The organism is Hydrogenophaga sp. 5NK40-0174, from assembly GCF_040372165.1.
GTDB lineage: Bacteria > Pseudomonadota > Gammaproteobacteria > Burkholderiales > Burkholderiaceae_C > Hydrogenophaga.
Map to the genome: position 1 here is coordinate 1 of NZ_BAABWG010000001.1, position 461,373 is coordinate 461,373.

The following is a 461,373-nucleotide window of genomic DNA, read 5'->3' on the forward strand; positions in this document are numbered from 1 at the left end:
TGCGCCGGTGGCGACTGACAACACCAGGCTCACACCGGAAGGTGTTGCGGTCAGTGGAAACGTGATCACGAACAACACCGGCAACGGTGTGGACAGCGACCCAGAGGGAGATACTCTGACAGTCGACGGATTCGTGGTCGCCGGTGTCGCCGGAACACCTGTCATGGGGACGCCGTTCAACATGCCTGGCGTGGGTGACATCGTGATCAACGGCGATGGCAGCTATACGTTTACGCCAGAGGCTGGCTTCTCGGGTGACGTACCGGTGATCACCTATACGTTGTCCGATGGAACAGACACTGACACGGCAGATCTGAGGATCACCGTGATCGGCGGAACAGACACGCCATCGATTGTTGGTGACAACGAAACCACGAACGAAGACACACCGGTGGAAATCGACGTGCTGGCCAACGATGCGCCTGGCAGTGATGGCCCATTGACGATCACCGAAATCAATGGTCAGCCGGTTGCTCCGGGCACGCCAGTCGCGCTGCAGGACCCCGTCACGGGCACTCCGATTGGCACGGTCGAGATCCTCGATGGTGGTACCCCGGGCGACCCGACGGATGACACACTGCTGTTCACGCCTGCACCTGGCTACAACGGGCCGGTGGACTTCACGTATACCGCCGAAGACCAGGTTGGCACGGCACTGGAAGCCCCTGTGCATGTGGACGTGCTTCCGCAGAATGATCCGCCAGTGGCCACGGACGACGTGACCAACACGCCGGTGGGCACGCCAGTGACCATCGACGTGATGGGCAACGACTCGGACCCTGATGGTGATCCGCTGACCATCACCGAAGTCAACGGTACCCCGATCACTCCGGGCACTCCGGTGGTGATCCCTGGCGAAGGCATTGTGGCCCTCGACAACGGTGGCACGCCGGATGACCCAAGCGATGATCGTCTGGTGTTCCTGCCCGACCCGGGATTCATGGGACCTGCCACCTTTGACTACACGGTGGCCGATCCTGATGGAGAGACCAGCACTGCGACGGTTACCGTCAACGTGGGCGAAGACAATCTTCCGCCTGTGGCCAACCCGGACACCAACTCTGTTGGCGAAGATGACACCTTGACGGTAGATGCCGCCAATGGCGTGATCCAGAGCCCTGCAGGTCAGGATGTCGACCCGAATGGCGATACGCTGTCCGTGGCAGAAGTCAACGGTGACCCTGCCCTGGTGGGCGAGCCTGTGACCGGTACCAACGGTACATTGACGCTCAACCCGGATGGTTCCTATGTGTACCAGCCCAACCCGGCCACTCAGGCTCTGGGTGCGGGTGAGTCGGTGTCGGAGACCTTTACCTATACGGTGACCGACCCGTCCGGCGAGACCGCGACAACAACGTTGACGATCGTGGTCAACGGAGCCAATGACGCCCCTGTCGCGGTGGATGACTCGGAAGTGACGCCGCCGGATACACCGGTCAGCGGAAATGTTCTGGGCAACGACAGCGATCCTGATGGGGATACGCTGACGGTGACGGAGTTCACGGTTGGAGGCACGACGTATCCAGCTGGGACGACTGTCACACTGCCATCAGTGGGCGAGCTCATCGTCAATCCCGACGGCAGCTACACGTTTACACCGGAACCGGGCTTTGAAGGTTCTGTGCCGCCGGTCACCTACACGGTGACGGATGGCGCAGACACAGCCACGGCAGATCTGACGCTTCTGGTCGATGGCGTTGACGATCCACCGATTGCTGTGAATGACACGGTGGTCGGACAGGAAGATGAGCCTGTCACCTTTGATCCGCGGACCAATGACATTGATCCCGAAGGCGAGCCGCTTTCGATCACCGAGATCAACGGCCAACCCATCAGTGTGGGCAGCCCGATCACGATCTACGATCCGGCAGACGGAGTGACCCCCATCGGTGAAATGAGCCTGGAGCCAGACGGACGCCTGACGTTCGATCCGGTGCCAGACTACTTCAACACCACGCCGGTGCCGGTGCAATACACGGTGGTCGACCCGCAAGGCAATCCTGCCACCGCGACGATCAACATCACCATCAACCCGGTGAATGATCCTCCAGTGGCCGTGGACGACGGGCCGGTGCCAACTGTCCCTGACGAGCCCGTCAGCGGTAACGTGATCGACAACGATTCGGATCCCGAGGGTGATCCGCTGCAAGTCGTCGACTTCACTATTGCCGGTCTGCCGGGCCCGATTGCAGCTGGTACGCTGACGGTCATTCCGGGAGTGGGTACGCTGGTGATCAATCCGGATGGCGGATTCACGTTCGATCCGGATGCAGGCTACCTTGGCCCAGTGCCGCCGGTCACGTACACGCTTTCCGATGGCGCTCTGACCAGCACAGCGACGCTGAGCTTTGAAGACGTGGCGCAGCCACCAACTTCGTTGCCACCAGCACCTTCGCCGGCACCAGCGCCCACGCCTGCACCAGCACCTGCCCCTGTGGCAGTGGTTCCGCCGGCACCCGCGCCTGAGGACATTCGCCAGCCTGGCTGGGGAGATGAGTCTGAAACACCGAATTTGCCGGTGCAATATATCCCTTATCCTGCTACCAACTCATTGCACGTTCTGTACGCTGTAGGTAATTCTCAGACAGAAGCCGCGATTCGTGGTTCGATCACAGGAGGAATTCAGGCGGGCGCTCCGCTGATGGGTGAGGCAATGGCGATGCGGCCGGATGGCTTGCTCTTCCGCTCTCCGGACGAGCTCTCCATGCAGCCTTCGCTGTTTGTGCAGCACGCTGTGCGTCACGAGCCGCTGGATATGTCGCACACGCTGCATGTTCAGTTGGCGGTTCGCTCATCGCAAGTGGAGGCGGAAGTCCGGGATGCTGCGATCAATTCGCTCAACTCGGCCAATCCGGTCTTCGACAGCTTGCTGGATCCGTTTGCCTTGGGCGCAGCCGCGCCGGAGGGTAGCGAATCTGCTGTGGCTGAAGCGGCTCCTGAAAGGCCAGAAGCCGCCCGAAGTGTGGTTGCTGCAGAGAGCAGTGACTCGCTGAAAGCGGAGCAGATTGAAACCAATGTAGAGGGACAGGCTCAAGTGACTGACCATACGACCGAAATAGCAGTAGATAAGCCGAAAGCCGCTGTGGGTTTCCGTGCCCAACTGTCTCGCATGGCATCCGACTGGGGTGCAAGCACCCGACCTGTTACCCGCACTGCCGTTAAAAGCTGATCAAATCATTCTGAAGAGGAAATGACAATGAAAAAGAACCAAGCAATCACCGCTCAGCGCAACTCGCTGCTCGCGCGCAGCGCGGTGGTATTGGCGTGTGCTGCCGTCATGGCTGGCTGTAGCGTCGCACCCAAGGCTCTGACGGCAGATGAGGTGCGCGACCGTGTCAAGGAAGACACGGCACTCATGTACGAAAACCAGGAGAAAATTCAAGCTCCTGTGTCGATGGAAGAAGCGATCGCCCGTGCACTGAAGTACAACCTGGACTATCGACTCAAGCGCATGGAGTCGGCGCTGGCACTGGGCCTGACGGACTATGCCAGCATGGACATGCTGCCGCAGTTGGTAGCGTCGGCTGGCTATCGCGACCGCAACAACTTCAGTGGTGGCACCAGCATTGGCATTCTCGATGGAGAGGTCTCTGATCGTCCCACCAGCTCGGACGAGCGCCGCCACAACCTGAGCAGCATCGAGTTCTCCTGGAATGTTCTGGATTTTGGCGTTTCCTACTACCGCGCTCGCCAGCAGAGCGACCAGTTCCTGATCGCCGAAGAGCGCCGCCGCAAAGTGGTGCAAAACCTGATGCAGGACGTTCGCGCCGCCTATTGGCGTGCTCTGGGTGCCCAGCGCCTGGAAGCCAAGGCAGACGAGATCATGAAGAAGGCCAATGTGGCCTTGAACCGCTCACAGGAAGCTGAGAAACAGAAGATCATTCCTCCTGGCGTTGCGCTCAAGTATCAACGTGCGCTGCTCGATGCCACGACGCTTCTGAACCAGCGTCGCCAGGACCTGGAGTTCGCCAAGCGTGAACTGGCGGCTTTGATGAACGTGCCAAGCGGCGTGACGTTCTCGGTGGCCGAAGCCAAAGAGCTGGAGCTGCCCGCAGCGCCTCGCGACATGGACAAGCTCGAGGAGACCGCTCTGCTGCAGCGGCCGGAACTGCGCGAAGAGGATTTCCGCAAGCGCATCACGGCTGATGAGGCGCGCAAGCAGATTCTTGGCCTTCTCCCCGGTCTGTCGATCAGCTTTGGCAAATACCATGACTCCAATCGCTTCCTCTACAACAGCGGCTGGAGCGAAGGTGGTGTCAACGTGGCATGGAACCTGATGCGTCTGGTGTCCATTCCGGCCATGAATCGCGCCCAGAAGTATCAGGAAGAGACGGACAAGGCTCGCCGCATGGCGCTTTCCATGGCCATTCTGACGCAAACGCGTGTGGCTGCAGAGCGTTATCGCATGGCTCTACAGGACTACAAGCTGGCCGATCAGGCTGCTCAGGTGGACGAACGTCTGGCAGGCTACACACGTGCGTCGGTTTCCTCCAAGCTCGATAGCGAGCTTGAAGCCATCCGCACGGAAGCCAAGGCAGTGTTGGGCGCGTACCAGCGTGCCAACGCCTATGCCAACGCTCACATTGCCTTCGGACGACTGTACAACTCGGTTGGATTCGATCCGATCGCTGATGATTTTGAAGACAACAACCTGCAAGAGCTGACCACCCGTGTCGGGCAGCACCTCAATGCTGTCCAGCAGGATGCCTTCTCCATGTCATCCAACCTGTTTGGACGTGCCCCTTCCGTGCGACTCGACCTCGCCGGCATTGAAGATCCGATTCAGCAAGTTCGGATGAAGGCCATGGTGGCGGAACTCCTGAACCGACATGACATCGAAACTGAAGGTGGTCAGGGCCAGTCGCTGCGCTTGTCGTTCGCGTCCACCCCGACCAATGGTGTCGAGCGCGCATCGTGGACCTTGGGTCTGGTGGGCGAAGATGGTCAGGTGAAGCAGGAAGCCCGCTTTGCAACCACTTTGCCTGCAGATGCACGCCGTTCGATGTATGAGTCGAGCCTGATGGCGGCCATGAACGCCAAGCTCGGCGATATCAAAACCTGGCTGAACGCTGAATGACCTCCTATTTCTCCAAGTTGACCCTTCGCCGCATTCGGCAGCTGTCGGCGCCGTTCGCCCTGGTCGGAGCCCTGTCTGCCTCCGGCCTGTCGTGGGCTGCCGGCCCGGCGGGTGCTCAGCCTGCTGCTCCGGCAGCGACTGTGTCGATGTCCGAGCCGGTGCGTGCACTGGTTATCGCTGCAGGTGAGACCACTTTGGCCAGCCCTGTGGCTGGTCGAATCGTCATGGTCTATGCTGCCTTGGGTCAGCCATTCAGCAAGGGGCGCGTGCTGGTCAAGCTTGACTGTGACGAACATCAGGCCAAGCTGGCCATGGCCAAGGCAGAACTGGCCGCGGCCAACGATCAGTACGAAGCCAAGCTGCGGATGCAGGGCCTGGAGCAGGCCAGCGACGTGGAAGTCTCCCTGGCTGCCAGCGAAGTCGCCAAGAACAAGGCTCAGGTTGACTTGCAGCAGTTCCAGATCTCACAGTGCTCGATCCGTGCACCCTGGGCGGGCAATACGGCCAATCTGCATGTCAAGAACTACATGAGCGTGACGGCTGGACAGCCTCTGCTGGACCTGGTCCGGTCGGGACACATGAGAGTCAAAGCCAACGTGCCATCGAAGTGGCTCAAGCAGCTGGCGCCGGGAAATCGTTTTTCCGTGAAGGTGGATGAGACTGGCAAAACCTACGAGGCTCGCTTGCGGCTGATCAACAGCCGTATCGACCCTGTCAGTCAGACCATCGAGGTTGAAGGTACGATGCTGGAGCTCCACGAAGACCTTTTGCCAGGCATGAGTGGGCAGGCAACTTTCTCATCAGCGAACTGACCGATAGCAATGTCCGACACGCCTGATCTGGGCGTCTTGCTTCAGATCGAGGCGCGAGCGATGGCAGCCACCGGGCTGCCATCTTTGCGCTTTACCATTGTCAATGAGACACACGCCCTGGCGTCGTACCGTCAGGCGGCGTTGTTCGAGCAGCAGATGGGCCGATTGTCGCTACAGGCTGCCTCGGGCCTTGTCAGCGTCGCCAACGATTCTCCATTCGCGGTATGGCTGACCAGGTTCGCGCAACGATTGCCGCGCGACGGCAATGTGCATTGCCTTGACTTCGAGAATGCGGCTCCAGACGACAAGGACGGCTGGGAAGAGTGGCTGCCGGATCATCTGCTGGTGGTGCCCGTCAAGTCCGCCGATGGCAAAGAACTGGCGATCGCCCTTTATGCAAGGGAAACACCTTGGTCGGAGCAGGAAGTCCAGCTTCTTGGGCGCCTGCACCTGACCTATGCAAACTGCTACCTTGCGCTGAAGAACAGAAGACCGTCCGTATGGGCAAGGCTCGGAAACTGGTTCGGTCGCGGACGGGCCAAATGGTGGCTTCTGCTGCTGCTCGGAGCCATGTTTGTGCCGGTTCGACTGTCGGTTCTAGCCCCTGCGGAAGTGATTGCTCTGAATGCATTGGCGGTGGCTGCGCCACAAGATGGCGTGATCGGCGCCTTTGCTGTGGCACCCAACGGGCGGGTCGCAACAGGAGATCTTCTGTTCTCGCTTGATGACACGGTGTTGACCAACAAGCGACAAGTGGCCCAGAAGGCTCTGGAGGTGGCGCGTGCCGATGCACACATTGCTCAGCAAAGAGCTTTTGACGACGTTCAAAGCAAAGCCGAAGTGGCGGTAGCGCTGGGCAAGGTGCGGGAAAAAGAGGCTGAGCTGGCCGCTGTTGAGGAGCAAGCCAAGCGTGTGGAAGTTCGGGCAGATCGCGATGGGGTGGCCATCTTCAGTGATCCCAACGACTGGATCGGGCGTCCAGTGCAGACAGGTGAGCGAGTCATGCAACTGGCACAGCCGGAAGACGCAGGCATGCTGATCTGGCTGGGAACGTCCGATGCCATCGAGCTTGAAGAAGATGCCCCCGTGCGCATGTTCCTGCACACCGACCCGTTGGGACCTCGTGATGCCAGGGTGTTCGAGTCCAGCTACCAATCGTCACTTAGCCAGGATGGCGTGGCATCGTACCGCCTTCGAGCTCGCTTCAACGATGGTGAGCCGCTGCCCCGCATTGGCTTGCGAGGAACGGCACGCCTGTCTGGCGAATGGGTGTTTCTTGGCTACTACCTCTTCAGACGCCCATTGGCAACGGTGCGCGAATGGACCGGACTGTAAACGCCTCCGAGACCTTGTCGACCAAGGTCAATGTCGTCAAGCCCCGGCAGGCGCCGAAGCCGATACCGCTGCCCGCCATCCGGGACGAGCTCAAGCTGTTTGAAGCAGCCGCCAACCATGACGGAACGCCTGCCTGGATGATCCAGGACCCGGTAAACAACCGGTTTTTCCGCATTGGCTGGCTTGAATTTGAGCTTTTGCTGCACTGGGACATGGGTGAGGCTCGAGCAGCATTGAGTCAGATCAATCAAGCCACCCCTTTGAACGCTACCCTGGCGGACGTGAAGGAAATGGTCGAGTTTCTGTCTGACAACCAGTTACTCAAAGCTGCACAGCCGTCGGATGTGGGGCGTCTGGTCAGCAGGCTCAATCGACAGAAGAAGTCGACATTCGACTGGCTGTTTCACAACTACCTGTTCTTCAGAATCCCGCTGGTTCGGCCTCAGCAGAAGCTTGAAGCCTTGCGCCCATGGTTGCAATCAATGCCTTGGGGCCTTGTGGCATGGTTGATCATGGGGCTGACCTTTGTCGGCCTGTATCTGGTGTCGCGCCAATGGGATGTCTTTGCACACACGTTTGTCGACAACCTGAGCCTCTCGGGGGTGCTGGGCTATGGGGTGGCCCTGGTGTTTGCCAAGACCTGTCATGAGCTTGGACATGCGCTTGCCGCCACGCGATATGGCGTGCGTGTCGCTCACATGGGAGTGGCGTTCCTGGTGATGTTTCCCATGCTGTACACCGATACCGGTGAAAGCTGGCGCCTCAAGGACAATCGGCAACGGTTGCGAATCGCCTCTGCAGGCATGGCGGTTGAACTGGCTTTGGCAGGGCTGTCAACCTTTCTCTGGAGTATCACCAGTGACGGGCCTCTGCGAAACGGACTCTTTTTCCTGGCGACGACAAGCTGGGTCATGACGCTCCTGATCAATGCCAGTCCATTCATGCGGTTTGACGGGTATTTCATTGCCAGTGACATACTGGATATGCCCAACCTGCACCAGCGCTCGTCTGCCATGGCGCAGACATGGCTGCGGCGGGCGCTGCTGGGCTTTGGCGATGACTGGCCTGAGACGGTGCCGGATGCCAAGCGCAAGGCGCTGATCACCTTTGCATTGACGACCTGGATTTACCGTCTGGTGGTGTTTCTCGGCATCGCAGCGCTGGTGTACTACTTCTTTTTCAAGGTGCTTGGCATCGTCATGATGGCCTTTGAGCTGTTCTGGTTCATCGGCAAACCTGTTGTGAAGGAGCTGGCTGTGTGGAAAAGCAGAAAGGATGAGATCTTGCCTTCAAGGAAAGCTGCGATGTGGCTCACGGGCCTGGCAGGCCTGGTGGTTCTGGTGATGCCGTTTCAGAGCAGCATTCGAGGCGAGGGCTGGCTGCACGCCCGAAACCAGCACCTCATCCATGCGCCATTTCCTGCGCAGCTGGTCAAGCTGCCTGTGGCAGGGCCGGTGACTGCTGGTGCCACCTTGTTGACGCTCGATTCCCGTTCGTTGTCGATCGCACAGGATAGGGCCAGCGCACTTGCTCGTGCGCGAGAGGAACAGATTGCTGGCCTGCTCGGATTGCCTGATGGAGAGGCGCAAAGGCGAACGCTTCAGTCACAAAAGGCCATGTTCGAGGCGGAAGCGAAGCTCAGCTCTGACGAACGCGCGCGGCTCACTCTCAGGGCGCCTTTTGCTGGCGAACTGGTCGACATCGACCCGCTTCTGTCGGAGGGCGGCTGGGTGAAGAGCCGGCAGCCGCTGGCCATGCTGATCGACCGGTCAAGCTGGGTGGTCGATGCGCTGGTAGAAGAGGCCGACCTGGCCTTGATCGAGGTGGGCGATACGGCGCGGGTACGCGTCATGACCAGTCCTGACCAATGGCTGTCTGGCGTGGTCGAGGCCATCGACGTCTCGCGGATCAACTCACTGCCTTCCGAAGCTCTGGATGCTCAGCATGGTGGCCCCATCGTCACCGTTGAGCCGCCGGATGGCCAGATCAATGGGCAGGACATTGGTCGGGTCCCCAAGGATGCCCTGTTCAGGGTCCGCGTGAAGATCGACGAGCCCCCGGTGACGCATGCCGCCATGGCCGCTAGGGTCGTGATCGAAGGTGACGCGCACTCCTTGTTGGCACGGGCTACGCGACGCGTGGTGTCGGTTTTCGTCAGGGAGAGCGGTTTTTGACATGTTGTCACACACCCGGCGGTGTGTGTGCTTCAAAAACCCGTATGTGCGACTCTTGTGTCGTGAGATGATCGGTGCCTATGGGCATTGTTCGTGTCGCTACCTACAACATTCACAAAGGTGTGCAAGGCCTCGGTCTGGCGCGCCGGCTTGAGATTCACAACCTGGTTCATGCCGTCGAGCAGATCGATGCCGATATCGTCTGCTTGCAGGAAGTCCGCCTGAACAATCGCAAGTTCGAGCGTGTCTTCACCCAATGGCCAAGCCTGGGTCAGGCAGATTACCTGTCGCCTGAAGGCTATGAGGCGGTATACAAGACCAACGCCTATACACGCCATGGTGAACACGGTAATGCGCTGCTGTCACGGTGGCCGGTCCTGGGCAGTGGGCATGCCGATGTGTCGGATCACCGGTTCGAGCAGCGCGGCCTGCTTCACGTGCAGTTGCTGGTAGAGCAGAAACTGGTCCATGTGGTCGTGGTTCATCTCGGGCTGATCCATGCCAGCCGGGAGCGTCAGGTTCGCCGTCTGGGGGAGTTCATCGCGCGAGAAGTGCAGGATGATGCGCCCCTGATCGTGGCGGGTGACTTCAACGACTGGGGCGCTCAGTTGATTCGGCCCATGGACGCGCTGGGCCTGAAGACGTTTGAGGGTCTTCGGCTTCCCACCTATCCGGCCAGGCTTCCTCTCTTGCACCTGGATCGCATCTACTGCCGAGGACTTTCACTGAGAACGGCGCATGTGCCGCATGGCCGTGCGTGGTCCCGCATGTCTGACCATTTGCCGCTGATCGCGGACCTCGAACTCGATTGAGAGGCTGTCGATGTTGGGCGCGTCTTCCCCGCACTCTCTCGAGATGCATCCAGGGATGCCCAGCGCGCTCGGTCAGATGCAGCCTGGGCACCATCTGACGTTGCTGCAGGGCGGTGGCGAGTTCTTTCCCGCACTTGTTGAAGCCATGGATGCGGCGCGAGAACTGGTGCATCTCGAGACCTATATCTTCGAGTTTGCCGGTGGTGCGATCGGTGTGGCCGAAGCCATGATCAGGGCCGCCCGCCGAGGAGTGGAAGTGCGGCTGGTCATCGACGGGGTCGGCTCTCCCTCCGTGCCGCCCGAGTGGCGTGCAAGACTGAATGCGGCAGGCGTTCTTTGGACGCATTACGCACCGCTGGGCCGGCTTGGCCTCCTGATTCCCAGCCGCTGGCGACGCCTGCACCGCAAGTTGTGCGTGGTCGACGGCGAAGTGGGCTTTTGCGGCGGGATCAACATCATCGATGACCGCGATGATGTGGCCCTTGGCCATTTGAAAGAGCCGCGGCTGGACTACTCGCTTAGGGTGACCGGACCTTTGGTGACTGACATGGCGGCAGGGATGGAGCAGCTGTGGTGGCGCATGCAGGTGGTTCGCCGTATTCGTCGGCGAGAGTTCAGGGCAGCATGGGGTGTGGTCCAGGGCGATGGATCGTCGCCAGATCTCAAGAAACTCTTTTCGCGAAAGGACAGCGAGAAGAAGTCCTCGGGCATTCCCGCCGCGGGCGAAGGCGGGTCCTGGGTCAACAGTTCGGCAGCCGAGCTACGCGCGGTGGATGATGCCAGTGCAGCGCTGGTTCTGCGAGACAACGTCGGTCACCGGGCAGACATTGAGAAGGCTTACCTGAAAGCCATCGGCGAGGCGAGGCAATCCATATTGATCGCGAACGCGTATTTCGTTCCCGGACGACGTCTCCGAAAAGCCTTGATCATGGCGCGGCAAAGAGGTGTCTCTGTTCGCTTGCTGCTGCAGGGCAAGTACGAAAACTTCTTCCAGTACCATGCAGCACGGCCCGTCTACAACTCACTGACACTTGCTGGTATCGAGCTGTTCGAATACGAGCCAAGCGCTTTGCATGCCAAGGTGGCTGTGGTGGATCAGCGCTGGGCCACTGTGGGGTCCACCAACCTCGATCCGCTTTCACTGCTGCTGGCCAGAGAGGCGAATGTCATGACAACCGACCCGCGTTTCGCGCAGCTGCTTTTTGCCAGTCTTGAGAATGAAATCGAGCATGCCAGCCGGAAACTCGATGCCAAGGTCCTGGCGGCACGTCCGTGGCGGCAAAGGGCGTTTGACCGCATTGCATTTGCCTTGATGCGGACCCTGCTGTTTCTGACGGGGCATCGCTATTGAGGTGCGGGGTCTCCAAGGCGACGCCAGAGACCATTGACCCCGTTGCAAGTGCTTGATTTTTAGAGCTTTTTGCACGCTTGCTCGCTCAAAGTGGTAGCATGCTCCATGCTCATGAAATCCGACGCCGACATGACGAAAGCCGATAGCTCCGACGCAGACGTGGGTGTGCCCGTCTCCGTCAAGATCCGCGAGCGCATCCAACAGGCGCGCAAGCGCTTTCACTCGAACGACAACATTGCCGAGTTCATCGAACCAGGCGAGCTGGAGAAGCTGCTCGAGGAAGTCACGGACAAGATGCAGGGCGTTCTCGACGCCATGGTCATCGACACGGAAAACGACCACAACACGGGCGATACGGCAAGGCGAGTGGCCAAGATGTATCTCAACGAGGTGTTTCGTGGGCGATATGTCACCGGCCCTGAAGTCACCGAGTTTCCGAATGCGGAGCACCTCAATGAGTTGATGATTGTGGGGCCCATTACCGTGCGAAGTGCGTGCAGCCACCACCTGTGTCCAGTGATCGGAAAGATCTGGATCGGTGTCATGCCCAACGAGCACACCAACGTCATTGGGCTGTCCAAGTACGCTCGAATGGCAGAGTGGATCATGGGGCGTCCGCAGATCCAGGAAGAGGCGGTTGTTCAGCTGGCCGACCTGATCCAGGAGAAGACGCAGCCCGACGGCCTGGCTATCGTGATGGAGGCCAGCCACTATTGCATGGCCTGGCGTGGGGTGAAAGACATGGACAGCCGCATGATCAATTCCGTGATGCGCGGCGTGTTCCTCAAGGACCCCAACTTGCGCCGCGAGTTTCTCTCGCTGATACCTCGCCGGTCCTGAAATCCATCTGACCTAGCCCATTATCTTCACCATGCTGGTTCGATTGCTCTATGTCAGCCGTGCAGCGGAAGCACACAGTTCAAATGCCATTGACGGCATTCTTGAGGTTTCGCGCGCACACAACTTGCACAACGGCATCACGGGTGTGCTTTGCTATGGCGGCGGGATATTCCTTCAGGCCATTGAAGGTGGCCGCTCTGCAGTCAACAACCTGTACAACCACATTGCGGCAGATGAGCGCCACCAGGACGTGGTATTGCTGCATTACGAAGAAATCAGTGAACGACGGTTCGGTGGCTGGACCATGGGGCAAGTGAATCTCTCCAAACTCAACACATCCATTGTGCTGAAATACTCGGAGCGCCCCGAGTTCGATCCTTACAGCGTCTCTGGCAAAGTGTCGCTGGCTTTGCTGGAAGAGCTGATGGCGACAGCCAGCATCATCGGCCGTGCCTGAATGCCCGCGCAGCTTGCAGTTGCGCTGAAAGCGGCGGCCCACTGTTTCTTTGGCTGAGGGCAGGATATGCCCTGGCAAGCGTTCGCCCTTGTTGTTCTGGCCGGGCTTATTCATGCTGGCTGGAATATCGTGGCCAAGCGGACATCGGGTGACGCGCGGTTTGCCTTCTTCACATCGGTCGTCATGGGCGTGGTGTGGGCGCCGCTGGCCCTCTGGGTCGGGCACGAATCGGTTCCCCATTGGGACTGGCGGGCCTGGACGGCAGTCACGGTCAGTGGGGTGGTCCATGTCATCTACTTCGTGACCTTGCTTCGGGGCTACCGCAAGGGTGACCTGACGGTGGTCTATCCTCTGGCGCGAGGCTCAGGGCCATTGTTGACTTCCTTGCTGGCCATCACATTGCTGGGAGAGCGCATCTCGCTGGTGGCAGCGTCGGGGATTGTCGGCATTGTTCTGGGGGTGTTCTTTGTCGCCGGAGGGCCTGCACTCTGGCGGCAAGGCAGGGATGAAGCGTCGCGCAACCGGCTGAGGGCTGGCGTCATGTATGGCTTGCTGACCGGTGTCTTTATCGCGAGCTATACCTTTGTCGATGGTTATGCTGTGAAAGTGCTGTTGCTCTCCCCCATACTGGTCGACTACATGGGCAATTTCGTGCGTCTGGCTGTGCTGGCGCCTACAGTTCTGCGTGACCGGGCGGAGACTGTGCAGTTGTGGCGCACGCAATGGCGGTCAGCGGCCATCGTCGGTGTTTTTGGGCCAGTGGCCTATGTACTCGTGATGTATGCCATGCAAATGGCACCACTGTCGCATGTGGCGCCAGCGCGCGAAGTCTCCATGTTGTTTGCGGCCGTGATAGGCGGCCACTTGCTGGGCGAAAGCGACCGCGGGGTACGCATTGTGGGTGCGTGTGCCATTGCGCTGGGCGTCGTGGCCCTGGGGCTTGGATGAGTCGTGGCGTCAACTCAGGAGAGGGCAGCCTCGATAGCGTTGGCTGGTCTTTGATCGGCTGTGATTTCACCAGTGCGCCGTCGCGTCGGAAGCCGGTTGTGACAGCCATTGGCCGCATGCAGGGCACGGCTGTGCTGCTGGGTGTCATCGAACGCTATGCATCGCTGGATGATTGGACGACGAGCCTGTCTGAAAACTCGAACTGGGTGGGCGGCTTTGACCTTCCCTTTGGCTTGCCCAGGGAGCTGACGGAGACGCTTGGGTGGCCTGCCGACTGGATGGCATGTGTGAGTCATTTTTGTGCCATGGACCGATCAGAGGTCCGATCCAGCTTCAAAGCCTTTTGCGATCAGCGGCCGGCTGGCGCAAAGTTCGCGCATCGCCTGACCGACCGCCCTGCCGGTTCGAGCCCCAGCATGAAGTGGGTCAATCCGCCAGTCGCCTTCATGATGCATGCAGGGCTGCCGGCATTGCTCAAAGCAGGCGTGTGTCTGCCCGGACTCCATCCTGGCGATGATTGTCGCGTGGCCCTGGAGGCTTACCCGGGAATGCTGGCGCGCAGCGTACTGGGCAGCACCAGCTACAAGTCGGACGACAAGTCCAGGCAGACTCCGCAGAGGCTGCTGGCACGCCGTGATCTGGTGGAAGCTCTGAACATGGGGAGTGCGCCGTTGTTGAGGAAATCAGGGCTGCGACTGCGCATGAGTCATGCCCAGCGTGACGAGCTGGTTGAAGACCCGACGGGAGACACGCTCGATGCTGTGCTGTGCATGATGGAAGCGGCATGGGCCCTCAAACAGCATGAAGCTGGCCATGCATGCTGGGGATTGCCACCGTTCGATCCTCTGGAAGGGTGGATTGTCTCAGCCGGGGAGCATTCCACCGAGAGCTGAAACCAGCGCAACGATGACCAGGGTGGCGAGCAGGTTGAGCATTGCGCCAGCCCGAACCATTTCGCCGATCTGCACATGGCCTGACCCATAGACAATCGCATTGGGTGGCGTTGCGACCGGAAGCATGAACGCGCAGCTGGCCGCCAGGGTGGCCGAGAACAGCAGAGGCAAGGGAGCCAGCCCCAAGCCTGCTGCCACCGCCGCGAGGACAGGGATGAACGTATTGGTGACGGCGGTGTTGCTGGTGAGTTCGGTCAGGACGATGATGAAGAGCGTGGCACCGAGCAGGACCCAGAGGTCGTTGACGCCGCGCAGCTGATGGAATGTACTGGCCAGCCAGGCGTCGACGCCGTTGAGCTGAATGGCGTGAGCCAGGCTGAGGCCGCCGCCAAACAGAAGCAGGATGCCCCAGGGAAGTGCTTTGGCGCTGTCCCAATCCATGGCGAACAGTCGGCGAGATGTGTCCACCGGGACCACGAACAGAAGCAGGGCGCCTGTCATGGCAATGACCGAATCCGTCAGACCCGGCAAACCCAGCCATTGACTCAGCCAGGGACGGGCTACCCAGGCCAGTGCCGTGCCGATGAACACGGCGAGCGCAATCCTCTCGCCCCGGCCCATGGGGTGCGGGTGGCTCAGGTCTTCGTCGATGGCAGCCTTGAGCTGCGCATCGAGGTTGAGGTGCATGGGGTACGCAAAGCGAACCAGCCAGAGCCAGGCGACGGGCAGCAGGACGAGCATCGCAGGGATGCCCACTGCCATCCAGTCTGTCATGCTGATGTCCAGACCCCACTGGTCGCGCGCGAAATTGGCGAGCACCAGGTTGGGTGGAGAGCCGATCAAAGTGCCCAGCCCGCCGATGGATGCGCCGTACGCAATGCCTAGCATCAGGTTCAGTCGCAAGTGGCGCAAGCCTGTCAGGGATTCGGGCGCGTCCGAGGGAAGGCGACTCCCGACCAATTGCGACACGCTCAGGCCCACTGGCAGCATCATCATGGCTGACGCCGTATTGGAAATCCACATGCTCAGCAAAGCGGAGGCCAGCATGAAGCCTGCTACCAGTCGGGTCGGTGCCGTCCCGACAGCTCTGACGATGCGAAGGCCAATGCGGGTGTGCAGATTCCACCGTTGAATGGACAAGCCGATGATGAAGCCGCCCATGAACAGAAAGATGATTTCCGATGCGTAGGGTGACAATGCGGACCGGGCGTCCGTCGCACCGGACAAGGGGAGCGCTATGGCGGGCAGCAAGGCTGTGACGGGCAGCGGAATGGCCTCTGTCATCCACCACAGGGCAACCCAGACTGCGATGGCTGCCGTGAGCCGGCCCCCTTGGGAGAGCGCGTCAGTATCGCTGGTGAGCCACCAGACAGTGATGGCACCCAACGGTCCCACCCAACGTCCCACCTGGGCAACCCGGTCGGTGAGTGCCATGGATGGGGGGCGGTCGTCAATATCGGGCATGCTGCAGGGCGGCTGAGTCAGGCTGGGTCCGGCAAAGCGTCAGAAGTGACAAGCGAGAACGGAGAAAGAGAAAAGGACAAGCCGTTCCCCAATTGTGGCATCAGCCAGCGGATGGCCGAGCTCAGGCATGGCAGACTCTGCGTATGGACAAAAGAGCAAGACTGGCAGTGTTGACCGGATCACTGCTGTGTGCCTCATGGCTGACCGGGTGTGTGCCGGAAAACACGGGCGGCGCCCCTCAAACTGCCGCATTTCATGGCGGCTATGACGCGCGCGTCGTCAAGGTAGTGGATGGCGACACGGTGTGGGTCAGGCCGGATGCGGGAGGTACCAGGCGCAAACTGCGTATCGTCGGTATGGATGCCCCGGAGATTTGCCAGGATGGAGGCATGCAGTCTCGTGACGTGCTGGCCAGGCGAATTCTGAACCGCACGGTGGTGGTCGATGAGGGTCGGAAGGACCGTTATGGCCGGCCGCTGGTGCGTCTGTTCCTGGGCGACGAGGACGTGGCCGCGTGGCTGGTCTCGTCCGGCTATGCGTGGTCTTATCGATACCAGGGCGACGAAGGGCCCTATGCGCTCGAAGAATCGATGGCCCGCGAAGCCGGTTTGGGTATCTTTGCCAATGCCGATGCGATGGAGCCGCGGCAATTTCGGAAGACCCATGGCCCTTGTCGCTGAACCCGGCTGGACGGAACTCTGAGCAAAGGCCTTTTCAGATCGCCCTCAAGGGGCCACAGACAGGGCAGCCAGGCTGTCGGGGCAGGGCAATGGTGTTGATCGCCATATCCCGGCCGTCGATCATCATGAGCTGGCCCACCAGTCGGGAGCCAAGGCCAGAGAGGATTTTGAGGGCCTCGGCCGCCTGCATGGTGCCGACCACGCCAACCAGCGGGGCGAAAACCCCCATCGTGGCGCACCGCACTTCCTCGACATTCTCCGTGGCCGGAAATACGCAGGCATAGCAAGGCGATGAAGTGTCCCGCACGTCATAGACGCTGAGCTGACCGTCGAACCGGATGCCTGCGCCTGATACCAGTGGCTTTGCATGTCTGACACAGGCAGCGTTGATGGCCTGCCGGATCTGGAAGTTGTCAGTGCAGTCGATGACGACGTCGGCCGTCGGAACCAGGCTTTCCAGCAGGCTCTCATCCGCGCGTTTGATGACTGGCACAACCTGAGGGTCGGGGTTGATCTGGGCAATGGCCTGCTTGACCGATTCGGCTTTGGGTTCGCCCACCCTGGCCAGGGTATGTGCCACCTGGCGCTGCAGATTGGTTTCATCCACCGCGTCGTGGTCAACCACGGTGATGCGCCCAACGCCAGCACTGCCGAGGTACAGGCTCACGGGAGAGCCCAGACCACCTGCTCCGATGACCAAGGCATGGGCAGAGAGGAGCCGTTCCTGTCCTTCCACGCCGAGTTCATCGAGGAGAATGTGGCGCGAGTAGCGCAGCAGCTGTTGATCGTTCACGTTGTCTCTAGGCGCCTGCGACGGGCGCTCCATCCAGTGGCAGTCACGCCCTGACTCAATTATTCCCTGGCTGCTGGTTCGCCCTCACCCTCGCGCTCGCCTTCTGGTTCTTCAGGGGATTTGCTGACGATCACCGGCACACCCTTGAGCTGGTTGATGGCTTGCTGCAGCTGGAAATCCTTGTCACTGCCGAACTCGGGGACCAGACGCTGTCCGGGGTTGTTCTTGGCTTGCTCTTCCAGGCGCTTGCGTGCCGCTTCGCGTGCCCGTTCGCGCTCCTGTTCGGCGGCCTTTTCTGCCTCGCTCAGGTTGGCATTCTCGGTGTTGTTTCCATCGTCAAGGTGTTTGACCAGGTCTGCTTCACGTGTGCGCAGCAGCGAGAACACGTTGCCCTCGGCTGTTTCGTCCACCCTCACGTCCGGCACGATGCCTTTGGCCTGAATGGAGCGGCCAGAAGGCGTGTAGTAGCGGGCCGTGGTGAGCTTGAGGGCAGTGTCCGGGCCCAGTGGGCGGACGGTCTGCACGGAGCCCTTGCCGAAGGTGCGGCTGCCCATGATGGTGGCTCGGTCGTGATCCTGCAATGCGCCCGCCACAATCTCGCTGGCAGAGGCAGAGCCTTCATTGACCAGAATGACCAGGGGTACTTTCTTGAGCGCACCACCGGTGGCTTCGGTCAATGCGGCGATCGGGTCCTGACCACCGCGGCGGAGGTAGTACTCAGGCTCGGCCTTGAAGATCGCCTTGCTTTCTCGGATCTGGCCATTGGTGGACACGACCGTTACGCCTTCAGGCAGGAAAGCGGCAGACAGTGCCACAGCAGCATCGAGCAAACCGCCCGGGTCGTTGCGCAGATCCAGCACCAGGCCTTTGATGTTCGGGTCCTGCTGGTACACGGCCGACACCTTGCGGACGAAGTCGGCCACCGTCCGTTCCTGGAACTGGGAGACACGAACCCAGGCATAGCCAGGTTCGACGACCTTGGCTTTCACGCTCTGGGTCTTGATCTCTTCACGAATGATGGTGACCGGGAAGGTGCGGTTTTCTGCGCGACGGAAGATGGTCAGCAAGACCTTGGTATCGGGTTCGCCACGCATGCGCTTGACGGCGTCGTTGATGGTCAGTCCCTTGACCGCGGTGTCGTCGATCTTGGTGATCAGGTCACCAGACTGCAGGCCGGCACGGAAGGCAGGGGAGTCCTCAATGGGAGAGACGACCTTGACGAGGCCGTCTTCCATGGTGATTTCAATACCCACACCAACGAATCGACCCGAGGTGCCCTCGCGAAATTCCTTGTACGACTTCTTGTCGAAGTACTGGGAGTGGGGGTCAAGGCTGGCCACCATGCCGGAGATGGCTTCAGAGATCAGCTTTTTCTCATCAACGGGCTCGACGTAGTCACTCTTGACCATGCCGAAGACAGCAGCGAGCTGTTGCAATTCTTCCAGCGGAAGAGGCTCGAGCGAACCGCGTGCCATGGCCTGAAGCTGAACTGTCGTCATCGCACCTGTGAAGGCGCCAATGGCCAGCCATCCGGCAATTTTCAGCTTGTGACCCACTTGCTTACCCATTGATCAATCCCAGAGTTCAAAATTTGTAGCGGAACAGGCCGCAGTAAACGGCCAATATACACCTTGGAGCATCTTGTCGGCGTTCAGTTCCAGACAGACTCAACAGTCTGTGCGCCAAAAGGCGCCCAGATCGCCCGATGCCCGTTCGCAGGGCCAGTCAAGCTTTGCCTTGAGACGCGACGGCAGCCGCCGCCTTGGCAGCGGCTTCTGCGTCGCCCAGGTAGTAGTGCTTGATTGGCTTGAGCTCGGCATCCAGCTCGTACACGAGTGGAATGCCATTGGGAATGTTCAGGCCGACGATGTCCTTGTCTGAAATACCGTCGAGGTACTTGACCAGTGCGCGAATCGAGTTCCCGTGGGCCGAGACCACCACCCGTTTGCCGCTCTTGATGGCAGGGGCCAGGGAATCGTTCCAGAAAGGCATGACCCGCGCCACGGTGTCCTTGAGGCATTCGGTCAGGGGAACGTTCTGAGGGTCGAGTTCACTGTAGCGGCGGTCACCGCGCTCGCAGCGCTCGTCGCTCGCCTCCAGCGCCGGTGGAGGCGTGTCGTAGCTGCGGCGCCAGACCAGCACTTGCTCGTCTCCATACTCCTTGGCCGTTTCTGCCTTGTTCAGGCCCTGGAGTGCTCCATAGTGCCTTTCGTTGAGACGCCAGTCCTTGACCACGGGCAGCCAGGTGCGATCCATTTCATCGAGCACATGCCACAGCGTGTGAATGGCGCGCTTGAGGACGCTGGTGTAGGCCACGTCGAAGTCCCATCCTTCAGCCTTGAGCAGCTTGCCGGCCGACATGGCCTGGCTGACACCGGTGGGGGTCAGGTCAACGTCGGTCCAGCCAGTGAAACGGTTCTCGAGGTTCCAGGTGGACTCACCATGGCGAATCAGAACAAGCTTGTACATGTGATAAATACTGGTTTTATGGGGTTAATTGGGGGTGCGATGGCGGGCTCGACCGTACGGTTTTGCGGTGCACTTTGGCTTTGTTTCAGCCTCCATTCTAAAATCTCAGGTTCGACGACTAAGGTGACCCCCGTGAGTTTCATTGTTGAAAACTGGTATTTGATTCTTCTGGCTGTTGTTTCTGGCGGCCTTCTAATGTGGCCTGTCATCTCTGGCAATGGAGGTGGCTCGTCCGTCAATGCGACTGAAACAGTCATGCTGATGAACCGCGACAAGGCGGTGGTGGTGGACGTGTGCGAGGCAGATGAGTTCGCGCAGGGCCATATTTCCGGAGCCAGGCATGCCCCTCTGAACGACCTCGAGAGCAAGCTGCCTTCGGTGGTCAAGAACAAGGCGACGCCGCTGGTGATGGTCTGTGCTTCGGGCGCGCGATCGAATCGTGCAGTCGCTGTGGCCAAGAAGCTGGGCTACGAGAAGGTGTATTCCCTCGCCGGAGGCATGGGCGCCTGGCGCAAGGAAAACTTGCCGGTCGAGAAGGCCTGATCATCCCGTTCAAGCGTTGTCACTTCGGCACTGAAGTGGCGCGACATCGCATTCATGGCGCCACCTTGGCGCCATTGGCTCAAGGAGGGTTCCTGCCATGCCTCACGTGACAATCTATTCGAGTGACTACTGCCCGTTTTGCACCCGGGCCAAGGCCTTGCTCAAAGCCCGTGGCGTGGACGACTACGAGGAAATCGTGGTTGACGGCAAGCCCGATGTCCGGGCGAAGATGACAGATATGACCGGGCGAACCAGTGTGCCTCAGATCTTCATTGGCGACCGGCATGTCGGCGGCTGTGACGACCTCTACGCGCTTGACGGGCGTGGTGAGCTGGAGCCACTGCTCAAGGCCGGTTGATCCAGCCTGACATAATGCGGGATTGACTTCTGACTGTCTCCGCCAGCAGGGCGGGGCAGCAATCACTGAAACCGAAAGACCAAGATGGCCGACCAACAGGACCCTACCTTCCAGATCCAGCGCATTTACCTCAAGGAAGCTTCGCTGGAGCAACCCAATTCGCCAGAAATCCTGCTCGAAGCCGAACAACCATCGGTGGACATTCAGCTGGGTGTCGAGGGCAAGCCGGCAGCAGACGGCGTCTACGAGGTTTGCGTCACTGCAACTGTTCACACCAAGATCAATGATCGCACGGTGTTTCTGGTGGAAGCGAAGCAGGCCGGCATCTTCGAGATCCGCAACCTGCCTGACGATCAGATGGGTCCCATCATGGGCATCGCCTGCCCTCAAATCGTCTACCCTTACCTGCGCGGCAACGTTGCCGACCTGGTCCAGCGTGCAGGCTTCCCGCCTGTGCACCTGACCGAGGTGAACTTCCAGGCCATGTACGAGCAGCAGCAGGCTCAGGCAGCCGCTGCCCAGGAAACCCAGCAGTAAGTCTGCCTGACCCACGGGCGCCCAGGGGTGCACGTGGGTGGCTTGTTTCATGAAGATTCTTGTGCTTGGTGCCGGTGCCTGGGGCACCGCCATGGCGATCAATGCCGCCCGGCGAGACGGGGCGTCTGTCGTCTTGTGGGCGCGCGACCAGGCACAGGCGACGCAAATGGAGCAGGCGCGTGCCAATCAGCGCTACCTTCCCTCCGGCCAGTTTCCTGCCGCTTTGCATGCAGTGGGTGGGGGATTGAGCGACGAGCTGATCGCGGACGCTCACCTCATCATCGTGGGGACCCCCATGGCGGCACTACGCTCCATGCTGGAGCGTTTGCAGCATGTGCGGGTGCCGGTGGCCTGGCTGTGCAAAGGGTTTGAGGCTCCTCAGGCAGAAGGACAAACGGGCCTGTTAGGGCATGAGGTTCATGCCCGGGTAGCGCCAAATGTGCCGGCTGGCGTCCTCAGTGGCCCCAGTTTCGCGCAGGAAGTGGCCGCCGGGAAGCCCACGGCCCTGGTGGCTGCCAGTGCTCATGCGCATGTTCGGGAAGCGCTTGTCAGCGCCTTTCACGGACCTGCTTTGCGGGTCTATGCCAACGACGACCTGGCTGGTGTAGAGGTTGGCGGTGCGGTCAAGAATGTTCTGGCCATTGCCACTGGCCTCTGCGATGGGCTGTCACTGGGGCTCAACGCCCGAGCCGCGCTTGTCACACGTGGGCTGGCCGAAATGTCCCGTTTGGGGATGGCGCTTGGGGCTCGGGCAGAGACCTTCATGGGCCTGTCCGGCCTGGGAGATCTGGTACTGACTGCTACCGGTGACCTGTCCCGCAACCGGCGGGTCGGTCAGTTGCTCGCCCAAGGGCTGACCCTGAGCGACGCTGTCAAATCACTCGGACATGTGGCCGAAGGCGTCTACAGCGCCCGCACCGTTGTACAGCGTGCCCGTGCAGTAGGCGTCGAGATGCCCATCAGCGAGGGCGTCGTGGCGCTTCTCGAAGGGCAGGTTGCACCCCAGGATGCCGTGGCGGCCCTGATGGGGCGAGACCCGAAAGACGAAAGCAGTTGATGCCGGCTGTCTGGTGCAGTGTGGCCACGGCGCCTGCTCCAGCTTTGCGAACTCAGATCTCCATGTTGTCGATCAGTCGGGTAGTGCCCAGGCGGGCTGCCCCCAGAACGACCAGGCTGGCAGGTTTGATTGCGTCGTTCGCGTCTGGCAATTGCAGGTCGGATCTGCGTCGAACAGTGAGGTAGTCGGGCGCCCACCCTCGCGCTGTCAAGGCCGCCATGGCGCGCTCCTCCAGGCCAGCGAGAGTCCCGGGCAATGCTCCGCCCGCTGACAGGGCGTCGCGCGCCAGGTCTCTCAGTGTGAGGGAGAGGTGCAGTGCCTCTTTGCGCTCGTCGTCGCTCAGGTAGCTGTTGCGAGAGCTCAGTGCGAGTCCGTCCACGGTTCGTTGCGTCTCGCCGCCGACGATGGTGATGCCCATGTTCAGCTGATGCACCATCTGGCGCAAGACCATTTGCTGCTGATAGTCCTTCTTGCCAAACACGGCGAACCGCTCGCCCTTGGCCTCGGCAAACACACAGTTGAACAATTTGCTGACCACGCTGCAGACGCCGGTAAAGAACCCAGGACGAAAGTGGCCTTCCAGAATATTGGCAAGAGACTCCGGAGGCTGCACGAGAAACCCCTGCTTCTGAGGATACAGTTCCTTCTCGGAAGGGGCAAAAACGACGTCACAACCCTCGGCCTCGAGTTTGGCGCAATCGGCTTCAAGCGTGCGGGGGTAGGTATCGAAATCCTCGTGAGGGGCAAACTGAAGGCGGTTGACGAAGATGCTCGCTACACGAACATCGCCCAGGCCTCGGGCGGTGCTCATCAGGTGCAGGTGTCCTTCATGGAGGTTGCCCATGGTGGGCACGAAGGACGGAGAGGAGAAGGGTGCCAGCGCGGCGCGCAAATCGGCGATCGTGTGGACGACTTTCATGACTTTTCGGTTCACCAGTTCAGCGTGAACCCGGAATTATCCACGAAGGGCAGTCAATGCAGTTTCAATGCGCGACAGTACCGGTGGTTCGCCTGGTGTCCATGAACCCTGTCCACTGCCCGGTTACCAGGCGTGCTTTTCGTTGTCCGGGAAGCTCCCGTCCTTGACGGCCTTCACATAGGCGGCCATGGCGTCGCGCACGCTCGTCTGGCCTTCCATGAAGTTGCGAACAAATTTGGGGTTCTTGCCGAGGTTGATGCCCAGCATGTCGTGCATGACCAGAACCTGGCCGGCGGTGCCATTGCCCGCTCCAATGCCGATGGTGTGGCAAGTCTTCAGTGACTCGGTGATCTCGGTGGACAGTCCGGCAGGCACCATCTCCAGCACCAGCATGGCGGCGCCAGCGTCTTCCAGTTCTTTGGCCTGCTGGCGCAAGACTCGGGCGGAGGCGTCCTCTCGGCCCTGTACCCGGTAGCCGCCAAGGGAATGGACGGTTTGCGGTGTCAGGCCGAGGTGGGCGCAGACGGGAATGCCGCGTTCGACCAGGAAACGCACGGTCTCTGCTGTCCAGCCGCCACCTTCGAGTTTGACCATGTGGGCGCCAGCGTGCAGCAGCTGTGCTGCGCTTCGCATGGCTTGCTCTTTGGACTCGTGATAGCTGCCGAAGGGGAGGTCGCCTACCACCCAGGCCGTTCCCTGTACGCGCAAAAGGCCTCGCACCACGCTTTCAGTGTGATACACCATGGTCTCGAGCGTGACTCCGCTGGTGCTGGACAAGCCCTGGCAGACCATGCCCAGCGAGTCACCGACCAGAATGCACTCCACGCCAGCTGCGTCTGCCACGGCAGCGAAGGTGGCATCGTAGGAGGTCAGCATGGTGATCTTCTCCCCACGTGCCCGCATTTCTGCCAGGCGGGGCAGGCTGACCGGTTTGCGCTGAGGAAGCGGTGAAGCTGATGGCAGCGTGCCGTATGGCGTGCCGGTGGTCGGTGTTGTCATGTCATGTCCCTCTGGGCTGGTATTCCTTCGGCGCACTATAGTCCATGGCGGTTTTGAATCCCGGTATGCTTGAGCACCATGAAACACTTCTCTGACTTTTCACCGGCGGATCTGGCGGATGTGGCTCGCGCTGATGTGCAGCGGGCCCTGGCAGAGGACGTCGGTCCCGGTGACCTGACGGCTGCCCTTGTACCGGCGAACAAGCGGGTCAAGGCGCGTATCGTGGCGCGGGAGGCGGCAGTGGTCTGCGGCAGGCCATGGGTGTTGGGTGCTGTGGCGGCCTGCGATCCTTCGGCGGAACTGCACTGGCACGTGGCCGAAGGCCAGCGCTGTGAGCCTGATCAGGTGGTGCTGGAGCTCGAAGGCAACGCCCGGGGTCTGCTGACCGCGGAACGTACAGCACTGAATTACCTGCAGACCCTCTCGGCGGTTGCGACCAAGACGGCGACCTTTGTCGCTGCTGTCGATGGCACCAAGGCTGCGATCGTGGATACGCGCAAGACCCTGCCGGGCTTGCGGTTGGCGCAAAAATACGCGGTCAAGACTGGTGGAGGTGTCAATCACCGTATCGGCCTGTATGACGCTGTGCTGATCAAGGAAAACCACATTGCTGCGGCCGGGGGCGTCTCCGCCGTGCTGGATCAGGTGCGAGCCACCGTGCCCGATGCGCGTTTTATCGAGATTGAGGTCGAAACGCTGGAGCAGCTGGACGAAGCCCTGGCGTGCGGCGCTGAGATGGTGTTGCTCGACAACATGGACATTCCTACGCTCAACGAGGCCGTGCGGCGCAATGCCGGCAAGGCCATTCTGGAAATATCAGGCGGAGTGAACCTTGAGAGTGTTCGCGCTCTGGCCGAAACCGGGGTAGACCGGATTTCCATTGGCGCGCTGACCAAGGACGTCAAGGCCACGGACTATTCGATGCGCTTTGACGGCCTGTGATGCCCGCTGGCGCCCGGCGACAAGAAAACACACTTACGGATTGAACGCGATGAATACGACGACCCTGGAGACCAGTGTCATTGATGTGGAATACGAGCAGCCTGCGTGCCCGACACGCCATGCGTGGGCCCGCGTGCCGGTGGAGCCGGGGCCTGCTGAGCGCGAAGCCCTCAAGGCCCGTATCCGCCACTTGCTCAAGGAGCGCAACGCCGTCATGGTGTCGCACTACTATGTCCACCCGGACTTGCAGGACCTGGCGGTGGAAACAGGCGGGATCGTCAGCGACTCGCTCGAGATGGCCCGCTTTGGCCGTGATCATGCCGCGCAGACGCTGGTGGTGTCCGGCGTCCGTTTCATGGGTGAGACGGCCAAAATCCTGAGCCCGGAAAAGACCATTCTGATGCCGGATCTGGATGCGACCTGCTCTCTGGATCTGGGTTGCCCGATCGATGATTTCAGCGCATTTTGCGACCAGCACCCGGATCGCACCGTGGTCGTCTACGCCAACACCAGTGCGGCCGTGAAGGCTCGCTCGGACTGGCTGGTGACCTCAAGCTGTGCACTGGATATCGTCAGTGCCCTCAAGAACAAAGGCCACAAGATTCTGTGGGGCCCCGACAAGCACCTGGGCGGTTATATCCAGCGTGAAACCGGTGCTGACATGGTCATGTGGGCAGGGTCGTGTATCGTTCACGACGAGTTCAAGGCCTTTGAACTCGAAGCCCTGAAGAAAGAACACCCCAAGGCCAAGATCCTGGTGCACCCGGAGAGCCCTGCTGAAGTGGTCAAGCTGGCCGATGCGGTCGGTTCCACGTCTGCCATTCTCAATGCCGCCAAGACCATGGACGCCAAGGAGTTCATCGTGGCCACGGACAACGGCATGATGCACGTGCTGCGTCAGCAGAACCCGGGCAAGGTGTTCATTGAAGCGCCGACCGCTGGCAACAGTGCTACCTGCAAGAGCTGTGCGCATTGCCCCTGGATGGCCATGAACGGCCTGGCTGGCGTGGCCAAGGTGCTGGCAGAGGGCAGCAACCGCATCGAAGTGGATGCTGCCCTGATTGATCGCGCACGCTTGCCGATCGACCGCATGTTGGCATTCACGGCTGCGCACAAGTCGGGGCAGGATGCCGGTGCTCTGGTGCCGAATATCGGGGCGGCCTGACGCCTGACGTCTCGCGGTTGCCACCCGTGCAAAAAAAGAACCCGCCTATGAGGCGGGTTCTTTTTTGTATTGGCTGCTGGTGCTACCAGGGATTGCTCAGGTTGGAACCTTCTTGAGCATTTCCAGGCCAACCTTGCCGTCAGCGATCTCGCGCAGCGCGGTGACTGCAGGCTTGTTCTTGCTTTCGATCTTGGGTGCGTGACCCTGGCTGAGCATGCGGGCACGATACGTAGCGGCCAGCACCAGCTGAAAGCGGTTGGGGATTTGTTCCAGGCAGTCTTCGACGGTAATGCGGGCCATGATCGATCGGGCTTTCGGTCAGGTAGAAATATGAAGGGAATCAGGGGATGTTCAGCGCGGCGAAGGTGTCGCTTCGGGCGTTGCGCTGAGCGACGAACTTCAGTCGCTGCGCATGGACGATGGCCTTGAGGTCAAACAAGGCGCGCTCGAACAACTCATTGATTATAACGAAATCGAACTGCTGTGCGTGGGCCATTTCGTCCGCTGCGTTTTTCAGGCGGAGCTCAATGACCTCGGCGCTGTCTTCGTCGCGCCGCTCCAGGCGAGAACGAAGCTCCTCCCAGCTGGGGGGCAGGATGAAAATGAGGATGGCATTGGGGAAGATGGTTTTCACCTGCATGGCGCCTTGGAAATCGATTTCCAGCACGACATCACCGCCTTGTGCGATGCGCTGTTCGATGGTGGCCTTGGACGTGCCGTACCGATTGCCATGGACCATGGCCCATTCCAGGAATGAACCCTGCTCAACCATCTGGTCAAAGGTTTCATTACTGACAAAGTAGTACTCCCTGCCGTGCACTTCTTGTCCGCGGGGCGGTCGGGTGGTGTGGGAGACAGAAGGGGCGACTTGCTTGTCCAGCTCCAGCAAAGCCCTGACCAGGCTCGATTTGCCGGCGCCGCTAGGGGCCGCCACCACAAAGAGATTTCCGAGGTAGTCCATCTGAGGATTTTAGATCACCCCCGCCGCGCTGCGCGCGTCCCCCTCAAGGGGGCGGCGCGTTGCGGACCGGGGGGCCCGGATCCGCCGCGCCCTTGGCTTGGCTGCGCCGCCTCACTTGAGGCGGCTTTGGGCACCCAAAGGTTCGCGGTTTCAAGTCACGGACAGGTTCGCTCAAGACCGTTAGGTTGCCGCAAAACCCCAGGCAAACAAAAAGCCACCTCAAGTGAGGTGGCGCAGAAACCCCCAAGTTGCGACGGGTCCGGGTCCCCCGGCCCGTACGCAACGTCCCCCGGTGGGGAGGCTGCGAGCAGCGGGAAAGGGGCTTAGGTCGTGGCGGTGCCCATCCAAGGCGACTGGTTTGATGCAGCCTCGCAGGCAAACAAAAAGCCACCTCAAGTGAGGTGGCGCAGAAAATCCCAGGTTGCGACGGGTCCGGGTCCCCCGGCCCGTACGCAACGTCCCCCAGTGGGGGACGGCGCGCAGCGCCGCAGGGGGCGTCATAGTCACTCGATGTTCTGCACCTGCTCGCGCATCTGTTCGATCAGGACCTTCATGTCGACCGAAATGCGGGTGAGTTCCAGGCTGGATGATTTGGAGCCCAGAGTGTTCGCTTCCCGGTGCAGCTCCTGAATCAGGAAGTCCAGGCGTTTGCCCAGGTTGCCCCCCTTCTTGAGCAGCCGTTCGATCTCGCTCAGGTGTGCGTCAAGACGTGTCAGCTCTTCTGCCACGTCGATGCGGATGGCGTAGGCGGTGGCTTCAGTCATGGCCCTGTCCTGGGCTTGCTCGCTGTTGACCTGGCTGGTGGCTGTGGCGCCCATGGCTTCCTGCCAGCGATCGAGGAAACGCTGGCGTTGCTGTTCGACCAGCGCCGGAATCAGCGGGCCTGCCTCCTTGGCGAGCGTCTTGAGTTGATTGATGCGATCGAGAAGCATGGCCGTGAGCCGCTGGCCTTCACGCTCTCTGGCCTCAATCAGTCCGTCGATGGCTTCGTCCGCCTGTGCCAGCAAGGCTTCGATGAGCTCGCGGCCGCCTTTTCCCGTTTGCGGCTTGCCGCACAATTGCAGCACTTCACCGACGCTCAAGGCCTGGGCTTTGCCACTCCAGCCCTGAATACCATCCTGGATGGCCAGTAGCTTTTGCAGGTCTGCCGGCGAGGGCATGGCCAGCCCACCATCGGTTCTGGCTTCGACCCAGGCGCGGATTTCCACCTTGCCGCGTTTGAGCTTTTCGTTCAATTTTTCACGAAGCGCCGGTTCTGCTGGGCGGAGGTCGTCGGCCAGTTTGAAGGTCAGGTCCAGAAATCGGCTGTTGACCGACCGGATTTCGACCCCGAGGCCGCTGGTTGCAGGGCTTTCGCCCCGTGCGGCTTGCGCGCCACGGTGTGCGGTCGCGTAGCCAGTCATGCTGTAAACTGCCATGAATTAGGCCTTTTGGGCTGGTTGGTCCAGAACGTAGAAAGAATAACGTCACGCCCCGGAATCGTTCCGAATTATGTCAAAGGTCAAACCCGCTCCCTTGCCGCCGGATACGGTGATCGGTGGCTACCGTGTTGTCCGTAAACTGGCCGCTGGCGGTTTCGGGGTGGTGTATCTGGCCGTGGACACGGAAGGCCAGCAGGTTGCCATCAAGGAATACCTGCCTTCTTCGCTGGCGTCCCGTGCGCCTGGCGAGTTGTTGCCGCAGGTTCAGCCGGAGAAGCTGTCGCTTTACCGCCTCGGCCTCAAGAGTTTCTTTGAAGAGGGGCGGGCGCTGGCACAGATTTCCCACCAGTCGGTGGTGAGCGTGCTCAACTTCTTCCGTGAGAACGAGACCGTCTACATGGTCATGAACTACCTGGAAGGATCATCCCTGCAGGAGTTCATCATCACGGCGCGTGAGCTCAAGAAGCAGAAGGTATTTCGTGAGTCGACCATTCGTTCGCTGTATGACGAAGTGCTGCGCGGCTTGCGGATCGTTCATCAGCACAAGATGCTGCACCTGGACATCAAGCCTGCGAACATTTTCGTCACCGACGACAACCGGGCCGTGCTGATCGATTTTGGTGCCGCCCGAGAAGTGCTGAGCAAGGAAGGCAACTTTATCCGGCCGATGTACACGCCAGGTTTCGCTGCGCCGGAGATGTATCGCCGAGACTCATCCATGGGGCCCTGGACCGACATCTATGCCATTGGCGCCTGTATCTACGCCAGCATGCAGGGCTACCCGCCCAACGATGCACCCCAACGCCTTGAGAAGGACCGCCTGTCGCTCGCGCTCTCCCGCTTGCGCGGCGTCTATTCCGACAACCTGATCGAGGTGGTGGAATGGTGCATGTCTCTTGACCCGCTTTCGCGCCCGCAGTCCGTGTTTGCGCTTCAGAAGGAGCTCAGTCGCGAGACCGAGCGCAGTTATACCAAGCTGACCGTGGCTGAAAAGATGCGTCTGCAATTTGACAACATCGTCTCGGACACGAAGAAATCGGCACGCAAGACGACCAATGCGGGGACCAAGTTTCGATGAAGTTCTCCGTCTACCAGATCAGCCGTCAAGGGGGACGTGAGCGCAATGAGGACCGCATGGGCTACGCGTATACGCGTGAGTCCGGGTTGCTGGTGTTGGCCGATGGTATGGGCGGCCACCCTGAAGGTGCCATGGCCGCCCAGCTGGCCTTGCAGACATTCTCCGCATACTTCCAGAAAGCAGCTGCTCCCACGGTGCGGGAAGTGCCCGAGTTTCTCTCCAGCGCCTTGATGGCGGCTCACCACCAGATCATCCGGTATGCCGCCGAGAAAGGCATGCTCGATACACCGCGCACCACCCTGGTTGCGGCGGTGATGGAGCGCAATCAGATGCACTGGGTGCATTGTGGTGACTCGCGTCTGTATGTGGTGCGCAATGGTGAGATGCTGACGCGGACGCGCGATCACTCCTATATCGAACAGCAAGCCCATCTGGGTCGCACGACTGACCACATCAACCGCAACATTCTCTTTACCTGCCTGGGCTCTCCGGCCAAGCCGGTGTACGACCTCTCGGGGCCGATTCAGCTGATGCAAGGTGATCGCGTCCTGCTGTGTTCCGATGGACTGTGGGGCACGGTCAAGGACCACGAAATCGCCTACGAACTCTCGCGTGATTCGCTCGACGTGGCAGTGCCGAATCTGGTGGACAAGGCCCTGGAGCGCGGTGGACAGCGTTGCGACAACGTGACCGTGCTGGCGGTGGAGTGGGAGACGCCTGAAGAGTTCGTCAGTACCCATGTGTCAACCGAGGCCATTGACGAAGGCGTTTTTGCGTCCACGATACAGTCAGGGGTGCTGGACCCCGGCATGGAAGATCTCGATGATGAAGCGATCGAACGCTCGATTGCCGAGATCAACGAAGCGATTCGCCGCACGGCGGAACGCAAGTCTTGAAACCAAGCTTCCTTTCCCTTTTGAAAATATGAGTCAGTTTGTCAGGCCGCAGCAGCGGGCGGCCGATGCTTTGCGTCCTGTGCGCATCACCCGCGGCTTCACCATCCACGCCGAAGGCTCCGTGCTGATCGAGTTTGGCCAGACCCGTGTTCTGTGCACGGCTTCGGTCGAGGAGCGCGTTCCGCCGCACAAGCGCGGCAGTGGTGAGGGATGGGTCACGGCCGAGTACGGCATGTTGCCGCGGGCCACCCACACCCGGGGCAGCCGTGAAGCGGCCAAGGGCAAGCAAAGTGGTCGCACCCAGGAAATCCAACGCCTGATCGGCCGATCCATGCGAGCCGTGTTTGATCTGGCTGCACTGGGGGAGCGAACCATTTCGCTGGACTGTGACGTATTGCAGGCCGATGGTGGCACGCGCACTGCGAGCATCACGGGGGCTTTTGTCGCAGCGCAGGATGCGGTCAACAAACTGATCGCAGACGGCGTGCTGGAGACGTCTCCCATCAAGGACCATGTGGCAGCCATCTCCGTGGGCATTCTCGAGGGCACACCATTGCTTGACCTGGAGTATGTGGAGGACTCCGCCTGTGATACGGACATGAACGTTGTCATGACTGGCAGTGGCCACTTTGTGGAAGTCCAGGGCACAGCGGAAGGCGACGCATTCTCTCGCGGGGAGATGAACGCGCTGCTCGATTTGGCCGAGAAAGGCATTGGCGAGCTGGTGCAGATGCAGAAACAGGCGCTGGGCGCTGCCTGAATTTCGTTGGAACTGAGCGCGGGGGTGTGTCGTCGTGAAGCTGGTGCTGGCATCGAACAACAAGGGCAAACTGGCTGAGCTGCGAGCGCTGTTTGCACCGCTGGGCGTGGAACTGGTTCGGCAGGCTGATTTGTCGATCCCGGAAGCGCCTGAACCGCACCGCACGTTCATCGAAAATGCGCTGGCCAAGGCACGCCACGCGGCCAGGGAAAGCGGTTTGCCTGCCCTGGCTGACGACGCGGGCTTGTGTGTGGAGGCGTTTGGCGGGCTGCCAGGCGTGGACACGGCGTACTACGCCACCCAGTTCGGCTACGAGAAGAGCGACGCCAACAATGTGCGCGCCTTGCTGGAGCAAATGGCCGACGTGGCCGACCGGCGCGCGGCGCTGGTGAGTACCCTGGTGGCCGTTCGCAGTGCGGATGATCCGGAGCCTCTGGTGGCCACTGGGCGGGCGCCTGGTCTGATCACGCGCTCGCCTGTGGGGGACAACGGCTTTGGCTTTGACCCGGTGATGTACCTGACCGAGTTTGGCAAGACGTTTGCGCAGTTGCCTGTGGAAGTCAAAAACGCCAATAGTCACCGTGGAAAGGCAGCGCATCAGATGCTTGAACTCATGCGCGAGCGCTGGTTTGCGCCGGCGCCATCAGAGATGGTGCTTCCAGGCGATGACGCCTGAGCAGAAGATCTCTGTTGCCGGGATGACGTCTCCGGCGGATGAGAACTTGCAGCGCTGGGCAGATGCTGTCTACTGGCAGCGGCCGGGTACCTTGCAGTTGCCGGCCTCACCACCTTTGTCACTCTATGTGCATTTGCCCTGGTGCATGCGCAAATGCCCATACTGCGATTTCAACTCGCATGCGGTGAGCAATGGTGGGCAACTGGATGTTGTTGTTCAGGATCGCTACCTCGATGCATTGAGGGCGGACTTGCAGGCATCCTTGCCGCTTGTGTGGGGCAGAACCGTTCACACTGTGTTTTTCGGCGGTGGAACCCCGAGCCTGTTCGCTCCGGATGCCATCGGTCGCTTGATCAGCGACATTCGCGCGTTGCTCCCGTTGGAGCCGGACGCGGAAATCACGCTGGAAGCGAACCCCGGGACCTTCGAGACGAGCCGCTTCAAGGCGTTTGCCGAAGCAGGGGTGACGCGGCTGTCGGTGGGCGTACAGAGCTTTGATGATGTCATGCTCAGTGCGATCGGCCGGGTACACGACGGGGCACAAGCGGAAGCAGCGGTGGAAGAGGCTGCGCAGAATTTTCAGACCTTCAACCTGGATCTCATGTATGCCTTGCCAGGGCAGAGCCTCGCGCAGTGCGCAGAAGATGTCCGCAGGGCATTGTCATTCAAGCCGCCGCATCTGTCGCTCTACCACCTGACCATCGAGCCCAACACGTTCTTTGCCAAGCACCAACCGGGCGGTTTGCCAGATGACGATGACGCCTACGCCATGCTCGACATGATTGAGGCGGAGACTGCAGTGGCAGGCATGGATCGTTACGAGGTTTCGGCCTTGGCGCGCGCCGGGCATCGCTGCCGCCACAACCTGAACTATTGGCAGTTTGGCGACTATCTGGGCATTGGCGCGGGCGCGCACAGCAAGCTGAGTTTTGCGCACAAGGTGGTGCGCCAGGTGCGCTGGCGTGAGCCGACGCTGTACATGGACAAGGCCCTGACAGGTTCGCCGGTGACGATGGTGGAGCCTGTGAGCCGGCGTGACTTGCCGTTTGAATTCATGCTCAACGCCTTGCGCTTGCGGGACGGATTTGCAATGCAGTGGTTTGTCGAGCGAACGGGCTTGCCCTTGTCTGCGCTGGATGCCGGGTTGGCCCTGGGGCAGGAGAAGGGCTGGCTGGAGTTGGATGCTGGATGGGTGAAGCCAACAGCTTCCGGCTTTGACTTTCTGAGCGACTTGCAGGCGGCATTCCTGCCCGAGTAACTTGCCGCTCGGATTGGCGCTGCGATCAGGCAATCAATATCGGGAGTTCGGCCCTGCGCAAGCGCAGGATGGCCGTGGTGCCTACGCCGGGCTCGCTCTCCAGTACCACAGAGCCGCCGTGGATCTCTGCAATTTCCTTGACCAGGTTCAGGCCAAGACCGGTGCCCGGGATGTTGCCTGAGGCGTCAGCCCGGTAGAAACGCTCAAAGACCCGAGACAGTTGTGTTGGTGTCAGGCCAATGCCCTGATCCGAGATTCGGACGACCACCATCTCTTCGTCTTTGCTTTGCTCGGTCTGAACCGTGAGGTGGACTTCACCACCGTCGGGCGAATACTTGAAGGCATTGCTCAGCAAGTTGATAAGGCACTGCTCTATCTTGCTGGGATCTGCCATCACGCCGATGTCGTCCGGGAAGCTGGCTATGTGGACCTTGCGCCCGTGCTTGGCATCCTTGACGCTTTCCACTGCATGCGCCACCAGCTCGCTCAGAGGTGTCGGAGCAATATGGAAGTCTTTGCCCTGTCGTGCTTCAATTCGGGAAAGGTCCAGTAGCTCCTGAATCAGATTGGACAGAAGTGTGCCTTGCCGGTGAACGGTCTGGAGCAGATCAATGCGCTTCTCGTCGGAGTATTTGCGATGGATCATCAGCTCGGTGAAGCCGAGAATGCTGGCCAGTGGGGTGCGCAGCTCGTGTGCCGCTGTGGCCAGGAATTCACTCTTGATCCTGTCGACCTCCATCTGATGCGTGACATCACGGAAGTAGAGAATGGTCTCGCCGCTGCCGCCAAGGTTCTTCCGGATCTCGCGCTCCAGCACCTTGGGCGACGGACGACCCACTTCGATGAGATCCTTGTGAGGGTCCTTCAGTGCTTCTGCAGTGGTTCGATATTTGGCCTCATCCTCGCACAAGCCCAGGACCCATCCATCGAATGCGCCGATTGAGCAATTGGGTGGCAGCTCTCCCAGCATGGAGCGAAGGGCCGGGTTGCTGGAAATGAGGTCTCCGTGTGCATCGAACACGGCAAAACCGTCCGGACTGAGATCGAACGTGGCGTTAAGCCTTGCCGTGCGTTCGATCAGGCGGCGTTTGACTTCGATCTGGCTGCTGACGTCTTCCAGGACATGAATGTAGTGAGTGATCTGGTCATCTGCCCCTCGGACCGGTGAGACCGAGAGTTTGTTGTGAAAGACTGTGCCGGACTTGCGGTATTGCTTGAGGGTGACAGTCAGTTCACCACCTTCCTTGACAGTGCGCTCGAGAAGTCCGAGGTCGCCCGTGTCGGTTTCCGATCCGTTGAGCTGGCTCAGATCCCTGCCGAGAACTTCATGGGGGGCGAACTCGGTGATGCGGCTGAATCCCGGGTTGACGTAGACGATGGGCTGCGGATAGCGGCGTGCATCAGTGATGACGATGCCATTGAGTGTGCAGTCGACCGCACGGCCATACAAGGCCATGTATTCCTCGGTGAGTTTGGATTCGCTGAGGTCGCGCACGATACAGGTGTAGCGCACTTCCGGGTCGTCGGTGATCTCTCCCAATGACACTTCCACTGGAAACTCGGTGCCGCCATGGCGGATGGCATTTTGCTCAGTGCTTCCCAGGTGACTCTGCGTCGACTGGATGAACATGCCTTGCTCCATGACGACTTTGAGTTGGTTGGCGTCAAGGCCAGGGAGGTAGCAATCCAGTTTCGTCCCCTTCATTTCGTTGGCCGGGTGGCCGAACATGCGCTCGGCTGCCGGGTTGGCGCTCCGGATATGGCCATCGGCATCGACGCCAATGATGGCGTCAGCTGCCGTTGCGAGGATGTTTCGCAGGCGCGCGAGCTTCTGCTGCAGGTCGGCAGCCTGGCTGGCCAGCTCGGAAGAAGTGGAGTTGAGCGCGTAACCCAGCGCTCGGACGTCGGCGCTGCCCCAGTGCATTCGTACCTGCTCCCCGGGCTTGTGAACGAGGTTGGAGGAGAACTGGATGAGCGATGCAATGGGGTCGAGCGTCCGCTGCAGGAACTTCAGAAGAAGCCAGACAGTGACTGCCACCAGGACCAGAGACAGCCCCATGGCCATCGCCCATTGCTTTCGCGCATCCTCAATGTGCGGTGTGGCGTTGTAGCGTAGCTGTACCCATCCGTTCGCTTCTGCAGTGGCGTAAAGGCTGCTGGAGTTGCTCGCTGCTGTCTTGGCGGCCATGGGCACAAAGACCTGGGCACTGCTGCCAGAGAACACCACAGATTCGGATGGTATGCCGACAGCTTCATCTGCTGAAGGCATCAGTTGGGGTGAGCCTTGTGCATCTTTGCCGACATGCAGGAACTCTGCCTGATCGGGAGATACCAGTGTGACGCTTTGAACGTGTTCCAGTTGCACGATGGCCTGGATGGCGTTGGCCAATTGTCCGTGTTGCGCTGGACCATGAGCCGCTCCTTCCTGGGCCGCGACCTGGGCCAGCGAACGTGCCCAGTGGGTAGCTTCGGTGCGCGCCTCTGCCATGCTGCGTTGATAGGTGAACAGTCCCACCACCACTGCACAGAAAAAGGCCGTCAGCATGACCAGAAAGGTCATCTGGGTCTTGAGGGATCGTTTGGCCAGGCGTTTGGCGATGGCCATGACAGGGTTGCCCTGCATGGGTTGGATTTCCTTGGGCGCTGCTATTTCAGGTCGGCGTGAATGGTGCTGGTCCTGCGGCTATTCCATGCGTCCAAGCATTTCATCCACGGTATCGAGCAGTTTGAGCGGGCTGAAAGCCTTGGTGAGGTATGCGTCTGATCCGGCGCGAGCGCCAGCATCGAGGTCTTCCTGTTGCGCTCGTGCTGTCAGCAGGATGACCTTGGTGTGTGCAGCCAGCTCCGGGTCTTGCTTGATCTTTGTACAAACCTGGTAGCCGTCCAGCTCGCCTGGCATCATCACGTCAAGCAGCATGAGGTCGGGCTTGAGGTCTTTGGCCATTCGCCAGCCGTCGCCACCGTTGTCAGCCTCGTGCAGTTCGGCATCTTCCAGATGCTGAAGTGTGAGGCTGATCAGTTTTCGAATGTCGGGTTGGTCGTCGACAATCAATATGCGTGCGGTCATGCTGCACTCCTTTTGCGGCTTCTCGCCATCAGTCGTGAGAGGTCTTCTGCATAGATCTGGGCCTGCAGGAGATCAAGGTGTTGGTTGTTGCGCCATGGCGCACCGGTTGGCAGTTCAAGCGCGACGTCGATCTCTCCACCCACCTCCTTGGCCCTGAGCCTCCCGCCGTGAAGCTGGAGGATGCGTTGGGTCAACGGGAGACCGATTCGCATACGGCCTTTCTCGGAGACCTCTTGCTCTTTGTCACCTTCTTTTGTCCCCGCAGCGGGACGCTCCGGCCGAAAGAGGGTAGAGGCGTGCCGCTCGATGGCGGCTGAAGAGAGCGAACCCAGGTTGCGGATGTTGATTTGCAGGTGCTGGCCGGAGGAGGAGAAGGCGATGCGCACTGCAGAGGCTTCTTGCCGATTGGTGACGGCAGTATGAGCGTGATCCAGAGCGTTTTGCAGCGATTCGCGCAAGGCGCGAAGCATGAGCTTTTTGCTTCCGTAGACGGGCGGCAGGTCGGGCGATTCGCCTTCGAACATGAATCGCACGTTTTGCTCGCCGGCCTGCCGGGACAGTGCCTGACAAGTCTGCCTGGCCAGGTCTGGTACGACCAGTCGTTCATCGCCGATCAGGACGTCCTCGCCGAAGACATCGATCATGTCTGCCGTGCGACTCAGACGGTCGACCAGACTCTGGATGGACGCCTGAATGGCAGGCAACTTGCCTGGGTCGATGTCTGAGCCTTCGCCGCCCACTGCTGTCACCACTTCGGTGATGGGCTCCATGAGGTCGTCGCGGAGCAGATGCATGATCTGTTGAAGTGACAGACGCTCTGGGACGCCCTGGCCGTTGGCGGCCGTGGAGGCGCTTTCTTCCGTTCCATGGCTGTCTGCGTCGCCATCTTGTGGGGCGGGCAGAACAGACATGGCGACAAGGCCGGCGATGGGCTTCGGAGCGCATTCGCAGTTCAGCTTCTCGATGCCCGTGTCGCTGTTGACTTCGACGGTGATTTCACGCTGCATCAGCACATTGCCCTTGGCAATGGTCTGGACCATCTGTCTGACGTTGGGATCTCCTGGCAGGGATAGCGCGGGACGACAAGCCATGGTCTTGGCCGCCTTGTTGGAGAAGGCGACGCGGCCATCCGGACTGAACAGCAGCAATGGACTTGGAACCAGGTCCAGCAGGTTCAGCAGCGGGTTTGAGCTGGCTTGTTGAGGGTTGGTCGTCATGGTGGTCATTCCGTCAGAGGGCGGGTTTTACCCGGCTAACGCTTTCTGCACCATTTATCGACATTGCTGTCACCGACTTGAGTTATGGCCGTGCATGGCGGTGGATCGACCGGAGTGGATCTGCCACTTCATCGCTGAAAACCTGAATTCAGTAGCCGGATCGTATTGGTTTGCGCCGAGCGTGACGTCTGAAATGCGTACCATTGGCCGGAAGGAAGCGGCAGCGCTGTGCCTTCTCTCTTAAATCGATGGGAAGTCTGGTCCGTGGGCGCTGCTGGCTGATCGGACGCCGGGTGAAAGAGCGTTGGGGCAGTGTGGAGGGCCAGTCTCTCCCTCGTGGCCCCAAAAAAGAAAAAGCGGCCCAGAAGGCCGCTTCTCTTTCGTCATTTGGCGGAGAGCCAGGGATTCGAACCCTGGAGCCCTCGCGGGCTGCCGGTTTTCAAGACCGGTGCAATCGACCACTCTGCCAGCTCTCCGTAGTCCTCTATTCTAGCCTGAGTCGGGGACTCGATTCCACCCGGCGGAGACGATGGCCTTAGGCCGCCGCGCTGGCAGACGCCGAATCGGCAGTCAGCATCCCGCGCTTCTCGATGAATTTCACCACTTCCTGAAGGCCCTCCAGGGTTTTGAGGTTGGTCATCACCCAGGGGCGGCGCTCGGGGTCCGGGCGCATGCGGTCGGTGTCCTGGCGCATGATGTCCAGGTCAGCGCCGACGTGGGGGGCGAGGTCGGTCTTGTTGATGACGAACATGTCGCTTTTGGTGATGCCGGGGCCGCCTTTTCGGGGGATCTTTTCGCCAGCGGCCACGTCGATCACGTAGATGGTGAGGTCGGAGAGTTCGGGGCTGAAGGTGGCGGCCAGGTTGTCGCCACCGCTTTCGATGAAGATGACGTCGGCATCCGGGAAGTCTCCCAACATGCGGTCGATGGCTTCGAGGTTGATGGAGGCGTCTTCGCGGATGGCCGTGTGCGGGCAGCCACCGGTTTCCACACCCATGATGCGTTCGGCGGGCAGCGCACCGCTGACGGTGAGCAGGCGCTGGTCTTCCTTGGTGTAAATGTCGTTGGTGATGGCGATCAGGTCGTATTGCTCGCGCATCGCCTTGCACAGCATCTCGAGCAAGGTGGTTTTGCCGGAACCCACCGGGCCACCGATGCCGACGCGCAGTGGGGGCAGGGTTTTGGTGCGGTTGGGGATGTGGTGCAGGGCAGTTGTCATGGCAGGGGTTTCAATTGGTCTTCTTTGAAAGTGTGAGGCGGTTCCAGGCGATCAGGACCGGAACAGCCGCGAGTATTGGGTTTCGTGCTGGGCGGACAACAGGGCCAGCATGGGGGTGAAGGATTGACGGGTCGCGTCCGTGCAGCTCGCGGCATGGTCGACCGCTGACGGGATCTCCTGCATGAGCCGCGCGAGGATGCGTTGTCCGGCGCTTTGCCCGAGCGGGATGCCTTTGATGGCGGCCTGCACCAGGTTTTCTGACCAGGCGAAAGCGTAAGCGGTGAGCGCGTCGGCCAATGGCATGGGGTTGACGGTGACGGCGCAAGCGAAGACCACGGGGTAGGTGGGCAGGGCGAGCTGTGCCACGGTGAGGCGATCGTGCAGACCGGCACCGAGCGCTCCAAGGCTGCGGGCCCACTCTTGCAGGGATCGGCCCATTTGTTCGCTTTGCAGGCGGAATTCCTGGGTCTCGCGTGTGCGGAGCACCCATTGGTTGAGGTCTTGAATCCGTTCGTGATCGTCAGCCTGCCACGCCGTGATGGCCTGGGCGACCACGGCCAGATCAGCGCGTGCGAGGGACAGGTGAAGCTGGTCGATCAGCCAGGTGGCGGCGGAGGCTTCGTCTTCAACAAAGCCTTTGTCGATGGCGGCTTCCAGGCCTTCGGAGTAAGAGAAACCGCCCACGGGCAATGTGGGGGACGACAGGCACAGCAGCCGCAGCAGCGCGGCCGAGCCCAGGCTTGTGGCGGGAGGCTGAGCCATGTCAGCCATGGTGGTGATCGTGATTGTGGTCGTGGCCCCCGTGGCTGTGATCGTGATCGTGCCCGTGCGAATGCCCATGCCCGTGGCTGTGACCATGTCCATGGCCACCATAGGCACCGCCTTCGGGTTCGAAGGATTCGCTGACCTCCGCAACATTCAGGTGCATGGCGCGCAGCATGTCGGCGAGCACATGGTCGGGCTCGATCTTGAGGTGGTCGGGCTTGAGTTCGATGGGGACGTGGCGGTTGCCGAGGTGGTAGGCCGCACGCATGAGGTCGAACGCAGGGTCATGGTCGTGACCGTGGTGGTGATCCGTGCAGGCGGTGATGCGCAGGACGGCCTGAGGGGCGGCGACCACGCGCAGGAGCGAGCCGTCTTCCGCCACGAGCACATCGCCACCGCGAACCAGGGTGCCGCGGGGCAGGAACACGCCGAGATGGTCGCCCGCCGAGCTGCGGGCGTCGAAGCGGCTCTTCTGGCGGATGTCCCAGTCGAGCTCAACGGTGGCGGCGCGCTTTAGCAGCACCGGCGCCAGCCCTTTGCCCTGGGGAACGAGTCGGGGGACTTTGAGCATGAAAACCTGAAAGGAGAGCTGAAGGGGGTCAGAACAGGAAGTAGCGTTGGGCCATGCTGAGTTCTTTGGCCGGCTCGCAGGTGAGCAGTTCGCCATCGGCGCGCACGGTGTAGCGCTGGTGGTCGATCTCCATGGTGGGCAGGTAGCTGTTGTGCACCATGTCGGCCTTGGTGACTTTGCGGCAGTTCTGCACGGCGACCGTGGCCTTTTGCAGGCCGTAGCGCTGGCCCACATTGGCAGCCTGCGCCGCCTGGGAGACAAAGGTGACGCTGCCCGCGGTGAGCGAGCGGCCATAGCTGCCGAACATGGGTCGGTAGTGCACCGGTTGCGGCGTGGGGATGGAGGCGTTCGGGTCGCCCATGGCAGCGAGGGCAATGGTGCCACCTTTGACCACCTGGAAGGGCTTGACGCCAAAGAAGGCCGGCTTCCAGATGACGATGTCGGCCAGCTTGCCCACTTCCAGCGAACCCACCACGTGTGAGATGCCGTGGGCGATGGCGGGGTTGATGGTGTACTTGGCCACGTAACGCTTAACGCGTTCGTTGTCGTTGCGGTCGGAGTCGCCTGCCAGCGCGCCGCGCTGTTTCTTCATTTTGTCGGCGGTTTGCCAGGTGCGAATGATGACTTCACCCACACGGCCCATGGCTTGTGAGTCGCTGCTCATGATGCTGATGGCGCCCAGGTCGTGCAGGATGTCTTCAGCGGCAATCGTCTCGCGGCGGATGCGGCTCTCGGCAAAGGCCAAGTCTTCCGGAATACCGGCGTCCAGGTGGTGGCAGACCATGAGCATGTCCACGTGCTCGTCCAGCGTGTTGACGGTGTAGGGCATGGTGGGGTTGGTGGACGAGGGCAGGAAGTTGGCCTCGCCAACGACGCGCATGATGTCGGGTGCGTGGCCGCCGCCGGCACCTTCGGTGTGGAAGGCGCAGAGTGTGCGGCCCTTGGTCGCGGCGATGGTGTTTTCCACAAAGCCGGACTCGTTGAGCGTGTCCGAGTGGATGGCGACCTGCGTGTCGGTTTCCTCGGCGACGGACAAGCAGTTGTCGATCGCGGAGGGCGTGGTGCCCCAGTCTTCGTGCAGCTTCAGGCCAATGGCGCCGGCATCGATTTGCTCGCGCAAAGGGTCTGGGCGGCTGGCGTTGCCTTTGCCCAGGTAGCCCAGGTTCATGGGCAAGCCGTCGGAAGCTTGCAACATGCGTTCAATGTGCCAGGGGCCGGGAGTGCAGGTGGTGGCGAAGGTGCCGGTGGCCGGACCGGTGCCGCCGCCGAGCATGGTGGTGACGCCCGAGGTCAGTGCTTCGTCCACCTGCTGGGGGCAGATGAAGTGAATGTGGGAGTCGATGCCGCCAGCGGTGACGATGGCGCCTTCGCAAGCGATGATTTCGGTGCCGGGGCCGATGATGATGTCGACACCGGGCATGGTGTCGGGGTTGCCCGCTTTGCCGATGGCAGCAATGAGGCCGTTCTTGATGCCGATGTCGGCCTTGACGATGCCGGTGTGGTCGACGATCAGGGCGTTGGTGAGCACCGTGTCCATGGCGCCTTCGGCGCGGGTGCGCTGGCTTTGCGCCATGCCGTCGCGAATGGTCTTGCCGCCGCCGAACTTGACCTCCTCTCCGTAGCCGCCCGCGGCCAGGGTGTAGTCCTTTTCGACTTCGATGAGCAGGCTGGTGTCGGCCAGGCGAATGCGGTCACCGACGGTGGGGCCGAACATGTCGGTATAGGCGCTCTTGCTGATGTGTGCCATGGGCGTTGCTTCCTTGCGCTGGCGTTGTGTGCGGTGGGGGGAGGGCGCGGCTCAGTTCAGAGGCTGCCTTGAACTTTCCCCTGAAATCCAAAAATCTGGCGGTCGCCGGCGTAGTCGACGAGTTCAACGGTGCGTTGCTGGCCGGGCTCGAATCGCACGGCCGTACCGGAGGCGATGTTCAGACGCATGCCTTTGGCCGCGTCACGGTCGAAATCGAGGGCGCCATTCGTTTCGGCAAAGTGATAGTGCGAGCCAACCTGAACAGGGCGGTCGGCCGTGTTCTTCACCACCATCGACACGGTGCGTCGACCAGGGTTGAGCGGGTGGTCGCCTTCTGCGGGCAGGATCTCTCCTGGAATCATGGTGCTGGCCTCCTGCGGTGAGGTGTGAGCGGTAAGCGGTGTAGGGGAGCGAAGCGCCTTACTTGCGCGATGTCCAGATGGCGATGGCGCCGATGGCAATGGCGATCACAAAACCAATGACGTCTGTGGCATGCCAATGCGTGCCCATCAGGCCGTGGCCGTCGTGGGCAAAGGATGGCGTCGCGAGAGCAGCGGAAGCGGCGCAGGTCAACAGTGTCTTTGTGGTTGTCATGGTGGGTGTCCTCAAGGGTCAGGGAATCGGTTGGTGCACGGTCACCAGCTTGGTGCCGTCGGGGAAGGTGGCTTCGACCTGAATGTCAGGGATCATTTCCGCGATGCCGTCCATCACATCCGCGCGCGTCAGGACTTTTTGCCCTTCGCTCATGAGCTCGGCCACGCTCTTGCCGTCGCGCGCACCTTCCATCACGGCGGCGGTGATCAGGGCAACGGCTTCGGGGTAGTTGAGTTTGAGCCCGCGGGCCTTGCGGCGTTCGGCCAGCAGCGCTGCAGTGAAGATCAGCAGCTTGTCTTTTTCACGCGGAGTCAGTTCCATGGTTTGCTTCGCTTCTGGTGTTGTGGCGCAGGCTGTCTCTTCAACTGGTCAAATAGATGTCCTGGCACGTGTGTTTGAGTCTCTTGGGGCCGGTAGCCAACGCGATCTAGGCAGCAGATTGCAGCAGGCATGGACCGTTACCGGGCGATGATCGGGCGCAGTTGCCGTTTTGCAAGTTGCGTGCCCTCTCACCATTGCAGCGGTTTGCCTGGCACAGATTCTGCGATCAGTCCTGCGTGGAGACCAATACGCCATCTGCCGTAGACGCCGGTACTTCCGGGGTGGCAGCAAATACTACATCGACGGCCCCTCAGCGCATCATCAAGGTTCGTCGCGACTACAACTCTTGGGTCGCGAGCGAAACCATGGAGGACTACGCGCTGCGCTACACGCCCCAGCGATTTCGCCAATGGAGCGAATGGCGGGTGGCCAACACGGCGTTTGGCGCTGCATCGTTCCTGATTCTGGAGGCGGTGGGGGCCACCTTACTGGTGCAATACGGCTTCATCAACGCGTTCTGGGCCATTCTCGCCACCGGCCTGATCATCTTCATGGCCGGCCTGCCCATCAGCATCTACGCGGCCCGCTATGGCGTGGACATGGACTTGCTCACCCGCGGGGCAGGGTTCGGCTACATCGGCTCGACCATCACCTCGCTGATCTACGCCACCTTCACATTTATCTTCTTCGCGCTGGAGGCCGCCGTGATGGCCTATGCGCTGGAGCTGGCGCTGGATATCCCGCCTGTGTGGGGGTATCTGATTTGCGCTCTCGTCGTGATTCCGTTGGTGACCCATGGCGTGTCTGCGATCAGTCGTTTTCAGATGTGGTCCCAGCCTTTGTGGCTGACCTTGATGGTGGTGCCATTCGTGGCCGTGCTGGCCATGGAGCCCGAGGCTTTTGAACAGGTCGTGCACTACGCCGGTGCGGATGGCCAAGGTGGTGCATTTCAATGGCACCTGTTTGGTGCGGCTCTGACGGTGGGCATAGCCTTGATCACGCAGATGGGCGAACAGGCGGACTACTTGCGATTCACTCCGCAGCCCGAACCGGGCAAGCGGTGGCGCTGGTGGGCGGCGGTGCTGGCCGGGGGGCCGGGCTGGGTGGTGTTGGGGGTGATGAAAATGCTGGGTGGCGCGCTGCTGGCCTATCTGGCCATCAGCCACATGGTGCCGGTGGACCGCGCGGTGGACCCCAACCAGATGTACTTGGCCGCCTACGAGTATGTGTTCCCGCATTACGGTTGGGCGGTGGCGGTGACGGCGGCATTTGTCGTGTTGTCGCAGCTGAAGATCAATGTAACCAATGCCTACGCAGGGTCGCTGGCATGGAGCAACTTTTTCTCGCGCCTGACGCACAGCCACCCTGGCCGGGTGGTGTGGGTGGTGTTCAACACGGCCATCGCGTTCATGCTGATGGAGATGAACGTGTTCCATGCGTTGGGCGAGGTGCTCGGCCTGTACTCCAACATCGCCATCGCGTGGATCATGGCGGTGGTCGCCGATCTGGTCATCAACAAGCCGCTTGGCTGGTCGCCTCAGGGCATCGAATTCAAACGCGCTTACCTCTACGACATCAACCCGGTCGGTGTGGGCGCAATGGCTCTGGCGTCAACGCTGTCCATTCTGGCTTACCTCGGCATTCTGGGCCCCGCCAGCGAGGCCTTCTCGGCTGTGATCGCCATGGTGACGGCGCTGGTGGTGTCGCCACTGCTGGCCTGGCTCACGGGTGGTCGCTACTACCTGGCGCGCCGACTGGACAAGGAGAGTTCATCTTCGACGGGCGAAGGCGCGTACCAGCGCCTGAAGCTGCAGAAATGCGTGATTTGCGAGCGCGAGTACGAGGCGCCGGATATGGCGCATTGCCCCGCATACAAGGGCAGCATCTGCTCTCTTTGCTGTACGCTGGATGCGCGCTGCGGCGACATGTGCAAGCCACATGCGCAGCTTTCGGTGCAGTGGCTGAGTGTACTCAGGGCCATCTCCCCGCAACGCCTGTGGCGGCACCTGGAGGCAGGGCTTGCGCACTACCTGTTGATCATGCTGGTCATGGCGCCGGTACTGGCCGCTGTTCTGGGCTTGCTCTACAAGCAGCAAGCGCACAGGCTGGATCAGTCTGTGGCCTTTGCCGCCGACAGCAACCTGCTGGACGCTGCGCTGCGAACGGGTTTTGTGCGGGTGTACCTGGTGCTGTTGCTGATCACGGGCATTGTGGCCTGGTGGCTGGTGCTGGCGCATCGCAGCCGGCAGGTGGCGCAAGAGGAGTCAAATCGGCAAACGCATTTGCTCATGCAGGAGATCGAGTCTCACCAACGCACTGACGAAGCCTTGCAGCATGCGCGCCGGGCGGCTGAGCAGGCCAACCAGGCCAAGACGCGTTACATCAGCACCATCAGTCATGAATTGCGCACGCCACTCAACAGCATCCTGGGCTATGCGCAGCTATTGCAGGAGGATGCTTCCTTGCCACCGCACCGTGCGCAAGCCATTCGTGTGATCAACCGGGGTGGCGAGCATTTGCTGTCTCTGATTGAAGGAACGCTTGACGTGGCCCGGATCGAGTCGGGCAAGCTGGCGTTGGAATCCAAGCCGGTGGCCTTTGCGGAGCTGGTGCAGGAAATGGCCAGCATGTTTGAGTTGCAGGCGGCTGCCAAGGGCTTGCGCTTTGTGTTTGAGCGCAGCGACCGCTTGCCTGAGGTGGTGCGGGCGGATGAAAAGCGCTTGCGCCAGATCCTGATCAACTTGCTGGGCAATGCGGTGAAGTTCACCCGTGAAGGTGAAGTGCGTCTGACGGTGAGCCATGCCCGTGAAATGGCGGTATTCGAGGTGCGCGATACGGGCCCCGGCATGTCTGATCAGGAACTGGAGCGCGTCTTTGAGCCATTCTCTCGCGGCGAGACAGCGGCATCGCACGGCACTGTGGACGTGGCCGGCGGCACCAGTGGAAGCGGCCTGGGGCTGACCATTGCTCGAATGCTGACGGATCTCATGGGTGGCGAGATGAAGGTGAGCAGCGAGCTGGGAGAAGGCACCGTCTTCACTGTGCGGCTGTTCATGCCCGAAGTTCACGGCGTTGAACCAACGATGCGCAAAAAGGAACCGGATCACGTGGGCTACGAAGGTGCGCGGCGCACTGTGCTGGTGGTGGACAACGAGGCCACGGACCGGGAGCTGCTGGCCCAATGGCTTGAACCCCTGGGCTTCAGAGTCTTGCGTGCTCACAGCGGTTTGGACGCGCTGGCCCTGCTGCAGGGCGAAGTGCCAGGCGGGGCTGCGGGGCCCCACGCCATCTTCATGGACCTGGCCATGCCTGGCATCGACGGGTGGGAGACACTCAAGCGCCTGCGTCAATCGGGCTGGGGCAAAGTGCCGCAAGCGATTGTCTCTGCCAATGCTTTTGACAAGGGGTTGGACAACGAACTGGACTTGCCGGCGGAGGATTTTCTGGTCAAACCGGTGCGCCGGCATGATCTTCTGCAGTGGCTGGGGCAACGCTTGGCGTTGAAGTGGGTGGACAAAGCAGACTTGCCCCCGCATCGGGATCGGGTTCAGTCTGAGGCCCAAAAGGGGCCGCTCTCTGTGTCAAGGCCAGAGTTGGTTGGCACGGAACTGACGCCGCTTCTGGAATTGGTGCGCCTGGGCTACTACAAGGGCATCGTGCAGTGGTTCGATGCCTGGTTGCCGGCCCACCCCGGGCAAGACGCTTTTGCCAAAGAGATGAAGGCGCTGGCACGGGAGTTTCGCTTCGAAGCCATGGAGCGACGCTTGATTCAGCTGGGGGCCAATGGCGACGCTGCCGCGTCAAGTGACTTGGCAGAGTCAGAGTAAAGTCGGGGCCACCATGTCCGCCACAGACGCTTCCTCATCTGCTTTTTCTGACCTCCCTGAGAGCATCGTTCCGTTGCCATTGCACCGGGACGACGGCCTTGTTGTGCTGTTGGTGGACGACATGCCGGACAACATTGCGCCGCTTCACGATGCACTGGACGAGGCCGGTTACACGGTGCTGGTGGCGCTGGATGGCGCGTCAGCCATCAAACGTGCCCAGCAGGCATTGCCCGATGTGGTGCTGCTCGACGCCATGATGCCGGGGATGGACGGTTTTGAGGTGGCGCGTCGGCTCAAGGCCGATGAGCGCACCCGGCATGTGCCCATCATTTTCATGACAGGGTTGACCGAGACCGAGCACCTGGTGACGGCGCTGGATGCGGGCGGATCAGACTATGTGACCAAGCCTGTCAAGCCGCGTGAAGTGATGGCGCGCATGGGTGTTCACTTGCGCACGGCGCGCCAGGCGCAGGCGGTCGAGGCTGAGCAAAGCCAGACCCGCAATGCGCTCGATGCATTCGGGTACGCCAGTATCACGGTCCGCGTCAGCGATGGCCGGCTGTTGTGGCAAACCTCTCTGGCGCGTGAGTTGCTGGTCCGATACGGTGGGCCGGATGTGCCGCAGGCGTTTGTGCCGGAAGAGGTGCTGGCCTGGTTGCAGCGCTGTGAGCGCCAGGCCCAAGAAGAAACGGTCGATTTGCCGCGTCTTGTTCTTCGGCATGGCTCGGGCGAACTCAGTTTGACGGTTCACCGTCAGATAGGCGACGAAGAGGACGCCCGTGACTGGCTGGTGGTGATGCAGGAAAGCTCCGAACAGGGCGCCACCGACGCGCTGGCCGAGACCTTCGGCCTGACTGCGCGCGAAGCCGAGGTGCTTTACTGGGTGGTCAAGGGCAAGACCAACCGGGACATTGGCGACATCCTTGGCTCCAGCGCCGGCACAGTGAAGAAACAGCTGGAAAAGGTGTTCGCCAAGATGGGGGCGGACACGCGCACCTCGGCGGCGCGCATGGCCATGAGTCGGGTCGGCGTGCTCAACCAGCGCTGAGACCCAGCAGTTCCACCCAGTTGCCATCCGGGTCGGCCACAATGCCGATGCGAACGCCTGGCGCAATTTCGCGCTCCTTCACCACGATCCTGGCTCCCGCCGCTTCGCAAGCGGTCAGGGCTTCGCTGAGGTTGCCGACCGTGATCGTCCAGTATCGGTAGCCCGTCGCGCCACCGATGCCGCCGGGTGCCGCTTGAGCTTTGGTTTCAGGCAGAACCACCAGCTTGATCATGGTGTCACCGCACATCATTCGGTGCATCGTGCCGTTGCCACCGGGCATGGGGTTGTGGCCGGCATAGGAAAGTCCGAGGGTGTCCCGGTAGAAGGCGAGCATCGGGTCGCCGTTGGTGGTCACGATGCCCAGATCAATGGCGCTTTTGGTGATGTGCAGGCTCATGTTGTCTCCTCTGGTGGTTTCGAGCGGCGGGAGGCCAAAGGGTGGCGACCACCCGCCTCTGCCTCTGTTTGGTCCTGAGCATCCTAGTTCGCTTGCTCGTCCCGCGATGGCGCATTGGTGACCGGCGTTGCCGATTCGACCCCAAGCCGAACTCCATACCCCGGGCATACCCCACATGGCGTATTTCCGGATCGAGTCCTGATCCTTAACCTACGTAGCAACTGATCCGTCAGTCGTTCTCAACAGGTTTCTCTCTTCTCAATTTCCTCCACTTCCACTCACTGATCTACCGGAGTACTTACCCATGAATCTGACCCGTCGCCGCATGGCACAGTCCCTTTCCGCTGTCGCACTGGGCGTGGCCGCCCTTGGCCTGAACCCAGCATTGGCTGCCGATACCATCAAGGTTGGCGTCCTGCACTCGCTCTCGGGCACCATGGCCATTTCGGAGACCGTCCTCAAGGACGTGGCCCTGATGACCATCGACGAGATCAATGCCAAGGGCGGCGTGATGGGCAAGAAGCTCGAGCCTGTGGTGGTGGACCCCGCTTCCAACTGGCCGCTGTTTGCCGAGAAGGCCAAGCAGTTGATCGACCAGGACAAGGTGGCCGTGGTGTTCGGCTGCTGGACCTCTGTTTCGCGCAAGTCGGTCCTGCCCGTCTTTGAAGAGAAGAACTCCCTGTTGTTCTACCCCGTGCAGTACGAGGGTGAAGAGCTGTCCAAGAACGTGTTCTACACCGGTGCCGCACCCAACCAGCAGGCCATTCCTGCGGTTGAGTACCTGATGAGCAAGGACGGCGGTTCTGCCAAGCGCTTCGTGCTGCTGGGCACCGACTATGTCTACCCTCGCACGACCAACAAGATCCTCCGCGCCTTCCTGCACAGCAAGGGCATCAAGGACGAGGACATCATGGAGGAGTACACCCCCTTCGGTCACAGCGACTACCAGTCCATCATCGGCAAGATCAAGAAGTTTGCGTCCGAAGGCAAGAAGACAGCCGTGGTGTCCACCATCAACGGTGACTCCAACGTGCCTTTCTATAAAGAACTGGGCAACCAGGGCCTGAAGGCTACTGACGTGCCAGTGGTCGCCTTCTCAGTGGGTGAGGAAGAGCTGCGCGGTGTGGACACCAAGCCTCTGGTTGGTCACCTGGCTGCATGGAACTACTTCATGTCCGTCAAGAACCCGACCAACGCGGCGTTCGTGAAGAAGTGGAGCGACTACGCCAAGGCCAAGGGTATCCCCGGCCACAAGGACAAGCCACTGACCAACGACCCGATGGAAGCCACCTACATCGGCATCAACATGTGGGCGCAAGCGGTCGAGAAGGCCAAGAGCACCGAGACCGACAAGGTGATTGAAGCCATGGCTGGCCAGACCTTCAAGGCCCCAGGCGGCTTCATGTCCACCATGGACAAGGAAAACCACCACCTGCACAAGCCAGTGTTCATTGGCGAAGTCAAGGCTGACGGCCAGTTCAACGTGGTGTGGAAGACCCCAGGCCCTGTGGTGGCGGATCCATGGAGCGACTACATCGCTGAGAACAAGGGCAAGAAGAACGTGCCTGCGAAGTAATCGCAGACGCATCGAAAGCTTCTGACAGGGAAGAGGTGTTTGTCGCTGCGCAGCAGACACCTCTGATCAAGAAGCCCTGGCGGGGTGGCGCAATGTGCCACTCCGCTTTTTTGGTTTGAATGACGAAACGAATTCGACATGCGATTGCTCGGACCTTTGGCGCACGGATGGCGCCGGCTGACGCTGCTGCTGGCAGCTGCCCTGTTGTTCAGTACCAGCGCCCATGCGCTGGAGCAGGCTGATGCTCAGGTGCTGGCCAACGGCACCAACGATGAACGCATCCCGGTGCTCAATCGGCTGGCTACCAGCGGTGATGAACGCGCCGAGAAGCTGATTCGCGCCATGGCCGAGGAGGCTGTGTTCACTCAGGGCGAGCGCGTGCTCATCTGGCAGGGGGAAGACGCGCAGGACGCGGTGACGGGTGAAACCATGCCGCCGGCCGATGACATGTCGAGCATCATGATCAACAACCGCATGCGCGGCGCCTTGCAGACAGCGCTGGCAGGCCTGGACCTGAGCGCTGCCGACCCGGCCCGGCGCGTGGAGGCGGCTTCCCGCATTCGCAGCAGCGCCTTTGATGACCCCGATCCGGAGCAATTGCCCTTGATCGAAGCAGCGTTGGCCAGGAATGACCTTCAAGGCGAGGTGCGTGATCTGTTGGTGCTTGCGCAAGCTGCCATCCTGCTGGGCGATGAAGATGTGGCCAAACGCCTGGCCGCTGCAGAAAAGCTGGGTGATGCGCGCCAGCCAGTGGTCAAACCACTGCTGGAGCGGCGCCTGGAGCAGGAATCGGACGACGGGGTGAAGGCGGCATTGAAGTCTTCCATCGCGTCCGTTGAACGTTCGTTGGCGTTGTCCAGCGCGCTGGCCCAAGTCTTCAGCGGGGTGAGCCTGGGCTCGATCCTGCTGCTGGCCGCTCTGGGGCTGGCCATCACCTATGGATTGATGGGCGTGATCAACATGGCCCACGGCGAGCTCATCATGATCGGCGCCTATGCCACCTGGCTGGTGCAGAGCTTCTTCCGTGCGAGCCTGCCCGAGTATTTCGATTGGTACCTGGTGGCCGCTATCCCGGCGGCTTTCATGGCTTCGGCAATGGTTGGCGCCATCATGGAGCGCAGCGTGATCCGCTTTCTGTATGGCCGGCCGCTGGAGACCTTGCTGGCCACCTGGGGTATCAGCCTGGTGCTGATGCAACTGGTGCGCAGCTTGTTTGGGGCGCAAAACGTGGGCGTGGAGAACCCCTCGTGGATGAGCGGCAACATCACGCTGCTGGGCAACCTGACGCTGCCCTGGAACCGCATTCTCATCATTGCGTTTGCCCTCATGGTGCTGGTAGGCGTGACGCTGCTGATCAGCCGCACACGCCTGGGCCTGTTTGTTCGCGGTGTGACGCAAAACCGCCCGATCGCTGCCTGCATGGGCGTGAACACGGCGCGCATCGATACCTACGCATTCGCACTGGGCTCCGGTATTGCAGGCCTGGCGGGCTGCGCTTTGAGCCAGGTGGGCAACGTGGGGCCTGACCTGGGCCAGGGCTACATCGTGGATTCGTTCATGGTGGTGGTGCTCGGCGGTGTGGGGCAGCTCGCCGGCACCGTGTACGCCGCACTGGGGCTGGGCTTGCTGTCCAAGTTCCTGGAGGGGTGGTCGGGTGCAGTGCTCGCCAAGATTGCTGTTCTGGTCTTCATCATCGTGTTCATCCAGAAGCGTCCTCAAGGCATCTTCGCACTCAAGGGAAGGAGCGCCGAAGCATGACGACGTCCTCTAGTCCTTCTTCCATGAACCCTTCATCCACTGCTGTGTCCATGCCTTCACTGCCTGCACAAGGGCCATTGCTCACGCGCAAAGGCTGGAGCGCCTTCATCATTGCTTTGCTGGTGGTGTGTGCTGTAGCACCCGTGCTCAATCTGATGGTGCCGCCAGAGAGCTCTCTACACCTCAGCGAGTACATGGTCGGCTTGCTGGGCAAGATCATGTGCTACGCCATCTGTGCATTGGCCATGGACCTGATCTGGGGCTACACCGGCATTCTGAGCCTTGGTCATGGCCTGTTCTTTGCGCTCGGCGGCTATGCCATGGGCATGTACCTGATGCGCCAGATCGGCCGCGATGGTCAATACCAGAGCGACTTGCCTGACTTCATGGTGTTTCTCGACTGGAAAGAGCTGCCCTGGCACTGGGCACTGTCCGACAGCTTCATCGCGACGCTGTTCCTCATTGTTCTGGTGCCCGGCATTGTGGCCTTCATCTTTGGCTACTTCGCGTTCCGCTCGCGCATCAAGGGCGTGTATTTCTCCATCATCACCCAGGCGCTGACTTACGCTGCGCTGCTGCTGTTCTTCCGCAATGAAACCGGCTTTGGCGGCAACAACGGATTCACCGATTTCAAGCGCATTCTGGACATTCCACTGGCCACGCCCACCATGCGAATGACACTGTTCGTGCTGACGGGCCTGACGCTGCTGGGTTTCTTCCTGTGGGCGCGCTGGCTGGTGACGAGCAAGTTCGGTCGCGTGTTGCAGGCCGTGCGTGATGCTGAGAGCCGCGTCATGTTTTGTGGCTACAACCCATTGCCGTACAAGCTGACCATCTGGACCATCTCGGCGGTGATGTGCGGTGTGGCTGGCGCTTTGTACGTGCCGCAGGTGGGCATCATCAACCCAAGTGAAATGACGCCTGCCAACAGCATCGAGATCGCCATCTGGGCGGCGGTGGGTGGCCGCGCCACGCTGATCGGCCCCATCGTTGGCGCCTTCATCGTCAACGGTGCCAAGAGCTGGCTCACGGTGGCCTTTCCCGAGTTCTGGCTGTACTTCCTGGGCGGTTTGTTCATCGTGGTGACGCTGTTCCTGCCCAACGGTGTGGTGGGTTTGTTGCGTGGAAGGAAGAAGGACGAGCCCGTGGGCGATCTGGAGTCGGTGCCTCCCGCATCGTCTTCGGCAGAAGAGCAACAAGGAGTGCAGGCATGACACCAGACCTGATGGAAGCGGGTGCCGAGCGCCTCGAAAAATCCAAGGTGGGAAGCAGTCCGGGTTTGACGGAATCTGGCGGACGCAACGCTGGCTATGGCCGAGTGTTGACACCGGGAGAGGTCGACACGACACACGGCCGGATTTTGTACCTGGAAGATGTGAATGTGGCCTTCGATGGTTTCAAGGCCATCAACCACCTTTCGCTCGATATCGCACCAGGTGAGCTCAGGTGCATCATCGGTCCCAACGGTGCGGGTAAGACCACGATGATGGACATCATCACTGGCAAGACCAAACCGGACAGTGGACAGGTGTTCTTCGGCTCCACGATCGATTTGCTGCGCTATCGCGAAGCCGAGATCGCCGCCATGGGCATCGGCCGCAAGTTCCAGAAGCCGACGGTGTTCGAGCAGCTATCGGTGTTCGAGAACCTGGAGCTGGCACTGGCCACGGACAAGGGTGTGCGTCGTTCGATGAACTTCAAGCTCGACAGCACCCAGCAAGACCGCTTGCTGGAGGTGCTGACGACCATTCACCTCTCGGGAAGCGCTTCTCGCATGGCTGGCTACCTCAGCCATGGTCAAAAGCAGTGGCTGGAAATCGGCATGCTGCTGATGCAAGACCCGAAGCTGTTGTTGCTCGACGAGCCGGTGGCGGGCATGACCGACGAAGAAACAGAGCGCACGGCGCAGTTGTTCCTGTCGCTCAAAGGCAAGCACTCCCTCATGGTGGTGGAGCACGACATGAGCTTTATCCGCACCATCAGCGAGAAGGTGACCGTGTTGTGCGATGGCTCGGTTCTGGCCGAAGGCACGATTGATGAGGTACAGGCGGATGAGAGAGTGATTGAGGTGTATCTTGGTCGCTGACATCGGCTTTTCCTCTCGGGCGAGAGGCGGCTTTTTCGGCCTGCTGGCCGACCTTCTTTTCTTTGCGTCGCCAAAGAAAAGAAGGCAAAAGAAAGGCGAGCCGAATGCGCTGTCCCTGCGCTGCGCTACGGGCACACTCCGTTGCTCGGCCAGGGCGGGGGCTGCGCAAACTCGGCTGACGCCTCAAACATGCACAGCCCTTTTCCGCCCAGTCCTGCGCTACTCGCCAGCGCATCACGGCGATGGGCGACCTTTTTCCTGTGTGGCCTCATTGGGCGTGAGAGGTGGATGCCTGCGTTCTTGCCGTTTGGCCGGGCTGAGCAGCGCAGGGGCGCCCGGACAAGGGGCGTGCATGTTTGAGGCGATAGCCGAGTTTGCGCGCACCCCGGGCGAACCGAGCAGCGCAAGGTACCGTGAAGCGGCCCGGTCGTCGGCTCGCCTTTCTTTTGGGTACTTTTCTTTGGCGAAGCAAAGAAAAGTACCTCGCCCGCCGGGGCGAGACCCGGCATGTGAATTTGGCGAAGCAAAAGAAAGTGAGTCGCCCTTAAGGCGAAACCCGGTATTCCACGTTGGCCAAGCCTCTAGGCTGGAGAAGACAGTATGAGCCTCCTCGAACTCAAAAACATCAACCAATACTACGGCGGCAGCCACATCCTCCGCAACGTGAACCTCAAGGCCGAAATGGGCAAGGTCACGGTGGTGCTGGGCCGCAACGGCGTGGGCAAAACCACCTTGCTCAAGTCGCTCATGGGCCTGGTGCCCATCAAGAGCGGTTCCATCGAGCTAGAAGGCCAATCCATCGAAAAGAAGAACCCCTACGAGCGGGCGCGCAGTGGCATTGGCTTTGTGCCGCAAGGCCGTGAGATCTTCGCGCGCCTGACCGTAGAGGAAAACCTGGAAATGGGGCTGGCCTACAAAAAGGGTGGCACGCCGATCCCATCGGAACTGTTTGAGTTGTTTCCTGTGCTCAAACAGATGCTGCATCGCCGAGGGGGCGATCTTTCAGGTGGTCAGCAACAGCAACTGGCCATTGCGCGAGCCCTGGCCGCGGGGCCCAAGCTGTTGGTTCTGGACGAACCCACCGAAGGCATTCAGCCCAACATCATCAAGGATATTGGCAAGGTGATTCGCATGTTGGCCGATCGCGGCAACATGGGCATCTTGCTGGTGGAGCAGTACTACGACTTCGCCGAGGAGCTGGCCGACGAGTATGTGGTGATGGAGAGAGGTGAAGTCATCGCTGCAGGCCCTGGTACCGAGATGGCCGAGAAGGGGATCCGGCAGCTGGTGGCCATCTGATCTCTGGCGAAGGCGAGACTCAACCCTGCGAGGCGCCCGTTGTGGCTGGCCACAGGCCGCCGTTTTGCGAGTCCGCTTCATCACGCGTGGCCAGCAGCCCTTTCCTGTTTGACGGCTTGTAGGAGGTGGGCAGGGAGATGCCCCCGGCGGATCGACCGGTGATGGGCAGGTCGCCCAGGCCAGCGTGCAGTTCGTTGGTTCGGTATTTTTCGCGCATGTCGTCGGCCTTTGCCTTGAGCGCGTCGTAGTTTTCGATGTCGTCCCTGTATCGGTCCAGGACTGACTGGGCGGACTCGATCAGCTTGGCGTTGCAGCTCCCTTTGCCCTGGGTGAGGAGTTTTTCGACGGCTGCCTGTGGCTTGCCGTCGAGGCAGAGCGTCATGGCTTCTTCAGACCACTTAGAGACGGCATCAAAGCCTTGCTGAATACGCTTGGCAAAGTCCTGTCGTTCGGCGACGGCGCAGCACAGGAGTTGGGTCAGTGCCTTGCTCGAAGCGAAGCGCAATCCCATGGTGTCGACGGCTGCCTCGACTTCGTACAGCTGGATGGACCGGATGGCCAGACGCGTCATCAGGGAAAGCAGGTTGCAGGCTGCTTCGAAGTCAAAAGCGGGATCCAGGACCTGTTTGTGCAGGAAGCGAATGTCGTCAAGCGCTCTCGCAATCTGGTGGTCCTGAATGGCCACCATCGTCTGGACGGTTTCGAGCAGACGTTTGGCCCGGTCCTTCTCAGGATGGCGTTCGCAATAGTCACGCAACCCATCGCGGCACCGGTTGAGTCCCTTCGGTTCGTATGCATCCAGCTTGGAGAATGCGGCCAGCACCCAGGCCTGTGGGTCGAACAGTTTTGACTCCTGACCGATCTGGATGGCGCGTTCCAGCAGTTCGATGCCTTCCTCTCGCTCACCCACGTAGTAAGCCATCAATCCGTGCTTGAGCAGGCGGCTGACGGATGATGGGGTCAGCCGAGTCGACAGCTTGAACGTCTCCATGGCCTGGCGAAAATCGCCCATCTCGAACTGGGCCCGCGCCATGATGTCGTAGGCGTCGCTATAGCCCGGCTGGGCGTCCACCAGCTTTTGCAGTGTAGAGACCGCCTTCTCAGGCTCGGCATTGGCCATCTGAACCCGCGCGATACCCAGTCGCGCCCATGGCAAAGTCTTGGCATTGGCGACGGCTTCGTACAGGCTTTGCGCCTGTGCAAACTCACCGATGCGCAGCATCAGTTCAGCACCGATTCTTGCCGCGTGGAGCCAGTAGGGCCCGCGTGCGTCAAAGCGTTGCTTGCACAGCCTGGCTGCCTCGCGGTAATTCTCACGGTCGATGGCATCGAAGATGTCATGCAGTGCGATCTTGCGATCCCTGGCCAGGGCGATGCGGTCGGTCAGTGCGGTCGAGGTATGGGGCTTGATGAGGTATGCGTCCAGTGCCGATTCGGCTGCCTCTGCGACCTTGCTGTAGGTGGCCTGCGACGTGACAATCACAAAGATGGTGAAGAACGGAAGCATGCAGTTCTGGCGCAAGTCGTCCAGCAGCTCCTGACCCGTCGTGTCCTCGGCGTCAAAGTGCTGTTCGCACACCACCAGGTCGTAGGTGCCGAGCTCCAGTTTGAGTCGCGCATCCGACGGCCTGGAGCACTGCACGATCCTGCCGACACCGAACTCGCGCAAATGACTCACGATCAACCCCCGTGACTGTGCGTTTCCATCACAGACTAGGGCACTGGCTTCACGAATCGACGGGTTACTTCCTGGCATCTTTTTGATCTTTTGGTAACGGCTGGTCCACTCAGCGAACACAGCCCGATGAAAACCTTAGATGCACATTGTGAAGATGCATGCACGCAGTTCAAACCCTGAACAACGGCAGAAATGGCCGTCAGTTCAGCAGCTTTGATCAATGGCTGGACAAGGGGTGCGATTTGCCACCCCAGCGGGGTCAAACGTGCCAGATACGTGCCGAGGAGGCAGGCATATCCCAGGCTGCAGGGCGAAGCTGTGCCCACACCGCCTGGAAGTAGGCCATCAGGGGCTCAACCACAGGAGCCAGTGCCCGGATGACGATCATCTGTCCGTTGGGGCTGGTACAGCCGACCACGATGTCGGCGCTCGCCTGGACGCTTCGGGCAGCCTCGAGCAAGTGCTCCATGCGGTCCCGGCCCAAGGTACTGCCGCTGGCCAGCACCATGGTCCCCAGGCTGCGCTGACCGTTGAGGCCGACCGGAGAGTTGAGCAACCTCGAATCGGTGGCATCCAGCCAGCCCTCTTCCAGCCACAGCTTGCCGAGCGACATCCGCTGGTGGAAACGACCTCGTTCATAAGCCTGACCCGCTGCCGGCAGACCGAGCGCTGTCACATCCCAGGCCATGATCTCGGCGCCTTCGGCCAGTTCGATCTCGAGATGGTTGTGGCCGAAACAGCCTGAGTACGCGATCGTCTCCAGCGGCAGCCATTCGAGGCGGGCCCTGTTCTCGACTTTCAGCCTGACCAGCTGTTGGCCGGGAACATTGTCCGAGGCATAAAAGCGAGTGGCACCTGGCGTGCTGATGAAGGCGTGCGCCCCCTCGGCAACGCGCACAGCAACGTCGAGCGTGTCACCTTCGACTATCCCGCCAGGTGGGTGCACGATCACGTTGTGGCAGACAGCGGGGCCTTCGGGGAAGTGGCTTTTGAGCACCCGCAGCGGTCCATCGTGCGATGCTTGTACGTAAGTCTTGCCGCCGTCTTGGCGCAAATAGTTCAGTTCCAGCTTGGCTTGCCAGGGCATCTGATGAGTGTAGCCTCGATCTGGGGGTCAATGCGCGTGCGCACCTCGGTGGGCCCAGCCGGTCATGCGCTTCTCAAGCAGGCTGAACAACTCGTACATGAGCATGGCCATCACACCCACCACAATCAGGCCAGAGAAGGCCAGGCCCATTTGCATGGACGATCCAGCGGAGATGAGCAGGTAGCCGATGCCTTCGTTGGAGGCGGTCATTTCGGAGACCGTGGTGCCCACAAAAGCCAATGTGATGGCAACCTTGAGCGACGCAAAGAAGTAGGGCATGGAACGCGGCAGCCCGATCTTGATGAGCACATCCCAGCGCTTGGCCCCCAGGACCCGCAGTACGTCTTCCAGTTCCGGCTCCAGGGTCGCAAGGCCGGTGGCTATGTTCACCATGATGGGGAAGAAGCTGATGAGAAAGGCGGTGAGGATGGCCGGCCCGATGCCGATGCCGAACCACACCACCAGAATCGGGACAAAGGCAGCTTTGGGCAACGCGTTGAAGGCTGTCATGAGCGGGTAGATGGCAGCATAGGCCAGGCGTGAGCTGCCGATCAGGAAACCCAGCAACACACCGACGACGATGGCCAGACCAAATCCGGCCATGGTGACCCAGAAGGTGCGCCAGGCGTGACCGAGGATCACTTCCTTGAATTCCAGTGTCTGCTCCCAGATGCGGGAAGGACTGGGGAAGATGAACTCGGAGACGCCAAAGCCTCGGGTGATGGCCTCCCAGATCAGGATCACCAAGGCCAGCAGCAAGAAGGGCGACCAACGCTCAAGTGTTCTGGATGTCATGGCTGTGTTTGCACCTGAGGTGATCGCAGCGCGCCGATGTGTCCGCGCAGTTCGTGAACGATGTCTGCGAACTCGGGTGTGTAGGTCACCTCCAGTTCGCGTGTGCGGGCAATGGGGATGTCCCGTTGCACCACGAATCGGCCAGGGCTCTTGCTCATGCAGTAGACCGTGTCGGCCAGAAAGACCGATTCGCGCAGGTCGTGCGTGACCAGCACAACGTTGAAACGTTGCGCCTCCCACAGGTCGCGCAGGGTGCACCAGAGCTCTTCTCGGGTGAAGGCGTCCAGCGCGCCGAAGGGTTCATCGAGCAGTAGCATCTTGGGCTCGTGGATGAGGGCGCGGCAAATGCTGGCGCGCTGTTGCATGCCGCCAGACAATTCCCAGGGGTACTTGCCACCCATGCCGCCGAGGCCCACCCGTTCGAGCAGGGCCAGTGCGCGTTGCTCGAACTCCTTGCGCCGGTCTTTGAACTGGCGCCGATACGGCTCAACGATCTCCAGTGGCAGCAAGACGTTGTCGAGCGTGGTGCGCCACGGCAAAAGCGAAGGCGCCTGAAACGCCATGCCGGAAATCTTCAGCGGGCCGTCGACCGGCTGCCCATCGATCAGGATGCGCCCCTTGGTGGGCTTGCGCAGGCCTGTGGTCAGTTTCATGAAGGTGGACTTGCCGCAGCCCGAAGGACCGACGATGGCAACAAAGGCTCCCTGATCCACTTTCAAGTGGATGTCTTCAACAGCGAATTGCCCCTGTGCTGTCAACGCGTCGCTGTAGGCCAGCCAGACGCCGTCGAAGTCGATAAAGGGCGCCTGGGCGGTGGGCTGGGTCATCGCGTCATTTCGCCTTGGGCAGAATGTCCAGCACCGATTTCTCGGGCAGGAATGAGCCGTTCCAGACAGCCTTGGGATCGATGCGCGTCTTGGTGCCGTAGGCGTCCGACACCTGCGAGGCCATCAGTGCGAGGCGAGCGGCATCCACATGCCCAAACCCTTCCTTGCGCGCATCAGGGCTGGCCACCACCGAATCGATGGCCAGTTGAAGCCGGCGTGTTTCCAGCGTGGTGTTGATGATGCCGTCTCTGGCCTTGATGGCCTTGACGCCTTCACCCGGGTTGGCGATCACCTCCCTGGCGCCTTTGCTGAACGCAGCCAGAAATGCTTTGATGGCGTCAGGGTTCTCGGCAATCAGCTTGGGGCTGGCGATGATGGCATTGCCGTAGAGCTTCACGCCGTTGTCGGCATAGGGCATGACGACAATGTCGTCAGGCTTCACGCCGCGGGCTTCCAGGTTGAGCAGGGACGTGAAGGAAAAGCCGGTGATGGCATCCACGTCTCCTCGCACCAGCATGGTCTCGCGCAATGGCGGGTCCATGGATGTCCAGGTGACCTTGGTGACCTTGTTGGCTTTCTGGAAGATCGGGAAGGCTTTGCGGCCGGCATCAAACACTGGTGCGCCCAGCTTCTTGCCTTCCAGATCTGCGGGTGCCTTGATGCCGCTTTTCTTGAGCGCAAACACCGCTGCTGGCGTATTGTTGTAGACCATCATGACGGCCACCGGCTTGTTCGGTGCGTCAGGGTTGTTGGCGTGAAACTCCATCAAGGCTGCGAGGTCGGCAAAGCCCATGTCATAGGTGCCCGATGCCACGCGCGTCACGGCGCCGCCTGATCCGTTGCCCGAGTCCACGGTCACGTCGAGGCCGGCCGCTTTGAAGTAGCCGTTGGCTTCAGGGAGCAGGAAGAGGGCGGAGGGACCTTCAAACCGCCAGTCGAGCTGAAACTTGATGGGCGTTTCGGCGTGGGCCTTGGCAAATGCCAGCGTGGCGGTGACAGCGATAGCGGACGAGATGACTTGGCGCCTGAGCATGGGAAACATGGGGAAGTGCCTCCAGAGGGGGTAAGTGGACAATCCCTGGTCTTCAGCAAATTCGGTGCCAGTCCGTGGAATGGGCATACGCCTGATCCGGGCGCTGGTGCAGTGGTTGGTGCACCATCGAGGTGCGAACTGCCGCCACAGTGGATTTCCGTGGGCCAATGAAAAAGGGGACGCTGCTGCGTCCCCTTCCTTGCCTGGATGACGGTGATCTTGGCTCAGCGTCGCTGGCATGCGGCCGCGTGGGCCGTCATGTTCAGCACACGGCGCATGGAGGCAGCCGGTGTGAGGATGTAGGCCGACGCCGCCACGCCCATCAGGACTGGCCCCACGGTCACGCCGCCACTGGACGTGGTCTTGAGCACGTTGTAGAGGATGTTGGCCGAGTCCAGGTTAGGGCAGATCAGGATGTTGGCCGAGCCACTGAGCGTGGTGTCTGCCAGGTATGCGGTGCGAATTTCCGGTTGCAGGGCAGCGTCGCCGTGCAGTTCGCCATCGCATTCGATATCGGGGTGCTGCGCCACGAAGATGTCGCGTGCCTGGCGCATCTTCTTGGCTGATGCGCGCTTGGAGGTGCCAAAGCTGGAGTGCGAGAGGAAAGCGACCTTGGGTGGCAGGCCAAAGCGCTGCACTTCCTGGGCCGCCATCCAGGCGATCTCTGCCAGCTGCTCCGCGCTGGGATCTTCGTTGACGTAGGTGTCGGCAATGAAGATGGGGCCAAGGTCGGTCATCAGGGCATTGAGGCAGGCGTAGTTGGTCACGCCCGGCTTTTTGCCCAGGATGCTGTCGATGCGTTCGAGGTGGGTCACGAAGTTGCCCACCAGGCCACAGATCACCGCGTCAGCGTCGCCGAGCGAAACCATGAGCGAACCGATGATGGTGTTCGAGCGGCGCACCGCCGCCTTGGCGACCTGAGGCGTGGCACCATTGCGGCCCATGAGCTTGTGGTAATGCTCCCAGTACTGGCGGAAACGCTCGTCCATTTCGGGGTTCACGTTCTCCACGTCTACGCCCAGCTTCATGCGCAGGCCAGCTTTCTTGATGCGTGCCTCGATCACCGCCGGGCGGCCGATCAGGATGGGCGTGGCCAGTCGCTCGTCGATGGCCATCTGGGCGGCGCGCAAGGCACGTTCGTCTTCGCCATCGGCGAACGCGACGCGTTTGCTTTCAGGTGCAATGGCTTTGGCCGCGTTGAAGATGGGCCTCATCATGATGCCGGTTCGGCTCACAAACTGCCCCAGGCTGTCGACATAGGCTTCCATGTCCTGAATAGGACGTGTGGCCACACCGGAAGCCTCCGCAGCCTTGGCAACAGCCGGCGCGATTTTGAGAATCAGGCGCGAGTCGAACGGCTTGGGGATGATGTAGTCAGGGCCGAAGTTCAGATCCTGCCCGGCGTAGGCTGCAGCCACTTCATCGCTGGTCTCGGACTTGGCCATGTCGGCGATTTCGCGCACGCAGGCCAGCTTCATTTCCTCGGTGATCTTGGTCGCGCCACAGTCGAGTGCGCCGCGGAAGATGTAGGGAAAGCAGAGAACGTTGTTGACCTGGTTCGGGTAGTCCGAGCGGCCGGTGGCGATGATGCAGTCGGGGCGCACTTCCTTGGCCAGTTCCGGGCGAATCTCCGGCTCGGGGTTGGCCAATGCCAGGATGATGGGCTGCGTGCCCATGGTCTTGACCATGTCCTGGGTGAGTAAGCCGGCAGCGGAGCAGCCGAGGAACACGTCGGCCTCGCGGCAGGCGTCGGCCAGCGTGCGGGCATCGGTGGTCTGGCAGTAGCGTTGCTTGGACTCGTCGAGCTTGCCGGCTTTGGCGTCTTCACGCTCGTTCTGGATCACGCCTTTGGAGTCGCACACCAGAATGTTTTTCGGGTCCACGCCCAGACCGACCATCAGGTCCAGGCAGGCGATGGCCGCTGCACCTGCGCCGGAGACCGCAACCTTCACGCGGGCAATGTCCTTGCCAACCAGCTCCAGGCCGTTGAGCAATGCTGCGCCAGAGATGATGGCGGTACCGTGCTGGTCGTCGTGGAAGACTGGAATCTTCATGCGGTCGCGCAGCTTGCGCTCGATCGTGAAGCACTCGGGCGCCTTGATGTCTTCGAGGTTGACACCACCCAGGGTGGGCTCGAGCGCCGCGATGATCTCGACGAGCTTGTCGGGGTCGCGTTCAGCCAGCTCGATGTCGAACACGTCGATGCCGGCAAATTTCTTGAACAGGCAGCCTTTGCCTTCCATCACCGGCTTGCCCGCCAGAGGGCCGATATCGCCCAGACCCAAGACGGCGGTTCCGTTGGTGATCACGCCCACCAGATTACTGCGGCTGGTGTACTCGGCGGCCAGAGAGGGGTCTTGCTGGATGGCCAGGCACGGATAGGCCACGCCGGGCGAGTACGCCAGGGACAAATCGCGCTGATTGGACAGCGGCTTGGTCGGGACGACTGCGATCTTGCCTTTGTTGGGGGTGCGATGGTAGTCAAGCGCAGCGTCGCGCAGCGCGATTTCTTGAGGGGTCATGGAATCTCCGGCGTCCAGTGGCGATGCTGGCGCATTTTGTGGTGTTTTTTCGGTCGTGGCCATCCCGGCCCTGGCCCTCTATTCTGACACGCTGACAGATGCTTTGCTGCGCTGCACAGCAAGGATTGACGCGGGTTTCAACGCATGATTCCCTATTTCGCGAAGTGGAAACCGGGTGGATTGTGGCCTTGGAGCAGAGGTCCCTCAATCGGCCTTGAGCCAGTCGTACAAAGATCGGGCCAACACTTGCGTGGCCGCTTTGAGGTCGCTCAGCGCCAGTCGCTCGTCTGCCCGTTTGGCGTGAGACTCCAGCACCGTATGAGGGCCTGCACCGTAGATGACGGCGGGAATGCCTCTGGCCGCATAGAGGCGCGCATCGGTGTAGAGCGGCGTACCCACGGCGGGGACGTCTTCTCCGAAAAGCGCAGAGGCATGCCGCTGGATGACGGTGGAAAGCCGTTCATGGCCGGGCAGTGGCTTCATGGCTTTGGCCAGCAGCATGCGACGCACCGTCACCTTGAGCGACTTGCCGCCACGGGGTGGTGAAAAGCTCGCAGCAGCATCAGCAATCGTCTGGCGCAGTGATGCCTCCACCGTCTCCGGGTCCTCTTCCGGCAACATGCGGCGATCGAGTTTGATGACCACCTTTCCCGGCACAACATTGGTATTGGTGCCCCCCTGGATCAGCCCGATGTTCAGGTAGGGATGATCAATGCCGTCGACCCCGGACCGGATATCGAGATACCCCGCGTTGAGCGGGTAGAGCGCATTGAGGATGTGGTTGGCGCCTTGCAGCGCATCGGTTCCGGTGTCCGGAATGGCGGCATGTGCCATTTCCCCTTCGACGGTCACCTCCAGCTGCAGGCAGCCGTTGTGCGCCACCACAACCTGATGACTGAAGCCGGCGGCCACCAGGAAGTCAGGTTTGACGATGCCCTTTTCCAGCAGCCAGCCAGGACCAAGCTCACCACCAAACTCTTCGTCGTAAGTGAAGTGCAGTTCCACGCCGCCCCGAAGTGGAAGCGCCAGGGACAGGAGTGCGCGCAATGCAAAAGTGAAGCTGGCAAAGTCGGATTTGCTGACGGCAGCTGCGCGCCCGAACAGCATCCCGTCCTCGATCTCGCCGCCATAGGGGTCGTGCGTCCACCCCTCGCCAGGGGGCACGACGTCGCCGTGGGCATTGAGTGCGATCACAGGGCCCGTGTCGGCGAACCTCTGGCGCACCACCAGGTTGGTGATGCTCTTGAGGCCGGCTGACTTCACGACGTCTTCCGGGACGGCATGCTGCTCCGCGTCCAGGCCCATTGCGGCCAGCAGTTCAGCCGTGCGCAACGCGTGCGGTGCATTGTTGCCAGGCGGCGTATCGGTGGGCACGCGCACCAGCGCCTGAAGAAAGCGCGTCTGGTCGCCAAAATGTTCTTCGACCCAGGCGTCAAGGCGCGCATGGATGGCGTTGTCGGATGCAGTGCTCATGTATTCGGCCATGTCGTTGAGTGTTCAAGAGCCAGACGGTGGAGCAGCCGCCGGAAAGCGTCTGCCGCCAGGTCCAGGTCGTCTGCGGTGCATGACTCCAGGGGGTTGTGGCTGATACCGTTGTTCTCGCCGCGCACGAACAGCATGGCCTGGGGAAGCATGTGGTGCAGCTCCATGGCGTCGTGGCCTGCACCAGACGGCATGCGATGAACGGGTAAGCCCATCTCGCTCACCACGGCCTCCCAGTGGGCTTGCCAGGCCGGCGCTGATGGAGCGGCCGAAGCGCGCATGACCTCCTCGAGCTTGAGCATCACGCCGCGCCGGATACAAATGCCTTGCAGTTCGGCGATGAGATCATGGGACAGTGCATCGCGTTGTTCGTCTGACGGTGCGCGCATGTCGATGGAGAAACTGCAGCGACCGGGCACCACGTTGGTCGAACCAGACGGCACGTGCAACATACCCACGGTGGCCACCGAATCACCATCTCTTGTGGCCCTGCGTTCCGCAAATACCATGAACTCTGCGGCAGCGGCGGCGGCATCCTGCCTCAGTTGCATCGGCGTGGTGCCCGCGTGGCTCGCCGTACCGATGACCTCGCACCGGTAACGGACGCTGGCGTTGATGGACGTGACCACACCCAGCGGCAGGTTCAGGCTCGGCAGCACCGGACCTTGCTCGATGTGCAACTCCACGAACGCCAGGTAATCCCTGGGGTTTCGGCATTCGGCAGCGATGGCATCCATCTCGCCCGGCAGACCCACGGCACGCATCGCCTGCGCGACCGTATGGCCATCCTTGTCAGCCATGCTCAGCCACCCTCGCTGGAAGCGGCCGGTGAGCGCAGCGGACCCAAGAAAGGTGGCCGAGAACCGCTGACCTTCTTCTTCGGCAAATGCCACGACCTCAATGCCGAAAGGCAGTCGTCGTTTCTCTGCATGGAGAGCCGCCACCACAGCCAGTGGCACCAGAATGCCCAGGCGCCCATCGTAGCGTCCGGCATCACGGACGGTGTCGTAGTGGCTGCCTGTCAGCAGGTAGCGTGCATCCGGCGTGTCCTGCGGAGGGTGATATCGCGCCACCACGTTGCCCACAGCATCTTGCCGGACCTCGTCGAATCCGGCTGCCTGCATACGTTCCATCAGGTCTGTCGCACATGCCCGGTGCGCCGGGCTGAGGTAGTCCACACTGAGAACGCTCGGATCTGGTGACTGTGTGTGGCGGGCGAGGTGCGCATGCTCATCCCACAGTGAATCGCCAATGGCAGGTGCCTGGGCGAATCGCTCATTGAGCCGAAGTTCTGCGATCCGGTGCACTTGCCGCAGGCATTCGGTGCGCTCAGCCTGAAGGGTGCCGTGCAGTCGGCGGGAGAAATGGCCGATGATCTGCCCTGGCGTGAGGCCTGTGCCCCTTGGGCCGCGCACGGCCAGAATGAACGGGAACCCGAACTGTGCCCGGTAGGCCAGGTTCAGGCGTTGCAGCGTTTCGAACTCTTCCTCTGTGCATTGGGTGAGTCCGGCGCGCTGCTGCTCACTGGTGGACGCTGCGGTCAGTGTCCTGGCCACCATGGCCTTCCCAGCCAGTTCGGGGTGGGCCTTGAGCAAGGTTTCCTGCGCTTCAGTACCAGCATCCTCGACGGCCTTGGCCATGCAGTACTTGAGGGCGGCAAGCGTCGCAAACGGCCGATGCTTCAGCGCTTGTTCGGCCACCCAAGGGGAATGCTCGTAGATGTCGCCGAGCCAGCGCAGGGCCGTGTCGTGTGAGGCCTTGTTCAGTGCCTCGAGGGTCAATGGAGCTGTCATGGCGCAGGGCGAGGGTGTGTGGCTTGCCAGTGGCGAGCGATGTCCAGGCGAGTGGCCACCCACACGTGTGCATGCTGCTGGATATGGTCCAGGAACCGCTGCAAGGCCGTGATCCGTCCGGGGCGGCCGAGCAGGCGGCAATGCATCCCAATGCTCATCATCTTGGGCCGGTCGAGTCCTCCCGGATCGCCTTCTGCGTACAAGGCATCGAAAGTGTCCTTCATGTACTGAAAGAAGGGATCGGCGTGTGAGTAGCCTTGTGGCAGCGCAAATCGCATGTCGTTGCAATCGAGCGTGTAAGGCACGATCAGTTGCGTGGCGTCGGTGCCGTCGGTTCGACGCACTTTCATCCAGAAGGGCAGGTCGTCGCCATAGTAGTCGCTGTCGTAGAGCAGTTGGTCATCGTCAGCCACCAGACGGTGGGTGTTGGGGCTGTCGCGCCCGGTGTACCAGCCCTGAGGGCGCACGCCGGTCTGGGACTCGATCATGGCCAGTGCCTCTGCCATGTGAGCTCGCTCCGTGGCTTCGTCCACGTCCTGGTAGTGAATCCACTTGAGTCCGTGGCAGGCAATTTCATGGCCCATCTCCATGAAGGCGGCACATACCTCTGGCGAACGCTGCAAGGCAGTGGCCACGCCGAACACCGTGAGGGGCAGGCGCCGCCCTTCGAACTCTCGCAGAATTCGCCAGACACCTGCGCGCGAGCCGTACTCGTAGATGCCTTCCATGCTCATGTGTCTGGCGGGGTATGCGGCCGGGTTGAACATCTCGGAGAGAAACTGTTCGGACGACGGGTCACCGTGGAGCACGCAGTTCTCGCCACCTTCTTCATAGTTGAGGACAAATTGCACGGCAATGCGGGCGCCACCCGGCCACTGCGCGTGTGGCGGGTTGCGGCCATGACCGGCAAGGTCGCGAGGGTAGGGGGTGGTGGCGTCGTACATGGAAATGGCGGGCTCCATCGAAGAAGACAAGCTCATGATAGTCATGCCTGAGCAAGTTCTGTGCACACCGGTCACCCAGAAGGGGCTTCGGGTGTGGGTACACTGGGACGCGACAATGCCAATTCACGTTTCTTGACGGAACGACACTCGCAGGAGGCCACTGATGGGACTGAGCACGCATGTACTGGATACGGCCAATGGCTGCCCCGCCGCCGGCATGTCCGTGGCCTTGTGGGCGACTTCGTCCGATGGCACGAGCCGGCTGATACGTGAGATCGTGCTCAATGAAGATGGTCGCAGTCCGGAAGGTCCCTTGATCGGCGATGGAGCGCTGACCAAGGGCACCTACCGACTGGTGTTCGAGGTCAAGGCCTACTTCGAGCGAAAGGGGGTGCAGCTTCCTGAGCCCGCCTTCCTGGACAAGGTCAGCCTGGATTTCGGCGTGGCAGATCCTGACGACCACTATCACGTGCCGTTGCTGGTCAGTCCGTGGAGCTACTCAACCTACCGGGGCAGCTGACGGAAGAGGCTGGCCGAAGTCGAATGGACCTGCCCAAAGTCAAAAGCCCGCTGTTCGCGGGCTTTTTCTGTGGCCAGGGACGCCTCGGATATCAGCGGTTGCGCTGGCCTTCTGTCAGTGTGTCGAGCTGGAAGTTCCCACTGCGATCCCACAGCCAGACATCGGTATAGGTGACGCTGCCCATGCGGACAGGCGCGGGAAATGGCTCTGCGGCGCGCACGGTACGCTCGATTTCAGCCATCACTTCGGGCACATGATTGGGAGCACGCATCCAGTTCAGGCGTTGAACCTTGCCGCGCTTGTCCACATCCACTTGCAGCACGCCGACCGCGTAGAGCAGCGGGGGCATCTTGCCTTTGAAGATGCGGTGATCGTTTTTGGCGTAGAGGTGTTTCGCACCGTCCCTGCGATAGTCGCGAGGAGTGGAGGCGTCTGAAATAAGGTCTGGCAACGGCTCGGCTGGCGCGACTTCAACAGGCGGCTCAGGAACCGGCTCGGGGGCTCGGGTCGCGCAAGCGGCCATGATCAAGGCGGCGCCCAGGACCATTGCGTGGCGCAGCGATTGCTTCAAGGCAGGTGCAGAAGGCAGGGAATTCATGACTGTGTCCTGGTTTGGGGCCTACGCAAGCGGCCACAATGCACCCATCTGGGGCATCGAAACGGAATTTCTTTGACTGATCTACAGTCTATTGATTATCGACAGGCTTGAACATGGCCTGATGACCGTTAGAGGAGCAAGGCGTGCCATCCGTCATTGTTGAACCACGTTTATTGACGCGAAAGCCACATTTGAGCCGTGTGGCGCGACTGGGATGCGAGCGTTTACACGCTGGCGAAGCCGCCGTCTGTGTGAGCATCGAGAGTGCCAAAGGTTCAGCACCCCGGGAGCCTGGTGCATGGATGCTGGTGTTCGGAGCGGGAGACGCTGTTGGCAGCATCGGCGGGGGGCGGCTTGAATGGCTCGCCATGGCGCATGCGGTCGAGATGCTGGACAGGTCGGACCGGGACGGCGCGGGCACGGAGCGGCGTGAGTGGGGTCTGGGGCCAGTGCTGGGGCAGTGTTGTGGCGGCCGTGTCCGTGTGGCGTTTGAGCGGACGGAAGGCAGCGAGTCGCAGGCGTGGGAGGCGCGGCTGTCGGAACAGGCTGCCTTTGTGCATGTGTTTGGTGCCGGACACGTGGGCATGGCGATTCATCGGGCTGCGCAAGACCTTCCGCTGGCGGTGACCCTGCTGGACAGCCGCCCTGAGTGCCAATGGCAGCCAGCGCAAACCGGAGTAGATGCCGAGGCAAAGGCGGGTCTGGTCTCTCTTGATGACATCGACTGGCCCGAAGACGCCGTGCCGGACTTGCCGGCCGGAGGCGCTGTGCTGGTCATGACGCATTCGCATGCGGAAGATTTCGACATCATGCTCGCGCTGCTGACACGGCAAGCCTCGAAGGGCGATCTGCCTTTCATTGGCCTCATCGGAAGCCGGAGCAAGTGGCAGGGGTTTCGGCGGCGTTTGAGCGAGCGTGGTGTGGACGAGGCAGTGCTCGATCAGGTGCATTGCCCCATCGGCCTGCCCGGTGTGCGGGGCAAATCGCCAGGGGTGGTGGCCGCAGCAGTGGTTGCCCAGCTCTTGTCGGTGTTGCCGCAGGAGTCAACCTGAAAGCCTGGCATGCAAGTCGCTACACTCGATCCAGATGTCGAGGTCGCCGCGGAGCGGCGTTCGAGGCGCACCGCCTTGAACCATGCGCGACCCTTTGGCAGCCTACAGCGCCCGCTGTGGTGGGCTGCCTGGCGGTGCCATGCACCGTGTTTGGGGTGATTGCATGGAAAGCTATCTGCTTGATTGGGCCAACCTGTTGCTTCGTTGGGCGCACATCATTGTGGCCATCGCCTGGATTGGGTCTTCTTTCTACTTCGTGTTTCTGGACAGCAGTCTTACCGAACCCGAGGACGCCCGGTTGCGGGCGCAAGGCGCCACCGGTGAGCTGTGGGCGGTCCATGGCGGTGGCTTCTATCACCCGGTCAAGTATGCGGTGGCCCCACCCAGGCTGCCAGGTCACTTGCACTGGTTCTACTGGGAGAGCTACTCCACCTGGCTGACTGGTTTCGGCCTGTTTGCCGTCAGCTATCTTTGGCGTGCGGACATCTATCTCGTGGACCCGCAGCAGCTGGCGATGCCCGGCTGGCAGGCGGGCACGCTGGCGGTGGGTCTGTTGCTGGCCTTCTGGGTGGCCTACGACATGGCCTGCCGTTTCATGGGGAGTGGCGCCGGGAGCGATCGGCGTCTGGGCCTGGTGGTGGCCTTGCTGGTAGCGGGGTTTGCCTGGTTGGCGACCGAGTGGTTCGCCGCCCGGGCCGCATTTCTTCTCGCCGGTGCCATGCTCGCGACGGCCATGACAGCCAACGTGTTGGTGTGGATCATTCCCGGCCAGCGCCGGGTGGTGCAGTCGCTCAAGCAGGGCGAGGCGCCGGACCCCATCCATGGTCAGCGCGGCAAGCAGCGAAGTGTGCACAACACCTACTTCACCTTGCCGGTGGTGTTTGCGATGCTCAGCAACCACTACAGCTTTCTCTACAGTCACGAGCACAAGTGGGAGGTACTGCTGGCTTTGATGGCAGCAGGCGCCGGTATCCGGCAGTTCTTTGTGCTTCGCCACGGGTACAAGCTGGGGCGTCATGCTCACCCATGGCGCTGGGCTGCGGGGGCATGTGTCTTGCTGGTGTGTCTGATCGCATGGCTGCGACCTGCAGGCATCGCAGTTGATCCTCCGGTTGCGTCCCGAGCTGCAACGGATGACGCAGCTGTGCAATCCGTGCTCAACGCGCGTTGTGTGAGCTGCCACGGGGAAGCGCTGGCCTCCAAGGGCATACGGCTGGACAGCGTCACGCAGGCGCGGCAGCACGCTGCGCTGGTTTATCAACAGGTGGTGATTCAGCGCGCCATGCCCTTGAACAATGCCACCGGCATGAGCGAGGAAGAGCGCGCGTTGTTGGGCGCCTGGGCGTTGGCGGCCCAGCGCTGAGACCACTGCCGGGACGAAATCTCCACCCGGCCATTGCCACAGGCAGGTGAGGCCCCACTTACCGCTTGAGTGGTACCGCCCGTAACCATTCGACAACACATGCGGATATTTCTTAGGCCTATGGTTCGTCGTTGCTGACCATACTGCTCTATTTGGCATTAAGGTTGGTCTGTCCGTGGTCGATAAGCAATACATTCGGCTGAGTTTCATATCGCTGGCAGGCGCCAGCGTGAGACTTTGCCGACTCGCTTGTCTGCCAAATCATGACCCCCCGTTTGTGCAGTTGTATCGGGCAGTTGCCATCCTTTGTGCTGGCGACGTTTCGGAGCTGTTTTTCCATGAACGCCACAGGCCGATGGACAAAAGTAGGCGCATTTGGTCGCATGCTGTTGGCATGTGTGCTCGCCAGTGCGTGCGCGCTGGCGTCCGTGATGGCCATGGAGTCGGGCACCGCCACGCATCAGTCGGCTGCTGAACGTGTGCCTGCCCTTGAAGGACTGGTCACAGTAGGGGTAGTGGCAACGGAGGCGCCGATGCAAATCTGGCCTGGCGAGGCTTCCGGCCCGTCAGGCTACGACATCGACTTGATTCAGCAACTTTTCGCACAGGCCGACGTGACCCTGCGATGGAAGCGGTTTGCGAGCCGGACTCAGCTGATGGCAGCTCTTGATGCCGCAGAGGTGGACCTCGTTGCCTCTGCGACGGTGGCGCCATCCCGGTTTTCCGGGTTGACTTTCAGCAAACCCTACCTGGCCGAAACCCAGCTCATGGTGGCTCGGCAGGAGCAGACCTCAGCGCCCGGCAACCCGGATCTTGCCGGATACCGGCTGGGGGTCGTGGCAGGAACCGCCGGGACGGTCGCGGCCGGCCAGTACTTCCCATTGGCGAGCACCACGGCGTTCGCCTCACAGCATGACGCCTTGCAAGCGCTCGATGGCGGGCAGGTCGACATGCTGCTGATCAGCCGGTCCACGGCACTGGCCGCGATGAGTGGTCGAATGGGCTTGCGCGTACTGAAATCGTATGCGCTGCCTGAGGGGCAGCTGAGGTTGGCTGCCAGGGCCGACGCCGCCATCCTGGCGCAGTGGCTGGACAAGTGGCTGGCCGCCAGACCCGATGAGATGGACCGTGAGCTGGCGGACAAATGGCTTGACCACCTCAACATACCTGTTTCCAGTGTGGCGCCACTGGCGCAGCATCAGGCAGCTCTTCGGGTGGGCTATCTGGTCCGGGATGACGCCAGCGGCTGGCCAGGAGGCGAGGCGGCAGGCGGATTGGGTGTCGATTTGATGCGCGCAGCGGCGGGACATGCCGGGCTGCCCGTTGGCGAAGTCATTGGCGTAGAGTCGTCCGGCGAAGGCATGGAGGCGCTGCAAGCGGGTGAGCTGGACGTGCTGGTCGGACCTGCCGAGACCGGGCCCGGGCGCGGCGCACTGCCTTTCGTCGGACCTTATCGCTCGAGCCTGCTGGCGATAGTCGGCCGGTCAGGCCATGGCTCGCCCGGTCTTGACCGACTGGCCAACCGCAAGTTGGCCATGGTCGACCACTTTGTGGCCGAGGGGTTTGTCGCCCAGAGCTATCCAGGTGCTCAGGTGGTCGTTTGCGAATCCATGAGCGACTGTATGGACATGGTGGAGCAGGGGGAGGCCGATGCGACCGTTGCTCCCATGGATGGCTTGCAGGAGCGACTGGGTGACAGAGGGGCTGGTCTGCAAATCAGCGGTGTGGTGCCACTTTGGCAACTGGAAAGCAACCTGGTTCTGGGTCCGCAAAGCGCCCATTTGGCACAAAGGCTGCGCGAGGGCCTCGACATGGCCATGGCCCAGGATCTGGCAGATATCGAACGCCGACACCTGACGCCCAAATCATCGCAGGGCCTTGATTGGAGTGCGCTGTGGCCCTGGGCGCTGGGCGCGTTGCTGCTGGCGGGTCTGGCGGCCCTGGCAATGTGGTGGCACCTGATGGTGTTGCGCAGGCAGGTGGCGGCCAAGCAGCAGGCCAGTGAACAGGCCGAAGCCTACCTGGGATTCATGACGCATGAGGTGCGCAATGCGCTGCAGTCGGTGGCTGGCGCCAGCGTGCTGCTCAACGAAATGGAAGATGAAGCTGATGCGACGCCCAGGGAGCGCCAGAAAGTTCTTCAACTGATGACGCGGTCATCCCGTTCCACCATGACCTTGATGGACGCACTGATGGATCGCTACCGCTATGTTCAGGGCAAGGTGGAGCTCAGGCCCGACGATGTGGACCTGGTAGAGCTCTTGCAGCAACTGGTAGATGACATCCAGCCCGCGGCGCATGCCAAGAGACTGAAGCTGTCGCTCAGCATGGATCCGGCAGCATGCGGGCAATGGCGTATCGACCCAGTGAGGGTTCAGCAGGTGTTGCGCAACCTGATCATCAACGCTGTCAAGTTCACGCGAGAGGGCGGTATCGCGGTCAGGCTGGGTGTCGAACCGGGTGAGGACTTCATGCACGCCAGCATGCTGCGCATTGCCGTGAGCGACACAGGTGAAGGCATGGACGCTGGTATGCAGGCACAGGTATTCGAAGGCTTCCATTCCAGCGGTGGAGACCGGCCTGGCACAGGGCTGGGTCTGGCCTTGTGCCGAGATCTCGCCAAGGCCATGGGCGGACAGCTCGAGCTGGAGACGGCTCCAGGCAAGGGGAGTACCTTTACCCTGGCGTTTGAGGCCTTCCGTCCGGAGCACCTGACGGCGCCGCCTGAGCTTGAAACGACACTCCACAGTGCGCTGGTCGTGGACGGCTCGCCCGTCTACGGGCTGTTGCTCAAGCGGGCGCTGATCAACGACGGGGTGGCTTCAGTGCTGGTGGAGTCCGTCAAGGCCGTGGAAGAGGAACTGAACCGGCCCGATGTGGCTGGCTACGACCTTGTTCTGGTGGAGGCAACCCTGGTCGACGGCAGCTATGCGGATGTGATCAGCTTGCTGCAGAAGCGTCTCGGTGACATGCCCTATGTGGTGGTGATGAACCAGGGTGATGAAAAGCCTGACCAGGCCGTCGGGTCACGCGATGGCGTGCTGGATGTGGTCGCCAAGACCAGCGATGTCTACAGTCTGATCGATCGCGTGACGCAAGCCTATGAATCAGCCCAATTGCGCAGAGTGGAGTGGGGTGGAATGGCTTCCCGTCCCCCGAGGGATGCAGGCCTGCCTCAGTCGCAGCTGTAGCGGAAAGAGTTGTTCAGACTGAGCGGCAGCACCAAGGTGCGGATGTTGGCCGCTCTTGCTCTGGCGCAAAGCTGCGCTCTGGCGGTAGCGTCCGATACCCAGGCACTCCGGTACTCAGCGTTGAAAACCGGCTTGCCGCGCGAGGTGAAGGCCGAGTAGGCGCCGCACTCGTTGTACTGGTGGCATTGCTCGTTGACGGCAAAGTCAAAGATGCCTGCCAGCGCAGCGACCTGATCGATGTCGTTCTTCAATCCGATCAGAAGTCCGCGGGCATGGGCTTCATTGGCCAGAAAGGTGTTGTAGTCCAGCTGGGTGGCCTTCGTCAGTGCGCCGTTGAAGCCCGGATTGTTGTCCCAGGCGTCCACGTTGTCGGGCTCGACCCCGTCGCAACCTTTTGCCTTGGCCAGGTCCAGCCGTGAGCGCATGATGCTGCGGACACTGGCTGACCGCGTGTCTACCCAGCGCTCGCCAGCCCAGCCATCGAGCGGATTGCCCTTGTCGGCACTGGTGAACTTGCCATAGTCGCTGCGCCAGTTCTCTGCGCTGCCTGCCGAGAAGTAACACACCACACGGCTTCCAGCCGACCGGATGGCGGCAATCTTGCTCGCCGGCGTGTCAAACAGGTCGATATCGTAGACAGCTACGTTGTAGGCGGTATCGACGCTGCCAGTCAGTTGCCATTGCCACGTTTCATTGACGTTCGGACTCCATTTGCCAGACGTCGTCGTGCGGAGAATGGCATTTGGATTGGACGGCGCAGCAGTGGCCTCTTCGGCCGCCGCCTCTCCAGTGCCATCGGGGGAGGCGCCTGGGTCGCTGTTGCCTTCGCTGCCAGCCTGTGTATCGTTGGGAGTCGTTTCCTGGGCATCCGCCTCGTCGCTGGAGCTGCCCCCGCAGGCGGACAGCAGGGCTGCTGCGGTCACCAGTGACACAGCAGCCAGATGCCGGATGGTCTGAGCCATATGGGTACGACGCAAAAGACTCGATGGCGTTGTTTCGTTGGGAACAAGGCTTGGGGACATGGAAGTCAATCTTTGTTTGGCGATGTGGGTGACTGAGCATAGCTTTTGCTCTGGATGGCCGGCAAGGATTTGTAGCCTTTGCAGGGCAAGCTGTTGCACATGTGCCCTCACATTCACGTCTTGTCTCAACCTGAGCCGAAGGTGCAAACGGCGCCAATGCCGTTAATATCCGGCGATGCTTCGATTCAGCGCCAACATCAGCACCCTGTTCACTGACCGTCCGTTTCTGGACCGTTTTGCCGCTGCTGCCCGGGCCGGGTTCACGCATGTGGAGTGTCAGTTTCCCTATGAGCATCCGGCGGCAGAAGTCTCGCGGGCGATGAAGGATGCAGGTGTGGCCATGGTGCTTCACAACCTGCCTGCAGGTGACTGGACCAGAGGAGAGCGGGGCCAGGCCTGCCAACCGTCGAAGCAGCAAGCCTTTCGGGATTCAGTGGAACAGGCTTTGGCGTATGCACGGGAGCTGGGCGTGAGCCAGCTCAACTGTCTGGCGGGCATTCCGGAAGCCGGTGCAGGCCCTGAACAGACGCGCCAGATCCTGCTGGAGAACATGCGTCATGCGGCTGCAAAGCTGGCAGCCAGCGGCGTGCGCTTGCTCGTGGAGCCGATCAACAACAAGGACGTGCCGGGCTTCTACCTCAACACGTCGCAGCAGGCCTTCGCATTGATGGACGAGCTCGCTGCCGACAATGTGTATTTGCAGTATGACCTCTACCACGCGCAGCGCATGGAAGGCGATCTGATCCATACCATGTCGCGCCACATGGCCCGTATCGGACACATGCAAATAGCAGACAACCCTGGGCGTGGCGAACCGGGTACCGGGGAGTTGCGCTACTCGTACCTGTTTGACTGGCTGGACAGGTCGGGCTATGCGGGCTTCGTGGGATGTGAGTATTTTCCGGCCGATGGCTCGCCCCAGGGGACAGAGCGCGGTCTGCGCTGGCTGGCGGTGCACGGCCGCCGGGCCACGGGTGACGTGCTGAAGTGAACACAAGAGGCCGGAGTCATATGCCGCTGTTCGAACAGGACCCTTGCAAGATGTTGCGTCTGCTGTTTGAAGCAGCGGTGTCGCGTGCGCAGCCCGAGCGGGTACTGCCGGCTCACCTGCCTTCCCCGCCCAAGGGGCGCACCGTTGTCATCGGTGCCGGCAAGGCGGCAGGCGCAATGGCCCATGCCTTCGAGGCTGCCTGGCCCGATCACGCACCGTTGAGCGGACTGGTGATCACCCGCTATGGTCACGTGCCGCCGCGAGAGTCCAATCTGCCCGCACGCATCGAAGTGGTGGAAGCTGCCCACCCTGTACCCGATGAGGCCGGCTGGGACGCGTCAAAACGCATCTTGGAGTCAGTGAGCGGGCTGGGTGAGGACGACCTGGTGGTTTGCCTGATGTCCGGCGGAGCTTCTGCCTTGATGACAATGCCTTGTCAGGGCTTGTCACTCAAGGACAAGCAAACCCTGAACGCTGAGCTGCTCCGCAGTGGCGCCAACATTCTTGAGATGAACACGGTGCGCAAGCACTTGTCGGCCATCAAGGGTGGACGGCTGGCTGCGGCTTGCGCGCCGGCCAGGGTGCTGACACTGGCCATCAGCGATGTGCCGGGTGATGACGTCAGTGTGATCGGCAGTGGCCCTACCGTGCCAGACAGCAGTACTTGCGAGGAGGTGCTGGCAATTCTCGATCGCTATGCCATCGACGTTCCTCCTTCCTTGCGCGCACGCCTGGTCGACGGAGATCTCGAGACACCCAAACCAGGCGACGCATGCTTTGCAGGGCATGAGCACCGCGTCATTGCTGCTCCGATCCAGAGCCTGGAGGCGGCACACGCGCTGGCGCTCTCACACGGGTTGTCGGCCTACATTCTCGGTGACGAGATTGAGGGCGAATCGCAGCATGTGGGTGCCTGGCATGGCATGCTGGCCCGTTCGGCAAAGCGGGGCAACAGCAGCTTTTCGCTGCCCTGTGTGCTTCTCAGTGGAGGCGAAACGACCGTGACTTTGCCCAAGGACGGGTCGGGCGGCCGAGGAGGGCGTGCAGGTGAGTTCTGCATGGGCCTGGTGCAAGAGCTGCAAGGGGAAAGTGGCATTTGGGCGCTGGCGGCCGACACGGATGGGATCGACGGTGTGGAAGACAACGCCGGTGCGTTTGTTCGGCCGTCGGTGATGGGCGATGCAAGCAAGGCTGGGGTGTCGCTCGATGACAGCCTCGTCAGGCATGATGCCCATGGCTTTTTCGGGGCCACGGGTGACCTGCTGGTCACGGGCCCTACCCACACCAATGTCAACGATTTCCGCGCCATTCTGGTCTTGCCCTCTGCCAGGCAGGACTGATGCTGCCCCGCAGCGTCCAGCCGGGATGACCCGATAAGTGAAGTTACCTGTTGAAGTTGACAGGCCTACGCTGCAACATGGCGAATCACTGGTCACAATGTGTGACCGTTGTGAGCCGGGTCCAAAGGCGGGCCGCATTTGCAAACGATACTTTCCAAGACCGGCAACATCACCATCAGAATGAGCAAGCGTTAGATCACGCCGGCATAACAAGGGAGCCAAAGGGAATGGCGACATGTCTCGGCCAAGCCGGGTCCTGACCATTGCACAGCACTTGGCGAAGGTGCTGGCTGTATGGTCCATGCTCTGTTTCAGTGCTCTGTGCCTCGCACAGTCGCTTGCAGGGCCAGCGGCTGATACGTCGACTGGTACCGAAGAGAACCATGGCGACCGTCATCATCTGGTTCTCCGGGTAGGCCTGCTGGACGACTATCCCCCATTTCAGCGCTGGCCGGAAGGAGGCGATCCGAGCGGCTATGACATCGACCTGCTTGGCGAACTGGCCGATCAGGGAGGGTTTGAGCTCCAGCTTGTGCGGTTCACGCGATTCGCCAGTCTTCGTGCGGCAGTTCTGCGCGGTGAGGTGGACATCGCAACCTCCATGGGACGAACGGCGCAGCGCTCCAAAGTATTTGCATTCACGCGACCCTACGTGGTTCAGCGGCAAGTCCTTGTGGGGCGCCGCGAACTGGGTGCAGTGGCCGATCTGCCCGACCTCGCCGGCCTGACACTCGCGCTGGTCGACGGCTATGCCAGCGCGACCTCGGGCAGAGAGCATTTTCCCCAGGCGAGCGTGGTGCTGCGCCAGTCCGAGAGCGCTGTCCTGGACGCGGTGGCCGAGGGCAAGGCAGATGTGGGTCTGACGGGCCTCCCCGGCGTGGCAGAGCGCTTGCGTGACAACCCTGACCTGCGGGTGATGCGCAGCTACGCCTTCGCGACGGGGCAGCTGCGACTCGCTGGCCTGCCCGGAAACCCCGGCAACTGGGTGGCAAGGCTCGACGACCTTCTGGCCGCGCGCGAGCCGCACGCCAATGAAGTGCTGGTGCAAAAATGGTTGAGCGACTTGCGGCCGCAGCCCAGAAAGCCAATGAACCAAATGGCCGGCAAGCGTCTGAGGGTGGGGTACTCCCCCAGCGACAACAAGTTGCGCATGGCGTTTGGTACTCGCCCTGCGGGCTTGCCTGTCGACATCATGAAACGCATGGCCGATCACCTTGGCATGGAAATAGAGCGGTTCATTCCCCTGGGCCGTGCAGAAGGGCTGGACGCCCTTCGAGCCGGGCGCATTGATGTGATGATGGGTGTGCCTCAGACCAAAGCCATGAGGGAGTCTGTGGGTGCACTGTTTGTCGGCCCCTATCTGGTGGACTATGTGGCATTGGTCAGTCGTCGGGACAAGCCGGTGGAGCAGTTGGGGGACTCGCTGGGTTTGCGCCTGGCGTTGCCGCCTGGGCATTTCGCCCGAGACTACCTCAGCTACAGCTATCCCGATCTTCATCTGGTGGATTGCGCGAACGAAGATGACTGCTTTCTCATGGTGGGGCAGCAGGTCGCCGACGTGACCCTCGCGCCATTGACACGCCTGGAGGAGCGTTTGCCAGCCAGAAACGGCGAGCTCATGATTTCGGGGTTTCTCGACAGGCTGGTGGCTGAGAGCCATTTTGTGCTGTCGCCTGAACTGGCGGGCATGGTGCCGGCCATGCGTGATGCCCTGGACTTCGTGCGCGCAACCGATGAGGCGGCCTTGCGCCAGCAAGATGCAGAGCGACTGCTGAACCCGACGTTTGACTGGCGGCCCTGGTTGCCCTGGGTGGCAGTGGCGTTGGCCGTGATGACGCTGATTTTCATGGCGGTGTGGTGGCATCTGCGGCAGTTGAGAAACGAAGCCGGTGCCAGGCAGGCTGCTCAGGAGCGGGCAGAAGCTTTTCTGGCGTTCATGACACACGAAGTGCGCAACGCATTGCAGTCCGTCGCTGGCGCTTCTGTCTTGCTGCAGGAGCTGGATGAGGAAGGGGCCTCCAAGGCTGAGCGCAGACATGTGTTGCAGTTGATGAGGCGCTCTTCCAGATCCACCATGGCGCTCATGGACTCCCTGATGGACAGGCACCGCTTCCGGTCGGGCCAGGGTCAGATTCGCCTGGAAAACGTGGACCTGGTGGCGCTGGTCAGGGATCTGGTCCAGGACATCTCTGCAGCAGCAGAGGCGAAGCATCTGACACTGAACTTCGAGGCGGGTGATGATGTGGCCGGTGAATGGCGCGCTGACCCTCTGCGACTTGAGCAAATCCTGCGCAACCTCATCGTCAACAGCATCAAGTTCACGCCCAAGGGCCACATCGACATCAGGCTCTCGTCTTCCATTCTGCCGCCCGAGTCTGCGGCTGTGGCTGCCTCGGGTGGACTCAGCACAGCCGCCCGGCGTGTGACCATTACCGTTCGCGATACGGGCAAAGGCATGACAGATGCGCAGAAAGAGCATTTGTTCGAGCGCTTCCACAGCCATGGCGGAGACCGGCCAGGGACGGGCCTGGGGCTGTCCTTGTGCAAAGATCTTGCCGAAGCCATGGGAGGGCGGCTGACACTGAATGCCAGCAACGATGAAGGGACCGAGTTCGCTTTGTACTTCGATGCAGCGCGGGTCATGGAGTCGAGCTCGCTGCCTCAGGAGGGGCATGGCCTGGAGCAGGTGCTGGTCATCGACAGCTCACCTGTTTACGGTTTGTTGCTCAAACGGGCGTTTGCCGCCTCTGGCATCGGCGCTGATCTGGCAGAGTCAGTCCGTGAAGCCGGCAAAGCGATGCGCTATGCCCAAAGTCATGGGCCGGCCTATGACCTGATCGTCACCGACAACAAGCTGGCCGACGGTGAGCTGAGCAATGTTCTCCAGATGCTTCGAGCGCAACCCGCAGAGGTGGAAGTGCCACCTGTCATGGTGGTGAGTCAGGACCTCAGCGACGAATCGACGGCACATCTTCGAGGAGCGGGGGTCATTGAAGCCCTCGCCAAGCGCAGCGACGTCTATGGCCTGGTAGACCGCATTCGCCAGGCCTTCGAAGCCGTTCAGAGGCGTCAACACAGGCAACAGGCCATCATGGAAAGCCCTGACCCGGTGGATTGAGCCGTTGGCCTTTTGTCACCGGTCGGCTGCACTGGCCGTTTCGTGATCGTCGATAATGTCGTGTTTGGCCGGTGAGCCAAAGACCATTGCACTGGCGATCGGCGATTGAACGCCCGCCGCCGGACATGTGGGAATGCCGTGGAGACATGGCTCGCACGGGAGAGGCGGGCCAGCTCTGCCTTCCCTCTCAGCTCAGACATCAACAGCAGTGTCTTCAGGCCTCAGGTCTGCAAGGCAGGGACGAACTTTGTACAGCAGTCGCAAACACCAACGCTCCAGTCTAGCGCGCGTGCTCGGCACGTGGCGTCCGTCAGCGAATGAGCCTGCACGAAAGGACTTTCCTGAGCGCCTGGCACAGTGGCTGCATGTTTCGGATGCCATCACCTTGCGGACCATGCAGCAGCGGGTGGCGCAGGCGAAATGCACCGCCGTCGACACCACAATGACGAGCGCTTCGGAGCTCAACCGGTCCGTCGATCAGCTGCGTTCCACCTTGGCGTCCGCTGTGAACGATGAGCTGCAGCGGCTGCTTCGAGAGAGCCGCGAGACCGGCGTTGACCCCGATCCTGACGTTGAGCTGGCCTTGCACCAACAGGTCTTCGACGACATGCAGCGTCGAATGGAGATGAGCGTGGATGCGCTGCGCATCCATGTCCGGCAGTGCCTCAGTCGCCATGGCGAGAGCATGGCGCGCCTGGCGACCATGGACGCAGCCCTAGACCAGATGTTGGCCGGGAGAGAGCAGGAGGCGTTGTCGACGCGGGTTCCTGCGTTGCTGCGCCAGCGCTTTGAGCAGCTTCGAAGGCAACACGCGGAACGTGAAGCCGCCGCGCAGGTGGAGTTGCCGTTGGCCTCCACGCCCGAAAGCAGTGCTTCACCTCATTTCTCGCGAGATGCGGGTCACTGGCTTCCACAGTATTCGTTGTCCCTGCAATCGGTCTTGCTGGCCGAGCTTGAGCACCGCCTTCAACCCGTGATTGGCATGGTTGAAGCGCTGGGGCAAACGTCATCCTGATTTTTTTGACATGCAATTGAACATGCATTCCTCAACCCTGAACCGTTTTCTCACTGTGGCTGCGTTTGGCATCGGCCTGTTCTGCATTCTGTGGATTGCCGCCGGGTTTGTCGGTCACAACGCTCTGGCACTGGTGCTGAGCCTGGCCATTGCCGTGGCGTACGGCTACGGCGCATGGGAGGTGAGCCGGTATCGCCGCGATACGCAGGCACTGAGCCAGGCCTTGAGTGGGGTCGCCGGGGAGGTGGAGGATCTGCGTGCATGGGTGGTGGGCTTGCCCGCCAAACTTCAAAACCCCGTGCGCGCGCGTATTGAAGGGGAGCGGGTGGCATTGCCTGGACTCACCCTGACGCCCTATCTGGTCGGGCTGCTGGTCATGCTGGGCATGCTGGGCACTTTCGTGGGCATGGTGCTGACTTTCAAGGGCGCTGTGTTCGCGCTGGAGGGGTCTGCGGATCTCGCGTCCATGCGCGCAGCTCTGGCTGAGCCCATCAAGGGCCTGGGTCTGTCATTTGGCACATCAGTGGCTGGGGTGGCTGCCTCCGCGGCACTTGGCCTGATGTCGGCGATGGCTCGCCGCGATCGCCAATTGGCAGTGCGATCGCTCGATGAACGCATTGCCAACGAGTTCAGGGGGCATTCAGCGGCCGCGCAACGCAAGGCGACCTTGCAGGCCATGAAGCAGCAGGCCGATGCCATGCCAGCGGTGGCAGAGCGGCTTCAGGCACTGATGGAGAAGATCGATGAGCGCAGCCAGGCACTGGAAGCCCGGCTGGTGGAGCAGCAGAGCCAGCTGCACTCGGAAACCTCGAGCGCATTCGAGCAACTGGCGAAATCGGTGGAGTCCTCTCTCAAGCATGCGCTGGAGGGGAGCGCGCGTGTCGCTGGCGAAAGCTTGCAGCCCGTGGTGAGCTCGGCGATGCAGTCGGTGGCCGCACAGTCGAAGGAGATGCAGGAACAGGTGGGCCATTCCGTTCGCTCGCAGCTCGCGGAACTGTCACAGCGCTTCGAACAATCGACATCCCGGGTGGCAGACCTGTGGCGAGAGGCTGTTGACCAGCAGGTGAGCGCCAACACTTCGACACAGGAAGCACTGAAGCAATCGCTCGCAGCCTTTGGACAGAAGTTTGATCAGGGTGCGGATGCGCTGGTCAAGGTACGCCTCGACTCGGAAACCCGTTGGCGAGATGAGCATGCCAGGCACCTGGAAGAGATGGTGCAACTGTGGCGAACGGAACTGTCCGCACTGCACGAGCAGGAGGCTGAGCGCAGCAGTGGCTTGGCTGAGCAGCAAACCCGCATGCAAGAGGCACTGGGGCAGAAGCTGCAGGCTGCGGTAGAGGCCATTTCCGAGTCGTCCCGTGCGCAATCGGCTCAAGTGGGAGATGAGGTCGGACGCCTTCTGTCCGAGTCAGAGGCTCTGGTACGGGCGCGCGCCGAGGCGGAAGCCGGCTGGCGTCAAGAGCACAGCCAGCGACTCGAGGCCATGGCGACACTCTGGCGCACCGAGATGTCTGCGCTGAGAAGCGAGGAAGCTGAGCGTAGCCTGGCTGCGGCCGACCGCCAGCTCAAGGCGCAGGAAATGCTGGGCGAGCAGTTGCAAGCCTTGCGGGCGGATGAGCAGGCACGAGGGGACGCCGCCGCTGCGCGACTGGGCGAGCTGCAGACTGCCGTGGCGGAGCACTTGTCCAGGCTTGGCGCCGCGCTGGAAGCACCCATGACGCGTTTGCTGGAGACGGCATCTGAAGCGCCGAAGGCTGCAGCAGAGGTGATCGGAAGGCTCCGTGAGGAGATGAGTCACCTCACTGAGCGCGACAACCAGGCACTGAAAGAGCGTGCGGAGCTGATGGGTCAGATCGGTCAATTGCTCGAGGGCGTCCAGCAGGCGACGGGAGAGCAGCGTGATGCCATCGAGTCACTGGTTGGATCGGCGTCCGGAGTCCTGGACCGAATCAGTCAGCAGTTCTCGCAAACCCTCGGCGCACAGGCAGAGCGATCAGAGGCATTGGCATCAGAGGTGGCAGTCAGTGCGACCGAGCTGAGCAGCCTGGGCGAGGCGTTCAACCGGGGCATCGAGCTCTTCAGCGGGACGAACGAGATGCTGGCCGACAAGTTGCAGCGAGTGGAGCAGGCCATCGGGCAATCGATGGCGCGCAGCGACGAGCAACTGGCGTACTACGTGGAGCAGGCACGCGAGGTGATCGATCTGAGCATCAGCGCGCAGCAGGGCATTGTGGAAGATCTGCGGTCTCTGCGGCAGTCGAGTCATGAAGCGGCGGGGAGCGCTGCATGACGGGCGAAGGGCAGGCCATGGTCGACGCGTTCGATGATGATGGCATCGAACAGACAGCGCCTGCTTGGGCTGTCTTCGGGGATCTGATGTCGGGCGTTGTCGGTGCGTTCGTGCTCATCTTCATTGCGGTGCTTGCGGTTCAAATGGATCTGGTGGCCAACCTGCAGGCGGAAATCGAGAAGCGCGAGCAGGAGCAAGCGCGGCGCGTTGCGCTGGAGAAGGCCCTGGCCGGCCCTTTGCAGAGTGGCAGGGTGACGCTGGAGAACGGGCGCATCGGCATCAGCGGCAACGTCCTCTTTGATCTCAACTCGGATGAGTTGCGGCCGGAAGGGCGGCAGTTGCTCAAATCGCTGGTGCCTGCGTTGCAGGTGTATCTGGCCAATCGGGATGAGATGCTGATGGTCAGTGGATTCACCGACGACCGGCCCATCCAGAAGGGCAACCTGCATTTTGTGGACAACCTTGAGCTCTCGGCACAGCGAGCGCTGAACGTGACGCGAGCACTGATGGAGGAGGGCATGCCGCGGTCACAAGTGTTCAGCGCCGCGTTTGGTGCCGAGCAGCCGGTGGCATCGAACGAATCTGCCGAAGGGCGGGCATTGAACCGGCGGGTCGAGATGGCGCCTGTGCCCACTGCGAAGCGCAGTGGGCCGGATGAGTGAGCCAATGCAACCGATGGAGCCGGTCGGGTCGGAGAGTTCTGTCATGGCAGACAATGCGCTGGCGGATGACCTGGCGCAATTGCGCCGTGAATCGGTAGCGGTACATGACCCCATGGGCTGGGCTTATCTGCAAGCCTTGGCTGCACGCTGGCAAGTGGCCTCTCCTGCAGTGAGGGCAGGGCTTCAGCCTCGTTGGACAGCTGCGGTCGGGCTGAGCCTGGAGCGCACCCGCAAGTCCCGAGAAGAGCGGCGCGCGCGCGTTTCGCATGGATCGCTCACCGCGGGTGGGCACGATGCGCGCGATGCGACATCGGCACTGGGAGTCCTGGCTCGCCATGCCCGGGCGGCCGCCATGCCAGCCGGTTCGGCATCCGATCAGAGACCTCTCCTGCGCAGTGCCGTACGTTTCCACGATATGTGGGCGCGCATGGGGGCAGAGCAGGATCTTGAGGAAGCTTTTGGTCGAGCGCCGGAGAACGCCGGGCCGCTCAACCCGCACATGCTGGTTCTCAAGACCTTGCGGCAAATGCAGTCGCTCTCCCCGGCGTACCTGCAGCGGTTCATGACCCAGGCCGAAGGTTTGCTGTGGCTGACAGAAGCCAGGCAGGAAAAGCGCCCCGCGACCACCAGAGGCAAGCCGCGTCCGTCGTCAAGAAAAACCCAGCAAGGTTGACGGGTGTTGACCTCAAGTATGAGGTGGCAGAACAACAGCGGCGGCACACACTGGTGCCCATTGCAGCGCAACAGGCAACCTTGCTCCAGTCCGGCGAAAGAAGAGTTTGCCTGGCGTTTCCGATGAAACACGGGCGTGCAGGCACGTTGAGCGTGGCGGGAAATTCTTCCATTGGTCGATTCGCGTCGCATCATGCGGCCAAGTCGTGCATTTGTACGCTTTCATCCGGTCCTTTGCATGTAGTGCTTTGGGCCCCTGGGGGGTAAGATTTCTCAGTATCTACATGAGAGTTCTGAGACGTCCTTCTTACCCGGCCTTTCCCGAGCCACCACTGCTGGTTGCGGCGAGAAGCCATATGGCCAGCCAGCTGGCCTTGCTTGCCGCCATGTTTGCGGTGGGCCTGTTCATGTACGAACGTCTGGCCGGCTACGCCTTTGATGTGGACAGCTATCTGAGCATCGGTGTGGCGGTCATGGGCGTTTCGAGCTGGGTCTTGCTCAAGCGCCGGCATTACTCGATCGTGGCGTGGTTGCTGGTGGCCAGCCTGTGCGCTGCTGGCCTTGTCTCCGCTGTCTTCTACGGCTCTGTCCGAACCGTCAACATCGTGCTTGTCGTAGTGGCGCAGGTCGGCGTCGGCATATTTTTCGGCACCAGAACACTGGCGCTCAGCACTGCAGTGGCCATCATGGCGGTGGGTTTGCTGACCTGGGCAGAGGCGCAGGGAATGCTGGGTGCTCGGCCCGGGTTCGAAGTGGGATGGCGCACCTGGTTGACTCATCTGGTCAGTCTGGCCGGCACGGCCGTCATGATGCAACTCAATCGCACCCAGGTGGCCACTGCCCAGGCCATGCAAATCAAGGAAGCGGAGCAAAGACTGCAGACCCAGATCGATAGAGACCTTGGGCTAGAGCGGTTTCAGCGCTTCTTCCAGAAGAACTCCACGCCGTTCTTCATTCAGGCCAAGTCGTCTGGGGCCATCGTCGATGTGAACCCGGCTTTCGAGGCGGTGACGGGCTATCGGCGCGACCATCTGATTGACAAGCGCGATGGACACCTCTGGTTGCATGACGAGCAACATGCGGCCTATACAGCGGCCCGGCGAAGCCGGAAGCGGACAGGCTGGATGCCAGTGACGCTTGTGACAAGGGATGGCCGCCGCATTCCCCTGATGGTCAGCAGCGAACGCGACGAAGACAGGGATGAGGGCGTGGTGATTGGCGCCCTGCGAACCTGTGAAGAGGGCTTGGCACAGGCGCTCAAGGGAGTGGCAGCCGCCGCACAATAGCGCCATGTCCGAGACACACCCACTCGACGAGCCCGGAGACATCCGGCGAGAACACAGCCTGCGTCATCAGCGTAGCCTGGGATGGCTGTTGCTGATGATGATGGTCGGCATGTTCTGCATGGCCACTGTGGATCATGTGTCGGCGCCGGAAGGCATGTCCCGGGCACCGATATCCCTGACCATGGCTTTGGCGGCCTTCGCCGCCTATGTGTTGTTTCGCACCGGGAGGCTGCGATGGGTCATCCCGGTCATGTTGGTGAGTGTCATGGGGGTCACGGGTTGGGCCGTTGGCAGCTATGGCTCCGTCAGGGCAGCATCGACCATGGGCGCCTTTGGTGTGATCGTGCTGGCGGGAACTTACCTCAGTCAGCGTGCCCTGATCGCGACGACCCTGGCCAGCGCACTGATGCTGGGCGTTCTCACCTGGGCTGAGAATGAGGGCAGGCTGCCACCGGCGGATCTGTTGCCGGATACGCGCTATTTCGCCATGGTGGCTGTGATTCTGATGCTGACCGCGGTCATTCTGTGGCATTCGCGACGAGCCACCGAGGAAGCGCATTACAGGCGGCTGAGCCAGATGGAAGACAGGCTGCGCCTCGAACATGAGCGCGACCGCTCGCTCAGGCGTTTTCGCCACATCTTTCACATGAATCCGGCGCCGTCCCTGATTCAGTCTGCCAGTACGCTGAACATTCTCGACGTCAACTCGGCCTTTGAGCGGTTTCTTGGCTTCGCAGAAAACAGCCTCGTCGGCAACCCGGTCAAAGCCCTGTGGGTTGACCCCGCCAACTGGCTGGCGCACAGCGAAGTCCTGTTTGACAAAGGGCGTTCGGGCTGGCGCAAGGAGCGCTGGCGCCATGCTGACGGTGCCGAAGTCGAATTGATGGTTTACAGCGAGATCGTCGAAGACCCGAAGGGACTTCTGGTCTTGACGACCATTGCGTCGATGGACGATGCACCTGACTGCCTGCCCGGCAGGGATGGCAGCGAGCCGCTGGACATGCAGGCTACTGGCGAATCCGACGCCCTGTCTTGAAGACCCACCAGACCACGGTCAGGCAGATGAGCATGAAGACAACGGTCATGCCGGTACTGACGCCAATGTGCACATCCGCTGTGCCAAAGAAGCTCCAGCGGAACCCGCTGATCAGGTAGACCACAGGGTTGATGAGGGAGACCTTCTGCCAGAAGGGTGGCAGCATGTTGATGCTGTAGAACGCGCCGCCGAGGAATGTCAGTGGTGTGACCACCAGCAGCGGAATGATCTGCAGTTTCTGGAAGTTGTCGGCCCACAGCCCGATGATGAATCCGAAAAGACTGAAGGTGGCTGCGGTGAGCATCAGATAGCCAACCATCCAGACCGGATGCGCAATGTGATACGGCACGAAAAAACGGGCAGTGATCAGAATGAGCAAGCCGATCATCATGGATTTGGTGGCTGCCGCACCCACATAGCCCAGTACCACTTCAATCCAGCTCACTGGTGCCGACAGCAGCTCGTAGATGGTGCCTGACCACTTCGGCATGTAGATGCCGAAAGCTGCGTTGGAGATGCTCTCGGAGAGCAGCGAGAGCATGATCAGTCCGGGAATGATGAAAGCACCATAGTCGACGCCATCGATGTCGCCCATGCGTGAGCCGATGGCGGTGCCGAAGACGATGAAATACAGCGATGTTGAGAGCACGGGCGAGAGAATGCTCTGCGCCAGCGTGCGAAAGGTGCGCGCCATTTCGAACTTGTAGATGGCTCGCACGCCAAAAAGATTGAGTCCTGTCATGATGCCGATCTCCCGGTTGTTGCCTGGTCTCCAGGAGCGCGTTGCGGTTTGTGCACCAGATTCACAAAAATCTCCTCGAGCGAACTTTCGCTGGAGTGCAGGTCCTTGAATGCAATGCCCTGGGCAGACATTGCAGCGAGCAGCTCGGCAATGCCTGTGTCTTCCTTCTGGCCGTCGAATGTGTAGGTCAGGGTCAGGCCATCGTCCGATCGGTCCAGCTGCCAGGGGGCCAGAGCCTCGGGAATCGCTTCCAGTGGCTGGCCCAGGCTCATGGCCAGCTGCTTCTTGCCCAGCTGCCGCATGAGTTTTTCCTTTTCCTCGACCACGATCAGCTCACCCTGACGGATGACCCCGATGCGGTCCGCCATGTCCTCGGCCTCTTCGATGTAGTGGGTGGTGAGGATGATGGTGGTGCCTTGTTCTCGCAGCTCTCGCACCAGGCGCCACATGTCATGGCGCAACTCGACGTCGACCCCCGCGGTGGGCTCGTCCAGAAACAGGATGCTGGGCTCATGGGAGAGCGCCTTGGCAATCAGGACCCTGCGTTTCATGCCGCCCGAGAGCTGCATGATCTTGCTGTCCTTCTTGTCCCAGAGTGAGAGGCTCTTGAGAACTTTCTCGATGTGGGCAGGGTTGGCCGGCTTTCCAAAGAGGCCACGGCTGAAACTCACAGTGGCCCAGACAGTCTCGAAAGCGTCTGTGCTCAGTTCCTGTGGCACCAGACCGATCGCCGAACGCGCCTTGCGATAGTCCTTGACCGTGTCGTGCCCGTCGGCAATGACAGTTCCGCCGCTTGCGTTGACCATGCCGCAGACAATGCTGATCAGTGTGGTTTTCCCTGCGCCGTTGGGGCCGAGAAGGGCAAATATCTCGCCACGTTGAATGTCGAGATCGACGCCCTTGAGTGCCTGGAATCCGTTGCTGTAGGTCTTGGTCAGACCTCGCAGGCGGAGAATGACATCGTTGCCCGGCGGCATGGACTGGCCTGACGCGGGATTTGCGTATGGTGAAGACATGACTGAGTGAATGAGGGTTCGCTGCCAGCCAGCCCTTGTGAGGTCGGCTGTCAAGGGTAGCGCCTGGAAACATGGCGCTGGCGGTGCTGGCCTATTGTGGGCCCGTGCTGGCAATGCTGAGGACCAAAAGGTTATTGCGCCTGTGGCAGTCGCTGACGCGAAGGGCGGGACTTGCCAACTGGCACGACGTTTTGCACAATACTGTACCAATATACAGTATTCAGCAAACCATGGCCAGAGCTTATGCAAAGCACGCGTTGAACGGGTCTTCTTCGTCGGTGGAAGTGGCCATTCCCTTGCCTGCGTTGAAGGGGCGAGGCGTCTCGCACCGGCATGCCCATCGCTTCGAGCTTGACGCCAGGTCGGCCTTCGACGACGGATGGGGCAGCCTCGATGAGACATGCCTGGCAGGCGACGATCGCCCACGGGTCGACACGGTGGTTACCTGGGAGACCGCCAGGTCTGCCATCACACGCAACCAGTCTCCTGACATTGGATTCAACCTTGGTCTCAATCCCTATAGGGGCTGTGAGCACGGCTGCAGCTATTGCTACGCCCGTCCCAGCCACAGCTACCTGGGCATGTCGCCCGGCCTGGACTTTGAGACGCGCTTGGTGGCCAAGCAGAACATCGCGGAAGTGCTGGCAGCGGAGTTGCAGCGTTCGGCTTACAGGCCCGACATGATCGCTCTGGGCACGGTGACGGATGCCTATCAGCCGGTGGAGCGCGAATTGAGGTTGACGCGCGGCGTCATGGAAGTGATGCACCGGAGTTCCCACCCAGTGGGTATCGTGACAAAAGGCAGCGGTGTCGAACGTGACCTGGACCTGCTGGCGCCCATGGCCGAGCAAGGTCTTTGCGCGGTGTATGTCACCATCACCACGCTCGATGCACGCCTGGCTCGCATTCTGGAGCCTCGTGCTGCCGCACCTCACCGGCGCCTGCGAACCATCCGCGCGCTGGCCGAAGCCGGTGTACCGGTGGGCGTGAGTGTTTCGCCCCAGATCCCCTTCATCAACGACGACATGGAGCAAGTCTTGCAGGCCGCTGCCGAGGCCGGCGCATCCCGTGCGTTCTATCAGGTTCTGCGCCTGCCATGGGAACTGGCGCCCATTTTCAGGCAGTGGCTGGAGCAGCATTACCCCGATCGTGCAGAACGTGTGATGTCGCGCATACAGGACATGCGGGGAGGGCAGGACTACGATGCCGATTTTTCCACTCGCATGAAGGGTTCCGGTGTCTGGTCAGATTTGTTGCGGCAACGCTTTCACAAGGCGTGTGCGCGACTGGGCATGAGTGCCCGGCAGAGCCAGACGCGGAGCGAACTCAATACCGCGCTTTTCAATCCGAAGAACCTGGGGCGTCAAGCGCAACTGTTCTGAATCTGCGTCAATCGGTGTTTTCTCGGGAAATTAGAATGATCGAGCGCTGGCAACAGTGCAGTCAATCAAAATAAAATTTGGGAGGAATCCAGGATGCAACGCTTCTTGCATTTTTTTCGCGCGAGCCTGACTGTTGCTTGCGTTTCGCTTGTGGTCAACCTGGGGGTGGCTGACCGCATTGCCCGTTCGGCAGGCATCGAGATGCAGATTCCTTTTACCTCTGCTTATGTCGCCAAGGACGGTGGGCCCACTTCACTGATGGAGGTCGTGCCTCCGTATCGGTTGTATATCGACGACCTGGGGCCGAAGAATTATTACTACACGAAGCGCGGCACAGGGGATGCCACGAAAGCCTGGGTGATCTATGAGGTCACAGGGGTGACGATGGACGACAGCTCCATCGGCAATGTGGATCTCACTGTCTCCGTTTCCCACGATGAGGTGTCGATCGCGAAAAAAGAAATCCTCCGGTTTCTGGTCTTTGAAATGAAACCCAATCCTGTGAGGCTAGGCGGTGCCATGGAGTTTCAGAACTTCTTGTCACACCACCACAATCAATGGCTCTATCTGAAAGCCAGGGATATGCTGGGCGAGGCTGGCTACAAAACGTTTTATGACCGGTTGATAGAGCCTGGCGCGAATGTGCGCGCGCTGTTTGTGCGCGAGTACGAATTGCATGTCGATCCGGAGACCGGAAAGCCTGTCGATGGACGGCTTGAGTTCCTGATCAACTTTCACAAGCCCGACAACTTTGTTCCACTCACCGTCAAAGTCGACGTGACGACCAACAAGGAAGATCTTGACCGCCTTTTCGACAGAGCTGAAGATGGGTCTTACAGCCACCGGGCGCATGAAACCGACCCTTGGTACAAGCGCTACAAGCCGGTACTCATCCTGATGCTGATCATCGGATCGTTTGTTGCGCTTCGCGCCGTCGTTGGGCGAACACGGTAGCTTCTATTCAGCCGGATCGGTCAGCGCGTTCGGTGAGGAGGCGCTCTGCCTCCTCCCGCCAGTGATGCAAGGCCTCGTAAAAGCCTTCCCACACGCAGCCATTGCAGCCGCGCTCGCAGCAGGTGGTGGGCTCTGGCGGCGGTGGGCGCAAGGTGGCGTCCAGGTCCACGATGCCCTTCTCGCGTTGCGCTCTGCCTCGCAGGTGGGCTATCAGGGCGTGTGCGGTGGCGAGGTCGGCAAGCGGCACCTGCATGACTGAATAGCGCTGAAATCTGGGCTGGACCTTGCCTTCGAAATCAGCAGTCTCGGCAAACATGCCTGCCGGCCTGACCCATAGCCCGAACTCGCCATACAGCGCGCGGTAGAGCACCATGGCCCGCAAGGTTTCGCTGCACCGCACGGTGTCGATCACCTCGTACCAGCCACCCTTGTAATGGCGATACAGCCCGGTCTGAATTCCGGTCAGCTGGGGGAGGTCACTGTCTGAAGGAGGACGTGAGGTGGGCATGCGTGCGCTAGTGGATTTCCGCGGAATGAGGTGACAGGGTGGGGTGTGGCAGAGGGGGCGCAGCACCCGGAGATGAGCTCGTGCAGCCCTGGTCCCATGCATGTCGCCAGGCGGGCAGCGACCGTGAAGGGTCCTCGCCAAGTCCCCTGACAACGCATCCCCCCTGAGCACCCGATGCAGCGATAGCGCGCATCTGGTCGGGCTCGAGCACGCCGCCTATGCCTACCACAGGTGCCGGGGCCATGTAGGCCCACCAGGCCAGGTTTCTCAATCCTTGTGGCACCCAGGGCATGTCTTTGGTGGTGGTGGGCCATACAGGGCCACAGGCGATCAGCTCAGGACTGATGCTGGCTGCACGGCACAGTTCCCACAGGCTGTGAGAGCTGACACCTATCTGAACGCCGTGCGAGGCCCGGGCGGACTCCAGCGCCTGCCAGTCGTCGCGGGTGAGTGCAAGCAGGTCTTCCTGCCCCAGGTGGAGGGCCTTGGCGCCGCACGCCAGCGCAGTTCGCCAGTGGTCGTTGATGACCAGACAAGCGCTGCTTGTGCTGGCCGCAGCAATGGCGGACTCAATCTCATTCTTGAGCTGCTCCTGCCAGGAGGGGTCGTCCGCTGCCATGTCTGCCGGGCGCTTCATGCGCAGCTGAACCGTATGGGCGCCGTTTCTGACCTGCATGACGGCTTGGGCCTGCTCTGCCGTGCCAACGATAGCGTACAGGCCGGGCGATCGTGGCGAAGGTGCCGGCGGACGCCATGACTGGGGCATATCCTGCCCGATCGACAGCCGGGGCAGCAGGCCGCTGTCGGTACCGAAGCCGCCCCTGGCAATCACCGGGCCCGCACCCATGCCGACGGGTCGAGCATGGCGGATGGCGTGCATGGTCGCCATCTTGGCCAGCACGGCGGCATCGGCAGCCACAAACCCCATGGCCATGGCAGCGGCCACGGACGAGGCAAACGTGCAGCCTGTTCCGTGGTTGTGCGCGATGGCGCGGCGTCTGAGGTACAGCCAGCCTTTTGCGTGCGGTGTTTCGAGCCAGTCGCAGGCCAGGTCGGGTGACAGCTTTTCGTCGTCTCCCCCCGTCACGACGGCAGACTGCGCGCCTAACGCGCACAAATGCGCCGCCAGCTCCCGCGCACAGGCGTCTTCCGCCAGTCCAGTGAGTATCTGGGCTTCGCGGCGGGTTGGCGTGATCACGTCGCACAGAGGCACGAGTGCCTCCCGGTAGGCACGAACGAGTGCATCGTCGGCCAGTGATGCCCCCGTGCTTGCACGCAGAACAGGGTCCACCACCAGCTTGACCGGGTGATTTGAATGTCTGAACTTTTGTACCCAGTGGGCCACCCGGCGCGCATTCTCGGCGCTGCCGAGCATGCCTGTCTTGATGACAACAGGAAGCATGTCCTCGGCCAATGCCCGCAATTGCGCATCCAGCATGGCTGGCTCGGTGGCTTCAATCCGCTGGACGGCTTTGGTGCTTTGTGCGGTGACAGCCGCGACCACTGTGCAAGCGTGCACGCCAAAGGCGTCGGCTGCACGCTGATCGGCCGCCAGGCCTGCGCCGCCGCCACTGTCAATGCCGGCAATGCACCAGATCACAGGCGTCGGGATGGAGGAGGGCTTCGTCATGGCAGTGAATGGTACAGCCAGATGCTGACGGCTTGTGCGTCCTCTCCGGCGTTCATTCAACCAGCCATTTGGTCAATCGATCAGGAACGGCTGTCCACCGACGGGTGTGCTCGCCACAGCCATGTCTTGTGCGGCCATGACCCCCGCCTCGAATGCGGCGCGGCCTGCTCGAATGGCCAGGTCAAACGCACTTGCCATGCGAACCGGATCAACGGCCTGGCTGACGGCCGAGTTGAGCAACACCGCATCAAAGCCCAATTCCATGGCCTGGGCAGCGTGGCTGGGTGCGCCAATGCCGGCATCCACCACCAGCGGCACATCAGGTAAACGGGCTCGCAAGGTGCGAAGGGCAAACGGGTTGATCAGGCCCTGGCCCGAGCCGATGGGCGCCCCCCACGGCATGAGGACTTCACAGCCGACATCGAGCAGCCGCTGGCAGGTGATCAGGTCGTCGGTGCAGTAGGGAAAAACAGCAAAGCCGTCCTTGATCAGCTGCTCCGCCGCTTCCACCGTGCCCCAAGGGTCTGGCTGCAAGGTGTGTTCGTCCCCCACGACTTCGAGCTTGAGCCAATGGGTGCCGTACAGCTCACGCGACATGTGGGCCAGTGTGATCGCCTCGCGGGCGGTGCGACAGCCGGCGGTGTTGGGCAGAAGGCGTGCCCCTTGCGACTTCATCGCTTGCTGAATGATGTGGATGAAACCGTTGTCACCGCCTTCGCTGCCTGCGAGGGAACGCTTGAGCCCCACGGTCACGACCTGTGTCTGGCAGGCAGCGATGCTGTCGGCCAAGGATTGGGGTGAAGGGTAGCCCGCGGTCCCCAGCAAGAAGCGCGATTGCAGTTCAATGCCATAGGGCGCCCAGCAGGACGGTCTTTGGGATGCGAAGGAAGTGGTGTTCATCTCGTCAATGTTGTGAACAGGGGGCTAGCCGCCGACGATGGCCTCAAAGGTCATGACCTGGTCGCCTGGTTGCACCCAGGTGCTTTCGCGGGCTTCACGCTGAACAAAGGCGCCGTTGATCGCAGTGGCCACCCGTTCGGGAAGAAACCCTTGCTTCGCCAGCACGGTGGCCAGGCTGATCTCGGGCGTCCATGGCAGGGATGAGCCGTTGAGTTGGAAGGTCGGCGCGGTGGGCATTTCAGGCATGGGTGGGTTCCTGACGAGCGTGGGTGTCGAGTGAGGGCAGTGCTTGCTGTAAGGCGCGTTCTGCCAGGGCGGGCGCCAGCAACCAGCCGTGGCGGAAAAGACCATTGATTCGCAGCAAGCCGTCTTCGCATTGAATGCGTGGCTCGTTGTCTGGCAGGGCGGGGCGCAAGTTGGACTCCATGTGGACAATGCGCGACTCGGCCAGTTCTGGCAGAACACTGTGTGCCGCGGCCATCAGTTCCACGGCCGTGCGCAAGCTGACAGGCGAGCGGTCTTCGCTTTCAATCTCGCTGGCCCCGACCACGATGAGGTCACCAGGTCTGGGCACGATGTAAACGCGATGGCGTGGGTGAAGCAGCCGGATGGGTCGCTGCAGCCGCACACCCGGCGCGTGCAGCCAGATCACCTCGCCGCGCACGCCGCGCAGGGCCAGTTCTGGCCTGGCGCCCAGGCCGCGCACGTCGATCGCCACGTCAAACGAATGTTCTTCGCCTGTAACCATGCGCACAGTGCGCGGCCCGACTGCTGCCGCCGAATGCTGCCATTGCCAGTTCACGTTGTGGGCTGTCTGTGCCAAAGTCACCAGCATGTCCCGGCTCATCACTTGTGCTTCGCCCGGGAGATGCCAGGCGTGCAGACCGGGCGCCACGGCGGGTTCGAGCTTGTGCAATGCCTCGCGGTTGAGTGGCTCTGGCGAGGGGAAGCTTGCTGTTTCTTCAGGGGCTGCTTCCAGTCGCGCCAACACGCGTCGCGCGGCGCCCAGGTCGGCGCCGTGCGCCACCATGAGGCTCCCTTCCTGAACAAACAGGCGCGGCTCAAACCCTCCTGCGTGGAGGGTGTCGGCCACCTCTTTCCAGAGCGCGATGGACCGCCAGCCCAGCCGCGCGATGGCAGGCCCGGCATTGTCCAGCTCGGCCAGCGGGCTGAGCATGCCGGCGGCGGTGAAACCGGCGGCATGCTCAGCGCGGCCATTGATTGCGCCTGTACGAGGGGCTTCAGGCCCACTGGCCGGGTCAAACACCGTCACCTGGTGACCGGCGCGCGACAACTGCCAGGCCAGCAAGCGGCCGAGCACGCCTGCGCCGGCAATGCCAATGCTCAGGGGGCCAGCTTGTGCCATCGCCTCAGGCCTTCTGGTTGCCAACCGATTCCAGCGGCACGTAAAACTCCCCGCCGGCGGCCTTGAACTCCGCCGACTTTTCGGCCATGCCACGGGCGAGGGCATCGCTCTCGCTCACCCCTTGCTGTTCTGCATAGTCGCGCACGTCTTGCGTGATCTTCATCGAGCAGAACTTGGGGCCACACATGGAGCAGAAATGCGCCTCCTTGCTGGAGTCTTTGGGCAAGGTTTCGTCGTGGTATTCCTCGGCGGTTTGCGGGTCCAGGCCCAGGGAAAACTGGTCGCGCCAGCGGAATTCGAAGCGGGCCTTGCTCATGGCATCGTCGCGCGCGCGCTGGCCCGGGTGACCTTTCGCCACGTCGGCGGCGTGGGCGGCGATCTTGTACGCAATGATCCCTTGCTTCACGTCGTCTCGGTCGGGCAGGCCGAGGTGTTCCTTGGGCGTGACGTAGCACAACATGGCCGTGCCCATCCAGCCGATCATGGCCGCACCAATGGCTGATGCAATGTGGTCGTAGCCCGGTGCAATGTCGATGGTCAGTGGGCCGAGTGTGTAGAAGGGCGCTTCCTGGCAATGCTTGAGCTGCTCGTCCATGTTGGCCTGAATCATGTGCATGGGCACATGGCCAGGGCCTTCGATCATGGTCTGCACGTCGTGCTTCCAGGCGATCTGCGTGAGCTCGCCCAGCGTGCGCAGTTCAGCGAACTGCGCTTCGTCATTCGCGTCGGCGCCGCTGCCCGGGCGCAGGCCATCGCCCAGCGAAAAGGTCACGTCGTAGGCCTTCATGATCTCGCAAATCTCGTCGAAGTGCGTGTACAGGAAGTTTTCCTTGTGGTGCGTGATCATCCACTTGGCCAGGATGGAGCCGCCGCGCGAGACGATGCCAGTGCGGCGCTTGGTCGTCATCGGGATGAAAGGCAAGCGCACGCCAGCGTGGATGGTGAAATAGTCCACCCCTTGCTCGGCCTGCTCGATGAGCGTGTCGCGGATGATTTCCCATGAGAGGTCTTCGGCCACGCCGCCCACCTTTTCCAGCGCCTGGTAAATCGGCACGGTGCCGATGGGCACGGGAGAGTTGCGGATAATCCAGTCGCGAGTGGTGTGGATGTTCTTGCCGGTGGACAGATCCATCACGGTGTCGCCACCCCAGCGGATGGACCACACCAGCTTCTCCACTTCCTCTTCAATCGACGAGGTGACAGCCGAGTTGCCGATGTTTGCGTTGATCTTCACCAGAAAGTTGCGGCCGATGATCATTGGCTCCACTTCGGGGTGGTTGATGTTGGCCGGAATCACCGCACGGCCGCGTGCCACTTCGTCGCGCACGAACTCGGGGGTGATGATGTCCGGAATGCGGGCTCCCATGGCGTTGCCCTTCAGGCGCGCCTCGCGCTCGGCGTCGCCCAGGTATTCCTGCATCCACTCGCGTTTGCCGTTCTCGCGGATGGCGATGTATTCCATCTCGGGCGTGATGATGCCTTGGCGCGCATAGTGCATCTGCGAGACGTTCTGGCCGCTCTTGGCACGGCGCGGCGTCCGCTGCAGGTTGGCGGCTTCGGCGCGAAGGGCTTCGATGCGGGCGTCTGCCACATCTTCACCGTTCGGACCGTGTTTGCCGCCGTCGTCCAGGGCCACGCGTTCGCGGCCGGTGTAGGTCTCGGTGTCGCCACGCGCTTCAATCCACGCGCCGCGAACGCTGGCCAGGCCCTGGCGCACATTGATGTGGACCGTCGGGTCCGTGTAGGGGCCGGAGGTGTCGTACACCGTGACGGCTTCGCCATTGGTGAGCGAGATCTCGCGCATGGGCACCTGTACACCGGCTTGCGCGCCCTGCACATGGACCTTGCGGGACTGAGGGAAGGGCTCGCGGGTGAGCGAGAGCAGTTGCTGCAGCTTGTCGTCGGGGGCGTTCATGTCGGCGGTCTCCTGTTCCGTGCTGTGCCCGCCGTGCAAACAACGGGCGTAAAAAAAGCTGTTGCGATAAACCAATCGAACAGCTCCGGAGGACCGCCGTGATGGGTGGAGAGTGTCTTGGGTCCAGGCTCTGGTGCGGACGGACAGTGAGGTTCGCAGATGCGAAGCAAGGTGCAATCACCGGTCTTTGTCCGCCATCAGAGTTCGGGGCCAAACCTCCCGCCTCATCAAGGCATGCGCTCTTCTTTCGCCGGTATTAGCCGGATCAAGTTCACGGGTTCGGTGTGATCACCATCTCAGCGCCAGACCAGACTCTCGCAGGTTTTTTCCTGGAAGAAGCGGGCCCTTGCACCCCGGAGCAAGCCGCCAGTGTAGCGGCATTCGTCATGGATGTGAACTCCGGGGTATGGCATGGGACCTGTTTGGCTCGGGTTGACCCGTCGCAACAAACCCTTGATCAGCGTGAATTCCTACTGTGAAAAACGCAACCTGAATGGCGCAGTGTCAGCCGCGCAAAGCGCAATGACCGCTACGCTCTTTCATATGGCTCGCGCCAAAAGTGCCGGCCTCGATTCAGCGAAATCCACCATTTCCAAGTCAGGGTAATCCAATGAAAAAGTCCAAAGTCCCTTCAGCCCTTAGCAGGCGCTCTTTCGCCGGCTGGATGGCCGCCTCAGCGCTGGGTGCGCCCGCCATCGTCAGTGCACAGTCCTCCAATCGCATCGTTCTGGGTCAGTCGGCAGCGTTCACGGGTCCGGCCGCTCAGCTGGGCATTCAGTTCAATGCTGGCGCCACGCTGTTTTTTGATCAGGTCAATGCGCAAGGTGGCGTCAACGGGCAGAAGATCAGCATCGCCCGGCTCGATGATGGCTACGAGCCTGACCGGTGCGCCGCCAACACCGAGCGCCTGATCAAGGACGACGTGTTTGCATTGTTTGGCTACATTGGTACGCCGACCAGCCTGGCCGCCATGCCCATTCTCACCAAGGCCCAGGTGCCGTTTATTGCGCCGTTCACAGGGGCCATGGGGTTGCGCGACCCGTTCAACCGCCTGGCATTCCACATGAGAGCTTCATACAACGACGAGACCGAGCTCATCGTTCGACAGTTGACCCATCTGGGCCTGAACAAGGTGGCCGTGTTTCACCAGAACGACTCGTATGGCAAGGCAGGCCTGGACGGCGTGACCAAGGCCCTGGCTGACCGAAAGCTCAAGCCTGTTGCAACAGGAACCGTCGAGCGCAACTCGGTGGATGTGGCGGCCGCCGTGAAGGACATCGTTGCATCCAAGCCCAATGCGGTGGTGCAGATCAGTGCATACAAATCCTGTGCAGCTTTCATTCGCGAAGCGAGAAAGGCTGGCTACGGTGGCACGTTCTACAACGTGTCTTTTGTGGGTGCGCAGGCACTCTCGGATGAGCTTGGCAAAGAGGCGGCCGGCATTGTCGTGACGCAGGTCGTGCCATCGCCCTTCAGTGCCTCGAAGGCCATCAGCCGAGATTTCCACGCCGCCATTGCAAAGTCTGGCGGAAAGGTGCAGGCCAACTACTCCAGCATGGAAGGGTTCATGGCCGCACGGCTGTTTGTGGAGGGCCTGAAGAAAGCAGGGGGACGTCCGACGCGAGAGTCCCTGATTGCCGGACTGGAGGCATTGCAGACCTTCTCGCTGGGCGGCTTCAACATGTCGTTCGACAGCTCGGACCATGTGGCCACCAACTTTGTCGAGGTCTCCATGCTGACCGGGGATGGGCGAGTCCGGGTCTGATGAATGCGTCGACCCGCTTCTGATGCGGGCCGACTTCCCTGGCTTAGCTTGTGTTGAACATTCGCTCAATGTTCACGCACAACGCCTCGGTCGGTTGCTGCTTGTCGAAGTGGCGCGAGGCGATCACGCAGTTGGTCGGCATGTCCTGGGAAGAGAGCAGCTTTCCGATCGCCTGGGTCAGGTTGCGCGGTGTGAGTTTGTGTGCCGACATGACCAGGCCGGCACCTTGCTCGGCAGCGCGTGAACCATTGTCGTATTGGTCCCACCCGAAGGCCGTGACCAGTTGAGGTGTCGCAGCGCGCAGGGCCTCCGCTGTGGTGCCCACCCCGCCATGGTGGATGATCGCTTTGCACCGCGGCAGCAGGGCCGATAGCGAGGCGTAGGACTCCCAGTGAATATTGGCAGGCAGGTCGTCCGGCACCTGGGCACGCTCTTGCGTGAGAAAGATGGCGCGCGCTCCCAGTGTCTTGGTGGCCTGGACAGCACACTTGAACATATGCTTGGCCTTGGGGTGTACAACACCTGAGCCAGAACAGAACACCAGTGGTTCTGAGCCGCTGGAGAGGAAGCTGCGAAGCCGGTCGGGTAGCGCGATGTCCTCATCCGGCGGGCGCAGCTGAAAGTCGCCGGAAACCAGTGGCTTTGGCCAGTCTGGCATGGTGGGGGCAAACCACTGCGGAAACAGGGTGACGGTGAAGTCCGGGGCGCTCTCGATGTGCGTCAGAAACGACGAGGCCATGGGGGGGAGTTGCAGGATCTTTCGCACAGCGTCCACCCGTTGGACCCCGGTGGGGTCGACTTTTCTGGTCTCGATCAGGCGCCACAGCGCTTTGCGCCAGACGACAGGGACCCACTTTGGAACGATGTGATCTCCAATCCGCATGGGGTGGTGACAGGTGCGCAGTGTGGAGGGCGAGAGGTAGACCGATGCCACCTTCTCAATGTGACCCAGCTCTTCGGCCATCATGGCGGCGGGCACGGCGAAGGGGTAGGCCAGGGCCATGGCCGGACCGTCTTCAGTGGCCTGACGGATCGCCTCGACCATTTGCAGCAACTGCTCCTTGTAGTCACGCATGACGGACTCGAACCCTCTGCTGGGGTGCCAAAGATCAGGGTCGGTGATAAAGCGCCGGTAGTCTTCGTCGGTGCCAATGCCGATGTACTCGATTCCGGAGCCTTCGAGCAGCCGCGAATGGTAGGCGTTGGTGATCAGCGTGGCTCGGCGCCCCATTCGTGTGAGCATCTTGGCGATGCGCATGAACGGAAAGACGTCACCGAAGGTGCCAACGGTGATCAGGACGTAGTGCTGGTCAGAAGGCCCGTGCATGTGCGCTCGCTGGCAAAGGTGCTGTCACCGCATCAGTGACATCTGTCGTGAAGCTCCCTGCCGAGGGATGCCGGAACTGATTGAACGCGATCATCTGGACGCTACACCCTTGTTGGTTTGTTGTATTGATTATCGGTAGCCATCGACCCCGGCCTGCCCGACACCCTCCCTGGTCTGGCAGGTCGCCCAAGTGAAGTCCCTGGGCAGTCTGAAAGCCGAAGACAGCTTAACTGCAGCTTCGGTGGTCGTCCAGAGCATATCGCTCACAGAGTGGCGGGCATATCGGAGAAATGCATGTGGCAGATGCGCCAGCGGGCATGGACCTGCGTGGCAACGACAGTCATGCGCACTGTTGGCCTCTCAGTGTGTTGGCGGTAACGCACCCGCGCGGTGATCACCAATGTTTGCTCAGGCGGGCTGCCAGCCAGGTGTGGATGGAGATGTTCGATATCCAGCCCGCCGATGGGCTCACCAGATGCAAAGAAGGTTTCGAGCTGCTGCAGGTGTTCGTCCAGGCTGCTGGCGTCGCATCCGGCATGGTTGTCGAAGTAGCTGAACTGCCCACCGGCATCCTCCACGTAGATGCTTCTGAGCGTGGCCAGGTCTCGCGCCATGAAAGCGCGGTTGTAGCTGGTGATCAGTTGGCGAGCTGCGTTTGAGGCAGTGTCAGTGTCAGACATGGTGGAGATGCTCGTCGCACCGGGGAGGATGAAACGCAGGCGAAGACGTCACGGGAGGCTGTCTCTTTTGTGACTATTTTGCCTATAAGAAGGCAGCATTGCGGGTTCTGCCGGATTCCTTCCTGCTGTGCTTTGATTGAATGTAGCCATTGGATATTCTGGATTTTGAGCCTGCAATAGCCCTTTGCGGCTATTGCAGCGTCATGGACGGTTGATGTCGAGTTGGCGGGTCTGTGGCGTTGGTGACTTCATTTCATCGAGGAGGCGTGTGATGTCGAAGGCAAAGCAGAAGTTGGTAGCACCGCAGAGCAAGCAGACCGGCGCAGCGTCGGGCGCCATCATGACCCTGATCGGCGTGCTGGTGTTCACGCTGGTGGCCATGTTCAATGCGTATCAGGGCGTCTACGGCGGCTGGTCATTCAAGGAAATGTTCCTGGTGATGCTGGCAGTGTTCATTGCCCTGTATGTGGGTGGAACCGTCAAGCTTTCCAGGCAGCACTGAAGCAGCGTTGCCCCCCGTTTGGTGGTTTTTTTGTTGCCCGTGCAGAGGCGGGGCAGGGGCGAAAAACCGGGGTTTGCCCACACAGGCTGTGTCCAAGCCTGTGGACAAGTGCGTGAACAAGCCCTGAAAGCGGCATGACCACTGGCCTGCGCTGGGGTGCCTGTTCTTTGGGCAGTTTGTACGCTGATGCAGGGCAGGAATCCTGACTTTCACGATCACATGGGCAACAGCACTGAGATGGTTCAGCGGATGCTCGGCTTGCAAACCGACAGTGCACTGCGGCGAGCGTCAAGTGCCCGTGGGTGGATGGTGGCAGCGTGCTGGGTGTTGCTTGCCGCGGTTGTGTGGTGGCTGGTGTATCCGAATGGACCAGCAGGAGACATGCGACGCCCGGCTCTGATGCCCAGCGACGGTGATGGGACTGGAGGCGCTGCCCTGGTGGCTGTCGTGGATGCGGTTTGGGCCATCCTGCCCTATCTGTTGTGCTTGCTGGGGCTGCGAGCTGTGTTGCGGTGCTTTGTTGCCCGCCACCGGATTGGCCTTTCGTCTGCCGCTGAGGAGCCTCTCCCGGCGGAAGGTGCGCCAGGTCGCGGGGACAGGGCAGATGCTCAAGACAGACACGTCGGCGTCGCCAGGCGTCGATGGCAGGCTGGCCGCCATCGGTCAGTCAGGTTTGACGTGGTCAGTTACAGGCTGATCGGCACGAATGCTGGCACTCATCTGTCGGGCTCCGCACCAGTGGATTGGGTGGTCTCACTCTCCAATGGTGCAAGAGCGTTCTTCTCTGAGTCTGGTGGCCGATATGTCTGGTATCGACCCCTGGGGCGCAAGCAGGGGTTGTGCCGCTTCGAGGCATGGGCAACAGGCCATGAGGTCAGGCATCGGGGCGCTGCCTATCGCGTCACCCAATGTTGGCGCAGCCCCTTGCCTGTTCCTCTCGACCAGGCTGCCGGCGCTGGCAGTTCCTCCGGGACGGATGCGACGGAGGCCTGGGTGCTGCTGGAAGGGCCTGGCGGCCAGTGGCTGCGCCTTGGCTATGCGGATGGCGCAGACCCCGTGATCTGGGAGGGCGAGGCCGTGTCAGCGGAAAGCCTGGAGTTGCGCTGACGCGCCGTCAGCCGACCAGTTGTGCGCTGAGCATCTTCACTTCTTCTCTCAGCGATGCGTTCTCCGCTTCGAGTTCGACGATGCGTTGGCGCAAGGCGGTGATCTCTGCCGTGTCATCTGCACCTGACGTGGTGTCGGCTTCGTTGACAGCCTCTTTCGGAGGTTTGCGCCGGGACTCTCGTACGCGCTTGACCACTTGCTTGAGCTCTTCCACCCCGGCTTGGGCGGCCGCCTTCTGTTCCTGCTCCGGCAGGCTGGCCACGACGGCGGCCGCGTTGATGGAGATGTCTCCCGACTTCACTGCAGCTTCCACCTCGGGCGTGGCCTGCTTGCGGATTTTCTCGATCAGGCCGACCTGATTGGCAGAAATGCGTGCGGCGCGGGCGATGTCCTCTCTGGTTTGCAGAGCCTTTTCATTGGGCTTGTCGCCAGCCTGAGCTCCGTCTTCAGGCGTGGAGCTGCCGTCTTCTGCCGGCTGACGGTCCACCTTGGCGCGAGCGCGGCGCTCGGCTTCGATCTCACGCTTGCGCAATGCCAGGACACCGCGTTGGTAGTCCGAGACGCTGCGTCTGCCCAGGTGCTGGTTGATCATCCAGAGATGCACGTCCTCCATGGATTGAAAGTGCGAGTTCTGGATGGTGTTGAACGGCAGGCCATGCTTCTGGCAGATGGCGTACCGATTGTGTCCATCGACCAGTACGTCTCCCCACAGGATCAGCGAATCACGGCAGCCTTCAGCCAGAATGCTGCGCTCCAGGGCGTCGTATTCGTCTGCCGTGAGAGGGTCGATATAGGCTTTGAGATCTTCGTTGACAACGATGTTCATGCGGCTGGAAGAGCTAGGAAGAAGAAGGAGACAGCGAAAAAAAGGGGCCCTATTTTCGCCCATTTGAAAGCCCCGGCAACTGAACGCCCCGGGGCGGGTCTTTTTCGTCTCTCTCCCTCTCTCTTTTCTTTCCTTTCCTTTCCTTTCCTCTGTTCTCAGCCGCTCTCGATGTCGATCCAGACCGGGTTGCTGGCCAGGCCCCTCGATTCGACAAAAAACCAGCCGCTGCGTGCCCCTTCCGGCACCTGTACCTTCATGAACCGGGCCGGCTGTCCTGCCCAGGTGTTGGCTGGCTCGTCTGGCGCACAACTGCCAGGGTTGCGGCACGCCTGGTCATCGGTGCGAACTGTCACTACCTGTCCTGAGAACTGCACTTTGGGCAGGGCGTGGTCGGCAGGGCGAAAGACAAGGCGCGGCTCGGTCATCCAGCGCAGACTCAGCCTTGAGCCGACGACCAGGATCCAGTCGCCCGGCCTGGCCCAGTACTCGCTGCGTGGAGGCAGGCCTTGTTCGTCACGCCTGGCCGAACGCCAGAAACCTTCCTGTGGTACCCAGCGCCAAACCTCTTCTATGCGGGGAAATGGATGCAGCACGTTGCGCGTGACCCTGCCATAGCGTATGAAATCCTCAAAGGTCTGGCCAGGCGGGCCGCTGTGCGTCCAGCGCAATGCCAGGCGCTCCTGCTCTGTCATGCCACCATCATCAGGGAAAGGCTGGCCCATCAGCCTGTCCCCCGCGAAACTGTGCGCCAGTCCCAGGACGTGCCCTAACTCATGCTCCATGGTGGTGATCGCTGAGCGGTTATCGGCGAAGCCTCCCAGCCATTGGCTGCTGAGGTCCAGCAAACCTCCGGAGATGCGTGCCCCCTGCTTCTCAGCGTCTTGGGCGTTGCCGGAGCAGCTGCCATCGGGCAATGCGCGGTAGGGGATGCCTCTCGGCGAGGTGAAGCTCACAACAATGAGCTGGCACCGCTCGTCTGCGGTGGGTACTGTTGTTCGAAAGTTGGCTCTGAAGCCTGGCAAAAGACGTGGCACCATCTCGCGGAGCAAGGCCATGGCATCTGCCTCGCCTTGTGTGCCGCGCGCACTGGTCTCGAACCAGAACGTAGGGGAGCGCATCAGTCGACTTGTTCCCCGGAGGTAGAGCCCATCCTCCCTGTCATGTGCCCCAAGCGCTGACTCCACGAAGGTCTCCTGCATCGGCAACGGGAAGTCGTAGCCACCATCGCCGTGCATGGCGCCGATATCGTTCCGGCTTCCGTCAAGGTCGGCAAACCGGGAAGAGGGGTCGCCAGCGTCCCTGGCTGCGGATGTGGCCTCGAGCCGGTAGTCATCCATCGCGGTATCAACGAAGCCAGGGGCATGCTCCAGCGAGAAGGGCAGGAGAGTGCTGGAGAAACCGTAGTTGAGGCGGTTGCCCCAGAACAGGTTGTAGCCCCCTGTGGGTCTTGACCGATCGGTAGACAGCCCCATGCTGTTGTCCACAATGATGTTGTTGCGGATGTCTGGCGTCGACAGTTCGACATGGATACCTTGACTGTGGTGGCGGTCAGTCTTGCCCAGGTTGCCCAGAATGGTGTTGTTGTGAATGCGCGCAGTGCAGCCTGCCAAAGCTGCAATGCCGCCGTCGCCACGGTTGCCCCGAATGATGTTGCGGCGGATATCTGCAGAGACCGGCCCCTTGCACAGCACGCCAGTTTCCCCACCGGTGACGGTAAAGCCTTCGAGTATCGAGTCCACAGCCATTTCCACGGCGGGTGCCCGGGCAGCGCGGTTCGCACCTCCGTCGATGATGGCGGCCCCCGTCTGGCGAGAGAGAAGATGTACTCCCTCCTTCAAGACCACATTTTCCCTGTAACGACCGGGCGCCACATGGATGGTGGTGCCGCTGACCGACCAGCGCATGGCCTTGTCGATGCTGCGAAAGGGTCGGTCCATGGTCCCCGCTTCCGGTCCGGTATGGCCTGCATCGACATAGAGCTCGGGGATTTCGCAGGCAGAGAGCAAGAGACATGCGGTCAAAGCCGTCAAGCCGGCCAACCATCGGTCTGTCATGCGGGGCTCCTTTGCTGCATTGCGTTGCATTGAGTTGCGTGTCGCGGACCCGCCCTGGCCAGATGAGGCTGCGGGCTGAGCGCTCGCTCAATGCGGATTGTGGGTGCGACGCAGCAGAGGGTCTACCCGCCAGTTGGGGGGTAGCAAGGTGGCGCGGAGGCGTGCTTCAGTCGAAGACGGAGCCTGTCACACGCCGGCGTGTCCGCAGCCTGACTGTTCGCTGAAAGAACAGGCTGTTGGGGATGCGCAGGAAAGTCGGCTCGGTCCCTTCCGGCGCTCCGTCTGGCAGATCTTCCTGCAAGGTGGTGTAGATCAGGGTGATATCCAGCACCCGTCCGCCCACGCCTTCATGCTCCCCGCCTTCGAGTATTTCCACCTTGTCATTCAGGCCGAAAGGTCTTGTGGTGTAGATCAGGACGGCGCAGAAGATGTTGGACAAGACGCTCCATGCGGCAAAGAAGGCTACCGTGGCCACTGCAGCGAAGCCGGTGAACGCGGTCCAGATGACGGTGCCCGAGACGCCCGCCCTTTCCAGAATCCAGAGAATGGCGGCGCCGAACAGCAGGATTGTCACCAGTCTTCGGGTGCCCACGGTCAGTTCGGGCGGCAAATCCTTTTCACGGCCAATCTTGTTGATGGTCCGATGGATGAGCCATCGCACGAACAAGGTCAGCAAGATGATGAGCAGTGCCTGCAGGCCGATGCTGATGACGTCGATCCAGGCGTGCGCCCACAGAGGGAGATGATCTTTCAAACGAATCATGGGAGGGAGGGTGGTCTTTCTGGACTTGCTTTCGTTCCCATGATTGTGACCCGGGTTGGCAGACCTTGCGTTGTGACAGGTATGCCATTGGCCGGATCAGGTGCGCTGAACATGTGCGTCAACACCACGGCGTGGGGCTGGCCCGATGATCGGGCCCTTGCCCAGGCGCGTCCACATCTGAATCGTGTGCGAGGGCTGGCGCAGGCCGAGCAGGTCTCGCATGGCATTGAACGGCCCTTTTTGTTCCGGGTATTCCTGCAATGCCTGCTGAAGCGGCTGCATGCTCAACCCTGTCGCAGTGGCGGCCAGTTGGGCGCGCACATAAGCGCGGCCGGCCATGAACTGGGTTGACCGGGTGTTGTCCTTTGTGACCATCCAGTAGAAGCCGGGTGTGGCGTCCATCTTGCTGTTGAAGTCGTCAAGCTGGGACTTGACAGCGTAACTGTCGGGGTCCGGCGCCTGCGAGCGGTCAAACAGGCCCAGGCCGGAGAGGGCGCGCAGCATGGGTTCGTTGTTGCTGATCCCGTCACGGTGCTCTGCAATTTCCGTGGGGCCGACGCGCATGAGGCGATAGGACTCCAGCAAGGTGCGCGGTGTGGTGACTTCGATTTTCCAGGCATCCTTGGCAATTTGCCGGTGCGCCTGAAGTTGGGCGCTGTTGGCAGGATCGGTGAAGCCTGTCGCAATCGGCAAGCCAGCCGTCGCACCCCGAATGCGCTCCATGGCAGTTGCGCTTGGCGGCGTGGCCTCGTAAGCTTCCCGGTTGGTGCGTCGGTTGAAGATGTGGGCAAACAGAGGGTCTGGCCTGACCGTGTCATCCTGGACGAGCCGAATGCGGGCGGTCGGGCGAGAGTCCGGCCCGGATGCGTCAAACTCGCCGGCGGGAAAGACCTCCACATCAGCACGATGACCTTGTTCGCGGGCCGCCATGTCCAGCAGTTCAACAAAGGTGCCCTGGCTCATCACCATCTGACGGCCAAACGGGTCGGTCTGGGGCAGCAGGCGTGTCAGATCGAGGTGGAGAACGATGGTGTCGGGTTCACTCAGGTCCACAATCCACGACTGCAGATTGTGTGAGTGGGGCGCCAGGATGGCATGCGACAGCACGTAGCGGCGCAAGTCTCCATTGAAAGGGGCTGGCACCCAGGCAGCCACCGCTTCAGCCGGCATGTCACTGCTGCAGGCAGCCATGGGCGCAACGGCGGCGACGATGGTTCCTCCTCCGAGGACGCGAAGAATCTGACGACGGTTCATGTGTGGCTCCTTGTGGTCTTTGAGGATCTCGTGGATCGATGAGTGAATTGTCAGCCTGCGCCAGGCAGTGCACAATTCCATAAATGATCAATTGAGATATTCGATAATGAATAGCAATGAACTCGATTGGGAGCTGATTCAGTCCTTTCATGCCGCGCTGGAGCACGGCTCCCTGCTTGGGGCTGCCAAAGCCACTGGCGTGAGTCAGCCGACGCTGGGTCGTCACATCGCAGCGCTGGAGGCGCAGCTCAAGGTGGCGCTGTTCGAGCGCACGGGGCGCGGCTTGACGCCTACGCCTGCCGCGCACAAGCTGGCCGACGCCGCTGGCGCGATGCGGGAAGGCGCGGACCGGCTTTGGCGGCTGGCCCAGTCGCAAGACACGGCGGACACCGGGCGGGTGCGCATCACCGCAACCCAGTCTGTCGGGTGTTTCGTGCTTCCGGCGGTTCTGCGCGAGATGAAGAATGCGTTGCCCGATATCGTCGTGGAACTGGTGGTGAGCAACTCGGTGGACAACCTGCTGCGACGTGATGCCGACATTGCCATCCGAATGGTCCGGCCTCAGCAGGACGCACTCATTGCCAGGCGCATCGGGCGCATGGCCATTCGTGCCTGTGCCCATCGGAGCTACTTGCAGGAGCGTGGAGTGCCAGCATCGCCTGCCGACCTCTGGCAACACGATTTGGTCACGGGTGACCGGTCCGGCGAGGTGGAGAAAGGTGCTGCGCAGCTCCAGATGCCCATGGACCGTGTGCGCTTTGGCCTGCGCAGTGACGATCTGGTCGCGCAGTGGAAGGCGGTGCGCGCGGGACTGGGCATAGGGTTTGTGGCGGAGCCGGTGATGACGCAGGATCCGGATGTTGTGCCTGTGCTACCCGAGATGCGTCTGCCGGAGTTTCCTGTCTGGCTGGCTGTGCATCGTGAGATACGCACCACGGCCCGATTCAGGGCCGTGTACGACTTTCTGGGACATGCACTTGGGGAGGTGCTGTGCTGACCCATTTCAAAGGACAGGCAACATGAGATGGCAGAAAGGGCGCTTCGGTTGCCTGGTTCGCCTGGCGTGGTATGGGATGCTGGCTGGCCCATTGCTCACGCCAGCTGGTGCCAGCCCTACTGTCGATTTCGCGCGTGGGAATCGTGTTTACGAGACCTGCACGGGCCTTCCGCAAGCGCGCTACGAGTCAGAGGCCGACCCTGCCAAGCAGCACCTGTCGAAGCAAGCCTGCGACAAACTCGCTGCCGTACTGGATGAAGTCAAGGCGGCCCTACCCGTGCGCGCTCAGGTTTTTTTCAAGGACTACCCGTTCTTCATCATGCTCGGAGAGCAGTCGTCGAGCGGCGGGTTGCGCAGTGGAATGCGTTTTGTGCGCAGCGGCGAGCCCAGCCGCGGAAATGGCCACGATCCGCGCTGGGCCAACGGTATCGTCATCTACAGTGCAGACAACCTGCTCTACCTGAGCCAGCTGTGGAGCCGCAAGGCGGTCATGCACGAGATGGCCCATGCGTGGCATATCTCGCACTGGCCTGAGAAACACGCCGTCATCCTGAACGCCTGGAAGGCGTCTGAGAAGCGTGGCCTCTACCGGGGCGTGCAGGATGTCAAGGGTGCAAGGCTGGACAAAGCCTATGCCACGGTGAATCAACTGGAGTACTTTGCCGAGCTGTCAGCGGCGTACTTCGTTGGCATCAACTACGCGCCCTACGATCGCCAGGGCCTTGGCGAGTACGACCCCGGCGGCTATCGGATGGTTGAAATCATGTGGTTGCAGCGGTGAATCAAGGTGGCCACTTCAGCGGCCGCGGCCGCAGGCTCAGCCCGGATTACCGAGCAGCTTGCAAATGGCTGCGATGTTGGCCGCGCTAGGCTTCTGCGGTTTCATGCCGTCTTCCTCTGCCGTGGTGTTTTCGTGTGCCTGAATGGCATTGACCAGGCCGTACTGGTCCTCCCATGACAGCGTCTTGCCCTCGGGGCACATATCGCGCAAGGTGCCATACCAGTAGTAGCCGTCCATCCCGCCGAACAGTGCATCAATGGCGCCCACGTCGCCAGACTTGATTCCCTGGCCGGACAAAATGAGTTGAAGCTTGTGGTGTGAAACGGAATAGTGCATGTCGGGAGTAGTGATTGATTGCGGTGGATGACGTCAGTCTGAGGCGCAAAATTTTAACGCTGCGGACATGACCCCTTGCTTTATCGGCCGGGGCGCTGAAAAGTCGAAGCCCTGATGGCAGCCAGCATTTCGTCTCGGAAAGCAGGGTTCTGGTATGTCAATGCGATGCCGAAGTCCTGCTCCCCAAAGAGCGTGCCATACATGCGCTGATAGAGCATGGGGCTGCCATCTGGCTTGAAGATGGTGAGGTCAAACACGGAGAAAGTGACGCCTCCGATCTCTTCATTCCGTAGCGGCGTTGCCTCGACCTTGATGCCTTTGCTGCCGTAAGTCTGGAGCATCACCGCACGGACGAACTCGGCACCTGCCGGCCATTGTGCGGCAAAGTCGGCTGAGACGGTCTCGATGGAGGACTGGAAGACATGACCACGGTCCCTGGTGAGGGCGAGGAGGTGACGCAGCCCAGAGGTGTCGACTGCTTGCCCCAGTGCGCCTTCGATGGCCTTGTTGCCGGCGTCCTGCGCGCGCTTGGACGTGGCTTGTGGCAGCATCTCCCAGTGCCTTGGCAAGGGCATGGACCATCCGATCTCTGCGAAGTGGTAGTGCCCATCGACGATCTCACCATGCTCGGGCGGCGCAACGGGCTCTGCCGCAGCCAGGACCGCAGCGAGGCACAGTGTGATGCCGGCGACAAGGGATCTGGTCAGGAGGAGGGCGGTGCGAACGGCTGCGGTTGGCCGCAAGGAATGCTGTGTCATGGCGTCAACGTGTACTGGGGTGATTTGAATCCTGGGGCTGGTGACTCTGTTGTTGCTGCCATTCGATCAGTTTGACCGCAGCCCACAATGCGCGGTTCACAGGTGTTGCCAGATGGAGCGCCTCGCCCATACGCACCACATAGCCGTTGAGATGGTCGATCTCGCTGGGGCGTTGCATGGCCAGGTCCTGTGCCGTCGAAGACCTTTGCCCGGCCATTGATTCTGCAATGGCGCTGACGGCAGCCCGGGGGTCGCCTGGGATCTCGATTCCCTCTGCTGCCGCCACGGCCAGGCATTCGGACACAGCATCCTCCATGATGGCGCGAATGCCCGGTTGCTTGACCAGCTGTCCGTAGGGAATCTGCCCGACGGCGGACAGGGCGTTGTAGGCGCAATTGACCACCAGCTTGGCCCAGAGAGCACCTTTGACGTTGGTGGATACCTGTGACGGCACGCCGGCAGCTGTGAGGGCGCTTGCCAGCTGCTCGCTCGCCGGGCCGGGTTCGATGATCAGCTCTCCTCGGCCGTGGTGTCTCAGGTGTCCAGGCCCGGCCATTTCGGTGGCCACATAGACCACCGTGGCGCTCACCGATGTGTTGTGCAAGACAGCGCGCAGGCGCTCTGCGTTGTCGACACCGTTCTGAAGGCAGAAAACCTGCGTGTCCTTTCGCAGGAACGGCTTCATCTGATGGCCGGCTTCGGGCGTCCCACCGGACTTCACTGCCACCAGCACCATGTCGGATGTTGCCACCGCGGAAGCATCGGTGCTGGCAGCCAGGTGAATGCGTTCATCGAACTGCAAGGTCTGCATTCTCAGCCCGTCATTGGCCTCTATGGCCGCGACGTGTGATGGCCTGGCGATCAAGGTCACGTTGTGTCCCGCTCGGGCGAGCATGCCCCCATAGAAGCAGCCGACAGCACCTGCGCCAAAGACGGCGACATTGAGGGGAGCCACGCCTGCCTCAGGGGATGACAAAGGGCTCATGACTGGTTCTCCGGTTGAAGTCTGGCGTGCAGGATTTCGTCTGTCAGGTCGTCCACCTCCAGCCGCTTGATGCGGCCTGAGGCACCTTGCATGATGCGGATGGAAGACTTGGGTGTGCGCAACCTCTCGGCCAGGAAAGAGACCAGGGCCTTGTTGGCGGCGCCATCGACAGGCGGGACTTTGAGCTGGATCTTGGGCTTTCCGTCGTGCATGCCCGCGAGCTGGGTCTGTTTGGCGCCAGGCTGGCAGTAGACAACAATTTTTCCCATGGAAGTCTCGGCTCAGACAGAGCACGCCTGCTTTGGAGTGAGGATGGGCATGGCCTCCATCCTAACCGGCGCACTGGATGTCGGGGCTATGATTCGTTTCATGCTCTCTCCAGATCAAATCATTGCCTTTCTCGTTGCCGCAGTGCTGCTCACAGCCACACCTGGTCCTGACAACCTGATGGTGTTGGGCGTGGGCATGTCCAAGGGGCGCGGCAAGGGCGTTGCCTTCGGTCTGGGGTGCGCCGCTGGGTGCCTGAGCCATACTTTGTTGGCAGTGCTGGGCGTGAGTGCGCTGGTCGCTGCATCGCCGATGGCGTTTACCGCCTTGAAAGTGGTGGGCGGGCTCTATTTGGTGTGGTTGGGCATCGGCGCCCTTCGCAGCAAGGGTGGTTCATCCGCTGCGACGCAGAAGGACACGGAGTCCAATGCCTCCTCCTGGCGTTTCTTCTTCAAAGGCATGGTGGCCAACGCCATCAACCCCAAGGTCGTGCTGTTCTTTCTCTCCTTTCTGCCGCAGTTCGTGGCAGCGGACCGCGGCGAAGTCGGTCTGCAGCTGGCGCTTCTCGGTGTCCTGTTTACCGTGCAGGCCGCGGTGCTGTTTGGCACCTTGGGCTGGTTTTCCGGCACGGTGGGGGCATGGTTGGGCCGCCGCCCTCGCGCCTCCTTGTGGCTGGATCGGCTGGCGGGCGTGGTGTTTGTGGGTCTGGGTTTGCGCCTGGTTTTGTCCCGTTAGTCTTCGTTCGTTGGCGGGGCGCGCAAGGTTTGCCGGATCCGGCCATTCGCGTGCCGGATTCGACCATTGAAATCCGTTCTTCCTCTCTATCCTGACCGGTACCAACAGTCAGGACAGATGCGACCCACTGTTGGTGCCAACAACAGTCGCACGCAGGAGACAAGAATGTCAATGGACAAAATGAGCACGGCTCTCAATGCTGTGCTCCAGCAAAACGCGAACCGGCACGGCGGCAGCCCTGGTGTGGTGGCCATGGCCACCGATCGCAACGGCAACTTCTTCGAGGGCGCAGCTGGCGTTCGCCAACTGGGCAAGGATGCTCCGATGAGCACGGATTCCGTGCTGGCACTCTTTTCCACGACCAAGGCTATCGCCGGTGTATGCCTGATGCAGCTGGTCGAAGAAGGGCAGTTGAAATTGTCTGATCCCGCTGGGGACTATGTGCCCGACATTGACGAGCTGCAAGTGCTGGAAAGCTTTGACTACGCAGGGCAACCCAGGACCCGCGTGCCCAAGCGCCGCATCACCGTCAATGACCTGATGCTGCACACCTCTGGTCTTTGCTACGAGTTCTTCAGTGAGAAGGATCTGCAGTTCCGCAAGGCAAGGAATATTCCCACCATCGTTGCCAGCGACTACTCATCCATCCGCACCGTGTTGCTGCACGACCCGGGCGAAGAGTGGACCTACGGTGTCAACATGGACTGGGCAGGCCTGATCGTGGAGAAACTGCGTGGCAAGCGGCTGGGTGAGGTGATGCGCGAGCGCGTTTTTGATCCGCTGGGCATGAAGGACATCGGGTTCACCATGACCGACGACATGGCCAAGCGCCGCGCCACCATCCACGACCGCGCAGCGGACGGCAAGCTCACGCCATTGCCCGACCTGGCTTTGCCGCAGCCTGCGGTGATGGACTGTGGCGGTCATGGCCTGTATGGCACGGTGGGTGAGTACATGAAGTTCATCCGCATGTTCCTCAACAATGGCGATGGCCCGAATGGTCGTGTGCTCAAGCCAGAGACGGTGGAGGCCATGTGCACGGACGGTCTGGCGGAAATGGGCCTTTCGTCTGGCGGCTGGACAAGCTCCATTCCTTCCCTGACCAATACCGGCGAATTCTTTGCTGGCACGGACAAGGGTTGGGGCTACACCTTCATGACCAACCGGCAGGCGACCCCAAGCGGCCGGCCCGCTGGTTCGTTGATGTGGGCGGGCCTGGCCAATTGCTACTACTGGATCGACCGCCAGAACGGGGTTGGTGGCTACTGGGGCACGCAGATCCTGCCGTTCCATGACACCGCCTCCTATCCCGGTTTCGTGGAGTTCGAGAGCGCTGTCTACAATCACCGTTAAAAAACGGCGCCGGGCCTGGTAGCCCGGCGTGAGGCGACCATTGGCGATGGAGACTCACCCATGGATGTGATTCGCGACGTTCTCGTGCAAGACGCGCGGGGCAAGCCCAGTACGGCGCACCGGCTGGTGGCGTCCAGCGAATGGGACGACATTCGCCTCTGGTCCGACAAGGTTTACATGCCGTACACCGTCACGCCGATTGGCAAAGCACGGCGGCCCGATTCGGTACTGGACGCCACGCAGATCGGGCACTTCACGCTGAGCCGGTTCAAGTACGGCATACCGGTCAACATCAAAGACTTCTCTCCTGAGACTGGCACCGGTATGGTACTGACCACCTTGCGCGGCTCGGCACGCCATTGGAGTGGTGCCCGCGCCTTCAGCGACACCGGCGTAGGCGAGACCTTTGTGGTGGACAACACTCGCACACACTACTGGGTCGACTTTGATCCCGATCATTTGCAGGTCAACCTCACGTTTGAACACGACGAGTTGGCTTCGCTGCACGAGCGCTGGTTTGGTGAGCCGGCTGACGAACGCCTGTGGCTTCGAACCTTCCGCATGGGCGGTGCTGGTTCGCCCTGGATCAGCTTGCTGGCCTATGTGTGTCAGTGCATCACGCATATGCCTGAGGCCGTCAGCGACGGCCCGCTGGGGCGCCACCTGGAAGAGGTGATCGGCGTGCACTTGCTCACGCAGTGGCGGGCACAGTTGGCGCAGCCGTCTGATCAGCTCGAATATAGGCTGGCGCCTCGTCACGTGCTGGCCGCTGAAAGGCACATCCGCGAGAACGCTCGCCTGGCACCCACGCTGAGCGAGCTGGCCACAGTGGCGGGCGTGAGTGTGCGTTGCCTGAGCCAAGGGTTCCGCGAGTACCGTCGATGCACGCCCATGGACGCTTTGCGAGAGCAGCGACTGCAGGGCGTCCGGGCCGAGCTCCTGATGGCGGGGCCAGGTGCCACCGTCCAGTCCATTGCCGCCGACTGGGGTTTTGCCAATATGGGCTATTTCGCCAAGATCTACCGGCAGCGTTTCAACGAGCTGCCTGCGAGTTCATTGCGCAATCATCGCTTGACCTGAGGTTCGAGCCGACACCGGCGACGTGTCGTCACGAAAGGCAGTGAAGTATCTGCTCGGGTGTGGCCGGCGCATTCATGCGCGTTGGCTCGCCGCCCGCTTGCGCCACCGCGTCGCGCATGGCTTCGAACACGCTGATGGCCAACATGAACGGTGGCTCACCAACCGCCTTGCTGCCGTGCACGTTGTCTTCCCGGTTGGGCTCGGGCCAGAAAGCGATGTTGAACACCGCAGGCAGGTCCCCGGTGGCAGGAATCTTGTAGGTGCTGGGCGCATGGGTCAGAAGCTTGCCGGCTGATTTGGCGTCAGCCCCTGCCCACACCAGTTCTTCTGTGGTGAGCCAGCCCATGCCTTGGGTGAAGCCGCCTTCGATCTGCCCCACGTCAATCGCCGGGTTGATGCTGTTGCCCACGTCATGCAGCACGTCGACCCTGAGCACACGGCTTTCACCCGTCAGTGTGTCGATGATGACCTCGCTGCAGGCTGCACCGTAGGCGAAGTAGTAGAACGGCCGGCCGGTCAGGGTGGTCTTGTCGTAGTGAATTTTGGGTGTGCGATAGAAGCCGTCGCTCCACAGCTGGATGCGGTTGGCATAGGCTTGACCCACGACCTCTTCAAACGATCGGGAGCAGGTCGGGGTGGTGATCTGTCCACCTTCGAAACGCACAGCGCCGGCGCCGCAGCCGTCCAGGCCTGCCACAAACGCGGCCAGGTTGTCTCGCACGTTGCGAGCAGCAAATTGCGCAGCGCGACCGTTCAGGTCGGTGCCAGCAGACGCGGCCGTGGCGCTCGCGTTGGGAATCTTGGCGGTGTCGGCCGCGCTGCAAGCCACGCGCGCAAGCGAGACACCCAGCTCGTCCGCCACCAGTTGCGCCACCTTGGTGTTGAGGCCTTGGCCCATCTCGGTGCCGCCATGGTGAACCTGCACACTGCCGTCGGTGTAGACGTGCACCAAGGCGCCGGCCTGATTGAACAGCGTGGCTGTGAAGCTGATGCCGAACTTGACGGGCGTGAGTGCCATGCCGCGGCGCAGCGTGGGGTGCTGCCGGTTCCATTGCGCAATGCTCTCGCGCCGGCTGCTGTAGTGGCAGTCGTGCGCAAGGCGCGTCATCAAAGGCTCAAGAATATTGTCTTCCACCACCATCTGGTAGTGCGTGGTGTCGCGCGGTGCAAGGCCGTAAAGGTTGGCCATGCGAACCGCAATCGGATCCTTGCCCAAGGCGCGCGCAATGTCGCTCATGATGCGCTCGATGACGAGCATGCCTTGCGGCCCGCCGAAGCCGCGGAACGCTGTTTGGCTTTGCAGATGGGTCTTGCAGCGGTAAGAGCTGATGACCACGTCTTCCAGAAAATAGGCGTTGTCGGCATGGAAAATGGCGCGGTCCGCCACGGGGGCAGACAAGTCGGCGCTGAAGCCGCAATTGACCAGCATGTCCAGGCGCAGGCCACACAGTCGCCCGCTGCCATCAAAGCCGACCTCATAGTCGTACGCAAAAGGGTGCCGCTTGCCGGTGATGATGAAATCTTCGTCCCGATCGAGCCTCAACTTCACAGGCGCGTTGAATTTGCGTGCCGCCAGTGCGGCCCACACCGCGAGGTGCCCGCCCTGGGTCTCCTTGCCGCCAAAGCCGCCGCCCATGCGGCGGCATTCCACCCTGACCGCGTGATTGGCCACATCCAAAGCACTGGCGACCCAGTGCTGCACCTCACCAGGGTGCTGCGTGCTGCTGTGAATCAACCATTGGTTTTGTTCTTGCGGCAGGGCATAGGCCACTTGCCCTTCCAGGTAGAAATGTTCCTGGCCGCCGGCTTCGAAGCTGCCCTTAAGTTTGTGAGCCGCTTTGGCCAATGCAGCCTCGGCATCGCCGCGGCGAACGTGCACCGGCGGCAGCACATAGTGCTGTTTGGCGTGCGCTTCCTGCACACTCAACACCGGGGGCAATGGGGAGATGGCCACGCCGACTTTGGCAGCCGCTTTGCGAGCAGTGTGGATGTCAGATGCCACCACCAAAGCCACCACTTGCCCCATGAATTGAACGGTGTCGGCGGGGAAAATGGGCTCGTCCTGTCCAAAGGATGCCAGCAGAGGATTGCCTGGAACGTCCGCTGCAGACACCAGACCCACCACGCCAGGCATGGCCAATGCCTCTCTGGCCTCGATCTCAGTCAAATGACCATGCGCCATGGGAGAGCAAACCGGTGCCGCGTAGAGCGTGCCGGCCACCTCGGGAATGTCGTCCACATAAGGCGCCAGACCCATCAACTGGGCTTGTACGCTTTCGTGCGGGTGTGGCTGTCCGGCGGCGGGTGAGGCTTGGGTCATTGCTGCGATTCCTCCTGGATGACGGCAGCGCCGACGCTGCCGAGACCAATGACGGTGTTCGGGTGCCGCGTTTCGAGCCACAGGCGCTTGACCAGGTTCCCCAGCAACTTTGACCGATAGTTTGCTGTGGCGCGCATGTCGGAGATGGGGTCGAATTCAGCGCGAATCACCTTCTGGGCCTGTTCGATGGTGGCTTCACTCCAGCGCTGCCCCTTGAGCGCTGCCTCGGTTTGCCGAGCCCGAGATGGTGTGGCGGCGACGCCGCCTGCACCGATGGATGCGTCGACCACAACACCATCTTGCACCCGCCACTGAACCGCCAGGCACACGGCGGAGATGTCGTCGTCGAAACGTTTGCTCACTTTGTAGGCGCGCACCTGCGTCCCATCCTGGGTGGGGCGCGGCACTTTCACCCAGGCAATGATCTCGTCGGCACGAAGCACGTTCTGGCGATAGCCGGTGTAAAGGTCTTCAATGGCCATCTCACGATGCTCGACACGTTGTTGGCGTGCGTTCCAACGCATCAGCACCACGCTGGCACGCAAAGCGATCAGCAGCGGCATGCTGTCGCCAATGGGTGAGCCATTGGCCACGTTGCCGCACAAGGTGCCTGCTTGCCGAACCGGCAGGCCGGCAAAGCGTTCGAAGAACGTGCGCAGCTCGGGGCGTTCCACTGCCATGGTCTGGAAAGCGTTCTCCAGCGACACGCCGGCGCCCACGGCGATGTGATGCGGGTAGGTCTCGATGCCTTGGAGTTCTTTGGCGCCAGTGACGTCGATGATCTGTTCAAAGTGCTGGTGCTGCTTGGTGATCCACAAGCCCACGTCGGTGCAACCGGCCACCAGCTGCGCCTTGGGTTGGGCCTGGCGCGCTTTGAGCAAAGCCTCCAGCCGAGCGGGGCGCTGGTACGACGGCGTGGACAGGCCTGAGGACTTCTTTTGCGGTGCTTTTCGGGTCTTCAGGCGGCGAATCGCTGCCACGTCGGCCGCTTCGGCTTGAGTGATGATTTCGGCAGGCGCGTGGCGGTGCATATCCACCGCCGCGTCCAGAATCGGGCGGTAGCCCGTGCAGCGGCACAGGTTGCCAGACAAGGTGGTTTGCGCTTGCTCTCGCGTGACGCCCTGGCCCCCGTCTGTGTCGTGGTAAAGCGCATACATGCTCATCACGAAGCCTGGCGTGCAAAAACCGCACTGGCTGCCATGGTGGTCGAGCATGGCTTGTTGGGCCGGGTGGAGTTCACCACTGGGTGCAATGTCGCTGGCAGTGGAGACGGCTTTGCCGTGCGCAGCGTGGGCCAGTGAGATACAGCTGTTGATGGCCTTGCGCCTGGGCTGCCCTTGGTCGTCAAGATCGGTCACCACAACGGTGCATGCGCCGCAGTCGCCCTCTGCACAACCCTCTTTCACCGAGGTCACACCCAAGTCTTCCCGCAGCACCTGCAGCAGCGTTCGGTGGGGTGGTACATTGTCCAGCGAGATGCACTGCCCCTGGCGGACAATGGTGATCGGAACGGTCGGCATCGGGTGAAGCGAAGGATTCATGTTGTCAGCATAGCGCCAGAGACCTGGCATGACATATGCTGCAATCATGGGCAGGTCCTAGACGGTGCCTCAAGGGCTTGCCGTCAACATGCACTCTTCGTGCCAACCGGCGCCAAGGCACTGCAGATTTTGAAGCAAACAACGAGAACATGAGCAACGACGCCGTTTCTTCGTCCCATCGCGCGCCAGCGGATGTAGCGATGCGCCTCTCCTTGCAAGGCATCACGAAGCGCTACCCGTCCGTGGTGGCGAATGACGGCGTCTCTCTTGCCGTACAGGCCGGCGAAATTCACGCGGTGCTGGGCGAGAACGGTGCCGGCAAGTCCACGCTCATGAAGATCATCTACGGCGCCGTCAAGCCCGATGAAGGTCAGGTGCTGTTCAATGGCGAGCCCGTGGCGGTGCGCAATCCGCAGGAAGCCCGGGCACTGGGCATCAGCATGGTGTTCCAGCACTTCAGCCTGTTCGATACGCTCACCGTGGCCGAGAACGTCTGGCTGGGCCTGGACAAGCGTTTTTCGCTGATGGAAGTCACTGACCGCATCCGGGAAAAAGCGCAGGAGTACGGCCTGGACGTGGACCCTTCGCGCATGGTGCACAGCCTGTCGGTGGGGGAAATGCAGCGTGTGGAAATCATCCGGGCGCTGCTCACGCAGCCCCAACTCCTCATCCTGGATGAACCGACGTCGGTGCTCACGCCGCAAGCGGTGGAGAAGCTCTTTGTGGTCTTGCGCCAGCTCGCCAGTGAAGGCTGCAGCATTCTTTACATCAGTCACAAGCTGCACGAAATCCGTTCTCTTTGCACGGCGTGCACCGTGCTGCGCGGTGGCAAAGTTACCGGCAATTGCGACCCGCGTGAAGAGAGCAATGCCTCGCTCTCGCGCATGATGATCGGCGCAGAGCCTCCAACGCTGGAGGCGCGCCCGCACCACCCTGGCGATGTCATACTCAGCGCGCAGAAGCTCCACTTGCCCAGCGATGACCCGTTTGGTGTCAGCCTGGAGGGTGTGAACCTTTCCGTGGCCAAGGGCGAGGTGGTGGGCATCGCCGGTGTGTCTGGTAATGGCCAGCGCGAGCTGATGCAGGTGTTGTCGGGTGAACTCAGCCTGAGCGCCCAGCAGGGGCAGGTCATGTTGGCTGGAGCCGATGTGTCTCGTCTGCCACCGCCCGGTCGTCGCCGCAAAGGCCTGGCCTTCGTACCAGAGGAGCGCCTGGGCAGAGGAGCAGTGCCCTCACTCTCTCTGGCGCACAACCTGTTGCTCTCGCGGCGGGACAAGGTGGGCACGGCGGGATGGTTGCGCCTGGGTGCGCTCAAGGCACAGGCGGCGGACATCATTCAGCGGTTCCAGGTGAAAGCTGGCGGGCCGGATGCGCCGGCGCGCTCGCTCTCGGGCGGCAACCTGCAAAAATTCATCGTGGGGCGCGAGATCGATGCGGCCCCCGCGGTGCTTCTGCTCAGCCAGCCCACTTGGGGAGTGGATGTGGGGGCAGCCGCACAAATCCGCGGCGAGATTCTGGCGCTGCGAGATGCTGGCTGCGCGGTGCTGGTGGTCAGTGAGGAGTTGGACGAGTTGTTCGAGATTTGCGACCGGCTTTACGTGATGGCCAAGGGGCGCTTGTCGCCCAGCTTGCCGAGAACGGAGGCCACAGTGGAGCGCCTGGGCGAATGGATGTCTGGCCTGTGGGATGAGGAGGCCGCACATGTTTCAGCTTGAGCCGCGCCCGCAAGCTTCGCGCTGGTGGAGCCTGGCATCGCCCGTTCTGGCCTTGCTGGTCACGGTGCTGATCGGCATTGCCTTGTTCGCCATCCTGGACAAGGACCCATGGCGCGGGCTGCAAATGTTCTTCTACGAGCCGATCAAGAGCAGTTACGCCTGGGGTGAGCTCATGGTCAAGGCCACGCCGCTGCTCCTCATCGCACTCGGACTGGCCGTTTGTTTTCGGTCGAACATCTGGAACATCGGCGCCGAAGGGCAGTACATCATCGGTGCCGTGTTTGCCGGCGGTGTGGCGCTGACGGCAGACGCCAACACCGGCCCGTGGATCATGGCGGCCGTGCTGCTGGCAGGGGTGCTGGGTGGCATGGTCTGGGCGGGCATCACCGCCTTGCTGCGCGACCGCTTCAACGCCAACGAAATTCTGGTGAGCCTGATGCTGGTCTATGTGGCTGTACAGATCCTCAACTATCTGGTTTACGGCCCATGGAAAGACCCGATGGGCTTCAACTTTCCGCAGACCAAGACCTTTGAAGCGGCCACGCAGGTGCCGCGCCTCATGCGCGGCTCGCGCATGAACATGGGCCTGATTCTCGCCCTGCTGGGCAGTGGTTTGCTCTGGCTGTATCTGTTCCGGACGCTGGGTGGTTTCGCCCAGCAGGTCGGTGGGCTGGCGCCAGCCGCCGCGCGCTACGCAGGCTTTTCTTCGCGCAAAGCCTTGTGGGTGGCCTTGCTCCTCTCCGGTGGCACGGCTGGGCTGGCTGGCGCGCTGGAAGTGGCCGGGCCCATCGGTCAGCTCACGCCCTACGTGCCGGCAGGTTATGGTTTTGCGGCCATCATCGTTGCCTTTGTGGGGCGACTGCATCCGGTGGGCATGGTGTTCTCGGCCATCCTCATGAGCATGTTCTACATCGGGGGCGAGCTGGCGCAGTCGCGCATGGGCCTGCCCAAATCCATCACCGGTGTGTTCCAGGGCTTGCTGCTGTTTGCGCTGCTGGCCTGCGACACCCTCATCCAGTATCGCGTGGTGCGCAAGCGCCGTGTGGGTGCGGCCAGCTGAGCAAGGACGGAAACAGACCATGGATTTCGCTTCCACTGCGCTCCTGATTGCGGCCTCGCTCAACGCTGGAACCGCGCTCGCCATCGCATCGCTCGGTCTGCTCATCAACGAGAAGGCCGGCATCGTGAACCTGGGCGCCGAAGGCATGATGTTGTGCGCGGCTCTGGCCGGCTTCGCGACGGTGGTGCACACCGGCAGCACCACCGCAGGCTTTGCTGCCGGCATGGCCGCAGGCGCCGCCATGGCCGCGGTATTCGGTGGCCTGACGATCTGGCTGAACACCAACCAGTACGCCACCGGTCTGGCCTTGTCCCTGTTTGGTGGTGGCTTCTCCGCTTTTGCCGGCACCAGCTACGTGCAGGAAAAACTGCCCGACCAGACCCAATACGCCATTCCTTTCCTGGCCGACATCCCGTTCGTTGGCCCGGCGCTGTTCCGGCAACACCCCATGGTCTATCTGTGCGTGGCGCTGGCCGTGGCGCTGGTGTGGTTCCTGTTCCGCACGCGTGCCGGACTGGTGCTGCGCAGTGTGGGCGAAAGCCCGGAATCAGCCCATGCCCTGGGCTACCCGGTGCGCCGCATCCGACTCATGGCGGTCATGGCGGGTGGGGCCTTGTGCGGCTTGGCGGGGGCTTACGTGTCCACGGTGTACACGCCGCTTTGGGTCGAAGGCATGATCGCCGGCAAGGGGTGGATTGCTTTGGCGCTGACGACCTTTGCCACCTGGCGGCCCGCCCGTGTGTTGCTGGGCGCCTTCCTGTTTGGCGGTGTGACGATGTTGCAGTTGTATCTGCAAGGCATGGGCGTACAAGTGCCCAGCCAGTTCCTGACCATGCTGCCCTACATCGCCACCATCGTCGTGCTGGTGCTGATTTCCCGCAACCCGACCTGGATCCGCATCAACATTCCCGGCTCGCTGGGCAAGCCTTTCTACCCGGGGGGGCAGTAATGCATAGTTTCGTCGGGGTGGCACGCCGCGTGCAATGTTCTTAAGATGTGTGGGATGGGCTGGGGCCTGATCCCTTTGCCAACCATTTTTTTGTAGTCGACCGAAAGAGGTTCACATGACCGACCTGAGTAAACGTTCCCTGATGAAGGTGGCCGCCATCACGGCCATCGCTGGTGCTGCCCTGGTGGGCTGCGGCAAGAAAGAAGAGGCTGCGCCCGCCGCGGCGCCTGAGCCGACGCCGGCACCGGCGGCTGCCGAAGCGCCCAAGACCGAGCCACTGAAGATTGCGTTTACCTACGTGGGCCCCGTCGGTGACGGCGGCTGGACTTTTGCACACGACAACGGCCGCAAGGCGGTGGAAGCCGAGTTTGGCGACAAGGTCATCACCACCTACGTGGAAAGCGTGCCTGAGAGCGCCGATGCCGAGCGCGTGCTGCGCGATCTGGCCAGCAACGGCAACACGCTGATTTTCGGCACCACCTTTGGCTACATGGAGCCCATGCTCAAAGTGGCCGCCGACTTCCCGGATGTGAAGTTCGAGCACGCCACGGGCTACAAGACGGCTGCCAACATGCGCACCTACGACAGCCGCACCTACGAAGGCGCGTACATGGCTGGCGTGATCGCCGGTTCCATGACCAAGACCAACACCCTGGGTGTGGTCGCGTCCATTCCCATTCCGGAAGTCATTCGCAACATCAACAGCTTCACGCTGGGCGCCCAGTCGGTCAACCCCAAGGTCACGACCAAAGTGGTGTGGGTCAATGCATGGTTCGATCCACCAAAGGAAACCGAAGCGGCTACCTCGCTGATCAACGGCGGCGCTGACGTGCTGATGCAAAACACCGACTCTTCTGCGGTGCTGCAAACGGCCGAAAAGATGGAGAAGCGCGCATTCGGCTGGGACAGCGACATGAGCAGCTACGGTCCTAAAGCACACCTGGGTTCGGCCATCATCAACTGGGCGCCTTACTACATCAAGGCCACCAAAGATGCGATGGACGGCACCTGGAGCACCGGCGGCGTCTGGTGGGGCCACAAAGAGGGCGCCATCGACATGGTCTCCATCGCCGAGGACGTGCCTGCAGACGTCAAGGCCAAGATCGACACCATCAAGGCTGGTCTGAAGGACGGCAGCTTCTCCATCTGGAAGGGCCCGATCATGGACCAGAGCGGCAAGGAAGTGCTGGCCGCCGATGCCGTGGCCGATGACGCTTTCCTGGGCGGCATCAAGTTTTACGTCAAAGGCGTGGAAGGCCAGTTGCCCAACTAAGGGGCTCGGCGTTGAAAGCGCTCGGGGTTTGATCCAGGTCTGACTTTGTGTCGCTTTGTCAAAAGGCTGTCTTCGGGCAGCCTTTTTGCTTTTAGGATGGGCGTATGAGCCATTCCATTGAACGTCAGATCTGGCACCCCGTGCTGACCAGCACAGAGTTGCGAGAGGAGCCGGTGGCCGTTGAGCTGCTCGGTGAGCCGCTGGTGCTGTGGCGCGAAGCCGGCCATGAGGCGGGTCATGGCATGGCAGCCATGGCGCCGGTGGTCCACGCCTGGCAGGACCGGTGTCCCCATCGTGGTGCCCGGCTGTCGCTGGGGCGTGTCTTGCGTCACCTGCGTGGTGCACGACTGGAGTGCCCCTACCACGGGTGGCAGTTTGCTGGCACCACGGCCTCGCTGCCAGTGTCCGCAGCCAACGGAAACGGGGCGGGCCAATTGCGGCCTGTGGCGGTAGGGCAGTGTGCGCTGGTGCCCTCGGTACCTGCATTTGAAGCGCCTGATTCACATTGCACAACGGTACACGACGCCGTGGAGCGAGGTGGTCTGATCTGGGTGCGGCTACAGCGGCCGGAAACTTCGCTGCCGGTAGCGCTGACGGATGTTCCCGAACAAGCCGAATGGGCCGATGTGACCTGGCGTCACCTGGTCTGCGGCCAGTACGAAGTGCAGACCAGTGCCGCTCGGCTGATGGAGAATTTTCTGGACCTCAGCCATTTCGGTTTTGTGCACGAGGGCTATCTGGGTTCGCGCAATCACGCGCAAGTGGACACCGGTAGTGTGGCCGAGAGCGACGATGGGGTAGAGGCGACGCAGTGCAAAGCCTGGCAACCTCAAGGCTACGCGGGCGAGGTGCATGGCGCCGCGGTCCAGGGTCGGTGGGTGGACTACGCTTATGAGGTCAAACACCCCTTCGTTGCAACGCTGCGCAAGATGGCCTCCGGTGACGATGACCAAGTCAGCAACGTCATCACCATCGCCGTGCGGCCCGACGGCGACGAGGCCTGCACGGCCTGGTTCTCCATGGCGACGCATGGCGACGTGTCGTCGGACCTTGAGTTGCGCGAGTTTCAGGACACGATTTTTTTGCAGGACTTGCCCATCATCGAATCGCAGCAACCGAAGGCGCTGCCGATCGGCAAGGATGGCAGCATCAAGGAAGTACACGGCCCGAGCGACCGCATGTCCAGCGCTTACCGGCGGTATCTTGCGCGGGTTGGCGTGTCTGTTGGCGTTTGCTGATCAGCCACTCCCTTTCGCCCACCAGGCGGCCAGGTGCAGAGCGCCCATGACGGTGCTCAAGAGCGAGGTCCAGACAAAGAAGCGGGTGCGCAGAGACGCCAACCAAGGCATCAAGGGCCAGGGAGCGAGCCCGCGGAGCAGGTAGACCGCCGCGACGGCCAAAACGCCGGTCTGTGAGTGGGGCAGCCAGGGAAACCAGCCACCTGTACTGGCAGCGTACATGCCGAAGACGCTGAGCGTCAGGGCGATGATGCCCGTCACAATCGCTGGCCATGGATGGCCTCGTTCTGCCATTTCGGCCAGTGCATCTCCTGCGCCGAATGCGCGGTACCAGGCCGGGCCGCCGACGATGATGGCCAGGTGCAGCAAGGCGGCGGCCCAGTCCGAAGCGGCTGCCATCCACCAGGCGTGCGTGATCACCAGTTCGGTCATGATGCCCTCGTGTTCTGCTGGGCGAGTGTCGCCATCAACGCGTCCATGGCCAGGGCGTCGTCGGTGGAAATGTGGTCTTGCAAATGCTGGACGCCAATCAGTTGCGCGTAGCCCATCTTGGCCATCAGCCCGGCTTGCGCAGGCGGCAAACCCATCTGCGTCCCTTGTTCTGTGAGGTAATCGAGCCGTCGTTCGTCCACGCGGTGAACGGTTTGTGCCGCCCTGACCTCACTTCGCCCCCAGGCCCGGATGGCCACCTCCACGTTCATGTCTGCGCCATAGGCCATTTCGCCCAGCTTCTGCATGCGCTCCAACGGGTCATCCATCTCGGCCACGGCATCAATCAGGCGAGCAGTGTGCTGTGCCACCCAATGCTCGAGCAATGCATCGACGTAAGCCTTGAGGTGAGGGAAATGGTGGTAGAACGATCCTTTGGTGACGCCGAGCGCCTTGCACAGCGGCTCAATGCGCAAGGCTTGCGGGCCTTGCTCGCCCAGTGCCTTGAGGCCTGCGTCCAGCCAGTCGATGGTGGTGACTTGCATCTTGTGTCTCCTTCACACAGGCTTGGCGGTCAGGGCGGGCGTCGCCAGAGCGATGCCCAAGCCCAGGCCAAGAATGAGCCATGCGCCCGAGACGGGCAGTACCCAGGCCACGACAGCAGCCATGAATGCCAGGCCCCAGCCGACGGTGGGCGGCAAGTGGCCTATCCGGGCAATCCACTGCTGCATCAGCCAACCCAACAACACCCAGGAGACACCTGCCACCTGAAACCACAGTGCGGCGAAGCGGTCCATCAGCAGCCCTTCGGGCTTCTCGATGCTGTGCCACCAACCAGCGTTTGCCCAGGCCGCCAGGATGTCGAAACTGAAGAAGACACCCAGGGCGCAGTGGATGAGTCCGATGGCCATGAGGAGGCGGCCGGCGTGTCGATGAATGAGCATGGTGCTTTCCTTCAGAGGGCACCCCATGGGGTGCCGTTGCAATGCATCGAACCGTACCATACGGTATGGTATGTTTCAAGTGCTGCATTGTGACCAAACAAGCTCTGATGCAGATCGCCCCATTTCTGGCGCAGACTTTGCGTCATGTCTGCTGACTATCATCGGTAGAAACCATCCAAGCCAAGCCGCTCCATTCGCACCCGGGGTGGCCAAGACGGAGAAACGACATGGACACGCTGGCACTGGCCAAGGCCCTTCCCAAAGCAGAACTGCACATCCACATTGAAGGCTCTCTGGAGCCAGAGCTGATCTTTGCGTTGGCGCAGCGCAATGGTGTGAGCCTGGCCTACGCAAGCGTAGACGCGCTGCGCGAGGCCTACGCCTTCACCGACCTCCAGAGCTTTCTGGACATCTACTACGCTGGGGCCAGCGTGCTCCTCAAGGAGGACGATTTCTTTGACATGGCCTGGGCCTACTTCGAGAAAGCCAAGGCCGACAACGTGGTGCATGCCGAGCTGTTCTTCGACCCGCAAACGCATACCGAGCGGGGCGTGGACATGGGCGTCGTCATCGGCGGGCTCAAGCGGGCTTGTGAAAAGGCGGAGCAAGACCTGGGCATCAGCTCGGCGCTCATCCTCTGTTTCCTGCGTCACCTGAGCGAAGACGAGGCATTTGCCACCTTGGAAGCCGCGATGCCCTACCGCGATGCCTTCATTGGCGTCGGGCTGGACTCCAGCGAAGTGGGCCACCCGCCGTCCAAGTTTTCACGCGTGTTTGCGCGATGCCGGGAGTTGGGGCTGCACATCGTCGCTCATGCGGGAGAGGAAGGGCCGCCGGCCTACATCTGGGAAGCCCTCGACGATCTGAAAGTGGAGCGTATCGATCACGGTGTGCGCTGCCTGGAGGACGACAAACTCGTCATGCAGCTTGCCAGGACACGCCTTCCGCTGACGGTGTGCCCGCTGTCCAACCTGAAGCTGTGCGTGGTGGATGACATGAAAGACCACCCACTCAAGCGCCTGCTCCATGCGGGCCTGTGCGCCACTGTCAACTCGGATGATCCTGCCTACTTTGGTGGCTACATGAACGCCAACTTCGAAGCCTGCGTCAATGCGTTGGGGTTGAACCGGGCGGAAGTCGTTCAACTGGTGCGCAACAGCTTTGAGGCCAGCTTCGTTGAGGAAGGCCGCCGGGCGGCATTGATGGCCAGCGTCGATGCCATGCTGGCGTCAAGCTGAGCGCTCAGGAGATCCGGGTCAGCCTTTGTGCTGATCGCTCTTGCCATCCGAAGGCTGGCGCAGGCTGATGGTGGGCAGGGTGCCCTCCGGCCCCGAAAGAGCGCGCCGGGCACGGTGCAACTTGTCGGCCCAGTGGCGCAAGCTGTCCTCACCACCCGCGAGCAAGCGTTCCATCAGGATCTTCACACCTGCTTCCAGCTTTTCACGCTGGGCTTTGCTGATGCCGCCAATGCCGGCGATCAATCGTTTGGCATCGGCCAGCATGGCGCCCGCACTGTCCTTGAAACGCTGGTAGTCGCGCACCACCACCAGAGCCAGCACCAGAACAGACAGCCAAGGGTAGTGCGCCAGTACTTCGGCCACAGGGTCGGAGTTGACCCTGAACCGCTGCAGTGAGGCGCGCTCGTCCAGGAGATCGGCCTTCAGGCTGGCCTGCCCTTTGTTCAAATCGAACTCGGTGCGCATCAAGGCGTCGAGGGATTGAAACCCCTCCACCACGGTGGTCAGCCCCGAGAAGTGATTGACGTCGCGATGAACCTCCACCCAGACGGGGAGGGCTTGTGGTTGATCACCCAGTGCCGATCGCACCAGTTCAAATGGAGTGGTATGGGGAGACTTCGACATGCCAGATCAAGCTTTAATGGTTCAAGGCCTCAGTGCAACGTACAAGTGTGTGTCGATGATTTCGCCATCTTTGAACATGCTTTTTGGCCGCACACTCTCTGCAGCGAAACCGGCTTTCTCCAGCACACGCATGGAAGCAGGGTTCCACTCGAACACAGGCGCTTCAAGGCGAACAAATGGCGTGCGCAGGAAAGCCGCCGACTTGAGGGCCATGGCGCAAGTGGTGGCAAAACCCTTGCCCCAGTGAGCGCGGCCAAGCCAGTAGCCAAACTGGCCAGTGAAGCGAAAGTTGCCTTCGCCAGCCATCACGCCCGCGCCGCCAATGACCCTGTCATCCAGCGCAATCGCGTAGAGCAGGTGCGGGTGATCGGCAGACCCTGCGTAGGCAACCCAGTTGTCTGCATCGGTGCGCCTGTAGGGGTGCGGAAAAATGTCGGCCAAGTTGCGCCAGACGCTTCGGTCGTTGGCATGGGCGAGCAAATCGGCCTGGTCGCCGTCGCGCCAGCATCGCAGCGTCAAACCAGGTACGCCAGTTTGCACCTCGGACATGCTGGGCAAGGCGTGAGCGGAATCAGGCGGTGCAGGCGTCGCCATGGTCGTGCGGTTCCACGCCTTGCGCGGCGCCCGGTGGTGGGTAGGCTTGCCGGAAGGTGAACGCAGCAGGGGATGACCCTTGCAGCCGGAGCAATGCCAGTCTCTCTGCCGCTTCCTCTACGGTCGGCAAATGCCCTTCTGGAATCCACCACAACACCATGTGGATGTTCGCCATGCGTTCAAACCATTCGCGTCGGCGACGCATGATGTCCACGTGACCCGACCGGTACACGTAGGTGTTCAAGGCATCGACGTCCTTCCATACCGACATGTTCACCAGCGTCGAATCGCCAAAATCCCGGATCGCGGTGGCATCGCCATCATCAGTTTTGAGTCGCCACACGTAGCCTTCGGACGATTCAGCCAGGGCATTGATGCGGTCCAGGTTGGCCACAAAGTCGGCCAACTCCGGGGAGTCCAGCGGGGCCTTGAGCTCTGCGATGTTGAGCTGGGCCAATTGGTATTGTTGGGTCATGACCATCCTCCTTGAACGGGGCGACGTCACACCAGGTCGACGGCGCGCTAAGACACTATAGCTGCAGGGAAAGGGGTTCAGGCTTCAGCAGCGCGCCAGGCCTTTAACAAGGCCTTGGGCAGGGTCTGGACGGGCTGCTCGTCACCACAGTCTTCCAGGGCCAGCCGGACACCGCCCATCAAGGCTTCTGCGTCCATGAGCAGCTTGAGGTTCTGAGGCAATTCATCCTCACGGGCATCGCAGGCCACGCGCGAGAGCGAATGGCATTTTCGGCAGGCGGCTGGGCGGGCTTCGTATGCCCTGCAGCGGTGGTCCTCACCAAGCAATACGCATGGCGGGCGCTCGGCCCAGGAGAGAGAAGGTGAGTCGTTGCTGGCTCGGGCTTCGGCAGCTTGGCGCATTTGTTGTGCAGCCTCAGCGGACCAATGCATCCGTATGAACCCAACCAAGGCCTCGGCTTCCATCGGCGTCACGCTGACCGCCTGATGGCAGCAGGCTGAACAGCCGCTTTCGCAGGCTGGGGGCAGCGTGTCGGCTTGCAAGGCCTGATCGAAGACAAGGGCCAAACCCTGGTAGAGCTGCTCGCGCGAGATGCGCCGCGCTTCGGCTCGCGGCAAGGGGGCCACACGCCGGAGCACGGCTTGCCTCACCCGTTGAACGGACGCTTCGAATTGGTCTCGTTCTTCCTTGTTCAGCATCGAAGGAGCGCAGCGCTCAGCCTGCGTTCTTGAACGCGAGATAGAAGATCTGGACGCAGAACACTTTGCTGCCCGCGTAGGCAAGTGAGCGCAAGGAAGCCTGATCGAAGGTGTAGAAGGCAGCGTGAAGCAGCCGCATCACCAGGTAGCCAATGGCCGCCGTGTTCAGCAGGTGCAGGTCCAGGCCTGACGCGTGGGCGATAAGAATGCAGGCCGAAAAAACAGCCAGCGATTCCCAGGCGTTGGCTTGCGCCGCGTAAACCCGTGCAGGCATTCCGGTGAGCTGCGCCTGTTGCGCGCGCGGGTGGTTGTTGTCCAGTTTGCCCATGGCACGGGTGCGCAGCGTGCCGCCAATCATCGCCAACCCGATGGGCAGCATGGCAGCAATGAACAGGACATACAGGATCAATGGCAGTGAGCTTGGCATGGTGAATCGAGGCGACATTGAATGAAACTGCCTCCATTGTGCGCCCGGCGGACTGCACTTGCGAGATTGGCCTGCCTGCTGTTGCGGCGCCGTCCTACAAACTGGCGTTCGCCTGCATGGTGTGATGGGGTCATGTGAAGACCGGGCCGGACGCGACGGCCCTCAAACAGGAGAACATCATGAATGCAAGCAAGACCATTGGCGCCATCTTGCTGGTCCTGGGCGCTCTGGGCCTGGTGTATGGGGGCTTCACCTACACCAAGGAAGAGACAGCTGCGAAGCTGGGGCCGCTGGAACTGACCGTGCAGGAAAAGGAAACCGTGAACGTGCCTATGTGGGCAGGTGTGGGCGCTATCGTCCTGGGCGGCCTGATCATGGTGCTGGGCGGCAGCCGCCGTTGATCTACCCTGTCCTTGGCGGGTTGTCTGACGCCTGAGCCGCTGGCGACATTTGCCGCCCTGCGATACAATCTCACCAGAGCGAGCCGGTGCTTCCCCGGCTCGTTTCTTTTTGTCCATTTCGGGAAGTCATGTAGAGGAACACCATGTACAAAAACCTCGCGGCCGGGCGCGCTCATGCCCGGACATCTGCTTTTCGGGTCGCAGCCGCTCTGACCCTGACCATCTCCTCCCTTCTGCCTCTGAGCGCCGGCGCACAAGCCGCCACAGGCAAATCTGCCAAGGGGCCCTTGAAAGCTGCGTTCGTGTATGTGGCGCCGCTGACGGATGCCGGATGGGTTCGCCAGCACGACCAGGGCCGTCTGGCAGTAGAGAAAGCACTGGGCGAACAGGTTCAGACCAGCTTTGTCGAGCAGGTCGCTGAAGGCGCCGACGCCGAGCGCGTGATCCGCGACCTCGCGCGCCAGGGCAGCCAGATCATCTTCACCCCCAGCTTTGGCTACATGGAGCCCACGCTCAAAGTGGCAAAAGAATTTCCGAATGTGAAGTTCGAATCCGTCACGGGCTACAAGACGGCAGAGAACGTGGCCGCGTCGAACGCTCGCTACTACCAGGGCCGGTACCTTGCCGGCATTGCAGCTGGCCGCCTGGCAACCGAAGCCGGTTACGTGGCGGGCTTTCCGATTCCGGAGGTGGTGCAAGGCATCAACGCCTTCGCGCTGGGCATGCGTTCGGTCAACCCCAAGGCGCAGGTGCGCGTGGTCTTCCTCAACGAATGGTTCAACCCTGCCCGCGAGCGTGAAGCCGCGATGAGCCTGATGGACCAGGGCGCTGAAGTGCTCGCCTTCCACACAGGCTCGACCGCTGTGATGTCGGCTGCGCAAGAGCGTGGCAAGCTGGCGGTGGCCTATCACTCCGATATGCGCAAAGTCGCACCTGATGCCCAGGTGGTGGCCGTCACCCACCTCTGGGGCAGTTACTATACCCAGCGCGTCAAGGCTGTGATGGACGGTTCCTGGAAGTCTGGCCAGGTCTGGGGTGGTGTGGCCGAAGGCATGATCAAGGTCGATGCATTTGGCCCCAAGGTGCCTGCCAAGGTGCGCGCCGAAGTGGAAGCCCGACAGGCCGACATTGCGGCCGGCAAGCTCAAGGTGTTCACCGCGGGTGCGCAAGCCGTCAAAGACAATGAAGGCGGAGAGCTGATCCCTGCTGGACAAAGCCTGGACGATAAAGCCATCCTCACCATGAACCGCTTTGTCCAGGGTGTGGTGGGGCAGGTCGCCCGCTGACCCGACCCCGGCCCACCGTTTCACCGGTGGGCTGCCTGCTTTCGGAGTAAGCTCTTCCCCATGAGAGCTTACCGGGCAGCCTTGCTGCGATTCAGTGAAGATGGCCACAGCCCTGTCTACGAGGAAGACGGGCTGCTGGTCATTGGCCCCGATGCCGAGGGCAAAAAGGTGGTGCGCGCGGCGGGCAGCTTCTCATCCCTGGCAGAGCGATACCCTGGGGTGGTCGTTGAAGACTGGCGTGGCCTCATCCTGGCGCCCGGGTTTGTGGACATGCACATCCACTACCCGCAGACCGACATCATTGGCGCACCGGCCGAAGGCTTGTTGCCCTGGCTGGAAAAATACACCTTTCCCTACGAGTCACGTTTTGCCGATGGGGCTTACGCAACGACGGTGGCGAGTTTTTTCTTTGATGAATTGCAACGCCATGGCGTGACCACGGCTTTGACCTTTGCGACCTCTCACCCAGCTTCAGTTCATGCTGCTTTTGAGGAGGCGCAGCGGCGTGATTTGCGCTTCATGACCGGCAAGGTGCTGCAAGACCGCCACAGCCCCGATGGCGTACGGGACGAGACCGAGCAAAGCTTGCTGGACACCGAGGCCTTGATCCGGCAATGGCACGGAAAAGACCGCCTGGGTTACGCCATCACGCCCCGCTTCGCACCCACCAGCACGCACAAACAACTGAGCGGTGCCGGAGAGCTGGCGGCCAAGTACCCGGACGTCTGGATTCAGTCGCACGTGGCCGAAAACCTGGATGAAGTGCGATGGGCAGCGGAACTGTTTCCCGACTCACGCAGTTATCTGGGTGTCTACGAAGACCATGGCTTGCTCAGGGAGCGTGCCGTGTATGCGCACTGCCTTCACCTCACCATGCAAGACAGGCAGGACATGGCGCGCACCGGCGCGGTGGCGGCCGTTTGCCCCACCAGCAATGCGTTCCTGGGCAGTGGATTCTTCGACTACCTCTCAGCCGATGAAGCGGGCATGCGGTACGGCCTAGCCAGCGATGTGGGTGGCGGCACGAGCTTCTCGCCCTTTGCCACCATGCTGGCCGCTTACAAAGTGGCGAGGGAGGGGCAGACCAAGCGCGGCATGACGCTCTCGCCCGGCCATTTGTGGTGGCAACACACGGCGGGGGCGGCGCAAGCCCTTGGGCTGGACGGTGTGGTGGGCAATCTGCAACCTGGCTGCGAGGCCGATTTCATCGCCATCGATCCCGAGGCCACACCCTTGCTGGCACGAAAGCACGCGCTGGCCAGCAGTCTGGATGAGTTGCTGTTTGCACTCATCGTGCTGGGCGACGACCGCGCCATTCGGCACGTCGTCGTCAATGGCCAGCGGCGCTCTACCGGGCAAGTCGATCAGCTGTAGCTCAGGTCGGTGGCCTTGCCCCAGAACACGCGGTACATGTAGGTGGTGTAGATCACGATCACCGGCAAGGTAATGGCCACACCAATGAACACCACCGTGAGCGGTCCGGTCTGGATGGCCGCTTCCCATGCGGTCATTTTGCCGATCACGATGTTCGGGAAGATGCTGAACGAAAGGCCAAAGAAGGCGAGCACAAAAATCAGCACAGTGGAAGCAAACACCAGCCAGCCATGACCACCGTTGACGATGGATCGGTTGACCAGGGTCCAGCGAATCACCGCAAAGGCCAACAGGCAGGTCAACGGCACCGGCATCAAGGCAATGGAAGAAGGGCCGCTGAACCATTTCTCAAACACCGCGCTGGAGACCAGTGGCGTGGCGATGGAAATGGCGAGCAGGGAAAGCCCCATTGGCCACATGGCGCGGCGCGCCCATTCGATGGCCAACTCACGCAGCAAGCCATCGGTCTTCATGATCAGCCAGCCACTGCCCAACAGCAGGTAGGCCGCGGGCAAGGTGATGGCAATGCCAGCGCTGAAAGCCAGACCCATCAGGCCGTTGTCAAAACCGGTGACATAGCTGCCCAGCATCCATCCCTGCGCCATGCTGGCCACCAGCGATCCAGTGAAGAAGGCGTTGTTCCAGAAGCGCTTGTACTGAGCAGGGGCCTTCACCCGGAAGTCGAAAGCCACGCCGCGCAGGATCAGGCCGATCAGCATGATCGCCACCGGCAGGTACAAAGCCTGGAGCACCAGGCCATGGGCTTTCGGGAAAGCGACGAGCAGCACGCCCACCCCCAGCACCAGCCAGGTTTCGTTGGCGTCCCAGAAGGGGCCGATACTGGCGATCATGGTGTCTTTGTGCTTCTCTGCCTTGGCCGCTGGCAGCAGCAGGCCGACGCCGAGGTCGTAGCCGTCGAGGATCACGTAGGCCAGCAAGGCCAGCCCCATCACGGCCAGGAAAATCAAGGGCAGCCATTCGCCCCAGGTCTGTGGCATGTCAATACTCCAGTTCAGTACTCAAAGACTCAAACATTCGGGTCGTGGACGCTTGGGTGGCAACGGGCGATCAAACGCCAGCCTTGCCCAGCGTCGGGTCGTCATGGGCAGGCACGTGGTCGCCAGTGCGTTGCTCTGCGAGGTGCTTGACCACGCCGACATAGGTCACCAGCAGCAACGCGTAGACGATGACGTAGGCAGCCAGCGTCGCGGCCACATAAGGTGGTGCGATCGCCGTGGCCACCTCGCTGGTGCGCAGCACGCCGTAGACGATGAAGGGTTGGCGCCCGATTTCGGTGACATACCAGCCTGCAATGGTGGCGGCCCAGCCCGAGAAGCTCATGCCCACCAGCACCCACAGGAACAGCTTGGGGAAACTCAGCTTGGGCCTGCCGCGCTGACGCCACACCTGGAAGGCGCCAAACCAGGCCACGGCCAGCATCAGCATGCCCACACCCACCATCACACGGAAGGCGTAGAACAGTGGCGCCACGGGCGGTGCTTCACCTTCGAAGTCGGCAATGCCTTTGAGTTCACCCTGTGCGTCGTGGCGCAAGATCAGACTGGCCAGTTGGGGAATCTTGATGGCGAAATGGGTGGTCTTGGCTTCTTCGTCAGGAATGCCGAACAAGGTCAGCGGCGCACCGCTTTCCGTTTCCCAGATGCCTTCCACTGCTGCAATCTTGGCCGGCTGGTGCTCCAGGGTATTGAGGCCGTGCAGGTCGCCGACCCAGATTTGCGTCGGGATTGCGATGGCGCCAGCGATGAGTGCGGCGCGCATGGCCTTGTACGTGCCGGCGTTGTCACTGCCCTTGAGGATCTGCCAGGCGCTCACGCCGGCAATCAGGAAGGAAACCGTGAGGGTAGAGGCGAGCAGCTTGTGTGTGAACCGGTAGGGGAAGGATGGGTTGAAGACGATGGCCAGCCAGTCCACTGGCAGGTATTCGCCATTGACGACTTCATAGCCCACCGGGGTCTGCATCCACGAGTTCAGACTCAGGATCCAGAAGGCCGACATGGTGGTGCCGAACGCCACCATCGAAGTGGCGAACAAGTGCATCCTGGGCGAGACGCGCCCGCGGCCGAACAACATGATGCCCAGGAAGCTGGCCTCCAGGAAAAAGGCGGTCAGCACCTCGTAGCCCAGTAGCGGACCGGAGATGTTGCCGGTCTTTTCCATGAAGCCAGGCCAGTTGGTGCCGAACTGGAAGCTCATCACGATGCCCGAGACCACGCCCAGAGCGAAGGTCAGCGCAAACACTTTGGTCCAGAAGTAATACGCCTCTTCCCAGGCAAGACTTTGCGTGCGGTTCTGCGCGATCCGGAAAAACAGCAGGAACCAGCACAAGGCAATGGTGATGGTGGGAAACAAGATGTGAAAACTCACATTGGCCGCAAATTGAAGGCGTGAAAGCAGCAAGGTGTCCATGTTCAGGCGCAGGAAGGTCACGGCACGCGCCAGGCGTGCCGGTCATCCATTCGTAGGTTGTGGTTCAGAGTGGGGCGCTCGGGTCCGGTGTGGTGTCTGGACTTCTCCGGGTGCCTTGAATTTTCAGGTGGCGTTGTCGTCTTCGGCTATCTCGGGCCGCGAGCGTGTCTGGCTCTTCTTGGCCGAAGCCTTGCCCGTGATTCGGTCCTTGAGCTCAAGCACGCGCGTCACCTTGGTGCCCATGCCCATGAGCTGCAGAGCGGTTTCCGGCGCGAGCTTCTGCACATCGTCAAACCAGGTCATGAGCCGGTCGATCAGGTCGTGCATTTCCCTCATGCGGGCCTGGGCATACAGCTCTTCATCGCTGTTGGGGGTTTCGAGCAGCGCGCCCCTGAGCATGGAAAGTGTGGGTTCGATCTCGCGTCGACGGCGCTCTTCGGCCAGCACGCGGAAGATCTCCCAGACGTCTTCCGGGGCCTCAAAGTAATCGCGGCGATCGCCGGGCAAGCGGCGCGAGCGCGTCAGGCGCCAGGCCTGCAGCTCTTTGAGTCCCATGCTCACGTTGGACCGCGAGATCTCCAGAGTCTCGGCAATCTCCTCGGCGTGCAAGGGGCGGGGTGTGACGTACAGCAGGGCGTAGATCTGCCCCACTGTCCGGTTGATCCCCCAGCGACTGCCCATTTCCCCGAAGTGCCAGACGAACTCCCGGTTCAGCGCGGGCATTTTGACTTCAGTGTTCATTGGTGGTTTGACCCATATCAATCGATGGGCGTTATTTTCACATATTTCAGAAATTTCAGAAATTTCTGAAGACCTTGAAAATGTAGGGGTAATGGTCGATACGGCCGGTCAGTGCGAATCCGGCTTTGGTGGCACGGTTTGTGGCGGCCTAAAATGGGAGGCTGAATCATCAAGAGCCGTAGCAAAGCCCTTCTCGCTGGCGAGACGGGACAACAAGCGTCGTCACGGTCAGCGCAGCGCTGGCCCACGGCCGGAAAGACAAGCATGAGTATCAAGAGTGACAAGTGGATCCGCCGCATGGCCGAACAGCACGGCATGATCGAGCCGTTTGAACCCGGGCAGATCCGCCAGTCGGCCGACGGCCAGAAGATCGTCAGCTATGGCACCAGCAGCTACGGCTATGACATTCGCTGTGCGCCGGAATTCAAGGTCTTCACCAATATCCATAGCACGGTGGTGGACCCGAAGAACTTCGACGAGAAGAGTTTTGTGGACATCAGCTCGGATGTCTGCATCATCCCGCCCAACAGCTTTGCGCTCGCGCGAACGGTGGAGTACTTCCGTATTCCTCGCAATGTCCTGACGGTCTGTCTGGGCAAGAGCACTTACGCCCGCTGCGGCATCATCGTGAACGTGACGCCGTTTGAGCCCGAATGGGAAGGCTACGTCACACTGGAGTTCTCCAACACGACGCCATTGCCCGCCAAGATCTATGCAGGCGAGGGCTGTGCCCAGGTGCTGTTCTTCGAAAGTGACGAAGTTTGCGAAACGAGTTACAAAGACCGAGGTGGCAAATACCAGGGTCAGGTGGGCGTCACGCTACCAAAAACCTGAGTGTTTTCAACAAGGTCTAAACAACCGGACCTTATTTGCCGACATTGACGAAAGGCAAACCTGGTGTCAGCTTAAGCAGGTACCATTGGCCTGTTTCGCTGTTTGTCAGCGAAGTTGTCAAATTGTTTTGCTGACCCGCCGGGGGGTCGAAACCCCGAAAGGGCCTGCCAGGGCTTTCTTTTTCCATGCGAGCGCCTGGTCCCTTTCCCGGCCCTCAACCCTGTCTGCGTGATTGCCAATGTCTCAAAATCCTCCTCAGATCGAGCGACCTCAACCCATTCCTGAAGGTCAGCCACTGCCGCATCGCAAGGTCATTCGCGGCTGGTTGACACCCATCGCCGAGCGTCGCACGGCCATGGGCATCTTTCTGCTGGCACTCGACTGGGCCGTCTTTGTCGCCCTGATCGTGGGCACCGTGACGTTGCAAGCCTGGTGGGCCAAGCTGCTCTGTGGCCTGGCCGCCGGCTTTGTCATCGGCCGTCTGTTCATCATCGGGCACGACGCCTGCCATCAGAGCTACACGCCTCACCGCAAGCTCAACAAGATCCTCGGCCGTATTGCGATGGTGCCTTCGCTGACGCCTTACAGCCTGTGGGAAGTGGGCCATAACGTGGTGCACCACGGCTATACCAACCTCAAGGGCGTGGATTTTGTGTGGGCGCCCATGACCAAGGAAGAGTTTGACCAACTCTCCCCCGGTCGCCGCATGATGGAGAAAATCTATCGCAGCGGATGGGGCCCGGCGTTGTATTACCTTGTGGAAATGTGGTGGCTGCGCATGTATTTCCCGCGCAAGAGCTACATGGGCACCCGCCGTGCCGAATTCACCTGGGATGGTGTCTTTGTGACTGCCTGTGCGGTTGCCTGGATCGCTGCACTGATCGGTGCTGCCTATGCCACCGAGCAATCGGCCTGGGCGCTGGTCGGCTACGGGTTTGTGATTCCCTTCCTGTTCTGGAACGCCATGATTGGCTTCGTGGTGTATGTGCACCACACCCACACGGCTGTTCAGTGGCATGACGACAAAGCTCTCTGGGCCAAGGCAGCGCCCTTCGTGTCCACGACCGTGCACCTGACATTCCCTTTCAAGATTGGCGGTCTGATGCACCACATCATGGAGCACACGGCGCATCACGTGGACATGAGCATCCCGCTCTACAAACTCAAGAGCGCCCAGAAGATGCTGGAAGACACTTTGCCGGGACGGATCATCATCCAGCGGTTCTCGTGGCGCTGGTATTTCGAGACAGCGCGTAAGTGCAAGCTCTACGACTTCACACGCCGTTGCTGGACCGATTTCCAGGGCCGACCGACCAGCGAGTGCAAGCCTGCGCTGGCCTGATCAGGCACTGAAGACGTCAAGAAAGAGGCACCTGAGGGTGTCTCTTTTTTTGTGCGCGGCAGCAGAAAATTGACCCCGGAAAGGGGGCAAAAGCCCGGACAGTGCGCATAATGTGACATTTACCGCGCAAGTACACGGCCCGCCGCGAGAATCCGGCCGGTGCTTCTGACCAGGAGAGCAGGCCATGAAGTGGGAGAACAATCGCCAATCCAGCAATATCGAGGACCGACGTGCTTCGTCGGGAGGCCTCGGTGGAGGGCTGGGCGGCATGTTCGGCCGTCGTGGTGGTACTCCTCGCCGCCGTGGCAAGGGCATGGGCCTCGGCACTATCGTCATCATTGTCATTGCTGCCTGGATCTTCGGCATCAATCCCATGTCATTGCTGGGGGTGCTGGGCGGCGCAGATGTGCCTGTTGCCTCGTCCCCGGCACCACGCTCAGCCCCGGCGGGCAGCGGCGAGCAGCCCTCTGACGAGATGGGCCAGTTTGTGGCGGCAGTCCTTGGCGGCACGGAAGACGCCTGGACGCGGATTTTCCAGCAAGGTGGTGGCCGCTATGAGGCACCTGTGCTGGTGCTCTACCGTGATTCCACCCCGACCGCATGCGGTTTCGGTCAGGCGGCCATGGGGCCGTTTTACTGTCCTGCGGATCGCAAGGTCTACATTGACCTGAGCTTCTACGACACCTTGCGTCGCCAGCTGGGCGCGCCCGGAGACTTTGCCCAGGCCTACGTCATTGCCCACGAAGTTGGCCATCATGTGCAGAACCTGATGGGCCTGACAGGCAAGGTCGACGAGATGCGTGGCCGTGTGAGCGAGCGCGAACACAATGCCCTGAGCGTCCGCCTCGAGTTGCAAGCCGACTGTTTTGCCGGCATCTGGGCGCACCACAATCACAAGGCCAATGATGTCCTGGAGCCCGGTGACGTGGAAGAGGCCCTCAATGCCGCAGCGGCCATCGGAGACGATGCCCTGCAGCGTCGCAGCCAGGGAACAGTGGTCCCTGACAGTTTCACTCACGGAACGAGCGAACAGAGGCAGCGCTGGTTCCATCGTGGCCTTGAGACCGGGAGCGTTCAGGCCTGCGATACCTTCAATGCGCGGGAACTCTGAGGCATCTCGCACAGGCCAGCTGGGGCATCCCTAGGGTTTAACCCTGATCGGTGCGACAATAACGGGTTGGCGCGCCCGGTTCGTGCCCACCAAACAATGACTCAAGCTTTTTCAGAACTCTCACTCGCCCCTACCATTGCCCGTGCCGTCCAGGAGATGGGTTACGAGCAGATGACCCCCATCCAGGCGCAGGCCATTCCCGTGGTGCTGCAAGGCCGGGACGTGATGGGTGCCGCCCAGACGGGTACCGGCAAGACAGCGGCTTTTTCCCTGCCGCTGCTCCAGCGCCTGTTGCGCCACGAGAACGCGTCCATGTCGCCCGCACGGCATCCGGTGCGGGCACTGGTGCTGCTGCCAACGCGCGAACTCGCCGATCAGGTCGCACAGCAGGTCAAACAGTACGCCAAACACACCCAGCTGCGAACGGCCGTCGTTTTCGGTGGCATGGACATGAAACCCCAGACAGCAGAGCTGCGCGCCGGGGTGGAAGTGCTGGTGGCCACACCCGGACGACTGCTGGACCACATTGAGGCCAAGAGCTGTGTGCTCAATCAGGTCGAGTATGTCGTCCTCGATGAAGCCGATCGCATGCTGGATATCGGTTTCTTGCCCGACCTGCAGCGCATTCTCAGCCACCTGCCCAAGCAACGCACAACGTTGCTGTTCTCGGCCACCTTCTCGCCTGAGATCAAGCGCCTGGCCAACAGCTATCTGCAGGACCCGGTCACGATCGAGGTGGCCCGCTCCAACGCGACCGCGTCGACGGTAGAGCAGCACTTCTATCGCGTCGACGATGATGACAAGCGCCATGTGCTGCGCCGACTGGTGCGCGACCGCGGTGTGACGCAGGCATTCGTCTTCTGCAACAGCAAGCTGGGGTGCGCGCGTCTGGCCCGTTCGCTCGAACGCGACGGGTTCAAGACGGCAGCACTTCACGGTGACAAGAGCCAGGACGAGCGTCTGAAATCGCTTGACGCCTTCAAGAAGGGCGAAGTGGAGTTGCTGGTCTGCACTGATGTGGCTGCCCGCGGTCTGGACATCAAGGATGTTCCGGCCGTGTTCAACTTTGACATTCCGTTCAACGCCGAAGACTACGTGCACCGCATCGGCCGCACGGGCAGGGCAGGCGCTTCTGGTCTGGCCATCTCCTTTGTGGGTGGTCGCGACAGCCGGCTCATGGCCGACATTGAGAAGCTCGTGGGCAAGAAGTTCGAGCAGGAGCCCGTGGAGCTGGCCTCAGACCGGCGCCCTGCAGGCCATTTCAACGACGGCCAGCGGGCATGGCGCCACGACGAAAAGCAGGGTGGCCGTGAGAGTCGGCACATGGCGAAAGTGCCCAAGGCACCGTCCGACCCCTTGTTCGACAAGCCCTATGTGGAGCCTTCCGTCAGCGAAGGGGAAAAGCCTTCGTGGGAGGCGCCTGAGAAGAAGTCTGCCGCTGGTCGGGCATCGCCCAACATCAAGCAGCGCAAGAAAGTGCCGGCCCTGTTCAAGGCGCCAGTGCCTGCCTCAGGCGAAGACGGGCAGGACTGAGCGCTGCGGCCAACCGGGCCGCTTCGCTGCTGTCCCGGGGGGTTATCTGACCTTTCTCTCACTCGCTTTGAGGCGGCCGGGTTTCTGCGACTGAGGGCACTCCACTCTGACAAGCTGCACAGACCCTGCCGGCTCCTGCAAGCGGGCGGCAGTCAGACATCCGCCCCAGACGCAGCCTGTGTCCAGAGGCAATACCCCTGGTGCGCGGGCTTCCCGGAGGGTGGACCAATGCCCAAATGCCACCGGGGTGTCCTGGGTGCGGCGGCTGGGTACTTCAAACCATGGCATGAAACCGTGTGGAGCAGACGCGGCGTCATCCTTGGTCTCGAACTCCATGACGCCGTTGGCCGAGCAGAAGCGCAATCGCGTCAGTGCATTGACGATCACCCTGAGCCTGTTCGTGCCGGTGAGCGTGTCTTGCCAGCGCGCCGGATGATTGCCATACATCTCATGCAGGAAATCTCCCCAGTCGGGGCCTCGCAGCACTGCCTCCACCTCCCTGGCCAGTCGCAAGGTTTGTGCGGTGTCCCACTGGGGCAAGACGCCCGCGTGGACCATCAGCCAGCCATGGGCATGAATGGCCATGGAGCGCCCTCGCAGCCAGTCCTGCAAAGCAATGGCGTCCGGGGCCTGCAGAATGTCGTCAAGCGTGTCACGCCGATGCGGCTTGCGCACCCCGTGCATCACGGCCAGCAAATGCAAGTCGTGGTTGCCCAGCAGGCAGTGTGCTGAGCCTTGCATCGCCATGAGACGCCGCAGAACAGCCAGAGAGTCGGGTCCGCGGTTGATCAGGTCTCCCAGTAGGTAGACGTTGTCCCTGCTGGGAGAGAAATCCACCGCCGCCAGCAGCCTGCCCAGTGGCTCGTCGCATCCCTGAACATCACCAATCAAATATGTCGCCATGACGCAATTGTCCATGGTTCGGGATAGCCTTGCGGGCTCGACGCAGGCCCGGATCGAAAAGTCGGGGACAATGCTCACTATCTATGGACATCATCCTGATTGTTTTTCTGACCTTGCTCAATGGCGCCTTCGCCATGTCCGAGCTGGCATTGGCTTCCAGTCGAAAGGCCCGCCTGATGGCATTGGCCGAATCTGGCGACAACGGCGCTCGTACCGCGCTGGAGCTGCTTGAGCACCCGACAAGGTTTCTTTCCTCGGTGCAGGTGGGCATCACATCCATCGGCATGCTCAACGGCATTGTGGGTGAGGCCGCATTCAGCGACGAACTGGCCGACTGGCTGCAGAACGTGGGCGTGTATGGCACAACGGCTGAAGCCATGGCCACGGGCATCGTGGTGGTGATCATCACCTTTGTGACCATTGTGTTCGGCGAGCTGGTGCCCAAGCGCATCGGGCAGCTGTATCCGGAGGCTGTTTCGCGCTGGGTGTCGCGCCCCATGGCACTGGTGGCCAAGGGCGCCGCCCCGTTCGTGTGGCTCCTGACCCATACCACCCAGCTGGTACTCAAGTTGTTGCGCATTGATTCCAATGCCGTGCAGCTGGTCACGGAAGAAGAAATCCGTGCCAGCCTGGAAGAGGGTGTCGATGCCGGCATCATCGAGCAGCATGAGCACCAGATGGTGCGCAACGTGTTTCAGCTCGACACTCGCCAGCTGTCGTCAATCATGGTGCCCCGCTCGGATATCGAGTGGCTCGAGGGCACCGATTCGCTGGACACGGCAGCTGCAGAAGGATGGAGGAAAGGACACTCCTGGTATCCGGTATGCCGCGGCGGACTGGACCATGTGGTGGGTCTGATCCATCTGCCCACACTGATGTCCCTGCAGGCCGACGGCGTCAGTGGCAACGTGCTGGACCATGTTGTCCCTGCCGTTTTTGTTCCGGAGACACTGTCTGGCATGGAGCTGCTGGAGCAGCTTCGCGTGCGATCGACACCTCTGGTGTGCGTGGTGGACGAATATGGTGAGGTTCAGGGGCTGCTGACAGCAATGGACCTGCTTGAGGCCATCACCGGCGAGCTGTACCCGGAGCAGGCGGTGGACGCCTGGGCCACCCTGCAGGCCGATGGCAGCTGGCTGATTGACGGCGGTATGCCGGTGGCGGAGCTCAAGTCCAGGCTGGCCATCGTGGAGCTGCCCGAAGAAGCCAAGCGGCGCTACAACACGGTTGGCGGGATGATGCTCTCTGAGGCGGGTCGCTTGCTGGAGCAAGGCGAGTCTGTCGAGTGCGTTGGCTGGCGCTTTGAAGTCAAGGCACTCGAGGGCCGGCGCATCGAAGAAGTCATTGCGTTTCCGCTGGCACCTGAGCCGGCCGGCGAGGTTTCGGGCAACGCCTGACGCTGGTTCAGTGCGAATTGGACTGGCAGTCCGCTCAGATTCAGTCGTCTGATGGCTTCTTGCGTCGCGCTGCACGCGAGGCTGTCGTCTTCTTGCCCAGGGTGGACTGGCCTTGTCTGGCACGCTTGCCAGCCTGCAGGGGCTTGGCCTGAATGACCGGATGAGGCTCTGGCTGGGGGTGGGACAACAGCCATTCCTTGAAAGCCTGTGCCGCAGCCGAAAGCCGCTTGCCCCGGGGATAGACCAAGTGCCAGCGGCGAATGAGCGGGAACCCTTTCACGTCCAGTTGTACCAGCTCTCCCAGCGCCAGTTCCGGCCCCACGGTGTGGGCAGACAGCACAGCCAGGCCCAGACCGCCGGCCACGGTCTGTTTGATGGCCTCATTGGACCCCACCTCCAGGCGGGTTTTGGGCGAAAAACCTTGCTCGGCAAAGAACTTCTCGGTGGTCAGGCGTGTGCCTGAGCCCGGCTCGCGCTGGATGAAGGGCTCGTTGCGCAAGCGTTGCGCCGAGATGCTCTTCTGTCCCACGAGTGGATGGTCAGGGGGTGCTACGAGAACCAGTGGATTGTCGGCAAAGTCTTCGCACACCAGGTCCATCTGCTCGGGCGGCTGCCCCATGATGGTGAGGTCGTCCTGATTGTGCGTAATGCGTTGCAGCAGCTTCTCACGGTTGCCCACCACCATGGCCACATCGATGCCGGGGTGTGCCGCACAGAAGCCGCCCAGCAATTTGGGAACGGTGTATTTCACCGTGGTCAGAATCGCCAGCTTCATGCTGCCGCGCTCTACGCCTTGCAGCGCCGCCAGATCCTGCGAAAGGCGCTCCATTCGGTCCTCGATGTCCTGGCAGGCCTCGGCCAGTGTCTCGCCAGCGGCAGTCAGAAAGATCTTCTTGCCCAGCTGTTCGAACAGCGGTTGCCCCACTGTTTCCGACAGCTGTTTGACCTGCAGCGACAGGGTTGGCGGTGACAGGTGCAGCTCTTCCGCCGCCCGCGCAAAGCTGTTGTGCCGTGCAACGGCCAGAAAAATGCGCAGCTGATGCAAGGTGGCGTGACGCAAGTTCATGCGATAACTCTAATCATTTATAAAAGTAAAACATAACATTCAGAACATTTTACTTTTATTTATTCATCATCGGGCCAACAATTTGCACCAAGGATGACAGGCCGCACTCGCAAGGAGTCGGCATCAGCCGGACAACGTTCAACCAACAGGAGCAACAGGCCATGGCCACCAAGACCTACAACGCGGGCGTCAAGGAATACCGCAGCACTTACTGGGAACCCGACTACCAAGTCAAGGATACCGACATCCTGGCAGTGTTTAAGATTACCCCGCAGCCCGGCGTTGACCGCGAAGAAGTGGCAGCCGCTGTGGCAGCCGAGTCTTCAACAGGCACCTGGACGACGGTCTGGACCGACCTGCTGACCGATCTCGACTACTACAAGGGTCGCGCCTACAAGATCGAGGACGTGCCTGGCGACGACACCTGCTTCTACGCCTTCGTGGCCTACCCGATCGACCTGTTCGAAGAAGGCTCGGTCGTCAACGTGCTGACCTCGTTGGTGGGCAACGTGTTCGGCTTCAAGGCGCTGCGTGCACTGCGCCTGGAAGACGTTCGTTTCCCGATCGCTTACGTCAAGACCTGCGGTGGCCCTCCTCATGGCATCCAGGTTGAACGCGACATCATGAACAAGTACGGCCGTCCGCTGCTCGGTTGCACGATCAAGCCCAAGCTGGGCCTGTCCGGCAAGAACTACGGTCGCGCCGTGTACGAGTGCCTCCGCGGTGGCCTGGACTTCACCAAGGACGACGAGAACGTCAACTCGCAGCCTTTCATGCGGTGGCGCCAGCGTTTCGACTTCGTGATGGAGGCCATTGAAAAGGCTGAGCGCGAAACCGGCGAGCGCAAAGGTCACTACCTGAACGTGACGGCCCCGACGCCGGAAGAGATGTACAAGCGCGCTGAATACGCCAAGGAGCTGGGTGCGCCGATCATCATGCACGACTACCTGACCGGTGGCCTGTGTGCCAACACGGGCCTGGCCAACTGGTGTCGTGACAATGGCATGTTGCTGCACATTCACCGCGCCATGCACGCCGTGCTGGACCGCAACCCGCACCACGGCATTCACTTCCGTGTGCTGACCAAAGTGCTGCGCCTCTCTGGTGGCGACCATCTGCACTCCGGCACTGTGGTGGGCAAGCTCGAGGGTGACCGTGCCTCCACGCTGGGCTGGATCGACATCATGCGCGACTCCTACATCAAGGAAGACCGCAGCCGTGGCATCTTCTTTGACCAGGACTGGGGCTCCATGCCGGGTGTGATGCCGGTTGCTTCCGGCGGCATTCATGTGTGGCACATGCCCGCGCTGGTCAACATCTTCGGTGACGACTCCGTGCTTCAGTTCGGCGGCGGTACGCTGGGCCACCCATGGGGCAACGCTGCCGGTGCAGCCGCCAACCGTGTGGCACTGGAAGCCTGCGTCAAGGCGCGCAATGAAGGCGTGGCCGTGGAGAAGGAAGGCAAGGCGGTTCTGACCGAAGCGGCCAAGCACTCGCCTGAACTGTCCATCGCCATGGAAACCTGGAAAGAGATCAAGTTCGAGTTCGACACCGTTGACAAGCTTGACGTGGCGCACCGCTGAGCGGCCGGGCCACCGGTACCGATCTCACCCAGATCCCAACACAGATCCCAACAGATTAGAGGACACAACATGCAGGACTATCACAGCCGCCTTTCTGACCCGGCCAGTCGCAAATTCGAGACCTTCTCCTACCTGCCAGCCATGACGCCGGAGGAAATCCGCAAGCAGGTCGAGTACATCGTGAGCAAGGGCTGGAACCCGGCCATCGAGCACACCGAACCCCAGTACCTGATGGACTCCTACTGGTACATGTGGAAGTTGCCGATGTTCGGCGAGACCGATATCGACCTGATCCTGGGTGAAGCCGAGGCGTGCCACAAGGCCAACCCGGACAACCACGTTCGTCTGGTCGGCTACGACAACTTTGCCCAGTCGCAAGGTGCGTCGATGGTGATTTATCGCGGAAAGACTGTTTAACCCCCCGCGCCGCGCCACCGGTGGTGGCGCGTCACCCCCCTGGAAGGGGGGCGGCACCTGCAGGCCGGGAGACCCGGACCTGCGGTGCCCTTGGATTTGATTGGCTGGCATGGAGCCGTTTGTGGTGCTTGCCAGCCTTTGTTGTTTGAAGAGGTGTGCGTTTGGCAGTTGCCGGGCGACACCGGCTTTCAGTGAGATGTGTGATGAGTAAAGACCTGACCGAATTCCGTGTGACTGATGAGCCTTATTACCGTTCGGTGTCGGACGAGGTGGCTTTGTTTGAAGCGGCTTACTCGGTTCGGATGCCCATGATGCTCAAGGGCCCCACCGGCTGCGGCAAGACGCGCTTTGTCGAGTACATGGCCTGGAAGCTTCAGCGCCCGCTCATCACCGTGGCTTGTAACGAAGACATGACGGCTTCGGATCTGGTGGGTCGGTTTTTGCTCGATGCCGATGGCACGCGCTGGCAGGATGGCCCGCTGGCCATGGCCGCGCGTTATGGCGCCATTTGCTACCTGGACGAAGTGGTGGAAGCCCGTCAGGACACGACGGTGGTGATTCACCCGTTGACCGACACCCGTCGCCAGCTGCCGCTGGAGAAGAAGGGCGAGCTGGTGCAGGCACACCCGGATTTCCAGATTGTCATTTCCTACAACCCTGGCTACCAAAGCCTGATGAAGGACTTGAAGCAGTCGACCAAACAGCGTTTTGGCGCGCTGGATTTCGATTACCCGGAAGAGGGCATCGAGACGGAAATCGTGGCGCACGAGAGCGGCATCGGATCCGATGTGGCCAAGAAGCTGGTCGGCATTGCAGAGCGGTCCCGCAACCTCAAAGGCCATGGCCTGGATGAAGGCATCTCCACCCGCATGCTGATCCACGCGGGCAAGCTCATCGCCCAGGGCGTCGAAGCCACAGCGGCCAGCCGAGTGGCGCTGGTGCGCCCGATCACGGATGACCCTGACATGCGCGACGCGCTCGATGCTGCTGTCGGCACCTTCTTCTGAGTGACCGGTTGACGCAGAAAGGGCAGCGCCGGTGAACCTTCAGGACCTTGAGCAATGGACAGAGTCGCTGGCCGAGCGACCGCGTGAGCACCTGACGACCAATTGGTCCGAGGCCGCACGGGTGTTGTCGGCGCGGGGGTTGGACAACTACGCGAAAGGTGCTTCGGCCTTGCAAGGGCTGGGCAAGGGCGACGCGGTTGTGCTCGCGTGGATCGATGCGGTTCCTCAGGTGGCGCGTGAGGTCGGTGAAGATGTGGTGGGCGACCTGGCCACGGCTACCCTGGGCTTTGCATCCCGGACGTCGGGCGCTGTGATCGAGCTGGTGTTGGCCACTGCGCCGACCGCAGCACGCCGGTTGGCCGATGGTGAGCTGCTTTTGCAATACCTGCAGTTCCTCAATGGACTGCTGGCGCAGGCGCCTCGTGGCTTGCGCCCCATGCTCGGGCAACTCGACACCTTGTTCGGGCAACTCACGCTGGGTGGATTGCGCCGTTGGGCGAACTGGGGTGCCCATGCGCACCGCACCAACTACGAAGCGCAAATCGAGTACTTCGGCCTGGCCTCGAAAGAGTCGCTGGCCATGCTCCAGAAGGAACGCAAGGGGACGCTGCTGGTGGACGTTCAGCGGCGCATCAACATGTACTTGCGCGCGCTCTGGGGACGCGACTTCTTCATGCGCCCCACGGCAGGTGATTTCGAAAACCGCGAGGGTCTGCGGCCTTTCATTGAAGACTGGCTGATCCACCTCCCCGACGCCGTGGATGCGGTTCAGGGCCACGAGGGCCTGGTCGATGGTTTGACCCTGTACCGGGCCAGCGCTGCTCACGCCGCAGCCCACATGGTCCACACCCATCAGCCTATGTCTGCCGAGGGCATGACACCCTGGCAGATGGCGGTGATTGGTGTGATCGAAGACGCTCGGGTGGAAGCGTTGGCCATGGACAAGTTTCCCGGCCTGCGCAAGCTCTGGGGCGACATGCACCTGACCACGCCAGACGCGTCGGCATCGGCCGGCGACTGGCTCAACCGGCTCGCTCGTGCGCTGGTGGATGAGGCATATCAGGACGATCACCCCTGGATTGCTGAAGCCCGCATGCGTTGGGCAGAAGTCTTGCCCACGGTTTTGGCCAACCCCGAGGACAACACAGCCTCCTGGGATGTGGGTGTGGCGCTGGCACACAGGTACCGGGACGCCGTGAAGGGGCCTGACTTCCACCCACGAACCGATGTGTTGGCAGCGCCCTACCGGGATGACAACCGCTACATCTGGGCTTTTGACGGCTTTGATGCCGAGCGCGCCGCCTCGGCAGGTTACGAACCGCAGCGCCAGGTGCGCAAGCATGTGAACCTGATGGAGTTCGCCAACGAGATCGATGTGGAGACCGCTGGTGACGACGCGCAGGAAATCTGGGTGCTGGGCACAGAGCTGTTTCCGTACGAAGACATGGGTGTCTCCTTCAACGACAGCGAAGGCAAGGCGCCCATGGCCGAGCCGGTGCATTACCCCGAGTGGGATCACCAGATCCAGCTCGAGCGCCCCGCCTGGGCCACGGTGCAGGAACGCCGACCAACGCTGGGCGAGCCAGAGACGATTGATGCCGTCATTGATGAGCACCGCCCCTTGGTCAGTCGCATCAAGTTCTTGCTGGACGCCATGCAACCACAAGGCGTGCAGCGCATTCGCAAGCTGGAAGACGGTGACGAGGTCGATCTCAACGCTGCCTTGCAGGCCATGGTGGATGTGCGCATGAAGCGACAGCCCGACCCTCGCATCATGATGCGCAGCGTGCGCAAGACCCGGGACATATCCGTGCTCGTGCTGCTGGACCTGTCTGAATCCACCAACGACGAGGTCACTGGCCCCCACGCTCCGCCGCTTCGCGGGTCGCTGCCCCCCGAGGGGGCTGACTCGGTCTTGGGGCGGCCCGGCGACCGAGTCGAACCTGTGCCTCGGCAGACGGTCCTGGATTTGACGCGTTCAGCTTGCGCGCTGCTGGCCGACGCCATGCACAAGGTGGGCGATCCGTTCGCCATCCACGGCTTCTGCTCGGATGGGCGGCAGGAAGTGAACTACTGGCGTTTCAAGGATTTCAATCAGCCGTACAGTGACCTCGCTAAGGCGCGCATGGCGGGCATGGAGGGCAAGCTGTCGACCCGCATGGGGGCAGCGATTCGTCACGCCACGGCGTTGCTGGAGCAGCAAAAGAGCTCAAAGAAGCTGTTGATCGTCATCACTGACGGTGAGCCGGCCGACGTGGACGTGCGCGATCCGCAGTACTTGCGGCAGGATGCCAAAAAGGCGGTGGAGAACGCGACGCGCAGCGGCGTGAACAGCTTTTGCATGACGCTGGACCCCCGTGCAGACGCGTACGTCAGCCGCATTTTCGGCGCGCGCAACTACATGGTGGTTGACCGGGTGCAACGCCTGCCGGAGAAGCTGCCCTTGCTGTACGCCAGCCTGACGCGCTGACCCCTCCGTTGGCAGGTCTGCTCTCCTATTGAGACGCTTCAGGCAAGGCGGCTTCAGCTTCTGCGTCTTGATGGGCAGGAAGCCAGAACGTGACGGTAGTTCCTTTGCCAAAATCACTGTCGACCAAGACCTCGCCGCCGTGGATTTCGATGATTTCCTTGACGATGCTCATGCCCAGACCAGTGCCGGGAATGTGTCCGGAATCGTCGGCACGGAAGAAGCGTTCGAAGACGCGGGCCAGCTGCTCGGGCGTCATGCCCATGCCGTGGTCCCGTATCTGGATGCCGACGCGTGTCTCCTCATCACCGAGCATGCAAGCGATGTCGACGTCGCCTCCATCGGGGGAGTATTTGTAGGCGTTGGAGATGATGTTGAGCAAGGCCTGCTGCAATTTGCCCTTGTCTACGCGAATCGGCAGTGGCGACTCTGGCAGAGATAGCCTGGGCGAGTTGCGGCCGGGTGGCGGACTGTAGTCACCGGCCACCTGTGAAATCAACTCTTTGAGCTCGATGGACTCCAGCACAAAGTCCTTGCCCTGGCGGGCTTCGATGCGTGCCAGATCAAGCAGCTCGTCGATGATGGTGGACATGCGAGAGGCTTGCCTCGAAATGGTTTCCAGAAGATCTCTGCGCTTGTCCTCGCCAAACTTGCGCATGAGCAGCAGTTCGGAAAAGCCGAAGATACTGGCCATGGGTGTGCGCAACTCGTGCGCCGCTGTCGAGAGAAACTCGCTTTTCATCCGGTCGATCTCGGTCTCGCGCGTGACGTCGCGCACATAAAGTACTTGCGCCACTTCGCCACCTTCCGATAGCTGGATCGCAATGTCCAGGACCCTTGGTGGAGGACCGTTGAGGGAGAGGCGGGTACGGCCCACCGCCCCTGGTTTGGCATCGCCCAGTTTGCGCGCCTCGAGCTGTTCGCGCATGACCCGTATGCCTGGATATGTCTGAGGCGATTCGCAACGCGCGCGGATGAGGGCATCAAACGTATCCTCGCGCAGGCCTTCCACCTGTGCCCGGTTGAGGTCGGTCATGCGCAGAAATGCCTGGTTGACCGAAATCACCTTGCCGTTGCGATCGAATGACACAAGGCCGTCCGGGCTGATGGCGAAGACCGTGTCGAGTTCTTCGTTGCGATCATTGAGTTCCCTTGTCCGGTGTTCGACCAGTTCTTCCAGTGTTTGCTGGTAGCGGTCGAGTTCTTCCTCGACCGCTTTTCGGGCAGAGATGTCGCGTATGAGTGCGAAGACAAAGGTGCTGTTTCCCCATGCGGCCTTGCTCAGCGACACCTCGGCGGGGAAGCGCCAGCCGTCCTTGCGTTTGAGTTCGGTCTCGAAGACGTGGCCCTCTCCAGTGAGGGAGGAGATGATCTCCTTGACTTGCTCGGGGTCCTTGGCGCTTTCCCAATCGGTAACGTGCAGGCACTGCATTTCCTCGTAGGTGTATCCCAGCAGTTTGGCGATCGCCGGATTGGCCTCGAACACCGTTCCGTCCGGATTGACGATGACGACGCCGTCGCGTTCGGCCTCGAAGAGGGCGCGCCGCCGGGAGACTTCTGCTGCTGCCGCTTCCTGTGCCGCCTGTTGCGTCAGGTATTGCTCTTCAATGGTGTCCAGCATGCGGTTGAAGCCGCGAGCCACGGTGCCCAGTTCGTCAACCCGGTTGGTGGCCTTGACGCGCTTGTTTCGCCTGCCCTGTCTCACGGCGACCATGGTGTTGCCGATGTCCTGCAGTCGCTTGCTGAGATCTCGGCCCATCAAGCCGAACAGGACGCTGAGCAAGACCATGCCGACGGCCATGGCCGTGCCGACGGATGCCATCAGCATGGCTTTTGTCTGTGTGTAGGGCTCAATGGGGAACCCCAGACCCAGGGTGCCGACGTTTTGTCCGTCGGACGTGATCAGTGGTTCGAAGCCAATGGCATATTCCTGCCCACCGTGCATGATGGGCTCGTGCCACTGGCCATCCTGATGGCTGGCCGCTTCTGCTCCGGTGATGTCACTGCCAATACGCTCAATGTCCTCGCCTCGTGGACGACTGCTGGCGATCACTTTGTCTTCCACGAGGACGACGGCGATTCCGCCACTTGCCTGAGTGTCGGAGGTGTCGGCATAGAGTGCTCTTCGCAACCTTTGCAACATGGGGCTGTGGCCATTGATGAAGGTCACGCCGACCAGAGACAGCTTGCGCCCGTCTTTCTCTGTTGGCAACTGGACGCTGGTATGAAGCACCAGAGCTGGGGGGTGATAGCGGGTCCGCGGGCCCGTGTTCAGGGCCGCTTGCCAGCGTGCGGCCGTGCGGTTGCCCAGGGTCAGCAGGGTGGACTCGTCCAGCCGCGCCAGACCCGCTTCCGATATCTGGCTGGGATCCTTGTGCGTGAACAGCACGCGGGGTGCGAGCGCATCGGATGCCAGAAGGCTGTCCGAAGCCATGATGTGGCCATCGTCATCGATGACCAGCAAGGCGTCCAGGTTGCGTTCATTGGCCAGGCGTCGCAGCAGGGGGTGGAGGCGGCCCTTCGTGGCACCCGAATCAATGAGTGCGGTCAGTTCTTCGTTGTTTGCCGCCTGGCTGAGTTCGGAGGTGGCTTCCCACTTCATGCGGGCGACGAAGGTGTGGGCTGACGCAAGGTCCGAACGAAGGCTGGATTCGCGCATGTCGTCAATGCGCGCTTCGGCCACATGGTGCAGCACGATCAGGACCAGCGGCAGAACGACCAGAATGGGCGCCAGACTCAGCAGCGTCAAGCGGGTGCGCAGCGATTTGTACCAGGGGCGCTTGCGCTCCACCGGTGCATCTTCGAAAGTACTACTGAACAGTTCGCTTTCGGAGTAGAAGGAGGACTGAGGTTCTCTGTCTGCCATGAGCTTGCCTGGGATATTGCATGTCTCCCCATGGCCTTATCGGCAGCTGGCCGGCAAACTGCTGGGTTATTTGTGCCTGAGCAAGCTCATTGGCGCATGAAAAAGCCCCCATCAGGGGGCTTTGTCGTCGGCGAATCTGGGCTGCTACAAGTCCACGATCAGGCGTGCCGATCTGGCCCGGGAACAGCAGGGCATGAACTGGTCATGCTCCGCCTGCTCTTCGTCGGTGAGGTAGTGGTCGCGGTGGTCAACTTCACCCCCTTTGACGCCGGTAAGACATGTTCCGCAGACGCCTTGTTCGCAGGACATGGGGATGTCAAAGCCGGCATCGAGCATGGCTTGCAGGGCGGAGACGTCAGGTGCCACGGGGATGATCTGTCCTGTGCTGGCGATCTCGATTTCGAAGCTGCCGTCATCGGCTCGCGCTGTAGGGGCCGCGCCGAAGAACTCGTAGTGCACCCTTTCGCTCGCCCAGCCAGCGGATTTGGCCTGGTCGAGCACGGCATCCATGAATCCCTGCGGGCCGCACACGTAAAGGTGGGTCTCAGGTGAGGCAGCGGCGAGCACTTGCGCAATGTCGAGTTTTTGTTCGGCAGCGCCGTCATCGAAGTGATGGTGCACGCGATCGGCGAAGGCCGATTGCCTGAGCATTTCCACGAATGGCGTACGACTGGCACTGCGCGTGGCGTGGTGAAGGGTAAAGGACTTGCCTTGAGCCTGCAGCGTGAGCGCCATGGCCAGCAGCGGCGTGATGCCGATGCCGCCAGCGAGCAGCAGGTGATGGCCAGCGCTGCTGTCAATGGGGAAGTGGTTGCGTGGCTCACTGATGGAAACGACATCGCCGACGTTCAGTCGTTCGTGAACCCCGGCTGAGCCACCACGAGATGCCGCGTCGCGCAACACGCCCAGCACGTAGCGGTGCGTCTCGCCGGGTGTGTTGCACAGCGAGTACTGGCGCACGATGGTGCTGCCAGCGGCGGTGCCTGGCACGGCAATGTCAATGTGTGCACCTGCCTCGAAGGCGGGCAGGGCGCTGCCGTCGGCACGGACCAGCTCCAGCGTACAAATGTCCTGGGCTTCTGCCTGCTTGTGTGCGACCTTTACTTGCAAGGGCAAGTCAGGTTGGCTCATGCTGTGGTCTCCTGTTGTTGTGAGGCCGCCTGTTCTTGCGAGACCAGGCGGTCAATGATTCTTCTGGACTGCACGCCGCCGGCATCGATGTTGAGCTTGAGCAAGGCACGGGTGGGGTGTGCGCTCAGGTTCGCTTGCTGGCGTTCTAGCATTTCAAGGTCTTCGGCAAAGATCTTGCCCTGACCTTCCCGGATCTGGTCCGTCAATGTTGCGTCCTCTGGCTTGAACTTGCGCGCCATGCCCCAGAAATACCACATGCTGGTGTCCGTCTCCGGTGTGATGAAGTCGACCACAACGCTGTAAACCTTGTGTTCTGCGGGGGCTTCATAGCCGCCGTGACCGGCATGGGCGACGCCCGCTTCGATCATCACATGGCTGGGCGGCGTGAAGCGGCAAATCTGCCAGCGGTCCACCGGCACGTCGTCGGCCAGGCCTTTGGCCCGCAACGCCGCCTTCCAGAAAGGTGGCGCCGGAATGTCGCTCATGAACCGGCTGGTCACGACGGCGTCGCCCTCGACCGTGGTCCTGCACGGCGTCTCATCGATCTCGGGTTGTCCGATGCTGGTGGCGTGCACATAGGTCTCATGGGTGAGGTCCATGAGGTTGTCGACCATGAGCCGGTAGTCCGCTTTCACGTGGTAAAGGCCACCGCCGTAGGCCCATTCGGGGTTGTCGTGCCACTCCATCTCAGGAATGAGCGCCGGGTCTGCCTTGTCCTGATCGCCAGGCCACACCCAGATGAAGCCATAGCGTTCGACGGCTGCATAGGTGCCAATGGCTGGAAATCCCTTGACGCGTTGTCCAGGCATGGCGATGGTCTTTCCATCACAGCCCATCTCCAGGCCGTGATAGCCGCACACCAGCTTGCCGTCAGAGACGAAGCCCAGGGAGAGCGGGGCGCCACGGTGGGGGCAAAAGTCTTCCACGGCATGCACCTGTTGATCTTTGCCGCGGTAGAAGGCCATGCGCTGATTGCAGATGGTGCGACCCAATGGCTTGTCTTTGAGCTCGTCGCTGCTGGCGGCGACATACCAGGTATTGACGGGAAACATGGGGGATTCTCCTTCTTGGGCACGGATCGACCGTGAAAGTCATTCAGTATACGGAATGAAGGAATTCTACGTCACACAAGAGTGTTTGTGACTGGGGCTTACCCGGCGTCTTCTGGCGAGGCCAGGCCAACCAGCTTCTGAAGCAGCCCGAGCAGTTGCTGGCGTTCTGACGGGGTCAAGCTGCTCAGCAGTTGCTCGTACATAGGGTCCACGCGGGGCAGCATGGCGGCCAGCAGTGCCTGGCCCTCGCTGGTCAAGTGCAAGGAACGCTGCCGACGTGCCAGAAGCTCACGACGGATCCACCCTTTTTTTTCCATACGGGCGGCAATGTCCGCCGTGGTGGAGGTATCGAGTGCAACACGTTCAGCCAGTGTGACCTGGTCGATGCCTGGATCTTTGTCCAAAGCGCGCAGCAGTGCGTATTGCACTGGCGTGACGTCTCGCCCGTGGGTGTCGTGGAACACGGATACCGCTCGCTGGTGTGCGCGCCGAATCAGGTGGCCTGGCTCATGGAGCAGGTCCATGGGGTCTGAATGGGGCGAAGAGGTGGGCTCAGGCATGACAAGACTATACCGGCGCCAATCCGGCTTGCACCGCCCAAAAGTTGCGGGAATCTGAATGCGCGGGAATGTATACCACTTGAACTTTTGTGTTGCAATGCGACAAAAATGCAGGGCTCTACGTACGTCGTTCGGACCAAAATGTGACTTAATCCACGGCTAAATGGCGAGATTCGGCAGATTTCCCACGGTGAATGTTAAAGTTCGTTTCAGGAGTAGACACATTCGATCATGGACTCTTCAGCAGAAAATCCCTTGTCGGCGCCTGCCGATCGGTCCATCGCGACTGATGCCCCCATCGACGCAACTGGCGGAGCGATGGCGCCTTCCCCTGCCGTGGTTCAAGCCTTGCGGCGTGTGCTTCGACCACTTGTCAAGCTGATGCTGCAGAACGGGGTGACGATTCAATACCTCAATGAACTGCTCAAGCGGCTTTTTGTGGAAGTGGCGGACAAGGACTTCCGCCTGGACGAAAAGCCCTCGACCGACAGCCGCGTGAGTCTGCTCACCGGCGTTCACCGCAAAGATGTCAGCCGTATACGGTCTCTGTCTTCATCGGAGCAGGACGACGGCCCCAGCATTGTGCCGCTGGGAACGCAGGTGGTGTCCCGGTGGACAGCACAGCCCCGGTATCTCAATGATGACGGTTCGCCCAAGGCATTGCCGCGCATGGCCAGCGAGGGCGGAGAGGTTTCCTTTGAGGCATTGGTCTCGGGCATCAACAGTGATATCCGTTCGCGCGTTGTGCTCGACGAGCTGCTGCGACTGGGGGTGGTGTCGCTGACCGAGCAGGGTCGGGTCAAGCTCAACACTCATGCATTTGTGCCGTCAAAGGGCGCAGACGAGAAGGCCTTCTACCTGGGGCACAACCTGGGTGACCATGCCTGTGCGGCGGTACGCAACGTCATGGGCCAGGAAGCGCCCTTCATGGAGCGCAGCGTGCACTACAGCGGTTTGTCCGCCATGTCGATTCGCCAGCTGGGACAGATGGCAGAACACATGGGCATGAAGGCCTTGCTGTCGGTGAATCAGACGGCCATGGAGGCCGAAGCCTGTGACCGAAACGATCCAAGCGAACAGCCCGTGCATCGCATGACCATGGGCATCTATTTCTACAGCGAACGTGCGGAAGACGCCGACGCATCTGCCAGTGGCGATGAGGATCGGGCCTGAACATGAATCTGCATCGTCCCCGTCGTCTCATTCACGGCCTGCTGGCCATCGCTGCAGCCGCCTGGCTGGCAAGTTGCGCTGTCCTGCCAGATGACGCTGCGCAAGCAGTGCCAGTGAACGCTTGCGCGCAAGCGTCCCTGGTCAATCCCAATGCCCCCGTAGGTGTGGGCGGCACCGGTCAGGTGGCAAGTGCTTCGGGCATTGGCGGCACAGGCGCACCAGCTTCTCCCGTGGGTGTGGGCGGTACAGGTCAGGTGGCGAGTGCTTCGGGCATTGGTGGCACAGGCGCACCAGCTTCTCCCGTGGGTGTGGGCGGTACAGGTCAGGTGGCGAGTGCTTCGGGCATTGGTGGCACAGGTGCACCAGCTTCTCCCGTGGGTGTGGGCGGCACAGGCCAGGTGGCGAGTGCCTCGGGCATTGGCGGCACAGGCGCACCAGCTTCTCCCGTGGGTGTGGGCGGTACAGGTCAGGTGGCAAGTGCTTCTTCGGGCATTGGCGGCACAGGCGCTCCGGCCATGCCGGGAGGTGTCGGTGGAACCGGCCAGGTGGCTGACGCTTCCGGTGTCGGCGGCACTGGCGTGGTCGGTGTGGTCACCGGTTTTGCCAGTATCTGTGTCAATGGTGTGGAAGTGGAGTACGCCGCTCAAACGCCGGTCACCCGCTCAGGCCGCGACGCCGGCATGGCTGCGCTGCAGGTAGGTCAGGTGGTGGTGCTCAATGCACGCCCTGATGACAAGGGTGTGCTGCATGCTGTCCATATCGACGTTCAGGATGCCATGGTCGGGCCGGTGACTTTCGTCTCGGAAGATGGCCGGCAGCTTGGGGTCATGGGCGAGACCGTCCAGGTGCTCGAACAGGTAGACCTTGAAGATGTGAGCGTTGGCAGCTGGGTTCGTGTCAGTGGTCACCGCCGAGGCGATGGCGTGGTCGTGGCAACCAGAGTCCAGCGAACGGAAGCGGCTCAGGCGCAGGTCAAGGGTCAGGCGTTCCGTGATGCGTTGGGTCACTACCTGATTGGCGGCACCGTCGTGAAGCCTGACCGTTCGCTTGAGGCTGCATGGCCAGCCAACGGCCGTGAGATCTGGGTCAGCGGCAACTGGGCTGAAGATGGAACGATCCATGTGGCTGGCCACAGGCTGGATCCGACGGTGGCTGCGCTGGGCGACGCAGAAGAAGTCATCTTCGAGGGCTTTGTCGGGGGCAATGATGGTGGGGTCCTGCACCTGGGCTATGCGGACGTGGACGCCTCCGGCTTGCCCAAGTCTGCTGCGGCGCCTGCCTTGGGTGAACGGGTGCTGGTGCGTGCTCGCTTGACCAAGGAGCGGACCTTCGCCGCACAGCGGGTTGAGTCCCGGCCCCAGTTGAGTCGCTCGGCTGCAGTGAGGGCCGCGGCCAGCACGACAACGTCTTCGGCAAGCCAGAGCGAGTCACCTGCCAGCAGCGCAGTGAATGCGAACGGCGCCGGCAAATCGGGAGGCGCGGGCAGCAACAGTGCAGGCGGTGACGGCCGTGGCAATTCGGGCAACAGCAACGCCGGTGGCAATGGAAACGGCAACGGCAATTCGGGCAACAGCAACGCCGGTGGCAATGGAAACGGCAACGGCAATTCGGGCAACAGCAACGCCGGTGGCAATGGAAACGGCAACGGCAACTCGGGCAACAGCAACGCCGGTGGCAATGGAAACGGCAACGGCAACTCGGGCAACAGCAACGCTGGCGGCAATGGAAACGGCAACGGCAACTCGGGCAACAGCAACGCAGGCGGCAATGGCCGTGGCAACAGCCGCTGACCTCAAGGCGTCCATGGCGCGATGATCAGTTTGGTCGTGGCGCCCGCCTGCGCTCTACTTGCCACCAGTGAGGCAGCAGCGCAGCAGCGGGCGACTTGCCATACCGGTCATCGAGCAACCAGACACAGCCAGTATCCGACTCATCTCTGATCACCCTCCCTGCCGCCTGCACCACTTTCTGCAGGCCCGGATAGAGGTAGGCATAGGCGTAGCCCTGCCCAGGGCCAAACAGTTGGTCGAGTTGATGTTTCACCCGCTCATTCCCGGCATTGACCTGTGGCATTCCCAGGGTGGCGATGAAGGCGCCGATCAGGCGCTTGCCGGGCAAGTCGATTCCTTCTGCAAACGCACCACCGAGGACGACCATGCCAACGCCTTGGCTGTGGTCGGTGAAGCGATCCAGAAACGCCTGGCGCTCCGGCTCGGTCATGCCCCGTGTCTGGTGCCACACGGGCACAGATGGGTGACACCTGGAAAGGGCATCGTGGGCCTGCTCCAGGTAGTCAAAGCTGCTGAAAAACGCCAGGTAGTTGCCCGGTTGTTCGGCGTACTGGGCTGCAATGGTGGACACCAGTGATGGCAGGGATTGTTGGCGGTCTGCCCACCGGGTGGAAATGTCGGTGGTGCAAAAGACTTTCAGCTGATCGGACGTGAAAGGCGAGGGCACGCTGATGCGGGCGTGTGGGTCAGGCAGCGACCACATCGCCGCGCCATAGTCCATGGGCGTCAACGTGGCGGAGAACAGCGTGGCACTGTGCACCGCCTTCCATGCGGCTTCCAGATGAGGGCCAGGCACCACGTTGCGAATGCCGACAATGGGGCGATCAATGCCACGGCGCCGGGCGGACCCGGGCCCTGATCCTGACCCCAAGAAGGCGGGTGGGCGTTCGACCTCGACCAGGGAGTGCGTGTCGAAGCGTTCGCACAAATCCAGAAAGTGCAGAGTGGCGAAGTGCCAGTCCTGCAAGGCGGCAGGTATCGCTTCAGCACTGTGATGGCCCATCCAGTCGGCAAAGTCCTGCACCTGCAATCCGAGGGCGTGCACCAGCTCTCCGGGCGGCTCGGATATGGGTTGCCCCCCGGTACCTCGCCAGGCCTTGGCAAAGGCATTCCAGCCTTTCTGGGTGCGCGCCAATGCCTTCTCAAGCGCTGGAGGCGCTTCATGGCGGGCCGCCTGCAGCGCGCCCGGGTGGAGTTGGGCGCTGTACATGCTGCGGGCCCTGTCCGTCAGGTTGTGGGCTTCATCGACGAGCAGGCTCACACGCCATTCTTCGCCCTGCGTCGCGGCCAGCCAATACGCGCCGAGGTCGAAAAAATGGTTGTAGTCACCAACGGCTACGTCGCTCCAGTGCAGCATCTCCTGCCCGAGGTAGTACGGACAAATGTCGTGTGCGAGAGCCACTTCGCGCAATCCGCTCTGGTCGCACAGTGGGTGCGCCACGGCTTCGGATCGTGCTGCCGGCAAGCGGTCGTAAAAGCCTTTGGCCAGTGGGCAGGAGTCACCATGGCATTGCTTGTCGGGGTGCTCGCATGCCTTCTCGCGGGCGATGCGTTCCACCACCCGAAGTCGGGGTGCCTGGTCGGCATGCGCGTCGGCAGTGAGGCGGCTCAGCGCGTCCAGAGCCAACTGCCGGCCAGTGGTGCGGGCCGTCAGATAGAAAACCCGGTCCAGCGACTGGCGCGGCATCTGGCGCAAGGCAGCAAACAGCGTGGCCGCCGTTTTGCCGATGCCGGTGGGTGCCTGGGCCATCAGAATGCGCCCTGCGCCGTGAGCCTTGTAGATGGCTTCGGCCAGATCGCGCTGACCAGGTCGGAAGGCTGGAAACGGGAAGGGGAGGTCCTTCAGCCAGAGATCTCGTCGGGTTCGGTGAGCCTGCTCTTGTTCCGCCCAATGCAGGTAGCGCCAGCACAGCGTTTCAAAAAGGCTTCGCAGGTCCTCGGCGTCACAGGTCTGGACCAAGGGGGTTTCCACGCCCGTGTCGACGTTGAAGTAGATGATGGCCACGTCCAGGTGCGAGAGGCCGAGCTGTTCACACAGCATCCAGCCATAGACCTTGGCTTGCGCCCAGTGCAGCGCCGTCTTGTTGTGAGAAATGTCGGCGGCATCACCGCGGTGGGTCTTGATTTCCTCCAGCCGCATGGCCTTGGTGTCAAAGCCGTCGGCCCGGCCGTGTACCCGAAGCTGCTGCCAGCGTGAGGCCAGTACCAGTTCGCGCTGATAACCGTCACCTCTTGAACCGGTGACCTGCCCGTGCCCGGCGATGCCTTCCACGCCTGTAGGAGAAGGTGTGAAACGCAGGTCCAGATCACCGGTACGGGCTGCAAAGTCGCACAGCTTTCGAACGGGCACATCCAGCAGTGCCGCCTCTTCGTCAGCAAGAGCGGGCAACAGGCTGGAGGGCTGCGTGGTTCCGGTAGGCGCGGGCTGGTCGGTCACTGTGGATGGATCTCTGGAGTTCCGATGGTACTGGATATATAGTCAGGTATGTCCGATGATTCGCTTCCCGTGCTCAACCGCCGTCACCACCAGCGCCTGCGCGAAATGTACCGCTCTTCAGGCTGGCCTTGCCATGATGTGCTGGAGGTGGAGTTGCTGGCCTCGGGCATGCTGTCACGCCATTTCGATGAGCTGGGCAGAGAGCATTTGCGAGTGACAGATGCCGGTATTGCATTGCTGGCGAAGGTGTTTGCTGGCAACCGTGCTGCCCGCAGCGCGCACGAAACCCTGGTCGAGCAAGTGGCCCATGCCATGATGGCCGAAGGTCGGCTGGCGTGGCGGGGCCTGATGTTGCGCGTGCCCTTGCCGCTGAGTCTGTTTGAAGATGAAGCCGATGCGGCACAAGCGGCAACAAGCATGGCTCAGTCCATGCCGCTGGCGCACAGCGAAGACGCCATGCTGGAGCCGCCGCCCAAGTTGCCAGGCCAGGTGTGGGTGATGGCCGCGCCTGACGTTTTTTCAGTGAGGAGAACCTCGGTGGAGGCCTACCTGGAGCCGGTGGTGCACGAGATCAAGGTCAGTCGGGCGGACCTGATGGGCGACCTGAAGAAGCCAGCCAAGCGGGCCGCGTACCTCGCCATGGCCGGGGCATGCTGGTATGTGATCGGCTGCAATGCCAAGGGCAAGCCCATCGCCACCGTGGACGAAATCCCCTCCGAGTGTGGGGTCAAACTGTTCGCCGACGGGCGGATTCAGGTGCTGCGCGAGGCCCCGCGCAGAGGGGTGGAGGCGCTGCCTTTTTCCACCTGGATGGCCTTGGCCAAATCCACACCGGAAGCCCGGCCAGACAAGCAGCAACAAGCTTTCTGAGCCGCGCTCGCCGCCAGTTCGACCGTCCTTTCGCAGGCGAGCGTTGCTGAGCCTTATGCGACTCTCTCTCGGGGTTTACCCCGCCTTGTCAGTTCCACTGTGCAGCATATAGTCTCGAAAAATGGTTCAGAAGAGGCGGCTTTTTGACTGCCTCAACCTTTGAGAGAGAAAGCAGTTCACAGTGGAAACCTTCCTGCAGCAGGTGCTCAATGGCCTGACACTTGGCGGTGTATACAGCCTAGTGGCCTTGGGCTTGACGCTCGTCTACGGCATTCTTCATGTGCCGAATTTCGCCCACGGGGCGTTGTACATGGTGGGGGCATTCATGTCCTACACCTTCATGACCAAGCTTGGTCTCAACTACTGGCTGGCCATGCTCGGCTCGGCCGCGGTGGTCGCGGTGCTGGCAGCGCTGGCCGAACGGCTGGTGTTCCATCCGCTGCGCAATGAGTCGGGCCTGCATCCGATGATTGCGGCCATCGGCCTGCTGCTGTTTCTGGAAGCGGGTGCCCAAGCCATCTGGGGTGCCGACTTCCTGCGCATGCCGACGCCCTACACCGGCATCGTGGAGTTCGCAGGCTTGACGGCGCCGGTGCAGCGCCTGCTGATCATCGTGGCGGCGTTTGCCCTGATGCTGGCCTTGCACCTGTTCCTGACGCGAACGGTCATGGGTTCAACCATCATCGCCATGGCGCAGAACCGCGAAGGTGCCTCGCTGGTCGGTATCGACGCCAACCGCGTGGCCATGCTGACCTTTGCCGTCTCGGGGGTGCTGGCGGCTTTTGCAGCGACGCTGTACGCGCCGATCAACCTGGTCTACCCGGCGATGGGACACCTGGTGATCACCAAGGCTTTTGTCATCATCATCCTGGGTGGCATGGGCAGTGTGCCTGGCGCCATTCTGGGCGGCATCATCATTGGCTTTGCCGAGTCGCTTGGTGGCTTCTATGTCTCGGACCACTACAAGGACATCATCGCTTTCGTGGCGCTGGTGGTGATCTTGTCGTTCCGTCCTGAAGGCATCTTCAAGGGAGGCCACTGATATGTTGCAGAAACTGCATGGCCCACTGGGGTGGGCGCTTCTTTTCGCCCTCGGCCTGGCGTTCCCGTTCATGGCCGGCAATGACTACCACCTCACGGTGATGTCCACGGCGTACATTTTCACCATCGCCACGCTGGGACTCAACCTCATCGTGGGGTACACCGGCCAGTTCAATCTGGCACATGCGGGCTTCATGGCCATTGGCGCCTATACCCTGGGAATTCTCACGGTGGACCATGGCTGGAGCTACTGGCCAGCGTTTGCCGTGGCTGGGCTGGTGACGGTGCTGGTGGGGCTGCCGCTGGGCTGGATATCACTGCGCCTCAAGGGCCACTACTTCTCCATCTTCACGCTGTGCGTGGGCTACATCATCTTCCTGGTGATCGAGAAGTGGGACGACCTGACCCATGGCGTGGTCGGCCTGATCGGCATTCCAGAGCCTGGCGCGATTGGCGATTTTGCGTTCGACACGCCGACCAAGCTGTACTACCTGGTGTTTGCCTTCCTGGCTGTGGGTGTGTGGGCCATGCGCCGGATCGTCAACTCACTGCTGGGCCGCACCTTTGTGGCCATCCGCAACGGCGACAACCTGGCCGAGGCACTGGGCATCAACCTGATGCGCAACAAGCTCATCGCCTTCCTGATCTCGGTGCTGTACGCAGGCTGGTCTGGTGCACTGTATGCCGGGTTTGTGCGCTTCATCAGTCCTGACGTGGCTGGCGTGCAGCACACCTTTGACATGACCATGTACATGCTCGTCGGCGGTCTGGGGACGCTGGTGGGTCCGCTGCTCGGCGGCATCTCGGTGCCATGGATCACGCAGTGGCTGCAGGCCGTGCAGGAATACCGTTTCGTCATCTTTGGCCCGTTGCTGATTTTGCTGGTGATCTTCCTGCCGCACGGCATCGTGGGGACCTGGCTTGGCTGGCGCGCCCGAAAGGCAGCCGCTGCCCAAGAAGCCGCCGCGACCAAGGAGTGAGACCGTGCTGAACATTGAACATCTGACCATCAAATTCGGCGGCAACGTCGCCGTCAACAACGTCTCCACCCGCATCGAAGAAGGCAAGATCAACGCGATTATCGGCCCCAACGGTGCCGGCAAGACCACGTTCTTCAACCTGATCAGTGGCGTCTACAAGCCGACTTCGGGAATCATCAGCTTTGAAGGGCGCGACATCACACCGCTGCGCACCGACCTGGTGGCCAAGCTGGGCGTGGCGCGAACCTTCCAGTCGACCACATTGTTCGACAACGCCACGGTGCTCGACAACCTGATCGTGGGGCACCGCCTTCGAACGCGCTCGAACCTGTTTGACGTGCTGGTGGGCACCAGTCGCCTGAAAGAAGAGGAGCGCGTGTGCCGGGAGAAGGCGCGTGGCGCGCTGGACTTTGTGGGGCTGTCGCACCTGGAGAACCGCTTGGCGGGCGACATTTCGCAAGAGGAACGCAAGCGTGTGGCCTTTGCCCTGGCGCTGGCCACCGACCCGAAGCTGCTGCTGCTCGATGAGCCGGCCGGCGGCGTGAACCCTGAAGAAACGGTGGGCCTGGCCGACCTGATTCGCAAGATGATCAAGAGCGGCCTGACGGTCTGCCTGATCGAACACAAGATGGACATGATCATGAGCCTGGCAGACAAGATCATGGTGCTCAGCTACGGCGAAAAGATCGCCGAAGGCACGCCCGCAGAAGTCAAGGCCAATCCGGCCGTGATCGACGCATACCTGGGGAGCGACCATGCTGACATTTAAGGACGTCTCCCTCAATTACGGTGCCTTCCGTGCACTGGAGAACATCAACCTGCACGTAGAGAAGGGCGAGCTCGTTGTCTTGCTCGGGGCCAACGGTGCTGGCAAGAGTTCGATCTTCCGCGCCGCCAGCGGACTGGAGAAGCTCTCAGGCGGCAGCATTCACCTCGGCGGTAACACGGTCAGTGGCATGAAGCCCTCCAACGTGGTGCGGCATGGCCTGGTGCAGTGTCCGGAAGGGCGCAAGCTCTTTCCACAGATGACAGTGCTCAAGAACCTGATGCTCGGTGCCTATGTGCACCGCGGCGACAAGGTGGAGAACAGCCGTCGCCTTGATGAGGTGATGGCCCTGTTCCCGATCCTTCAGGAAAAGGCACACGACCCGGCGGGTTCTCTCAGCGGCGGTCAGCAACAGATGGTGGCCATCGGGCGCGCGCTCATGGGGCGTCCCAAAGTGCTGTGTCTGGATGAACCCTCACTTGGCCTGGCTCCTTTGGTGGTCAAGCAGGTGCTGGAAGTGGTGCAGAGCATCAACCAGGCCGGGACCACGGTGGTGCTGGCCGAGCAGAACGCGTACGCGGCGCTGAAGATCGCCACGCGCGCCTATGTCATTGAGCGCGGACGAATCGTTCTCGAAGGCGATCGCGAGAGTTTGATGAACAACGAAGCGGTGCGTCGGGCCTATATCGGCGCCTGATTCCATTTTTGACTTTCTTTTTTCTTCTTCACTAGACCAACCAACCCACAGGAGACTGGAATGATGCTCAGAAGGCACTTCAACAAACTCACTGGCGCCATGCTGCTCGCAGGCGTTGCCCTCTCGGCCCCTGCGTTCGCAGAAGACACCGTCAAGATCGGCTTTTCCGGTCCCCTGAGCGGTGGTGCAGCGCAGTACGGAAAGAACACCCTCGACGGGTTGAACTTTGCCGTCGAAGAGCTCAACAAGAGCGACTTCAAGGTAGCTGGCAAGACCGTGAAGTTTGAAGTGGTGGCGCTGGACGACAAGTACAACCCCAGCGAGACTGCCATCAACTTCCAGCGTCTGGTCCAGCAGAACCAGACGCCAGTCGTGCTGTGCCCGCACTCTGGTGGCGGCTATGCGATCCAGACCACCAACGAGCGCTCCAACACGCTGCTGCTGTCCTACACCAGCGTTCCGCAAATCACGGCCCGTGGCAACAAGCTGACCCTGCGCATCCCGCCTGAGTTCACCAGCTACATCCCGGCATTCGTCAAGCACGCACAGACCAAGTTCGGCAAGAAAATGGCTGTGGCCAACGCCGACCACGACTACGCCAAGATCTGGACGAAGGAATTCCAGACGGCCTGGGAAGCAGCAGGTGGCGAGACCGTTGCGTCCAACCCCATGAGCTACAACCGCGCGACCGACTTCTACAGCGGCGTGAGCAAGGTGCTGGCTTCCAAGCCTGACGTGCTGTTCATCGGCGGTGCTTCCGAGCCAACCGCACTGGTGGTCAAGCAGGCACGCGAACTGGGCTTCAAAGGCGGCTTCGTGATCATCGATCAGGCCAAGATGGACCAGATGCGTCCGATCCTCGGCGGCGACTACAAGATGCTGGAAGGCGCGATCGGCGTGCTGCCCATGATCGACGACGCACAGCCTTCCGCCGTGGAATTCACCAAGCGCTGGCGCGATGCGCACGAGGGCAAGGATCCTTCGTCTGAAATGTCGTTGAACTACACGGCCATGCATGCCACCGCTATCGCGATGCAACTGGCCGGTACGACCACCGACGGCGCCGCCATCCGTGCCAAGCTGGATGAAGCCATGAAGAAGCTGGACCCCAAGAACAACCCGAACGGCCTGGACGGCGTTGACGCCAAGGGCGGCTCGGAAGCCAACACCCGTGTGGCTGTGATCGAGGGCGGCAAAGTCAAGGAACTGAACATCCGCGACTACATGAAGCAGTAATCAAATCACTGCTGAACGGAAACCGTCATGAGCGAGACCACACCCGCTTCCGACCTGACCGTGCTGGTGGATGGCCTTTGCTTTGCAGAGGCGCCACGCTGGCATGAGGGGCGGTTGTGGTTCTCCGACTTTTTCCATTGCAAGGTCTTTTCTGTGGATGCACAGGGAGACCTTCGCACTGAATTCGAGGTGCCAGAGAGCCCGAGCGGGCTCGGCTGGCGCCCTGACGGCCAGCTATTGGTCGTCTCCATGCTCGACCGTCGCCTCATGCGCTGGGACGGTGTGCATCTGCAGGAAGTGGCCGACCTCTCGGTCCATGTCCGGGGCAACTGCAACGATCTGGTGGTCGATGCCCAGGGTCGTGCCTATGTGGGCAACTTCGGCTTTGACCTTTATGCCAAGGAAGAGCCTCGACCCACGCGACTGATGCGCGTCGACCCGGATGGATCTGTCTACACGGCAGCCGAGGGAGTGACTTTCCCCAACGGAATGGCCATCACGCCCGACGGTCGATCCCTGGTCGTGGCCGAAACGCATGCTCAGCGCATCTCTGCGTTTGACGTGGCGGCCGATGGCAGCCTGAGCAATCGGCGGTTGTGGGCGGATTTGCCTGGTGTGTATCCAGACGGGCTTTGTCTGGATGCGGAGAATGCTGTCTGGGTGGCCGATGCCCGAGGGCGCCAGGTTTTACGCGTAGCCGATGGCGGCAAAGTGCTCCAGACGGTGCGCAGCGGCGACTTGCACAGCTATGCGTGTATGCTGGGCGGTGACGATGGGCGTACCCTGCATGTGTGCACGGCGCCTGGTATTGGCCCTGGCCACGGTGCCAAACGTCAGGGACGCATCGAAACCATTCGGGTAGACGTGCCGCACGCCGGCCGGCCCTGAATTTCACTCCAGAGACAGCCGTCCGTGCTGTGTGACTGGCAGCAGGGAAAGGTCTTTTCTCATGAGCATCGTGCTTGTCCGGCACGGCGAAACGGCATTGAACGCCGCGCGGGTCTTTCAACCACCTGAGACACCCTTGTCTGATCTGGGGCGCCAGCAAGCCCAGGCGGTGGGGCGACGCCTCGCTCGCTCGGGCGCCGTGGGCCTCATTGCCAGCGATTTGACCCGCGCCTGGGAAACGGCTGCGGCCGTGGCAGAGCACTCGGGCTTGCGAGCTCAGGCGCTGGCCTCGCTGCATGAGCGCAACTTTGGCGACTGGCGGGGGCAGCCACATGCCATGGTGGGTGAAAACGCGTTGAGCATTGCGGATGCGCCACCCGGAGGTGAGTCGCAGTCTGAGTTCGAACAACGTGTCCTGGTGTCGTTCAGGGAACTGCTGGCGCTGAAAGAAGCCATGGAGGGAGACATGATCGTGGTCACCCACGGGTTGTGGATTCGAACCCTGCTCGACAACTTGCCCCAATCCTCACGGCCGGATGGCGGAGCGCCTTCGATTGGCAATACGGCCGTGACCGTACTGGATTCGCAGACGCCGCACACTGTACAGCTTCTCAATTGCCAGAGACACCTCCAAACCGCTGATTGATGGCGGCGTTCGTCGGCTGGGTGTCGCCGTGTCGCCGATGGGACCAGGGCCTCGCCATGAGGCCTTTAGATTGACATGGGGTGGCGCTGCATTGCCTGTTGACGACCATGGGTGACTGATCACGGCATGGCCCCGGCAAAGTCGGTTCTTCCCTGACGTTCCATCTGACACGAGAGGAGACAACATGAAAGAACGACTGCGATTCTTCGCAGCGCTGTCGTGCGCCGTATTGCTCGGCGCATGCACGGCCATCAATTCCCCCGCTGGCGAAGCACCTGCTGCGGCATCCAAGGCAACAGCCCCGGCCAGTTGGGCCGCGCCTCAGGTGCTGGTACCACCGTCGAACTTCCATGGCGTGCACGGACTGGCGGTGGACAGAAAAGGTCGCTTGCTGGCAGGCACCGTCACGGGTGGCGAGATGTGGGTGGTCGACCGCAAGACAGGCGCCAGTGAAGTGTTCATCGCCGGGCCGGAAGGCGAGTCGGACGATATTGCCATCGGCCCTCGTGGCGAAATGGCCTGGACGTCCTACCTGCAAGGCATCATCCGGTATCGCCGAAACGACAAAGCCCCGATTCAAGAGTTGGCCACGGGCTTGCCCGGCATCAACTCTCTGGCATTTCACCCGCGCAGCGGAAAGCTCTATGCGAGCCAGGTCTTTCTTGGAGATGCGTTGTGGGAAATTGATGTGCGCGGCAGGAAGAAGCCTCGACTCATCGCCAAGGACATGGGAGGCTTCAATGGCTTCGAGGTCGGACGCGATGGCATGCTCTATGGGCCGCTCTGGTTCAAGCAGCAAGTGGTCAAAATTCACCCACGCACCGGCAAGATCACCGTCATTGCCGATGGCTTCCAGACGCCGGCAGCGGCCAACCTGGATCGTCGAGGCAACCTGTGGGTGGTGGACACCAAAGCAGGCACATTGGTCAAGGTTCACCTCAAGTCACGCAAGAAGACGGTGGTGGCTCAACTGGATACCGCACTGGACAATCTGGCCATTGCCCGCGAAGGCACCATCTACGTCTCCAACATGGCCGACAACGCGGTCATCGCCGTGAACCCCAAGACGGGCAAGGCCACGACGCTGACATCGGGTGAACTGGCGGTTCCGTCGGGGTCACGCCTGGATGGACAGCAACTGCTGGTGGCCGACGTGTTCGGCTTCCGCTCGGTCGATACTCAGTCAGGCGAGGTAAAAGACATCTACCGCATGCAGGCCTCCGAGATGGAGTACCCGTTTTCGGTGGGCGTGTCGTCCAGTCAGGTGGCCCTGGCGAGCTGGTTCACCGGGACGGTGCAGTTGCTCGACCGAAGCACGAAGAAACACGTTTCGATGGCCCATGGTTTCAAGGCGCCGATGGATGCCATTCCGCTGGACGATGGCAGCGTGCTGGTCACCGAGATTGCGACCGGGCAGGTGCTGCGTGCCAGTGGCGACCACCTCAAGGACCGGCAAGTGTTGGCCAAGGATCTGCAGGGACCGGTGCAGATGGTCTTGAGCGCGGACGGAAAGTCTGTGTTTGTCAGTGAGGCCGCCGGGCGGGTGTTGCGCGTTGCGCTGGCTGGAGGTGCGCCGGAAGTGGTGGCAGAAAAGCTGGCCATGCCCGAAGGGCTGGCGATCACACCATGGGGCTCTCTGCTGGTGGTGGAAGCGGCTGCTCAGCGCATCACCGAGATTGACCTGAAAGCGAAGACTTCAAGAACGGTTGCCCAAGGCCTGCCCATCGGTTTGCCTGCCCTGCCGGGCATGCCACCGGTGTTCGCGCCCACGGGTGTTGATGTGGATGCGGATGGCGTGGTGTATGTCACCGCTGATCGCAACAACTCGGTGCTGAAAATTTCGCCTGTTCGTTGAACGACGCTACATGCAAAAAGGGTCGCCCCTCTCGGTGGCGACCCTTTTTTTCTGGTGCTTGAACGAAGGCGTTGTTGGCCTGACTTGTCTTAGCCGCGCGGCAGCACCACGATCTTGCCCATGGCTTTGCGGCTGGCCAGTCGCTCGATAGCGTCGGCCGCCTGATCCAGGGTGACGCGTTCGGTCACCGGCGGCTTGACCTTGCCTTCCTTGAACCAGCCAGCGAGTTGCTGCAGATCGGCCATGAGCTGCTTGGGTTCTCTGGCCATGGCTGCACCCCAGAACACGCCCAGGATGGCGCGTTCCTTGAGCAGGCAAAGGTTGAGCGGAAGCTTCGGAATGTCGCCGGCGGCAAAGCCGACCACGAGGTAGCGGCCGCGCCAGGCGGTGGCGCGCAGTGCTGGTTCGGCATAGGGGCCGCCCACGGCGTCATACACCACGTCGGCACCCTTGCCGTCGGTGAGGCGTTCAACTTCACGGCGCCACTCGGGCTGGGTGTAGTCCACGGTTTCATCAGCGCCAGCCTGGCGAGCCAGCTCGCGCTTCTCTTCCGAAGAAGCAGCGGCGATCACTCGGGCTCCCATGGCTTTGGCAATCTCGATAGCGGCAATGCCGACGCCGCCAGCGGCGCCGAGCACCAGCAGGTTTTCACCCGCTTGCAGTTTGCCAATGGTTTGCAGCGCATGAAGCGAGGTGCCGTACACCAGAACGAAAGAAGCACCAGCGTCGTAGTCCATGCCATCAGGCAGTGGGATGACGCGCTTGGCATCGGCCACTGCCTGCTCGGCGAAAGCTCCGGTGCCAGTGGAGCACACCACGCGGTCGCCGGTCTTGACGTGCTTGACGCCTTCGCCCACGGCGCTGACCACACCAGCCAACTCTGCGCCTGGCGTGAAGGGCAGCTCAGGTTTGACCTGGTACAGACCCTGGACCATCAAGGCATCCGGGAAATTGATGGATGCAGCGTGCACATCCACCAGCACCTCGCCTGCCGCAGGTGAGGGTGCATCGATATCTTCGACGCTGAGGGTCTGAATGGGGCCAAAGGCGTTGCAGCGCAGGGCTTTCATGGTGCTTGTCTCCGTGGATCTCTCAAAAGGTTGCAGCGTTGACGAGTGAATCTGTCCGGGCTCAATCGAACACGATCATGCCGCGCGCGTTGCGGCCTTCCGCGAGATCGGCAAAAGCTTGAGGTGCTTCGTCGATGCTGTAGCGATGCGTGATCAACTCGTCGAGCTTGAGTCGACCATTTTTATAGAGTTTCATCAAGCGCGGGAAGTCTTCTCGGGGACGCGCCGACCCGTAATAGCTGCCGGTCAGGGTCTTTTCTTCGAAGGACAGCGTGAGTGTGCGCAGGCTGGTGGTGTCCTTGACGCTGGCCACGCCCACGGCCACGGCAGTGCCGCCCTTGCGCAACACACCGTAGGCCTGCTCCACCACGGCGCCCAGGCCCACGCATTCGAAGGCGTAGTCGGCTCCACCGCTGGTGAGCTTCTTGATGGTCTTGACGATGTTCTCTTCGTTGGCCGCATTGACGGTGTGGGTGGCGCCAAAGAGCTTGGCCATTTCCAGCTTGCTGTCAGACCGGTCCACCGCCACGATCATGGCAGCGCCCGCAATGGCGCAACCCTGGATGGCGTTCAGTCCCACGCCACCTGCACCAAACACCACCGCCACAGAGCCTGCGGTGAGCTTGGCGGTATTGGTCACCGCACCCACGCCCGTCATCACGCCGCAGCTGATGAGTGCGCAGCACTCCATGGACAGGTCTTCTTCGATCTTGACGATGTTGTCGGTGTGCAGGGTGGCGTATTCGGCCATGACACCGCAGCCGGAGAAGATGTTCAGCGCCTTGCCGGCGGCATCGTGCGTGCGAACGGTGCCATCGGGCAAGGTGAACGTGGCCTTCGCAGCCTGATCGCAAAGTTGCGGGCGGCCAGTCATGCAGTAGCGGCACTTGCCGCACATGCTCACAAAGGACGACATCACGCGGTCGCCGACGGCGTAGCCTTTCACGCCTTCGCCCACGGCAACCACGGTGCCGGCGGCTTCGTGGCCCAGGACCACGGGAGGGGGCAGGGGGATGACGCCCTTGGCGGCAGACAGGTCGCTGTGGCAGACGCCACAGGCCTCGACCTTCATCATGATCTCACCCGCCTTGGGCGCGTCAACCGTGATCTCTTCCACCACCACGGGTGCGCCGTGCTCACGTGCGATGACAGCTTTTGCCTTTTGTGGGCTCATCTTCAACTCTCCTTTGCGTCGGCGGCGTTTTGCTGCTCCTGCAACTCACGCCACATGATTTTTCCTGAACCGGACTTGGGCAGCGCGTCCACAAAACTGACCAGGCGCGGCACTTTGTAGGCGGCCATGTGTTCGTGTGCCCAGTCCGTGATGGCTTGCTCGGTGACCTGATCCTTTTGAGCGGCCTGCAGCACGATCACGGCCTTGACCGTTTCGCCCCGTTTGGGGTCTTTCGCACCGATCACGCAAACCTCGTGAATGGCGGGGTGCTGGTACATCATGGACTCGACTTCTGCCGGCCAGACCTTGTAGCCCGAGGCATTGATCATGCGCTTGAGCCGGTCCGTCATGAAGAAGTATCCCTCCTCATCGATCTTCGCCAAGTCACCTGTGCGCAAGAAGCGTTTGCCGTCGATGGTGATGAAGGCCTTTTCGTTGGCTTCGTCGTTGCGCCAATAGCCTTGCATGACTTGCGGTGCATGCACCACGATCTCGCCGCTCTCGCCCGTGGGCACAGGTGCCAGCGTTTGCGGGTCGATGATTCGGGCGTCCACATCGAACACCGGAATGCCCAGGCATTGCGGCTTGGGGCGATGGGGCGGATTGATGTGCGTGGCTGCCAGCGTCTCGGACATGCCGTAGCCTTCCACGTAGTGCAGGCCGGTGAGGTCCAGCAGCTTCTGGGCCACCGCCTTGGGCATGGCTGCACCACCGCCCCGGATACCGTTGAGCGCGGAAAGGTCGTATTCGGCAATGCGGGGATTGGCCAGGAAGTCCACCACCATGGTGGAGATGGCTTGCCAGCTGGTGATGCGGTAGCGCTGCATCAGCTCGGCCGCCACTTCCCTGTCCCAGCGGGACATGATGACGATGGTCGCGCCAATCATGAGGGGGCCGTTCATGCCGCCGGCCATGCCCGTCACATGAAAGAAGGGCAGGACCGACAACATGGTGGCATCCTGTGTGCGGCCAAACCACACCATGCCGCCCAGCCCGGTGGACATGGCACTGCGGTGGGTGTGCATGCAGCCCTTGGGTTTGCCCGTGGTGCCGGACGTGTAGGGCATGACGCAAAGGTCGTCCGGACCGGTGTGGCAGGGTGAAGGCACGCGGTCGGCGGCCAGAGCATCCATCCAGGCGTGCTCTCCACCACCATTGAGCGGCGCTCGAGCGGCGGCCACAAAGTCTGGCAAACGCAGATCGGTGGGTTGGGTGATGTAGTCGCTGTAAGTCGCCACGATGGCGTGTTGCAAGGCAGGGCCTTCGCTGGCCCGCAACCAGGGCTGGACTTCCGGCAACAGGTCTTGTGCCAGCAGCGCCACGGTGGCATCGGTGTCTTCGATGTAGTGGCCGAGTTCGTCCTTGCGGTTCATTGGGTTGACCGGAATCACCACCGCGTTGGCGCGCAAGATGGCGTAGTAGCCAACGACCCATTGCGGGCTGTTTTGCATGTAGAGCAAAACGCGATCGCCAGCCTGCACACCGCAGTCCTTCTCCAGGTAGCCAGCGAGCTGCTCCACCTGGCGGAGAAACGCCGAAAAGCTCAGCGGCGTGTCGTAGTAGATGAGGTAAGGCTTGTCCGGGAAGCGCCTGGCCGAGACTTCCGCGTTGTAGACCAGGTTGGTCTCGGGAAGCGTCAGGTGGCGGGGTAGGTCCGTCGGCCAGGAGGGCCAGTGGAGTTCTGACATGTTGATGTGCGGCAGTGGAGTTGTTCAGGCGATAGGGGCAGGGCTGCAAGGAGGGGTGTTGCCTCCGCCTGCAGAGGCAAATCAGGTCAGGCTTTGCGCCAGGGCCCAGGCCTGCTCGGCCAGAGGACGCGCCCGTTTGCCGGTCTCCACCGCCGTGGCGTTGGATGCATTGCCCAGTTGTGCGCGCTTGGCAATGCCTTGCAAGATGCCCACCAGGCGGAACATGTTGAAGATCAGGTAGTAGGTCCAGTCGGCGTCGGATACCGCAGGCCTGCCAGTGCGTTTCATGTACATGCGCACATAGTCGGCTTCTGCAGGAATCCCCAGGCCGGCCAGGTCGGCGCCGGCGAGACCGCGCGAGTTGCCTTCGGCTGGCATGCGCCAGGTCATGCAGTGGTAGGCAAAGTCCACCATCGGGTCGCCCAAGGTCGACAATTCCCAGTCCAGCACCGCCAGAATGCGCGGCTCCGTGGGGTGAAAGATCACGTTGTCGAGCCGGTAGTCACCGTGCACGATGCGAGTGTCGTTCTCGGCCGGCATGTGTTTGGGCAACCATTCGATGAGCTGGTCTGCGGCATCGATGGTTTCGGTCTCTGCAGCCTTGTACTGCTTGGACCATCGCGCCACTTGTCGCTCGATATAGGCGCCGGGCCGGCCATAGTCGCCCAGGCCAATCGCGGCGGGGTCCACACTGTGCAGTGTGGCCATGACGCGGTTCATCTCCTTGAAGATGTCGGCGCGCTCGGCAGGCGTCATGCCCGGCAGCTTGGGGTCCCACAGAATGCGGCCTTCCACATGGTCCATCACATAGAACATGGAGCCAATGACCGACGTATCGGAGCACAAGGCATGGGCTTTGGCCACAGGCACATCGGTCTTGGCCAGCGCACTGATGACGCGATACTCCCGGTCCACTGCGTGGGCCGACGGCAGCAAATCGCCTGGCGGCTTTCGGCGCATGACATATCGTTTGCCGCCCGCATGAATGAGGAAGGTGGGGTTGGATTGCCCACCTTTGAACTGCTCTACCGTCATGGGACCGGTAAAGCCTTCGACGTTCTCTGCCATCCAGCGGGCGAGGGCCGTTTCGTCAAATGCATGCTGCGGCGCCACCGGGCGGGTGCCGGTGAACAGGGATTGCGCGTCGCTCACGTTGTCTCCTTTATGGGTGTGTCGCTTCTGTTCCGGGGTGTGAAGCGTCGCGCGATCAGCAGACTTCGAACAGGCCGGCAGCACCCTGGCCGCCGCCAATGCACATGGTCACCACCACGTACTTGGCGCCGCGGCGCTTGCCCTCGATCAGTGCGTGGCCGGTCAGGCGTGCGCCCGACACGCCGTAGGGGTGACCCACGGCAATGGCTCCGCCGTTGACGTTGAGCAGCTCGTCCGGGATGCCCAGCTTGTCGCGGCTGTAAATCACCTGGCAGGCAAAGGCTTCGTTGAGCTCCCACAGGCCGATGTCGCTGACTTTGAGGCCCGCGCGCTCCAGCAGGCGGGGCACGGCGAACACCGGGCCAATGCCCATCTCATCAGGTTCGCACCCGGCCACGGCAAAGCCGCGGAAGATGCCCAGAGGTTGAATGCCCAGTTGCTCAGCGCGTTTGCCGTTCATGACGACGCACGCGGATGCGCCGTCGGAGAACTGGCTGGCATTGCCCGCGGTGACCACGCCACCGGGCAGGGCAGCGCGAATCTTGCTCACGCCTTCAATGGTGGTGTCGGGGCGAATGCCTTCATCGCTGGAAATGGTGACTTCCTTGGTCGTGATGCGACCGGTGGCCTTGTCCACCACGCCCATGCGGGTGGTCATGGGCACGATCTCGTCGTCGAACTTGCCGGCATCGCGTGCGGCGGCGGCGCGCAACTGGCTGCGCACACCGTACTCGTCCTGCGCTTGCTTGCTGATGTTGTAGCGCTTGGCCACGGTCTCAGCCGTTTGCAGCATGCTCCAGTAGAGCTCAGGCTTGTGCTCATTGATCCAGGGGTCGCGGCGCATGTGCGCGTTGGACTCGTTCTGCACGCAGGAAATGCTTTCGACTCCACCGGCGACGATGGCAGGGCAGCCTTCGGTCATCACGCGCTGCGCGGCCAGCGCAATCGACTGCAGGCCGGACGAGCAAAAACGGTTGATGGTCAGGCCTGCGGTGGTCACGGGCAGGCCAGCGCGGATGGCGATGGCCCGGGCAATGTTGCCGCCCGTGGTGCCTTCACCAAAGGTGCCTCCCATGATGCAGTCCTCGATCTCGGCTGGGTCAATGCCCGAACGCTTGACGGCGTGCTCGACAGCATGGCCACCCAAGGTCGCGCCATAGGTCATGTTGAATGCGCCCTTCCAGCTCTTGGCCAGACCCGTGCGCGCGGTGGAAACAATGACAGCTTCAGTCATGAAATTTCTCCAAAGAATTCTTTGATGTGCAAACCCGCCCACGCCAGGCTCCCGAAGATCCGGGTCCGCCGGTCCAAGGGAGCGTCCCCCCACCGGGGGGAAGGCGCGCAGCGCCGCAGGGGGGGTTAGAAACCCTTGCCTTCCTCAGCCAGCTTCACCAGCAATGGTGCAGGCTCCCAGGTGGGGGCGGCACCGGGCTCGGCGGCAAAGCGGCGCAGGGCGCGCACGACGTTGGGCAAACCCACCTCTTCGGCATAGCGCATCGGGCCACCGCGGCGTGCCGGGAAGCCGTAGCCGTTGAGGTAGACCAGGTCGATGTCGGAAGCGCGGGCGGCAATGCCCTCTTCGAGAATCTTGGCGCCTTCGTTCACCAGCGCGTATGCACAGCGCTCGATGACTTCTTCGTCGCTGATCTTGCGTGGTGTGATGCCTTTTTCCTTGCGGAACGCATCGATGAGTTCGGTGGTGACAGGGTCGACAATCGGCTTGCGCACACCGGCTTCGTAGCGGTACCAGCCTGCGCCCGTCTTCTGGCCGAAGCGGCCCATCTCGCACAGCTTGTCGGCGATGATGGGTTCGAAAGGCTTGCCCGCTTCTTCGGCCTTGCGCTTTCGCGTGGCCCAGCCAATGTCCAGACCGGCCAGGTCGCCGACGCGGTAGGGGCCCATGGCAAAGCCAAAGGTTTCCAGGGCTTTGTCGATCTGCTGGGGCGATGCGCCAGCCAGCACCAGGCCGTAGGCGGCAGCACCATAGAGCGCCAGCATGCGGTTGCCGATGAAGCCGTCGCAAACACCCGAGACAACAGCCACCTTCTTGATCTTCTTGCCCAGTTTCATGGCAGTGGCCAGCACGTCCTTGGCGGTTTTCTCGCCGCGAACGATCTCCAGCAGGCGCATCACATTGGCCGGGCTGAAGAAGTGCAGGCCAATGACGTCTTCAGGGCGCTTGGTGAAGCTGGCAATCTTGTTGACGTCCAGATAAGAAGTGTTGGAAGCCAGGATGCAACCAGGCTTGCAGACTTCGTCCAGCTTGGTGAAGACCGCTTCCTTGACTTCCATCTTCTCGAACACAGCTTCGATGACCAGATCCACTTCCTTGAAGGCGTCATAGCTCAGGGTGGGCGTGATCAAGCCCATGCGCTCTTCCACTTGCTCTTGGGTGAGCTTGCCCTTCTTTGCGCTGTTCTCGTAGTTCTTGCGGATGGTGCCCAGGCCACGATCCAGCGCTTCCTGTGCGGTTTCCAGCAGCACGACCGGAATGCCGATGTTCAGGAAGTTCATGGTGATGCCGCCACCCATGGTGCCGGCACCCACCACGCCCACCTTTTGGATGTCGCGAATGGGTGTGTCGGCCGGAATGTCGGGCAGCTTGCCGGCGGCACGCTCGGCAGCAAAGATGTGACGCAGGGCGCGCGACTCGGGCGTTTGCATCAGCGAGAGGAACGCGGTGCGCTCGCGCTTGCAGCCTTCGTCGAACGGCAGTTTGACCGAGTCGGCCACCGACTCGACGCAAGCCATCGGGCCGGGCATGCCCTTGGAGGCCACCTTGACCGAGTTGCGGGCGAACTGCAGGAAAGCGTCGGCATCCGGTGCATTCACCTTCAAGTCGCGGATGCGGCGGATGGGGCGCTGCTCGGCCACCAGGTTCTCGGCGAACGCCACCGCAGCGTCCACGACCTTGTCGTCCACCAGTTCATCGACCAATGCGGTGCCCACGAAGGTGGCGGCCTTTTGCGGGTTGCCTGAGACGATCATGTTCAGCGCGGGCTCCAGGCCAATGGCGCGGGGCAGGCGCTGGGTGCCGGTGGCGCCGGGCAGCAAGCCGAGTTTGACTTCGGGCAGACCAAAAGTGGCGTCGGTCTTGGCGACACGGAAGTGGCAACCCATGGCCAGTTCCAGACCGCCACCCAGTGCGTGTCCTGCCATGGCTGCGACGACGGGCTTCTCCGCGCCTTCCAGCGCACGGATGACATCGGGCAGGTTGGGCGCCATGCCGGATTTGGGGGTGCCGAACTCTTTCACGTCAGCGCCGCCGGAGAACACCTGCTCGCCACCCGTGACCACGATGGCCTTGACAGCATCATCAGCCATCGCCTTGTCCAGGCCGGCGAGGATGCCGGTGCGCAGCGCATGGCCCAGGCCGTTGACGGGCGGGTTGTTCAGGGTCAGCACAGCCACTTGGCCGCGCAACGCGTAATCCACCGGGTTCATCAATATGTCTCCGTTTGCTTATGGGGTAGAAAGTTATGAAAGGAAACCAAATCGCATCTTATGCTAAGGGTAAACCATGGTCTGCTGTGCAGAACATGGTTCCAAAGACGAACGATAATAGCGGTAAACCAGATCAGCGTAAAGAACCTATGCACGACGAAGAACTCATTTCCCGCCGCGATATCGATTTCCAGCTTTATGAGATGCACGATGCCGAAGGCCTGCTGGGTCGGGAGCGCTACAGCGAGCACAACCGCGAAACTTTCGACGCCACGCTGGAAACCGCTGCACGCATGGCTGTCGAGCTGTTCGCACCGCATTGCCGCGCCTCTGATGAACAGGAGCCACAATTCGTCGACGGCAAGGTGGTCATGGTCGACGGCGTGAAGGAAGCCGTCAAGGCGTACTGTGATGCCGGCTTTCTGTCGGCCAGCGCAGACTTTGAATCCGGTGGCATGCAACTGCCGGTGTTGGTTTCGCAAGCTTGCCTGTCCTATTTCCGCAGCGCGAACATCGCCACCACGTCCTACGTGGGCCTGACCTCGTCGAATGCCAACGTCATTGAGAAGTTCGGCGGCGAAAAGCAGAAGGCGCGCTATTTGCAAGCGCTCAGGGAAGGGCGATTCTTCGGCACCATGGCGCTGACTGAACCCCAGGCGGGCTCCGGCCTGAGTGACCTCAAAACCTCAGCCACGCCGCAATCCGACGGCACCTACCTGATCAAAGGGCAGAAGATCTTCATCTCGGGTGGCGACCACGAGTTGAGCGACAACATCGTGCACCTGGTGCTGGCCCGCTTGCCGGATGCGCCCCCGGGCGTCAAAGGCATTTCGCTTTTCACCGTGCCCAAGTTTCACACCAGCGAACAAGGCGAAGTCGGCGAGCGAAACGATGTGGCACTGGCCGGCCTGATCCACAAATGCGGCTGGCGCGGCACCACCTCCACCATGCTGTCGTTCGGCGAAAAGGATGCCTGCGTGGGCGAGATCGTGGGCAAGCCGCACGAAGGCCTGGCCTGCATGTTCCACATGATGAACGAGGCACGCATCGGCGTTGGCATGGGCGCCATCATGCTGGGCTATCGCGGCTACCTGGCTTCGCTGAAGTACGCGCGCGAGCGTTTGCAAGGCCGGCATCCTGCAGACAAAAATCCGTTGTCTCCGCCGCTGGCACTGATCGAACATGCCGACGTCAAGCGGATGCTGCTGGCGCAAAAGGCCTATGTCGAGGGTTCTTATGGTTTGGCGTTCTATGCAGCGCGTCTGGTGGATGAATCGCGTACGGCGCCTGACGAGGCTGAACGTGTCGAAGCTTCATTGCTGCTGGAGCTCCTCACGCCAGTGGTGAAGTCCTGGCCGTCGCAATGGTGCCTGGAAGCGAACTCGTTGGCGATCCAGATTCTGGGCGGCTACGGCTTCACGCGGGAGTTTCCGGTGGAGCAATACTGGCGTGACAACCGCCTCAACATGATCCACGAAGGCACGCACGGTATCCAGGCGCTGGACCTGCTGGGCCGAAAAGTCCTCATGAAAGACGGTGCGGCGCTCACAGCTTTCGACAAACAGGTGCAGCAGACGCTGGCCGAGGCGCAAAGCCTGCCGTCGCTTGAAGGCATGGCCGACCAGTTGGCCAAGGCTTGGCAAGACGTGATGGACACTGTGACGCACATGCGCCCGCTGATCCAGGCGGACCGCAATGGCGCGCTGGCCAATGCCAACCTGTTCCTGGAGGCCTTTGGCCATGCGGTGCTGGCCTGGACATGGTTGCGTCAAGCGGTGGTGGCCACACGCGGCCTGGCGGCAAACCCTTCTTCAGATAACGACGCGTTTTACCGAGGTAAGCTACAGGCATGCCAGTGGTTCTTCCGCTGGGAACTGCCCAAGACTCAAGAACAGTTGGCTTTGCTGCGCACGCTGGACGACACAACAGCTGCGATGCAGGACGACTGGTTCTGAGTGTCTCTCTGTCTCACGCTTCTCCTCTAACGCTTTGCCATGTCCGACTCGCCCACCGTGCCCGATGGTTTCCGAAAGCTCCCTGCCAAAGGAGAATCTTTCTTCCAGGTGCTGGGCGATCTCTACGGACGGGATCAGGCCGATGGCACCTTGCTGCTGGCCATGCGCATCCTGCCGCAACACGCCAACCGGCTGGGTATTCCCCACGGCGGCATGTTGGCGACCTTTGCCGATGGTGCGCTGGGCATCAACCTCAACCGGCTGCGCGGGCCGGAGATACCCATCGTGACCGTGAACCTGAGCCTGGACTACCTGTCGTCGGCCAAGGTAGGGGACTGGCTGGAAGCCCACGTGACGCCACGCAAACTGGGCAAGCAACTGGCCTTTGGCGATTGCGTGCTGATGGTGGGCGAGCGAGCGGTTCTTCGCGCCACCGGCGTGTTCTCGGCGGTGGCCAATCGCAAGGGTGTCGACCTCAGCGATGGATGATGGGCTGAGACCCATCTGATCTTCCGCACCAAATAGAAAAGGGCTGCAGTTCGTGCAGCCCTTTTTGCTGTGCCCACCACTCGGGGGAGGTCAATGCGGCATGGCGTCTTCAATCGCGTTGACCACCTCGATCAAGCGCGGCCGCACCTCATCGAGCAAGAACTCTGGCGACAGGTTGTATGACGGGCCGCCCACGTTGACCGCCATCATCGGCAAACCATTGCCTGGGTCGAATGCCCGGGCAATGCCGTTGACGTCGGCATGCCAGTCGCCAAAAGAGCAGGTCACGCCATAGCGCGCATAGTCTTTCATCGAGGCATTGATGCCGTTCTGGATCTTGGGCCAGGCCTCGGGGTCCTTCTCGCGGATTTCCTGCATGACCGCGTTGCGCTCTTCGTCGTTCACCGCAGCGAGCCATGCGCGGCCAATGGCCGAAGTGGCCAGCGGCATGCGCGAACCGACGTCCAGGGTCAAAGTGAGTGCTGCGGAACTGCGGCAGTTCTCCACGTAGATCATGGACATCTTGTCGCGTACGCCGAGTGAGACGGCAGCACCCGACATGTTGGCCAAGTCCTGCATCATGGGGCGCGCAATCTTGCGCACGTCCAGGCGGGTGAGCAGGGCGCTTCCCAGTGCCAGGCAGGCTGTTCCAAGGCGGTAGCGGCCGCTCTCGGGCACATGAATCAGGTAGCCGAGCTTGGTCAGCGTCATCGTCAGGCGCGAGACAGTTGACTTGGGCAGACTGCATCGTTGCGCAAGCTCCTGATTGCTCAGCGTCACCTCGCCCGTGCGGAAGCAGGCCAGAACTTCCAGCCCTCGTGCCAGTGCGGTCACGAAATGGCGATCTTCTTTGGGTTTGGGGGCTCTGGAGGGCTTTTTGGCGCCCAAAGACGGCTTTTGGCTGTCGTCTCCCAGATGCTGCTCCTCACCCGATTCGGCAAGTTTTGCAGTCAAAATGGAACTCCGTTCTGCAGTGGAGTCCTGACTTTACCGCGAACCTCTCGTGGTTTTGTCCCATAACGACTAGGGATTACCCAAAAAAATCGGGGCCTGAGCCCCGATTCTTCTATTTGCAACACTGTTCGCGGCGTGTGCTCACAGCGCCTTGACCAGCTCAGGCACGGCCTCGAACAGGTCGGCTTCCAGGCCGTAGTCGGCCACGCTGAAGATCGGGGCTTCGGGGTCCTTGTTGATCGCCACGATCACCTTGGAATCCTTCATGCCGGCCAGGTGCTGGATGGCGCCGGAGATGCCCGCGGCCACGTACAGCTGAGGCGCGACGATCTTGCCCGTCTGGCCCACCTGCAGGTCGTTGGGCGCGTAGCCGGCGTCCACCGCTGCGCGGCTGGCACCGATGGCGGCGCCGAGCTTGTCGGCCAGCGGCGTCATCACTTCGTTGAACTTTTCGCTGCTGCCCAGCGCACGACCACCGGAGACGATGATCTTGGCGGCCGTCAGCTCAGGGCGGTCGCTCTTGGCCAGCTCGCTGCCCACAAAGCTGCTCTTGCCCAGGCCAGCGGTGGCTGCAGGGGTGTCCACTGCAGCACTGCCACCGGAAGCCGCAGCGGCATCAAAGCCGGTGGTGCGCACGGTGATGACCTTCTTGGCGTCGCTGCTTTGCACAGTGGCGATGGCGTTGCCGGCGTAGATGGGGCGCTCGAAGGTGTCGGCGCTCACCACCTTGGTGATGTCGCTGATCTGGGCCACATCGAGCTTGGCCGCCACGCGCGGGGCAATGTTCTTGCCGCTGGCCGTGGCCGGGAACAGGATGTGCTCATAGTCGCCTGCGATGGCCAGCACTTGCGCGGCCACCTCTTCAGCCAGGCCGTGGGCCAGGGCGTCGGCGTCCACATGGATCACCTTGGCCACACCGGCGATTTGTGCGGCAGCCGCAGCGGCGCCACCAGCGTTGTGACCGGCCACCAGCACATGAACATCACCCCCACAAGCCGCGGCGGCCGTGACAGTGTTGAGCGTGGCGCCCTTGATCGAAGCGTTGTCGTGTTCTGCAATAACCAAAGAAGTCATGACAGGATTTCCTTAAATTCTTGATAGCTTTAAAACCAGATACAGACCGAGTACCAGTGACTCGAACCACCAGGAACCCGAAGATCCGGCTTCGCCGGTCCAAAGGGTTCGCCCCCCTTCCAGGGGGAGCGGGCTGTGCCCGCGCGGGGGGTCAGATCACCTTTGCTTCGTTCTTGAGCTTGTCCACCAGCGTGGCCACGTCCGGCACCTTGATACCAGCGCTGCGCTGTGGCGGCTCGCTGACCTTGAGCGTCTTCAAGCGCGGAGCCACGTCCACACCCAGATCTTCCGGCGTGACGGTCTCCATTGGCTTCTTCTTGGCCTTCATGATGTTGGGCAGCGTCACATAGCGCGGCTCATTCAGGCGCAAGTCGGTGGTGATGACCGCCGGCATGGCGACGGAGAGCGTTTCCAGACCACCGTCGATCTCGCGGGTGACCTTGGCCTTGTCGCCCTCGACTTCCACTTTGGAGGCAAAAGTGGCTTGCGGCATGTCGGCCAGGGCGGCGAGCATCTGGCCGGTCTGGTTGGCGTCGTCGTCGATTGCCTGCTTGCCCAGGATCACCAGCTGCGGCTGCTCTTTGTCCACCAGGGCCTTGAGCAGCTTGGCCACGGCCAGGGGTTGCAGCTCGGCGTCGGTCTGCACCAGGATGGAACGGTCGGCACCGATGGCCATGGCCGTGCGCAGGGTTTCCTGGCACTGCTGAACACCGCAAGAGACGGCGATCACTTCAGTGACCACGCCTTTTTCTTTCAGACGCACGGCTTCTTCCACCGCAATCTCGTCAAACGGGTTCATGCTCATCTTGACGTTGGCAATGTCAACGTCGGTGTTGTCGCTTTTGACACGCACCTTCACGTTGTAGTCCACCACGCGTTTGACGGGGACGAGAACTTTCATCTGGGTCTCCTTGCTTTGATCAGACCTGCCAGGCAGGCCATGAAAGGGATTGAACAGGTATCGAAAAAAGGAAAAGGGCGCGGAACCATCACTGGTGCACACCCGCTGCCTGAGCGCCTTTACTCAGACGGAATTCATGTATTGCTCTCGCAGCTCTCGCTTGAGCACTTTGCCAATGGCGCTGCGCGGCAATTCAGCCACCAGCGCGGTGTCAATGAGGCGCTGTGTCTTGGCACATCTCTGGTTGTGCCATTCGGTGAGCGCTGCTGCGCTGATATTGTGCCCGGGTTTCAGTACCACGAAGGCCAACGGGCTCTCGCCCCACTGCTCAGAGGGTACACCAACCACTGCGGCTTCCTGCACGTCAGGATGTCCGCGCAGCAGCGCTTCCAGATCGCTCGGGTAAATGTTGAATCCGCCCGAGATGATCATGTCCTTGCGGCGATCCATCAGAACCAGAAACCCGTCTTCATCGAAGCGACCGACGTCGCCTGTGCGGATGAAACGTTTGCCGTCAGGCGCGTGCCACTCTGCCTCACGGGTTTTTTCTGGCTGCTTGTGGTAGCCCGTCATCATGCCGCCGGAATGGCCCACCACTTCACCGATCTCACCGGGCGCAACCTCCACTCCTTCCTCATCGATGAGGCGAATGTCGTGGTTGGAGGCTGGCGGCCCCACTGTGTGGAGCTTCTCAGGGTGCTCATGGGCATTGAGGATGCAAGTGCCACCGCCTTCGGTCATGCCGTAGAACTCCACCAGTCCGCCAGGCCAGCGCTTGAGCACGTCGGACTTCAGCGCGGCGTTGAACGGCGCGCTGGTGCAGAACTTCATCTGGAAATGGCTGAGGTCAAAGCGGTCGAAATCTTCCACGGCCATGATGCGCTGGTATTGCACCGGCACCAGCATGGTGTGGGTGATGTGTTCGCTGCTGGCGATTTCCAGGTAGCGCAGGGCGTTGAACCTGGGCATCAAGTGCACGCAGCCACCAAATGCGATGGTGGGGAAGAACACCACCAGTGTGGTGTTGGAGTAGAGCGGCGTGGACAACAGGGTTTGCGACTGCTCGCTGTAGCCATAGACCGCGCCACGGCACACATGGAGCCAGCGCATACCGTGCGATTGCACGATGCCCTTCGGTACCCCGGTGGTGCCCGATGAGTAGATGATGTTGAAAGGGTCTGCCGGGTCGACGTCGACTGGGGTGGGTGAGCGTCCTTCGGGCGCCAGCCATTGGCTGAAGTTCAGGCCATCCTCTGCATCATCGAGCCAGACGCAGGCGCCCGCTTCGGTGGGCGAGAGCAAGTCGGCAGCCGAAGCATCGACAAAGAAGGCACGCGCTTCGGCGTCCTCTCGCATTTGCGCCAATTGCTCTCGTGTGACGGAGGGTGCGATAGGCGCGACGACCACACCTGCGCGCAATGCACCCAGGTAGAGCGCAGCGTACCGCACAGAGTTCGCCGCGCAGATGGCGATGGCGTCGCCTTTGGTGGCGCCATCGCGCTGCAATGCAGCAGCCACCCGGTCCATCAAGGCGTCCAGCTCGCGCCAGGTCAGGCTGGCCTGATGGTCGCGCAGCGCCACTGCCTCCGGCTGCTCACGGGCGTGAGCACCGACACATGCGGCGATGGTGTCAAAGGGTGAATCGATCGTGATGGTTGGCATGGAGGCGCGCAGCAGGGTTGCTTGCTCAGGTGACCTGACCCAAGGCGATGTAGCGCGCGAGGTGATGGTCTTCATCGCCGAGCTGGTGATCAATCATGACCAGCCGCTTGGCATAGTGCGCCATGGGTAGCTCCCAGGTCATGCCAATGCCACCGTGCAACTGAATGCACTCTTCAGCCACCAGCGTACCGATGCGTCCGATGGAGAACTTGGCCGCTGACAACGCGCGTTCCCGGGAGGTGCGGTCCTCGCCCATGGCGGCCGCGGCATTGATCACCGCAGAGCGCGCCTGCTCAATCTCCAGCAGCACATCCGCCATGCGGTGTTGCAGGGCCTGGAAGCTTCCAATCGGCACGCCAAACTGTTTGCGGGTTCGCAGATATTCCAGCGTGTGCTCTTTGGCCACGCCCATGGCGCCCACGGCTTCTGCGCAGAGGGCCAGAATGCCCCAGCCGACCGCGAGTTCGAGCACGCCATGACCTTCGCCAGCCTGGCCGAGCAAAGCGCCGGCACCGACCTTCACGCCTTTCAGCTCGACTTCGGCGGCACGGCCGCCATCGACCCGGCCATAGCCTGTGACGTTCACACCAGCGGCATCGGTGGCAACCAGAAAGAGGGAAATACCTGCTTCGTCGTCCACGTCTCCACTCGTGCGGGCGCTGACCAGCATCTGGCCTGCCTGTTCGGCAAACAACACCACTGCTTTGCGACCATTGAGCACATAGCCATCACCATCGGCCTTGGCTGTGGTGGCCACATGCGCCAGCTCATAGTGGCCGCCGGCCTCATCATGAGCGAGAGTTGCGATGACGCTGCCGTCCATGATGCCTTCCAGGCCTTCTTTCTGGGCGTCAGTTCCGGCAGCGAGCACAGCGCGGCCGACGACGAGTGCGCCCAGGAAAGGCTCGATCGACAAACCCTTGCCCAGGCTTTCGAACACGACAGAAACGTCAAAGCCGTCGCCGCCAAAGCCGCCGGCATCTTCGGGGAAGAGGGCGCCGATGGCACCGACTTCGGCCAGGCCAGACCACACTCTCTCGCTGTAGCCTTGGGAGGAGGCTGCCGCTTCGTGGCGCGCTTCGATCGGGTTTTGCTCAGACAAAAAGCGGTCGAGCGTGTCGGCGAGCATGCGCCGGTCTTCGGTATGTTCAAAGTTCATGGCTGTTCCTCGCTGCGCCGCTCAAAGGCCGAGAATCATCTTGGAAATGATGTTCTTCTGGATTTCGTTGGAGCCGCCAAAGATCGACAGCTTGCGGTAGTTGAAGTAGGCCGAAGCGGCAGACGCTGCCTCTTCCGGACCCACCTGCGGGCCGTCATACCCGGCATGCAGTGCCTCTTCAATGAAGGGGAGGGCGTAGACGCCCATGGCCTTTCGCATGAGCGCGAGCAGCTCCTGACGAATCTCGGTGCCACGGATCTTGAGCATGGAGCTTTCTGCGCCCGGCACACCGCCACCGGCCACGGCAGCGATGACGCGCAGGTTGGTGGTCTTCATGTTCTCCAGGTCGATCTCCACCTTCGCCAGGCGCGCAGCAAACATCGGGTCTTGTGACAGTGGCTTGCCCTTGTGCATGACGCGGTCTGCCGCGATTTTGACCTTTTCCAGCCCGGCGACGGAGAAACCCACGCCGGCGATGTTGGTGCGCTCGTAGGTGAGCAGGTATTTGGCGCAGGTCCAGCCCTTGTCCTCTTCGCCCACCAGGTTCTCGACAGGTACCTTGACGTCGGTGAAGAAAACCTCGTTGACCTCGTGCTCGCCGTCAAGCGTGATGATGGGGCGCACTTCCACGCCCGGCGTGTTCATGTCGATCAGCAGGAAGCTGATGCCCTGTTGCTTCTTGACCTCGGTGTTGGTGCGCACCAGGCAGAAGATCATGTTGGCGTGGTGACCCAGCGTGGTCCAGGTCTTCTGGCCATTGACGATGTAGTGATCGCCCTCGCGCACAGCGGTGGTCTTCACCGCGGCCAGATCGGAGCCGGCGCCTGGCTCGGAGTAGCCCTGGCACCACCAGTCCTCGCCATTGAGGATACGGGGCAGCCAGTATTTCTGCTGTGCTTCGTTGCCGTACTTGATCAGCACCGGGCCCAGCATGCTCAGGCCGAACGGCACGATGCGGGGTGCGCCAGCCAGTGCGCATTCGTTTTCAAAGATGAACTTCTGAACGGCACTCCAGCCCGGGCCACCCCATTGCTCTGGCCAGTGGTTGGCCAGCCAGCCGCGTTCGTTGAGGATGGCGTGCCATTCCTCCATGTCGGCCTTGCTCAGACGCAAGCCTTGCTTGACTTTGGAAGAGAGGCGCTCGGGCAGTTTTTCCCGAAGAAAGCCCAGCACTTCGGTGCGAAAGGCTTCTTCTTCGGAGGTGAAGTTCAAATCCATGTGGGTTCCTTGAGGGAAGGCATGTCTCCGGGCCATCTGCTTTGTGCTGGGCACTGGCAAAGGCAAATGGACAACGTTTTTATATGCAGACTAATGTTCTGCAGTGCAGATTATGACGATTTTGACACCGATGGGCAAGCTGCCCATGTCGCGCAGGTGAAATGGGCGGGCGTTTGCCACCATTGCATTGTTGTGGAAATGGCGAGTCCCGCGGATGCGGCAAACCCCGGGGCTTGGCGGGGTCGGCACCTGACATGCCCAAGAAAAAGCCTCACCGCCGAATCCGGGGGTGAGGCTTGCTGGCGGTGCGGCTCTGCCGATCAGGCCGTCGGTCAGTAGTGCGGAGGAGTGTCGTCGCGAAGGCTGCGAAAAACAGCCTGGCCCTCGTCGTCCTTGCGCTGGCGCAGACTTTGCACCTCGCGGGTCAGCCAGTCGATCTGGTCCTGTTGCCTGGCCACCAGGTCGTTCAGTGTTTCAAGCAGGTCTTCGGCGTAGCTCAGCTTGATCTCGAGCTGGGTCACACGGTCGTCCCGATCGTTGTTCATGGTGCTCACTTGCAGACCTGGCCTTTGCTGTCTCTCTATCTCTCTGTCTATCTCTGGATGATCACGCGGGCAGGAAGCCGTCTACGGACAGGTAACGCTCACCAGTGTCGTAGTTGAAACCCAGCACCTTGGCGCCTTCAGGCAGTTCCGGCAGCTTTTGCGCAATGGCGGCCAGCGTGGCGCCAGACGAAATGCCCACGAGCATGCCTTCCTCTGCCGCGCTTCGCCGCGCCATTTCCTTGGCTGGCTCGGCATCGACCTTGATCACGCCGTCGAGCAAATCGGTTTTGAGGTTGCCTGGGATGAAGCCGGCACCAATGCCCTGGATGGGGTGTGGAGCTGGGTCGCCACCGGAGATGACCGGGGAGGCAGCTGGCTCAACAGCAAACACCTTGAGCTGTGGCCACTTTTCCTTGAGTACCTTGGCGCAGCCGCTGAGGTGGCCGCCCGTGCCCACGCCGGTGATCAGGACATCCAGGCCATCGGGGAAGTCGGCGATGATCTCCTTCGCCGTCGTGCGTACATGCACATCCATGTTGGCCGGGTTGTTGAACTGCTGAGGCATCCAGGCGCCCGGTGTGGCCGCCACCAGCTCTTCGGCGCGGGCAATGGCACCCTTCATGCCCTTTTCGCGCGGCGTCAGGTCGAAGCTGGCGCCATAGGCCAGCATCAGGCGGCGGCGCTCGATGGACATGCTCTCTGGCATGACCAGCACGAGCTTGTAGCCTTTGACGGCGGCGACCATGGCCAGGCCCACGCCCGTGTTGCCAGAGGTAGGTTCGACGATGGTGCCACCCGGCTTGAGCGCGCCGGAGGCTTCGGCGTCTTCAATCATGGCCAGGGCGATGCGGTCCTTGATGGATCCGCCCGGGTTGCTGCGTTCGCTCTTGATCCAGACCTCCTGCTTGGCATCACCGAACAGGCGGTTGATGCGAACGTGGGGGGTCTGGCCAATGGTTTCCAGGATGTTGCTGGCTTTCATGGGTGTTTTTCTCCTCTCGTCGCCGTACTGGAATGCGCGGCGCATGGTTCACTCAAAAATGATCAGTGGTGAAGTTTAGGGCCATCGCCCAGGGTCCCCGGCTCAATCTTCTGAAGCTTTGTGATCGATGGAGGCAGAATTCATGCAGTAGCGCAGGTGCGTGGGCGAGGGGCCATCTTCAAACACATGGCCCAGGTGTGCGCCACACTGGCTGCAAACGGTTTCCGTTCGCACCATGCCATGGCTGCGATCCGAAATCTCCGTGATGGCACCGGGAATGGCTTTCCAGAAACTGGGCCAGCCACAGCCGGCATCGAACTTGGTGCCAGCGTCGAACAAATGGTTGCCACAGCAAATGCAGTGGTAGCTGCCATCGGCCCAGACCTGCTCGTACTTGCCGGAGAACGGTCGCTCCGTGTAGGCCTGTCGGGTCACCTCGAAGGCACCGGGCTCTGCGCCTTTCTCGGCGAGCAGGGCGCGCCATTCGTCGTCGGTCTTCTGGATCGGGAACTGTGACATGGGTGGGCAGTCCTTCAAACGCAAAACGTCCAATTGTGACCGAGCGCATTTCCACATGCTGACGTCGCGGACATTCGGGCGAACCCGCTAGCACTCTGCTACAAATCTGGGGCATGATTGCGAACGACTGTTCGTTTTTATCAACTGCCACATCCGAAAATAAGGAGACACCAATGCTCGGGCAGATGCAAAGCCAGCCGCTGCTGATTTCCAGCCTCATCGTTCACGCTGATCGCCACCATGGCGAAGGTGAGATCGTGTCGCGGCGGGTAGAGGGAGATATTCACCGCACGACCTGGGCCGAAGTGGCCCGTCGTTCCCGCCAGCTTGCCAATGCCTTGGGCGGGCTGAAGCTCAATTTCGGGGATCGCGTCGGCACCATTGCCTGGAACGGCTATCGCCATCTGGAGCTGTACTTTGGCGTGAGTGGCTCAGGCCATGTACTGCACACGCTGAACCCGCGCCTGCACCCGGAGCAACTCGCCTGGATCATCAACCATGCAGGTGATTCGGTCATTTGCTTTGACATGACCTTCCTGCCACTGGTGCAGGCCGTGGCGGCCAATTGCCCCACCGTCAAGCACTGGATCGCCCTGTGCGACGCGGATGCCCTGCCAGCCGAGAGCAAACTCCCCAACCTCCACAGCTACGAAGCCTTGCTGGCGGCTCAGTCCGATACCTATGTGTGGCCCGAGTTCGATGAGAACAGTGCCTCGAGCATGTGCTACACCAGTGGCACCACGGGCAACCCCAAGGGTGCGGTGTACTCGCACCGTTCGACCTTGCTTCATGCCTATGCAGGCGCCCTGCCGGATGCCCTGAGTCTGAGTGCACGCGATGCCATCTTGCCGGTGGTGCCGATGTTTCACGTCAATGCCTGGGGCCTGCCTTACTCGGCAGCTGCCACCGGAGCCAAGCTTGTGTTCCCCGGACCGGCCATGGACGGAAAGTCGGTCTACGAACTGATCGAGGCAGAAAAAGTGACCATGGCGGCCGGCGTGCCCACCGTCTGGCAGATGTTGCTGGGCCACATGCAGCAGCAGGGCCTCAAGTTCAGCACGCTCAACCGCACGGTCATTGGCGGCTCTGCCTGCCCGCCTGCCATGATTGCGGCGTTCAACGACCAGTACAACGTGGATGTGCTGCACGCCTGGGGCATGACCGAAATGTCGCCACTGGGCACAGTCTGCACCTTGAAAAATGCGCAGACCAGCCTGCCCCGGGAAGAGCAGAACAAGATCCGCCTCAAGCAGGGCCGGGCCATCTACGGCGTCGACATGAAGATCGTCGACGAGGCCGGCAAGGAGCTTCCATGGGACGGCAAAACCTATGGTGACTTGCTGGTGCGTGGACCCTGGATCATTTCCAGTTACTTCAAGGGTGAGGGCGGAGATCCGTTGCAATACGACGCTGACGGCCTGGGCTGGTTCCCCACGGGAGACGTGGCCACCATTGACGCGGACGGCTTCATGCAGATCACCGATCGCAGCAAGGACGTGATCAAGTCCGGCGGCGAATGGATCAGTTCCATTGACATCGAGAACATCGCCATGGCCCATCCGGCCGTGGCGATGGCCGCCTGTGTGGGCATGCCACACCCCAAGTGGGATGAGCGGCCGATTGTGGTGGTGGTGAAAAAGCCTGACGCGCAGGTGGAGAAGGACGAGTTGCTCAAGTTCTATGAGGGACGTACAGCCAAGTGGCAGATCCCGGATGACGTGGTATTTGTGGACGCCATTCCTTTGGGCGCCACGGGCAAGATGCAGAAGATGGCCCTGCGCGAGCAGCTCAAGGACTACAAACTGCCCACTGCCTGACCCGCACGATGCCAAACGCCTGGAGTCGCCGCCAATGGCTGTCGTACCTGGCAGGCTTGGGGATGGCGGCCCGGGCGCTGCCTGCACAGGCGGCCTGGTGGAACGATCAGCGCCAGCGACTGAAGCTGGCGTTCATTGATCCGCTGACCGGCCCGGCGGGCGATATCGGTCGGCATTGCCTGCACAGCTGGCAGTACATCGCCGAAGGTCTGGGGCGTGTCGAGCCTCATGCCTCTGCGCTCAGGATCGACTTGGCGCCGTTTGACAACAGCGCATCCCCACGGGAAAGCCTCAAGGCACTCAAGGTAGCGATCGATCAGGGCTTTCGGATCATCTTGCAGGGCAATGGTTCGGGCGTGACGGCTGCGCTGGCAGCGGCCATCGACCGGCACAACCTGCGGAACCCGGCCGATCCGGTGATCCTGATCAACTATGCCTCGATGGACCCGGCGCTGACCCGCGGCCAGTGCAGTCCATGGCACTATCGAGTGGACGCCGATACCGCCATGAAGGTCCAGGCCCTGTCCCGGTACCTCGAGGAAGACACAGTCCATCGTTCGGTCTACTTGCTCAACCAGAACTACGCACACGGCCAGCAGGTTTCTGCCTATGCGCAGCAAGCCCTGTCAAGGCGACAAGGCATGCAGGTGGTAGGGGACGAACTGCATGTGCCGTTTGTGCTGGGCAGCTTTGACAAGCAGGTGGAGAAGATCCGTGAATCAGGGGCCACGGCATTGATCACTGCCAACTGGGGGGCTGACCTTCGGCGTCTGGTCGATTCGTTGCACGCGGTGGACTATCCGCTGGCAGTATTCACCTACTACGGCAGCCTCATGGGAACGCCTGGCGCGCTTGCCAGCAAGCAAGTCAATTCTCGTCTGGATGTGTTCCAGGTCAGTGGCTTTCACTCCAGTCATCCCGGTCCGTGGCCCGCTTTCCAGGAGAAGTTCCGACGCCGGTTCGACGAGGACTTCGTCACCTTTGCCTGCGTGGATGGCATGCAGATGCTGCTTCGCGCTGTCCGGGCCGCAGGCAGTACACGTGTGTCGGCGCTCGTTCCACACCTGGAAGGCATTCGTTTCGACGGACACGACGGTGTGGTCAGCATGCGCGCCTCCGACCATCAGCTGATTCGACCGGTATACGTCTCGCGCTGGGTTCCGGTGAGCAAGGCTTATCCGCACGACTGCGAATCCACAGGGTTCACGTTTGCGCCAGTGCGAAAGTTCAACGCTGGCGAGATGAATCTACCGGCGCAATGCGACATGACTTTGCAGCAGGGCTGAGCTTGCATATGTACCGGCACAACACACAGGGTTTCCACTCAAAAAGCGATGGCGCTCAGCGCAGTGCGAGCGCTTCGAAGTCGCATTGGCGATAGCAGCTAGGGCAATCCCTGTGTGAACAGCTGCGGTCGGAAGGTTACGCTGAGGCTTTCATCACCACCGGAGGCATTTCGTGAAATTCGCTTTGAAATCTGTTGCCGTTGCCGCACTTACTTTGTCAATGGCTGGCGCCTATGCTCAGCAGGGAGAGACGGTCAAGATCGCGTTTATCGACCCGCTGTCCGGTCCCTTTGCAGCTGTGGGGCAAAACCTGCTGAAAAGCTGGCAATACACGGCTGAAGTCAAGAACGGCAAGAACAACCCCGCCGGTGTGAACTTTGAAGTGACGGGCTTCGACAACAAGGCGTCCCCACAGGAAAGCCTGAACTCCCTGAAGGCCGCCATCGATCAGGGCTACCGCTATGTGGCTCAGGGCAACGGCTCTGGCGCTGCAGCAGCCATCTCGGCCGCAGTCGAAAAGCACAACTCCCGCAACCCCGGCAAGGAAGTGGTCTTCCTGAACTATGCGGCGGTTGATCCCTCACTGACCAACGAGAAGTGCAGCTACTGGCACTTCCGTCTGGACGCTGACACGTCCATGAAGATGGAAGCGCTGACAACGTTCATGAAAGATCAGGCCGGCGTCAAGAAGGTCTATGTGATCGGTCAGAACTACTCGCATGGCCAGCAAGTCTCCAAGTACTTCAAGGACGGCATCAAGCGCAAGCGTCCGGACATCGAAATTGTGGGCGATGAGCTGCACCCGATCGGCCAGGTCAAGGACTTTGCGCCTTACGTTGCCAAGATCAAACAGTCGGGCGCCGACGCCATCGTGACCGGCAACTGGGGTGCCGACCTGGTGTTGCTGGTCAAGGCCATCAGCGATGCCGGCCTGAAGATCCCGATGTACACCTACTATGCAGGCACGACCGGCACACCTACCGCACTGGCTGCCGGCGGCGCCGATGAAGTGTATGTGGTGGCCTACGCGCACTCCAACATGGAGGGCGAAGTCTCCAAGATGGCTTATGACTTCAAGGACAAGTTCAAGGACGACTACTACACCCTGGCCATCTACAACGGCATCAACCTGCTGAGCAACGCCATGGCGAAAGCCAAGTCCACCGATCCGGTCAAGGTGGCTGCCGCCCTGGAAGGCCTGGAGGTCAAGAGCTTTGCTGGCAATGTGACCATGCGCAAGCAGGATCACCAGCTTCAGCAGTCCATGTTCGTGACGAAGTGGGCCAAAGTGACGCCCAAGACGCCATACGACGTGGAAAACACGGGCTTCAACTTTGTGCCAATCAAGCAAATGGAGCCCTACGTTGCCAGCACGCCCACCAGCTGCGACATGAAGCGCCCCTCCTAAAGGTGGATACCCCTGGTGCTGGTCATCTGGCGCCAGGGTGATCTTCGATTGGGCCTGCTATGACTCCATCTGCAATGATGGGGGGCAGGCCCGGTTTTTTGATCGAATGAATTTGCCTTCGGCAAAAGAACATGGAATTCTTCACCATATCGCTGCTCAACGGCATCAGCTACGGGCTGTTGCTGTTCATGCTGAGCTCCGGCCTGACGCTGATTTTCAGCATGATGGGCGTGCTCAATTTTGCCCACGCCAGTTTCTACATGGTGGGGGCCTATGTGGCATACAGCCTGATGCTGATCGTCGGCTTCTGGCCCGCACTTTTCATTTCACCCATCATCGTCGGTGTGCTGGGTGCATTGTTCGAAAAATATGCCTTGCGCCGTGTGCACAAGTTCGGCCACGTGCCTGAGCTGCTGATCACCTTTGGCCTGAGCTACATCATTCTGGAAATGGTTCAGCTGGTCTGGGGCACGAGCTCGGTGGACTATCGCGTCCCCGATGAACTGAGCGGGCCGCTGTTCACGCTGTGGGGAACGCAGTTCCCCATGTATCGCGGCTTCATGATGGGGGTTTCCCTGGTCATGCTGGTGTCGATCTGGCTGCTGCTCACCCGCACCCGCATCGGACTGGTGATTCAGGCTGCACTGACGCACCCGGAGACGGTCGAGACACTCGGCCACAATGTGCCGCGCGTTTTCATGATGGTCTTCGGTGGCGGCTCCGCCCTGGCGGGACTTGCAGGGGTCATTGGCGGCAATGCATTCGTGACCGAGCCTGGCATGGCCAGCGCCGTCGGGCCCATCATCTTCGTGGTGGTGGTCGTTGGGGGCATGGGCTCCTTGTCTGGCGCCTTCCTGGCTTCCTTGCTCATCGGACTGGTGCAGACGTTTGCCGTGGCCATTGATTCGTCAGCCGTGACAGTGATGGAAACGTTCAACGTCGCCATCACCGAAGAGACCTTCGGCTATGCGCTTCTGAAGCTCAAAGTCAGTCAGGTCGCGCCCATCCTGCCGTACCTGTTTCTGGTGCTGATCCTGATCTTCCGTCCCCGCGGTCTGCTGGGCACCCGTGAGGGCTGAGACGATGAATACCTCTGTTTCCAAGGCCATGCCGGCCCACAGCACCACGCGTGCCTACTACTCCTTCAAGCCGCTCAACGTAGGGCGATGGATCATCTGGGGCTTGTTTGCCCTGTTGCTGGCCATCAGTCCGGTGTTGTGGGACAGCAGTCTCTCGCACACCATGCTCTCGCAAATGGGCATTCTCACCATCATCTGCCTGAGCTACAACATGTTGCTGGGGCAAGGCGGCATGCTCAGTTTTGGTCATGCCGTCTACTCGGGCATGGGCGCGTTCTTCGCCATTCATACGCTCAATCTGGTCTCTGATGGTGACTGGGGAGTGCCCGTCAGCCTCATCCCCCTGGTGGCCGGTCTGGGCTCCATGTGCGTGGCGATATTGCTGGGCTGGGTGACCACCAAGAAGGCGGCGACGCCGTTTGCGATGATCACCATGGGCATTGGTGAGCTGGTCTGGGCCATGTCGCTGATGTTTCCGGAGTTCTTCGGTGGCGAAGGCGGTATCTCGGGCGACCGTGTGACCGGCTCCACGCCGTTCGGCATCACGTTTGGCCCGCAGATCCAGCTCTACTATCTGATTGCGATCTATACCTTTGTCTGTACCGCATTGATGTACGCGTTCACCCGCACGCCTCTGGGCCGCATGCTCAATGCCGTGCGTGACAACCCGGAGCGGGTGGCCTTCATCGGCTACGACACGCAAATGGTTCGCTACCTTTCATTTGTGCTGGCAGGCTTCTTTGCAGGCATTGGTGGCGGTCTGGCTGCACTCAACTTCGAAATCGTGACCTCCGAGGTCGTGGGTGCCGTGCAGTCAGGGGGCTATCTGCTGTTCACATTCCTGGGCGGGGCCACCTTCTTCTTCGGCCCGATCATCGGCGCCATCCTGATGGTGCTTGCCCTGGTCCTTCTGTCTGAACTCACCAAGGCATGGCTGCTCTATCTGGGACTGGCCTTCCTGTTCATGGTGATGTACGCCCCGGGGGGAGTTGCCAGCCTGATCATGATGAATTTGCGTGTGGCCAAGTTCGGTCGCTTGCGTGAGCTGTGGGTTGCCTATCTGGCGCTCGCAGTCGCAGGACTGGTGGCACTTTTGGGTGCCGGCGCCATGGTCGAGATGGTGTATCACCAGAAGCTCAACGCTGCCCTGGGGCCTGTCGTGACCTTTGCGGGCATCGACCTCAATGTCGAGGGCGTGGGCAGCTGGTTTGGCGCCGGTTTTGTGTTCGTCACCGGTATGGCCATTTTCGAACTGACGCGACGCGCGTTCCTCAAGCACTGGTCGGCCATTCAGACCGACATCGAAATGGAAATCAAGCGGCGGGAGGCGCAATGAGCACGATGGAAACCCAAGCAGTGACCAATCGACCTCTGGAAGAGAGCATGAGCCATGTCGCCGCCGGCGGCTATGCGCTGGAACTGCGCAACCTGCGAAAGAGCTTTGGCAAGACCGAGATCATTTGCGGCGTGGACCTGGCTGTTCGCTCGGGCGAGCGGGTGGCCATCATCGGACCGAACGGGGCGGGCAAGTCCACGTTGTTCAACCTGATATCCGGCCGCTTTGAGCCCACCAGTGGTGATGTGCTGCTCAAGGGGCAGCGCATCAACGGCAAGAAGCCCTATGAGATCAATCGCATGGGCCTCTCTCGCAGCTTCCAGATCACCAACATCTTTCCCAAGCTGAGCGTGTTCGAGAACCTGCGCTGCAGCGTGTTGTGGAGCCTGGGCTATCGGTACACCTTGTTCCGTTTTCTGGCTGACCTCGATGATGCGAACGAGCGGGCTGAAGAGCTGCTCAACATGATTCATCTGGACAAGAAGCGCGACACGCTGGCCATGAACCTGACCTACGCCGAACAGCGCGCCCTTGAGATAGGCATCACCATTGCCGGAGGCGCAGAAGTGGTGTTGCTTGACGAGCCCACCGCGGGCATGAGCAAGAGCGAAACGTCGCGGTTCATCGAGTTGATCCGTGAGGTCACGGTGGGCAAAACCCTCCTGACGGTGGAGCACGACATGGGCGTGGTCTTCGGTCTGGCCGACAAGATCGCGGTGGTGGTTTACGGCGAAGTGCTGGCATTTGACACGCCTGATGAGGTGCGTGCCAACCCACGCGTGCAGGAGGCCTATCTGGGGTCGGTGTTGGCCGAGCAACAGGCCTCGGGCCATTGAACAGGGAGCACTGAGTCATGTTGACAGTCAAGCAACTTCACGCCTACTACGGCAAGAGCCATGTGCTTCATGGAGTCGACTTTGAAGTCGGCAAGGGAGAGATTGTTGCCCTGCTGGGGCGCAACGGCTCGGGCCGGTCTACCACCGCCAAGGCCATCATGGGACTGGTCGAATGCAGGGGTCAGGTGGAATGGCAAGGCCAGCAAATCACCGGGAAAAAACCCTTCGAAGTGGCGCACCTGGGATTGGGCTACGTGCCTGAGAATCGCGACATCTTCCCCAAGCTCACCGTTCACCAGAACCTGCTGCTCGGACAAAAGGGCAGTGGCAAGGGCGCGCGCTGGTCATTCGATGACATGTACGCCATGTTCCCGCGCCTGAAGGAGCGGGAGCACACAGAGGCAGGTGTTCTGTCTGGTGGCGAGCAGCAGATGCTGACACTTTGCCGGACTCTCATGGGAGACCCGGATCTCATCATCATCGATGAACCGACGGAGGGCCTGGCACCCAAGATCGTGGAGCTCGTGGGGGAATACCTGCAAAAGCTCAAGGCAAGAGGTGTCTCTGTTCTATTGATCGAACAGAAGCTCACCATCGCCCTGAACATCTCGGACCGGCTGCTGGTGATGGGGCACGGCAGCATCGTGTTCGAAGGATCGCCCGATGAACTCAGGGATAACCCTGGGATTCGCAAGGAATGGCTGGAAGTCTGACCTGAAGGTGACAGACAGCGCTTGCGGCGGCGCACAAAATTCCTAAAATCGAACGATCGTTCTTTTTGGGCACGGCACACGCCCAGGGCGCCGTGCCCATTTCGTTTTCACCCTTCTAGTCGAGGAGACTTCATGACCGCTGAGTACAAGGTCCACGGTGACGTGGCAGTGATCACCATGACAAACCCGCCGGTCAACGGCCTGGGTTATTCCACCCGCCGAGGCATTGTTGATGGCCTGGAGCAGGCAGGCAAAGACGCCAAAGTCAAGGCCGTGGTCATCACAGGCGCAGGCAAGGCATTTTCCGGTGGTGCTGACATCAAGGAGTTCGACACGCCTCAAGCGACAGCTGAGCCCAATCTGCTCAGCGTCATCCTGGCGTTGGAAGCTTTCGACAAGCCCACCGTGGCTGCCGTGCATTCGGTGTGTATGGGTGGCGGGCTGGAGCTCGCACTGGGTTGCCATTACCGCGTGGCCGCGCCTGGCTGCAGCGTGGCGTTGCCAGAAGTCAAGATTGGCCTGATTCCGGGCGCCGGCGGTACGCAGCGCCTGCCGCGCGTCATTGGCGTGGAGCCAGCGCTGAACATGATTGTCTCTGGTGAGCCGGTCAAGAGCGAGCTGCTCGCTTCCATTCCTGGCCAGAAGCTGTTCGACAAGCTCGCCGCTTCACCCGAAGCACTGGCCGAGGAAGCCCTGGCCTTCGCCAAGGAAGTGGGCGCCAAACATGCTGGCGGTGAGGCACTGCCGCTGGTGCGCAACCTGCCCAACAAGCACCCCAAGGGCGACGCCTACTTCCAGTTCGCCCGCAACATGGTTAAAGGCATGGCCAAGAACTTCCCTGCGCCCGCCAAGTGCGTGGATGCGGTGGAAGCCGGCACCAAGATGAAGTTCGACGCCGGCATGGCCAACGAACTGGAGATCTTCAAGAACCTGATGCTCACGGCTGAAAGCCGCGCCTTGCGTCACCTGTTCATGGCAGAGCGCGCCGCGTCCAAGATTCCGGACGTGCCGTCCGACACTCCCCAGCGCGAAATCAAGTCCGTCGCCGTGATCGGCGCTGGCACCATGGGCGGTGGCATCTCGATGAACTTCCTGCAGGCCGGTATCCCCGTCACGATTCTGGAGACCAAGCAAGAGGCGCTGGACCGTGGTCTGTCCATTATCCGAGGCAACTACGAAGCCCGCGTGAAGAAAGGCAAGCTCAAGCAGGAGAAGTACGAGGGCTACATGTCCCTGCTGACACCCACGCTGAGCTACGACGATCTGAAAGACGCCGACCTCGTCATCGAGGCTGTGTTTGAAGACCTGGGCGTCAAGGAGACCGTATTCAAGAAGCTGGACGAGGTCATGAAGCCCGGTGCCATCCTGGCCTCCAACACCTCTACGCTGGACCTGAACAAGATCGCCGCGTTCACCAAGCGTCCTCAAGACGTGGTGGGCCTGCACTTCTTCAGCCCGGCCAACGTCATGAAGCTGCTGGAAGTGGTGCGTGGCGACAAGACCGGCAAGGACGTCATGGCCACCGTGATGACCGTGGCCAAGAAGATCCGCAAAGTCGCGGTGGTCTCTGGCGTGTGCGACGGGTTCATCGGCAACCGCATGGTCGAGCAGTACGGCCGGCAGGGCGGCTTCCTGCTGGACGAAGGTTGCACACCAGAGCAGGTCGACAAAGCCATCGAGAAGTTCGGTTTTGCCATGGGCCCGTTCCGCATGGGCGATTTGGCAGGCAACGACATCGGTTGGGCCATTCGCAAGCGCCGCGCTGTCGAAAATCCCGACATGAAGTACAGCAAGACAGCGGACCTGCTGTGCGAGAAAGGTCGCTTCGGTCAGAAGACCGGCGGTGGCTGGTACGACTACAAGCCCGGCCAGCGCAAGCCGATCCCGAACGCCGAGGTCATCCAGATGATCGAGGAGCACCGCAAGACGCTTGGCATCACACCGCGCAAGATTTCCGACCAGGAAATCGTGCAGCGCCTGGTGTTCGCATTGGTCAACGAGGCAGCGCACATTCTGGAAGAGGGCATTGCGAACAAGGCCAGCGATATCGATGTGGTCTACATCTTCGGCTACGGCTTCCCGGTGCACCGCGGCGGCCCAATGAACTACGCCAACGAAGTGGGCCTGTTCAACGTGGTCCAGGCCATGAAGCGCTTTGCGCAGAACCCGCTCGACGACGCCGCATTCTGGGAGCCAGCTCCCTTGCTCAAGCGTCTGGCCGACGAAGGCAAGACATTTTGAACGTGAGCACCCCCCTGCGCCGCTTCGCGTCTTCCCCCTGAGGGGGACGCGCCCATTGGACCGGCTAAGCCGGATCTGCGGGCGCCTGGCGTGCGCACCCGTGCTTGACCCCAGATTTACCAGGACACACTCATCATGAGCAACGCAGTTATTGTTTCCACCGCACGCACCCCGCTGGCCAAGAGCTGGAAGGGTTCTTTCAACATGACCCATGGCGCAACGCTGGGTGGGCACGTCGTTCGTGCTGCCATCGAGCGTGCCGGCATCGATGCCGGCGCCATCGAAGACGTCATCATGGGTTGTGCCAACCCCGAGGGCGCTACCGGCATGAACATCGCACGTCAGATTGCGCTGGCCGCTGGTTGCCCGGTCAACGTCTCTGGCATGACGGTCAACCGTTTCTGCTCCTCCGGTCTGCAGACCATTGCCCTGGCAGCGCAGCGTGTGATCGCTGGCGAAGGCGATGTCTACGTGGCCGGTGGCGTGGAGAGCATTTCCTGCGTTCAGCAGGAAATGAACATGCACATGATCTTCGACCCTGCGCTGCAGAAGAAGAAGCCAGAGATCTACTGGTCCATGCTGCAGACCGCCGAGCAAGTGGCCAAGCGCTACAACATCGGCCGTGACGCCATGGACGAGTACGGCGCTGCCAGCCAGCAAAAGGCCTGTGCGGCGCAAGCGGCCGGCAAGTTCGATGACGAGATTGCGCCGATCACGGTCACGGCCGGCATTGCCGACAAGACCCTGGGCCTGATCACCAAGGAAGTGACCGTGAGCAAGGACGAAGGTCTGCGCGAAGGCACTACCAAGGAAGGCATAGCCGGCATTCGTTCAGCGATGCCAGGCGGTGTGGTTTCTGCCGGCAACGCCAGCCAGTTCTCCGACGGCGCAGGCGCTTGCGTGGTCGTGAGTGAAGAGTACGCCAGCAAGCATGGTCTCAAGCCACTGGGCCGTTTCCTCGGCTTCGCCGTGGCCGGTTGCGAGCCAGACGAAATGGGCATTGGCCCGGTGTTTGCTGTGCCCAAGGTGCTCAGCAAGCTGGGCCTCAAGGTCGACGACATCGACCTGTGGGAACTCAACGAAGCCTTTGCAGTGCAGGTCATGTACTGCCGCGACAAGCTGGGCATCCCGGCTGATCGCCTCAACGTCAACGGCGGCGCCATTGCGCTGGGTCACCCCTACGGTGTCTCCGGCCAGCGCCTGACCGGCCACGCCCTCATCGAAGGCAAGCGCCGCGGCGCCAAGCGCGTGTGCGTGACCATGTGTATCGGTGGCGGTATGGGTGCTGCCGGAGTCTTCGAAGTGTTGTAACCCGCGCGCTGCGCGGGTTACAACACGCCCCCCGCGCCGCTTCGCGTCACCCCCCAGAGGGGGGCGATGCCTGTGGACCGGCGGAGCCGGATCCACGGCATCCTCGAATCAGACACGCGCTCCGGTGAGGCGAGGGCGTCGTGCTCTGTTCAATTTCTTTTTTCTTGGTGGATGACTTTCATGAGCCTGCGACCCACTGTTGATTTTCTGTTGTACGACTGGCTCAAGGCCGAAGGCTTGTCTGGCCGTGAGCGGTTTGCCGATCATTCGCGTGAAACTTTCGATGCCGTGCTGGACACTTGCGAGCGCATTGCGCGCGAAAAGTACGCGCCATTCAACCGTCTGGTCGATATCGAAGAGCCCGAGTTCGATGGCGAGAAAGTCATCCTGCCGCAGGCCACCCAGGATGCCTGGGACGCGTATGCCGAATCCGGGATGCTCAGCGCTGCTCAAGACTACGACATCGAGGGCATGCAACTGCCCTACACGGTCGAGGCCGCAGCCAATGCCTTCTTTGCCATGGCGTCGGTGAGCATCGGTGGCGGCATGCTCACGGTCGGCAATGCCAACCTGCTCATGGCACACGGCACTGAAAAGCAGAAGCAGGTGTTTGCGCTCACCGAGTTTTCCGGCCGGTGGTCGGGCACCATGTGCCTGTCTGAGCCGCAAGCCGGTTCCTCCCTGAGCGATGTGGCCACACGCGCCACGCCCGATGGTGCCGATCATGCGGATGACCCGCTGGGCCCGCGCTACCGCCTCAAGGGCAACAAGATGTGGATCTCCGCTGGCGAACATGAGCTGACGGAAAACATCATCCACCTGGTGCTGGCCAAAATTCCGGACGAAAACGGCAAGCTGGTGCCTGGCGTGCGCGGCATTTCGCTCTTCATCGTTCCCAAGAAGCTGGTCGACGCTGAAGGCAATCTCACCGGCGAGCGTAACGACGTGGCGTTGGCCGGTTTGAATCACAAATGCGGTTGGCGCGGTACCACCAACACCTTGCTGAATTTCGGCGAAGGCAAGTACCCGGTGCGTGGCGACAGCGGCGCCGTGGGCTACCTCGTGGGCAAGCCGGGCGAAGGCCTCAAGTGCATGTTCCACATGATGAACGAGGCCCGCATTGGCGTCGGCCTGGCGGCCACCATGCTGGGCATGGCCGGCTATCACGCCAGCCTGGACTATGCCAAGAACCGTCCGCAAGGCCGGCCGATGAGCAACGGCGGAAAAGACTCCGCAGCACCCCAAGTGCGCATCATCGAGCACGCCGATGTGAAACGCATGCTGCTGGCCCAGAAAAGCTATTGCGAAGGTTCGCTGGCATTGGGTTTGTATTGCGCTCGCCTCGTCGACGAGCATCACACGGCGGACGCAGAGGCGGCCAATGAAGCGCGGCTTCTGCTGGAAGTGCTGACGCCCATCGTCAAGAGCTGGCCCAGCGAATGGTGCCTGGAAGCGAACAGCCTGGCCATCCAGATCCATGGCGGCTACGGCTACACGCGTGACTTCCCGGTGGAACAGTACTGGCGCGACAACCGCCTGAACATGATCCACGAAGGAACGCACGGCATCCAGGCCATGGACTTGCTGGGCCGCAAGGTTTTGATGGAGCAGGGCAAAGGGCTGGCGCTGCTGGCCGGCCGCATCAACGCCACCATTGAGCGCGCCATTCAGGTGCCGTCGCTGGCGGCCCATGCCAATGCCTTGGGCAAGGCTTTGCAGGACGTGGGCGCGGCCACCAAGGCCGCATGGGCCACTGGCGTGCCAGGCGAAGCACTGGCCAATGCCGTGCCCTACATGCAGGCCTTCGGGCACACGGTGTTGGCCTGGATCTGGCTGGACGTGGCGCTGTCATCGCAAGACAAGGCAGACGATATGGCGCAGAAAGGCCGTCTGGCGGCCGCGCAGTTCTTCTTCCACTACGAGCTGCCCAAGATCGGCGCCTGGCTGCAAGTGGTCAGCTCGCGAGACCAGACCTGCGCCGACGTTCCTGAAGACGCCTTCTGATTCGCATCTGGTAGCGCAGTCCGGTAGCCATGGTGACAGGCCATGGCAGCTGGCTGCGTGACACTGCAAGGCCGGAGCAAAGGCGCTCACCTACAAGACTGAATATCCATCCAAGGAGACATCTGCATGACCCGTACCGTTCACCAGCTCTTCGACCTCAAAGGCAAAACAGCCCTGATCACGGGTGGCTCTCGCGGCCTGGGCTTGCAAATGGCGCATGCACTGGGTGAAGCCGGCGCACGAGTCATGATCAGCTCTCGCAAGGCAGATGACCTGGAGCAGGCCACGACCGAATTGCAAGGGGCCAACATCGATGCGCGCTGGGTCGCAGCCGATGGTCAGAACCCCGAAGACATGCAACGGCTGGTGAGCGAGACCACCGGACGGATTGGTGAGATCGACATTCTGGTGAACAACGCAGGTGCCTCCTGGGGGGCACCGGCGGAAGACCATCCGCTGGAAGCCTGGGACAAGGTGATGAACCTCAACGTCCGCAGCTACTTTGTGCTCAGCCAGCTGGTGGCGAAATCGAGCATGATCCCCCGCCGCACCGGCAGCATCATCAATACCGCTTCCATTGCGGGCCTGGGCGGCAACCCGCCGGCCATGAAGACCATCGCCTACAACACCTCCAAGGGCGCGGTGATCAACTTCACCCGCGCACTGGCATGCGAGTGGGGCCATTACGGTATTCGCGTCAACGCGGTGGGGCCAGGTTTCTTCCCCAGCAAGATGACCAAGGGCACTCTGGAGTACCTGGGTGAAGACAATCTCAAGGCACACGCCCCCCTGCAGCGCCTGGGCGATGACGAAGACCTCAAGGGCATCACCTTGTTGTTTGCTTCCGATGCCGGCAAGCACATGACGGGCCAATTCATTGCCATCGACGGGGGTGTTTCAGCGGTGGCCGGCGGCTGATCATCAGACCTCTACACTGAGGCCTGTATCACCACAGCAACTTATTCAACGCATGAAATTTGCCGTTCACATTCCCTTTGTGGAATTGCTGGGCTTCGAACTGATCAAGTTCGAGAACAGCGAAGCAGAAATCCGTTTTGCACCCAGGCTAGAGCATGACAATTCCTTTGGCGTGGTCCATGGCGGCGCCACCATGACGCTGATGGATGTCGTCATGGCCCATGCGGCCCGCGCCAACGACGACCCACGTGGTGTCGTCACCATCGAGATGAAAACCAGCTTCATCAAAGGCGGCGTCGGCCCACTGCTGGCCAAAGGCAGCGTGCTCAAACGCACTGCCTCGCTGGCCTTTACCGAGGCCAAGGTTTACGACGAATCGGGTGACCTGGTAGCCCACGCCACCGGCACCTTCAAGTACATGAAACGCATCGTTCCAGGCAGCGGCCGCGAAGGCGCGGTGCCCAGCGACTGACAGTAGCTCGGCCAAATCGGCCAACCTCTCATCCCCCTCACTTTTCCGGAGACAACCCATGCCCACCAATCGCCAAGTCCTGCTCGACAACCGCCCCGAAGGCGAAGCCGTCGCCAGCAACTTCAAAGTCGTCAGTGTTGACACCCCCGCCTTGACCGAAGGTCAGGTGCTGGTGCGTCACCATTACCTCAGTCTGGACCCGTACATGCGCGGACGCATGAACGAGAGCAAGAGCTACGCTGCGTCGCAGCCGCTGGGCGAAGTCATGATCGGTGGCACCGTCGGTGAAGTGGTGGAGTCGCAGCACCCCAAGTACCAGGTGGGTGATCAGGTCGTTGGCATGGGCGGCTGGCAAGAGTACAGCGTTGTCAATGCCAACGAACCGGGCGCGCTGCGCAAGGCCGACACCACACATGTGCCGCTGTCCTACTACCTCGGTGCTGTCGGCATGCCCGGCGTGACCGCCTGGTATGGCCTGGTCAAGATCATCGAGCCCAAAGAGGGCGAGACCATGGTCGTCAGTGCGGCCACAGGCGCTGTCGGCAGCGCATTCGCTGCGCTGGCCAAGGCACGTGGTTGCCGCGTGGTCGGTATTGCCGGTGGACCTGAGAAATGTGCCTATGCGGTGGCTGAGCTCGGCTATGACGCCTGCATCGACTACCGCGAACACAAGGACATGTACAGCTTGTCCAAAGCTCTCAAGGAAGCCTGCCCGAAGGGCATTGACGGCTACTTCGAGAACGTGGGTGGCATGATCATGGACGCTGTGATGCTGCGCATGAACGCGTTCGCCCGCGTTGCCTTGTGCGGCATGATTGCTGGCTACAATGGCGAGCCCCTGGCCATGGCCAACCCGGCCTTGTTGCTGATCAACCGCGTCAAGCTCGAAGGCTTCATCGTCAGCGAGCACATGGAAGTGTGGGGCGAGGCCATGAAGGAGCTGGGCACGCTCGTGGCCATGGGCAAACTCAAGCCGCGTGAGACGGTCTCGCAAGGCATCGAGAGCGCGCCGGAAGCCTTCCTGGGACTGCTCAAAGGCAAAAACTTCGGCAAGCAGCTGGTCAAGCTGATCTGATCGTGTTGGGGCAATCGGTGAGGCGAGGCGCTTTGGCCCTTCGCCTTATCGACGCCCAAGCGGGAATCGGTTAGGGTTCCTCTGTCGCAAAGCAAGGATGTCCAGCCATGTCTGAACTGATTCTTCACCAGTACCCCTTGTCACCGTTTGCCGAGAAGGCGCGATTGATGATGGGGCTGAAGCAATTGAACTGGCGCAGCGTGGAAATACCGCGTGTCATGCCCAAGCCCGATGTGGTGGCCTTGACGGGCGGCTATCGCCGTACACCTTTGCTTCAGATCGGGGCAGACATCTATTGCGACACAGGTCTGATCGCCGATGTGCTGGAGCACCTCCAGCCAGAGCCGTCGCTGTACCCAGTGCTGCACAAAGGCATGGCAAGGGTGTTGGCGCAATGGGCCGACAGCACCTTGTTCTGGGCGTCGGCGGCCTACACGCTCTCGCCCAAGGGTGTGGCTGCGAAATTCGCTGACCAGCCGCCAGAGGCACTGCAGACCTTCGCTGCCGATCGCAAGGCCATGCGGACCAACATGGTGCAGCTTCGGCCAGCGGATGCGACGAGCGCGTATCGCAGCTATCTGCGCCGCATCGCATCGATGCTGGATCAAGATTTTCTGCTCACCGAGACACCGTGTCTGGCGGACCTGGCGGTGTATCACCCCCTGTGGTTCACCCGCACGGGAGGCCCTGCCATTTCCGACATCTTTGATGCCACGCCGGAAGTGCTGGCCTGGATGGACCGGGTTGCTGCGGTGGGGCATGGGCAGGCCACGCCCATGTCGTCAACGGAAGCCATTGAGGTGGCGCGCAATCATGTGCCAACCCCCATCCCAAGCGATGAGGTTTTTCAGGATGATCATGGCATCCCGCTGGGATCGCGCGTGACGGTGGCCGCCGAGAGCTTTGGCCCTGAGACCTCGGAAGGCGTACTCGTGGCTGCGACCCGAACCCGCCTGGTCATTGAGCGCACTGATGAGCGAGCGGGAAAGGTCCATGTGCATTTTCCGCGCGTGGGCTACGTGCTGCGAGCCGCACAAGCGTGACCGCCAGTTCAGGCCTGCAGTGGTCTTGCCTGTCGTTCGGTGAGCTGTCGCCCCAGGCGCTCTATGCATTGCTCGCACTGCGCTCGGCCGTCTTTGTGGTCGAGCAGAACTGCGTCTATCAGGATGTGGATGGAAAGGATCCGCAGGCTTTGCATGTGATGGGCTGGCATGCCTCGGACACGGGCTCGCCGACGTTGCTCGCATCGACGCGACTGCTGCCACCAGGGGCCAGCTTCGCCGAGGCCAGCATTGGGCGCGTGGTGACAGCGCCGGTCACGCGCGGGACGGGCCTGGGACATGAACTCATGGCAAAGTCGATCGACTGCCTTTTCCGGCAGTGGGGTGTGCAGGACATCCGGATCGGCGCACAGTCACACCTGCAGGGTTTTTATGCCCGGCACGGCTTTGTTCGTGACAGCGATGAGTACGACGAAGACGGCATCCCCCACGTGGAAATGGTTCGCCGCGGCGACAGCCGTTGACCCAAGAGGAGACGAGGAACAATGATCAAGGATTTCAAAGGCAAGACCGCAGTTCTCACCGGAGCGGGCTCGGGTTTCGGACTGGAGTGCGGGCGCATCGGTGCAAAGCTGGGCATGAATCTGGTGCTGGCAGATGTGCAGCAGGACGCGCTGGACAAGGCCGAAGCCGAGCTCAAGGCGGCTGGAGCACAAGTATTGGCCATGCGTGTGGATGTCTCCAAAGCCGCGGAGGTGGAAGCACTGGCCAAGGCGACAAAAGAACGCTTCGGTGCGCCGAACTTTGTGTTCAACAACGCGGGTGTCGGCTCGGGCGGCCTGATCTGGGAAAACGAAATCCGTGACTGGGAATGGGTGCTGGGTGTCAACCTCTGGGGCGTGATCTACGGCGTGCACTGCTTCACCCCGATGATGCTGGAAGCGGCCAAGGCTGATCCTTCCTTCGAAGGCCACATCGTCAACACCGCGAGCATGGCAGGCATTCTCACGCCGCCCAACATGGGTGTCTACAACGTGAGCAAGCATGCTGTAGTGGCGCTCACTGAAACCCTCTATCACGACCTCAATCTCGTCAGCGACCAGGTTGGTGCCAGTGTGCTGTGCCCTTACTTTGTGCCCACGGGTATCAGCGCCAGCGAGCGCAACCGTCCAGCGGATCTGGCGGATCTGAAGCCAACCAAGAGCCAACTGATCGGCAAGGCCATGAGCGAGAAGGCCGTGTCATCTGGCCGGGTGACCGCAGAGCTGGTGGCGCAGATGGTGTTCGATGCCATGAAGACCAATCAGTTCTATATCTATAGCCACCCCAAGGCACTCGGAAATGCCCAGTCGCGTTTCGACAATATGGTGCAGGGTGTCAATCCGGCTGATCCGTTCGAGGGCAGGCCGGAGGTCGGCGTGGCACTGCGGGAAAAGCTCCGCGAGGCCGACTGAGGGACCCCGGGCTCAGGGCAGCTGCTCTCGCCAGAACTTGGGCAGCATGTCCACCAGCGGGCTTCGCTCGCGCTTGAGCTGGTGAACACCTGAAGCATTTCCGGGCACTGGGGTCGGCCCGGAAACCTCAGCCCATGCCAGCTGTCGCATCCATGCCAGGTCGACCATGCCGGTAGGCAACTGTCGAGCATAGATCAACTCCAGCATCTTGCGCGCCTGGCTGCTCCCCTGTGCCTCAGCCTGCTGATACAGGCGCAGCGCTTCGGAATAGTTGGCCGGAATGCCGTCGCCGCGGTGGTAGCGCTGGGCTTGCTCGAACAGCTCAGCTGCGCGACTGCCTTCTGCCGCCACTTTGGGTGTTTTGCTGCTGGGCTTGACCTGCGCTGCCGCGGCCACTGGCCGCTTCAGGCGGGCACTGAGCTGGCGTGCGTTGCTGGCGGCCACCTCGGAGCGGCGTGCAAACTTCTCGAACCAGCTCAGTGCCTCCTCCGGCTGGTTGATGGCCACCAATGCCAGGCCCAGCTCGATGCCGGCGTGGAGGTTGCCGCCTTTGGCCGAGCGCTCAAGGAGCTCCTGATCATGGATGGTCACCGGCGCAGGCGCGCCTGGTGTCGCGACTTCAATGGGTTGCAACCTGTCCTTCATCACCCACAGCAAAAATCGTGCGCGTGCACTGTCGACCCGGGACAGCCGGTCGATCCAGGGTTTGGCTTCCGCCGGTTTGGGTTGATCGGCGCAGCCCTCCAGGGCGCACCATGCCATGCCTGCTGCTGCGCGCGAGTCGCCCAGGCTGGCAGACCGTGCGAACCATTGCTCAGCCTCTGCCGAATCCTGAGGCGCGCCTGCACCATGCAGGTAGATCAGGCCAAGCGTGCGGGAGGCAACTGCCGAGCGGCGCCGGACTGTCTTGCTCGAGCGCTTGGACGCTTTGAGCGCGACATCCCGAAGCCGGTCGATGCTGCGCGTGTCTTCGCCAATGCCGTCGAGTCCACCTTCGGCCAGATCGGGCTCCTGAACAGGGGCCAGGTCAAAGCCCTCGCTGTCGCCTGCAGGAGCCGATTGAATGGGCTCAGGTGGCGTCAACGTCGGTGCGGCAATCACCCCTGCCGATGCCACAGATGCGCCGATGGCAAGAACGACTGCTCGCAGTCCTTTGGGGCAAAGGGTTGAGTGACGCATGACAGTGACTGAGCGTTAGGGTGTAGCAGGCAGTGAACAGGCCGCCGGTCCGAACATCATCATCATGATCATGCCGTCACCTGTTCATGTCCAGACCGCCTGGCCGAGCGGTGAGGTGAATGTCAACGACCGCCTTTGCCCTTGGGTGCCACAGTCCACTCGACCTTTTGTCTGGAGTAGCCGTTCTCGCCCAGTGCCATGGAATACGCTGTCGCCACGTCGTCAACGCTGTTGAATGCTGCGATGGGCTTCAGTCCCGGGCCCCGGAGGGTATCTGGAAGCTTGGCACTGACATCGTCGTCGGTGGCCATGCACATGACAGCTTCGGTTCCGGGCGCAGTCGTGGTCAACACGAAGCCAGGGTTGGGGCTCATCCAGTCCGGAATGCGGACGGCATGGTTGGCAATGGCGACAGTCTGTGTGGAAACGGCGTTTGGCAGCAAGCGCATCACGTTCCCTGAAGAGTCAGACAGGTAGCAGGCCAGGTGAGATGTCCGCGAAACTGTTGCTGAAAGGAAGACCTGCTCACCAACCTGGAACTCCGTGCGACCGAGCAGGACGTTCTCGACCTGCAGATCGACACTGCGCGGCGGCTCCATCGTCCCGTAGGCCTTGCCGGAGCTGGCCACAGGGTCACCAGGCATCGTGCCAGGCTGAACGGGCTGCGGGTTCTTGCTCATCCAGCCATATCGGGTGAGGTTGCCAGTGGCGTCCAGGGCCACGAAATCCCTCAATGCGCGTTCGTAGGTGCTGAAGTCCACCACTCCGTTGACGACCATGCCGGAGTCCGCCTGAAACTCACCCAGTGCGCGGCGGAAAGCCAGGGTATTGGCAGGCATGTTGGCCGCGTCCTGAGGCAGATAGCCCTTTGCAATCAGCGAGCGGCGCACCAGGCCCTGGCGAACACCGATGTCTCCTTCGTCGAACCAGTCACGCAACTGGCGCTGGAAGCTCGGGTGGCTTTGCTCAAGTGTCAGGCATTGCCAGTAAGGCACCTTGGCCCATTTGCCCAGCAGCTCGATCATGGCCAGCTCGACCAGCGTGCGAACGGCAGCACCAGAACCCTGGGCATAGTCACGTCCCACGCTCAACTGCCAGCCATAGTCGCCGATCCGGCCCGCCAGGTCCATGCCCTGGCCGCCATTGCCGACAGTCACCTCGTTGGCAGAATCGATGCCTGGAATCAGGGTGCGGGTACGGAAGTCGCCCAGGTGCAGTTCAAGGCCGATCAGCGTGGCGTTCTTGTTGGCACTGAAACCGGTCTCCAGACGAGAAGCGGAGGTGCCGAAGTCGTTTCGGTTGTTGATGACGTTCTGGTCAACAAAAGAGACAGCGCCGGAAATGTACAGCGAAGGGCGCTGCAACTGAACCTGGTTGTTGTTGAGCAAAATGGTGGTCAGGTTCTGCACCGTGTCCTGACGAGCGATGTCGACTTCGTAGTCGACATAGCGGAAAGCATTGCTTACCCGCGACATCTGTGAAATCGCCGTGATGATCATCTCCTTGGTGGCCACGGGCACCTTGGCAGAGTAGTCAGGGATTTGCTTGCTGGTCAGCAGGGTGGTGGTGATGTTGGCGTCCCGGAACATCCGGTCCATGCACATCAGTGAATCGGAAAAACTGGAGATCGACCGCACCGGGCGAACGACCGGGCGGTCCGTCGTGGATGCGTAGCTTTGATAGTCCGCGTCCTTGCGTGGATCCATCGGGGTGGTACAGCCGGCCAAAACCAAAGCGCCCAGCAGGGCAGGCAGGCGCCAGCTCTGGAACCATCGGGCTGCTGGCGTAGTGGATTTGTTGTGCGGTTTCATGATGGCGTACCTGTCCTCTGCGCCTGATCTTCAGGTCAGGCGCTGATTTGTCGGGTGGTGGGGCGTGCCCCGGTTAGTTGCAGATGTTGACCAGGTCGCCGCGCAGGACAACGACTTGGGCCTCGGGCTTGGGACCGTAGCGGTTGAAGCCTGAATTGCCGGCGTTGTTGGCAGCCTGTGTGTTGCTGCCAACTTCCTGGATGCAGGTTTTGCGGACCCCGTCGGTTTTCTCGGTGGTGATCACGTCCGCATCGGTTGCCACATCCTGATTCTCGGCAGCAAAGGCCTTGGCCTGGTAGCGGGAAAGCTTGGCGCGCAGCCACGATGGCATCTCTGGACTTTTGTCCATGTCACCAGAGCGGCGCTGGTTGTTCAAGGGCATCATGTTGTAGGTGACCTGGTTGCTCAATACCAGTGGATCCTCGCCCGGCGCATACTGGGCAAAAGACAGGGAGCTGCAGGACATCAGCACTGCCATCAGCAAAGAAGCGATCTTGGTGGCTTTCATGATGTGGCCTCGTCAGGGTAGGGAAGTGTTCTGTTTAAGGAAAGCAAGGCAGCGCCCCATGGAAACGGTTGGCTGCCTTGCTTGTCACATGCCGGTCGACTTAGTCGCAGCTGACGCAGCTGGTGTTGGTCGACACGTTCTGCACTGCCTTGGCGCCGTGCTTGGCCAGGTTCACGACAGCAGAGTGCTTCATCAGGGCAACCTGGATGGAGGTGGCATTGATGTCGACTTCGCCAACGTTGGAAGCGATGTTCTGGCTGGCTTCTGCGTTCAGGGCGGCGTTCATGATCAGGGAATCCTTGGCACCAACGATCTGGTACTGGTCACCGTCAACCTTGATGGCACCGGCGTTGGTGGCCAGGTTTTGTTGAGCAACAGCGCCCTTGCCTTCAGCGGCGTTGATCACGGCAGTGTTCACCAGGACGGTGGCCTGCAGTTGAGGGTTGTTGATCACAGGGCCGTCAGCCTTGGGGCCGCCGTGGCCGTGACCGTGGCCGCCGCCAGCGAAGGCAGTAGAAGCAACAGCTGCGAGTGCAATGAAAGCAAGCTTTTTCATGATGAATTTCCTCAAGAAGTTGGTCCAGTTGGTTCGGCGCCCTGAGTGGTCCCTGGGTCACCGCGTGTTCGACTTGGCAGGTGAGCGTGCTCGTTACGCCTCGTCTGGGATTCAGTGTCTCGTAGTACCTTTTTGTTGCCAATGGCCGGAAGTGCGTACTTCATTCTTACGAATTCATCGGAGGAGGCGTACAAGTTCGAAGCCAAGAATTGCCCTAAAAATCAAGGGTTTGCGCTAGCAAAAGAAGAAACGCACATGCATTCGCAATTGAATGTCCTTGGATGTTTCAAATGAAACAAAACGTATGAAATGCGGATTTTTCCTCGTTTGGGTTTCCAATTTGGCAACAAGGCGTGCAGATTGTGCCCAAAAGCCTATGAAAAATAGGCCCTAAGTATTCTTTTGAAAAAGACGCTCCCGGCCTGCATGCGAGCGAATGAGACAAAACAGCCGGAGACGTAACAAGGTTCAAGGCATGAAGGACAAAAAATCGGAACACAGCGACATCTTGTCGGCCGGTACTGACAGCGCCGCCGCGTTTGGCTTTCCAGACAGTCGTTTCAACACGGATTTCTCTGCATCGGTCTGGCCCGAATTCATGGTCGGGCAGACGGACGCGCCGGTGCGTGTGCTGCTGGTCGACGACGATCCGCATATGCGCCAGGTCATCTCTCGCGAGCTGTTGTCGGACTTGCGTCTCGACCTCGTGGCGCAGGCGGGCAGTGTGAAAGAAGCCAAGCGAAAGATCGCGCAGCACGAGGTGGACGTCATGCTGGTGGATCTCAATCTCGGTGACGGCACCGGTTTTGATTTGATTTACTTGTTGAAGAGCAAGCAACCAAATGCGGAGTCGGTGGTGATCTCAGCCATCGAAGATGAAGCACACGCGCTTCAGGCATTTGCATTGGGCGCAACCGGGTACCTCGTCAAGAACTCATGGTTTGGCAGCTTTCCGCAAGCCGTTCTTCAAGTGGTCAACGGTGGCGCATCCATCACACCCAACCTTGCGCGAAGGCTTCTTCAGCGGCTGGACATGCGTGGCGTGGCCGCCCCTCAACCGACCAACCGTGAGCGGCTGTCTGACCGGGAGCGGGAGATTCTCAAGATGGTCGCAGCGGGTTACACCAGTGTCGAGATTGCCGAGCGGCTCTCGATCAGCGCGCAGACTGTCAACACCCACGTGCGCAACATCTATCGGAAGCTGCAGGTGAAGACGCGTGCTCAGGCCGTCACGCGCGCAGCCGATCAAGGGCTGCTGTGAGTCCGGCAAGCGAAGCATGGATCGAGGGATAGGCCGAGGTAGCGGCGCACACGCCAAATGACGTGTACCAGATTGAGGGCGTCGCTCGACGTCTGAACAAGGGGGAATGGAGGCAAGATGGGAGTCACGGTCATGCAGGAAGGCGGACAGATCCGTGCTTGATAGTGGAAAGCCCTTGCGGTGGGGCTGGGGCATCTTGTTGTTCGGTCTTGCCGTTCTGGCCCTGTGGCGCATCGGTGGAGATGACCCGGTTGTCGAGCGAACGCTGGGCCTCAGCATGGGGAGAAATGTCGGCTGGATCCTGGCCTTTGCTGCCACCAGCGTGATCGCACTCGGGTCGCTCGCGCTCGGTATGAGGACGGGCCGGGCAGACCGCCGGAACCTGGACATTTCCTTCTTCTCAATGCTGGCCATCTGGCTCGCTCTGGCCGGCTCCACCACCTGGGCTCGCTGGGCGTCTTTGTCCGATTCCATGGCATGGATATGGATCACCCATGTCTGCTACCAGCTCATCATTGGCGCTGTTTCATACCAACTGGTCTCCTCACTGACCACGCTTTCTTTCGGCGGCAGGGCGATATGGGCAGTGCAGCAGGTTGTCTGCATTTCACTGGTGAGCTGGGGGCTGCTGGGTGTCGAGCACACCGACTTGGCCTATCTGGCATGGAAGGTCGTGAATGTCGTGGTGACATCTGCCTTCTATCTGCGGCTTGGACGGGGCGTGCTCGCGGGTCATGACGGTGCTGGCTGGCTGGTGCTGGTTGGCGCCTGTGTGGCCTATGTGATCGGGACTGCTGATCTGGCCATCGCGCAGAAAGGTCTGATCCTTATTGGCATTCACCATCATCTTTTCGCCGGCTACATGCTGCTTGTGTGGCTCGTCACCTCCAACAGGATCAGTCTCGGAGGAGACGAGGAGGGCGTGGGCGATGACCACAGCCGCCTCGGGCGCGAATTTGCCAATTCGGCCTTGACGCCTTACTCGACCCCGGCCAATGCCCCGGCCTACCTGATGGCCACCAATCGGGAGCGGCGCAGAATTGCGCAGGAACTTCATGACGGTGTGGGCTCGCAGCTTGTCTCCATCATTTCTGGTCTGGATCGGACTGAGCCCGGGCACCGCGTCCTGGCGTCTTCACTGGAGCAGTGTCTGCTGGATGTCAAGATTTTGGTCGATGCCATCGATGACAGCGACGAAAGTGTGATCGATGCCTTGGGTAGGCTGCGCTACAGGGTGCAGCACTCGCTGGACCAACTCGGTATTCGACTGGTATGGGATGTGGATTTTGACGGACCACTTGAACAGATTGGCGGCGAGTTGGGGCGTCAGGTGCTTCGCATCGCCCAGGAATCGATGTCGAATGTGATGCGCCATTCGAAAGCCAGCATGGTCTGGCTGTCCTGCCACATGGACGACACCGGGCGTGCGATGGTTCTCGAAATCCGGGATGACGGCGTCGGGTTTGATCAGCGCTTGCATGCCGGCCCTTCCACGGGCAAGGGCCTGACGGGCATGCGTCGTCGTGCAGCGGGTACGGGTGGGGTTCTGGAGTTGCGCTCCCATCCGGGCAAGGGTACCAAGGTGACATTCACCATGCCCGTCTTGCCCGGGCGTTCGGGCGATCACTTGCCGCCCTCACCGCACCAGCTCTTGCAGTAGGGGGTAAATCGAGGGGGCGATGGTGGCTGTGGCAAACTTGCCCGCCATCGCTCCTTGAAAAAACCACTCATATTGCCCGGTGTTGTGGTGGCCAGCTGGCTGCTGTGACGCACGGAAAAGACCACTCTTCATGCAAGACATCGTCGCGCAACTGGCGCAAGAAATTCGCATCCAGCCCCAACAAGTCAAGGCCGCAGTCGAACTGCTCGACGGCGGAGCCACCGTCCCTTTCATTGCCCGTTATCGCAAAGAAGTCACCGGTGGCCTGGACGATACGCAGCTGCGTGAGCTGGAGTATCGGCTTGGCTACCTGCGAGAGCTGCAGGACCGCAGAGAAACCGTTATCAAGGCGATCGACGAGCAAGGCAAGCTGACAGATGCGTTGCGCCTGTCCATCGCGAAAGCGGCCACCAAACAGGAACTGGAAGACATCTATCTTCCGTTCAAGCAAAAGCGACGCACCAAGGGGCAGATTGCACGGGAATTCGGCATCGAGCCGCTGGCCGACAGGCTGTTTGGCGATCCAACGCTGGATCCACTGAGCGAGGCGGCAGCGTTTACCCGCGAGCCGGAGGTGCTCGACGACGGCAAGCCCGGAGCGGACTTCTCTACGCCTGCGGCAGTGCTCGACGGCGTGAGGGACATCCTCTCGGAGCGCTGGGCAGAGGATGCCGCACTGGTTCAGAATCTTCGTGAGTGGCTGTGGAATGAAGGCTTGTTGCGCAGCTCCCTGGTGGCTGGCAAAGACGAGAACAACCCGGATGTTGCCAAGTTTCGCGACTACTTCGATTACGACGAGCCGGTCTCCCGTGTGCCGTCGCACCGTGCGCTGGCCGTGTTTCGCGGCCGCTCACTCGAGATTCTTGATGCGAAGCTGGTGCAGCCCCAGGAGCCCGAACCCGGAAAGCCCAGTCTGGCCGAAGGGCGCATCGCCGTTCATCTGGAATGGAGCCACCAGGGCCGTGCGGCCGACGACTTGATACGAAAGTGCGTGGCCTGGACATGGCGGGTCAAGCTGAGCCTGTCCACCGAGCGCGACCTGTTCTCCCGCCTGCGTGAAAGCGCTGAAGGCGTGGCGATCAAGGTTTTCGGTGACAACCTGCGCGACCTGTTGCTGGCAGCGCCTGCCGGGCAAAAACCCGTGATGGGGCTGGACCCCGGCATCCGCACTGGCGTGAAGGTAGCGGTGGTGGATGCCACGGGCAAGCTGGTCGACACTGCAACGGTCTACCCGCACGAGCCACGCCGCGACTGGGATGGCTCACTCCATACTCTGGCGCAGTTGTGCCAGAAGCACCAGGTGGCCCTCATCGCCATCGGCAACGGGACGGCCAGCCGCGAAACCGACAAGCTGGCCGCCGACCTGATCAAACAGCTCGCACGGCTTGGGCAGGACGGCGTGCAAAAGGTGGTCGTGAGCGAGGCGGGCGCTTCGGTGTATTCCGCCAGCCAGTTCGCCAGCCAGGAGATGCCGGATGTGGATGTCAGTCTGCGCGGTGCTGCCAGTATCGCCCGTCGGTTGCAGGACCCACTGGCCGAACTCGTCAAGATCGAACCCAAGAGCATCGGCGTTGGTCAGTACCAGCACGACGTGAATCAGAGCGAGCTGGCGAGGACGCTGGATGCTGTGGTGGAGGATTGTGTGAATGGCGTGGGCGTCGACCTCAACACAGCCAGTGTGCCGCTCTTGTCCCGGGTGTCCGGGTTGAGCAGTAGCGTGGCGCGAGCCGTGGTGCGCTGGCGTGACGCCAATGGCGCCTTTCGCAATCGCCAGCAGTTGCTCGACGTGACGGGCCTGGGCGGCAAGACTTTCGAGCAGGCGGCCGGCTTTCTGCGTATCCGTGATGGGGACAATCCGCTGGACATGACCGGCGTTCACCCCGAGACCTATCCGGTGGTGGAGAAGATCATCGAGCACTCTGGCGAGAAGGTCCAGTCGCTGATGGGGCGTGCCGACATGCTCAAGACGCTGCGTCCGGAGCTTTTTGCCAACGACCAGTTTGGCGTCATCACCGTCAAGGACATTCTGGGTGAGCTGGAAAAGCCGGGCCGTGACCCGCGTCCGGATTTCAAGGTTGCCCGATTCAATGAAGGCGTGGAAGACATTGCCGACCTCCGGGAAGGCATGGTGCTGGAGGGCACCGTCAGCAACGTGGCGCAGTTCGGGGCGTTTGTGGACCTGGGGGTTCATCAGGACGGCCTTGTCCATGTGAGCCAGCTGAGCCACAAGTTTGTCAACGATGCCCGCGAGGTCGTCAAGACGGGCGACATCGTCAAAGTCAAGGTGCTGGAGGTCGATGGCGGCCGCAAGCGCATCAGTCTGACGATGAAGCTCGACGCACCGACTGGGGCTCGGCGTGAGGCTTCTGCGGGCCGGGGTGGACGCTCCGACGGGGGGCATCTGGCGGGCCGGCACAGCGGTCACAAAGGTGGCGCCGGGCGTGACGCGCCGATGGGGGCTATGGCCTCTGCCTTTGCCAAGCTTCAGGGGAATAAAAAAGGCTGACATTCCGGCCTTTTTCTCGGCTTTGCGGGGCCCTCAAGTCGACCCCGGGGCGGTCGATATGTAGGTTGTCAATGAACTTTCTGCTGACAACCTTTCATTCGCCGCATCATGGAACTCGACGCCCTGCTCAATTACCCTCGTGCCTTGCCTGCGATGCCCCGCGCGGTATCGGACCTCCTGGCCGAGATGAACAAGGATGAGCCCAGCCCGAAAAGGGTGGGGGACCTCATCAGTCGTGACCCTGCGCTGACCACTCGCGTCCTGCGCTTGTCGAATTCCGCTTTCTTTCGCGTCAGCCGCCGCATTGGCAATGCCGATGAGGCTGTGGCCATGCTGGGCATGACGCACGTGCGATCGCTGGTCATGGCCGCAGCCCTGGGGTCGAGTTTCAAGAATGTCCCCGGGATCGATCTCAAACAGTACTGGCGGTATTGCCTGCGCGTGGCCGAAGTGGCTCGGACGCTGGCTACCGTGCTGCACCAGAACGAAAGCAATGCGTTCACGGCGGGCCTGATCCATGCCATCGGCATCCTGATCATGCACATCGCCATGCCGGACGAAATGATGCCTATCGACATGGGCACGCCGGCGCTTGACCTCAATCGTGCTGCTGCCGAGTTGCGGGTCTTTGACTACAGCTACGCAGATGTGGGTGCGGGCATGGCCGAAAAATGGCAATTCCCCGCCGAGACTGTGAGCGCCCTGAGAAACCAGGTGTTCCCCTTCGAAGGCGAGAACTACGATCCGTTGGGGGGGCTGCTGCACCTGGCGTCCTGGAGGGCGCGAGCCGAAGAAATCGAAATGGACGAGCATGGCCTGGTGGCCACGTTCCCCGACATGGTCGGGCTCACGCTAGGACTGAGCCTTGACAGTGTGCTGGGCAAAGATCCCGAGGAATGGTCTTTCAGCCAGGCATTGGGTGCTTTCCTGGATTGAACCTCCGGGCAAGCGATTTGCAATCACGACTAACCAGATTCAAAGAGACAGCCATGCAACTCGAAAAGCTTCTCAAGCACCCCAATGCACTGCCCAGTGCTCCCAAGGTCATCCGCAAGCTCATGGAGACGTTCGACCAGGAGGAAGTCGACTTCAACCAGGTGGCGCGCTACATCGAATCCGACCCGGTGCTGACTGGAAAACTCCTCAAGACGGCCAATTCGGCCTTCTTCGGCTTGCACCGAAACGTGACCAGCGCACGTGAGGCACTCAATGTGCTCGGTCTGATCAAGGTCAGGGCACTGGTGATCGCTGCGGCCATGAACGACAGCTTCCATTCAGTGGCCAGTGTGAATCTCAATCAGTACTGGCGGTACAGCCTGAACTCGGCCAACCTCTCTCGCTACCTGGCGCTTCCCATCCGTATCGATGAGAATGCCGCGTTCACGGCCGGCCTCTTGCACGGTATCGGCGAACTGGTCATGCACGTCGCCATGCCCGAGCGCATGGTCGACCTGGATCAGAATGTGCCGATGCTGGACCTCAAGCGCGCCAAGGCCCAGAGGGAGATCCTGGGCTACAGCTACGCAGAGGTGGGTGCGGCACTGGCCAAGGAATGGAAATTCCCCAAGCGCATGGTGGATGCCATTGCCCACCAGGTGGCGCCGTTCGACAACGATGTGTACGAACCCATCGCCGGCGTGATTCACATCGCCTCCTGGCGTGCCCGTGCTGAAGAGCTGCACCTGGGCAGTCAGGGCCTGATCACCACCTACCCGGACCCTGTCGGACTGGTGCTTGGTATCGACCCCGACACCGTGATCGGCGAGGAAATCCCGGCCCTGACGAGGCAAGGGGCTGAATCGGAACCTGCTTAGCCATAGGGCATTCAGATTGCGAGACAATCGCAGTCGATGAAAGCGCTACGCATCTATGCGGGCCCCCGGGCCCGCCTTTTCATTGAGCACAACGGGTTGCAGCCATCGCATGTCGGTGTGGTGCCTGCCGCCGCCGGCGGCCCCAAGGGACTGATTCTCGGGCCGCTGGACCGGCTGATCTTTGGCCACTGGCTCAGCGACACATCCCACCCGGTGGACCTGGTGGGCGCCTCGATTGGCGCGTGGCGCATCGCGACCGCATGCCTGGCCGACCCGGGGCAGGCACTGGCGCAACTCGAGCGAGACTACATTGCCCAGCATCATCCGCTCCCACCGGGGCAAAAACGTCTGACGGCAGACGACATATCAGGCCGCTTCGCACAGAACCTGCGTGAGTTCTACGACAGCGAACGCATCGAACACCTTCTCAGTCACCCTCGCTACCGCCTGCACATCGTCGCCGCACGCGGCAGGCGGCTTCTGTCTCGAGATGATCGACGATGGCGGACTGCAGCCGGGTATCTGGCGGCGTTTGCAGCCAATGCCATCGGACGGCGTCATCTCGGACGGTGGATGGAGCGGGTGGTATTTTCCAGTGCTGAGGATCAGGGCCAGCCTGCCAAGCTGCCGTTCGACGCCAGCGATTTTGTCACCCACCATGTGAAGCTGGACGAAGGCAACTTCATGTCCGCACTGCAGGCCAGTTGTTCCATTCCGTTCATGTTGCGCGCAGTGGACCAGATTGCTGGTGCACCCGACGGGGCGTATTGGGATGGCGGGCTGACCGACTATCACCTCCACCTTCACTACCGAACTGCGCCTGCGTCACCGCTGGTGCTGTACCCGCACTTTCAGCAAGCGGTGGTGCCGGGTTGGCTGGACAAGATGTGGAAGCGTCGCCACGCCTATTCCCCCGCACTGCAGGACATGGTTGTGCTTGCACCGGACCCCGAGTGGGTGAGCCGGCTGCCCAATGGCAAGTTGCCCGATCGAAATGACTTCACGCGCTATGGGCAAGATGTCGAGGCGCGCATGAAAGTATGGAATGCCGCCGTCTCGGAAGCTAGGCGACTCGCCGATGAGTTTGATCAATGGTTGTCAAAGCCTGATCTTCATCAGATAGAGCCTTTGTAGGCGGAGCTTTTACATTTTGGCGCGCTGGCGTTACCAGTGGTTCACATCTGCCTGCTACATTGAAAACAGTTCATCAGATCGAACCGTCAAGGAGCAGGAATGAAGCGGATTTCTCAGGCGCTGGTCATTGGCGCGTTGGTGGGGTTTGGCAGCATGGCCAGCGCACAAGGCGTTTATGTCGAAGCTGGCTACACACCATTGAGCCTGGATGCGCGTTATGCAGGTGTTGATATTTCCAGCGACCCATCCAGCCTGCGCGGGCTGGTCGGCTACGAGCTGGGTCCCTTTGTGGCCGTGGAGGGCATGATCAGCTTTGGCGTTGCCGACGACGATATCAGCGGCAATGGCATCAGCACTGGCCTCAAAGGCGAGGTCGACAACATGTTCGGTGCCTACATCAAGCCGAAGTTTCCCGTCACGCCCGAGTTTGACCTGTTCGGTCGACTGGGCTTTGCCAGCACGAAACTGAGTGTGGCCGGTGACTCCGGAACGGAGACATCCCTCTCCTGGGGACTGGGCGCCAGCTACAAGATCAATGAACAGCTTTCCATCAACGGTGACTACATGACGTATCACGACAAGGACGACGTGACCATCGACGGGTTCACGGTTGGTGTGGGATTCCGCTTCTGACGTCAACTCCTCAAGACGTTGCCAGGGCCACCCAAGGGTGGCCCTTTTTTGTGGGGCCGGGGCGTGAGGGCGCCTCAGCCGGTGGACTGCAGGCGCATGAATCCGCCGTACTTTGTTGCCAGATGGGCCTCCGCGTTTTCCAGCATGAAGTAGCGGAAGGCCTCAGCGGCTGGGGAGAGCAGTTTGGAGAGCGTGTGAACCACGTTCCAGGCCCTGACGATGGGGGTGCCCTCAACGTCCAGGATGGAGATCAGGTGGTGTTCCAGCTCCAGCCCGATGGTGTGCAGCGACAGAAAGCTGATGCCCATGCCCGCCATGACGGCCTGCTTGATGGTTTCATTGCTGGTCATCTCCATGACCGTACGCGGCTCCAGCCGCGATTTGTCCAGAAAGTTCTCCATCGCCGCGCGAGTGCCAGAGCCCCGCTCACGCAAGATGAAACCGTAGGGCTTGAGCGACTCCACGGTCGGGTGCCCCACCTTGAGCAGCGGATGGTCGGTGGGGGCCACGAACACATGCGGATGGGCTGCAAAGGGCTCGGCACGGGTAGCCAGCTCTGTGGGGGGGCGTCCCATGATGGCAATGTCCACTTCGTTGCCGTGCAGCATCTGGACCAGCTGTGCACGGTTGCCGACAGCCAGGCGGATTTCCACCCCCTCGTGCTCGCGCTGGAACTGGGCCAGCAGGCGAGGCAGGAAGTACTTGGCTGTACTGACCATGCCAATGGTCAGGGTGCCGGTCTCCAGGTGCTGTAGCCGTGCAGCGGTGTCTTCAGCGTCCTTGAGCGTTGACAAGACCTTTCGCGCGTAGACCAGCATGTACTCGCCCGCCGTGGTCAATGAGACCTTGCGGCCACTGCGTTCAAACAGGGGCAGGCCCACATGACCCTCCAGCTCCTTGATCTGCTGGGTCACGGCGGGGGGCGTGAGGTGCAGCGCTTCCGCCGCGCGGGCAAAGCTCATGTAGCGCGCAGCTTCGCTGAAAACCCTTAGCTGGCGAAAGGTTGCGTTTTTCATTAAGCAATAGATTAACTTGAATGCAAGAAATTTTGAATTTACCTTATCTTTGATCGTTTTTAAAGTCCATGAAAGCCTCGATATCGGGCCGCATGCCACTCCGGCACTGCCAGGCCCGACCCGACAGAACGAAGGTGGAGACATATGAGCAAACTGGCCGCACTGATTTTTGATCTTGACGGTACCCTGGCGGACACCGAAAGCCTGCACCGTGCTGCGTTCAACTACGCCTTTCGGGAAGAGGGCATGGACTGGCACTGGGACGAGGCGCTCTACACGCGCTTGCTGGATATCTCGGGCGGCAAGGAGCGGATGCTGCATTACTGGCGCGAAACCCACCCGGATGTGACAGAGGTCGACGGCGGTGCGGTGGATGGTCTGATCGCCAAGCTCCACGAAATCAAGACGGCCTACTACGAGGCCAAGGTAAAGGCCGGTGAAATCAGTCTGCGACCGGGCGTGCTGGCACTGATGAATGAGGCACGGGCCAATGGTGTAGAGCTGGCCATTGCCACGACGACCTCGGCCATCAATGTGGCCGCACTGATGGGCTCTGCACTCGGTGATGCATGGCGGGATAACTTTGTGGCAGTGCGCGATGCGAGCAATGCGCCCCTGAAGAAACCGCATCCGCAGGTGTACGAGCGTGTGCTTCAGGACATCGGACTGCCGGCCCAGGTATGCATCGCGTTTGAGGACTCCTCCAACGGTCTCAAGGCAGCGACTGCGGCAGGTCTGGCAACGGTGATCACCCCTACGTCATTCACCTCGCACAACGATTTCACTGGTGCCTTGAAGGTGTTGAAAGACCTTTCGGGTGTCGGTATTGAGCAATTGCGTCAATGGCGCAGCCAGGCGGATCGTTGAGACGGTTCGGTTCATCCATCACACAGCATTCCTCGAGCCAGGCCACAAGATGATTCGCATTGCACCCTCCATTCTGTCTGCTGACTTTGCCCGTCTGGGCGAGGAAGTCCGCGCCATCGAAGCCGCCGGAGCCGATCTGGTGCATTTCGATGTCATGGACAACCACTATGTGCCCAACCTGACCATCGGACCACTGGTCTGTGAGGCCATTCGTCCGCACGTGAGCATCCCGATCGATGTCCACTTGATGGTGGAGCCGGTGGATGACTTGATTCCCATGTTTGCCAAGGCAGGCGCCAACATGATTACCTTTCACCCGGAAGCCAGCCGACATGTGGACCGGACGCTTCAGCTCATTCGGGACCATGGCTGCAAGGCTGGTCTGGTCCTCAACCCGGCCACGCCTGCGCACTGGATCGACCATGTGATGGACCGCCTGGACATGGTGTTGCTCATGAGCGTGAACCCGGGCTTCGGCGGCCAGAGGTTTATCGACGCCACGCTGCCCAAGCTGCGTGAAGTGCGTCAACGCCTGGACCAGTACAAGACCATCTCTGGCCGCGAGATATGGCTGGAAGTGGACGGTGGTGTAAAGGTGGACAACATCGGCGAAGTGGTTGCCGCCGGTGCCGACACGCTGGTCGCTGGAAGTGCTGTATTCGGTGCGCCGGACAGCGACGGTGGATACCGCACGGTGATGCAGGCGCTGCGCGCAGGTGCGGCCAAGGCTGGCTGATGGCCGGCGCGTTGACCATCGCCAGAGAAGACCAAACAAAACCACAGAGATAACCGATCACGGAGACAGGACACCATGACAACCAAGCGACGCTTTACCCTGACGCAATACCTCATTCAGGAGCGCAGGCGGTTTCCGGATGCCAGCGGCGACTTCAACGCGCTCATGCTGGACGTGGCGCTGGCCACCAAGGCGATTGCACGCAGTGTTTCTTTCGGTGAGCTGGGTGGCATGCTGGGCAACCCGTTCTCTGAAGTGGCGGAGGTGGAGGATGTGAGCACCACTGTCAATGTGCAGGGTGAAGAGCAGAAGAAGCTCGACGTGATCAGCAATGAGTATTTCATGCGTGTCACGGAGTGGGGCGGTCATCTTGCCGGGATGGCTTCCGAGGAAATGGACGACCCCTACCAGATCCCGGAGTCCTATCAGCGCGGCAAATACCTGCTGGTGTTCGACCCACTGGACGGCTCGAGCAACATCGATGTCAACGTGACCGTCGGCAGCATTTTCAGTATCTTGCGCGCGCCGCAGGATGTGATCGACAGTGGACGCGATGTGGTGGAGGCAGATTTTCTGCAGCCGGGGCGTGAGCAGGTAGCCGCAGGCTATGTGCTTTATGGGCCCACCACCATGCTGGTGCTGACGGTGGGCAATGGCGTGGACGGCTTTACCCTCGACCCCAACCTTGGCCAGTTCATGCTCACCCACCCCGACCTGAAGGTGCCTGAGAACACCCAGGAGTTCGCCATCAATGCGTCCAACGCCCGATTCTGGGAGCAGCCCATCAAACGCTATGTGGATGAGTGCCTGGCAGGCAAGACCGGTCCGCGTGAGAAGGACTTCAACATGCGCTGGATCGCCTCCATGGTGGCTGAAGCCCACCGCATCCTGATGCGCGGTGGCGTCTTCATGTATCCGCGTGACACCAAGGACCCGAGCAAGCCAGGTCGACTGCGCCTGCTGTACGAAGCCAATCCGGTCGGCTACATCATTGAGCAAGCCGGAGGCCGCGCCAGCACGGGCCGCGAACCCATGCTCGATGTGCAGCCAGAGAAACTTCATCAGCGCATCGGTCTGGTCTTTGGCTCCAAGAACGAAGTGGAGCGTATCGAACGCTACCACCGCGAGCCGCAAGAGCAGCGCGACATCAATCCGTTGTTTGCCGAGCGCTCGCTGTTCCGCGATTGAGCCGGCCGACACTGCTCCCCCTATTCGAAAAATCCCAAGCATTGACTGGAGACAAACATGTCAGAACGCCATCCCATCATTGCCATTACCGGCTCCTCTGGTGCGGGCACTTCGACAGTGACCCGTACCTTTCAGAACATCTTCCGTCGCGAGAGCATCAAGGCCGCCATCATCGAAGGCGACAGCTATCACCGATACGACCGCAAGGAAATGAAGGCCAAGGCCGCCGAGATGGAGGCAGCGGGCAACCAGCATTTCAGCCACTTTGGCGCCGACGCGAACCTGTTCGAGGAAATTGAATCACTGTTCAAGAACTACAGCCAGACGGGCGAGGGCAGGAGCCGGAAGTACCTGCACAACGCGCTGGAAGCTGAGCCCTACAAGCAGGAGCCGGGTACCTTCACACCCTGGGAAGAGCTGCCGGCTGGTACGGACATGCTCTTCTACGAAGGCCTTCACGGTGCGGTGGTCACGCCGGACGTGAACATCGCCCAATACCCCGACCTGCTCGTGGGGGTGGTGCCGGTGATCAATCTGGAGTGGATTCAGAAGCTCTGGCGCGACAAGAACATGCGTGGCTATACCGCGGAGGCGGTCACCGACACCATCCTGCGCCGCATGCCCGACTATGTGAACTACATCTGTTCGCAGTTCCAGTACACGCATGTCAACTTCCAGCGCGTGCCCATGGTGGATACGTCTGACCCGTTCATCGCGCGCGATGTGCCTACCGCTGACGAGAGCATGGTGGTGATCCGCTTTGCCAACCCCAAGGGCATCGATTTCCAGTACCTGCTGAACATGGTGCACGACTCCTACATGAGCCGTGCCAACACCATCGTTGTGCCGGGTGGAAAGATGGAGCTGGCCATGCAGCTGATCTTCACGCCCTTCATCTGGCGAATGATGGAGCGCAAAAAGCGCGCGATGTGATCGGGTTTGCGCCGCACGAAAACGGCGCGTTTCCCACCTCCTCGAGGGAAGCCAGCGAGCAGACCGGTGCAGTCGGCGCCGCTGCATTCCCGAGCCTGAATTCTCTTTCCGACCTGGACGCTGTATGAACAATCCATCTGCCGAACTCGCTCGCGAGATGGCCAATGCCATCCGCATTCTCTCCGTCGACGCCGTGGAAAAGGCCAAGTCCGGTCATCCGGGCGCACCCATGGGCATGGCGGACATTGCCGAAGTCCTCTGGAACCGCCACCTCAAACACAACCCCGCCAATCCTCAGTGGCCCGACCGCGACCGCTTCGTGCTGTCCAACGGTCACGGTTCCATGTTGATTTATTCGCTGCTGCACCTTACCGGCTACGACCTGCCAATGGAGGAGATCAAGAATTTTCGCCAGCTGCACAGCAAGACGGCGGGTCACCCCGAGGTGGGCATCACGCCCGGCGTCGAGACCACGACTGGTCCACTGGGGCAGGGCATTGCCAATGCGGTTGGCATGGCACTGACCGAAAAGCTGCTGGCCGCAGAGTTCAATGAAGATGGCCACAACGTGGTGGACCACTTTACCTATGTGTTCCTGGGTGATGGCTGCATGATGGAAGGCATCAGCCACGAGGTGTGCTCTCTGGCAGGGACCCTGCGCCTGTCCAAGCTGATTGCGTTCTATGACGACAATGGCATTTCCATTGACGGACACGTGGAAGGCTGGTTTGCCGATGACACGCCCAAGCGGTTCGAAGCCTATGGCTGGCATGTGATCCCGCGTGTGGATGGCCACGACCCTGAGGCGATCGAAGCGGCCGTGCAGGAAGCCAAGCGTCAGGCCAACAAGCCAGATGGCAAGCCAGTGCTGATCTGCTGCAAGACCGTCATCGGCATGGGTTCGCCCAACAAGATGGGCACGCACGACGTGCACGGCGCTGCTCTGGGTGCCGAGGAAATCAAGGCGACACGCGAAGCTCTGAACTGGCCTCACGCGCCGTTTGTCATTCCAGACAATCTGAAGAAGGCGTGGGATGCGCGTGAAGACGGCGCTGCCAACGAGCGTGAATGGCGCCACCGCTTTGAGGCCTACCGCAGCGACTTTCCAGAGAAAGCAGCCGAGTTTGAGCGGCGTGTGGCGGGCGAACTGCCTGACCAGTTTGAGCAAACGGTTTCCTCACTGCTGGCGTCTGCAGCCAACCAGCCAGGCGCGGTGGCCACCCGTAAGGCCAGTCAGAACGCACTGGACTGCCTGGCGCCATCCATCCCGGAGATGTTTGGCGGCAGCGCCGACCTGACCGGCTCCAACCTCACCAATTTCAAGGGCTGCACGCTGGCAGGCAAGGACACCTGGGGCAATCACCTGAGCTATGGTGTGCGCGAATTCGGCATGGCCGCCATCATGAACGGCATGGCGCTGCACGGCGGCTACATCCCTTATGGCGGCACCTTCCTGACCTTCAGCGACTACTCGCGCAATGCGCTGCGCATGGCCGGTCTGATGAAGCAACGCGTGGTGCATGTGTTCACCCACGACTCCATCGGCCTGGGCGAAGATGGGCCGACGCACCAGTCGGTTGAACACGTGCCCAGCCTGCGCCTGGTTCCGCACCTGGATGTCTGGCGTCCGGCGGACAACCTCGAAACCGCAGTGGCCTGGGCCACGGCCATTGAGCGTCGCAATGGCCCTTCGGCGTTGTGCTTGTCCCGCCAGGGCTTGCCCAAGGTGTCAAGCGCTGAGCAGGTCGACGGCATTCGCCGTGGCGGCTATGTGCTCAGCCCTGCATCGGATGCGGAGATCGCCATTCTGGCCACCGGCTCTGAAGTCATGCTGGCATTGGATGCACAGAAGCTGCTCGCGGCCGACGGTATCGCTGCCCGTGTGGTGTCCATGCCCAGCACCAGCGTGTTCGACCGCCAACCGATCGAGTACCAGGACGAAGTGTTGCCGCTGGATATGCCCGCCGTGGCAGTTGAGGCCGCTCATCCCGACAGCTGGCGCAAGTATGTGGGTCGCCGTGGCGCGGTGGTCGGTATTGCTACCTACGGCGAGTCGGCACCTGCCGGCGTTCTGTACGAGCACTTTGGCATCACCGCAGGCGAAGTGGCCAATGCAGCGCGTCGCGTCCTCGGTCGCCCGATTGTGGCGAGTGCAGCAGCAACGGCAGAGGCCTGATCGATGTCTTCTTATCCCTATGACCTGGTGCTGTTCGACCTTGACGGCACCCTGATCGAAACCGCACCTGAGATTGCAGATGCATGCAACGACACCTTGCAGGCGTCCGGATTCCCTGCAGCCCCGCTGGAGACGGTCACCAGCTGGATTGGGCATGGTACCCGCGAGTTGCTGATCAAGGCCTTTGCGGACGCCATGGGCACCACAACAGATGCAATACGCAACTCTGAGGGCTTTCCTGCACTGGAGCAGACTTTTGGGCGCCACTATCTGCAGCGTTGCGGCACCCGAAGCACGCTGTATCCACAAGTTCGCGAAACCCTGGAAGCCTTGAGCGCGCAGGGCGTGAAGCTTGGGGTGGTGACCAACAAGGAAGAGCGCTATACCCGCGTGGTGATTGATGCCCACAACCTGCGCTCGGTGCTGGATGTGGTCATCAGCGGCGACTCTCTGCCCGTGAAAAAGCCCAACCCGCTGGCGATTGAGCAGTGCATCGAGCGCTTTGGAACCACGGCGGAGCGCACCATTTTCATTGGTGACTCTTCCATCGATATCGAGACCGCGCGCCGAGCTGGCATTGCGGTGTGGGCACTGCCTTATGGCTACAACATGGGCAAGCCCATTGAAGAGGCCGGGGCTGACCGAGTGATTGAAAACGTGTCGGCGTTGCTGCCGGCCAACCTGGTTTCTGCAGAAACCCCATCATCGAGAGGAGACCTTTCCACATGACCATCAAAGTCGGTATCAACGGATTTGGCCGCATTGGCCGCATGGTGTTCCGCGCAGCTGTCGCGAACTTCGAAGACATTGAAGTTGTCGGCATCAACGACTTGCTCGAGCCCGACTACCTGGCCTACATGCTCAAGTACGACAGTGTGCATGGCCGCTTCAAGGGTGAAGTCAGCGTCGACGGCAACAACCTGGTCGTCAATGGCAAGAAGATCCGCCTGACGGCAGAGCGTGACCCGGCCAACCTCAAGTGGGGCGAGATTGGTGCTGACGTCGTGATCGAATCCACCGGCATCTTCCTGACCAAGGAAGGCGCGCAAAAGCACATCGAGGCCGGTGCCAAGAAGGTCATCATGTCCGCGCCTTCCAAGGACGACACCCCCATGTTCGTCTACGGCGTGAACGACAGTACCTACGCTGGCCAGGCCATCATCTCCAACGCTTCTTGCACCACCAACTGTCTGGCCCCCGTGGCCAAGGTCCTGAACGACAAGTGGGGCATCAAGCGCGGCCTGATGACCACGGTGCACGCTGCCACCGCCACGCAAAAGACCGTTGACGGCCCGTCCAACAAAGACTGGCGCGGCGGCCGCGGCATTCTGGAGAACATCATTCCTTCGAGCACTGGCGCAGCCAAGGCAGTGGGCGTGGTGATTCCCGAGCTGAACAAGAAGCTGACCGGCATGTCCTTCCGCGTGCCAACGTCTGACGTCTCCGTGGTCGACCTGACCGTGGAGCTGAGCAAAGACGCGAGCTACGAAGAGATCTGCGCCGAAATGAAGGCCCAGAGCGAAGGCGCCATGAAGGGCGTGCTCGGCTACACCGAAGACAAAGTGGTGGCCACCGACTTCCGTGGCGAGAGCTGCACCTCGGTGTTTGACGCCGAAGCCGGTATCGCCCTGGACAAGACCTTCATCAAGGTCGTGAGCTGGTACGACAACGAGTGGGGCTACTCCAACAAGTGCCTGGAAATGACACGCGTTGTGGGCCGCTGAAGCGCCGCTCTTTTTGCAATCTGATTTCTGATTATTGAATCAAGGACATCAACATGGCTCTGATCTCTCTTCGTCAGCTGCTCGATCATGCAGCTGAAAACAACTACGGTCTGCCTGCGTTCAACGTGAACAACATGGAACAAGTGCAGGCCATCATGCAGGCCGCCGATGCTGTGAACAGCCCGGTGATCCTGCAGGGTTCCGCCGGTGCGCGTTCCTATGCCGGCGAGCCCTTCCTGCGTCACCTCATCGCCGCTGCGATCGAAATGTACCCACACATCCCTGTGTGTATGCACCAGGACCACGGCGCCACTCCAGGCGTGTGCTTTCGATCCATCCAGTCCGGCTTCTCGTCGGTGATGATGGACGGCAGCTTGCAGGCCGACGGCAAGACGCCTTCATCCTACGAGTACAACGTCGAGGTGACCCGTCAGGTCGCCGAACTCGCCCACGCTTGCGGCGTGTCGGTCGAAGGTGAGCTTGGCTGCCTGGGATCCTTGGAAACCGGCAAGGCCGGCGAGGAAGACGGCCACGGTGCAGAAGGTGAGCTGGATCACTCCCAACTGTTGACCGACCCGGACGAGGCTGCTGACTTCGTTGCCAAGACGCAAGTGGACGCCCTGGCCATCGCCATCGGTACCAGCCACGGCGCTTACAAGTTCACCCAGAAGCCAACGGGCAAGGTGTTGCGCATCGATCGCGTCAAAGAGATCCACCAGCGCATCCCCAACGTCCACCTGGTCATGCACGGTTCTTCCAGCGTGCCGGAAGACTGGCTCGCGATCATCAACCAGTACGGCGGCGACATGGGCCAGACCTATGGCGTGCCAGTGGAGGAGATCGTGGAAGGCATCAAGAATGGCGTTCGCAAGGTCAACATCGACACCGACCTGCGCATGGCCAGCACCGGCGCCATTCGAAAGTTCCTGGCCGACGACCGCAAGAACTTCGATCCACGCAAGTTCTACAAGGAAGCCACCAAGGCGATGCAAGCGATCTGCGCCAATCGCTACGAGGCTTTCGGTAGTGCCGGCATGGCCAGCAAGATCGGCAAGGTCCACAACCTGGAGGCCATGCAAAAGCGCTACGACAAGGGAGAGCTGGCAGCTCGGGTGGCCTGACGCCCCTTTGCTGTATGTCGTTGGCTTTCGCGCTGAGCCGGGTTTCGACCCGGCGGCCGACTCACTTTTCTTTGCTTCGCCAAAGAAAAGTAAGCAAAAGAAAGGCGAGCCGGATGCGTTGCCCCTGCGCTTCGCTGCGGGCACACTCCGTTGCTCGGACCGTGCGGGGTCTGCGCAAACTTGTCCGCTTCGCGGCCTTCAGACATGCGCAGCCCTTATCCGCCCAGCCCTGCGCTACTCGCCAACGCATAACGGCAATCGCAGGGGCCGATTACCCACGGACTCGGTAAACCTGGGGAAGGCTCAGCCTTCCCCAGCGCTGCTCTCGCTTTCCGTCATGCACTCCGAAAGGTCGAGCAGCGCAAGGTACAGCGCAGCAGTCTGTCCGTCGGGCAGGGCCCGACAATGCGTGTCACTTGCCACTCAAATATTCGGCAACGGCAGCCATTTCCAGCTCCGTCATTTTCTCGGCCACCGCGTGCATCACCGCGTTGTCGTTGGTACGTTCACGCTTGTTGAAGGATTTCAACTGGGTATGAATGTAGCCAGAGATCTGCGTGGCAATGCGGGGCAGGTTCGCAGCGCCTTCGCCTTGTGGTCCATGGCAGCTTGCGCAAGCGGGCACGCCACTGAATTTGTTGCCGTTCTTGTAGATGTAGGCGCCCATGGCTGCCAGCTCGGGTTCCTTCACCTCATGTTTGGTCACCGGCATGGCTTCGTAGTACTTGCCCAGGGCCAGCATGTCGTCGGAGGTCAGCTTGGCTACCATTTCGGCCATGGTCGTGCTTTTGCGTTGCCCGGATTTGAACGCCTCAAGCTGTTTGGCCACATATTCCGCGTGCTGACCGGCCAGACGAGGAAACACCTCACTGGTGGAGTCGCCGCTTTCCCCATGGCACAGGAAGCACGAGCCTCCCGCGAGCTTCTTTGCCCTGGCCATGGTTTCGTCCTGCGCCTGAGCGTTTGCGGTGGCCATCAAGGCTGCGGTGGCCACCAGGCCAATCGCGACCCAACGTTGCGACAGAGAGTGTTTCATTCCATCACCCATTACTGATATTCGGAGTTGAAAAAGGCCCCGCCTCGGCGGGGCCTCGGTAAGCAAGCAAAGCGCGCTCAGGCCAGGGTGTCAGCCCAGATGTTCTGCGCCCATGCCCACGCGTAACGGCTTTCCAGTTCGCTGGCGGCCTTGGAGATGCCCCCTGCGCCTTCAACGGGCAGCATGGTCTTCTTCTCGGCGTCGTAGCTGTGAACGCTGGCCACGTGCACCACTTCGTCAGGCGCAACGAAGCTGTAGCAGGTGTTGGCGTAGATCGGCATGCCTGGTGGCACTTTGCCCATCAGCAATGCGACCACGGCTGCAGCGCAGGTCTTGCCATGCTGGTTGGCCATGTGACCCGACTTCGGCATCTTGGGCGCACCCTGAACCGAGTCACCGAGGACATGGACATTCTTGGCGACGGTGGACTCGAAGGTGAGGAAGTCGACTTCGCACCAGCGGTCGTTGGCAGTGGCCAGGCCCGATTTGCGAGCAATGGTGCCGGCGCGCATCTGCGGGATGACGTTGGCCACGGCTGGCTTGAAGTCGTCCGCAAATTCGAACTTGAGTGTGTTGGTCGCCGCATCGACGTCCACGACCTGGTGCTTGGGGCGGTACTCGATGATGCCCTTGTAGTGCTCGTCCCAGGCCTTCATGAACAAGCCCTTCTTGGACTGGATATCGTCGTTCGCATCGAACACGATGACTTTGCTCTTGGGCTTTTCCTTCTTGAAGTAGCTGGCGATCATGCACGCACGCTCGTAAGGGCCGGGGGGGCAGCGGTACGGGGCCTTGGGGATCGAAAGTGCGTAGACGCCGCCGTCCTGCATGGACTCCAGCTGCTTGCGCAGGGCCACGGTTTGCGCGCCGGCCTTCCATGCGTGGAGCACTTTGTCCTGTGCGCCCGGCTTGTTCATGCCGGGCATGGTCTCCCACATGAAGTCGATGCCGGGGGAGACGATCAGGCGGTCATAGGGCAGGGTGCTGCCGCCGGCAAGCTTGACCATGCGCTTGTCGGCATCGATGGACTCGACCATGTCGTGCACCATCTTGACGCCGTGGCGTTTGGTCAGGTTGTCATAAGGCGTGGTGATGTCCGCAATGGTCTTGTAGCCGCCCAGGACCAGGTTGGAGATGGGGCAGGAGATGAAGGTCGGGTTGGGTTCGACCAATGTGACTTCGATGCCGTAGTCGGAGAACATGCGCACGTATTTGGCAGCCGTGGCGCCCGCGTAGCCTCCACCAATGACGACCACCTTGCCCTGGCTGCCGCCCACGGAAGCACACCCGGTGATGGTGCCCAGTCCTGCAACAGCGGAGCCAGCGGCCAGCGTCTGTACGAATTGTCGACGTTGAATCATGATCAGATCTCCTGTCCTTATTTTTTCTGAGCTGCGAAGTAGGCGGCGAGCTGGGCCAACTGCTCATCGGTGTAGCCCTTGGAGAGCTGGTGCATCACGGTGGCAGGTTTGCGACCGGTCTTGAAGTCCATCAGCTTCTCCAGCAACTCATCCTTGTCCTTGCCCGCCAAGGCCTCCATGCCCTTGAGAGCATGTCCGTCTGTGCCATGACAGTTGGCACAGGCGGCTGCCCACACGCGAACCTGGTTGACCTCGGCTTGTGCGGCACAAGCAGCGGTCAGCAAGCCTGCCAGGGCAAACCACTTCACATTTTTTTTCATCGTCATCTCCGGTGTTTGTGTGAAATCAACGCTGGTATGAGTTTTGGCCGGTTTCGCGCCTGGCGTCGCCGTGCCGAAACTCACTATCTAAACCGTAGCTAAGGAAGCTGACGCCAAACAAACATCAGTTCTTGCGAATGTTTAGATGACCGATCGTAACGTGCGCCAAATCCAAGGCTGGACCGTGAAAACCCTACTCTGGTGGGTATAAGAGGTCAGGCTGAAATGGGCTTCTGCACAGCGGTACCTGACACAGTCAGGCTTTCGGGTTTACACTAATCGGAATATTCGCAATCAATCATATAGTTGATGGCGAAATCAACAGAACGACCGTGGAGACAAGCCGTGGAAGACATGCAGGAAGTGTTCGAATCCGTTGCGCGCCATTTCAGCGTGCTCGGCGAGCCTGCCCGCTTGCGCATTCTTCACGCGCTTTGCCACGAAGAGAAGAACGTGAGCGAACTCATTGCGCTCACGGGTCTGGCGCAAGCCAACGCATCCCGACATCTTGGCCTGATGTACCAGTCCGGCGTGCTGAGTCGCCGCCGTGAAGGTACCCAGGTGTTCTATTCCGTCGCCGACCCCATGTACACCGATCTTTGCCGAATCGTCTCGGTTCAGGTCGTCAGTCGCGTGGACTCGGTGGCCGCCACGCGCGAGAGCTTTGAAGAGTTTGCGCAGGCCATGAGCAACAAACTCCCGAGCGACGTCACCGCTCCGGATTCACCTTAACCCGATATCAACCACACCAAGGACGAAGACCGTGGCCAAAGACCTGAGAGACGTGATTGGGCGTGTCGTGCATGCGCCCGAGAATTTCCTGAGTGCCGAGAAAATGGAGGAGGCCCGCAAGGCGCGCCGCAGCTTCATGGGCAAGGCACTCGCGATGGGCGCAGGCGTGGCAGCGTCTGCTGCTGCCAGCACCCGTGCGATGGCCGCCGCCGAAGGCGAAGAGTCCATCCTCAAGCTTCCCGAGCACAGCACCGGGCTGGGCAAAGGGGTGATCACCGATGCATATGGCCAGCCCAGCAAATGGGAGGCCAACCTCCAGCGCCGTCAAAGTCCGGGTCTGACCCGCGTGACCCAGGCCTCCGTGAGCTTCACGCCACTGCAGGGTCTGTTCGGCATCATCACGCCCAGCGGCTTGCACTTCGAGCGTCACCACCAGGGCTGGTGGGACATCGATCCTTCCAAGCATCGCCTCATGATCAACGGCCTGGTCAAGCGCGAACGCGTCTTCACCATGGACGACCTGATGCGCCTGCCCAGCGTCTCGCGTATCCACTTCATCGAGTGTGGTGCCAACTCTGCGCCCGAGTGGGGCAATGTGGCCCTGCCTTCTGTGCAGTACACCCACGGCATGCTCAGCTGCTCCGAGTTCACGGGTGTGCTGCTCTCCACGCTGCTCGAGATGTGCGGCATTGACAAGAAGAAGGCCAAGTTCGTGCTGGCCGAAGGTGCTGACGGCTCTTCCATGACCCGCACCATCGACATCGAACGGGCCATGGACGATGTCATCGTGGCCTGGGGCATGAATGGCGAAATGCTGCGCCCGGAGAACGGCTATCCGCTGCGACTGGTGGTGCCCGGCGTTCAGGGTGTGAGCTGGGTCAAGTACCTGCGCCGCATCGAAGTGGGCGATCAGAAGTACGCTGCCAAAGACGAGGCTGTGCACTACATCGACCACATGCCGGACGGCACCCATCGCCAGTACACCGGTGTGCAGGAATGCAAGAGCGTGATCACCACGCCTTCGGCTGGTCAGTTGCTGCTCGACAAGGGTTACTACAACGTCACTGGCCTGGCATGGTCCGGCCGCGGCACCATCAAGCGCGTCGACGTGAGCGTCGATGGCGGCCGAAACTGGCGCACAGCGCGTCTGGAGGGGCCGGTTCTTCCGAAGGCGCTGACACGTTTCAACATCGACTGGGTGTGGGACGGCAAACCCGCAGTTCTGCAGGCGCGAGCCATCGACAGCACCGGATACGTTCAACCCAAGATCAACCAACTGCGCGCCGTGCGCGGCACCAAGTCCGTCTACCACCAGAACGCCATCCAGAGCTGGCTGGTGTCGGAAAACGGTGAAGTCTCCAACGTGCAGGTGTACTGATGAAAAAAATGAATCGCAATACCCTTCGCATCCTCGCCGCCACAATCGCCTTCAGCACCGCCGGGGCATGGGCCGCAGGTCAACCCTGGGACAAGATTGGCCGAGATGCCACGCCTGCAGAAGTCAAGGCCTGGGACATCGATGTACGCCCGGACTTCAAGGGCCTTCCTCCGGGCAAGGGCACCGTCGACGATGGCGCCACAGTGTGGGAAAGCAAGTGTGCCTCCTGTCATGGCATCTTTGGCGAATCCAACGAAGTGTTCACACCCTTGATCGGGGGAACCACCGCTGACGACATCAAGCGCGGGCGTGTGAAAAACCTGGAAGAGGGCAACCGTTTCCCGCAGAAGACGACCATCATGAAGGTGGCCACCGTCTCAACGCTGTGGGACTACATCAACCGTGCCATGCCATGGAACGCGCCGAAAACCCTGAAGACCGACGAAGTCTATGCGGTGCTCGCCTACTTGCTCAACCTGGCCAACATCGTGCCGGCGGACTACGAACTGTCCGACAAGAACATCGCAGAGGTCCAGGAGCGCATGCCCAACCGCAACGGTATGGTGTTCTATGAGCCGATGTGGGTGACCAATGGCAAGGGTGATGTCAAGAACGTTGCATGCATGAAAGATTGTGAGGTGGACACCAAGATCCACTCCAGCCTGCCTGACTTTGCCCGTGACGCGCATGGCAACATCCAGATCCAGAACCGCGTGATCGGTCCGGTGCGCGGAGCAGACACCACCAAGCCGGCATCCAAGGCGCCAGCTGGTCAAAGCCCTGCTCCTGTCGTGGCGGTGGTGCCGCAAGGCGGCGCGGCGGAAGTGGACCCGAAAGCGCTACTTGACAGCAATGGCTGTACGGCGTGTCATGGTGTCAGTGCCAAGATTGTCGGCCCCGGCTTCAATGAAGTGGCCGCCAAGAACAAGGACCGCAAGGACGCGGTGGAATACCTCAAGGGCAAGATCCGAGCAGGTGGTTCTGGCGTGTACGGTGACGTCCCGATGCCTCCTCAAAGCCAGATCTCGGATGACGACGTGAAGGCCATTGCGGACTGGATCGCCGCCGGCGCCAAGTAGATTCAGTGAGTTGTCAGGAAATGAGCAGTCAGGCGCAGCAAAGTTGTTGCCTGTTTGTTCAAGAATATTAGCAATTACTCGTAAACCCGATAGTTCTTTTGATGAGGAGAACCTACGCTATGTCGATGAAAATTTTTGCGGTAGCTGGACTGGCCCTGGCGGGCTTGGGAGCAGGGCAGGCATATGCGGTTGACGCCGCTGCTGCCAAGGCACTTGCTTCCAAGAGCGCATGCCTGGCCTGCCATGCAGCGGACAAGAAACTGGTGGGCCCGTCCTACCAGGACGTCGCTGCCAAGCACAAGGGCGAGGCCGATGCCGTGACCAAGCTGACTGCCAGCATCAAGGCTGGTGGGTCTGGCAAATATGGTCCGGTGCCCATGCCTCCGCAACCCAACCTGAAAGATGACGAACTCAAGCTGCTCGCCGAGTGGATTCTCGCCGGTGCACCAGACAAGTAATCGGTAGTTGCCCGATTCAACGATCCAAATTTTCCAAGGAGTCAAACATGAATCCAAACCGTCGCGACGCAATCAAAACCACGGGTGCCTTCGCCACCCTCATTTCCCTGGGCGTGATCACCCAAAGCCAGGCACAGGCCGCTGTCGACAATGCAGCCTTCCAGGCCAAGAACCTCGATGACGCTCTCAAGGCGCTGGGCGGCACCCCTGCCACCAATGACCAGGTCACCATCGTCTCTCCCGATATTGCCGAGAACGGTGCTGTGGTGCCTGTTGGCGCAGTGAGCAATCTGCCCAAGACCACGGACATCTATTTCGTCGTCGAGAAGAACCCGTCTCCACTGTCTTGCGCTTTCGAGATCCCCGAAGGCTCCGTGGCTGATGTGCAGACCCGTCTGAAGATGGGCCAGAGCACCAACGTCTACGCCATCGTCAAGGCAGACGGCAAGCTGTACTCGGCCGTCAAGGAAACCAAAGTGACCCTGGGTGGCTGCGGCGGCTGATCGCCCGCAACAGACACCTCACCAGTCACCGATCCCATACCGACATTCAAACGATTCATTAGGAGTTCATCATGGCAAGTCCGATGCGCATCCGCGCCGCAGCCAAAGACGGCGTTACCACTGTTCGCGTGCTGATGGCACACCCCATGGAGCCAGGCACCCGCAAAGGCTCTGACGGCAACCTCATCCCTGCTCACCACATCACCGACATTGAGGCCTCCCACAACGGCAAGGCTGTGCTCAAAGGCCGTTTCAGCGGCTCCGTCTCCCAGAATCCCTTCCTGGCATTCAAGTTCAACGGCGGTGCTGGTGGAGACAAGGTGGTTGTGAAGTGGACCGACAACAAAGGCGAGTCCCGTACCGACGAAGCCACCATTTCCTGACAAACCTGTTCCCCGAGCGGCCAGCGATATCACTGGCCGCTTTGCATTCCACAGAAAACGAGGAGACTTCCAGATGAAACGCAAAGTGCTCGCGCTGGCGGCTGCGATGGTCGCGTATACCGGGGCTGCTTCTGCCCAGGGATCGACCGCCGACGCCATCGCCCAGTACCGGGAAATGCTGCAAGACGGCAACCCGGCCGAATTGTTCGAAATGCAGGGCGAGGAATTGTGGACGCAGAAACGCGGCCCCAAGAAAGCTTCGCTCGAGCAGTGTGATTTTGGCAAAGGCCCCGGCGTGCTCAAGGGTGCGTTTGTGGAAATGCCCAGGTATTTCGAGGACACAGGCAAGGTCATGGACCTGGAAACCCGCCTGATCCACTGCATGGAACAGTTGCAGGGATTTGATGCCCAGGAGTTGCTCGAGACGCCATACCGCAAGAACGAGAGCAACAACGTGATTGCGTTGGTGACCTATATCGCCACGCAGTCCAAGGACATGCCTTTCGCCGTGCCGCAAAAGGTGCAGCAGGAAAAGGACATGTACGAAGTCGGCAAGCGCCTGTTCTTCCAGCGCAGCGGCCCGCACGATTTTTCCTGCGCCACCTGCCATGGCCAGGATGGCAAGCGGATTCGCCTCCAGGATCTGCCCAATCTCACGGTCAACCCAGGCGATGCCACAGGTTTCGCGGCCTGGCCTGCCTACCGGGTCTCCAATGCCCAGTTGTGGACCATGCAAAAACGTCTGAACGACTGCTATCGTCAGCAGCGCTTCCCGGAGCCCAAGTTTGGCAGTGATGCCACGATCGCTCTGAGCGTGTACATGGGTGTCAATGCCGAGGGTGCCAAGTCTGGCGTTCCGGCCATCAAGCGCTGATCGCAGCAGGAGACTAACAACATGACCAAGACAAAAATTGCAAGCTGGCTGGCCATGCCTGTTGCCGCTGCAGCACTGGCAGCCTGTACCGTGGGTGGGGGCTCTGCAGCTGCAGGCACCGACTACGATGCCATGACCGCCAAGGTGGCCAAGGAATCGTTCCAGGACAAGGGCATCGCCAAGGTTGAGCGCCTCAAGCAGGACGAGGCCAACCGCCTTTGCTCTGCGGCCGATGTGGCCGGCAAGCCGCTCGACGAAAGCAGTGCCAAGATGCTGGAGGCGGCACAGATGAAGACCATTCAGTGGCCTTCAGACGGCAAGTTCCTGGGCAACTGGGAAGCCGGTGAAGAAGTGGCTCAAAGCGGCAAGGGCGAGACCTGGCGTGACAAGGCCGGTGATGTCAATGGTGGCAACTGCTACAACTGCCACCAGTTGACCAAGGAAGAGATTTCCTTCGGCACGATCGGCCCAAGCCTCTACAACTACGGCAAGCTGCGAGGCGTCACTGACCCGAACAGCGCTGCGGCCCAGGAAGTGGTCAAGTACACCTGGGGCAAGTTGTACAACGCGCGTGCCTACAGTGCCTGTTCACTCATGCCGCGATTTGGCCACAATGGCATTCTGAAAGAACAGCAGCTCAAGGACATCATGGCCTTGTTGCTCGATCCCAAGTCGCCAGTGAACCAGTAAATGTGAGATCGCCGTCGCCAGGCCTGGGTGCCCGGTGACGCTTGGCATCCACCCGGGCTCTTGTTCGACACACGATCAGGGCACGGGCCGGATGCCAAAAAAATCGTTCAAATATCAGTAATCAATTGTTGAGGAATGCATATGAGCTTCAGTCGTCGTGAGTTCCTGCAGGTATTGGCCGTCGCAAGCGCGGGTGGCATGGCGCTGACCCACCAGGATGTGCTGGCGGGCAAGCCAGGCGCAGCCGCGAAGATGTACGACCTGCCCAAGTTTGGCAATGTCAGTTTTCTTCATTTCACCGACTGCCATGCTCAGCTGCTTCCCATCTATTTCCGCGAGCCCAGCGTGAACCTGGGCATCGGAGAGGCAGTTGGCCGCCCGCCGCACCTCGTGGGCGAGACCCTGCTCAAGCACTACAAGATCGATCCAGGATCGCACCAGGCACACGCCTTCACTTACCTGAACTTCGAGCAGGCGGCCAAGACCTATGGCAAGGTCGGTGGATTTGCGCACCTGGCCACTTTGGTCAAAATGCTCAAGGCCAGCCGCCCACACGCCATGCTGCTCGACGGTGGCGATACGTGGCAAGGCTCGGCCACTGCGCTGTGGACCAATGGCCAGGACATGGTCGACGCCTGCAAACTGCTGGGTGTGGATGCCATGTGCCCTCACTGGGAATTCACCCTCGGCGAGGAGCGCGTCCAGGAAATCATCAAGAAGGACTTTGCCGGCAAGCTTGAATTCCTGGCTCAGAACGTCAAGACCAACGATTTCGGTGACCCGGTGTTCAAGCCATACGTCATCCGCGAGATGAACGGGGTACCGGTGGCCGTCATCGGTCAGGCCTTCCCCTACACCCCCATCGCCAACCCGCGCCACATGGTGCCCAACTGGAGCTTTGGTATCCAGGACGAGAATATGCAGGCTGTGGTGGACGAAGCCCGCAGCAAGGGCGCCCAGGCCGTCGTCGTGCTCTCGCACAACGGCATGGATGTGGACATCAAGATGGCGTCTCGCGTGACCGGTATCGATGCGATCATGGGTGGCCACACCCACGACGGCATGCCTGCACCCGTGGTGGTCAAGAATGCCAATGGTCAGACACTGGTGACCAACGCCGGCTCCAACGGCAAGTTCCTCGGTGTGCTTGACTTTGACGTGCGCGACGGCAAGGTGCAGGACTTCCGCTACAAGCTGCTGCCCGTGTTTGCCAACCTGCTCGATGCCGACAAGGACATGTCTGCCTACATCGAGAAAGTGCGCGAGCCTTACAAGGCCAAACTGGACGAGAAGCTCGCCGTCAGCGAAGGCCTGCTGTATCGCCGCGGCAACTTCAATGGGTCATGGGACCAGCTCATTGTTGACGCGCTCATGGAAGTCAAGGGCGCCGATCTGGCCTTCTCGCCCGGCTTCCGCTGGGGAACCACGCTGCTACCGGGCGACGCCATCACGCGTGAACTCATGATGGACCAGATCGCCATCACCTATCCCACCAGCACGCTCACCGAAATGAAAGGCTCGATGATCAAGACCGTGCTGGAAGACGTGTGCGACAACCTGTTCAACCCCGATCCGTACTACCAGCAAGGTGGTGACATGGTCCGCGTCGGCGGCTTGCAGTACACCTGTGACCCCCTGGCCGATTCCGGCAAACGCATCAGCAACATGTCGTTGGCCGGCAAGCAGATCGAAGCCGACAAGACCTACAAGGTGGCTGGCTGGGCTCCGGTGGCACCGGATGCCAAGGGTGAGCCAATCTGGGATGTGATGGAGGCGTTTTTCAAGAACCACAAGACCATCGCTCCGCGCAAGATCAACACGCCCAAGCTTGTCGGCATGGCCGGCAATCCTGGCATGGCGGATTGATCGTCAATGCTTTGAGACCTTGATATCGTTTTAGGGCTGTTGTCTCCAGCTGAACCCACCGCGTGCTTTGCTGTGCGGTGGGTATTTTTTTGTTCCGACTTTTTTTTGCGCCTTGGACCCTCACATGACCTCTCCAGCCCTTTTGCGTTTTCGCTTGTTGGCCAGTATCGCCTTGGTCCTGGTCAGCACATTTTTCGCCATGGCGCCTGCGGTGGCGGCAGAAAACCCCGCTGTCGAGGAGATGGCGGGCTACCTGGACTTTGTCGACTACCAGGGCGGCGTCATGCTGGTGCAGCAGATTCCAGATGAGGAGTGGAAGAACTTCGTTCTGATCGATACCCGCGACGCAGGCCAGTACGGCAAAGGCCATATTCCCGGTGCCATCAACATCGAGTGGAGGAGGGTGCTGGCTGAGCGAGAGAAGATCCCCACGGACAAGCCTGTGCTCGTGTATTGCAACACCGGCAGCCTCTCGGGGCAGGCAGGGTTTGCCTTGCGTGTAGCCGGTTATGAGAACGTTCGCATTTTGCAAGGTGGCTACAACGCCTGGCTCAAGGCGCGTGGTGAAGCACCTGTTGTAGAACAGTGATACTCTTTCGCTGCACGGGTCCGCCGGGGAACATGGTGGATGGTGGTTAGCTAGAACGCTCAGCTCTTACAAGGGGAGGAAGGCAATGCAGCGGAGAATATTGTTGTGCGGTTTGCTGACCGCCATGGCAACTGCGATGGTGGCTTGCGGTGGCAGTGACGAGCCCATTGAGGGCAGAGCAGACGGTCTCTACCGAGCCTTTGACGTGCTCACCGGTGGGCATGTCGCTGCCGAAGTTCGTGCCATCGTTGGCAGCGCCCCAGATCGCACCGAGTCAACAGGGACTGTTGGCACAACGCTTTGGGTTTGGGAACGCGAAAAAAATACATATCGCCACACCACCTTGATCGTGCTGATGGGCGATACGGACGGCCTGTTGCGCAAGAGCATCAGCGGCTATGACGGTAGCGAAACCCAAAGCTATCAGTAGGAAATTCGGGGCTTGAGAGCGCAGTATTCGCTCTCGGAGAGCGCAAGGTTCTGAATAAGTTCCTTGCAAAGAAGAAAGAATTTTTTCCCTCGCGTGAGATCGTGTTAAATTTCACGGCAACAAATGAATTGGTAACAAGCAAGCCCTTGAGGGAGGGAACGAAGGCAGTCACAGAGAAGGTGGCTGCCGGGTTGGTTAAATACCTGTTTTCTAGGCCGTTTCGGTCAGTTGACGCTGTGCGTCCCATTGGGATGCGTGATTAGCCAAGTCAGAACTGCTAGTCTGGCCACGCAGGTATCAAGCTTCTCAATCTCCCCTTTTAGCTGCGGCTGTTCCTTTGTCTTGCGTTTGTTGCGCTTAGACAGGACGCTAGGTTGCCTGCTGTTTGTTCGGTTTTTGTCTTGTTGTGCCAGCGAAGCGGTGGCGGCGCTGGTTGGATGCTCAAAGCAAAGCAATGCAGAGCAAAGCGAATCAAAGCAGGAGAAGAGGGTGAAGATGGCAACCATGAAGCACGAGGGCGAGATGGAGGGTGGCGCGCCGCAGGCATTGATGTTTCGCATGCTGCTTTTGAGATTGTGATTTCGTTTTTTTGTTGAGTTGTTGTGAGTTACCAGCGGGGATGAACCGTCCATCTTCTTGGGAGTGACGATCAAGCTGGTGCCATTGAAGAGACTTTGAGGGAGGAAGGATAAATGTTGAATCTAGTCAGAGAACGTACCAGTGGCGTAGCTTGGGCACGACTCAGCGCAATGGTTTCCGGTGTTATTTGTGCGGCTTTGCTGTCTCCAGTGGCATACGCGGGGAATTACGCACCTACGGTCAGCATGACCGGACCGTCCAATGGCGCCAAATACACGGCGCCAGCCACCATCTATTTGAGTGCTTCTGCTTCCGACCGGGACGGATCCATCAAGAAGGTGGTCTTCTATGTCAATGGGGGCGCACGTGCTTCGGACTATGGTGCACCGTACAAGTACACGCTGAAGAATGTCGCAGCGGGGACCTACACGCTGAAGGCGACCGCGACCGATAATCAAAACAAGACGGCGGGCAGTGCGTCCATCACGGTGACAGTGGTGGCACCCACCCCGCCCGAGCCCGATCCAACACCTGATCCAGATCCAAATCCAACAGACCCTGGAACGACGCCTGCGGTGTCATTGAAACCAGGGGGCATCATGTCGAAGCTCGATGTCTCCCCAACTGGCGCCGCGAAGTACAGTGTGCCTATTTCGGTTCCGCCGGGGGTTTTGGGCCTTACACCGAGGATTTCATTGGACTACGACAGTCACAGCCGTACAGGGCTGCTGGGGAAAGGGTGGAACATGTCCGGTGTTTCGGCGATTTCGCGCTGCGCGAAGTCTCTTGCTATCGACGGAGTTCGAGAGCAAATCCAGTACAACCAGCAGGATGAGTTTTGTTTGGATGGCATTCGATTGGAGCTAGTCTCAGGCTCTCATGGCGAGGATGGAGCGGAGTACCGTTTGCAGCACGACGTTTTTTCGCGAGTTGTAGCCAATGGTGCAGCCGCAGGAGATCCGACAAACGGCCCAGAGAGCTTTACCGTTCAAACCAAAAATGGGCTTCTTCTGCAATATGGCGGCAGCGATGACTCCCGTATTGAGATGCCGGGTGTGTCAGTCGTGCGCGTGTGGGCAGCAACAGAAGTGCAAGACGTTAAGGGCAACAGTTTGGCCTATACCTATGAGGAGGACAATTCCGAAGGCGCGTGGCGCTTGTTGAGTGCCGAGTATGCAGGTGGTCGCGTGTTGTTCTCATATGAGCCACGACCAGACGAGTCAGTCGCCTATCACGCAGGCTATCGATTCTCAAACCCAGTGCGCCTCAAGCAGGTCTCGGTCGAGGTCGATGGACACCTTGTCAACAAATTGACTCTCGGGTACTCAAGTGAGTCGACTCCGAACGGTTCTATGCTGTCAAGTATGCAGCAGTGTGACGCATCGGGTGTCTGCTTTCGTCCAACGACCTATGAGTGGACTGATCCCGGAACCCGAGCATTCAATAATGGATTCTGGGGAGGGCATGGTGACGGTGTTGCTTACAGTCAAGTCGTGGACATGAATGGTGATGGCCGCAAAGACCTCATCGGGTATATGTCCTCGGATGATTGGCACGTTTGCCTCTCTCAGGGTTCAACTTTCTACAGCTGTCAGAGACACAGTGGGCCGTCAGGTATCCCACAGGTGGTGGGAGACATCAACGGCGATGGCCGCACCGACGCTGCTTACTATCCCGTCGAGGGAAAGTCCACCTGGCACATATGTTACGCAGTAGGTTGGGACTGGAATTGCGCCTTCATGTCCATGGGGTGGAGCAGTTGGAACGGAAAAACAGTTTCAGGCGACTTTAACGGTGACGGTCGCACCGATATGATGGCTTACAAGGGGAGCTCTCTTTGGCATGTTTGTCTGAGTAAGGGCAGTTCGTTCTCTTGCTCTCAGTGGTCGGGTCATGGGGGCGGTGCTAGTGGCAACCTTTCGGGGGATTTCAATGGTGACGGACGAGACGATATCGCCACATACAACAGTGGGTTGTCAAAGTGGAACGTCTGTTTGTCTACAGGAAGCAACTTTAGTTGCTCCTATCAGCAAGCGAATTACGGTGATTCCAAGCTGACTCTATCTGGAGACTTCAATGGCGATGGCTTGAGTGATATTGCCAGCTATAACTCTAGTCTCGATAAATGGAACCTTTGCCACTCCAACGGAGTCGGGTTCAACTGTGCTTACCAGGCAGCAACGTCAAAGACAGCGTCTGCAAACAAGACAGGAGACTTCAATGGAGATGGCAAAACTGACTTGGCTGCACTTGTCAGTGGAACCACGTGGGAGGTGTGTCTGTCCACTGGAGACGGATTTTCCTGCAATCTATGGGTGACCGGGTCGGGGGATGTCAATAACGCATTCATCGGCGACTACAACGGTGACGGCATTGACGACATGTTGGCCTTCTACAGTGGGACCAATTGGAAGGCGTCTCTCTCAAACGCTCGACATGCGCGTCGTTTGAATAGCATCTCCCAAGAAGGCAAAGTCGCTTCAATTGCATATGCCAGCTTATCTGGCGCCAATGCTTCGGCAGTCTATGCCAAAGGTGCGAGCCTGACCTATCCGCGCATGGCAGTTCAAGCTCCTCTGTCTGTCGTCCAAAAAATAAGTGCGCCCAACGGTGCCGGAGGAACGAGTTCAAGCTCCTATATGTACGGTGGTTTTGCAATGGAACACCAAAGTGACCCTGGAAAGGGGCTTGGAACCTTGGGGTTCCGCTGGTCACAGGAGACAGACGACGCTACCGGGATTCAGAGTGCTCGAACCTATAGCCAAGAATGGCCGTATGTGGGGCGAGTGCTTGTAGAGGAGACCCGAAAAGCAGGCGCGGGTAATGCGGGCGTGCTGAAGCGCGCAACAACGACTCTGGCGTGCGTTCAGACCACAGGGGCTGAACAGAATCAGCCATGTCCTGCTTCGCCTGAGCCTGGGGTGACGGGCTTTATCTACCCGAGCGAGGTGGTGATAGAGAGTTGGGACCTTAACGGTGCGGCCATGCCCGTTGTCAAAGCAAGCAGTGTATTGGCGGGCACGCCGGATCAGGCCGGCGGGGTACGCCAGTTTGGCGACACGACCAGTGCGGTGGTGGAGATCTACCAAGGTGGTGTGCTCAAGAGTCGCAAGAGTACCAGCAACGAGTACTTTCCGTCGCAGAGCACGGGTGGACAGTGGAAGCTGGGCCGGCTGAAGAAAGCCACCGTGACCAGCACGCAGTATTGATCACCAAGAACACCCCGGAGGGAGAGAATCCGATGTTGAAACTGAACCGAGCGTTGAACTGGGTGGGGGCTGGCGTGCTGATGCTGGCCACGGCGGGAGTGGCGCATGCGCAGGTGAGCACCATCACGCGCACGAGCAGCTTTGAGTACGATGCAGATGGCCTGCTGCAAAAGGAAGTGGTGGAGCCGGACAGTGCGCAGCACTGCCTGCAAACCACGTACGCCTACGACGGCTATGGCAACCGGGTGAGCAGCAGCAGCAGTGCTTGCGCCGGTGCCACGGGCCACGCGGTGGCCAGTGCAGCGGTGGCGCGCACGGCCAGTGCGCAGTACCAGGCACAGACAGTGAGCATCGATGGGCAGAGCTACAGCTCGCCTGCAGGTCTGTTCATGACAGAGCGGTCAAATGCGTTGGGCCACGCTGAGCAGCGCGAGTACGACCCCCGCTCTGGCCGGATGACCAAACTTGTTGGGCCCAATACCGGCGTGACGCGTTGGGCATATGATGGTTTTGGTCGGGTCACGCACGAATACCGCGCTGACGGCACGCAAACGGTCAAGTCTTACCACCTGTGCGCAGTAGAAGGCCAACCACGCGATCCAGTGTGCCCGCAGACAGTAGGAAAAGACCTATTTCAGCACACGGTGGATTGGTACAGTTCGACGGCAGATTTGGATGCCAACGGTGTGCCTTCTTCAGTCACAGTATTGGCCTTCTTCGACACGCTTGGCCGCAAGGTGAGAGTCCAGAGTCAATCTCTGGATGGCCAAGCAGTGGTGCAGGACCTGGTATTCGATGAGCTCGGCAGAACCCACGCCAGCTCCGTGGCCTACCTTCGAGACAGTGGGCAGCCCTTTTGGACGACGCTTGAGTACGATCTGGTGGGCCGGGTCATCCAAGAATCGATGCCTGATGGTCATGGCGGTACAGTGCACGAGACCACGAGCTACGATGGCCTGAGCGTGACTCAGGTCAATGCCAAGGGTCAAAGCAAAACCACCATGCGCAACGCAATGGGGCAGGTCGAGTTTGTGATCGATGCCCTGGGCAGCAAAACGGACTATGCCTATAACGCACAAGGTCGTTTGATCGAGACACAGGCAGCGGGCATTGTGAGTCGAATGTCCTATGACGTTCACGGCAACAAGACGATGCTCCAAGATCCGTCGATGGGGCGGCATGACTATGCTTACAACGTCTTTGGTGAGCTCGTTTGGAAAAAGGACAGTCTCGGACAAGAGACGAGCGTGTCTTATGACGTCTTGGGTCGGAGGGTGCAGCGCAACGAAGCCGACTTGGTCTCCAACTGGTACTTCGATAAAAAGTCGGATGGAACAGCTTGTGGATCGGGTATTGGCAAGCTTTGCGAAGCGACGGCAGACAATGGCTACCAACGTACACATTCTTATGATGCCTTGGGGCGCCTGACCGCGACAGCGACAACGCTTGACAATGCTGCGGCGCCTGCCGCAATGTCCTGGGCGTACGACAGCGTGACGGGCCGCGTGAGCAGCAAGACCTGGCCTACCGGGTACAAAGCCACGTTCGAATACACGAGCGAAGGGGGTGGAGCCACCCCCGGCTTCCTGTACAGGGTCAAAGGGATTGAGACAAGCGGCGCTGTCAATGCAAGTCTCCAAGTCCTGGCGCGCGACGAATCGGGTCGCATCAAAGAGTATGTGACAGGCAACGGCGTGGTCACGGCCAAGAGCCGCAACGCTGAGACGGGTTGGCTCGAGGGTGTGGCGGGTAGTTCCGGTGTCGCCGGCGAAAGTCTGTTTGATCGTCAGTACACCTATGACGAGCTGGGCAACGTGTTGACGCGGGTGGAGGGCCACGGAGGTGTGAGCGAGAGCTTTGCTTACGACTCGGTCAATCGCCTGTCCATGTATACCGCCGTCGGAGGAGGGCTGGATTCGGGAGCGACATCGATCCAGGTTCTCTATGACGCCATCGGTAACATCAAGTTCAAAAGCGACGTAGGTTACTTTCACTACGACGGACAAAGGCCACAGCGGTTGAATGCCGTTACCACTGCACCATCGGCGAATTGGAGTGCCATGGGATCGGTGATGGTGGCCAATACTGGCACCAAAGCGCTGGCCTATGCCTTTGACGATTTTGGTGGCAATGCGCGAAGCATCGAACAGGCTTCTGGCGGCAGCCTGCCCATGGGCAACGGCAACCTGGCCTATACCGTCAGTCAGGACAACGCAAGTGGGGCACACACGGTTCGTTGGGAGACCTACACCGGGTTCAATAAGATTGCCCAGATTCAGTTTGGCAATGTCAGCGACCCTCAAGACCCGACGGCAGCGGTCGCTGAGCGGACGATGAGCTATGTGTATGGGCCTGAGCATCAGCGCATTCGCCAGACCATCGCTTTGGGGCAAAACGCACCGTCGCACATGGAAGCAGGAACGACCTGGTATCTCAATGGCACGGGAGGACAGTTCCTGAACTATGAAAAGCGAGTGCTTGGTAGCGGGCTGGTTGAACACCAACACTATCTGGTTGCCGAGGGAATCTCGTTTGCCATTCATACCAAACGAGAAGGGGTGCTTGGAGGCAAGCCCGAGAGCTCGGTAGGTTACCTGCACCAAGACGGTTTGGGCAGTCTCATCGCAGTGACAGACGCCTCTGGTGCGGTGACCGAACGCCCAGCTTACGACCCGTGGGGCAAGCGACGTCATACCAATGGCCTGCCCGATGTGAATGCTCAGCTGTTTGGTGACCTGACTGATCGAGGCTTCACCATGCATGAGCACATGGATGAGGTGGGCACCATCAACATGAACGGCCGGATATACGATCCGCTGGTTGCCCGGTTTGTGAGTGCTGACCCTAACGTTCAGGCGCCGTTTGAACTGCAAAGTTTCAACCGATACGCCTACGTTTGGAACAACCCGCTGACCAAGACGGACCCTTCAGGGTTCTTCATGAGTGGAGAGAGCGACTCCACCAGTAATGTCTCCGGTGGCGGGAGTACCGGGAGCGGCGGATATACCATAGGTGGGGGCTTTAGCGGTTTCGGGCAGCACACTTGGGGCAGTTCTGCTGGCAATGGCCTGCACTGGGGACCTGGCCCGGTGCATTCGAGTGACACTAGCGGGTACACGGGTACGACCTACGGGTACCCCAACGGATTGTCCCCAATGGACCACTATTCCATCGGGTCTGAAGATCCGCGGACGCCTGTCAATGGTGATGGTGGTGGTGCAGGGGCCGGTTTTGGAAGTGTAGCTTCAGCAGGTGGAGCAGCTGACGCAGGAACGTTTACTGGACCGGTTGTAGGCGCCGTAGCCGGATCGATGACCTTGACACGCCCAGCTCCTGTGACGCTTCCTAGGGTGCCTACTGTGAGGATTCCTCCAGCCGTTTTGCAGGGGGTATTGAGGGTTGTGCTGACGTATCCCCCGGTGCAAATTGGTATCTTCTTGTTGGCTACCCCAAGGAATGCAAACCAAGAACGGATGCACGCTGAAGCGCAAAGAGCTATCGCGGAACGTCAAGCTACTCCAGTCACAATGGCAGAGAGTGCCGAAGCGTCGGATTCACTTAATAGCAATCCTGCAGACTCGGTGGGTTCGACTTCCGGTGACGAGGCAGACAGTGAAAGCGGCCAAGGAGACCGAACTCCAGCCCCGTTTCTTCCAAATGACCCCTATTCACCAGAAGAGGTTGGGCGTCGGCAGAGTGGTACGCGAGAGCAGGAGGGAGCACGCAGCTTGGATCCTGACTCCATAATCCCTGATAGGGGTCCAGGCAGAGACTTGGGTGGACATGATGCACGCGGGAGAACACCTCATGAAACCGGCGAGCGAAACGTAAATAGTAACGAAGAGCATTCGCGGCGACCAAAGGGGAACCCAAATGGAAAACCAAGACGTTGATGGAAGCATGGGCCAGTGCAGTTGGTCGATCACTGCGTCTAGCGGTAGAGGGCAAATTGTGTGCCGCGCTGCTTCGCGGGCGAGTTCAGTTGACGCTTTGGTTTGTTCTGTTGATGTTGAGGGAATCGCATGGCAGCGAGGCCTTGCATTGTCCGAAGCGTCATTGACGACAGATTTTCGAGTTGAGCTATCTCAAGTCGTTATCCAGGTCGATTTGCTCAGAGCACTGCGCCATCGCCTCTTGGAATGGCATACCAATCCGGCTGAGTTCACATGTGACCTTTGCGACACAACCGTGACCGATCAGCGTCTAACAGCATCGATTGGGCGGGATGAGGGTTTGATCTACACAGCAGGCAAACCAGCGTTTATTCTGACGTACGCCTGTGGTGCATCTATGTTCGGGCGATGGGCTTTTGTTGTTGATCAATCTTGCATCCGACTTTGTGCGGAAAGCCTTGGTCAATTCATTCGAGATGAATAGGGGCAAACAGCGCAAGAGGGGGGCGCATTCGTGGTCTACCGCCGGAGGCCAGTGATCCGACTGTCAGGTTGAAGATTGAGGACGGGTGGTTTTTACCTCTAGAGTGAGAGGTAGGGGGTGTTCAATGTTCGGGTTTCACCTTGCTAAGAGGAAAGAGTTTTTTCACTCCCGTGAGATCGTGTTAAATTTCACGCGAACAAATGAATTGGTAACAAGCAAGCCCTTGAGGGAGGGAACGAAGACAGTCACAGAGAAAGTGGCTGCCGGGTTGGTTAAGTACCTGTGTGGTGGTCGAGTTTTGTGGCTGGCGGACCAAGGCGAGCAATTTTTGTGGCTCGCATCGTCCCAGGCTCAAACAGCGAATCGATTCGCTCAGCAAGCAGGTATCTCACTTCTCATTCTCCCTTTTTGTATCGGCTGAACTTGCGTCAAACGAGTGTCGGCGCAGGCGTGGCCTTGGCTTGCCTGCGGTTGTGTGGGTTTTGCCGTGTTTTGCTGGTGATGCTAGGGCAGCGCTGGCCGATGGCTTTGAACAATGCAGGAGAAGAGAGGGTGAAGATGAAAGTGTCGATGAAGAAGCACGAGGGCGAAGTCGTGTTGGAGGGCGGCGCGTCGCAGGCGCGTTGGTGGCACAACGTTTGTGTGGTCGTTCTTGCCATCGGAGCAAGTACAGGTATTTCTCCTGCGTTTTCGCAGACGGTCACTCCGGGATATCTCGAGGGTACATTTGATGTTTCGGCTAGCGGCGCCGCGAACTTCAGTGTGCCTGTCCCGGTTCCTCCTGGAATCCTTGGGTTGACGCCGAAGTTCGCGTTGACGTATAGCAGTCAGCGTCGCCTTGGCGTGTTGGGGCAAGGGTGGGAAATGGGCGGACTGTCGGGCATCCGGCGCTGCGCCCAAAACCTGGTGAATGACGGTGTGCGTCGCGCGGTTCACTACGACCAGCAGGACAAGTTGTGCATGGACGGCCAGCGTCTGGAACTCGTCACAGGCACCTACGGCGCAGCAGGCAGCGAGTACCGGCTGCAAAGCGACAGTTTCTCTCGGATCGTGGCCAACGGCGCGGCCGCAGGCAGTGCGGCCAACGGGCCCGAAAGCTTCACGGTACAGACCAAGAATGGTCTGACGCTTCAATACGGCAGCAGCAGCGATTCCCGCATGGAGCTGCCAGGTGTCGCGGTTGTTCACACCTGGGCGCTCAAGCAGGTGCAAGACGTCAAAGGCAACGCGCTGAGCTACAGCTACTCCGAAGACAACGCCAAAGGGGCTTGGCGCATTGCTTCGGCCTCGTATGCGGGCAACAGCGTTGAGTTCAGCTATGAAGATCGCCCAGACGCGCCGGTGCTTTACAGGCAGGGTTACAAATTTGAAACCCCGTTGCGGCTCAAAGAGATCGTCACCAAAGTGGGTGCGAACGTGCTGCACAGACTCAAGGTGAGCTACTCGGACGAGTCCAACGTGCGCGGCTCGCTGGTTTCTTCGCTGCAGCAATGTGACAGCTCCAATGTGTGTTTAACTCCAACTCAATTCGAATGGACAGACCGAGGCACACGGTCGTTCAGCAACGGTTACTGGAACGCGCACGGCGGTGGCGCCAACAGCAACCTGGTGATGGACATGAACGGCGACGGCCGCTCAGACCTGGTGGGCTACCGTGGTGGCAATGATTGGGATGTTTGCCTCTCGACGGGCAGTGCATTCAAGAGGTGCCAGATCCAAAGCGGGCCCGCAGGCGCTCCCCAAGTCATAGGCGACATCAACGGAGACGGCAAGACCGATGCGGCATACTATTCGGGCGATGGCAGCAGCAACTGGCAAGTGTGCTATTCGGACGGCATTGGTTGGAACTGCGGCTCAAAGGCGGTCGGCTACAGCGTGTGGGATGACAAGACCGTCTCAGGCGACTTTGACGGCGACGGCCGCACCGACATGATGTCGCACAAGGGAGACGGCAAGTGGCACGTGTGTCTCAGCCGCGGCAGCAGCTTCAGTTGCAGCCAATGGACCGGCCACAAGGGCGGCGCCAAATACAACATTTCCGGCGACTTCAACGGCGACGGCTTGGCCGACATTGCCGCCTACAACAGCACACAGGACAAATGGAACGTGTGCGTCTCCACCGGCAGCAACTTCAGTTGCTCCTTCATGGCCGCCACGCACGGACAAGCCAAATACAACACCAGTGGCGACTTCAATGGCGACGGACTCAGCGACATTGCGGGCTACAACTCTGGCCAGGACAAGTGGAATGTGTGCTTCTCCACCGGTAAGGGTTTCACTTGCGAGTTCCAGAGTGCAACCAACAAGCCAGTGGCCGAGAACAAGACGGGCGACTTCAATGGCGATGGCCTGACCGATCTGGCCACGCACACCAGCGGTACCAGCTGGAACATCTGTCTGGCAGATGGCACGCGTTTCTGGTGCAGCACCTGGGTGGCCAATGGCGACTTCGATAACGCCTTTGTGGGCGACTACAACGGCGACGGCATTGACGACATGGCCTCGTTTGCGAGTGGCACCAACTGGCGCGTGGCGGTCTCGGACACAGACCACCTGCGTCGCGTCAAACGCTTTGTGCAAGGCCAGAACACCACCGAGCTGCTCTACCTGAGCCTCTCGGGCGTCTACGCAGACAACTTCTACTACAAAGGCAGCAGTGAGGTGTATCCGCGGGCTGATTTGCAAACACCCCTGCAGGTAGTGAGACACGTTAAGTCCAGTGACGGAGTCGGCGGAATGAGTAAGTCTCTGTATAGCTACGGCGGGCTTCGCTTCGAACACGCCAGCGGGGCGGGTAAGGGGCTTGGTGGGTTGGGCTTTCGCTGGACCAAAGTGCTCAATGAGCGCACCGGCATTGAGTTGTATTCAGAGCGAAGCCAAGAATGGCCGTATGTGGGGCGAGTGCTTGTAGAGGAGACCCGAAAAGCAGGCGCGGGTAATGCGGGCGTGCTGAAGCGCGCAACAACGACTCTGGCGTGCGTTCAGACCACAGGGGCTGAACAGAATCAGCCATGTCCTGCTTCGCCTGAGCCTGGGGTGACGGGCTTTATCTACCCGAGCGAGGTGGTGATAGAGAGTTGGGACCTTAACGGTGCGGCCATGCCCGTTGTCAAAGCAAGCAGTGTATTGGCGGGCACGCCGGATCAGGCCGGCGGGGTACGCCAGTTTGGCGACACGACCAGTGCGGTGGTGGAGATCTACCAAGGTGGTGTGCTCAAGAGTCGCAAGAGTACCAGCAACGAGTACTTTCCGTCGCAGAGCACGGGTGGACAGTGGAAGCTGGGCCGGCTGAAGAAAGCCACCGTGACCAGCACGCAGTATTGATCACCAAGAACACCCCGGAGGGAGAGAATCCGATGTTGAAACTGAACCGAGCGTTGAACTGGGTGGGGGCTGGCGTGCTGATGCTGGCCACGGCGGGAGTGGCGCATGCGCAGGTGAGCACCATCACGCGCACGAGCAGCTTTGAGTACGATGCAGATGGCCTGCTGCAAAAGGAAGTGGTGGAGCCGGACAGTGCGCAGCACTGCCTGCAAACCACGTACGCCTACGACGGCTATGGCAACCGGGTGAGCAGCAGCAGCAGTGCTTGCGCCGGTGCCACGGGCCACGCGGTGGCCAGTGCAGCGGTGGCGCGCACGGCCAGTGCGCAGTACCAGGCACAGACAGTGAGCATCGATGGGCAGAGCTACAGCTCGCCTGCAGGTCTGTTCATGACAGAGCGGTCAAATGCGTTGGGCCACGCTGAGCAGCGCGAGTACGACCCCCGCTCTGGCCGGATGACCAAACTTGTTGGGCCCAATACCGGCGTGACGCGTTGGGCATATGATGGTTTTGGTCGGGTCACGCACGAATACCGCGCTGACGGCACGCAAACGGTCAAGTCTTACCACCTGTGCGCAGTAGAAGGCCAACCACGCGATCCAGTGTGCCCGCAGACAGTAGGAAAAGACCTATTTCAGCACACGGTGGATTGGTACAGTTCGACGGCAGATTTGGATGCCAACGGTGTGCCTTCTTCAGTCACAGTATTGGCCTTCTTCGACACGCTTGGCCGCAAGGTGAGAGTCCAGAGTCAATCTCTGGATGGCCAAGCAGTGGTGCAGGACCTGGTATTCGATGAGCTCGGCAGAACCCACGCCAGCTCCGTGGCCTACCTTCGAGACAGTGGGCAGCCCTTTTGGACGACGCTTGAGTACGATCTGGTGGGCCGGGTCATCCAAGAATCGATGCCTGATGGTCATGGCGGTACAGTGCACGAGACCACGAGCTACGATGGCCTGAGCGTGACTCAGGTCAATGCCAAGGGTCAAAGCAAAACCACCATGCGCAACGCAATGGGGCAGGTCGAGTTTGTGATCGATGCCCTGGGCAGCAAAACGGACTATGCCTATAACGCACAAGGTCGTTTGATCGAGACACAGGCAGCGGGCATTGTGAGTCGAATGTCCTATGACGTTCACGGCAACAAGACGATGCTCCAAGATCCGTCGATGGGGCGGCATGACTATGCTTACAACGTCTTTGGTGAGCTCGTTTGGAAAAAGGACAGTCTCGGACAAGAGACGAGCGTGTCTTATGACGTCTTGGGTCGGAGGGTGCAGCGCAACGAAGCCGACTTGGTCTCCAACTGGTACTTCGATAAAAAGTCGGATGGAACAGCTTGTGGATCGGGTATTGGCAAGCTTTGCGAAGCGACGGCAGACAATGGCTACCAACGTACACATTCTTATGATGCCTTGGGGCGCCTGACCGCGACAGCGACAACGCTTGACAATGCTGCGGCGCCTGCCGCAATGTCCTGGGCGTACGACAGCGTGACGGGCCGCGTGAGCAGCAAGACCTGGCCTACCGGGTACAAAGCCACGTTCGAATACACGAGCGAAGGGGGTGGAGCCACCCCCGGCTTCCTGTACAGGGTCAAAGGGATTGAGACAAGCGGCGCTGTCAATGCAAGTCTCCAAGTCCTGGCGCGCGACGAATCGGGTCGCATCAAAGAGTATGTGACAGGCAACGGCGTGGTCACGGCCAAGAGCCGCAACGCTGAGACGGGTTGGCTCGAGGGTGTGGCGGGTAGTTCCGGTGTCGCCGGCGAAAGTCTGTTTGATCGTCAGTACACCTATGACGAGCTGGGCAACGTGTTGACGCGGGTGGAGGGCCACGGAGGTGTGAGCGAGAGCTTTGCTTACGACTCGGTCAATCGCCTGTCCATGTATACCGCCGTCGGAGGAGGGCTGGATTCGGGAGCGACATCGATCCAGGTTCTCTATGACGCCATCGGTAACATCAAGTTCAAAAGCGACGTAGGTTACTTTCACTACGACGGACAAAGGCCACAGCGGTTGAATGCCGTTACCACTGCACCATCGGCGAATTGGAGTGCCATGGGATCGGTGATGGTGGCCAATACTGGCACCAAAGCGCTGGCCTATGCCTTTGACGATTTTGGTGGCAATGCGCGAAGCATCGAACAGGCTTCTGGCGGCAGCCTGCCCATGGGCAACGGCAACCTGGCCTATACCGTCAGTCAGGACAACGCAAGTGGGGCACACACGGTTCGTTGGGAGACCTACACCGGGTTCAATAAGATTGCCCAGATTCAGTTTGGCAATGTCAGCGACCCTCAAGACCCGACGGCAGCGGTCGCTGAGCGGACGATGAGCTATGTGTATGGGCCTGAGCATCAGCGCATTCGCCAGACCATCGCTTTGGGGCAAAACGCACCGTCGCACATGGAAGCAGGAACGACCTGGTATCTCAATGGCACGGGAGGACAGTTCCTGAACTATGAAAAGCGAGTGCTTGGTAGCGGGCTGGTTGAACACCAACACTATCTGGTTGCCGAGGGAATCTCGTTTGCCATTCATACCAAACGAGAAGGGGTGCTTGGAGGCAAGCCCGAGAGCTCGGTAGGTTACCTGCACCAAGACGGTTTGGGCAGTCTCATCGCAGTGACAGACGCCTCTGGTGCGGTGACCGAACGCCCAGCTTACGACCCGTGGGGCAAGCGACGTCATACCAATGGCCTGCCCGATGTGAATGCTCAGCTGTTTGGTGACCTGACTGATCGAGGCTTCACCATGCATGAGCACATGGATGAGGTGGGCACCATCAACATGAACGGCCGGATATACGATCCGCTGGTTGCCCGGTTTGTGAGTGCTGACCCTAACGTTCAGGCGCCGTTTGAACTGCAAAGTTTCAACCGATACGCCTACGTTTGGAACAACCCGCTGACCAAGACGGACCCTTCAGGGTTCTTCATGAGTGGAGAGAGCGACTCCACCAGTAATGTCTCCGGTGGCGGGAGTACCGGGAGCGGCGGATATACCATAGGTGGGGGCTTTAGCGGTTTCGGGCAGCACACTTGGGGCAGTTCTGCTGGCAATGGCCTGCACTGGGGACCTGGCCCGGTGCATTCGAGTGACACTAGCGGGTACACGGGTACGACCTACGGGTACCCCAACGGATTGTCCCCAATGGACCACTATTCCATCGGGTCTGAAGATCCGCGGACGCCTGTCAATGGTGATGGTGGTGGTGCAGGGGCCGGTTTTGGAAGTGTAGCTTCAGCAGCCGGTGGCAGTGCAGTCAATGGTGGCGCTCGACAACCCTATGCAAGCGCCCTGACATTCGAGGTGTTGCGGGCAGCGTCCCAAGAGGAGCGGGTCAGAGTCACCAATGCGAGTGTCACGGCTCCGGCTAGGCAGGCCATCACTTTCGTCCTGGGTCTCGCAGCGGCAGCAACGCAGACGCCAGGGTTTCAAGAGGCAGCGGACGACTTCTTCTCTGGTCTAAGTTCGGTCTTTAGCCAGCCTCCATCTGCCGATGAAGGGGAAGACGCGTCGGATTCACTGGATGCAAACCCGCCAAGCCTCCCGACAGATATCGTTGGGGATCAATCAGATGAGCGCGCAGGTCCTAATAAAGATGGTACGAGATGGACAAGCGGGACATTGAGACCGGAACGTGGTGGTACTGGTGATTTCGCTGATGACTTAGACCATTTGAGCGGAGGAGTAAGGCCATGGCAACCTGGTGATCGCGCGCCGCCAGGAAGTCTTGTTGGAGCGAACGGCATTTTCGGCCGGCCTACCAATAGTTCTGGCGGAGCAAGTATCGACATACCGGCAAATGGAAGTAAACCGCATGAAACCCTTCATTATCCCTGACATTTCGACCACCGGGCAGAAGGTGTTTCGGCTTCAATGCGAAAATATAGAGCCTGAAAAGATGCCGAAATATGTGCAAGATTTGAGTGTTGTTGCATACTCAATGCCAGTGGGCCATTCGTTTCAAGCTGCCTGGATATTTCGGTTGATTTTTAGCAATGGCTCTTCGCTTGAGTTCTCATCTGCTTGCACTATGGTCGATGGTTGGCAAGAGGTGGGCAGCCTCAATATTCAATTGATCAATCAATCAAAGTCGGATATCGATTCAGTTTTGGTCAGAGTCGAGGTGCCACCTTTCCGAGTTACTACACTGGTAAAACTGGTCTACGAAGACAATAGCTTCCGCTCAGAGTGTGGCATAGCAGTTGGAGGTGAAAATGAGGAGGAAATCGTGGTAGCTACTGGTGTGTCTCCTGGCTCAGTTTCAATAGCTGCCCCGTTTTCGACGTCTCCCTTTGAACCTGAGTTTCCGGTCTCTGAATGCAGCCGAGAGCTTCTGTACGTGCCATGACGTCGGTCGGCGATTTCGACACAGCTCATGTAAGTAGAGGTAGGGTGCTCATTTAAGGCCGAGAGGCCGGCCAAGGAGTATGAGCATGAAGAGGGCGTGAAGCCTCCTCGAAAACCTGATCCAGTTGTTGGTAGAGAGTCCTAACAAATGGAGTCTCTAAATGAAGAAGTCACGATTCACTGACAGCCAGATCGTTGTCACCATTAGGGAGGTCAAACTTGGTGCCAAATTTGACTGGTCAATTGCTCAGACCTACTAACTGGATCAATGAGGTGTTAAGTCAACTGCCTCCATTAACCCGTTGGCCAACTTCTTGGATGCTTACGGTGGCGATTTGCCTCGCGATCGGCACATGCGCAATTGCATGGCAGAGCATCGACGCTCGCAGACTGCAATGGGGGGAGGCGGTGCGGAGCCGAGCTGCGTTGAGCTCGCAAGTTGAACAGGTATCAACATCGAAGCCCGTCGGCGCTCGGGCAGCTGAGACCTTGCTTCAAGCCTCGCAGGAGGTCCCACCGCACTGGCTGGGCTTGGACGGTGCCGAAGAAATGCTGCGTTCTGCAACTCAGTTTGCCAGTGACGCAGCGGGAGTGCTGATTCAACAGCTGAACGTCGCGGCCGTCGAAGTGGACAGTGCTGCTCCAAACCATGGCGTTTTGAGCGTGGCCATGACAGCCCATGGAAGCTACGGCCAGCTCAAAGCCTGGCAGGCATCGATTCAACAAGCGGTTCCATCTCTGTCACTCAAGTCAATGAGTCTCGTTGCGAGCGACGCTTTTGGCGCTGCGAGGCGGCCAGACTTTCAGCCCGAGGGAAACCGGCAGGAGGGCCAACTCACAGCGAGCTATGTCTGGCAGCTGTGGGTTCGGTTGAACACCGATGAGCCGGTCAAGCAAGCCATGCAGGAGATTCGACCCGCCATGTTTCCCATGGCAGAAAACCCATTTGTGGTGACACCGCCACGCGCTGAGGAACCCACGGAGCCGCCAGCCGAACCGTCGCCTCCGCCAGTGGCGTTTGTACCCGCCCCAACACCGCCACTTCCGCTACCCACCTGGGAGACACTGGGGCAATTGGAAGCTCAGGAGGGCAATACCATTGTGATGGGCCGGTGGAACAATGGCCCTATCGAGGTCATGCGACAAGGGCAAACGGCTGCGAATGGTTATCAGCTTCAGTCGATTGAGCAAGGGGTGCTCGTTTTCAGCAGGCCGGGGTTGCCTGATGCACCAGCGCTGCGCTTCTCTTTGCCCAAGAAGCCGCGATTCGAGACCCGATAGATAATCGAGGCCATGAAAATCAATATGTGGAGGCGTTCGGCGGTCGAGGCCGAATCAGCGTTGTCGTCGACATCCGGGTGGCGAAAGGGTGTGGTCGCCGTGTGCACGTTGGCTGCCATGGTGCTGGCGGGGTGTGCCCAACAACGGATCCGTGACCAGGCTAGCGAAAGCATCAGGTCTGGCGAGTACGAAAAGGCGGTCGCTCTGCTGCGCGAAGGCGTAGCAGAGTACCCAGAGAGCGCCCTGCTCAGGGCTGGGCTGGCGAGTGCCGAAACCGATATCGTTGGAAGACAGGTAGCGGAAGTGGCGCAAGCCAGAGCAGCCAGCCGTCATGAGGAAGTGGAAAAGATCGTCAATCGTTCACTTGCCATTTACCCTCACAATGCCCGAATGCGAACCCTGAAGCAGGATCTGCAGCGGGATCGCCTCACGCGTGACGCATTGGCCCAAGCCACCGAGCTTGACCGGCTGGGTAAGCAGCGTGAAGCACTGGGCGTCGTGGACCGTGCGTTGGCGCTGGTGCCGGGAGATGGCGAACTGTCGGCCTTGCGCCGCAAGATTGAGGCTGGTATCCGGTGGGGTCAAGCCGTCGCCAATCAGCACCGACTGGCCAATACGAAGCCCATTTCTTTGAGCATGCGCAACGCGCCTCTGGGCTCATTGCTGGACGTCATCCGCGATGGCACAGGGGTCAACTTTGTGGTTGACCGGGACGTCAAGCTTGACCAATCGGCGAGCGTGTTCATTCGCGAAGCGCAGGTTGAAGATGCGATCGATCTGGTGCTGAGTGCTTTTCAGCTGTCGCGCCGCATCATTGATGAGAAAACTGTTCTTGTCTACCCCGATACACCGGAGAAGCGCAAACAGCATCAGGAGCAGGTGATTCGGGTGTTTCACCTGGCCAATGCGGATGCCAAAGCCACGGCCAGTTTTCTGCAAAGCATGCTGAAAATCCAGCCACCCTACGTGGATGAAGCGGCCAATATGCTGGCACTGCGCGAGCCTCCGGAGATCGTGGCCCTGGCGGAGCGCCTGATTGGCCTGCACGACCTGGCGGGTGCAGAGGTCATGCTGGATGTTGAGATCATGGAGATCAAGACCACGCGCCTGACCGAGTTGGGCATCAATTTTCCCAACAGCCTCTCGTTCTCTTTGCTGCCGCTGTCAGGCCAATCGGGCGTCACGGTTGATGCATTCAATTCCTTGAACGTGCGAGGCGGTCTGAACAACGTGGATTACTCCCGTGTTGGCTTGTCGGTGGGTAGCTTGCTGATCAACCTGCGGCGTGAGGTGGGCGATTTCAATACGCTGGCAAACCCTCGCATACGGGCGCGCAGCCGGGAAAAGGCCACCATCATGGTTGGCGACAAGGTGCCAGTCATCACCACCACTGCGGCCTCCAGCGGCAGTTTTGTCTCTGAGAGCGTGAACTACCTTGATGTGGGCTTGAAGCTCGATGTGGAGCCTGTCGTGTCTCCAGACGATGAGGTGACGATCAAGTTGGCGCTGGAGGTGAGCTCTGTTGCGGGAGAGATCAAAAGTGCCACCGGTACAGTGGCCTATCAAATTGGAACGCGCAACGCCACCACAACCCTGAGACTGCGCGATGGCGAGACACAGTTGCTGGGAGGATTGATCAGCAACGAGGAACGCAGCGCGGCCAACCGCTTGCCAGGTTTGGGTGACTTGCCAATCGCTGGTCGCTTGTTCTCCAGCCAGAAGGATGACAACCAACGCACTGAGTTGGTGCTGGCCATTACGCCGCGAATCCTTCGCAACGCGCCAAGACCCGATGCGTCCCAGGCCGAGATGTGGGTGGGAACTGAGAAGTTCACCCGCTTGCGGCAGCCACCCATGCAGCGCGGCTTGAAGTTGAGCAGCCAGATGGGGCAGTTGCCCACTGCCACGGTGGCCGCCACCGCCGCCTCTGGTGCGAATGCACGGAGCGGCGAGCAAGCGGAGGCTGACCAGGGCAACGAAAGCCAGGCCCTGAACTTGGTGCTTGAGGGGCCAAAGGAAGTCAAGGTTGGCGAAGAGTTTGATGTGGCGCTTGAGATGAAGTCGGGCGCTTCGGTGGTAGCCATTCCAATGGACATTTTGTTCACTGCGGACGCCTTCGAGGTGCTTGCCGTTCAAGAAGGCGGGTACTTCAAAGAGGCTGGAGCGTCGTCCAGTTTTACCCATGCCGTCAATAAAAAGGATGGCCGAATCAGCATTGGCTTGCTGAGCAATGCAGACAAGGGGGTGAAAGGCGAGGGACGCTTGCTCATCATGCGGTTGAAGGCACTGAAGCCAGGGAAGGCGGAGCCCATTCGGTTCAAAAAGGTTGAACCACTGAGCGCGGCAGGGGCGGTCGCGCCTGAAGTACTGCCAGTGCTCAGCATAGACGTCAAACCTTGAGTGGTTCGCCGATGACTTGCCAGCCACCTCCTTTTGTCCGAAGCGCCGGTTTCACGCTCATTGAGCTTCTGGTTGTCATGGCGGTCTTGGGGATCTTGGCGGCTGCCATTCTCCCGCTGAGCGAAACCTTGGTGCGGTCGCGACAAGAGCGTGCGTTGCGGCACAACTTGTGGGAGATTCGCACTGCTATCGATGCCTACAAAAGGATGGCAGACGAAGGTGTCGTCTCAAAGGGCAGGGCGGGCAATGGCTATCCGGATTCGCTGCAGGCTTTGGTCGAAGGGGTGCCCGACATTCGCGACGATCACAAAGGCGTCAAACACTACTTTCTTCGCCGGATTCCCAAGGACCCGTTCGCCGATTCGTCCGTGCCGGCTCCTGAGTCATGGCGCTTGAGAAGCTATGCAAGTTCCGCGTCTCAACCAGCGCCAGGCCAGGACGTCTATGACATTCGATCATCGTCAGACGCATTGGCGATAGATGGAACAACCTATGCGCAGTGGTGAAGGCCCACCTTCTACACGGGGATTTACGCTCATAGAGCTGCTGGTGGTCCTTGCAGTGTTGGGCGTGCTCATAGCGATCATCGCGCCCAAATACGTTGATCGAGTGGACGACGCGCGGGAGGCCGTTTTGCGCCAGAATCTGGTCGGCCTTCGGGATGCAATTGATGCGTATTACCGGGATCATGGCCGGTACCCCGAAACGCTGGACGATTTGGTTGCGGCGAAGTACATCAGGAAGCTCCCGACGGATCCCATTACTGAGCGAAATGACACCTGGAAAGTGGTGCCGCCTGACGGAGCGTCTGCATCGACCAAGAGCGTGTTCGATGTTCGGAGCGGGGCGCCTGGCGAGGCACGTGACGGAAGCCAGTATTCGCAATGGTGAAACGTAGATGCAAGGCTGGGCCAGCCAAAACACAATCGGGCATTACCTTGCTGATGCTGATCTTTGCCGTGTTTCTACTGGGATTGGCTTCCTATGGAGTGATGAGAAATCTTGCTCAAGAGGCTCGCCGGGAACGAGAGGCCATGTTGCTGCATGTTGGCGGCGCCTACCGAGAAGCGTTGGCAAGCTACTACGTCTCGACACCAGGGACCACCAAACGGTGGCCCAAGTCATTGGATGAGCTGCTCAACGACCGAAGGCAGGTCGGCGTGAAACGGCATATTCGCAGGCTGTACGTTGACCCCATCACGGGTGCATTGGACTGGACGCTTTTGAGAGCGCAGGACGGTGGGATCTGGGGCGTACAAAGCACGAGCCAAGAGCGGCCCATCAGGTCTGGGGGGTACGAGCTTGAGCGCTTGCGCCTTGACGCCGCCGCGGCGTACGCTGGCTGGATGTTTGATGCACGGACGCTGGTTGAAAGCGGAGGGCGTCAATGACCCAATTCAAAGTCCGGGCGATCGCTGCCAACGAACACGCCGTTCAAACCATTGTTGCCCAGGGCTCGGACGCCAACTCGGTCTCCAGCCGCCTGCAGGACGAAGGCTGGACGGTTTTGTCTTGCGATGCGGATGCCTCGATGTTGGCGTGGTTGCGTTCTACGGTGGGACGAAAGCGCACGGGGTATGCCAAGCAAGACTTCGCCTTGTTCTGTCGCGAGGTGCGGACGCTGATCGTGGCTGGAATGACCGTTGTGGAAGCGGTGGATACCCTTGCATCTCGATCGCAGGCGGATGGAAGGGTTGTAGGGCTGCCTGCAGAACTTCTTTCCAAGCTGGAGGACGGGATATCGTTGGCGAATGCCATTGAACAGATAGGCGGAGCACCCAGCGTTTTGATCGCTGCGGTGCGAGCTGGAGAGAGGACCAGTGACCTGGTCAGGGCAATGGACGACTACCTTGCGTTCGATGCCATGGTCGAAGGTTTGCAAAAGAAGGTCGTCAGCGCATCCATTTATCCGCTGGTGGTCACCACGCTAGGGGTAGCCATCTCTCTTTTCTTGCTGATGTTTGTGATGCCCAGCTTTTCACAAATGTACACATCGATGATGGATCGGGGGCATGGCTCTGGCAATTGGTTGATCGCGTTCAGTCTGTGGCTCGCTGAATACCGAGCAGCCGGCTTTGTTGTGGTGACGTTGGTGCTGGCTTTGTTGGCGTGGTCCATATGGAGCGGCGCGCTGGCGAGAAAACTCTTGTCGGGTTTGCGACGATTGCCTGCCATTGAAAAAAGGTTATGGGACTTTCAATTGGCCATGGTTTACCAGACCCTCGCGCTGATGCTGAAGGGCGGTTATTCGATGACTGAAGCTTTGAGCGTTGCTTCCAGATCTGCTTTGGATGGTGATATGGGTCGCCGCATCGAATCTGTATGCAAGGCGGTGGAAGAGGGGCGGTCAATTTCTGAGGCCTTGGGAGCAAAGGGCCTTTGTGATCAGGTCGGGCGCCGCATCATGGCTGCAGCGGAAAGAAACGGTGACTTCCACATGGCCGCTGACTTGGTCTCAAAGTTGCACGGAGAACGGTTTGAGTTGTTCGTCGAGCGTGCTACGCGTATCGTCGAGCCAGTCCTGCTGCTTTTCGTTGCGCTGATGGTGGGTACGATTGTGGTCATGATGTACATGCCGATTCTGGAGATGTCGAGCAGCCTTGGCTGACAATCCACGCCTATGAACACCCGTCATACAGAAAACATGAGTTTGGACCTGAACATCAAAGGTGCAGTTGAGCGTTGGCGACTGGACCCTGGCCAAGTCACCCTGTTCGACTATCTGCTCACATTGTTTCCTGCGTGCATGGGTGAGGTTGAGCAGCTGTTGTTCGATCAGTTTGGCATTCGACTGCTTCACAAAGAGGACCTGACGTCTGGAGAGTTTCAGGTGACCGGGCTGAGTGGGGATGGTCTTCGCATCGAGCGGCGAGGAGAATCGCTTCTCCTGTTCGACAACCCTTGGCACCCCGAGGCGCGCAAGGCCATGAGGCGATTCGCTGGCAAAAATCCCTGCCTGGCCGTTGCAGATAGCGCGGTTCGACGGCTCGTTGTGGAGTCTGTCGGTCAAACGAGCGCAAGCTCGCCAAAAGGCGCACAACTGGAGGTTCACTCTGCCTCAAGTGCGACAGCTGGGGCCGGTTTGATCGTGTCGACCCAGGGCGATGTTGTTCAGTTTGTGGATGACGTCATTCGGCGTGCCTATATGGAAGGTGCCAGTGACATCCATTTTGAGACCGGACGCGCTGAGCTTCGGGTCAGATATCGCCTTGATGGCGTGATGGTCGTGGGAGAGGTATTTTCCCAAGCGAGCAGGTTGGAAGAAGTGATATCACGGATAAAAGTGATGTCTCACCTCGATATCACGGAGAGGCGGCGTCCTCAAGACGGCCGCATCCATTGGGCAGATCCTGCGCGTGACATGCACATTGACCTTCGCGTTTCTGTGATGCCGAGCATTTTTGGTGAGGACGCAGTCCTGCGGCTGTTGGATAAAGCGCAACTCAGGGACGAAACCAGTCAGATCACTTTGGATAGCCTCGGGTTTTCAGATGAGTTGTGCGAGAGCGTCCGTGGGCTGGTGCACAAGCCTTTCGGCATGATTCTCGTGACAGGCCCGACGGGCAGCGGAAAGACCACGACGGTCTATGCGGCATTGTCTGAGGTGAACAACGGACTAGAGAAGATCATCACGATCGAAGACCCCGTTGAGTACGAGCTCCCCGGCGTGCTCCAAATCCCGGTCAATGAGCAAAAGGGGCTGACATTTGCCACAGGCCTACGTTCCATCCTCCGACATGACCCGGACAAGATTCTGGTTGGCGAAATCAGGGACTCCGAAACCGCTCAAATTGCCATTCAATCTGCACTGACTGGTCACCTGGTGTTCACAACAGTCCACGCCAACAACTTGTTCGATGTCCTCGGGCGGTTCCAGCACTTTGGTATCGATGGCTTTGCTATGGGCTCAGCGATCAATGGCATTCTGGTGCAGCGCCTGCTTCGCAGAGTTTGCGGCTCTTGCTTGAGCTGGCGTGAACCAGGTTCGGATCAAGAACAAGTCATAAGCGATGTGTTGGGACGAAAGCCGAGTCGAATGCCGGTTTCGGTAGGATGTGAAGCTTGCCGCCACACGGGCTACAAAGGGCGCCTCGTTGTCGCGGAAGTGCACGCCATTTCCGAGACTGTGAAGGATCTCATTGCAGGAAACGCAAGTCTTGGGGAGCTCAGACGTGAGCTCTACGCCGATCGGAAAGACAGCCTGATTTATCAAGCATTGCATGCTGTGGAGCTCGGGGAAACTACATTGGAGGAGGTCCGCCGTGTGGTTGGGTTGGCGTAAACGCGCTTCTATTTATGTTGGCGAGGGGGTTTGCAGCTACGAGGTAGTGGGCATGGAGCCTCAATCGCAGACCTTTTCGACAACCCTGCGTTTCGATAGCGTGATGGACACGGTGGTCGAGGGATTTCTCGCCTACGCCGGCAAGCACCGTGTTGCGGTGGATGTTCTGCTTGGGGCCCATGTGTGCCCAGCGATAGGGGTGGCGGTGCCGGATGGCATCAGACGCTGGAGCGAACTCGAATCATTTGGGCGAACTCAGTATGCCTTGGCTCAGGGGCTGGATGCCGCTGAAGCCGGGGAGTTGATTTGCTTGGCCGACATTCGAAACCGCGGTTTGATGGCTTGCATGCACCAATCCTTGCTGAACGATCTAGAGACACGCACGACGAAAAAGGGAGTGAGCTTGAAATCTGTTCGTCCGCTGTGGGCGCTAGGGTTGAGCCTTCCTGGGACTTCTGAGGCGGGGTTGGTTTCAGTGACTGAGCCGGGGAGTTGCACTCGTGTATATCAAAGTGACGGAGTGCCGGCAGGCTTTCGTGCTGAGGTTGATCCAGTCGATGAGGGAGATGAGGTAACTCTGAATTCGATGGGGGCTGAGCCTGTACAGGTGGCTGTGGATTTCAGACCTCTGGAACGGTTTTCGAATGCTCTTGTCGCTGGAAGGTCGCTTGCCTTTCGACAGATGTGGCGAGTGAGGGGCGGAACTTGAAGGCGCCAACGATCGATTTTTACTCTGAGCGTTCCAATCGGCGGCGCCTGAAGCATTTCTTCATTGCTGTCGCTTTGATTCTGACGGCCGTGATGGTTGTGCACCTTTGGCTTTCAAACCGTATCGATTCAGTACAACGCGATATTGCCGCCTTGGAGCGTAGCCTCCTCGAGAAAAGTCAAAGTCTGAGCACGCAGGTGGATGGCGAGGAAAATGAGTTTGAGCGCCAAGCCAGGCTTGCGTTGGAAATGGACTGGAACCAACCGCTTTTGGCGCTCGAGATGGCGAGAGTCGAAGGCAGCAAAGTAACCTCTTACACGTTCAACGCAGAGACGAAAAATGGCGCAATAGCAATTGAGGTGGAGGAGCTCACTGACGTGGCGAGCCTGACCGACATCCTCAACGTTTTCAATGAAGTTCCTGGCTCAATGTGGCAGTTGAGAGGCGTGGCTAGGAGCGCGCAAGAAGGCGTCGGAAGAGTTGGGTTTTCGGCCTCTTGGGTGTTGGAGTCCACGTCAGAAAAGTAGCTTGGTTTTGAATCGCAGGGAGCTGCATGCGTCATGCATTCGCGCTGGCATCCATGAACGGGTGTGGGTGGGTCGCGTAGTAGGTTTGGTGAAAAATGCCGGCCAGCTGGCACACCAGGCGCTGCTGGTCTTTGAGCGATGCGGGGTAGTGGCCTTCATTGTCCGCCGCATCCACGGCAGGCCTCAGGCCCCTGACAGCGGTTCTGGTGAAGTCGGTCATGCAGTAGTCTTCCGCCGCTAAAGGTGCCAGCGGATAGGTGGCCAGCTTCAGTCCGGGTGTGGTGGCCAGGAAGGTGGTGAACATGCGCTCCGCGATGAAGGGCAGGTAAGGCACCGGGTTGAGGTAGTCCGCCGTTTCCAGAACTCGTTGGCTGACGGTTGAGTTCGGATGTGCCTCCAGATACCTGGCCATCGGATCGAGAACGCCGCCCACAAAAGCTTCCCACACCTCTGGCGTGCCAACCCAGAAATTGCACATGCAGGTCAGTGCCGGCGTATGCCGGGGCGAATGGGCGAGCTGGAAGTCCAGCTCCGCGGCATCAAGGAGATCCTGGGCGCGTTCGACGATGCCGGGGTGATAGCCCTCGGCATGCATCCACACATCGTGTGCCAGATAGGGCACCATCGGAAAGGCGTTGACCATGCAGACGTCGGCATCCTCTTGGGCCTCTGCGAATGCCGCAAAGGCCTCGGGTGTGACGCGAGACTTGAGTTCGAACTTTCGGGAAAGCAGACCCGTCTTGCCGGCCGGTGCGAACAGCCGCTCGCGATAGATGTGGACCAGCAGCCTGAACTCACGCCAGTTCGGACATGACACATGTGCCACGTCGAGCGTTGTCAGCGGGGCCTGCGACGGGCGCTGTCTGGGGGACCACCGGGGTTCAAAGAGCAGCATGGCTGGGCATGGGCGCCATGGTCGCGCTTAGGCTTCCACGGGCGTGAAGCTGGCCTGCTCATGCTGGAACCATGGCAGCCGGGGGCGAGGGTCGCCATGGTCAAAGCTCAGCGGGAACTGGCTCATGTAGGTCAGCCAGCCGTGCGTCGCGTGTTGTGTGGTGGCGCGAAAGAACGCCTTGGCTTCGGGCGGGTAGAACCCGGCAGCATCCCAGCCGTCGACCGCGTCACCGAAATGCAGGACCAGATCGCGTTCAAACGGAAAAATGCAGGCGCGAAGAATGTCCTCCCTTGAGCGGGGGTAGAAGGCCGCTCGTGCCTTGAAGGCCTGCGCCACATAGATATTGGTGGTGCGCTCGAGCATGAAGGGCAGCGCGCCGGGCCGGTGTGTCGCATGACCATAGTACTGAACAGGCACGTACAGGAACTGGTGCAGTTCCTCACCCAGCTCGCGTCGGGTCAGACGTGTCACCGGCCAGACCACGTCTTGCATGAAGCCTTCCCAGAAAGCAGGAGTAGCGAACCAGTAGCTGCTCATGCCGTGATTGCCATTGTGCTGCCGGCCGACGCCAAGGTAGTCGAGCTCGACGCCAGCCTTGTCCAGTACCGCCTGGCAGCGCGCATTGAACTCCAGGTCCCCATGAATGATGGTGGCGCGATCGTGTGTGTTGAAGACGCTGTATGGCCATTGTGGCCAGGGGTTGACCAGGTAGACATCCTTGCCTGGCGTCTCGGCGATCCAGCGTTTGACGTCGGGGGCCGTGACCAGACTCTTGGCGTAGAAGCGGCTGGACACCGCGCCCATGATGTCAGCCTGCAGATGAAGACCTTCTTCGACGATGTGCGAGAAGATCTGGAACTCGCGCAGCTCAGGACGGGGGTTGTGACGAAAATCGAGCGCAACCATGCCATCCGCCACCTTGTGCATCTGTCTTGTCTCGATGCAGTTCTGGAGAATTCGGACGCCAGGTGTTGTGGCGGAGCAAGGCGGGGTCGAGTCGTTCATATGGCCACCATTTGACGGAAGCAAGGCGTGCAAATCAACGCCTCACGGCAAGGTCCATGCCCAGTTTGGGTGACCATTTGTCACACCAATGCTCCGCTACAGTAGCAAAACCCGCCTCAAATGTGCGCATTCAGACGCAAAAAGCCCCGCAAACCTAATGCTTGCGGGGCTTTTTTGCTGTTTCTGGTGCCGGAAAGAGGAATCGAACCCCCGACCTTCTCATTACGAATGAGCTGCTCTACCAACTGAGCTATTCCGGCCTAGCCTTACATTCTAGCAAATTTCATGCACTGGGGGCGGGCTTGTCGGCTTCCAGGTGGTACTGTGTCACGCGCTCCACCTCGTTCTTGGAGCCCAGCACCACGCTCACGCGCTGGTGCAGCTTGGTGGGCTGTATGTCCAGAATGCGCTGGCGTCCGTCGGTGGCCATGCCGCCGGCCTGCTCGATCAGCCAGCCCATGGGGTTGGCCTCATACATCAGCCGCAGCTTGCCTGGCTTGTCCGGGTCGCGCTTGTCCCAGGGGTACATGAAGATGCCGCCACGGGTCAGGATGCGGTGCACATCGGCGACCATGGAGGCTACCCAGCGCATGTTGAAATCCTTGCCGCGCGGGCCTTCCTTGCCTTCCAGGCATTCGTTCACATAGCGCTTGACCGGTTCGTCCCAGTGGCGCATGTTGCTCATGTTGATGGCAAATTCCTTGGTGTCGGGTGGAATCTCCACGTGCTCGCGGGTCAGAACGAATGAGCCTTTCTCGCGGTCGAGCGTGAACATGGCCACACCATCACCCACCGTGAGCACCAGGGTGCTTTGCGGGCCAAAGACGCAATAGCCCGCTGCCACTTGCTTGGCCCCGGCCTGCATGAAGTCCTGCTCCGTCACGCCCGGAGCGTTGTCGGGCTTCTTGAGGACGCTGAAGATGGTGCCAATGCTCACGTTCACGTCGATATTCGACGATCCGTCGAGGGGATCAAACAGCAGCAGGTATTCGCCCTGCGGGTAGCGGTTGGGCACCAGGTAAATGCCTTCCATCTCTTCACTGGCCATGGCCGCCAGGTGTCCACCCCATTCGTTGGCTTCAATCAGCACTTCGTTGGCAATGATGTCCAGCTTTTTCTGGACTTCGCCTTGCACGTTTTCACTCGATGCGGTGCCGAGCACGCCACCCAGGTCACCTTTGTTGACGGCGAGTGCAATGCTCTTGCAGGCGCGTGCCACCACCTCGAGCAGCAAGCGCAGCTGGGAAGGGATGTGGCCGTCGACACGTTGCTGTTCGACAAGATACTGGGTGAGGGAAACACGTTTGCTCATGGTGTCTGGCCTGATTCTCGGAAGGGAAATGGGTCGTTGTTGGCGGGTGGCGGCAATGCGTTGGCTGGCTTCAGTCGTCTGCCAGTGCGCGCTCGATCACTTCTCGCACGTCGCCGCTGAGATCGCCTTTTTCGGCGATGCGGGCAATGGCTTCCCGCGCAGCACTGCGATAGGGTTCGGCCAGCTTCTTCCAGCGGTCCATGGCGCGCGCGAGGCGGGCTGCGACTTGCGGATTGATGCTGTCGAGCTCGATCACGCGGTCGCTCCAGAACACGTAGCCTGCAGCGTCCGCCCGGTGAAAGCCACCAGGATTGGCGTGGCAGAAGGTGGAGATCAGGCTGCGCGCCCGGTTGGGGTTGCGCAAGTTGAAGTCCGGGTGATTCATCAGTTGGCGCACGGTCTCCATGGTGTTGCCGTTGCGGTCGGGTGCGCCTACCTGCAGGGCAAACCACTTGTCGATGACCAGCGCTTCGTTCTTGAACATGGCATGGAAGCGCTGGAGCGCTTCTTCCGAGAGGCTATGGCCGCTGCTCACCAGCGCGGACAGGGCGTTGAGCCGGTCGGTCATGTTGCTGGCGTCCTTGAAACGCTGGTAGGCCTTGCCAGGCCACACAGGGTTTCCGTTTGACCGGGCTGCCAGGCACAGCATCGACAGCGCTGCACCTGCCAGCGCCCGGCGCCCGCTGCTCAGTGGGTCAGGGCGGTACGCGCCGGTGTGACGGTGGCTTTCATAGGCCCAGACCCAGTCATCATGGAGCGCATGGGCCATTTGCTCTCGCATGCGCTCGCGCACGCTGTGGATACGCTGGGGATCGACCACCTCCAGCTGCTCGGCAATGTAGCTCTCCGAGGGCAGGGCGAGGACCAGCTCCTTGAGCGCGGCGTCCAGCTGGCCGTGGCGCAGGACCTGACGCATGGCTTCCAGTACCGGTGTGTCGAGGATGTCATCAGGCACCGGGCCTTCAGACTTGATCGCGGCAATGGCGCGACGCAGCCCCAGCCGCTGGCCGGCTTCCCAGCGGTTGAACGCATCGCTGTCGTGCGCCAGCATGAGAAGCAGCTGCTCGTCGCTGTAGTCGAGCTCGAGAATGACCGGTGCGGAGAAGCCGCGCAGCAGCGAAGGCACGGGCTCGGCATCCAGATTCTCAAAGACAAATGTCTTGCTCTCCTGCGTCAGCACAAAGGTGTGCGTGCCTTCGCGAGCCTCTGGCCAACCCGCCATCTGGATGGGCATGGCCTGGCCATCCGGGCCCAGCAGGCCCATGGCAACCGGAATGACGAATGGCTGCTTGCTGGCCTGGCCTGGCGTTGAAGGGCACGATTGGGTCAGTGTCAGCGAATAGCTTCGGCCTGCCGCATCGTATTCACCTCTGGCATGCAGGCGCGGCGTGCCCGACTGGCTGTACCAGCGCTTGAACTCGGGCAGCATGCGCGCCAGCGAGCTCTCGGGATTGGCGTCCGCCACTGCTTGCGCAAAGTCGTCGCAAGTGACGGCCTGACCGTCGTGGCGTTCGAAGTACAACTTCATACCGGCAGCAAAGCCTTCGCGCCCCACCAGGGTCTGCATCATGCGAACCACTTCTGCACCCTTTTCGTAGACGGTGACGGTGTAGAAGTTGTTGATCTCGATGTAGCTGTCCGGGCGCACCGGGTGCGCCATCGGGCCGGCGTCTTCAGGGAACTGTGCGGTGCGCAGCACACGCACATCCTCAATGCGCTTGACGGCCCTGGCCGACGGGTCGGCACACAGGTCCATGCTGAATTCCTGATCCCGGAAGACCGTCAGGCCCTCCTTGAGGCTCAGCTGGAACCAGTCGCGGCAGGTGACGCGGTTGCCGGTCCAGTTGTGGAAGTACTCATGGCCGACAACGGACTCGATGTTGGCGAAATCGGTGTCGGTGGCGGTAGCGCTGTTGGCCAGAACGTACTTCGTGTTGAAGATGTTCAGGCCCTTGTTTTCCATGGCGCCCATGTTGAAGTCGCTGGTGGCGACGATCATGAATCGCTCCAGGTCCAGCGGCAGGCCAAAGCGGGCTTCGTCCCAGATCACGCTGTGGATCAGGGAGTTCATCGCGTGCTCGGTCTTGTCCATGTCGCCTGGGCGCACATAGACCTGAAGCAAATGGTCCTGGCCACTGCGGGTGCGAATGTGCTGCTGGCGTGCCACCAGCTTGCCCGCTACCAGCGCGAACAGATAGCTCGGCTTCTTGTGCGGATCGACCCATTTCGCGAAGTGCCGGTTGTCTTCCAGGTCGCCCTCGGCGACCAGGTTGCCATTGGACAGGAGCACAGGATACTGGTCCTTGTCGGCCCGCAGCGTGACCGTGTAGCTCGCCATCACGTCCGGGCGGTCCAGGAAATAGGTGATGCGCCGGAAACCTTCGGCTTCACACTGCGTGAAGAAAGTGTCCTGGCTGACGTACAGACCCATCAGCTGGCTGTTCTTCGCCGGAGAGCAGGTGGTGAATATCTCCAGCGCAAAAGGCTCATCGCCTTCCGGGAGGTTCTCCAGCACCAGTTGTTCTCCGTCCATCTTGAAAGAACAGCCGGCGCCATTGACCATGACTCTTGCCAGATTGAGCTCGTCGCCGTCCAGCCGAAGCGCTGCCGCCGGCACGTCCGGGTTGCGGCGCACCTGCATCTTGTTGAGCACGCGGGTCTTGGTGGGGTCCAGGTCGAACGTCAGGTCGACGGTGTCGATCCAGTATGCCGGTGGGGCATAGTCTTCGCGACGGATCACGGTGGCGGGGCCTTCACGCATGGCACTCATGTCGGGGTCCTGTCATTTGGTCTTTTGCACATGGCTGGCAGGCAAGGGACGCTGAGCGAAGCATCTGTGCTTTCCAGGCGGCTTCGCTCTGGCTCCTTGCTCTGTCGGCCTCACACTCCCTGCTTGAGGGAGGCTTCGATGAACATATCGAGGTCGCCATCCAGAACTTTCTGGGTGGCAGACACCTCGACGTTGGTTCGCAAATCCTTGATGCGGCTGTTGTCCAGCACGTAGCTGCGAATCTGGTGGCCCCAGCCCACATCGGTCTTGGTGTCTTCCAGCTTCTGCTGCTCTTCCATGCGCTTGCGCATCTCGAAGTCATACAGCTTGGAGCGCAGGCGCTGCCACGCCACATCGCGGTTGCTGTGCTGGCTTCGTCCATCCTGGCATTGCACCACGATTCCGGTCGGAATGTGGGTCAGGCGAACCGCGGAGTCGGTCTTGTTGATGTGCTGCCCGCCTGCACCACTGGCGCGGTAGGTATCGGTTCGCACATCGGAGGGGTTGATGGTGATCTCGATGGAGTCGTCGATCTCCGGGTAGGTAAACACGGAGGCAAACGATGTATGGCGCCCTCCGGAGCTGTCAAACGGGCTCTTGCGCACGAGTCGGTGAACGCCTGTTTCCGTGCGCAGCAACCCGTAGGCGTACTCGCCTTCGACCTTGATGGTGGCACTCTTGATGCCGGCAGTATCGCCCGGCGTTTCTTCTTCAATGATGGCCTTGAAACCCTTGCGCTCGGCGTAACGCACGTACTGACGCAGCAGCATCTGTGCCCAGTCACAGGCTTCGGTGCCACCGGCGCCAGCCTGGATGTCCAGAAAGCAGTTGAGCGGATCGGCCGGGTTGTTGAACATGCGCCGGAACTCCAGCAGCTCAACGTCTTTTTCGAGCTTGCTCGACTCGCCTTCGATGGTCAGCAGGCTGTCGTCGTCGTTTTCAGCCTCCGACATCTCGAAAAGTTCGGCATTGTCGGAGAGCTCGCTGCTCAGACGGTCCAGAACCAGCACGACGTTGTCGAGCGATTTCTTTTCCTTGCCCAGTTCCTGTGCCCGCTTCGGGTCGTTCCAGACCGTCGGATCTTCCAGTGCGGCCTCTACTTCCTTGAGTTTCGATGCTTTGGCATCGTAGTCAAAGATACCTCCGTAGCTCGCCCACCCGCTCGGTCAGGTCTTCGAGCTTGTTCCGGATGGCATTGATTTGTTCGGCTTCCATGGCTGTTTCTCTCGTCGTTCAGTCTGTTGGGTGCGCGGGCATTTCGGGGCCCTGGAGGCCCGGCCCAAACCCCCATTTTCTCACGAGTAGAGAAAGTCCTCGATCATGGATGCCAAAGCGCCTGGTTGATCGTGATGGAGCATGTGTCCCGCGTCACTGATCTGACCGTGTCGGAGGTCCGGGACAGCTTTCATCCGTTCCAGAAACTCCGGCATCCGGTAGTTGCCTCGCCACCAGCTGGACAGACTGTCGTCACTGGCAGTCACCGCCAGGGTTGGGGCGGTGATGCGCCGAAACACGGCCAGGGATTCCTCGACCTGGTACAGATGGGCGCTGACCACCTTGTGGGCGGGATCGCCCAGGATTTCCCATTGCCCTTCGTCATTTCGGGCGGCCCAATGCTGGGCCAGCCACCGGGCCTTGTCTTCTGCCAGCCTCGGGTTGGTCTTCTGCAGGCGTCTGGCCACGCCGTCCAGGCTGTCGTAGGCGCGCAGCGACATCTTGCCCTCGTGCAGCAGCTTGATCTCGTCCAGCCATTTTCCGTAGCGCTCCGGCGCCTGGGCGGGGCGGGTCTGAGGCAGGCCAAACCCTTCCAGGTTCACCAGCTTTTGCACCCGGTCAGGCCGGATGCCGGCATAGAACATGACCACATTGGCCCCCATGCTGTGGCCCACGAGGTCCACCGGAGCGCCAGGGCTGAAATGGTCGAGCAAGCCGTCCAGATCGGCGAAATAGTCTGGAAACCAGTAGTTGTCGGGTGCTTGCGCTGCATTTCGGGTCAGACCGAACCCCCGCCAATCGGCAGCAATGATCCAGCGGTCCCTCTGAAGTGCGTCTACCATGAACTGCCAGGACGCCGAGACATCCATCCAGCCGTGCATCAGCACCAGCGGGGACTCGCCCTCGCGGCGCGTTCCCCATTCAAGGACGTGGTAATCCAGGTGACGAATGGGGACAAATGTGCTGCGCGAAGGCTTGAGTGCTTGGTACATTCGGGCGATCATAAAGAAGCAACAGGAGACAAGCCATGAAGCCGCGTCAAGACCGCGACAGGCGAGCGCGCCCGTCTGCGCCCCCTTCAGGGGATCCATACAGCGCCATCCACGGCAGCTTTGGCTGGAAAGTGCCCGCACGATTCAATATGGCGCAGGCGTGCAGTCGCCGCTGGGCAGAGCGACCTTCGACAGCTGCGGCCACAGCAGTCATTGCCTGTGCCCCGGGTGTTCGGGAGCGGCGCCACAGCTACGCCGAACTGCAGGCCATGGCCAACCGCCTGAGCAATGCATTGGTGGCACTGGGCGTTGAACCAGGGGACAGGGTGGCCATTGTGATGCCCCAGAGGTTCGAAACCGCGGTGGCCTATATGGCTGTTCTGCAGATGGGCGCCGTGGCCATGCCTTTGTCTCAGCTGTTTGGGCCCGACGCGCTGACCTACCGCCTGCAGGACAGTGCGGCAGTGGCGGCCATCTGCGATCCCTCGACAGTCGATGCCGTGGAATCCGTGGCCGGGGACTGCCCCGAGCTACAGACCATTCTGGGGGTGGACGCTTCTGACAGCACGGCGCTGGACTGGGCAAACACGCTGGCACAGGAGAATCCTGACTTTGACCTTGTGGAAACCGCAGCAGATGACCCCGCGGTCCTGATCTACACGAGCGGAACCACAGGAAACCCCAAGGGTGCATTGATTCCCCACAGGGCCTTGATCGGCAACCTGACTGGCTTTGTCTGCAGTCAGAACTGGTTTGGTTTTGACCCTTCCAATCCCCGCAAGCGGTCCCGGGCCGTGTTCTGGTCGCCGGCAGACTGGGCGTGGACAGGAGGGCTGATGGATGCTTTGCTGCCCACCTTGTATTTCGGGCGCCCGATTGTGGCGTGGCGAGGGCGTTTCTCGCCGGAAGTGGCGTTTGACCTGCTGCAAACCCATGGCGTGACGCACACATTCCTGTTTCCAACTGCGCTCAAAGCCATGATGAAGGCGTTTCCCGATGCCGGAAGCCGCTTCAGGCTGAAACTCGAAGCGGTCATGAGCGCCGGTGAGGCGGTGGGCGACGCTGTGTTCGGATATTGCCAGACGCAACTGGGTGTCACGGTCAACGAGATGTTCGGACAGACCGAGATCAACTACATCGTTGGCAACTGTTCTCGGCTCTGGCCAGCCCGTGCGGGCAGCATGGGCCGGGCATACCCCGGTCATCGCGTGGCGGTGATCGACGAGCATGGGCAGGAGTGCCCGCCGGGCGTGGAGGGAGAAGTCGCCGTCCACCGGCGCGATGTCCAGGGTCATGCCGACCCCGTGTTCTTCCTGGGCTACTGGAAGCGCGAGGAGGCCACGCGGGCCAAGTACACGGGTGACACTGCTGACAGCTGGTGCCGAACGGGAGACCTGGCCTCGCAGGACGCTGATGGCTACCTCTGGTACCGGGGCCGGGCAGACGACGTGTTCAAGGCGGCAGGCTACCGCATTGGCCCCAGCGAGGTGGAGAACTGTCTGGTCCGGCACGATGCAGTGCTCAATGCTGCCGTGGTGCCCAAGCCTGATCCTGAGCGTGGGGCCGTGGTGAAAGCCTATGTGGTGTTGGCGCCGGGCCAGGAGTCGATCAACATGGTGGAGCGCGCTGCACTGGCAACCAACCTGCAGTCCTTCGTCAAAGGTCAGTTGGCACCATACGAATACCCCAAGGAGATCGAGTTTGTCGACGCATTGCCCATGACCACCACGGGCAAGGTCCAACGGCGCGTTCTGCGCCTGCAGGAGGAGGCGCGCGCGCACTCGGGCAGTGCAGCAAGGCAATGATGGTCTGCTTCAGGGTGGGTGTAGGGGCATGTCACGCGTGCGCTGCCAGCCTCACGCTAACGCCCTAAACTGAGGTTCGCCTGTCTGCTGCCTGGTATGGCGGGCGGGGCAAGGTTCATCACCCTTTGGAGGAAATGCAAGCATGAAATCGGATATCCAGCTCGGCCAGAGTGATCTGCGCGTCACACCCATCTGCCTGGGTACCATGACATTTGGCGAGCAGGTCAATGAAGCCGATGCCCACGCCATCATGGACCGGTCCATCGAGCGTGGCGTGAATTTCTTCGACGCGGCCGAGATGTACTCGGTTCCGGCAAGAGAAGAGACCTGCGGATCGACCGAACGCATACTGGGTACGTGGTTTGCCGCCAGCCCCGGCAGGCGTGAGAAGGTGATTCTGGCCAGCAAGGTGGCGGGTCCCGCCCGTGGCATGCCGTGGTTGCGCCCTGCCATCACCAAAGAAGGCATCATCGAGGCCTGTGAAGCCAGCTTGAAGCGCTTGCAGACTGACGTCATCGACGTCTACCAGATCCACTGGCCAGCCCGGCACGTACCAGCATTTGGCGCGCTCTACTACGACCCGGCGCGCAACAAGCCGTGTGCTTCTGTGCAGGAGCAGCTCGAAGCCATGGCCACCCTGGCAGAGCAAGGCAAGATCCGAGCAGTGGGGCTGTCCAACGAAACGCCCTATGGTGTGCATGAGTTTGTGCGCGTGGCCGAGCAATACGGTCTTCCAAGAGTGGCAACGGTTCAGAATCCCTACTGCCTGATCAATCGCAGCTACGAAAATGGCCTGGACGAAACCTGCGATCGCCTGGATGTCTCGCTGTTGGCCTATTCGCCGCTGGGCTTCGGATTGCTCACCGGCAAATACGACGAAACCGGTCTGGTCGGAGATCATGGTCGCATGGCTTTGTACGATTCCATGCGCAAGCAGCGCTGGGGCCGACCGGAGGCGCTGGAGGCGTCCAGGCGTTACAACGCTCTGGCCAAAGAGCACGGCCTGACGCCCAGCCAGTTGGCGTTGGCGTTCTGCTACCGGAACTGGCGCGTGGCCAGCACCATCATTGGCGTGACATCCATGGCCCAACTGGATGAGTGCCTGGACGCGTGGAACGTGGAACTGTCAGAGGACTTGCTCAAGGCGATTGACGCGATCCGCTGGGAAATGCGCGACCCGGCGCAGTAAAGGGCTCCCCCCTGCGCCGCTTCGCGGCTTCCCCCCGGAGGGGGGACGCACTCGTTGGGCCGGCGAAGCCGGACCTTCGAGTGCCTGAGGGTTGCGGGTTCTGCGCTCATGCGTGATAGCGGTTTGCAGTTGGGTGAGAGAGAGTGTGGCCCCCCTGCGCCGCTTCGCGGCTTCCCCCCGGAGGGGGGACGCACTCGTTGGGCCGGCGAAGCCGGACCTTCGAGTGCCTTAGGGTTGCGGGTTCTGCGCTCATGCGTGATAGCGGTTTGCAGTTGGGTGTGAGAGAGAGTGGCCCCCCTGCGCCGCTTCGCGGCTTCCCCCCGGAGGGGGGACACACTCGTTGGGCCGGCGAAGCCGGACCTTCGAGTGCCTGGGGGTTGTGGGGTTGGCGCTCCCAGGCCTGGGTTCCCTGTGGCACTTGGCTTGTCGCACAATCGGCTGATGGCAAAGAAGACGCATGTTTCGGCCACGCCGGCCACGCAGTGGCTGAAGGCGCAGAAAGTCGAATTCACAGAGCATCCGTACGACTACGTCGAGCATGGTGGAGCGCAGCACAGTGCCGCCACGTTGGGCGTTGATCCGTTTGCAGTGGTCAAGACGCTGATCATGCAGGACGAGTCGGCTCGCCCGCTGGCGGTGCTCATGCATGGGAACCGAAAGGTGTCCACCAAATCGTTGGCGCGTCAAATTGGTGTGAAATCTGTGCAGCCCTGTTTGCCGGAAGTGGCCAATCGACATTCAGGCTACCTGGTGGGTGGCACGTCGCCGTTTGGCCTGAAACGAAGCATGCCCGTCTGGGTGGAGCGCAGCGTGCTGGCGTTGCCTTGTATCTGGATCAATGGCGGGCGCCGCGGTTTTCTGGTCAGCCTGTCACCGCTGGTTCTGACCGAAAAACTGGGTGCTCGGCCTGTCGACTGCGCACTGGCAGAATAGAGGCTCAAGAACTGGCCGGGCGAACTGTTCAGGGGCGCCCGCTGATGGCTTCAAAACATGCAGACATTTCTTCCCTATATTGCTACTGTGGCCGCTTACCTGATCGGTTCGCTGTCATTCGCTGTTCTGGTCAGTCGGGTCATGGGCTTGAACGACCCGCGTACCTACGGCAGCAAGAATCCGGGGGCGACCAATGTGCTGCGGTCCGGCAGCAAAAAAGCTGCCATCGTCACCCTGTTGCTTGATGCCATCAAGGGCTGGCTGCCGGTGTTTGCCGTGGGCATTTGGGGTGAATCGTTCGGTCTCGGGGCCTCGACCGTGGCCGCCGTTGGGCTGGCCGCATTTCTCGGCCACCTCTATCCGGTTTTCTTCGAGTTCAAAGGCGGCAAAGGTGTGGCGACGGCCGCGGGCGTCATCGTTGGCTTCAACCCGTGGCTGGGCCTTGCATCCTTGCTCACCTGGGTGATCATTGCGTACTTTTTCCGCTATTCTTCTTTGGCGTCGATCGTGACAGCCGTATTTGCGGCCGTCTTCTATCTGTTTGGTGACAAAGTGGCCTGGCAGGCCCCCAACGAACAGGTTCTGGTGCTGGCTGTGATGGCTGTACTGCTGGTCTGGCGCCACGCTGAGAACATCAACCGCCTGCTCGCGGGCACGGAAAGCAAAATTGGTGGAAAAAAGGCTGCGGAAAAATTGGGGAAGTGAGCTGGCCATTCCTCACAAGCCAGCCCGACACCACGTTTGACCATGAACAACAACATTCAACGCATCGGTATGGCCGCTCGGTACAGTGAAGCGGCCGTTTTCAATGGGGTGGTCTACCTGGCCGGGATGGTGCCTGAACGCGGGGACCACGACATTCGTGGTCAGACCGAAGATGTCCTGGCTCAGGTCGAAGCCCGTTTGCTGGAGGCGGGCAGTGACAAGTCCAGAATCCTTCGCGCCCAGATCTTTCTGGCAGACATCGCCGACATTGGCGCGATGAACGAAGTTTGGGACGCCTGGGTTGTCCCCGGGACTGCGCCACCGCGGGCGACGGTTGAGTCCAGGCTCGCCGATGCCGACTGGCGTATTGAGATCGTGGTCACCGCAGCACAGCAGTGATGCCAGGCGCTCTGGGGCGCTTCAATATCGCCTTTCCAAGGTCAGCTGACCAGCGCTCTGCTTGATGTCAAAGCGTTTGAGAAACGAGTTGCCCAGCAAGGCAAACTGCATGTTGGCAGGGATGATGTAGCCTTCGACGTTGCGCACCTTGATGCTGCCGAGGCTGACTTCATCAAACACCACGCTGTAGCCCAGTGTCACGCCGTTGGCCGTGTTGACCCGAACGCGCTTGGTGGGGTCGAGCTTGACCCCGAGGCGGCGTGCCCGATCCTGGCTGACAACCACTGCGCTGGCGCCTGTGTCGACCATGAACCTCACACTCCGCCCGTTGATGCCACCCAGTGAGGTGTAGTGCCCGTTGGTACCGGCAGTCAGAACGATCTCTTTGTCACTCGTGCTGCTTTCCTTGTCGCCGACGTTGAGTGGCGCTTCTCCGACGCGCAGGCGCTTTCTCTCTCCACCTGATTCGATGGTGGCGGTATCGCCCGAGACGGAGATCAGGCGGACGCCGTCGCGCTTCTGACCTGGTTTGACCAAGGCCGGTTGGGCGCCGTTGATCACCAGCAGCGCCTTGCCACCAAGCACACCTGCCAACGAAACGTTCTCCGCGCAGGCGCCGCCTGCCAACAGCATTCCAATGGTCGCGCCTGCCACGAATCGTTTCATGGGGCTTCTGTCCATGCCGCGAATCAGTCGCGGAAGTTGTTGAAGGACAGAGGCAAGTCCTTCATCTGATCCCGAATCAGGGCAATGGCCGCCTGCAGGTCATCACGCTTTCCGCCCGAGACCCGAACCGAGTCCCCTTGAATGGCGGCTTGCACTTTGATCTTGCTGCCTTTGATGAGCTGCTGGATCTTCTTGCCGTCTTCGGTCGCCACACCATTGCGAACCTTGACCAGCTGCTTGACCTTGTCGCCGCCGATCTTCTCGGGGTCGGAGAGATCCAGAAACCGAACATCAACGCCGCGTTTGGTCAGCTTGTTTCTCAGGATGTCTTCGATTTGCTGCAGCTGGAAGTCCGCATCGCCAAAGATTGTGATTTCCTTGTCCTTGAGTTCAATGGCGGCACTCGTGCCTTTGAAATCGAATCGTGTTCCGATTTCTCGTGCCGCTTGATCCACGGCATTTTTGACTTCGACGAAATCTGCTTCCAGAACGGTGTCGAATGACGGCATATTTAGAAACCCTTTCCTGCGACGGCAATGCGAGAATAGACCTATGTTAGTCGAGAAACAGGTCTCCCTCCAGCCATACAACTCCTTCGGGATCAGTGCGCGTGCCCAGAAGCTCGCCCGAATCACGAGCGAGGATGACCTTCTGGCGCTGATGGCACAGCCGGACTGGACGGTGACGCCACGGCTGATACTGGGCGGTGGCAGCAACATGGTCCTCACTGGCGATGTGAAGGCCCTGGTGCTCAAGATGGAGATTAAGGGTCGCCGTTTGCTTGATGCGCAAGAGAAGGGCTGGCTTGTCGAGGCAGGTGCTGGCGAGGTCTGGCATGACTTTGTGGCATGGACGCTGGCCCAGGGCTGGCCTGGTCTTGAAAACATGGCGCTCATTCCGGGGACGGTCGGCGCTGCGCCAGTGCAGAACATTGGCGCGTATGGGGTAGAACTGCAGGACAGGTTCCATTCGCTGGATGGGATCGACCTCGAGACAGGGCGGTCATTCAGCCTGGATGCCGCTCAATGCGGCTTCGGCTACCGGGACTCGGTGTTCAAGCACGCTCCCGACGACAGTCGTTCCCTCGGGATGGCGGGGAGGGCTGTGATCACGAGAGTGCGCTTCTGGTTGCCGCGCCCATGGAAGCCGGAGCTGGGCTATCTTGAGCTGGAGCGAAAGGTGGCGGAGCTGGCGGGCGCCGTGCCCTCGCCGCAGCAGGTCTTCGACTGGGTCTGCGAGATCCGGCGGTCCAAACTGCCCGATCCGGCCGTGATCGGCAATGCGGGCAGTTTTTTCAAGAACCCGACGGTCACCCCTGAGCAATGTGCGGACATCATTGCCCGTGATCCGAAAGTGGTGCATTACCCCTTGCCTGACGGCAGTGTGAAGCTGGCAGCGGGCTGGATGATCGACGCCTGCGGCTGGAAGGGCAAGACGATGGGGCATGCAGGTGTCTACGAGAAACAGGCGCTGGTCCTGATCAACAAGGGCACGGCGGAACACCCTTGCACAGGGGGTGAGGTCATGACCCTGGCCAAAGCCATACAGACCAGTGTTTACGAGCGGTTTGGGATCCGGCTGGAGCCGGAGCCTGTGGTCGTGTGACCCGCTCATGGCCATGATTGCCGTGATGAAAATTGCAGCCAGGGCCTCGCAGGGAATCGTAGCGTCGGGGCTTGTCCAAGTCGCGGTGTGCATGGTCTTGGCGTTGTCGGCCAATGTTGCTCATGCGGAGGCAGTCAGGGTCAAGACCAGGGTCGTCGACGAGATGGTTCAGGTCACCATGCGAACCACCGTGGAAGCGCCCATGCCCCTGGTGTGGGCAGTGCTGACGGATTACGCCGGGTCCGCCGCCTGGGTGCCGGGCATGCGCTCGAGTCGAATTCTTCGCCGTGACAGAGACGGGATCGTGGTCGAGCAGAACGGATACATCGACGTCGTGGTGTTCACCGTGGACATGCACGTCGTGGTGAAAGTCCGCGAGTTCCCTCCCGACAAAATCACAGTCAATCTGGTGGAAGGCGATTTTGAACATCTGGAGGGTGCCTACGCTTTGTGGCCTGATGCAAAACACCCAGGCGTGACCCATGTGCAGTGGTCGGGTCAGCTCAAACCTGCGTTTGCTGTTCCGGGCGTGGTCTCGTCTTCAGTGGTGGAACGCAATGTCCGGATGCAGTTTGAAGGCCTGGTGGCAGAGGTCAATCGCAGGGAGCGAGCGCGGCGTGGCTTGCCCCCCCTGCCGGAAGACAAACCTGTCCGGATACCCCGAGGAGGGGAATTCTGATGGGGCGTCAGCGGAGCAGGCGATGCGCTGCCTGGGTGGCATTGCTTCTGATATCGCTGCTGCAAGCGTGCGGGTCGACAGGTACGCGAGAGGGAGTCGGACTCGACGCCGCTACCGAACGTCGTTCAGGTGAACAGGTCAATGGCGGATCGACTGTGATGGCGTGTCGCCGCTGGATGCACGCACTGGATGAAATGGTCAAAGCCAGGCAGGCAGGAGATGCCCAGGATCAGCCTGTTGATGGGTTTGTCTATGCCCGAACGTCGCGCTTTCTTTCATCATGGCGCGAAGAACTCGATACGGATGATCCAAGCTTCCGAGTCTGGGCTGCCATGCTGGCGGATCGTGGACGCGAAGGCCTGGAGGCCGAATGGTCGAGACTCAGCCTGGCCGACCGCCACGAGCTGCTTTCCCTGGGCCGGGATGCTCAAGCGCCGGACGAGCGTGGTGCCGAGAGAATCGAGCGATGCTCCAGAGAATTGCTGGCGGCCGATCTTGCGCGACCTGAGGCCCGTCAAGCGATGCTGGAAAACAGCGCGGCAAAAGACGCTTATGTGGATTGGCAGCGTTGGCTGGGTGCCTATCCATTGAGTCGTGTGCCGTTTTCTGCGGGGGTGAGGCGGTGGCAGGAAGAGACGCAACGCACGTTTGATGTGGCACAAGATGGGACCGACTCCATGCCCGAGGGATTGACCCGCTATGTGCCGGTCGGACAGCCAGCGGGAGCAGGCCTGTCAGGCAGGCAGGCCCGGGCGTCGTCACCGTGGCCGCGCAATGCGCTCGGCGTACCTATCCTTGACGCAGGTGATCTCAGTGATTTGTTCACGCGGCACGCGCCGGTTCTCCGAATGGACGTGTCGACTGACGACGACCGACCGGGCACGATGCGCGTTTCACCAGAGGGCGAGCTGCTCGTTGATGTGATGCAGCCCGTCGCGTACATCCGCGCTTCGTTTACCCGCTGGGGCGGGCAGGTGATGCTGCAGCTCAACTACCTCTTCTGGTTTTCGTCGAGGCCGGCTACGTCGAGCCTGGACCTTCTTGCGGGCCGGTTTGACGGTTTCATTTGGCGCGTGACTCTGGACGAGAGCGGGCTCCCCCTTGTCTACGACACCATCCACGCCTGTGGCTGCTATCACGAGTTCTTTCCGGTTCGCGGCGTTCTTCCGCGCCCGGTGCCAGAGGGTGAGCGAGGCAATGAGTGGCTGTTCATGCCAGGTGAAGCGCCTGTGCTGCAGGAGGGGCAGCGCATGGCCTTGCACCTTGCTTCAGGCTCGCACTACCTGACCCGTGTGGCGGTGGCTGACATTTCGGAGGCAGGTGACGTGGGAGGGGTTCGCTACGGTTTGATCGATGAGAACGGACTGAGAGCGCTGCCGGTGCCTGCGCCGAGTGGTGAATCGAGTGGTCGTACTGCCAGCGCCTATGCACCGGATGGTTTGGTCCCGGGCAGTGAACGCCTGGAGCGTTTCCTGTTCTGGCCGATGGGCATTCCCAGTGCGGGTGCTCAGCGGCAGTGGGGACACCACGCCACCGCCTTTGTCGGTCGCCGTCATTTCGATGACCCTTATCTGATGGAGTCCCGGTTTGAGCTGCCGCGCCCGGGCACGGCCGAGAAAAAAGCCACACCCGCAAAACACGGGCATGGCCTTTGATCAGAGCCAACTTGCCGCTCAGGATTTGGCGGGTTTGTCAGTACCTTCCAGTCGCAACATGCTGGCGCCTTCGCCCAGCGACAACAGACCGGTGTTGGCATAGATGCCCAGCTTGCCGCGCGTGTCGGTGATGTCCAGGTTGCGCATGGTCAACTGGCCGATGCGGTCGGCTGGCGAAAATGGCGCGTCTTCCACCTTTTCCATCGACAGGCGCTCAGGCGCGTAGGTCAGGTTCGGGCTTTCGGTGTTGAGCAGGCTGTAGTCGTTGCCACGGCGCAGTTCCAGCGTCACTTCGCCGGTGACGGCCCGTGCAATCCAGCGCTGGGCCGTTTCGCGCAACATGATGGCTTGCGGATCGAACCAGCGGCCCTGATACAGCAAACGGCCCAGTCGCAAGCCATTGATGCGATATTGCTCGATGGTGTCCTCGTTGTGGATGCCGGTCACCAGTCGCTCGTAGGCAATGAACAGCAGCGCCATGCCGGGGGCTTCGTAGATGCCGCGGCTCTTCGCTTCAATGATGCGGTTTTCAATTTGGTCGCTCATGCCCAGACCGTGACGGCCGCCAATGCGGTTGGCTTCCAGAATCAGCTCGACCGGGTTGTCGAAGGTCTTGCCATTGAGGGCCACTGGCTGGCCTTCTTCAAAGCGCACCGTCACGGTCTCGCGCTTGATCTCAACGTCGTCCTTCCAGAACGCGACACCCATGATGGGGTTGACGATGTGCATGCCGCTGTTGAGCTCTTCCAGGTCTTTGGCCTCGTGCGTCGCACCCAGCATGTTGCTGTCGGTGGAGTAGGCTTTCTCGACACTCATCTTGTAGTCGAAGCCGTTGGCGATGAGGAACTCGCTCATCTCTTTGCGGCCACCCAGCTCATCGATGAAGGTCTGGTCCAGCCAGGGCTTGTAGATCTTCAGGCTCGGGTTGGTCAGCAGGCCGTAGCGATAGAAGCGCTCAATGTCGTTGCCCTTGTAGGTAGAGCCGTCCCCCCAGATGTTGACGTCGTCTTCCTTCATGGCCGCCACCAGCATGGTGCCAGTCACAGCGCGACCCAGCGGGGTGGTGTTGAAGTAGGTCTGGCCCGCAGTCGTGACGTGGAAGGCGCCACACTGCAGCGCGGCAATGCCTTCGTGCGCCAATTGCAGCCGGCAGTCGATCAGGCGAGCCTTCTCGGCACCGTACTCCGTTGCCTTGCGTGGAATGGCGTCGTAGTCCGGCTCGTCAGGCTGACCCAGGTTGGCGGTATAGGCATAGGGCGAAGCGCCTTTTTGCTTCATCCACAGCAGGGCTGCGCTGGTGTCCAGACCGCCTGAGAAGGCGATACCGACTTTCTGGCCTTTGGGGAGGTTTTGCAGGATGGTGCTCATGGTTCAGTCCGTTGGCTTATGACTTGGGGCTGTGGTTGGAAACCTGCAGGCCCGCGCTTATTTGTATCAGGCGTAGTGACAGATGTAATGAAAGGCGTTCGTCACACGGATGTCAAAATACGAGTTTTCAGGGATGGAGAATTGCTCCCCTGCCTTGACAGCGATCCAGTCGTCGCTGCCTGCCAGCCGGTAATCGCAATCGCCTGCCGTGCATTCCATGACCTCGGCCGCTTCAGTGTTGAATCGCAGCGTAGCGGGCAAGACGACGCCGACGGATTTTCGCGTGCCGTCGGCGAAGGTGAGGCCATGGCTGACGCATTTGCCGTCGAAGTAGACGCTGGCCCGGGTGGAAACGGTGACGCCGGAAATGAGCTCGGTGGTCATGGTTGCTTTGTTGGGAATAGGGGACAAACCCACCATTGTATTCGGTGAGGCCACCGCTGGCGTTCTTGTCAGATCGATGGCCTTGTTGCACAAGGATGCAGGTATCCGGGCGCGAGACGTCAGGATCAGCGTATGACCGTATTGTTGGCTTCTTTGGTGGTGATGGTGATCGCGCTGGCGCTGCTGCTTCGACGGCGGCGCTCGCGTCTGGTGGCGGCGTTCGTGTCCCTGGCATGGGTGGTCTGGAGTGTGGCGGCGGTGCTGCACCTCATATCGGATCATTTCACCGGTCAGGGGTTTGATGAAGCGGTGGTGTTTCATCTCAGAGTCGGGCTGGCTGGTACTGGCTGGCGTGAATACTGGCTCCCGGTGGCGTCAGCGGCACTGATGTCCTTGCTCATCCTGCTGGTGGCCTGGTCCGTGTTCCGGCGCATGCGGTCTCAATCCGACAACGTGCACTCGTCGCTGGCTTCCCAGTGGTGGGGGCTGGGCTTGCTGGCGGCTGCGCTGGGTGCCAATCCTGCCGCACTGGCCGGCGGCCGAATGGTGCTTGCCTCCGTATCCGCCCAGGGCGAGCCTGCTCCCTCGGTGTTTCAGGCTCAAGCCGGGTTCACCGACGGCAGGGCGGTGAAGCCCCAACGCAACCTGGTGTACATCTACCTTGAAAGCGTTGAGCGAACTTACCTGGATGACCGCTTGTTCCCAGGTCTGGCGCCGAACCTGAGTCGACTTGAAAAGCTGGGTGCCAGCCACACCGATGTGCGACAAGTGCACGGCACCGGATGGACGATTGCCGGCATGGTGGCCTCTCAGTGTGGCCTGCCTCTTGTCCTTCCCGGCGACAGCAGTGTCGCTACGACGCTGGACCAGTTTCTGCCGGAAGCACGCTGCATGGGCGACGTGCTGAAAGACGCCGGCTATGAGTTGCACTACATGGGTGGCGCTGATGCCGGGTTTGCGGGCAAAGGCAATTTCTATCGCACACACGGTTTCTCCCATGTGCATGGGTTGCACGAGTTGCAGGGCCGGCTGCCTGCCGAGCGGGCTCGATCGGCATGGGGCATTTATGACGACGACCTCTTCGGTCTGGTCGAGGCCGAGTATCACCGGCTTGCCAAGGCGGACAAGCCCTTTGGCATCTTCACCCTGACCCTCGATACGCACCATCCGGTTGGTCATGAAACGCCCAGTTGCAAGGACTTGAAGTACCGGGACGGTCAGAATGCCATGCTCAACGCGGTTGCGTGTGCGGACCGCATGGTTGGTCGCCTCATGGACCGCCTGCTGGAGTCGGAGGCTGCGAAAGACACGGTCTTTGTCATCGCTTCCGATCACCTGGCCATGAACAATGCCGCGATTGACCAGTTGCGACAGGGAGACCGCAAGAATCTGTTTCTCGTCATCGACGGCGGCGATCTGCGCGAATCCAGGGTGAGCCGCAGTGGTTCGATGCTGGATGCCGGTGCCAGTGTCATGGCGCGGCTGGTGGCGCAGGGCGGCCCAGGGGTGACATTTAGGCTGGGATATGGCCATTCCATGGAAGGTGAGGCGTCGACGCTGACGGAAGAGCTGGAAGCCGACACCGACGCTTTTTTGTCTCGTCATGACCGTTTTCATGCGTCGTTGTGGGATCGGCCGCAGCTCGATGAAGGCATCCGCCTTCTGCCAGGCGAGCAAGGCCTGGCGCTGGGGGACCGGTCTGTCCGGTTGCCGGTGCTCATGATGGTCGACGCTGACGCTACCTTGCTGGCACTGCGATCGGCAGACTCGGCGCAATGGAATCTCCAGGATCAAGTTCTGGCCAGTCCGCCTGGGCGGCACTTTGTATGGGTGGATGATTGTGAGCAGACTTGGATTCTGGAGCCGGAGCAGTCACCGCGAGGGCGAGTGTGCCTGGCCGCCGGCCGCATGGGGGACACCAGGATTCACCTGCAGACGCTTGATGAAGGCGTATCAGTGGCCCCGTCAGCCTTGCGTGCGCATCTGTCGTCCGCTTCGCCCGACCTGGTCGCCTATGCGCTCAGGCAGTCGGCAGCTGACAAGTGGAAGCAGTTTGGAACGGATCAGGTCTTCGCGACGGCATGGCCGGAGGGTGGCGGGAGGCGTGCGTCGACACTCCTGGTCCGGAGCTCGGCCAGAGGTGCCGGAAAGTCCATGCTGATGTCGCCTGACACTGCCTGGCGTCAGGTGCTCAAGCCGGGCGTTCACGTCGTAGAGCTGGATGCGCATGGAGCGCCCGTCCGCCAGCTTCTGCTGTCGGATTGCCTGGAGCACAAAGGTGGGGCAGAAGCTGCCGTCGAAATGCTGGAGCAGGCCACGTCTGGCCAGGGGAGCACGTTGCACCTTCTGGTTGGCGCTGAAGCCGATGCCTGTGCGCCGGACCTGATCAGGGGGTCGCTGGAACAAACCCCTCTTCAACATTGGGAAGGGCTTGCAGAGGGGCAGCCCTATGCCGTCTTCTTCGACGGCAAGGGCGGGTACCGGGAATACTATGGTCCGCCGGGGTCCGCCGTCGCCGTGGAGATTGAGTCCGCCGGTGCACGTTCGTCAGCGCCCGCGCGCTGAGTTGGCGAAGCCGCCGGAGGATGCCGATCAGACCCGATCAGTCCACTGCGCTTCAGAAAACCCGACAGTGATGCCGTCGCTCCATTGCACAACTGGGCGTTTGATCAGGGAAAGGTTGGCCAGCATGAGGGCCTGGGCTGAGGCTGCGTCCGTTACCGAGGCTTGCTCGGTCGCATCCAGCTTGCGCCAGGTGGTTCCCCGCTTGTTGAGTAGCGCTTCCCAGCCCAGGGCCTTGATCCAGCCATTGAGCACCTCCGGGGTGAGGTCTGACTTCTTGAAGTCGTGAAACTGGTGGTCGACACCCTGTCTGGTCAGCCATGTCCGGGCCTTCTTGACGGTGTCGCAATTGGGAATGCCGTAAACAGTGATCATGTCCGGATTGTCCTGCATTTGAGGCAAGGCCGCTGCGAGAGTGGGACAATTGGCGCATGACTTCAGCGACCCCGAACACCCCAGAGGCCAGTGCCAGCCTCGCGCAGTGGCTCAACTACTGTGAGCGCATTCACCCCAGTGCCATTGATATGGGGCTTGAGCGGGTGCAGGCTGTGGCGATTCGCATGGGCCTGAAGCTCGATACGCCAGTGATCACCGTGGCGGGAACCAATGGAAAAGGTTCCACCTGCGCCATGCTGGAAGCCATCTACCTTGAGGCTGGCTACTCGACCGGTGTGTACACCTCCCCGCATCTGGTGCACTTTGAAGAAAGGTGCCGCATCGTGGGGGAGTCGGTGCGGGCGGAAGACCTGTGCGCGGCCTTTTCTCTGGTGGAGTCGGCCAGGGCTGGTCGAGGAGGCGACGACGCGATCAGTCTGACCTACTTCGAATTCACCACCTTGGCCATTTTGCGGGTCTTGTCGCAGGCCGGCGCAGATGTACTGATTCTCGAGGTCGGGCTGGGTGGGCGTCTGGACGCTGTGAACATCGTGGATGCTGATTGCGCTGTGATCACCAGCGTGGCGCTCGATCATGTGGGGTTTCTTGGCACTGACCGCGAAGCCATTGGCTATGAGAAGGCCGGCATCATGCGCACGGGTCGCCCGGTGGTGATCAGCGATCCGCAGCCCCCGCAAAGTGTGCTGGATCGCGCCCGAGAGATCGACGCCAATACGTGGTTGATCGGGCGGGATTTCCATTTTGCCGGTGACCGTCAGCAATGGGGCTGGGCCATGCACCCTTCCCATGGTGGGCGTCGGTACAGTGGGCTGGCCTATCCCGCTTTGCGTGGAGCCAATCAGCTGGTCAATGCTGCAGGGGTTCTGGCTGTCGTCGAGGTCATGAGGCCGCAGTTGCCTGTCACCGCCCAGTCCATCCGCAATGGTCTGGCACTCGTTGAACTGCCGGGGCGTTTTCAGATGGTGCCTGGTGCGCCAGCGCTGGTACTGGACGTGGCTCACAACCCTCATTCCGTGGCCGCCCTGGCCGAAAACCTGGACAACATGGGCTTCTACCCCTGTACCCGGGTGGTGCTGGGTGCCATGGCAGACAAAGACCTTGTCGCCATGCTGGAGCGGGTAGGTCCCTTGGTCGATGCGTGGTACCTGTGCAACCTTCCGGTGCCGCGCGCAGCCACTGCCGAAGCCCTGAAGGCTTTGCTTTTGCAGCCGGGCGAGGGTGGCAAGGCTGTGGCCGAGGCAGGCGCCGTCAAAGGGTGTTTCGATACGCCAACGGCGGCATTGGCACAGGCCCTCGCCGAGGCAGACCCGGCTGATAGAATCGTGGTGTTTGGCTCTTTCTACACCGTGGGTGGCGTGCTGGAAAACGGCATTCCCCGGCTCTCGGCGCACCCGCCGGGTGCCTGAAGCCCGCTGGCTGAAAATCGGGCCAGTTCCGATCATTGTTCCCAGCGAACTGCCTGACCCAAAAAAGCGGTGTCCGATTCCCCACGCATGTTGAAGTCCCGATCCGGTTCGAAGGCTGGTGCCTCGTCCCAGGCGGCGCAGAGCATTGACGACGTCAGGCGCCGAGCCCGCCATCGCCTTATCGGTGCCACCATTCTGGTGCTGATCGGTGTGGTGGGTTTCTCACTGCTGTTTGACTCCCAGCCACGTCCCGTCGCGGGTCTGGTGCCCATCGAAATTCCCGATCGCGGTGAGCCCGCTGCCGCGGCTGTGGCTTCAAGCCCGGTCGATGGCCAGTCGACAGGCGATGATGTCGGGCGAGATGCCGGCAATGGGGGCGACGCAGCACCCATCACCGACCAGCGCGCCACCCTGGATGACGGCGAAGAGGCCGTCGAGGATGGTCCCCCCGCTGCAGCTGCCCCAGAGCCTCGGGCCGAGCCTGTCAAGGCGCCAGAGCCTGCCCCGGCACCTGTGCCGCCTGCACCCGCTCCGATCAAGCCCAAGACCCCTGTCCAGCCACCTGCCACGCCCAAGCCTGCACCTGCGCCAGAGCCCAAGCCTGAAGAAGCTTCAAGCCCTAACAGCGAGCGCTACGTGGTGCAGGTGGGTGCATTTGCCGACGCCAGCAGCGTGACACGCGTGCGCCGCAAGCTTGAAAGCGCTGGCATGAAAACCTATACCCAGGCAGTCAACACGGCCGCGGGAAAGCGCACCCGTGTTCGCCTCGGGCCCTTTGATTCACGTGCCAGTGCGGAAAAAGCGGCGGCCAAGGCCAAAGCGCTGGGGCTTCCAGGCAGGGTGCTTACACTCTGACCGGCTGGGTTCCAGACCGTCTCAAAGCACATGAACTGGGTCGATTGGGCGCTGATTCTGATTTTGCTGATATCCCTGGTCATTGGCCTTTGGCGAGGACTGGTGTACGAAGTCATGTCGGTTCTGGCCTGGGTGGCAGCTTTCATCGTGGCACAGGCTTTCGCAGGCGATGTGGGTAGTTGGCTGCCCATGGGGGGCGCATCGGCTGGTCTGAAAACTGCAGCCGGGTTTTTGCTGGTATTTGTCGGCACAGCGTTTGCCGGCGGTTTTGTTGCCTGGCTGGTCAAGAAGATGGTCGAGTCGGTTGGCTTGCGACCCATTGACCGGGTGCTGGGTGCTGGATTTGGAGTTGCCCGGGGGGCCGTGATTCTGCTGGCCCTGACGCTGGTGATCAACATGACCCCACTGGTGGCAGAAGTTTGGTGGCAAGAGTCGGTCGGCGCGAAAATGCTGACCTTGACCTTGTACTCGGTCAAACCCCTGCTGCCTGACGTTGTGGCTGCTCAGTTGCCTTGAGGCAACTGGCCGGCTGCGTTTGCTTTTTTTGCTTTTTCGTTTGAGGTTCAAACATGTGTGGAATCGTCGGTGTGGTCAGCCATGCACCGGTCAACCAGCTGATTTACGACGCGTTGCTGCTCCTGCAGCACCGGGGCCAGGATGCCGCCGGTATCGTCACACAGCAGGGACGCAAGTTCTTCATGCACAAGGCCAAAGGCATGGTGCGCGATGTCTTCCGTACGCGCAACATGCGCGCCCTGCCTGGCACCTGTGGACTGGGTCAGGTCCGCTATCCAACGGCTGGTAACGCCTACAGCGAAGAAGAGGCACAACCTTTTTATGTCAACGCACCTTTCGGCCTGGTGATGGTGCACAACGGCAACCTGACCAATGCCAAGGCGCTGAAGCAGGAGCTGTTTCAGACGGATCACCGCCACATCAATACCGAGAGTGACTCCGAGGTCTTGCTCAACGTGCTGGCCCACGAGCTGGAGCGCGTCACCCGAGGCGTGTCCCTGAAACCTGCCGACGTCTTCGAGGCCGTCAAAGGCGTCCACAAGCGCGTCAAGGGTTCCTACGCAGTCATCATGCTGATTGCCGGGCATGGCTTGCTCGCTTTCCGCGATCCGCACGGCATTCGTCCTCTGTGCTTCGGGCAAGGGGCTGGCGGCTTCATGGTGGCGAGCGAGTCCGTGACGCTGGAAGGCTCGGGCTTCGATTGCGTGCGCGACGTGACGCCAGGCGAGGCGATCTTTGTGGATCTGGAAGGCAATGTCCACATGCAGCAATGCGCTGAGCAGATTCGCCACTACCCTTGCGTGTTCGAGTATGTGTACCTTGCTCGCCCTGATTCCGTGCTCGACGGCATTTCGGTGTACCAGGCTCGCCTGAACATGGGACAGACCCTGGCGCAGGAACTGGTCAAGCACGTCGACCCGAAAGACATCGACGTGGTGATCCCGATCCCCGAGTCATCTCGTCCAAGCGCCATGGAACTGGCCCATCGTCTGGGGCTGCTGTACCGCGAGGGCTTCGTCAAGAACCGGTACGTCGGGCGTACCTTTATCATGCCCGGCCAATCGGTCCGCAAGAAGTCGGTGCGCCAGAAACTCAATGTCATGGCCAGCGAATTCCAGGGCCGGAGTGTATTGCTGGTGGATGATTCCATCGTTCGCGGCACCACCAGTCGAGAGATCGTCCAGATGGCGCGCGATGCTGGAGCCCGCAAGGTCTACCTTGCCAGCGCTGCGCCGCCGGTGCGCTACCCGAACGTCTACGGCATCGACATGCCCACGCCGCAGGAGCTGGTGGCCCATGGTCGCACCATCGAAGAGATTCGTCAGATCATTGGCTGCGATGCCCTGATTTACCAGGATGTCGACGCGATGAAGCAAACCATCGGCAGCCTCAATCCAGGCCTGGCCGGATTCGATGCATCCTGCTTTGACGGCATCTACGTCACAGGCGACATCACGCCGGAAGACATTGAGAACCTGAATCAGGGCCGGGACCAGGGCAGCGAAGAAGACTCGGAAGACACGTCGCGCCTTTCATTGCCCAACGCGCAGGAAAACTGAGAGCCATGAGTCAATCGTCCCTGCCTGAGGGCTTGCACCGCGATACCCTGGCCGTCAGGGCCGCTGCGGAGCGCAGTCAGTACGGAGAAAACTCGGAAGCCCTGTACCTGACCAGCGGGTATGTGCAGCCTTCCGCACAATCCAGTGCCGACCGGTTTGCCGGTGATGAAGACGGCTTTACCTATGGCCGCTATGGCAACCCCACGGTGGCGTCGTTTGAGCAAAGGCTCGCTGCCATGGAGGGCGCGCCTGCGTGTATTTCCACTGCGTCGGGCATGTCGGCGATTCTCATGATGTGCATGGGCCTGCTCAAGGCCGGTGACCACGTCATCTGTTCGCATTCCATGTTCGGCTCCACCATCAAGCTGATCGGAACCGACCTGGCCAAGTTTGGTGTGGAATCGACCTTTGTGTCGCAAACCGACACCGCTGCATGGAAGGCTGCCGTCAAGCCCAACACCCGGCTGCTGTTTGCCGAGACGCCCACCAACCCATTGACCGATGTGTGCGACATCCAGGCCCTGGCGGACATCGCTCACAACGCCGGCGCCTTGCTGGCCGTGGACAACTGCTTCGCCACGCCCGTGTTGCAACGCCCGATGGCCATGGGCGCTGACATTGTCATGCACTCGGGAACCAAATACCTGGACGGGCAGGGCAGGGTGATGGCGGGTGCGCTGTGTGCCAGCGAAGAGCTGGTGACCAAGACCTTTTTGCCGGTGCTCAAGAGCAGCGGCATGACGCTTGCTCCCTTCAATGCCTGGGTGGTGCTCAAGGGACTGGAAACGCTTGAACTGCGCATGCAGGCACAGTCTGCCAAAGCGCTGGAGCTGGCGCGTTGGCTGTCGGGCCATGGCATGGTGAACAAGGTCTTCTACCCCGGTCTTGCCAGTCACGCTCAACACGAACTGGCCATGGCGCAGCAGTCAGGCTTGGGCGGTGCGGTGCTGTCTTTCGAGGTCAAGGCCAGCGGTGCAGACCAGGCCCGTGCAAGAGCTTTCCATGTGCTTGACTCGCTGAAGGTGCTGTCCCTGTGTACCAACCTGGGCGACACCAAGACGCTTTGCACCCACCCGGCCAGCACATCCCATGGTCGTCTCACGGAAGACCAGCGTCAAACCGCCGGCGTGACCCAAGGCCTCGTGCGCGTGGCCGTGGGGCTGGAACACCCGCAAGACGTACAGGCCGACATTGACCGAGGTCTCTCGACCATTGCCTGATCCCGTTTGAAATTTGACGGACCCCGAGATTTTTTCGACATGACCGTACGCACGCGCTTCGCACCTTCACCCACTGGTTTCATCCACCTGGGCAACATTCGCTCGGCCCTCTATCCATGGGCATTCGCCCGCGCCAACCAGGGTGAGTTCATCCTCCGCATCGAAGACACCGACCTGGAGCGCTCTTCACAGGAAGCGGTGGACGTCATCATCGAGGGCATGAAGTGGCTGGGGCTCGATCACGATGAAGGGCCTTTCTATCAAATGCAGCGCATGGACCGCTACAAAGCGGTGCTCGCTGAGTTGCAGGCGCGAGGCTGGGTCTACCCCTGTTACATGAGTGTCGAAGAGCTCGACGCTTTGCGTGAGCGCCAGATGGCCAACAAGGAGAAGCCGCGCTACGACGGTACCTGGCGCCCGGAGGAGGGCAAGACACTCCCGCCCGTACCAGAAGGCGTGAAGCCAGTGCTGCGCTTCAAGAACCCCAGGGAAGGCGTCGTGGCCTGGGATGACAAGGTCAAAGGCCGTATCGAGATCAGCAATGCTGAGCTGGACGACCTGGTCATTGCCCGCCCGGACGGCACCCCCACCTACAACTTCTGCGTGGTCGTGGACGACATGGACATGAACATCACCCACGTGATTCGTGGCGATGACCACGTCAACAACACGCCGCGCCAGATCAATATCTTCAAGGCGCTGGGCAAAGAGCCGCCGGTGTATGCCCATCTGCCGACCGTGCTCAACGAGCAGGGCGAGAAGATGAGCAAGCGCAACGGTGCCAAGGCCGTGACCCAATACCGTGACGAGGGCTATCTGGCCGATGCCATGGTCAACTACCTGGCGCGGCTGGGCTGGAGCCACGGCGACGATGAAATCTTCAGTCGCGAGCAGTTCCTTTCCTGGTTTGACCTCGATCACCTGGGACGCAGCGCTGCGCAGTTCGATGAGGCCAAGCTGCGCTGGGTGAACGCCCAGCACCTCAAGTCCATGGAAGATGTTGCTTTGGCGCCCCTGGTGGCCGCACATCTGGCCAGGCACGGCATCGACGCTGACGATCGGCTCTCCGACATCTGTGCGCTGTTCAAGGACCGGTGCGACACCACGGTTGCGCTGGCAGATTGGGCCAAGGCGTTTTACGCAGATGTCCAGGCCAGCGAGGAAGACCGAGCCAAACACCTGACCGACGCCATCAGGCCGGCCATCGCCGATTTGCGTGAGCGCCTCCAGTCTTGTGACTGGAACAAGGACGCCATCGGGGCAGTGTTCAAGTCAGTGCTGGCCGATCACAGTCTGAAGATGCCGCATCTGGCCATGCCGGTGCGTGTGCTGGTGATGGGCACACCACAGACGCCTTCAGTTGATGCCGTGCTCGCTTTGCAGGAAAAACAAAAAGTTTTGGAAAGATTGCAAAAAGCCTGAAATCTGTTCTATAATTTGAGGCTTGCCGCAGGCGGAGATTCAGAGACAATCTGATGATCCTGATGTTGCAGAGACAACCAGACTCTGCAATAAATGAGGCGAACGTGGGGGTATAGCTCAGCTGGGAGAGCGCTTGCATGGCATGCAAGAGGTCAGCGGTTCGATCCCGCTTACCTCCACCACTGACAGACTTTGAAAAAAGTTTGTCGGACCAGAAAAGGCAGTGTAAAAAATGTTATACTGCCGAATTCGGTAAGTTCCAAGGTTTTGACCCTATCGTCTAGAGGCCTAGGACACCACCCTTTCACGGTGGGTACCGGGGTTCGAATCCCCGTAGGGTCGCCAAGTTTTGTGGCACTTGGTCATCAGCTGAACGGCTGGAGGCAAAAGCTACGCCACTGCGGAGTGGTAGTTCAGTTGGTTAGAATACCGGCCTGTCACGCCGGGGGTCGCGGGTTCGAGTCCCGTCCACTCCGCCAGTCATCAAAGCCTCTCGATTGTGTCGAGAGGCTTTTTTGTTTCCTGCTCATGGATGCGGAAGGGGATGCTACGACGCGCGGCTCCGCTTTTCGCTCATTGCCGGGGCTGTGTGGTTGCCAGCAGGCGGCGAGGTTTCCAGATCCCGGTGGCCAGCGCCACGCCGCAAACGATCACCAGGCCACAAAGCAAGGTGCCCAGGTTCACTGTCTCACCCAGAAACACCACGCCATAGAACAGGGCAAATACCGGCACCACAAAGGTCACCGTCAGTGCCTTGGCGGGTCCCGCTGTCTGGATGATGCTGAAGAAAAGCACATAGGCCAGTCCCGTACAGACAATGCCGACCACGGCCAGTGCGCCCCAGGCCTGCATGCTGGGCATGGCGTCTGGCCATGTGAACCAGGCCGGCACCGAGAGCAACAGTGATGCTCCCACCAGACTGCCCGAACTCACGGACAAGGGGTGAACGTCCTGGAGATAGCGTTTGGTAAAGCTGGCGGCAAACCCGTAGCAAGTGGTTGCGCCGATGCAGGCCAGCATGGCCAGCATGGCCATCAGGTCGTGGTTTTCTGCTGCTGCAGTGTCACCCGTCGGCAGAAGAGGCCCCGACGTCGAGCGAAACAGCACGAGGAGGACAACCCCCACCATGCCGATCAACAGACCTGCGATGCGCGCATTGTCCGGCCGGTCCTTGAGCCACCACCAGGCAATCACCGCACCGATCAATGGGACCGTCGCATTGAGGATGGAGGTCAAGCCAGTGGAAATGTGCATCACGGCGAATGCATACAGAGCGAACGGCAACCCGGAATTGAGCATGCCAGAGAACAGGATGGGCAAGGCCTTTCGCTGGAAGTCCCGTCGAATTCTCGGCACCAGAAAGGCTGGCAGCAAGAACAGTGCGCCAATCCCAACTCTGAGAAACGCTGCGGCGACCACGCCAAACTCCTGGGCGCCCAGTTTGGTGAACAGGAACGAGGAACCCCAGGCTGCCGACAGCAGCACAAAATAGACAATCAATCGCCCGGACATAGTGGTACTCAGTGTCGTCGCTTTGCCAGCGCTATGCGCGTGAAATGCTGACACCTGGGTGACGAACTGGCGAGGAAGCAGCGCTTGAGATCTCTTGCCCCTCTGCATCTGCGTCTGCATCTGCACGCCGACGGAGTGCCTCAAGCGAAAGCAAATGACGTTTACGGTCGAGCCCGCCGGCGTATCCGGTGAGCTGTCCGCCTTTACCGAGCACGCGGTGGCAGGGCACGATGATACTGACCGGATTGCGGCCAACCGCTGCGCCGACCGCGCGCACGGCCTTTGGGTTGCCCAGGCGCCTGGCGAGCTCGCCGTAGCTGGTATGTGCTCCAGGTTCGATTAGCACAAGGGCTTTCCACACCTGTTGTTGAAACGGCGTGCCACGAGTGAGGTCCAGCGGCAGTTCGAACCCGGGAAACCGGACGTCTTGCACGAAATAGGCGTTCAGTGCGGCCTCTGTCTTGTCGATCAAGTCGTGGCCGGGGGGCACGGGGCTCCACTTGGCGCGCTCATCGGCGTCGGGGGCGTGCTTTTGATCGGTGAACCACAGACCGCACAGCCCAAGCTCGGACGCGACGATCCACACGGGGCCTAATGGCGTGGGGACCTCGCGACAGCACAGCCTCTCTGATGGCATCTTGCTCATGTCTGGCACTCCTGCTTCATTTCGGTCTTCAACAATCCACTCCATGTGGCCATGACAGCGTAGCTGCGCCATGGTGCCCAGCGGGCGGCATCTGCTGGCTGTTCACCCGTCTTCATCTCATCTGCACTGCGCAAGGCCTGTCGCAGAACGAGGTCTCCCTCCAGCCAGACATCTGGCCAATGCAAACCCCGCATGACGATGTAGCCTGCCGTCCATGGTCCGATACCAGGCAAGCTGACCAGCAACTGGTGCGTCAAGGCAGCGTCTGCCGACGGTGAAATGTCCAGCTGGTCGGAGAGCACTGCTTGGGCGAGGGCCTTGAGAGCGGTCTGCTTCTGCCGGGTCAGACCCAGGCGCCCCAGCACCTCGCTGTCGGCATTGCCGATGTCTTTGGGTGTCGGGAAGCCCAGGTGCACCGAGGAGTGAGGCGTCTCGATGGGTTGCCCAAGGGCTTCGCACAGGCGACCCAGAACCGTCCTGGCTGCCTTGACACTCACTTGCTGGCCAATGACTGCTCGCACACCCAACTCAAATCCGTCAATCGCTCCAGGCAAACGCAGTCCTGCAGCTGCCTGCACAAAGTCGGCGCCCAATGTCGAGTCTATGGCGGCAGGATCGGCATCGATATCCAGCCAGTTGCGAACACGCCATGTGACTTCGGGGAGTCGTGCCTGCAGGCCATCGCTGACCATCAGTCGGACTTCGCAACTGCCCCGAGGCACCTGGACGCGGATCCAGCCTCGCTGCTGGCCCGTCAGGCCATTGACGGTGAGAGATCGCCAGATGGTCCACCCCTGATCGGTTTGCATCACTTCTTCCACGCCGGCCACGGCGCGGTCCTGCAAGAACCCCATGAGGCGGTCGATGGCCACTGGAGGACGCCAGAAAAGCCGCGTCTCTGCCCCGACGGGCGTCGTGTTTGATGGCCCTGGGGACGATCGTTGCTGGCGGCGCATGTCTCCCGGGCGCATTCCGTAGCGGGTGACGAAGGCGTTGTTGAACTGGCGCACGCTTCCAAAGCCACTTCCGGCAGCCACCTCGGCAATCTTGATCGAGGTATCTGCCAGAAGTCGCTTGGCGTTGAGCAGTCGCTGGGTCAGCAGGTACTGGGCAGGTGATACGCCGAGATGGGCTTCAAATATCCGTCTGAGGTGCCGGTCGCTGATGCCCAGACGCTGGCTGAGGTTCTGGAGGAGGTCGGGGGTGTGGGCGCCGGACAATTGGCTTCTGATCAGCTGCAGCGCATGTCGCAGGAGTATCGAGCCAGCATCCTCTGTCGACCAGGGGCGATATTCTGGCGCCAGCTCTGGCCGGCAGCGCAGGCAAGGCCTGAAGCCTGCCGCTTCGGCCGCAGCCGCATGCGCAAAGAAGCGGCAATTGCTGGCCTTTGGCGTCCGGACGCGACACACGGGACGGCAGTAGATGCCGGTCGACGTCACCGCGACGAAGAAGCGCCCATCGAAGCTGGCGTCCTTCGAGCACAGCGCCTGATAGCAGGCTGCATGGTCGGATGCGAGGGCTTTGTTCGGCAACATGGGGGCATGGTACGCCGCCGAATCATGTCTGTCTGGCCATTTTCGGACATGTGGTTCGAGCGATATGGAACGCAGATCATGTACCCGAAAGCATGAAAATCCGACAAACGGGGGGGGATTAAATTGCCTCTTTCTGACGCAGATAGTATCGGGCCACTCATACTTTTTGTAGCAGAACAATGTCTTCCCTGATTGAACCCGAACTGGTTGAGCGTGGCCCACAGACCAAAGAGCGTCGTCGAACCCAGGAAGAGCGTCGTGCAGAGGCCGAAAGTCGTCTGCTGGCCAGTGCCGTCAAACTGCTGGGGCAGAAAGGCGTCGCTGGCACCACCTTGAGTGAAATCGGCGTGCACGCAGGCTATAGCCGTGGACTGGTGGCCCATCACTATGGCAACAAAGAGCGTTTTTTACGTGCGGTGGCGACCTACATCGCCAAGGTATACCGAAGCAAGCTACCGCCGGAGGGCTTGACCAATGGCGGGATTCAGCCGGTGCTGGACTATGTTGATGCCTACGTTGCCGAGAAGGGCGAGCCTTTGGGTGCTGTGGTGGCCATGTTTTCTGAGGCGCTGATTTCCGGCGGCCCGCTCAAGGCCGACATGCTGGCGCTCAACGATGTGTCCATCGACTATCTGGCCGGCATCATCCGGCTCGGAAAAAAGACGGGGGAGATCCGTGAGGATATCGATCCGGAGGCCATGGCCGTCATGATCATCGGCATGCTGCGAGGCGTGTCGGCCCAGTACGCGCTGAACCTGCAACGGCCACAGCGAACGGATGTGGCCCGCCAGATCAAGCGCAGCCTCTTTCTCACTCTGGCTTCCGATGTTGGCTGTGCTCGGGAGGTGATGCTGCAGGCGTAACATTCTGCGACGTGGCGGGAGGGATTGGCGGGGCGCCTACAATCTGGTGAGTCCAATCTATCGACGACACCATGCAAGTTTCCCCCTCCATCTTCAAGGCATACGATATCCGCGGCATTGTGCTGTCCACACTCAATGAAGACGTCGCAGAGGCGCTGGGCAAAGCGTTTGCCACGCAGGCGATGGCATTGGGTGAGACCAGGATAGCGGTGGGCCGCGATGGCAGACTGTCAGGGCCAGCCCTAAGCCAGGCACTGATTCGAGGCCTTCAGGCCGCAGGCGCGCAAGTGATAGACGTGGGCATGGTGACCACACCCATGCTTTACTTCGCGGCTTCCACGCTGTGCAGCACTGGCATCCAGATCACGGGCAGCCACAACCCCAAGAACTACAACGGCTTCAAGATGGTGATGGCCGGTCGCGCCATTTACGGCGACGACATCCAGGCTCTGCGTCAGATGATGGAGGCGGAAAACTGGAAGCTCAAGAGCGGTGGCTCGGTGGAGCAAGTCAGTGTCGATGACGCTTATCGCGACCGGATTGTGAGCGATGTGAAGTTGAGCCGGCCCATGAAGGTGGTGGTCGATTGCGGCAACGGTGTTGCTGGCGCTTCGGCTCCGGCGCTGTTCCGCGCACTGGGGTGCGAAGTCATCGAGCTGTTCAGTGAGGTCGATGGTGATTTCCCCAACCACCATCCGGACCCCAGCAAGCCGGAGAATCTGGCGGACGTCATCGCGACGCTGGCCAACTCCGATGCCGAGCTGGGCATGGCGTTTGATGGCGACGGCGACCGCCTGGGTATCGTGACCAAGTCTGGTAGCAACATCTTTCCCGATCGCCAGATGATCCTCTTTTCGCAGGACGTGCTCTCCCGCGTGCCGGGTGGTCATATCGTGTTTGACGTCAAGTGCTCGCAACGCCTTGCGCCTGCCATCGAGGCGGCGGGCGGCAAGCCGGAGCTCTACCGTACGGGTCATTCGCTCATCAAGGCAAGGATGAAAGAGCTCGACAGCCCGCTTGGTGGCGAAATGAGCGGCCACATCTTTTTCAAGGAGCGGTGGTTTGGCTTTGATGATGGCAGCTATGCAGGCGCGCGAATGCTGGAGATCCTCAGCCGCTCGTCTGATGCCAGTGAAGTGCTCGAGAACTTGCCGACCAGCTTTAGCACGCCCGAGCTGAATGTGAGTTGTGAAGAAGGTGAGCCGCATGCGCTGGTGGCCGAACTGGTAGAGAAGGCGGGTACCTATCCTGCTTTTGCGGCGCCGGCGAGTGTGTCCACGATCGACGGTGTCCGCGTGGACTGGCCTGACGGTTTTGGCTTGATCCGTGCGTCCAACACCACGCCTGTGCTGGTGCTTCGCTTCGAAGGGCAGACCAGAGAAGCGCTGGATCGCATCGAAAGGGACATGCTGGCTTTGCTCAAGCAGGTCAAGCCGGATGCCCGGGTTGGGGCCGCAGCACACTGATCGGTGCTGGTGCGAATGCGTGTGTGCGCTTGAAATTGCCTTTCGTGAATGGCGGCGCGAAGCCCGTCAGCTGGCACTGAAGAGATGGTAAACGAGTCAAAGCTGTTCCAATCTTTCTGGTGGTGGCTGTTGCTGGGCTTGCTCGCCTGTGCGCCCGGCTCAACCAAGCTGGCTGGTGCTGGCTGGCTTGTGCTTGCTCTGGTCGGTCTCTACCGCTTCGCCCGCTTTTTTCCGATATGGTGGACACAGCGAGCAGCGGACCCGCTGACCCGTGCGGCTTCGGTCTGGCTGGCTTTCGTGCTTGCCGCTTTCCTGTTCAAAGCCATTGGCGTGACCTACTGGGACGACCCGTGGAAGACGCGGCACTTTGACTTGCGCATGCTGCTCAGTGCAGTCGCGATTTTTGCCCTCGCCTCGCGTGTGACCCTGACAAGAGAGAAACTGTTCGGGCTGGGGGTAGCCATGGCGCTGGCGGCGGCAGTGGGCATGTCCGTGAGCTACCTGCATGTCAACTTTGACATGGACACGCCGTCGAACCGCATCAACTGGGCCGGTGGACAGGTGATGCTCTCCTGGGTGCTGCTGTCCGTGGCCCTGGACAAGGACAACAGCCGTCTTCTTCGTCGCTTGGCGCTTGCGGGCTTTGCATGTTTCTGGCTTGCCGTGCTCATGTCCGGTGCGCGCAGTGCCTATTTGTCGATTCCGTGGGTCGGGGTAGTGATCCTTGTGTTGACGCTCACCAGGGTCGAGCGCGAGCGCCGCTGGAAATGGGTGGCAAGTGTTGTGCTGGGAATACCGCTGTTGGTGGCCGCGGTGGCGACGGTGGCACCCTCCGTTGTGGAAGTGCCGGCTGGACGCATCGAGATCGCCGTAGAGGAAGCCAGAGCGGCTCTGGCAGACAAAGACGACCCTGCGCGCAATGTCGACACCCCTGTGGGGGCGCGTATCTACATGTGGCAAAAGGGCATGGAAAAATTCATGCAAAGCCCGTGGATTGGCTATGGAAGAGAGCAGCGCATTGCCTTTATCAAGGCATGGGGCGAAGAGTCCGATGCGCATATCATCAGTGACCAGTTCCACCTGCACAGCGAGTACATCAACGGCATGGTGGACCACGGCCTGGTGGGGCTGGCCAGTACGGTGGCCTATATGGCAGGACTGGTTGTGGTGGCGTTCATGCTGCGGCGCACCCACCCACTGATGGCATTGGCACTGGCTGGTATTGCCTTTACCCACATCACCATGAGTGTGACAAACGCCAATTCGCAAACCAACAACTACAGTGTCATCTTCGGCTGGTCACTCATGACCCTGTTCCTGTTCCGTTCGGGCGCACTGCGCCGCGAGCCGGTGGCTGCGTCCCAGTGAGATTCGTGTGAAGCCTTCGTCTGTATCTGTCATTTTCACCACTTACAACTCGCCTGCATGGCTGGAGAAGGTGCTGTGGGGCTTTTTTGCACAGGACACGAAGGCGTTCGAGATCGTTGTGGCAGATGACGGTTCGACCATCGAGACCAGGGCCTTGCTCGATCGCATGCGAAAGATTTCGCCCGTGCCGATCCGCCATGTCTGGCAGGAAGACGACGGCTTCCAGAAGTGCCGCATCCTGAACAAAGCCATCGCTGCTGCCACTGGCGAGTACCTGATCTTCACTGACGGCGATTGCATCCCGAGAGCGGACTTCATCTCGCAGCACCTGCGTTTTGCGGCGCCCGGGCGCTTTTTGTCGGGAGGCTATTTCAAGCTTCCCCTTGACATCAGCCAGGCCATTACCGAAGAGGATGTCAAGGCGCAGCGACCGTTTGACCTGGCCTGGCTGAAGTCCCTTGGCCTCAAGGCTTCCATCAAGAACCTCAAAATCTCCGCCAAGGGGCGCTGGGCTGACTGGCTCAACGCGGTGAGCAGGACAAAGGCTACCTGGAACGGCCATAACGCTTCCTGCCACAAGGAGGCGATCGTGGCGGTCAACGGGTTTGACGAGCGCATGCAGTATGGCGGGCAGGATGTGGAGTTTGGCGATCGGCTGACGCACCATGGGCTCAAAGGCCTGCGCATCCGCTATTCGGTCATTTGCGTCCACCTGGACCACGGTCGTGGGTATGTCACCGACGAGATGCTCAGGCACAGCCTGTCCATTCGCCAGGCCACCCGTGCCAGCCGGGTGGTTCGTGCTCCGCTGGGTCTGGATCAGTACCTTTGAGCGCCGTTGGGTTCGTAGCCTTGCATGAAGGCGGGCCAGTCCGCAGCTTCTGACCAGTGAAACGCGCGCATGCGCCCTTGCTCTTTTCGCAATGACCGTTGCAGGCGCTCAAGGTTGGCCTGCTTCCAGTCCTGGCCAGTCCTGACCCGGCATTTGTCAAAATCCACGATCCAGGCATGTCCGTTGGTGTCGAGCAAGAGGTTGTGACAGTTCAGGTCGGAGTGAAATACCTGGAGGTCGTGCATGCGTCGCGTCACGGTGCCGAGTGCCACCCATTCATCATGAGAGAGTGGCGCCTGCTGCAGGCGGTCTGCGGCATTGCGGGAGCCGGGGATCATCTCGACCATGATGTCGCTGCGGTATCCGAGCAAACCGACTGGCGCGTGCCTGGCCGCCACAGGGCGAGGCACGGGCAGCGCCCATGATCGCAGCAGGCGCAGCAGGGCGAATTCTTCCATGGCCCGGCTCCGATCGTCTGTGCGCCGCCAGAAGACGTCTCGGGACAGTTTGGCGACCATGCCCCCCCGACGGTAGTGTCGCAGCACCACCTGATGGCCCGAAACAGACTTGACGAGCACTTGTCCCCGGCCGCTGCCCGTGGGCAGGATGGCGGCGTCGGTGGCTGCAGCGTCAGGGTTGAAGTCCTCAGGTGTGAGGGTGTCCGTGATGTCAGGGTCGAGCCAGATCGTCTGATTGCTCAGATTCACGTCGTCGATCCGGCAGAGCGCTTGCAGGTCTCTGGCCTTCCAGAACCCTTCGAGCGCTTCGACGGTGCGGGCGTTGGCGCCTTTGTGGGCCTGTACGAATTCGCTGGATAGCCGGCCGCGCTCCTCCAGTTTTTCCGGATCGGCCAGCCAGGACTCGGCCACTGCCAGCAGTTGCTCTGCGCTCTGCACGCGCTGGCCGGCCTCTTTCTCCTCAATCGAGTCGAACAGGGCGTCGAAGTTGTGGGTGTGGGGGCCGTACAGGACCGGGCAACCACAAGCGAGGGCCTCCAGGGCATTGTGGCCCCCGACTGGTGCCAGACTTCCGCCAATGAAGGCCAGCTTGGCCATGCCGTACCAGCGCATGAGTTCACCCATGGTGTCTCCGAGGACGACTGGGGTGTTCGCAGATGGCTCTTCTCCGAGACTGTGACGCGCAAACGGCAGGTCGTGTTGACGCAAGGCATTGGCCACTTCGTCAAACCGCTGCGGGTGTCTCGGCACCAGCACCAGCAGCGCCTGGGGGTGACGCTGAACAAAGGCCTTCCACAAAGGCAGGATCTGCGCTTCTTCTGCAGCGTGCGTACTTCCTGCGACCAGGATGAGCCGGTTGGCATAGGCCTCTGGTGCGGTGGCCTTTCCGTAGCCCTGACCCAGCTCGAACTTGAGGTTGCCGGCGAGCATGATGCGGTCCGCGGGCACGCCCAAGTCGCGGTAGCGCTCCAGGCTGGGCTGATCGGCTGCGGCGACCAGATCGAGAGCGGGCCATACGGAGGCCATCACCTTGTGCCATTTGCGGTAGCCCCGGGCTGAACGCTCCGAGAGGCGGGCGTTGACCAGAGCGACCGGAATGCAACGCTGCTCACATTGCCAGATGAGCTCTGGCCATAGCTCGCGCTCCATCAAAATCACACACTGGGGGCGCAACGCATCCAGAAACCGCCGCACGGCTCCAGGAATGTCTGCTGGCAGGTAGACGTGTCGAACCGAAGACCCAAAGTACTGGCGCAGGGTCTGCGCACCTGTCGGCGTCTGGGTTGAGACGGTGATGCTGTGGGCTGGCCAGCGCTGCTGGAGTGAATCGATCAGGGATCTGGCGGCCTGTAGCTCACCCACGGAGGCTGCGTGAAGCAACACGCCGTCGCGCCCTTGGGGCGGGATGTCGATCAGCCCGAGCCGCTGGTCCAGGCTCGTGCGGTAGCCCGGCTCGGCCCTTCCGCGCCACCACAACCACCCCAGCAAGGGTAGGAGCAGCAGTCGAATGGCCAGCCGGTAAAGCCGATGGCTGAAGCCGGCTGCTTTCAGCGCCAATGCTCGGCGACCCACTGCGTGGGCAGAACGCGCCGATACCATTTGCCGCTTCGGCCTGCGATGGCGTCGGGAGGATTGGGCTTGCCGTGGAAGATGATCACGCGAGCACCGGCGGGAATGGCCGGCGGCTGTATCCAGCTCAGTGGACCTCGTTTCATGCAGTGGCGCTTGAAACTGCGGCACCATTCTTCCGGCCAGTAGCTGACCTTGCCCTGGCGGCCAAGAAACCCGGTGATGAACTCCTGTTCATTGCGAACAGTGTTGACCGAGTCCGGGTATTTCTCTCGCAGGTGGTCAAGCGCGTCCGTGTGGGCTCCGATGGTGAAGAGATAGACCGAGGTATTGCCCGTGCCGTCGCTCTTGTCCCATTCCCGAATGACCACGAAGTCGCCCTCCTGATCAAAGAAAGGGTCCAGGCTGTCGACAATGACGATGTCCAGGTCAAGAAACAGGGTTCGACCCTTGAGATCGTAGAGGGGGTCGGCAAAGCTGGTGAGCTTGAGCCAGCCGTGGGCAAACGTCCATGGCTCGCGCTTGTCAAACTCATCGAAGCCGATGGCGGGAATCGGCATGACTTCCACGCCCGGGTCAATCCCTTCGGCGTCGTCCGTGAGGCAGACAAAGCGGAAGGGCCGGCTCAGATGCCGGCGGACCATGTTGTGCAGCCGATTCACATAATCGGGGCCATATTTCTTGCCCCACTTGATGCACAGCACGTTCACGGCTTGCATGAAAGCCCCTTTTTCTCGGTCGCGAAAATTGAATCCAGATGAAATTGCGCCCGACGTTCGCACGACGGGCGCAACAGCAAGAGTTTATCTCAGCTCAAGGGGGCAGGACTCACGGAGTCAGAAGGTTCTGGATGGGCGTAAGGTCCTCGGGAGAGAGGGTGCCGCTGGCCTGGCGCAGACGCAGGCCGCCGATCAACACGTTGTGGCGCGCAGCGGCCAGATCCCGTTTGGTCTGGAAAAGCTGGCTTTGGGCATTGAGCACATCGATGTTGATGCGTACGCCGACCTGGTAGCCCAGCTTATTGGCGTCCAGCGCACTCTGGCTGGAGGCTTCGGCTGCCTCCAGAGCCTTGACCTGGCTCATGCCGGCCAGAACGCCCAGATAGGCACTGCGGGTGGCTTGTGACACTGCCCGCACGGCTGACTCCTTGTCGGCCCTGGCCTTCGCTTCCAGAGCCAGTGCTTTCTTCACGCCGTTCTGGACGGCAAAACCGGCAAACAGCGGCAGGTTGAACTGCAGACCAACTGTGGCCGTCTTGCTGCGGACGTTTGCGGGGCTGGTATTCGATGGGGCGTCACTGTACTCATACTGCCCTACCAGATCCAGTGTCGGCTTGTGTCCGGCCTTTGCCTTGTCAATTTCCAGGCGAGCGATTTCCACGGCTTTTGATGCCTGCTGAACGCTGGTGTTGTTCTCCAGCGCAGTCTGAACCCAGGCCTCGACATCGGCGGGCGTCACAGCAGGCAGACTGACGGGGGCAGTCAGGGGCTTTGGGGTGACGCTGGACCGTCCGACGAGCTGGTCCAGTGCCAGCCGCTTGACGCGCAGGTCGTTCTCTGCAGCGATCTCCTGTGCCTGCACCAGGTCGAATCGGGCCTGTGCTTCGCGTGAGTCGGTCACTGTGGTGGTGCCAACTTCAAAATTGCGCTTGGCCGCTGCCAGCTGCTGCTCCACAGCTTCCTTTTGCGCCGTGACAAAGGCCACCGTGTCTTGTGCCGCGAGCACGTCGAAGTACGCCTGCGTGATTCGGATGATCAATTCCTGCTCTGCCGCCTTGAGCTGTGCCTGAGCCACATCCACCGACAGTCTGGCCTGCTCGTTGGACGCGTAGTTGGAAGGGCGGTACAGCGGCTGGCTGGCGGAGAGCGTGACCTCTCTGCTGTCGAGATCACGGGTGTTGGGCGCGCCGTTGACGTCGAGGTTGCTGCGGAAAATGCCGGCGCTCAAACCTGCCTGAGGCAGCAGACCTGCCCGGGCCTGGTCGGCTTGCGCCAGGTTGGCGTCGTATTGGGAGCGTGCGGCCAGATAGGTGGCGTCGTATTCGCGAGCGGCTTCGTAAAGCTCAATCAAACCCTGGGCCTGAACCCAGGAGCTTGCGCCCAGCGACAACACGCTCGCGGTCAACAGGCGGGCGAAGGCCCTGTGCGTACGGCGAAGGGGAGTGGCTGTTGGCTTGACTGTCATAACTCGTCCTCAGAAGGGATTGCGCGGTGAATGTCAGTACAGGGGTACGGAAGGGTCTTTTTCCTGCGACCAGGCGTTGATGCCGCCGTGGACATTGGCCACGCGACTGAACCCCTGCTGCATCAGGAAATGGGCCACCTGTGCGCTGCGGGCGCCGTGGTGGCACATGCAGGCAATCGGCTGTTCCTTGTTCAACTCGAGGTAGCGCGCAGGAACGGAGCGCATGGGCATCTGGACGACGGTATAGCCGTCACCAGGCTTGACCGAAGCAGTCTGAACCTCCCAGGGTTCGCGGACATCAAGCAACAGAGCCGGTTGACCGCTCTCTGAAGCGCTGTCGGCAAGCCATTGTTCAGTCTGGGCAGGGTGGACGATGTTCATGCGGGCTGGTGGGTGTGCGTTGGTGGAGATTCAGAAGTGGAATGCTGGCATTTCGGGGAAGCCCTTGAGGCGAGGGGCAACCGCATCCCAGGGCTGCTCGACGGAGAAACTGCCATCCGGCTGCCGCGTGGTGACGGTGGCGCGCATGACGGGCTCTTCCCCTGTGATCGCAATCAGGCGGCCGCCGGGCGCCAGCAGATCGAGCAGGGCAGCCGGGACGGCGGCCACAGATCCGGTCAGGACAATGGCATTCCATGGGGCGCCATCGCGGCAGGCCGCGAAATCCTCTGCGCAAGCGTCAGCATTTCGCACCTCTGCATTGAGCGCCCCGAAAGACTGCAGGTTGGCGCGAGCAGTCACCGCCAGCGCAGATGACACCTCGACAGAGACCACTTTGGCAGCCAGCTGCGAAAGCAGGGCGGTCATGTAGCCCGTGCCGGTACCGATTTCAAGCACAGTGTCTTGAGGCTGCAAGTCCAGGTCCTGGATGAGGCGTGCCTGGACGCGCGGGGCCAGCATCAGGTGACCGGGCGCAACCGGCAACTCGACATCGCTGTAAGCGAGGGCTTGCAGCCCCTCTGGCAGGAATCTCTCACGCGGAACGCGATCCAGCAGATCCAGCACGCGCCGGTCGAGCACGTCCCAGGGGCGCACCTGCTGCTCAATCATGTTGAAGCGGGCTTGCGCAAGGTCGAGGCTTGAGGCGGGGGACATGGTGGTCATTTTTGTATACTCCGGTGGGTATGTTAGCCGATTCTTTCTGATTTTACTGAGATGTATCGGTGATCCTGTTGTTTTCAAGGGTTTCTTGGCTGGATTTGAGCCCGAACAGGCGCCGGAAGAAATGTGCCAGGTCATCCATGAAGCAATAGAACACGGGTACCACCACCAGCGTCAGGATGGAGGAAGTGATCACGCCACCAATGACGGCTTGCCCCATCGGAGCTCGCTGTTCGGAACCTTCTGACAGGGCAAATGCCAGCGGCACCATACCGAAGACCATGGCCAGTGTCGTCATGAGAATGGGTCGCAGTCGCACTTTGGCGGCCAGCAGCAGTGCATCTTCCCGTCCCAGGGGAGGCTGGTCATCAAAACCCTGGCGGGCGCGAATGGCAAAGTCCACCAGCAAGATGGCGTTCTTGGTGACCAGGCCCATCAGAAGCACGATGCCGATGACCGAGAACATGCTCAGCGTCGAGCCAAACAGCAGCAGAGCCAGCGCCACGCCAATGAGGGTCATCGGCAGGGACATCATCAACGCCACTGGCTGCAGGAAGCTCTTGAACTGGCTGGCCAGAACCATGTAGATGAAGATGATGGCCATTGCCAGGGCTGAGACAGCGTAGGCAAAGGATTCCTTCATGTTCTTGGTGGAGCCGCCAAACTCCCACCGGTATCCTGGAGGGAAAGCAATGCTGTCCAGCGCCTTCTGGATGTCTGCCGAGACTTCACCGGCAGCCCGTCCATAGACGTTGGCGTTGATGGCAACTTCGCGGTTGAGGTTGCGCCGGTTGATCTGATTGGCGCCCGTTGCCTGCACCACTTCGGCCACGCTTGCCAGCCTCACCACACGTGGGGTTCCGTCTGCATTGGCGCCGACGACCAAAGGCATGCTCTGCAGGTCAGAGGCTTTCTCGCGTTGCTCAGGCGCTGCCCGAACAACCACATCGTAGCTTTCGCCGTCATCGGCGCGCCAGTTGCTCACGGTTTGTCCGGCCACCAGCGTGCGCAGACTGGTGGCAACAGACGCCGGATTCAGGCCTACTTCAGCTGCGAGGTCACGCTTGAGCATGACATCGACGGTGGGCTTGTTGGGTTTGACACTGGAGTCCAGATCGACCAGTCCAACGATGGGGCGGATCTTGTCCATCACTTGTTGCGACAAGCGCTCCAGCTCCTGAAGGTCGTCGCCCTGCAGTGAGAACTCGATCTGCTTCTGTCCCCCCACCGGGTCGAGCAGGCCTGCATGTGTGACCGTGATGCCGGTCACACTGCGCAGGCGCTGACGCAGTGTGGCCGACATGGCGTCCACGTTGAGTGTGCGATCTTTGCGGTCTACCAGGCGGACGTAGATGCTGGCGTAGATCTTTCCCTGTGCGCTTCCGGTGTTGATCGTGGTCAGCGTGTAGTTCACCTCCGGAAACTCTCGCAAGATGGACTCCACTTCACGCGCCTTGGCTTCGGTGGCTTCCAGCGATGAGCCCACGGGCGTGTAGAAGTTCACCGACGTTTCGGAGTAATCTGCCTTGGGCACAAATTCAGTTCCCAGCAGAGGAAACAGCATGATGCTGCCGGCGAAGACGCCAATGGTCATGAACAGCGTCGCGATCTTGTGCTTGAGCGACCAGCGCAAGGCGCTTTGGTAGTTGTCTGCCAGATTGTCCTGGATGCGGTCGAACCATCCTGTGACGCGCCCAATGGTTTTGTCATAGAAGCTGCGCGCCTCGTGTAGGCCTCCGTGCTTTTCGATCTCGGGGTCATGCCAGACGGATGAGAGCATCGGGTCAAGCGTGAAGCTCACGAACATGGAGATCAAAACAGCAGCCACCATGGTGATGCCGAATTCGTGGAAGAACTTCCCGATGATTCCGCCCATGAATCCAATGGGCAGGAACACGGCCACAATGGACAGCGTGGTGGCCAGAACGGCCAGACCGATTTCCTGCGTGCCATCCATGGAAGCGTTAAAGGGTGTCTTGCCCATCTGTACGTGACGAACAATGTTCTCCCTGACCACGATGGCGTCGTCAATCAGAAGGCCGACAGAGAGCGTCATGGCCATCAGCGTGATCATGTTGATCGTGAACCCGAGCAGGCTCATCACGAAGAAGGTGCCCACGATGGAGATCGGCAACGTCAGTCCCGTGATCACAGTCGATCGCCAGGAGTTGAGAAACAGGAAGACAATGAGAATGGTGAGAAACGCGCCTTCAATCAGTGTTTGGCGCACATTGTTGACGGCCACGCGGATGGGGCGGGAGCGGTCTGCAATGGGCTCGAGCAAAACACCTGAGGGCAGGTCGGCTCTCATGTCGCGAACAATGGCATCGAGGCCTTCGACCACAGAGATGGTGTTTTCGTCCTGCGCTTTCTGCACCGAGAGCAGTAGCGTGCGTTGCCCGTTGTAGAGCGCGAGGCTCTCGATTTCTTCCGTGGCGTCACTGACGCGCGCCACGTCGCTGAGTTTCACAGGCGCACCGTTGCGTTGCGCCACGATGATCTGGCCGAAATCCTGCGGGTCGATCAGGCGCGCTTTGACCTGAACGACTTTCTCCGTGTCGCTTGTCTTGAGCGTACCTACCGGCAGATCCTGGTTTTCCTGTCGGACAGCGGCCACCACCTGTGAAGGGGAAATGCCGACGGCCTCCATGGCCAAGGGGTCGAGATCGATGTTGACGGTTCGCTCCGTTCCGCCAACCAGACTGACTTGCCCCACGCCGCGCACGTTTTCAAGGCGTTTCTTGAGGGTGGTCTGAGCCCACGTGGTCAAGGCCACAGCGGATGGTTTCTTTCCCTGGGCGGCCTGATCGGGCAGAACCGCTACCGACCAGATGGCGCGGTCTGCCGGGTCAAAGCGAAGCACCTTTGGCTCAGTGATGTCATCGGCAAGCGAGGGTCGCAAGGTGGCAATTTTTTCGCGGACGTCATCTGCGGCCTTGCGCCCATCAATGTGCAGCTGGAATTCGACAATGACCACCGAGCTGCCCTCGTAGCTTCTCGAAACCACGGAGTTGATGCCTGCAACGGAGTTGACAGCTTCCTCGACTTTGGTTGAGAGCTCGGACTCCACGATTTCCGGCGATGCGCCGGGGTATTCGGTGGAGATGACCACCACAGGGAAGTCGACGTTGGGAAACTGATCGATCTTGAGTCGCTGCAAGGCAAACAGGCCCAGCACGACGAACGCCATCATCACCATGGTGGCGAAGACAGGGTTGCGAAGAGAGACTTTTGTGAACCACATGATTCGCCTCTCAGTTCGTGGTCGATGCGGCCGGGCCTGCTGTCGCTGGTCCGGATGCGTCTGGCGTATTGACCTCCAGCCCTTCGCGAATCAGACCCGCTGATCCGTCCAGAACGGTACTGCCCTCGGCAACGCCTGTCTTCGTGTCGATGGCGACCATGGGCGTGTCCCCATGCATGCCCTGTTGCCCCAGCGAGATGTCCACATGCGCGGTACGCCCATCCTTCACCACCAGCAGGTAGGGGACGGGTTTGTCATTGCGAACAGCACTGAGCGGGACTGACAGTGCGCGGAAAGCGCCGACATTGATCCTGCCTGTGACAAACATGCCCTGGCGCATTCCAGGGGTGGGGGGCACTGCCAGAAAGACGGGAACTGTCCTGCTGCCGGCCTGCACCTGAGGACTGATGCGGGTGACCTCAGCTGCCACCTCGCTGCCAAGCCCTTCGGGTTTGAGGATGGCTTTCTGGCCGACCTGTACCTTGGCTGCATCGCCCGGCGCGAGGTCAGCCTGCACTTCAAATCCGTCGAGGTTGACGATGCTGAAGACAGGTGCTCCCACACCCAGGCGTTCGCCGTTCTCCGCAGTTCGGGATGCGATCACGCCGTCAAAAGGTGCACGCAGCACGGTGTCGCTCAGTCCATTGCGCGCCATGTCCAGCGCGGCCTTCGCGGCCTGGTAGCTGGCCTGGGCCCCGGCGAGGTTGGACGCTGAGTTGTCCAGCGCCGTCGATGAAATGAAGCCTTGGTCGACCAGTGCCTTGTTGTTCGACTGTGCCCGGGCAGCGATGGTGACCTGGGCCTTGGCGGCTTCTGCTTGCTGCTCTGCCTGCCTGACTCTTGCAGCTGCATCCGCGCTGTCAATGCGCCCAAGCACTTCGCCGGCCTTGACTGACTCTCCCTCGCGTTTGCTCAGCTCGCTGATCACACCTGCTGATCTGGCTTTGAGTACAGTGCTTTGCAGAGCCTTGAGGTCTCCCGAAACGGCAATGGCCTGCTCCAGCTCAAGCGTACGGGCGGTCAGCATGTCCCGGGTGGACAAGGTATACACCGGCGCCTGTTGCAGGGCTGCCGCGGCCATGGTGGCGTCCTCCTGCTGCTTCTGCCTTTTGTACAGGGCACGCGCAATGCCAAGGCCGATGGCGACCACCAACATGATCAGAAGGGTCCATTTGATCCATCCGCGGGAATGCTGTGCTGCAGTGTTCATGAGAGGTGTTGTCGTGAGTCGAAAAATGGGTGGACGTGCAAGTCAGGCCGGGCTGCTCGCAGTGACGCGAACCAGCCCGTGAAGAATCAGCTCGATTTGGGTGTCCAGATAGGTCAGGGGGTCCAGGCCCATGAGGCCTTCTTCGCAGGTGCTTGCGCAGTGGCGTGAGAGCGAGAGATAGATCATGGGCGCGATCAGGCTGTGAATCACGCTTTCGATGTCAAGCGGCCGGAATTCGCCCCGGTCGATGCCGCGCTTGAGTACGCGCCGAAGAATGTCGTGGCCCGGCTCGATCACTTCCTTGCGATAGAAAGCGGCCATTTCCGGGAAAGCGCCTGCCTCGCTCAGTACCAGCTTGGTGATGCCTGAGGCCTGCGTCATGCCGATGCGCTCCCACCAGACCCGCCCCATGCGCTGGAGCAATTCGACGCTGGACCCTTCAAAGCTGTCGGGGATCTGCTTCCACTCGTCGAGGCGCCCGCCAATGCTCTCGCGCACAACGGCCTTGAACAGTTCTTCCTTGCTGGCGAAGTAGAGAAAGAGCGTGCCTTTGGACACACCGGCTCGTGCCGCTACCTCGTCAACGCGGGTGGCTGCATAGCCTTTTTCCACAAACAACGACAAGGCCGCGGCGAGGAGCTCGCCTGGGCGGGCCTGCTTTCGTCGCTCGCGTTTGGTGGTGCTCGCTACAGAGGAGGGCATGGGATTCCGCTAGTGACTGACTGGTCAGTAATGTAGATGTTCCCCGCCCAGCTTGTCAATCCCGCAGAGATCAGCTTTCAATCGGCCGTTTCGTCATCGGGCTGAAGCAGACTCATGACATGGGAATACACGTCGTCTGGCCAGGAACTGCTGAGGGCCCGAACGGTGTCCAAATCGCCAGCAAAAAGGGCGCGGCTGACTTCTTCGAAGTGGGGGGCGTCTGCTGCAAGCACTGTCATGAAAGCATATGCCGCGTTAACCCGCTGCCGGGTTGGCTCACTCGTGGATGCTTGCTTCATGGCGGTCTGAACCAGTTTGCGCAACATCACCGAAGCTCCGCCCGGCTGCTGGCTCAGCCATTCCCAATGGCGCGGGAGGAGTGTGACTTCGCGCGCCACAACGCCAAGCCTGGGACGGCCCCGACCTTTGGGTGCGGGGGCAGACTGCTCGGGCTCGGGGGGGGCTGGCAGTTGGGCGAGCAGCTTGTCCAGCGGAGCACTCCACACCCGCTCGATACGCTCACTCGTTCTGGCGTCGAACACCATCGGAAGCGCGTCTGGCGACTCGGCGAGCCTGTCGTGCATGGCTTCGGTGACTTGGGATGGGCTGCCTTTGGCGATGCAGCGTTCGCCTTCGAAGGCGATCCAGTGTTGTTCTTTCATAAAATTACCCGGATAAAAAATATATATTACCCGGGTAAAAAATACTGTCAACTTTTTGAGCGAGACTCGGACGCAAAAAAGCCGCGGAGGCTTCTGACCAGCCGCGGCTTTCTCAGCATTGAAGGCATTCAGTTGCTGAAGGCGGCGATGCCCGTGATGGCTCGGCCCAGAATCAGGGCATGCACATCGTGCGTGCCCTCGTAGGTGTTCACCACCTCCAGGTTGACCAGATGGCGTGCCACACCGAACTCGTCGCTGATGCCGTTGCCACCCATCATGTCTCGGGCTAGTCGCGCAATGTCCAGCGCTTTGCCACAACTGTTGCGCTTGAGGATGGAAGTCAGCTCCACAGGCGCCTGTCCTTCGTCCTTGAGGCGGCCCAGACGCAGGCAGGACTGCAGACCGATGCTGATTTCAGTGAGCATGTCGGCCAGCTTCTTCTGGATCAGCTGGTTGGCGGCCAGGGGGCGGCCGAACTGCTGACGGTCCAGCACGTACTGGCGGGCACGGGCGTAGCAATCTTCGGCTGCACCCAAGGCACCCCAGGCAATGCCGTAGCGGGCACTGTTCAGGCAGGTGAACGGGCCTTTGAGGCCGCGAACGTCGGGGAACGCGTTTTCTTCCGGTACGAACACCTCGTCCATGACGATTTCGCCGGTGATGGAAGCACGCAGGCCCACCTTGCTGTGGATGGCAGGCGCGGACAGGCCTTTCCAGCCCTTCTCCAGAATGAAGCCGCGGATCTGGCCGTCGTCGTCCTTGGCCCAGACCACGAACACGTCGGCGATCGGGCTGTTGGTGATCCACATCTTGGCACCGGTGAGCGAATAACCGCCATCAACCTTGCGCGCGCGGGTGATCATGGAGCCAGGATCGGAGCCATGGTTGGGTTCGGTCAGGCCGAAGCAGCCAATCCATTCGCCGGTGGCCAGCTTGGGCAGGTACTTCTGCTTCTGGGCTTCACTGCCGAATTCGTTGATCGGCACCATCACCAGGGAAGATTGCACGCTCATCATCGAGCGGTAACCCGAGTCCACGCGCTCGACTTCGCGGGCGGCCAGTCCGTAGCAGACGTAGTTCAGACCCGCGCCACCATAGGCTTCGGGAATGGTGGGGCCCAGCAGGCCGAGCTCACCCATTTCCCGGAAGATGGCCGTGTCCGTCTTTTCGTGGCGGAAGGCCTCCGTCACGCGGGGCGCCAGTCGCTCCTGGCAGTAGGTGTGGGCGGCTTCCTTGACGGCGCGCTCGTCATCAGTGAGCTGGGCGTCCAGTCCAAACGGGTCTTCCCAGTTGAAACGGGCTTTGGCAGTGCTGACCATGCAGGCGTCTCCTTGCTGTTGAATCTTGGTGTGGCTCCGATTGTGGTCAAGCCGTGAATTCATGTCCAATATCATTAAACTATTCATTGATATGGAAAATAAATCAACGGAGCTGCGTCACCTGCGTTACTTTCTGGTGCTGGCCGAAGAGCTGCATTTCGGACGCGCTGCCCAGCGCCTGTCCATGACCCAGCCGCCCCTGTCGCTGAGCATCCAGCAACTGGAAGCCTCGATTGGAGCGCGCCTGTTCGAACGCAACAATCGTGGCGTTGCCCTCACGGCGGCAGGGCAGGCGCTGCAGGTGTCGGCCAGAGCCTTGCTGGAGCAGGCCGATCGAATGATGCGCGAGGCGCGTGACGTGGGTGAGGGCATGACGGGGAGTCTGGAGATCGGCTTTGCCGGCACCGTGCTCTACCTGGGCTTGCCCGATATGCTGCGCCGATTCGAAGGCGATCATCCGCGGCTGCGTGTGGTGCTCAAGGAGCTCAGCTCCAGTGATCAGCTGACCGAGCTCATGCACGACCGGCTGGACGTCGGCTTTGTTCACACCACACGCGTGCCGGCAGGCTTTGAGCAGATCAAAGTGTCCAGTCAGCCCTTCATGGCCTGCCTGCCCTCATCGCATCCCATGGCCCGTCGCAGGCGCCTGGCCTTGTCTTCGCTCAAGGGCGAACCCTTTGCCCTGGTGTCGCGCTCGGTTTCGCCCGACTATCATGACCGCTTGCTGGCCATGTGCGCTGGAGCCGGATTTGATCCCGAACTTCGGTATGTGTCCCGGCACTGGCTTAGCGTGGTGTCCCTGGTGGGCCAGGGCCTGGGCGTTGCGCTTGTGCCGGCATCACTCAAAGCTGCATCGCTGCCTGGCGCCAAATTCGTGCCGCTCGCGGGAGACATTCCGCCCTACGAGACCTACTGCCTTTGGAAGACTTCAAGAAGCACTGCCGGAGCGGAAAGCACGCCCGCGTTGGGGGCATTTGTTCAGGCCGTCAGGGCATCGGCGCAGGCGGTTTAGAGTGTGCATCATGACTGAAAGCAATTCCTCCACTCTCTCGACTTCTTCCCTCCAAACACTGGTGCTCGGGGGAGGGTGTTTCTGGTGCACAGAGGCTGTCTTCAAGGAAGTGAAGGGTGTGGTCGATGTGGAGTCCGGCTACAGCAACGGGCAAGCTTCGCAGCCCAGCTACGAGGCTGTCTGCACGGGGCGGACCGGCTGTGTGGAGGTGATCAAGCTGACCTACGATTCAGCCCAAGTGTCCACGCGCCAGTTGCTGGAAATCTTCTTTCTCATTCATGACCCCACCACGCTCAATCGCCAGGGCAATGATGTCGGCTCGCAATACCGCAGTGGCGTGTACTTCACAGACGAAACGCAGGCATCCGCCGCACGCGAAGTCATCGCCGAATGGGAGCGGGAAACCGGACTGAAAGGGCAAGTCGTGACTGAGGTACTGTCGCTCTCCGACTATTGGCCAGCCGAGGAATACCATCAGGACTTTTTCGAGCGCAACCCGAACCAGGGCTACTGCGTGGCTGTTGCCGGGCCCAAGGTGGCCAAGTTCCGCAAGACGTTTCGCGAGCTGGCCAAATCCTGAGTCCGCCCGTGGGCTCAGCTTGATGCCAGCCGGCTGCGCCAACGCGGCCACAGCACGATGATGGCCAGGCCGCCCAGAACCAGCGCACAGGCGAGCAACTTCCATCCGGGCAACGCCTCCCCGAGGCTCATTGCGGAGGCGCTCATGCCGAACACCGGTACCAGCAAGGCCATGGGCGTGACAGCTGCTGCGGGATGGCGAGAGAGCAGCCAGTTCCAGACGCCAAAGCCGAACAAGGTGTTGCCTGCCGCCTGCCAGACAACACTCGACCAGACCAGTGGCGTGGCCGTGACCAGCCCATGGTGAATGGCACCCCAGCCTTCCGTGAGCCACGACAGCAGAAACAGTGGCGGCGCTGCAAACACGCTCGCCCACACTGTGAAGTGCAGCATGTTCACCTTGCCCGCCGACTTCGCCACCATGTTGGCGCAAGCCCAGAAAAAAGCGGCGGCCAGTACCAGCGACAAACCCGTGGCGGTCACGGAGGCATCCAGATGTCCGGCAATGACGAGCAAACCAGCCAGCCCGGCCAGCAGCCCCAGTACCTGATAGCGTTGCAGGCGCTCGCGCATCAAGAACATCGCAATGCCAATGGTGAAGAACACCTGTGCCTGCACCACCAGTGAGGCCAGCCCCGGCGAAATGAAGCCACCGATGGCGAAGTAGAGCAGGCCAAACTGACCCATGCCCAGCAACATGCCAAAGGCGGCCAGCGTATGCCAGGGCACCCTTGGGCGAGGCATGAAAAGTGCGAAGGGAAGGGCAGACAGTCCGAAGCGGAGCGCCGCAAAGAAGAAGGGTGGCATCGCATCCAGCCCCCATCGGATCACCACAAAATTGGTGCCCCAGACGAAGACGACAGCCAAAGCCAGCAGAGAGTGTGTGAAAGGCAAGAGTGCTCCTGAAGCGGGCATTGTAGGCAGCCGCTTGTCCCCGCTGTGTCACCGGAAGCTGCTCGCGCGACAGCCCCGCGACAGGCAGGATCTCCTGGCTCAGGCTACCATCGCGGCCGTGAACCTCTCAACGCACCCCGTTTTTGTCTCGCTGACGCCGGTCTTCCTCCTCATCGGCGCCGGTGTCGTGGCCGATCGCCGGCAGTGGATGCGGGCAGAGGCGGTCAAGGACCTGTCGAACCTGTCTTTCATGTTGCTGCTGCCAGCCCTGTTGTTCAGGACCATGAGCGGCGTCCACCTGGACGAAGTGGACTTTCTTCCGGTGGCAGCCTATTTCACGGCAACGATCGGTATGCTGCTGGCATTGATTGCTGTCCGCGGATTCAACAGCCGCAGCGTGGTGCTGGGCCTTGGCAGTGCATTTTCCAACCTGGTGATGATCGGCATCACCATGATCGGCCTGGCGTACGGTGAGGCAGGACTGGTGACCATCCTGACCCTGGTGTCCGTCCATGCCCTCATCCTGCTGACCATCGGATCCATCATCCTGGAGCTGGCCGCAGCACGTGACTCACGTCTGGCAGGCCAGCACACGCCGCATGTCCTGGCCACCGCCTGGTCCGCCATCAAGGGCGCGATCATTCATCCGGTGCCATTGCCCATCATTGCCGGGCTGCTGTTCGGGTTGAGTGGGTGGGAGCTGCCAGGTGTGGTGGACAAGCCCCTGCAACTGCTGGGCAGTGCGTTTGGCCCCTTGGCGCTGGTGCTGGTGGGTGCCAGCCTGGCCAGGCTGTCGTTTGCCGGGCATTGGCAACCCGCTGTGGCCGTGGTGCTGGCCAAGAACCTGCTCTTGCCAGTTCTGGTCGGCATCAGCGCCTGGGCTTTCGGCATCTCAGGCTTGCCGTTGACCATTCTGGTGGTGTCAGCCGGCTTGCCCACCGGGGCCAACGTCTTCCTGTTTGCCCAGCGCTACAACGTGGCCCAGGAGCTCACCACCACTGCCATGGGCCTGTCTGCCGCAGCATCAGTGGTGACCCTGACGGTGATCATGCTGATCATGTCCCTGATCCCGGGAGCGCATTGACGGCATGGTCGCGTGCCGGATGCGTCAGTCTGGCGTCTGGCTCAGCTGCCGGCTGACTTCCACCTCATGTTCGTAGTAGCGCTGGAAGCTCAGTGCAATGCTGCTCATGAGCGCCACCGCTCCACCGAGCAAGGCCACGGCCAGTGCGCCAATGGTCAGCCAGTTGGTTCCACCCGCGGCCAGCTGGGGGTCCTGCTCAGGGTTGTACTTGAGGTTCCATTTCTCGCGATCGGCCAGTGCGTAGACGATGGCGCTCAGACAGGCGGCTGCGATGCTCAAGCCCAGCAGCGGCGTGAGTATCCAGGAGAGCTTGTCATCCTGGCCAAGGGTTTCCATGCGTTGCATGCCCCAAAGGCCGAGCGCGGTTGGAATGGGGTACAGCCAGCCCACCCAGTCGCCCAATCCACGAAGATAGAACCGGTGCAGGCCCAGTGAGCCACCGACTGCGGCCAGCCAGGCGGCCAGCGTCTTGTTGCGCGTCCGTTGGCTCATCGGTCTGCCTCTTCCGCATCTGGAGGGCAGGTGCCGCCTGGCCCCAGGCTGCGCTGCATCAGCACAATGTCCAGCCACCGGTTGAACTTCCAGCCGCACGCGTTGATCGTGCCCGCCGGCTCAAATCCGAGAGATGTGTGCAGGCCGACCGACGCAGCGTTCGCTGAATCGCCGATCACCGCCATCACTTTGCGCACGCCGGCGAGCTCCAGCTGGGTGAGCAGCTCTGCCATCAGTGCTTTGCCCAGGCCCTTGCCTGCAGCTTCAGGCGCCAGATAAATGGAATCTTCTGCCGAATACCGGTACGCAGGACGTGGCTTGAACCAGGTGCCGTAGGCGAAGCCGATCACTTGTCCTTCAGTGGAGTCGGAGTCGGTCACCACCAGCCAGGGCAGTCCTTTGCTGCAGACATCCTGCCAGCGGTTGCGCATTTCGTCCTGGGACGGAGGGGTGGTTTCGAAAGTGCCGGTGCCATGAAGCACGTGGTGGCCGTAGATCTCGGTGATCCGGGCCAGGTCGTCAGCCTGAGCGGGGCGAATGATGGGCATCGGGTGTTGTGGGAAGAAGGCGAAAGGGAGTGAGCTGGCAATTGTCGCTTGGATTTGGCCCAATACTGGTTATAATCCTTGGTTTTGCGGCGTTTCGCTGGCCGGGTGGCCAGTCGTGTGTCTCAGGCGTTGCGAGAAATGTGCATGGCGTTTTTGCCACGCATCACCACCCGAAGGATAAATCATGGTCGTCATTCGACTCTCCCGCGGCGGCGCCAAAGCCCGTCCGTTCTACAACATTGTTGTCGCTGACAAGCGCAACCGTCGCGATGGTCGCTTCATCGAGCGTATCGGCTTCTACAACCCCATGGCCCGTGGCGGCGAAGAGCCTCTGCGCATTGCAGTGGATCGTCTGAACCACTGGACCGGTGTGGGCGCCAAGCCTTCCGACACCGTTGCTCGCCTGGTCAAGCAACACGCTGCTGCTGCCTCCACGGCTGCTGCCTGATTTTGTCAGGCTGACCACACCAGTGGTAGCAAACGACGGCCCATTCGACGCTGCGTCCCTTCCGGATGATGCGGTCGAACTGGGCCGTTTTCATGGCCCCTACGGGGTCAAGGGCTGGATTCATGTCCAGGCCTATAGTCCTGATGCCGAGGTGCTCTTCAAGGCGAAAGAGTGGTTCCTCATGCCGCCTTCGACTCAGGGTCGACCGGCTGCTGCCAAGAACAAGCCCGCAGTGGCGCCCGCCATTGCCGGTCCCTCCCGTGTGCAGGTTCAGGGCATCAAGAGCCACAGCGACGGCATCGTGGTTCATCTGCAGGGCCTGGATGACCGCACGCAGGCAGAATCGCTCAAAGGCGTTCGCATTTTTGTATCGCGTGCTGCGTTTCCCGCGGCACCCGACGGCGAGTTCTACTGGGTTGATCTCATCGGCCTGCAGGTTGTCAATCGCGAAGGCGTGGACCTCGGTCAGGTGCATGACCTCATGCCCACAGGCCCGCATTCCGTGCTGGTCCTGCGCTTTCCCGTCGAGTCCGACAGCGGGCATGGCGAGGGCGAACGCATGATTCCGTTTGTCGATGCCTATATCGACGAAGTCGATACCGCCGGCAAGCGCATCGTCGCCGACTGGCAGCCCGATTACTGACGCGCTGACGATCGAGTCAGGCGATTCGCTGCCATGCGCTTTGACGTCATCACGTTGTTTCCCGAGTTGTTCGGGCCGTTCTTGTCGCACGGCATCACGCGACGCGCCTACGAAAGCCGTCAGGTCGACGTGCGCCTTTGGAACCCAAGAGACTTTGCCGAGGGGAACTATCGAAGGGTGGATGACCGGCCTTTTGGCGGCGGCCCTGGCATGGTCATGATGGCGGAGCCTCTCTGGCAGTGCCTGCAGGCCATTCGAGCCGACCGTGCTGAAGCGGTGGAAAACAGAGCGCCGGTGGTACTGTTCTCTCCTATCGGCGAGCGCCTGACTCACTCGGCAGCAGAGGAATGGTCGCATTCCGTGGGCGGCATTCTGGTGTGCGGTCGCTATGAAGGTGTGGATCAGCGATTCATCGACGCCTGTGTCGACAAACAGGTCAGCCTCGGCGATTTCGTGCTCTCTGGCGGCGAGATACCTGCCATGGCCTTGCTCGATGCGGTGGCTCGACTGATGCCCGGGGTTCTCGGAGACGAGGGCAGCCACCAGCAAGACAGCTTCAATCATGCTCTTGACGGCTTGCTGGACAGTCCGCATTACACCCGTCCGGAAGCCTGGGAAGGTCCGGGTGGTACCGCGCAGGTTCCAGACGTCCTGCTCAGTGGTCACCACGAAAAGGTGGGGCGCTACCGGCGGGAGCAGAGCCTGGCTCTGACGAAAACCCTGCGTCCAGAGCTGCTGGAAATGGCACGATCCGAGGGTCTGTTGTCCAAGCGGGATGAAGCTTTCCTCAAAGCTGAAAAAAAGCTATAATCGAATGTTTTCGATCCTCTGACTGGCCGACTCCTAGGCTTGGTTGGGGCCGGTGATGACATCAAAGGCTTGCCAACCCGTCCGCCCGGACGCCCTGGAGTCCCTGGATGAAATCGCGGCAGGTTCGCTGCCCGGTGTCCAGAAATAGCGTGTTGCGCAGTCACGATCGCAATGAGGAAATCATGAATCTGATCCAGACCCTCGAGCAGGAAGAAATTGCTCGCTTGAACAAGGACATTCCGTCTTTCGGCCCTGGCGACACCGTCGTTGTCAGCGTGAACGTGGTTGAAGGCAACCGCAAGCGTGTGCAGGCATACGAAGGCGTGGTGATCGCCCGCCGTAACCGTGGCCTGAACTCCAGCTTTATTGTCCGCAAGATCTCCAACGGAGAAGGTGTCGAGCGTACTTTCCCGCTGTACAGCCCACGCATCGCCAGCATTGAAGTCAAGCGCCGTGGTGACGTGCGCCGTGCCAAGCTGTACTATCTGCGCGAGCGCAGCGGCAAGTCTGCACGTATCAAGGAAAAGCTGGGCGGCCGTTGATTTCGGCTGGCTTGGTAGCCTTGATGGAAAAGCCGCCCCATGGGGCGGCTTTTTTGTGCACGGGCGCTCGGCACGGGTACGGCCATTCCCCTGCGAGACCTGGGCACGAGGCTTTCTCCGCTATGCTTTGCCGTGATGCGACCCATGCCCAGCTTTGACCCCCGCCGCGTACCCGTCGTCAACGATCCGGGCGACACTGGTTTGCCGCTGGCGCATGCCGATCGCATGACGGCCGAAGGGATGCGGTCGTTGTTTGCCAGTCCACCTCAATGGGTCCCTGAATTGCGGCGCGAACCCCGCTTCATGGATAGGCCTCCGGCCGATGCTGCTGTCCTGATTCCCCTGGTCATGCGCGATGACCTGACCGTCTTGTTGACCCAGCGCACTCAGCACCTGTCTACCCATTCGGGTCAGATCGCATTTCCAGGTGGAAGGCTGGACGCCACCGACGCCGACGCTACCGCAGGGGCCTTGCGTGAGGCAGAAGAGGAGGTGGGCCTGTCACCGAGTCATGTCGAGGTGCTCGGCTCCCTGCCTCAGTATGTGACGGGTTCGCAGTTCACGATCACCCCGGTTGTGGCACTGGTGCACCCCGAGCACACCATTCGCCCTAACCCGCATGAAGTCGACCTGGTTTTTGAAGTGCCACTTCCGTTTCTCATGAACCCGGCCAATCACCGGCGGCACCAGGTCGATTTCGATGGCGTGCAACGGCAGTGGTTTTCAATGCCGTACCGGGATGGCGATACCGAACACTACATCTGGGGAGCGACGGCAGGCATGCTGCGTAACTTCTACCGCCTGCTCAGTGCCTGATTGCTGTCACTCGGTATGATCAAGCCATGAGTTTCATCGCCGTTTTGCTGGCGCTTCTGATTGAGCAAGTGCGCCCTCTGGCCTTCAACAACCCGGTGCATGCCGGCCTGCGGGCATGGGCGCGCCTGGTACGGCGAAACATGGACGCAGGGCAGCAGGCGCATGGGTGGTTGGCCTGGGCAGGGGCTGCCGCCGGTCCGGCGGTTCTCGCGTTTACTCTGCACCTGGTTTTCAGCCGGGTGAGCATCGTGCTCGAGTTCGCATGGGTGGTTCTGACTCTCTATGTCACCCTGGGCTTTCGCCAGTTCAGCCACCATTTCACGGACATCCGGCAGGCGTTGGAGGCGGGGGACGAAATCTCGGCCCGGCAAGGGCTGGCAGAATGGTTGCGCGTCGATGTCAGCAGCCTGCCCAGGGCGGAACTGCTGCGCCAGGTCATCGCCCATTCCATCCTGGCGGCGCACCGTCACGTCTTTGGTGTCTTGCTGACCTTTCTGGTGGGCTGGTGGTTGGGGCTGGGGCCTGCTGGGGCCATTCTTTACCGGATGGCAGAGTACCTGTCCCGCAATTGGCGCCAACGGCCTGACGGCACACCTTCGGCCGCACTGACTGCCGCTGCATCACAGGCATGGCAGTGGGTCGACTTCATTCCGGCTCGTGCAACCGGTCTTGGGTTTGCCGTGGTGGGCAATTTCGAAGAAGCGCTGGCGAGCTGGCGCAGTGAAACCGAGCGTCACGGTGAAGGCAACGACGGGGTATTGCTGGCCACGACAGCGGGCGCCTTGAACGTTCGCCTCTCGGCACGGCTCGAGTCTCTCGATCCAGAAGAAGTGGGGGATGCAGGGAGCAGGGCAGAGCCTCAATTGGCGCACCTGGCCAGCGCCGTGGGACTCGTTTGGCGAACGGTTTTGTTGTGGATGTTCCTGCTGGCCATGTTGATGCTGGCCATGCTCAACAGCTGAACCCGGGATTTGTTGGCGAGACTCAGTAGCGCGGTGGCTCGGTCAGTTCCGCAAACAGTTCGGCATAAATCTGGTAGCGGTTGGGGTGTATCGCCTGCTGCGCCAGGCCATTGGGTGAGGCAGCACTCTCGCCATCCTCGGCGACATGCTCTCGCACACCACAACCGGGTTCGTGCAAATGGGTGCAGTTGTGAAAACGGCACTCGCCGAGGTGGGCCCTCAGATCAGGCATCCAGCGCGGCAAATCCATGGGCTCGATGTGCCGCAGGCCAAACTCCTGAAACCCCGGCGAATCGATCAGCGCCGCCTTGTGCTCGTCGTCCAGCCAGTACCAGGTGGTACTGGTGGTGGTGTGCTTGCCGGAATTGAGCGCCCGGGAAATCTCGCCGGTCTGTGCTTGTGCATGGGGTACACAATGGTTGACCAGAGTGCTTTTCCCTGCGCCAGACGGGCCCAGTACCAGCGTTGTTTTGCCTGATAGCCAGTTTTTCAGCTCGGCTGCTCCGGCCGGTGCTTCTCCAGAGTCCGGCTTCATGGCCAGTGGCATGACGGCGTAGCCCATGGATCGATAGGGAGAGAGGCGTTGCCAGGCGCGATCAAATGCGGGTTGGACGTCCTGCTTGTTCAGCGCAACTGCGACGTCAATGCCTTCCGCTTCCGCCGCAATCAAGGCTCGGGCCAGTTGCCGCTCTGAGAACTCGGGCTCGGCGCCCAGGAGCACGAGCACCTGATCGATATTGGCAGCAAATGACTTGGTGCGCATCTCGTCCTGCCGGTACATCAGGTTGCGCCTTGGCAGAACGGTCTCGATGCGCCCTTCGTCGGCGGAGGCTAGCCAGCTGACGCGGTCACCCACCACTGTCTGGTTCTTCTTGCCTTTGGCGTGACAGATGCGGCGTGTTCCATCAGCTGACTCGACCAGGCAATGTCGCCCGTGGCTCCCGACCACCAGTCCTTCTTGGGTATGGGCAGAACTCAATCAGTCGCTCCGATTACTCAGGCCGCAGAAGCGGAGGTGGGGTTGAGGCGAGCGATGCGTTCGCTGGCCGGTGGGTGCGAGTAGTAGAAGCGCACAAAGGCAGGGTCAGGCGTCAAGGTGTTCGCATTGTCCTTGTAAAGTTTGAGCAATGCGTTGGAGAGATCGGCGCCGTTGGTGTGTTCGACGGCATAGGCGTCTGCCTCGAACTCATGCTTGCGTGAGAGCTGAGCCATCATGGGGGACAGGAAGTAGGTCAGCAGTGGAACCGCCATCAGGAACAGAATGATGGCGAGGGCGTCATTGGGGCCTTCCAGACTGGGGCGTACGCCCAGTCCCAGATAGAACCAGGGCTGGGCGGCGAGCCAGCCCAGCAGTCCGAAACCAGCCAGGCTCAGCGAAAACATCAGGACCGTGCGTTGAAGAATGTGTCGACGCTTGTAGTGACCCAGTTCGTGTGCAAGCACAGCATCAATCTCTGCCGGGGCAAGCTGCTTGAGCAGCGTATCGAAAAAGACCACGCGCTTGGCCGCACCAAAGCCAGAGAAGTAGGCATTGGCGTGCGCACTGCGTCGGCTTCCATCCATCACAAACAAACCCTTGGCGGCAAATCCGCACCGCTTCATGAGCACCTCGACCCGGGACTTGAGGGTCTCGTCTTCCAGCGGTTCGAATTTGTTGAACAGTGGCGCGATCACGGTGGGGTAGACCACCAGCATGGCCAGGCTGAACACCATCCAGACGCCCCAGGCCCAAAGCCACCATGTCTGACCTGCTGCGTTCATCAGCCAGAGCACGACAGCCGCGACAGGTCCGCCAATCAAGGCCCCCACAATGCCGCCTTTGACCATGTCTCCAAGCCAGAGGCCGACGCTCATCTTGTTAAAGCCGAAGCGCTCTTCGAGTCGGAAGGTCGCCCACCAGCCCATGGGCAAGGAAATGACGGCTCCGATGAGCGAAAACGCTCCGAGCAGCGAAAGTTGTTGCCACATTCCTGGGCCCATGAGTTCCAGTAGTGCCCCATTGAGCCAGTCGAGCCCTCCCAGGAGGGTCCAGCCAAGAAGGATGGCGACGTCAAGCGCATTGTCCAGAATGCCAAACCGGGTCTTGGCGATGGTGTAGTCGGCCGCCTTCTGGTGCGCCTCCAGCGTGATGGTGTCGCTGAAGGCCGAGGGAACGGCGTGGCGGTGGCGCGCCACATGGCGTATCTGGCGTGAAGCGAGAACAGTCTTCACCACCAGAACCAGGATCAGGAGGCCACAGAAGACGTTGGTCAGAACGGAGGGCATGTCTTGCATGGCGTGAGTCTATCGGAGTCCATGGCGCTTGGAAGATTGTCAGCCAAAAGGCCGATCCGGGAAAATGGCTGCACTGAACGGAATGGGCGAGAATAGAGGGTTATGACGGAAAACACCCAGACAGCAAGTGCAGGCGCCGAAGCGCCGGAATCGGCCGAGGCGACTCTGGCCAAAAGTGACCAGAATCTGATCTGGCTCGACTGCGAAATGAGCGGGCTGGACCCTGAAAAGGAGCGCCTGCTGGAAATTGCCGTGGTGATCACCGGGCCAGATCTGGCGCCACGCGTCGAAGGCCCGGTGCTGGTGATCCACCAGGCGGATGCCGTACTGGATGCGATGGACGCCTGGAACAAGGGTACCCATGGCCGCAGCGGCCTGATCGACAAGGTGCGCAGCAGCACCTTGAGCGAGGAAGATGCTCAAGCCGAACTGCTGGCCTTCATTTCCCGGTATGTGCCCAGGAACGGTTCACCCATGTGTGGCAACACCATCAGCCAGGACCGGCGCTTTCTGGTCAAGTACATGCCCAAACTGGAAGCCTACTTCCATTACCGGTGCCTTGATGTCAGCACCCTCAAAGAGCTGGCCAAACGCTGGCGTCCAGAGGTGTTTTCGGCATTCAAGAAGCACCAGAAGCACACGGCGCTGGCTGATGTTCATGAGTCGATCGACGAATTGCAGCATTACCGGGAGCATTTCCTCCGATAAGCCTGCCGGCACGGTCGGGGCAGCAGGGTGCGCCCAGTGAACAGACGCGTGCAAAGAACAATGAAAGAAAGCAGGGTGAGTCATTGACGATTTGTGACATTTGCATGTCAAAATCGTGACAAACGAATTTCTTGCCATGAAGAACCGATCCAAAACCCTCAATCGTTACCGTGACGTCCTGCAGCTGGGCGCGTCTGTCCTGTTTCTGCTGCTGGTCGGCCTTTACGCATCCGCGACCGGCGCCAATTTCGCTGGTCTCTCCGGTGCCTCTGTCTGGTTGTTGATCGTCTCGGCAGTGGTCGGTGGCTACATGGCCATGAACATCGGGGCCAACGATGTGGCCAACAACATGGGACCATCGGTGGGTTCAGGGGCCATCACGATGGGCTGGGCCATCCTGCTCGCTGCCGTGTTCGAGGCGTTGGGCGCCATCGTTGCAGGTGGTGATGTGGTCAAGACCATCAAGGGCGGGATCATTGACACTGCCCAGATTGCCGAGGCCGGGCGGTTCGCGCTGGTCATGTTTGCAGCCTTGATGGCGGGCGCACTGTGGTTGCACCTCGCCACGGCCATTGGCGCACCTGTCTCGACAACCCACTCCATCATTGGTGCGGTGATGGGGGCGGGCATTGCCGCCGGAGGCTGGGATCTGGTCAACTGGAGCACAATTGGCTCCATCGTGGCCAGCTGGGTCGTCTCACCTGTGCTCGGTGGTGCCATCGCCGCCGGCTTCCTGTACCTGATCAAGCGAAGCATCACCTATCGCTCCGACATGACGGCAGCAGCCACGAAGGTGGTGCCGTGGCTCATCGCCGTGATGGCCTGGGCGTTTGCCACCTACATGCAGGTCAAGGGCCTCAAGCATGTGTTCAAGGTGAGCTTTGGTATGGCCATTGGTGTCGGCTTTGTCGTCGGCCTGATTGTCTGGGCTCTGGTCAAGGGCATCATCGCCCGGCAGGCACAACGCCAGGAAAACTCCAAAGGTGGGGTCAACCGTCTTTTTGTCTGGCCATTGGTGTGTTCCGCAGCGCTTCTCAGTTTTGCGCACGGCGCCAACGACGTGGCGAATGCGGTCGGCCCTCTGGCAGCCATTTTCGAGGCTGTGCGTACCGGAGCCGTGGCGACCAAGGCGCCCACGCCACTCTGGATTCTGGGCCTGGGTGCAGCGGGCCTGGCTGCCGGGCTTGCACTGTACGGCGCCCGACTGATCAAGACAGTGGGCAAGGAGATCACCGAGCTGGACAACATGCGCGCTTACTCCATCGCCATGGCCGCGACCTTGACCGTGATTGCCGCTTCCCAGTTGGGCATGCCGGTCTCTACGACACATATCTCTATCGGCGCGGTGTTTGGCGTGGGCTTCCTGCGGGAGCTTCTGAAGGTGAACTACGCCAAGATGGAAGCCACGGTGTTTGCCGGCCACCAGGGTGAAGACCGTGCGGAGGTGGAGGCCTACCTTCAGCGCTTCGAAGCGGCGGAGGTCAAGGAAAAGAAGAAGATGCTGGCAGACATGAAAAAACGCGCCAAGGCGAATGCCCAGGCAGAAGGCGCTGTTTTTGACAAGTCTGAGCGCAAAGCCTTCAAGAAGGCCTACAAAAAGGAGTTGGTGAAACGCTCAGCGGTCATGCGCATTGTGGCTGCCTGGATCATCACCGTGCCAGCCACCGCGGTGCTGGCCGCCATTTTGTTCAATGTGGTTGCGGCCGTGATGGCTTGAGATATTTTTCGAAAAAGCTTGGGGTTTTCCCTTGTTTGTGGGAGAATCCCAGCTTCGCCTGAATTTCCAAGCAAGGGGTCAGGCGATAGAAGCTACAACTTGCATCTGCCTCTGACAACCGGCCTTTGCCCTCTTTCCGCATGAGTGGGGGCGCCATACCCGACCAGCCCACGTGGCCAGGTGGGTAATGAAATACCAAGGCCCTTCGTATCTTCCAACGCGCTGGCGCCATGCCGGCCCGAAAAGATGACGCGCTGACCGTTTGATGGTTGATGTCGGATGAACCATCAATCGGGCCAACAATCGGGCCCGCCGGCGCGCGTCTGTTCCAGACGAGTTCGCTCGCGGCTGCCCGGTTCGCTGCCCAAGTAAAGCGCCTATGTGCGCAGGAAGCGAATCGCGTCATGACGACCGAATTTGAATCGGCCGGCAGCTCTGTGCAGCCGGAAATCGAGAACACCATCCAAGCGCCGGAGAGCACTGCCAACGGATTTGCCAAGCTGGGCTTGCGCGAAGAACTGTTGGCCGCTGTTCGAGACCTGGGCTACACCGAGCCAACGCCGGTGCAGAGCAAGGTCATCCCGGTGTCAACCATTGCAGTTCCATCATCGCGGGAGATGGAAGGCGATGAGTCCAGGCAACGTTATGCCGACCTGATGGTGTCCAGCCAGACGGGTAGCGGCAAGACTGCCGCTTTTCTCCTGCCTGTGTTGCACACCCTGATCGAGCAGAAAGAAGCTGCATTTGAGCGTGAGCGTCAGGCGCAGGAAAAAGCGGCTGCGGACGCGTTGGCCAACGGAGAAAACCCGCCACGCAAGCCCAAGCGTCGCAACCCCAAGGATCCACGCAACTTCAAGGCGGCAACGCCAGGCGCACTGGTGTTGTGCCCGACCCGCGAGCTGGCACAGCAGGTGGCGCATGACGCCATTGATCTGGTTCGCCACTGCCGTGGTCTGCGTGTGGCCAGTGTGGTGGGCGGCATGCCTTACCACGTGCAGGTCGCGCGCCTGCAAAACGCAGATCTGGTGGTGGCCACGCCAGGTCGTCTGCTTGACCTGCAGCGTTCCAGCCAGATCAAGCTCTCTGAAGTGCAGTTCCTGGTGGTGGATGAGGCCGATCGGATGCTCGACCTGGGCTTCTCCGACGATCTAGCCGAGATCAACAACCTCACTTCCCAGCGTCGCCAGACCTTGATGTTCAGTGCCACCTTCGCACCACGCATTCAGCAATTGGCCATGCGAGTCATGCATGAGGGCGGCCAACATGTGCAGAAGGTGCAGATTGACTCCCCTCAGGAGCGTCACGCCAACATCACGCAGTCACTGTACTGGGCCGATAACTTCGCTCACAAGCGTCGCCTGCTTGACCATTGGCTGCGCGATGCCTCGATCGATCAGGCTATCGTGTTCGCCAGCACCCAGATCGAGTGCGACGGGCTGGCCGAGGACCTTCAGCAGGCCGGCTTTGCCGCTGTGGCACTGCATGGTGCACTGAGCCAGGGTTTGCGCAATCGCCGCCTGATGGCTCTGCGCAATGGGCAGGTTCAGATTCTGGTGGCCACCGATGTGGCTGCGCGCGGCATCGATGTGCCGACCATCACCCACGTGTTCAATTTCGGCCTGCCGATGAAGGCTGAGGATTACACCCACCGGATTGGTCGCACGGGTCGCGCCGGCCGTTCGGGTCTGGCCATCACCTTTGCCGAATTCCGGGATCGCCGCCGCATTGGTGATATCGAGGCCTACACCCGTCAGCGCTTTGAAGAGAAAACGGTTGCCGGCATGGAGCCGACCCAGCCGGTGTACCGCTCTGCTCCCCGCGGCAACGGCCGTCCACAAGGTCGCGGTGGTCGTAATGGTGGCGGTGACTTCCGTGGCAACCGCCCACGTCGCGCCGATGGTGATCAGCGTGGGGGCTTCGGCGGTCAACGCGCTCAAGGTGGCTTCCGCGATGACGATCGCCGTGGTCAGGGGCACGGCCGGGGTGAAGGCCGCGGCTTCGGAGGCGGTCATAGCCAGCATCATGCAGGTGGTCGCGGCGAAGGGCGATTCGATCGCGAGCGTCAATTTGACGCACCGCGCGGTCAGCAGCGTGACCAGCGTGGTCGCTCTGGCGATCGTCAGGATTTCCGTGACCGCAACGACTTTCGGGGTGGAAACGAGTACCGTGGCGGCGGTAATGGTAACGGTGGTCAACGCTTTGGTGGTGATTTTGGCCGCAACAATGGCGGTGCGAATGCCCGCCGCTCAGGTGGTGGCGAGCAAGGTCGCCGCAACGGTGGCGGTTTTGGAGGCGGTAACAATCGCCCGGCGCGTTCGCGCTGACCAATGGATGGGCGCTGCGGTGCCCACCAACCACAAAAAAGGCCACGGCATGCCGTGGCCTTTTTTGTTGTCCAGCGCAAGGCACCAGCCCTGGCAGTCCTACTGCTTGACAGTCGGTGGCTTGAAGATGAATGGGGCCAGCTTGTCGACGTAGTAGGCCGCGGCACCCGTGGTGAGGTGACCGTAGTCATAGCTCAGGGGTTGCTGCGCGTCTTCGCTGATGCGTGTCAGGCAACCTTCATCATTGCAGAAGAACTGTTTGCCAGAGACAAATTCAATGCCCATCTGGGCAGAGCGCTTTTTCATCTCTTCGGTGATCTGGTCAAGCTTGGGGTCCAGGCCATCCTTGATACGCATCGGTGGCATGGCCAGCGGTGGACCTTCCTTCCATTTTTCCAGCAGGATCTGTGGCAGCGGTTTTTTCCAGTACGGCACGGCGCCGAGCAGGATGATGCGAGGCACGCCGGCCTTCTTGATCTCTTGTACCGTTCGCGCAAGATTGGTCAGCCGGTAGCGAGGGTGATGCCAGTACGCGTACAGGATGACCACATCTGGCCTGGACCGGCGGATGGCTTCGATGTTGCTGTCATTGAGCGACTTGCACAATGGTCGTGACTCGAAGTCGAGAATGGGAGGGCAGGTGGCGGCGGCGCGTTCACCCAGACCAAATTCGTACTTGCCCGACTCCTTCAGCGCCTTGAAGCCCGGATAAAGCGAGCCGGCATGGGAGTCGCCCCACAGGAAAATCAGCGGGCGCTTCTTCTCGATACAGAAGTCCTTGTAGGCCGACGGCTTGACTTTGAAGTCAAGCATGCAGTCTCCGTCGCGCCAGCCTTCAATCACGGCGGATTTACCGCCTTTGCTCATCATCGTGCGAACAATCTGGGGGAAACGTTCGTCGAAACCGTTTTGCCTGTAGGTGTAGAGCCCGGCGCTGGCCACACCCACCATCAGCAAGCTCAGAACGATGGTGGTGGCGCGACGGTTGAATCGGCCGAACCGAACCGGGATTTCAAAGAGGACGTAGGTCAGCCAGGAAAGCACCACGGCCAGCGCTATCCATCCCCACATTTCAGCGGCAGGTGGGTGCTCGCCGGCGCGTACGTAGGCATAGGCCATGAAGGGCCAGTGCCACAGATAGAGGGGGTAGCTGATCAGGCCAATCCAGACAAACGGTTTGCTGGCCAGGATGTGGCGGTTGAACCAGGCGTGCGGGCCCGCAGCGATCAGCAGCACCGTGCCAACCGTGGGCAGTAGCGCCCATCCGCCTGGAAATTTGCGTTCGGGGTGAACGGTGGCGAAAACCACAACCAGGAGCGCAACGCCTGCCCATGCCAGCCAGGTGCCCTTGGCGGACTCGGGCGCAAACCTGTGTACCTCATGTGGCAGGCCTCTGGGCAGGCGCAGCAGCCCCGACCAGCCAACCTGATAAGTGTGCATGGCTGCCAGCAAGGCGCCAATCATGAGCTCCCAGAAGCGGGAAAGGGGGTTGTAAAAAGCAGCAGTCAAATCGGAGCGGACCATCACCAGGTTGAAGGCGAAAGACAACACCAATACGATGAAGACGAAACGGATGGGGTTCCATCTGAGCTTCGTGACAGCGAGCAACAGCAGTGGCCAGAAGAGGTAGAACTGCTCCTCGATGGCCAGTGACCAGAGATGCAGGAGCGGTTTGGAGGCCGAGGCTGCATCGAAATAGCCCGCTTCGCGCCAGAACGCAAAGTTGGACAGGAAGGTGCTTCCCGCAAACACGTGTTTGCCCAGTGCCCGGTAGTCGTTCGGGATCAGGATGTACCAGCCCATGACCAGCGTGGTGATCAGGACGAGCAGCAAGGCCGGGAAGATGCGCTTGATCCGGCGGGCATAGAAATTGGCAAAGCTGAACTTGTCCTTGCGCATCTGCCCCAGGATGATGGAGCTGATCAGGTATCCGGAGAGGACGAAGAAAATATCCACGCCGACGAAGCCACCTTTGAAGGCTTGCGGGAAGGCGTGGTGAATCACCACGGCCACCACGGCGATGGCGCGCATGCCATCGATGTCGGGCCGGTAGTGGTCGTTCAGTGAAGTCGAAGTCATCAGGGCAGACAGGGCAGTGTCAGCGCGCGTCGGCGCTGGCAGGAGTTCAGCGGCCGACGGGCCAGGCAGTCCGTCGGGCCGTCACAGCGCTTCAGTCGTAGAGCTTGTGCGCAATATCGAGTGCAAGGGTTTGTGGCAGGTCCACATCACCAAACATGAGCATTTCGCCAGGCTCGATGTCGCGGGTGAGGGTGGCTTGCTGCACCATGCCGATCGGCACGTGGCCTTTGACATCCTCGATCCGGGCGGCTTCGCCGCGCAGCTGGAAGCCCCCAATCGCACGGTCGATGCGGGTGCCGGCCTTCATAGCGTGCTTGGCGATGGCCACCACGGTGACGGCGGGTTTGGTGGAGTTGTTGAGCAACACGCCACCGCCATTGATCACGCGGCGAAGCGTTTTGACGATTTCGTACTGGCAGAGGTGGAACATCTTGGACAGCACGTAGTACGGGCCATCTCCCAGTTTGAGGTAGGTCAGCGCCTTCCATTCATCTGCATCGTGGGTACCAACGACGAACACGCCTGCGTTGCCGGGCGAGAGCACGTAGTCGGAGATGGGATGACCGAGTTCTGCGGCGAGACGGGCCAGTTCAACCGCTGCCTTGGGAATCTCGGGTGACTTGGGGCCTTCCATCCCCTGGCGCGTCACGGTAGCGTCCAGGCCGTTGGCCACAAAGGCTTGTTCGATCTGGATTTTGGTGCCGTCGGTGAAGGAGGTGGTCTGCTCAACGCTGATACCCTGCTTGCCCGCCCAATAGGCCATTTCTTCAGGCGTGGGGGTGTGGTTGAGAAACCCCTTCATGTTGCCGTACACCAGCGGGGTAAAGCCCATGGAGACCGCTTCCTCGTGCAAGGCAGCAATACAGCCTGGCTGATCACCTTCTGCCTCGGTGAGCAGGCCCTTGTCGGCAAAGTAGGAGCCGGTGGTGACATGAAACTCGGAGTTCATGGTCACGACAGGTTTGCCCGCTTTGAGTGCCTCGGCAATGACGTCGGTGGAGTGCAGCACATCGCCACTGCATTCCACGATGATGTCGCTGTTGTCGATCATCTCCTGTACAGAGTGCGTGAGCAGCTCTGGGTACGGGTAGCCGTCAGCCTTGTCCAGCGGACGCCGCGTCAGTACTTTGGACAAGACCATGTCGGGCGTGTGCTTGGTGATCAGGCGCGAAAAACCGCTGGCAATGAAACCTGTACCAACCAGGCCGATTCGATGGGTTTGTTTCGTGTTCATGGGCTTTGTGCGTTTGGCGTTGCTTGTGTTCACGTTGGGCCGTCAGAGGACGTAGCGATCTCTGCCGTCGGGCTGCGTGTGCGACCATTCCGGCTTCTTTTCCTGAGACTTGAAACCGGAGACCATGTTCCCGAGAAATGCGCTGATGGCGGGCAGGTCCGCTGCATTCAACGATGCGTTGAGCTGTTCAAGCGCTTGTTGAAGTTGCGGCATGTGCAAGTACTCTTCGTGGGCTTTCATGATGCGCGGGTGGGGCGTCGACTGCGGGTTGTCGCCGATGAGCAGCTCTTCGAACAGTTTCTCCCCCGGCCTGAGACCGGTGACGCGAATCTCGATATCACCTTCCGGGTGGTCTTCGTCGCGGACGGTCAGGCCGGAAAGTTCCACCATGCGCACGGCAAGATCGCGGATCTTGACCGGTTCGCCCATGTCCAGCACAAAAACGTCTCCACCCTTGGCCATGGCACCTGCCTGAATGACAAGCTGCGCGGCTTCGGGAATGGTCATGAAGTAGCGCGTGATCTCGGGGTGAGTCAGGGTGATGGGCCCACCATCCCTGATCTGTTGGCGGAACCTGGGTACGACAGAGCCTGACGAACCCAGGACGTTGCCAAACCGCACCATGGAAAACCGCGTGCCACTGTACTTCCCATCGTCAGCCATGGCTTGCAGCACCATTTCCGCCAGCCGCTTGCTCGCTCCCATGATGTTCGTGGGGCGAACGGCCTTGTCCGTGCTGATAAGCACGAAGTCGGCAACACCATGTCGCGCAGCAGCTTCAGCGGTGACCTTCGTCCCCAGTGTGTTGTTGCGAATGCCCTCGACAGGATTGTGCTCCACCAGCGGGACGTGCTTGTAGGCGGCCGCATGATAGACCGTCTCCGGCTTCCATGCGGCCATGATTTCATCCATGGTTTTTGCATCACGCACTGAGGCGAGAAGAGGCACGAGCAATGTCTCTGACTGCGGGTGCCGGGACTGCAGTTCCTGATGGATCTCGAACAGCGCAAATTCGCTTTGCTCGACCAGCACCAGTGTATGAGGTGACAGGTCGATGATCTGACGGCACAGTTCGCTGCCGATCGAACCGCCGGCGCCAGTGACGAGCACGTTCTTGCCCGCAATGTTCTTGCCCAGGAGGATGTGGTTGGGTGTAACGGGCTCGCGGCCCAGAAGGTCGTCAATTTCCAGTTCGCGCAGGTCGGAGGTACTGACGGTGCCCTTGGCCAGGCCGCTCACGCTGGGCAGCGTGCGAACCTGTACGTGTGCCTTGAGCATTTGCTCGATCAGCTCGTTGCGCCGTCGGCGGTTGACTGATGGGATCGCAAGCAGCACGGTCGCGATCTGCAGCGCAGGGACAAGTGATTCCAGGTCCTTGGGGCTGTAGATGGGGAGACCGTTGAGCACATGCCCGTGCAGGCGGTCGTCATCGTCGAGAAATCCCACCACCCTCATCTCGTTGCTGTTGGACATGGCAGCGGCGAGCTGTCGCCCGGCATTGCCCGCGCCGTAGATCAGCACCTTGGGCAGGCTCGCCTGCATCAGAACATTGTGGTAGAGGCCACCCAGCCAGAACCGGGCCAGCAGCCGGGATGCGCCCACCGTCAGGAGGAGAAGGATGGGCTGAATGATGCCGACAGTGCGAGGCACACCCTCAACACTGATCGCGGTGAAGATCGTGGCGTAGAGCACACCATAAATGGCGCATGCCTTGATGACGGTGACCAGCGCGGTCAGGCCGGAGTACCGGAAGATGGCACGGTAGAAGCCATTGACGATGAAGATGGGCAGCGCCAGAACCAGCGCACCTGCGACGGCCCACTTGGGCTGCCAGAAGCTGTTGCTGTTGCCCAGCATGACCCAGTCACCCAGGCGCAGGTAATACGCCAGCCAGACGGTCAGCACACATAGCGCCGCGTCCACTGCCAACACGATCACGCGTTTGGCGGGTCTGGGAATACCCAGGATGGGCAGTGCCAGCTTGTTCAGCAAACCGGCCTCGTCTGGGTTGGAGTTGAAAAAAGTGCCATCAGTCAGTCGTTCTGTCAGTGCGTGACGCCATGTCTGGCCACTACGCGCCAGAAAGTCAGAAAGAGGATCCTGAGATCCATGAACAGCGTCTGGTGTTTCAGATAGTGCTCATCCAGGGCCACTTTCTGGGGAATGGGCAGCTCGTCGCGGCCGTTGATCTGCGCCCAGCCTGTGAGGCCTGGCACCAGCTCGTGGATCCCTCTTTCGGTTCTCAAGGCGACCAGGTCGTCCTGGTTGAACAGAGCTGGCCGGGGCCCGACAAAGCTCATGTCACCTGTCAGGATATTCCACAGTTGGGGCAGCTCGTCCAGGCTGCTCTTGCGCAGGAAGTTGCCGATGGGCGTCAGGTACTGCTTCGGATCCTGAAGCAGATGTGTCGCTACGGCCGGGGTATCGATGCGCATGCTGCGGAATTTGGGCATTCGAAAAAGGCGGTTGTCCTTGCCGACACGGTCGCTCCAGTAGAGGGCCGGGCCGGGCGAGGTCAGCCGGACCAACAGGGCGACGACCAACATGGGCAAGGCCAGCACGAGAGCAGCGATCAGGGCCAGCGACAAATCGAACAGTCTTTTCATCGCAGGACGTCGCCAACAGTCAGCTCGAGGCCTTGCTGAACCGACCATTTGGGCTTCCAGTCCATAACCTGCATAGTATGCCCGATGTCGACCTGCAGGCTCTGGCTGAGCCGCTCCCATTGGGCGCTTTTGCCCACCATGCGCGCGCCCATGCCCAGCCAGCTCGAAGGGACAGGAAGCAGGCGTGCTGGTCGGCCCATGGCTTTGGCCAGGCGCCGGATCAGGTCGGGCGTTGACAGGTCTTCACCGTCGGAGGCCAGAAACGTCTGCCCTGCGGCCCCCGGATGCCTGGCAGCCGCCAAGAGCAGGTCGGCCAGATTCTGGACGCCGATCAGAGAGCGGCGGTTGTCGACCTTTTCAAGGGGCAGGGGAATGCCTCTGGCAACGGCGCGCATCAATGCGCGGAAATTCGCTCCCACACCCGGGCCATAGACAAGGGGTGGACGAACCACAACGATCTCGATGCCGGTGGCCCGGGCCACTGCGTGCAGGCCCTTCTCTGCGTCCAGTTTGGAGCGGCCATACGCATCCTGGGGCTCTGCCTTGGTGTCGTGTTGAAAAGGGTGTCCAGGCAGTGTGTACTCGCCCATGGCCTTGACGGAGCTGAGGAAGATCAGGCGTCGCACGCCGGCGTCAGCGGCGGACTGGGCCAGTCGCACGGTGCCGTGGGTGTTGATGCGCTGAAAGGCTTGCTCGTCGGCTGCTGCCGAGGCATCCATCTGGTGGACGCGCGCGGCGCAATGAATGACGCATTCCAGGCCTTGCAGAGCACCGCGCCAATCGGTTTCCGGGGCCAGGGACAGGCTTTGCGTGGGTACGCCCAGGACAGGCTTCCCACTTTGGGAAAAGCCACGCCAGACAAGCTGGCGCGCCATCATTTCGCGGCAGAGTGCCTGCCCGACAAAGCCGGTTGCGCCTGTGATGCCAATCATGCGGATGCCGGGGCAGCGCGGCCAGCTGACTTGGAGCGTTGTGCGCTGGCGCTGCCCAGGGTAAAGGGCAGGAAGCGCTCCATGATGAACACAGCGGGAACCAGTGCAACGCAGGTGGCCAGCAACACGCCCGCGCTCAATACCCAGTTGGCCTCGATTTCGGCGATGGAGGTGTGCAGGGCGAATGCAAGCACCACCTTCATGGATTTGATGATCAGCATGTGAATGACCATGATGGCCATGCTGTACTGCCCCAACCAGGCGAGCCATTGGCCGCGTTCGCCGAGTGCTCGGCAGAAGTAGATGACCATGAACAGCCCGATGAAACCATGGGCCAGATAGCGCGCCGGGTTGCCCAGCACAACTTCAGCCAAGGTGACGAAACCGTTGGACATGGCGAAGAAGGACCCTGCCACCAGCAGGCCGAAGCCAATCCAGAGGCTCACCTTGCTGGCTTGGCGGCGCATGTTCTGTGCGTATTCAAAGCCTCCCTGCAGGAAGACCAGCCCGACCATGGCTGGCCCCAGGCTCCATGGCAGCTTGATTTCACGCGAGACCCAGTAGCCGATGGCGGCAATGACGGCGACGAATGCCCAGCGAACCACTGTCAGACGGATCCAGGTGTTGATGGCCCAGCCCATCACAAACGCGCAGAACAGGGAAACAATGAACCAGACCGGGGCGTTGACCAGATGACCGTCACCCAGTGAGCCGTAGAACACGCCCAGCAGAGGCGGCCAGAGCCCGTAGCGGAACTGCTCGAGTTGGAGGTTGAGCTTGAGTGCTGCGAGGTAGCCCGCCAGATAAAACGCGTACCCCAGCATGGCGTAGACAAAGTAGGGGAGCAGGAGTGTCTTGGCCTTGGCGGCCAGCATGTGGCCAAAGCCATGACGTCCTGGCTTGAGCGTCAGGCCGGAGATGAAGAAAAACAGCGGGACGTGGAAGGCGTAGATGTAGACGTACAGCGCCGACGGGTCGCTCACGGATGTGATGTGGCCGAGCACGATGAGCGCAATGCCCAGTCCCTTGGCGGAATCGATCCAGGTGATCCGCCCTGTGGACTGTGGCGTGGCCTGTGTCGTCGTGCTCGACATGTCGCCTGATCAGTCCTTGCTGGACTTCTGACTGTCGCGTGCTTCCAGCGTGAGAGAGCGGATTTCCTCGAGCAGCTTGCGGTTGGCTGCCTGCAGATCGGCCACGAAGGCAATCAGCAACGTGTGAAAACCGATGATCATCAATGAGCTGGCCAGGATCAACGACTGCACGTGGCCGTCATAACCACCGTCGCTGACGAGCCATTTGTAGAGGAACCGCAGGCCAATCAGGAAGCCGGCACCGAAGGTCACCAGGCCGACCGTACCGAAAAAGCGGAAAGGGCGGTAAATGACGAAGACGCGGATGATGGTGACGATGCTGCGCCGGATGTATGAGCTGATGCTCTTGACCAGCCGGGACGGCCGCAAATCGCCATTGACGCGAATCGGCACCGACGTGATGGCCATGTTTTTCTGGCCTGCCTGGATGATGGTCTCCAGCGTATAGGTGTAGTCGCTGAAAACGGTGAGCCGCTGGGCGGCGGCACGGCTGATGGCGCGAAAGCCACTGGGCGCATCAGGGATGTCGGTCTTGGAGGCCACACGCACGACCCAGCTGCCCAGTTTTTGCAGCAACTTCTTGATCGGACTGAAGTGCTCGATGGCCTGGATCGGGCGCGCGCCCACCACGATGTCGGCCTTGCCGTCCACGATGGGTTGAGTGAGTGCCGGAATGTCCGCTGCGTTGTACTGGTTGTCGGCATCGGTGTTGACGATGACGTCGGCACCGTTTTCCAGGCAGGCCTGGAGGCCGTTCATGAAGCCGCGGGCCAGGCCCTGGTTGCGGGTGTGCTTGACCACATGGTCGACACCGTTGGCCAGCGCTACTTCCACCGTGTTGTCGGTGCTGCCGTCGTCGATGATGAGCCATTCGACCTTGTCAAATCCGGGAACTTCTCGCGGAAGGTCAGCCAGGGTGATGGCCAGAGTGGCGGCTTCGTTGTAGCACGGAATTTGAATGATGAGCTTCTTCAACGGGAGTACCCTGTCTGTATCGGTGTCGCGTGCGCGGTTCAGTGCCTGCCTCAAGCCTTCGGGACGATAGGCCGACCGGAGTGCGGATGCGGATTCGTCAGAAAGAAGTGCTTGGCCTGCTCGGTATTGGCCTCACAAACCAGCTTCATGCGCTGTATCAATGACGGAGGGAAATCGCCGGCCTTGTCGGCCTGATCGATCTCGGGCTTCATTTTAAGCGCACACTGGTGCTCCGCCTCGTTGAGGCAGTAGGGGCCCATGTCGGGCACCGGCATGGAGGCACTGCGCCACTGCGGGTTCAGCGACAGGAAAGTGCTGAACATGCGTTCCATGATGAAGGGCAGGAAAGGCGCTTCATCGGTGTGATAGGTCCGCTTGAGCACGTGGGCGACGGCTGGATGAGCAGGGTTGGCTTCCATGAAGCGGGCGACGGGAAGGAGCAAACCGCCCACGAACGCCTCCCAGAACGCTTCATTGGCGACCCAGAAGTTGGAATAGGCCAGCGTGCGTTCATCGTGACGCGGCACCTGAGCAATCTGGATCCCGGTTCCGGCCGCATCCATCAGGGCTTGTGCCGCATCGTGCAGGCCGGGGTGCCAGGTCTCACCTTGCATCCACACGTTGTAGGCCAGGTAGCGGATCTGCGGGAAAGGGTTGAAGAAGCAGACGTCCGCTGCCGCGTTCTCAATGCAATAGTCCAGAAAGCGCTGCGTTGGCATTTGTGCCTTCATCTGGAACTTGGGCGAAAACATGCCCACTTTGCCTGAGCCTTTGTGCAAGCCGTTCAGGTACATGTCCACATAGATCCGAAATTCCCGCCAGTCGACAAACTGGGGGTTGGGCACTTTCCAGGGCGTGAACAGGGGCTCGATCTGGACCTGGCCCGGCTTGTAGAGCGGTTCGTAGATGGTGACGGCGGTCATGTGGCCTGGGTCAGCAAGGGCATGAGTGCGTCCGCGCTGGCCTTGATGTGGTGTTGGCGTTTGACGTCCTCGTAGGCCTGAACACGGATGCGCTGGCGCACAGCAGGATCAAAGGCGAGGGTCTTGAGCGCTTCCAGCCATTGGTCGAGCGTGTTCTCCACCAGCCAGCCGGTCTGGCCATGCACAACGCAGTCGGTGTAGATGGGGGAGGCCGAGTAAATGCCGGGCACGCCGGCAGAACCGTAATTCAGATACTTGAACGGATTCTTGCAGGCATTGAATTCTGCCGCCGTGGTGTCTTCACTGGCGCCCAGGGGGGTGATGGAGAACAGGTAGTCGCCCGAAATCAGAGACTGCATGTACATGTCGTATGGCATGCGGTTCGTGAAATGCAGGAAGGGCAGTGAGACGATCTCAGGAAACGGATCGCCATAGAAATCCAGTGTGAATTGCGGGTTCTGAAGAAAGAACACCTGCAGTGCCGTCAGCAGTACTTCCTTGGAAGTTTGAAGCTTGAGGAAATCGGCGTTGGTGAAAACGATACGCCCCTTTGCCTGAGCAGCGGCGTCGTCTGCACGCAGGCCCCGGGCGTATTTCTCCACCCAGATGCCATTGGGCACATGGTGCGACAAGGGCACGTACTCGCGCATCTTCTCTTGCAGCCGGCGATTGGCCACAGAGATGCTGTCGCTGATGGAGAGGATCTCCTGGATCAGGCTGACCTTGTCGTTCTTGGCCGCTGCACCGCTGTAGGAAGGGAAGGAGAAAATCCAGTCGTCGATGTCGTAGACAAGTCGTTTGCCTGCGGCACGGGCTTGCCTGGCCAGCGCCAGCGCTTCGCGCGAGGAGTGCTTGCTCAGTACCAGTGCGTCTGCCCAGCGAACACCGTTTTCCGCAGCCGGGTCGGCTTCAGAGATGCTGGTGTAGTCAATGATGCCGCGGTCGTTGAGGTAGTCGAGAACCTCGGTCACGCGTGCGGCAACAGAGAGCGATGGCACACCCGGGGCCACATGCGATTCGCGCTGAAGCGCCAGAACCTTGAGTCGGGGGGGGCTCATGCAGTTGGCTCCATCAGCTTGCTCAGTCTCACATCTGGCAGCTGAGAAAAGACCTGAAGTCGAGGCGCTTCGTTGTCGCCCTCTGCGTAGTCAATGATGCTCAGGCTGGTGTGCTGCGCCATCAGGCATGGGAAACGCTCCATGGAAATGCCAAGAGCATGGTGCATCAGGCACGCGATCGGCCCGGCGTGGCAAACGGCCAGAACCAGTCCGTTGTGCTGCTGGCGCGCGTCGTCCAACCAGGAGGTGACGCGTTCGTAGAGTTGCTGATGGGACTCGCCGCCGGGATAGGCATTGAGGTGGCTGGTGTAGAAGTCGGGCTGATCCTGCAGGAAATCGGTGAGCTTTGAGTCTGCTACGTCTCCCGCGTCGGTTTCGCCCAGCCGCGGGTCAACCCTGAACGACAGGCTCGGAAAGACCATCTCGGCAGTCTGTTGTGCGCGACGCCACTGACTCGTATAGCAGGCCTGCGGCTGCAGCAAGGGTGCGAATTGCATCGATGCTTGCCTGGCCTGCTCGATGCCGGCAGGGCTGAGCATGTCATTGGGCGTGCCCGTGACCAGTCCGGCCAGGTTGGCCTGGGAGGCGCCGTGTCGAACCAGTACAAGTCTCATCCGGTGATGTCTTGCAGTGTGGCAATCAAAGGGTCGATCGATGTTTCTGCGCAGTGTGGCCTGAGGTGATCCACCAACGCCTCGGAATCCGTCAGGCTTGACTCTGCCCGGCGGGCCGCATCTTCGATGGATTTGACATCGGAAGGGTCACAGTAGAAGCCCAGATCTTCAAAGTGCTCGCGGGACCATTCGGACTCACCCAGAACCAGCTTGCATCCGGACAGGCCGGCCTCAATGGCGGAAAGGCCAGGTGGCTCAAACGAGGTCTCGATGTAGAAGCGGGCGTCCTGCAGGGCGGAGCGGAGAATTTCCGAGCGAGCTGGCAGCGCGTCAATGAAGGTGACGTGTTCGGCGCCTTCTTCGCGACATTGGTGGTAGTACCTGGTGTCGCGATGAGTGCCCACCAGCACCAGCTTGATGCCCAGCGACTTCAGGGCGCGGATGGTGGCGAGCTGGTTTTTGTTGGGTTCAATGATGCCCAGGCAGATGGCGTAATCCTGTACCCCATAGAGCTGCGAAAAGAGCCCTTTGGGGGCTGGTCGCAAATAGTCGGGGTCTGCCTGGGTCAGTATGCGCCGGGTCTTGGCATCCGGTAGATCGAACTGGGCGGCGAACATGGCCTGTTCGGCAGCTGACTTGAACAGAACGGCATCGGCCAGCCGGGTGTGGGCATTGACCAGGTCAATCAAGGAGGGGCTGGGCTGGTTCAGCCAGAGGTTGGGCCACAGGGCAATCGGTTTGCCTTGCTCGTGCAGGTGCTGGAGGAGGTCCAGCCCGCCGCCGTGTACCGAGAAATGGAGCACGGCATCGTAGTTTTCGATGGAGCGCGAGAGTGGCCCGTAGATGTCCGCAACCAGACCACGCCGCTTGAGTTTCTCGGAGACCGAGAAGATCTCGAACTCGCCGCCGGCCTTTTTCAGGTAGGCATGGTGGTAGGTGGTCAGTAGAACGCGGGGGTAATGCATGAATCTCCGTGCAACGAAAGCGGCTCACCGGTGGCCGCCTCCCCCTGGTGTTCTGTCATCAGTAGGGAGCGCAGCGCCAGAGCGCTCCCGCTGGTCAGGGTTGGTCGGCCCGGGCCGAAGAGCCTGGATCCGGTCTCAAACCGATTCCAGCAGTTCGAGCCAGGATGAAACCGACGCCTCCTGCAACAGTTGCGCCGCTCTCAAACCCCCTGATTTTATCAGTTGCTGCCGCAGCCCTGGCTCTTGCGCAAGGCGCTGCAACTGAGTCGCCGCCTCTTGAGGCGACCGAAACTCCAGAATGGCTTCTGCCCCTACGCCGCTGGCCGCGGTTCCACTGCGGATGAGGCAGGGCAGGCCCAGATGCATGGCCTCCAGAATCGGGACGCCAAAGCCCTCATGCTCACTGCACGATAGCAAGGCATCGCTTCGATTCAGCTGTTCGGCGAGGTCTTCGTCAGAGAGGAGTCCGGAAAATTTCACCATTTCCCTGACGCCAAGCCGGTCGACTTCGCTTTCAAGAAACCCCATGTAGACCATGTTGCCGCAGCCACCAATGACTTGCAGTTCGACGGCCAGACCGATGTCTCGCGCCGCCGCCACGATCCGGATGCAGTCTTCCAGCCGCTTGTGTGGCACCACGCGACCGAGCACGGTCAGCCGGATGGGGTCGTGAAGCGCGGGACGGTCAACAGCTTGCCGCTGGAAGACGGGAAAGCTCGGCATCACTGGAGGAATCACCCTGGCGCTTGGGCTTGGAAACACCTTGCGCAGCTCGTCAAGGTTGAGCTGGGAATTGCACACCAGCAGGTCGAACCCGGCCAGTCGCGGAAACTGCTCGTAGGAGTGGGCGCACAGGTCGGCGGTAACAGGCTCGTGCTCCCGAAGCAGATCAGGCGGCGTCACGCCATGAAAGTAGCAGATCTTCCGGTTGGGCATGGCCAGCAAGGCGTCCAGGTGCTGGTCGATGATGGAGTAGCTCACCAGCAAAGTGCTGTCCCCGGCCCCATTGGAGAGCAGCTCATCGATGGGGTGTACAGGCATCAGATCGCCGCTGAAACGTTCGGCGAAGAGGCGGGAGGGGACACCGGCCTTGGTCAGGTCTCGGGCAAGATAAGTGCAATGGTTGCCCACGGCATCCCGCAAATGGATGTCCGGAGCCACGATCGTGACGTGCTTGGAGCTCATGGGCTTTGTTGTCCCGGCCTCAGTTGATGCCCAGTGCCTTCAGGCGGTGCAAGTAGCGCACAGCGATATTGAACACGGTATGGTTGTTGGCGATCTGCTCCTGGCCGGCGAGGGCAATCTTGCCCGTCTGTTCGGGATCGTCGATGCACTTGACCATAGCCTGGGCAGCGACGCCGACGTCAGGGTCCATCCAGTACTGGTCCTTGTACTCGACGTAATCGCCCTTCTGGAGTTTGACCAGAGGTCCATCGACCACATAAGCCGTACCCTCGAAAGCAAAGTCGACGCTGCCGGAGAAGTTGGTGGAGATGACTGGCTTGCCCACATACATCGCTTCTGCCACCACACGGCCAAAGCCTTCGGAGCGGTGCAGCGAAACGAAGACATCGCAGCAGTCGATCAGGGCCAGCATGTCGCTGCGCGAGAGAAACTCGTCGATCAGGATGATGCGGCTGTCCTTGGCGACTTGCTCAAGCAGTTCCTCATATTCCGGCACGCCGCGGCGCGAGTTCATGATTTTGACGACCAGACGCACGTCGGTGCGCGAAGGCGGGAACGCCTTGGCAAAGGCGCGCAGTGCGCCGGTGGGGTTCTTGCGCTTGATCCAGGAGTTGCAGTCGAATACCGACAAGAAGGCAAAGGCCTGCTCCGGAATGCCGAAGTGCGCTTTGCCACGTGGTGCAAAGAATGGCTTGTCCACGGCCAGGGGCATGTAAGTCACGGGCTTGTCCGTGGCGTCCTGGAACATTTTCTGCACGTAGCGAGATTGCGCCCAGATTTCGTCTGGGATATTGAGCAGCGGGCGCCAGGGTTCTGGCCACACGGGCAATTCCCACTGCCAGGCGCAGATGTTGTAGCGGCCGGCCAGCACGGGTGCCCAGCGCTTCATGAGCAACTGGTACGTGTCTGCGGCGGGAAGGTTGATCAGGTTGGTCCGGGCCACCGGCTCGTCCTGCACGAAGTCGTCCGTCCATTCCTCAGAAGAGATGGTCGTGGCGATGGCGATCGGGGCCGGGCAGACCGATGTTTCAAATCCGGCGCGCAGCAATGCGCGGGTGGCGGTTCGCGCATCTTCGCCAATGCCGAACTGGCCGTTGGGCAAGCCGATGACGTTGATGCCGTCGGATTTGAAGGTGCCCACCGGGCGGCCCATGCGAATGTGATTGGTCGCAGGTGCAGGGTGATGCACGAGCCCGTCGAGCAATGCGCGAAGCTCGGGTTCCTTGATGGCCCACCACTCGTTGTAGAGGGCTACATCGCCCTGGTGCAACGCCTCGACAAAGCTGGGTGTTCCGGCGTGGAAGACCGGCAGCAGCAGGGCCAGGTTGGGCAGGTGTGAAAGCTTGCCACCAAAGGCCTCGCACGGCGCATTGAGGAAATCGATCTCTTCTTGTGCCGGGGCAAGGAACCGGTATTCACGCTGACCCAGCGACAAGCGCCAGTACATGAACTGCTTGCGACCCATGGCCGTCGACAAGTCCATGTTCTGAATGTCTGGCCGTGTGTTCCACGCGGCCACTGCGCCCTTGGTGATGGCCAGCACGGCATCTTGTTCGATGCCTTCTGCCGGCTCACGCACATAGGCCGGGAACTGGTTGTTCTCTGGCCATTGCACGTCGTAGCTGTTGTTGCGAAGCGGGTGTTCCCAATAGGCAATGGAATTGAGTACCTCGGCTTCCGTGTCCACGCCGACGCCCAGCTTCTGGTTCAGGTCAGGCCAGATGGTCAGGAGTTGCGTCAGGAAGAAGGGCACGCGCAGGCCGGAAGGTGTCTCGACATCTTCGAACAGCCAGGCGAACCGGTCGTTGAGCTCTTCGGCATGGCCGATTGCCAGATGGTCATGGACCAGATTGGTGTCGTAGTCGGAGACGGATTTGACCAGGCTTTCCCACTGCGACACAGCAATTCGAACGGGATTGACCTGGAGCAACTCACGTTTGATGAACGGGAAATGGAAATCCCGGATGAGAACATCCCAGAAAAAATGGGTGGGGTTGTGCTTGACCGTGATGGAGCTGAGCAACAGACGCTGCATGGGACCGTTGTCCTGGATGCCCTGATTCACCACATGGGTGATATGGCGCTTGATCTTGGCCACAGAACAGAAGGCGCCCAGACGGAAGAGGGCATCGATGAAGTGCGTGGAGCCACCGATTTCGTAGTTGTCGATGATCTCCTGTTTCTTGAGCTTGAGAGCGTCTCGTGTGTAGCGCACCGTGTCCCAGAACTCCGGAAATGCCGGGCTCATGAATACAGCTGAGCTGTAGACGATGAAGAAGCTCTGGATGTGGTAGCGCACAGCGAAGCTGTCGGTCGCACCCCACATGTCAAGGTGATGGTGATCGCCGTAGTTGATCATCTCGCTCAGGTCGTGGAAAGGACCATAGCAACTGTCGTTGGCGAGGATCAGCTTCTTGTAGTGGCCAAGGTAAGGCTGAAGAACATCGATGCCGAACTTGTAAGAGCCGAAGTCGTATCCATAGTTTTTGCGCACCACGACCACGCTGCAAATTCCAAGCAAACGATCAATGTCTTCCTTGGCGATCTCGTCGGCGGTCGACACAAACACGATGTCGCAGCCGGCGTCTTTGAGGCTTTGCAGGTAGAAGAAAACGTATTCGGCTACCCGGTCAACCTTTGAGAAGTGCGAGAAGACACAGGCGTTTTCCCTCTGGCCAGGCTGAATGCTGCCTTTCTGGACGCGAACGTAGCTTGGCTTTCTTTTAGAGCTTGTCATAGATATTGATCAGTTTCTTGACCACACTGGTCCAGGCGAATCGTTTCATCAGTTCGTCGGCCAGGGTTTCCCGATTCATGGCGGTGGCACCCATGGACTGTGCCATGCCCTTGGCAATGTCGGCCGCATCTTCCGGGCTGACGTAGACCGCGTTGTCTCCGAAGTACTCGCGGGTCGATCCCTCGGAGGTGATGACCAGCGGGCTGCCTTGTACCGCTGCCTCCAGGGCTGCCAGACCCGGCGTTTCCAGTGTGCTGGGCAGGCAGAACAGCTCGCAGGCCTGATAAGCCGATCTCAGCAGGTCGGCGTCGTGGGGCAGCGGTCCCAGGTACTGCAGCTGACCTGGCAGCGCGGCGGCCTTGACCTGCTCAAAGTACTCCGGGCTTCTCACGTGACCGATCAGCACCAACTTGCGGTCCGGAAAACTCCGCATGGCTTCAGCCAGGCGCAACTGGTTCTTGCGTGGCTCGATGTTGCCGACGTTGAGCACGAAATTGCCCTGGATGTCGAAGTGCTGACGGAACAGGCTGGCATCAGGGCGCTGCGAGAAAACGGCATCCACTCCGTTGTAGACGTGGTCAAACCGGTCCCGGGGAAGATCAAGAACGCCAGCCAGGGTGTCGCTTTCAATGCCGGAGTTCGTGATGACGCGATCGGACAGAGACAACTGGTGGCGAATTTCGTCGATGGGATAGAGGCCTTTGGTCGACTCTGTGATCCACAGGCTGGAACTGATCACCAAGGGCAGGCCCAACTGCTTGACGAAGTTGCAGAAGTGCACCGAGCCCCCCACGCAGGAGAAGAAGTGCACCACGTCATGGTCGAGAAACCGGGGGTTCCACGGGTCCATCAGCGTCACTTCGACGCCATGTTCGGCCAGGGCCTTGCGGTAGGCCAGGAGCTGAACCTCGCCGCCACCAGGGGTGTGGAAGGCCATCGGGTAGGTTGCGAACAGAACTTTCACGAAAAGCTATTTCTGGAGGTCTAGAGAGTATGCAAGTGCGATTCTTACATGGAGACCACCCCGGTCTAGAAGAGGCTCACGCTGTAGAGCCAAGCAGGGTAGGACTTTTCGAGGTCAGAGAGTTTGAATGAGGCAGATGGGCTGCACAAGCTGTTCTTCAAAGCGAACTGGTGCGAGAGCACTTGTGTACCGATGAAATGCTTGTTTAGGAGGGCGCTTTGGCAAAAGAATGGAAGTCCATCTGCCTCTGAAATGAAGTTGTTGACGCGCGCTTCATCTTTGTCGTAGATGTACACGGGCACATCACCTATGGCGGGACGGTCGACAGTTTCCTTGAACAAATAGCCTGCATTGTTCTTGCCTATCTTCAGGAACATGTCTGGTGAAAATATGCCTTCGCTCAAGTAGAAGTCAGTCATCATCGGTTTGTGATCGCCATAAACGACGATTGTCGCATCATGACGATCTTTGACGTATTTGACGAATTCGGCGATTCGATTCACCGTGGTTGAAACGCGATTTGCAAAATCTGCCTGTCCAAGATCGTTCATTTGCCTGAACGGGGCGTGAGTGTACATGGTCGTCAGATAGAGGAATGCTGGACCTTCAGAGTCAATGTGGTCACGAATGTTTGCGTACATGACACCGTCGTCGATCCACCCATACCGGTTCGGCTTGTAGTCGAACATCTGCATGTCTTCAATACCAATGAATTCGTCGTACCCTAGCTTGGGCATCATTTCATGCCGGTGCCAGAACTTCCTTTTGTAGTTGTGTGCGGCAACTGTCCGAAAGCCCTCAGAATGAAGCGACTGGGCAATGGAGTTCAGCTTCTCCCTCATGACGCCGCTGTATTCCTGATAGATGACGCCAGTCAAGACGTTGTTGGCGGGAAGCCCGGTTTGCCATTCAAAGGAGGCGTTGGCTGTTCCACCGCCGTACGAGGGAGAAATGCCGCGTGCCGATTTGAATCCGAGGTCAATCAGAGGCTGAAATTCTTTGCTGAAGTGGTTTTTGTCCGCCCAGCATGCCTCGCAGAGGATGATGATGATTTTCTTGCTGCGGTGGACTGAGTCCAGTTTGTAACTGTCAGTCTGTTCTGCAATCCTGAGCTCATCGGCAGAAGGCGCACTCAACGTGACGCGCGCGCTGGTTTGCACGAGGTGCATCGCCAGGCCTTGAACGCGCAAATTCTTGTGCCACTGAGATCGAATGTAGTTGACGCCGGCAGATCTCAAATAAGTGGCGATTGAATTGTGTCGGCTGAGTACATCTGCATATACCAAGTGAGTATTGAAGACGACTGGCGTCAGCAAACCAATCAATAAGAGCTTGTAGCAAAAATATGCGGGCGTGTTGTGTACTTTCCGGTTGAGCCAGTAGGCGGCAAGCAAAGCCAACATGGCCGCGCCAATAATGACAAAGTGGATGGGTTGCACAAACTCCAGCACGACACTGATGTTCTCGCTCAAATTGGTCAGGTCCGTCCAGCCCAGAACCTCGTTGATGCGGCCAAGCTTTTGGAGGTTGATGATCGCCAGCACAACATCGGCAGATATCACCAAGGCCATCGAGAGTATGTTGGGGAGAATCAGGCGGGCAAAACCGTAAAACAGCAACGAAGGCGTGACTGAAATGGCGATGGGAATCCAGCGAATGGATCCGTCTCTCAGGGTGAAATGGTAGGGGCTGAGCTTCCACTGAATAATGAAGTGGCAAGCGACAAGCAAGAGCACCGATAGGACTTCCAGGACCAGTTGCCTGGTATTCGAGTTGAATTTCATCTTCTGTCAGTCTTGCAAAAGCCAACGATGCTTCAGTGAATTCCGGTTGCTCTTCCAGTGGTGGCGCTCAGTTGTTCTTCTTTCTGTCAAGCCAGGCCGAAGGCCGAGGCGTCTCGCATCTCATTGTCAGGGACAATGGCATGAGGGGTTCCACAAAGCTTGCTGTCCATGCGTGAGCAGCATGTTCACGCGATGATCACCCTTGAAGCGAAGCTGCTGTGAGCAGGCCATTTGATCAAGCTGATCATCTGGCCGTTGAAACCTGCCCCGCGCGGGCCGCCTGCTGGGATGAATCGCCAAAGATCGGGATGCGATCTGCCGCAGCGCTCAGCGGCTTCAGTGAGGGCGTTGATTGTCCTGATCAATGCTCAAACAGGCTCATGCGATACAGCCAGGATGGATAGGGTTGTTTCATTGCCTCGTAGTTATATTGTGCATTGAGTTGGCACAAGCCTTTGTCTAGGGCGAATTGCTGTGCAAGCACCGAAGCTCCAACGAAGTGCTTGTTGAAAAGGGTACTCTGGCAGTAGAAAGGCAGTCCGTTGGCCTCTTTCACGAATGCGTCAACAGTGGCTTCATTCTTGTCGTAGACATAGACGGGTACGCTGCCAATGATCTTCTGGTCAGCATCTTCCCGGAACAGGTAGCCCTCATCGTTCTTGCCTGTCTGGAAGAACATGTCTGCGCTGAATACGCCAGAGTCGAGAAAATAGTCCGTCATCAGCGGCTTGTGGTCCGCATAGACAATGATGGTGGCGTCATGGCGCTGGCGAATGTACTCGGCAAACTCCGCCACTCGCTGCACGGCGTGTTCGAGGCGGGTGCCGAAATCCGTTCGGCCCATGTCTCCCTCCTTGTGCCACACGGGCGCATGCGTGTACATGGTAGTGAGATACAGGAAGACGGGCTCATTCGAATCTATGTACGAGTACACGTTCTTGTAGAGGAACTCATCGTCGACCCATGTATTGCGCTTCCTCTGGTAACCGTCAAGGTTCATGTCCTCGAGGCCGATGAACTTGTCATAGCCCAGCTTGGGCTTGACTTCGTGCCGATGCCAGAACTTTCGGCGGTAGTTGTGTGCGGTAATGGTCTGGTATCCATCTGATCTGAGCGATTGCGCCAGAGAGTCGACGCTCTTTCGCATCACGCCTGCGTACTCCTGGTACACCACGCCGTTTAGTACGCCATTGGCAGGAAGACCTGTCTGCCACTCGAAAGAGGCGTTGGCGGTGCCTCCACCATAGGAGGGCGATACCCCGGTCATGCCTTTGAAGCCGAGCTTTCGCAAGGGCTCATACGCCTCGTCGAAGTGAGTCTTGTCTGACCAGCATGCCTCGCAGAGGATGACGACAATTTTCTTTCTGCGCTCGACTGGCGGCATTGGCTTTTTTCTCGTCGCCTCCGCCAAGGCCAGCTCCTCTGTGCTAACGGCGCGCGGCATGGTGCGAGCACTGGTCTGGATCACGTGCATGACCAAGCCCTGAATCCTGGAGTTCTGAAACCACTCCGAACGGCGGTACTTCAGGTCGGCGCCTTTGAGAAAGGTGGCATAGGCGTTGTTCTTTCCCAGAACTTCCGCATTGACCAGGTGGTCATTGAAGACAAGCGGTGTCAGAAACCCGATCACCAGAAGCTTGTAGATCAGAAATCCAGGGGTGTTGTCGACTCGGCGGTTGAGTCTGTAGGCGATGAAAAGCCCCACCAGTGCCGCTCCGACAATGGCGAAGTGCGTCGGCTGGATAAACTCCATCACCACATGAATGTTCTCACGTGTCTCGGTCAGGTCGGTCCATGAAAGCACTTCATTGATGCGACCGAGTTTTTGCTGATTGATCACTGCCAGAACAAGATCGGCGGCGAGGACCAGCACCATGGAGAGAATGTTGGGAAGGATCAGGCGTGCGGCTGCGTAAAAGAGCAGCGCAGGTGTCGTTGAGACGACGATGGGCAGCCAGCGGATGGTTCCATCCTTGAGCGTGAAATAGTAGCCGCTCAGTTGCCACTGGATGGCAAGGTGCCCGGCAACGAGCAGGGCGAGAGCGAGCAACTCAAGCAAGAGCTGCCTCAAGGGGGACGGTGAATGCATTCTGTTACTGCTGCTGGCGCGCATCTGTCTGGTTCTGGGTGGGAATGCGCGAGAGCATTGCGCTCATCCGGGCTCCCCATGTATTGTCACCGATCGCCAAGCTCACCTGATCACGTTGGCCGGCGGCTGTCTTGAGCTGCTTGTCGATGGCTTGGACGAATCCGGACGCATTGTCCGCGACTTCCATCCATGTGCGGGTCGCCTGCGTGAACTCAAGAGGGGTGGAAACCACGGGTACCCCGGCACTGAGGTATTCGTAGTATTTCATGGGAAACATGCCCCGTGTGTATTCGTTGATCAGCGTAGGCAGCAATCCGACCTGTATTCCGCGCAATAGTTCCGGCAGGGCTGCGTAGGGTTGGTACCCCAGCCGATGAACGTTGGGAAGCGAAGACAGGTCGCGCAATGTCGCGTTGTGTTGGCCTTCTCGTTCGTCGCCGACAAGGACAAACTGCCAGTCTGGCCTGGCGAGGGCCACTTCGTGAAGCAACGAGAAGTCGACCTTGAAGTCCGACAACGCACCGATGTAGGCTATTCGCGGTTCGGAAATGCCGGCCAGGCTCGGGTGCAGTGGTCCCGGCTGCAGGGCCTTGCCAAAATGCACGGGGTCAGCCACGTTGGGGTAGAGATGGGTGTTGCTGTTGTGGCGGGCGCACTTGTCACGAAGGGAAGTCGCCGTTGTGAAGACGGCGTCGGCACGTTCGAGCAGCCGTACTTCTTCTGCGTTGAATGCAGCCTTGTCAACGCCGGGAATGGCGGAAAGGTCATCCACGCAGTGGTAGACCACTTGAGAGCTGGCTTCTTCTGCATGGCCAAGCCTGAGTTGCTCCAAAGTTTGCAGCACGAAAGGATGATACGTCCAGATCAGCGGACTGGAGAACCCCTGCCGATTGAGAAATCGCCGGATCGTCCAGGCGAGGTAGCCCTGGTTGAAGGCACGGACCCATGTGCTGCCGTGTTTGAACGGGATGGTCAGCGGTGAAATGACCCAGATGTTGTCCTGGACCTTTCGGGGTCCCCGCAAGCCTCGCCAAAGCCGGCGGGCGATCCGACCCCAGTCCATGCCGCTGCGCAGGTTGGGTGCGCGCAGGCCGACGCTTTCCACATACAAGACCCGCCAGCCCAGCTTGGCCATTTCGACGGCTGTGTGCTGCTTGTTGGTCCAGTAGGGGGTATCCCAGTCGGCAGTGGCAAAGAGTACGCAGTCCCTTGCAGCCGGTGCGCTCGTGGCTGACGCTTTTTCCATCACGCTCCTGTCAGGATCTGCCGTTGGTCAGGTCGGACAGCATCCGCTGCAGAATGCGCTCTGAACTGCGCCCATCTCCGTACGGGTTGGGGCGTCCGCTCAGGGCATTGCAGGCTGCCTGGTCGTCCAGCCACTGGCGTGCATCGCTGACGATTTTCTGGCGGTCCGTTCCTGCCAGGGTGGCGAAGCCGGCATCAATGCCCTCACGACGCTCGGTGTGCTCGCGCATGACAACAGCTGGCACACCGAAACTGGGCGACTCTTCCTGAATGCCGCCTGAATCGGTGAGGATGAGCTTCGCTCGGCTTTGCAGGTAGAGGCTGGTCTCGAAGTCGACTGGTTCGATCAATTGAAGGTTGTCGAGGTCGGCCAGCCGTTGCTGAACCACTTGCCGGACGTTGGGGTTCAGGTGGACGGGAAAGACAAAACCCAATTGCGGGTAGCTTTGCGCGAGTTCAGCGATGGCATCGCAGATGTTCTCCAGGCCCTGGCCGAAGTTCTCTCTGCGGTGGGTGGTGACCAGGATCAGATCGCGCCCTTGGAAGAGTTTGGCGGCTTTGCCGGTGAATGGGCTGGCCTCCCACTTGTTCTGGATGAGTCCGATGGCGTCGATGACCGTGTTGCCGCACTCCAGAATGGCTTCTGGCGAAATGCCCTCCGCTGTCAGATTGGCCGAGGCCTGCGGGGTAGGGGTGAAATGCCACCGAGCCAGCCGCCCGATCATGGCGCGATTGGCTTCTTCCGGGAACGGGCTGTAGAGGTCGTGGGTGCGCAGTCCGGCTTCCACGTGGGCAACCGGCACCTGGTTGTAGACGGCACTGAGCGCAGCAGCGAAGGCTGTGGTGGTGTCACCCTGGACCACGACCGCATCGGGCTTCACGTCGGCAATGGTCTGGCTCATGTGGGTGATGAGCAAAGAGGTGAGTGACGGAAGGGTTTGCTGCTCGCGCATGAGGCCCAGGTCGATATCGGGTGTCAAGTCGAAGCAAGACAAGGCCTGGTCGAGCATTTGCCGGTGCTGGCCACTGGAGCAGGCCACCAGTTCGACATCGGTCTCGGCTCGCCCCAGCGCGACCAGCGGTGCGAGTTTGATCACTTCAGGGCGGGTGCCGAACACCACCATGATTTTGCTCATGACAAAGTTACCTCGGTTTCGAGTGGCGTCACCTCGCCTTGGTAGCGTACCGCCACTGGCCATGGGCTCAATCGCCCGTGACGGCGCAGACGCCATCCCTGGCGGTTGCCGCGGGCGATGCGAACGTGGGCGCGGTCGTGGAGGAAATCCATGGCCTGGTCTTCATTGGCAAACAGGAGGTCGGGGGTCTGTTGCAGGTGGCGGACCAGGTCTTCGTGGGCTTGTCCTCGCTGCTCTTCGGACGCCCATCCGTACTGGTAGCGGTCCGAGAAAGGGTGGTCCAGGTAGCCGAAGAAGGTGCCGGCAGCCCTGGCCTCGTCGGCCGCCTGCTTGTAGATGCGCAGGGGGTCGGCCTCATCATGAAGGAGGCAGTCACCGTGCAGCATGCATTGCTGCGAATGACCAATGAAGCCGGCAGGGGAGCCTACAGGGACGCCACTGCGGGCCATCAGGAAGTCAGGGTCGTTGCAGATGATGCCGCCGATGCAGCCAAGAAAGCCGGCGTCTGCCAGGCCCAGGCGCGCGTAGGAGGGTGTGTGATGAAACGGTGAAACCGCGTAGCGTACATCCAGCCCGGTGTGGTGGCGGATGTCGTGGATGGACACTGCGCCTTCGGTGTGGGCGCCTTCCCAGCTGCCGCCCCAGTTGGGTGCATGGGTCGCTGTGTGAGAGAGGATGGCCCCGCCAGACGCCTGCACCTGACCAGGGAGCGCGTGCTGCCGCTCATTGGTCAGGATACTTGAATGCAGCGCCAGACTCAGGGGCACTTCAAGCCGCTGATAGCGCATCCACAAGCTTCGGGCAGATTCCACATCTTCATCGCAATCGAGACGCATGGTCGCTGCAGCGGTGTGACCGTGGGGCACCTCGGCCAGCACCGGGATACACGGCAGTACGTCTGGGCGGTGGCAGGACATGAAATCCTCCACATGGCGCCATTCGTTCGAATCCACAGGACCGACCGGCCGGTTGAACCAGAGCGCACTGGCTTTGTCGTTCATCCACAAAGCCGCGTAGGCACCAAAATCCTGATCCTCCGCAGCGTTGCGGATAGAAGCCAGCACACGTTCCGGCGTCGTGCGCAACTCCTGAGCGATGGACCACATGTCTCCATCGGCATTGATCGCGCCCCAGCCCAGGTTGTTCCATTCGGCCGCGAAATCGTAGCGTCGCAGGGGGCGACTGGCCATGATGGGTGCGCCGCCGCAGATCTCGCTCGTGGTCTCTGGGCGATAGGTGATGTACGCCGGACTATGCGAAAACCCGTGGATGGGGGCAGGTGCGCAGGCTGCTGCTTCCTTCAATGCCAGTGATGCCGGCCTGATTTCCGCGCCCACACAAGCGGCCAGGGCTGGAGGCAGCCGGCCCAAAAGCAGCAGCTTCGAGCGACGGCTGAGCAACAGACCAATGTAGTGGCTCCATTGGGGTAGTGGGTTGATGATGACCCAGATCTGGTTGGCGTCGCCACGCATCAGATCAGTGAAACTGGCCGTAGTGACCCCGCCAAACCCGCAACTGCGCGTCAAGGCCGAGACAACGACTTGTTGGGCTGTCTGGCTGCTTCCGGGGGCGATGACGCGAATCATGTGACGAGCGAAGGACGGCGGGTTCAGTGGGTGACGACGTGGCGGAACTTGGCATGGCGTCCGACGCGGACAAAGTCGCCATGGCCCACGAACTGAACCTTGAATGCACCAGGCCAGTAGTGGTTGATCTTGGCTTCAATGTCGTCGGGGCTGGCGTTCACCTCAGGCACGATGCGCAGTATCGGCGGGGTCTCGCGCAAATCGATCTGAAATTCCTGAATGCCGCCCACGCGGTGGTCCAGCACATCCTGGATATGGTGTGTGGCGTGAGGGGTGCCATTGATGGAGACGATGTCATGCAGTCGCCCGACGATGTCGGTGATGAACACACCGCTTGGCCGGCGATCCAGTTTTGCCAGGTCGCCGGTCCGATATCGGATCAGGGGCATCAGGCGATTGCGAAAGCCGGTAAAGACCAGTTCCTCGAAGCCGGCAGCCGCACTGTCTTCCCGGGTTGGTGCGGTCTCGGCCCAGCCCTCTGACTCCAGCACCTGCATGCCCTGACCCTGCCCGCCATCGAGGTCATAAGCCATCACGCCCAATTCAGCCAGACCATAGCGGTTCACGACCTTGCAGCGCAGCACGGTGGCGATTTTCTCGCGCTGATAAGGCTCCATCAGTTCGCCACTGGATTCGAAGACTTCAAACGCCTTGGCGCGAGTACGTGTCTTTTCGATATGGCAGGCCAGTGCATAGATGGTCGATGGGTGGCCATGAATCAGGTAGGGCCGTCGGCGACGCAAGGTGGACCAGATTTCTTCCAGACCGCTGGCATCGAGCGCGTCAAAGAAAATATTGCTGCGGTTCATGGCGAAGCACTTGAAGTCCTCGCGCGACGGCCAATCCGGTACCGGGTCGCCTGGAAAGCGGCACGCGAAATGCAACTCGGGAAGGCGCTGGGCCTTGCCCACGTGGCCACGGCAGAACAGAGTGACGGCGGCAGAATGATCGGCCGCAGGCTGATCGTAGTAGATGACGCAGGACAGGCCGGTAGACCCTCCTGTCTTGCACGCATGATGCCGCGTCTCCGCCAATGCCCTGGCATGCAGGCGCTCACCCTGTTCGCGGATGATGTCCTTGGTCAGGTAGGGGACGTCAGCGAGGTAGGCCGCATCCTTGCGGAGTTTCTCCGGCTCGAAGTTCAGGGCTGACAGGGTGTCGCGGTAGTAGGGTACTCCCTGCATGGCGAACGCGACGATATCTGCCAGCCGGTCGCGCGCAATCTGCTCACGTTGGGCGTAGGGCAGACGATAGTGGTGGCGCAGGTCGGCCAGTTTTTGGCGAACCTCGCGCTTTTCCATCCTTTCGGCAACCGGGTAGGCGACCTTGGCGGACACCAGGCCTTTGAGGGCACGAAGCGGCTGGCGCGCCGAGGCCCACTCCACATAGGGGAAGATCGGATGGTTGGCCTTCATTCGTTGGCTGGCTCTGCGCTCGGAATCGGGAATGAGCCTGGGGCGGCGGCCGGCTCTTCAGGTTTGACGATTGGTTCGTCAGCCACGATTTTGCCGTGTTCGAGCTGGATCTTTCGCGTGCAGACGTTGGCGATCAGGTCCGGGCTGTGAGAGGCGATGACCAGAATGGAGGCCCTGTCGACCAGCGCTTTCAGGCGCGCTGCGGCCTTTTCCTGGAAGTCTGCATCGCCCACGCTGAGCCATTCGTCCATGATCAGGATGTCGGCGTCGATGCTGGTGGAGATGGCAAACGAAAGGCGCAGCATCATGCCACTGGAGTACGTGCGCACCGGCAGGTTCAGGTATTCACCCAGTTCGGTGAACTCAGCAATTTCCTCAACCTTGGACTTGATCGCCTTGGGCTTGAAGCCATTCATGATGCCGCGCAGGTAGATGTTCTCAAACCCTGTCGCGTCCGGATCCACACCAGTGGCGACGTCCAGCAGGGATGCCGTCTTGCCACGGATATCGATGGCGCCTCGTGTGGGCGCGTAAATGCCGGAGAGCACGCGCAACAATGTGGTCTTGCCCGAGCCGTTGTGGCCTACCAGTCCCACTCGCTCACCGTCGTGCAGGTCGAAGTTGAGGCCGTCCAGCGCACATACCACGGGATGGTTGCCGGCGTCGTTGCCGATGGTGCCGCCGGTGGAGAGGTTCAGCACCTTTTTCTTCAGGCTGCGGTGCGAGTTTTCGAAGATCGGGAACTCGACCGTCAGGTCCTTCGCGAGAATATGCGAGGTCATAGATCAGAGCCAGTAGGTCAATCGGTTGCGGGAGGTCTGCATGATCCATTGCGCCAGGGCGAAACCCACCACAAGCAGGCCGATGGACCAAGCCCACGATTCCCAGTGGATTGGCGTGCCCAGCAGAGGCGCACGCACCACTTCAATCATGTGGTACAGCGGGTTGTAGTGGGCAATCCAGGCGCGCTCTTTGAGCAGCTCCGGCATCCACATGATCGGGGTGAAGAAGAACGCAACCTGAAGGAAGTTGGAGACGATGGGCAGGATGTCCCGGAAGCGCAGGCAGGCAATGCTGAGAATCACACCCGTCCAGACGCCGTGCAGCAGGATGAGAATCAACCCCGGGATGACCAGCAGGAATTCCATCGACGGTCGGTTGCCCATGGCGAGCAGGAACAGCACCAGTACCGGAAGACTGTGCATGAGGATGGCAAAGTTGCGCCAGGCAATCCGTGCCACGTGAATCGTCACCGGCATGCGCAGCTGCTTGATGATGAAGCCGGCGCCAATCAGCGCATTTGACCCCTCCTGGATGGTGGTGGAGAGGTATTGCCACAGCACCAGGCCGACGCCCAGGTAGGGCAGGTAGGTCTTCACGTCCTGCTTGAGCAGCGTGGAGTAGAGCACGCCCAGCACACCGACCATGATGAAGGTGCTGAGGGTGAACCAGAACGGACCCAGGACTGAACGCCGGTAGCGCTGCCGGATATCGTGCCAACCGAGCGCACCCCAGACGTGGGTGCTGCGCATGGCCACCCACATGTCATTGCGTCCGGTGTGGCTGTCCCAGGCGTCCAGCTCTGCTCGCGCCGGTGCAGCGCTCAGATCACTGCTGCTTGCCGTTGTCAGTTCTGCCATATTTGTCTTCAAATCGAACAATGTCGTCTTCGCCGAGGTATCCACCACTTTGAACCTCGATCATCACCAGAGGCTCGGTGCCCGGATTGCTCAGGCGGTGTTTGTGCTCGGCGGGAATGTAGGTGGACTCGTTGGTTTCGAGGATGAAGGTCTCGTCGCCATTGGTGACTTCGGCCCGTCCACTGACCACGATCCAGTGCTCATTGCGATGGTGATGCAGTTGCAGGCTCAGGCTGGCCCCAGTGTGTACCTCGATGCGCTTGAGCTTGTAGCGGGGCCCTTCGCTGAGCACTGTATAGGTGCCCCACGGGCGCGCGACCGTCTGGTGCAGCTGATAGGCCGGGTGACCAGCCTTGACCAGTTCGGCCACCACCTCCTTGACTTTCTGGGTCTTGTCGGCGTTGGCCACCAGCAAGGCGTCTGGCGTGTCCACGATGATGAGGTCATCGGTGCCGACAGCGGCCACCATGCGTTGACCGCCATGAATGTAGGTGTTGCGCGCATCAACGAAAACGCTGTCGCCGACAGAGCGGTTGTTGTCGGCTTCGGGTGGTGTGAGGTCTCGCACAGCATCCCACGCACCGATATCCGACCAGCCAATGTCTGCTGGCACCACAGCGACGGCGGCTGAGCGCTCCATCAATGCATGGTCGATGGAAATGGACGGCACGGCTTCATAGGCCTCGGGGGGAATCTCGATGCCGAACCCCGCGGCGCGCTTTTCCATGGCGGCATGGCAAGTCTCGCAGGCACTCATGACGTCCGGGGCATGTTGCGCCATTTCTTCGATCAGTGTGCTGACCTTGAAGCAGAACATGCCTGAATTCCAGACGAATTGACCGCTGCTCAGGTAGGCCTGCGCCGTCGGCAGGTTCGGTTTCTCGACAAATTGCCTGACGGCAAATCCGCGCAGGAGGGGCTCGGCCTTTTCGATATAGCCGTAGCCGGTCTCGGGGCGGTCAGGCTCGATGCCGAATGTGACCAGCTTGCCGGACAGGGCCAGTTCGGTGGCTTTTTCTACAGCCTCTGCAAACGCATCCATTTTCTGGATCAGGTGGTCGGCGGGCATGACCAGCATGATGGTGTCCGCTCCGGCGGTGTCTCGCAGATGCAGTGCGGCCATGGCCACTGCCGCCGCCGTGTTGCGGCCAGAGGCCTCGAGCAGGAAGCTGGCTTTGTCGGCGGCCTGGCCGGTTTTGGCCAGCTCGTCCCTTGTGGAGAAGAAGTAGTCCCGGTTGGTGACGGTGACTGGCGCACAGGGTTGGCAGATCTTCAGCGCTCTGGCGTATGTTTTTTGTAGCAACGTCTCACCGTCAGCCAAGACCATGAATGGTTTGGGGTGCGCTGCCCGGGACACGGGCCACAGGCGTGTGCCCGCACCGCCAGAAAGCACGACAGGGACGAGGGTGGGCTGAGAAGGCTGCATGAAATTGTTCAATAGGGGCTGAGGGCCGCCTTGGGTGCGGCATCAATGGCCAGTGGTGCCAGGACGCTTGCGGCAGACCTCATGATAGAGATCGTGGTAGGACTGCGCCATGATCCGGTCTGTGAAGTTCTCTTCGTACCGTGCTCTGGCAGCCATGCCATAGGTCTCGGCCAACCCTCTATTGTGAAGCAATGCGTTGGCAGCATGTGAAAGGGCCGCCGGATCTTCAGGTTTGATCACAAACCCGGTTTTTTCATGCTGGTTGATGAAGGAAGTGCCTGTTCCTATCTCGCAGCTGATCATGGGTTTGCCGTGGATGGCTGCTTCCAGCAAAACCATGCCATAGGCCTCCGATCGAAGGTGAGAAGGCAGCGCCATGGCAGTGCAATGGCGGAGCAAGGCCATTTTCTCAGGCTCGGAGACCTGGCCGGCAAACACGACGTTGTTCAACCCCGCTTCCCTGGCCTGCTGTCGCAGGGCCTCGCCTTCCGGCCCGCTGCCGGCGATGACAACTGTTCCATTGATGGCCTTGGCGGCCGCCACCAGCGTGTTCAGTCCCTTGTAATAGCGCAGGACACCCAGGGCGAGCACGAAAGGCTTGTCCTCAAGCCCGAGTCTCTGGATCAGTGCGCTTCCCTCAGGGGCCAGCGGCAAGGTCTGGTCGATGTCGGCCATGCCCAGCGGAATGACCTTGAGCTGTTCCGGACGCAGGTTGGCCTTGAGCACCTCGCTGGTTCGGGCATAGGGCGGCGAGGTGGCAATGACCTTGTCCATGGTCGCCAGTGTGTGGCGCATCAAGGGGCTGTACAAGGCCCCGAGCAGCTTTTGCTTGACGATGTCCGAGTGATAGGTCATCACCCGTGGCTTCTGTCTGGCGGCAGGCAGGAGGTTCAGCACATCGCCATATGGCCAGGGGAAGTGAAAGTGCAACACGTCGGCCCAGGCGGCTGCCCTGGAAAACTGCGTCAGGGAATGCCAGGCACCCAGGTCGCAGGAGGCGGGTGCCATCCAGGAACGGGACCTGTAAACATGGGCCTCTGGCCGGTCGAATTCCAGTGGCTTGGGCGTGGGAGAGAGCGTGTAAACGGCCGAAGAGACGCCCAGATCCTTGCATCCCACGCAGATTTGCCGGATGGCCTCTTGGAGGCCTCCGGGCGGGTCGGGGAAGTAGGTGCGGTAGATGTGCAGGACGTTCATGTCACGTTCTCATGCCAGGCCAGAAGCGCCTGGCGATCGGCCAGGCCTGCATCCCTGGCATTTGGCCGGCGGGATGCGCGGCTTCAGTCAAATACGTCGGCCTGAGCCAGCACGGGGGCATCAGCGTCCTTGGCGGACAGCGTCGGGGTCAGGTTGCCTGGCCATTCGATACCCAGCGCAGGATCGTTCCAGAGCAAGGACCTTTCGTGGGCTGGCGCGTAGTAGTCGGTTGTCTTGTAGAGAAACTCTGCTGTATCGGACAGAACCAGGAATCCGTGTGCAAAACCCTCTGGCACCCAAAGCTGGTGCTTGTTCTCAGCGCTGAGCAGGGCGCCGACCCATTGGCCGAACGTCGGGGAAGAGCGCCGAATATCCACAGCCACGTCAAACACCTCGCCCTGGACCACGCGCACCAGCTTGCCCTGGGTTTGCTGCATCTGATAGTGAAGGCCACGCAACACGCCCTTGACGGACTTGGAGTGGTTGTCCTGGACAAACTTCACCGGACGGCCGATGGCTTCTTCGAAGCGTGCGTGGTTGAAGCTCTCGAAGAAAAAGCCGCGGTCGTCACCAAACACCTTGGGTTCGATCAGTACCACTTCAGGAATGGCAAGGCGGGTAGCATTCATGTCGGAATCTCAGTGAAGTTCTTCGTGCAGGATCTGCTGCAGGTACTGGCCGTAGCCGTTTTTGGCCAGCGGCTGGATGAGTTCTTCCATCTGGGCGCGGTCAATCCAGCCGTGACGGTAGGCAATTTCCTCCGGGCAGGCCACCTTGAGGCCTTGGCGCTTTTCCAGCGTTGCGATGAACTGGCCAGCTTCCAGAAGGCTGTCGTGTGTCCCTGTGTCCAGCCAGGCATAGCCGCGGCCCATGACTTCGACCTGAAGTTCACCCTTGTTCAGGTAGAGCTGGTTCAGATCGGTGATTTCGAGTTCGCCTCGTGCGGAAGGCTTGAGGCTGCGGGCCAGGTCGCAGACTTGTTCGTCATAGAAATACAGACCCGTCACGGCGTAGTTGCTCTTGGGGTGTGCTGGCTTCTCTTCCAGGCTGAGCACCTTGCCTTGTGCATCAAACTCGGCCACGCCGTAGCGGTGTGGATCATTGACATGGTAGGCGAATACTGTGGCACCTTTTTCGCGCTCCGAGGCGCTGCCGAGCAGGCCGGCAAAGTGGTGGCCGTAGAAAATGTTGTCCCCCAGGACGAGAGAAGACGGAGCGCCGTTGAGGAACTTTTCCCCGATGAGAAATGCCTGGGCGAGGCCATCCGGGCTGGGCTGCACTGCATACTCGATGTTCAATCCCCACTGGCTGCCATCGCGCAGCAGCTCTGAGAATCGGGGTGTATCGTGAGGCGTCGAGATAACCAGAATGTCCTTGATGCCGGCGAGCATGAGAGTGCTCAACGGGTAGTAGACCATTGGTTTGTCGTAGACGGGCATGAGCTGCTTGCTCACGGCCTGGGTGACTGGGTAGAGACGGGTGCCAGATCCACCGGCCAGGATGATGCCTTTACGTTGCATGGCGTTCAGACGATTTGTTGCAGGATATGGGTCAGGCCCGCTTGCCAGCCTGGCAGCTTCAGCCCGAATGTGGATTCAAAGTGCGAGCAGTCCAGCCGCGAGTTTTTGGGGCGTCTGGCTGCTGTCGGGTAGGCTTCGGACGGAATGGCCAGGACGTTTTCAGGCAACGCCTTGAGCGCCACACCCTCACGGCGCGCATGTTCGATGACAAATCGAGCGTAGTCGCACCAGTTGGTCGCGCCACTGGCCGTCACATGGTAGAGCCCGAACGGAAAGTGCTGGCGGTCCCGGGTGGCATCTCGCAGCAGCATTGCTGTCAGATCGGCCAGAAGTGCCGCAGATGTGGGCGCGCCCCATTGATCCGAGACCACTTTCAGCTCATCACGGCTTTGTGCCAGATCGAGCATGGTACGCGCGAAGTTGTGACCCTTGGCTCCGACGACCCAGCTGGTCCGCATGATCAGGTGCTCAGGCACTGCAGCAGCCAGAGCCGATTCACCGTCGAGCTTGGACTGACCGTAGGCGTTGAGCGGGCCGGTCGGGTCGGACTCTGTGTGCGGCTGATCGCCCTCGCCGCCAAAGACGTAGTCGGTGGAGTAGTGCACCACGATCGCGCCATGTGCTTTGGCGAACTCGCCCATGATGGCGGGCGCTCGCGCGTTGACTGCCTGGGCGACCTCGGGTTGTGCCTCGGCCTTGTCCACTGCCGTGTAGGCAGCCGCGTTGACGATGACGTCGGGCTCCGTTTCGCTCAAGAGCTGGCGCAGCGCCTTTTCGTTCGAGAGGTCACACTCAGCCGAATCGACGGCCACCACGGCCCCGAGCGGCGCCAATGCGCGCTGAAGCTCGAAGCCAAGCTGGCCGTTCTTGCCGGTGAGGAGAATCTTCATGCCTTGGCCCCGTACTGGAGGTCCACCCACTGGCGATAGTCGCCACTCTGGACGTGCTGCACCCAGGCTTCGTTTTCGAGATACCATGCCACCGTTTTGCGAATGCCGGTATCAAACGTCTCGGCCGGCTTCCAGCCGAGCTCGCGGTGGATCTTGGTGGCGTCGATGGCGTACCGACGGTCATGGCCGGGGCGATCGGTCACATAGGTGATCTGTTCGGCGTAGGACTTGCCGTCGGCACGGGGACGGAGTTCGTCCAGCAGTGCGCAAACCGTCTTGACGATCTCGATGTTCGGTTTCTCGTTCCATCCACCGACGTTGTATGTCTCGCCCAGCTGCCCGGCTTCGAGGACACGGCGAATGGCGCTGCAGTGGTCCTTGACGTACAGCCAGTCGCGAACCTGCATGCCATCGCCATACACAGGAAGGTTCTTTCCAGCCAGTGCATTGACAATCATCAGCGGGATCAGCTTCTCGGGGAAGTGGAATGGGCCGTAGTTGTTTGAACAATTGGTGGTCAGCACCGGCATGCCATACGTGTGGTGGTAGGCGCGGACCAGATGGTCGCTCGATGCTTTCGAGGCCGAATAAGGGCTGTTGGGCGCGTACGGCGTGGTTTCAGTGAACGCAGGGTCGCTGGGAGAGAGCGTTCCGTAGACCTCGTCGGTGGATACATGGAGGAAGCGGAAGTTCTTCCGGTCGTCGCCTTCCAGCGCCTGCCAGTAACCGCGCGCTGCCTCCAGGAGGTGGAAGGTGCCGACGACGTTGGTCTGGATGAAATCTTCAGGACCGTGAATGGAACGGTCCACGTGGCTCTCGGCAGCAAAATTCACGATGGCGCGTGGCTTGTGCTCAGCCAGGAGCTTGTCGATCAGGGCACGGTCGCCGATGTCACCTTGCACAAACTGGTGGCGCGCATCGCCCTTGAGGCCTGCCAGGTTCTCAAGATTGCCTGCATAAGTGAGTTTGTCGACATTGATGACAGCCTCTTCGCTTTGATCGAGCCAGTCGATGACGAAGTTGGAGCCGATGAAGCCGGCTGCTCCGGTGACGAGAATCATGTTGTCAGTCTTTCAGATCTGTGGGCGTGCAGGCGGTACGGGAGCATTGCCTTGGGGCCGCCGTCCCCCCAATGGCAGCAAATACACGATCAGTGTGGCCAGCATGAAGCTGGGGAACGATACCAGCAGGAGTGACTGCCGGATCGTCGCGGTCGAGAGCTTGCGATGCACCTCGATGCTGTGAGGGAGCTTCCACGCCGTCTCCTTGCCATTGATGACGGCTGGTTCGCCGGCCGTGAGTTTGGTCAATATTACCTTGGCGACGTCCCGTTTGGGGGCGTTGGGGACATGCAGCTCAATCTCGACCTTGCCCGAAGTGAAGTTGCCCAAGCGGGACTGAGGAAGGCAGATTCGCATGAACTTGTTCTCGACATCTGCCGTCTCCAGGGTAGTGCTGGTTTGCTCGAAGCCACGACGAAGCGTGACCTGCATTGGCGCCGATTCAAAACTGTCGTAGGTCTGATCGAGGAAGACCACGACACAGGCCTGCAAGTCATTGAAGCCGGGTTCCTGGATGTTGAACAACGTCGTATCTACCGGCTGCCGCAGCGTAAACCCTGGTTGCACCGGGCCGTAGACCACCATTTCGGAGACGGCGGTGTCGTTGAGCACGCGCACGTTGTCGTAGTGCGGGTAGCGGTCGCGATGCAGCAGAGTGAGTGACCAGGTCACCAGGACGGTCAGTACGCAGCCGAGCACGAGAGTCTGGACCAGCTTCTTCATAGGCGCACCAGACGGAAGAACGGCATGATGATGTCAACGTATGCATTGAGGAATGCCCAGGCCATCAATGCCATGGCGGCGACCATCGTGGCGCTTTGCCATTTGAACCACCGGGTGGCCAGGACAAAGGACGTCATCAGCAGCGGAACGAAGGGAAAAATGTAGCGCCCCTGGATGCCGTGGACCTGACCGGTCAGGTAGTAGGCCTCGTGCCCCTTCTTGAACAGCACCAGCGTAAACAGAACGGCAATGATGATGCCGTAGGCGATGAGGCGGCTGTCAATCTTCCGGTGCAGGACCACAAGCGGCACGCTGGCAATCGCGGCAAACAGCAAGGTTGCCTGTACAAAATGATAGACAAAGCTGACAGTCCAGTGCAGCTTGTTGCTCAGCAGGTAGCCGGCCAGCGAAATGCAAACCGCTGCGATGACACATGCCATCAGGCCATACTTGCGCACTGGCGCGACGTCAAGCCAGCGCATGGCCCATCCCTGGACGGACTGTGGCCGGGGCAATGCATCTTTCGCGGGCTGTCCAGCCTGCGCCACTTCGCGCAAGGCACGAAACACCCCAGCGGCCAGCATCAGAACGAATACCAGCGAGACGGCGATGAAGATCTGGTAGGAGATGCCCTCGACGCGCGTCATCTGCGCGCCATTGCAGAACTTTTGGATCACGTCGAGCGACCTGGCGGACAGGCAGTATCCCGAGAAACCCATCAGGGCATAGAAATGGTAGAGGAGCCATTCAAAGAAGGGCTGTTCCTGCAGGTACTGAAGGACTGTGTAGTCAGGGGCCGCGGGGGTGAGGTGTGAGCCGTAGACGTAGAGCGGATTGCCAAAAAAGAAATAGTTGCGGTACATCCACCATGCGGGCAGGCTGACGGATATGCCCGTGAGCAGTATGGCGTGTGTCAGCCAGTGCCAGATGGGGCGGCGCAGCTCCCAGATCAGCATGCCCACAAACGCTGCGATCAGCAGCCACGCTGTCATTTTGGTGCCGCCCGCTATGGCCAGCCAGAATGCACAGAGGTAGGCGTCGATCGTTCGCTGGCCCAGGACAAAACGCACTAGGTACAGCGTCGCCGCTGCCGAAACCGTGGTCAGGAACAGGTCATTGGTGATGACTGAGCCCAGGTGATTGGCCATGGGCACAAAACCCAAAAGGGTCGCACCGGCCGTTGCGGTGAGCTCAGAGGCGCCGGTTGCCCGCAGCGTCTTGAAAATCAGCAGGACGAGGAAGCCCAGGGACAGTGCCGAGACGAGCCGGGGGACCCGCCCCAGCTTGGCTTTGTCATCCGTGAACTTCTTGGCCACCGCATACGGGATGGCTGCCACTGCGTAATAGATGGGAGGGTGCTGGACGATGTAGTTGAAGCGGTCGCGATTGACTGGCTCCTCAAAGTCCTTCCAAAGGTCGGCAGGAATGGCTCCTCTGTCATCGGCTGGTCGTCCCAGAACGGGAAGCGGGCGGCCCTTGGTCATGTCCACTACGTACGCATAATGGCCGCTTTCGTCCGGGCCATCGCCCAGGGGCGTGACAAACCATGCAAGAAACAGTGCTTGCAGGGTAAACAGGATGGAAATGGCGTGAATGGGCCGGAAGTTCATGACGATCTGAGCTTACAGGATTCGACGACTCAACATGCCAAGGCCAAACGCCAGCGCATCACCAAGCATGTTGGTCAGGCGCATGCTGATGCCCAGCCCGACAGCAGCGCCTTCTCCAACCACTGGGGACAGCAGCAACACCATGACGGCCTCGCGTACCCCTACGCCTCCTGGAGCGCCAGGTACGACGTAGCCCACGGTCCAGGATGCGATGTAAAGCACCGTGATCATGTAGTACTCGCCTTGCGGCACATGAAATAGCCACGCTGCCTGCAGTTTCACAATCGCCCCCAAAGTGTGAAAGCCCACCAGGATCAAAGCACTGACGAGCAGTGCCGTGCGCAGCGAAGGTGTGGCTATCAATTCCCCTTTGCCGATTTTGCGACTGATGCCTGGCATCAGCTTGTTCATCACGGTGATGCCGATCCACGGGATGAACATCAGCAAGCCAGTGATGGCCAGCAAGTGAGGCGCTTCCAGGTGGGATGGCAGAAGCTCCCGCAGGGTGTCCGAGTAAAAGTACGCGGCCAGTGCTGCAAAAGTTGAGCCTATGGCCAGGTGCCACAGTACATCAACCATGATGGTGTTCATGGACACTGCAACGGGAACGCCGGCGGATGAACCCAAGGCAGCGCGGCCGGCGAAATGTCCCACGTTGCCGGGCAGATATTTGCCGAACTGGGAAATCAGCATGATCTGAATGGACTTGCCCGGCCGCAGCTTCACCCCGTGGTCCTTGAGCTGAATTCGCCAAACGTATCCGGTGAGAACGTTGGTGAACAGAATGCCCAGAACGGAGAGCACCACGGCAGCCAGACTGCGCGCGTTCCATTCAATGTGCGGAATGTCATCCAGACGAAGGTAAAAAGAACGAAAAAAGTAGACCACTGCCGCAGCAACCACTGCGTAGGAGGCCATTTTGAAAATGAGCTTTCCGTTGATTTTCATGCCGCTTTGTCGTCAATGCTTCTGGGGTGAAGCGGCTTCCTTGATGATCGCGTCCAGGCCCTTGCCCAGCCGTTCAACGGTCGCGTTTTCCAGAAAGATCTTGTGCCCGTTTTCTGCCAGGCGCTCGCGCAACGCCGGATCGTTTTTCAGCGTCAGAATGGCGTCCGCAATGGCTTGTGGGTTGGCCGGGTCTACCAGATAAACGCTCTCGCCGTGCTTGAGCAGTTCCTGCACTGGCTGGTTGCGCCGTGTGATGAGTGGCTTGGCCATGCCGATGGCTTCGTTGACCTTGTTGGTCAACACCAGCTCAGCCCGCATGTTGTCGCCAAAGATGCCCAGGCACACGTCCGCGTTGGCCATGTAGGAGGCCAGTCCATCGTATGGCACCGGGTCGAGGAGGGTGATGTTGCGGACCTCCAGTTTCCGCATCAGCGCCATGTCGTCATCAAAGGTCTGTCCCCGGCCGACGATCTGGAAGCTCACGCCTTTGTCTTCAAGCAGTTTGGCTGCGCGAATGATGTGGCGGACCCCATGAAAAGGGATGAACTCTCCGTGAAAATGCACCCGGAACGTATCAAACACCTCTGTGGCTTCGCGGGGGTGAATCACGCCGTCATCCACAGCGAGAAACAGCCGGCGAAGCTTGCTCGTTTCGCTGTTGGCATATTGGCCAAAGTGGTTGATGATGTGCTGGCTATCAAGAATGGACCGTTTGGCACATGCATAGGCGAGCCAGTCCGACATCGCATAGACCTTGGCCTTGAAACTGCCAGGTGCCGCGGCGCCGCGGTCGTGGACCATGGTGTCGTAGGTCGTGATGTACATGTCGAACACGATTGGCTTCCAGGTCAGCATGCGCATGGCAGGCATGAGCAGCTGGCCATAGAAGCCCACCAGAACGACATCACACGAAGGAGCCAGCCGTGCTGCTTTGAGCAGGAGCCCAGGGTAGTGCTTGAATGACTTGTCGGGCGGGAGGCAAGTCACGACCTGGTGGCCTTGCTGCTCCAGCGCGCGGATCACGATCCGGGTGCGGGAGTAGGATGCTTCTCGGCCTGCCAGGTAAAGTATTTTCATAGCGAGTGCGTCGGTTCCGGCCAGGCCGGCTGCTCAGACGCAGGGATCGTGGTCGCGAGTGGCCCACTGGTGTGGACAACCCTGTATTTTGCCATCAGGCGCTGCCGTTTCGGCACCGGATGGCATATGGCAATTGGCCGGCGTTTGTGCGTGCCGGTCTGCTTCAATCGTTGCCGAAGAGATCGCGGGTGTAGACCTTGTCGGCCACTGAGGAAAGTGCGTCGGACATCCGGTTGGCGATGATGACGTCGGAAGTGGACTTGAACTCTTCCAGATCATTGATCAGGCGGGAGTTGAAAAACTCGGCTTCCTTGAACATGGGCTCATAAATGACGACCTCGATGCCCTTGGCCTTGATGCGCTTCATGATGCCCTGAATGCTGGACGCCCTGAAGTTGTCAGAGCCGCTCTTCATGATCAGGCGGTACACGCCGACAGTCCTGGGTTGACGCCGGATGATCTCTTCCGCGATGAAGTCCTTGCGCGTGCTGTTCGAGGCCACAATGGCCTGAATCAGGTTCTGCGGCACATCGCGGTAGTTCGCCAGGAGCTGCTTGGTGTCTTTGGGCAGGCAATACCCGCCGTACCCGAAAGACGGGTTGTTGTAGTGGTTGCCGATGCGGGGGTCCATGCAGACGCCTTCAATGATCTGGCGGCTGTCGAGCCCGTGCGACGCGGCATAGGAGTCCAGCTCGTTGAAGTAGGAAACCCTCATGGCCAGGAAGGTGTTGGCGAACAGCTTGATCGCCTCGGCCTCTGTGGAATCCGTGAACAGGACCGGAACGTCCTTTTTCACAGCCCCCTGTAGCAGCAGTTCTGAAAACTGCCGGGCGCGGTCACTGCGCTCGCCGATCACGATGCGGCTGGGATACAGGTTGTCGTGAAGTGCCTTGCCTTCGCGCAAGAACTCCGGCGAGAAGATGATGTTCGAGGTGCCGAATTGCTCCCGCATCTTGGCCGTGAATCCAACCGGCACGGTGGACTTGACGACCATCACGGCATCGGGGTTGACGCGCTTGACTTCCTCGATGACAGCTTCAACCGTACTGGTGTTGAAGTAGTTGGTCAGCGGGTCGTAATCGGTCGGCGTGGCAATGACGACAAAATCTGCGTCCGAATAGGCCTCACCGGGGCTGACCGTGGCCCGGAAGTTCAGGGGCTTGTTCTGGAGAAAGTCCTCGATCTCGACGTCCTGAATCGGTGACTGCTTCCGGTTGAGCATGTCGACCTTTTCCGCAACGATGTCCAGTGCCACAACTTCGTTGTGCTGCGCGAGCAGGATGGCGTTGGACAGACCGACATATCCGGTACCAGCGATGGCGATTTTCATTGGGTTCCTTGGTCCGACGTTCTCAATGGCACTTCATGAGTGCGAAAAAAGTCAATGGCCGCTTCCGCATGATCACCTTGTGTGAACACACTGAAGCGGCCGACGTCAGAGAATCAGAATGAGTAGTTGGCGCTGATCTGTACGGCCTGGGTGCCTTTGACATCCTGCAGGTGCGTGGCGTAGGTCGCGGAAACGCTGAAGTTGCGCGAAACAGACAGGTCTGCGTTGAAGCCCAGTCGCGTGCGCTGCACCTGATCCCGCTCGATGGTCTCACTTTGCGTGAAGTTGCGCGAGAGCTCGGTCATGCTCACGCGAGCATCGCTGCGAGAGAGACTGGTGATATGGCTCAAGCCGCCACCGAGGGTGAGCTCCATTCCACGACCGACGAGCATCGGGTGCGACTGCACGTCAAAACCGATGCCTGCGTAGGTGTCAGTCAGGGCGTTCATCTGGTAGCGGGTGTCAACTGTGTACAGCGTCTGGGCGTCATAGGCCGACATGGACTGGCGCATGCTGCTCAGAGAGACCCATGGGGTGAACATCATCTGGCTGTTGCTCATCGGGCGGCGCAGCTTGGTTTCAAACGACCAGATCTTGCCTTCGCCGCTGTTGGAGACGGTGCGGCTGAGGATGTCGTCAGATGCTGAATTGCTGTAATCCAGATCATGTCGGGAGAGTTGCGTGGACACGAGGAAGCCGGCTGCGGCTGGCTGGTGCCAGTAGAAAGTCGACGCATTGCCGCTGAGTTTGTTCAGGTTGCGTTCTTCATGCCCGGCCACCTTGCGGTTGGTATCGGCCTGCGAGAAGGCGAATCCGTAGCGTGCGTTGCGTGCATGGCTGCCGGCTCCGCCAGCGGAGAAGTCCAATGCCAGACCATATGGTGACTGGCTCTTGCCAAAATCCGCCCGAGGCAGATTGCGGTCGTTCAGGTTGGTGGCCGTTGCCTTGACCGAGGTGATGGGTTGATGCTGTGCCTTGCCCGGCTCGCCCAGGGCGATGAGGTTCCAGCTGCCATTGACAGATTTGGACTTGCCGTTGAAAAGAGTCAGCGTGCCGGCATCGATGTCCTTGTTGAGCTGGTTGGCCGTTTCGGCGCCAGCGGCCAGGGTGTTGGCCCAGTCCCAGCCACGGGTGAGGTAGTGGGCGTAGACACGCGCGATGATCTGCTGACCCCGGGTGCCGTAGTGGCGATCATCATGGAACAGGGTGTCGTCCATGGACCGGTATTGGTCTGCCGTGGTGACGTTGGTGAAGCCGTACTCGCCGGGGTTGTTGAAAATGCGCTCGAACGGCGTGAACATGTCCACGGCAATGACGTTCTCCCGGCTGTTGGCCAGTGCGGCAATGTACTGGTTCCAGAAGAGCACCTGGCCGCGCGTGCCTGGATTCACGGCAGGGCCGCGGCTCCAGTCGCTCAGCTGCGTCAGGAACAGCCTGCGGTTGGTGTTGGCTGCGCCCAGGTTGATGAGGGTTCCGACCTCGCGGGAGTAGTGCTGGCGCGACGTGGAGAGGTTGTTGGTACTGCCTTCCAGGTTGATGTCGTTGTGGCCCAGGTACACAACCGTCAGGTCGCCGTCGGCGATGTTGTGGCGGCCCTGTGCCACCATGTTGTTGATCTGGTTGTAGAACGACTTGTGGTTCAGGTTCGCAGCACGTGCGCCGCCAATGGCAAAGTTGTAGATATTCTTGGAAGGAACATCCTTGCTCAGCTCGGTGGTCCAGTTGGAGGTGCGACGCGAGTTGGTCGTGAAATTGATGTCCGTGTAGCTGTCGCCAAAAGTCCGCAGCGTGTTGATCTGCATCTTGGTGCCTTTGCCTTCCTCGATCCGGAAAGGACTCGGGATGACCGACTTGTAGTTGTCGTCATCCGACTTTTTGCTGCTGCTGGAGCAGCCGGCCAGAACAGACACCATGGCTGCGGCGATGGCGACAGAGGTCAGGCGAGTTGGGCAGATTTGAGTGAAACGCATGAAGTTCGTCTCTCGGTACACGGTTGGGGACAGTCGGATTGAGCGCACTTTTTCCGGCTTTCTGCACTGAGGTCTGCGGCCGGGGGGCGACTCGCCGTAAAGGCGACGCCGTCTTCGTCCATGCGTCAGTTGACCTGAGGTCTGGCTCCTTCATCACCGATTCACAATGCGAAATCGATAGTCAGGGCAAACCCGCGCGGAAGTCTTAAGTGCTAAACCGGCCAATTTTGCCACAGGAGCGGCCGTTTTCACCAGACTTGATCCTCAGGATGGCGCACAGGGCACGGCCTGGGGGGCATGCGCATGCACTCAACAATCCCGTCGGGCGCAAATGCAGAGGGCTCTGTCTGATAATGGAAGCCGCCAGGCAGGTTCGATCTGGCCGCCGACATGTTGCATCAGAACAACCATGCCCGATTCCTCAAGTCACGTCGTTTTGCCTCGGCACTCCCTGGACATGATCGAGTCCTTTGTTGACGGACTCTGGCTGGAGGAGGGGCTGTCCAGAAACACGCTGGATGCCTATCGGCGCGACATGGCGATTTTCGGCTCGTGGCTGGCAGCCCGGGGCACTTCGCTCGAGCAGGCGAGTGAGTCGGACATCAATGCCTATTTTGCGCACCGCCATGCTCAGACCAAGGCCACCACGGCCAATCGGCGGCTGACCGTATTGAGGCGCTTTTATCGGTGGGCTCTACGTGAGCACCGCGTTCAGGCCGACCCCACATTGCGCCTGCTGGCTGCCCGGCAGCCCATGAGGGTGCCGAAAACCCTGTCCGAATCGCAAGTCGAGGCCTTGCTCGAGGCGCCGGACGTAGGCGACCCCCTGGGTCTGCGCGACCGGGCGATGCTCGAGCTGCTGTATGCCAGTGGCCTGCGGGTCAGCGAGCTGGTGACCATCCGAACCTTCGAGATCAGCCAGAACGAGCATGTGCTTCGGGTCACAGGCAAAGGCAACAAGGAGCGTCTGGTGCCTTTTGGCCAGGTGGCCGGGCAGTGGTTGCAGCGCTACCTGAACGATGGCCGTGCTCAGATTCTCGCGGGAAAGAGCTCGGAAGACCTTTTTGTCACGGCCAAAGGGCCTAAACCCGGGCAGGCAATGAGTCGGGTGATGTTCTGGAATCTGGTCAAGCGCTATGCGCTTCAGGCCGGGATATCGGTTCCGATTTCACCGCACACGTTGCGGCATGCGTTTGCCACCCACCTGCTCAACCATGGTGCCGATTTACGCGCGGTGCAGATGCTGCTGGGCCATGCCGATATTTCCACCACGACCATTTACACCCACGTCGCCCGTGAGCGCCTGAAGAGCATTGTTGGCCAGCACCACCCCCGAGGGTGAAGGCGCATGGGCCTTCGTCAGGCGCCCAGCAGGAAGTCCAGCTCCGCCTGGGTGAAGCCGGCCGCCTTGCGCGCCTCTTCATTGAATGGGGGCTTCAGGCGTGGGGCCTCGTGCCGGCGCGCCAGGACACGGTAGTGGGGCACCGGGTCAAACCCTTCCCGGTGGCAAAGCCAGGCGTACCAGTAATTGCCAATGGCGACATGGCCGACTTCGTCTCGCAAGATGATGTCGAGAATGGTATTGGCTTTGCTGGCGGCCTCGGAATTGACCTTGCGCAGCTTGGCCTGGATAAGTGGGGTGGCGTCCAGGCCACGTGCTTCCAGGGTGCGCGGTACCAGCGCCATGCGGGCGACGATGTCGTCTTTTGTCTTGACGCACATTTCCCACAAGCCGTTGTGTGCCTCAAAGTCACCGTATTCGTGACCCAGGGCCAGAAGAAGCTCTCTCAGAAGCGAGAAGTGGGTGGCTTCCTCGTCCGCCACCCGTAGCCAGTCGGTGTAGAACTTTTCCGGCATGCCTTCAAAGCGCCAGACAGCGTCGAGTGCCAGATTGATGGCATTGAACTCGATGTGGCAAATGGCATGCAGCAAGGCCGCCAACCCTTCGTCTGTGAAGGGGGACCGGTGGGGTACCTGGCCCGGTGGGACCAGCACGGGCCTGGCAGGTCGGCCCGGCAAGGTCAGCTCTGGCAATGGGTGCAACACCAGGCCAGTGTTCAGCGCTGTGAGCAGGAGGCTGTCATCGTGGCGAAGCTCTTCAAGGAGCTTGAAAATGGCATGCACCGCACCCACCTTGGCGCTGGGATCCGATTCGCACAAGGCGGCAAGCGCCCGTTTCCTCAGGTTGGGGTCGGGCATGTTCTGCTCAGGGCCGTGATGACGGGGGTTCATCCCTACAATTCTAGGTTTTCGCCGACACAGTGCTGGTGGCTGCTGTGTGGGTGCCCATTGATATCCACATTTGCAGAGGCAAGCACGATGGCAATTCACGAACTTGACGGCATCAGGCCAGCTGTCGCCCAAGACGCCTGGGTGGCTGACACGGCCAGGGTCATCGGCGACGTCGTCCTGGAGGCTGGCAGCAGTGTCTGGTTTGGTGCTGTGCTGCGTGGCGACACAGATCGCATCACCGTGGGCGAGGGAAGCAATATTCAGGATGGCAGTGTGCTGCATGCAGATGAGGGCGTTCCGCTTGTCGTGGGCAAGAATGTGACGGTAGGCCACATGGTCATGTTGCATGGCTGCACGGTGGGCGACGAATCGCTCATCGGTATCGGAGCCACCGTGCTGAACAAGGCCCGCATTGGCAAGAACTGCGTGGTGGGCGCGGGCTCGCTGGTGACGGAGGGCAAGACATTTCCGGACGGCACGCTGATCATGGGCTCACCGGCAAAGGTGGTTCGCGAGTTGACGCCCGAACAGATTGAAGGGCTGCGCAAGAGCGCAGCGCATTACCAGAACAACGCCCAGCGTTACGTCAAAAGCTACAAGCAGGTGGATTGAAGTCGTGTCAGAGTTGCACAAGTTCATGTTTGAAGGGTTGCCCGTCAGGGGCATGCTGGTGCGTCTGACCGGCGCCTGGACCGAAATGCTCGCCCGAAGCGAACAGTCGGGCGGCTATCCGGCGCGGGTCTCGGAGCTGCTGGGCGAGATCACTGCGGCTGCCACCTTGATGCAGGCCAATGTGAAATTCAACGGCGCTGTCGTTCTGCAGGTCCAGGGCGATGGCCCGGTGAAGCTCGCCGTGGCTGAGGTTCAACCCGACTTTTCGGTGCGGGCCACTGCGAAAGTCCTGGGTGAAGTGGCCGCCGATGCACCCCTGTCCCATGTGGTCAACGTCAATGGCGGTGGGCGCTGCGCGATCACACTGGACCCCAAAGACCGCCAACCCGGGCAACAGCCCTATCAGGGGATCGTTCCCTTGCATGGGGACCGGGGGGAGAAGCTGGAGTCGCTGGCCGAGGTGATCGAGCATTACATGCTCCAGAGTGAACAGCTGGACACCAAGCTGGTGCTGGCAGCCAATGACCAAGTGGCCGCAGGGCTTCTGATTCAGCGTTTGCCGCTCGAAGGCGAAGCCAACCTGTCAGGTCGTGCCTCGGGGCGCTCTGATGAAGACAATATCGGACAGAACGAGGACTACAACCGCATTGCCATTCTGGCCGGAAGCCTCAAGCGCGAGGAATTGTTGACGCTGGACGCCGAGACCATCTTGCACCGCCTGTTCTGGGAGGAGGATGTTCGCCGGTTTGAGCCCTTGCAAGGCGAACAGGGCCCACGATTTGCCTGCAGTTGCTCGCGCGAGCGGGTGAGCGATATGCTGCGTTCGCTGGGAAGGGATGAGGTGGAGTCGATCCTGGAAGAGCAGGGGCAGGTCGAGGTGGGCTGCGATTTTTGCGGGGCCCAATATCGGTTCGATCCGGTCGACGCGGCACAGATCTTCGTTGGCGCTTCGGATCAACCGCCTGCGGGCGGTCAGACACACTGAAGGATTGGCCGTCCCCGTCAGCTTTTGCCTGCTTCGCGCCGCTCGAGCAAAACGGTGAAGAGTCGGTGTTCGCAGTCTGGATCGCTGCAGGCTTCGCAGCTCCATGCGCCAGCTCTTCCCTGCTCAAGGGCTTCATTCGCGGGCGGTGAGCTCACTCCCAGTGCCGGCAAGAGAGTGCGCAACGCATTTTGTGTGCGCTGGTCTCCTTGCCCGTAAACTGTGTGAAATGGCAATGTTGCCTGCTCCAGCCGTGCTCGAAGAATGGCATCGGTTCGCTCCCGGGCGCGGGGAGAGTCCCTGAACAGTCCGTCGGCAATCCAGGGCAGGTCCAGGCCCATGAGCAAACTGACCTGGCAGCGTCGCTGAAACGCGAGCGCTTCGGGCCAAAGACTGGTGTCGCCGAAGTACTGCTCGCTGTAGGCAGCAACCATCATGGGTGTGGTGTCGGCAATGACGAGCACATTGCTTGCGTCGCCGTCCAGAGCTTTCTGGACGAGGCTTGCCTGCATGGCAGCGATGCCTGCCTGCTCTTCCACGCGAGGCGCTCGCCCGCGCACCTCACACCAAAAGCGCAAGTGCTCCTCGATCAGGACAATTTTGCCGGACCAGCTGGTCCGCAATACGTTGTGGAGTGAGCGCGCCAGCGACGATTTGCCGGTGGATTCGCCGCCCAGCAATCCGACGATCATCTCCGGTGTGCCTCGGTCAATGGGGGCGCAGCCCGCTTCGGATTGAAATCAGGAGCCCGGTCCGTAGGCCACCTGAACGAAGACTTCATTGGGTTTGACCATGCCCAGCTCTTCCCGGGCAAGCTCTTCGATGACGCCCAGACCATCCTGAAGATCGTTGACTTCACTGGCAACCTGATCGTTGCGCAACTTGGCAAGCCGGTTTTTGGCCTCGAGCTCGGTCAACTCATGGCGCAATTGTGTGACTTTGGGAATGCTCCCGCGCCCAAACCAGATCTGGGCCTGCAGTATCAACAGCAGGCCCACGAGAAGGGCGGGGACGATTCGCTTGACCATGGTGTCCCAAGTGTACCGTGGCCAGCCCTTGCCCGGCTAGTGCCGGGCTGGACGGCGACAGCGCTTGCTTACTTGAGGTTGTAGAAAGCGGCACGCCCTGGGTAAACGGCCACATCGCCCAGATCCTCTTCGATGCGCAGAAGCTGGTTGTACTTGGCCATGCGGTCCGAGCGGGATAACGAACCCGTCTTGATCTGACCAGCGTTGGTGCCGACAGCGATGTCGGAGATGGTGCTGTCTTCGGTCTCACCCGAGCGGTGGCTGATCACGGCGGTGTATCCGGCACGCTTGGCCATTTCGATGGCGGCGAAGGTTTCGGTCAGGGTGCCGATCTGGTTGATCTTGATCAGGATCGAATTGCCGATGTTCTTGTCGATGCCTTCTTTCAGGATCTTGGTATTGGTCACGAACAGGTCGTCACCGACCAGCTGAACCTTCTCGCCCAGACGCTCGGTCAGCAGTTTCCAGCCGTCCCAGTCGCCTTCGGCCATGCCGTCTTCGATGGAAATGATGGGGTACTTGTCGCACCAGGTGGCCATGACATTGGTCCATTCTTCGGCGCTGAGGACCATGCCTTCGCCATCAAGGTGGTACTTGCCATCCTTGTAGAACTCGCTGGAAGCGCAGTCGAGGCCCAGGGCGATCTGCTCGCCGGCGGTATAGCCAGCGTTGCTGATGGCTTCCAGAATCATCTGCAGAGCGGCTTCGTGGGAGGGAACATTGGGGGCGAAGCCGCCTTCGTCACCCACAGCCACGCTCATGCCTTTGTCGTGAATGATCTTCTTGAGGGCGTGGAAGACTTCGGCGCCCCAGCGCAGGGCTTCACGGAAGTTCGGAGCGCCCACCGGAATGATCATCAGTTCCTGCAGGTCCAGATTGTTGTTGGCGTGTGCACCGCCGTTGACCACGTTCATCATGGGCACGGGCATCTCGACAGCGCTCATGCCGCCAAAGTAACGGTACAGCGGCAGGCCGGCTTCTTCGGCCGCTGCGCGGGCCACGGCCATGGACACCGCCAGCATGGCGTTGGCGCCCAGGCGACTCTTGTTATCGGTGCCGTCCAGGTCGATCAGGGTGCGGTCCAGGAAGGCTTGCTCGGTGGCATCCAGGCCCAGAACGGCCTCAGAGATTTCGGTGTTGATGTGCTCGACAGCCTTGAGCACGCCTTTGCCAAGGTAGCGGCTCTTGTCGCCATCGCGCAGCTCGATGGCTTCGCGCGAGCCGGTGGAGGCACCAGACGGAACGGCCGCACGGCCCATCACGCCGGATTCCAGCAGGACGTCACATTCAACGGTTGGGTTGCCTCGGCTGTCCAGGACCTCGCGGCCCACGATATCAACGATTGCACTCATTTCTCTCTACCTTTGGATGATTAACAGACTCAAAAATTGAACGAACTAGGTTGGGCGCTGAAACTCAGTACCCACGGCGGCCTCGCATCGTCAAGCCGCGAAATGGTCTTCTAGAAAATCGTGTCGCTTGGTGGCTTCGTCCAGCGACTTGAGTGTCTCCAGCAGTGCCTTCATGTGCTTGAGCGGCACGGCGTTCGGTCCGTCGGACATGGCTTTCGCTGGATCAGGGTGGGTCTCCATGAACAGGCCTGCCACGCCCACAGCCACGGCTGCACGAGAGAGAACAGGCACCATTTCCCGCTGCCCACCGCTGCTGGTGCCTTGCCCGCCGGGCAACTGCACGCTGTGCGTGGCGTCAAACACGACTGGCGCGCCCGTTTCCCGCATGATGGCCAGGGAACGCATGTCGGAGACGAGGTTGTTGTAACCGAAGCTGGCGCCGCGCTCACAGGCCATGAAGTTGTCTTCCGGCAGGCCGGCCTCGCGCGCCGCGGCCCGGGCCTTGTCGATCACGTTCTTCATGTCGTGGGGCGCGAGAAACTGGCCCTTCTTGATGTTCACCGGTTTGCCGCTCTGTGCGACAGCCCTGATGAAATCGGTCTGGCGGCAGAGGAATGCCGGTGTCTGGAGCACGTCGACGACAGCGGCCACTTCCGGCACTTCTGCTTCGGTGTGCACGTCAGTCAGGATGGGCAGGCCCAGCTCTTTTCTGACCTTGGCGAGAATGGCCAAGCCTTGCTCGCGGCCGGGGCCGCGAAAACTGCTGCCGCTGGAGCGGTTGGCCTTGTCGTAGCTGCTTTTGAAGATGAACGGAATGCCCAGCTCGGAGGTGATCTCCTTGAGCTGACCTGCCGTGTCCATCTGCAACTGCTCGGATTCCACCACGCAGGGGCCGGCAATGAGGAAAAACGGCTGCTTCAGTCCGATGTCAAAGCCGCAGAGCTGCATGGTCGTCTCAGTGCTTTCTCAGGCTTTGCTGGTGGTTTGTCGATCGCCGTGATGGTCGAACGCTGCGCGAATGTAGGCATTGAACAGCGGGTGACCGTCCCAGGGCGTCGACTTGAATTCCGGGTGGAACTGTACGCCGACATACCAGGGGTGAACGTCTTGGGGCAGCTCGACCATTTCGGTCAGTTGCTCGCGCTGGGTCAGTGCAGAAATGACCAGACCGGCTTCACGCAACTTGTCCAGGTAGTTGACGTTGGCTTCATAGCGGTGGCGGTGGCGCTCGGTGACCACGTCGCCGTAGATCTTGTGCGCCAGCGTGCCTTTGGAGACGTCCGAGCTTTGAGAGCCCAGGCGCATGGTCCCGCCGAGGTCGGAGTTGACATCGCGCTGCTGAATGCTGCCGTCGGCGTCTTTCCACTCGGTGATGAGTGCGATGACGGGGTGCGGCGTGTCAGCGTCAAACTCCGTGCTGTTGGCCTTTTTGAGGCCGGCCACGTGGCGTGCGTATTCAATGGTGGCCACCTGCATGCCCAGACAGATGCCGAGGTACGGCACCTTGTTTTCGCGGGCGTATCGGGCTGCTGCAATCTTGCCTTCAGTGCCGCGCTTGCCAAAGCCGCCCGGTACCAGGATGGCATCGTACTGGCCCAGCGTTTTGGCCACGTCCTGACGCTCCAGATTTTCGGAATCCACGTAGTCGATCTTGACTTTGACGTGGTTCTTCATGCCAGCGTGGCGCAGTGCTTCATTGAGCGACTTGTAGCTGTCGGAGAGGTCGACGTACTTGCCGACCATGGCAATGTGGACAGTGTCTTGCGGGTGCTCGACTTCGTAGACCAGATCGTCCCAGCGTTTGAGCGTGGCGGGAGGCGTGTTCAGGCGCAGTTTGTCGCAGATGAGGCCGTCCAGGCCTTGCTCGTGCAACATGCGTGGCACCTTGTAGATGGTGTCCACATCCCACATGCTGATCACGCCCCATTCGGGCACGTTGGTGAACAGCGAAATCTTGGCTCGCTCTTCGTCAGGGATGCGGCGGTCGGCGCGGCAGAGCAGCGCATCAGCCTGAATGCCGATTTCACGCAGCTTTTGCACCGTGTGCTGGGTGGGCTTGGTCTTGAGCTCTCCAGCCGCGCCAATCCATGGCACGTAGGTCAGGTGCACAAAGGCCGAGTTGTTGGGGCCGAGGCGCAAGCTGAGCTGACGCACGGCTTCCAGGAATGGAAGGGACTCGATGTCGCCCACGGTGCCGCCGATCTCGACGATGGCGACGTCCACTTCATCGGCAGTGCCGACACCAGCGCCGCGCTGGATGAACTCCTGAATCTCGTTGGTGACGTGGGGAATGACCTGCACGGTCTTGCCCAGGTAGTCGCCGCGGCGTTCCTTCTCCAGCACCGACTGGTAGATCTTTCCGGTGGTGAAGTTGTTGGCCTGCTTCATGCGGGTTTCGATGAAGCGCTCGTAGTGGCCCAGATCCAGGTCGGTTTCTGCGCCGTCGTCGGTCACGAAGACCTCGCCGTGCTGAAAGGGCGACATGGTGCCCGGGTCCACGTTGATGTACGGGTCGAGCTTGATGAGGGTGACTTTGAGGCCGCGCGACTCAAGAATGGCGGCCAGGGATGCGGATGCGATGCCTTTTCCCAGGGAAGACACCACACCGCCAGTGACAAACACGAATTTGGTCATGACTCAGGCGAACCAGTTGCTCGCGAGGTGGAAAGTGCAATTATAAAGACTCGCTCCGGACAAACCCTGATGGCGTGGTGCGAGAGGGCATCGAGTGAAGCTGAATGCTACGCAATGAGTAGCAATATCACCCTGGTGATGCGGGAGCAGGAAAGCGCTCAGTTCTTGGGAAGCACCACGAACTGGAAGCTGCGCTTCAAGGAATTGGACGATCCCTCGATCTTGGCAATCGCGGTGATCTTGAACACCTGCCTTGCACCAGTCTGATTGTCGTAGCAGGCAGGAAAGCCCTTGCAGTACTGGGTGATCAGGCCTGTATTGGCATTGAGGCGCAGGTTGCCTTGCAGCCACTTGAGGGCCTCGCCGCTGACATTGCTCTGAGCTTCAACGGTCATGGAGTAGTTCACAACCTCACCGTCCTTGCCCTTGGCGCTGGTATCGATGGCCCAGGCCGAAATGGTGGCGTCACCTGAGCGGTACTGCGGGTTGTGTGTGCCGTAGTTCGGGTCGGTCAGTCGCAGCAAGGTGCCGTTTTCAGCAACTTTGTCCAGTGGATGGAAGGTGTCGCTGCCGATCAGGTAAATATTGCCAAGTCCGTTGTTTCCCGCTGGCACCGGATCGGAGTCTCCGTCTCCTCCACATCCGGTCAGCACAACTGCAGCGAGGGTCAGAATGGCGGCGGGGCGGGCGAAGGCGGTGGTCAATGTCATGTTTGTGGGGAGCTGAATTGAGGGAACTGATGTGTTGATGGCTCTCCATTATCCATGCACCGCTGATGCTTGTGTGCCTTGTTACCCGCCTTTTCCTTATTGACGGTGTATTCAGAGGGGCACTGCTTCAGGTGCTACATTGCGCTCATGAGCTATCTGGCAGGAAAACACATTGTGCTGGGCCTCTCGGGAGGCATTGCGTGCTACAAGGCGGCGGAGCTTTGCCGGGCGCTGGTCAAGGAAGGCGCTTCGGTCCAGGTCGTCATGACGGAAGCGGCGGAGCATTTCATCACCGCCGTGACCCTGCAGGCACTCTCTGGGCGCCCGGTGTTTACTTCTCAATGGGATTCGCGCACGTCGGCTGGTGTCGACAACAACATGGCCCACATCAACCTCAGCCGGGAGGCTGACGCCATCGTGGTGGCACCTGCCAGCGCGGACTTCATGGCCAAGTTGCTGCACGGGCGGGCTGATGACCTGCTCTCCCTCATGTGTCTGGCGCGACCATTGGACACGGTGCCCCTGATCCTGGCGCCGGCGATGAACCGGGAGATGTGGTCGCACCCTGCCACACAGCGCAATGTGACGCAGCTGGCGGCTGACGGCGCCATGGTGCTGGATGTGGGAGCTGGGGAGCAGGCATGCGGCGAGACCGGAGATGGTCGCATGCTGGAGGCCGATCAGTTGCTCTATGACATCGGCCGCTGTTTTGCGCCCAAACGGCTGGCGGGGCGCCGTGTGCTGGTGACGGCCGGCCCGACCTACGAGGCAATCGACCCCGTTCGTGGTCTGACCAACCGGTCGAGCGGAAAGATGGGGTTTGCCATTGCCCAGGCTGCCCATGAGGAGGGAGCCGAAGTGTGCCTGGTGGCCGGGCCCGTGGCTTTGCCGACGCCTCGAGGCGTGCGGCGAACAGATGTCCGGTCAGCGCAGGAGATGCAGGCGGCGGTGCAGTCCCATGCGGACGACGCAAGCATCTTTGTTGCCGCGGCCGCGGTGGCCGACTGGCGTCCCGCGCATTCGGCCGAAGAGAAAATCAAGAAGGATGGCTCTGGCGAGGTGCCAGCGCTGTCCTTTGTGGAGAACCCCGACATCCTTGCTGGCGTGGCCGCGTCGGAGAGAGCGAGATCGGGGGCCTTGTACTGCGTGGGGTTCGCGGCTGAAAGCCACAACCTGCTGGAACATGCGCAGGCCAAGCGGCTTCGCAAAGGCGTGCCATTGCTGGTGGGTAATATCGGTCCGGCCACCTTTGGTCAGGATGACAATGCGCTTCTCCTGATCGACGACTCAGGTTCGAAGGAGTTCGGGCCGGCTTCCAAGTTGAGTCTGGCTCGCCAGCTGATCGGGGAAATCGCCAAGAGATTGCCTTCCTTGCCGGCCTGAGTCGGACTTCGACTTGCCAGAGGGGTTCATCTCCGATAAAAATAAGCAATTGCTTATTTAAATATCAATGCCAATGCTGGTGCTGTCGCAGTACTGGTGGCGAGGAGACTGAACATGTCCGAAGATCATGTGCTGGCAAATGGGGTAACACGGCGTCAGTGGCTGGGCTTGGGTGCAGGCATGGCTGCGCTGGGCTTGGTGGCCGCCACTCCTGAGGCACGGCTCTTTGCCAAGCAGCTTCAGGATTTCATCGAAGGACCGCCGGTACCGGACATCCAGCCCGAGAAGCTCTCGGAGCACGTCTGGATGATCTTTGCCAAAGATGGTTTCCCCACTCAGGAGAACCAGGGCATGATGGCCAACGTCACGTTTGTGGTCACGGGCAAGGGCGTGGTGGTGATTGACAGCGGCGGGTCTTTGCAGATCGGGCAGATGGCCATTCGCATGATCCGCAAGGTGACAGAGCAGCCGGTCGTCGCTGTGTTCAACACCCACTATCACGGCGATCACTGGCTGGGCAATCATGCGTTTGTTCAGGCTTTTGGCAAGGAACTGCCGATTTACGCACTGGCGCATACGCGCGAACAGATCGCTGGCCGCGAAGGCAATCTGTGGCTGGGCCTGATGGAGAAGTGGACCAATCAGGCCACGATGGGTACACAGGTACACGCGCCCAACGCCACGGTGTCACACGGCCAATCGTTCACCTTTGGCAGTGTGACGCTGAAAATGCATCATTACGGAACGGCGCACACTCCCTCGGACTTGTGCGTGGAAGTCGTGGAAGACAAGGTCACCTGTGTGGGCGACATCGCCATGACCAACCGGATCGCGAACATTGACGACGGCTCTTTTCCTGGCACCTTCAAGTACTTCGACGCCTTGGCAGCGGCGGCGGGCGAGCAGTTCTGGGTACCTGGACATGGGCGCGGCTCCAAAGACTTGCTCAGCACTTATGGCAGCTTCCTCAAGGGCATTTATGAGCCTTGCGTCAAGGCAGTCGAAGAGGGCGTTCCCCTGAGTCAGGCCAAGGCTCTGGTGCTTCAGGACCCAAGGGTGGCCAGCCGAGCTGCCAGCATGCAGGGTTTCGATTCCAATATTGGCAAGTACACCAGCCTCGCGTACCTGGAGGCAGAGCGAGAGGCATTCTGAGCGAAGCTGTGCAGCGAGCTGGCTATCGCCACCAGGGCAGGAGCCGCTTCATCGCTGCGACCTCGCCGCTGTGATCATTGGCGTAGCCGCCCAGGGTGCTGAGTACTTGCTGCCATTGGCGGCTGCGCAGCAGGTGGAGCAGGCGCTCGACCGCTGGTGAGGTCAGGGCCTCCTTGAGGCAAACCAGCATGTACCGCTCGTCCGTGATCGGCGTGAAATCCAGACCCAGGCTCCTGGCTGCGTACTCCGACCCCAATGCCACGTCGGCCTGCCCGCTGGCGACAGCATGCGCCACGGCTGCGTGAGAGGGCTCTACCCAGTCGTAGCCTTCGATGTCGATCGGGTCGATTTCATCTTGTGTCATCAACTCCTGCAACAGAAGGCGAGTCCCTGTGCCTGTTGCGCGGTTGACAAAGCGTGCCTGTAGCCGAACAACGTCTTTCAGGCTGCGCAAGCGCAACGGGTTGCCGGGGGCGACGATGAGTCCCTGGGTGCGCCGGGCGAAACCGATGATCTTGTGGGTGCCTGGTTTGAGCAGTGGCCGATAGGTCTTGGCGCTGAGGCTGCCGGATTCAGCGAATGGCGGCGCATGAAAGCCGGCCACCGTGCAGCGCTTTTCGTTGAGCGCCCGGATGGCGTCGACACTTCCACAAAACCGAAGGTCCAGGTGCAGCGGGCCCGACTGAGAGCGCAGGCGGGATTCAGGGTGAAAGCCCGCAGCGATGTCCTGCAGCACGGTCAGTGCATGGTCGTGGCTGGCGTAAATGGTCAGTGTTTCAGCCGGGTCTGCGCTGGGAGTGCTGAGCTCAAAAGCCATGGCGAACGCCCGCTCCAGTTCGGCGCGAAGCGTCTGCAGCTGGGGGCCCAGACGCGCCTGGGCCAAGCGTTCAGCCATCAGAAGGCGTTGCCCGAACGGGCTGAGCTGCGCACTGTGTCCGCGCTCCCAGATCAGCAGCTCCTGGTCCAGCTCCTTTTCCCAGGCCTTGAGCTGCCCCCAGACATGACGGTAGGAAAGCCCGAGCTCTCTCGCCGCAGCCGAGATGGAGCCGCGCTCGCGGACCGTGTGCAGAACGTCCATCATGGGGTTGCTCAGTTGAGCAGGGGCCGCCAGGTCGCGTTCGGTATCGAATGAGTAGGAGAGCGAAACCTTTTGCATATGACGTGCAAGTGTGCACCAAGTGACAGACTCAAATTGAGACAGATATGCAAATTCTTGCATAGATGGCCGACTGAAAATTTGTGCATATGTCTGCCCGGCGTTATCCTGCCGCCCGATGAATACCGTTGGGGACAGTCTGCAAACCGCCATGAACCTCCTGGTCACAGGTGATCAGGATCTGTGGGCCATTGTGGGTCGTTCCCTTACCGTGAGCGCGTCGGCGAGCCTGATCGCCTGCACGTTGGGCCTGACGCTGGGGGCGTGGATCGGCGTCAAGTCGTTTCCTGGCAAACGCGTGGTGCTCACCGTTCTCAACAGCTTTCTGGCATTGCCGTCAGTGGTGGCCGGCCTCATCATCTACTTGCTGTTTTCGCGGTCCGGGCCGTTGGGGGAGCTGGGATGGCTTTACACGTTCAAAGCCATGGTGATTGCCCAGGTCACGCTCGTTTTGCCCATCGTGACTGCCCTGGTCAGGCAAGTGGTGGAAGACGCGGAACGTGAGCACGGAGAACAGCTTGCCTCTTTGGGCGCTCGCCCCTGGCTTCGGGGGCTGCTGCTGGCGTGGGACGAGAGATTCGCTCTCTTGACCATCATGCTCACTGCATTTGGGCGGGCCATCTCTGAAGTGGGCGCCGTGATGATTGTGGGCGGCAATATTGACGGCTTCACACGTGTCATGACCACGGCCATCGCGCTGGAGACCAGCAAGGGTGATCTGCCCCTGGCACTGGGATTGGGTATCGTCCTGATGGGTACGGTCTTGCTGCTCAATGCCTGCGTGACGCTGGTCCAACGCTGGCGTGAGCGCAGCGACTCTGCCGGCTCGGTGGTGACGGAGGCTGCATGAGCGGGCGATCGGTTCTGGTGGATGTGAAAGATGGCTGCGTGCAGTACGGTGGCCCCCAGGGTATACAGGCGCTGGCCTCGGTGAACCTGCGGGTCCATGCCGGCGAGCGCGTGGCGCTGGTGGGGTCAAACGGGTGCGGAAAGAGCACTTTGCTGCGTTGCCTGCATCGCCTCATCCCCCTGTGTGGAGGAAGCATGCACCTCGAGCCGGACGCCCGGCAGGCCATGTTGTTCCAGTACCCGCACATGTACCGCATGAGCGTGATGCGCAATCTGACGCTGGCGTTGTGGCTGGCCCGGGTGCCTCGTGCAGAAGCGCGGGAGCGAGCGATGGCGGGCCTTGAGCGCGTCGGTCTGTCTGATCTGGCGGGCCGCAACGCCAAAGCACTGTCCGGTGGACAGCGACAACGCCTGGCCCTCGCCAGGGCATGGGTTCTGCAGCCAGATCTCTGGCTGCTGGATGAGCCAACGGCCAGTCTTGATCCACACGCGAAGCGCGAAGTGGAAGAGCTTATTGCCGGATTCAGTTCAACACCGGGAAGGCGCCATCCGCCCACCCTGGTGTTTGCCAGCCACAACCTGGGTCAGGTCAAACGCCTGGCGACCCGGGTGGTGTACATGGAGCACGGCAGTATCCACGCCGACCTCCCAGTGGAAGACTTTTTCGATCACCAATGCCTGGAGGCTGTATCGGCCCAGGCACATGCTTTTGTCAAAGGAGAAGGTCTATGAAACAACAAGCCAGCAAACGCCAATGGCTCCGTGTCACCTTGTCGGCCGTGGCCGGTGCAGCACTGCTGAGTGTGGGCATGGGAGCCCAGGCAGAGCAGAACATCGTGGTGGCGTCCACCACGTCGACTCAGGCCTCTGGCCTGTACGAGCACTTGCTGCCTCAGTTCAAGAAGGCAACGGGTATCGAGGTGAAAGTGGTGGCTCTGGGAACCGGCCAGGCCATCGACACAGCCCGTCGCGGCGATGCCGACGTTCTGTTCGTGCATGACACCGTCAAGGAAGAGCAATTCGTGGCAGATGGATTTGCCGACAAGCGGTTTGACGTGATGTACAACGACTTTGTGCTGATCGGACCCAAGGCAGACCCGGCTGGCGCCAAAGGCGCAGACATTGTGGCTGGGCTGGAGAAGGTAGCGGCAGCCAATGCCGCCTTCGTCTCGCGCGGTGACAAGAGTGGCACGCATGCTGCTGAGCTTCGCTTCTGGAAACAGACCAGCACGGACGCGAACAAGGGCACAGGATACAAGGAATGCGGTTGCGGCATGGGCCAGGCGCTGAACATTGCAGCGTCGTCAGGCGGCTACGTGATGTCGGACCGGGCCACCTGGCTGAACTTCAAGAACAAGGCTGATCTTGAGATCGTGGTCGAGGGCGACAAGCGAATGTTCAACCAGTACGGTGTCATGCTGGTGAGCCCCGCCAAGTTCCCTCACATCAAGACTGCCGAGGGGCAGAAGTTCATCGACTGGGTGACCGGCAAGGAAGGCCAGGCGGCCATTGCCGACTACAAGATCGATGGTCAGCAGCTGTTCTTCCCGAACGCGACCAAGTAGTTGAGGTAGCCGCGTTTCCTGAGGCGTCCATGCCCAGGAATCGAAGACCGCCAGTACTGCAAAGTGTCTGGCGGTCGTTGCTTTTGCGGAGATAGTTCGTCAGGTGCTGGTCATCGAACCATGGCCACGCCCTTGATCTGCGCATAAACGCGGGTGCCAGCCGAGATGGCGAGGCGTTCACACGAGAGGCGACTGATGCGTGCCAGCAGTCGGCTGCCAGTCTCGCCCTGGTCGAGGCTCAGTCCGACCAGGACCTGTCCGGGGCCGTCTTCTGAAACGTCGGTCACGCGCGCGGGGAGAATGTTCAGAATGCTGGTGTGTTCCGGCTTGACCAATGACAGACTGACGTCTCTCGCGTGAATCCGGATGCGCATGCGCGTGCCCAATGCCGGCGCCTGTGTGCGTGCCTGAGGCAGCCAGAACTCACCTCCGGGGAAGGTCAGTCGGCACATGGCCATCTCGTCTCGGTGCTCGGACATCGTTCCCTCTATCACCGAGGCTGCTGCATCATCATGCGCCAGCGGCAGGTCGGTGCGGGTCAGTATGTCGGTGGTGTCTCCTTGCCCTGCGACCTTGCCTTTGTCCAGGACAACGACATGGTCTGCCAGCCGAATGGTCTCGTCCAGGGAGTGTGTGACATAGACCAGCGGGATATCGAGCGTTTCATGCAGCTGCTCCAGCCAGGGCAGCAGTTCCTTCTTTTTGGCGGCATCCAGTGCTGCCAGTGGCTCATCCATGAGCAGAATGCGCGGACTGGTGGCCAGGGCACGGGCAACCGCCACGCGCTGGCGCTCACCGCCCGAAAGGTCTGCCGGCAATGCATCAAGCAAATGGCCAATGCCAAGCATTTCGAGGCCATCGCGCCAATGGTGTCGGCGTTCGGCTTCGGGTGTACGGTTGAAGCCAAACTCGAGATTGCCGCGGACGCTCAGGTGTTCGAACAGGTTGGCATCCTGGAACACGTAGCCAATGGAACGGAGATGCGCTGGCACGAATGTTCCGGCGTCACTGTCCATCCACGCTTCATGGCCCAGCCGGACAAGGCCTCTGGCTTCAGGCTCCAGGCCGGCCATCACTCGCAGACAGGTGGTCTTTCCGCTGCCAGACGGGCCGAACAGCACCGTGCACCCTTTGGCAGGCAGTGTGAACTCGGCGCGCAATGCAAAGCGCTGTCGCGTCAGGTGCGCCTTGAATTCGATGGCTGTGGCGCCTGACCCTGATGCCTGGTTCATCCTCGACCCCTCAATTGAAGGCTGCGACGGTTGAAGGCGTGAGCCAGAAGGACGACGATGAAGGCAAATGCCAGCATCATGGCCGACAAGATGTGCGCCGTGCCGTACTCCAGTGACTCGACATGGTCGTAGATCATCACGGAGATCATTTGCGTTGCACCGGGGATATTGCCGCCGATCATCAGCACCACCCCGAACTCGCCCACCGTGTGCGCAAAGCTCATGATGGCACCGGTGATCAGCGCCGGGCGACACAATGGCAGCACAACGCTTCTGAAAGTGTCGAAAGGGGAGGCTCGCAAGGTGGCGGCGGCTTCAAGAGGTCTCTCCCCCAGGCTGATCATGGCTGCGTGAACAGGCTGAACCATGAATGGCAGTGAGTAGATGACAGATCCGACCACCAGGCCCGCAAACGTGAACGGCAGTGTGCCGATGCCCAGGGACTGGGTGAACTGCCCGACAGGGCCATTGGGCCCCATGAGCACGAGCAGATAGAAGCCCAGCACCGAGGGTGGCAAAACCAGGGGCAGCGCCACCAGGGCGGCCAGCGGGCGGCTGATCCATGTGCGGGTGCGCGCCAGCCACCATGCCAGCGGGACACCTGCGACCAGCAAAACGATGGTTGTGAGTGTCGCAACTTGGAGTGTGAGCCAGATGGCTTGCCAGGCGCTGTCGGGAAGCATTTTCGGTCGCTTGCAGATTGACGCTTCAGCGGTAGCCGAAGGTGGCCAGCTTTTCCCTGGTGGATGCTTGGCCCAGCAGTTTCATGAAGGCCAGGGCAGCGGGATTGGCTTGGCCGTGTTTGAGCAAGACGGCGTCCTGCCTGATGGGGTCATGCAGCCTGGCGGGCACAGGCCAGAGACTGCCGGTTTGGGCGTATGGGCCGGAGATGACCTGTGACAGTGCCACAAACCCGGCTTCGGCGTTTCCACTGGCCACCATGGAAAACGTCTGGCCGATGCTGTTGCCCCGCACCAGCTTCCCGTCGAGCTTCTGACCGAGTCCCATGGCCTGTAGGGTCTGCTCGGCCGCAAGACCGTAGGGGGCGAGTTTGGCATTGGCCAACGCGACCTTGCGCACACCGGCGTCGAGCAGCCCTTTTCCATTGACGAGGTTCAGCCCGGGTGCGCTCGACCACAAAGCCAGTTGGCCTTCTGCGTAGGTGAACTGTGTGCCAGCCACACTGTGGCCCGTTTCGGCCAGCGCGGATGGGCGATCCTGGTCGGCTGAAAGAAACACGTCAAATGGCGCGCCATTGACGATCTGGGCATAGAGACTGCCACTGGGCCCGACGGCGATGCGCAGTTCATGGCCGGTACTCGCCCGGAGCTCGCTGGCCAGTACTTCCATGGGCTCGGCGAAGTTGGCTGCTACGGCCACATGAGCCACTTCTGCCTGGACGCTTTCCGCGAACAAAAGGCCGATAGCACCGATCAGGCCAAGGGTGCTTCGGGCAAGTCGTGGAAAGAAGGACTGGAATGATCTGGTCAAAGTGGCTGAGGCCATGGAACAGGCGGTAGCTCAGTATATCCAGCGGCAAGAACGGCCCTTCCCGGTGGGACAGGGGATATGGCTGGGATGGCGAGTCGCGAATGAATATGAATGTACTTGCCGAACATCATATGCAAGATTGTTCCGTGACAGGCTATGCAAGGAATTGCCGTTCCGCATTTGAGCAAGCCGGGCAATCTTGCTGCAGTTTGGATCACCCATTGGGGCGAGATGGGTGCCGATGGGCCTCGCAAACGCTGAATCGGGCCTGTTTGCTGGTTGGCATGGAAGTTGAGCTATGAGAGTGAGCCCTCAAACGGCTTTGTTCAAAAACCACTCAATTTTCAGAGGAAGACATCCATGCTTTACGCAGCTCCTGGCGAACAAGGCGCCAAAGTTTCATACAAAAAACAATACGACAACTTCATCGGCGGCAAGTGGGTAGCCCCGGTCAAGGGCGAGTACTTCGACGTCATTACCCCGACCTCTGGCAAGGTCTACACCAAGGCCGCCCGTTCGACGGCAGAAGACGTTGAGCTCGCACTGGATGCAGCGCACGCAGCGGCAGACGCTTGGGGCAAGACCGACGTGACGACCCGCAGCAACCTGCTGCTCAAGATCGCCGATCGCCTGGAAGCCAACCTGGAGCTGCTGGCTTATGCCGAGACCATCGACAATGGCAAGCCGATCCGCGAAACCCTGAACGCAGACATCCCGCTGGCGATCGATCACTTCCGCTACTTCGCGGGTGCTCTGCGCGCGCAAGAAGGTGGCATCAGCGAGATCGACGAAAACACCGTGGCGTACCACATCCATGAGCCGCTGGGCGTCGTGGGCCAGATCATTCCATGGAACTTCCCGATTCTGATGGCCGCATGGAAGATTCCACCAGCACTGGGCGCCGGCAACTGTATCGTGCTCAAGCCTGCGGAATCCACCCCCATCAGTTTGCTGATCCTGATCGAACTGATCGCCGATCTGCTGCCCCCAGGCGTGCTGAACGTGGTCAACGGTTTCGGCCGTGAAGCCGGGATGCCATTGGCCAACAGCAAGCGCATTGCCAAGATCGCATTCACCGGCTCGACCTCCACCGGTCGCGTGATCGCCCAGGCCGCCGCCAACAACCTGATCCCTGCCACGCTGGAGCTGGGTGGCAAGTCCCCCAACATCTTCTTTGCCGACGTGATGGACAAGGATGATGCCTTCCTGGACAAGGCCATCGAAGGCATGGTGCTGTTCGCGTTCAACCAGGGTGAAGTCTGCACTTGCCCATCCCGTGCCCTGATCCATGAATCCATCTACGACAAGTTCATGGAGCGCGTGCTCAAACGTGTGGCCGCTATCAAGCAAGGCAATCCGCTGGACACCGACACCATGATGGGTGCTCAGGCTTCCAAAGAGCAGCTGACCAAGATCCTGTCGTACCTGGACCTGGGCAAGCAAGAGGGCGCAGAAGTTCTGTGCGGTGGTGCACAAGCTTCGCTGGGTGGCGACCTGGACGGTGGCTACTATGTTCAGCCGACGCTGTTCAAAGGCCACAACAAGATGCGCATCTTCCAGGAAGAGATCTTTGGCCCAGTGTTGGCCGTGACCACTTTCAAAGATGAAGCCGAAGCACTGGCCATTGCCAATGACACGCTGTACGGCCTGGGTGCTGGTGTGTGGAGCCGCAACGGTAACGTGGCTTATCGCATGGGCCGGGCCATCAAGGCCGGCCGCGTGTGGACGAACTGCTACCACGCTTATCCCGCACACGCCGCCTTCGGTGGCTACAAGGAGTCGGGTATCGGCCGTGAGAACCACAAGGACATGCTGGGCCACTACCAGCAGACGAAGAACCTGCTGGTTTCTTACTCGGAAAACAAGCTGGGATTTTTCTAATCCTCTTTGATCACCCCCGCGCCGCGCCTGCGGCGCGTCACCCCCTCAAGGGGGCAACGCGTTGCGGCCTGGCAAAGCCAGATCCGCCGCGTTCTGGGGTTGAGTCAGTCTGCGCCGGAATGGAATCTTCTGCTCCGGTGCTTTTCTATTTAACTTGGAGGCCGGTATGGTTGAGAAGGTGGTGGCCACGCAGGCGGCGTTGGACCTGATCGAAACGCTCAAGACCAAGCATGGCGACAAGCTGATGTTTCACCAGTCGGGTGGTTGCTGCGACAACAGTGCTGCGAACTGCTATCTGGAGGGCGAACTGACCATCGGCCAAGGCGACGTTTACCTTGGCGATATTGGCGGCTTTCCGTTTTACATTGGCGCGGCGCAGTACGAATACTGGAAGCACACGCAGCTGATCATCGACGTCATCGAGGGAACGGGTGGCACCTTCTCGCTGGAGGGGCCGGAGGGCAAGGCTTTCCACACACGATCGCGCTTGTTCACCGACGAAGAGTATGCAGAGATTTCGAGTCGACCACCGCATCTTGGCCCGCGTGACGCCTGACTCAGCGCCGGTGCCTGAGCCAGAGTCAGAACCAGAGTCAAAGCGCCCCTTTTTCCGGCTCCAGCTGGCGCAAGACTTCTTCCTGAAAGTCGTCACTTTCAGCCGCACCCATGAATGAGTCGATGCTGCCGTCGAAGCGCACTGTTCCCTTGTGCAGCAGCAGCAGTCGGTCCGCCTCGTGTACTTCTTCAATAAGGTGGGTTGCCCATAACACGGCCATACCCTGGGCGTTGCACAGGTCACGGACGGTTTTGAGCAGTTGCTGGCGGGAAGAGGGATCAAGACCGACGGTGGCCTCGTCCATGAGGAGAACGCGCGGCTGGTGCAGCAAAGCTCGCACCAGTTCCACTTTGCGGCGCGTGCCGCCTGACAGACCGCGCACCGTGCTGTCGCGATGTTCTGCCATGCCCAGGCTTGCCAGCTGTTGGTCGATTCGCTCGCTCGCGACGCTGCGTGGCAGTCCATGCAGATCGGTGTGGAAAAGCAAATTGGCCAGGACTGAGCGGTTGAGGTCCAGCGCACTTTGCTGGAACACCACGCCCAGCTGTGCGAGCGCCCGTGATGGATGCTGCTGCATGTCGTGGCCGGCAATTTCAATGCTGCCCTGATCGGGCGTGAACAAGCCGGTCAGCAGCTGCAGCAGGGTCGATTTGCCTGCTCCGTTGGGCCCGAGCAGTGCCACCATCTCGCCCGCGCGCAGGGTCAGGCTGACGCCTTTGAGTGCGGGTCTGGAACCATAGGACTTTTGCAGACTTTGTACCTGCAGAACAATGGGCGAGTCAGGCATGTGAGGCCAGTTTTTTGTGTATGTATGGCTGTCTTTGAGGAGGGGGCCGTCATTTGCCCTCGGCCAGCAACCCGAGGCGCTTGAGAAGGCGCTTTTCACGGTCCATCTGGTCGCGAATGGCCGCACGGTAGTCGGCTGCGTTCAGGTAATTCACCGATTGGTCGTAGCGCGCCAGCGCCTCGATGTGTCGCTTGCTCTGAACGGCCGTCCGGAATGCGTCGTGCAGCTTCTCGATGACCGCTGGAGGCGTTCCGGCGGGAGCGCCGAGGCCCCACGGAGAGGTGTACACAGCCTTGGGGTACCCCAGTTCCTTGACGGTGGGAACGTCTTTCCAGCGTTCAATTCGCGTATCCGTGAACACGGCCAGCAGTCGCATCTTGCCCTGGTCAACCCAGGGAGCGAATCCGTTGGAATTCACGCCCGCCATGATCTGAGCGCTGGCGATGGCGAGCATCTGGTCCGAGGTTCCTTTGTAGGGGACATGGACAAAGTCCACCTCATTGGCATGGAGTATTTCTTCCATCGCCAGGTGAGCCGTGGTTCCGACACCGGTGGACCCGAGGATGAGCTCGCCGGGATGAGCCTTGGCCCAGGCAATCATGTCCGGCAAGGATTGCCACTGACTGCTGGCGGGCACGAGAATGCCAAAGGTCACGCCGGAAATCTGGATGATGGGCTCGATGTCGGTGAGTGGGTCCCATGGCACGTCTTTCATCAACCAGCGCCGCATGACAGTGGCAGGAATCTGACCAATGGTGTAGCCGTCGGGCTTGGCAGACTTGAGTTCGGATGCCACCAGGGTGCCAGCTACGCCAGGCTTGTTGACCACGACGACCGGCTGGCCCAGTGTCGGCTCCACTTCTTCGGCCAGGATGCGCAGCGTGAGGTCGGTGGCGCCACCGGCCGGCCAGGGGACAATGAGCTCGATCGGGCGCGTCGGCCAGGGGCGAGTCTCGGCCAGTGCGTTCACGAATGGAACACTGCCCATTGTTGCAACAGCACTGGCGGTGGCACAACGAAGCCAGTCGCGCCGCCTGATTCCTAGGGTTTTCCCTCGTTCAAAGTCCGCTGGGCTCACAGGTGTTTGGCCTTTCATTTCTGTCTCCGTGCCATGATAGCCATGGTCTTGTCTCATGTCAGTGCTGGCGCTGCGGGTCAGCCTGCGACATGAAGCAACATCTGTTCCTGTATGGCTGGCATTGTTCTTGCCAATTTGAGCGGTCTGCTGCGCAGAGTGTTCGGGTGCAGCGGCTTTTACAACTCTAACGACCAGAAGGAGACGGCTCAATATGTCAGAAACGTCAAACCCATTCTTTACCCGTGGACTCAAACCCTTTGCCAGGACACTGGCGATGGCGCTGGGCGTGGCAGCCTTTTCCCAGGCAGCCATGGCCGAGGGCAGGGTGTACGTGTCCAGCGAGAAAGACAACAAGGTCTACGTGTTTGACGTGGCCGGAGAGCGCGTCGGAGCAATCGATGTGTGCAAGCGGCCCCGCCACATGATGCTCAGCAAGAGTGGCAGCGAGCTGTACGTTTGTTGTGGTGACAGCAATGCGCTGGGCGTGGTCGATCTGGCCAAGGGCAAGCTCGCGCGGACGGTGGAGCTGGGTGACAGCCCGGAGATCTTCGACCTCAGCCCTGACGGCAAGACCGCCTATGTGTCGATCGAAGAAGAAAACGTCATGGGCGCTTATGACATCGCCTCGGGTGAAGACCTGTTCGAGATCAAGACAGGCGGCGAGCCAGAAGGCGTGCTGCTGACCCCGGACGGCAAAACGGCTTACGTCACGTCCGAAGTGGCCAACCTCATCCACGTGATCGACGTGGAGGCCAAGAAGGTGGTCAAGAACGTCAAGGTTGGCAAGCGTCCTCGGCGATTTGTGTTGGCAGCTGGCGGTGCCGAGCTGTGGGTGACGAACGAGCTGGATGGCACCGTGAGCGTTGTGGACACCAAAGACTACAAGGAGCTCAAGCGCATCAAGTTTGAAGTCAAGGGCATGCGCCAGACCGACATCACGCCGGTGGGCATGACGATCAGCCCCGATGGCAAGACCATGTGGGTGGGACTGGGACGTGCCAACCATGTCGCCGAGATTGATGTGGCGACGCGCGAAGTCCGTCGCCAGATTCTGGTGGGCAAACGTGCGTGGGGCCTGGCACAGCACCCTGATGGCAAGACGCTGTATGTGACCAATGGCTTGTCCGACGACATGACGCTGATTGACACGGCCACAGGCAAGTCTGTCAAAACCGTCGGCGCTGGCCGTGTGCCGCATTCCATCGTGATCAAGCCCTGAGGAGGTACCGCTTGACTTCGACAGTGATGACGGCAGTGCGGCGCCAGATCTTGCGCGTGGTCGCATGGGCACTGCTTGCTGCACCGGCCTCGGTGCCGGTGTGGGCGCAGCAAGGGTCCGTGGAGAAGGTGACGCTCGCTGTCATTTCTGTCGAGGGGGATCCGCGCTACGAGGCGCGTCGTACAGAGAGGGCCTACCCGGGGCATCCGGTCAGCAGGGCGGTGGAGGGTGCGAGACTAGGTGTTGAAGATTCCGCGTTCGAGCTGGACGTGGAAGGCAAGGCGCTCGAAGTTCGCGACGTGGTACTGGCACGCCCTTCGCATTTGCCGCGTACTCTGGCAGCGCTGAGGAAGGAGGGGGTGCATCACATCATTGCCGACTTGCCCAGCTACATGATGCAAGACCTGGTCAAGCGAGCACCTGTGATGCTCGATGGTGCGATCGTCTTCAACACTGGTCTGGCAGACGACGTGCTCCGCGGGGGAGCCTGCGCCCCACACCTTCTGCATACCTATCCCAGTCAAGCCATGCTGTACGACGGCCTGGCCCAGTACCTGTCGTCCAAATCCTGGCGCAATGCGCTTGTGCTCAATGGCAGCAAGCCGGCGGACGCCGCGCTGGCCAGCGCATTTGAGCGGTCGGCCAAACGCTATGGCATCAAGGTCGTGCAAGAGAAGCCGTTCAAGCTGTCCGGAGACCCGCGCGAAAGGGACCTGGGCAATGTCCGTTTGCTGACCAGTGAGCGCACGCACGAGGTGGTGGCGGTCATGGACGCCGACGGTGAATTTGCCCGTACTGTTCCGTACGCCACCCAAATGCCACGTCCCGTGGTCGGTGCCAATGGTCTGGTGCCGTTGGCCTGGCACCCGCAGTGGGAGCGATTCGGCGGGCCTCAGTTGTCCAGGCGCTTCCTGCGGCAGACAGGGCAGCTGATGCGAGGGCAGGACTGGGCATCATGGATGGCCGCACGGGCCATGGCCACGGTGCTGGTGGAACATCCCAAGGCCAATGTTCAGGAGCAGCTTCAGGCCTTGCGCAGCGGTGCAGTTCGCCTGGATGGATTCAAGGGCAAGGCGCTGAGCTTTCGTTCCTGGAACGGTCAGCTGCGCCAACCCGTGTTCCTCACGCATGTCGATGGCGTAGTGGCTGCAGCGCCCATTGATGGCGTGCTCCATCCCAAGGAGGTCATGGACACGCTGGGCCTGGACGAGCAGGAGAACGCATGCAAGACGCCATGAGCGCGCCTGCGGCAGGCTTTCTGGCGCACGTGCTGCGAGCACTTCGCGCCGTCGTTGGACGGGAGCTGTCGCGCTTTCTTCGCCAGCCGTCCCGGCTCGGATCGGCACTGGTGCGACCGCTGTTGTGGTTTGTGGTGTTTTCGGCTGGGTTTCACAACGTATTCGGGGTGGCTATCGTGCCCCCGTACGAGACCTACATCGAATACAAGGTTTACATGGTGCCCGGTCTCTTGGGCATGATCGCGCTGTTCAACGGCATGCAAAGCTCCCTGTCCATGGTGTACGACCGGGAGATGGGGGTCATGCGCTTGCTGCTGACGGCGCCCTTGCCCCGGGGGTGGCTGCTCGCTTTCAAACTGTTGGCGGGAACCTGTCTGTCCGTCTTGCAGATGGTTGTTTTTCTTCTGATATCGCTCGCCTTCGGCATTGAGATCGCCTGGCGGCACCTGCCGGGTTTGCTCGTGGCCATGGCCAGCGCAGCGACCTTGCTCGCTTCGCTCGGCCTGGTGCTGTCTGTGTATGTCAAACAGCTGGAGAACTTTGCCGGCACGATGAACTTCGTGATCTTCCCGATGTTCTTCATCAGCCCGGCCCTGTACCCTTTGTGGAAATTGCAAGAGTCCGGGGCGTGGTGGCTATACAAGCTTGCGCAGTTCAACCCCTTCACACACGCAGTCGAGGCGATTCGCTTTGCGATGTATGGGCAGTTCAACGGACTGGCCTGGGCAGTCGTGCTGGGCTGCACACTGGTGTTTTTTGTGCTGGCGCTGTGGGGTTATGACCCTCAGCGCGGCTGGATTCGACAAAGGCCTGGTGGCTGAGGCTGCGCGACCCGTGTTCGCAGCACGCATTGCCCTGCCAGCGCCCTGACAACAGGAGACAAACGGATGGGCATTGGCGTCAATCGCCGCACAGGGCTTGCGCTGCTTGGCGCGACAGCGCTGTTACCAGCGGCGGCAGTGCAAGACCTGACCGACGGTGACCCACTGGGTTCCATGCAGTGGCCGACCTTGCACAAAGAGTTCATCGGCGATGCCGCCTGGTCTTTCTCCGAGCAGGTGCAGGTGCGAGGCCCCAACTTTGCCGACGACGCGATGAATGTTCCCCTGATGGTGGACGCGCGCCAGGTTGTCGCTTCAGGTCAGGTCATCAAGCGAATACGGGTGGTGGTTGACCGCAATCCTGTTCGGCACGTGCTGGATTTTGAACCATTGAAATCCCTGCCTGTCATTGCCTTTCGCATTCGCATGGAACAGGCTTCCCCGGTCCGTGCCCTGGTCGAACTCGGCAGTGGCCAGTGGCTGGTGGGCAGCACATGGGTGGAGGCCGCTGGAGGCGGCTGTACCGTACCGGGCTTGACGCGGGCCGATGGCTCGTGGAGCCGGACGCTGGGGCAGGTACAAGCGCGGTTCTTCAGCAATGTGCTGGAGGGCAGCCGACGGCTTCGCTTGAGGGTGATGCACCCGATGGACACCGGACTGGTGGCGGGTACGCCAGCGTTCTATATTGAAGACCTGACACTCAAGGATGCAGCAGGCCAGGCTTGGTGGCACTTGTCGCTTCACGAGCCGGTGTCTGAGAACCCGCTGTTGACGCTTGAGATGCCCAGTAGCGCACCTCGCCAGTTTCACCTCAGTGGGCGCGACAACGGTGGCAATCTGATCGAGGCGGAGGTGGGCGTATGAGGCGGAGGAACCCATTCAGGCATGTGGCAGCAGGTGCGGCGCTGGCCTTGCTTTTCGGTGCCAATGCGCTGGCCACCAGCCTATCGCCGGCGAACCCGCAAGTGAACCGGGAGACGCTCGATTACGGGCTGAAGCCGCGCCAGATCGCACAGGACACATGGGTGATCGAAGGCGCCGTCGAAGACTTCACGCCCGACAACGGCTGCAACATCATCAACACAGGATTCATCGCGACCAACGAGGGCGTCATCGTCATCAACACTGGTCCGTCGAGACTCTACGGTGAGCAGCAGCGCAAAGCCATTGAAAAAGTCTCGGGCGGCGCTCCCATTCTGCACGTCCTCAATCTCAATTTGCACCCGGACTATTTCTTCGGCAACCAGGCCTGGAAAAACAGGGAGGTGGAGGCACTGCCGGGAACGATCGCCGGCCAGACAGCAGAGGGTGAAGCCTACGCAGACAACCTCTATCGCATGTGTGGTGACTGGATGAAAGGCACTGAGTCCACGCCTGCATCCCATGCCTTGCAAGCTGGCGAGGTCAGGCTGGGCGGCCATGACATCAAGCTGGTCCGACTGGAAGGGCACACCGCTGATGACCTGGTGCTGCTCGATGAAACCACGGGGGTGCTCTTCGCCGGTGGCCTCGTGTTCATGGACCGCGTGCCTACGACGCCGCATGCCAGATTTGATGCCTGGCAGCGCAGTCTTGCAACCATGGGTAACTGGGTCGATGAATCTAGGGTCAAAACGGTTGTGCCAAGCCACGGACCGGTGCATGCTGGCGCCAAAGGTATTGAGCAAACCAGCGCATGGCTTTCATGGATCACGAAGACGATGCGGGATAGCGCGGCATCAGGGTTTGACCTGAGTGAATTGCTGCATCAGCCTGTACCGACGCGATTTGAATCGTGGGCGGCACAGCCCGCAGAGTTGCACAGGAGCCTGACTCAGTGGTATCCCCAATTCGAGAAGGCTGCGCTGGTGCCGAATCAATAAGACGAGACTGATGAAGTGCGCACGCATCACGTCTCTTTGTGTCACCTGTGAAGCAGGTTTTTGTTGCGTCAATATTGAACAGTGTCACAGGAGGTACAGCGATTCCACACATTTTGTTGCCTCTCTGGCGCTGAGATTCGGTCGACAGGGAGGGTTTCTCTCTAGGTCAGAACGGCCAAATTGGCTGGCACAGAATTTGCCCCTTCCTTGGGGTGCAAATGGTCGGTGGTACACCACCGCTTCTCACAAACAGATGGCGCGCCGAAGGCCGCCTTCATAGCTTTTAACCTCACGAACAAGCAGGAGACAACACTGTGAAACGTACTCTTTTGAGTCTTTTGGTCATGGCCGCCGCAGCGCAGGCAAGCGCCCAGGTCACCGACGCCATGATTGCCAAAGACGCCAGCACGCCGGAAGACGTCCTCACCTGGGGCATGGGCACTGAAGGTCAGCGCCACTCCGATCTGAACGACGTCAACTCTGGCACCATCAACAAGCTGGTTCCCGTGTGGTCCATGTCTTTCGGTGGCGAGAAGCAGCGTGGCCAGGAAAGCCAGCCGCTGATTCACAACGGCAAGATGTTTGTCACCGCGTCCTACTCGCGCATCTTCGCGCTGGATGCCAAGACCGGCAAGAAGCTGTGGAAATATGAGCACCGTCTGCCAGAAGGCATCATGCCTTGCTGCGACGTGATCAACCGCGGTGCAGCCCTGTATGACAACCTGGTCATCTTCGGCACACTCGATGCCAAACTGGTTGCTCTCGACCAGGAAACCGGCAAGGTCGTGTGGCGCAAGACCATCGACGAGTACAGCGCAGGCTATAGCTACACCGCTGCTCCCCTGATCGCTGACGGCCTGCTGCTGACCGGTGTGTCCGGCGGTGAGTTCGGCGTGATCGGTCGCGTGGAAGCCCGCGATCCCAAGACCGGTGAAATGGTCTGGACACGTCCAGTGGTCGAAGGCCACATGGGCTTCAAGGATGGCAAGGAAAACGGTATCACCGGCAAGACCAACGCCACCTGGCCAGGCGAGACCTGGAAGACCGGCGGCGCTGCGACCTGGCTCGGCGGCTCCTATGACGCCAAGACCGGTCTGGCCTACTTCGGCACCGGCAACCCTGGTCCATGGAACAGCCATGTTCGCAAGGGCGACAACCTGTACTCTGCCTCTACCGTCGCCATCGACGTCAAGACCGGCAAGATCAAGTGGCACTACCAGACCACACCAAACGACGGCTGGGACTACGACGGTGTGAACGAGTTCATCACCTTCGACATGGATGGCAAGCGCATGGGCGCCAAGGCTGACCGTAACGGCTTCTTCTACGTGATCGACGCCAACAACGGCAAGCTGCAAAACGCTTTCCCGTTTGTCAAGAAGATCACCTGGGCCACCGGCGTCGACCTCAAGACTGGCCGTCCGAACTTTGTTGACGACAACCGTCCTGGCGACCCGACTTCCACCGGCGACGGCAAGAAGGGCAAGGCTGTGTTCTCTGCACCAGGCTTCCTGGGTGGCAAGAACCAGATGCCAATGGCATACAGCCCGAAGACTGGCCTGTTCTATGTGCCGACCAACGAGTGGGGCATGGAGATCTGGAACGAGCCCATCACCTACAAGAAAGGCGCTGCCTACCTGGGTGCTGGCTTCACCATCAAGCCATTGTTCGAAGACCACATCGGCTCTCTGCGCGCTATCGACCCCAAGACCGGCAAGGTGGCATGGGAAGTCAAGAACGAGGCTCCTCTGTGGGGCGGCGTGATGACCGCTGGCGATCTGGTGTTCTGGGGCACGCCTGAGGGTTACCTCAAGGCCGCTGATGCCAAGTCCGGCAAGGTCGTCTGGGAATTCCAGACCGGCTCCGGTGTGGTGGCACCTCCAGTGACCTGGAAGCAAGACGGTGAGCAGTACATCTCGGTCGTTTCCGGCTGGGGCGGTGCTGTGCCACTGTGGGGTGGTGAAGTGGCCAAGAAGGTCAACTTCCTGGAGCAGGGCGGTTCCGTCTGGACCTTCAAGCTCATGAAGTAAGCCCGGTTTGAGGTGCGCGCTGCCAGACGCGGCGCGCTCTCAGCCTTGCGAGGGCGGGGGCTGATCGGCGCACACAGCGCCCTGAGGCCGCCGCCTTTCTTTGTGCCCTTTGTTGGGGGCGCAGACTGCTCTGTTGTTCTAACTCTGTTGACTGAATATTGATCATGCGTACTGCTCTGACCACCGCCATCCTGTCTGTTGCCGCCTCGATGGCTCTTTCCTCCAACGCTTTTGCCGTCGATGAGGCCGCCGCCATGGATCTGGCCAAAGCCAGCGGCTGCATGTCCTGCCACGCCAAGGACAAAAAGGTGGTAGGCCCGGCCTTTGTCAGCATTGCCGAGAAATATGCTGGTGAAGACGGCGCCGCTGCTTCGCTCGCGCAATCGGTGCGCAATGGCTCCAAGGGCAAGTGGGGTCGCATCCCGATGCCATCACACTCCAACCTGAAGCAGGAAGACCTCGACACCATCCTGACCTGGGTGCTGAGCCTGAAGAAATGATCAATCGCGTTTGATTGTCTGAGCGCCTGGCCAGCAAGCTGGTGGCCAGATGCAATTGAGCCGGCCGAAGCGCCGGCTTTTTTTTCGACGCCTGGTCTCAGGGGTCGATCAGTTCGGCCGTGAGTACGCCTCCGGTGAAGAAGCCTTGTGGCACGGTTTCCTTTCGGATGAGCTTGACCAGCCCCTTGCCCTTGCAATACCACTCGGTCGCGAGCAGGGGTACGTCGGTGAAGCCCTGCACCGGGTCGACATATATGTTGACCTTGGCCACGCCCTCGACGCGCAGGCACGGTTTGAACGTACCCGCCTCGGTCCTCACCTCTTCGTCCACGGCATCGATGCGCCAGTTCATGAGGACCTGGTGTGTGTATTTGAGCTCGCGCGGGTGTTCGTTCCGACGTCGAATGAGGTAAGGCACTGTGGGCGTGGTCCATTCGGTGCCAACGGTATACGGAGCCTTGAGAACCCAGCGAGGCTCATTGTCGGGTGTGGGCTCACGGTCGATGTCTGTGCGCAGGGCAACGCGCCGTATACCTTCTTCGTCCGTCTTGATGTAGTAGTTGGCGCCCGCCGAGTGGTGCCTGACCATCACCTTGTCGTCGCCATAGGTCACCGGGCCATGAACCTCCATGTGCCAGGTCTCGAACGCAGTCGGCTCGTCTCCCTCGTACAGCGCGCCATAGGTTTGCTCATCCCCGTCCTGCAGGGGAAACCACTCGCTGGACGCGCCGTGCTTCTGGCATCCCGCGACCACCATCAAGGCAGCACACGCGACGCCCATCCGAGAGAATCGGTTTGGAGTGCCATGGAAGAACTGCCGGGGCATGGTGCTCATGCTCATTTTCCTGGCAGCTGTGCGCGGGGAAGGTCGCTCAGCTTGATCTGCAACTGGTCGTTGCCAGAGGGCCTGAGCCAGGCGAAACCTGAGGGGCCGCGCTTGGGCTCGGTCGATCCCATCTGTGTGTTGCCATCCCGAGCCTTCTTGATGCCGTCGCCCAGAATTTCATGCAGGTCCTTGGCGTAGGGGAGCTTGTAGCTGCGGGGCATGTCGAGCGGCTCGTTGTCTTTCATCGGGTTGAGCCAGATGTAGATGGCGCCCTCGTGATGGCGCGCCGGAGCGGGTTCGTCGAACACGGCTGCGAGCAAGACGAAGCGTTCCGGTAGCTTGTCCTCGGTGGGCCAGCCTGAGATGCCGAGCAGCGCCTGGTGGCTGAACACATAAAAGCCACTGACGAGGACCACCATGGCAGACTTGACCCACCAGGCCCATCGGGTGGCCAGGCACAGGCATAACACCAGAAAGCCCAGCATGGTGTACGCGATGATGAGCATCAACAATTGGTTGGGGACGGAAGGGATCATGGCGTGGGGGGCCTTGTTTACAGACCTGAACGTTGCACGATGGTTTTGGGGCGGGTGTTCACGTCGAGAACCCGTCCGCTGGCGTCGATGGAGAAGCGAACCAGCGTTCTTTCATCGCCCTTGCGGGGAATTTGCTGGGTGCCGGTGTAAATGATCTCGGCGCGAGGATTGACCTTGACGACGGCCACCGATACATCGACCGGCCTCTTGTCGTTGCTTTCGTAGTAGTGCGCGTTGACGACATACTCACCCGGCGCCATGCCGCGCAAGGTCACGATTTCCTGCCGGATCGGGTTGACGATCTCGCGGCCGTCGACGATCACCGTATTGTTTTTTGAGCCCCGGTCATCCCGGTCGAGATGAAGCATGCCGGCATCCCGGTTGCGAAACCACAGCGTCTCACCGGTTGGCTCCAGCACCCACGCATCTATGTCGTTGGGGTTGTTGTCGGGCCATGACACTGTCACGATGAACTCGGCCTTGGCTGGCACATCGCCGGCCTTGCTGCGCTGCGGGTTGAACGCCAGCAGCGCGACGACAAAGCAGAACACGAACGCGATCAACATGTTGAACAACATGTCGTAGAACGGGTCGGTCTCTGTGTCTCGCGCTCGACGTCCGATGGCCATCACTGCGCTCCTGGTGCGGCACTCGTATCTTGCATTTCTGCCGCACGCCATTGCTGTTCGGCGGTCAAGGTATCGGTCATGATGGCGTCTGCGAACCGGTCAAGCCGCATCAGTTGAAGGCCCAGGAGAATGTTGCCGGTCAGGCCTGTCACTGTGGTGAGCAGTGCGATGCCCAGGCCGCCCGTCAGGTTCTTGAGCAGCTCGGTCGACTGCGAAGGGTCGAAGCTCTCCATCTGCCCGAGCTGTAAGGCCAGAATTGAAAATCCGATGACTTTGCCCAGCAAGCCCAGCTTGAGCTGAATGCCATTGATCCACCATGCCATTTCGTGCGGACCATGCGTGCGCTCGCCCAGGACCTGAACATGGATGGATCGGTCGCACCCTGGCTGCGAGCAGGCAACCAGATACTCGTCGGTCCATGTTGGCGGGACACTGACTGCGAGCGAACTCATCTGTGCCAGACCTTGTAGCCGGCGGTCCAGCTCGATGCGTTGCGTGCCCAGAATCCATGCACGGCGACCAGTCCAGATGGAGGCCAGAACGAACATCACCACAATCGCCGCGGTGATACCGGTGGGGTCGGCGCTGATCAGGCGATGCCATGCGCCCGCCTGCCACATCAGGTATGCGGCCATCACCAGCACACCACTGAATGCCAGCCACAGAAGGAACAAGCCATAGGCATGTTGCTCGAGGGCAAGCTCATGGCGAACACCGGGCAGTCGCCTGACAAGACTGGCACCGATCATTTCACGATGCTGCGAGGACGGCTTTCCCGGGGTGCTCGCCGTCTGACTCATGTCTGCTCCGGATGCAAGGCGCGCGATTCGGCGTCGCTGCGGAAGATGATGGGAACGTGCCGCTGGGTCGGAGCCTGCCTGACCATTTGAACCACTTTTTCGTGGTGTGGCGACTTGCTGCAGACCGGGTCGGTTTCGGTGGCATCGCCAGTGATCATGAAAGCCTGGCAACGGCAGCCGCCAAAATCCTTCTTGCGATCGTCGCAGGTACGGCAGCGCGGCTTCATCCACTCCTCACCACGGTAGGCGTTGAACGCCTGGCTCCGATTCCAGATGTCGGCCACCGGCGTGCTCCTGACGTTGGGCAAGTCAAGACCGGGAAGGTCGCGGGCATTGTGGCAGGGCATCGCGACACCGTCGGGTGCAATGGACAGAAACACGGCGCCCCAGCCGTTCATGCAGGCTTTGGGCCGGTCCTCGAAATAGTCAGGCACGACGAAGAGCAGCCTGCATTTGTTGTTCAGCTTTTCGCGGTAGCGGTTGACCACTGCTTCGGCTTCTTCGAGTTGCTCGCGGGTCGGCATCAGATGAGCCTGGTTGACCCACGCCCACCCGTAGTATTGCGTGTTGGCCAGTTCAAGGTACTCGGCTTCCAGCGCCACGGCCATCTCGATGATCTTGTCCACGTGGGGCAGGTTGTGGCGGTGGAGCACGCAATTCATGACCATAGGCCAATCGTGTTCCTTGATCAGCTTGGCAACGCGTTGTTTGAGTTCGAACGTCTTGGTGTGGCTGAGGAAGTCGTTGAGCTCCTTTGTGGAGTCCTGAAACGACAGCTGAATGTGGTCAAGCCCAGCGTCCTTGAGCTTTCGCGCGCGAGCGGGGTTGAGGCCAACACCCGAGGTGATCAGGTTGGTGTAGAAGCCCATGGCGTGGGCTTCCTGCACCAGTTCTTCCAGGTCGCCGCGCAGCATCGGCTCGCCGCCGGAAAAACCCAGTTGAGCCGCGCCCATGGCTCGCGCCTGCTTCATCACATCTACCCACTCCGCTGTGGTCAGTTCACTCTGGATGCGCGCATGTTGCGTCGGGTTGTAGCAGAACACGCAATGCAGCGGGCATTTGTATGTCAGCTCTGCCAGCAGCCACAGCGGCGGGCCTGCTGCGATAGGGGTGTCGGTCATTTGTGCCATGACGATCTCTTGTTCGTCTTGCCAGTCAGGTCTTCGGGTGCGGGTCAGCTTGCCCGCCTACCCCGTGATCCATCCGCGGCGCATGCCTTCCTCCAGAAGGGCTCGCACCTGCGGCTCGATACCTTGGGCATTGAAAGCTGTCTCCAGTTCAGTGACGATGCCGCCGATGCTGCGCTCACCGTCGCAGCGCTTGAGAATCTCTGCTGCGCTGTCGTTGAGCTGCACCATGCCTTCGGGATACAACAGCACCCACCGCGTCTGGGCAGGCTCGTACTGCAATCGGAAGGTCTTGCTCAGCTTTGGCTTTGCCGGCAGGGTAGGGCTGTCATCACTCATGGGTGCAGGCCTTCTCAATGGCATCCAGCATGGACCAGAGAATGTCCAGCTTGAACTGCAGGATGTCCAGGGCGCGGTACTGGGCCGCACGCGTCTGGAAGTGGTCCAGCGTGACACGCAGCCCGTGCTCCACGTCTCGCGTGGCCAATGGAATCCGGCTGCGGAAATAGGTCAGGCCCTCCTGCTCGATCCAGGGGTAGTGGCCGGGCCACGTAGCCAGGCGGTCCTTGTGGATCTGGGGCGCGAACATCTCTGTCAGCGAAGAACACACAGCCTCTTGCCATGGCGCTGTTGTCGCAAAGTGCACGTAGGCATCGCAGGCAAAGCGCACGGCAGGCGCTACCCGCTCCAATGACCAGAGTTCGTCGCGAGGAATGCCCACTGCTTCGCCGAGCCGCGTCCAGGCTTCAATGCCACCACCGTTGGAACCTTCGAAGTCGCCGTGTCCGTCATGGTCCAGAATGCGATCGATCCACAGGCGGCGCTCGGCACGATCCGGCATGTTGGCCATGATGGCTGCATCCTTTCTCGGGATGCAGATCTGGTAGTAGAAACGATTGGCCACCCAGGTGCGGATTTCGTCCTCTGTGCAGCCACCGCTGTTCATGCGGACATTGAATGGGTGGTGGATGTGATAGGCCTGCCCCTTGTTGCGGAGTTGGGCTTCAAATTCTTCGCGCGTCCAGGGGGCCGCGTTCTCGTCATCGTGTCGGGCTTTGGCAATTTCCATAAGGCCGTTGTCTCTTTGTTCGTCGTTCCGGTGGCTGCCAGCAAAGTTGCAGCCTTTTAAAAGTCGATCTCCATTCCGTCAAAAGCAACTTCGATGCCGTGCTTGGTCAGTTCGGCACGTTCTTGAGAGTCTTCACGCAGGATCGGGTTGGTGTTGTTGATGTGGATGAGGACCTTGCGAATCGATGACGGCAGCTTGTCCAGCTGCTCGATCATGCCGCCAGGGCCACTCTGCGGCAGGTGGCCCATGTCCAACGCAGCCTTTGGAGAGAGGCCGAGCTTCTGCATCTCGTCGTTGGTCCAGAAGGTACCGTCCACCAGAACAATGCTGGCAGATTGCATCAGTGCCAGCAACTCTGGCGTCACTTCGGCCAGGCCGGCGGCGTAGAACACGCGTTGACCTGTCTCGGGGTTGTCGATGATCAGGCCGATGTTGTCGCCTTTGCGGGGGTTGCCGCGGAATGGAGAGTACGGCGGCGGCTTGGAGTCAAGTGCCACTGGCTGTACTTGCAGACCTTGTACGCCGGGTACATCCACGGGCGTACCATCGACAGGCAACTCGTTGATGTCGAGCCCGCAATAGTGAGAGAGCATGCGCGTCAGCGGAAACCCGTCTGACAGGTCCGATCTGACCTCCGGTGTGACCAGCAGTGGCAACCTGGAATTGCGCTCCCGCAGCATGAGCATGCCGGTGACATGATCAATCTGAGCGTCAATGAGCAGCACTGACGCAATGCCACTGTCCCGGATGGAGCGGGCGGGCTGCAATGCTGGTGTCTGCTGTATCTGCTTGAGGATGTCCGGGGATGCGTTGACCAGAAGCCAGTCGTCGCCGTTGACGGAAATGGCGATGGATGACTGGGTGCGGGCCTGGGCGTTGATGGTGCCCTTACGCAGTCCGTCACAGTTGGGGCAATTGCAATTCCATTGCGGAAATCCGCCACCAGCGGACGAACCGAGAACTCTAATGCGCATGTGTGGTCAGCGTCGAAAATCAAAGGGTTGCACAATGGAGTGATCCAGCCGCGTGGAATGACCGGTCACCAGAAAAGAAAAAAGCGCACGTGCAAAGCACTCGTGCGCTTTTTTACCGAACGCTGACGGATCAGCGGTTGGCGATGTACATGGTGATTTCAAAGCCGAAACGCAGATCGGTGAAAGCGGGGGTCGTCCATTGCATAGTGGGTCTCCAGTCTACTTGGTGAGTGGTTTGTATTGGCATGAATAATGTCTGCAAGCTTTGCTGCCACAGGCGATTCAAGCTGCCACCTATGATAAGCAATATCGATGCCATTGGGCGGCAAATACAGGCTTGGTGATTACCCTAGGATATGTCTCAACGCGCTGCAGAACGTCATAACTTGCAATGGCTCGATCGGGCCATTGGTCATTCCATTGCGTACCGGATTCACGGGCCAGAGGGCGCGCCGGACACATGGCTCGCGGTTCACGGTGGTCCGGGTGGAGGCGCCTCCGGCAGCATCCTTCAGCCGTTTGATCTGCGCCGGCAGAGGGTGGTGGTGATTGACCAGCGGGGAGCCGGAAACAGCCGCCCGCGCGGCTCTGTGAGGCAAAACACCACCCAGGCACTGGTGGGAGACATGGAGGCGCTGCGCCAGTCTCTTGGTGTTGCGAGGTGGTCTTTGCTGGCAGGTTCGTGGGGGTCTGTGGTGGCCCTGGCCTATGCGTCAGCCCACCCTGACAAGGTCGACAGTTTGGTGCTTCGAGGCTCATTCGCATTGAGCCGGCGCGAGGTCCGCGGCGTGTTGCTGGGCTTGCGAGACAGGCCGCGCACGCCCCACGTCGGGCAAATTGCCCGGTCGAGCTGGCTGCCAGCACCGGGTGCCCAGTTGGCCTCAGTGTCCCGGTTGCTGCAAAGTGGAGCACTCGGTGTTGCAGCCTTGCACGTGGTGAGACGCTGGAGCCTGGTTGAGCTGGCTCTGGCACGCAAGGGAATTCGACGCAGCATGCGTTCTTCCGCTTTGGCTGCAGATCCGGGTTCGTTGCAGTCTCAGCGACGCTTTGACGCACAACTGGCCAGGCAATGGCGAAGTCAACTGGCCAGGCTGGGCGGTGAGCGCATCACGAAGGCCGACCGCGCTGCCTGGCGCAAGTTTCGCGTTCAGGCTCACTATCTGGGCAGAAGCGGTTACATGAAACCTGCCGACCTGGACAAGGCCGTGATCAGGGCGGCTTCAAGCGGCATTGCTCTGGACTGGGTCCATGGGCGGTTTGATGCGATTTGCCCTCCAGACAACACGCGTCGCTGGCAGGCGATGGCTCAGCGGTGGGCTTCCGTGCACACGGGAGCGGAAATGCAATGGCCGGCGGGAGGACATTTGTCGGTTGAAAAGCCGCTGCTGGAGAGCCTCAGGCATCTCGTGCAGCGGCGAAGGGGTCCAGAATGAAGCGGAATTCCCTGTCATGCATGAGTCACCTGACCAGGCTTGCTTTGCTCACCACCCTGATGTGGCTCTCGGCATGCATGGGCGCCTCGCCACGCCTCGCCAGCGATTGCAGCGCCTACCCCGATGTGCCATGGGTGGCGTTGGGCGAGGGACTCTGGGTATGGCCGCCGGATGCTCCTGCAGAGGTTTCGGCGGAGAACGGCGGCCATGTGGTGACCACCTCCGTGCTGGTGTCACAGGGCGAAGCGATGCTGGTGGACCCCGGTCCCAGTCTTCTTCATGGCTTGCGGGTCAGACAATCGGTTGAGTGTCGGCTGGGCGCTTCCGTTCGCTGGATTGTCAACACACACGCCCACAGCGAAAACGTTCTGGCGAATGTGGCCTTTGCCGACCTGATCGAGTCCGGCAGCTTGCAGATAATGGCCACGGCGCCGACCAGGCTCGGTATGGAGAGGCGTTGCGAGTCCTGCCTGGCCAGCCTGAAGCGTCGGGTTGGCGAGGAGGGCATGGCCGGGACGACCATCGTGCTGCCCACCCAGACACTTCACAAAGGGAAAGTACTGCAAGTGGGAGCTGAAGGCGTTCTCGTGGCAGATGTTGCGGCAGCCCATACCGAAGGCGATGTGGTGCTTTGGTGGGAGCGACAGCGGGTCGCCTGGGTGGGCGGACTGGTCTACGAGCGCAGGACGCCAGAGCTGGCGCAAGGGCAGATGGTTCCCTGGCTACAGGCGCTCGATCGCATTGCAGCCCTGAAACCTGACACGGTGATCGGGGTGTCCGTGGAAAGCGCACCTGGCAAGGGGGGTGCACTGTCGACGGTTACTGCGACGCGAGCCTATTTGCTGGCCTTGTATGAGCAGATCTGGATGGCCATGGACGAAGGTGTGCAAGCCAATGAAGCGCAGCAGTCACTTCATTTACCCCAGTACCGTTCATGGGTGGGCTATGCCGAGCGCCACGGCTTCAATGTCCTGCGCGCGTGGCGCGAACTGGAGCCCAGGTGGATGGATGCACCGCCTGATACAGGCCCGCCGTCGCCGGAGAGCCTTCCTGTGCATTGAGCGGTCGGCTCGCCGGTGCATGCGGCCTTTGTATCTCTCAATTGAAGACGTCGGGCGGCAGAAGATGTCGCTTGCGGTAGATCGTATTGCGTGAGACGCCCAGGGCTTTGGCGGCTGCCGAGACGTTTCCCTTGTGCATGCGCAGCATGTCGGCCATTGCGGTAATGGCAACGTCCTGCAGGTTCCGTCCCGAGCCAGCCATGCTGGCGCTGTTCATTGTGTGCGACCCCTGAGGCGAGGCGCCATGGCCAAATGTGGCTGAAAGCGGGGAGGCCTGCGCCGCCAGACTCGCGTCTGACAGGGCTGGGCTGCATCCCATGGGTGACTGGCCGATCTCCTCGAGAAAATCGTCAGGCAAATGGTCCATGTGGACAACGCCATCATCACCGACCATGACCACGGCAGTGCGCAGCAGATTGTGCAGCTGACGGAAGTTGCCCGGCCAGTGGTACCGCTTGAACAGGTCCAGAACGGCCGGCGAGAGCGTGATGGTTTGCTCTGTTTCTGCCAGTGTCTTGAGGATGCGTTTGACCACCGGCTCAAAATCGGTGCGGTCGCGCAGGGCAGGGAGCTTGACCACAAGACCATTGAGGCGGTAGTAAAGGTCCTCGCGGAACTCGCCCTTGGCAATCATGTCCTTGAGGTTCTTGTGGGTGGCGCAAATGATGGCGACATCCACATCCACTTCCTTGCCAGCTCCCAGCGGGCTGACCTTGCGCTCTTGCAGTACGCGGAGCAGCCGGGCCTGCAGGTGCTTGGGCATGTCTCCGATCTCATCGAGAAAGAGGGTGCCGCCATTGGCCTGTTGCACCTTGCCGATTGCACCCTTCTTGCGCGCGCCGGTGAAGGCGCCTTCCTCGTAGCCGAACAGCTCCGACTCGATCAGTGTCTCCGGGATGGAAGCGCAATTGACCGAGACGAAGGGCTGCGTGCTCCGGTTGGAGTCGCCATGTATGGCTTGCGCCAGCAAATCTTTGCCAGTACCTGTCTCGCCCAGAATCATGATGGGAATGTCACGACCAGAGACCTTGCCAAGCTTGTGAATGACGGAGGCCACCTGAGGGTCGCCCGTATTGAGGTAGCGCAAGGAGGAGAGTGCTGGTTTGCGCGCGGCAGCAGCAGCGCCTCCAGACTCACCTTTATACGGGGCTTCGTCTCCTGGCACTGAGGCGGTCTCGGGCTGGGCGGCGGCGTCAGTGGCTTTGGCAGCGGAACTCACCACAATGCCCTCAGACCCCTGAGGGACGGTCCAGGCAGTTGGTGCCTTGTGGCTGGCACGACACCACACAGAGACACCGTTGTGCAGGACGAGTTGCCGTGGCGCTGTCGTCGCGCCATGGAAGAGCTCCAGCAGTGACGAAACGGGAATGCCAAACAGCGACGAGAACGTATGTGCCTTCAGTGCGCTGAAGGGCAGGCCAAGCTGGAACTGGGCACTTCGGTTGGCGGAGATGAATCGTCCCTCGGGCGAGAACACCGCGATACCTTCGACCAGGGTGCCGAGAAATTCTGCGCGCGTATGAAAGTGGATTCGGATGGCCTTGGGGAAGATGTCGGCGAACATGTGGTTCTCGATCATCTGCGCAGACATGCGCACCAGTGCCAGTGTGTGCTGATGAAAACTGCGGTGGTCGCCGGTCACGTCCAGCGCACCGATGACTTGCCCGTAGGGGTCGAAAATGGGCGAGCAACTGCAGGTCAGGAACTTGTTGACGTTCATGAAGTGCTGATTGCCGTGCACCGTCAACGCTTCTTCTTCCGAGAGGGCGGTGCCAATGGCGTTGGTGCCCTTGCTTTGCTCCGACCAGTCCATGCCAGGGGTCAGCGCAACCTGAGACGCTCTCTCGAGGAAATCTGCGTCGCCCAGCGAATGGAGCACCATGCCTCTTGAAGAGGTCAGAAGCACCATGCTGTGTGTGTTGGCAATCTGGTCGTACAAGGTCTCCATCACGGGCGCTGCGTGCTGGAAGAGAAAACGGTTCTCGTCCAGGGCGTCGCTCAGGTCACCCTTGCGCGGGCTGGAGAAGTCGGGCGCGTCACTCTCGCTCAGCCCATAGGAGGCCGAACGCTCGCGCGAAGCGTCGATCAAGTGCGTGTGATCTTCATTCGCCGCACCCAAAGGGCCACCTTGGTTGGCCTGGCCCATGCGGTGCGATGCCGGCATGGCACTCATGTCGTCTCCAGGTTCTTCTCTTTCGCCTGACCAGTCGCCTGACGCCCAAGCGGATTCCGGCAACTGGTTTTCAGTCGCGACTGGTTTGTCTCTGTCGTGTTGACTCATGTTATTTTCTTCATATGTTGGGGCCACGGCAACTCGGGAAACCCGCATTGCGCCAGATGGCTGCAACAGAGTGCGCAATGACATGGCACATGTCACACGTTTGGTTAGCAAATAGCTCGCCACACTCAAGGTTTTGCTCTGAAAACCGATAAACCGGTCTGAATCGTCACGACGACGTGGCCATTATCGCTTCTGGATCGCTCCATCTGGTCCAATATGGAACAAAAGTGTGACGCAGCAGTGGTGTGTCACGGAACAAGTGGCGCCTTTGGTTCTGTTTCAAATGGCGCTTCGCGATGGAACAAGGGGGTGGCCTGCTTTTTGCAAACAGGGTGCATCCCTTTTGTTTTGACAGATGAATGCATAACGGAGACACCCCGATGAAATCCTTCTTCTCGCCCATTTCTGCTCGTGCCTTGCGAGCGACCCTGACTGTCGCTCTTGCCGCCGGCTTTTCTGCTGCCGCGCTGGCCCACGGCGACGTGACCCCTCAGTCGGTCGACACGTCCACGCTGCCTCAACTTGGCGAAGAATGGCGCACGAGCAACCCCTACGACGAGAAAAGCGACGCGCGCAAGGAAGCGCTGCGCATTGGTACGTCGGCGTACAACCAGAACTGCGCCCGTTGCCACGGCCTGGAAGCCATTTCCGGCGGTATTGCGCCAGACCTGCGCAAGCTTGACAGCGAATGCAGTGACTTCGCTGACGCGGAAGCCAAGAAAGAGTGCTTCGCTGAAATGGATGCCTACTACATCGCCACGGTCCGCCGTGGCCGTACCCGCGATGGTCGCGTCTACATGCCTCCGTTCGAGGGCATCCTGAGCCAGGAAGCCGTCTGGTCCATCCGTACCTACCTCGAAACCCGTCGACCTACCGAGTGATGGCGAGTTCTCGGCATTGACTTCAGGGCACTTTGCGGTGCCCTGTTTTTCTTGTCACTTCCGGTGAACCTGGCTCGAGCCCGGCGATCCACATTAGACTTGAACCACTGCAGAGCTCGCGTGCAGCGAGCCATCACAACAGGAGACATCGAATGATCCTTTCCACTCTTCGAGGCGCCATGGGTGCGCTGTCACGCCGCAAAGCTGTCGAATTTTCTGCCCTGTTGTTCCTGGGCATGGGGCTCACAGGCCTCGCCCAGGCCGAAGAAGAGCTGATGGACCTTGATAAGGTCAAAGCCAGCGGCGTACTGAAGGTGGCGGTCTATAAAGACTTTGCGCCTTTTTCCGACGGCAAGGATGGCAACGTCAAAGGTCTGGACGTGAGCATCGGCAAGGCCCTGGCCGACAAACTGGGTCTTCGCATGCAGCTGCTGCCTTTCTATGCAGACGAAAACATGCATGACGACCTTCGCAACATGGTGTGGAAGGGCCACTACCTGGGCTTTGGCCCGGCAGACGTCATGATGCATGTGCCCGTCGACCGCTATCTCGTCGACGAAAACCCGCAGACCATGATCTTCGGCGCATACATGCGCGAGCAGCCAGTGGTTTTGCACGATCTGCGCAAGATTGAAAAGGTCACCCACCCGGAAGACCTCAAGGGCTTCAAGCTCACCGCTGAACGAGGTGCAGGCACCGCCAGCATGCTGCTCGGACATGGCGGAGGCATGCTGCGCGAGCAGGTGTCCATCCTCAATACAGGTGTGGATGCCGCTCAGGCGGTGGTGGACGGAAAGGCGGCAGCGTCGTTCATTACCCGTGCACAGGCTGAAGCCGTGCTCGCCAATGTGAAGGAAGGGCGCGAGAACTTTGCGCTTTCGCAGGTGACGATGGGTGGCATGCCCACGCGTGGCTGGCCGATCGGCATGGCGATCAAGTCCAAGAACAAAGAACTTGGACTGGCACTCGATGCCGCCTTGCGGGAGCTTCAGGCCTCGGGCGAGTTGTTGGCCATCTTCAAGGAACACCATCTGACGCTGACAGCGCCTTGATGGTTGGATGTCCGGTGCGATGCGGATAGCGTGCATCGCGCCGCGTGGACAGAAAAGCAAAAAAGCCACGGTGCATGACCCGTGGCTTTTTTTGTTTGATGGGCGTGTGTCGGCGACTCAGTTGCCGGATTTGGCACGGTTCAAACGCCGGTACACCGTGGCCCTGCTGATTCCCAGTGTTCTGGCCGCTTCCATGACGTTGCCGCGAGCATCCTCCACTGCCTTTCGGATCATGGCGGTTTCGACATCGCGCAACGGCACAGCATGGCGGGCAGTGCCACACGAGCGCGAGCGCCCGGTCGCCGGCTTGGATGTTTGTGCCAGGACCTGCAAGCGCAGGCCAGACCAGAGCGGTGCCTCAAAGGCGCTTTGCTGACGCGATGCCGCGTCAAACAGTTGCTGGCTCGGGACAGCGAACACGTCGTCACAGTGTGTTTGGCCGATGCCTGGCATGAGCCCCAGCATCTCGCTCGCCGGGCGGTTCATCGCAACCACCAGACCGTCGCCATCAACGCCGATGAGACCGTCATTGTCGTCACCCAACACCCGGCCAGGCCAGTTCAGCCGCAGCAGCATTTTGTGCGGGCGAGACAGGGTCATGGCGTTTTCAATGCTGCGCGCAGACTGGGTTACCAGGTGCTTGAGCGCAGGCTGCTCCTGAACATTGATGCCGGTGAGGTCAAGCATGCCTACGCAATTGCCGTCCGGCCCCCAGATCGGCGCGCCAGCGCAGCTATAGACACTGTTGTCTTCAAAAAAGTGCTCCCCCCTGTGCAACCACACCGCTTCCTGCTCGGTCAGGCAGGTGCCAATGGCAGTGGTGCCCACGGCCTTTTCAGACAGATCGACGCCGACTCGAGCGATGGACGAAGCCTGGGCATTGTGCCGGTCGACCGGGCCATTGACGTCGATGACCACGCCCTGTGCGTCAGTGAGTAGCGCGAAATACCGTGAATGGAGCATGGCGCGACTGAGCGAGCCAATGACTGGAGTTGCAGCCTCCAGCAGCGCCTGATTTCGCTCAACGATCTGGCGTTTGCCAGAGGCGCCCACTTCCTCGAACACCACTCGGCGATGAGGCTCCAGCCCCATGGACAGGCAGCGCCGCCAGGACCGCTCGATAGGGGGCGATAGCCAGGGTGAGGCCATCTCGCTGCGGCTTTGCAGCACGTTGTGGCGGGCGCGCTCGATCAGCGCCAGACGTTGCTGGCCGTCGGCAGTGGGGCGGGTAGTCGCAGTGTTTGCCATGTCTCGCTTTGCTCGGTGAAGCCTCCTCAGGCCCAATCAGGTGCGCTAGCGCCTGATCGCATGAGGGGCATCCTGTCTCTGGTTGTTGTGCTGTTTCTCGTGGGGCGACTCATCGCCATGTGGCGTATGAATGCAGGGCTCAGAAGCGCGGTTGCACGTCTGCGGGCCTGTGTGCCTGCAGGGTTTGAGCAATTCATGTGCCAAAACAAAGAAATGTGACCGCAGCAGGCCGGTGCCGGACAGACGGTCGATTTGCTGCCCTGCAGCGTGGGTATGTTCTGTCTGCTGGAAATCGCAGCGCGGGAAGCAAGTCATTCATTGGGCTCATGCTATGAGGAGAACCACATATGGCTGGTACCGCACTGCGGTACAGGTCGGGGGTCCACCAACGACGCGAGAGATGCCCGTCGGGGCCAGGCCGACATTGACAGGGGTCGAAGCCAGCGCATTTCGATGCATAACGGACGTTCACTGCACCCCGAAGTGTCACATATTGACACGGTTTGACGACGTGACGCACTGCCACCCCTCCCACAGCCCGGTCGCCGCCGGTCTTGATTCCGCCGGTATTGCGCAGAGGTGAGGACTTCAATCAGGGCATGTCGTCAATGCCTGCGCGGGCCAGAGCAAGTGGTGCCATAAAGGTCGGTCTTCAGGTCAGGCAAAGAGGTGTGACGGAGCCTGTGTCTCATAGTGAGAATAAGCCCTTGTGATGTGTTTTATCTAGGGATAACCCTTTGCATTTGGACATCAGCTGGAGTGACAATGCTATGCATATCGATACATAAGCTTTTCGAAGCTAGTACCCACGACTGGAGACCATCAATGCAAAAAACCCTCCACATCAACCCGGACAAGTGCACAGGCTGCCTGCAGTGTGAAATGGCTTGCTCGTTTGAGAACTACGACACCTATGCGACGTCCAAGTCGCGCATCAAGGTGTTTGACTTCCATCACACGGGAAAGAAAGTGCCTTACACCTGTACCCAGTGCGACGAAGCCTGGTGTCTGCATGCCTGTCCAGTGGAGGCCATCACCGTTGATGCCAGCACTGGCGCCAAGGTGGTCGACGAGACCACTTGCGTGGGTTGCAAGGTCTGCACGATCAGCTGCCCGTTCGGCACGATCAACTACGTGCAGGAGACTGGCAAAGTCCAGAAGTGCGATCTGTGTGGCGGCGAGCCAGCCTGTGCAGATGCTTGCCCGACCGGTGCCATCACCTTTATTGATGCCAACTGGTCCGGTATGGACAAGATGAAAGAATGGGCCGACAAGCTGGGCAACCAGCCTGCTGCTGCCTGAACCCGACGCGACCAAAGGAGAAACTTATATGTCTTGGGCTGGAAAAATCCTCCGCGTCAATCTGACGGAAGGCACTGTCAAATCCGAACCGCTGAACATGGAGTGGGCCAAAGCCTACCTGGGTTCGCGCGGTCTGGCCTCCAAATACCTCATCAGCGAAATCGATCCCAAAGTCGATCCCCTGTCCGATGAGAACAAGATCATCTGGGCCACGGGCCCTCTGACCGGCACGATGGCCTCCACCGGTGGCCGTTACACCGTCGTCACCAAAGGCCCCTTGACCGGTGCCATTGCCTGCTCCAACTCCGGTGGTTACTGGGGTGCCGAGCTGAAGATGGCCGGCTGGGACATGATCATCTTCGAAGGCAAGTCGGCCAAGCCGGTTTACCTCTACATCAACGACGATGTTGCAGAGCTGCGCGACGCCTCCCACCTGTGGGGCCAGAGCGTGTGGAAGACGGAAGAGTCTCTCAAGACCAGCCTGCAGGATCCGCTGCTGCGCATTTCGTCCATTGGCAAGGCTGGCGAAAACGGCGTGCTCTACGCTGCCGTCGTGAACGACCTGCACCGCGCGGCTGGCCGCTCGGGCGTGGGCACCGTCATGGGCGCCAAGAACCTCAAGGCCATCGCTGTGCGCGGCACCAAGGGTGTCGGCAACGTGCGTGACCCCAAGGCATTCATGGCTGCTGCCAAAGCTGCCAAGAAAGTGCTGGCAGACAACGCTGTGACCGGTCAGGGCCTGCCCACATATGGCACTCAGGTTCTGATGAACGTGATCAACGAAGTCGGTGGCCTGCCAACGCGCAACCACCGCGACGTTCAGTTCGAAGGCGCCAAGGACATCTCTGCTGAAGCCATGGCCACGCCACGCGCGACCGATGGCAAGAAGCACCTGGTGACCAATCAGGCCTGCTTCGGCTGCACCATCGCTTGCGGCCGTATCTCCAAGATCGACGAAGGCCACTTCTCGGTGCAGAACAAGCCAGAGTACTGGGGCGCTTCCGGCGGTCTGGAGTACGAAGCAGCATGGGCACTGGGCGCAGCCAACGGCGTCAACGACCTGGAAGCCCTCCAGTTCGCCAACCTCATCTGTAACGAAGAAGGCATGGACCCCATTTCCTTCGGTGCCACCATCGGTGCCGTGATGGAAATGTACGAAATGGGCGTGCTCTCCAAAGAGCAGATCGGTATCGAAGCACCATTCGGCTCTGCCAAGGCGCTGTGCGAACTGGCCATGATGACGGCCAAGGGCGAAGGTTTCGGCAAGGAAATCGGCATGGGCTCCAAGCGCCTGACCCAGAAGTACGGCCAGCCTGATCTGTCCATGAGCGTCAAGGGCCAGGAATTCCCGGCCTATGACGGTCGCGTGATCCAGGGCATTGGTCTGGCTTATGCCACCTCCAACCGCGGCGCCTGCCACCTGCGCGGCTACACCATCGCATCCGAAGTGCTGGGCATTCCGGTCAAGACCGAGCCTACCGAGAGCGAAGGCAAGCCAGAGCTGGTCAAAGCCTTCCAGGACGCTACCGCTGCGTTCGACTCCGCCGGCATCTGCATCTTCACCAGCTTCGCTTGGACGCTGGCTGACGTGGCACCACAGGTGCAGGCTGCTTGTGGCGACGAATACACCATGGAGCACCTGGCCCACATCGGTGAGCGCATCTGGAACATGGAGCGTGAGTTCAACAACGCTGCCGGCTTCACCAAGGCCGACGACAACCTGCCCAAGCGTCTGCTGACCGAAGCCGCCAAGACGGGTCCTGGCAAGGGCTCCGTCAGCAAGCTCGGCGAGATGCTGCCCAAGTACTACGATGCTCGTGGCTGGGATGCAGAAGGCCGTCCAACGGCGGAGACGAAGCAGCGCCTGGGTCTCTGATCCGGGGACGCCTCGAAAGGAGCAAAGCGGTCCCCTGTGGCCGCTTTCTCTTTGGGATGCGAGAGAGAGGCTTCAGTTGCAATATTGAAGCGCTCCCTTTTGTGAAAGTATCGCCCCGCACCGGGGCGCCAGCCGTCGAAATGACGGCTTGCCAAGAGGTTTGAACATGACCCATCACGTCATTCTCGGCGCCGGTCCTGCCGGCGTCATTGCAGCGGAAACCATTCGCAAACATGCTCCTCACGACGAAATCACCGTTGTGGGTGAGGAAAACGAAGCGCCGTACTCCCGTATGGCCATTCCCTACCTGCTCATTGGCAAGGTGGGCGAAGAAGGCACTCACCTGCGCCACACCGCAGGGCACTTTGACAAACTCAATGTCAAAGTGCTGAAAGGCGTCTGGGCCAAGAATGTCGATGCAGGCAAGCGCCACATCGAGCTCAGCGACGGCAAGTCGCTGTCGTTCGACAAGCTGCTCATCGCCACCGGATCGCGCCCCAACACGCCACCCATTCCCGGTATCAACGGTCCTGGTGTGCACAGCTGCTGGACGCTGGCAGATGCCCGCGCCATTGCCGATCTGGCCAAGCCTGGCGCCAAAGTGCTGCAGATGGGTGCCGGCTTCATCGGCTGCATCATCATGGAAGCTTTGCAGCAGCGCGGCGTCGAACTGTCCGTCGTCGAGATGGGTGACCGCATGGTGCCACGCATGATGGGCCCCATGGCTGGCGGCATGATCAAGGACTGGTGTGAAGAAAAGGGCGTCAAGGTCTACACCAGCGCAAAGGTGGAAGCCATCGAGCGAGGTGGCCAGTCGGGCGAGAAGTCGCAGGGCCTGCTGGGCAAGATCGCCAATGCCGTGGGTCTTGGTGGTGGATCGGCCATGCCCGCCGCGGGCGGTGGAATGGCCGTGCGCCTGTCCACCGGCGAGACGCTGGCGGCCGATCTGGTGATCAGCGCCACTGGCGTGAAGCCGAATGTCGACTTCCTCGAGAACTCTGGCGTGCGTTGCATGGTGGGTGTCCTCACCGACGACCGCATGCAGACCAACGTGGAAGGTATCTACGCCGCCGGCGATTGTGCCGAAGCCTTTGACAAGGTCTCCGGCAAGGCGCTGGTCAGCGCCATTCAGCCCAACGCCGCTGAGCAGGCACGTGTGGCTGCACTGAACATGGTGGGTCAGAGTGCCTCGCTCAATGGCGTGACGCTCATCAACGTGCTCGATACACTGGGCCTGATTTCCACCAGCTTCGGTAACTGGGAAGGCGTTGAAGGTGGCCAGCACGTCGAGCTGACAGACAAGGCCGCCAACAAGCACCTCAGTCTTCAGTTCGATGGCGACGTCATGGTGGGTTGCAACAGCGTGGGATGGACGGATCACGTTGGCGTGATGCGCGGCCTGGTCGAAGGTCAAGTCAAACTGGGTGAGTGGAAAGACAAGCTCATGGAAGACCCGACCCGCCTCATGGATGCATACCTCGCGGCTGCCCAGGGACAGGGGCACTGGAGCGGAGCCAACGACGAGCGCCGCCGCGGCTGATTCTGGCATGTGCGGATGCAGGGCTTGAACCTACTCCGCCTTTCTTGCCGGCCTCTTGACCTGCCAGGGCAAGAGGCCTTTTCATTTTCGTGACAATGGCGTCATCATGAAGATCACTTTCAAACTGTTCGCAACACTGACAGACTACCTGCCACCAGAGGCCCGAACGGCCAATCAGGTGGAGATGGATGTCGCCCCCGACGCGACCATCATGCAGATCATCGAGCCGTTTGGCCTGCCACTCAAGCTGGTTCACCTGGTCCTGGTCAACGGCAAGTACATTGCTCCTGAAGACAGGGGCAGCGCGACCCTCACGGAGGGCGATGTCCTGGCCATCTGGCCTCCCATCGCTGGCGGCTAGTCGCCCAGCCGCCAGGACTCGGCAATGAAGATTCACCGCAGCTTGAGTTCAGTGGCTGAGTGCCGTTATTGAGATACCCGACGACCATTTTCCAGCGCAAACATGCAGTCGTTCTATCCAGAAGTCTTTGAACGCGATATGGGCACGAGTGAAGCCGAGTGGGTCGCTGCGATGCCCCGGGCCATCGGTGACCACCCTTGGCAGAGGCGCCCGGATGGGGCATTTGTGGTCGAAATCGGCAGTGGACAGCTGGAAATCAGCTGGACGCCTCTTCCAGAGCGTCGTATCGCATTGCTGGTCATGAAGCGCCTGCTGGTGCGGTTTGCCTTTGAGGGGCTGGACGAAGCGCAGCGTCTGGCCTTCATGAAACCGTTTGACCTGACCATTCAGCGTGGTGGCGGCTAGCTATTTCTCACTTGCTGCAGGCATAAACGGCTCGGCAGCTGGCGTGGCCTGGTGATAGCGCAAGCGCCAGGCCGAACCTTCTCGCACCCACAGAGAGCAACGTAAGGCGTGGCGGCTCCATGACGAGCCCGAGTCCTTTTCCTTGACGCGTTCGGCCGACCGGAAGTGCAGCAAGGCGGTCGAGGGATCGATGAGTGTCAGCCTGAAGGCATCAGAGACGACGTCTGGGCGAGCTGTCAGGCTGGAGAGAAACCGGATCACTGTCTCTCGGCAATAAGGGGCCCCCGAGCGGCCGACTTCGTGGAAATCAGGATGCAGCAGTTCGTCGATCTGATCCCGGGACAACCACTCTCCCGGGTGATGCAAACGGCATTCGAGCTGGCTCAAATGGTCGAGAAGGCTGTCCGATGCCGATGCCGATGCCGATGGCAAGAAGGATGCTTTGCCATTGTTGATGTCTGTCATGGTTCAGGTCTGATCAGCGCTTAAGATGATTCGATGCCCGTGCCTATCGGGTTGGTCTTTTGAGAAACAGGAGCCTTCTTTATGAGCAGCGAGAGTGCCGTCGTCACCATCACGCGTCAGTCGGGTTACCAGTTTTCCGTCGACTTTGGCGAAACCATACCGCAGTTGCTGACAGACGAGCCACCCCCTTTGGGCGAGAAAGCCGGGCCCGCACCCAACCAGCTGTTGCTGGCCGCGCTGGCCAACTGTCTGAGTGCAAGCCTGCTGTTTGCCCTGCAGAAGTTCAAGCAGGACCCTGGAACGCTCAGAGCCGTGGCGACGGCCGATGTGGGGCGCAATGAGGACAAGCGCTTGCGCATTCAGGCCGTGACAGTTCGGCTGGAGCTTGGCAAGCCGGCAGCAGAGCTGGAGCACTTTGAGCGCATCCTCGAGCAGTTTGAAGCATTCTGTACCGTATCGATGAGCGTGCAGCAAGGCATACCGATGACCGTTCAGGTACAGGACGGCACCGGCGCCATGGTCAAGGGCTGAGCGCTGACCCCAGGAAGGGACAGCTGTGGGCGTTCAAACGGCTGGTGCGCCGAAGAGGGCAGTTCCGGTGCGGATACCCGCCCAGGTGAGCAAGAGCGAACCCAGCAAATGCAATGCGGCATTGCCAACGGCCAGGGTGATTTTTCCGTGTTGAAGCATGGCCACGGTCTCCACGGAGAAAGTGGAGAAAGTGGTCAGCGCGCCCAGCAGTCCGGTGATGATCGCCAGGCGCCAGGCGGGATCGAGTTGTACCTGGCTTTGAAAGAACACCACAGCCAGGCCAATCGCATAGGCGCCAATCCAGTTGGCAGCCATCGTGCCCCAGGGCAGCAGCGCATGGCCCTGGTTGAGCCAGACGCCCAGTCTCCAGCGTGAAAGCGCCCCGATGGAGGCGCCCAGGCAAATGGCAATGACATTGTTCATGGGACAAATGCGTTGGCGTGATGCGGATCAGACGGCCTGGCAAGCGTCAAAAAGGAGCTTCAGTCGTGTCGTCTGAGGACGTTACCTGAGAATGTACCTTACCACTGGGCGCAGGCTGCGCGTTGGCCTTGGCCGAGGCGGTGGCAGCAGCCAGCGCATCTTCAGCGGAAATTTCGCCTTCCAGTGCCTCGATCAGTGCGGGAATGAGCTGGCGCAACTCTCCGGTAGACAGTGCGACGTCGGTGTCGAAGCCGCTGTCATCGCCGTCCATCTGCACGCGGTCCTCGAAAACACCTTCCAAGAACGCCACCTTCTTGAGCTGCATGGATTCGGTCAAGACAAAACCGATGCGGCCTTCCCAGCTCAATGCCAGTCGAGTCGGTAGTTTGCCCTCACGAATGTGCTGGCGCACTTCATCAGTGGCCAGATTGTGGCGTGTGAACTTCACGGCCGAGCGTTCCTCATCGTTGCTCTTGAGTTCGCACTCGCGCTCTACGCAGAAGGCGCCGGGCAAATCGTCGAGAGACTCTGCCAGCAACCAGTTGGACATGGCGGTCTGTGGCGTCATGGCTGTGTGGACCGGCGCGATGGGCAGCCCGTCGAATGCGTCAACCAGGGCGGAGATGACCTCATCGACCTTTCCCTGGCTACTGGCATCCACAACGAGCCAGCCGTTCTTCAGGTCCAGCCAGACCCAGGTGAAGCTCTCTCTGGCGAAAGCCTGCGGCAAAAGGGCGAGCAGGGCGTCTTCCTTGAGCGCACGCGTTTCCTTCTTGCCCGGCTTGCGGCCAGTGGTGGCTTCGATGTGATCTGCTTCTTCCTGAGCCTTCTTGCGCACCACGGCTCCTGGTACGCTTTTCGTCTCCATGGCCAGGCGCAGGATCCGCTGCCCGTCAATGCTCTCGACCAGTGGGCCGTGGGCTTCGCCTCGTGGCTCGGTCCAGCCTACCGACTTCTCCTGAGTCGCGCCGCAAGGCGTAAACCGGTTGGCCTGCAGGGCATGCTCCATTTCCTCAATGGAAGGCTGCCAGTCAGCAGGCAGGCGATAAAGACACACATTCTTGAACACGGGCGGAAGGGCTTTCTTATCGAAAAACGCACAGGCCCGCCAAAATGAACTTGCGGGCCTGCTGAAGATGACTTTCGTCCAATAATAACGGGCAATGGAACCGATTTTCCGACACAGGACATGAGCGCTGCGAATCTCCCTGAATCTGACCGCCGGTGGCAATTCTGGATCGATCGTGGAGGCACCTTCACTGATATCGTGGGCAAGTGCCCCGATGGCAGCCTGGTGACGCACAAGCTCCTGTCGGAAAATCCCGAGCAATACCGCGATGCTGCGGTTGCCGGCATTCGGTTCCTCTTGGGTCTGGCCCCGGGCGAGCCCATCACTGCGGAGCAAGTTGAATGCGTCAGGATGGGGACCACGGTCGCCACCAACGCCTTGCTGGAGCGCAAGGGTGAGCCCACCCTGCTCGTGACCACGCGCGGGATGCGGGATGTGCTCCGTATCGCGTATCAGAATCGTCCTCGCCTGTTTGACAGGCATATCGTATTGCCGGAGCTGCTCTATCAGCAGGTGGTCGAGGCCGATGAACGCATGGGCGCTGACGGCTCCGTTGTCACTTCCCTGGACGAGGACGACCTTCGTACCGCGTTACGCAGCGCGTTCGCTGGCGGCCTGCGCAGCGTTGCCATCGTGTTCATGCATGCCTGGGCATTTCCCGCACACGAAGAAGCCGCTGCACGGATCGCCCGGGAAGAGGGCTTCGAGCAGGTGAGCACCTCACATGGCACCAGTCCGCTGATGAAGATGGTCAGTCGTGGTGACACCACAGTGGTTGATGCCTACCTTTCGCCCATCCTGAGGCGCTACGTCGATCGGGTGGCAGCAGAAATGCCGGGCGTTCGCCTGCTGTTCATGCAGTCCTCGGGTGGCCTGACCGATGCCCATGTGTTTCAGGGCAAGGATGCCATTCTCTCGGGTCCTGCCGGGGGGATTGTTGGCATGGCCCGAACAGCCGAAATGGCGGGACATTCCAGGGTGATCGGTTTTGACATGGGCGGTACATCGACCGATGTGTCGCACTACGCCGGCGTGTTCGAGCGCGAGTTTGAGACCCAGGTGGCCGGCGTGCGCATGCGGGCACCCATGATGAGCATTCACACGGTGGCTGCCGGCGGAGGCTCCATTCTGAGCTATGACGGTGCGCGTTTTCGCGTAGGGCCGGAGAGTGCCGGGGCCAATCCCGGGCCCGCATGTTATCGGCGAGGCGGACCGCTGGCCGTGACCGATGCCAACGTGATGCTTGGCAAGGTTCAGCCAGCTCACTTTCCCAGCGTTTTTGGGCCGCAAGCGAACCTGCCACTGGATGCGAGCGTCGTGCGCCAGAAATTTGCCATGCTTGCCGAGGCGACAGGCAGAACAGCAGAAGCGGTGGCCGAAGGATTTGTGGACGTAGCCGTCCAGCAGATGGCCAATGCCATCAAGAAGATTTCCGTGGCCCGAGGTTACGACGTGACCCGGTACACCCTTCAGTGCTTTGGAGGAGCTGGGGGACAGCACGCTTGCCTGGTGGCTGACGCTCTGGGTATGGAGAAAGTACTGGTGCATCCGTTGGCAGGTGTGCTGAGCGCTTATGGCATGGGCCTGGCGGACCAGAACGTCATGAAAGAGCAGGCGCTGGAATGTGTTCTGGACCAGGCGTCCCTGGCCAGGGTGGAAGACACACTGAAGTCACTCGCACAGCAGGCGGTGGAAGAGATCCAGGCTCAGCAGGCCAGTCCTGTGGTTCCCGAGGTGCAGCGTCGGGTTCATATTCGGTATGAAGGCAGTGATCTCTCTCTGGAAGTGGCCATGGGGTCCGTAGAAGCGCTGCGCACCGGATTCGAGGCCGCGTACAGTCAGCGGTTTTCCTTTTTGATGCCTGGCAAGCTTCTGGTGGTTGAAGCTGTTTCCGTGGAGGCCATCTTGCCGGGTGATGCACCAGCCGAGCCGCGACTGAGCGAGACAGCGGGCCGCGACGTGCCTTGCAGGGACGCCGTGGCGATGTACAGCGCAGGGCAATGGCGGGATGCCGCCCTGGTGGTCAGAGAAGACATGGTGCCCGGCGATGTGTTGAGCGGACCCGCCATCATCGCCGAGAAGAACGCGACCACAGTCATCGAGCCGGGCTGGCGCGCCAGACTCACTGCACTCGATCACCTGGTGCTCGAGCGTTTTGAGGCGCGACCTGTGCGACATGCTGCAGGGACAGCAGTTGACCCCGTGCTGCTGGAGGTCTTCAACAACCTGTTCATGAACATCGCCGAGCAGATGGGCTTGCAGCTGCAGAACACTGCCCACTCGGTGAACATCAAGGAGCGGCTTGATTTCTCCTGTGCGCTGTTCGATGCCGATGGCAACCTGATTGCCAATGCACCGCACATGCCCGTACACCTGGGCTCGATGGGGGAGAGCATTCGAACGGTCATCCGCGAGAACGCCGGAGACATGCATGCAGGCGACGTCTTTGTGTTGAACGACCCCTATCACGGAGGAACGCACCTGCCAGACGTGACCGTGATCACGCCGGTGTTCCTGGATGAGCAGCAGGTGCCATTGTTTTATCTGGGCAGTCGCGGGCACCATGCCGACATCGGCGGATCCACACCGGGCTCGATGCCACCCTTCTCTTCAGATATTGAGGAAGAGGGCGTTCGCATCCAGAACTTCCGCCTTGTTGATCGGGGTGTGCTGCGCGAAGAAGCCATGCTTGAGTTGTTGCGATCTGGCCGGTGGCCGGCACGAAACCCGGCGCAAAACCTGGCGGACCTCAATGCCCAGATCGCTGCGAACGAAAAAGGTGCGCAAGAACTCAGGCGAATGGTGGCGCAATATGGACTGGACGTCGTTCAAGCCTATATGGGGCATGTTCAGGACAATGCGGAAGCGTCTGTGCGGATGGCCATTCGCGCGCTGGCCGGGCGCATGCGTGATGGCAGTTTCGAATTGCCGCTGGACAACGGCGCATGCATTCGCGTGTCGGTCTCCATCGACGGCGAGCAGGAAAGCGCGGTGATCGATTTCACCGGAACCAGCCCGCAGCAATCAGACAACAACTTCAATGCACCCAGGGCCGTGTGCATGGCAGCCGTGCTGTACGTGTTCCGAACGCTGGTCGGGGACGACATCCCGCTCAACGCAGGCTGCCTCAAACCGCTGCAGGTCGTGATCCCTGAAGGCTGCATGCTCAACCCCTCACCACCTGCGGCTGTGGTCGCCGGCAATGTGGAAACTTCCACTTGCGTGACCAATGCACTGTATGGCGCTTTGGGCGTGATGGCGGGTTCGCAGCCCACCATGAACAACCTGACGTTCGGCAACGCCACGCACCAGTACTACGAGACCATTGCCGGCGGCAGTGGTGCCGGCGGCGTGCATGATGAAGCCGGTCAGCTGGTTGGTGGATTCCACGGGACCAGCGCAGTGCAGACGCACATGACCAACTCTCGCCTGACCGACCCCGAGGTACTGGAGCACCGCTTTCCCGTGCGTTTGCGTTACCACTTGCTGCGACAAGGATCGGGCGGGGAAGGGCGCTGGCACGGTGGCGAAGGAGCCCGGCGGTGCATCGAGTTCTTGTCGCCCATGACCGTCAGTGTGCTCTCAAACGGACGCCGGTTCCCGGCTTTTGGTGCCCAAGGAGGGGCTGCTGGTCAGCCCGGGTCGAACACGGTGTATCGCGCAGACGGTGGAGTGGAGCCGCTGGGCCATCTCGGGCAGGCGGAGCTGATGGCAGGAGACGCCATTGAAGTCACGACCCCTGGTGGTGGTGGCTATGGTGTGCCAGATCAACCGAGCTAAGCCGGCAGTGCTTGTGTCTGAAAATGAAAAGGCGTCCTTGCCGACGCCTTTGATTTTTCTCGCTCAGATCTCTTCAACTCGCCGGGCTGGGTAGGTATCCCAACCGTGGCAGCCTGGGCATTGCCAGAAGTGCTGCCGGGCTTCGAAGCCGCACGCTGCACATCGGTATCGCAACAAAGGGCTGCTCGCATGCTGCAGAGCAGCCAGCACCTTTTCCTGCGCCTGTGGGTCGGAGAGCGTCTCGCCTTGCAGCCAGCGCGTGGCCATGACCAGCGAAGGCTCCTTTTCCAGGTGGGCCAGGTAGTGTGCTCTCGCGTCGTCTTGGGAGCCACTCAAGTCGGCCAAAGCTTCCGTCAGGTCAAGGGACAGGCTGCGCTGGTTGTCCTCTGCCAGGATCTCCCGCAATGTCTGCTCCTTGCCCAGCTGTTTGGCCAACTCTGTAAGTGGATGTGCTGTGAGCGGCAAGGCTTGCGGTGCTTGCGAGCGAACGCGCATCAAAGCCTCGTAGGCGCCTTCCGCGTTGCCTTGCCTGGTACGCAGATGAGACAACATGATCCAGCCCCGAGCCATTTGAGGGGCGAGGCTCGTCACCTTGGCGATCAGGCCCAGCGCCTTGTCGGTCTCACCCTGATGCTCAGCCAACTCGGCTTCTTCGCAGTAATAGTGCGCCAGCCGGATGATGAAGCTGCCCTGGTTGCTGGCTTCGAGCTTCTCTGCCACCCGAATGGCCTGAGGCCAGTCGCGCGAGCGCTCATAGATCGCCAGCAAGGCCAGCAAGGCATCGCTTTCAAAGCTCGTACCCTCCAGTCGCACGAGCGCGGCTTCTGCACGGTCGAGCAGCCCAGCCTTGAGAAAGTCCAGCGCCAGCGCGTGTTGAGCACGCTCCCTGTCCTTGGCATCCACATCGGCCCTGGCCAGCAGGTGCTCGTGCACTCGAACCGCGCGGTCGTAGTCACCCCTTCGCCTGAACAGGTTGCCAAGGGCGAAATGCAATTCAGCCGTTTCCGGATCACCCTGAATGGCTTCGATGAAGGCGTCGATCGCCTGGTCCTGCTGCTCGTTGAGCAAATGGTTCAGCCCACGGAAGTAGGCTTTGGGCGCATGGCGGCCTGCGATGCGCCACTGGCGCAGATCCAGGCGTGAGGCGATCCACCCCAGGACAAAAGCGATGGGGAGGCTGTAGAGCAGCCAGGTGAGGTCAAGATCCATGGTGTGGTGGTGGCAGAGGCATCAGGCTGGATCCAGCGTCCGCCTCATGTGAGACCGATACCTCGGATTGGCGCCGTTTCCGGGCTCTGAGCCAGAGGGGCAGCATGAGAAAGGCCCCCATGACCACACCAACAAGTAGCGCCGCGAACAGGATCAGCACCATGGGGGCTTCCCATACGGCGCCGAAGAACAGGTGGAGTGTGACCGCCTGCTGGTTGTTCAAGGCAAAAGCGAACAGTACAAAAAAAAGGGCTGCGTTGAGCAGCCACATCAGGTATTTCACTGGCATCCCCTCTGTGGTGGGATGCATTTTACCGGCAGGGTCAGGCATCCGGGGACGGAGCCGTTTTCTGCAGCGGTTCTTCTCTCATTTCTGCGGTTCGGGCATCCACCTTTTCACGCAAGGCCTTGCCCGGCTTGAAATGGGGGACGCGCTTTTCCGGAATCATCACTTTCTCGCCAGAGCGCGGGTTGCGTCCTACGCGGGGAGAGCGGCGGTTGACGGAAAAACTGCCGAAGCCACGGATTTCGATCCGGTGGCCCTTGACCAAGGCGTCACCCATCGCGTCCAGAATTGCCTTGACGGCGAACTCTGCGTCGCGGTGAGTCAACTGGCTGAACCGGCTGGCCAGCACTTCAACAAGATCGCTTCGGGTCATCTGGATTCAGATTGGGCAGAGAACAAACAAACGGCCGGCAGTGCTTGGGGCCGAGCCAGATCCGCAATGGGACCCGGCTCGGGACCAGTCAGCATGCCGGCCGACTGATCGTTTGAGGATCAGTTGTTGTTGTCCAGCTTGGCGCGCAGCAGAGCACCCAGGCTGGTGGTACCAGCGCTGGAAGTGTTCTGGTTCAGGCTGGCCATGGCTTCTTGCTGGTCGACTGCATCCTTGGCCTTGATCGACAGCTGGATGTTGCGCGACTTGCGGTCCACGTTGACCACCACGGCGTTGACTTCGTCGCCTTCCTTAAGCACGTTGCGAGCGTCTTCAACACGGTCGGTGCTGATTTCGCTGGCGCGCAGGTAGCCGAGGACTTCTTCGCCCAGATCGATCTCGGCACCTTTGGCGTCAACCGTCTTGACGGTGCCGGTCACGATGGAGCCCTTGTCGTTCACAGACACGAAAGTGGTGAACGGATCGGAGTCGAGCTGCTTGATGCCCAGGGAGATGCGCTCACGCTCAACGTCGATGCCCAGAACCACGGCCTCAACGTCCTGACCCTTCTTGTAGTTGCGCACGGCAGCTTCGCCGGGCTCGTTCCAGGACAGGTCGGAGAGGTGAACCAGGCCGTCGATGCCGGCAGCCAGACCCACGAACACGCCGAAGTCGGTGATGGACTTGATCGGGCCCTTGACCTTGTCGCCACGCTTGGTGTTCTCGGCGAACTCGTGCCAGGGGTTGGCACGGCACTGCTTCATGCCCAGGGAGATACGACGCTTCTCTTCGTCGATGTCGAGCACCATGACTTCGACTTCTTCGCCCAGGGAAACCATCTTGGAAGGCGCAACGTTCTTGTTGGTCCAGTCCATTTCGGAGACGTGCACCAGACCTTCGATGCCGGGCTCGAGCTCGACAAACGCGCCGTAGTCGGCGATGTTGGTGACCTTGCCGAACATGCGGGTGCTCTGTGGGTAGCGGCGAGCCACGCCCATCCATGGATCGTCGCCCAGCTGCTTGAGGCCCAGGGAAACGCGCTGACGCTCTGGATCGAACTTGAGGATCTTGGCGGTGATTTCCTGGCCGGCTTGCACCACTTCGCTCGGATGGCGAACACGGCGCCATGCCATGTCGGTGATGTGCAGCAGACCGTCGATGCCACCGAGGTCAACGAACGCACCGTACTCGGTGATGTTCTTGACGATACCGTTGACAACAGCACCTTCCTTGAGGGTTTCGAGGAGCTTGGCGCGCTCTTCGCCCATGGATGCTTCGATCACGGCGCGGCGGCTCAGCACAACGTTGTTGCGCTTGCGGTCCAGCTTGATGACCTTGAACTCCATGGTCTTGCCCTCGTAGGGCGTGAGATCCTTGGTGGGACGGTTGTCGACCAGCGAACCTGGCAGGAAGGCGCTGATACCGTTGACCATGACCTTGAGGCCACCCTTGACCTTGTGGGTGGTCGTGCCGTTGACGAATTCGCCGGATTCCAGGGCCTTTTCGAGGGCCATCCAGGAAGCGAGACGCTTGGCCTTGTCACGCGAGAGCAGGGTGTCGCCGAAACCGTTTTCAACGGAGTCGATGGCGACGGAGACAAAGTCGCCTTCCTGTACTTCGAGTTCGCCCTGGTCGTTCTTGAATTCGGCCAGAGGGATGTAGGCTTCAGACTTGAGGCCGGCATTGACCACGACGTGGTTGTGCTCGATGCGCACCACTTCGGCGGTAATGACTTCACCCGAGCGCATTTCGGCGCGCTTGAGGGACTCTTCGAACAGGTCAGCAAATGATTCAGACATGAGATTTCCTAAGCCACATACGCAGGTCGCTCGCCCTGGAAGAGGCGACACCCGATGATGAAAGGTATGCGGCGTTGTGTTGCGGCGTGAACCGCGGGTTGGTTGATATTTCCCTTGGATCTGCGGGCAATTGATGGCCCGGCGGGATCTTTGGGTCGGAAAAAAGGTGCGTGTTTCGTGGCGAAGCCGCGCTTCACTTCGAAGCAAACACCTGTTGCCTGCTTTGCCACCAGCGCATCACCTGTTCCACTGAGTCTTCAATGGTCATCGATGAGTTGTCCAGCAGCTCGGCATCTTCAGCAGGTTTGAGTGGCGCGTGTTGGCGGGAAGAGTCCCGCTTGTCGCGCGCGAGCAAATCTGCGTAAAGACTATCAATATTAGCAGAAATTCCCTTGGAAATCAATTGCTTATGACGCCGCTCCGCGCGCTGGCGGGCGTCTGCTGTGAGGTAGACCTTGAGCGGCGCATTGGGAAAGATGGTGGTCCCCATGTCGCGGCCGTCTGCCACAAGGCCGGGCAATTGCCGGAATTGATGCTGCAAATCAAATAGCGCTTTGCGAACCTCTGGCAAGCTGGAGACGCGAGATGCCGCCATGCCGGCCGCTTCGCTTCTGACGGCCTCGGAGACGTCCTCGTTGTCCAGGAAAATGGCCTCAGCCGTGAACCGCACGTCGAGATTGGCCGCGAGTTCTGCGATTTGAGCAGCGTGCGCTTCGTGCTGGAGGTCTGCTTCCTCGGTCGACCATTGGCGCTTTTGCGCAGCGATGCCTACCAGACGGTAGAGGGCGCCTGAGTCGAGAAGATGATAGCCCAGCCGCGTGGCAAGCTCTGCCGCCAGTGTGCCTTTGCCCGAAGCGGATGGGCCATCCACACAGATCACAGGAACATCGTCCGTCCGGGCTTCGCAGATGTCGAACAAGGCTTCAAAGTAGTCGGGAAACGTCTTTCCGACGCATTTCGGGTCATCGATCCGCACAGGCAACCTCGCGGGGTTGAAGGCAGCCAGGGAGAAGCACATGGCGACACGGTGGTCGTCGTAGGTATGGATGGGGGCGGTTGACCAGGCGGTCGGTGGCGTGATGCGAATGAAGTCGTCGCCTTCCTCGACCTTGGCGCCCAGTTTTCGGCATTCGATGGCCATGGCGGCTATTCGGTCCGTCTCCTTGACGCGCCAGCTGGCGATGTTGCGCAACGTCGAGGGGCCGTCTGCATAGAGCGCCATCACGGCCAGTGTCATGGCCGCGTCCGGAATGTGGTTGCAGTCAAGGTCGATGGCTTTGAGTGGCCACTGGCCACGGCGAACATGAAGTCGGTTGGCCTCGCTGGTCACTTCTGCCCCCATGGCTTGAGCCGCTTCGACAAACCGGATGTCGCCCTGGATGGATGACAGGCCCACCCCTTCAATCGTCACGCCGTCGTACCCCGGCGTTGCGGGGGCAATGGCGCCGAGTGCGACGAAATAGCTCGCCGAGGATGCATCGCCTTCGACCGGGATTTCACCGGGCGACAGATATCGGCTACCGGCGGAAATGACGAAGCGGGACCAGTCCTTTCGCTCAATGTTGACGCCAAACCGGGAAAGCAGCTTGAGGGTGATCTCAATGTAGGGGCGGGAGATGAGTTCGCCGACCACATCAATCTTGATGGTCTGGCCTTTGTCGCCGAGTGAGCTCACCAGTGGCAAAGCCAGAAGCAATGCCGTCAAAAACTGGCTCGAGACATCGCCGCGGACCTTGATGGGCTTGTCGAGCGTCAGCGCCACAGGGGTTCCGTTTCCGACGGCCAATGGTGGGTAGCCTTCATTGCCCAGATATTCGACGGGGCATCCCAATGACCGCAGCGCTTCTACCAGATCACCGATCGGGCGCTCGTGCATGCGCGCAATACCACTGAGTTCAAACCTTCCGCCATGCACGCTGGCGAGCAAGGCCAGTGCGGCGGTAAGGGGGCGCATCGCGGTGCCTGCATTTCCCAGGAACAGCTTGGCATTCGTGACAGGAAGTTTGCCGCCAATGCCTGTGACAGTGAGGTGACCTTCCCCGCGGTGCTGTATGGTGCAGCCCAGTTGCCGGAGTGCGTCGAGCATCACGCGTGTGTCGTCGGAGTCGAGCAGATCCTTGACATCGGTGGCGCCCATGCTCAGTGCCGCGAGCAGCAGCACCCGGTTGGAAATGCTCTTGGACCCCGGAAGCGAAACCGTACCGCCGGCGCTGAGCAGTGGCGGGATGTCGAGAAATGCGGTCGAGTACATGCGTGAATAACCTTCTGAGGGCGTCGTTATGCTCCCTCTTGCGACGCGCCGTTACCCGACGCTACGCGAGCGTCAGCTTTGCGGCTTGATCGCCGTCATGCGCCAATTGGCTCGCCCTTCGCTGGCTTGCTCGATCAGCGCTTCCAGGGCATCCGGGTTGGTGGCGGAGATCGCAGTTTCAAGGGCGTGCAAAGAGCGCTGGAAGTACTGCATCTGGTCCAGCAGCTCTTCCTTGTTTGAAATCAGAATGTCTCGCCACACGGAAGGGTCACTGGCGGCGATTCGAGTGAAATCGCGGAATCCCGGACCGGCCAGGGACAGAAAGTCCTGCGCATGATCCTGCGCCAGGATGCCATTCATCATGGCAAAGGCGATCATGTGCGGAAGGTGGCTCACAGCAGCATAGGCAGCGTCGTGTGCTTCCGGCGTCATGACCTTGACATGGCTGCCCAGCGCCGTCCAGATCTGAGCGACTTTCTCCACCTTGCTGGCCAGGGTTCGCTCAATGGGCGTGAGGATGACCTGGCGACCTGTGTACAGGTCTGCGTCTGCGTGATCAACGCCTGCGAGTTCTTTGCCCGCGATAGGGTGGGCAGGAACAAAGCAGCTGACCTGCTCACGCAACACGCGGCGAGCCGCATCGATGACCTCACGCTTGGTGGATCCGACGTCCATGATCAGCGAGTTGGGGCTGACCAGATGCCGGATGGCCTTGAAAGTTGACTCGGTCGCAGCGACCGGCACGGCCAGCACCACGAGGTCTGCGCCAGAGACGGCCAGGAGCGCCGACGGTGCTTCCACATCGATCACGCCCAGGCGTCGGGCGCGCTCGGTGGTGGAGGGCGATTTGCTGTATCCCACCACGCGTTTGACCAGTCCGGCCTTTTTCAGCGCAAGGGCGAACGACCCGCCCATCAGGCCGCAACCAATCAAACCAAGCTGCTCAATCATCTTTTATTTGCTCACAGGGTAAGCGCCCAAGACCTTGTAGAAGGCGCACAGTTGCTGAAGCTCTTTGAGGGCTGCAGCAACGCCGGGATCGGTCGGGTGTCCGGCGATGTCGATATAGAAATAATATTCCCATTGGCCGGACTTCGCTGGCCGCGACTCAAATCGCGTCATGGAGACGCCATGGGTCTTCAGCGGGACCAGCAGATCATGCATGGCCCCCGGTTTGTTCGGCACAGACACCACGATACTGGTGCTGTCATGCCCAGTGGCCGGTGGCGTGGCCATCGTCTGGGGCAGGGCAATGATGGCAAAGCGGGTGCGGTTGTAGGCCTCGTCCTGAATGGCGTGCGAAACGATGTGCAGCCCGAACTGGGCGGCTGCGCGCTCGCTCGCGATGCCGGCCCATGCGGGATTCGTTGCGGCCAGCCTGGCGCCTTCTGCATTGCTGGCCACGGCACGACGTTCTGCACGAGGCAAATGCTCGGACAGCCACTTCTGGCACTGAGCCAGCGCCTGCGGGTGGGCCAGCACAGCCTCGACATCGTTCAGGTCATTGACCTGGCGCAACAGGTTGTGCCGAACCAGAAGGCTGACTTCACCCACGATATGCACTGGAGAACGCAAGAATAGGTCCAGCGATCGTGCCACTGCACCTTCGGTGGAATTTTCGATGCCCACCACACCATACTGGGCAGTGCCTGCTGCCGTGGCATGGAAGACCTCATCGAAGTTGGCGCAGTAGATGAAGTTGGCCGCGCTGCCAAAGAACTCAACCGCGGCTTCTTCGCAGAAAGTGCCTTGTGGCCCCAGAACGGCCACGCGTTGCGGCGCCTCCAGTGCCAGGCATGCAGACATGATTTCGCGCCAGATGGCTGCCACATGAGGGTTGAGCAAAGGCCCGGGGTTTCCGTCCTGAATTTTCTGAATGACCTGGGCCACCCGGTCAGGCCGAAAGAACGGTGATCCCTCCTTGCGCTTGAGCTCCCCGACCGCCTCCGCAACACGGGCTCGTTCGTTGAGCATCTGCAGCAGTTGCTTGTCGAGCGAGTCGATCTGCACACGCAGCTTGGCAAGTTCTTCGGTTTGGACGGGTTTGCTCATGCTGGTTTCGGGTGTTTGTCGTGTCTTTGTCAGGCTTGCGTGCGCTCGAATTCGGTCATGTAGGCGATCAGCGCCTCCACCCCGGCCATGGGCATGGCGTTGTAGATACTGGCGCGCATGCCGCCAACAGACTTGTGCCCCTTGAGCTGGAGCAGGCCGCTGTCACTGGCGCCGGCCAGAAAATCCGCATTTCGGGATTCATCGGCCAAAAAGAAAGGAATATTCATCCGCGACCGGCAATTGGCCGCCACGCGGTTCTCGTAGAACGACGAGCCGTCCAGGAAGTCATAGAGCCGTTGCGCTTTGGCGATGTTTTTCTGCTCAATGGCCTCGACGCCCTTGAGTGTCCCGTGGGTCTGCTCGGCCAGCCAGTCAAAGACCAGACCCAGCATGTAGATGGCAAACGTCGGGGGGGTATTGAACATGGACTCGTTGTCGGCCACGTTGCGGTAGCTGAACGCGCTGGGGCAAATGTCCATGGCTTTGTCGAGCAAGTCGTCGCGAACGACGACCAGGGTCACCCCTGCAGGCCCCAGGTTCTTCTGAGCGCCGCCAAAGGCCAGCCCGACCTTGCTCCAGTCTACCGGGCGCGAAGCCACGTGGGACGAAAAGTCGATCACCAAGGGCGCATCGCTGCCCAGTGTCTTGAGGTCAGGCAGCTCGTGAAATTCGACCCCATGGATGGTCTCATTGCTGCAAATGTGTACATAGCGCGCACCTTTGGACAGCGACCAACTGGCCGGGTCGGGCAGGGTGTTGTGACCGTCAGCCTGATTGCTGGCCGCCAGATTCACAGTGCCGTAGCGAGCCGCTTCCTTCGCGGATTTCTGGCTCCAGCTGCCGGTGACGATCATGTCGATCGCTCCGGCGCCGCCGAGGTTCAGGGGCACGACAGCGTTTTCTGCCAGGCCGCCACCTTGCATGAAGAGAATGTGGTGAGTCTCAGGGACGCGAAGCAGCTCGCGTACGCGTGTCTCGGCACTCTTGGCAATGGAAATGAACTCCTTGCCACGGTGACTCATCTCCATCACGCTCATGCCGCAGCCATGCCAGTCGGTCATTTCCGCAGCGGCTTTTTGCAAAACGACTTCCGGCATGGCCGCAGGGCCTGCCGAGAAGTTGAAGGGGCGCGTCATTCGTTGTCACCACCTTCCGCTGACGCGTCGCCATCGGTGCCTTCGGCTTCGTCGCTTTCCTCGGCATCGGGCACGGCCGCATCGTTCTCCACAATGCGCTGCAGGCCAGACAGCTCGGAGCCCTCGTCGAGCGCAATGAGCGTGACGCCCTGTGTGGCCCGCCCCATCTCACGGATCTCCGAGACACGGGTGCGCACCAGGACGCCTTTGTCCGTGATCAGCATGATCTCGTCGTCCGTGTGCACCAATGTGGCCCCGACAACCTTGCCGTTGCGCTCACTTTGCTGGATGGCAATCATGCCTTTCGTGCCACGACCATGGCGGGTGTACTCACCAATCGGCGTGCGCTTCCCATAGCCATTGATGGTGGCCGTCAGAACGCTCTGACTTTCATCTTCAGCCACCAGCAGCGCAATGACGTTCTGGCCATCTTCGAGCATCATGCCGCGCACACCGCGCGCATTCCGACCCATCGGGCGAACGTCGTTCTCGGAGAAGCGCACGGCTTTACCGCCGTCGGAGAACAGCATGACGTCGTGCTCGCCGTCGGTGAGTGCTGCGCCGATGAGGTAGTCGCCCTCGTCAAGGCCAACAGCGATGATGCCCGCCTTGCGCGGATTGCTGAATTCGTTGAGTGCCGTCTTCTTGACCGTGCCGCCAGCGGTGGCCATGAAGACGAAATGATCCTCCGGGAAGCTGCGGAAATCGCCTGTCAGCGGCAACACCACGTTGATCTTCTCGCCGTCCTGCAGAGGGAACATGTTCACAATGGGGCGGCCACGGGAGTTGCGGGAGCCCGCAGGCACTTCCCAGACTTTCAGCCAGTACAACCGTCCACGGTTGGAGAAGCACAGGATGTAGTCATGGGTGTTGGCGATGAACAGCTGGTCGATCCAGTCGTCTTCCTTGGTCTGTGTCGCCTGCTTGCCTCGGCCACCGCGCTTTTGCGACCGGTACTCTGACAACGGCTGGCTCTTGATGTAGCCGCTGTGACTGAGGGTGACCACCATGTCGGTAGGCGTGATCAGGTCTTCGGTGGCAAGGTCTTGCGCGTTGTGCTCGATCTCGCTGCGCCGTGCGCCAAGTTTGGTCTGTCCAAACTCCTGTTTCACCGCTTCCAGTTCGCCGGAAATGATGGCGGAGACCCGTTCGGGCTTGGCCAGGATGTCGAGCAGATCTTCGATGTGAGACATCACATCCTTGTACTCGGCAACGATCTTGTCTTGTTCCAGTCCGGTCAGGCGCTGCAGACGCATCTGCAGAATTTCCTGTGCCTGCGTTTCGGACAGGCGGTACAGGCCATCTGCCTGCATGCCAAAGTCGCGCTCAAGCCCTTCGGGGCGGTAGTCGTCCGCGTTGACGGTGCCACCGTCTTCCCTTGTGCGGGTGAGCATTTCGCGCACCAGCTTGCTGTCCCACCCACGAGCCATGAGCTCGGCCTTTGCCACCGGCGGGGTGGGGGACTCGCGAATGATGCGGATGAACTCGTCAATATTGGCCAGCGCAACTGCCAGGCCTTCCAGTACATGGCCTCGCTCGCGTGCCTTGCGCAGTTCGTAGACCGTGCGCCGGGTGACGACCTCACGCCGATGGTCGATGAAGACCTGAATCAGGTCCTTGAGGTTGCACAGGCGAGGCTGGCCGTCGACCAGCGCCACCATGTTCACGCCGAAGGTATCCTGGAGCTGCGTCTGCTTGTAGAGGTTGTTCAGCACCACCTCAGGCACTTCGCCGCGCTTGAGCTCGATGACCAGGCGCATGCCCGACTTGTCGGACTCATCCTGGATGTGGCTGATACCCTCAATTTTCTTTTCATGGACCAGCTCGGCGATGCGCTCCTGCAAGGTCTTTTTGTTGACCTGATAGGGCAGCTCATCGACGATGATGGCTTCACGCTGGCCTTTGTCGATGGGCTCAAAGTGGCACTTGGCGCGCATCACAACCCGGCCGCGGCCGGTGCGGTAGGCGTCTTTGACACCTGAAATGCCGTAGATGATGCCTGCGGTAGGAAAGTCTGGCGCCGGAATGATCTCCATCAGTTCGTCGATGGAGGCGTCCGGGCTCTTGAGCATGTGAAGGCAGGCATCCACCACCTCATTGAGGTTGTGTGGCGGGATGTTGGTGGCCATGCCCACAGCAATACCGGCCGACCCGTTGACCAGCAGGTTGGGCAAACGGGTGGGGAGCACCAGCGGCTCTTTTTCGCTGCCGTCGTAGTTGGGGCCGAAATCAACGGTCTCCTTCTCTATGTCCGCCAGCATCTCATGGGCAATCTTGGCCAGGCGGATTTCGGTATATCGCATGGCCGCGGCGTTGTCGCCGTCCACGGACCCGAAATTACCTTGTCCGTCGACCAGCATGTGGCGCAGGGAGAAGTCCTGGGCCATGCGCACGATGGTGTCGTACACAGCGGAATCACCGTGCGGGTGGTATTTACCGATCACGTCACCGACGATACGTGCAGACTTTTTGTATGCACGGTTCCAGTCGTTGTTGAGTTCGTGCATCGCATAAAGCACCCTTCGGTGGACGGGCTTGAGGCCGTCCCGGGCGTCAGGCAGGGCGCGCCCGACGATCACGCTCATGGCGTAGTCAAGGTAGCTGCGGCGCATCTCCTCTTCAAGGCTGATGGGCAGTGTCTCTTTTGCGAACTCGGTCATGGATGCTGGGAGCCTCGGTTTGCCATTGGCGCAACCCGGGCTTTAGTCGACATGAAAACCTTGCATTTTAGTCTGTTGTTCGAGGTCCATATCCCGGCGAGCTCCTGATGGAAGACGGTCGGCAATCGCAAGGGTTAACCCGCACTTTTAGTAAGGGTGATGACAATTTGCGACATTCAAAAGTTCAAATCCTTGTGGCACAATGTTTGTAACGTTATTGGGGCGAGGGTCGCTTCAAACGTCTGTTTGGTTGGTATTTAGGCCGTTTTCGGCTGTCCAAGAGGAAATCCATGAAGAATCTCAACAAAGTGGCAATGCTGGTGGCAGCTGCGGCCATGGCAACTGCAGCAAGCGCACAGTCCGTCGACAACTGGCGCAACGGTACTTCCGAGTTGGTGTGGAAGAACGGCACCAGCGAATTGTGCTGGCGCAACAGCGCTTGGACGCCTGCTACGGCCGCTGCCGACTGCGATGGCGCCATTGCTCCCGCTGCTCCTGCCGCTGCTCCTGCAGCAGCCCCCGCTGCCGCTGCCCCTGCCGCTGCGCCCGCTGAAGCCGCACCCACCAAGGTGACCTACGCAGCCGACGCATTCTTCGATTTCGACAAGTCCGTGGTCAAGCCTGCTGGCAAGGCCCGCTTGGACGATCTGGTTTCCAAGGTTGCCGACATCGAGCTGGAAGTGGTGATCGCTGTGGGTCACACCGACTCCATCGGTTCCGCCAAGTACAACCAGGCACTGTCGGTTCGTCGTGCAGAAGCTGTGAAGGCTTACCTGGTGAGCAAGGGCATCGATGCAGCCCGCGTGTACACCGAAGGCAAGGGTCTGACCCAGCCTGTGGCTGACAACAAGACGCGTGCTGGCCGTGCCAAGAACCGTCGCGTTGAAGTCGAAGTCGTGGGCACCCGCGCTGCTCAGTGAGTCCGGCCTTCAGGCAAAGAAACCGCGCTTCGGCGCGGTTTTTTTTCGCCTGGAGGGAAGGTGTGTATCAAATAGACCACGAGTGCTGGCCGCCAGAGGGGTCGAGATGACGTGGTCCTGGTTCAGTTGGGCGTGCTGGAAAGCCCCAGAGATTGGCGCGAATCAGTCTGTTGAGGCAATTGGATGCTTTTGAAGCTTCTGGTATCGATTTGAGTGGGACAGACCGAACCATTTGACGTCAAATTGGGCGGTTGTCCTACATCAGCGCACGGCGGATGCCGATTCCGCCGTGTTCGGTGCCTCAATAGACTGAAGTCATTCGAGGTGCAGAGGTTGGAGGCTCAACCTGATGCCATCGAGTCAATCAGCAACCGCTCCCAGGAGGGAGTTCTTCGAGAGGAAAAGACCACCATGAAAAAAAGCAAACTGAGCAAGATCGCCCTTACCGTGGCCTTCACGACGCTGGCCGGTGCCGCCAGCGCCCAGGCGGTAGACAACTGGACCAATGGCACTTCGGAGCTGATCTGGAAAAACGGGGCAGGCGATCTATGCTGGAGGAACAGCTTCTGGACCCCGGCGACAGCTGCGGCAGACTGTGATGGCGCTTTGAAAGCGGCGGAGCCGGCACCTGCGCCAGCGGCGGCTGCACCGGCACCTGCACCGGCACCGGCGCCCGCACCAGCTCCAGCGGCCAAGACCATGAATTTCTCGGCCGAGACGTATTTCGATTTTGACAAGTCGGTCCTCAAGCCAGCGGGCAAGGCAGCACTCGATAGCTTGGTCTCCGATCTGGGCAAGGTGGACGTGGAGACCATCATTGCCGTGGGGCACACCGATGCCATTGGTTCAAACGACTACAACCAGGCCCTGTCCATTCGCCGTGTCGAATCGGTCAAGGCTTATCTGGTGAGCAAGGGCGTGCCAGCCGACCAGATCGTGACGGAAGGGCGCGGTGAGAGCGAGCCGGTCGCTTCCAACAAGACGCGAGAGGGCAGGGCAAAGAACCGGCGCGTGGAAATCGAGGTGGTGGGCACCGCCAAGCCGATGTAAACATCGCCTCGTGGGCTGATACAGCCCGCCCGGGAGCGCCATGGCCTGCTATTGGTCATGGCGTTTTTCTTTGTCCGGACCCAGCGGACAGGAGGCGGGCGATAATGCTCGGATGATGGAATCGAAAGTCAACGCTGATCCGGCCGAACTGGCCAAATTTTCGGACCTGGCTCACCGTTGGTGGGACCCGGAGAGCGAGTTCAAGCCGCTGCATCAGATCAACCCCTTGCGCCTGGACTGGATTGATGCCCAAGCGTCTCTGGCTGGCAAGAAGGTTCTCGATATCGGCTGCGGGGGTGGCATTCTTTCCGACTCCATGGCGCGAAAGGGAGCGGAAGTGACAGGCATTGATCTGGCGACCAAGGCGTTGCGCGTGGCGCAACTTCACGCCATGGAAGCCCGGACGCCAAACATCACGTTCCGGGAAATCAGCGCCGAGGCCATGGCCGACGAGGCGCCAGCCAGTTTCGATGTGGTGACCTGTATGGAAATGCTGGAGCATGTGCCAGACCCGGCATCCATCGTCTCGGCCTGTGCCCGGCTGGTCAAACCTGGTGGCTGGGTGTTTTTCTCCACCATCAATCGAAACGCCAAGGCGTTTCTGTTGGCCATTGTGGGGGCTGAATACGTGTTGCAGATGTTGCCGAAAGGCACGCATGAGTACGCCAAACTGATTCGCCCGGCGGAGTTGGCAGGTTTTTGCCGTCAGGCTGATCTTGAGCTGCAGCAGACCCGGGGTATGGAGCACAATCCGCTGACCGGGCGCTACTGGCTCAGCGGAGACACCAGCGTGAACTACCTGATCTCTACCCGCAAACCGGCCGGGTAAGTTGGCGCGACCATGTTCAGGTTTGCCGCTGTGCTTTTCGATCTGGATGGGACACTGATCGACAGTGCTCCTGATCTCGCAGCTGCCGCCGAACGAATGCGGTTGCGGCGAGGTTTGCCGCCCATGTCACTGGAGCGCTATCGCCCTTGGGCGGGGGCGGGTGCCCGAGGCATGCTGCGTGTCGGATTTGAGCTTTCCCCGGAAGACGAAGGCTTCTTGGCTCTGCGCGAGGAGTTCTTTGAGGAGTACCAGCAAGGGCTTCTTGATCAGACCAGTCCATTTGACGGGGTGCCGGACCTGATCGCGCAACTGGTGTCAGCGGGTATTCCGTGGGGCGTGGTCACGAACAAGGCCGAGAGGTTCACTCACCCTTTGCTGGCCGGCTTGCCCCTGTTCGCAACTGCAGGAGCGGTGGTGTGCGGTGATACGACGCCCCATCCCAAACCGCACCCGGAGCCTCTGTATGAAGCCGCCAGACGTGTGGGGGCATCCCCTGAGCGCTGTGTCTATGTCGGGGACGACGAACGTGACGTGGTGGCTGGCAATGCTGCCGGCATGACGACGCTGGTGGCGAACTACGGATATCTGGGGGCCCACAAGCATCCTCACGAGTGGGGGGGCGATGCCATCGCAGATTCTCCAGAGCAGGTCTTGAAATGGCTGCAATTGCCCTAAAATAGTCTTCACTGGGGCTGCATTGGTTTCGACGTGGGTTCGGGCACGCAGCAGGGCATGTCGAGGTTCTGTCACCTCGTTAAACCGCAGAAAAAAAACTAACTGCAAACGACGAACGTTTCGCACTCGCCGCTTAATCCGGTGAGCCTTGCAACAGCACGCTGGTAGGCTGGGCAAGGGCGGCCGCAAGGCCGTCCCGGCTGCAAGGTAATTTTTATCAGCTGGCTTCGTATCGGGTACCTTGATGCGGGGCGAGATTCAAGGGTACTGGCTGGTGGTGTAGCGTGTCGCTGCGCGACATCACGGGTGAGACTCAATTCAGACGACTAAACATGTAGAACTGCGCGAAGAAGGCTTGCGGACGGGGGTTCAAATCCCCCCAGCTCCACCACTACACCATCCAAAGGCTGTCAAGGAAGTATCCTTGACAGCCTTTTTTCCTGACGCGTCTTCGCTGATGGAGAGCTCAGCGATCAGTTACCCTTTTGCCGACAGCAACATTTGCATTGCTTTTGCTGCGGCTGGCACTTTTGTGGGTCAATGGACGTCGCCTGGAGCGCACCTCCGGGCAGAGTCGTGCTGAGACAATGCCGATGCGGAAGCTGATGTTCGAGATCAAGTTCTTTGACTTTGAGCACCTGTCACCATGGCGTTGACGATTTACGAAGGGGTGTGTGGCTTGGTTGATGGTCAGCTCTCAGGCGTCCGAGTCGTCCGCTCGCCCCCGAGGACGTTGGCGACCATGGGCAGTGCTTGTGCACGACCGGATGTCACTCTGGACACCGCAGATTCACAAGGGAGTTGAACATGTCAGGGCATATGAATCGATTGCGCGTGCTGCCCAAGAGCATATGGGTGCTGGGCTTTGTCAGCATGCTCATGGATATCTCTTCCGAGATGATCCACAGCCTTCTTCCACTGTTCATGGTGGCTGTGCTGGGAACCAGCGCCACCGTGGTCGGCATCATTGAAGGATTGGCGGAGGCCACAGCACTGATCGTCAAGGTTTTCTCCGGTGTGCTCAGTGACATGCTTGGGCGTCGAAAATGGTTGGCTGTGGCTGGTTACGGGTTGGGCGCACTGACCAAGCCACTGTTCGCTGTTGCGGGAACCGCTGGCGTGGTTCTTTCGGCCCGGCTGATCGACAGGGTGGGCAAGGGCATTCGCGGCGCCCCACGAGATGCGTTGGTGGCGGACGTCACGCCGCCGGCGATGCGAGGAGCTGCCTACGGACTTCGGCAGTCTCTGGACACGGTGGGTGCGTTTGCGGGGCCGCTGCTGGCTGTGGTGCTGATGCTATTGACAGCGGATGACTTCAGGGCAGTGTTCTGGGTGGCGGTGGTGCCGGGCTTTCTGGCGGTTGCGCTGCTGATCTGGGGTGTTCGCGAGCCTGCCGCAAGGCCTGAGAAGCCAAGAGAGTTCCCACTTCGCTGGCGTTCGCTCAAGCGCCTTGGCGCACCCTTCTGGCAGGTGGTGATCATTGGCGCCGTGTTTTCATTGGCGCGCTTCAGTGAGGCGTTTCTGGTCCTGCGAGCGGAGCAGCTCGGGCTGGGTCTGGCCTGGGCACCGGTGGTGATGGTGGTGATGAATGTGACCTTCGCCCTGAGCGCTTATCCATCTGGCGCAATGTCCGACCGGATGGACCGCCGCTACCTGCTGGCAGCCGGATGTGCGGTGCTTGTGGTGGCCGATGTGGTGCTGGCCGTTGCAGGGCATTGGACTTGGGTGGTCGTCGGCGTGGCGCTCTGGGGCCTTCACATGGGCTTGACGCAAGGGCTGCTGGCCGCTTGGGTCGCCGACGTGGCGCCGAGCGAACTGCGTGGCACCGCATTCGGGACGTTCAACCTTGCCTGCGGACTTGCATTGCTGGTCAGCAGCATCGCTGCCGGTGTTGCCTGGGACGTGCTGGGATCAGCCTGGACGTTCTGGCTTGGCGCCTGCCTGGCTGGCTTGAGTATTGCTGTTTCGCTGAGCATCAGAGGAAACACAGGCACAGCGAGCTGAAGCCGCGAAGTTGCGTCGCGTCTGCAGAGTGCGCGGCCTGAACTTGCCCAGCGGTCGCTGTCCTTTGCGGATCGAGGCCTTGTCCTACAGGCTGTTGTGGTCCCGGCCGATGCGACGGGGCCCCTTCCATTTCTACAGTTGAGTCATGGCCAGACGGTATGTCGGGCCACAAACCAACTCAGAAAGGAGTCAGCCATGCTGAAGTGGGCATTGATATTTGCGGTGGTTTCGCTGGTGGCCGGGATTCTGGGCTTTGGCGGCGTTGCCGCCGGCGCTGCCGGTATCGCCAAGTTCTTGTTCGTACTTTTCCTGATCGCGTTCCTGGTGGTTATCACGCTTGCCATTCTTGGTGTTGGCGCCCTCAAGCAATGACGCAGAAAGGCCGTATGCCTTCCGGCGAGGAACCGCGCTTTCACCGCTGAGCTTCCCCTTTACCGTCCCCTTTTTCACATTCCAAGGAGAGAAATCATGTTGACCATGTTGAATACCCGTAGGTCTCTTGTGGCTCTGGCCGCTGCCCTGGCTGCGGTGACTGTGTTGCCGGCCTGCTCCGTGACCCGTGGCCAGTCAACGGTGGGCGAGTACATCGACGACACGACGATCACGGCCAAGATTCGAGCTGCTTTTGTCGAGAGCGAGCGAGTGGACGCCAGTTCCATCAAGGTCGAGACGCTGGATGGAGAGGTGTTGCTCAGCGGCTTTGCCAAGAGTGAGGCGGAAAAGACTGCAGCCGAGATGATTGCACGGAACACGGCGGGCGTGCGGCTGGTGAACAATGGGCTGGTGGTTCGTTCGTAAGCCGCCTGGTCGAAGCCGGCCAGACCCAAGGATGAAAGCCCAAGCGCGCGGGCCACTGGTCATGATGGCCAGCCCCGGGCGTGTAGGAATCATCTGACATACAAAATGTTGGCGAGGGTGTGTAATGTCGAGGAAGGGGCGGAGGGCATAACCGTGATGGCCAGGTAACCCGCCCCTATGTTGCTATGCAAATGAACTCCGCATCCTCACCTCATTCTGTTTCGGCAGGCGTGCTGCACTGCTTCATCGTAGAAGACAGTCCTGTGATTTGCTCCAACCTCGTCGAGACACTGCATGAATTGGTGGAGCTCGACCTGTTAGGGACGGCTGAAAGCGAGGAAGAAGCTGTGACGTGGCTCTTGAAAGCACCTTCGACTTGCAACCTCATGATCATCGACGTCTTTCTCAAGTCAGGGACCGGGATCGAAGTGCTGCGTCAGGCCAGGCAGAAACTGCCCAAGGCTGCCTTGGTGGTGCTGACGAACTATGCAACGGCAGACATGCGCAAGCGATGCCTGAAGATGGGAGCCGATCGGGTGTTCGACAAATCGGCAGAGCTTGAAGAGCTTCTCGAGTATTGCGAAGAGGTTGCCCACGCGTGAGGTGACCTGCGGTGTCGCTGCGTGTCTTGTTTGCCTTGCTTCCGCCCTGTGGGCTATTGAATCAGCCCGTTCTTGAGAGCGTAGTAGGTGAGATCGCTGTTTGAGGCGAGCTTCATTTTTTCCATCACCCGAGTGCGGTAGGTACTGACTGTTTTGACGCTCAGACTCATGCTGTCTGCAATGTTGCCGACCGTCTCGCCCTTGGCGAGCCTGAGAAAGACCTGGAACTCACGGTCCGAAAGCTCTTCGTGTGGTTGCTTGTTCGCGTCGCCACCCAGCGTATCTGCCAGCAACTCGGCAACCGCCGGCGTGATGTACTTTCGGCCCCGGTGGACGGTCTGTATCGCGGTGATGATGTCTTCAGGATCGCATTCCTTGTTCAGGTATCCACTAGCTCCTTGCTTGAGCAAGGTCGTGGCGTAATGGGCCTCCGGAAATCCGCTCAGGATGAGGACGGGAAGATCGGGCTCTCGGGCCTTGATGGCTGCAAGCGCATCAACGCCGCTTTGATCTGGCATGGACAAGTCCATGATCAGGACATCCACTTCACCTTGTCGCACCAGATCGAGGGCTTCTTTCCCGTTGCCGGCTTCGCCGGTCACCCGAAGGTCAACCTGGTCAGACAGGAATTGCTTGAGGCCAGTGCGAACAATGGCGTGGTCGTCGACGATTCCAATCCGGATCATGTTGGGTTCGCTCCATGCGTTTCGTAGTTGCTGCATAGTCTAGGGCATGACACGTCTGAAATTTCTCTTCTCCAATGCATCCCGCATTCGTGCTGTGGCCTATCCACTGGCGGTCGTGGCGGCATTGCTGCTGGTTGGCGTGAGCGAATTGGCGTATCAGCAAGCGCGTGGACACCTGGCTGAGCAGGTGGACAAGGGTCGTGCTCGCCTGGAGCTGATTCGCTTGCTGCGTGTGGTCTCGGATGCCGAGAGTGGAAAGCGTGGCTACTTGCTGGTAGGTGGCCAGGATTACCTTGATCCATACCACCAGGCACATGCTCGTGCGCTCGAACAACTGAAGCTGCTCAACGATGCCTACACCGCGCTGGGTGATGAAGAGGCGCTGGCGCGCATGGCGACCATCGGGCAGGTAGTTGAGGCCAAATTTGCCGAAATGGAAGAGGTGATGGCGCGATCAGATGCCGGCAACAGGGAGTTCGCGCTGGACCTGGTGCGCTCTGGCATTGGCCGGGAAATGATGGAGGAGCTGCAGGCTGAGGTCGATGCCTTGATGGCTGACCAGACGGGCAAGATCGGTGTCGGGGTAGGGCAGGTGTTCGAGACTTTGAGTCTCAGCCGGATCGGTGTGGCCTCTTTGACATTTCTGAGTCTGCTGGTGTTGATCATGTTCATGCGGCAGGCGGGCGCCATGCAAGACCAGCGAGCGGCGCAACAGCTGGCGCTGGCACGTGAGCGGGATGCGCTGGAGGAGGCCGTGCATGCGCGGACCCAGGACCTGCGGGAACTGGCGCAACACATGCAGACAGTGCGCGAGGATGAGCGCGCCGCCCTGGCCAGGGAGCTGCACGACGAACTCGGTGCGCTCTTGACAGCGGCCAAGCTGGATGTGGCGCGGATCAAGCCGAAGATGAAACACGCTTTGCCAGACATGTTGCCGCGCCTGACGCACCTGACGGAAACCCTGAACTCAGGCATTGCCCTCAAACGCCGGATCATTGAGGATCTCAGGCCGTCGACGCTCAGCAGTCTTGGCCTGGTGCCGGCGCTGGAGATCTTGTGCGGAGAGTTCGGCAATGGTGCAGGCATTTCGATGAATGTGGAACTGGACGACATCAAGGCAGAAGCCTCGATTGAGCTGACGCTGTTCAGGGTGGTGCAGGAAGCGCTGACGAACGTGGGCAAGTATGCGAGGGCTTCGCGGGTGGACGTGACACTGCGCAAGGAGGAGGGGAAGGCTGTTCTGTGTGTGCAGGACAATGGTGTGGGCTTCAACCCTAAGGCCGAACATGCAGGACATCACGGCCTGCGTGGCATGCGCTTCCGGGTCGAAGCTGTGAACGGGATGCTCACGGTCATGTCTCGCGCTGGAGAAGGCGCCCGCATTTGCGCGGAAGTGCCGTTGCCGGCTGCAACAGTCTCAGCAGTTGCCGGGTAGGTCGGCTCCTACATCGCAACGGATCAATCGCCGACAGGTGTTTGCGGCATCGGCTGCTGCGGGCGCTGATCTTGCCGCCATACAGTGAACTCATGGCCAGGCGCTTTCTGCCCGGTCTCCATTCAAAAGGAGTTCACCATGTTGCACTACGCAGTCGTTTTCTTCGTCATCGCCCTGATTGCTGCTGTATTCGGCTTTGGCGGCATTGCTGCTGGCGCAGCCGGGATCGCGAAGCTGCTCTTCCTTGTCTTCGTCGTGATGGCCATTGCCACGTTTCTTCTTGGCCTGGGCAAACGCTAGAACGCGTCCGCTTCCGAGCAACTCGTCGGGAATCGCTCGCCGCTGGTGATTCCGGATCAGGTCACTGGTCAGCACCGATATTCACAGTTTCATATCCAGGAGAGATACACATGAACGCCACTTCAAAAGCCATTCACAGCACGTTCGAATCTGTAGAGAAGGCGGCCGATCAAACGGCCACCGCGACTGAAGGTTTGATTGAGTCAACCCGTGTCATCGCCAACGGCGCTCTGGATAAAGCAGAGGCCTCTGTCAAAAAATTGCACAAGGCGGCGCCCCGCAAGCTTGGGTCTGCCGCGACCCAGGTGGATGAATTTGCGCAGAGGCGCTTGGCCCAGGCCAAGGCTGTACAGGTGAAGGTCAGGGAAACCGCCAACGACTACACGGAGAAGGCTGCCAGCAAAGTTCGCGAGAAACCACTGCAGTCAGTGCTGATGGCTGCAGCTGCAGGCGCCACGGTGGCGACGCTCGTGACGATGGCCAAGAAGCGCAAACTGGCGAGCTGAGTGCTTGTTCGAAGTCTCGCTGATCGCAACGTTGCGCCCAGGCCTGCAGGCATGGCCTGGGCGCTCCCGGGAAGTTCAAACCATGATGAAGACGCTTGTACACCTCGCCTTGCGAAGACCAGAACTGGTGTCTGAGCATGCTCAGGCGTATGCGTGTCTGGTGCAAACTGAAGCCCAGGCGGCTGCCAGAGAGCTGCAGACAAGATGGGCGTGGTTTTCGGTTTGTGTGGCTGGTGGTGTTGTCGCCGCGATTCTGGCTGGGGTTTCGGCCATGTTGTGGGTCGTGGCCAGCGAGAGCGAACCAGCCTTGGTCGGCCATTGGGTCTTCTGGATCGCGCCAGTGGTGCCAGCGGTGCTTTCAGCTTTGGCAGGGTGGAAATTTGCCCGGTGTGCAGTCAGTGTGGATTTCCCTTTGACGCGTGAGCAGTTGGCACTGGATGCGCGCTGGCTGGACAACGGCAAGGAGTCTCTCTCATGAGTGCGCAAGACTCATCATTCGTGACGCCCGCACAATCCGCTGCACTGCGCCTTTCGGCCACGCGGCGGATGATGCAGAGAGCGGTTTGCAATGCATCCCCAGTTCAGGAGCACAGACGGTATGCGGGCCATGGCGGGGCAGCTGACACGTCCACGCGTGAAGTGCCAGCAGGTTGGAATCAGCTAGCAGACATGGCGATCTGGCAGCCCTTGCTGGAGCCGGCTGTCTCGGTCATTCGACGGCACCCGCTTGGCAGCCTCGGTGCGGCGGCCGGGTTTGGTGCTGCGCTGATCATGACCAAGCCTTGGCGTTGGACGTTTTTGCAAAAGCATCTAGACGATCTGCCCGATCAAATCGGCTCGTGGGCCTCCGTGCAACTGGCGGACCCTGAGCTTCGGGGCTCGCTGCTGGCATGGCTGGGCATTCAAGATCATGGGGTTGACGCGGCCAACGAGGGCGAGACCGGGGCGGGCAGGGATGGCACTGCCGATTTTTCCACGCAGTACCACGCGCAGAAAGGTATGTGAGCATGTTCGATGAAGATGAGTCATCCCTTCCAATCAACTCCGACGCCCTGAGCACGACCGACGCTCAGCGCTGGTTCTACGGCGGAACACCTCCAGCGCAGGCTGCGCGATGGGCCTACCCGTTTTGTGATGGCGAAGATGCAGCTGCCACAGTGACGTAGGCATCCAGGCTTCAAGCCATTGGCGAGCACCCGAGCCCTAGCAGGCACAATGTGAGCTTGTTGAACAAGGCTATGTGGCAGGTTGAGTGTGAGGCTTGAAGAGATACTGTATTCGCAGGGATTTGGAACGCGGCGCGTCTGCCTGGGTCTGATCCAGCAGGGGCACGTAAGGGTTGGAGCGGAAGACCGCCTGGCCCAGGACCCAGACGAAGACCTGGAGACGGACGGGCTGGTGTTCAGGGTTCAGGATGAGCTGTGGGCTTTCCAGCCGCTGGCCTATCTCATGCTGAACAAGCCTGCAGGATACGAGTGCTCACAGAAGCCGTCTGTGCACCCGAGCGTGTATACCCTTTTGCCACCGCCTTTGAGGCAGCGGCCTGGCGGGGCGTCTGCCGGAGTCCAGACCGTCGGCAGGCTTGATCAGGACACCACAGGCCTCCTGCTGCTTTCTGACGATGGCAAGTTCATACATCGCATGAGTTCGCCCAAGCACCATGTGCCCAAGGTCTACCAGGCGACCGTGCGTGACGCGATGGACGAACAGCAACGTCGACGTTTGCTCGAAGGGGTGGTGCTGCGCGACGACCCCAAACCTGTCAAGGCGGTGGCTTGTGAGATCACAGGGCCGCATACGCTGAGCTTGACCCTTACCGAAGGCAAGTACCACCAAGTCAAACGAATGCTGGCCGCTGTGGGGAACCTGGTCACGGGTTTGCACCGCAGCCAGACGGGCAGTCTGCACTTGCCTGACGAGCTGTCCAGAGGGGAGTGGCGGTGGTTGACACAGGAAGAGGTGGCTTCTCTCACCGCACGGCAAACCTGATCAGGCGGCGCTTTGGGGCAGTCTGCCACCGGTACTGATGCCGTCAGAGCAAATCGCCCTTGCGGCTGTCCAGTGGCATGAGAAAGGAGTTCTCCCCCCACTGTGAATGGAGGTCTCCCCGTGGATCGACAGTGCTGTTAGGCCATGAGGACAGGCCGCCAAAGTCGGTGTTGCCGCGATTGCGGCGGCGACGGTCGATGGCACTGCGCAGGTTGGCCTGTGCATCGTGGAGTGCTCGCTGCTCTTCTTCGTTCTGGCGGATAGTCTGCGCCTCGCGACTTTCCCCAAGGAACTCTGCGCGGATCTCGGCAACTGGCGGAAGATCATCCGGCCGGACGATCCAGTAGGGGTACCCGCATTGCGTGAGCAAGCCATATTTGAGACGCCGCACTTGCGGGCGGATGCCGGCCTTGGGAGGCACATCAATGCAACCGACGACCCGGCCGTCGGTGTGGCAGATGGTAAAGGTGCAGTAGACGCTCGCCAGCAACTGGTACCAGTTTTTGCCTTCCTCGGGGTCCCGGGGCAGGGTGAAACGAGTGACCGGCAGCTTGATCATCACGTGGTGATCGTAGAAGGTACGGGAGAGCCAGTGCCAGGTACGGACTTCATCGCTGTTGAGCAGGGCGCGAGACATCAGCGGCCAGTGCTTCGGGAGCCTGCGCTTCTGCCGCTCCTGCCGGACTTTCCACCAACGGTGCACCATGCCACCCAGGACAATCAGGGCAGGCACGAGCAAGAGGAGCAGCCAGAGAGGGATAGGAAGAGGCTCAGTCATTGGAGAGCGAAGGCACCGCTTATGTGTCAAATTGTAGAGTCGCATGTGCCGCCTCAGCGACGGTCTGCGGAAATGCGTACTCTATTTGTGACTTATTTGGCGGTAGTGCAGATTCGAGATGTGGTATTTCGTACTCAAAACAACCCTCGAGTCTAGTACTTTCTGATTGCGCCTCGCTGACGCCGCTTCTTCGCTCCAGTCGCTGAACGCAAATTCAGCGCACGTAGCCCCAGGCTCTCAACCTGGACACGGCGTACTGAGCTGCTTTGCCTTCACGGTTGCCCTCCAGGTAGCTTGCATAGTGCTGGGCCGCCTTTTCCTTTTCGCCCATGCCTTCGAGGGACACGCCTTTGAGAAACAGGACGCCAGCGTTGCCTGGAAGAAGTCTGTCGAACTGGTCGAGGCTGGCAAAGGCATTGCCGGGGTCTTTCATCTGCAGGGCCAGTACGCCGGCCAGTTTGTGGGCCTGGGCCTCTTGTGGGTACAGGGCCTGGGCCTGTCTGGCCACGCTGCGTGCCTGGCCGGGTTGTCCCATGGCCTGGAGGCACTGGGCCATTCGAACATGGGCGGCGTAGTCGCGTGGACCACTCTTCATGGCGCTTTGGAGAGCTGTGTGTGCTTGAGGCAAGGCTTCGCGCGCCATGGCGCTCTCGCCTTCCTGGCAAAGTTTGATGACGCTTCGCTGGGCGCGGAGGCTGCTGGTGGAGTCCATGAACCTCTCCCGCTGGGGGGAGGCGCCCAGACTTGCGGCGTAACTGGTTTTCGCCGCCACGGCGGCAGCGTCGCGTCGCTCGCGGCTCATGGGGTGGGAGGAGAACATGGTGGCCAACATGCCCGGCTCCTGCTTTTCCTGGTCGACCAGAAGCTGGTGCAGCTCTGTCATGCCGTTGGCTGGGTAGCCGGCCTTGACCATATAGGACTGCCCCAGCGCATCGGCTTCACGCTCGTTGTCCCGGGAGTAGCTGGCCAGCAAGGCGCTGGCCCCCACCTGTGAGCCGAGCCCGACAAGACCACTCCATTTGCTGCCACTGGCGGCGACGTTCAGACCAGCTACCGCCACCTGTGTCACCATGGCCGAGCCCTGCCGCTGCGCCGCATGGCGTGCATTCACGTGGCCCATCTCATGGCCGAGCAATGCCGCCAGCTCGGCCTCGTCCTTCAGCTCGACCAGGATGCCCCGGGTCACACCCATGGCTCCGCCCGGGAAGGTGTACGCGTTGACGTGATTGGCGTTGAGCACGCGGTAGGAGTAGGGCATGTCCGGGCGGTGCGTCAGTCCTTGCATCTGACGGCCCACTTGCTGAACATAATCATTGCTGGGTGCATCCTGCACGGCGCCTAGATCTTGCGAGAACTGATGCGGTGACACCTTCGCGTCGATCGCGCGTTCCTGCTCTTCACTCATGCCGACCAGAATCGACTCGCCGGACACGGGCGACTGGGCGCAGCCTTGCAACACTGCCAGGGCAGGCGCTGCCGATGCGGCACCCAGCAGCCACAGGCTGCTGCGACGCGATACCCGGTTGTGTCGCAACTCCTCTGCCAGGCGACCAAACTCGCCGGCGTTTGTACGTGGGACATCGACGGCCATCACGGAGGGCTTTGTGTTGGTCATGTGTGTTTCTCCTGCAGTCGCTTGGTAGTGCGTGGTTTCTCCTGGGCCAGGGGTGGCGACGGCGACGTCATCCGCGGCCCAGAAATCTGACAATCTCATTCACGGTGGCTTCTGGCTGGTCTTTGTGGGGGCTGTGGCGACATTGGGACAGCGTCACCAACCTGGCACCAGGCACGGCCATATTGAGAGCCGTCAATTGATCCATTGTTCCGTACTCGTCTTCTGTGCCTTGAAGTCCGAGCACTGGCACGGAAATGGCACGACAGGTTTCCCGAATGTCGAAGGACCGGAACACTTCACTGAGCCAAACATCATTCCACTGCCAGAACGCGCAATCGACGTCATCGTGGTAGCGCGACAGCCTTGATCGCAGCGATCGTTCATCCGCTGCATTGTCCTCGTAGGCCTTCCTCGCGTCAGCAATGGCTTCAATGGCGACAGGCTCGACGAACAGGTGCGGCGCCATGACCACGCAAGCCTGAACTTCGCATCTGGATGCATGCAGCAGGGCAATGGTGGCGCCGTCGGAATGACCGACAAGCACGGGGCGAGAGATGCCCAGTGACTGGAGAACCCTGGGGAGCACCTCCCATGCTTCGATATGCATGTAATCGGCCGGGTGCCGGCCGCACCCCCACAGCCCGTTGCGCTGGTGCCGGCCCCGGACATCGGGAATCGGGTCCGATCGACCATAGCCCCGGCGCGAATAGACCCACCCTGACCGGCCGGTCGCCTGACAAACAGCCTTGGGCCAGTCTGTATCGCGGGTTTGCCACAAATCGACGCTGCCTAGCCCTTCATGAAGGAAGACAAGCGGTGCGTCCTGCGTGCTGCCGGGGATGTGACGAACCTCCAGTCTGACGCCTTCAATCGAGATGTGCTGCATGCCGACATGTTAGCGCTCGCACCATTTCCCAGGGACACGTCCCGGCAACGGTTTCCATGTATTCTTGATGGCATGAAGATGATGCTTGATGCCTTCTGGCGCGCGGTGGCCTACTGCATTCACCCCCGCGTGATCGGGCTCTCCCTCGTGCCATTGGCGGTCATGGTGGTGGCCGCGTTTGTGTTCGGCTATTTTTTCTGGGACGGAGCGGTGGCCTCACTGGCCACGTGGATCGAATCCAGGGAGTGGATCCAGTCCGCCTTGTCCTGGTTCGGGGTCACTGAAGCCAGTTCCATGCACGCCGCAGTTGCCAAACTCTTGCTGCTCGTGCTGGTATCCCCCCTGGTTGTGATGGCCAGCTTGTTGCTGGTGGCCATGTTCATGACGCCTGCCATGGTGGATCTGGTGGGTGAGCGCCGCTTTGCAGAGCTGGAGAAGAAGCGCGGAGGGTCGTTTTTTGTCAGCGTCGTCTGGTCGGTTGCTTCGACGGCGATGGCCATGCTGGCGCTGCTTCTGTCCGCTCCCTTGTGGTTGATTCCACCCCTGATTCTGGTCTTGCCCCCCCTGATCTGGGGTTGGCTGACCTACCGCGTATTTGCGTTTGACGCCCTGGCCACGCACGCCAGCCAGGAAGAACGCAAGGCCATCATGCACAAGTACCGCAGTACGCTGTTGCTCATGGGTATCCTCAGCGGTTTTCTGGGCGCTGCTCCAAGCCTTCTTTGGGCCTCCGGCCTGACGTTTGTGGCGCTGGCGTTTGTGATGGTTCCGCTGGCCATCTGGGTCTACACCATGGTGTTTGCGCTGGCCTCACTGTGGTTTGCCCATTTCTGTCTGGATGCGCTGCACCGCAAGCGCCTGGAGGCGGGTGCATTGCCTGTCGCCCCGCCCGACATGCCAGTCGCAGAATCGGTGCCCGCAAAGGCGGCGGCCAGTGCACCGCTGATGGAAGCGTCTTCGGCGCCGCCGTCGAAGCCGGAAGAGCCGACCGTTCCGGCTGCGCTGGAGGATGGGCGTTCGTCTGCAAATGACAAGGGCGAAGGCGACAAGCCATGAACGAAGTGAACCAAGCGACAAGCCACCACTGGAAG

The 461,373-nt window shown here is 60.6% G+C and carries 412 protein-coding genes, 5 tRNA genes, 1 other RNA gene and 1 pseudogene (1 of these 419 only partly in view); 220 read left to right on the plus strand and 199 right to left on the minus strand.

Translation table 11 applies throughout. The features are described from left to right. From ABWV89_RS00005 to ABWV89_RS00055, 11 genes are all read left to right on the plus strand, one after another. On the plus strand, nt 1–3,169 hold a 3,169-nt coding region (locus tag ABWV89_RS00005), incomplete at its 5' end, for an Ig-like domain-containing protein (protein ID WP_353392993.1). A gap of 27 nt (nt 3,170–3,196) precedes the next feature. Further along, on the plus strand, nt 3,197–5,077 hold the full coding sequence (locus ABWV89_RS00010) for a TolC family protein (protein ID WP_353392996.1): 1,881 nt from the start codon (nt 3,197–3,199) through the stop codon (nt 5,075–5,077). After that, nucleotides 5,074–5,889, plus strand: a complete 816-nt coding sequence (locus tag ABWV89_RS00015) for an efflux RND transporter periplasmic adaptor subunit (RefSeq protein ID WP_353392999.1) — start codon at nt 5,074–5,076, stop codon at nt 5,887–5,889. Before ABWV89_RS00010 ends, ABWV89_RS00015 begins: the two co-directional genes overlap by 4 nt. A gap of 9 nt (nt 5,890–5,898) precedes the next feature. After that, nucleotides 5,899–7,224: an efflux RND transporter periplasmic adaptor subunit gene (locus ABWV89_RS00020; RefSeq protein ID WP_353393002.1), complete on the plus strand. Its 1,326-nt coding sequence runs from the start codon at nt 5,899–5,901 to the stop codon at nt 7,222–7,224. Then, on the plus strand, nt 7,209–9,398 hold the full coding sequence (locus tag ABWV89_RS00025; protein ID WP_353393005.1) for a site-2 protease family protein: 2,190 nt from the start codon (nt 7,209–7,211) through the stop codon (nt 9,396–9,398). Before ABWV89_RS00020 ends, ABWV89_RS00025 begins: the two co-directional genes overlap by 16 nt. An 80-nt stretch (nt 9,399–9,478) precedes the next feature. After that, nucleotides 9,479–10,210: an endonuclease/exonuclease/phosphatase family protein gene (locus tag ABWV89_RS00030; protein WP_353393008.1), complete on the plus strand. Its 732-nt coding sequence runs from the start codon at nt 9,479–9,481 to the stop codon at nt 10,208–10,210. Nucleotides 10,211–10,265: 55 nt separating this feature from the next. Continuing rightward, a complete protein-coding gene (gene clsB, locus ABWV89_RS00035) occupies nt 10,266–11,561 on the plus strand; it encodes a cardiolipin synthase ClsB (protein ID WP_353393011.1) in 1,296 nt (431 codons plus the stop codon). A 105-nt stretch (nt 11,562–11,666) separates the two neighbouring features. Next, complete coding sequence (gene folE / locus ABWV89_RS00040) at nt 11,667–12,401, plus strand: GTP cyclohydrolase I (RefSeq protein WP_353393014.1); 735 nt, start codon at nt 11,667–11,669, stop codon at nt 12,399–12,401. Nucleotides 12,402–12,432: 31 nt separating this feature from the next. Next, nucleotides 12,433–12,858: a BLUF domain-containing protein gene (locus tag ABWV89_RS00045; protein ID WP_353393018.1), complete on the plus strand. Its 426-nt coding sequence runs from the start codon at nt 12,433–12,435 to the stop codon at nt 12,856–12,858. Between the two features lie 66 nt (nt 12,859–12,924). Continuing rightward, complete coding sequence (locus ABWV89_RS00050; protein ID WP_353393021.1) at nt 12,925–13,806, plus strand: EamA family transporter; 882 nt, start codon at nt 12,925–12,927, stop codon at nt 13,804–13,806. Then, nucleotides 13,803–14,699 carry a DUF429 domain-containing protein gene (locus tag ABWV89_RS00055; protein ID WP_353393023.1) on the plus strand — a complete coding sequence of 299 codons (897 nt, stop codon included), beginning with the start codon at nt 13,803–13,805 and terminating at the stop codon, nt 14,697–14,699. The genes ABWV89_RS00050 and ABWV89_RS00055 overlap by 4 nt, the downstream gene beginning before the upstream one ends. Here the strand turns inward: ABWV89_RS00055 and ABWV89_RS00060 are convergent. After that, on the minus strand, nt 14,670–16,163 hold the full coding sequence (locus tag ABWV89_RS00060; RefSeq protein ID WP_353393024.1) for an SLC13 family permease: 1,494 nt from the start codon (nt 16,161–16,163) through the stop codon (nt 14,670–14,672). The genes ABWV89_RS00055 and ABWV89_RS00060 overlap by 30 nt on opposite strands. A gap of 143 nt (nt 16,164–16,306) precedes the next feature. Here ABWV89_RS00060 and ABWV89_RS00065 point away from each other — a divergent pair, with 143 nt between their 5' ends. Further along, nucleotides 16,307–16,843, plus strand: a complete 537-nt coding sequence (locus ABWV89_RS00065) for a thermonuclease family protein (RefSeq protein WP_353393026.1) — start codon at nt 16,307–16,309, stop codon at nt 16,841–16,843. 34 nt (nt 16,844–16,877) lie between these two features. On the opposite strand, the gene ABWV89_RS00070 is transcribed toward ABWV89_RS00065, so the two are convergent. From ABWV89_RS00070 to gpmA, 3 genes are all read right to left on the minus strand, one after another. Next, a complete protein-coding gene (locus tag ABWV89_RS00070; RefSeq protein ID WP_353393028.1) occupies nt 16,878–17,636 on the minus strand; it encodes a HesA/MoeB/ThiF family protein in 759 nt (252 codons plus the stop codon). 59 nt (nt 17,637–17,695) lie between these two features. After that, nucleotides 17,696–19,192 (minus strand): S41 family peptidase, encoded by a 1,497-nt coding sequence (locus ABWV89_RS00075; RefSeq protein ID WP_353395097.1) that lies wholly within the window; start codon nt 19,190–19,192, stop codon nt 17,696–17,698. A 169-nt stretch (nt 19,193–19,361) separates the two neighbouring features. Further along, the gene (gene gpmA / locus ABWV89_RS00080) at nt 19,362–20,105 is read right to left on the minus strand and encodes a 2,3-diphosphoglycerate-dependent phosphoglycerate mutase (protein ID WP_353393030.1); all 744 of its coding nucleotides are present in this window, start codon (nt 20,103–20,105) and stop codon (nt 19,362–19,364) included. A gap of 132 nt (nt 20,106–20,237) precedes the next feature. Between gpmA and ABWV89_RS00085 the strand changes: the two genes are divergently transcribed. From ABWV89_RS00085 to ABWV89_RS00100, 4 genes are all read left to right on the plus strand, one after another. Next, a complete protein-coding gene (locus tag ABWV89_RS00085) occupies nt 20,238–20,648 on the plus strand; it encodes a rhodanese-like domain-containing protein (protein ID WP_353393032.1) in 411 nt (136 codons plus the stop codon). Between the two features lie 97 nt (nt 20,649–20,745). Further along, a complete protein-coding gene (gene grxC, locus ABWV89_RS00090) occupies nt 20,746–21,006 on the plus strand; it encodes a glutaredoxin 3 (protein WP_353393034.1) in 261 nt (86 codons plus the stop codon). A gap of 84 nt (nt 21,007–21,090) precedes the next feature. Then, the gene (secB, locus tag ABWV89_RS00095; protein ID WP_353393036.1) at nt 21,091–21,543 is read left to right on the plus strand and encodes a protein-export chaperone SecB; all 453 of its coding nucleotides are present in this window, start codon (nt 21,091–21,093) and stop codon (nt 21,541–21,543) included. A gap of 49 nt (nt 21,544–21,592) precedes the next feature. After that, nucleotides 21,593–22,600 carry an NAD(P)H-dependent glycerol-3-phosphate dehydrogenase gene (locus tag ABWV89_RS00100; protein ID WP_353393038.1) on the plus strand — a complete coding sequence of 336 codons (1,008 nt, stop codon included), beginning with the start codon at nt 21,593–21,595 and terminating at the stop codon, nt 22,598–22,600. Nucleotides 22,601–22,652: 52 nt separating this feature from the next. Here ABWV89_RS00100 and panC read toward each other — a convergent pair whose 3' ends face one another. Both panC and panB read right to left on the minus strand, forming a co-directional pair. Next, nucleotides 22,653–23,519 carry a pantoate--beta-alanine ligase gene (gene panC / locus ABWV89_RS00105; RefSeq protein WP_353393040.1) on the minus strand — a complete coding sequence of 289 codons (867 nt, stop codon included), beginning with the start codon at nt 23,517–23,519 and terminating at the stop codon, nt 22,653–22,655. A gap of 123 nt (nt 23,520–23,642) precedes the next feature. Continuing rightward, nucleotides 23,643–24,518, minus strand: a complete 876-nt coding sequence (gene panB / locus ABWV89_RS00110; RefSeq protein WP_353393042.1) for a 3-methyl-2-oxobutanoate hydroxymethyltransferase — start codon at nt 24,516–24,518, stop codon at nt 23,643–23,645. A gap of 78 nt (nt 24,519–24,596) precedes the next feature. Here panB and nadC point away from each other — a divergent pair, with 78 nt between their 5' ends. Together nadC and nadA are read left to right on the plus strand one after the other, a co-directional pair. Next, on the plus strand, nt 24,597–25,460 hold the full coding sequence (gene nadC / locus ABWV89_RS00115; RefSeq protein WP_353393044.1) for a carboxylating nicotinate-nucleotide diphosphorylase: 864 nt from the start codon (nt 24,597–24,599) through the stop codon (nt 25,458–25,460). Between the two features lie 49 nt (nt 25,461–25,509). Continuing rightward, complete coding sequence (gene nadA / locus ABWV89_RS00120; RefSeq protein ID WP_353393046.1) at nt 25,510–26,625, plus strand: quinolinate synthase NadA; 1,116 nt, start codon at nt 25,510–25,512, stop codon at nt 26,623–26,625. A gap of 96 nt (nt 26,626–26,721) precedes the next feature. Here the strand turns inward: nadA and rpoZ are convergent, their stop codons facing one another. From rpoZ to ABWV89_RS00135, 3 genes are all read right to left on the minus strand, one after another. Then, nucleotides 26,722–26,925, minus strand: coding sequence for a DNA-directed RNA polymerase subunit omega (gene rpoZ / locus ABWV89_RS00125; RefSeq protein ID WP_353393048.1), 204 nt, complete (start codon nt 26,923–26,925; stop codon nt 26,722–26,724). Nucleotides 26,926–26,965: 40 nt separating this feature from the next. Beyond that, a complete protein-coding gene (gmk, locus tag ABWV89_RS00130; RefSeq protein WP_353393050.1) occupies nt 26,966–27,586 on the minus strand; it encodes a guanylate kinase in 621 nt (206 codons plus the stop codon). 503 nt (nt 27,587–28,089) lie between these two features. Then, complete coding sequence (locus ABWV89_RS00135) at nt 28,090–29,004, minus strand: YicC/YloC family endoribonuclease (protein ID WP_353393052.1); 915 nt, start codon at nt 29,002–29,004, stop codon at nt 28,090–28,092. Nucleotides 29,005–29,077: 73 nt separating this feature from the next. Between ABWV89_RS00135 and ABWV89_RS00140 the strand changes: the two genes are divergently transcribed. Genes ABWV89_RS00140 through hemW form a run of 5 tightly spaced genes read left to right on the plus strand, consistent with a single transcriptional unit; the run spans nt 29,078 to nt 33,675 of the window. Next, the gene (locus tag ABWV89_RS00140; RefSeq protein ID WP_353393054.1) at nt 29,078–30,085 is read left to right on the plus strand and encodes a serine/threonine protein kinase; all 1,008 of its coding nucleotides are present in this window, start codon (nt 29,078–29,080) and stop codon (nt 30,083–30,085) included. After that, nucleotides 30,082–30,981: a PP2C family protein-serine/threonine phosphatase gene (locus ABWV89_RS00145; RefSeq protein WP_353393056.1), complete on the plus strand. Its 900-nt coding sequence runs from the start codon at nt 30,082–30,084 to the stop codon at nt 30,979–30,981. The genes ABWV89_RS00140 and ABWV89_RS00145 overlap by 4 nt, the downstream gene beginning before the upstream one ends. 28 nt (nt 30,982–31,009) lie before the next feature. Beyond that, a complete protein-coding gene (gene rph / locus ABWV89_RS00150) occupies nt 31,010–31,741 on the plus strand; it encodes a ribonuclease PH (protein WP_353393058.1) in 732 nt (243 codons plus the stop codon). A 34-nt stretch (nt 31,742–31,775) separates the two neighbouring features. After that, nucleotides 31,776–32,417 carry an RdgB/HAM1 family non-canonical purine NTP pyrophosphatase gene (gene rdgB, locus ABWV89_RS00155; protein ID WP_353393060.1) on the plus strand — a complete coding sequence of 214 codons (642 nt, stop codon included), beginning with the start codon at nt 31,776–31,778 and terminating at the stop codon, nt 32,415–32,417. Nucleotides 32,418–32,439: 22 nt separating this feature from the next. After that, on the plus strand, nt 32,440–33,675 hold the full coding sequence (gene hemW, locus ABWV89_RS00160) for a radical SAM family heme chaperone HemW (RefSeq protein WP_353395098.1): 1,236 nt from the start codon (nt 32,440–32,442) through the stop codon (nt 33,673–33,675). Nucleotides 33,676–33,700: 25 nt separating this feature from the next. On the opposite strand, the gene ABWV89_RS00165 is transcribed toward hemW, so the two are convergent. From ABWV89_RS00165 to ABWV89_RS00215, 11 genes are all read right to left on the minus strand, one after another. After that, nucleotides 33,701–36,298 carry a PAS domain-containing sensor histidine kinase gene (locus ABWV89_RS00165; RefSeq protein WP_353393062.1) on the minus strand — a complete coding sequence of 866 codons (2,598 nt, stop codon included), beginning with the start codon at nt 36,296–36,298 and terminating at the stop codon, nt 33,701–33,703. Between the two features lie 60 nt (nt 36,299–36,358). Continuing rightward, the gene (locus tag ABWV89_RS00170) at nt 36,359–36,742 is read right to left on the minus strand and encodes a response regulator transcription factor (RefSeq protein WP_353393064.1); all 384 of its coding nucleotides are present in this window, start codon (nt 36,740–36,742) and stop codon (nt 36,359–36,361) included. Next, entirely contained in the window at nt 36,739–37,959 is a 1,221-nt protein-coding gene (locus ABWV89_RS00175) for an ATP-binding protein (RefSeq protein ID WP_353393066.1), read from the minus strand. Before ABWV89_RS00175 ends, ABWV89_RS00170 begins: the two co-directional genes overlap by 4 nt. Nucleotides 37,960–38,347: 388 nt before the next feature. Next, a tRNA-Ser gene (locus tag ABWV89_RS00180) sits at nt 38,348–38,435 on the minus strand. A 59-nt stretch (nt 38,436–38,494) separates the two neighbouring features. Further along, nucleotides 38,495–39,178, minus strand: coding sequence for an urease accessory protein UreG (gene ureG / locus ABWV89_RS00185; RefSeq protein ID WP_353393068.1), 684 nt, complete (start codon nt 39,176–39,178; stop codon nt 38,495–38,497). Nucleotides 39,179–39,229: 51 nt separating this feature from the next. Beyond that, nucleotides 39,230–39,940 carry an urease accessory protein UreF gene (locus tag ABWV89_RS00190; RefSeq protein ID WP_353395099.1) on the minus strand — a complete coding sequence of 237 codons (711 nt, stop codon included), beginning with the start codon at nt 39,938–39,940 and terminating at the stop codon, nt 39,230–39,232. A 1-nt stretch (nt 39,941) separates the two neighbouring features. Next, on the minus strand, nt 39,942–40,514 hold the full coding sequence (ureE, locus tag ABWV89_RS00195) for an urease accessory protein UreE (protein ID WP_353393070.1): 573 nt from the start codon (nt 40,512–40,514) through the stop codon (nt 39,942–39,944). Between the two features lie 28 nt (nt 40,515–40,542). Then, entirely contained in the window at nt 40,543–42,261 is a 1,719-nt protein-coding gene (gene ureC / locus ABWV89_RS00200) for an urease subunit alpha (protein WP_353393072.1), read from the minus strand. Nucleotides 42,262–42,317: 56 nt separating this feature from the next. Beyond that, entirely contained in the window at nt 42,318–42,623 is a 306-nt protein-coding gene (locus ABWV89_RS00205) for an urease subunit beta (RefSeq protein ID WP_353393074.1), read from the minus strand. A 58-nt stretch (nt 42,624–42,681) separates the two neighbouring features. Further along, complete coding sequence (locus ABWV89_RS00210; protein WP_353393076.1) at nt 42,682–42,855, minus strand: hypothetical protein; 174 nt, start codon at nt 42,853–42,855, stop codon at nt 42,682–42,684. Nucleotides 42,856–42,873: 18 nt separating this feature from the next. Then, nucleotides 42,874–43,176 carry an urease subunit gamma gene (locus tag ABWV89_RS00215; protein WP_353393078.1) on the minus strand — a complete coding sequence of 101 codons (303 nt, stop codon included), beginning with the start codon at nt 43,174–43,176 and terminating at the stop codon, nt 42,874–42,876. A 281-nt stretch (nt 43,177–43,457) separates the two neighbouring features. On the opposite strand from ABWV89_RS00215, the gene ABWV89_RS00220 reads away from it, so the two are divergent. Then, nucleotides 43,458–47,003, plus strand: a complete 3,546-nt coding sequence (locus ABWV89_RS00220) for a hybrid sensor histidine kinase/response regulator (RefSeq protein WP_353395100.1) — start codon at nt 43,458–43,460, stop codon at nt 47,001–47,003. Nucleotides 47,004–47,016: 13 nt separating this feature from the next. Beyond that, entirely contained in the window at nt 47,017–48,051 is a 1,035-nt protein-coding gene (locus tag ABWV89_RS00225) for a response regulator (protein ID WP_353393080.1), read from the plus strand. On the opposite strand, the gene ABWV89_RS00230 is transcribed toward ABWV89_RS00225, so the two are convergent. After that, nucleotides 48,038–48,448: a VOC family protein gene (locus tag ABWV89_RS00230; RefSeq protein ID WP_353393082.1), complete on the minus strand. Its 411-nt coding sequence runs from the start codon at nt 48,446–48,448 to the stop codon at nt 48,038–48,040. The genes ABWV89_RS00225 and ABWV89_RS00230 overlap by 14 nt on opposite strands. A gap of 304 nt (nt 48,449–48,752) precedes the next feature. Between ABWV89_RS00230 and urtA the strand changes: the two genes are divergently transcribed. The 5 genes from urtA to urtE all read left to right on the plus strand — a co-directional run bounded on the left by urtA (nt 48,753) and on the right by urtE (nt 55,167). After that, complete coding sequence (gene urtA, locus ABWV89_RS00235; RefSeq protein WP_353393083.1) at nt 48,753–50,024, plus strand: urea ABC transporter substrate-binding protein; 1,272 nt, start codon at nt 48,753–48,755, stop codon at nt 50,022–50,024. Between the two features lie 138 nt (nt 50,025–50,162). Beyond that, on the plus strand, nt 50,163–51,782 hold the full coding sequence (gene urtB, locus ABWV89_RS00240) for an urea ABC transporter permease subunit UrtB (protein WP_353393085.1): 1,620 nt from the start codon (nt 50,163–50,165) through the stop codon (nt 51,780–51,782). Nucleotides 51,783–51,805: 23 nt separating this feature from the next. Further along, nucleotides 51,806–52,996: an urea ABC transporter permease subunit UrtC gene (gene urtC, locus ABWV89_RS00245; protein WP_353395101.1), complete on the plus strand. Its 1,191-nt coding sequence runs from the start codon at nt 51,806–51,808 to the stop codon at nt 52,994–52,996. Next, entirely contained in the window at nt 52,993–53,868 is an 876-nt protein-coding gene (urtD, locus tag ABWV89_RS00250) for an urea ABC transporter ATP-binding protein UrtD (RefSeq protein ID WP_353393087.1), read from the plus strand. The genes urtC and urtD overlap by 4 nt, the downstream gene beginning before the upstream one ends. Nucleotides 53,869–54,468: 600 nt before the next feature. Then, nucleotides 54,469–55,167, plus strand: a complete 699-nt coding sequence (gene urtE / locus ABWV89_RS00255) for an urea ABC transporter ATP-binding subunit UrtE (protein WP_353393089.1) — start codon at nt 54,469–54,471, stop codon at nt 55,165–55,167. A 19-nt stretch (nt 55,168–55,186) separates the two neighbouring features. Here the strand turns inward: urtE and ABWV89_RS00260 are convergent, their stop codons facing one another. The 9 genes from ABWV89_RS00260 to puuE form a co-directional block, all read right to left on the minus strand. Beyond that, nucleotides 55,187–56,845 (minus strand): tetratricopeptide repeat protein, encoded by a 1,659-nt coding sequence (locus ABWV89_RS00260; protein WP_353393090.1) that lies wholly within the window; start codon nt 56,843–56,845, stop codon nt 55,187–55,189. 259 nt (nt 56,846–57,104) lie between these two features. After that, the gene (locus ABWV89_RS00265) at nt 57,105–57,932 is read right to left on the minus strand and encodes an urease accessory protein UreD (RefSeq protein WP_353393092.1); all 828 of its coding nucleotides are present in this window, start codon (nt 57,930–57,932) and stop codon (nt 57,105–57,107) included. A gap of 27 nt (nt 57,933–57,959) precedes the next feature. Next, a complete protein-coding gene (locus ABWV89_RS00270) occupies nt 57,960–58,727 on the minus strand; it encodes an ABC transporter permease (protein WP_353393094.1) in 768 nt (255 codons plus the stop codon). Next, complete coding sequence (locus ABWV89_RS00275; RefSeq protein WP_353393096.1) at nt 58,724–59,554, minus strand: ABC transporter ATP-binding protein; 831 nt, start codon at nt 59,552–59,554, stop codon at nt 58,724–58,726. The genes ABWV89_RS00270 and ABWV89_RS00275 overlap by 4 nt, the downstream gene beginning before the upstream one ends. Before the next feature lie 4 nt (nt 59,555–59,558). Further along, nucleotides 59,559–60,587, minus strand: coding sequence for an ABC transporter substrate-binding protein (locus tag ABWV89_RS00280; protein WP_353395102.1), 1,029 nt, complete (start codon nt 60,585–60,587; stop codon nt 59,559–59,561). A 224-nt stretch (nt 60,588–60,811) separates the two neighbouring features. Further along, entirely contained in the window at nt 60,812–63,109 is a 2,298-nt protein-coding gene (locus tag ABWV89_RS00285) for an NADP-dependent malic enzyme (protein ID WP_353393098.1), read from the minus strand. Nucleotides 63,110–63,313: 204 nt separating this feature from the next. Beyond that, a complete protein-coding gene (locus ABWV89_RS00290; protein WP_353393100.1) occupies nt 63,314–64,582 on the minus strand; it encodes a M20/M25/M40 family metallo-hydrolase in 1,269 nt (422 codons plus the stop codon). Continuing rightward, nucleotides 64,579–66,384 (minus strand): 2-oxo-4-hydroxy-4-carboxy-5-ureidoimidazoline decarboxylase, encoded by a 1,806-nt coding sequence (gene uraD, locus ABWV89_RS00295; protein ID WP_353393102.1) that lies wholly within the window; start codon nt 66,382–66,384, stop codon nt 64,579–64,581. The genes ABWV89_RS00290 and uraD overlap by 4 nt, the downstream gene beginning before the upstream one ends. Then, nucleotides 66,381–67,364, minus strand: coding sequence for an allantoinase PuuE (puuE, locus tag ABWV89_RS00300; protein WP_353393104.1), 984 nt, complete (start codon nt 67,362–67,364; stop codon nt 66,381–66,383). The genes uraD and puuE overlap by 4 nt, the downstream gene beginning before the upstream one ends. A gap of 127 nt (nt 67,365–67,491) precedes the next feature. Between puuE and uraH the strand changes: the two genes are divergently transcribed. Further along, nucleotides 67,492–67,848 (plus strand): hydroxyisourate hydrolase, encoded by a 357-nt coding sequence (gene uraH, locus ABWV89_RS00305; protein ID WP_353393106.1) that lies wholly within the window; start codon nt 67,492–67,494, stop codon nt 67,846–67,848. A 91-nt stretch (nt 67,849–67,939) separates the two neighbouring features. Here the strand turns inward: uraH and ABWV89_RS00310 are convergent, their stop codons facing one another. After that, complete coding sequence (locus tag ABWV89_RS00310) at nt 67,940–68,446, minus strand: hypothetical protein (protein WP_353393108.1); 507 nt, start codon at nt 68,444–68,446, stop codon at nt 67,940–67,942. A gap of 200 nt (nt 68,447–68,646) precedes the next feature. On the opposite strand from ABWV89_RS00310, the gene xdhC reads away from it, so the two are divergent. The 3 genes from xdhC (at nt 68,647) to ABWV89_RS00325 (ending at nt 74,052) form a co-directional block, all read left to right on the plus strand. Beyond that, nucleotides 68,647–69,498, plus strand: a complete 852-nt coding sequence (gene xdhC / locus ABWV89_RS00315) for a xanthine dehydrogenase accessory protein XdhC (protein ID WP_353395104.1) — start codon at nt 68,647–68,649, stop codon at nt 69,496–69,498. A 163-nt stretch (nt 69,499–69,661) separates the two neighbouring features. Beyond that, nucleotides 69,662–70,861, plus strand: a complete 1,200-nt coding sequence (locus ABWV89_RS00320; protein ID WP_353395105.1) for a urate hydroxylase PuuD — start codon at nt 69,662–69,664, stop codon at nt 70,859–70,861. Between the two features lie 338 nt (nt 70,862–71,199). After that, on the plus strand, nt 71,200–74,052 hold the full coding sequence (locus tag ABWV89_RS00325; RefSeq protein WP_353393110.1) for an ATP-binding protein: 2,853 nt from the start codon (nt 71,200–71,202) through the stop codon (nt 74,050–74,052). Here ABWV89_RS00325 and ABWV89_RS00330 read toward each other — a convergent pair. Beyond that, nucleotides 74,037–75,074, minus strand: coding sequence for an endo alpha-1,4 polygalactosaminidase (locus ABWV89_RS00330; RefSeq protein ID WP_353393112.1), 1,038 nt, complete (start codon nt 75,072–75,074; stop codon nt 74,037–74,039). The genes ABWV89_RS00325 and ABWV89_RS00330 overlap by 16 nt on opposite strands. Before the next feature lie 175 nt (nt 75,075–75,249). Here ABWV89_RS00330 and hyi point away from each other — a divergent pair, with 175 nt between their 5' ends. The 9 genes from hyi (at nt 75,250) to ABWV89_RS00375 (ending at nt 87,487) form a co-directional block, all read left to right on the plus strand. Then, on the plus strand, nt 75,250–76,065 hold the full coding sequence (gene hyi, locus ABWV89_RS00335; protein ID WP_353393114.1) for a hydroxypyruvate isomerase: 816 nt from the start codon (nt 75,250–75,252) through the stop codon (nt 76,063–76,065). A gap of 20 nt (nt 76,066–76,085) precedes the next feature. After that, on the plus strand, nt 76,086–77,405 hold the full coding sequence (locus ABWV89_RS00340; RefSeq protein ID WP_353393115.1) for a glycerate kinase type-2 family protein: 1,320 nt from the start codon (nt 76,086–76,088) through the stop codon (nt 77,403–77,405). A gap of 235 nt (nt 77,406–77,640) precedes the next feature. Beyond that, complete coding sequence (locus ABWV89_RS00345) at nt 77,641–80,523, plus strand: transporter substrate-binding domain-containing protein (protein WP_353393118.1); 2,883 nt, start codon at nt 77,641–77,643, stop codon at nt 80,521–80,523. 133 nt (nt 80,524–80,656) lie between these two features. Beyond that, nucleotides 80,657–81,538, plus strand: a complete 882-nt coding sequence (locus ABWV89_RS00350; RefSeq protein ID WP_353393120.1) for a DUF3348 family protein — start codon at nt 80,657–80,659, stop codon at nt 81,536–81,538. A gap of 22 nt (nt 81,539–81,560) precedes the next feature. After that, nucleotides 81,561–83,831, plus strand: a complete 2,271-nt coding sequence (locus ABWV89_RS00355) for a DUF802 domain-containing protein (protein WP_353393122.1) — start codon at nt 81,561–81,563, stop codon at nt 83,829–83,831. Then, nucleotides 83,828–84,493 (plus strand): OmpA family protein, encoded by a 666-nt coding sequence (locus ABWV89_RS00360; protein WP_353393124.1) that lies wholly within the window; start codon nt 83,828–83,830, stop codon nt 84,491–84,493. Before ABWV89_RS00355 ends, ABWV89_RS00360 begins: the two co-directional genes overlap by 4 nt. A gap of 43 nt (nt 84,494–84,536) precedes the next feature. After that, the gene (locus tag ABWV89_RS00365) at nt 84,537–85,166 is read left to right on the plus strand and encodes a DUF2894 domain-containing protein (protein ID WP_353393126.1); all 630 of its coding nucleotides are present in this window, start codon (nt 84,537–84,539) and stop codon (nt 85,164–85,166) included. A 283-nt stretch (nt 85,167–85,449) separates the two neighbouring features. Continuing rightward, nucleotides 85,450–86,451, plus strand: a complete 1,002-nt coding sequence (locus ABWV89_RS00370) for a PAS domain S-box protein (protein ID WP_353393128.1) — start codon at nt 85,450–85,452, stop codon at nt 86,449–86,451. Between the two features lie 4 nt (nt 86,452–86,455). Next, complete coding sequence (locus ABWV89_RS00375; RefSeq protein WP_353393130.1) at nt 86,456–87,487, plus strand: PAS domain S-box protein; 1,032 nt, start codon at nt 86,456–86,458, stop codon at nt 87,485–87,487. Here the strand turns inward: ABWV89_RS00375 and ABWV89_RS00380 are convergent. Together ABWV89_RS00380 and ABWV89_RS00385 are read right to left on the minus strand one after the other, a co-directional pair. Then, nucleotides 87,459–88,229, minus strand: coding sequence for an ABC transporter permease (locus ABWV89_RS00380; RefSeq protein ID WP_353393132.1), 771 nt, complete (start codon nt 88,227–88,229; stop codon nt 87,459–87,461). The genes ABWV89_RS00375 and ABWV89_RS00380 overlap by 29 nt on opposite strands. Beyond that, a complete protein-coding gene (locus ABWV89_RS00385) occupies nt 88,226–89,245 on the minus strand; it encodes an ABC transporter ATP-binding protein (protein WP_502903109.1) in 1,020 nt (339 codons plus the stop codon). The genes ABWV89_RS00380 and ABWV89_RS00385 overlap by 4 nt, the downstream gene beginning before the upstream one ends. Before the next feature lie 230 nt (nt 89,246–89,475). Here ABWV89_RS00385 and ABWV89_RS00390 point away from each other — a divergent pair, with 230 nt between their 5' ends. Both ABWV89_RS00390 and ABWV89_RS00395 read left to right on the plus strand, forming a co-directional pair. Continuing rightward, nucleotides 89,476–90,627, plus strand: a complete 1,152-nt coding sequence (locus ABWV89_RS00390; RefSeq protein WP_353393134.1) for a PA0069 family radical SAM protein — start codon at nt 89,476–89,478, stop codon at nt 90,625–90,627. Between the two features lie 165 nt (nt 90,628–90,792). Next, entirely contained in the window at nt 90,793–91,581 is a 789-nt protein-coding gene (locus ABWV89_RS00395) for a hypothetical protein (protein WP_353393136.1), read from the plus strand. Between the two features lie 7 nt (nt 91,582–91,588). Here ABWV89_RS00395 and ABWV89_RS00400 read toward each other — a convergent pair whose 3' ends face one another. The 7 genes and pseudogenes from ABWV89_RS00400 to thiC all read right to left on the minus strand — a co-directional run bounded on the left by ABWV89_RS00400 (nt 91,589) and on the right by thiC (nt 97,900). After that, on the minus strand, nt 91,589–91,834 hold the full coding sequence (locus ABWV89_RS00400; RefSeq protein ID WP_353395107.1) for an oxidoreductase-like domain-containing protein: 246 nt from the start codon (nt 91,832–91,834) through the stop codon (nt 91,589–91,591). A gap of 9 nt (nt 91,835–91,843) precedes the next feature. Beyond that, a pseudogene (locus tag ABWV89_RS00405) lies at nt 91,844–92,089 on the minus strand (DUF1653 domain-containing protein); the annotation flags it as partial. Between the two features lie 7 nt (nt 92,090–92,096). Continuing rightward, nucleotides 92,097–93,719, minus strand: a complete 1,623-nt coding sequence (locus ABWV89_RS00410) for a PfkB family carbohydrate kinase (protein ID WP_353393138.1) — start codon at nt 93,717–93,719, stop codon at nt 92,097–92,099. 72 nt (nt 93,720–93,791) lie between these two features. Next, nucleotides 93,792–94,619: a thiazole synthase gene (locus tag ABWV89_RS00415; protein ID WP_353393140.1), complete on the minus strand. Its 828-nt coding sequence runs from the start codon at nt 94,617–94,619 to the stop codon at nt 93,792–93,794. Between the two features lie 24 nt (nt 94,620–94,643). Continuing rightward, on the minus strand, nt 94,644–94,865 hold the full coding sequence (gene thiS, locus ABWV89_RS00420) for a sulfur carrier protein ThiS (RefSeq protein ID WP_353393142.1): 222 nt from the start codon (nt 94,863–94,865) through the stop codon (nt 94,644–94,646). After that, nucleotides 94,858–95,985 (minus strand): FAD-dependent oxidoreductase, encoded by a 1,128-nt coding sequence (locus ABWV89_RS00425; protein ID WP_353393144.1) that lies wholly within the window; start codon nt 95,983–95,985, stop codon nt 94,858–94,860. The genes thiS (ABWV89_RS00420) and ABWV89_RS00425 overlap by 8 nt, the downstream gene beginning before the upstream one ends. A gap of 4 nt (nt 95,986–95,989) precedes the next feature. Continuing rightward, nucleotides 95,990–97,900 carry a phosphomethylpyrimidine synthase ThiC gene (gene thiC, locus ABWV89_RS00430; protein ID WP_353393146.1) on the minus strand — a complete coding sequence of 637 codons (1,911 nt, stop codon included), beginning with the start codon at nt 97,898–97,900 and terminating at the stop codon, nt 95,990–95,992. A 610-nt stretch (nt 97,901–98,510) separates the two neighbouring features. Between thiC and ABWV89_RS00435 the strand changes: the two genes are divergently transcribed. Continuing rightward, nucleotides 98,511–99,665 carry an ABC transporter substrate-binding protein gene (locus tag ABWV89_RS00435; protein WP_353393148.1) on the plus strand — a complete coding sequence of 385 codons (1,155 nt, stop codon included), beginning with the start codon at nt 98,511–98,513 and terminating at the stop codon, nt 99,663–99,665. A gap of 43 nt (nt 99,666–99,708) precedes the next feature. On the opposite strand, the gene ABWV89_RS00440 is transcribed toward ABWV89_RS00435, so the two are convergent. Both ABWV89_RS00440 and ABWV89_RS00445 read right to left on the minus strand, forming a co-directional pair. Continuing rightward, nucleotides 99,709–100,992 carry a glycosyltransferase gene (locus ABWV89_RS00440; protein WP_353393150.1) on the minus strand — a complete coding sequence of 428 codons (1,284 nt, stop codon included), beginning with the start codon at nt 100,990–100,992 and terminating at the stop codon, nt 99,709–99,711. Between the two features lie 263 nt (nt 100,993–101,255). Then, nucleotides 101,256–101,672, minus strand: a complete 417-nt coding sequence (locus ABWV89_RS00445; RefSeq protein ID WP_353393152.1) for a YybH family protein — start codon at nt 101,670–101,672, stop codon at nt 101,256–101,258. A 271-nt stretch (nt 101,673–101,943) separates the two neighbouring features. On the opposite strand from ABWV89_RS00445, the gene ABWV89_RS00450 reads away from it, so the two are divergent. Continuing rightward, the gene (locus tag ABWV89_RS00450; protein ID WP_353393154.1) at nt 101,944–102,174 is read left to right on the plus strand and encodes a hypothetical protein; all 231 of its coding nucleotides are present in this window, start codon (nt 101,944–101,946) and stop codon (nt 102,172–102,174) included. A gap of 219 nt (nt 102,175–102,393) precedes the next feature. Further along, nucleotides 102,394–103,281, plus strand: a complete 888-nt coding sequence (locus ABWV89_RS00455; protein WP_353393156.1) for a hypothetical protein — start codon at nt 102,394–102,396, stop codon at nt 103,279–103,281. Between the two features lie 7 nt (nt 103,282–103,288). Here the strand turns inward: ABWV89_RS00455 and ABWV89_RS00460 are convergent, their stop codons facing one another. The 4 genes from ABWV89_RS00460 to ABWV89_RS00475 all read right to left on the minus strand — a co-directional run bounded on the left by ABWV89_RS00460 (nt 103,289) and on the right by ABWV89_RS00475 (nt 108,178). Further along, nucleotides 103,289–104,107, minus strand: a complete 819-nt coding sequence (locus ABWV89_RS00460) for a plasmid replication/partition related protein (protein WP_353393158.1) — start codon at nt 104,105–104,107, stop codon at nt 103,289–103,291. A 155-nt stretch (nt 104,108–104,262) separates the two neighbouring features. Further along, nucleotides 104,263–106,161: a DUF1565 domain-containing protein gene (locus ABWV89_RS00465; RefSeq protein ID WP_353393159.1), complete on the minus strand. Its 1,899-nt coding sequence runs from the start codon at nt 106,159–106,161 to the stop codon at nt 104,263–104,265. Nucleotides 106,162–106,327: 166 nt separating this feature from the next. After that, nucleotides 106,328–106,924 (minus strand): mechanosensitive ion channel domain-containing protein, encoded by a 597-nt coding sequence (locus ABWV89_RS00470; protein WP_353393162.1) that lies wholly within the window; start codon nt 106,922–106,924, stop codon nt 106,328–106,330. 96 nt (nt 106,925–107,020) lie between these two features. Next, nucleotides 107,021–108,178: an Acg family FMN-binding oxidoreductase gene (locus tag ABWV89_RS00475; RefSeq protein ID WP_353393164.1), complete on the minus strand. Its 1,158-nt coding sequence runs from the start codon at nt 108,176–108,178 to the stop codon at nt 107,021–107,023. A 106-nt stretch (nt 108,179–108,284) separates the two neighbouring features. On the opposite strand from ABWV89_RS00475, the gene ABWV89_RS00480 reads away from it, so the two are divergent. Further along, nucleotides 108,285–109,175: a LysR family transcriptional regulator gene (locus tag ABWV89_RS00480; protein ID WP_353393166.1), complete on the plus strand. Its 891-nt coding sequence runs from the start codon at nt 108,285–108,287 to the stop codon at nt 109,173–109,175. 22 nt (nt 109,176–109,197) lie between these two features. Beyond that, nucleotides 109,198–109,956, plus strand: a complete 759-nt coding sequence (locus ABWV89_RS00485) for a hypothetical protein (protein WP_353393168.1) — start codon at nt 109,198–109,200, stop codon at nt 109,954–109,956. 36 nt (nt 109,957–109,992) lie between these two features. On the opposite strand, the gene ABWV89_RS00490 is transcribed toward ABWV89_RS00485, so the two are convergent. From ABWV89_RS00490 to ABWV89_RS00505, 4 genes are all read right to left on the minus strand, one after another. Next, nucleotides 109,993–110,292 (minus strand): hypothetical protein, encoded by a 300-nt coding sequence (locus ABWV89_RS00490; protein WP_353393170.1) that lies wholly within the window; start codon nt 110,290–110,292, stop codon nt 109,993–109,995. Between the two features lie 80 nt (nt 110,293–110,372). Beyond that, entirely contained in the window at nt 110,373–111,050 is a 678-nt protein-coding gene (locus ABWV89_RS00495) for a hypothetical protein (RefSeq protein ID WP_353393172.1), read from the minus strand. A gap of 4 nt (nt 111,051–111,054) precedes the next feature. Beyond that, entirely contained in the window at nt 111,055–112,035 is a 981-nt protein-coding gene (locus tag ABWV89_RS00500; protein ID WP_353393174.1) for a ketopantoate reductase family protein, read from the minus strand. Further along, the gene (locus ABWV89_RS00505; RefSeq protein WP_353393176.1) at nt 112,032–112,304 is read right to left on the minus strand and encodes a DUF167 domain-containing protein; all 273 of its coding nucleotides are present in this window, start codon (nt 112,302–112,304) and stop codon (nt 112,032–112,034) included. The genes ABWV89_RS00500 and ABWV89_RS00505 overlap by 4 nt, the downstream gene beginning before the upstream one ends. 100 nt (nt 112,305–112,404) lie before the next feature. Between ABWV89_RS00505 and ABWV89_RS00510 the strand changes: the two genes are divergently transcribed. The 3 genes from ABWV89_RS00510 to ABWV89_RS00520 all read left to right on the plus strand — a co-directional run bounded on the left by ABWV89_RS00510 (nt 112,405) and on the right by ABWV89_RS00520 (nt 115,470). Next, nucleotides 112,405–113,037 (plus strand): LysE family translocator, encoded by a 633-nt coding sequence (locus ABWV89_RS00510; RefSeq protein WP_353395109.1) that lies wholly within the window; start codon nt 112,405–112,407, stop codon nt 113,035–113,037. Nucleotides 113,038–113,202: 165 nt separating this feature from the next. Further along, a complete protein-coding gene (locus ABWV89_RS00515) occupies nt 113,203–114,390 on the plus strand; it encodes a serine hydrolase domain-containing protein (protein WP_353393178.1) in 1,188 nt (395 codons plus the stop codon). A gap of 60 nt (nt 114,391–114,450) precedes the next feature. Continuing rightward, on the plus strand, nt 114,451–115,470 hold the full coding sequence (locus tag ABWV89_RS00520; protein ID WP_353393180.1) for an AraC family transcriptional regulator: 1,020 nt from the start codon (nt 114,451–114,453) through the stop codon (nt 115,468–115,470). 28 nt (nt 115,471–115,498) lie between these two features. Here the strand turns inward: ABWV89_RS00520 and xdhB are convergent, their stop codons facing one another. After that, nucleotides 115,499–117,790: a xanthine dehydrogenase molybdopterin binding subunit gene (gene xdhB, locus ABWV89_RS00525; RefSeq protein ID WP_353393181.1), complete on the minus strand. Its 2,292-nt coding sequence runs from the start codon at nt 117,788–117,790 to the stop codon at nt 115,499–115,501. After that, nucleotides 117,787–119,379, minus strand: a complete 1,593-nt coding sequence (gene xdhA, locus ABWV89_RS00530; RefSeq protein ID WP_353393183.1) for a xanthine dehydrogenase small subunit — start codon at nt 119,377–119,379, stop codon at nt 117,787–117,789. The genes xdhB and xdhA overlap by 4 nt, the downstream gene beginning before the upstream one ends. A 101-nt stretch (nt 119,380–119,480) precedes the next feature. Between xdhA and ABWV89_RS00535 the strand changes: the two genes are divergently transcribed. The 5 genes from ABWV89_RS00535 to ABWV89_RS00555 all read left to right on the plus strand — a co-directional run bounded on the left by ABWV89_RS00535 (nt 119,481) and on the right by ABWV89_RS00555 (nt 125,566). After that, nucleotides 119,481–121,046: an ABC transporter ATP-binding protein gene (locus ABWV89_RS00535; RefSeq protein WP_353393185.1), complete on the plus strand. Its 1,566-nt coding sequence runs from the start codon at nt 119,481–119,483 to the stop codon at nt 121,044–121,046. After that, entirely contained in the window at nt 121,033–122,106 is a 1,074-nt protein-coding gene (locus ABWV89_RS00540) for an ABC transporter permease (protein WP_353393186.1), read from the plus strand. Before ABWV89_RS00535 ends, ABWV89_RS00540 begins: the two co-directional genes overlap by 14 nt. A gap of 19 nt (nt 122,107–122,125) precedes the next feature. After that, nucleotides 122,126–123,055: an ABC transporter permease gene (locus ABWV89_RS00545; RefSeq protein WP_353393188.1), complete on the plus strand. Its 930-nt coding sequence runs from the start codon at nt 122,126–122,128 to the stop codon at nt 123,053–123,055. A gap of 115 nt (nt 123,056–123,170) precedes the next feature. Continuing rightward, nucleotides 123,171–124,328 carry a BMP family ABC transporter substrate-binding protein gene (locus tag ABWV89_RS00550; RefSeq protein WP_353393190.1) on the plus strand — a complete coding sequence of 386 codons (1,158 nt, stop codon included), beginning with the start codon at nt 123,171–123,173 and terminating at the stop codon, nt 124,326–124,328. Nucleotides 124,329–124,432: 104 nt separating this feature from the next. Next, nucleotides 124,433–125,566: a Rieske 2Fe-2S domain-containing protein gene (locus ABWV89_RS00555; RefSeq protein ID WP_353393191.1), complete on the plus strand. Its 1,134-nt coding sequence runs from the start codon at nt 124,433–124,435 to the stop codon at nt 125,564–125,566. On the opposite strand, the gene ABWV89_RS00560 is transcribed toward ABWV89_RS00555, so the two are convergent. From ABWV89_RS00560 to ABWV89_RS00570, 3 genes are read right to left on the minus strand one after another with little or no spacing between them, the layout of a single operon-like run. Beyond that, complete coding sequence (locus tag ABWV89_RS00560) at nt 125,567–125,998, minus strand: hypothetical protein (protein WP_353393193.1); 432 nt, start codon at nt 125,996–125,998, stop codon at nt 125,567–125,569. It lies immediately after the preceding gene. Next, nucleotides 125,995–126,540 carry a TetR/AcrR family transcriptional regulator gene (locus tag ABWV89_RS00565; RefSeq protein WP_353393195.1) on the minus strand — a complete coding sequence of 182 codons (546 nt, stop codon included), beginning with the start codon at nt 126,538–126,540 and terminating at the stop codon, nt 125,995–125,997. The genes ABWV89_RS00560 and ABWV89_RS00565 overlap by 4 nt, the downstream gene beginning before the upstream one ends. A gap of 12 nt (nt 126,541–126,552) precedes the next feature. Further along, nucleotides 126,553–126,939 (minus strand): DUF6463 family protein, encoded by a 387-nt coding sequence (locus tag ABWV89_RS00570; protein ID WP_353393197.1) that lies wholly within the window; start codon nt 126,937–126,939, stop codon nt 126,553–126,555. A gap of 227 nt (nt 126,940–127,166) precedes the next feature. On the opposite strand from ABWV89_RS00570, the gene ABWV89_RS00575 reads away from it, so the two are divergent. Then, nucleotides 127,167–128,177, plus strand: a complete 1,011-nt coding sequence (locus ABWV89_RS00575; protein ID WP_353393199.1) for an adenosine deaminase — start codon at nt 127,167–127,169, stop codon at nt 128,175–128,177. Nucleotides 128,178–128,195: 18 nt separating this feature from the next. On the opposite strand, the gene ABWV89_RS00580 is transcribed toward ABWV89_RS00575, so the two are convergent. The 5 genes from ABWV89_RS00580 to ABWV89_RS00600 all read right to left on the minus strand — a co-directional run bounded on the left by ABWV89_RS00580 (nt 128,196) and on the right by ABWV89_RS00600 (nt 130,995). Then, complete coding sequence (locus tag ABWV89_RS00580) at nt 128,196–128,801, minus strand: hypothetical protein (protein ID WP_353393201.1); 606 nt, start codon at nt 128,799–128,801, stop codon at nt 128,196–128,198. Between the two features lie 21 nt (nt 128,802–128,822). Next, entirely contained in the window at nt 128,823–129,395 is a 573-nt protein-coding gene (locus tag ABWV89_RS00585) for a GNAT family N-acetyltransferase (RefSeq protein WP_353393203.1), read from the minus strand. Beyond that, on the minus strand, nt 129,373–129,870 hold the full coding sequence (locus ABWV89_RS00590) for a DUF3291 domain-containing protein (protein ID WP_353393205.1): 498 nt from the start codon (nt 129,868–129,870) through the stop codon (nt 129,373–129,375). Before ABWV89_RS00590 ends, ABWV89_RS00585 begins: the two co-directional genes overlap by 23 nt. Before the next feature lie 77 nt (nt 129,871–129,947). After that, the gene (locus ABWV89_RS00595; protein WP_353393207.1) at nt 129,948–130,568 is read right to left on the minus strand and encodes a YkgJ family cysteine cluster protein; all 621 of its coding nucleotides are present in this window, start codon (nt 130,566–130,568) and stop codon (nt 129,948–129,950) included. A 16-nt stretch (nt 130,569–130,584) separates the two neighbouring features. Continuing rightward, on the minus strand, nt 130,585–130,995 hold the full coding sequence (locus ABWV89_RS00600; protein WP_353393208.1) for an MAPEG family protein: 411 nt from the start codon (nt 130,993–130,995) through the stop codon (nt 130,585–130,587). Nucleotides 130,996–131,174: 179 nt separating this feature from the next. On the opposite strand from ABWV89_RS00600, the gene ABWV89_RS00605 reads away from it, so the two are divergent. From ABWV89_RS00605 to guaD, 3 genes are all read left to right on the plus strand, one after another. Beyond that, nucleotides 131,175–131,396: a hypothetical protein gene (locus ABWV89_RS00605; RefSeq protein ID WP_353393209.1), complete on the plus strand. Its 222-nt coding sequence runs from the start codon at nt 131,175–131,177 to the stop codon at nt 131,394–131,396. 143 nt (nt 131,397–131,539) lie between these two features. Then, complete coding sequence (locus tag ABWV89_RS00610; protein ID WP_353393210.1) at nt 131,540–132,682, plus strand: BMP family ABC transporter substrate-binding protein; 1,143 nt, start codon at nt 131,540–131,542, stop codon at nt 132,680–132,682. Between the two features lie 60 nt (nt 132,683–132,742). Next, nucleotides 132,743–134,056 (plus strand): guanine deaminase, encoded by a 1,314-nt coding sequence (gene guaD, locus ABWV89_RS00615; RefSeq protein WP_353393212.1) that lies wholly within the window; start codon nt 132,743–132,745, stop codon nt 134,054–134,056. Here guaD and ABWV89_RS00620 read toward each other — a convergent pair. The 3 genes from ABWV89_RS00620 to ABWV89_RS00630 form a co-directional block, all read right to left on the minus strand. Further along, nucleotides 134,047–135,054, minus strand: a complete 1,008-nt coding sequence (locus ABWV89_RS00620; RefSeq protein ID WP_353393214.1) for a cytochrome d ubiquinol oxidase subunit II — start codon at nt 135,052–135,054, stop codon at nt 134,047–134,049. The genes guaD and ABWV89_RS00620 overlap by 10 nt on opposite strands. A 70-nt stretch (nt 135,055–135,124) precedes the next feature. After that, complete coding sequence (locus tag ABWV89_RS00625) at nt 135,125–136,483, minus strand: cytochrome ubiquinol oxidase subunit I (protein ID WP_353395110.1); 1,359 nt, start codon at nt 136,481–136,483, stop codon at nt 135,125–135,127. A gap of 123 nt (nt 136,484–136,606) precedes the next feature. Beyond that, entirely contained in the window at nt 136,607–137,224 is a 618-nt protein-coding gene (locus ABWV89_RS00630; RefSeq protein ID WP_353393216.1) for a GbsR/MarR family transcriptional regulator, read from the minus strand. 7 nt (nt 137,225–137,231) lie between these two features. Here ABWV89_RS00630 and ABWV89_RS00635 point away from each other — a divergent pair, with 7 nt between their 5' ends. From ABWV89_RS00635 to ABWV89_RS00655, 5 genes are all read left to right on the plus strand, one after another. Next, on the plus strand, nt 137,232–137,492 hold the full coding sequence (locus ABWV89_RS00635) for a hypothetical protein (protein ID WP_353393218.1): 261 nt from the start codon (nt 137,232–137,234) through the stop codon (nt 137,490–137,492). After that, nucleotides 137,489–138,058, plus strand: coding sequence for a dCTP deaminase (gene dcd / locus ABWV89_RS00640; RefSeq protein WP_353393220.1), 570 nt, complete (start codon nt 137,489–137,491; stop codon nt 138,056–138,058). Before ABWV89_RS00635 ends, dcd begins: the two co-directional genes overlap by 4 nt. A 238-nt stretch (nt 138,059–138,296) precedes the next feature. Then, nucleotides 138,297–139,400: a fatty acid desaturase gene (locus ABWV89_RS00645; RefSeq protein WP_353393222.1), complete on the plus strand. Its 1,104-nt coding sequence runs from the start codon at nt 138,297–138,299 to the stop codon at nt 139,398–139,400. Nucleotides 139,401–139,584: 184 nt separating this feature from the next. Then, the gene (gene ypfJ, locus ABWV89_RS00650) at nt 139,585–140,511 is read left to right on the plus strand and encodes a KPN_02809 family neutral zinc metallopeptidase (RefSeq protein WP_353393224.1); all 927 of its coding nucleotides are present in this window, start codon (nt 139,585–139,587) and stop codon (nt 140,509–140,511) included. 96 nt (nt 140,512–140,607) lie between these two features. Beyond that, nucleotides 140,608–142,044 (plus strand): DEAD/DEAH box helicase, encoded by a 1,437-nt coding sequence (locus ABWV89_RS00655; RefSeq protein ID WP_353393226.1) that lies wholly within the window; start codon nt 140,608–140,610, stop codon nt 142,042–142,044. A gap of 42 nt (nt 142,045–142,086) precedes the next feature. Here ABWV89_RS00655 and ABWV89_RS00660 read toward each other — a convergent pair whose 3' ends face one another. After that, on the minus strand, nt 142,087–142,947 hold the full coding sequence (locus ABWV89_RS00660) for a symmetrical bis(5'-nucleosyl)-tetraphosphatase (RefSeq protein WP_353393228.1): 861 nt from the start codon (nt 142,945–142,947) through the stop codon (nt 142,087–142,089). A gap of 83 nt (nt 142,948–143,030) precedes the next feature. Between ABWV89_RS00660 and ABWV89_RS00665 the strand changes: the two genes are divergently transcribed. Then, nucleotides 143,031–144,344 (plus strand): hemolysin family protein, encoded by a 1,314-nt coding sequence (locus tag ABWV89_RS00665; protein ID WP_353393230.1) that lies wholly within the window; start codon nt 143,031–143,033, stop codon nt 144,342–144,344. A 40-nt stretch (nt 144,345–144,384) separates the two neighbouring features. On the opposite strand, the gene ABWV89_RS00670 is transcribed toward ABWV89_RS00665, so the two are convergent. Continuing rightward, nucleotides 144,385–145,410 carry a LysR family transcriptional regulator gene (locus tag ABWV89_RS00670; RefSeq protein WP_353393232.1) on the minus strand — a complete coding sequence of 342 codons (1,026 nt, stop codon included), beginning with the start codon at nt 145,408–145,410 and terminating at the stop codon, nt 144,385–144,387. A gap of 161 nt (nt 145,411–145,571) precedes the next feature. Here ABWV89_RS00670 and ABWV89_RS00675 point away from each other — a divergent pair, with 161 nt between their 5' ends. The 4 genes from ABWV89_RS00675 (at nt 145,572) to ABWV89_RS00690 (ending at nt 150,887) form a co-directional block, all read left to right on the plus strand. Then, nucleotides 145,572–146,993 (plus strand): form I ribulose bisphosphate carboxylase large subunit, encoded by a 1,422-nt coding sequence (locus tag ABWV89_RS00675; RefSeq protein ID WP_353393234.1) that lies wholly within the window; start codon nt 145,572–145,574, stop codon nt 146,991–146,993. Between the two features lie 69 nt (nt 146,994–147,062). Further along, nucleotides 147,063–147,410 carry a ribulose bisphosphate carboxylase small subunit gene (locus ABWV89_RS00680; RefSeq protein WP_353393235.1) on the plus strand — a complete coding sequence of 116 codons (348 nt, stop codon included), beginning with the start codon at nt 147,063–147,065 and terminating at the stop codon, nt 147,408–147,410. Nucleotides 147,411–147,613: 203 nt separating this feature from the next. Then, entirely contained in the window at nt 147,614–148,417 is an 804-nt protein-coding gene (locus tag ABWV89_RS00685) for a CbbQ/NirQ/NorQ/GpvN family protein (protein WP_353393237.1), read from the plus strand. Nucleotides 148,418–148,448: 31 nt separating this feature from the next. Next, on the plus strand, nt 148,449–150,887 hold the full coding sequence (locus ABWV89_RS00690; protein ID WP_353393239.1) for a nitric oxide reductase activation protein NorD: 2,439 nt from the start codon (nt 148,449–148,451) through the stop codon (nt 150,885–150,887). A gap of 25 nt (nt 150,888–150,912) precedes the next feature. Here the strand turns inward: ABWV89_RS00690 and ABWV89_RS00695 are convergent, their stop codons facing one another. The 4 genes from ABWV89_RS00695 to ABWV89_RS00710 form a co-directional block, all read right to left on the minus strand. Then, the gene (locus tag ABWV89_RS00695) at nt 150,913–153,750 is read right to left on the minus strand and encodes a PAS domain S-box protein (protein WP_353393240.1); all 2,838 of its coding nucleotides are present in this window, start codon (nt 153,748–153,750) and stop codon (nt 150,913–150,915) included. 144 nt (nt 153,751–153,894) lie between these two features. Next, nucleotides 153,895–154,881 (minus strand): PDR/VanB family oxidoreductase, encoded by a 987-nt coding sequence (locus ABWV89_RS00700; protein ID WP_353393242.1) that lies wholly within the window; start codon nt 154,879–154,881, stop codon nt 153,895–153,897. After that, a complete protein-coding gene (locus tag ABWV89_RS00705; protein WP_353393244.1) occupies nt 154,878–155,933 on the minus strand; it encodes a Rieske 2Fe-2S domain-containing protein in 1,056 nt (351 codons plus the stop codon). Before ABWV89_RS00705 ends, ABWV89_RS00700 begins: the two co-directional genes overlap by 4 nt. Before the next feature lie 98 nt (nt 155,934–156,031). Next, entirely contained in the window at nt 156,032–156,493 is a 462-nt protein-coding gene (locus tag ABWV89_RS00710) for a MarR family winged helix-turn-helix transcriptional regulator (RefSeq protein WP_353393246.1), read from the minus strand. A gap of 231 nt (nt 156,494–156,724) precedes the next feature. On the opposite strand from ABWV89_RS00710, the gene ABWV89_RS00715 reads away from it, so the two are divergent. Beyond that, a complete protein-coding gene (locus ABWV89_RS00715) occupies nt 156,725–157,666 on the plus strand; it encodes a DUF6502 family protein (RefSeq protein ID WP_353393248.1) in 942 nt (313 codons plus the stop codon). 2 nt (nt 157,667–157,668) lie between these two features. Further along, on the plus strand, nt 157,669–159,456 hold the full coding sequence (locus tag ABWV89_RS00720) for a DUF5666 domain-containing protein (protein ID WP_353393250.1): 1,788 nt from the start codon (nt 157,669–157,671) through the stop codon (nt 159,454–159,456). 25 nt (nt 159,457–159,481) lie between these two features. Here ABWV89_RS00720 and ABWV89_RS00725 read toward each other — a convergent pair whose 3' ends face one another. Then, the gene (locus tag ABWV89_RS00725; RefSeq protein WP_353393251.1) at nt 159,482–161,893 is read right to left on the minus strand and encodes an ATP-dependent DNA helicase; all 2,412 of its coding nucleotides are present in this window, start codon (nt 161,891–161,893) and stop codon (nt 159,482–159,484) included. A 48-nt stretch (nt 161,894–161,941) separates the two neighbouring features. On the opposite strand from ABWV89_RS00725, the gene ABWV89_RS00730 reads away from it, so the two are divergent. The 9 genes from ABWV89_RS00730 to ABWV89_RS00770 all read left to right on the plus strand — a co-directional run bounded on the left by ABWV89_RS00730 (nt 161,942) and on the right by ABWV89_RS00770 (nt 170,872). After that, on the plus strand, nt 161,942–162,763 hold the full coding sequence (locus ABWV89_RS00730) for a hypothetical protein (protein WP_353393253.1): 822 nt from the start codon (nt 161,942–161,944) through the stop codon (nt 162,761–162,763). 181 nt (nt 162,764–162,944) lie between these two features. Then, nucleotides 162,945–163,805, plus strand: coding sequence for a branched-chain amino acid ABC transporter permease (locus tag ABWV89_RS00735; protein WP_353393255.1), 861 nt, complete (start codon nt 162,945–162,947; stop codon nt 163,803–163,805). Between the two features lies 1 nt (nt 163,806). Next, nucleotides 163,807–164,784: a branched-chain amino acid ABC transporter permease gene (locus ABWV89_RS00740; RefSeq protein WP_353393257.1), complete on the plus strand. Its 978-nt coding sequence runs from the start codon at nt 163,807–163,809 to the stop codon at nt 164,782–164,784. 4 nt (nt 164,785–164,788) lie between these two features. After that, entirely contained in the window at nt 164,789–165,553 is a 765-nt protein-coding gene (locus ABWV89_RS00745) for an ABC transporter ATP-binding protein (protein ID WP_353393259.1), read from the plus strand. Beyond that, a complete protein-coding gene (locus ABWV89_RS00750) occupies nt 165,540–166,247 on the plus strand; it encodes an ABC transporter ATP-binding protein (RefSeq protein ID WP_353393261.1) in 708 nt (235 codons plus the stop codon). The genes ABWV89_RS00745 and ABWV89_RS00750 overlap by 14 nt, the downstream gene beginning before the upstream one ends. Before the next feature lie 60 nt (nt 166,248–166,307). Further along, nucleotides 166,308–167,483, plus strand: coding sequence for an ABC transporter substrate-binding protein (locus ABWV89_RS00755; RefSeq protein WP_353393263.1), 1,176 nt, complete (start codon nt 166,308–166,310; stop codon nt 167,481–167,483). A 27-nt stretch (nt 167,484–167,510) separates the two neighbouring features. Next, nucleotides 167,511–168,371 carry an SMP-30/gluconolactonase/LRE family protein gene (locus tag ABWV89_RS00760; RefSeq protein WP_353393265.1) on the plus strand — a complete coding sequence of 287 codons (861 nt, stop codon included), beginning with the start codon at nt 167,511–167,513 and terminating at the stop codon, nt 168,369–168,371. Nucleotides 168,372–168,432: 61 nt separating this feature from the next. Next, on the plus strand, nt 168,433–169,017 hold the full coding sequence (locus tag ABWV89_RS00765; RefSeq protein WP_353393267.1) for a histidine phosphatase family protein: 585 nt from the start codon (nt 168,433–168,435) through the stop codon (nt 169,015–169,017). A gap of 184 nt (nt 169,018–169,201) precedes the next feature. Beyond that, entirely contained in the window at nt 169,202–170,872 is a 1,671-nt protein-coding gene (locus ABWV89_RS00770; protein ID WP_353393268.1) for a Vgb family protein, read from the plus strand. 89 nt (nt 170,873–170,961) lie between these two features. On the opposite strand, the gene ABWV89_RS00775 is transcribed toward ABWV89_RS00770, so the two are convergent. The 6 genes from ABWV89_RS00775 to ABWV89_RS00800 form a co-directional block, all read right to left on the minus strand. After that, entirely contained in the window at nt 170,962–171,942 is a 981-nt protein-coding gene (locus ABWV89_RS00775) for an NADPH:quinone oxidoreductase family protein (RefSeq protein ID WP_353393270.1), read from the minus strand. 61 nt (nt 171,943–172,003) lie between these two features. Further along, a complete protein-coding gene (locus ABWV89_RS00780) occupies nt 172,004–173,116 on the minus strand; it encodes a zinc-binding dehydrogenase (RefSeq protein WP_353393271.1) in 1,113 nt (370 codons plus the stop codon). A gap of 2 nt (nt 173,117–173,118) precedes the next feature. Then, on the minus strand, nt 173,119–174,804 hold the full coding sequence (locus ABWV89_RS00785; RefSeq protein WP_353393273.1) for a long-chain fatty acid--CoA ligase: 1,686 nt from the start codon (nt 174,802–174,804) through the stop codon (nt 173,119–173,121). A gap of 81 nt (nt 174,805–174,885) precedes the next feature. Continuing rightward, nucleotides 174,886–175,956 (minus strand): phosphotransferase, encoded by a 1,071-nt coding sequence (locus ABWV89_RS00790; protein ID WP_353393275.1) that lies wholly within the window; start codon nt 175,954–175,956, stop codon nt 174,886–174,888. A 55-nt stretch (nt 175,957–176,011) separates the two neighbouring features. After that, on the minus strand, nt 176,012–177,190 hold the full coding sequence (locus ABWV89_RS00795; RefSeq protein WP_353393277.1) for an acetyl-CoA C-acyltransferase: 1,179 nt from the start codon (nt 177,188–177,190) through the stop codon (nt 176,012–176,014). A gap of 125 nt (nt 177,191–177,315) precedes the next feature. Next, nucleotides 177,316–179,400: a 3-hydroxyacyl-CoA dehydrogenase NAD-binding domain-containing protein gene (locus ABWV89_RS00800; RefSeq protein ID WP_353393278.1), complete on the minus strand. Its 2,085-nt coding sequence runs from the start codon at nt 179,398–179,400 to the stop codon at nt 177,316–177,318. Between the two features lie 149 nt (nt 179,401–179,549). Between ABWV89_RS00800 and ABWV89_RS00805 the strand changes: the two genes are divergently transcribed. Continuing rightward, nucleotides 179,550–181,355 (plus strand): acyl-CoA dehydrogenase, encoded by a 1,806-nt coding sequence (locus ABWV89_RS00805; RefSeq protein ID WP_353393280.1) that lies wholly within the window; start codon nt 179,550–179,552, stop codon nt 181,353–181,355. A 39-nt stretch (nt 181,356–181,394) separates the two neighbouring features. Continuing rightward, the gene (locus tag ABWV89_RS00810; protein ID WP_353393282.1) at nt 181,395–181,844 is read left to right on the plus strand and encodes a PaaI family thioesterase; all 450 of its coding nucleotides are present in this window, start codon (nt 181,395–181,397) and stop codon (nt 181,842–181,844) included. Nucleotides 181,845–181,934: 90 nt separating this feature from the next. On the opposite strand, the gene ABWV89_RS00815 is transcribed toward ABWV89_RS00810, so the two are convergent. From ABWV89_RS00815 to msrB, 9 genes are all read right to left on the minus strand, one after another. Next, the gene (locus ABWV89_RS00815) at nt 181,935–182,732 is read right to left on the minus strand and encodes an IclR family transcriptional regulator (RefSeq protein ID WP_353395112.1); all 798 of its coding nucleotides are present in this window, start codon (nt 182,730–182,732) and stop codon (nt 181,935–181,937) included. Nucleotides 182,733–182,939: 207 nt separating this feature from the next. Further along, the gene (locus ABWV89_RS00820; RefSeq protein ID WP_353393284.1) at nt 182,940–183,872 is read right to left on the minus strand and encodes an electron transfer flavoprotein subunit alpha/FixB family protein; all 933 of its coding nucleotides are present in this window, start codon (nt 183,870–183,872) and stop codon (nt 182,940–182,942) included. A gap of 151 nt (nt 183,873–184,023) precedes the next feature. Further along, nucleotides 184,024–184,773, minus strand: a complete 750-nt coding sequence (locus tag ABWV89_RS00825) for an electron transfer flavoprotein subunit beta/FixA family protein (protein ID WP_353393286.1) — start codon at nt 184,771–184,773, stop codon at nt 184,024–184,026. 123 nt (nt 184,774–184,896) lie between these two features. Then, entirely contained in the window at nt 184,897–186,435 is a 1,539-nt protein-coding gene (locus tag ABWV89_RS00830) for a class I adenylate-forming enzyme family protein (protein ID WP_502903110.1), read from the minus strand. A 25-nt stretch (nt 186,436–186,460) separates the two neighbouring features. Then, entirely contained in the window at nt 186,461–187,594 is a 1,134-nt protein-coding gene (locus ABWV89_RS00835) for an acyl-CoA dehydrogenase family protein (RefSeq protein WP_353393288.1), read from the minus strand. A 21-nt stretch (nt 187,595–187,615) separates the two neighbouring features. After that, a complete protein-coding gene (locus ABWV89_RS00840; RefSeq protein WP_353393290.1) occupies nt 187,616–188,812 on the minus strand; it encodes an acyl-CoA dehydrogenase family protein in 1,197 nt (398 codons plus the stop codon). Nucleotides 188,813–189,144: 332 nt separating this feature from the next. Continuing rightward, nucleotides 189,145–189,357 carry a SlyX family protein gene (locus ABWV89_RS00845; protein ID WP_353393292.1) on the minus strand — a complete coding sequence of 71 codons (213 nt, stop codon included), beginning with the start codon at nt 189,355–189,357 and terminating at the stop codon, nt 189,145–189,147. 61 nt (nt 189,358–189,418) lie between these two features. Continuing rightward, a complete protein-coding gene (cysK, locus tag ABWV89_RS00850) occupies nt 189,419–190,339 on the minus strand; it encodes a cysteine synthase A (protein ID WP_353393293.1) in 921 nt (306 codons plus the stop codon). Nucleotides 190,340–190,441: 102 nt separating this feature from the next. After that, on the minus strand, nt 190,442–190,858 hold the full coding sequence (msrB, locus tag ABWV89_RS00855; RefSeq protein ID WP_353393295.1) for a peptide-methionine (R)-S-oxide reductase MsrB: 417 nt from the start codon (nt 190,856–190,858) through the stop codon (nt 190,442–190,444). A gap of 173 nt (nt 190,859–191,031) precedes the next feature. Between msrB and ABWV89_RS00860 the strand changes: the two genes are divergently transcribed. The 16 genes from ABWV89_RS00860 to ABWV89_RS00935 all read left to right on the plus strand — a co-directional run bounded on the left by ABWV89_RS00860 (nt 191,032) and on the right by ABWV89_RS00935 (nt 209,809). Further along, nucleotides 191,032–192,675: a 3-(methylthio)propionyl-CoA ligase gene (locus tag ABWV89_RS00860; protein ID WP_353393297.1), complete on the plus strand. Its 1,644-nt coding sequence runs from the start codon at nt 191,032–191,034 to the stop codon at nt 192,673–192,675. Between the two features lie 8 nt (nt 192,676–192,683). After that, nucleotides 192,684–193,961, plus strand: a complete 1,278-nt coding sequence (locus tag ABWV89_RS00865) for an ABC transporter substrate-binding protein (RefSeq protein WP_353393298.1) — start codon at nt 192,684–192,686, stop codon at nt 193,959–193,961. Nucleotides 193,962–194,133: 172 nt separating this feature from the next. After that, nucleotides 194,134–195,369: a branched-chain amino acid ABC transporter substrate-binding protein gene (locus ABWV89_RS00870; protein WP_353393300.1), complete on the plus strand. Its 1,236-nt coding sequence runs from the start codon at nt 194,134–194,136 to the stop codon at nt 195,367–195,369. Between the two features lie 131 nt (nt 195,370–195,500). Further along, nucleotides 195,501–196,448, plus strand: coding sequence for a branched-chain amino acid ABC transporter permease (locus ABWV89_RS00875; protein ID WP_353393302.1), 948 nt, complete (start codon nt 195,501–195,503; stop codon nt 196,446–196,448). A 4-nt stretch (nt 196,449–196,452) separates the two neighbouring features. After that, nucleotides 196,453–197,784, plus strand: a complete 1,332-nt coding sequence (locus ABWV89_RS00880) for a branched-chain amino acid ABC transporter permease (RefSeq protein ID WP_353393304.1) — start codon at nt 196,453–196,455, stop codon at nt 197,782–197,784. Nucleotides 197,785–197,831: 47 nt separating this feature from the next. Further along, nucleotides 197,832–198,620, plus strand: coding sequence for an ABC transporter ATP-binding protein (locus ABWV89_RS00885; protein ID WP_353395115.1), 789 nt, complete (start codon nt 197,832–197,834; stop codon nt 198,618–198,620). Nucleotides 198,621–198,637: 17 nt separating this feature from the next. Beyond that, entirely contained in the window at nt 198,638–199,333 is a 696-nt protein-coding gene (locus ABWV89_RS00890) for an ABC transporter ATP-binding protein (RefSeq protein WP_353393306.1), read from the plus strand. Between the two features lie 132 nt (nt 199,334–199,465). Then, on the plus strand, nt 199,466–201,574 hold the full coding sequence (locus tag ABWV89_RS00895) for a 3-hydroxyacyl-CoA dehydrogenase NAD-binding domain-containing protein (RefSeq protein ID WP_353393308.1): 2,109 nt from the start codon (nt 199,466–199,468) through the stop codon (nt 201,572–201,574). Nucleotides 201,575–201,709: 135 nt separating this feature from the next. Continuing rightward, a complete protein-coding gene (locus ABWV89_RS00900) occupies nt 201,710–202,885 on the plus strand; it encodes an acetyl-CoA C-acyltransferase (protein ID WP_353393310.1) in 1,176 nt (391 codons plus the stop codon). Between the two features lie 180 nt (nt 202,886–203,065). Further along, nucleotides 203,066–204,889, plus strand: coding sequence for an acyl-CoA dehydrogenase (locus ABWV89_RS00905; protein WP_353393312.1), 1,824 nt, complete (start codon nt 203,066–203,068; stop codon nt 204,887–204,889). Between the two features lie 126 nt (nt 204,890–205,015). Beyond that, entirely contained in the window at nt 205,016–205,807 is a 792-nt protein-coding gene (locus tag ABWV89_RS00910; RefSeq protein ID WP_353393314.1) for an SDR family oxidoreductase, read from the plus strand. Nucleotides 205,808–205,859: 52 nt separating this feature from the next. Beyond that, nucleotides 205,860–206,279 (plus strand): PaaI family thioesterase, encoded by a 420-nt coding sequence (locus ABWV89_RS00915; protein ID WP_353393316.1) that lies wholly within the window; start codon nt 205,860–205,862, stop codon nt 206,277–206,279. A 58-nt stretch (nt 206,280–206,337) separates the two neighbouring features. Continuing rightward, on the plus strand, nt 206,338–207,354 hold the full coding sequence (locus tag ABWV89_RS00920) for an NADP-dependent oxidoreductase (RefSeq protein ID WP_353393318.1): 1,017 nt from the start codon (nt 206,338–206,340) through the stop codon (nt 207,352–207,354). 107 nt (nt 207,355–207,461) lie between these two features. Next, nucleotides 207,462–208,397: a glutathione S-transferase family protein gene (locus tag ABWV89_RS00925; protein WP_353393319.1), complete on the plus strand. Its 936-nt coding sequence runs from the start codon at nt 207,462–207,464 to the stop codon at nt 208,395–208,397. Continuing rightward, a complete protein-coding gene (locus ABWV89_RS00930) occupies nt 208,394–208,879 on the plus strand; it encodes a GNAT family N-acetyltransferase (protein ID WP_353393321.1) in 486 nt (161 codons plus the stop codon). The genes ABWV89_RS00925 and ABWV89_RS00930 overlap by 4 nt, the downstream gene beginning before the upstream one ends. Before the next feature lie 21 nt (nt 208,880–208,900). Then, nucleotides 208,901–209,809 (plus strand): SDR family oxidoreductase, encoded by a 909-nt coding sequence (locus tag ABWV89_RS00935; protein ID WP_353393323.1) that lies wholly within the window; start codon nt 208,901–208,903, stop codon nt 209,807–209,809. 12 nt (nt 209,810–209,821) lie between these two features. Here ABWV89_RS00935 and ABWV89_RS00940 read toward each other — a convergent pair whose 3' ends face one another. The 4 genes from ABWV89_RS00940 to ABWV89_RS00955 all read right to left on the minus strand — a co-directional run bounded on the left by ABWV89_RS00940 (nt 209,822) and on the right by ABWV89_RS00955 (nt 213,863). Further along, a complete protein-coding gene (locus tag ABWV89_RS00940; RefSeq protein WP_353393325.1) occupies nt 209,822–210,988 on the minus strand; it encodes a tetratricopeptide repeat protein in 1,167 nt (388 codons plus the stop codon). 122 nt (nt 210,989–211,110) lie between these two features. After that, on the minus strand, nt 211,111–212,799 hold the full coding sequence (locus ABWV89_RS00945) for a DUF4384 domain-containing protein (RefSeq protein WP_502903111.1): 1,689 nt from the start codon (nt 212,797–212,799) through the stop codon (nt 211,111–211,113). Between the two features lie 73 nt (nt 212,800–212,872). After that, the gene (locus ABWV89_RS00950) at nt 212,873–213,307 is read right to left on the minus strand and encodes a hypothetical protein (RefSeq protein ID WP_353393327.1); all 435 of its coding nucleotides are present in this window, start codon (nt 213,305–213,307) and stop codon (nt 212,873–212,875) included. A 100-nt stretch (nt 213,308–213,407) separates the two neighbouring features. Beyond that, nucleotides 213,408–213,863 (minus strand): hypothetical protein, encoded by a 456-nt coding sequence (locus ABWV89_RS00955; RefSeq protein WP_353393329.1) that lies wholly within the window; start codon nt 213,861–213,863, stop codon nt 213,408–213,410. 598 nt (nt 213,864–214,461) lie between these two features. Here ABWV89_RS00955 and ABWV89_RS00960 point away from each other — a divergent pair. The 7 genes from ABWV89_RS00960 (at nt 214,462) to ABWV89_RS00990 (ending at nt 222,871) form a co-directional block, all read left to right on the plus strand. Then, entirely contained in the window at nt 214,462–215,124 is a 663-nt protein-coding gene (locus ABWV89_RS00960) for a response regulator transcription factor (protein ID WP_353395118.1), read from the plus strand. 154 nt (nt 215,125–215,278) lie between these two features. After that, the gene (locus ABWV89_RS00965; RefSeq protein WP_353393331.1) at nt 215,279–216,784 is read left to right on the plus strand and encodes a sensor histidine kinase; all 1,506 of its coding nucleotides are present in this window, start codon (nt 215,279–215,281) and stop codon (nt 216,782–216,784) included. A gap of 130 nt (nt 216,785–216,914) precedes the next feature. After that, nucleotides 216,915–219,290 (plus strand): Tex family protein, encoded by a 2,376-nt coding sequence (locus tag ABWV89_RS00970; RefSeq protein WP_353393333.1) that lies wholly within the window; start codon nt 216,915–216,917, stop codon nt 219,288–219,290. Nucleotides 219,291–219,398: 108 nt separating this feature from the next. Beyond that, nucleotides 219,399–220,226, plus strand: coding sequence for an HDOD domain-containing protein (locus ABWV89_RS00975; RefSeq protein WP_353393335.1), 828 nt, complete (start codon nt 219,399–219,401; stop codon nt 220,224–220,226). Between the two features lie 53 nt (nt 220,227–220,279). Next, nucleotides 220,280–221,104, plus strand: a complete 825-nt coding sequence (locus tag ABWV89_RS00980) for an HDOD domain-containing protein (protein WP_353393337.1) — start codon at nt 220,280–220,282, stop codon at nt 221,102–221,104. 36 nt (nt 221,105–221,140) lie between these two features. Further along, nucleotides 221,141–222,238 carry a patatin-like phospholipase family protein gene (locus ABWV89_RS00985; RefSeq protein ID WP_353393339.1) on the plus strand — a complete coding sequence of 366 codons (1,098 nt, stop codon included), beginning with the start codon at nt 221,141–221,143 and terminating at the stop codon, nt 222,236–222,238. A gap of 99 nt (nt 222,239–222,337) precedes the next feature. Continuing rightward, complete coding sequence (locus tag ABWV89_RS00990; RefSeq protein ID WP_353393341.1) at nt 222,338–222,871, plus strand: porin family protein; 534 nt, start codon at nt 222,338–222,340, stop codon at nt 222,869–222,871. A 74-nt stretch (nt 222,872–222,945) separates the two neighbouring features. Here the strand turns inward: ABWV89_RS00990 and ABWV89_RS00995 are convergent, their stop codons facing one another. After that, entirely contained in the window at nt 222,946–223,887 is a 942-nt protein-coding gene (locus ABWV89_RS00995; protein WP_353393343.1) for a LysR family transcriptional regulator, read from the minus strand. A 144-nt stretch (nt 223,888–224,031) separates the two neighbouring features. Between ABWV89_RS00995 and ABWV89_RS01000 the strand changes: the two genes are divergently transcribed. The 8 genes from ABWV89_RS01000 (at nt 224,032) to fba (ending at nt 232,632) form a co-directional block, all read left to right on the plus strand. Next, nucleotides 224,032–224,754, plus strand: a complete 723-nt coding sequence (locus ABWV89_RS01000; RefSeq protein ID WP_353393345.1) for an HAD-IA family hydrolase — start codon at nt 224,032–224,034, stop codon at nt 224,752–224,754. Between the two features lie 49 nt (nt 224,755–224,803). After that, a complete protein-coding gene (gene rpe, locus ABWV89_RS01005) occupies nt 224,804–225,490 on the plus strand; it encodes a ribulose-phosphate 3-epimerase (protein WP_353393347.1) in 687 nt (228 codons plus the stop codon). A 75-nt stretch (nt 225,491–225,565) separates the two neighbouring features. Then, nucleotides 225,566–226,678, plus strand: coding sequence for a class 1 fructose-bisphosphatase (locus ABWV89_RS01010; RefSeq protein WP_353393349.1), 1,113 nt, complete (start codon nt 225,566–225,568; stop codon nt 226,676–226,678). Nucleotides 226,679–226,735: 57 nt separating this feature from the next. Beyond that, nucleotides 226,736–227,611 carry a phosphoribulokinase gene (locus tag ABWV89_RS01015; protein ID WP_353393351.1) on the plus strand — a complete coding sequence of 292 codons (876 nt, stop codon included), beginning with the start codon at nt 226,736–226,738 and terminating at the stop codon, nt 227,609–227,611. 124 nt (nt 227,612–227,735) lie between these two features. Then, the gene (tkt, locus tag ABWV89_RS01020) at nt 227,736–229,787 is read left to right on the plus strand and encodes a transketolase (protein ID WP_353393353.1); all 2,052 of its coding nucleotides are present in this window, start codon (nt 227,736–227,738) and stop codon (nt 229,785–229,787) included. A gap of 3 nt (nt 229,788–229,790) precedes the next feature. Beyond that, entirely contained in the window at nt 229,791–230,516 is a 726-nt protein-coding gene (gph, locus tag ABWV89_RS01025) for a phosphoglycolate phosphatase (RefSeq protein WP_353393355.1), read from the plus strand. Next, nucleotides 230,513–231,511, plus strand: a complete 999-nt coding sequence (gene gap, locus ABWV89_RS01030) for a type I glyceraldehyde-3-phosphate dehydrogenase (protein WP_353393357.1) — start codon at nt 230,513–230,515, stop codon at nt 231,509–231,511. The genes gph and gap overlap by 4 nt, the downstream gene beginning before the upstream one ends. A gap of 53 nt (nt 231,512–231,564) precedes the next feature. Next, nucleotides 231,565–232,632, plus strand: a complete 1,068-nt coding sequence (gene fba / locus ABWV89_RS01035) for a class II fructose-bisphosphate aldolase (RefSeq protein ID WP_353393359.1) — start codon at nt 231,565–231,567, stop codon at nt 232,630–232,632. A gap of 412 nt (nt 232,633–233,044) precedes the next feature. Here the strand turns inward: fba and ABWV89_RS01040 are convergent, their stop codons facing one another. The 3 genes from ABWV89_RS01040 to ABWV89_RS01050 all read right to left on the minus strand — a co-directional run bounded on the left by ABWV89_RS01040 (nt 233,045) and on the right by ABWV89_RS01050 (nt 235,349). After that, nucleotides 233,045–233,668, minus strand: coding sequence for a c-type cytochrome (locus ABWV89_RS01040; RefSeq protein ID WP_353393360.1), 624 nt, complete (start codon nt 233,666–233,668; stop codon nt 233,045–233,047). Between the two features lie 77 nt (nt 233,669–233,745). Beyond that, a complete protein-coding gene (locus tag ABWV89_RS01045; protein ID WP_353395119.1) occupies nt 233,746–235,026 on the minus strand; it encodes an FCSD flavin-binding domain-containing protein in 1,281 nt (426 codons plus the stop codon). 20 nt (nt 235,027–235,046) lie between these two features. Beyond that, the gene (locus ABWV89_RS01050; protein WP_353393362.1) at nt 235,047–235,349 is read right to left on the minus strand and encodes a c-type cytochrome; all 303 of its coding nucleotides are present in this window, start codon (nt 235,347–235,349) and stop codon (nt 235,047–235,049) included. A 354-nt stretch (nt 235,350–235,703) separates the two neighbouring features. Between ABWV89_RS01050 and ABWV89_RS01055 the strand changes: the two genes are divergently transcribed. The 11 genes from ABWV89_RS01055 to ABWV89_RS01105 all read left to right on the plus strand — a co-directional run bounded on the left by ABWV89_RS01055 (nt 235,704) and on the right by ABWV89_RS01105 (nt 244,331). Beyond that, nucleotides 235,704–236,081 carry an ArsR/SmtB family transcription factor gene (locus ABWV89_RS01055; RefSeq protein ID WP_353395120.1) on the plus strand — a complete coding sequence of 126 codons (378 nt, stop codon included), beginning with the start codon at nt 235,704–235,706 and terminating at the stop codon, nt 236,079–236,081. A gap of 103 nt (nt 236,082–236,184) precedes the next feature. After that, the gene (soxC, locus tag ABWV89_RS01060; protein WP_353395121.1) at nt 236,185–237,459 is read left to right on the plus strand and encodes a sulfite dehydrogenase; all 1,275 of its coding nucleotides are present in this window, start codon (nt 236,185–236,187) and stop codon (nt 237,457–237,459) included. An 8-nt stretch (nt 237,460–237,467) separates the two neighbouring features. After that, nucleotides 237,468–238,538 (plus strand): c-type cytochrome, encoded by a 1,071-nt coding sequence (locus ABWV89_RS01065; protein ID WP_353393364.1) that lies wholly within the window; start codon nt 237,468–237,470, stop codon nt 238,536–238,538. Nucleotides 238,539–238,663: 125 nt separating this feature from the next. After that, nucleotides 238,664–238,996 carry a c-type cytochrome gene (locus ABWV89_RS01070; RefSeq protein WP_353395122.1) on the plus strand — a complete coding sequence of 111 codons (333 nt, stop codon included), beginning with the start codon at nt 238,664–238,666 and terminating at the stop codon, nt 238,994–238,996. Nucleotides 238,997–239,043: 47 nt separating this feature from the next. Further along, the gene (gene soxY / locus ABWV89_RS01075; protein ID WP_353393366.1) at nt 239,044–239,499 is read left to right on the plus strand and encodes a thiosulfate oxidation carrier protein SoxY; all 456 of its coding nucleotides are present in this window, start codon (nt 239,044–239,046) and stop codon (nt 239,497–239,499) included. 71 nt (nt 239,500–239,570) lie between these two features. Next, nucleotides 239,571–239,882 (plus strand): thiosulfate oxidation carrier complex protein SoxZ, encoded by a 312-nt coding sequence (soxZ, locus tag ABWV89_RS01080; RefSeq protein ID WP_353393368.1) that lies wholly within the window; start codon nt 239,571–239,573, stop codon nt 239,880–239,882. Between the two features lie 73 nt (nt 239,883–239,955). Further along, the gene (gene soxA / locus ABWV89_RS01085; protein ID WP_353393370.1) at nt 239,956–240,756 is read left to right on the plus strand and encodes a sulfur oxidation c-type cytochrome SoxA; all 801 of its coding nucleotides are present in this window, start codon (nt 239,956–239,958) and stop codon (nt 240,754–240,756) included. 21 nt (nt 240,757–240,777) lie between these two features. Continuing rightward, complete coding sequence (soxX, locus tag ABWV89_RS01090; protein ID WP_353393372.1) at nt 240,778–241,446, plus strand: sulfur oxidation c-type cytochrome SoxX; 669 nt, start codon at nt 240,778–240,780, stop codon at nt 241,444–241,446. Nucleotides 241,447–241,587: 141 nt separating this feature from the next. Further along, on the plus strand, nt 241,588–243,312 hold the full coding sequence (soxB, locus tag ABWV89_RS01095) for a thiosulfohydrolase SoxB (protein WP_353393374.1): 1,725 nt from the start codon (nt 241,588–241,590) through the stop codon (nt 243,310–243,312). Between the two features lie 124 nt (nt 243,313–243,436). Then, the gene (locus tag ABWV89_RS01100; protein ID WP_353393376.1) at nt 243,437–243,901 is read left to right on the plus strand and encodes a rhodanese-like domain-containing protein; all 465 of its coding nucleotides are present in this window, start codon (nt 243,437–243,439) and stop codon (nt 243,899–243,901) included. A 124-nt stretch (nt 243,902–244,025) separates the two neighbouring features. Continuing rightward, nucleotides 244,026–244,331 carry a hypothetical protein gene (locus ABWV89_RS01105; protein WP_353393378.1) on the plus strand — a complete coding sequence of 102 codons (306 nt, stop codon included), beginning with the start codon at nt 244,026–244,028 and terminating at the stop codon, nt 244,329–244,331. 224 nt (nt 244,332–244,555) lie between these two features. On the opposite strand, the gene ABWV89_RS01110 is transcribed toward ABWV89_RS01105, so the two are convergent. Beyond that, on the minus strand, nt 244,556–244,984 hold the full coding sequence (locus ABWV89_RS01110) for a hypothetical protein (RefSeq protein WP_353393380.1): 429 nt from the start codon (nt 244,982–244,984) through the stop codon (nt 244,556–244,558). Nucleotides 244,985–245,155: 171 nt separating this feature from the next. Between ABWV89_RS01110 and ABWV89_RS01115 the strand changes: the two genes are divergently transcribed. The 13 genes from ABWV89_RS01115 (at nt 245,156) to ABWV89_RS01175 (ending at nt 269,377) form a co-directional block, all read left to right on the plus strand. Beyond that, nucleotides 245,156–248,119 (plus strand): FG-GAP-like repeat-containing protein, encoded by a 2,964-nt coding sequence (locus ABWV89_RS01115; RefSeq protein ID WP_353393382.1) that lies wholly within the window; start codon nt 245,156–245,158, stop codon nt 248,117–248,119. A gap of 32 nt (nt 248,120–248,151) precedes the next feature. Continuing rightward, complete coding sequence (locus ABWV89_RS01120) at nt 248,152–252,012, plus strand: RHS repeat-associated core domain-containing protein (RefSeq protein WP_353393384.1); 3,861 nt, start codon at nt 248,152–248,154, stop codon at nt 252,010–252,012. Nucleotides 252,013–253,066: 1,054 nt separating this feature from the next. After that, the gene (locus tag ABWV89_RS01125; protein WP_353395124.1) at nt 253,067–255,820 is read left to right on the plus strand and encodes an FG-GAP-like repeat-containing protein; all 2,754 of its coding nucleotides are present in this window, start codon (nt 253,067–253,069) and stop codon (nt 255,818–255,820) included. A 32-nt stretch (nt 255,821–255,852) separates the two neighbouring features. Then, entirely contained in the window at nt 255,853–259,668 is a 3,816-nt protein-coding gene (locus ABWV89_RS01130; protein ID WP_353393386.1) for an RHS repeat-associated core domain-containing protein, read from the plus strand. Then, entirely contained in the window at nt 259,646–260,179 is a 534-nt protein-coding gene (locus tag ABWV89_RS01135; RefSeq protein ID WP_353393388.1) for a hypothetical protein, read from the plus strand. The genes ABWV89_RS01130 and ABWV89_RS01135 overlap by 23 nt, the downstream gene beginning before the upstream one ends. 548 nt (nt 260,180–260,727) lie before the next feature. Beyond that, nucleotides 260,728–261,459 (plus strand): hypothetical protein, encoded by a 732-nt coding sequence (locus ABWV89_RS01140; protein ID WP_353393390.1) that lies wholly within the window; start codon nt 260,728–260,730, stop codon nt 261,457–261,459. A 12-nt stretch (nt 261,460–261,471) separates the two neighbouring features. Beyond that, the gene (locus ABWV89_RS01145; RefSeq protein WP_353393392.1) at nt 261,472–263,859 is read left to right on the plus strand and encodes a secretin GspD/PilQ domain-containing protein; all 2,388 of its coding nucleotides are present in this window, start codon (nt 261,472–261,474) and stop codon (nt 263,857–263,859) included. Between the two features lie 11 nt (nt 263,860–263,870). Continuing rightward, nucleotides 263,871–264,365 carry a type II secretion system protein gene (locus tag ABWV89_RS01150; protein ID WP_353393394.1) on the plus strand — a complete coding sequence of 165 codons (495 nt, stop codon included), beginning with the start codon at nt 263,871–263,873 and terminating at the stop codon, nt 264,363–264,365. Next, on the plus strand, nt 264,340–264,750 hold the full coding sequence (locus tag ABWV89_RS01155; protein ID WP_353393395.1) for a type II secretion system protein: 411 nt from the start codon (nt 264,340–264,342) through the stop codon (nt 264,748–264,750). Before ABWV89_RS01150 ends, ABWV89_RS01155 begins: the two co-directional genes overlap by 26 nt. A gap of 143 nt (nt 264,751–264,893) precedes the next feature. After that, nucleotides 264,894–265,250, plus strand: a complete 357-nt coding sequence (locus tag ABWV89_RS01160) for a hypothetical protein (protein ID WP_353393397.1) — start codon at nt 264,894–264,896, stop codon at nt 265,248–265,250. Further along, the gene (locus tag ABWV89_RS01165; protein WP_353393398.1) at nt 265,247–266,467 is read left to right on the plus strand and encodes a type II secretion system F family protein; all 1,221 of its coding nucleotides are present in this window, start codon (nt 265,247–265,249) and stop codon (nt 266,465–266,467) included. The genes ABWV89_RS01160 and ABWV89_RS01165 overlap by 4 nt, the downstream gene beginning before the upstream one ends. 12 nt (nt 266,468–266,479) lie before the next feature. Next, nucleotides 266,480–268,141: a GspE/PulE family protein gene (locus ABWV89_RS01170; protein WP_353393399.1), complete on the plus strand. Its 1,662-nt coding sequence runs from the start codon at nt 266,480–266,482 to the stop codon at nt 268,139–268,141. 705 nt (nt 268,142–268,846) lie between these two features. Next, on the plus strand, nt 268,847–269,377 hold the full coding sequence (locus ABWV89_RS01175; protein WP_353393401.1) for a hypothetical protein: 531 nt from the start codon (nt 268,847–268,849) through the stop codon (nt 269,375–269,377). Between the two features lie 31 nt (nt 269,378–269,408). Here the strand turns inward: ABWV89_RS01175 and ABWV89_RS01180 are convergent, their stop codons facing one another. The 7 genes from ABWV89_RS01180 to ABWV89_RS01210 form a co-directional block, all read right to left on the minus strand. After that, a complete protein-coding gene (locus ABWV89_RS01180; RefSeq protein ID WP_353393402.1) occupies nt 269,409–270,272 on the minus strand; it encodes a hypothetical protein in 864 nt (287 codons plus the stop codon). Between the two features lie 27 nt (nt 270,273–270,299). Continuing rightward, a complete protein-coding gene (locus ABWV89_RS01185; RefSeq protein ID WP_353393404.1) occupies nt 270,300–271,277 on the minus strand; it encodes a hypothetical protein in 978 nt (325 codons plus the stop codon). Nucleotides 271,278–271,461: 184 nt separating this feature from the next. Beyond that, nucleotides 271,462–271,537, minus strand: a tRNA-Thr gene (locus ABWV89_RS01190). Nucleotides 271,538–271,560: 23 nt separating this feature from the next. After that, on the minus strand, nt 271,561–272,589 hold the full coding sequence (locus ABWV89_RS01195) for a class 1 fructose-bisphosphatase (RefSeq protein ID WP_353393406.1): 1,029 nt from the start codon (nt 272,587–272,589) through the stop codon (nt 271,561–271,563). A 70-nt stretch (nt 272,590–272,659) separates the two neighbouring features. Next, entirely contained in the window at nt 272,660–275,350 is a 2,691-nt protein-coding gene (pepN, locus tag ABWV89_RS01200; RefSeq protein WP_353395126.1) for an aminopeptidase N, read from the minus strand. A gap of 119 nt (nt 275,351–275,469) precedes the next feature. Further along, nucleotides 275,470–276,574, minus strand: a protein-coding gene (gene prfB / locus ABWV89_RS01205; RefSeq protein WP_353393408.1) for a peptide chain release factor 2 whose coding sequence is annotated in 2 segments (ribosomal slippage) — nt 275,470–276,492 and nt 276,494–276,574 — 1,104 coding nt in all. Because the reading frame shifts where the segments join, the coding sequence is not laid out codon by codon here. Between the two features lie 80 nt (nt 276,575–276,654). Then, nucleotides 276,655–277,566, minus strand: a complete 912-nt coding sequence (locus ABWV89_RS01210) for an alpha/beta fold hydrolase (protein ID WP_353393410.1) — start codon at nt 277,564–277,566, stop codon at nt 276,655–276,657. Between the two features lie 35 nt (nt 277,567–277,601). On the opposite strand from ABWV89_RS01210, the gene ABWV89_RS01215 reads away from it, so the two are divergent. The 5 genes from ABWV89_RS01215 to ABWV89_RS01235 all read left to right on the plus strand — a co-directional run bounded on the left by ABWV89_RS01215 (nt 277,602) and on the right by ABWV89_RS01235 (nt 282,597). After that, complete coding sequence (locus ABWV89_RS01215; protein WP_353393412.1) at nt 277,602–279,371, plus strand: acetate--CoA ligase; 1,770 nt, start codon at nt 277,602–277,604, stop codon at nt 279,369–279,371. 142 nt (nt 279,372–279,513) lie between these two features. Continuing rightward, entirely contained in the window at nt 279,514–280,560 is a 1,047-nt protein-coding gene (locus ABWV89_RS01220) for an aldo/keto reductase (protein ID WP_353393414.1), read from the plus strand. Nucleotides 280,561–281,001: 441 nt separating this feature from the next. Further along, nucleotides 281,002–281,493: an aminoacyl-tRNA deacylase gene (locus ABWV89_RS01225; protein WP_353393416.1), complete on the plus strand. Its 492-nt coding sequence runs from the start codon at nt 281,002–281,004 to the stop codon at nt 281,491–281,493. Between the two features lie 57 nt (nt 281,494–281,550). Further along, nucleotides 281,551–282,198, plus strand: a complete 648-nt coding sequence (gene plsY / locus ABWV89_RS01230; protein ID WP_353393418.1) for a glycerol-3-phosphate 1-O-acyltransferase PlsY — start codon at nt 281,551–281,553, stop codon at nt 282,196–282,198. A gap of 42 nt (nt 282,199–282,240) precedes the next feature. Next, nucleotides 282,241–282,597 (plus strand): RidA family protein, encoded by a 357-nt coding sequence (locus ABWV89_RS01235; protein ID WP_353393420.1) that lies wholly within the window; start codon nt 282,241–282,243, stop codon nt 282,595–282,597. Nucleotides 282,598–282,618: 21 nt separating this feature from the next. Here ABWV89_RS01235 and ABWV89_RS01240 read toward each other — a convergent pair whose 3' ends face one another. Then, on the minus strand, nt 282,619–283,263 hold the full coding sequence (locus ABWV89_RS01240; protein ID WP_353393422.1) for a retropepsin-like aspartic protease family protein: 645 nt from the start codon (nt 283,261–283,263) through the stop codon (nt 282,619–282,621). A gap of 23 nt (nt 283,264–283,286) precedes the next feature. After that, the gene (locus ABWV89_RS01245) at nt 283,287–283,772 is read right to left on the minus strand and encodes a YajQ family cyclic di-GMP-binding protein (protein ID WP_353393425.1); all 486 of its coding nucleotides are present in this window, start codon (nt 283,770–283,772) and stop codon (nt 283,287–283,289) included. 43 nt (nt 283,773–283,815) lie between these two features. Here ABWV89_RS01245 and murB point away from each other — a divergent pair, with 43 nt between their 5' ends. From murB to ABWV89_RS01260, 3 genes are all read left to right on the plus strand, one after another. Further along, nucleotides 283,816–284,868: a UDP-N-acetylmuramate dehydrogenase gene (gene murB, locus ABWV89_RS01250; RefSeq protein ID WP_353393427.1), complete on the plus strand. Its 1,053-nt coding sequence runs from the start codon at nt 283,816–283,818 to the stop codon at nt 284,866–284,868. A 91-nt stretch (nt 284,869–284,959) separates the two neighbouring features. Further along, nucleotides 284,960–285,547, plus strand: coding sequence for an SRPBCC family protein (locus ABWV89_RS01255; protein WP_353393429.1), 588 nt, complete (start codon nt 284,960–284,962; stop codon nt 285,545–285,547). Next, nucleotides 285,547–287,202, plus strand: coding sequence for a hypothetical protein (locus ABWV89_RS01260; protein ID WP_353393431.1), 1,656 nt, complete (start codon nt 285,547–285,549; stop codon nt 287,200–287,202). Before ABWV89_RS01255 ends, ABWV89_RS01260 begins: the two co-directional genes overlap by 1 nt. 18 nt (nt 287,203–287,220) lie before the next feature. Here the strand turns inward: ABWV89_RS01260 and argG are convergent, their stop codons facing one another. Next, nucleotides 287,221–288,570, minus strand: a complete 1,350-nt coding sequence (argG, locus tag ABWV89_RS01265) for an argininosuccinate synthase (RefSeq protein ID WP_353393433.1) — start codon at nt 288,568–288,570, stop codon at nt 287,221–287,223. Nucleotides 288,571–288,636: 66 nt separating this feature from the next. Then, nucleotides 288,637–288,954, minus strand: a complete 318-nt coding sequence (gene ppnP / locus ABWV89_RS01270) for a pyrimidine/purine nucleoside phosphorylase (protein ID WP_353393435.1) — start codon at nt 288,952–288,954, stop codon at nt 288,637–288,639. Between the two features lie 132 nt (nt 288,955–289,086). Between ppnP and ABWV89_RS01275 the strand changes: the two genes are divergently transcribed. After that, a complete protein-coding gene (locus ABWV89_RS01275) occupies nt 289,087–291,519 on the plus strand; it encodes a sulfatase-like hydrolase/transferase (RefSeq protein WP_353393437.1) in 2,433 nt (810 codons plus the stop codon). A 27-nt stretch (nt 291,520–291,546) separates the two neighbouring features. Here ABWV89_RS01275 and ABWV89_RS01280 read toward each other — a convergent pair whose 3' ends face one another. Further along, entirely contained in the window at nt 291,547–291,891 is a 345-nt protein-coding gene (locus ABWV89_RS01280) for an ArsC family reductase (protein WP_353393439.1), read from the minus strand. Nucleotides 291,892–291,947: 56 nt separating this feature from the next. Here ABWV89_RS01280 and folC point away from each other — a divergent pair, with 56 nt between their 5' ends. The 9 genes from folC to ABWV89_RS01325 all read left to right on the plus strand — a co-directional run bounded on the left by folC (nt 291,948) and on the right by ABWV89_RS01325 (nt 299,369). After that, on the plus strand, nt 291,948–293,318 hold the full coding sequence (gene folC, locus ABWV89_RS01285; protein WP_353393441.1) for a bifunctional tetrahydrofolate synthase/dihydrofolate synthase: 1,371 nt from the start codon (nt 291,948–291,950) through the stop codon (nt 293,316–293,318). An 87-nt stretch (nt 293,319–293,405) separates the two neighbouring features. Then, entirely contained in the window at nt 293,406–294,173 is a 768-nt protein-coding gene (locus tag ABWV89_RS01290) for an SPOR domain-containing protein (RefSeq protein ID WP_353393443.1), read from the plus strand. Between the two features lie 30 nt (nt 294,174–294,203). Continuing rightward, entirely contained in the window at nt 294,204–294,689 is a 486-nt protein-coding gene (locus ABWV89_RS01295) for a CvpA family protein (protein ID WP_353393445.1), read from the plus strand. Between the two features lie 53 nt (nt 294,690–294,742). Further along, complete coding sequence (gene purF / locus ABWV89_RS01300; protein WP_353393447.1) at nt 294,743–296,248, plus strand: amidophosphoribosyltransferase; 1,506 nt, start codon at nt 294,743–294,745, stop codon at nt 296,246–296,248. Between the two features lie 5 nt (nt 296,249–296,253). Next, a complete protein-coding gene (locus ABWV89_RS01305; RefSeq protein WP_353393449.1) occupies nt 296,254–297,468 on the plus strand; it encodes an O-succinylhomoserine sulfhydrylase in 1,215 nt (404 codons plus the stop codon). A 39-nt stretch (nt 297,469–297,507) separates the two neighbouring features. After that, the gene (gene gltX / locus ABWV89_RS01310) at nt 297,508–298,890 is read left to right on the plus strand and encodes a glutamate--tRNA ligase (protein WP_353393451.1); all 1,383 of its coding nucleotides are present in this window, start codon (nt 297,508–297,510) and stop codon (nt 298,888–298,890) included. A gap of 106 nt (nt 298,891–298,996) precedes the next feature. After that, a tRNA-Ala gene (locus tag ABWV89_RS01315) sits at nt 298,997–299,072 on the plus strand. Nucleotides 299,073–299,159: 87 nt separating this feature from the next. Next, nucleotides 299,160–299,235: transfer RNA gene (locus tag ABWV89_RS01320), tRNA-Glu, on the plus strand. 57 nt (nt 299,236–299,292) lie between these two features. Beyond that, a tRNA-Asp gene (locus ABWV89_RS01325) sits at nt 299,293–299,369 on the plus strand. A gap of 94 nt (nt 299,370–299,463) precedes the next feature. Here ABWV89_RS01325 and ABWV89_RS01330 read toward each other — a convergent pair. The 3 genes from ABWV89_RS01330 to ABWV89_RS01340 are packed head-to-tail and all read right to left on the minus strand — an operon-like array spanning nt 299,464 to nt 302,583. Next, nucleotides 299,464–300,402: a DMT family transporter gene (locus ABWV89_RS01330; protein WP_353393453.1), complete on the minus strand. Its 939-nt coding sequence runs from the start codon at nt 300,400–300,402 to the stop codon at nt 299,464–299,466. A gap of 31 nt (nt 300,403–300,433) precedes the next feature. Then, complete coding sequence (locus ABWV89_RS01335; RefSeq protein ID WP_353393455.1) at nt 300,434–301,048, minus strand: methylated-DNA--[protein]-cysteine S-methyltransferase; 615 nt, start codon at nt 301,046–301,048, stop codon at nt 300,434–300,436. Beyond that, a complete protein-coding gene (locus tag ABWV89_RS01340; RefSeq protein WP_353393457.1) occupies nt 301,045–302,583 on the minus strand; it encodes a DNA-3-methyladenine glycosylase 2 family protein in 1,539 nt (512 codons plus the stop codon). Before ABWV89_RS01340 ends, ABWV89_RS01335 begins: the two co-directional genes overlap by 4 nt. 179 nt (nt 302,584–302,762) lie before the next feature. On the opposite strand from ABWV89_RS01340, the gene ABWV89_RS01345 reads away from it, so the two are divergent. The 4 genes from ABWV89_RS01345 to ABWV89_RS01360 all read left to right on the plus strand — a co-directional run bounded on the left by ABWV89_RS01345 (nt 302,763) and on the right by ABWV89_RS01360 (nt 307,112). Next, the gene (locus tag ABWV89_RS01345) at nt 302,763–303,446 is read left to right on the plus strand and encodes a TetR/AcrR family transcriptional regulator (protein ID WP_353393459.1); all 684 of its coding nucleotides are present in this window, start codon (nt 302,763–302,765) and stop codon (nt 303,444–303,446) included. Between the two features lie 71 nt (nt 303,447–303,517). Continuing rightward, complete coding sequence (locus ABWV89_RS01350; protein ID WP_353393460.1) at nt 303,518–304,912, plus strand: phosphomannomutase/phosphoglucomutase; 1,395 nt, start codon at nt 303,518–303,520, stop codon at nt 304,910–304,912. An 84-nt stretch (nt 304,913–304,996) separates the two neighbouring features. Beyond that, nucleotides 304,997–306,280 (plus strand): O-antigen ligase family protein, encoded by a 1,284-nt coding sequence (locus tag ABWV89_RS01355; protein WP_353393461.1) that lies wholly within the window; start codon nt 304,997–304,999, stop codon nt 306,278–306,280. 7 nt (nt 306,281–306,287) lie between these two features. Beyond that, nucleotides 306,288–307,112 carry a glycosyltransferase family 2 protein gene (locus ABWV89_RS01360; protein WP_353393463.1) on the plus strand — a complete coding sequence of 275 codons (825 nt, stop codon included), beginning with the start codon at nt 306,288–306,290 and terminating at the stop codon, nt 307,110–307,112. On the opposite strand, the gene ABWV89_RS01365 is transcribed toward ABWV89_RS01360, so the two are convergent. From ABWV89_RS01365 to ABWV89_RS01410, 10 genes are all read right to left on the minus strand, one after another. After that, the gene (locus ABWV89_RS01365; RefSeq protein WP_353393465.1) at nt 307,100–309,169 is read right to left on the minus strand and encodes a 3-deoxy-D-manno-octulosonic acid kinase; all 2,070 of its coding nucleotides are present in this window, start codon (nt 309,167–309,169) and stop codon (nt 307,100–307,102) included. The genes ABWV89_RS01360 and ABWV89_RS01365 overlap by 13 nt on opposite strands. Continuing rightward, nucleotides 309,118–309,858, minus strand: a complete 741-nt coding sequence (locus ABWV89_RS01370; protein WP_353393467.1) for a glycosyltransferase — start codon at nt 309,856–309,858, stop codon at nt 309,118–309,120. Before ABWV89_RS01370 ends, ABWV89_RS01365 begins: the two co-directional genes overlap by 52 nt. Nucleotides 309,859–309,967: 109 nt before the next feature. After that, the gene (locus ABWV89_RS01375; RefSeq protein ID WP_353393469.1) at nt 309,968–311,323 is read right to left on the minus strand and encodes a TolC family outer membrane protein; all 1,356 of its coding nucleotides are present in this window, start codon (nt 311,321–311,323) and stop codon (nt 309,968–309,970) included. A gap of 33 nt (nt 311,324–311,356) precedes the next feature. Next, a complete protein-coding gene (locus tag ABWV89_RS01380) occupies nt 311,357–311,704 on the minus strand; it encodes a rhodanese-like domain-containing protein (RefSeq protein WP_353393471.1) in 348 nt (115 codons plus the stop codon). A gap of 30 nt (nt 311,705–311,734) precedes the next feature. After that, nucleotides 311,735–312,427 carry a protein-L-isoaspartate O-methyltransferase family protein gene (locus ABWV89_RS01385; RefSeq protein ID WP_353393473.1) on the minus strand — a complete coding sequence of 231 codons (693 nt, stop codon included), beginning with the start codon at nt 312,425–312,427 and terminating at the stop codon, nt 311,735–311,737. A gap of 43 nt (nt 312,428–312,470) precedes the next feature. Continuing rightward, the gene (locus ABWV89_RS01390; protein ID WP_353393476.1) at nt 312,471–315,668 is read right to left on the minus strand and encodes an efflux RND transporter permease subunit; all 3,198 of its coding nucleotides are present in this window, start codon (nt 315,666–315,668) and stop codon (nt 312,471–312,473) included. A gap of 10 nt (nt 315,669–315,678) precedes the next feature. Further along, nucleotides 315,679–316,878, minus strand: a complete 1,200-nt coding sequence (locus tag ABWV89_RS01395; RefSeq protein ID WP_353393477.1) for an efflux RND transporter periplasmic adaptor subunit — start codon at nt 316,876–316,878, stop codon at nt 315,679–315,681. 42 nt (nt 316,879–316,920) lie between these two features. Then, nucleotides 316,921–317,580 (minus strand): TetR/AcrR family transcriptional regulator, encoded by a 660-nt coding sequence (locus ABWV89_RS01400; RefSeq protein ID WP_353393479.1) that lies wholly within the window; start codon nt 317,578–317,580, stop codon nt 316,921–316,923. Nucleotides 317,581–317,657: 77 nt separating this feature from the next. Then, a complete protein-coding gene (locus ABWV89_RS01405; RefSeq protein WP_353393480.1) occupies nt 317,658–318,242 on the minus strand; it encodes a DUF2239 family protein in 585 nt (194 codons plus the stop codon). Between the two features lie 128 nt (nt 318,243–318,370). Continuing rightward, on the minus strand, nt 318,371–319,561 hold the full coding sequence (locus ABWV89_RS01410; protein WP_353395128.1) for an acyl-CoA dehydrogenase: 1,191 nt from the start codon (nt 319,559–319,561) through the stop codon (nt 318,371–318,373). A gap of 91 nt (nt 319,562–319,652) precedes the next feature. Between ABWV89_RS01410 and ABWV89_RS01415 the strand changes: the two genes are divergently transcribed. Both ABWV89_RS01415 and msrA read left to right on the plus strand, forming a co-directional pair. Next, a complete protein-coding gene (locus ABWV89_RS01415; RefSeq protein ID WP_353393482.1) occupies nt 319,653–320,573 on the plus strand; it encodes a LysR family transcriptional regulator in 921 nt (306 codons plus the stop codon). A 10-nt stretch (nt 320,574–320,583) separates the two neighbouring features. Next, complete coding sequence (gene msrA, locus ABWV89_RS01420) at nt 320,584–321,153, plus strand: peptide-methionine (S)-S-oxide reductase MsrA (protein WP_353393484.1); 570 nt, start codon at nt 320,584–320,586, stop codon at nt 321,151–321,153. A 14-nt stretch (nt 321,154–321,167) separates the two neighbouring features. Here msrA and ABWV89_RS01425 read toward each other — a convergent pair whose 3' ends face one another. After that, complete coding sequence (locus ABWV89_RS01425; RefSeq protein WP_353393486.1) at nt 321,168–322,046, minus strand: EamA family transporter; 879 nt, start codon at nt 322,044–322,046, stop codon at nt 321,168–321,170. Nucleotides 322,047–322,164: 118 nt separating this feature from the next. On the opposite strand from ABWV89_RS01425, the gene ABWV89_RS01430 reads away from it, so the two are divergent. After that, a complete protein-coding gene (locus tag ABWV89_RS01430) occupies nt 322,165–323,130 on the plus strand; it encodes an AEC family transporter (protein ID WP_353393489.1) in 966 nt (321 codons plus the stop codon). 24 nt (nt 323,131–323,154) lie between these two features. Here the strand turns inward: ABWV89_RS01430 and ABWV89_RS01435 are convergent, their stop codons facing one another. Next, nucleotides 323,155–323,622 (minus strand): TM2 domain-containing protein, encoded by a 468-nt coding sequence (locus ABWV89_RS01435; RefSeq protein WP_353393491.1) that lies wholly within the window; start codon nt 323,620–323,622, stop codon nt 323,155–323,157. Beyond that, the gene (locus ABWV89_RS01440) at nt 323,619–324,170 is read right to left on the minus strand and encodes a GNAT family N-acetyltransferase (RefSeq protein WP_353393492.1); all 552 of its coding nucleotides are present in this window, start codon (nt 324,168–324,170) and stop codon (nt 323,619–323,621) included. The genes ABWV89_RS01435 and ABWV89_RS01440 overlap by 4 nt, the downstream gene beginning before the upstream one ends. A gap of 184 nt (nt 324,171–324,354) precedes the next feature. Here ABWV89_RS01440 and rpsP point away from each other — a divergent pair, with 184 nt between their 5' ends. The 6 genes from rpsP to ABWV89_RS01470 all read left to right on the plus strand — a co-directional run bounded on the left by rpsP (nt 324,355) and on the right by ABWV89_RS01470 (nt 328,391). After that, nucleotides 324,355–324,618, plus strand: a complete 264-nt coding sequence (gene rpsP, locus ABWV89_RS01445; protein ID WP_353393494.1) for a 30S ribosomal protein S16 — start codon at nt 324,355–324,357, stop codon at nt 324,616–324,618. A 22-nt stretch (nt 324,619–324,640) separates the two neighbouring features. Continuing rightward, nucleotides 324,641–325,261 carry a ribosome maturation factor RimM gene (gene rimM, locus ABWV89_RS01450; protein WP_353393496.1) on the plus strand — a complete coding sequence of 207 codons (621 nt, stop codon included), beginning with the start codon at nt 324,641–324,643 and terminating at the stop codon, nt 325,259–325,261. 33 nt (nt 325,262–325,294) lie between these two features. Continuing rightward, nucleotides 325,295–326,071 carry a tRNA (guanosine(37)-N1)-methyltransferase TrmD gene (gene trmD, locus ABWV89_RS01455; protein ID WP_353393498.1) on the plus strand — a complete coding sequence of 259 codons (777 nt, stop codon included), beginning with the start codon at nt 325,295–325,297 and terminating at the stop codon, nt 326,069–326,071. Nucleotides 326,072–326,253: 182 nt separating this feature from the next. Further along, on the plus strand, nt 326,254–326,613 hold the full coding sequence (gene rplS, locus ABWV89_RS01460) for a 50S ribosomal protein L19 (RefSeq protein WP_353393500.1): 360 nt from the start codon (nt 326,254–326,256) through the stop codon (nt 326,611–326,613). 135 nt (nt 326,614–326,748) lie between these two features. Then, nucleotides 326,749–327,429, plus strand: a complete 681-nt coding sequence (locus ABWV89_RS01465) for a CoA pyrophosphatase (RefSeq protein WP_353395129.1) — start codon at nt 326,749–326,751, stop codon at nt 327,427–327,429. Nucleotides 327,430–327,455: 26 nt separating this feature from the next. Next, complete coding sequence (locus ABWV89_RS01470; RefSeq protein WP_353393502.1) at nt 327,456–328,391, plus strand: CobD/CbiB family protein; 936 nt, start codon at nt 327,456–327,458, stop codon at nt 328,389–328,391. A gap of 22 nt (nt 328,392–328,413) precedes the next feature. Here ABWV89_RS01470 and rsgA read toward each other — a convergent pair whose 3' ends face one another. After that, entirely contained in the window at nt 328,414–329,370 is a 957-nt protein-coding gene (gene rsgA / locus ABWV89_RS01475) for a ribosome small subunit-dependent GTPase A (protein WP_353393504.1), read from the minus strand. A gap of 17 nt (nt 329,371–329,387) precedes the next feature. Next, nucleotides 329,388–330,665, minus strand: a complete 1,278-nt coding sequence (locus tag ABWV89_RS01480; protein WP_353393506.1) for a M48 family metallopeptidase — start codon at nt 330,663–330,665, stop codon at nt 329,388–329,390. 102 nt (nt 330,666–330,767) lie between these two features. Here ABWV89_RS01480 and orn point away from each other — a divergent pair, with 102 nt between their 5' ends. From orn to ABWV89_RS01495, 3 genes are all read left to right on the plus strand, one after another. Beyond that, nucleotides 330,768–331,373 (plus strand): oligoribonuclease, encoded by a 606-nt coding sequence (orn, locus tag ABWV89_RS01485; protein WP_353393508.1) that lies wholly within the window; start codon nt 330,768–330,770, stop codon nt 331,371–331,373. Between the two features lie 136 nt (nt 331,374–331,509). After that, nucleotides 331,510–333,090 (plus strand): inorganic phosphate transporter, encoded by a 1,581-nt coding sequence (locus ABWV89_RS01490; RefSeq protein WP_353393510.1) that lies wholly within the window; start codon nt 331,510–331,512, stop codon nt 333,088–333,090. 404 nt (nt 333,091–333,494) lie between these two features. Further along, entirely contained in the window at nt 333,495–335,414 is a 1,920-nt protein-coding gene (locus ABWV89_RS01495) for a DEAD/DEAH box helicase (protein WP_353393512.1), read from the plus strand. A 99-nt stretch (nt 335,415–335,513) separates the two neighbouring features. Here ABWV89_RS01495 and ABWV89_RS01500 read toward each other — a convergent pair whose 3' ends face one another. From ABWV89_RS01500 to ABWV89_RS01665, 34 genes are all read right to left on the minus strand, one after another. Next, nucleotides 335,514–337,493 carry an acyltransferase family protein gene (locus ABWV89_RS01500; protein ID WP_353393514.1) on the minus strand — a complete coding sequence of 660 codons (1,980 nt, stop codon included), beginning with the start codon at nt 337,491–337,493 and terminating at the stop codon, nt 335,514–335,516. A gap of 91 nt (nt 337,494–337,584) precedes the next feature. Then, nucleotides 337,585–338,727, minus strand: coding sequence for a hypothetical protein (locus tag ABWV89_RS01505; protein WP_353393516.1), 1,143 nt, complete (start codon nt 338,725–338,727; stop codon nt 337,585–337,587). A gap of 42 nt (nt 338,728–338,769) precedes the next feature. Then, nucleotides 338,770–340,719, minus strand: coding sequence for a polysaccharide biosynthesis protein (locus ABWV89_RS01510; RefSeq protein ID WP_353393518.1), 1,950 nt, complete (start codon nt 340,717–340,719; stop codon nt 338,770–338,772). Between the two features lie 53 nt (nt 340,720–340,772). Continuing rightward, a complete protein-coding gene (locus ABWV89_RS01515) occupies nt 340,773–341,333 on the minus strand; it encodes a sugar transferase (RefSeq protein WP_353393520.1) in 561 nt (186 codons plus the stop codon). Continuing rightward, nucleotides 341,330–342,265 (minus strand): NAD-dependent epimerase/dehydratase family protein, encoded by a 936-nt coding sequence (locus tag ABWV89_RS01520; RefSeq protein ID WP_353393522.1) that lies wholly within the window; start codon nt 342,263–342,265, stop codon nt 341,330–341,332. Before ABWV89_RS01520 ends, ABWV89_RS01515 begins: the two co-directional genes overlap by 4 nt. After that, complete coding sequence (locus tag ABWV89_RS01525; protein WP_353393524.1) at nt 342,262–343,359, minus strand: acyltransferase family protein; 1,098 nt, start codon at nt 343,357–343,359, stop codon at nt 342,262–342,264. Before ABWV89_RS01525 ends, ABWV89_RS01520 begins: the two co-directional genes overlap by 4 nt. A gap of 9 nt (nt 343,360–343,368) precedes the next feature. Then, entirely contained in the window at nt 343,369–344,334 is a 966-nt protein-coding gene (locus ABWV89_RS01530) for a glycosyltransferase family 2 protein (RefSeq protein WP_353393526.1), read from the minus strand. Nucleotides 344,335–344,384: 50 nt separating this feature from the next. Continuing rightward, nucleotides 344,385–345,257 (minus strand): hypothetical protein, encoded by an 873-nt coding sequence (locus ABWV89_RS01535; RefSeq protein ID WP_353393528.1) that lies wholly within the window; start codon nt 345,255–345,257, stop codon nt 344,385–344,387. Then, a complete protein-coding gene (locus ABWV89_RS01540; RefSeq protein ID WP_353393530.1) occupies nt 345,254–346,315 on the minus strand; it encodes a glycosyltransferase in 1,062 nt (353 codons plus the stop codon). Before ABWV89_RS01540 ends, ABWV89_RS01535 begins: the two co-directional genes overlap by 4 nt. Further along, a complete protein-coding gene (locus ABWV89_RS01545; protein WP_353393532.1) occupies nt 346,312–346,929 on the minus strand; it encodes a histidine phosphatase family protein in 618 nt (205 codons plus the stop codon). The genes ABWV89_RS01540 and ABWV89_RS01545 overlap by 4 nt, the downstream gene beginning before the upstream one ends. Continuing rightward, complete coding sequence (locus ABWV89_RS01550; protein ID WP_353393534.1) at nt 346,926–347,894, minus strand: glycosyltransferase; 969 nt, start codon at nt 347,892–347,894, stop codon at nt 346,926–346,928. The genes ABWV89_RS01545 and ABWV89_RS01550 overlap by 4 nt, the downstream gene beginning before the upstream one ends. A gap of 135 nt (nt 347,895–348,029) precedes the next feature. Further along, nucleotides 348,030–349,079 (minus strand): glycosyltransferase family 4 protein, encoded by a 1,050-nt coding sequence (locus ABWV89_RS01555; RefSeq protein ID WP_353393536.1) that lies wholly within the window; start codon nt 349,077–349,079, stop codon nt 348,030–348,032. A 19-nt stretch (nt 349,080–349,098) separates the two neighbouring features. Further along, nucleotides 349,099–351,816, minus strand: a complete 2,718-nt coding sequence (locus tag ABWV89_RS01560) for a rhamnan synthesis F family protein (protein ID WP_353393538.1) — start codon at nt 351,814–351,816, stop codon at nt 349,099–349,101. Continuing rightward, the gene (locus tag ABWV89_RS01565; RefSeq protein WP_353393540.1) at nt 351,803–352,780 is read right to left on the minus strand and encodes a glycosyltransferase; all 978 of its coding nucleotides are present in this window, start codon (nt 352,778–352,780) and stop codon (nt 351,803–351,805) included. Before ABWV89_RS01565 ends, ABWV89_RS01560 begins: the two co-directional genes overlap by 14 nt. A gap of 65 nt (nt 352,781–352,845) precedes the next feature. After that, the gene (locus ABWV89_RS01570) at nt 352,846–354,564 is read right to left on the minus strand and encodes an LTA synthase family protein (RefSeq protein WP_353393542.1); all 1,719 of its coding nucleotides are present in this window, start codon (nt 354,562–354,564) and stop codon (nt 352,846–352,848) included. 361 nt (nt 354,565–354,925) lie between these two features. Beyond that, the gene (locus tag ABWV89_RS01575; RefSeq protein WP_353393543.1) at nt 354,926–356,653 is read right to left on the minus strand and encodes a sulfatase-like hydrolase/transferase; all 1,728 of its coding nucleotides are present in this window, start codon (nt 356,651–356,653) and stop codon (nt 354,926–354,928) included. Nucleotides 356,654–356,657: 4 nt separating this feature from the next. Then, nucleotides 356,658–357,899, minus strand: a complete 1,242-nt coding sequence (locus ABWV89_RS01580) for a glycosyltransferase (protein ID WP_353393544.1) — start codon at nt 357,897–357,899, stop codon at nt 356,658–356,660. Between the two features lie 10 nt (nt 357,900–357,909). Next, a complete protein-coding gene (wecB, locus tag ABWV89_RS01585) occupies nt 357,910–359,034 on the minus strand; it encodes a non-hydrolyzing UDP-N-acetylglucosamine 2-epimerase (RefSeq protein WP_353393546.1) in 1,125 nt (374 codons plus the stop codon). Continuing rightward, the gene (locus tag ABWV89_RS01590) at nt 359,031–360,620 is read right to left on the minus strand and encodes a polysaccharide deacetylase family protein (protein WP_353393548.1); all 1,590 of its coding nucleotides are present in this window, start codon (nt 360,618–360,620) and stop codon (nt 359,031–359,033) included. Before ABWV89_RS01590 ends, wecB begins: the two co-directional genes overlap by 4 nt. Before the next feature lie 23 nt (nt 360,621–360,643). Then, the gene (locus ABWV89_RS01595) at nt 360,644–362,035 is read right to left on the minus strand and encodes a phenylacetate--CoA ligase family protein (RefSeq protein ID WP_353393550.1); all 1,392 of its coding nucleotides are present in this window, start codon (nt 362,033–362,035) and stop codon (nt 360,644–360,646) included. After that, nucleotides 362,032–362,817 carry an ABC transporter ATP-binding protein gene (locus tag ABWV89_RS01600; protein WP_353393552.1) on the minus strand — a complete coding sequence of 262 codons (786 nt, stop codon included), beginning with the start codon at nt 362,815–362,817 and terminating at the stop codon, nt 362,032–362,034. The genes ABWV89_RS01595 and ABWV89_RS01600 overlap by 4 nt, the downstream gene beginning before the upstream one ends. A gap of 3 nt (nt 362,818–362,820) precedes the next feature. Then, on the minus strand, nt 362,821–363,579 hold the full coding sequence (locus tag ABWV89_RS01605) for an ABC transporter permease (protein WP_502903140.1): 759 nt from the start codon (nt 363,577–363,579) through the stop codon (nt 362,821–362,823). Nucleotides 363,580–363,643: 64 nt separating this feature from the next. Continuing rightward, complete coding sequence (locus ABWV89_RS01610) at nt 363,644–365,101, minus strand: mannose-1-phosphate guanylyltransferase/mannose-6-phosphate isomerase (RefSeq protein ID WP_353393554.1); 1,458 nt, start codon at nt 365,099–365,101, stop codon at nt 363,644–363,646. Nucleotides 365,102–365,143: 42 nt separating this feature from the next. Continuing rightward, nucleotides 365,144–366,298, minus strand: a complete 1,155-nt coding sequence (locus ABWV89_RS01615) for a glycosyltransferase (protein WP_353393556.1) — start codon at nt 366,296–366,298, stop codon at nt 365,144–365,146. An 83-nt stretch (nt 366,299–366,381) separates the two neighbouring features. Then, complete coding sequence (rfbC, locus tag ABWV89_RS01620; protein ID WP_353393558.1) at nt 366,382–366,927, minus strand: dTDP-4-dehydrorhamnose 3,5-epimerase; 546 nt, start codon at nt 366,925–366,927, stop codon at nt 366,382–366,384. A gap of 9 nt (nt 366,928–366,936) precedes the next feature. After that, complete coding sequence (gene rfbA, locus ABWV89_RS01625) at nt 366,937–367,818, minus strand: glucose-1-phosphate thymidylyltransferase RfbA (protein ID WP_353393560.1); 882 nt, start codon at nt 367,816–367,818, stop codon at nt 366,937–366,939. 5 nt (nt 367,819–367,823) lie between these two features. Then, entirely contained in the window at nt 367,824–368,708 is an 885-nt protein-coding gene (gene rfbD / locus ABWV89_RS01630) for a dTDP-4-dehydrorhamnose reductase (protein WP_353393562.1), read from the minus strand. After that, a complete protein-coding gene (gene rfbB, locus ABWV89_RS01635) occupies nt 368,705–369,769 on the minus strand; it encodes a dTDP-glucose 4,6-dehydratase (RefSeq protein WP_353393564.1) in 1,065 nt (354 codons plus the stop codon). The genes rfbD and rfbB overlap by 4 nt, the downstream gene beginning before the upstream one ends. Before the next feature lie 12 nt (nt 369,770–369,781). Beyond that, nucleotides 369,782–370,492 (minus strand): hypothetical protein, encoded by a 711-nt coding sequence (locus ABWV89_RS01640; protein WP_353393565.1) that lies wholly within the window; start codon nt 370,490–370,492, stop codon nt 369,782–369,784. After that, on the minus strand, nt 370,489–372,102 hold the full coding sequence (locus ABWV89_RS01645) for a glycosyltransferase family 39 protein (protein WP_353393567.1): 1,614 nt from the start codon (nt 372,100–372,102) through the stop codon (nt 370,489–370,491). The genes ABWV89_RS01640 and ABWV89_RS01645 overlap by 4 nt, the downstream gene beginning before the upstream one ends. 12 nt (nt 372,103–372,114) lie before the next feature. Then, nucleotides 372,115–373,050 (minus strand): lysylphosphatidylglycerol synthase domain-containing protein, encoded by a 936-nt coding sequence (locus tag ABWV89_RS01650; protein ID WP_353393569.1) that lies wholly within the window; start codon nt 373,048–373,050, stop codon nt 372,115–372,117. Nucleotides 373,051–373,062: 12 nt separating this feature from the next. Then, a complete protein-coding gene (locus ABWV89_RS01655) occupies nt 373,063–374,127 on the minus strand; it encodes a glycosyltransferase (protein WP_353393572.1) in 1,065 nt (354 codons plus the stop codon). 163 nt (nt 374,128–374,290) lie between these two features. Further along, complete coding sequence (locus ABWV89_RS01660; RefSeq protein ID WP_353393574.1) at nt 374,291–375,457, minus strand: nucleotide sugar dehydrogenase; 1,167 nt, start codon at nt 375,455–375,457, stop codon at nt 374,291–374,293. A gap of 113 nt (nt 375,458–375,570) precedes the next feature. Then, on the minus strand, nt 375,571–377,427 hold the full coding sequence (locus tag ABWV89_RS01665; RefSeq protein ID WP_353393575.1) for an SGNH/GDSL hydrolase family protein: 1,857 nt from the start codon (nt 377,425–377,427) through the stop codon (nt 375,571–375,573). 409 nt (nt 377,428–377,836) lie between these two features. Here ABWV89_RS01665 and xerD point away from each other — a divergent pair, with 409 nt between their 5' ends. Continuing rightward, a complete protein-coding gene (xerD, locus tag ABWV89_RS01670) occupies nt 377,837–378,769 on the plus strand; it encodes a site-specific tyrosine recombinase XerD (protein ID WP_353393577.1) in 933 nt (310 codons plus the stop codon). 17 nt (nt 378,770–378,786) lie between these two features. Here the strand turns inward: xerD and ABWV89_RS01675 are convergent, their stop codons facing one another. Then, nucleotides 378,787–379,659, minus strand: a complete 873-nt coding sequence (locus tag ABWV89_RS01675) for a ferritin-like domain-containing protein (protein ID WP_353393579.1) — start codon at nt 379,657–379,659, stop codon at nt 378,787–378,789. 87 nt (nt 379,660–379,746) lie between these two features. On the opposite strand from ABWV89_RS01675, the gene ABWV89_RS01680 reads away from it, so the two are divergent. Continuing rightward, complete coding sequence (locus ABWV89_RS01680) at nt 379,747–380,271, plus strand: gamma carbonic anhydrase family protein (RefSeq protein ID WP_353393581.1); 525 nt, start codon at nt 379,747–379,749, stop codon at nt 380,269–380,271. A 4-nt stretch (nt 380,272–380,275) separates the two neighbouring features. Next, a complete protein-coding gene (gene hslO, locus ABWV89_RS01685) occupies nt 380,276–381,256 on the plus strand; it encodes an Hsp33 family molecular chaperone HslO (RefSeq protein WP_353393584.1) in 981 nt (326 codons plus the stop codon). 17 nt (nt 381,257–381,273) lie between these two features. Here the strand turns inward: hslO and ABWV89_RS01690 are convergent, their stop codons facing one another. The 6 genes from ABWV89_RS01690 to ABWV89_RS01715 form a co-directional block, all read right to left on the minus strand. Further along, on the minus strand, nt 381,274–381,945 hold the full coding sequence (locus ABWV89_RS01690; RefSeq protein WP_353393586.1) for an AAA family ATPase: 672 nt from the start codon (nt 381,943–381,945) through the stop codon (nt 381,274–381,276). A gap of 48 nt (nt 381,946–381,993) precedes the next feature. Further along, the gene (locus tag ABWV89_RS01695) at nt 381,994–382,281 is read right to left on the minus strand and encodes a septum formation initiator family protein (protein WP_353393587.1); all 288 of its coding nucleotides are present in this window, start codon (nt 382,279–382,281) and stop codon (nt 381,994–381,996) included. Between the two features lie 68 nt (nt 382,282–382,349). Next, entirely contained in the window at nt 382,350–383,633 is a 1,284-nt protein-coding gene (eno, locus tag ABWV89_RS01700) for a phosphopyruvate hydratase (RefSeq protein WP_353393589.1), read from the minus strand. 90 nt (nt 383,634–383,723) lie between these two features. Next, the gene (gene kdsA / locus ABWV89_RS01705; protein ID WP_353393591.1) at nt 383,724–384,581 is read right to left on the minus strand and encodes a 3-deoxy-8-phosphooctulonate synthase; all 858 of its coding nucleotides are present in this window, start codon (nt 384,579–384,581) and stop codon (nt 383,724–383,726) included. An 18-nt stretch (nt 384,582–384,599) separates the two neighbouring features. Further along, nucleotides 384,600–386,267, minus strand: a complete 1,668-nt coding sequence (gene pyrG / locus ABWV89_RS01710; RefSeq protein WP_353393593.1) for a CTP synthase — start codon at nt 386,265–386,267, stop codon at nt 384,600–384,602. A 158-nt stretch (nt 386,268–386,425) separates the two neighbouring features. After that, entirely contained in the window at nt 386,426–386,977 is a 552-nt protein-coding gene (locus ABWV89_RS01715; protein WP_353393595.1) for a hypothetical protein, read from the minus strand. 147 nt (nt 386,978–387,124) lie between these two features. Here ABWV89_RS01715 and coaBC point away from each other — a divergent pair, with 147 nt between their 5' ends. Together coaBC and ABWV89_RS01725 are read left to right on the plus strand one after the other, a co-directional pair. Then, the gene (gene coaBC / locus ABWV89_RS01720) at nt 387,125–388,360 is read left to right on the plus strand and encodes a bifunctional phosphopantothenoylcysteine decarboxylase/phosphopantothenate--cysteine ligase CoaBC (protein WP_353393597.1); all 1,236 of its coding nucleotides are present in this window, start codon (nt 387,125–387,127) and stop codon (nt 388,358–388,360) included. A gap of 114 nt (nt 388,361–388,474) precedes the next feature. Then, the gene (locus tag ABWV89_RS01725; protein WP_353393598.1) at nt 388,475–389,512 is read left to right on the plus strand and encodes an MBL fold metallo-hydrolase; all 1,038 of its coding nucleotides are present in this window, start codon (nt 388,475–388,477) and stop codon (nt 389,510–389,512) included. Between the two features lie 22 nt (nt 389,513–389,534). Here ABWV89_RS01725 and ABWV89_RS01730 read toward each other — a convergent pair whose 3' ends face one another. Beyond that, nucleotides 389,535–390,668: a substrate-binding domain-containing protein gene (locus ABWV89_RS01730; protein WP_353393600.1), complete on the minus strand. Its 1,134-nt coding sequence runs from the start codon at nt 390,666–390,668 to the stop codon at nt 389,535–389,537. Nucleotides 390,669–390,786: 118 nt separating this feature from the next. Between ABWV89_RS01730 and ABWV89_RS01735 the strand changes: the two genes are divergently transcribed. The 3 genes from ABWV89_RS01735 (at nt 390,787) to ABWV89_RS01745 (ending at nt 393,082) form a co-directional block, all read left to right on the plus strand. Next, on the plus strand, nt 390,787–391,518 hold the full coding sequence (locus ABWV89_RS01735) for an ABC transporter permease (RefSeq protein ID WP_353393602.1): 732 nt from the start codon (nt 390,787–390,789) through the stop codon (nt 391,516–391,518). Further along, entirely contained in the window at nt 391,515–392,249 is a 735-nt protein-coding gene (locus ABWV89_RS01740) for an ABC transporter ATP-binding protein (protein WP_353393604.1), read from the plus strand. The genes ABWV89_RS01735 and ABWV89_RS01740 overlap by 4 nt, the downstream gene beginning before the upstream one ends. Nucleotides 392,250–392,326: 77 nt before the next feature. Continuing rightward, nucleotides 392,327–393,082, plus strand: coding sequence for an ABC transporter substrate-binding protein (locus ABWV89_RS01745; RefSeq protein ID WP_502903142.1), 756 nt, complete (start codon nt 392,327–392,329; stop codon nt 393,080–393,082). Nucleotides 393,083–393,192: 110 nt separating this feature from the next. On the opposite strand, the gene modC is transcribed toward ABWV89_RS01745, so the two are convergent. From modC to modA, 3 genes are read right to left on the minus strand one after another with little or no spacing between them, the layout of a single operon-like run. Further along, nucleotides 393,193–394,314, minus strand: a complete 1,122-nt coding sequence (gene modC, locus ABWV89_RS01750; RefSeq protein WP_353393608.1) for a molybdenum ABC transporter ATP-binding protein — start codon at nt 394,312–394,314, stop codon at nt 393,193–393,195. Continuing rightward, complete coding sequence (gene modB / locus ABWV89_RS01755) at nt 394,311–394,997, minus strand: molybdate ABC transporter permease subunit (protein WP_353393610.1); 687 nt, start codon at nt 394,995–394,997, stop codon at nt 394,311–394,313. The genes modC and modB overlap by 4 nt, the downstream gene beginning before the upstream one ends. Before the next feature lie 25 nt (nt 394,998–395,022). Then, complete coding sequence (modA, locus tag ABWV89_RS01760; RefSeq protein WP_353393612.1) at nt 395,023–395,694, minus strand: molybdate ABC transporter substrate-binding protein; 672 nt, start codon at nt 395,692–395,694, stop codon at nt 395,023–395,025. 471 nt (nt 395,695–396,165) lie between these two features. Between modA and exaC the strand changes: the two genes are divergently transcribed. Continuing rightward, nucleotides 396,166–397,686: an acetaldehyde dehydrogenase ExaC gene (gene exaC, locus ABWV89_RS01765; protein ID WP_353393614.1), complete on the plus strand. Its 1,521-nt coding sequence runs from the start codon at nt 396,166–396,168 to the stop codon at nt 397,684–397,686. 166 nt (nt 397,687–397,852) lie between these two features. After that, the gene (locus tag ABWV89_RS01770) at nt 397,853–398,242 is read left to right on the plus strand and encodes a DUF779 domain-containing protein (RefSeq protein ID WP_353393616.1); all 390 of its coding nucleotides are present in this window, start codon (nt 397,853–397,855) and stop codon (nt 398,240–398,242) included. Nucleotides 398,243–398,279: 37 nt separating this feature from the next. On the opposite strand, the gene ABWV89_RS01775 is transcribed toward ABWV89_RS01770, so the two are convergent. After that, a complete protein-coding gene (locus ABWV89_RS01775) occupies nt 398,280–399,029 on the minus strand; it encodes a lanthanide ABC transporter ATP-binding protein PedB/LutE (protein WP_353393618.1) in 750 nt (249 codons plus the stop codon). Nucleotides 399,030–399,078: 49 nt separating this feature from the next. After that, nucleotides 399,079–399,999 (minus strand): tripartite tricarboxylate transporter substrate binding protein, encoded by a 921-nt coding sequence (locus ABWV89_RS01780; RefSeq protein WP_353393619.1) that lies wholly within the window; start codon nt 399,997–399,999, stop codon nt 399,079–399,081. A 319-nt stretch (nt 400,000–400,318) separates the two neighbouring features. On the opposite strand from ABWV89_RS01780, the gene ABWV89_RS01785 reads away from it, so the two are divergent. The 7 genes from ABWV89_RS01785 (at nt 400,319) to ABWV89_RS01815 (ending at nt 407,777) form a co-directional block, all read left to right on the plus strand. Continuing rightward, entirely contained in the window at nt 400,319–401,326 is a 1,008-nt protein-coding gene (locus ABWV89_RS01785; protein ID WP_353393620.1) for a PQQ-dependent catabolism-associated beta-propeller protein, read from the plus strand. Between the two features lie 11 nt (nt 401,327–401,337). Beyond that, entirely contained in the window at nt 401,338–402,564 is a 1,227-nt protein-coding gene (locus tag ABWV89_RS01790; protein WP_353393622.1) for a type 1 periplasmic-binding domain-containing protein, read from the plus strand. Further along, a complete protein-coding gene (locus tag ABWV89_RS01795) occupies nt 402,549–403,385 on the plus strand; it encodes a lanthanide ABC transporter permease protein PedC (RefSeq protein ID WP_353393624.1) in 837 nt (278 codons plus the stop codon). Before ABWV89_RS01790 ends, ABWV89_RS01795 begins: the two co-directional genes overlap by 16 nt. 66 nt (nt 403,386–403,451) lie before the next feature. After that, nucleotides 403,452–404,249, plus strand: coding sequence for a quinoprotein dehydrogenase-associated SoxYZ-like carrier (locus ABWV89_RS01800; protein ID WP_353393626.1), 798 nt, complete (start codon nt 403,452–403,454; stop codon nt 404,247–404,249). A 23-nt stretch (nt 404,250–404,272) separates the two neighbouring features. Then, a complete protein-coding gene (locus ABWV89_RS01805) occupies nt 404,273–405,247 on the plus strand; it encodes a quinoprotein relay system zinc metallohydrolase 1 (protein WP_353393628.1) in 975 nt (324 codons plus the stop codon). 344 nt (nt 405,248–405,591) lie between these two features. Beyond that, nucleotides 405,592–407,277, plus strand: coding sequence for a PQQ-dependent methanol/ethanol family dehydrogenase (locus ABWV89_RS01810; RefSeq protein WP_353395131.1), 1,686 nt, complete (start codon nt 405,592–405,594; stop codon nt 407,275–407,277). Between the two features lie 164 nt (nt 407,278–407,441). Continuing rightward, the gene (locus tag ABWV89_RS01815; RefSeq protein WP_353393630.1) at nt 407,442–407,777 is read left to right on the plus strand and encodes a c-type cytochrome; all 336 of its coding nucleotides are present in this window, start codon (nt 407,442–407,444) and stop codon (nt 407,775–407,777) included. Nucleotides 407,778–407,874: 97 nt separating this feature from the next. Here the strand turns inward: ABWV89_RS01815 and ABWV89_RS01820 are convergent, their stop codons facing one another. The 9 genes from ABWV89_RS01820 to pqqA all read right to left on the minus strand — a co-directional run bounded on the left by ABWV89_RS01820 (nt 407,875) and on the right by pqqA (nt 413,943). Continuing rightward, on the minus strand, nt 407,875–408,612 hold the full coding sequence (locus ABWV89_RS01820; protein WP_353393632.1) for a hypothetical protein: 738 nt from the start codon (nt 408,610–408,612) through the stop codon (nt 407,875–407,877). A 2-nt stretch (nt 408,613–408,614) separates the two neighbouring features. Next, entirely contained in the window at nt 408,615–409,139 is a 525-nt protein-coding gene (locus ABWV89_RS01825) for a hypothetical protein (protein ID WP_353393634.1), read from the minus strand. Nucleotides 409,140–409,156: 17 nt separating this feature from the next. Beyond that, entirely contained in the window at nt 409,157–409,768 is a 612-nt protein-coding gene (locus ABWV89_RS01830) for a DUF2135 domain-containing protein (protein WP_353393636.1), read from the minus strand. Further along, entirely contained in the window at nt 409,768–410,568 is an 801-nt protein-coding gene (locus tag ABWV89_RS01835; RefSeq protein WP_353393638.1) for a hypothetical protein, read from the minus strand. Before ABWV89_RS01835 ends, ABWV89_RS01830 begins: the two co-directional genes overlap by 1 nt. After that, nucleotides 410,565–411,698 (minus strand): pyrroloquinoline quinone biosynthesis protein PqqE, encoded by a 1,134-nt coding sequence (pqqE, locus tag ABWV89_RS01840; RefSeq protein ID WP_353393639.1) that lies wholly within the window; start codon nt 411,696–411,698, stop codon nt 410,565–410,567. Before pqqE ends, ABWV89_RS01835 begins: the two co-directional genes overlap by 4 nt. 57 nt (nt 411,699–411,755) lie before the next feature. After that, nucleotides 411,756–412,034 carry a pyrroloquinoline quinone biosynthesis peptide chaperone PqqD gene (gene pqqD, locus ABWV89_RS01845; RefSeq protein WP_353393641.1) on the minus strand — a complete coding sequence of 93 codons (279 nt, stop codon included), beginning with the start codon at nt 412,032–412,034 and terminating at the stop codon, nt 411,756–411,758. After that, nucleotides 412,027–412,764: a pyrroloquinoline-quinone synthase PqqC gene (gene pqqC, locus ABWV89_RS01850; RefSeq protein WP_353393643.1), complete on the minus strand. Its 738-nt coding sequence runs from the start codon at nt 412,762–412,764 to the stop codon at nt 412,027–412,029. The genes pqqD and pqqC overlap by 8 nt, the downstream gene beginning before the upstream one ends. 56 nt (nt 412,765–412,820) lie before the next feature. Further along, on the minus strand, nt 412,821–413,738 hold the full coding sequence (gene pqqB / locus ABWV89_RS01855; RefSeq protein WP_353393645.1) for a pyrroloquinoline quinone biosynthesis protein PqqB: 918 nt from the start codon (nt 413,736–413,738) through the stop codon (nt 412,821–412,823). Between the two features lie 130 nt (nt 413,739–413,868). Further along, nucleotides 413,869–413,943: a pyrroloquinoline quinone precursor peptide PqqA gene (gene pqqA, locus ABWV89_RS01860; RefSeq protein ID WP_068167214.1), complete on the minus strand. Its 75-nt coding sequence runs from the start codon at nt 413,941–413,943 to the stop codon at nt 413,869–413,871. A gap of 151 nt (nt 413,944–414,094) precedes the next feature. Between pqqA and ABWV89_RS01865 the strand changes: the two genes are divergently transcribed. Beyond that, nucleotides 414,095–415,171, plus strand: a complete 1,077-nt coding sequence (locus ABWV89_RS01865) for an alpha/beta fold hydrolase (protein WP_353393647.1) — start codon at nt 414,095–414,097, stop codon at nt 415,169–415,171. Nucleotides 415,172–415,191: 20 nt separating this feature from the next. Further along, the gene (locus ABWV89_RS01870) at nt 415,192–416,232 is read left to right on the plus strand and encodes an MBL fold metallo-hydrolase (protein WP_353393649.1); all 1,041 of its coding nucleotides are present in this window, start codon (nt 415,192–415,194) and stop codon (nt 416,230–416,232) included. Between the two features lie 37 nt (nt 416,233–416,269). On the opposite strand, the gene ABWV89_RS01875 is transcribed toward ABWV89_RS01870, so the two are convergent. Beyond that, a complete protein-coding gene (locus ABWV89_RS01875; protein ID WP_502903143.1) occupies nt 416,270–418,405 on the minus strand; it encodes a sigma-54-dependent Fis family transcriptional regulator in 2,136 nt (711 codons plus the stop codon). Nucleotides 418,406–418,893: 488 nt separating this feature from the next. Between ABWV89_RS01875 and pedF the strand changes: the two genes are divergently transcribed. Both pedF and ABWV89_RS01885 read left to right on the plus strand, forming a co-directional pair. Beyond that, nucleotides 418,894–419,394, plus strand: a complete 501-nt coding sequence (gene pedF / locus ABWV89_RS01880) for a cytochrome c-550 PedF (protein WP_353393651.1) — start codon at nt 418,894–418,896, stop codon at nt 419,392–419,394. Between the two features lie 152 nt (nt 419,395–419,546). Continuing rightward, a complete protein-coding gene (locus ABWV89_RS01885) occupies nt 419,547–420,446 on the plus strand; it encodes a substrate-binding periplasmic protein (protein WP_353393653.1) in 900 nt (299 codons plus the stop codon). Nucleotides 420,447–420,563: 117 nt separating this feature from the next. On the opposite strand, the gene ABWV89_RS01890 is transcribed toward ABWV89_RS01885, so the two are convergent. Then, entirely contained in the window at nt 420,564–421,694 is a 1,131-nt protein-coding gene (locus ABWV89_RS01890) for a helix-turn-helix domain-containing protein (protein WP_353393655.1), read from the minus strand. Between the two features lie 825 nt (nt 421,695–422,519). Here ABWV89_RS01890 and ABWV89_RS01895 point away from each other — a divergent pair. The 5 genes from ABWV89_RS01895 (at nt 422,520) to ABWV89_RS01915 (ending at nt 427,178) form a co-directional block, all read left to right on the plus strand. Beyond that, nucleotides 422,520–422,996, plus strand: a complete 477-nt coding sequence (locus tag ABWV89_RS01895) for a 4Fe-4S dicluster domain-containing protein (protein WP_353393657.1) — start codon at nt 422,520–422,522, stop codon at nt 422,994–422,996. 28 nt (nt 422,997–423,024) lie between these two features. Then, complete coding sequence (locus ABWV89_RS01900) at nt 423,025–424,872, plus strand: aldehyde ferredoxin oxidoreductase family protein (RefSeq protein ID WP_353393659.1); 1,848 nt, start codon at nt 423,025–423,027, stop codon at nt 424,870–424,872. A gap of 166 nt (nt 424,873–425,038) precedes the next feature. After that, nucleotides 425,039–426,412 (plus strand): NAD(P)/FAD-dependent oxidoreductase, encoded by a 1,374-nt coding sequence (locus ABWV89_RS01905; protein ID WP_353393661.1) that lies wholly within the window; start codon nt 425,039–425,041, stop codon nt 426,410–426,412. A 106-nt stretch (nt 426,413–426,518) separates the two neighbouring features. After that, nucleotides 426,519–426,773 carry a sulfur carrier protein ThiS gene (gene thiS / locus ABWV89_RS01910; protein WP_353393663.1) on the plus strand — a complete coding sequence of 85 codons (255 nt, stop codon included), beginning with the start codon at nt 426,519–426,521 and terminating at the stop codon, nt 426,771–426,773. Nucleotides 426,774–426,875: 102 nt separating this feature from the next. Next, nucleotides 426,876–427,178 (plus strand): hypothetical protein, encoded by a 303-nt coding sequence (locus ABWV89_RS01915; RefSeq protein ID WP_353393665.1) that lies wholly within the window; start codon nt 426,876–426,878, stop codon nt 427,176–427,178. On the opposite strand, the gene ABWV89_RS01920 is transcribed toward ABWV89_RS01915, so the two are convergent. Further along, entirely contained in the window at nt 427,179–427,643 is a 465-nt protein-coding gene (locus tag ABWV89_RS01920; protein WP_353393667.1) for a nuclear transport factor 2 family protein, read from the minus strand. It lies immediately after the preceding gene. A gap of 81 nt (nt 427,644–427,724) precedes the next feature. On the opposite strand from ABWV89_RS01920, the gene ABWV89_RS01925 reads away from it, so the two are divergent. Continuing rightward, complete coding sequence (locus ABWV89_RS01925; protein WP_353393669.1) at nt 427,725–428,174, plus strand: OsmC family protein; 450 nt, start codon at nt 427,725–427,727, stop codon at nt 428,172–428,174. A gap of 33 nt (nt 428,175–428,207) precedes the next feature. Here the strand turns inward: ABWV89_RS01925 and crcB are convergent, their stop codons facing one another. Together crcB and ABWV89_RS01935 are read right to left on the minus strand one after the other, a co-directional pair. Continuing rightward, nucleotides 428,208–428,597 (minus strand): fluoride efflux transporter CrcB, encoded by a 390-nt coding sequence (gene crcB, locus ABWV89_RS01930; protein ID WP_353393671.1) that lies wholly within the window; start codon nt 428,595–428,597, stop codon nt 428,208–428,210. A gap of 46 nt (nt 428,598–428,643) precedes the next feature. Next, nucleotides 428,644–429,666 (minus strand): recombination-associated protein RdgC, encoded by a 1,023-nt coding sequence (locus tag ABWV89_RS01935; protein WP_353393673.1) that lies wholly within the window; start codon nt 429,664–429,666, stop codon nt 428,644–428,646. 120 nt (nt 429,667–429,786) lie between these two features. Between ABWV89_RS01935 and ABWV89_RS01940 the strand changes: the two genes are divergently transcribed. After that, the gene (locus ABWV89_RS01940) at nt 429,787–433,446 is read left to right on the plus strand and encodes a hydantoinase B/oxoprolinase family protein (RefSeq protein WP_353393675.1); all 3,660 of its coding nucleotides are present in this window, start codon (nt 429,787–429,789) and stop codon (nt 433,444–433,446) included. Between the two features lie 63 nt (nt 433,447–433,509). Here the strand turns inward: ABWV89_RS01940 and lapB are convergent, their stop codons facing one another. The 9 genes from lapB to gyrA all read right to left on the minus strand — a co-directional run bounded on the left by lapB (nt 433,510) and on the right by gyrA (nt 445,209). Continuing rightward, entirely contained in the window at nt 433,510–434,655 is a 1,146-nt protein-coding gene (gene lapB, locus ABWV89_RS01945) for a lipopolysaccharide assembly protein LapB (protein ID WP_353393677.1), read from the minus strand. Beyond that, on the minus strand, nt 434,645–434,944 hold the full coding sequence (locus ABWV89_RS01950) for a LapA family protein (protein WP_353393679.1): 300 nt from the start codon (nt 434,942–434,944) through the stop codon (nt 434,645–434,647). The genes lapB and ABWV89_RS01950 overlap by 11 nt, the downstream gene beginning before the upstream one ends. A gap of 34 nt (nt 434,945–434,978) precedes the next feature. Next, complete coding sequence (locus tag ABWV89_RS01955) at nt 434,979–435,314, minus strand: integration host factor subunit beta (RefSeq protein WP_353393681.1); 336 nt, start codon at nt 435,312–435,314, stop codon at nt 434,979–434,981. 119 nt (nt 435,315–435,433) lie between these two features. Further along, nucleotides 435,434–437,110 carry a 30S ribosomal protein S1 gene (gene rpsA, locus ABWV89_RS01960; protein ID WP_353393683.1) on the minus strand — a complete coding sequence of 559 codons (1,677 nt, stop codon included), beginning with the start codon at nt 437,108–437,110 and terminating at the stop codon, nt 435,434–435,436. Nucleotides 437,111–437,303: 193 nt separating this feature from the next. Continuing rightward, the gene (locus ABWV89_RS01965) at nt 437,304–439,361 is read right to left on the minus strand and encodes a bifunctional 3-phosphoshikimate 1-carboxyvinyltransferase/cytidylate kinase (RefSeq protein ID WP_353393684.1); all 2,058 of its coding nucleotides are present in this window, start codon (nt 439,359–439,361) and stop codon (nt 437,304–437,306) included. Between the two features lie 72 nt (nt 439,362–439,433). Continuing rightward, nucleotides 439,434–440,312 (minus strand): prephenate dehydrogenase, encoded by an 879-nt coding sequence (locus ABWV89_RS01970; RefSeq protein WP_353393686.1) that lies wholly within the window; start codon nt 440,310–440,312, stop codon nt 439,434–439,436. Nucleotides 440,313–440,315: 3 nt separating this feature from the next. After that, nucleotides 440,316–441,413, minus strand: a complete 1,098-nt coding sequence (gene pheA / locus ABWV89_RS01975) for a prephenate dehydratase (RefSeq protein WP_353393688.1) — start codon at nt 441,411–441,413, stop codon at nt 440,316–440,318. 29 nt (nt 441,414–441,442) lie between these two features. Next, entirely contained in the window at nt 441,443–442,549 is a 1,107-nt protein-coding gene (gene serC, locus ABWV89_RS01980) for a 3-phosphoserine/phosphohydroxythreonine transaminase (protein WP_353393690.1), read from the minus strand. After that, on the minus strand, nt 442,546–445,209 hold the full coding sequence (gene gyrA / locus ABWV89_RS01985; RefSeq protein ID WP_353393692.1) for a DNA gyrase subunit A: 2,664 nt from the start codon (nt 445,207–445,209) through the stop codon (nt 442,546–442,548). The genes serC and gyrA overlap by 4 nt, the downstream gene beginning before the upstream one ends. A gap of 290 nt (nt 445,210–445,499) precedes the next feature. On the opposite strand from gyrA, the gene ompA (ABWV89_RS01990) reads away from it, so the two are divergent. The 9 genes from ompA (ABWV89_RS01990) to ABWV89_RS02030 all read left to right on the plus strand — a co-directional run bounded on the left by ompA (ABWV89_RS01990) (nt 445,500) and on the right by ABWV89_RS02030 (nt 452,087). Continuing rightward, entirely contained in the window at nt 445,500–446,129 is a 630-nt protein-coding gene (gene ompA / locus ABWV89_RS01990) for an outer membrane protein OmpA (protein ID WP_353393694.1), read from the plus strand. Between the two features lie 411 nt (nt 446,130–446,540). Then, the gene (ompA, locus tag ABWV89_RS01995; protein WP_353393696.1) at nt 446,541–447,179 is read left to right on the plus strand and encodes an outer membrane protein OmpA; all 639 of its coding nucleotides are present in this window, start codon (nt 446,541–446,543) and stop codon (nt 447,177–447,179) included. 115 nt (nt 447,180–447,294) lie between these two features. Beyond that, complete coding sequence (gene ubiG, locus ABWV89_RS02000; protein WP_353395134.1) at nt 447,295–448,008, plus strand: bifunctional 2-polyprenyl-6-hydroxyphenol methylase/3-demethylubiquinol 3-O-methyltransferase UbiG; 714 nt, start codon at nt 447,295–447,297, stop codon at nt 448,006–448,008. Between the two features lie 12 nt (nt 448,009–448,020). Continuing rightward, entirely contained in the window at nt 448,021–448,683 is a 663-nt protein-coding gene (locus tag ABWV89_RS02005; protein ID WP_353393698.1) for an HAD-IA family hydrolase, read from the plus strand. A gap of 13 nt (nt 448,684–448,696) precedes the next feature. Next, nucleotides 448,697–449,074, plus strand: a transfer-messenger RNA (tmRNA) gene (gene ssrA / locus ABWV89_RS02010). A 416-nt stretch (nt 449,075–449,490) separates the two neighbouring features. Continuing rightward, the gene (locus ABWV89_RS02015) at nt 449,491–450,687 is read left to right on the plus strand and encodes an MFS transporter (protein ID WP_353393700.1); all 1,197 of its coding nucleotides are present in this window, start codon (nt 449,491–449,493) and stop codon (nt 450,685–450,687) included. A 195-nt stretch (nt 450,688–450,882) separates the two neighbouring features. Further along, on the plus strand, nt 450,883–451,059 hold the full coding sequence (locus ABWV89_RS02020; protein ID WP_353393702.1) for a DUF1328 family protein: 177 nt from the start codon (nt 450,883–450,885) through the stop codon (nt 451,057–451,059). A 96-nt stretch (nt 451,060–451,155) separates the two neighbouring features. Further along, nucleotides 451,156–451,485 (plus strand): BON domain-containing protein, encoded by a 330-nt coding sequence (locus ABWV89_RS02025; RefSeq protein ID WP_353393704.1) that lies wholly within the window; start codon nt 451,156–451,158, stop codon nt 451,483–451,485. Between the two features lie 191 nt (nt 451,486–451,676). Then, nucleotides 451,677–452,087 (plus strand): response regulator transcription factor, encoded by a 411-nt coding sequence (locus ABWV89_RS02030; protein ID WP_353393706.1) that lies wholly within the window; start codon nt 451,677–451,679, stop codon nt 452,085–452,087. Nucleotides 452,088–452,140: 53 nt separating this feature from the next. Here ABWV89_RS02030 and ABWV89_RS02035 read toward each other — a convergent pair whose 3' ends face one another. After that, nucleotides 452,141–452,773, minus strand: a complete 633-nt coding sequence (locus ABWV89_RS02035; protein ID WP_353393708.1) for a response regulator — start codon at nt 452,771–452,773, stop codon at nt 452,141–452,143. A gap of 46 nt (nt 452,774–452,819) precedes the next feature. On the opposite strand from ABWV89_RS02035, the gene ABWV89_RS02040 reads away from it, so the two are divergent. From ABWV89_RS02040 to ABWV89_RS02070, 7 genes are all read left to right on the plus strand, one after another. Further along, the gene (locus tag ABWV89_RS02040) at nt 452,820–454,208 is read left to right on the plus strand and encodes a CHASE3 domain-containing protein (protein ID WP_353393709.1); all 1,389 of its coding nucleotides are present in this window, start codon (nt 452,820–452,822) and stop codon (nt 454,206–454,208) included. Between the two features lie 138 nt (nt 454,209–454,346). After that, nucleotides 454,347–454,508, plus strand: coding sequence for a DUF1328 domain-containing protein (locus ABWV89_RS02045; RefSeq protein WP_353393711.1), 162 nt, complete (start codon nt 454,347–454,349; stop codon nt 454,506–454,508). Nucleotides 454,509–454,618: 110 nt separating this feature from the next. Beyond that, nucleotides 454,619–455,014 (plus strand): hypothetical protein, encoded by a 396-nt coding sequence (locus ABWV89_RS02050; protein WP_353393713.1) that lies wholly within the window; start codon nt 454,619–454,621, stop codon nt 455,012–455,014. 82 nt (nt 455,015–455,096) lie between these two features. Then, entirely contained in the window at nt 455,097–455,492 is a 396-nt protein-coding gene (locus ABWV89_RS02055; protein ID WP_353393714.1) for a hypothetical protein, read from the plus strand. Beyond that, entirely contained in the window at nt 455,489–456,019 is a 531-nt protein-coding gene (locus tag ABWV89_RS02060; protein WP_353393715.1) for a hypothetical protein, read from the plus strand. The genes ABWV89_RS02055 and ABWV89_RS02060 overlap by 4 nt, the downstream gene beginning before the upstream one ends. A gap of 2 nt (nt 456,020–456,021) precedes the next feature. Then, nucleotides 456,022–456,180, plus strand: coding sequence for a hypothetical protein (locus ABWV89_RS02065; RefSeq protein ID WP_353393717.1), 159 nt, complete (start codon nt 456,022–456,024; stop codon nt 456,178–456,180). 88 nt (nt 456,181–456,268) lie between these two features. Further along, nucleotides 456,269–457,003, plus strand: a complete 735-nt coding sequence (locus tag ABWV89_RS02070; RefSeq protein ID WP_353395135.1) for a 16S rRNA pseudouridine(516) synthase — start codon at nt 456,269–456,271, stop codon at nt 457,001–457,003. A gap of 43 nt (nt 457,004–457,046) precedes the next feature. Here the strand turns inward: ABWV89_RS02070 and ABWV89_RS02075 are convergent, their stop codons facing one another. The 3 genes from ABWV89_RS02075 to ABWV89_RS02085 form a co-directional block, all read right to left on the minus strand. Further along, complete coding sequence (locus ABWV89_RS02075; RefSeq protein ID WP_353393719.1) at nt 457,047–457,781, minus strand: DUF2726 domain-containing protein; 735 nt, start codon at nt 457,779–457,781, stop codon at nt 457,047–457,049. A 214-nt stretch (nt 457,782–457,995) separates the two neighbouring features. Next, nucleotides 457,996–459,396: a M48 family metalloprotease gene (locus ABWV89_RS02080; protein ID WP_353393721.1), complete on the minus strand. Its 1,401-nt coding sequence runs from the start codon at nt 459,394–459,396 to the stop codon at nt 457,996–457,998. A 67-nt stretch (nt 459,397–459,463) separates the two neighbouring features. After that, nucleotides 459,464–460,282 carry an alpha/beta fold hydrolase gene (locus ABWV89_RS02085; RefSeq protein ID WP_353393723.1) on the minus strand — a complete coding sequence of 273 codons (819 nt, stop codon included), beginning with the start codon at nt 460,280–460,282 and terminating at the stop codon, nt 459,464–459,466. A gap of 72 nt (nt 460,283–460,354) precedes the next feature. Between ABWV89_RS02085 and ABWV89_RS02090 the strand changes: the two genes are divergently transcribed. Together ABWV89_RS02090 and ABWV89_RS02095 are read left to right on the plus strand one after the other, a co-directional pair. Next, on the plus strand, nt 460,355–461,338 hold the full coding sequence (locus ABWV89_RS02090) for an EI24 domain-containing protein (protein ID WP_353393725.1): 984 nt from the start codon (nt 460,355–460,357) through the stop codon (nt 461,336–461,338). Then, nucleotides 461,335–461,373 carry the 5' end (the start) of a competence/damage-inducible protein A gene (locus ABWV89_RS02095; RefSeq protein ID WP_353393727.1) on the plus strand. The gene runs 828 nt beyond the window's last position, so 39 of the gene's 867 nt are visible here — the first part of the coding sequence; the start codon lies at nt 461,335–461,337; its stop codon lies off the right edge, out of view. Before ABWV89_RS02090 ends, ABWV89_RS02095 begins: the two co-directional genes overlap by 4 nt.

Coding starts and splice junctions, on each gene's coding strand:
- pyrG (WP_353393593.1), bottom strand. CDS start 386,267: ATGACCAAATTCGTGTTTGTCACTGGCGGTGTGGTGTCTTCCCTGGGA.
- ompA (WP_353393694.1), top strand. CDS start 445,500: ATGAAGAATCTCAACAAAGTGGCAATGCTGGTGGCAGCTGCGGCCATG.
- ABWV89_RS00645 (WP_353393222.1), top strand. CDS start 138,297: ATGTCTCAAAATCCTCCTCAGATCGAGCGACCTCAACCCATTCCTGAA.
- wecB (WP_353393546.1), bottom strand. CDS start 359,034: ATGAGCAAAATCATGGTGGTGTTCGGCACCCGCCCTGAAGTGATCAAA.
- ABWV89_RS00310 (WP_353393108.1), bottom strand. CDS start 68,446: ATGAATTCCCTGCCTTCTGCACCTGCCTTGAAGCAATCGCTGCGCCAC.
- ABWV89_RS00535 (WP_353393185.1), top strand. CDS start 119,481: ATGAGCAACGACGCCGTTTCTTCGTCCCATCGCGCGCCAGCGGATGTA.
- ABWV89_RS00945 (WP_502903111.1), bottom strand. CDS start 212,799: ATGAAACCGCACAACAAATCCACTACGCCAGCAGCCCGATGGTTCCAG.
- ABWV89_RS01040 (WP_353393360.1), bottom strand. CDS start 233,668: ATGAAACACTCTCTGTCGCAACGTTGGGTCGCGATTGGCCTGGTGGCC.
- ABWV89_RS00910 (WP_353393314.1), top strand. CDS start 205,016: ATGACCCGTACCGTTCACCAGCTCTTCGACCTCAAAGGCAAAACAGCC.
- ABWV89_RS02025 (WP_353393704.1), top strand. CDS start 451,156: ATGTTGACCATGTTGAATACCCGTAGGTCTCTTGTGGCTCTGGCCGCT.
- ABWV89_RS02060 (WP_353393715.1), top strand. CDS start 455,489: ATGAGTGCGCAAGACTCATCATTCGTGACGCCCGCACAATCCGCTGCA.
- ABWV89_RS02080 (WP_353393721.1), bottom strand. CDS start 459,396: ATGACCAACACAAAGCCCTCCGTGATGGCCGTCGATGTCCCACGTACA.
- ABWV89_RS00960 (WP_353395118.1), top strand. CDS start 214,462: ATGGTCGGGCAGACGGACGCGCCGGTGCGTGTGCTGCTGGTCGACGAC.
- ABWV89_RS01665 (WP_353393575.1), bottom strand. CDS start 377,427: ATGCGTTTCACTCAAATCTGCCCAACTCGCCTGACCTCTGTCGCCATC.
- ABWV89_RS01050 (WP_353393362.1), bottom strand. CDS start 235,349: ATGAAAAAAAATGTGAAGTGGTTTGCCCTGGCAGGCTTGCTGACCGCT.
- ABWV89_RS00355 (WP_353393122.1), top strand. CDS start 81,561: ATGCATTCCTCAACCCTGAACCGTTTTCTCACTGTGGCTGCGTTTGGC.
- ABWV89_RS00630 (WP_353393216.1), bottom strand. CDS start 137,224: ATGAACACTGAAGTCAAAATGCCCGCGCTGAACCGGGAGTTCGTCTGG.
- ABWV89_RS02035 (WP_353393708.1), bottom strand. CDS start 452,773: ATGATCCGGATTGGAATCGTCGACGACCACGCCATTGTTCGCACTGGC.
- ABWV89_RS01000 (WP_353393345.1), top strand. CDS start 224,032: ATGAGCAAACTGGCCGCACTGATTTTTGATCTTGACGGTACCCTGGCG.
- gmk (WP_353393050.1), bottom strand. CDS start 27,586: ATGGACTACCTCGGAAATCTCTTTGTGGTGGCGGCCCCTAGCGGCGCC.
- ABWV89_RS00715 (WP_353393248.1), top strand. CDS start 156,725: ATGGACTCTTCAGCAGAAAATCCCTTGTCGGCGCCTGCCGATCGGTCC.
- ABWV89_RS01165 (WP_353393398.1), top strand. CDS start 265,247: ATGACCCAATTCAAAGTCCGGGCGATCGCTGCCAACGAACACGCCGTT.
- ABWV89_RS01815 (WP_353393630.1), top strand. CDS start 407,442: ATGCGTACTGCTCTGACCACCGCCATCCTGTCTGTTGCCGCCTCGATG.
- ABWV89_RS00285 (WP_353393098.1), bottom strand. CDS start 63,109: ATGACCCCTCAAGAAATCGCGCTGCGCGACGCTGCGCTTGACTACCAT.
- ABWV89_RS00550 (WP_353393190.1), top strand. CDS start 123,171: ATGACCGACCTGAGTAAACGTTCCCTGATGAAGGTGGCCGCCATCACG.
- ABWV89_RS01810 (WP_353395131.1), top strand. CDS start 405,592: ATGGCCGCCGCAGCGCAGGCAAGCGCCCAGGTCACCGACGCCATGATT.
- ABWV89_RS01820 (WP_353393632.1), bottom strand. CDS start 408,612: ATGAGCACCATGCCCCGGCAGTTCTTCCATGGCACTCCAAACCGATTC.
- ABWV89_RS01365 (WP_353393465.1), bottom strand. CDS start 309,169: ATGGTATCGGCGCGTTCTGCCCACGCAGTGGGTCGCCGAGCATTGGCG.
- purF (WP_353393447.1), top strand. CDS start 294,743: ATGTGTGGAATCGTCGGTGTGGTCAGCCATGCACCGGTCAACCAGCTG.
- ABWV89_RS00365 (WP_353393126.1), top strand. CDS start 84,537: ATGGCAGACAATGCGCTGGCGGATGACCTGGCGCAATTGCGCCGTGAA.
- ABWV89_RS00270 (WP_353393094.1), bottom strand. CDS start 58,727: ATGACATCCAGAACACTTGAGCGTTGGTCGCCCTTCTTGCTGCTGGCC.
- ABWV89_RS00915 (WP_353393316.1), top strand. CDS start 205,860: ATGAAATTTGCCGTTCACATTCCCTTTGTGGAATTGCTGGGCTTCGAA.
- ABWV89_RS00490 (WP_353393170.1), bottom strand. CDS start 110,292: ATGCACTATTCCGTTTCACACCACAAGCTTCAACTCATTTTGTCCGGC.
- ABWV89_RS01255 (WP_353393429.1), top strand. CDS start 284,960: ATGGTCTTGGCGTTGTCGGCCAATGTTGCTCATGCGGAGGCAGTCAGG.
- thiS (WP_353393663.1), top strand. CDS start 426,519: ATGAAGATCACTTTCAAACTGTTCGCAACACTGACAGACTACCTGCCA.
- ABWV89_RS01440 (WP_353393492.1), bottom strand. CDS start 324,170: ATGCCCATCATTCGCCCCGCTCAGGCTGACGACCTGGCCCGGATCACC.
- ABWV89_RS00020 (WP_353393002.1), top strand. CDS start 5,899: ATGTCCGACACGCCTGATCTGGGCGTCTTGCTTCAGATCGAGGCGCGA.
- ABWV89_RS00620 (WP_353393214.1), bottom strand. CDS start 135,054: ATGCCACAGACCTGGGGCGAATGGCTGCCCTTGATTTTCCTGGCCGTG.
- ypfJ (WP_353393224.1), top strand. CDS start 139,585: ATGAAGTGGGAGAACAATCGCCAATCCAGCAATATCGAGGACCGACGT.
- modB (WP_353393610.1), bottom strand. CDS start 394,997: ATGCTTCCCGACAGCGCCTGGCAAGCCATCTGGCTCACACTCCAAGTT.
- fba (WP_353393359.1), top strand. CDS start 231,565: ATGGCTCTGATCTCTCTTCGTCAGCTGCTCGATCATGCAGCTGAAAAC.
- thiC (WP_353393146.1), bottom strand. CDS start 97,900: ATGAACGCCCCCGACGACAAGCTGCAGCAACTGCTCTCGCTCACCCGC.
- guaD (WP_353393212.1), top strand. CDS start 132,743: ATGAGAGCTTACCGGGCAGCCTTGCTGCGATTCAGTGAAGATGGCCAC.
- ABWV89_RS00980 (WP_353393337.1), top strand. CDS start 220,280: ATGCAACTCGAAAAGCTTCTCAAGCACCCCAATGCACTGCCCAGTGCT.
- ABWV89_RS01375 (WP_353393469.1), bottom strand. CDS start 311,323: ATGACAGTCAAGCCAACAGCCACTCCCCTTCGCCGTACGCACAGGGCC.
- ABWV89_RS02015 (WP_353393700.1), top strand. CDS start 449,491: ATGTCAGGGCATATGAATCGATTGCGCGTGCTGCCCAAGAGCATATGG.
- ABWV89_RS01675 (WP_353393579.1), bottom strand. CDS start 379,659: ATGAACCCCCGTCATCACGGCCCTGAGCAGAACATGCCCGACCCCAAC.
- ABWV89_RS00515 (WP_353393178.1), top strand. CDS start 113,203: ATGTCAATGGACAAAATGAGCACGGCTCTCAATGCTGTGCTCCAGCAA.
- ABWV89_RS00570 (WP_353393197.1), bottom strand. CDS start 126,939: ATGCTCATTCATCGACACGCCGGCCGCCTCCTCATGGCCATCGGACTC.
- modC (WP_353393608.1), bottom strand. CDS start 394,314: ATGAACCAGGCATCAGGGTCAGGCGCCACAGCCATCGAATTCAAGGCG.
- ABWV89_RS00680 (WP_353393235.1), top strand. CDS start 147,063: ATGCAGGACTATCACAGCCGCCTTTCTGACCCGGCCAGTCGCAAATTC.
- kdsA (WP_353393591.1), bottom strand. CDS start 384,581: ATGCAGCTCTGCGGCTTTGACATCGGACTGAAGCAGCCGTTTTTCCTC.
- ABWV89_RS01500 (WP_353393514.1), bottom strand. CDS start 337,493: ATGACTTCGACTTCACTGAACGACCACTACCGGCCCGACATCGATGGC.
- ABWV89_RS00470 (WP_353393162.1), bottom strand. CDS start 106,924: ATGATTCGTTTGAAAGATCATCTCCCTCTGTGGGCGCACGCCTGGATC.
- ABWV89_RS00900 (WP_353393310.1), top strand. CDS start 201,710: ATGAGCAACGCAGTTATTGTTTCCACCGCACGCACCCCGCTGGCCAAG.
- ABWV89_RS00345 (WP_353393118.1), top strand. CDS start 77,641: ATGTCTCGGCCAAGCCGGGTCCTGACCATTGCACAGCACTTGGCGAAG.
- ABWV89_RS01350 (WP_353393460.1), top strand. CDS start 303,518: ATGCAAGTTTCCCCCTCCATCTTCAAGGCATACGATATCCGCGGCATT.
- ABWV89_RS00215 (WP_353393078.1), bottom strand. CDS start 43,176: ATGGAACTGACTCCGCGTGAAAAAGACAAGCTGCTGATCTTCACTGCA.
- ABWV89_RS00780 (WP_353393271.1), bottom strand. CDS start 173,116: ATGAGCCCACAAAAGGCAAAAGCTGTCATCGCACGTGAGCACGGCGCA.
- ABWV89_RS00380 (WP_353393132.1), bottom strand. CDS start 88,229: ATGACAGGACTCAATCTTTTTGGCGTGCGAGCCATCTACAAGTTCGAA.
- ABWV89_RS01180 (WP_353393402.1), bottom strand. CDS start 270,272: ATGCTGCTCTTTGAACCCCGGTGGTCCCCCAGACAGCGCCCGTCGCAG.
- ABWV89_RS00590 (WP_353393205.1), bottom strand. CDS start 129,870: ATGACCCAACAATACCAATTGGCCCAGCTCAACATCGCAGAGCTCAAG.
- ABWV89_RS00375 (WP_353393130.1), top strand. CDS start 86,456: ATGTCCGAGACACACCCACTCGACGAGCCCGGAGACATCCGGCGAGAA.
- ABWV89_RS00565 (WP_353393195.1), bottom strand. CDS start 126,540: ATGCAAGTCACCACCATCGACTGGCTGGACGCAGGCCTCAAGGCACTG.
- ABWV89_RS02085 (WP_353393723.1), bottom strand. CDS start 460,282: ATGCAGCACATCTCGATTGAAGGCGTCAGACTGGAGGTTCGTCACATC.
- ureG (WP_353393068.1), bottom strand. CDS start 39,178: ATGACAACTGCCCTGCACCACATCCCCAACCGCACCAAAACCCTGCCC.
- ABWV89_RS01940 (WP_353393675.1), top strand. CDS start 429,787: ATGAGCGCTGCGAATCTCCCTGAATCTGACCGCCGGTGGCAATTCTGG.
- gpmA (WP_353393030.1), bottom strand. CDS start 20,105: ATGTACAAGCTTGTTCTGATTCGCCATGGTGAGTCCACCTGGAACCTC.
- ABWV89_RS01830 (WP_353393636.1), bottom strand. CDS start 409,768: ATGGCCATCGGACGTCGAGCGCGAGACACAGAGACCGACCCGTTCTAC.
- ABWV89_RS01415 (WP_353393482.1), top strand. CDS start 319,653: ATGGAAAATAAATCAACGGAGCTGCGTCACCTGCGTTACTTTCTGGTG.
- folC (WP_353393441.1), top strand. CDS start 291,948: ATGACTTCAGCGACCCCGAACACCCCAGAGGCCAGTGCCAGCCTCGCG.
- rpe (WP_353393347.1), top strand. CDS start 224,804: ATGATTCGCATTGCACCCTCCATTCTGTCTGCTGACTTTGCCCGTCTG.
- ABWV89_RS01070 (WP_353395122.1), top strand. CDS start 238,664: ATGAAAATTTTTGCGGTAGCTGGACTGGCCCTGGCGGGCTTGGGAGCA.
- soxX (WP_353393372.1), top strand. CDS start 240,778: ATGACCAAGACAAAAATTGCAAGCTGGCTGGCCATGCCTGTTGCCGCT.
- pedF (WP_353393651.1), top strand. CDS start 418,894: ATGAAATCCTTCTTCTCGCCCATTTCTGCTCGTGCCTTGCGAGCGACC.
- soxA (WP_353393370.1), top strand. CDS start 239,956: ATGAAACGCAAAGTGCTCGCGCTGGCGGCTGCGATGGTCGCGTATACC.
- ABWV89_RS01525 (WP_353393524.1), bottom strand. CDS start 343,359: ATGTCGAGCACGACGACACAGGCCACGCCACAGTCCACAGGGCGGATC.
- ABWV89_RS01490 (WP_353393510.1), top strand. CDS start 331,510: ATGAAGAACCGATCCAAAACCCTCAATCGTTACCGTGACGTCCTGCAG.
- panC (WP_353393040.1), bottom strand. CDS start 23,519: ATGAAAGTCGTCCACACGATCGCCGATTTGCGCGCCGCGCTGGCACCC.
- ABWV89_RS00325 (WP_353393110.1), top strand. CDS start 71,200: ATGAACGCCACAGGCCGATGGACAAAAGTAGGCGCATTTGGTCGCATG.
- xdhB (WP_353393181.1), bottom strand. CDS start 117,790: ATGACCCAAGCCTCACCCGCCGCCGGACAGCCACACCCGCACGAAAGC.
- ABWV89_RS00975 (WP_353393335.1), top strand. CDS start 219,399: ATGGAACTCGACGCCCTGCTCAATTACCCTCGTGCCTTGCCTGCGATG.
- ABWV89_RS01575 (WP_353393543.1), bottom strand. CDS start 356,653: ATGCATTCACCGTCCCCCTTGAGGCAGCTCTTGCTTGAGTTGCTCGCT.
- ABWV89_RS00600 (WP_353393208.1), bottom strand. CDS start 130,995: ATGCCAAGCTCACTGCCATTGATCCTGTATGTCCTGTTCATTGCTGCC.
- uraH (WP_353393106.1), top strand. CDS start 67,492: ATGGGACTGAGCACGCATGTACTGGATACGGCCAATGGCTGCCCCGCC.
- ABWV89_RS02020 (WP_353393702.1), top strand. CDS start 450,883: ATGCTGAAGTGGGCATTGATATTTGCGGTGGTTTCGCTGGTGGCCGGG.
- ABWV89_RS01870 (WP_353393649.1), top strand. CDS start 415,192: ATGAGTCACCTGACCAGGCTTGCTTTGCTCACCACCCTGATGTGGCTC.
- ABWV89_RS00370 (WP_353393128.1), top strand. CDS start 85,450: ATGAGAGTTCTGAGACGTCCTTCTTACCCGGCCTTTCCCGAGCCACCA.
- ABWV89_RS00280 (WP_353395102.1), bottom strand. CDS start 60,587: ATGCTCAGGCGCCAAGTCATCTCGTCCGCTATCGCTGTCACCGCCACG.
- ABWV89_RS00540 (WP_353393186.1), top strand. CDS start 121,033: ATGTTTCAGCTTGAGCCGCGCCCGCAAGCTTCGCGCTGGTGGAGCCTG.
- ABWV89_RS00885 (WP_353395115.1), top strand. CDS start 197,832: ATGAGCCATGTCGCCGCCGGCGGCTATGCGCTGGAACTGCGCAACCTG.
- ABWV89_RS00100 (WP_353393038.1), top strand. CDS start 21,593: ATGAAGATTCTTGTGCTTGGTGCCGGTGCCTGGGGCACCGCCATGGCG.
- secB (WP_353393036.1), top strand. CDS start 21,091: ATGGCCGACCAACAGGACCCTACCTTCCAGATCCAGCGCATTTACCTC.
- ABWV89_RS00695 (WP_353393240.1), bottom strand. CDS start 153,750: ATGGCAGACAGAGAACCTCAGTCCTCCTTCTACTCCGAAAGCGAACTG.
- ABWV89_RS01545 (WP_353393532.1), bottom strand. CDS start 346,929: ATGAGACTTGTACTGGTTCGACACGGCGCCTCCCAGGCCAACCTGGCC.
- ABWV89_RS00755 (WP_353393263.1), top strand. CDS start 166,308: ATGATGCTCAGAAGGCACTTCAACAAACTCACTGGCGCCATGCTGCTC.
- ABWV89_RS01515 (WP_353393520.1), bottom strand. CDS start 341,333: ATGAAAAGACTGTTCGATTTGTCGCTGGCCCTGATCGCTGCTCTCGTG.
- crcB (WP_353393671.1), bottom strand. CDS start 428,597: ATGAACAATGTCATTGCCATTTGCCTGGGCGCCTCCATCGGGGCGCTT.
- ABWV89_RS00895 (WP_353393308.1), top strand. CDS start 199,466: ATGACCGCTGAGTACAAGGTCCACGGTGACGTGGCAGTGATCACCATG.
- ABWV89_RS00665 (WP_353393230.1), top strand. CDS start 143,031: ATGGACATCATCCTGATTGTTTTTCTGACCTTGCTCAATGGCGCCTTC.
- ABWV89_RS01900 (WP_353393659.1), top strand. CDS start 423,025: ATGTCTTGGGCTGGAAAAATCCTCCGCGTCAATCTGACGGAAGGCACT.
- ABWV89_RS00970 (WP_353393333.1), top strand. CDS start 216,915: ATGCAAGACATCGTCGCGCAACTGGCGCAAGAAATTCGCATCCAGCCC.
- ABWV89_RS01715 (WP_353393595.1), bottom strand. CDS start 386,977: ATGACATTGACCACCGCCTTCGCCCGCCCCGCCGCCATTCTGACCCTC.
- ABWV89_RS00225 (WP_353393080.1), top strand. CDS start 47,017: ATGTCCGCCACAGACGCTTCCTCATCTGCTTTTTCTGACCTCCCTGAG.
- clsB (WP_353393011.1), top strand. CDS start 10,266: ATGCCCAGCGCGCTCGGTCAGATGCAGCCTGGGCACCATCTGACGTTG.
- ABWV89_RS01555 (WP_353393536.1), bottom strand. CDS start 349,079: ATGAGCTCCAAGCACGTCACGATCGTGGCTCCGGACATCCATTTGCGG.
- ABWV89_RS00865 (WP_353393298.1), top strand. CDS start 192,684: ATGCCAAACGCCTGGAGTCGCCGCCAATGGCTGTCGTACCTGGCAGGC.
- ABWV89_RS00210 (WP_353393076.1), bottom strand. CDS start 42,855: ATGACAACCACAAAGACACTGTTGACCTGCGCCGCTTCCGCTGCTCTC.
- ABWV89_RS01775 (WP_353393618.1), bottom strand. CDS start 399,029: ATGCCTGACTCGCCCATTGTTCTGCAGGTACAAAGTCTGCAAAAGTCC.
- ABWV89_RS00990 (WP_353393341.1), top strand. CDS start 222,338: ATGAAGCGGATTTCTCAGGCGCTGGTCATTGGCGCGTTGGTGGGGTTT.
- ABWV89_RS00710 (WP_353393246.1), bottom strand. CDS start 156,493: ATGCCTGAGCCCACCTCTTCGCCCCATTCAGACCCCATGGACCTGCTC.
- ABWV89_RS00605 (WP_353393209.1), top strand. CDS start 131,175: ATGAATGCAAGCAAGACCATTGGCGCCATCTTGCTGGTCCTGGGCGCT.
- ABWV89_RS00360 (WP_353393124.1), top strand. CDS start 83,828: ATGACGGGCGAAGGGCAGGCCATGGTCGACGCGTTCGATGATGATGGC.
- soxZ (WP_353393368.1), top strand. CDS start 239,571: ATGGCAAGTCCGATGCGCATCCGCGCCGCAGCCAAAGACGGCGTTACC.
- ABWV89_RS00595 (WP_353393207.1), bottom strand. CDS start 130,568: ATGCTGAACAAGGAAGAACGAGACCAATTCGAAGCGTCCGTTCAACGG.
- ABWV89_RS00660 (WP_353393228.1), bottom strand. CDS start 142,947: ATGGCGACATATTTGATTGGTGATGTTCAGGGATGCGACGAGCCACTG.
- ABWV89_RS01690 (WP_353393586.1), bottom strand. CDS start 381,945: ATGATCGTCGGATTGCTGGGCGGCGAATCCACCGGCAAATCGTCGCTG.
- ABWV89_RS01580 (WP_353393544.1), bottom strand. CDS start 357,899: ATGGAAAAAGCGTCAGCCACGAGCGCACCGGCTGCAAGGGACTGCGTA.
- ABWV89_RS00685 (WP_353393237.1), top strand. CDS start 147,614: ATGAGTAAAGACCTGACCGAATTCCGTGTGACTGATGAGCCTTATTAC.
- ABWV89_RS01290 (WP_353393443.1), top strand. CDS start 293,406: ATGTTGAAGTCCCGATCCGGTTCGAAGGCTGGTGCCTCGTCCCAGGCG.
- ABWV89_RS00445 (WP_353393152.1), bottom strand. CDS start 101,672: ATGTCTGACACTGACACTGCCTCAAACGCAGCTCGCCAACTGATCACC.
- ABWV89_RS01295 (WP_353393445.1), top strand. CDS start 294,204: ATGAACTGGGTCGATTGGGCGCTGATTCTGATTTTGCTGATATCCCTG.
- ABWV89_RS01590 (WP_353393548.1), bottom strand. CDS start 360,620: ATGATTCGCGTCATCGCCCCCGGAAGCAGCCAGACAGCCCAACAAGTC.
- ABWV89_RS00820 (WP_353393284.1), bottom strand. CDS start 183,872: ATGACTTCTTTGGTTATTGCAGAACACGACAACGCTTCGATCAAGGGC.
- ABWV89_RS01740 (WP_353393604.1), top strand. CDS start 391,515: ATGAGCGGGCGATCGGTTCTGGTGGATGTGAAAGATGGCTGCGTGCAG.
- pqqE (WP_353393639.1), bottom strand. CDS start 411,698: ATGGCACAAATGACCGACACCCCTATCGCAGCAGGCCCGCCGCTGTGG.
- ABWV89_RS01225 (WP_353393416.1), top strand. CDS start 281,002: ATGGCAAAGAAGACGCATGTTTCGGCCACGCCGGCCACGCAGTGGCTG.
- ABWV89_RS00015 (WP_353392999.1), top strand. CDS start 5,074: ATGACCTCCTATTTCTCCAAGTTGACCCTTCGCCGCATTCGGCAGCTG.
- ABWV89_RS00425 (WP_353393144.1), bottom strand. CDS start 95,985: ATGGCACAAGCTGGCCCCCTGAGCATTGGCATTGCCGGCGCAGGCGTG.
- ABWV89_RS00705 (WP_353393244.1), bottom strand. CDS start 155,933: ATGTTTCCCGTCAATACCTGGTATGTCGCCGCCAGCAGCGACGAGCTC.
- trmD (WP_353393498.1), top strand. CDS start 325,295: ATGCGCTTTGACGTCATCACGTTGTTTCCCGAGTTGTTCGGGCCGTTC.
- ABWV89_RS00045 (WP_353393018.1), top strand. CDS start 12,433: ATGCTGGTTCGATTGCTCTATGTCAGCCGTGCAGCGGAAGCACACAGT.
- ABWV89_RS00140 (WP_353393054.1), top strand. CDS start 29,078: ATGTCAAAGGTCAAACCCGCTCCCTTGCCGCCGGATACGGTGATCGGT.
- ompA (WP_353393696.1), top strand. CDS start 446,541: ATGAAAAAAAGCAAACTGAGCAAGATCGCCCTTACCGTGGCCTTCACG.
- ureE (WP_353393070.1), bottom strand. CDS start 40,514: ATGCTCAAAGTCCCCCGACTCGTTCCCCAGGGCAAAGGGCTGGCGCCG.
- puuE (WP_353393104.1), bottom strand. CDS start 67,364: ATGAGCTTGTCTTCTTCGATGGAGCCCGCCATTTCCATGTACGACGCC.
- ABWV89_RS01390 (WP_353393476.1), bottom strand. CDS start 315,668: ATGTGGTTCACAAAAGTCTCTCTTCGCAACCCTGTCTTCGCCACCATG.
- ABWV89_RS01795 (WP_353393624.1), top strand. CDS start 402,549: ATGCAAGACGCCATGAGCGCGCCTGCGGCAGGCTTTCTGGCGCACGTG.
- ABWV89_RS01890 (WP_353393655.1), bottom strand. CDS start 421,694: ATGGCAAACACTGCGACTACCCGCCCCACTGCCGACGGCCAGCAACGT.
- ABWV89_RS00805 (WP_353393280.1), top strand. CDS start 179,550: ATGCACGACGAAGAACTCATTTCCCGCCGCGATATCGATTTCCAGCTT.
- ABWV89_RS01875 (WP_502903143.1), bottom strand. CDS start 418,405: ATGAGTGCCATGCCGGCATCGCACCGCATGGGCCAGGCCAACCAAGGT.
- ABWV89_RS01610 (WP_353393554.1), bottom strand. CDS start 365,101: ATGCAGCCTTCTCAGCCCACCCTCGTCCCTGTCGTGCTTTCTGGCGGT.
- ABWV89_RS00390 (WP_353393134.1), top strand. CDS start 89,476: ATGGCCAGAGCTTATGCAAAGCACGCGTTGAACGGGTCTTCTTCGTCG.
- msrB (WP_353393295.1), bottom strand. CDS start 190,858: ATGTCACAGTTCCCGATCCAGAAGACCGACGACGAATGGCGCGCCCTG.
- ABWV89_RS00775 (WP_353393270.1), bottom strand. CDS start 171,942: ATGAAAGCCCTGCGCTGCAACGCCTTTGGCCCCATTCAGACCCTCAGC.
- ABWV89_RS01695 (WP_353393587.1), bottom strand. CDS start 382,281: ATGGTCAAGCGAATCGTCCCCGCCCTTCTCGTGGGCCTGCTGTTGATA.
- pepN (WP_353395126.1), bottom strand. CDS start 275,350: ATGCGTGAAGGCCCCGCCACCGTGATCCGTCGCGAAGACTATGCCCCA.
- ABWV89_RS01410 (WP_353395128.1), bottom strand. CDS start 319,561: ATGGTCAGCACTGCCAAAGCCCGTTTCAACTGGGAAGACCCGTTTGGA.
- ABWV89_RS00835 (WP_353393288.1), bottom strand. CDS start 187,594: ATGAACTTTGAACATACCGAAGACCGGCGCATGCTCGCCGACACGCTC.
- ABWV89_RS00010 (WP_353392996.1), top strand. CDS start 3,197: ATGAAAAAGAACCAAGCAATCACCGCTCAGCGCAACTCGCTGCTCGCG.
- ABWV89_RS01195 (WP_353393406.1), bottom strand. CDS start 272,589: ATGAGCAAACGTGTTTCCCTCACCCAGTATCTTGTCGAACAGCAACGT.
- ABWV89_RS01330 (WP_353393453.1), bottom strand. CDS start 300,402: ATGTCCGGGCGATTGATTGTCTATTTTGTGCTGCTGTCGGCAGCCTGG.
- ABWV89_RS01120 (WP_353393384.1), top strand. CDS start 248,152: ATGTTGAAACTGAACCGAGCGTTGAACTGGGTGGGGGCTGGCGTGCTG.
- ABWV89_RS00765 (WP_353393267.1), top strand. CDS start 168,433: ATGAGCATCGTGCTTGTCCGGCACGGCGAAACGGCATTGAACGCCGCG.
- urtA (WP_353393083.1), top strand. CDS start 48,753: ATGAATCTGACCCGTCGCCGCATGGCACAGTCCCTTTCCGCTGTCGCA.
- ABWV89_RS01335 (WP_353393455.1), bottom strand. CDS start 301,048: ATGAGCAAGATGCCATCAGAGAGGCTGTGCTGTCGCGAGGTCCCCACG.
- lapB (WP_353393677.1), bottom strand. CDS start 434,655: ATGGATCTTGACCTCACCTGGCTGCTCTACAGCCTCCCCATCGCTTTT.
- ABWV89_RS01550 (WP_353393534.1), bottom strand. CDS start 347,894: ATGCATTACCCCCGCGTTCTACTGACCACCTACCACCATGCCTACCTG.
- ABWV89_RS01385 (WP_353393473.1), bottom strand. CDS start 312,427: ATGACCACCATGTCCCCCGCCTCAAGCCTCGACCTTGCGCAAGCCCGC.
- ABWV89_RS00610 (WP_353393210.1), top strand. CDS start 131,540: ATGTACAAAAACCTCGCGGCCGGGCGCGCTCATGCCCGGACATCTGCT.
- hyi (WP_353393114.1), top strand. CDS start 75,250: ATGCTTCGATTCAGCGCCAACATCAGCACCCTGTTCACTGACCGTCCG.
- xerD (WP_353393577.1), top strand. CDS start 377,837: ATGCCCGATTCCTCAAGTCACGTCGTTTTGCCTCGGCACTCCCTGGAC.
- ABWV89_RS01015 (WP_353393351.1), top strand. CDS start 226,736: ATGTCAGAACGCCATCCCATCATTGCCATTACCGGCTCCTCTGGTGCG.
- ABWV89_RS02050 (WP_353393713.1), top strand. CDS start 454,619: ATGAACGCCACTTCAAAAGCCATTCACAGCACGTTCGAATCTGTAGAG.
- ABWV89_RS00475 (WP_353393164.1), bottom strand. CDS start 108,178: ATGAACCGTCGTCAGATTCTTCGCGTCCTCGGAGGAGGAACCATCGTC.
- soxC (WP_353395121.1), top strand. CDS start 236,185: ATGGAGGAGGCCCGCAAGGCGCGCCGCAGCTTCATGGGCAAGGCACTC.
- panB (WP_353393042.1), bottom strand. CDS start 24,518: ATGACAACACCGACCACCGGCACGCCATACGGCACGCTGCCATCAGCT.
- ABWV89_RS01380 (WP_353393471.1), bottom strand. CDS start 311,704: ATGAACATCGTCCACCCTGCCCAGACTGAACAATGGCTTGCCGACAGC.
- ABWV89_RS00450 (WP_353393154.1), top strand. CDS start 101,944: ATGTCGAAGGCAAAGCAGAAGTTGGTAGCACCGCAGAGCAAGCAGACC.
- gap (WP_353393357.1), top strand. CDS start 230,513: ATGACCATCAAAGTCGGTATCAACGGATTTGGCCGCATTGGCCGCATG.
- tkt (WP_353393353.1), top strand. CDS start 227,736: ATGAACAATCCATCTGCCGAACTCGCTCGCGAGATGGCCAATGCCATC.
- ABWV89_RS00330 (WP_353393112.1), bottom strand. CDS start 75,074: ATGTCCCCAAGCCTTGTTCCCAACGAAACAACGCCATCGAGTCTTTTG.
- rpsP (WP_353393494.1), top strand. CDS start 324,355: ATGGTCGTCATTCGACTCTCCCGCGGCGGCGCCAAAGCCCGTCCGTTC.
- xdhA (WP_353393183.1), bottom strand. CDS start 119,379: ATGATTGCAGCATATGTCATGCCAGGTCTCTGGCGCTATGCTGACAAC.
- ABWV89_RS00340 (WP_353393115.1), top strand. CDS start 76,086: ATGCCGCTGTTCGAACAGGACCCTTGCAAGATGTTGCGTCTGCTGTTT.
- ABWV89_RS02065 (WP_353393717.1), top strand. CDS start 456,022: ATGTTCGATGAAGATGAGTCATCCCTTCCAATCAACTCCGACGCCCTG.
- ABWV89_RS00655 (WP_353393226.1), top strand. CDS start 140,608: ATGACTCAAGCTTTTTCAGAACTCTCACTCGCCCCTACCATTGCCCGT.
- murB (WP_353393427.1), top strand. CDS start 283,816: ATGTTAGTCGAGAAACAGGTCTCCCTCCAGCCATACAACTCCTTCGGG.
- ABWV89_RS01125 (WP_353395124.1), top strand. CDS start 253,067: ATGAAGAAGCACGAGGGCGAAGTCGTGTTGGAGGGCGGCGCGTCGCAG.
- ABWV89_RS00935 (WP_353393323.1), top strand. CDS start 208,901: ATGATCAAGGATTTCAAAGGCAAGACCGCAGTTCTCACCGGAGCGGGC.
- ABWV89_RS00575 (WP_353393199.1), top strand. CDS start 127,167: ATGGACACGCTGGCACTGGCCAAGGCCCTTCCCAAAGCAGAACTGCAC.
- ABWV89_RS01135 (WP_353393388.1), top strand. CDS start 259,646: ATGAAACCCTTCATTATCCCTGACATTTCGACCACCGGGCAGAAGGTG.
- ABWV89_RS00810 (WP_353393282.1), top strand. CDS start 181,395: ATGTCCGACTCGCCCACCGTGCCCGATGGTTTCCGAAAGCTCCCTGCC.
- ABWV89_RS00065 (WP_353393026.1), top strand. CDS start 16,307: ATGGACAAAAGAGCAAGACTGGCAGTGTTGACCGGATCACTGCTGTGT.
- ABWV89_RS00925 (WP_353393319.1), top strand. CDS start 207,462: ATGTCTGAACTGATTCTTCACCAGTACCCCTTGTCACCGTTTGCCGAG.
- ABWV89_RS01650 (WP_353393569.1), bottom strand. CDS start 373,050: ATGAAAATCAACGGAAAGCTCATTTTCAAAATGGCCTCCTACGCAGTG.
- ABWV89_RS00880 (WP_353393304.1), top strand. CDS start 196,453: ATGAATACCTCTGTTTCCAAGGCCATGCCGGCCCACAGCACCACGCGT.
- ABWV89_RS01735 (WP_353393602.1), top strand. CDS start 390,787: ATGAATACCGTTGGGGACAGTCTGCAAACCGCCATGAACCTCCTGGTC.
- ABWV89_RS00845 (WP_353393292.1), bottom strand. CDS start 189,357: ATGAACAACGATCGGGACGACCGTGTGACCCAGCTCGAGATCAAGCTG.
- cysK (WP_353393293.1), bottom strand. CDS start 190,339: ATGAAAGCCAGCAACATCCTGGAAACCATTGGCCAGACCCCCCACGTT.
- ABWV89_RS01010 (WP_353393349.1), top strand. CDS start 225,566: ATGACAACCAAGCGACGCTTTACCCTGACGCAATACCTCATTCAGGAG.
- ABWV89_RS00955 (WP_353393329.1), bottom strand. CDS start 213,863: ATGAAAAAGCTTGCTTTCATTGCACTCGCAGCTGTTGCTTCTACTGCC.
- urtE (WP_353393089.1), top strand. CDS start 54,469: ATGAGCCTCCTCGAACTCAAAAACATCAACCAATACTACGGCGGCAGC.
- ABWV89_RS00840 (WP_353393290.1), bottom strand. CDS start 188,812: ATGGATTTGAACTTCACCTCCGAAGAAGAAGCCTTTCGCACCGAAGTG.
- pqqB (WP_353393645.1), bottom strand. CDS start 413,738: ATGCGCATTAGAGTTCTCGGTTCGTCCGCTGGTGGCGGATTTCCGCAA.
- nadA (WP_353393046.1), top strand. CDS start 25,510: ATGAATACGACGACCCTGGAGACCAGTGTCATTGATGTGGAATACGAG.
- ABWV89_RS01245 (WP_353393425.1), bottom strand. CDS start 283,772: ATGCCGTCATTCGACACCGTTCTGGAAGCAGATTTCGTCGAAGTCAAA.
- ABWV89_RS01825 (WP_353393634.1), bottom strand. CDS start 409,139: ATGATCCCTTCCGTCCCCAACCAATTGTTGATGCTCATCATCGCGTAC.
- orn (WP_353393508.1), top strand. CDS start 330,768: ATGACGGAAAACACCCAGACAGCAAGTGCAGGCGCCGAAGCGCCGGAA.
- ABWV89_RS00760 (WP_353393265.1), top strand. CDS start 167,511: ATGAGCGAGACCACACCCGCTTCCGACCTGACCGTGCTGGTGGATGGC.
- ABWV89_RS01115 (WP_353393382.1), top strand. CDS start 245,156: ATGACCGGACCGTCCAATGGCGCCAAATACACGGCGCCAGCCACCATC.
- ABWV89_RS00740 (WP_353393257.1), top strand. CDS start 163,807: ATGTTGCAGAAACTGCATGGCCCACTGGGGTGGGCGCTTCTTTTCGCC.
- ABWV89_RS00145 (WP_353393056.1), top strand. CDS start 30,082: ATGAAGTTCTCCGTCTACCAGATCAGCCGTCAAGGGGGACGTGAGCGC.
- ABWV89_RS00890 (WP_353393306.1), top strand. CDS start 198,638: ATGTTGACAGTCAAGCAACTTCACGCCTACTACGGCAAGAGCCATGTG.
- ABWV89_RS01570 (WP_353393542.1), bottom strand. CDS start 354,564: ATGAAATTCAACTCGAATACCAGGCAACTGGTCCTGGAAGTCCTATCG.
- ABWV89_RS01605 (WP_502903140.1), bottom strand. CDS start 363,579: ATGTGGGTGGCCATGCGCAGCACCCACGTCTGGGGTGCGCTCGGTTGG.
- ABWV89_RS00920 (WP_353393318.1), top strand. CDS start 206,338: ATGCCCACCAATCGCCAAGTCCTGCTCGACAACCGCCCCGAAGGCGAA.
- ABWV89_RS01100 (WP_353393376.1), top strand. CDS start 243,437: ATGACCTCTCCAGCCCTTTTGCGTTTTCGCTTGTTGGCCAGTATCGCC.
- ABWV89_RS01140 (WP_353393390.1), top strand. CDS start 260,728: ATGCTGCGTTCTGCAACTCAGTTTGCCAGTGACGCAGCGGGAGTGCTG.
- ABWV89_RS00800 (WP_353393278.1), bottom strand. CDS start 179,400: ATGAACCCGGTGGATTACGCGTTGCGCGGCCAAGTGGCTGTGCTGACC.
- ABWV89_RS00560 (WP_353393193.1), bottom strand. CDS start 125,998: ATGACCGAACTGGTGATCACGCACGCCTGGTGGATGGCAGCCGCTTCG.
- ABWV89_RS01210 (WP_353393410.1), bottom strand. CDS start 277,566: ATGTACCAAGCACTCAAGCCTTCGCGCAGCACATTTGTCCCCATTCGT.
- ABWV89_RS00670 (WP_353393232.1), bottom strand. CDS start 145,410: ATGAACTTGCGTCACGCCACCTTGCATCAGCTGCGCATTTTTCTGGCC.
- ABWV89_RS02005 (WP_353393698.1), top strand. CDS start 448,021: ATGTTCAGGTTTGCCGCTGTGCTTTTCGATCTGGATGGGACACTGATC.
- ABWV89_RS00730 (WP_353393253.1), top strand. CDS start 161,942: ATGTCCGATGATTCGCTTCCCGTGCTCAACCGCCGTCACCACCAGCGC.
- ABWV89_RS01400 (WP_353393479.1), bottom strand. CDS start 317,580: ATGCCCTCCTCTGTAGCGAGCACCACCAAACGCGAGCGACGAAAGCAG.
- ABWV89_RS01220 (WP_353393414.1), top strand. CDS start 279,514: ATGAAATCGGATATCCAGCTCGGCCAGAGTGATCTGCGCGTCACACCC.
- ABWV89_RS00400 (WP_353395107.1), bottom strand. CDS start 91,834: ATGCAGGTGCCGCTTGCCGACCTCGCCACCGCACACGCCCTGATAGCC.
- ABWV89_RS01835 (WP_353393638.1), bottom strand. CDS start 410,568: ATGAGTCAGACGGCGAGCACCCCGGGAAAGCCGTCCTCGCAGCATCGT.
- ABWV89_RS01885 (WP_353393653.1), top strand. CDS start 419,547: ATGATCCTTTCCACTCTTCGAGGCGCCATGGGTGCGCTGTCACGCCGC.
- ABWV89_RS01745 (WP_502903142.1), top strand. CDS start 392,327: ATGGGAGCCCAGGCAGAGCAGAACATCGTGGTGGCGTCCACCACGTCG.
- ABWV89_RS00555 (WP_353393191.1), top strand. CDS start 124,433: ATGAGCCATTCCATTGAACGTCAGATCTGGCACCCCGTGCTGACCAGC.
- ABWV89_RS00170 (WP_353393064.1), bottom strand. CDS start 36,742: ATGACCGCACGCATATTGATTGTCGACGACCAACCCGACATTCGAAAA.
- ABWV89_RS00485 (WP_353393168.1), top strand. CDS start 109,198: ATGAGATGGCAGAAAGGGCGCTTCGGTTGCCTGGTTCGCCTGGCGTGG.
- ABWV89_RS01655 (WP_353393572.1), bottom strand. CDS start 374,127: ATGAAAATACTTTACCTGGCAGGCCGAGAAGCATCCTACTCCCGCACC.
- ABWV89_RS00785 (WP_353393273.1), bottom strand. CDS start 174,804: ATGTCAGAACTCCACTGGCCCTCCTGGCCGACGGACCTACCCCGCCAC.
- ABWV89_RS01345 (WP_353393459.1), top strand. CDS start 302,763: ATGTCTTCCCTGATTGAACCCGAACTGGTTGAGCGTGGCCCACAGACC.
- pheA (WP_353393688.1), bottom strand. CDS start 441,413: ATGAGCAAACCCGTCCAAACCGAAGAACTTGCCAAGCTGCGTGTGCAG.
- ABWV89_RS00830 (WP_502903110.1), bottom strand. CDS start 186,435: ATGCCAACCATCACGATCGATTCACCCTTTGACACCATCGCCGCATGT.
- rpoZ (WP_353393048.1), bottom strand. CDS start 26,925: ATGGCCCGCATTACCGTCGAAGACTGCCTGGAACAAATCCCCAACCGC.
- coaBC (WP_353393597.1), top strand. CDS start 387,125: ATGAGCTATCTGGCAGGAAAACACATTGTGCTGGGCCTCTCGGGAGGC.
- ABWV89_RS01540 (WP_353393530.1), bottom strand. CDS start 346,315: ATGAGCCCCCCCCGACTCAAGGTTCTGGCGCTTCAGCGCGAATCGCAT.
- ABWV89_RS00875 (WP_353393302.1), top strand. CDS start 195,501: ATGGAATTCTTCACCATATCGCTGCTCAACGGCATCAGCTACGGGCTG.
- ABWV89_RS01955 (WP_353393681.1), bottom strand. CDS start 435,314: ATGACCCGAAGCGATCTTGTTGAAGTGCTGGCCAGCCGGTTCAGCCAG.
- ABWV89_RS00265 (WP_353393092.1), bottom strand. CDS start 57,932: ATGCCCTGGCAAGCCAAGCTGGAACTGAACTATTTGCGCCAAGACGGC.
- ABWV89_RS01965 (WP_353393684.1), bottom strand. CDS start 439,361: ATGTACTCGACCGCATTTCTCGACATCCCGCCACTGCTCAGCGCCGGC.
- gph (WP_353393355.1), top strand. CDS start 229,791: ATGTCTTCTTATCCCTATGACCTGGTGCTGTTCGACCTTGACGGCACC.
- rfbC (WP_353393558.1), bottom strand. CDS start 366,927: ATGAATGCTACCCGCCTTGCCATTCCTGAAGTGGTACTGATCGAACCC.
- ABWV89_RS00030 (WP_353393008.1), top strand. CDS start 9,479: ATGGGCATTGTTCGTGTCGCTACCTACAACATTCACAAAGGTGTGCAA.
- ABWV89_RS00290 (WP_353393100.1), bottom strand. CDS start 64,582: ATGAGCACTGCATCCGACAACGCCATCCATGCGCGCCTTGACGCCTGG.
- ABWV89_RS02055 (WP_353393714.1), top strand. CDS start 455,097: ATGATGAAGACGCTTGTACACCTCGCCTTGCGAAGACCAGAACTGGTG.
- ABWV89_RS02075 (WP_353393719.1), bottom strand. CDS start 457,781: ATGACTGAGCCTCTTCCTATCCCTCTCTGGCTGCTCCTCTTGCTCGTG.
- ABWV89_RS01785 (WP_353393620.1), top strand. CDS start 400,319: ATGTCAGAAACGTCAAACCCATTCTTTACCCGTGGACTCAAACCCTTT.
- ABWV89_RS02040 (WP_353393709.1), top strand. CDS start 452,820: ATGACACGTCTGAAATTTCTCTTCTCCAATGCATCCCGCATTCGTGCT.
- ABWV89_RS00750 (WP_353393261.1), top strand. CDS start 165,540: ATGCTGACATTTAAGGACGTCTCCCTCAATTACGGTGCCTTCCGTGCA.
- ABWV89_RS00415 (WP_353393140.1), bottom strand. CDS start 94,619: ATGAACACCACTTCCTTCGCATCCCAAAGACCGTCCTGCTGGGCGCCC.
- ABWV89_RS00455 (WP_353393156.1), top strand. CDS start 102,394: ATGGGCAACAGCACTGAGATGGTTCAGCGGATGCTCGGCTTGCAAACC.
- nadC (WP_353393044.1), top strand. CDS start 24,597: ATGAAACACTTCTCTGACTTTTCACCGGCGGATCTGGCGGATGTGGCT.
- msrA (WP_353393484.1), top strand. CDS start 320,584: ATGACTGAAAGCAATTCCTCCACTCTCTCGACTTCTTCCCTCCAAACA.
- ABWV89_RS01865 (WP_353393647.1), top strand. CDS start 414,095: ATGTCTCAACGCGCTGCAGAACGTCATAACTTGCAATGGCTCGATCGG.
- ABWV89_RS00860 (WP_353393297.1), top strand. CDS start 191,032: ATGCTCGGGCAGATGCAAAGCCAGCCGCTGCTGATTTCCAGCCTCATC.
- ABWV89_RS01395 (WP_353393477.1), bottom strand. CDS start 316,878: ATGAACACTGCAGCACAGCATTCCCGCGGATGGATCAAATGGACCCTT.
- ABWV89_RS00465 (WP_353393159.1), bottom strand. CDS start 106,161: ATGACAGACCGATGGTTGGCCGGCTTGACGGCTTTGACCGCATGTCTC.
- ABWV89_RS01480 (WP_353393506.1), bottom strand. CDS start 330,665: ATGCAAGACATGCCCTCCGTTCTGACCAACGTCTTCTGTGGCCTCCTG.
- ABWV89_RS01950 (WP_353393679.1), bottom strand. CDS start 434,944: ATGCCAGTGAAATACCTGATGTGGCTGCTCAACGCAGCCCTTTTTTTT.
- ABWV89_RS00700 (WP_353393242.1), bottom strand. CDS start 154,881: ATGAGCCAACCTGACTTGCCCTTGCAAGTAAAGGTCGCACACAAGCAG.
- ABWV89_RS01145 (WP_353393392.1), top strand. CDS start 261,472: ATGAAAATCAATATGTGGAGGCGTTCGGCGGTCGAGGCCGAATCAGCG.
- ABWV89_RS01800 (WP_353393626.1), top strand. CDS start 403,452: ATGGGCATTGGCGTCAATCGCCGCACAGGGCTTGCGCTGCTTGGCGCG.
- ABWV89_RS01595 (WP_353393550.1), bottom strand. CDS start 362,035: ATGAAGGCCAACCATCCGATCTTCCCCTATGTGGAGTGGGCCTCGGCG.
- ABWV89_RS01355 (WP_353393461.1), top strand. CDS start 304,997: ATGGTAAACGAGTCAAAGCTGTTCCAATCTTTCTGGTGGTGGCTGTTG.
- rfbA (WP_353393560.1), bottom strand. CDS start 367,818: ATGCAACGTAAAGGCATCATCCTGGCCGGTGGATCTGGCACCCGTCTC.
- ABWV89_RS00500 (WP_353393174.1), bottom strand. CDS start 112,035: ATGAGCCCTTTGTCATCCCCTGAGGCAGGCGTGGCTCCCCTCAATGTC.
- ABWV89_RS01770 (WP_353393616.1), top strand. CDS start 397,853: ATGGTTGAGAAGGTGGTGGCCACGCAGGCGGCGTTGGACCTGATCGAA.
- hemW (WP_353395098.1), top strand. CDS start 32,440: ATGACGTCTCCGGCGGATGAGAACTTGCAGCGCTGGGCAGATGCTGTC.
- urtD (WP_353393087.1), top strand. CDS start 52,993: ATGACACCAGACCTGATGGAAGCGGGTGCCGAGCGCCTCGAAAAATCC.
- ABWV89_RS01680 (WP_353393581.1), top strand. CDS start 379,747: ATGGCAATTCACGAACTTGACGGCATCAGGCCAGCTGTCGCCCAAGAC.
- ABWV89_RS01905 (WP_353393661.1), top strand. CDS start 425,039: ATGACCCATCACGTCATTCTCGGCGCCGGTCCTGCCGGCGTCATTGCA.
- ABWV89_RS00275 (WP_353393096.1), bottom strand. CDS start 59,554: ATGACCCAGCCCACCGCCCAGGCGCCCTTTATCGACTTCGACGGCGTC.
- ABWV89_RS01065 (WP_353393364.1), top strand. CDS start 237,468: ATGAATCGCAATACCCTTCGCATCCTCGCCGCCACAATCGCCTTCAGC.
- ABWV89_RS00720 (WP_353393250.1), top strand. CDS start 157,669: ATGAATCTGCATCGTCCCCGTCGTCTCATTCACGGCCTGCTGGCCATC.
- exaC (WP_353393614.1), top strand. CDS start 396,166: ATGCTTTACGCAGCTCCTGGCGAACAAGGCGCCAAAGTTTCATACAAA.
- ABWV89_RS01280 (WP_353393439.1), bottom strand. CDS start 291,891: ATGATCACTGTTTACGGCATTCCCAATTGCGACACCGTCAAGAAGGCC.
- ABWV89_RS01215 (WP_353393412.1), top strand. CDS start 277,602: ATGAAGCCGCGTCAAGACCGCGACAGGCGAGCGCGCCCGTCTGCGCCC.
- ABWV89_RS00580 (WP_353393201.1), bottom strand. CDS start 128,801: ATGTCGAAGTCTCCCCATACCACTCCATTTGAACTGGTGCGATCGGCA.
- dcd (WP_353393220.1), top strand. CDS start 137,489: ATGAGTATCAAGAGTGACAAGTGGATCCGCCGCATGGCCGAACAGCAC.
- ABWV89_RS01725 (WP_353393598.1), top strand. CDS start 388,475: ATGTCCGAAGATCATGTGCTGGCAAATGGGGTAACACGGCGTCAGTGG.
- folE (WP_353393014.1), top strand. CDS start 11,667: ATGCTCATGAAATCCGACGCCGACATGACGAAAGCCGATAGCTCCGAC.
- serC (WP_353393690.1), bottom strand. CDS start 442,549: ATGACGCGCCCCTTCAACTTCTCGGCAGGCCCTGCGGCCATGCCGGAA.
- ABWV89_RS01970 (WP_353393686.1), bottom strand. CDS start 440,312: ATGATTGAGCAGCTTGGTTTGATTGGTTGCGGCCTGATGGGCGGGTCG.
- ABWV89_RS01915 (WP_353393665.1), top strand. CDS start 426,876: ATGCAGTCGTTCTATCCAGAAGTCTTTGAACGCGATATGGGCACGAGT.
- ABWV89_RS00950 (WP_353393327.1), bottom strand. CDS start 213,307: ATGAAAGCCACCAAGATCGCTTCTTTGCTGATGGCAGTGCTGATGTCC.
- ABWV89_RS01520 (WP_353393522.1), bottom strand. CDS start 342,265: ATGATTGGCATCACAGGCGCAACCGGCTTTGTCGGGCAGGCACTCTGC.
- ABWV89_RS01560 (WP_353393538.1), bottom strand. CDS start 351,816: ATGACAAGCTCTAAAAGAAAGCCAAGCTACGTTCGCGTCCAGAAAGGC.
- rplS (WP_353393500.1), top strand. CDS start 326,254: ATGAATCTGATCCAGACCCTCGAGCAGGAAGAAATTGCTCGCTTGAAC.
- ABWV89_RS00585 (WP_353393203.1), bottom strand. CDS start 129,395: ATGGCGACGCCTGCACCGCCTGATTCCGCTCACGCCTTGCCCAGCATG.
- ABWV89_RS00350 (WP_353393120.1), top strand. CDS start 80,657: ATGCCGTGGAGACATGGCTCGCACGGGAGAGGCGGGCCAGCTCTGCCT.
- ABWV89_RS00055 (WP_353393023.1), top strand. CDS start 13,803: ATGAGTCGTGGCGTCAACTCAGGAGAGGGCAGCCTCGATAGCGTTGGC.
- ABWV89_RS00545 (WP_353393188.1), top strand. CDS start 122,126: ATGGATTTCGCTTCCACTGCGCTCCTGATTGCGGCCTCGCTCAACGCT.
- soxY (WP_353393366.1), top strand. CDS start 239,044: ATGAATCCAAACCGTCGCGACGCAATCAAAACCACGGGTGCCTTCGCC.
- rph (WP_353393058.1), top strand. CDS start 31,010: ATGAGTCAGTTTGTCAGGCCGCAGCAGCGGGCGGCCGATGCTTTGCGT.
- ABWV89_RS01925 (WP_353393669.1), top strand. CDS start 427,725: ATGAGCAGCGAGAGTGCCGTCGTCACCATCACGCGTCAGTCGGGTTAC.
- ABWV89_RS00435 (WP_353393148.1), top strand. CDS start 98,511: ATGAAAAAGTCCAAAGTCCCTTCAGCCCTTAGCAGGCGCTCTTTCGCC.
- ABWV89_RS00165 (WP_353393062.1), bottom strand. CDS start 36,298: ATGCAGGGCAACCCTGTCATGGCCATCGCCAAACGCCTGGCCAAACGA.
- argG (WP_353393433.1), bottom strand. CDS start 288,570: ATGAGCACCATCCTGCAAAACCTCCCCAAAGGCCAGAAAGTCGGTATC.
- ABWV89_RS00320 (WP_353395105.1), top strand. CDS start 69,662: ATGGAAAGCTATCTGCTTGATTGGGCCAACCTGTTGCTTCGTTGGGCG.
- ABWV89_RS00985 (WP_353393339.1), top strand. CDS start 221,141: ATGAAAGCGCTACGCATCTATGCGGGCCCCCGGGCCCGCCTTTTCATT.
- ABWV89_RS01615 (WP_353393556.1), bottom strand. CDS start 366,298: ATGAACGTCCTGCACATCTACCGCACCTACTTCCCCGACCCGCCCGGA.
- plsY (WP_353393418.1), top strand. CDS start 281,551: ATGCAGACATTTCTTCCCTATATTGCTACTGTGGCCGCTTACCTGATC.
- ABWV89_RS01155 (WP_353393395.1), top strand. CDS start 264,340: ATGGAACAACCTATGCGCAGTGGTGAAGGCCCACCTTCTACACGGGGA.
- rfbB (WP_353393564.1), bottom strand. CDS start 369,769: ATGATTCTCGTCACCGGAGCAGCCGGCTTCATCGGCTCCAACTTCGTC.
- ureC (WP_353393072.1), bottom strand. CDS start 42,261: ATGGCACACATCAGCAAGAGCGCCTATACCGACATGTTCGGCCCCACC.
- ABWV89_RS01370 (WP_353393467.1), bottom strand. CDS start 309,858: ATGCAAGCCGTGAACGTGCTGTGCATCAAGTGGGGCAAGAAATATGGC.
- ABWV89_RS00510 (WP_353395109.1), top strand. CDS start 112,405: ATGCTCTCTCCAGATCAAATCATTGCCTTTCTCGTTGCCGCAGTGCTG.
- ABWV89_RS02030 (WP_353393706.1), top strand. CDS start 451,677: ATGAACTCCGCATCCTCACCTCATTCTGTTTCGGCAGGCGTGCTGCAC.
- ABWV89_RS00940 (WP_353393325.1), bottom strand. CDS start 210,988: ATGCGTCACTCAACCCTTTGCCCCAAAGGACTGCGAGCAGTCGTTCTT.
- ABWV89_RS00825 (WP_353393286.1), bottom strand. CDS start 184,773: ATGAAAGTTCTCGTCCCCGTCAAACGCGTGGTGGACTACAACGTGAAG.
- ABWV89_RS00205 (WP_353393074.1), bottom strand. CDS start 42,623: ATGATTCCAGGAGAGATCCTGCCCGCAGAAGGCGACCACCCGCTCAAC.
- pqqC (WP_353393643.1), bottom strand. CDS start 412,764: ATGGAAATTGCCAAAGCCCGACACGATGACGAGAACGCGGCCCCCTGG.
- ABWV89_RS01160 (WP_353393397.1), top strand. CDS start 264,894: ATGTTGCTGCATGTTGGCGGCGCCTACCGAGAAGCGTTGGCAAGCTAC.
- ABWV89_RS00770 (WP_353393268.1), top strand. CDS start 169,202: ATGAAAGAACGACTGCGATTCTTCGCAGCGCTGTCGTGCGCCGTATTG.
- ABWV89_RS01920 (WP_353393667.1), bottom strand. CDS start 427,643: ATGACAGACATCAACAATGGCAAAGCATCCTTCTTGCCATCGGCATCG.
- ABWV89_RS00520 (WP_353393180.1), top strand. CDS start 114,451: ATGGATGTGATTCGCGACGTTCTCGTGCAAGACGCGCGGGGCAAGCCC.
- ABWV89_RS01130 (WP_353393386.1), top strand. CDS start 255,853: ATGTTGAAACTGAACCGAGCGTTGAACTGGGTGGGGGCTGGCGTGCTG.
- rpsA (WP_353393683.1), bottom strand. CDS start 437,110: ATGTCTGAATCATTTGCTGACCTGTTCGAAGAGTCCCTCAAGCGCGCC.
- ABWV89_RS01055 (WP_353395120.1), top strand. CDS start 235,704: ATGCAGGAAGTGTTCGAATCCGTTGCGCGCCATTTCAGCGTGCTCGGC.
- ABWV89_RS01660 (WP_353393574.1), bottom strand. CDS start 375,457: ATGAAAATCGCCATCGCTGGTACCGGATATGTCGGTCTGTCCAACGCC.
- ABWV89_RS00230 (WP_353393082.1), bottom strand. CDS start 48,448: ATGAGCCTGCACATCACCAAAAGCGCCATTGATCTGGGCATCGTGACC.
- ABWV89_RS00505 (WP_353393176.1), bottom strand. CDS start 112,304: ATGGGAAAAATTGTTGTCTACTGCCAGCCTGGCGCCAAACAGACCCAG.
- ABWV89_RS02090 (WP_353393725.1), top strand. CDS start 460,355: ATGAAGATGATGCTTGATGCCTTCTGGCGCGCGGTGGCCTACTGCATT.
- ABWV89_RS00385 (WP_502903109.1), bottom strand. CDS start 89,245: ATGTCTTCACCATACGCAAATCCCGCGTCAGGCCAGTCCATGCCGCCG.
- ABWV89_RS01600 (WP_353393552.1), bottom strand. CDS start 362,817: ATGACCTCGCATATTCTCGCGAAGGACCTGACGGTCGAGTTCCCGATC.
- ABWV89_RS01640 (WP_353393565.1), bottom strand. CDS start 370,492: ATGAAGAAGCTGGTCCAGACTCTCGTGCTCGGCTGCGTACTGACCGTC.
- ABWV89_RS00625 (WP_353395110.1), bottom strand. CDS start 136,483: ATGGACACCTTGCTGCTTTCACGCCTTCAATTTGCGGCCAATGTGAGT.
- uraD (WP_353393102.1), bottom strand. CDS start 66,384: ATGACAGCTCCATTGACCCTCGAGGCACTGAACAAGGCCTCACACGAC.
- ABWV89_RS00025 (WP_353393005.1), top strand. CDS start 7,209: ATGGACCGGACTGTAAACGCCTCCGAGACCTTGTCGACCAAGGTCAAT.
- ABWV89_RS01305 (WP_353393449.1), top strand. CDS start 296,254: ATGAGTCAATCGTCCCTGCCTGAGGGCTTGCACCGCGATACCCTGGCC.
- ABWV89_RS01275 (WP_353393437.1), top strand. CDS start 289,087: ATGACCGTATTGTTGGCTTCTTTGGTGGTGATGGTGATCGCGCTGGCG.
- thiS (WP_353393142.1), bottom strand. CDS start 94,865: ATGCCTGAAATGCCCACCGCGCCGACCTTCCAACTCAACGGCTCATCC.
- ABWV89_RS01495 (WP_353393512.1), top strand. CDS start 333,495: ATGACGACCGAATTTGAATCGGCCGGCAGCTCTGTGCAGCCGGAAATC.
- ABWV89_RS00995 (WP_353393343.1), bottom strand. CDS start 223,887: ATGAAAAACGCAACCTTTCGCCAGCTAAGGGTTTTCAGCGAAGCTGCG.
- ABWV89_RS00135 (WP_353393052.1), bottom strand. CDS start 29,004: ATGGCAGTTTACAGCATGACTGGCTACGCGACCGCACACCGTGGCGCG.
- ABWV89_RS01340 (WP_353393457.1), bottom strand. CDS start 302,583: ATGTTGCCGAACAAAGCCCTCGCATCCGACCATGCAGCCTGCTATCAG.
- ABWV89_RS01150 (WP_353393394.1), top strand. CDS start 263,871: ATGACTTGCCAGCCACCTCCTTTTGTCCGAAGCGCCGGTTTCACGCTC.
- ABWV89_RS00495 (WP_353393172.1), bottom strand. CDS start 111,050: ATGACACAGCATTCCTTGCGGCCAACCGCAGCCGTTCGCACCGCCCTC.
- ubiG (WP_353395134.1), top strand. CDS start 447,295: ATGGAATCGAAAGTCAACGCTGATCCGGCCGAACTGGCCAAATTTTCG.
- ABWV89_RS01730 (WP_353393600.1), bottom strand. CDS start 390,668: ATGCAAAAGGTTTCGCTCTCCTACTCATTCGATACCGAACGCGACCTG.
- rfbD (WP_353393562.1), bottom strand. CDS start 368,708: ATGAAGATTCTCCTCACCGGCAAGAACGGCCAGCTTGGCTTCGAGCTT.
- ABWV89_RS00905 (WP_353393312.1), top strand. CDS start 203,066: ATGAGCCTGCGACCCACTGTTGATTTTCTGTTGTACGACTGGCTCAAG.
- ABWV89_RS01185 (WP_353393404.1), bottom strand. CDS start 271,277: ATGAACGACTCGACCCCGCCTTGCTCCGCCACAACACCTGGCGTCCGA.
- ABWV89_RS02045 (WP_353393711.1), top strand. CDS start 454,347: ATGTTGCACTACGCAGTCGTTTTCTTCGTCATCGCCCTGATTGCTGCT.
- ABWV89_RS01435 (WP_353393491.1), bottom strand. CDS start 323,622: ATGAGCCAACGGACGCGCAACAAGACGCTGGCCGCCTGGCTGGCCGCA.
- ABWV89_RS01105 (WP_353393378.1), top strand. CDS start 244,026: ATGGCAACTGCGATGGTGGCTTGCGGTGGCAGTGACGAGCCCATTGAG.
- ABWV89_RS01465 (WP_353395129.1), top strand. CDS start 326,749: ATGCGACCCATGCCCAGCTTTGACCCCCGCCGCGTACCCGTCGTCAAC.
- gyrA (WP_353393692.1), bottom strand. CDS start 445,209: ATGACCGAGTTCGCAAAAGAGACACTGCCCATCAGCCTTGAAGAGGAG.
- gltX (WP_353393451.1), top strand. CDS start 297,508: ATGACCGTACGCACGCGCTTCGCACCTTCACCCACTGGTTTCATCCAC.
- ABWV89_RS01645 (WP_353393567.1), bottom strand. CDS start 372,102: ATGAACTTCCGGCCCATTCACGCCATTTCCATCCTGTTTACCCTGCAA.
- ABWV89_RS01240 (WP_353393422.1), bottom strand. CDS start 283,263: ATGAAACGATTCGTGGCAGGCGCGACCATTGGAATGCTGTTGGCAGGC.
- ABWV89_RS00410 (WP_353393138.1), bottom strand. CDS start 93,719: ATGACGAAGCCCTCCTCCATCCCGACGCCTGTGATCTGGTGCATTGCC.
- ABWV89_RS01895 (WP_353393657.1), top strand. CDS start 422,520: ATGCAAAAAACCCTCCACATCAACCCGGACAAGTGCACAGGCTGCCTG.
- ABWV89_RS00675 (WP_353393234.1), top strand. CDS start 145,572: ATGGCCACCAAGACCTACAACGCGGGCGTCAAGGAATACCGCAGCACT.
- urtC (WP_353395101.1), top strand. CDS start 51,806: ATGAACCCTTCATCCACTGCTGTGTCCATGCCTTCACTGCCTGCACAA.
- ABWV89_RS01260 (WP_353393431.1), top strand. CDS start 285,547: ATGGGGCGTCAGCGGAGCAGGCGATGCGCTGCCTGGGTGGCATTGCTT.
- ABWV89_RS00175 (WP_353393066.1), bottom strand. CDS start 37,959: ATGACGACCAACCCTCAACAAGCCAGCTCAAACCCGCTGCTGAACCTG.
- ABWV89_RS00190 (WP_353395099.1), bottom strand. CDS start 39,940: ATGGCTCAGCCTCCCGCCACAAGCCTGGGCTCGGCCGCGCTGCTGCGG.
- ABWV89_RS00795 (WP_353393277.1), bottom strand. CDS start 177,190: ATGACTGAAGCTGTCATTGTTTCCACCGCGCGCACGGGTCTGGCCAAG.
- grxC (WP_353393034.1), top strand. CDS start 20,746: ATGCCTCACGTGACAATCTATTCGAGTGACTACTGCCCGTTTTGCACC.
- ABWV89_RS01505 (WP_353393516.1), bottom strand. CDS start 338,727: ATGAACACGAAACAAACCCATCGAATCGGCCTGGTTGGTACAGGTTTC.
- ABWV89_RS00440 (WP_353393150.1), bottom strand. CDS start 100,992: ATGCACGGGCCTTCTGACCAGCACTACGTCCTGATCACCGTTGGCACC.
- eno (WP_353393589.1), bottom strand. CDS start 383,633: ATGAGTGCAATCGTTGATATCGTGGGCCGCGAGGTCCTGGACAGCCGA.
- urtB (WP_353393085.1), top strand. CDS start 50,163: ATGCGATTGCTCGGACCTTTGGCGCACGGATGGCGCCGGCTGACGCTG.
- ABWV89_RS01405 (WP_353393480.1), bottom strand. CDS start 318,242: ATGAAAGAACAACACTGGATCGCCTTCGAAGGCGAACGCTGCATCGCC.
- ppnP (WP_353393435.1), bottom strand. CDS start 288,954: ATGACCACCGAGCTCATTTCCGGCGTCACCGTTTCCACCCGGGCCAGC.
- ABWV89_RS00480 (WP_353393166.1), top strand. CDS start 108,285: ATGAATAGCAATGAACTCGATTGGGAGCTGATTCAGTCCTTTCATGCC.
- ABWV89_RS01535 (WP_353393528.1), bottom strand. CDS start 345,257: ATGACCGCCGTCACCATCTACGAACCGCTCTACAAGCCGGGCCAGGTC.
- soxB (WP_353393374.1), top strand. CDS start 241,588: ATGAGCTTCAGTCGTCGTGAGTTCCTGCAGGTATTGGCCGTCGCAAGC.
- pqqD (WP_353393641.1), bottom strand. CDS start 412,034: ATGAGTGATGACAGCCCTACCCTGCCGGCAAAGCCAAAGCTGAGCAAG.
- ABWV89_RS01170 (WP_353393399.1), top strand. CDS start 266,480: ATGAACACCCGTCATACAGAAAACATGAGTTTGGACCTGAACATCAAA.
- ABWV89_RS00460 (WP_353393158.1), bottom strand. CDS start 104,107: ATGAACATCGTTGTCAACGAAGATCTCAAAGCCTATATCGACCCTCTC.
- ABWV89_RS01470 (WP_353393502.1), top strand. CDS start 327,456: ATGAGTTTCATCGCCGTTTTGCTGGCGCTTCTGATTGAGCAAGTGCGC.
- ABWV89_RS00060 (WP_353393024.1), bottom strand. CDS start 16,163: ATGCCCGATATTGACGACCGCCCCCCATCCATGGCACTCACCGACCGG.
- ABWV89_RS00050 (WP_353393021.1), top strand. CDS start 12,925: ATGCCCTGGCAAGCGTTCGCCCTTGTTGTTCTGGCCGGGCTTATTCAT.
- ABWV89_RS01235 (WP_353393420.1), top strand. CDS start 282,241: ATGAACAACAACATTCAACGCATCGGTATGGCCGCTCGGTACAGTGAA.